Annotated in this window: 421 protein-coding genes, 2 tRNA genes and 12 pseudogenes (2 of these 435 only partly in view); 230 read left to right on the forward strand and 205 right to left on the reverse strand. The window is 61.3% G+C overall.

All coding sequences use genetic code 11. The features are described from left to right. The 3 genes from AC3B5Q_RS09825 to AC3B5Q_RS09835 all read left to right on the forward strand — a co-directional run. Nucleotides 1-840 carry the 3' portion of a fumarylacetoacetate hydrolase family protein gene (locus AC3B5Q_RS09825; RefSeq protein ID WP_488393063.1) on the forward strand. The gene continues 162 nt to the left of window position 1, outside the view, so 840 of the gene's 1002 nt are visible here — the last part of the coding sequence; its start codon lies beyond the left edge, outside the window; its stop codon occupies nucleotides 838-840. Nucleotides 841-951: 111 nt separating this feature from the next. Then, on the forward strand, nucleotides 952-2352 hold the full coding sequence (locus tag AC3B5Q_RS09830) for an aromatic ring-hydroxylating dioxygenase subunit alpha (RefSeq protein ID WP_051095695.1): 1401 nt from the start codon (nucleotides 952-954) through the stop codon (nucleotides 2350-2352). Nucleotides 2353-2446: 94 nt separating this feature from the next. Beyond that, entirely contained in the window at nucleotides 2447-3022 is a 576-nt protein-coding gene (locus AC3B5Q_RS09835) for an aromatic-ring-hydroxylating dioxygenase subunit beta (protein ID WP_051095694.1), read from the forward strand. A gap of 27 nt (nucleotides 3023-3049) precedes the next feature. On the opposite strand, the gene AC3B5Q_RS09840 is transcribed toward AC3B5Q_RS09835, so the two are convergent. Beyond that, nucleotides 3050-3793 (reverse strand): DUF2889 domain-containing protein, encoded by a 744-nt coding sequence (locus AC3B5Q_RS09840; RefSeq protein ID WP_488393064.1) that lies wholly within the window; start codon nucleotides 3791-3793, stop codon nucleotides 3050-3052. 100 nt (nucleotides 3794-3893) lie between these two features. On the opposite strand from AC3B5Q_RS09840, the gene AC3B5Q_RS09845 reads away from it, so the two are divergent. Next, complete coding sequence (locus tag AC3B5Q_RS09845; RefSeq protein WP_051095692.1) at nucleotides 3894-4694, forward strand: SDR family NAD(P)-dependent oxidoreductase; 801 nt, start codon at nucleotides 3894-3896, stop codon at nucleotides 4692-4694. Nucleotides 4695-4748: 54 nt separating this feature from the next. Here AC3B5Q_RS09845 and AC3B5Q_RS09850 read toward each other — a convergent pair whose 3' ends face one another. Continuing rightward, on the reverse strand, nucleotides 4749-6380 hold the full coding sequence (locus tag AC3B5Q_RS09850; RefSeq protein WP_051095691.1) for an ATP-dependent acyl-CoA ligase: 1632 nt from the start codon (nucleotides 6378-6380) through the stop codon (nucleotides 4749-4751). A gap of 183 nt (nucleotides 6381-6563) precedes the next feature. Here AC3B5Q_RS09850 and AC3B5Q_RS09855 point away from each other — a divergent pair, with 183 nt between their 5' ends. The 17 genes from AC3B5Q_RS09855 to AC3B5Q_RS09935 all read left to right on the forward strand — a co-directional run bounded on the left by AC3B5Q_RS09855 (nucleotide 6564) and on the right by AC3B5Q_RS09935 (nucleotide 23535). Then, entirely contained in the window at nucleotides 6564-7301 is a 738-nt protein-coding gene (locus AC3B5Q_RS09855) for a TetR/AcrR family transcriptional regulator (RefSeq protein WP_488393065.1), read from the forward strand. Between the two features lie 322 nt (nucleotides 7302-7623). Next, nucleotides 7624-8688, forward strand: coding sequence for an amidohydrolase family protein (locus AC3B5Q_RS09860; protein WP_051095689.1), 1065 nt, complete (start codon nucleotides 7624-7626; stop codon nucleotides 8686-8688). Then, nucleotides 8688-9554, forward strand: a complete 867-nt coding sequence (locus AC3B5Q_RS09865; protein ID WP_441253267.1) for a fumarylacetoacetate hydrolase family protein — start codon at nucleotides 8688-8690, stop codon at nucleotides 9552-9554. The genes AC3B5Q_RS09860 and AC3B5Q_RS09865 overlap by 1 nt, the downstream gene beginning before the upstream one ends. Then, entirely contained in the window at nucleotides 9551-10456 is a 906-nt protein-coding gene (locus AC3B5Q_RS09870) for a 3-hydroxyacyl-CoA dehydrogenase (protein ID WP_104883782.1), read from the forward strand. Before AC3B5Q_RS09865 ends, AC3B5Q_RS09870 begins: the two co-directional genes overlap by 4 nt. Further along, nucleotides 10453-11628, forward strand: coding sequence for a thiolase family protein (locus tag AC3B5Q_RS09875; protein ID WP_104883783.1), 1176 nt, complete (start codon nucleotides 10453-10455; stop codon nucleotides 11626-11628). Before AC3B5Q_RS09870 ends, AC3B5Q_RS09875 begins: the two co-directional genes overlap by 4 nt. A gap of 1 nt (nucleotide 11629) precedes the next feature. Further along, nucleotides 11630-12133 (forward strand): carboxymuconolactone decarboxylase family protein, encoded by a 504-nt coding sequence (locus tag AC3B5Q_RS09880; protein ID WP_177429849.1) that lies wholly within the window; start codon nucleotides 11630-11632, stop codon nucleotides 12131-12133. A gap of 140 nt (nucleotides 12134-12273) precedes the next feature. After that, on the forward strand, nucleotides 12274-13551 hold the full coding sequence (locus tag AC3B5Q_RS09885) for a cytochrome P450 (protein ID WP_104883784.1): 1278 nt from the start codon (nucleotides 12274-12276) through the stop codon (nucleotides 13549-13551). A gap of 133 nt (nucleotides 13552-13684) precedes the next feature. Then, a complete protein-coding gene (locus tag AC3B5Q_RS09890; protein WP_104883785.1) occupies nucleotides 13685-14992 on the forward strand; it encodes an amidohydrolase family protein in 1308 nt (435 codons plus the stop codon). Nucleotides 14993-15102: 110 nt separating this feature from the next. Beyond that, a complete protein-coding gene (locus AC3B5Q_RS09895) occupies nucleotides 15103-16251 on the forward strand; it encodes an acyl-CoA dehydrogenase family protein (RefSeq protein ID WP_046785927.1) in 1149 nt (382 codons plus the stop codon). Further along, entirely contained in the window at nucleotides 16251-17318 is a 1068-nt protein-coding gene (locus AC3B5Q_RS09900) for an acyl-CoA dehydrogenase family protein (protein ID WP_104883787.1), read from the forward strand. The genes AC3B5Q_RS09895 and AC3B5Q_RS09900 overlap by 1 nt, the downstream gene beginning before the upstream one ends. A 2-nt stretch (nucleotides 17319-17320) precedes the next feature. Beyond that, nucleotides 17321-18121, forward strand: a complete 801-nt coding sequence (locus tag AC3B5Q_RS09905; protein ID WP_104883788.1) for a crotonase/enoyl-CoA hydratase family protein — start codon at nucleotides 17321-17323, stop codon at nucleotides 18119-18121. Nucleotides 18122-18162: 41 nt separating this feature from the next. Further along, nucleotides 18163-19287: an acyl-CoA dehydrogenase family protein gene (locus AC3B5Q_RS09910; RefSeq protein ID WP_441253266.1), complete on the forward strand. Its 1125-nt coding sequence runs from the start codon at nucleotides 18163-18165 to the stop codon at nucleotides 19285-19287. A 58-nt stretch (nucleotides 19288-19345) separates the two neighbouring features. Beyond that, nucleotides 19346-20203, forward strand: a complete 858-nt coding sequence (locus AC3B5Q_RS09915; protein WP_488393066.1) for a cache domain-containing protein — start codon at nucleotides 19346-19348, stop codon at nucleotides 20201-20203. Then, nucleotides 20169-21371 carry an MFS transporter gene (locus AC3B5Q_RS09920; RefSeq protein WP_104883791.1) on the forward strand — a complete coding sequence of 401 codons (1203 nt, stop codon included), beginning with the start codon at nucleotides 20169-20171 and terminating at the stop codon, nucleotides 21369-21371. Before AC3B5Q_RS09915 ends, AC3B5Q_RS09920 begins: the two co-directional genes overlap by 35 nt. Nucleotides 21372-21395: 24 nt before the next feature. Then, nucleotides 21396-21947 (forward strand): glutathione peroxidase, encoded by a 552-nt coding sequence (locus AC3B5Q_RS09925; protein WP_051095677.1) that lies wholly within the window; start codon nucleotides 21396-21398, stop codon nucleotides 21945-21947. A 4-nt stretch (nucleotides 21948-21951) separates the two neighbouring features. Beyond that, entirely contained in the window at nucleotides 21952-22821 is an 870-nt protein-coding gene (panC, locus tag AC3B5Q_RS09930; RefSeq protein WP_441253264.1) for a pantoate--beta-alanine ligase, read from the forward strand. Nucleotides 22822-22932: 111 nt separating this feature from the next. Beyond that, a complete protein-coding gene (locus AC3B5Q_RS09935; RefSeq protein WP_441253263.1) occupies nucleotides 22933-23535 on the forward strand; it encodes a TetR/AcrR family transcriptional regulator in 603 nt (200 codons plus the stop codon). 231 nt (nucleotides 23536-23766) lie between these two features. Here the strand turns inward: AC3B5Q_RS09935 and AC3B5Q_RS09940 are convergent, their stop codons facing one another. Next, nucleotides 23767-25365 carry an IclR family transcriptional regulator domain-containing protein gene (locus AC3B5Q_RS09940; protein ID WP_104883795.1) on the reverse strand — a complete coding sequence of 533 codons (1599 nt, stop codon included), beginning with the start codon at nucleotides 25363-25365 and terminating at the stop codon, nucleotides 23767-23769. Nucleotides 25366-25541: 176 nt separating this feature from the next. On the opposite strand from AC3B5Q_RS09940, the gene AC3B5Q_RS09945 reads away from it, so the two are divergent. The 10 genes from AC3B5Q_RS09945 (at nucleotide 25542) to AC3B5Q_RS09990 (ending at nucleotide 35221) form a co-directional block, all read left to right on the forward strand. Beyond that, nucleotides 25542-26351: an RraA family protein gene (locus tag AC3B5Q_RS09945; RefSeq protein WP_488393067.1), complete on the forward strand. Its 810-nt coding sequence runs from the start codon at nucleotides 25542-25544 to the stop codon at nucleotides 26349-26351. Nucleotides 26352-26353: 2 nt separating this feature from the next. Then, on the forward strand, nucleotides 26354-26800 hold the full coding sequence (locus tag AC3B5Q_RS09950) for a nuclear transport factor 2 family protein (RefSeq protein WP_441253261.1): 447 nt from the start codon (nucleotides 26354-26356) through the stop codon (nucleotides 26798-26800). An 11-nt stretch (nucleotides 26801-26811) separates the two neighbouring features. Then, on the forward strand, nucleotides 26812-28218 hold the full coding sequence (locus AC3B5Q_RS09955) for an aldehyde dehydrogenase (NADP(+)) (protein WP_441253260.1): 1407 nt from the start codon (nucleotides 26812-26814) through the stop codon (nucleotides 28216-28218). Nucleotides 28219-28233: 15 nt separating this feature from the next. Further along, the gene (locus AC3B5Q_RS09960) at nucleotides 28234-28527 is read left to right on the forward strand and encodes a Dabb family protein (RefSeq protein ID WP_104883799.1); all 294 of its coding nucleotides are present in this window, start codon (nucleotides 28234-28236) and stop codon (nucleotides 28525-28527) included. An 83-nt stretch (nucleotides 28528-28610) separates the two neighbouring features. Beyond that, on the forward strand, nucleotides 28611-29900 hold the full coding sequence (locus AC3B5Q_RS09965) for an MFS transporter (protein ID WP_104883800.1): 1290 nt from the start codon (nucleotides 28611-28613) through the stop codon (nucleotides 29898-29900). Nucleotides 29901-30016: 116 nt separating this feature from the next. Further along, complete coding sequence (locus tag AC3B5Q_RS09970; protein ID WP_104883801.1) at nucleotides 30017-30826, forward strand: NAD-dependent epimerase/dehydratase family protein; 810 nt, start codon at nucleotides 30017-30019, stop codon at nucleotides 30824-30826. After that, nucleotides 30823-31914 carry a mandelate racemase/muconate lactonizing enzyme family protein gene (locus tag AC3B5Q_RS09975; RefSeq protein WP_104883802.1) on the forward strand — a complete coding sequence of 364 codons (1092 nt, stop codon included), beginning with the start codon at nucleotides 30823-30825 and terminating at the stop codon, nucleotides 31912-31914. The genes AC3B5Q_RS09970 and AC3B5Q_RS09975 overlap by 4 nt, the downstream gene beginning before the upstream one ends. 93 nt (nucleotides 31915-32007) lie before the next feature. Continuing rightward, nucleotides 32008-32877: an aldose epimerase family protein gene (locus AC3B5Q_RS09980; RefSeq protein WP_104883803.1), complete on the forward strand. Its 870-nt coding sequence runs from the start codon at nucleotides 32008-32010 to the stop codon at nucleotides 32875-32877. A 48-nt stretch (nucleotides 32878-32925) separates the two neighbouring features. Then, on the forward strand, nucleotides 32926-34206 hold the full coding sequence (locus tag AC3B5Q_RS09985; protein WP_104883804.1) for an OprD family porin: 1281 nt from the start codon (nucleotides 32926-32928) through the stop codon (nucleotides 34204-34206). Nucleotides 34207-34276: 70 nt separating this feature from the next. Next, nucleotides 34277-35221, forward strand: coding sequence for an alpha/beta hydrolase (locus AC3B5Q_RS09990; RefSeq protein ID WP_104883805.1), 945 nt, complete (start codon nucleotides 34277-34279; stop codon nucleotides 35219-35221). Between the two features lie 23 nt (nucleotides 35222-35244). On the opposite strand, the gene AC3B5Q_RS09995 is transcribed toward AC3B5Q_RS09990, so the two are convergent. Both AC3B5Q_RS09995 and AC3B5Q_RS10000 read right to left on the reverse strand, forming a co-directional pair. Then, complete coding sequence (locus AC3B5Q_RS09995; RefSeq protein ID WP_488393125.1) at nucleotides 35245-36630, reverse strand: MFS transporter; 1386 nt, start codon at nucleotides 36628-36630, stop codon at nucleotides 35245-35247. Nucleotides 36631-36704: 74 nt separating this feature from the next. Further along, entirely contained in the window at nucleotides 36705-37490 is a 786-nt protein-coding gene (locus tag AC3B5Q_RS10000; RefSeq protein WP_104883806.1) for an IclR family transcriptional regulator, read from the reverse strand. A gap of 216 nt (nucleotides 37491-37706) precedes the next feature. On the opposite strand from AC3B5Q_RS10000, the gene AC3B5Q_RS10005 reads away from it, so the two are divergent. Together AC3B5Q_RS10005 and AC3B5Q_RS10010 are read left to right on the forward strand one after the other, a co-directional pair. Then, nucleotides 37707-39071, forward strand: a complete 1365-nt coding sequence (locus AC3B5Q_RS10005; RefSeq protein WP_104883807.1) for an MFS transporter — start codon at nucleotides 37707-37709, stop codon at nucleotides 39069-39071. A 66-nt stretch (nucleotides 39072-39137) separates the two neighbouring features. Continuing rightward, entirely contained in the window at nucleotides 39138-40004 is an 867-nt protein-coding gene (locus AC3B5Q_RS10010; protein ID WP_104883808.1) for a sugar phosphate isomerase/epimerase family protein, read from the forward strand. On the opposite strand, the gene AC3B5Q_RS10015 is transcribed toward AC3B5Q_RS10010, so the two are convergent. Continuing rightward, nucleotides 39993-40901 carry a LysR family transcriptional regulator gene (locus AC3B5Q_RS10015; RefSeq protein WP_441253259.1) on the reverse strand — a complete coding sequence of 303 codons (909 nt, stop codon included), beginning with the start codon at nucleotides 40899-40901 and terminating at the stop codon, nucleotides 39993-39995. The two genes, AC3B5Q_RS10010 and AC3B5Q_RS10015, sit on opposite strands and share 12 nt — an antisense overlap. An 89-nt stretch (nucleotides 40902-40990) precedes the next feature. Here AC3B5Q_RS10015 and AC3B5Q_RS10020 point away from each other — a divergent pair, with 89 nt between their 5' ends. The 5 genes from AC3B5Q_RS10020 to aroE are packed head-to-tail and all read left to right on the forward strand — an operon-like array spanning nucleotide 40991 to nucleotide 44834. Further along, on the forward strand, nucleotides 40991-41941 hold the full coding sequence (locus tag AC3B5Q_RS10020) for a ketopantoate reductase family protein (protein ID WP_441253258.1): 951 nt from the start codon (nucleotides 40991-40993) through the stop codon (nucleotides 41939-41941). Further along, nucleotides 41938-42324, forward strand: coding sequence for a VOC family protein (locus tag AC3B5Q_RS10025; protein ID WP_104883811.1), 387 nt, complete (start codon nucleotides 41938-41940; stop codon nucleotides 42322-42324). Before AC3B5Q_RS10020 ends, AC3B5Q_RS10025 begins: the two co-directional genes overlap by 4 nt. A gap of 10 nt (nucleotides 42325-42334) precedes the next feature. Further along, entirely contained in the window at nucleotides 42335-42790 is a 456-nt protein-coding gene (locus AC3B5Q_RS10030; protein ID WP_104883812.1) for a MaoC family dehydratase, read from the forward strand. Then, a complete protein-coding gene (locus AC3B5Q_RS10035; RefSeq protein WP_104883813.1) occupies nucleotides 42787-44019 on the forward strand; it encodes a CaiB/BaiF CoA transferase family protein in 1233 nt (410 codons plus the stop codon). The genes AC3B5Q_RS10030 and AC3B5Q_RS10035 overlap by 4 nt, the downstream gene beginning before the upstream one ends. Beyond that, nucleotides 44016-44834 carry a shikimate dehydrogenase gene (gene aroE / locus AC3B5Q_RS10040; RefSeq protein WP_441253257.1) on the forward strand — a complete coding sequence of 273 codons (819 nt, stop codon included), beginning with the start codon at nucleotides 44016-44018 and terminating at the stop codon, nucleotides 44832-44834. Before AC3B5Q_RS10035 ends, aroE begins: the two co-directional genes overlap by 4 nt. Nucleotides 44835-45039: 205 nt before the next feature. Here aroE and AC3B5Q_RS10045 read toward each other — a convergent pair whose 3' ends face one another. The 3 genes from AC3B5Q_RS10045 to nhaA form a co-directional block, all read right to left on the reverse strand. Further along, complete coding sequence (locus AC3B5Q_RS10045; RefSeq protein WP_104883814.1) at nucleotides 45040-46251, reverse strand: tyrosine-type recombinase/integrase; 1212 nt, start codon at nucleotides 46249-46251, stop codon at nucleotides 45040-45042. Between the two features lie 352 nt (nucleotides 46252-46603). Next, nucleotides 46604-47965: a chloride channel protein gene (locus tag AC3B5Q_RS10050; RefSeq protein WP_031322022.1), complete on the reverse strand. Its 1362-nt coding sequence runs from the start codon at nucleotides 47963-47965 to the stop codon at nucleotides 46604-46606. 138 nt (nucleotides 47966-48103) lie between these two features. After that, nucleotides 48104-49465, reverse strand: a complete 1362-nt coding sequence (gene nhaA / locus AC3B5Q_RS10055) for a Na+/H+ antiporter NhaA (RefSeq protein WP_021782169.1) — start codon at nucleotides 49463-49465, stop codon at nucleotides 48104-48106. 303 nt (nucleotides 49466-49768) lie between these two features. On the opposite strand from nhaA, the gene AC3B5Q_RS10060 reads away from it, so the two are divergent. Then, nucleotides 49769-51742, forward strand: coding sequence for a BCCT family transporter (locus tag AC3B5Q_RS10060; protein ID WP_021782170.1), 1974 nt, complete (start codon nucleotides 49769-49771; stop codon nucleotides 51740-51742). 27 nt (nucleotides 51743-51769) lie between these two features. Here the strand turns inward: AC3B5Q_RS10060 and AC3B5Q_RS10065 are convergent, their stop codons facing one another. The 9 genes from AC3B5Q_RS10065 to AC3B5Q_RS10105 form a co-directional block, all read right to left on the reverse strand. Then, on the reverse strand, nucleotides 51770-52186 hold the full coding sequence (locus tag AC3B5Q_RS10065) for a DUF1850 domain-containing protein (RefSeq protein ID WP_021782171.1): 417 nt from the start codon (nucleotides 52184-52186) through the stop codon (nucleotides 51770-51772). Next, nucleotides 52183-54210: a TRAP transporter permease gene (locus AC3B5Q_RS10070; protein WP_103444850.1), complete on the reverse strand. Its 2028-nt coding sequence runs from the start codon at nucleotides 54208-54210 to the stop codon at nucleotides 52183-52185. Before AC3B5Q_RS10070 ends, AC3B5Q_RS10065 begins: the two co-directional genes overlap by 4 nt. A gap of 27 nt (nucleotides 54211-54237) precedes the next feature. Then, entirely contained in the window at nucleotides 54238-55188 is a 951-nt protein-coding gene (locus AC3B5Q_RS10075; protein WP_488393068.1) for a TAXI family TRAP transporter solute-binding subunit, read from the reverse strand. A gap of 104 nt (nucleotides 55189-55292) precedes the next feature. Then, the gene (locus AC3B5Q_RS10080) at nucleotides 55293-56747 is read right to left on the reverse strand and encodes a TrkH family potassium uptake protein (protein ID WP_101196153.1); all 1455 of its coding nucleotides are present in this window, start codon (nucleotides 56745-56747) and stop codon (nucleotides 55293-55295) included. Nucleotides 56748-57175: 428 nt separating this feature from the next. Then, nucleotides 57176-57817 carry a 3-oxoacid CoA-transferase subunit B gene (locus AC3B5Q_RS10085; RefSeq protein WP_021782175.1) on the reverse strand — a complete coding sequence of 214 codons (642 nt, stop codon included), beginning with the start codon at nucleotides 57815-57817 and terminating at the stop codon, nucleotides 57176-57178. Nucleotides 57818-57825: 8 nt separating this feature from the next. After that, nucleotides 57826-58521 (reverse strand): 3-oxoacid CoA-transferase subunit A, encoded by a 696-nt coding sequence (locus tag AC3B5Q_RS10090; RefSeq protein WP_103469815.1) that lies wholly within the window; start codon nucleotides 58519-58521, stop codon nucleotides 57826-57828. A gap of 480 nt (nucleotides 58522-59001) precedes the next feature. Next, complete coding sequence (locus AC3B5Q_RS10095; protein WP_103469814.1) at nucleotides 59002-59187, reverse strand: hypothetical protein; 186 nt, start codon at nucleotides 59185-59187, stop codon at nucleotides 59002-59004. A gap of 397 nt (nucleotides 59188-59584) precedes the next feature. Then, nucleotides 59585-59806, reverse strand: a complete 222-nt coding sequence (locus AC3B5Q_RS10100) for a hypothetical protein (RefSeq protein ID WP_488393069.1) — start codon at nucleotides 59804-59806, stop codon at nucleotides 59585-59587. A gap of 228 nt (nucleotides 59807-60034) precedes the next feature. Then, nucleotides 60035-60940, reverse strand: a complete 906-nt coding sequence (locus AC3B5Q_RS10105; protein WP_488393070.1) for a LysR family transcriptional regulator — start codon at nucleotides 60938-60940, stop codon at nucleotides 60035-60037. Nucleotides 60941-61038: 98 nt separating this feature from the next. Here AC3B5Q_RS10105 and AC3B5Q_RS10110 point away from each other — a divergent pair, with 98 nt between their 5' ends. Continuing rightward, nucleotides 61039-61800: a sulfite exporter TauE/SafE family protein gene (locus AC3B5Q_RS10110; protein WP_021782178.1), complete on the forward strand. Its 762-nt coding sequence runs from the start codon at nucleotides 61039-61041 to the stop codon at nucleotides 61798-61800. 1 nt (nucleotide 61801) lies between these two features. Here AC3B5Q_RS10110 and AC3B5Q_RS10115 read toward each other — a convergent pair whose 3' ends face one another. The 5 genes from AC3B5Q_RS10115 to AC3B5Q_RS10135 all read right to left on the reverse strand — a co-directional run bounded on the left by AC3B5Q_RS10115 (nucleotide 61802) and on the right by AC3B5Q_RS10135 (nucleotide 66505). After that, the gene (locus tag AC3B5Q_RS10115) at nucleotides 61802-63226 is read right to left on the reverse strand and encodes a GGDEF domain-containing protein (protein WP_021782179.1); all 1425 of its coding nucleotides are present in this window, start codon (nucleotides 63224-63226) and stop codon (nucleotides 61802-61804) included. A 137-nt stretch (nucleotides 63227-63363) separates the two neighbouring features. Then, nucleotides 63364-65193, reverse strand: coding sequence for an SLC13 family permease (locus AC3B5Q_RS10120; protein WP_274101800.1), 1830 nt, complete (start codon nucleotides 65191-65193; stop codon nucleotides 63364-63366). Between the two features lie 126 nt (nucleotides 65194-65319). Then, nucleotides 65320-65712: a glycine zipper domain-containing protein gene (locus AC3B5Q_RS10125; RefSeq protein WP_103462316.1), complete on the reverse strand. Its 393-nt coding sequence runs from the start codon at nucleotides 65710-65712 to the stop codon at nucleotides 65320-65322. A gap of 73 nt (nucleotides 65713-65785) precedes the next feature. Beyond that, nucleotides 65786-65971, reverse strand: coding sequence for a hypothetical protein (locus tag AC3B5Q_RS10130; RefSeq protein ID WP_004577263.1), 186 nt, complete (start codon nucleotides 65969-65971; stop codon nucleotides 65786-65788). Nucleotides 65972-66214: 243 nt separating this feature from the next. Continuing rightward, nucleotides 66215-66505 (reverse strand): RcnB family protein, encoded by a 291-nt coding sequence (locus tag AC3B5Q_RS10135; protein WP_103462317.1) that lies wholly within the window; start codon nucleotides 66503-66505, stop codon nucleotides 66215-66217. 117 nt (nucleotides 66506-66622) lie between these two features. On the opposite strand from AC3B5Q_RS10135, the gene AC3B5Q_RS10140 reads away from it, so the two are divergent. After that, the gene (locus tag AC3B5Q_RS10140; RefSeq protein WP_021782183.1) at nucleotides 66623-66973 is read left to right on the forward strand and encodes a hypothetical protein; all 351 of its coding nucleotides are present in this window, start codon (nucleotides 66623-66625) and stop codon (nucleotides 66971-66973) included. A gap of 182 nt (nucleotides 66974-67155) precedes the next feature. After that, nucleotides 67156-67977, forward strand: coding sequence for a class I SAM-dependent methyltransferase (locus tag AC3B5Q_RS10145; RefSeq protein ID WP_488393071.1), 822 nt, complete (start codon nucleotides 67156-67158; stop codon nucleotides 67975-67977). Here the strand turns inward: AC3B5Q_RS10145 and AC3B5Q_RS10150 are convergent, their stop codons facing one another. The 4 genes from AC3B5Q_RS10150 to AC3B5Q_RS10165 form a co-directional block, all read right to left on the reverse strand. Continuing rightward, nucleotides 67978-68745, reverse strand: coding sequence for an SDR family oxidoreductase (locus AC3B5Q_RS10150; RefSeq protein ID WP_021782185.1), 768 nt, complete (start codon nucleotides 68743-68745; stop codon nucleotides 67978-67980). A 36-nt stretch (nucleotides 68746-68781) separates the two neighbouring features. Further along, entirely contained in the window at nucleotides 68782-69849 is a 1068-nt protein-coding gene (locus tag AC3B5Q_RS10155; protein WP_021782186.1) for a phosphotransferase family protein, read from the reverse strand. A gap of 183 nt (nucleotides 69850-70032) precedes the next feature. After that, nucleotides 70033-70350: an SCP2 sterol-binding domain-containing protein gene (locus tag AC3B5Q_RS10160; protein ID WP_003251077.1), complete on the reverse strand. Its 318-nt coding sequence runs from the start codon at nucleotides 70348-70350 to the stop codon at nucleotides 70033-70035. 56 nt (nucleotides 70351-70406) lie between these two features. Beyond that, nucleotides 70407-71117: a histidine phosphatase family protein gene (locus tag AC3B5Q_RS10165; RefSeq protein WP_014756055.1), complete on the reverse strand. Its 711-nt coding sequence runs from the start codon at nucleotides 71115-71117 to the stop codon at nucleotides 70407-70409. A gap of 197 nt (nucleotides 71118-71314) precedes the next feature. On the opposite strand from AC3B5Q_RS10165, the gene sohB reads away from it, so the two are divergent. Further along, nucleotides 71315-72334 (forward strand): protease SohB, encoded by a 1020-nt coding sequence (sohB, locus tag AC3B5Q_RS10170; RefSeq protein ID WP_103444670.1) that lies wholly within the window; start codon nucleotides 71315-71317, stop codon nucleotides 72332-72334. Nucleotides 72335-72488: 154 nt separating this feature from the next. After that, nucleotides 72489-72562, forward strand: a tRNA-Cys gene (locus AC3B5Q_RS10175). A 516-nt stretch (nucleotides 72563-73078) separates the two neighbouring features. On the opposite strand, the gene AC3B5Q_RS10180 is transcribed toward AC3B5Q_RS10175, so the two are convergent. Next, nucleotides 73079-73876, reverse strand: coding sequence for a helix-turn-helix transcriptional regulator (locus AC3B5Q_RS10180; RefSeq protein WP_021784530.1), 798 nt, complete (start codon nucleotides 73874-73876; stop codon nucleotides 73079-73081). Nucleotides 73877-73996: 120 nt separating this feature from the next. On the opposite strand from AC3B5Q_RS10180, the gene AC3B5Q_RS10185 reads away from it, so the two are divergent. The 4 genes from AC3B5Q_RS10185 to AC3B5Q_RS10200 all read left to right on the forward strand — a co-directional run bounded on the left by AC3B5Q_RS10185 (nucleotide 73997) and on the right by AC3B5Q_RS10200 (nucleotide 77748). Next, complete coding sequence (locus tag AC3B5Q_RS10185; RefSeq protein ID WP_021784529.1) at nucleotides 73997-74812, forward strand: carbon-nitrogen hydrolase family protein; 816 nt, start codon at nucleotides 73997-73999, stop codon at nucleotides 74810-74812. A 140-nt stretch (nucleotides 74813-74952) separates the two neighbouring features. Continuing rightward, complete coding sequence (locus AC3B5Q_RS10190; protein ID WP_274101793.1) at nucleotides 74953-76062, forward strand: polyamine ABC transporter substrate-binding protein; 1110 nt, start codon at nucleotides 74953-74955, stop codon at nucleotides 76060-76062. Between the two features lie 85 nt (nucleotides 76063-76147). Beyond that, nucleotides 76148-77269: a DmpA family aminopeptidase gene (locus AC3B5Q_RS10195; RefSeq protein WP_028697658.1), complete on the forward strand. Its 1122-nt coding sequence runs from the start codon at nucleotides 76148-76150 to the stop codon at nucleotides 77267-77269. Nucleotides 77270-77448: 179 nt separating this feature from the next. Continuing rightward, a complete protein-coding gene (locus tag AC3B5Q_RS10200) occupies nucleotides 77449-77748 on the forward strand; it encodes a hypothetical protein (protein WP_103462319.1) in 300 nt (99 codons plus the stop codon). A 228-nt stretch (nucleotides 77749-77976) separates the two neighbouring features. On the opposite strand, the gene AC3B5Q_RS10205 is transcribed toward AC3B5Q_RS10200, so the two are convergent. From AC3B5Q_RS10205 to adhP, 3 genes and pseudogenes are all read right to left on the reverse strand, one after another. Then, complete coding sequence (locus tag AC3B5Q_RS10205) at nucleotides 77977-78213, reverse strand: hypothetical protein (RefSeq protein WP_003250935.1); 237 nt, start codon at nucleotides 78211-78213, stop codon at nucleotides 77977-77979. A 280-nt stretch (nucleotides 78214-78493) separates the two neighbouring features. After that, a pseudogene (locus AC3B5Q_RS10210) lies at nucleotides 78494-78697 on the reverse strand (DUF6434 domain-containing protein); the annotation flags it as partial. 90 nt (nucleotides 78698-78787) lie between these two features. After that, nucleotides 78788-79798: an alcohol dehydrogenase AdhP gene (gene adhP / locus AC3B5Q_RS10215; RefSeq protein WP_047603476.1), complete on the reverse strand. Its 1011-nt coding sequence runs from the start codon at nucleotides 79796-79798 to the stop codon at nucleotides 78788-78790. Between the two features lie 393 nt (nucleotides 79799-80191). Between adhP and AC3B5Q_RS10220 the strand changes: the two genes are divergently transcribed. After that, nucleotides 80192-80386 carry a hypothetical protein gene (locus AC3B5Q_RS10220; RefSeq protein ID WP_021784522.1) on the forward strand — a complete coding sequence of 65 codons (195 nt, stop codon included), beginning with the start codon at nucleotides 80192-80194 and terminating at the stop codon, nucleotides 80384-80386. 1 nt (nucleotide 80387) lies between these two features. Here AC3B5Q_RS10220 and AC3B5Q_RS10225 read toward each other — a convergent pair whose 3' ends face one another. After that, nucleotides 80388-80801, reverse strand: a complete 414-nt coding sequence (locus AC3B5Q_RS10225) for a DoxX family protein (protein WP_021784521.1) — start codon at nucleotides 80799-80801, stop codon at nucleotides 80388-80390. Between the two features lie 104 nt (nucleotides 80802-80905). Further along, a tRNA-Leu gene (locus tag AC3B5Q_RS10230) sits at nucleotides 80906-80990 on the reverse strand. A 201-nt stretch (nucleotides 80991-81191) separates the two neighbouring features. Between AC3B5Q_RS10230 and AC3B5Q_RS10235 the strand changes: the two genes are divergently transcribed. The 4 genes from AC3B5Q_RS10235 (at nucleotide 81192) to AC3B5Q_RS10250 (ending at nucleotide 84528) form a co-directional block, all read left to right on the forward strand. Then, on the forward strand, nucleotides 81192-81467 hold the full coding sequence (locus AC3B5Q_RS10235; RefSeq protein ID WP_028697657.1) for a hypothetical protein: 276 nt from the start codon (nucleotides 81192-81194) through the stop codon (nucleotides 81465-81467). 84 nt (nucleotides 81468-81551) lie between these two features. Beyond that, nucleotides 81552-82712 carry a two-component system sensor histidine kinase NtrB gene (locus AC3B5Q_RS10240; protein WP_021784259.1) on the forward strand — a complete coding sequence of 387 codons (1161 nt, stop codon included), beginning with the start codon at nucleotides 81552-81554 and terminating at the stop codon, nucleotides 82710-82712. A 5-nt stretch (nucleotides 82713-82717) separates the two neighbouring features. Next, nucleotides 82718-84163 carry an ATPase domain-containing protein gene (locus AC3B5Q_RS10245; RefSeq protein WP_103444197.1) on the forward strand — a complete coding sequence of 482 codons (1446 nt, stop codon included), beginning with the start codon at nucleotides 82718-82720 and terminating at the stop codon, nucleotides 84161-84163. Between the two features lie 11 nt (nucleotides 84164-84174). Continuing rightward, nucleotides 84175-84528, forward strand: coding sequence for a response regulator (locus tag AC3B5Q_RS10250; protein ID WP_103444834.1), 354 nt, complete (start codon nucleotides 84175-84177; stop codon nucleotides 84526-84528). Between the two features lie 40 nt (nucleotides 84529-84568). On the opposite strand, the gene csrA is transcribed toward AC3B5Q_RS10250, so the two are convergent. From csrA to AC3B5Q_RS10290, 8 genes are all read right to left on the reverse strand, one after another. After that, a complete protein-coding gene (gene csrA, locus AC3B5Q_RS10255; protein WP_012051904.1) occupies nucleotides 84569-84766 on the reverse strand; it encodes a carbon storage regulator CsrA in 198 nt (65 codons plus the stop codon). A gap of 253 nt (nucleotides 84767-85019) precedes the next feature. Further along, entirely contained in the window at nucleotides 85020-86042 is a 1023-nt protein-coding gene (locus AC3B5Q_RS10260; RefSeq protein ID WP_103444198.1) for a DNA topoisomerase IB, read from the reverse strand. 57 nt (nucleotides 86043-86099) lie between these two features. After that, the gene (gene modC / locus AC3B5Q_RS10265) at nucleotides 86100-87191 is read right to left on the reverse strand and encodes a molybdenum ABC transporter ATP-binding protein (RefSeq protein WP_103444199.1); all 1092 of its coding nucleotides are present in this window, start codon (nucleotides 87189-87191) and stop codon (nucleotides 86100-86102) included. A 1-nt stretch (nucleotide 87192) separates the two neighbouring features. Then, the gene (modB, locus tag AC3B5Q_RS10270; protein ID WP_103444200.1) at nucleotides 87193-87873 is read right to left on the reverse strand and encodes a molybdate ABC transporter permease subunit; all 681 of its coding nucleotides are present in this window, start codon (nucleotides 87871-87873) and stop codon (nucleotides 87193-87195) included. After that, nucleotides 87873-88631 (reverse strand): molybdate ABC transporter substrate-binding protein, encoded by a 759-nt coding sequence (modA, locus tag AC3B5Q_RS10275; protein ID WP_447781597.1) that lies wholly within the window; start codon nucleotides 88629-88631, stop codon nucleotides 87873-87875. The genes modB and modA overlap by 1 nt, the downstream gene beginning before the upstream one ends. Before the next feature lie 82 nt (nucleotides 88632-88713). Then, nucleotides 88714-89799: an NAD(P)H-dependent flavin oxidoreductase gene (locus AC3B5Q_RS10280; RefSeq protein WP_392520166.1), complete on the reverse strand. Its 1086-nt coding sequence runs from the start codon at nucleotides 89797-89799 to the stop codon at nucleotides 88714-88716. A gap of 51 nt (nucleotides 89800-89850) precedes the next feature. Next, nucleotides 89851-90021 (reverse strand): hypothetical protein, encoded by a 171-nt coding sequence (locus AC3B5Q_RS10285; protein ID WP_021784251.1) that lies wholly within the window; start codon nucleotides 90019-90021, stop codon nucleotides 89851-89853. A 7-nt stretch (nucleotides 90022-90028) separates the two neighbouring features. Beyond that, complete coding sequence (locus tag AC3B5Q_RS10290) at nucleotides 90029-90331, reverse strand: DUF1883 domain-containing protein (protein ID WP_003250918.1); 303 nt, start codon at nucleotides 90329-90331, stop codon at nucleotides 90029-90031. Nucleotides 90332-90490: 159 nt separating this feature from the next. Between AC3B5Q_RS10290 and AC3B5Q_RS10295 the strand changes: the two genes are divergently transcribed. The 5 genes from AC3B5Q_RS10295 (at nucleotide 90491) to gorA (ending at nucleotide 95018) form a co-directional block, all read left to right on the forward strand. Then, nucleotides 90491-90850 carry a hypothetical protein gene (locus tag AC3B5Q_RS10295; RefSeq protein WP_021784250.1) on the forward strand — a complete coding sequence of 120 codons (360 nt, stop codon included), beginning with the start codon at nucleotides 90491-90493 and terminating at the stop codon, nucleotides 90848-90850. 77 nt (nucleotides 90851-90927) lie between these two features. Further along, nucleotides 90928-91578, forward strand: a complete 651-nt coding sequence (locus tag AC3B5Q_RS10300; protein WP_021784249.1) for a c-type cytochrome — start codon at nucleotides 90928-90930, stop codon at nucleotides 91576-91578. Beyond that, on the forward strand, nucleotides 91575-92489 hold the full coding sequence (locus AC3B5Q_RS10305; protein WP_021784248.1) for a c-type cytochrome: 915 nt from the start codon (nucleotides 91575-91577) through the stop codon (nucleotides 92487-92489). The genes AC3B5Q_RS10300 and AC3B5Q_RS10305 overlap by 4 nt, the downstream gene beginning before the upstream one ends. Nucleotides 92490-92725: 236 nt before the next feature. Continuing rightward, a complete protein-coding gene (galU, locus tag AC3B5Q_RS10310; protein WP_014590484.1) occupies nucleotides 92726-93565 on the forward strand; it encodes a UTP--glucose-1-phosphate uridylyltransferase GalU in 840 nt (279 codons plus the stop codon). A 97-nt stretch (nucleotides 93566-93662) separates the two neighbouring features. After that, entirely contained in the window at nucleotides 93663-95018 is a 1356-nt protein-coding gene (gene gorA / locus AC3B5Q_RS10315; protein ID WP_021784247.1) for a glutathione-disulfide reductase, read from the forward strand. 112 nt (nucleotides 95019-95130) lie between these two features. Here the strand turns inward: gorA and AC3B5Q_RS10320 are convergent, their stop codons facing one another. From AC3B5Q_RS10320 to ribBA, 6 genes are all read right to left on the reverse strand, one after another. Then, on the reverse strand, nucleotides 95131-96438 hold the full coding sequence (locus tag AC3B5Q_RS10320) for a substrate-binding domain-containing protein (RefSeq protein WP_021784246.1): 1308 nt from the start codon (nucleotides 96436-96438) through the stop codon (nucleotides 95131-95133). A gap of 155 nt (nucleotides 96439-96593) precedes the next feature. After that, nucleotides 96594-97742: an ABC transporter ATP-binding protein gene (locus AC3B5Q_RS10325; protein WP_103462324.1), complete on the reverse strand. Its 1149-nt coding sequence runs from the start codon at nucleotides 97740-97742 to the stop codon at nucleotides 96594-96596. 19 nt (nucleotides 97743-97761) lie between these two features. Further along, on the reverse strand, nucleotides 97762-98571 hold the full coding sequence (locus AC3B5Q_RS10330) for an ABC transporter permease (protein ID WP_021784244.1): 810 nt from the start codon (nucleotides 98569-98571) through the stop codon (nucleotides 97762-97764). 6 nt (nucleotides 98572-98577) lie between these two features. Further along, nucleotides 98578-99495, reverse strand: coding sequence for an ABC transporter permease (locus AC3B5Q_RS10335; RefSeq protein WP_103469805.1), 918 nt, complete (start codon nucleotides 99493-99495; stop codon nucleotides 98578-98580). Beyond that, nucleotides 99492-100517 (reverse strand): ABC transporter substrate-binding protein, encoded by a 1026-nt coding sequence (locus AC3B5Q_RS10340; RefSeq protein ID WP_021784242.1) that lies wholly within the window; start codon nucleotides 100515-100517, stop codon nucleotides 99492-99494. The genes AC3B5Q_RS10335 and AC3B5Q_RS10340 overlap by 4 nt, the downstream gene beginning before the upstream one ends. Nucleotides 100518-100847: 330 nt before the next feature. Then, nucleotides 100848-101969 (reverse strand): bifunctional 3,4-dihydroxy-2-butanone-4-phosphate synthase/GTP cyclohydrolase II, encoded by a 1122-nt coding sequence (gene ribBA / locus AC3B5Q_RS10345; RefSeq protein ID WP_488393072.1) that lies wholly within the window; start codon nucleotides 101967-101969, stop codon nucleotides 100848-100850. 78 nt (nucleotides 101970-102047) lie between these two features. On the opposite strand from ribBA, the gene AC3B5Q_RS10350 reads away from it, so the two are divergent. After that, on the forward strand, nucleotides 102048-102341 hold the full coding sequence (locus tag AC3B5Q_RS10350) for a DUF1330 domain-containing protein (protein ID WP_003256229.1): 294 nt from the start codon (nucleotides 102048-102050) through the stop codon (nucleotides 102339-102341). Between the two features lie 205 nt (nucleotides 102342-102546). Here the strand turns inward: AC3B5Q_RS10350 and AC3B5Q_RS10355 are convergent, their stop codons facing one another. Further along, the gene (locus AC3B5Q_RS10355) at nucleotides 102547-103566 is read right to left on the reverse strand and encodes an alpha/beta hydrolase (RefSeq protein WP_488393073.1); all 1020 of its coding nucleotides are present in this window, start codon (nucleotides 103564-103566) and stop codon (nucleotides 102547-102549) included. Nucleotides 103567-103712: 146 nt separating this feature from the next. Here AC3B5Q_RS10355 and AC3B5Q_RS10360 point away from each other — a divergent pair, with 146 nt between their 5' ends. The 6 genes from AC3B5Q_RS10360 to AC3B5Q_RS10385 all read left to right on the forward strand — a co-directional run bounded on the left by AC3B5Q_RS10360 (nucleotide 103713) and on the right by AC3B5Q_RS10385 (nucleotide 107785). Next, the gene (locus AC3B5Q_RS10360) at nucleotides 103713-104597 is read left to right on the forward strand and encodes a LysR family transcriptional regulator (RefSeq protein ID WP_028697654.1); all 885 of its coding nucleotides are present in this window, start codon (nucleotides 103713-103715) and stop codon (nucleotides 104595-104597) included. Nucleotides 104598-104623: 26 nt separating this feature from the next. After that, nucleotides 104624-105025 (forward strand): hypothetical protein, encoded by a 402-nt coding sequence (locus tag AC3B5Q_RS10365; RefSeq protein ID WP_021784237.1) that lies wholly within the window; start codon nucleotides 104624-104626, stop codon nucleotides 105023-105025. A 134-nt stretch (nucleotides 105026-105159) separates the two neighbouring features. Then, nucleotides 105160-105381 (forward strand): MbtH family protein, encoded by a 222-nt coding sequence (locus AC3B5Q_RS10370; RefSeq protein WP_003256222.1) that lies wholly within the window; start codon nucleotides 105160-105162, stop codon nucleotides 105379-105381. Next, complete coding sequence (locus tag AC3B5Q_RS10375) at nucleotides 105378-106097, forward strand: thioesterase II family protein (RefSeq protein ID WP_101195979.1); 720 nt, start codon at nucleotides 105378-105380, stop codon at nucleotides 106095-106097. The genes AC3B5Q_RS10370 and AC3B5Q_RS10375 overlap by 4 nt, the downstream gene beginning before the upstream one ends. A 57-nt stretch (nucleotides 106098-106154) precedes the next feature. Further along, entirely contained in the window at nucleotides 106155-106706 is a 552-nt protein-coding gene (locus AC3B5Q_RS10380) for a hydrolase (RefSeq protein WP_101195978.1), read from the forward strand. A gap of 26 nt (nucleotides 106707-106732) precedes the next feature. Continuing rightward, entirely contained in the window at nucleotides 106733-107785 is a 1053-nt protein-coding gene (locus AC3B5Q_RS10385) for a DUF1615 domain-containing protein (RefSeq protein WP_103444209.1), read from the forward strand. A 224-nt stretch (nucleotides 107786-108009) separates the two neighbouring features. Here the strand turns inward: AC3B5Q_RS10385 and AC3B5Q_RS10390 are convergent, their stop codons facing one another. The 9 genes from AC3B5Q_RS10390 to AC3B5Q_RS10430 form a co-directional block, all read right to left on the reverse strand. Next, the gene (locus tag AC3B5Q_RS10390) at nucleotides 108010-108873 is read right to left on the reverse strand and encodes a metal ABC transporter substrate-binding protein (protein ID WP_103444210.1); all 864 of its coding nucleotides are present in this window, start codon (nucleotides 108871-108873) and stop codon (nucleotides 108010-108012) included. Next, complete coding sequence (locus AC3B5Q_RS10395) at nucleotides 108870-109769, reverse strand: metal ABC transporter permease (protein WP_101195977.1); 900 nt, start codon at nucleotides 109767-109769, stop codon at nucleotides 108870-108872. The genes AC3B5Q_RS10390 and AC3B5Q_RS10395 overlap by 4 nt, the downstream gene beginning before the upstream one ends. Beyond that, nucleotides 109769-110515, reverse strand: coding sequence for a metal ABC transporter ATP-binding protein (locus AC3B5Q_RS10400; protein ID WP_488393074.1), 747 nt, complete (start codon nucleotides 110513-110515; stop codon nucleotides 109769-109771). Before AC3B5Q_RS10400 ends, AC3B5Q_RS10395 begins: the two co-directional genes overlap by 1 nt. Beyond that, entirely contained in the window at nucleotides 110512-111414 is a 903-nt protein-coding gene (locus tag AC3B5Q_RS10405) for a metal ABC transporter substrate-binding protein (RefSeq protein ID WP_021784230.1), read from the reverse strand. Before AC3B5Q_RS10405 ends, AC3B5Q_RS10400 begins: the two co-directional genes overlap by 4 nt. Before the next feature lie 16 nt (nucleotides 111415-111430). Further along, nucleotides 111431-112000, reverse strand: a complete 570-nt coding sequence (locus AC3B5Q_RS10410; RefSeq protein ID WP_021784229.1) for a DUF6162 family protein — start codon at nucleotides 111998-112000, stop codon at nucleotides 111431-111433. Beyond that, on the reverse strand, nucleotides 111997-112317 hold the full coding sequence (locus AC3B5Q_RS10415; RefSeq protein ID WP_103444212.1) for a hypothetical protein: 321 nt from the start codon (nucleotides 112315-112317) through the stop codon (nucleotides 111997-111999). Before AC3B5Q_RS10415 ends, AC3B5Q_RS10410 begins: the two co-directional genes overlap by 4 nt. Next, complete coding sequence (locus tag AC3B5Q_RS10420; protein ID WP_021784227.1) at nucleotides 112314-112853, reverse strand: PA2404 family protein; 540 nt, start codon at nucleotides 112851-112853, stop codon at nucleotides 112314-112316. The genes AC3B5Q_RS10415 and AC3B5Q_RS10420 overlap by 4 nt, the downstream gene beginning before the upstream one ends. Further along, entirely contained in the window at nucleotides 112850-114043 is a 1194-nt protein-coding gene (locus AC3B5Q_RS10425; protein WP_279934851.1) for a PepSY-associated TM helix domain-containing protein, read from the reverse strand. Before AC3B5Q_RS10425 ends, AC3B5Q_RS10420 begins: the two co-directional genes overlap by 4 nt. Before the next feature lie 177 nt (nucleotides 114044-114220). Then, nucleotides 114221-115555, reverse strand: coding sequence for a lysine N(6)-hydroxylase/L-ornithine N(5)-oxygenase family protein (locus AC3B5Q_RS10430; protein ID WP_021784225.1), 1335 nt, complete (start codon nucleotides 115553-115555; stop codon nucleotides 114221-114223). Nucleotides 115556-115728: 173 nt separating this feature from the next. Here AC3B5Q_RS10430 and AC3B5Q_RS10435 point away from each other — a divergent pair, with 173 nt between their 5' ends. After that, the gene (locus AC3B5Q_RS10435; RefSeq protein ID WP_021784224.1) at nucleotides 115729-116175 is read left to right on the forward strand and encodes a hypothetical protein; all 447 of its coding nucleotides are present in this window, start codon (nucleotides 115729-115731) and stop codon (nucleotides 116173-116175) included. 165 nt (nucleotides 116176-116340) lie between these two features. Here the strand turns inward: AC3B5Q_RS10435 and pbpG are convergent, their stop codons facing one another. Then, nucleotides 116341-117267, reverse strand: coding sequence for a D-alanyl-D-alanine endopeptidase (gene pbpG / locus AC3B5Q_RS10440; protein WP_021784223.1), 927 nt, complete (start codon nucleotides 117265-117267; stop codon nucleotides 116341-116343). A 389-nt stretch (nucleotides 117268-117656) separates the two neighbouring features. After that, a pseudogene (locus tag AC3B5Q_RS10450) lies at nucleotides 117657-117776 on the reverse strand (IS256 family transposase); the annotation flags it as partial. A 581-nt stretch (nucleotides 117777-118357) separates the two neighbouring features. Here AC3B5Q_RS10450 and AC3B5Q_RS10455 point away from each other — a divergent pair. Beyond that, nucleotides 118358-118837, forward strand: coding sequence for a carboxymuconolactone decarboxylase family protein (locus AC3B5Q_RS10455; RefSeq protein ID WP_021784220.1), 480 nt, complete (start codon nucleotides 118358-118360; stop codon nucleotides 118835-118837). Here AC3B5Q_RS10455 and pdxR (AC3B5Q_RS10460) read toward each other — a convergent pair. Then, nucleotides 118830-120263: a MocR-like pyridoxine biosynthesis transcription factor PdxR gene (gene pdxR / locus AC3B5Q_RS10460; protein ID WP_021784219.1), complete on the reverse strand. Its 1434-nt coding sequence runs from the start codon at nucleotides 120261-120263 to the stop codon at nucleotides 118830-118832. The two genes, AC3B5Q_RS10455 and pdxR (AC3B5Q_RS10460), sit on opposite strands and share 8 nt — an antisense overlap. Before the next feature lie 91 nt (nucleotides 120264-120354). Between pdxR (AC3B5Q_RS10460) and AC3B5Q_RS10465 the strand changes: the two genes are divergently transcribed. From AC3B5Q_RS10465 to AC3B5Q_RS10500, 8 genes are all read left to right on the forward strand, one after another. Beyond that, nucleotides 120355-120837 (forward strand): GNAT family N-acetyltransferase, encoded by a 483-nt coding sequence (locus AC3B5Q_RS10465; RefSeq protein WP_488393075.1) that lies wholly within the window; start codon nucleotides 120355-120357, stop codon nucleotides 120835-120837. Nucleotides 120838-120866: 29 nt separating this feature from the next. Next, complete coding sequence (locus AC3B5Q_RS10470; protein ID WP_488393076.1) at nucleotides 120867-121538, forward strand: FMN-dependent NADH-azoreductase; 672 nt, start codon at nucleotides 120867-120869, stop codon at nucleotides 121536-121538. After that, nucleotides 121535-121984, forward strand: coding sequence for a carboxymuconolactone decarboxylase family protein (locus AC3B5Q_RS10475; RefSeq protein ID WP_028697704.1), 450 nt, complete (start codon nucleotides 121535-121537; stop codon nucleotides 121982-121984). Before AC3B5Q_RS10470 ends, AC3B5Q_RS10475 begins: the two co-directional genes overlap by 4 nt. A gap of 251 nt (nucleotides 121985-122235) precedes the next feature. Further along, complete coding sequence (locus tag AC3B5Q_RS10480) at nucleotides 122236-122709, forward strand: OsmC family protein (RefSeq protein WP_103444215.1); 474 nt, start codon at nucleotides 122236-122238, stop codon at nucleotides 122707-122709. Between the two features lie 248 nt (nucleotides 122710-122957). Further along, nucleotides 122958-123554 carry a hypothetical protein gene (locus tag AC3B5Q_RS10485; RefSeq protein ID WP_488393077.1) on the forward strand — a complete coding sequence of 199 codons (597 nt, stop codon included), beginning with the start codon at nucleotides 122958-122960 and terminating at the stop codon, nucleotides 123552-123554. A 570-nt stretch (nucleotides 123555-124124) separates the two neighbouring features. After that, nucleotides 124125-124484, forward strand: a complete 360-nt coding sequence (gene tnpB, locus AC3B5Q_RS10490; protein ID WP_019437365.1) for an IS66 family insertion sequence element accessory protein TnpB — start codon at nucleotides 124125-124127, stop codon at nucleotides 124482-124484. A gap of 18 nt (nucleotides 124485-124502) precedes the next feature. After that, nucleotides 124503-126059 (forward strand): IS66 family transposase, encoded by a 1557-nt coding sequence (tnpC, locus tag AC3B5Q_RS10495; RefSeq protein ID WP_247957659.1) that lies wholly within the window; start codon nucleotides 124503-124505, stop codon nucleotides 126057-126059. After that, entirely contained in the window at nucleotides 125992-126609 is a 618-nt protein-coding gene (locus AC3B5Q_RS10500) for an MliC family protein (RefSeq protein WP_488393078.1), read from the forward strand. Before tnpC ends, AC3B5Q_RS10500 begins: the two co-directional genes overlap by 68 nt. A 116-nt stretch (nucleotides 126610-126725) precedes the next feature. Here AC3B5Q_RS10500 and AC3B5Q_RS10505 read toward each other — a convergent pair whose 3' ends face one another. Continuing rightward, nucleotides 126726-127481, reverse strand: a complete 756-nt coding sequence (locus AC3B5Q_RS10505) for a bestrophin-like domain (protein ID WP_021782109.1) — start codon at nucleotides 127479-127481, stop codon at nucleotides 126726-126728. Nucleotides 127482-127660: 179 nt separating this feature from the next. Between AC3B5Q_RS10505 and AC3B5Q_RS10510 the strand changes: the two genes are divergently transcribed. Beyond that, complete coding sequence (locus AC3B5Q_RS10510) at nucleotides 127661-128026, forward strand: SMI1/KNR4 family protein (RefSeq protein WP_021782107.1); 366 nt, start codon at nucleotides 127661-127663, stop codon at nucleotides 128024-128026. A gap of 544 nt (nucleotides 128027-128570) precedes the next feature. Here AC3B5Q_RS10510 and AC3B5Q_RS10515 read toward each other — a convergent pair. Then, nucleotides 128571-129245, reverse strand: a complete 675-nt coding sequence (locus AC3B5Q_RS10515; protein ID WP_488393079.1) for a polysaccharide lyase family 7 protein — start codon at nucleotides 129243-129245, stop codon at nucleotides 128571-128573. Nucleotides 129246-129478: 233 nt separating this feature from the next. On the opposite strand from AC3B5Q_RS10515, the gene AC3B5Q_RS10520 reads away from it, so the two are divergent. Further along, nucleotides 129479-129802: a DUF1654 domain-containing protein gene (locus AC3B5Q_RS10520; protein WP_021782105.1), complete on the forward strand. Its 324-nt coding sequence runs from the start codon at nucleotides 129479-129481 to the stop codon at nucleotides 129800-129802. Nucleotides 129803-129840: 38 nt separating this feature from the next. Here AC3B5Q_RS10520 and AC3B5Q_RS10525 read toward each other — a convergent pair whose 3' ends face one another. Further along, nucleotides 129841-130665, reverse strand: a complete 825-nt coding sequence (locus AC3B5Q_RS10525) for a S24 family peptidase (protein WP_021782104.1) — start codon at nucleotides 130663-130665, stop codon at nucleotides 129841-129843. A gap of 164 nt (nucleotides 130666-130829) precedes the next feature. Between AC3B5Q_RS10525 and AC3B5Q_RS10530 the strand changes: the two genes are divergently transcribed. Continuing rightward, on the forward strand, nucleotides 130830-131168 hold the full coding sequence (locus tag AC3B5Q_RS10530; RefSeq protein WP_021782103.1) for a hypothetical protein: 339 nt from the start codon (nucleotides 130830-130832) through the stop codon (nucleotides 131166-131168). A 68-nt stretch (nucleotides 131169-131236) separates the two neighbouring features. On the opposite strand, the gene AC3B5Q_RS10535 is transcribed toward AC3B5Q_RS10530, so the two are convergent. Further along, on the reverse strand, nucleotides 131237-131419 hold the full coding sequence (locus tag AC3B5Q_RS10535; protein ID WP_021782102.1) for a hypothetical protein: 183 nt from the start codon (nucleotides 131417-131419) through the stop codon (nucleotides 131237-131239). A 234-nt stretch (nucleotides 131420-131653) separates the two neighbouring features. Between AC3B5Q_RS10535 and AC3B5Q_RS10540 the strand changes: the two genes are divergently transcribed. Continuing rightward, entirely contained in the window at nucleotides 131654-132475 is an 822-nt protein-coding gene (locus AC3B5Q_RS10540; RefSeq protein ID WP_176682411.1) for a shikimate 5-dehydrogenase, read from the forward strand. 54 nt (nucleotides 132476-132529) lie between these two features. Here the strand turns inward: AC3B5Q_RS10540 and AC3B5Q_RS10545 are convergent, their stop codons facing one another. From AC3B5Q_RS10545 to AC3B5Q_RS10555, 3 genes are all read right to left on the reverse strand, one after another. Next, nucleotides 132530-132772, reverse strand: a complete 243-nt coding sequence (locus tag AC3B5Q_RS10545; protein WP_021782100.1) for a hypothetical protein — start codon at nucleotides 132770-132772, stop codon at nucleotides 132530-132532. Nucleotides 132773-132869: 97 nt separating this feature from the next. Next, on the reverse strand, nucleotides 132870-133397 hold the full coding sequence (gene gloA, locus AC3B5Q_RS10550) for a lactoylglutathione lyase (protein ID WP_021782099.1): 528 nt from the start codon (nucleotides 133395-133397) through the stop codon (nucleotides 132870-132872). A gap of 224 nt (nucleotides 133398-133621) precedes the next feature. Further along, entirely contained in the window at nucleotides 133622-133981 is a 360-nt protein-coding gene (locus tag AC3B5Q_RS10555) for a histone-like nucleoid-structuring protein, MvaT/MvaU family (RefSeq protein ID WP_021782098.1), read from the reverse strand. Nucleotides 133982-134342: 361 nt separating this feature from the next. On the opposite strand from AC3B5Q_RS10555, the gene AC3B5Q_RS10560 reads away from it, so the two are divergent. Continuing rightward, complete coding sequence (locus AC3B5Q_RS10560; RefSeq protein WP_103469795.1) at nucleotides 134343-135632, forward strand: OprD family porin; 1290 nt, start codon at nucleotides 134343-134345, stop codon at nucleotides 135630-135632. 124 nt (nucleotides 135633-135756) lie between these two features. On the opposite strand, the gene AC3B5Q_RS10565 is transcribed toward AC3B5Q_RS10560, so the two are convergent. Further along, nucleotides 135757-137358 (reverse strand): metallophosphoesterase, encoded by a 1602-nt coding sequence (locus AC3B5Q_RS10565; protein ID WP_279934843.1) that lies wholly within the window; start codon nucleotides 137356-137358, stop codon nucleotides 135757-135759. Nucleotides 137359-137466: 108 nt separating this feature from the next. On the opposite strand from AC3B5Q_RS10565, the gene cobF reads away from it, so the two are divergent. Further along, nucleotides 137467-138219: a precorrin-6A synthase (deacetylating) gene (cobF, locus tag AC3B5Q_RS10570; protein WP_021782095.1), complete on the forward strand. Its 753-nt coding sequence runs from the start codon at nucleotides 137467-137469 to the stop codon at nucleotides 138217-138219. 69 nt (nucleotides 138220-138288) lie between these two features. Here cobF and AC3B5Q_RS10575 read toward each other — a convergent pair whose 3' ends face one another. Beyond that, the gene (locus AC3B5Q_RS10575) at nucleotides 138289-138639 is read right to left on the reverse strand and encodes a response regulator (RefSeq protein WP_021782094.1); all 351 of its coding nucleotides are present in this window, start codon (nucleotides 138637-138639) and stop codon (nucleotides 138289-138291) included. A 248-nt stretch (nucleotides 138640-138887) separates the two neighbouring features. Between AC3B5Q_RS10575 and AC3B5Q_RS10580 the strand changes: the two genes are divergently transcribed. The 5 genes from AC3B5Q_RS10580 to AC3B5Q_RS10600 are packed head-to-tail and all read left to right on the forward strand — an operon-like array spanning nucleotide 138888 to nucleotide 145387. Continuing rightward, a complete protein-coding gene (locus AC3B5Q_RS10580) occupies nucleotides 138888-142355 on the forward strand; it encodes a response regulator (protein WP_488393080.1) in 3468 nt (1155 codons plus the stop codon). Continuing rightward, on the forward strand, nucleotides 142352-143173 hold the full coding sequence (locus AC3B5Q_RS10585; RefSeq protein WP_021782092.1) for a CheR family methyltransferase: 822 nt from the start codon (nucleotides 142352-142354) through the stop codon (nucleotides 143171-143173). The genes AC3B5Q_RS10580 and AC3B5Q_RS10585 overlap by 4 nt, the downstream gene beginning before the upstream one ends. Further along, entirely contained in the window at nucleotides 143170-143745 is a 576-nt protein-coding gene (locus AC3B5Q_RS10590) for a chemotaxis protein CheB (protein WP_103469792.1), read from the forward strand. Before AC3B5Q_RS10585 ends, AC3B5Q_RS10590 begins: the two co-directional genes overlap by 4 nt. Further along, nucleotides 143739-144965 (forward strand): hybrid sensor histidine kinase/response regulator, encoded by a 1227-nt coding sequence (locus AC3B5Q_RS10595; protein WP_021782090.1) that lies wholly within the window; start codon nucleotides 143739-143741, stop codon nucleotides 144963-144965. Before AC3B5Q_RS10590 ends, AC3B5Q_RS10595 begins: the two co-directional genes overlap by 7 nt. Nucleotides 144966-145009: 44 nt before the next feature. Continuing rightward, nucleotides 145010-145387 (forward strand): response regulator, encoded by a 378-nt coding sequence (locus AC3B5Q_RS10600; RefSeq protein WP_003256176.1) that lies wholly within the window; start codon nucleotides 145010-145012, stop codon nucleotides 145385-145387. A gap of 48 nt (nucleotides 145388-145435) precedes the next feature. On the opposite strand, the gene AC3B5Q_RS10605 is transcribed toward AC3B5Q_RS10600, so the two are convergent. From AC3B5Q_RS10605 to AC3B5Q_RS10615, 3 genes are read right to left on the reverse strand one after another with little or no spacing between them, the layout of a single operon-like run. Continuing rightward, the gene (locus tag AC3B5Q_RS10605) at nucleotides 145436-146017 is read right to left on the reverse strand and encodes a TetR/AcrR family transcriptional regulator (RefSeq protein ID WP_021782089.1); all 582 of its coding nucleotides are present in this window, start codon (nucleotides 146015-146017) and stop codon (nucleotides 145436-145438) included. A 12-nt stretch (nucleotides 146018-146029) separates the two neighbouring features. After that, nucleotides 146030-146878, reverse strand: a complete 849-nt coding sequence (locus AC3B5Q_RS10610) for a 3-hydroxybutyryl-CoA dehydrogenase (RefSeq protein WP_021782088.1) — start codon at nucleotides 146876-146878, stop codon at nucleotides 146030-146032. A 13-nt stretch (nucleotides 146879-146891) separates the two neighbouring features. After that, complete coding sequence (locus AC3B5Q_RS10615; protein WP_003256172.1) at nucleotides 146892-148076, reverse strand: acetyl-CoA C-acyltransferase family protein; 1185 nt, start codon at nucleotides 148074-148076, stop codon at nucleotides 146892-146894. Nucleotides 148077-148244: 168 nt separating this feature from the next. On the opposite strand from AC3B5Q_RS10615, the gene AC3B5Q_RS10620 reads away from it, so the two are divergent. After that, a complete protein-coding gene (locus tag AC3B5Q_RS10620) occupies nucleotides 148245-149255 on the forward strand; it encodes an AraC family transcriptional regulator (protein ID WP_021782087.1) in 1011 nt (336 codons plus the stop codon). Between the two features lie 365 nt (nucleotides 149256-149620). Here the strand turns inward: AC3B5Q_RS10620 and AC3B5Q_RS10625 are convergent, their stop codons facing one another. Further along, nucleotides 149621-150058 carry a carboxymuconolactone decarboxylase family protein gene (locus AC3B5Q_RS10625; RefSeq protein ID WP_103444229.1) on the reverse strand — a complete coding sequence of 146 codons (438 nt, stop codon included), beginning with the start codon at nucleotides 150056-150058 and terminating at the stop codon, nucleotides 149621-149623. Between the two features lie 199 nt (nucleotides 150059-150257). On the opposite strand from AC3B5Q_RS10625, the gene AC3B5Q_RS10630 reads away from it, so the two are divergent. Further along, on the forward strand, nucleotides 150258-151454 hold the full coding sequence (locus tag AC3B5Q_RS10630; protein WP_103444230.1) for a CynX/NimT family MFS transporter: 1197 nt from the start codon (nucleotides 150258-150260) through the stop codon (nucleotides 151452-151454). Here AC3B5Q_RS10630 and pdxR (AC3B5Q_RS10635) read toward each other — a convergent pair. The 6 genes from pdxR (AC3B5Q_RS10635) to glcD form a co-directional block, all read right to left on the reverse strand. Then, nucleotides 151447-152880: a MocR-like pyridoxine biosynthesis transcription factor PdxR gene (pdxR, locus tag AC3B5Q_RS10635; RefSeq protein ID WP_103444231.1), complete on the reverse strand. Its 1434-nt coding sequence runs from the start codon at nucleotides 152878-152880 to the stop codon at nucleotides 151447-151449. The genes AC3B5Q_RS10630 and pdxR (AC3B5Q_RS10635) overlap by 8 nt on opposite strands. A 91-nt stretch (nucleotides 152881-152971) precedes the next feature. Next, nucleotides 152972-153310, reverse strand: coding sequence for a hypothetical protein (locus AC3B5Q_RS10640; protein ID WP_021782083.1), 339 nt, complete (start codon nucleotides 153308-153310; stop codon nucleotides 152972-152974). A gap of 139 nt (nucleotides 153311-153449) precedes the next feature. Continuing rightward, nucleotides 153450-153848, reverse strand: coding sequence for a heme-binding protein (locus tag AC3B5Q_RS10645; RefSeq protein ID WP_330509187.1), 399 nt, complete (start codon nucleotides 153846-153848; stop codon nucleotides 153450-153452). Then, nucleotides 153841-155076, reverse strand: a complete 1236-nt coding sequence (glcF, locus tag AC3B5Q_RS10650; RefSeq protein WP_021782081.1) for a glycolate oxidase subunit GlcF — start codon at nucleotides 155074-155076, stop codon at nucleotides 153841-153843. The genes AC3B5Q_RS10645 and glcF overlap by 8 nt, the downstream gene beginning before the upstream one ends. A gap of 9 nt (nucleotides 155077-155085) precedes the next feature. Beyond that, a complete protein-coding gene (gene glcE, locus AC3B5Q_RS10655; RefSeq protein ID WP_488393081.1) occupies nucleotides 155086-156138 on the reverse strand; it encodes a glycolate oxidase subunit GlcE in 1053 nt (350 codons plus the stop codon). Then, nucleotides 156138-157637: a glycolate oxidase subunit GlcD gene (gene glcD / locus AC3B5Q_RS10660; protein WP_488393082.1), complete on the reverse strand. Its 1500-nt coding sequence runs from the start codon at nucleotides 157635-157637 to the stop codon at nucleotides 156138-156140. Before glcD ends, glcE begins: the two co-directional genes overlap by 1 nt. Nucleotides 157638-157832: 195 nt before the next feature. Here glcD and glcC point away from each other — a divergent pair, with 195 nt between their 5' ends. Then, nucleotides 157833-158597, forward strand: coding sequence for a transcriptional regulator GlcC (gene glcC / locus AC3B5Q_RS10665; protein WP_021782078.1), 765 nt, complete (start codon nucleotides 157833-157835; stop codon nucleotides 158595-158597). 60 nt (nucleotides 158598-158657) lie between these two features. Here the strand turns inward: glcC and AC3B5Q_RS10670 are convergent, their stop codons facing one another. Then, entirely contained in the window at nucleotides 158658-158975 is a 318-nt protein-coding gene (locus AC3B5Q_RS10670) for a DUF2388 domain-containing protein (protein ID WP_003256154.1), read from the reverse strand. A gap of 282 nt (nucleotides 158976-159257) precedes the next feature. On the opposite strand from AC3B5Q_RS10670, the gene AC3B5Q_RS10675 reads away from it, so the two are divergent. Then, complete coding sequence (locus AC3B5Q_RS10675) at nucleotides 159258-159884, forward strand: glutathione S-transferase family protein (RefSeq protein ID WP_488393083.1); 627 nt, start codon at nucleotides 159258-159260, stop codon at nucleotides 159882-159884. A gap of 42 nt (nucleotides 159885-159926) precedes the next feature. Here the strand turns inward: AC3B5Q_RS10675 and mrdA are convergent, their stop codons facing one another. Next, nucleotides 159927-161822, reverse strand: a complete 1896-nt coding sequence (mrdA, locus tag AC3B5Q_RS10680; RefSeq protein ID WP_021782075.1) for a penicillin-binding protein 2 — start codon at nucleotides 161820-161822, stop codon at nucleotides 159927-159929. 552 nt (nucleotides 161823-162374) lie between these two features. Here mrdA and AC3B5Q_RS10685 point away from each other — a divergent pair. From AC3B5Q_RS10685 to AC3B5Q_RS10695, 3 genes are all read left to right on the forward strand, one after another. Then, nucleotides 162375-163715, forward strand: coding sequence for an MFS transporter (locus AC3B5Q_RS10685; RefSeq protein ID WP_021782074.1), 1341 nt, complete (start codon nucleotides 162375-162377; stop codon nucleotides 163713-163715). 102 nt (nucleotides 163716-163817) lie between these two features. Beyond that, nucleotides 163818-165071 (forward strand): OprD family porin, encoded by a 1254-nt coding sequence (locus tag AC3B5Q_RS10690; protein WP_488393084.1) that lies wholly within the window; start codon nucleotides 163818-163820, stop codon nucleotides 165069-165071. Nucleotides 165072-165488: 417 nt separating this feature from the next. After that, entirely contained in the window at nucleotides 165489-166202 is a 714-nt protein-coding gene (locus AC3B5Q_RS10695) for a GntR family transcriptional regulator (protein WP_003256147.1), read from the forward strand. A 6-nt stretch (nucleotides 166203-166208) separates the two neighbouring features. On the opposite strand, the gene AC3B5Q_RS10700 is transcribed toward AC3B5Q_RS10695, so the two are convergent. Further along, nucleotides 166209-167159 carry a PDR/VanB family oxidoreductase gene (locus tag AC3B5Q_RS10700; RefSeq protein ID WP_020192346.1) on the reverse strand — a complete coding sequence of 317 codons (951 nt, stop codon included), beginning with the start codon at nucleotides 167157-167159 and terminating at the stop codon, nucleotides 166209-166211. A 12-nt stretch (nucleotides 167160-167171) separates the two neighbouring features. Then, complete coding sequence (locus AC3B5Q_RS10705) at nucleotides 167172-168239, reverse strand: Rieske 2Fe-2S domain-containing protein (RefSeq protein WP_014860002.1); 1068 nt, start codon at nucleotides 168237-168239, stop codon at nucleotides 167172-167174. A 259-nt stretch (nucleotides 168240-168498) separates the two neighbouring features. Here AC3B5Q_RS10705 and AC3B5Q_RS10710 point away from each other — a divergent pair, with 259 nt between their 5' ends. Genes AC3B5Q_RS10710 through AC3B5Q_RS10720 form a run of 3 tightly spaced genes read left to right on the forward strand, consistent with a single transcriptional unit; the run spans nucleotide 168499 to nucleotide 172671 of the window. Next, nucleotides 168499-169164, forward strand: coding sequence for an ABC transporter ATP-binding protein (locus AC3B5Q_RS10710; RefSeq protein WP_103462348.1), 666 nt, complete (start codon nucleotides 168499-168501; stop codon nucleotides 169162-169164). Further along, nucleotides 169164-171623: an ABC transporter permease gene (locus AC3B5Q_RS10715; protein ID WP_488393085.1), complete on the forward strand. Its 2460-nt coding sequence runs from the start codon at nucleotides 169164-169166 to the stop codon at nucleotides 171621-171623. Before AC3B5Q_RS10710 ends, AC3B5Q_RS10715 begins: the two co-directional genes overlap by 1 nt. Next, nucleotides 171613-172671 carry a lipocalin-like domain-containing protein gene (locus tag AC3B5Q_RS10720; protein WP_319298106.1) on the forward strand — a complete coding sequence of 353 codons (1059 nt, stop codon included), beginning with the start codon at nucleotides 171613-171615 and terminating at the stop codon, nucleotides 172669-172671. Before AC3B5Q_RS10715 ends, AC3B5Q_RS10720 begins: the two co-directional genes overlap by 11 nt. A 53-nt stretch (nucleotides 172672-172724) precedes the next feature. Here AC3B5Q_RS10720 and AC3B5Q_RS10725 read toward each other — a convergent pair whose 3' ends face one another. Further along, nucleotides 172725-173471, reverse strand: coding sequence for an enoyl-CoA hydratase-related protein (locus AC3B5Q_RS10725; protein ID WP_325950732.1), 747 nt, complete (start codon nucleotides 173469-173471; stop codon nucleotides 172725-172727). A 116-nt stretch (nucleotides 173472-173587) separates the two neighbouring features. On the opposite strand from AC3B5Q_RS10725, the gene AC3B5Q_RS10730 reads away from it, so the two are divergent. The 17 genes from AC3B5Q_RS10730 to AC3B5Q_RS10810 all read left to right on the forward strand — a co-directional run bounded on the left by AC3B5Q_RS10730 (nucleotide 173588) and on the right by AC3B5Q_RS10810 (nucleotide 194856). After that, complete coding sequence (locus AC3B5Q_RS10730) at nucleotides 173588-174232, forward strand: TetR family transcriptional regulator C-terminal domain-containing protein (RefSeq protein WP_014756232.1); 645 nt, start codon at nucleotides 173588-173590, stop codon at nucleotides 174230-174232. A gap of 74 nt (nucleotides 174233-174306) precedes the next feature. Then, nucleotides 174307-175023 carry a response regulator gene (locus tag AC3B5Q_RS10735; protein ID WP_103444245.1) on the forward strand — a complete coding sequence of 239 codons (717 nt, stop codon included), beginning with the start codon at nucleotides 174307-174309 and terminating at the stop codon, nucleotides 175021-175023. Beyond that, on the forward strand, nucleotides 175020-175802 hold the full coding sequence (locus AC3B5Q_RS10740) for a substrate-binding periplasmic protein (RefSeq protein ID WP_279934839.1): 783 nt from the start codon (nucleotides 175020-175022) through the stop codon (nucleotides 175800-175802). The genes AC3B5Q_RS10735 and AC3B5Q_RS10740 overlap by 4 nt, the downstream gene beginning before the upstream one ends. Next, on the forward strand, nucleotides 175799-178051 hold the full coding sequence (locus AC3B5Q_RS10745; protein WP_021782067.1) for a hybrid sensor histidine kinase/response regulator: 2253 nt from the start codon (nucleotides 175799-175801) through the stop codon (nucleotides 178049-178051). The genes AC3B5Q_RS10740 and AC3B5Q_RS10745 overlap by 4 nt, the downstream gene beginning before the upstream one ends. A 196-nt stretch (nucleotides 178052-178247) precedes the next feature. Further along, nucleotides 178248-179654 (forward strand): amino acid permease, encoded by a 1407-nt coding sequence (locus AC3B5Q_RS10750; protein WP_021782066.1) that lies wholly within the window; start codon nucleotides 178248-178250, stop codon nucleotides 179652-179654. Between the two features lie 239 nt (nucleotides 179655-179893). Continuing rightward, nucleotides 179894-180688: an enoyl-CoA hydratase/isomerase family protein gene (locus tag AC3B5Q_RS10755; RefSeq protein ID WP_021782065.1), complete on the forward strand. Its 795-nt coding sequence runs from the start codon at nucleotides 179894-179896 to the stop codon at nucleotides 180686-180688. 33 nt (nucleotides 180689-180721) lie between these two features. Continuing rightward, nucleotides 180722-181882: an acyl-CoA dehydrogenase family protein gene (locus AC3B5Q_RS10760; protein ID WP_021782064.1), complete on the forward strand. Its 1161-nt coding sequence runs from the start codon at nucleotides 180722-180724 to the stop codon at nucleotides 181880-181882. Nucleotides 181883-181899: 17 nt separating this feature from the next. Next, nucleotides 181900-184017, forward strand: a complete 2118-nt coding sequence (locus tag AC3B5Q_RS10765) for an acetate--CoA ligase family protein (protein ID WP_103469782.1) — start codon at nucleotides 181900-181902, stop codon at nucleotides 184015-184017. Then, on the forward strand, nucleotides 184010-185617 hold the full coding sequence (locus AC3B5Q_RS10770; protein ID WP_274119174.1) for a 5-guanidino-2-oxopentanoate decarboxylase: 1608 nt from the start codon (nucleotides 184010-184012) through the stop codon (nucleotides 185615-185617). Before AC3B5Q_RS10765 ends, AC3B5Q_RS10770 begins: the two co-directional genes overlap by 8 nt. Before the next feature lie 34 nt (nucleotides 185618-185651). Continuing rightward, complete coding sequence (gene alr, locus AC3B5Q_RS10775; RefSeq protein ID WP_021782061.1) at nucleotides 185652-186881, forward strand: alanine racemase; 1230 nt, start codon at nucleotides 185652-185654, stop codon at nucleotides 186879-186881. Between the two features lie 24 nt (nucleotides 186882-186905). After that, complete coding sequence (locus tag AC3B5Q_RS10780) at nucleotides 186906-188096, forward strand: pyridoxal phosphate-dependent aminotransferase (protein WP_021782060.1); 1191 nt, start codon at nucleotides 186906-186908, stop codon at nucleotides 188094-188096. A 98-nt stretch (nucleotides 188097-188194) separates the two neighbouring features. Beyond that, a complete protein-coding gene (locus AC3B5Q_RS10785) occupies nucleotides 188195-188896 on the forward strand; it encodes an NAD(P)H-dependent oxidoreductase (RefSeq protein WP_392524146.1) in 702 nt (233 codons plus the stop codon). Between the two features lie 208 nt (nucleotides 188897-189104). Beyond that, complete coding sequence (locus AC3B5Q_RS10790) at nucleotides 189105-190208, forward strand: polyamine ABC transporter substrate-binding protein (protein ID WP_021782058.1); 1104 nt, start codon at nucleotides 189105-189107, stop codon at nucleotides 190206-190208. A 34-nt stretch (nucleotides 190209-190242) separates the two neighbouring features. Continuing rightward, complete coding sequence (locus tag AC3B5Q_RS10795; RefSeq protein ID WP_103444251.1) at nucleotides 190243-191655, forward strand: aminotransferase; 1413 nt, start codon at nucleotides 190243-190245, stop codon at nucleotides 191653-191655. A 53-nt stretch (nucleotides 191656-191708) separates the two neighbouring features. After that, nucleotides 191709-192557, forward strand: a complete 849-nt coding sequence (locus AC3B5Q_RS10800; RefSeq protein ID WP_103444838.1) for a helix-turn-helix domain-containing protein — start codon at nucleotides 191709-191711, stop codon at nucleotides 192555-192557. Nucleotides 192558-192710: 153 nt separating this feature from the next. Continuing rightward, complete coding sequence (gene eutH, locus AC3B5Q_RS10805) at nucleotides 192711-193943, forward strand: ethanolamine utilization protein EutH (protein WP_103444252.1); 1233 nt, start codon at nucleotides 192711-192713, stop codon at nucleotides 193941-193943. 115 nt (nucleotides 193944-194058) lie between these two features. Continuing rightward, a complete protein-coding gene (locus tag AC3B5Q_RS10810; protein WP_064493064.1) occupies nucleotides 194059-194856 on the forward strand; it encodes a helix-turn-helix domain-containing protein in 798 nt (265 codons plus the stop codon). 46 nt (nucleotides 194857-194902) lie between these two features. Here the strand turns inward: AC3B5Q_RS10810 and AC3B5Q_RS10815 are convergent, their stop codons facing one another. The 3 genes from AC3B5Q_RS10815 to catR all read right to left on the reverse strand — a co-directional run bounded on the left by AC3B5Q_RS10815 (nucleotide 194903) and on the right by catR (nucleotide 198089). Beyond that, a complete protein-coding gene (locus tag AC3B5Q_RS10815; protein WP_017148266.1) occupies nucleotides 194903-196174 on the reverse strand; it encodes a D-arabinono-1,4-lactone oxidase in 1272 nt (423 codons plus the stop codon). A gap of 28 nt (nucleotides 196175-196202) precedes the next feature. Continuing rightward, a complete protein-coding gene (locus AC3B5Q_RS10820) occupies nucleotides 196203-196970 on the reverse strand; it encodes an SDR family NAD(P)-dependent oxidoreductase (RefSeq protein ID WP_103444253.1) in 768 nt (255 codons plus the stop codon). A 246-nt stretch (nucleotides 196971-197216) separates the two neighbouring features. Next, the gene (catR, locus tag AC3B5Q_RS10825; protein ID WP_003256113.1) at nucleotides 197217-198089 is read right to left on the reverse strand and encodes an HTH-type transcriptional regulator CatR; all 873 of its coding nucleotides are present in this window, start codon (nucleotides 198087-198089) and stop codon (nucleotides 197217-197219) included. A 135-nt stretch (nucleotides 198090-198224) separates the two neighbouring features. On the opposite strand from catR, the gene AC3B5Q_RS10830 reads away from it, so the two are divergent. The 5 genes from AC3B5Q_RS10830 to AC3B5Q_RS10850 all read left to right on the forward strand — a co-directional run bounded on the left by AC3B5Q_RS10830 (nucleotide 198225) and on the right by AC3B5Q_RS10850 (nucleotide 203506). Further along, nucleotides 198225-199346: a muconate cycloisomerase family protein gene (locus tag AC3B5Q_RS10830; protein WP_101195975.1), complete on the forward strand. Its 1122-nt coding sequence runs from the start codon at nucleotides 198225-198227 to the stop codon at nucleotides 199344-199346. A gap of 21 nt (nucleotides 199347-199367) precedes the next feature. After that, the gene (gene catC / locus AC3B5Q_RS10835) at nucleotides 199368-199658 is read left to right on the forward strand and encodes a muconolactone Delta-isomerase (protein ID WP_003256111.1); all 291 of its coding nucleotides are present in this window, start codon (nucleotides 199368-199370) and stop codon (nucleotides 199656-199658) included. A 43-nt stretch (nucleotides 199659-199701) separates the two neighbouring features. After that, nucleotides 199702-200637, forward strand: coding sequence for a catechol 1,2-dioxygenase (gene catA / locus AC3B5Q_RS10840; protein WP_021782052.1), 936 nt, complete (start codon nucleotides 199702-199704; stop codon nucleotides 200635-200637). 115 nt (nucleotides 200638-200752) lie between these two features. Beyond that, the gene (locus AC3B5Q_RS10845) at nucleotides 200753-201247 is read left to right on the forward strand and encodes a GNAT family N-acetyltransferase (protein ID WP_021782051.1); all 495 of its coding nucleotides are present in this window, start codon (nucleotides 200753-200755) and stop codon (nucleotides 201245-201247) included. Nucleotides 201248-201409: 162 nt separating this feature from the next. Next, nucleotides 201410-203506 (forward strand): putative bifunctional diguanylate cyclase/phosphodiesterase, encoded by a 2097-nt coding sequence (locus tag AC3B5Q_RS10850; protein WP_021782050.1) that lies wholly within the window; start codon nucleotides 201410-201412, stop codon nucleotides 203504-203506. 17 nt (nucleotides 203507-203523) lie between these two features. On the opposite strand, the gene AC3B5Q_RS10855 is transcribed toward AC3B5Q_RS10850, so the two are convergent. Continuing rightward, on the reverse strand, nucleotides 203524-204348 hold the full coding sequence (locus AC3B5Q_RS10855) for an aldo/keto reductase (protein ID WP_021782049.1): 825 nt from the start codon (nucleotides 204346-204348) through the stop codon (nucleotides 203524-203526). A gap of 243 nt (nucleotides 204349-204591) precedes the next feature. Between AC3B5Q_RS10855 and AC3B5Q_RS10860 the strand changes: the two genes are divergently transcribed. Then, entirely contained in the window at nucleotides 204592-205470 is an 879-nt protein-coding gene (locus AC3B5Q_RS10860) for a DMT family transporter (RefSeq protein ID WP_010954509.1), read from the forward strand. Between the two features lie 59 nt (nucleotides 205471-205529). Here AC3B5Q_RS10860 and AC3B5Q_RS10865 read toward each other — a convergent pair whose 3' ends face one another. Further along, complete coding sequence (locus tag AC3B5Q_RS10865; protein ID WP_021782048.1) at nucleotides 205530-206435, reverse strand: LysR family transcriptional regulator; 906 nt, start codon at nucleotides 206433-206435, stop codon at nucleotides 205530-205532. A gap of 386 nt (nucleotides 206436-206821) precedes the next feature. Between AC3B5Q_RS10865 and katG the strand changes: the two genes are divergently transcribed. From katG to AC3B5Q_RS10880, 3 genes are all read left to right on the forward strand, one after another. Then, nucleotides 206822-209077, forward strand: a complete 2256-nt coding sequence (gene katG / locus AC3B5Q_RS10870; RefSeq protein WP_021782047.1) for a catalase/peroxidase HPI — start codon at nucleotides 206822-206824, stop codon at nucleotides 209075-209077. Between the two features lie 159 nt (nucleotides 209078-209236). Continuing rightward, entirely contained in the window at nucleotides 209237-210448 is a 1212-nt protein-coding gene (gene creA / locus AC3B5Q_RS10875) for a creatinase (RefSeq protein WP_021782046.1), read from the forward strand. A 162-nt stretch (nucleotides 210449-210610) separates the two neighbouring features. After that, nucleotides 210611-211945 (forward strand): MFS transporter, encoded by a 1335-nt coding sequence (locus AC3B5Q_RS10880; RefSeq protein ID WP_103462361.1) that lies wholly within the window; start codon nucleotides 210611-210613, stop codon nucleotides 211943-211945. A 124-nt stretch (nucleotides 211946-212069) separates the two neighbouring features. Here AC3B5Q_RS10880 and cahR read toward each other — a convergent pair whose 3' ends face one another. Then, nucleotides 212070-213077, reverse strand: a complete 1008-nt coding sequence (gene cahR, locus AC3B5Q_RS10885) for a transcriptional regulator CahA (RefSeq protein ID WP_103444257.1) — start codon at nucleotides 213075-213077, stop codon at nucleotides 212070-212072. 181 nt (nucleotides 213078-213258) lie between these two features. Here cahR and pssA point away from each other — a divergent pair, with 181 nt between their 5' ends. Continuing rightward, nucleotides 213259-214587: a CDP-diacylglycerol--serine O-phosphatidyltransferase gene (gene pssA / locus AC3B5Q_RS10890; RefSeq protein ID WP_021782043.1), complete on the forward strand. Its 1329-nt coding sequence runs from the start codon at nucleotides 213259-213261 to the stop codon at nucleotides 214585-214587. A 231-nt stretch (nucleotides 214588-214818) separates the two neighbouring features. After that, entirely contained in the window at nucleotides 214819-215964 is a 1146-nt protein-coding gene (locus AC3B5Q_RS10895) for a GGDEF domain-containing protein (RefSeq protein ID WP_488393086.1), read from the forward strand. Between the two features lie 121 nt (nucleotides 215965-216085). Here the strand turns inward: AC3B5Q_RS10895 and ppnN are convergent, their stop codons facing one another. Continuing rightward, nucleotides 216086-217459, reverse strand: coding sequence for a nucleotide 5'-monophosphate nucleosidase PpnN (gene ppnN / locus AC3B5Q_RS10900; RefSeq protein WP_021782041.1), 1374 nt, complete (start codon nucleotides 217457-217459; stop codon nucleotides 216086-216088). A 208-nt stretch (nucleotides 217460-217667) separates the two neighbouring features. After that, the gene (locus tag AC3B5Q_RS10905; RefSeq protein WP_103444260.1) at nucleotides 217668-218729 is read right to left on the reverse strand and encodes a YeiH family protein; all 1062 of its coding nucleotides are present in this window, start codon (nucleotides 218727-218729) and stop codon (nucleotides 217668-217670) included. A gap of 112 nt (nucleotides 218730-218841) precedes the next feature. Between AC3B5Q_RS10905 and AC3B5Q_RS10910 the strand changes: the two genes are divergently transcribed. After that, on the forward strand, nucleotides 218842-219729 hold the full coding sequence (locus AC3B5Q_RS10910) for a LysR family transcriptional regulator (RefSeq protein WP_021782039.1): 888 nt from the start codon (nucleotides 218842-218844) through the stop codon (nucleotides 219727-219729). A gap of 52 nt (nucleotides 219730-219781) precedes the next feature. Here the strand turns inward: AC3B5Q_RS10910 and pncB are convergent, their stop codons facing one another. Next, nucleotides 219782-220981, reverse strand: coding sequence for a nicotinate phosphoribosyltransferase (pncB, locus tag AC3B5Q_RS10915; RefSeq protein WP_274102588.1), 1200 nt, complete (start codon nucleotides 220979-220981; stop codon nucleotides 219782-219784). Beyond that, nucleotides 220978-221628, reverse strand: coding sequence for an isochorismatase family protein (locus tag AC3B5Q_RS10920; protein ID WP_021782037.1), 651 nt, complete (start codon nucleotides 221626-221628; stop codon nucleotides 220978-220980). Before AC3B5Q_RS10920 ends, pncB begins: the two co-directional genes overlap by 4 nt. A gap of 138 nt (nucleotides 221629-221766) precedes the next feature. Here AC3B5Q_RS10920 and AC3B5Q_RS10925 point away from each other — a divergent pair, with 138 nt between their 5' ends. After that, entirely contained in the window at nucleotides 221767-222474 is a 708-nt protein-coding gene (locus tag AC3B5Q_RS10925; RefSeq protein ID WP_021782036.1) for an NUDIX hydrolase, read from the forward strand. A 200-nt stretch (nucleotides 222475-222674) separates the two neighbouring features. Further along, nucleotides 222675-224726 carry a TonB-dependent receptor gene (locus AC3B5Q_RS10930; protein WP_021782035.1) on the forward strand — a complete coding sequence of 684 codons (2052 nt, stop codon included), beginning with the start codon at nucleotides 222675-222677 and terminating at the stop codon, nucleotides 224724-224726. A gap of 85 nt (nucleotides 224727-224811) precedes the next feature. Here the strand turns inward: AC3B5Q_RS10930 and AC3B5Q_RS10935 are convergent, their stop codons facing one another. Both AC3B5Q_RS10935 and AC3B5Q_RS10940 read right to left on the reverse strand, forming a co-directional pair. Beyond that, nucleotides 224812-226224, reverse strand: a complete 1413-nt coding sequence (locus tag AC3B5Q_RS10935) for a purine-cytosine permease family protein (RefSeq protein ID WP_014590635.1) — start codon at nucleotides 226222-226224, stop codon at nucleotides 224812-224814. A 377-nt stretch (nucleotides 226225-226601) separates the two neighbouring features. Continuing rightward, nucleotides 226602-227054, reverse strand: a complete 453-nt coding sequence (locus AC3B5Q_RS10940) for an Lrp/AsnC family transcriptional regulator (RefSeq protein WP_014590636.1) — start codon at nucleotides 227052-227054, stop codon at nucleotides 226602-226604. A 111-nt stretch (nucleotides 227055-227165) separates the two neighbouring features. On the opposite strand from AC3B5Q_RS10940, the gene AC3B5Q_RS10945 reads away from it, so the two are divergent. After that, the gene (locus AC3B5Q_RS10945) at nucleotides 227166-227780 is read left to right on the forward strand and encodes a LysE family translocator (RefSeq protein WP_021782034.1); all 615 of its coding nucleotides are present in this window, start codon (nucleotides 227166-227168) and stop codon (nucleotides 227778-227780) included. Nucleotides 227781-227863: 83 nt separating this feature from the next. Here the strand turns inward: AC3B5Q_RS10945 and AC3B5Q_RS10950 are convergent, their stop codons facing one another. The 10 genes from AC3B5Q_RS10950 to AC3B5Q_RS10995 form a co-directional block, all read right to left on the reverse strand. Next, entirely contained in the window at nucleotides 227864-230047 is a 2184-nt protein-coding gene (locus AC3B5Q_RS10950; protein ID WP_031322000.1) for a GAF domain-containing hybrid sensor histidine kinase/response regulator, read from the reverse strand. A 152-nt stretch (nucleotides 230048-230199) separates the two neighbouring features. Continuing rightward, a complete protein-coding gene (locus tag AC3B5Q_RS10955) occupies nucleotides 230200-230763 on the reverse strand; it encodes an NUDIX hydrolase (protein WP_028697721.1) in 564 nt (187 codons plus the stop codon). Nucleotides 230764-230765: 2 nt separating this feature from the next. Further along, entirely contained in the window at nucleotides 230766-231518 is a 753-nt protein-coding gene (locus AC3B5Q_RS10960; protein WP_010954490.1) for a GntR family transcriptional regulator, read from the reverse strand. 88 nt (nucleotides 231519-231606) lie between these two features. Continuing rightward, nucleotides 231607-231996: a carboxymuconolactone decarboxylase family protein gene (locus tag AC3B5Q_RS10965; protein ID WP_003256073.1), complete on the reverse strand. Its 390-nt coding sequence runs from the start codon at nucleotides 231994-231996 to the stop codon at nucleotides 231607-231609. A gap of 186 nt (nucleotides 231997-232182) precedes the next feature. After that, the gene (locus tag AC3B5Q_RS10970; RefSeq protein ID WP_028697722.1) at nucleotides 232183-232668 is read right to left on the reverse strand and encodes a flavin reductase family protein; all 486 of its coding nucleotides are present in this window, start codon (nucleotides 232666-232668) and stop codon (nucleotides 232183-232185) included. Between the two features lie 12 nt (nucleotides 232669-232680). Next, nucleotides 232681-234162 (reverse strand): aldehyde dehydrogenase, encoded by a 1482-nt coding sequence (locus tag AC3B5Q_RS10975; RefSeq protein ID WP_330509216.1) that lies wholly within the window; start codon nucleotides 234160-234162, stop codon nucleotides 232681-232683. Next, nucleotides 234159-234992: an alpha/beta fold hydrolase gene (locus tag AC3B5Q_RS10980; RefSeq protein ID WP_325950749.1), complete on the reverse strand. Its 834-nt coding sequence runs from the start codon at nucleotides 234990-234992 to the stop codon at nucleotides 234159-234161. The genes AC3B5Q_RS10975 and AC3B5Q_RS10980 overlap by 4 nt, the downstream gene beginning before the upstream one ends. A 68-nt stretch (nucleotides 234993-235060) precedes the next feature. Further along, nucleotides 235061-235657, reverse strand: a complete 597-nt coding sequence (locus AC3B5Q_RS10985) for an amino acid synthesis family protein (protein ID WP_003256068.1) — start codon at nucleotides 235655-235657, stop codon at nucleotides 235061-235063. A 286-nt stretch (nucleotides 235658-235943) separates the two neighbouring features. Further along, nucleotides 235944-236984: an LLM class flavin-dependent oxidoreductase gene (locus AC3B5Q_RS10990; RefSeq protein ID WP_021782029.1), complete on the reverse strand. Its 1041-nt coding sequence runs from the start codon at nucleotides 236982-236984 to the stop codon at nucleotides 235944-235946. A 158-nt stretch (nucleotides 236985-237142) separates the two neighbouring features. Beyond that, nucleotides 237143-237628: a flavin reductase family protein gene (locus tag AC3B5Q_RS10995; protein ID WP_021782028.1), complete on the reverse strand. Its 486-nt coding sequence runs from the start codon at nucleotides 237626-237628 to the stop codon at nucleotides 237143-237145. 316 nt (nucleotides 237629-237944) lie between these two features. On the opposite strand from AC3B5Q_RS10995, the gene AC3B5Q_RS11000 reads away from it, so the two are divergent. Beyond that, the gene (locus tag AC3B5Q_RS11000; RefSeq protein ID WP_021782027.1) at nucleotides 237945-239351 is read left to right on the forward strand and encodes a purine-cytosine permease family protein; all 1407 of its coding nucleotides are present in this window, start codon (nucleotides 237945-237947) and stop codon (nucleotides 239349-239351) included. Nucleotides 239352-239403: 52 nt separating this feature from the next. Here AC3B5Q_RS11000 and AC3B5Q_RS11005 read toward each other — a convergent pair whose 3' ends face one another. The 3 genes from AC3B5Q_RS11005 to argC all read right to left on the reverse strand — a co-directional run bounded on the left by AC3B5Q_RS11005 (nucleotide 239404) and on the right by argC (nucleotide 243014). Then, on the reverse strand, nucleotides 239404-241029 hold the full coding sequence (locus AC3B5Q_RS11005; RefSeq protein WP_021782026.1) for a methyl-accepting chemotaxis protein: 1626 nt from the start codon (nucleotides 241027-241029) through the stop codon (nucleotides 239404-239406). 277 nt (nucleotides 241030-241306) lie between these two features. Beyond that, nucleotides 241307-241993, reverse strand: a complete 687-nt coding sequence (locus tag AC3B5Q_RS11010) for a GNAT family N-acetyltransferase (RefSeq protein ID WP_021782025.1) — start codon at nucleotides 241991-241993, stop codon at nucleotides 241307-241309. Between the two features lie 79 nt (nucleotides 241994-242072). Next, the gene (gene argC, locus AC3B5Q_RS11015; RefSeq protein ID WP_021782024.1) at nucleotides 242073-243014 is read right to left on the reverse strand and encodes an N-acetyl-gamma-glutamyl-phosphate reductase; all 942 of its coding nucleotides are present in this window, start codon (nucleotides 243012-243014) and stop codon (nucleotides 242073-242075) included. A 156-nt stretch (nucleotides 243015-243170) separates the two neighbouring features. Between argC and AC3B5Q_RS11020 the strand changes: the two genes are divergently transcribed. Then, on the forward strand, nucleotides 243171-244049 hold the full coding sequence (locus AC3B5Q_RS11020) for a LysR family transcriptional regulator (RefSeq protein ID WP_021782023.1): 879 nt from the start codon (nucleotides 243171-243173) through the stop codon (nucleotides 244047-244049). Nucleotides 244050-244124: 75 nt separating this feature from the next. On the opposite strand, the gene AC3B5Q_RS11025 is transcribed toward AC3B5Q_RS11020, so the two are convergent. Further along, nucleotides 244125-244775 (reverse strand): TIGR04211 family SH3 domain-containing protein, encoded by a 651-nt coding sequence (locus tag AC3B5Q_RS11025; RefSeq protein ID WP_103444262.1) that lies wholly within the window; start codon nucleotides 244773-244775, stop codon nucleotides 244125-244127. Nucleotides 244776-245056: 281 nt separating this feature from the next. Between AC3B5Q_RS11025 and AC3B5Q_RS11030 the strand changes: the two genes are divergently transcribed. Next, nucleotides 245057-246400 carry an OprD family porin gene (locus AC3B5Q_RS11030; RefSeq protein WP_103444263.1) on the forward strand — a complete coding sequence of 448 codons (1344 nt, stop codon included), beginning with the start codon at nucleotides 245057-245059 and terminating at the stop codon, nucleotides 246398-246400. Nucleotides 246401-246588: 188 nt separating this feature from the next. Continuing rightward, nucleotides 246589-247068 carry a VOC family protein gene (locus tag AC3B5Q_RS11035; protein WP_021782020.1) on the forward strand — a complete coding sequence of 160 codons (480 nt, stop codon included), beginning with the start codon at nucleotides 246589-246591 and terminating at the stop codon, nucleotides 247066-247068. Nucleotides 247069-247149: 81 nt separating this feature from the next. Here the strand turns inward: AC3B5Q_RS11035 and AC3B5Q_RS11040 are convergent, their stop codons facing one another. Next, the gene (locus AC3B5Q_RS11040; protein WP_021782019.1) at nucleotides 247150-248895 is read right to left on the reverse strand and encodes a BCCT family transporter; all 1746 of its coding nucleotides are present in this window, start codon (nucleotides 248893-248895) and stop codon (nucleotides 247150-247152) included. A gap of 316 nt (nucleotides 248896-249211) precedes the next feature. Between AC3B5Q_RS11040 and AC3B5Q_RS11045 the strand changes: the two genes are divergently transcribed. The 4 genes from AC3B5Q_RS11045 (at nucleotide 249212) to AC3B5Q_RS11060 (ending at nucleotide 251425) form a co-directional block, all read left to right on the forward strand. After that, a complete protein-coding gene (locus AC3B5Q_RS11045) occupies nucleotides 249212-249529 on the forward strand; it encodes a hypothetical protein (RefSeq protein WP_021782018.1) in 318 nt (105 codons plus the stop codon). Nucleotides 249530-249537: 8 nt separating this feature from the next. Then, the gene (locus tag AC3B5Q_RS11050) at nucleotides 249538-249738 is read left to right on the forward strand and encodes a DUF1289 domain-containing protein (protein ID WP_021782017.1); all 201 of its coding nucleotides are present in this window, start codon (nucleotides 249538-249540) and stop codon (nucleotides 249736-249738) included. Nucleotides 249739-249787: 49 nt separating this feature from the next. Then, the gene (locus AC3B5Q_RS11055) at nucleotides 249788-250429 is read left to right on the forward strand and encodes a LysE family translocator (protein ID WP_028697728.1); all 642 of its coding nucleotides are present in this window, start codon (nucleotides 249788-249790) and stop codon (nucleotides 250427-250429) included. Between the two features lie 207 nt (nucleotides 250430-250636). Next, a complete protein-coding gene (locus AC3B5Q_RS11060) occupies nucleotides 250637-251425 on the forward strand; it encodes a substrate-binding periplasmic protein (protein WP_021782015.1) in 789 nt (262 codons plus the stop codon). 68 nt (nucleotides 251426-251493) lie between these two features. On the opposite strand, the gene AC3B5Q_RS11065 is transcribed toward AC3B5Q_RS11060, so the two are convergent. Genes AC3B5Q_RS11065 through AC3B5Q_RS11075 form a run of 3 tightly spaced genes read right to left on the reverse strand, consistent with a single transcriptional unit; the run spans nucleotide 251494 to nucleotide 255561 of the window. Continuing rightward, complete coding sequence (locus tag AC3B5Q_RS11065) at nucleotides 251494-252837, reverse strand: c-type cytochrome (protein ID WP_103444264.1); 1344 nt, start codon at nucleotides 252835-252837, stop codon at nucleotides 251494-251496. A gap of 16 nt (nucleotides 252838-252853) precedes the next feature. Then, nucleotides 252854-255106: a xanthine dehydrogenase family protein molybdopterin-binding subunit gene (locus tag AC3B5Q_RS11070; protein WP_021782013.1), complete on the reverse strand. Its 2253-nt coding sequence runs from the start codon at nucleotides 255104-255106 to the stop codon at nucleotides 252854-252856. Next, the gene (locus AC3B5Q_RS11075; protein ID WP_021782012.1) at nucleotides 255106-255561 is read right to left on the reverse strand and encodes a (2Fe-2S)-binding protein; all 456 of its coding nucleotides are present in this window, start codon (nucleotides 255559-255561) and stop codon (nucleotides 255106-255108) included. The genes AC3B5Q_RS11070 and AC3B5Q_RS11075 overlap by 1 nt, the downstream gene beginning before the upstream one ends. A gap of 270 nt (nucleotides 255562-255831) precedes the next feature. Here AC3B5Q_RS11075 and AC3B5Q_RS11080 point away from each other — a divergent pair, with 270 nt between their 5' ends. Further along, the gene (locus tag AC3B5Q_RS11080; RefSeq protein ID WP_103444265.1) at nucleotides 255832-258018 is read left to right on the forward strand and encodes an OsmC domain/YcaO domain-containing protein; all 2187 of its coding nucleotides are present in this window, start codon (nucleotides 255832-255834) and stop codon (nucleotides 258016-258018) included. Nucleotides 258019-258227: 209 nt separating this feature from the next. Here the strand turns inward: AC3B5Q_RS11080 and AC3B5Q_RS11085 are convergent, their stop codons facing one another. The 15 genes from AC3B5Q_RS11085 to tssB form a co-directional block, all read right to left on the reverse strand. Beyond that, nucleotides 258228-259106 carry a DUF6708 domain-containing protein gene (locus AC3B5Q_RS11085; RefSeq protein ID WP_103444839.1) on the reverse strand — a complete coding sequence of 293 codons (879 nt, stop codon included), beginning with the start codon at nucleotides 259104-259106 and terminating at the stop codon, nucleotides 258228-258230. Nucleotides 259107-259370: 264 nt separating this feature from the next. Next, nucleotides 259371-260264, reverse strand: coding sequence for a DUF6708 domain-containing protein (locus AC3B5Q_RS11090; RefSeq protein ID WP_031321994.1), 894 nt, complete (start codon nucleotides 260262-260264; stop codon nucleotides 259371-259373). A 2-nt stretch (nucleotides 260265-260266) separates the two neighbouring features. Beyond that, complete coding sequence (locus AC3B5Q_RS11095; RefSeq protein ID WP_488393126.1) at nucleotides 260267-263257, reverse strand: T6SS effector BTH_I2691 family protein; 2991 nt, start codon at nucleotides 263255-263257, stop codon at nucleotides 260267-260269. Continuing rightward, nucleotides 263250-264173, reverse strand: a complete 924-nt coding sequence (locus AC3B5Q_RS11100) for a DUF4123 domain-containing protein (protein ID WP_028698404.1) — start codon at nucleotides 264171-264173, stop codon at nucleotides 263250-263252. The genes AC3B5Q_RS11095 and AC3B5Q_RS11100 overlap by 8 nt, the downstream gene beginning before the upstream one ends. After that, nucleotides 264170-266338 carry a type VI secretion system Vgr family protein gene (locus AC3B5Q_RS11105; RefSeq protein WP_321141892.1) on the reverse strand — a complete coding sequence of 723 codons (2169 nt, stop codon included), beginning with the start codon at nucleotides 266336-266338 and terminating at the stop codon, nucleotides 264170-264172. Before AC3B5Q_RS11105 ends, AC3B5Q_RS11100 begins: the two co-directional genes overlap by 4 nt. 77 nt (nucleotides 266339-266415) lie before the next feature. Then, the gene (locus AC3B5Q_RS11110; protein WP_010954872.1) at nucleotides 266416-266931 is read right to left on the reverse strand and encodes an Hcp family type VI secretion system effector; all 516 of its coding nucleotides are present in this window, start codon (nucleotides 266929-266931) and stop codon (nucleotides 266416-266418) included. Nucleotides 266932-267064: 133 nt separating this feature from the next. Continuing rightward, nucleotides 267065-267934: a type IVB secretion system protein IcmH/DotU gene (gene icmH, locus AC3B5Q_RS11115; protein ID WP_103462377.1), complete on the reverse strand. Its 870-nt coding sequence runs from the start codon at nucleotides 267932-267934 to the stop codon at nucleotides 267065-267067. A gap of 1 nt (nucleotide 267935) precedes the next feature. Then, entirely contained in the window at nucleotides 267936-269273 is a 1338-nt protein-coding gene (gene tssK / locus AC3B5Q_RS11120; protein WP_084851653.1) for a type VI secretion system baseplate subunit TssK, read from the reverse strand. Nucleotides 269274-269328: 55 nt separating this feature from the next. Beyond that, complete coding sequence (tssJ, locus tag AC3B5Q_RS11125) at nucleotides 269329-270126, reverse strand: type VI secretion system lipoprotein TssJ (RefSeq protein ID WP_319298982.1); 798 nt, start codon at nucleotides 270124-270126, stop codon at nucleotides 269329-269331. Next, a complete protein-coding gene (locus AC3B5Q_RS11130; protein WP_028697031.1) occupies nucleotides 270123-270692 on the reverse strand; it encodes an FHA domain-containing protein in 570 nt (189 codons plus the stop codon). Before AC3B5Q_RS11130 ends, tssJ begins: the two co-directional genes overlap by 4 nt. Continuing rightward, nucleotides 270689-271705: a type VI secretion system baseplate subunit TssG gene (tssG, locus tag AC3B5Q_RS11135; RefSeq protein ID WP_028697030.1), complete on the reverse strand. Its 1017-nt coding sequence runs from the start codon at nucleotides 271703-271705 to the stop codon at nucleotides 270689-270691. Before tssG ends, AC3B5Q_RS11130 begins: the two co-directional genes overlap by 4 nt. Further along, nucleotides 271669-273435: a type VI secretion system baseplate subunit TssF gene (gene tssF, locus AC3B5Q_RS11140; RefSeq protein ID WP_319298980.1), complete on the reverse strand. Its 1767-nt coding sequence runs from the start codon at nucleotides 273433-273435 to the stop codon at nucleotides 271669-271671. Before tssF ends, tssG begins: the two co-directional genes overlap by 37 nt. Before the next feature lie 3 nt (nucleotides 273436-273438). After that, the gene (gene tssE, locus AC3B5Q_RS11145) at nucleotides 273439-273849 is read right to left on the reverse strand and encodes a type VI secretion system baseplate subunit TssE (RefSeq protein WP_084851648.1); all 411 of its coding nucleotides are present in this window, start codon (nucleotides 273847-273849) and stop codon (nucleotides 273439-273441) included. Further along, a complete protein-coding gene (gene tssC, locus AC3B5Q_RS11150) occupies nucleotides 273846-275336 on the reverse strand; it encodes a type VI secretion system contractile sheath large subunit (protein WP_103469765.1) in 1491 nt (496 codons plus the stop codon). Before tssC ends, tssE begins: the two co-directional genes overlap by 4 nt. A 17-nt stretch (nucleotides 275337-275353) precedes the next feature. Continuing rightward, nucleotides 275354-275857, reverse strand: a complete 504-nt coding sequence (gene tssB, locus AC3B5Q_RS11155; RefSeq protein WP_028697026.1) for a type VI secretion system contractile sheath small subunit — start codon at nucleotides 275855-275857, stop codon at nucleotides 275354-275356. A gap of 326 nt (nucleotides 275858-276183) precedes the next feature. On the opposite strand from tssB, the gene vasI reads away from it, so the two are divergent. The 3 genes from vasI to tssM are packed head-to-tail and all read left to right on the forward strand — an operon-like array spanning nucleotide 276184 to nucleotide 281902. Beyond that, nucleotides 276184-276834 carry a type VI secretion system-associated protein VasI gene (vasI, locus tag AC3B5Q_RS11160; RefSeq protein ID WP_172402857.1) on the forward strand — a complete coding sequence of 217 codons (651 nt, stop codon included), beginning with the start codon at nucleotides 276184-276186 and terminating at the stop codon, nucleotides 276832-276834. Beyond that, nucleotides 276822-278285 (forward strand): type VI secretion system protein TssA, encoded by a 1464-nt coding sequence (gene tssA / locus AC3B5Q_RS11165; protein WP_028697024.1) that lies wholly within the window; start codon nucleotides 276822-276824, stop codon nucleotides 278283-278285. Before vasI ends, tssA begins: the two co-directional genes overlap by 13 nt. Next, on the forward strand, nucleotides 278282-281902 hold the full coding sequence (gene tssM, locus AC3B5Q_RS11170; protein WP_028697023.1) for a type VI secretion system membrane subunit TssM: 3621 nt from the start codon (nucleotides 278282-278284) through the stop codon (nucleotides 281900-281902). Before tssA ends, tssM begins: the two co-directional genes overlap by 4 nt. Nucleotides 281903-281979: 77 nt before the next feature. On the opposite strand, the gene AC3B5Q_RS11175 is transcribed toward tssM, so the two are convergent. After that, nucleotides 281980-283833 carry an ABC transporter ATP-binding protein gene (locus tag AC3B5Q_RS11175; RefSeq protein ID WP_028697022.1) on the reverse strand — a complete coding sequence of 618 codons (1854 nt, stop codon included), beginning with the start codon at nucleotides 283831-283833 and terminating at the stop codon, nucleotides 281980-281982. Between the two features lie 450 nt (nucleotides 283834-284283). Between AC3B5Q_RS11175 and dapA the strand changes: the two genes are divergently transcribed. Further along, nucleotides 284284-285150 (forward strand): 4-hydroxy-tetrahydrodipicolinate synthase, encoded by an 867-nt coding sequence (gene dapA, locus AC3B5Q_RS11180; RefSeq protein WP_021784957.1) that lies wholly within the window; start codon nucleotides 284284-284286, stop codon nucleotides 285148-285150. 46 nt (nucleotides 285151-285196) lie between these two features. Here the strand turns inward: dapA and AC3B5Q_RS11185 are convergent. After that, nucleotides 285197-285340: pseudogene (locus AC3B5Q_RS11185) on the reverse strand (GNAT family N-acetyltransferase); the annotation flags it as partial. Nucleotides 285341-285359: 19 nt separating this feature from the next. Next, nucleotides 285360-287048: an NAD(P)H dependent flavin oxidoreductase family protein gene (locus AC3B5Q_RS11190; RefSeq protein WP_274119436.1), complete on the reverse strand. Its 1689-nt coding sequence runs from the start codon at nucleotides 287046-287048 to the stop codon at nucleotides 285360-285362. A 78-nt stretch (nucleotides 287049-287126) separates the two neighbouring features. Between AC3B5Q_RS11190 and pdxR (AC3B5Q_RS11195) the strand changes: the two genes are divergently transcribed. The 4 genes from pdxR (AC3B5Q_RS11195) (at nucleotide 287127) to AC3B5Q_RS11210 (ending at nucleotide 294374) form a co-directional block, all read left to right on the forward strand. Continuing rightward, on the forward strand, nucleotides 287127-288623 hold the full coding sequence (gene pdxR, locus AC3B5Q_RS11195; RefSeq protein ID WP_028697021.1) for a MocR-like pyridoxine biosynthesis transcription factor PdxR: 1497 nt from the start codon (nucleotides 287127-287129) through the stop codon (nucleotides 288621-288623). Nucleotides 288624-288893: 270 nt separating this feature from the next. Next, complete coding sequence (gene pcaY / locus AC3B5Q_RS11200; protein ID WP_103444563.1) at nucleotides 288894-290519, forward strand: methyl-accepting chemotaxis protein PcaY; 1626 nt, start codon at nucleotides 288894-288896, stop codon at nucleotides 290517-290519. 741 nt (nucleotides 290520-291260) lie between these two features. Then, on the forward strand, nucleotides 291261-293975 hold the full coding sequence (mgtA, locus tag AC3B5Q_RS11205; protein WP_488393087.1) for a magnesium-translocating P-type ATPase: 2715 nt from the start codon (nucleotides 291261-291263) through the stop codon (nucleotides 293973-293975). Nucleotides 293976-293996: 21 nt separating this feature from the next. Next, entirely contained in the window at nucleotides 293997-294374 is a 378-nt protein-coding gene (locus tag AC3B5Q_RS11210) for a DUF2493 domain-containing protein (protein ID WP_003254146.1), read from the forward strand. Nucleotides 294375-294480: 106 nt separating this feature from the next. Here the strand turns inward: AC3B5Q_RS11210 and AC3B5Q_RS11215 are convergent, their stop codons facing one another. The 4 genes and pseudogenes from AC3B5Q_RS11215 to AC3B5Q_RS11230 form a co-directional block, all read right to left on the reverse strand. Then, nucleotides 294481-295707, reverse strand: coding sequence for an MFS transporter (locus tag AC3B5Q_RS11215; protein ID WP_021784952.1), 1227 nt, complete (start codon nucleotides 295705-295707; stop codon nucleotides 294481-294483). A 292-nt stretch (nucleotides 295708-295999) separates the two neighbouring features. Beyond that, nucleotides 296000-296875, reverse strand: a complete 876-nt coding sequence (locus AC3B5Q_RS11220) for a universal stress protein (protein WP_021784951.1) — start codon at nucleotides 296873-296875, stop codon at nucleotides 296000-296002. A 206-nt stretch (nucleotides 296876-297081) separates the two neighbouring features. Further along, nucleotides 297082-297900 carry a helix-turn-helix domain-containing protein gene (locus tag AC3B5Q_RS11225; RefSeq protein WP_021784950.1) on the reverse strand — a complete coding sequence of 273 codons (819 nt, stop codon included), beginning with the start codon at nucleotides 297898-297900 and terminating at the stop codon, nucleotides 297082-297084. A gap of 111 nt (nucleotides 297901-298011) precedes the next feature. Continuing rightward, a pseudogene (locus AC3B5Q_RS11230) lies at nucleotides 298012-298220 on the reverse strand (IS630 family transposase); the annotation flags it as partial. 901 nt (nucleotides 298221-299121) lie between these two features. On the opposite strand from AC3B5Q_RS11230, the gene AC3B5Q_RS11235 reads away from it, so the two are divergent. From AC3B5Q_RS11235 to AC3B5Q_RS11305, 15 genes and pseudogenes are all read left to right on the forward strand, one after another. Further along, on the forward strand, nucleotides 299122-300105 hold the full coding sequence (locus tag AC3B5Q_RS11235) for an IS5-like element IS2000 family transposase (protein ID WP_180689090.1): 984 nt from the start codon (nucleotides 299122-299124) through the stop codon (nucleotides 300103-300105). A 167-nt stretch (nucleotides 300106-300272) separates the two neighbouring features. Continuing rightward, nucleotides 300273-301130, forward strand: a complete 858-nt coding sequence (locus tag AC3B5Q_RS11240; protein ID WP_172402874.1) for an RHS repeat-associated core domain-containing protein — start codon at nucleotides 300273-300275, stop codon at nucleotides 301128-301130. A 117-nt stretch (nucleotides 301131-301247) separates the two neighbouring features. Further along, a pseudogene (locus AC3B5Q_RS11245) lies at nucleotides 301248-302100 on the forward strand (IS5 family transposase). A gap of 176 nt (nucleotides 302101-302276) precedes the next feature. Continuing rightward, a complete protein-coding gene (locus tag AC3B5Q_RS11250) occupies nucleotides 302277-302591 on the forward strand; it encodes a hypothetical protein (protein WP_021784021.1) in 315 nt (104 codons plus the stop codon). After that, complete coding sequence (locus AC3B5Q_RS11255) at nucleotides 302588-303013, forward strand: MAPEG family protein (protein WP_021784020.1); 426 nt, start codon at nucleotides 302588-302590, stop codon at nucleotides 303011-303013. Before AC3B5Q_RS11250 ends, AC3B5Q_RS11255 begins: the two co-directional genes overlap by 4 nt. 71 nt (nucleotides 303014-303084) lie before the next feature. Further along, nucleotides 303085-303318, forward strand: coding sequence for a hypothetical protein (locus AC3B5Q_RS11260; protein WP_021784019.1), 234 nt, complete (start codon nucleotides 303085-303087; stop codon nucleotides 303316-303318). A 217-nt stretch (nucleotides 303319-303535) separates the two neighbouring features. Next, a complete protein-coding gene (gene pstS / locus AC3B5Q_RS11265) occupies nucleotides 303536-304567 on the forward strand; it encodes a phosphate ABC transporter substrate-binding protein PstS (protein ID WP_014591398.1) in 1032 nt (343 codons plus the stop codon). 70 nt (nucleotides 304568-304637) lie between these two features. Further along, nucleotides 304638-305606 (forward strand): phosphate ABC transporter permease subunit PstC, encoded by a 969-nt coding sequence (pstC, locus tag AC3B5Q_RS11270; protein WP_004574212.1) that lies wholly within the window; start codon nucleotides 304638-304640, stop codon nucleotides 305604-305606. Further along, the gene (gene pstA / locus AC3B5Q_RS11275; protein WP_003254119.1) at nucleotides 305603-306496 is read left to right on the forward strand and encodes a phosphate ABC transporter permease PstA; all 894 of its coding nucleotides are present in this window, start codon (nucleotides 305603-305605) and stop codon (nucleotides 306494-306496) included. Before pstC ends, pstA begins: the two co-directional genes overlap by 4 nt. A gap of 50 nt (nucleotides 306497-306546) precedes the next feature. Then, entirely contained in the window at nucleotides 306547-307332 is a 786-nt protein-coding gene (gene pstB, locus AC3B5Q_RS11280) for a phosphate ABC transporter ATP-binding protein PstB (RefSeq protein WP_021784018.1), read from the forward strand. A gap of 93 nt (nucleotides 307333-307425) precedes the next feature. Beyond that, nucleotides 307426-308124 carry a Fic family protein gene (locus AC3B5Q_RS11285; protein ID WP_021784017.1) on the forward strand — a complete coding sequence of 233 codons (699 nt, stop codon included), beginning with the start codon at nucleotides 307426-307428 and terminating at the stop codon, nucleotides 308122-308124. Next, nucleotides 308124-308723 carry a hypothetical protein gene (locus AC3B5Q_RS11290; RefSeq protein ID WP_021784016.1) on the forward strand — a complete coding sequence of 200 codons (600 nt, stop codon included), beginning with the start codon at nucleotides 308124-308126 and terminating at the stop codon, nucleotides 308721-308723. Before AC3B5Q_RS11285 ends, AC3B5Q_RS11290 begins: the two co-directional genes overlap by 1 nt. 391 nt (nucleotides 308724-309114) lie before the next feature. Continuing rightward, nucleotides 309115-310302 (forward strand): porin, encoded by a 1188-nt coding sequence (locus AC3B5Q_RS11295; RefSeq protein WP_021784015.1) that lies wholly within the window; start codon nucleotides 309115-309117, stop codon nucleotides 310300-310302. Between the two features lie 140 nt (nucleotides 310303-310442). Then, on the forward strand, nucleotides 310443-311606 hold the full coding sequence (nosP, locus tag AC3B5Q_RS11300) for a nitric oxide-sensing protein NosP (protein WP_003254110.1): 1164 nt from the start codon (nucleotides 310443-310445) through the stop codon (nucleotides 311604-311606). Next, nucleotides 311575-313473, forward strand: coding sequence for a PAS domain-containing hybrid sensor histidine kinase/response regulator (locus tag AC3B5Q_RS11305; RefSeq protein ID WP_021784014.1), 1899 nt, complete (start codon nucleotides 311575-311577; stop codon nucleotides 313471-313473). The genes nosP and AC3B5Q_RS11305 overlap by 32 nt, the downstream gene beginning before the upstream one ends. Nucleotides 313474-313518: 45 nt before the next feature. On the opposite strand, the gene AC3B5Q_RS11310 is transcribed toward AC3B5Q_RS11305, so the two are convergent. The 6 genes from AC3B5Q_RS11310 to pedA1 form a co-directional block, all read right to left on the reverse strand. Continuing rightward, a complete protein-coding gene (locus AC3B5Q_RS11310; RefSeq protein ID WP_003254108.1) occupies nucleotides 313519-314184 on the reverse strand; it encodes a response regulator in 666 nt (221 codons plus the stop codon). A gap of 54 nt (nucleotides 314185-314238) precedes the next feature. Next, on the reverse strand, nucleotides 314239-314787 hold the full coding sequence (locus AC3B5Q_RS11315) for a PQQ-dependent catabolism-associated CXXCW motif protein (RefSeq protein WP_028697255.1): 549 nt from the start codon (nucleotides 314785-314787) through the stop codon (nucleotides 314239-314241). A 153-nt stretch (nucleotides 314788-314940) separates the two neighbouring features. Beyond that, nucleotides 314941-315732: a lanthanide ABC transporter permease protein PedC gene (gene pedC / locus AC3B5Q_RS11320; protein WP_010953586.1), complete on the reverse strand. Its 792-nt coding sequence runs from the start codon at nucleotides 315730-315732 to the stop codon at nucleotides 314941-314943. Continuing rightward, complete coding sequence (gene pedB / locus AC3B5Q_RS11325) at nucleotides 315729-316469, reverse strand: lanthanide ABC transporter ATP-binding protein PedB/LutE (protein WP_003254104.1); 741 nt, start codon at nucleotides 316467-316469, stop codon at nucleotides 315729-315731. The genes pedC and pedB overlap by 4 nt, the downstream gene beginning before the upstream one ends. Beyond that, nucleotides 316466-317455 carry a YVTN family beta-propeller repeat protein gene (locus AC3B5Q_RS11330; RefSeq protein WP_021784011.1) on the reverse strand — a complete coding sequence of 330 codons (990 nt, stop codon included), beginning with the start codon at nucleotides 317453-317455 and terminating at the stop codon, nucleotides 316466-316468. The genes pedB and AC3B5Q_RS11330 overlap by 4 nt, the downstream gene beginning before the upstream one ends. A gap of 30 nt (nucleotides 317456-317485) precedes the next feature. Then, nucleotides 317486-318679 (reverse strand): lanthanide ABC transporter ABC transporter substrate-binding protein PedA1, encoded by a 1194-nt coding sequence (gene pedA1, locus AC3B5Q_RS11335; protein ID WP_021784010.1) that lies wholly within the window; start codon nucleotides 318677-318679, stop codon nucleotides 317486-317488. A gap of 150 nt (nucleotides 318680-318829) precedes the next feature. Here pedA1 and AC3B5Q_RS11340 point away from each other — a divergent pair, with 150 nt between their 5' ends. Further along, nucleotides 318830-320107: a HAMP domain-containing sensor histidine kinase gene (locus AC3B5Q_RS11340; RefSeq protein ID WP_488393088.1), complete on the forward strand. Its 1278-nt coding sequence runs from the start codon at nucleotides 318830-318832 to the stop codon at nucleotides 320105-320107. Beyond that, nucleotides 320104-320742, forward strand: coding sequence for a response regulator (locus tag AC3B5Q_RS11345; RefSeq protein WP_003254098.1), 639 nt, complete (start codon nucleotides 320104-320106; stop codon nucleotides 320740-320742). The genes AC3B5Q_RS11340 and AC3B5Q_RS11345 overlap by 4 nt, the downstream gene beginning before the upstream one ends. 295 nt (nucleotides 320743-321037) lie before the next feature. Here AC3B5Q_RS11345 and AC3B5Q_RS11350 read toward each other — a convergent pair whose 3' ends face one another. Continuing rightward, nucleotides 321038-321697 (reverse strand): pentapeptide repeat-containing protein, encoded by a 660-nt coding sequence (locus tag AC3B5Q_RS11350; protein ID WP_021784008.1) that lies wholly within the window; start codon nucleotides 321695-321697, stop codon nucleotides 321038-321040. 66 nt (nucleotides 321698-321763) lie between these two features. Then, complete coding sequence (gene exaA / locus AC3B5Q_RS11355) at nucleotides 321764-323659, reverse strand: quinoprotein ethanol dehydrogenase (protein WP_031322488.1); 1896 nt, start codon at nucleotides 323657-323659, stop codon at nucleotides 321764-321766. Between the two features lie 254 nt (nucleotides 323660-323913). Here exaA and pedF point away from each other — a divergent pair, with 254 nt between their 5' ends. The 11 genes from pedF to AC3B5Q_RS11410 all read left to right on the forward strand — a co-directional run bounded on the left by pedF (nucleotide 323914) and on the right by AC3B5Q_RS11410 (nucleotide 335330). After that, nucleotides 323914-324375 (forward strand): cytochrome c-550 PedF, encoded by a 462-nt coding sequence (gene pedF / locus AC3B5Q_RS11360; protein ID WP_021784006.1) that lies wholly within the window; start codon nucleotides 323914-323916, stop codon nucleotides 324373-324375. Nucleotides 324376-324380: 5 nt separating this feature from the next. Further along, nucleotides 324381-325256 (forward strand): substrate-binding periplasmic protein, encoded by an 876-nt coding sequence (locus AC3B5Q_RS11365; RefSeq protein ID WP_021784005.1) that lies wholly within the window; start codon nucleotides 324381-324383, stop codon nucleotides 325254-325256. An 8-nt stretch (nucleotides 325257-325264) separates the two neighbouring features. Next, the gene (locus AC3B5Q_RS11370; protein WP_021784004.1) at nucleotides 325265-326026 is read left to right on the forward strand and encodes a quinoprotein dehydrogenase-associated SoxYZ-like carrier; all 762 of its coding nucleotides are present in this window, start codon (nucleotides 325265-325267) and stop codon (nucleotides 326024-326026) included. A 39-nt stretch (nucleotides 326027-326065) separates the two neighbouring features. Continuing rightward, complete coding sequence (locus AC3B5Q_RS11375) at nucleotides 326066-326989, forward strand: quinoprotein relay system zinc metallohydrolase 1 (RefSeq protein WP_021784003.1); 924 nt, start codon at nucleotides 326066-326068, stop codon at nucleotides 326987-326989. A gap of 195 nt (nucleotides 326990-327184) precedes the next feature. Next, a complete protein-coding gene (pedH, locus tag AC3B5Q_RS11380) occupies nucleotides 327185-328972 on the forward strand; it encodes a PQQ-dependent alcohol dehydrogenase PedH (RefSeq protein WP_021784002.1) in 1788 nt (595 codons plus the stop codon). Between the two features lie 163 nt (nucleotides 328973-329135). Continuing rightward, nucleotides 329136-330656 (forward strand): acetaldehyde dehydrogenase ExaC, encoded by a 1521-nt coding sequence (gene exaC, locus AC3B5Q_RS11385; protein ID WP_021784001.1) that lies wholly within the window; start codon nucleotides 329136-329138, stop codon nucleotides 330654-330656. Between the two features lie 230 nt (nucleotides 330657-330886). Beyond that, nucleotides 330887-330958: a pyrroloquinoline quinone precursor peptide PqqA gene (gene pqqA / locus AC3B5Q_RS11390; protein WP_003243383.1), complete on the forward strand. Its 72-nt coding sequence runs from the start codon at nucleotides 330887-330889 to the stop codon at nucleotides 330956-330958. Nucleotides 330959-331009: 51 nt separating this feature from the next. After that, a complete protein-coding gene (pqqD, locus tag AC3B5Q_RS11395; RefSeq protein WP_021784000.1) occupies nucleotides 331010-331282 on the forward strand; it encodes a pyrroloquinoline quinone biosynthesis peptide chaperone PqqD in 273 nt (90 codons plus the stop codon). An 89-nt stretch (nucleotides 331283-331371) separates the two neighbouring features. Further along, the gene (gene ercA / locus AC3B5Q_RS11400) at nucleotides 331372-332535 is read left to right on the forward strand and encodes an alcohol dehydrogenase-like regulatory protein ErcA (protein ID WP_053870448.1); all 1164 of its coding nucleotides are present in this window, start codon (nucleotides 331372-331374) and stop codon (nucleotides 332533-332535) included. Then, nucleotides 332519-334189 carry a PAS domain-containing hybrid sensor histidine kinase/response regulator gene (locus AC3B5Q_RS11405; RefSeq protein WP_103462391.1) on the forward strand — a complete coding sequence of 557 codons (1671 nt, stop codon included), beginning with the start codon at nucleotides 332519-332521 and terminating at the stop codon, nucleotides 334187-334189. Before ercA ends, AC3B5Q_RS11405 begins: the two co-directional genes overlap by 17 nt. A gap of 526 nt (nucleotides 334190-334715) precedes the next feature. Further along, nucleotides 334716-335330 carry a hypothetical protein gene (locus AC3B5Q_RS11410; protein ID WP_103462392.1) on the forward strand — a complete coding sequence of 205 codons (615 nt, stop codon included), beginning with the start codon at nucleotides 334716-334718 and terminating at the stop codon, nucleotides 335328-335330. A gap of 42 nt (nucleotides 335331-335372) precedes the next feature. Here the strand turns inward: AC3B5Q_RS11410 and dsdA are convergent, their stop codons facing one another. The 11 genes from dsdA to AC3B5Q_RS11465 form a co-directional block, all read right to left on the reverse strand. Further along, a complete protein-coding gene (gene dsdA / locus AC3B5Q_RS11415; protein ID WP_103469757.1) occupies nucleotides 335373-336722 on the reverse strand; it encodes a D-serine ammonia-lyase in 1350 nt (449 codons plus the stop codon). 247 nt (nucleotides 336723-336969) lie between these two features. Continuing rightward, on the reverse strand, nucleotides 336970-337692 hold the full coding sequence (locus AC3B5Q_RS11420) for a proteasome-type protease (protein ID WP_021783995.1): 723 nt from the start codon (nucleotides 337690-337692) through the stop codon (nucleotides 336970-336972). A gap of 73 nt (nucleotides 337693-337765) precedes the next feature. After that, complete coding sequence (locus tag AC3B5Q_RS11425; RefSeq protein WP_021783994.1) at nucleotides 337766-338545, reverse strand: transglutaminase family protein; 780 nt, start codon at nucleotides 338543-338545, stop codon at nucleotides 337766-337768. Continuing rightward, a complete protein-coding gene (locus AC3B5Q_RS11430; RefSeq protein ID WP_021783993.1) occupies nucleotides 338542-339492 on the reverse strand; it encodes an alpha-E domain-containing protein in 951 nt (316 codons plus the stop codon). The genes AC3B5Q_RS11425 and AC3B5Q_RS11430 overlap by 4 nt, the downstream gene beginning before the upstream one ends. Before the next feature lie 3 nt (nucleotides 339493-339495). Further along, complete coding sequence (locus AC3B5Q_RS11435; RefSeq protein ID WP_103444554.1) at nucleotides 339496-340905, reverse strand: circularly permuted type 2 ATP-grasp protein; 1410 nt, start codon at nucleotides 340903-340905, stop codon at nucleotides 339496-339498. A 421-nt stretch (nucleotides 340906-341326) separates the two neighbouring features. Then, nucleotides 341327-341698 (reverse strand): RidA family protein, encoded by a 372-nt coding sequence (locus AC3B5Q_RS11440; RefSeq protein WP_021782244.1) that lies wholly within the window; start codon nucleotides 341696-341698, stop codon nucleotides 341327-341329. 27 nt (nucleotides 341699-341725) lie between these two features. Next, a complete protein-coding gene (locus AC3B5Q_RS11445; protein WP_103469756.1) occupies nucleotides 341726-342421 on the reverse strand; it encodes a DUF3726 domain-containing protein in 696 nt (231 codons plus the stop codon). 2 nt (nucleotides 342422-342423) lie between these two features. Then, a complete protein-coding gene (locus AC3B5Q_RS11450; protein WP_330509237.1) occupies nucleotides 342424-344118 on the reverse strand; it encodes a hypothetical protein in 1695 nt (564 codons plus the stop codon). Nucleotides 344119-344144: 26 nt separating this feature from the next. Beyond that, nucleotides 344145-345695 (reverse strand): BCCT family transporter, encoded by a 1551-nt coding sequence (locus AC3B5Q_RS11455; protein WP_103462394.1) that lies wholly within the window; start codon nucleotides 345693-345695, stop codon nucleotides 344145-344147. A gap of 55 nt (nucleotides 345696-345750) precedes the next feature. Then, a complete protein-coding gene (locus AC3B5Q_RS11460; protein ID WP_019436691.1) occupies nucleotides 345751-346737 on the reverse strand; it encodes a dipeptidase in 987 nt (328 codons plus the stop codon). Between the two features lie 13 nt (nucleotides 346738-346750). Beyond that, nucleotides 346751-348193, reverse strand: coding sequence for an aldehyde dehydrogenase family protein (locus AC3B5Q_RS11465; protein ID WP_021782248.1), 1443 nt, complete (start codon nucleotides 348191-348193; stop codon nucleotides 346751-346753). A 95-nt stretch (nucleotides 348194-348288) separates the two neighbouring features. Here AC3B5Q_RS11465 and AC3B5Q_RS11470 point away from each other — a divergent pair, with 95 nt between their 5' ends. Further along, nucleotides 348289-349176 (forward strand): LysR substrate-binding domain-containing protein, encoded by an 888-nt coding sequence (locus tag AC3B5Q_RS11470; RefSeq protein ID WP_021782249.1) that lies wholly within the window; start codon nucleotides 348289-348291, stop codon nucleotides 349174-349176. Between the two features lie 66 nt (nucleotides 349177-349242). On the opposite strand, the gene AC3B5Q_RS11475 is transcribed toward AC3B5Q_RS11470, so the two are convergent. From AC3B5Q_RS11475 to AC3B5Q_RS11490, 4 genes are all read right to left on the reverse strand, one after another. Beyond that, entirely contained in the window at nucleotides 349243-350172 is a 930-nt protein-coding gene (locus AC3B5Q_RS11475; RefSeq protein WP_021782250.1) for a LysR family transcriptional regulator, read from the reverse strand. Nucleotides 350173-350270: 98 nt separating this feature from the next. Further along, nucleotides 350271-350780 (reverse strand): flavin reductase family protein, encoded by a 510-nt coding sequence (locus AC3B5Q_RS11480; protein ID WP_021782251.1) that lies wholly within the window; start codon nucleotides 350778-350780, stop codon nucleotides 350271-350273. A 25-nt stretch (nucleotides 350781-350805) separates the two neighbouring features. Next, on the reverse strand, nucleotides 350806-351840 hold the full coding sequence (locus tag AC3B5Q_RS11485; RefSeq protein ID WP_103462395.1) for a methionine synthase: 1035 nt from the start codon (nucleotides 351838-351840) through the stop codon (nucleotides 350806-350808). A gap of 26 nt (nucleotides 351841-351866) precedes the next feature. Continuing rightward, nucleotides 351867-352850, reverse strand: a complete 984-nt coding sequence (locus AC3B5Q_RS11490) for a DUF1852 domain-containing protein (protein ID WP_021782253.1) — start codon at nucleotides 352848-352850, stop codon at nucleotides 351867-351869. A 231-nt stretch (nucleotides 352851-353081) separates the two neighbouring features. Between AC3B5Q_RS11490 and AC3B5Q_RS11495 the strand changes: the two genes are divergently transcribed. Further along, a complete protein-coding gene (locus AC3B5Q_RS11495) occupies nucleotides 353082-353582 on the forward strand; it encodes a peroxiredoxin (RefSeq protein WP_021782254.1) in 501 nt (166 codons plus the stop codon). Nucleotides 353583-353668: 86 nt separating this feature from the next. Continuing rightward, nucleotides 353669-354607 carry a LysR family transcriptional regulator gene (locus AC3B5Q_RS11500; RefSeq protein WP_021782255.1) on the forward strand — a complete coding sequence of 313 codons (939 nt, stop codon included), beginning with the start codon at nucleotides 353669-353671 and terminating at the stop codon, nucleotides 354605-354607. Here the strand turns inward: AC3B5Q_RS11500 and AC3B5Q_RS11505 are convergent. After that, nucleotides 354584-355714, reverse strand: a complete 1131-nt coding sequence (locus tag AC3B5Q_RS11505) for a porin (RefSeq protein ID WP_488393089.1) — start codon at nucleotides 355712-355714, stop codon at nucleotides 354584-354586. The two genes, AC3B5Q_RS11500 and AC3B5Q_RS11505, sit on opposite strands and share 24 nt — an antisense overlap. A gap of 373 nt (nucleotides 355715-356087) precedes the next feature. Here AC3B5Q_RS11505 and AC3B5Q_RS11510 point away from each other — a divergent pair, with 373 nt between their 5' ends. The 12 genes from AC3B5Q_RS11510 (at nucleotide 356088) to AC3B5Q_RS11565 (ending at nucleotide 366465) form a co-directional block, all read left to right on the forward strand. Beyond that, on the forward strand, nucleotides 356088-357389 hold the full coding sequence (locus AC3B5Q_RS11510) for an MFS transporter (protein WP_103462399.1): 1302 nt from the start codon (nucleotides 356088-356090) through the stop codon (nucleotides 357387-357389). 1 nt (nucleotide 357390) lies between these two features. Next, nucleotides 357391-358575, forward strand: a complete 1185-nt coding sequence (locus tag AC3B5Q_RS11515; RefSeq protein WP_021782258.1) for a M20 aminoacylase family protein — start codon at nucleotides 357391-357393, stop codon at nucleotides 358573-358575. A 128-nt stretch (nucleotides 358576-358703) separates the two neighbouring features. Then, nucleotides 358704-358961 carry a hypothetical protein gene (locus AC3B5Q_RS11520; RefSeq protein ID WP_021782259.1) on the forward strand — a complete coding sequence of 86 codons (258 nt, stop codon included), beginning with the start codon at nucleotides 358704-358706 and terminating at the stop codon, nucleotides 358959-358961. Between the two features lie 65 nt (nucleotides 358962-359026). Next, complete coding sequence (locus AC3B5Q_RS11525) at nucleotides 359027-359269, forward strand: hypothetical protein (RefSeq protein ID WP_021782260.1); 243 nt, start codon at nucleotides 359027-359029, stop codon at nucleotides 359267-359269. Then, on the forward strand, nucleotides 359266-360063 hold the full coding sequence (xth, locus tag AC3B5Q_RS11530) for an exodeoxyribonuclease III (RefSeq protein WP_021782261.1): 798 nt from the start codon (nucleotides 359266-359268) through the stop codon (nucleotides 360061-360063). Before AC3B5Q_RS11525 ends, xth begins: the two co-directional genes overlap by 4 nt. Nucleotides 360064-360179: 116 nt before the next feature. Then, nucleotides 360180-360860, forward strand: a complete 681-nt coding sequence (locus AC3B5Q_RS11535; protein ID WP_028697243.1) for a thermostable hemolysin — start codon at nucleotides 360180-360182, stop codon at nucleotides 360858-360860. Then, the gene (locus tag AC3B5Q_RS11540; protein WP_488393090.1) at nucleotides 360850-362319 is read left to right on the forward strand and encodes an AMP-binding protein; all 1470 of its coding nucleotides are present in this window, start codon (nucleotides 360850-360852) and stop codon (nucleotides 362317-362319) included. Before AC3B5Q_RS11535 ends, AC3B5Q_RS11540 begins: the two co-directional genes overlap by 11 nt. 8 nt (nucleotides 362320-362327) lie before the next feature. Further along, nucleotides 362328-363008, forward strand: a complete 681-nt coding sequence (locus tag AC3B5Q_RS11545) for an iron-containing redox enzyme family protein (RefSeq protein WP_021782265.1) — start codon at nucleotides 362328-362330, stop codon at nucleotides 363006-363008. After that, entirely contained in the window at nucleotides 362995-363801 is an 807-nt protein-coding gene (locus AC3B5Q_RS11550; RefSeq protein WP_103462402.1) for an SDR family oxidoreductase, read from the forward strand. Before AC3B5Q_RS11545 ends, AC3B5Q_RS11550 begins: the two co-directional genes overlap by 14 nt. Beyond that, nucleotides 363798-364439, forward strand: a complete 642-nt coding sequence (locus tag AC3B5Q_RS11555; protein ID WP_103444545.1) for a hypothetical protein — start codon at nucleotides 363798-363800, stop codon at nucleotides 364437-364439. Before AC3B5Q_RS11550 ends, AC3B5Q_RS11555 begins: the two co-directional genes overlap by 4 nt. Before the next feature lie 2 nt (nucleotides 364440-364441). Then, the gene (locus AC3B5Q_RS11560; RefSeq protein ID WP_021782268.1) at nucleotides 364442-365104 is read left to right on the forward strand and encodes a response regulator; all 663 of its coding nucleotides are present in this window, start codon (nucleotides 364442-364444) and stop codon (nucleotides 365102-365104) included. After that, the gene (locus AC3B5Q_RS11565) at nucleotides 365101-366465 is read left to right on the forward strand and encodes a sensor histidine kinase (RefSeq protein WP_021782269.1); all 1365 of its coding nucleotides are present in this window, start codon (nucleotides 365101-365103) and stop codon (nucleotides 366463-366465) included. Before AC3B5Q_RS11560 ends, AC3B5Q_RS11565 begins: the two co-directional genes overlap by 4 nt. A 12-nt stretch (nucleotides 366466-366477) precedes the next feature. Here AC3B5Q_RS11565 and arsH read toward each other — a convergent pair whose 3' ends face one another. The 4 genes from arsH to AC3B5Q_RS11585 are packed head-to-tail and all read right to left on the reverse strand — an operon-like array spanning nucleotide 366478 to nucleotide 369344. After that, complete coding sequence (gene arsH / locus AC3B5Q_RS11570) at nucleotides 366478-367179, reverse strand: arsenical resistance protein ArsH (RefSeq protein WP_103444544.1); 702 nt, start codon at nucleotides 367177-367179, stop codon at nucleotides 366478-366480. A 13-nt stretch (nucleotides 367180-367192) separates the two neighbouring features. Beyond that, entirely contained in the window at nucleotides 367193-367663 is a 471-nt protein-coding gene (locus AC3B5Q_RS11575) for an arsenate reductase ArsC (RefSeq protein ID WP_021782271.1), read from the reverse strand. Nucleotides 367664-367691: 28 nt separating this feature from the next. Then, nucleotides 367692-368975, reverse strand: coding sequence for an arsenic transporter (locus AC3B5Q_RS11580; RefSeq protein ID WP_021782272.1), 1284 nt, complete (start codon nucleotides 368973-368975; stop codon nucleotides 367692-367694). Nucleotides 368976-368996: 21 nt separating this feature from the next. After that, nucleotides 368997-369344: a metalloregulator ArsR/SmtB family transcription factor gene (locus AC3B5Q_RS11585; RefSeq protein ID WP_021782273.1), complete on the reverse strand. Its 348-nt coding sequence runs from the start codon at nucleotides 369342-369344 to the stop codon at nucleotides 368997-368999. Nucleotides 369345-369558: 214 nt separating this feature from the next. On the opposite strand from AC3B5Q_RS11585, the gene AC3B5Q_RS11590 reads away from it, so the two are divergent. After that, nucleotides 369559-369732: a hypothetical protein gene (locus AC3B5Q_RS11590; RefSeq protein WP_021782274.1), complete on the forward strand. Its 174-nt coding sequence runs from the start codon at nucleotides 369559-369561 to the stop codon at nucleotides 369730-369732. 119 nt (nucleotides 369733-369851) lie between these two features. Here AC3B5Q_RS11590 and AC3B5Q_RS11595 read toward each other — a convergent pair whose 3' ends face one another. Both AC3B5Q_RS11595 and AC3B5Q_RS11600 read right to left on the reverse strand, forming a co-directional pair. Next, nucleotides 369852-370859 (reverse strand): zinc-binding alcohol dehydrogenase family protein, encoded by a 1008-nt coding sequence (locus tag AC3B5Q_RS11595; RefSeq protein WP_021782275.1) that lies wholly within the window; start codon nucleotides 370857-370859, stop codon nucleotides 369852-369854. Nucleotides 370860-371010: 151 nt separating this feature from the next. Continuing rightward, complete coding sequence (locus AC3B5Q_RS11600) at nucleotides 371011-371808, reverse strand: SDR family NAD(P)-dependent oxidoreductase (protein ID WP_021782276.1); 798 nt, start codon at nucleotides 371806-371808, stop codon at nucleotides 371011-371013. A gap of 109 nt (nucleotides 371809-371917) precedes the next feature. On the opposite strand from AC3B5Q_RS11600, the gene AC3B5Q_RS11605 reads away from it, so the two are divergent. Continuing rightward, on the forward strand, nucleotides 371918-372859 hold the full coding sequence (locus tag AC3B5Q_RS11605; RefSeq protein WP_103444847.1) for a GlxA family transcriptional regulator: 942 nt from the start codon (nucleotides 371918-371920) through the stop codon (nucleotides 372857-372859). Here the strand turns inward: AC3B5Q_RS11605 and AC3B5Q_RS11610 are convergent. The 3 genes from AC3B5Q_RS11610 to AC3B5Q_RS11620 all read right to left on the reverse strand — a co-directional run bounded on the left by AC3B5Q_RS11610 (nucleotide 372801) and on the right by AC3B5Q_RS11620 (nucleotide 374676). Further along, nucleotides 372801-373061 (reverse strand): hypothetical protein, encoded by a 261-nt coding sequence (locus tag AC3B5Q_RS11610; RefSeq protein ID WP_230849522.1) that lies wholly within the window; start codon nucleotides 373059-373061, stop codon nucleotides 372801-372803. The two genes, AC3B5Q_RS11605 and AC3B5Q_RS11610, sit on opposite strands and share 59 nt — an antisense overlap. Nucleotides 373062-373184: 123 nt before the next feature. Continuing rightward, nucleotides 373185-373649 carry a PA2171 family ribosome-binding persister protein gene (locus AC3B5Q_RS11615; RefSeq protein WP_021782279.1) on the reverse strand — a complete coding sequence of 155 codons (465 nt, stop codon included), beginning with the start codon at nucleotides 373647-373649 and terminating at the stop codon, nucleotides 373185-373187. A 169-nt stretch (nucleotides 373650-373818) separates the two neighbouring features. After that, nucleotides 373819-374676: a glucose 1-dehydrogenase gene (locus AC3B5Q_RS11620; protein ID WP_103444542.1), complete on the reverse strand. Its 858-nt coding sequence runs from the start codon at nucleotides 374674-374676 to the stop codon at nucleotides 373819-373821. A 193-nt stretch (nucleotides 374677-374869) separates the two neighbouring features. Between AC3B5Q_RS11620 and AC3B5Q_RS11625 the strand changes: the two genes are divergently transcribed. Then, nucleotides 374870-375394 (forward strand): hypothetical protein, encoded by a 525-nt coding sequence (locus AC3B5Q_RS11625; RefSeq protein WP_021782281.1) that lies wholly within the window; start codon nucleotides 374870-374872, stop codon nucleotides 375392-375394. 56 nt (nucleotides 375395-375450) lie between these two features. Here AC3B5Q_RS11625 and AC3B5Q_RS11630 read toward each other — a convergent pair whose 3' ends face one another. The 4 genes from AC3B5Q_RS11630 to AC3B5Q_RS11645 form a co-directional block, all read right to left on the reverse strand. Continuing rightward, nucleotides 375451-375990, reverse strand: a complete 540-nt coding sequence (locus AC3B5Q_RS11630) for a type 1 glutamine amidotransferase domain-containing protein (protein ID WP_028697242.1) — start codon at nucleotides 375988-375990, stop codon at nucleotides 375451-375453. Between the two features lie 92 nt (nucleotides 375991-376082). Then, nucleotides 376083-376775: a DUF421 domain-containing protein gene (locus AC3B5Q_RS11635; RefSeq protein WP_021782283.1), complete on the reverse strand. Its 693-nt coding sequence runs from the start codon at nucleotides 376773-376775 to the stop codon at nucleotides 376083-376085. A gap of 95 nt (nucleotides 376776-376870) precedes the next feature. Continuing rightward, complete coding sequence (locus AC3B5Q_RS11640) at nucleotides 376871-377641, reverse strand: SDR family NAD(P)-dependent oxidoreductase (RefSeq protein WP_021782284.1); 771 nt, start codon at nucleotides 377639-377641, stop codon at nucleotides 376871-376873. 78 nt (nucleotides 377642-377719) lie between these two features. Continuing rightward, the gene (locus AC3B5Q_RS11645; RefSeq protein ID WP_274101551.1) at nucleotides 377720-378211 is read right to left on the reverse strand and encodes a DUF1543 domain-containing protein; all 492 of its coding nucleotides are present in this window, start codon (nucleotides 378209-378211) and stop codon (nucleotides 377720-377722) included. A gap of 159 nt (nucleotides 378212-378370) precedes the next feature. Between AC3B5Q_RS11645 and AC3B5Q_RS11650 the strand changes: the two genes are divergently transcribed. Genes AC3B5Q_RS11650 through AC3B5Q_RS11670 form a run of 5 tightly spaced genes read left to right on the forward strand, consistent with a single transcriptional unit; the run spans nucleotide 378371 to nucleotide 381462 of the window. Beyond that, nucleotides 378371-378907, forward strand: a complete 537-nt coding sequence (locus tag AC3B5Q_RS11650) for a chalcone isomerase family protein (RefSeq protein ID WP_323600683.1) — start codon at nucleotides 378371-378373, stop codon at nucleotides 378905-378907. Nucleotides 378908-378909: 2 nt separating this feature from the next. Beyond that, a complete protein-coding gene (locus AC3B5Q_RS11655) occupies nucleotides 378910-379446 on the forward strand; it encodes a DUF3833 domain-containing protein (protein ID WP_019751189.1) in 537 nt (178 codons plus the stop codon). Next, nucleotides 379443-379748, forward strand: a complete 306-nt coding sequence (locus AC3B5Q_RS11660; RefSeq protein WP_021782287.1) for a DUF6482 family protein — start codon at nucleotides 379443-379445, stop codon at nucleotides 379746-379748. The genes AC3B5Q_RS11655 and AC3B5Q_RS11660 overlap by 4 nt, the downstream gene beginning before the upstream one ends. A gap of 8 nt (nucleotides 379749-379756) precedes the next feature. Beyond that, nucleotides 379757-381283, forward strand: a complete 1527-nt coding sequence (locus AC3B5Q_RS11665; RefSeq protein WP_021782288.1) for a cryptochrome/photolyase family protein — start codon at nucleotides 379757-379759, stop codon at nucleotides 381281-381283. Further along, a complete protein-coding gene (locus AC3B5Q_RS11670; RefSeq protein WP_080671086.1) occupies nucleotides 381280-381462 on the forward strand; it encodes a DUF2256 domain-containing protein in 183 nt (60 codons plus the stop codon). The genes AC3B5Q_RS11665 and AC3B5Q_RS11670 overlap by 4 nt, the downstream gene beginning before the upstream one ends. On the opposite strand, the gene AC3B5Q_RS11675 is transcribed toward AC3B5Q_RS11670, so the two are convergent. The 7 genes from AC3B5Q_RS11675 to AC3B5Q_RS11705 all read right to left on the reverse strand — a co-directional run bounded on the left by AC3B5Q_RS11675 (nucleotide 381400) and on the right by AC3B5Q_RS11705 (nucleotide 386907). Continuing rightward, on the reverse strand, nucleotides 381400-381888 hold the full coding sequence (locus tag AC3B5Q_RS11675; protein WP_021782289.1) for a DUF2878 domain-containing protein: 489 nt from the start codon (nucleotides 381886-381888) through the stop codon (nucleotides 381400-381402). The two genes, AC3B5Q_RS11670 and AC3B5Q_RS11675, sit on opposite strands and share 63 nt — an antisense overlap. Further along, nucleotides 381888-383150, reverse strand: a complete 1263-nt coding sequence (locus AC3B5Q_RS11680) for an SAM-dependent methyltransferase (RefSeq protein WP_021782290.1) — start codon at nucleotides 383148-383150, stop codon at nucleotides 381888-381890. Before AC3B5Q_RS11680 ends, AC3B5Q_RS11675 begins: the two co-directional genes overlap by 1 nt. Next, nucleotides 383125-383934 carry a DUF1365 domain-containing protein gene (locus tag AC3B5Q_RS11685; RefSeq protein WP_021782291.1) on the reverse strand — a complete coding sequence of 270 codons (810 nt, stop codon included), beginning with the start codon at nucleotides 383932-383934 and terminating at the stop codon, nucleotides 383125-383127. Before AC3B5Q_RS11685 ends, AC3B5Q_RS11680 begins: the two co-directional genes overlap by 26 nt. Further along, nucleotides 383931-385178, reverse strand: coding sequence for an NAD(P)/FAD-dependent oxidoreductase (locus tag AC3B5Q_RS11690; RefSeq protein ID WP_021782292.1), 1248 nt, complete (start codon nucleotides 385176-385178; stop codon nucleotides 383931-383933). Before AC3B5Q_RS11690 ends, AC3B5Q_RS11685 begins: the two co-directional genes overlap by 4 nt. 6 nt (nucleotides 385179-385184) lie before the next feature. Further along, entirely contained in the window at nucleotides 385185-385937 is a 753-nt protein-coding gene (locus AC3B5Q_RS11695; RefSeq protein ID WP_325950871.1) for an SDR family NAD(P)-dependent oxidoreductase, read from the reverse strand. Then, on the reverse strand, nucleotides 385934-386356 hold the full coding sequence (locus AC3B5Q_RS11700; protein WP_021782294.1) for a nuclear transport factor 2 family protein: 423 nt from the start codon (nucleotides 386354-386356) through the stop codon (nucleotides 385934-385936). The genes AC3B5Q_RS11695 and AC3B5Q_RS11700 overlap by 4 nt, the downstream gene beginning before the upstream one ends. A gap of 104 nt (nucleotides 386357-386460) precedes the next feature. Then, a complete protein-coding gene (locus tag AC3B5Q_RS11705) occupies nucleotides 386461-386907 on the reverse strand; it encodes a PAS domain S-box protein (RefSeq protein ID WP_392505476.1) in 447 nt (148 codons plus the stop codon). Nucleotides 386908-387060: 153 nt separating this feature from the next. Between AC3B5Q_RS11705 and AC3B5Q_RS11710 the strand changes: the two genes are divergently transcribed. Then, nucleotides 387061-387948, forward strand: a complete 888-nt coding sequence (locus AC3B5Q_RS11710) for a MerR family transcriptional regulator (protein WP_103444539.1) — start codon at nucleotides 387061-387063, stop codon at nucleotides 387946-387948. Between the two features lie 158 nt (nucleotides 387949-388106). On the opposite strand, the gene AC3B5Q_RS11715 is transcribed toward AC3B5Q_RS11710, so the two are convergent. The 3 genes from AC3B5Q_RS11715 to AC3B5Q_RS11725 all read right to left on the reverse strand — a co-directional run bounded on the left by AC3B5Q_RS11715 (nucleotide 388107) and on the right by AC3B5Q_RS11725 (nucleotide 390761). After that, complete coding sequence (locus AC3B5Q_RS11715; RefSeq protein WP_488393091.1) at nucleotides 388107-389744, reverse strand: mechanosensitive ion channel family protein; 1638 nt, start codon at nucleotides 389742-389744, stop codon at nucleotides 388107-388109. Nucleotides 389745-389811: 67 nt separating this feature from the next. After that, entirely contained in the window at nucleotides 389812-390171 is a 360-nt protein-coding gene (locus AC3B5Q_RS11720) for a cupin domain-containing protein (protein ID WP_103444537.1), read from the reverse strand. Then, a complete protein-coding gene (locus AC3B5Q_RS11725) occupies nucleotides 390168-390761 on the reverse strand; it encodes a GNAT family N-acetyltransferase (RefSeq protein WP_021782299.1) in 594 nt (197 codons plus the stop codon). Before AC3B5Q_RS11725 ends, AC3B5Q_RS11720 begins: the two co-directional genes overlap by 4 nt. 376 nt (nucleotides 390762-391137) lie before the next feature. Between AC3B5Q_RS11725 and AC3B5Q_RS11730 the strand changes: the two genes are divergently transcribed. The 3 genes from AC3B5Q_RS11730 to AC3B5Q_RS11740 all read left to right on the forward strand — a co-directional run bounded on the left by AC3B5Q_RS11730 (nucleotide 391138) and on the right by AC3B5Q_RS11740 (nucleotide 394279). Continuing rightward, nucleotides 391138-391455, forward strand: a complete 318-nt coding sequence (locus AC3B5Q_RS11730; RefSeq protein ID WP_274119063.1) for a helix-turn-helix domain-containing protein — start codon at nucleotides 391138-391140, stop codon at nucleotides 391453-391455. Continuing rightward, on the forward strand, nucleotides 391448-392722 hold the full coding sequence (locus tag AC3B5Q_RS11735) for a type II toxin-antitoxin system HipA family toxin (protein ID WP_021782302.1): 1275 nt from the start codon (nucleotides 391448-391450) through the stop codon (nucleotides 392720-392722). Before AC3B5Q_RS11730 ends, AC3B5Q_RS11735 begins: the two co-directional genes overlap by 8 nt. A gap of 702 nt (nucleotides 392723-393424) precedes the next feature. Continuing rightward, nucleotides 393425-394279: a helix-turn-helix transcriptional regulator gene (locus AC3B5Q_RS11740; RefSeq protein WP_021782303.1), complete on the forward strand. Its 855-nt coding sequence runs from the start codon at nucleotides 393425-393427 to the stop codon at nucleotides 394277-394279. 320 nt (nucleotides 394280-394599) lie between these two features. On the opposite strand, the gene AC3B5Q_RS11745 is transcribed toward AC3B5Q_RS11740, so the two are convergent. Further along, on the reverse strand, nucleotides 394600-395343 hold the full coding sequence (locus tag AC3B5Q_RS11745; RefSeq protein WP_080671087.1) for an SPOR domain-containing protein: 744 nt from the start codon (nucleotides 395341-395343) through the stop codon (nucleotides 394600-394602). A 1388-nt stretch (nucleotides 395344-396731) separates the two neighbouring features. Here AC3B5Q_RS11745 and AC3B5Q_RS11750 point away from each other — a divergent pair. Further along, a pseudogene (locus AC3B5Q_RS11750) lies at nucleotides 396732-397172 on the forward strand (IS66 family transposase); the annotation flags it as partial. Here the strand turns inward: AC3B5Q_RS11750 and AC3B5Q_RS11755 are convergent. The 4 genes and pseudogenes from AC3B5Q_RS11755 to AC3B5Q_RS11770 all read right to left on the reverse strand — a co-directional run. After that, nucleotides 397173-397367: pseudogene (locus tag AC3B5Q_RS11755) on the reverse strand (cysteine hydrolase family protein); the annotation flags it as partial. A 497-nt stretch (nucleotides 397368-397864) separates the two neighbouring features. Beyond that, on the reverse strand, nucleotides 397865-398884 hold the full coding sequence (locus AC3B5Q_RS11760; protein ID WP_021782306.1) for a zinc-binding alcohol dehydrogenase family protein: 1020 nt from the start codon (nucleotides 398882-398884) through the stop codon (nucleotides 397865-397867). Between the two features lie 10 nt (nucleotides 398885-398894). Next, nucleotides 398895-399188 (reverse strand): putative quinol monooxygenase, encoded by a 294-nt coding sequence (locus AC3B5Q_RS11765; protein WP_021782307.1) that lies wholly within the window; start codon nucleotides 399186-399188, stop codon nucleotides 398895-398897. Nucleotides 399189-399751: 563 nt separating this feature from the next. Next, nucleotides 399752-400660, reverse strand: a complete 909-nt coding sequence (locus AC3B5Q_RS11770; protein ID WP_103444536.1) for a LysR family transcriptional regulator — start codon at nucleotides 400658-400660, stop codon at nucleotides 399752-399754. A gap of 121 nt (nucleotides 400661-400781) precedes the next feature. On the opposite strand from AC3B5Q_RS11770, the gene AC3B5Q_RS11775 reads away from it, so the two are divergent. Together AC3B5Q_RS11775 and AC3B5Q_RS11780 are read left to right on the forward strand one after the other, a co-directional pair. Next, nucleotides 400782-401525 carry an SDR family oxidoreductase gene (locus AC3B5Q_RS11775; RefSeq protein ID WP_021782309.1) on the forward strand — a complete coding sequence of 248 codons (744 nt, stop codon included), beginning with the start codon at nucleotides 400782-400784 and terminating at the stop codon, nucleotides 401523-401525. Between the two features lie 448 nt (nucleotides 401526-401973). Next, nucleotides 401974-402168 (forward strand): hypothetical protein, encoded by a 195-nt coding sequence (locus AC3B5Q_RS11780; protein WP_021782310.1) that lies wholly within the window; start codon nucleotides 401974-401976, stop codon nucleotides 402166-402168. 167 nt (nucleotides 402169-402335) lie between these two features. Here the strand turns inward: AC3B5Q_RS11780 and AC3B5Q_RS11785 are convergent, their stop codons facing one another. Beyond that, nucleotides 402336-404552 carry a putative bifunctional diguanylate cyclase/phosphodiesterase gene (locus AC3B5Q_RS11785; RefSeq protein WP_488393092.1) on the reverse strand — a complete coding sequence of 739 codons (2217 nt, stop codon included), beginning with the start codon at nucleotides 404550-404552 and terminating at the stop codon, nucleotides 402336-402338. Between the two features lie 334 nt (nucleotides 404553-404886). Between AC3B5Q_RS11785 and AC3B5Q_RS11790 the strand changes: the two genes are divergently transcribed. The 7 genes from AC3B5Q_RS11790 to AC3B5Q_RS11820 all read left to right on the forward strand — a co-directional run bounded on the left by AC3B5Q_RS11790 (nucleotide 404887) and on the right by AC3B5Q_RS11820 (nucleotide 412176). Continuing rightward, nucleotides 404887-405186, forward strand: a complete 300-nt coding sequence (locus AC3B5Q_RS11790; RefSeq protein WP_223271173.1) for an Hsp20 family protein — start codon at nucleotides 404887-404889, stop codon at nucleotides 405184-405186. A gap of 104 nt (nucleotides 405187-405290) precedes the next feature. After that, nucleotides 405291-408062 carry a heat shock survival AAA family ATPase ClpK gene (gene clpK, locus AC3B5Q_RS11795; protein ID WP_488393093.1) on the forward strand — a complete coding sequence of 924 codons (2772 nt, stop codon included), beginning with the start codon at nucleotides 405291-405293 and terminating at the stop codon, nucleotides 408060-408062. 58 nt (nucleotides 408063-408120) lie between these two features. Then, on the forward strand, nucleotides 408121-408591 hold the full coding sequence (locus AC3B5Q_RS11800; RefSeq protein WP_103444535.1) for a phosphate-starvation-inducible PsiE family protein: 471 nt from the start codon (nucleotides 408121-408123) through the stop codon (nucleotides 408589-408591). 189 nt (nucleotides 408592-408780) lie between these two features. Further along, complete coding sequence (locus AC3B5Q_RS11805; RefSeq protein ID WP_021782314.1) at nucleotides 408781-409236, forward strand: Hsp20/alpha crystallin family protein; 456 nt, start codon at nucleotides 408781-408783, stop codon at nucleotides 409234-409236. A gap of 27 nt (nucleotides 409237-409263) precedes the next feature. Continuing rightward, nucleotides 409264-409635 carry an Hsp20/alpha crystallin family protein gene (locus AC3B5Q_RS11810; RefSeq protein WP_021782315.1) on the forward strand — a complete coding sequence of 124 codons (372 nt, stop codon included), beginning with the start codon at nucleotides 409264-409266 and terminating at the stop codon, nucleotides 409633-409635. 26 nt (nucleotides 409636-409661) lie between these two features. Continuing rightward, a complete protein-coding gene (locus AC3B5Q_RS11815; RefSeq protein WP_103444534.1) occupies nucleotides 409662-410165 on the forward strand; it encodes an Hsp20/alpha crystallin family protein in 504 nt (167 codons plus the stop codon). A gap of 229 nt (nucleotides 410166-410394) precedes the next feature. Continuing rightward, the gene (locus AC3B5Q_RS11820; protein WP_028697236.1) at nucleotides 410395-412176 is read left to right on the forward strand and encodes a monovalent cation:proton antiporter-2 (CPA2) family protein; all 1782 of its coding nucleotides are present in this window, start codon (nucleotides 410395-410397) and stop codon (nucleotides 412174-412176) included. 149 nt (nucleotides 412177-412325) lie between these two features. Here the strand turns inward: AC3B5Q_RS11820 and AC3B5Q_RS11825 are convergent, their stop codons facing one another. Further along, entirely contained in the window at nucleotides 412326-413198 is an 873-nt protein-coding gene (locus AC3B5Q_RS11825; RefSeq protein WP_021782318.1) for a LysR family transcriptional regulator, read from the reverse strand. A gap of 220 nt (nucleotides 413199-413418) precedes the next feature. Here AC3B5Q_RS11825 and gloA (AC3B5Q_RS11830) point away from each other — a divergent pair, with 220 nt between their 5' ends. Both gloA (AC3B5Q_RS11830) and AC3B5Q_RS11835 read left to right on the forward strand, forming a co-directional pair. After that, on the forward strand, nucleotides 413419-413814 hold the full coding sequence (gene gloA / locus AC3B5Q_RS11830) for a lactoylglutathione lyase (protein WP_021782319.1): 396 nt from the start codon (nucleotides 413419-413421) through the stop codon (nucleotides 413812-413814). Between the two features lie 470 nt (nucleotides 413815-414284). After that, nucleotides 414285-415253, forward strand: coding sequence for an LLM class oxidoreductase (locus AC3B5Q_RS11835; RefSeq protein WP_021782320.1), 969 nt, complete (start codon nucleotides 414285-414287; stop codon nucleotides 415251-415253). Between the two features lie 101 nt (nucleotides 415254-415354). On the opposite strand, the gene AC3B5Q_RS11840 is transcribed toward AC3B5Q_RS11835, so the two are convergent. After that, nucleotides 415355-416176 (reverse strand): CmcJ/NvfI family oxidoreductase, encoded by an 822-nt coding sequence (locus tag AC3B5Q_RS11840; protein ID WP_028697235.1) that lies wholly within the window; start codon nucleotides 416174-416176, stop codon nucleotides 415355-415357. Between the two features lie 513 nt (nucleotides 416177-416689). On the opposite strand from AC3B5Q_RS11840, the pseudogene AC3B5Q_RS11845 reads away from it, so the two are divergent. Next, nucleotides 416690-416914, forward strand: a pseudogene (locus AC3B5Q_RS11845) (nitronate monooxygenase); the annotation flags it as partial. A 287-nt stretch (nucleotides 416915-417201) separates the two neighbouring features. Here the strand turns inward: AC3B5Q_RS11845 and AC3B5Q_RS11850 are convergent. Next, nucleotides 417202-418380 (reverse strand): annotated as a pseudogene (locus tag AC3B5Q_RS11850) (AAA family ATPase); the annotation flags it as partial. A 252-nt stretch (nucleotides 418381-418632) separates the two neighbouring features. Here AC3B5Q_RS11850 and arfB point away from each other — a divergent pair. Further along, entirely contained in the window at nucleotides 418633-419046 is a 414-nt protein-coding gene (gene arfB, locus AC3B5Q_RS11855) for an alternative ribosome rescue aminoacyl-tRNA hydrolase ArfB (protein WP_021782324.1), read from the forward strand. A 28-nt stretch (nucleotides 419047-419074) separates the two neighbouring features. Here the strand turns inward: arfB and AC3B5Q_RS11860 are convergent. Further along, nucleotides 419075-419278 (reverse strand): annotated as a pseudogene (locus AC3B5Q_RS11860) (IS630 family transposase); the annotation flags it as partial. Here AC3B5Q_RS11860 and AC3B5Q_RS11865 point away from each other — a divergent pair. Beyond that, nucleotides 419277-419468: pseudogene (locus AC3B5Q_RS11865) on the forward strand (hypothetical protein); the annotation flags it as partial. The pseudogenes AC3B5Q_RS11860 and AC3B5Q_RS11865 sit on opposite strands and share 2 nt — an antisense overlap. 83 nt (nucleotides 419469-419551) lie before the next feature. Here AC3B5Q_RS11865 and AC3B5Q_RS11870 read toward each other — a convergent pair. From AC3B5Q_RS11870 to AC3B5Q_RS11890, 5 genes and pseudogenes are all read right to left on the reverse strand, one after another. Beyond that, a pseudogene (locus tag AC3B5Q_RS11870) lies at nucleotides 419552-419933 on the reverse strand (MerR family transcriptional regulator). 161 nt (nucleotides 419934-420094) lie between these two features. Further along, nucleotides 420095-420673, reverse strand: a complete 579-nt coding sequence (locus AC3B5Q_RS11875; RefSeq protein WP_209966493.1) for an NAD(P)H-dependent oxidoreductase — start codon at nucleotides 420671-420673, stop codon at nucleotides 420095-420097. Nucleotides 420674-420897: 224 nt separating this feature from the next. Beyond that, nucleotides 420898-421326, reverse strand: a complete 429-nt coding sequence (locus tag AC3B5Q_RS11880) for a type II toxin-antitoxin system YhaV family toxin (protein ID WP_028697233.1) — start codon at nucleotides 421324-421326, stop codon at nucleotides 420898-420900. Further along, nucleotides 421326-421643 (reverse strand): type II toxin-antitoxin system PrlF family antitoxin, encoded by a 318-nt coding sequence (locus AC3B5Q_RS11885; protein WP_021782330.1) that lies wholly within the window; start codon nucleotides 421641-421643, stop codon nucleotides 421326-421328. The genes AC3B5Q_RS11880 and AC3B5Q_RS11885 overlap by 1 nt, the downstream gene beginning before the upstream one ends. A 144-nt stretch (nucleotides 421644-421787) precedes the next feature. Continuing rightward, nucleotides 421788-422702, reverse strand: a complete 915-nt coding sequence (locus AC3B5Q_RS11890; RefSeq protein ID WP_003253946.1) for a LysR family transcriptional regulator — start codon at nucleotides 422700-422702, stop codon at nucleotides 421788-421790. A gap of 206 nt (nucleotides 422703-422908) precedes the next feature. Between AC3B5Q_RS11890 and AC3B5Q_RS11895 the strand changes: the two genes are divergently transcribed. The 5 genes from AC3B5Q_RS11895 to AC3B5Q_RS11915 all read left to right on the forward strand — a co-directional run bounded on the left by AC3B5Q_RS11895 (nucleotide 422909) and on the right by AC3B5Q_RS11915 (nucleotide 431243). Then, the gene (locus tag AC3B5Q_RS11895; protein WP_103444521.1) at nucleotides 422909-423931 is read left to right on the forward strand and encodes a zinc-dependent alcohol dehydrogenase family protein; all 1023 of its coding nucleotides are present in this window, start codon (nucleotides 422909-422911) and stop codon (nucleotides 423929-423931) included. Nucleotides 423932-424448: 517 nt separating this feature from the next. Further along, nucleotides 424449-425834 (forward strand): hypothetical protein, encoded by a 1386-nt coding sequence (locus AC3B5Q_RS11900; RefSeq protein ID WP_021782332.1) that lies wholly within the window; start codon nucleotides 424449-424451, stop codon nucleotides 425832-425834. After that, nucleotides 425834-427189: a GntR family transcriptional regulator gene (locus AC3B5Q_RS11905; RefSeq protein ID WP_275966650.1), complete on the forward strand. Its 1356-nt coding sequence runs from the start codon at nucleotides 425834-425836 to the stop codon at nucleotides 427187-427189. Before AC3B5Q_RS11900 ends, AC3B5Q_RS11905 begins: the two co-directional genes overlap by 1 nt. A gap of 146 nt (nucleotides 427190-427335) precedes the next feature. Continuing rightward, nucleotides 427336-428985 (forward strand): VRR-NUC domain-containing protein, encoded by a 1650-nt coding sequence (locus AC3B5Q_RS11910; protein WP_488393094.1) that lies wholly within the window; start codon nucleotides 427336-427338, stop codon nucleotides 428983-428985. Beyond that, nucleotides 428982-431243, forward strand: a complete 2262-nt coding sequence (locus AC3B5Q_RS11915; protein ID WP_488393095.1) for an ATP-dependent DNA helicase — start codon at nucleotides 428982-428984, stop codon at nucleotides 431241-431243. The genes AC3B5Q_RS11910 and AC3B5Q_RS11915 overlap by 4 nt, the downstream gene beginning before the upstream one ends. A 99-nt stretch (nucleotides 431244-431342) precedes the next feature. Here the strand turns inward: AC3B5Q_RS11915 and AC3B5Q_RS11920 are convergent, their stop codons facing one another. After that, nucleotides 431343-432524, reverse strand: coding sequence for an NnrS family protein (locus AC3B5Q_RS11920; RefSeq protein ID WP_274101587.1), 1182 nt, complete (start codon nucleotides 432522-432524; stop codon nucleotides 431343-431345). 215 nt (nucleotides 432525-432739) lie between these two features. Between AC3B5Q_RS11920 and AC3B5Q_RS11925 the strand changes: the two genes are divergently transcribed. The 10 genes from AC3B5Q_RS11925 (at nucleotide 432740) to AC3B5Q_RS11970 (ending at nucleotide 442233) form a co-directional block, all read left to right on the forward strand. Then, a complete protein-coding gene (locus tag AC3B5Q_RS11925; RefSeq protein WP_021782337.1) occupies nucleotides 432740-433654 on the forward strand; it encodes a site-specific integrase in 915 nt (304 codons plus the stop codon). A gap of 278 nt (nucleotides 433655-433932) precedes the next feature. Next, nucleotides 433933-434766 carry an urease accessory protein UreD gene (locus tag AC3B5Q_RS11930; RefSeq protein ID WP_021782338.1) on the forward strand — a complete coding sequence of 278 codons (834 nt, stop codon included), beginning with the start codon at nucleotides 433933-433935 and terminating at the stop codon, nucleotides 434764-434766. A 9-nt stretch (nucleotides 434767-434775) separates the two neighbouring features. Continuing rightward, nucleotides 434776-435078 (forward strand): urease subunit gamma, encoded by a 303-nt coding sequence (locus tag AC3B5Q_RS11935; RefSeq protein WP_003253929.1) that lies wholly within the window; start codon nucleotides 434776-434778, stop codon nucleotides 435076-435078. A gap of 19 nt (nucleotides 435079-435097) precedes the next feature. Next, a complete protein-coding gene (locus AC3B5Q_RS11940) occupies nucleotides 435098-435415 on the forward strand; it encodes an urease subunit beta (RefSeq protein ID WP_010953752.1) in 318 nt (105 codons plus the stop codon). Next, nucleotides 435412-437115, forward strand: a complete 1704-nt coding sequence (gene ureC, locus AC3B5Q_RS11945; RefSeq protein ID WP_053870397.1) for an urease subunit alpha — start codon at nucleotides 435412-435414, stop codon at nucleotides 437113-437115. The genes AC3B5Q_RS11940 and ureC overlap by 4 nt, the downstream gene beginning before the upstream one ends. Before the next feature lie 9 nt (nucleotides 437116-437124). Continuing rightward, nucleotides 437125-437628 (forward strand): urease accessory protein UreE, encoded by a 504-nt coding sequence (gene ureE, locus AC3B5Q_RS11950; RefSeq protein WP_021782340.1) that lies wholly within the window; start codon nucleotides 437125-437127, stop codon nucleotides 437626-437628. A gap of 18 nt (nucleotides 437629-437646) precedes the next feature. Beyond that, nucleotides 437647-438192, forward strand: coding sequence for a HupE/UreJ family protein (locus tag AC3B5Q_RS11955; RefSeq protein ID WP_021782341.1), 546 nt, complete (start codon nucleotides 437647-437649; stop codon nucleotides 438190-438192). Beyond that, nucleotides 438192-438866 carry an urease accessory protein UreF gene (locus tag AC3B5Q_RS11960; protein WP_021782342.1) on the forward strand — a complete coding sequence of 225 codons (675 nt, stop codon included), beginning with the start codon at nucleotides 438192-438194 and terminating at the stop codon, nucleotides 438864-438866. Before AC3B5Q_RS11955 ends, AC3B5Q_RS11960 begins: the two co-directional genes overlap by 1 nt. An 11-nt stretch (nucleotides 438867-438877) precedes the next feature. Next, nucleotides 438878-439501, forward strand: coding sequence for an urease accessory protein UreG (ureG, locus tag AC3B5Q_RS11965; RefSeq protein WP_319297951.1), 624 nt, complete (start codon nucleotides 438878-438880; stop codon nucleotides 439499-439501). A gap of 263 nt (nucleotides 439502-439764) precedes the next feature. Then, nucleotides 439765-442233: a phosphatidylinositol-specific phospholipase C domain-containing protein gene (locus AC3B5Q_RS11970; RefSeq protein WP_488393096.1), complete on the forward strand. Its 2469-nt coding sequence runs from the start codon at nucleotides 439765-439767 to the stop codon at nucleotides 442231-442233. Between the two features lie 437 nt (nucleotides 442234-442670). Here AC3B5Q_RS11970 and AC3B5Q_RS11975 read toward each other — a convergent pair whose 3' ends face one another. From AC3B5Q_RS11975 to fapC, 6 genes are all read right to left on the reverse strand, one after another. Further along, nucleotides 442671-443399 (reverse strand): DUF899 domain-containing protein, encoded by a 729-nt coding sequence (locus AC3B5Q_RS11975; RefSeq protein WP_021782344.1) that lies wholly within the window; start codon nucleotides 443397-443399, stop codon nucleotides 442671-442673. Nucleotides 443400-443492: 93 nt separating this feature from the next. Next, nucleotides 443493-445694, reverse strand: a complete 2202-nt coding sequence (locus AC3B5Q_RS11980) for an LTA synthase family protein (RefSeq protein ID WP_488393097.1) — start codon at nucleotides 445692-445694, stop codon at nucleotides 443493-443495. A 134-nt stretch (nucleotides 445695-445828) separates the two neighbouring features. Next, a complete protein-coding gene (gene fapF / locus AC3B5Q_RS11985; protein WP_028697226.1) occupies nucleotides 445829-447109 on the reverse strand; it encodes a fibril amyloid transporter FapF in 1281 nt (426 codons plus the stop codon). Between the two features lie 46 nt (nucleotides 447110-447155). Then, complete coding sequence (fapE, locus tag AC3B5Q_RS11990) at nucleotides 447156-447908, reverse strand: fibril amyloid subunit FapE (RefSeq protein ID WP_021782346.1); 753 nt, start codon at nucleotides 447906-447908, stop codon at nucleotides 447156-447158. A gap of 45 nt (nucleotides 447909-447953) precedes the next feature. Continuing rightward, nucleotides 447954-448634 carry a fibril amyloid maturation endopeptidase FapD gene (gene fapD, locus AC3B5Q_RS11995; RefSeq protein ID WP_021782347.1) on the reverse strand — a complete coding sequence of 227 codons (681 nt, stop codon included), beginning with the start codon at nucleotides 448632-448634 and terminating at the stop codon, nucleotides 447954-447956. Nucleotides 448635-448695: 61 nt separating this feature from the next. Next, nucleotides 448696-449557: the 3' portion of an amyloid-like fimbrin subunit FapC gene (gene fapC, locus AC3B5Q_RS12000; protein ID WP_021782348.1), read on the reverse strand. It continues 590 nt past the right edge of the window; 862 of the gene's 1452 nt are visible here — the last part of the coding sequence; its start codon lies beyond the right edge, outside the window; it ends in the stop codon at nucleotides 448696-448698.

Raw genomic sequence — 449557 nt, forward strand, 5'->3', positions numbered from 1 at the left:
GCGGCGTTGGAGCTGGCCCGCGCCCTGGTAGCCAAGGCGCCCTCGGCGGCTGTGCTGGAGCGCTCTGCGGTCAAGTTGCGAGCACCGATCCAGCCACCACCGCAAATGCGCGATTGCTCCTGTTTCGAACTGCACCTGCGCCAGAGTTTTGCCGCCGCCCGGCGCGCCCGAGCGCTGCGTACCGACGATCCCGAGGCGACCCTCAAGGCCATGAATACGCGTGCCGACGACCGAGTGATCGAGACCTTTAACAAGCAGCCCATCTACTACAAGGGCAACCGCTTTGCCGTGGTGGGCATCGACGACGAGTTCCAGTGGCCCAGCTTCAGTTGCGCGATGGATTTTGAGCTGGAGTTCGGCTGTTACATCGGCAAGCGGGGCAAGGACATCAGCCGTGAGGCCGCTGGCGCGCACATCGTCGGTTACACCATTTTCAACGACATGAGCGCCCGCGATGCCCAGGCTCTGGAAATGCCCGGCATGCTCGGCCCAGCCAAGAGCAAGGACTTCGACACTGCCAACATCATGGGCCCATGCCTGGTGACTGTGGATGAACTGGGAGATCCCTACGACCTTAACATGGTGGCGCGGGTTAACGGCGAGGAGTGGGGGCGTGGCAACACCCGGGACATGCGCTGGCGCTTCGAAGACGTGATCGCCCATGTTTCGCGCTCCGAGACTCTATACCCCGGCGAGTTCCTGGGCTCGGGCACGGTGGGCAACGGCTGTGGCCTGGAGCAGCTGCGCTACCTCAAGCCTGGCGATGTGGTCGAGCTGGAAATCGACGGTATCGGCATGCTGCGCACCCAGGTTGGCCGCAAGGCGGCTACTGAGGCCTGACACTGGACCGCCAAGGGTCTACTTTTTGAACGTGAATTAAGTATACAAAAATTAATAAAGTGTCTTATATTCGTTGCGGACCCGCCGTGACACCCTGAGCAGGAGGCAATCATGCTAACAAGAACAAGCCCCGTATTGTCTGATGGAACCAAGGTCTCGGACCTCATTTACCCCAACACTCGCGAAGTGCAGATGCGCGTGCTGTCCGACCGTGAAATCTACGAGCTGGAGATGGAAAAGATCTTCGGCAAGATCTGGGTACTGCTGGGCCATGAAACGGAGATCCCTAATGCCGGGGACTTCATGGTTCGCGACCTGGGTTCTGACTCGGTGATCGTCGCCCGTGGCAAACAAGGCGAGGTGTTCGTCACCTTAAACGTGTGCCCGCACCGCGGCATGCGCATCACCACCGCCGATTGCGGCAACACTCAGATCCATAAATGCATCTACCATGGTTGGGCATTCCGTCCGAACGGGGATTTCATCGGTTCGCCGGTGGAGCGCGAGTGCATGCACGGCAAGATGATGCCTAAAGAGGAGCTGGGGCTGAAAAAGGCGCGGGTCACGTTGTACGGCGGCCTGGTGTTTGCCACCTGGAACACCGAGGGGCCGTCCTTCGAGGAGTTTCTGGGCGACGCTAAGTGGTACTACGACATGCTGTTCTGTCGTTCCGACAAGGGCATGGAAGTGCTCGGTCCGCCTCAGCGCTTCATCGTCAACGCCAACTGGAAAACCGCTGGCGAGCAGTCCGCCGCGGACGGCTTCCACACCCTGACCCTGCACCGCTGGCTGGGCGAGGTGGGCAACTATGCGAAGAAGGGCGAGGGTGAAACCGCCGACCTGAGCCCGGAAATGATCGGTGTCGAGATCAGCTCGCCGCATGGCCATGCCCTGCGTTGCATCGACCTGGCCCGCAAGATCAAGCGCCTTACCGGCCTGGACCCGGCTGAGCTGAGCGTGCAGCAGAAGCTTGAAGCACTGCCACCTGCCGGCATGACCGCCGGGATGGTCGAGCAGCTGGCACGCAACCTGAGCGACGAGCAGTTGCAGGTGCTCACCAGCATGCCTCCGCAAGTGGGTGGCATGTTCCCGAATATTCTTTTTGGGTTTGTCTACATTCCACAGCCCGACGGCAGCGTCGTCGGTTCCATGACCCTGCACGCCTATGTGCCGCAAGGCCCTGACAAGTTGGAGTTCGTCAACTGGGTGTTCGCCGAGAAGGACGCGCCACCAGAGCTGCGAGACAAGATGCTCAAGCAGACCATTCAACTATTCGGCACCTCCGGCATGGTCGAGCAGGATGACTCCGATACCTGGCCGCACATGACGTTGGCCGCCAAGGGCGCGATGGGGCGCAAGAGCACCCTCAAATATCAGGCCTGCTACGAGACGGGTGCGCCTGAAGGCTGGCCCGGCCCGGGCATCGTCAACGAAGGCTTTACCAAGGACGACACGCAGTGGCACTGGTGGCTGTACTGGCACGAACTGATGACTGCCGCGGATGAGGCATGAGCATGGGGAGGCTCGCTTTTCGAAGCGGCCCTTCCTGTGCTGTCGCCTCAACTCGTCACCCTTCAAGTAGAAGAACAACAATGAGGAATTGCTCATGACGCAGGTTCAGCAACGCGGCGTGGAGGAGATCCAGCCTGGCTCCCCGGTCGGCACAAGGCGAGTGCCGGTGGGGTCGGCGGTCTACAACGACGTAGTGACCTTCCTTTTCGAGGAGGCCACCTTGCTCGACCAGATTCGCCTTCAGGAATGGGCCGAGCGCCTGGACACCGACCTGGTTTACACCGTGCCGCTGCGCCAAACGCGCCTGGCCTCGGAACTTAAGACCACCATCGTGCGCAGTGTGCAGCACTACCACGACGACTACCGCTCGATGATGGGGCGCATCCTGCGCTTGTCCGGCAAGAGCGCCTGGGCAGAAGACCCGCCTTCGCGTACCCGCCGGCTGGTGACCAACGTGTTCGTGGAGGAAACGCAGAAGCCTGACGAGTTCGTGGTCACCAGTTACCTGTTGCTCACGCGCAGCCGTTTCAAAGACCACCACGTCGACATCATCAGCGGTGAGCGGCGCGATGTGCTGCGCCTGGGGGCGGCCGGGTTCAAGCTGGCGCGGCGCGAGGTGATTCTGGACCAGGCGGTGCTGGGCACACCCAACCTGGCCATCTTCCTCTAAAGCGTCGTGTAAAGGCCACTCGGCGTGTCACGCCGCGTGGTCACCGGGCATGGCACGCAGCCACGCCTGGTCCTGGGCGCACAATGCCTGTGGGTTGTTGCTGAAATCCAAGGTCGAGCCCTGCATACGCAGTGCCTGTTCGGCGCGGGCCGGTTGCTGGCTGTAGCAGCGACCGCTGCTGATGGCGTGGGCTTGTTCGTCGAGGTTGTAGGCGCGCCCCATCGATATAAGCGTGCAACGGCGCAGAAGCAGCGACGCTTCGGCGGTGTCTTCGCTGAGGGTGCCCAGCGCCCAGCGCGCCATCCCTTCGCGAAGGTTGACCCCAGCATAGGGTGGCGGCCCTTCGATCATCGTACCGTTCACTTCCCAGCTCAGGACCTGCCCGCTGTCGCAGCTCAGACTGGCGCGGGTACGCCCGTCGATACGTGCGCCGACCTGGATCTCGTAGCGCCGCTCGCCGGCGCCGCGGGCGGCGCGCGCAATAGCCAGGCCGGCCAGGTCGAGCAGGTGGGTGCATTGATGGCTGGCGTCAGTGTGCCGGGTGACCGAATGCGCAATGCGCGCCAGTGGCATGCCTACCAGCGCCTGCAGTTGGTCGCCTGCCTGCGGGCACAGCGAATAGGGGTAGCGCAGCGCTTCGCCACCGATGGCCGTGACATGGCCGGCTGTGTGGCTGGCCCATACGCGAAAGTGGTGAAAATCATCTTCCAGGGCCGCACGAACGTGGTCTGCGTGGGCAATGATGTCTACGCGGCGTCGAAATACAGTCATCCTGGTGTCCTTTTGCAAAGGGTGTGAGGGGGCGCTGAAATCAGCTATATTTGAACACTAAATACTATAATGTTCACTAAAAACAAGAAAAGGAGCGGTTATGGCCCTGCTGAACGAACAGGTCGCGCTGATTACCGGCGCAGGGGGCGGAATCGGCCGAGGCATCGCGCTGAACTTCGCCAAAGAGGGAGCTGCGGTGGTGGTCGCAGAACTGGATGAAGCCAGCGGGGAAGCGGTGGTAGCGGATCTCAAGGCGCTTGGCGCCAGGGCGGTGTTCATCCGCACGGACGTCTGCAGCAAGGCCGATATCGAAGCCGCTGTGCAACTGGCCGTAGACGAGTTCGGTGGCCTGGACATACTGGTCAACAACGCGTTTGCGCCCACGCCCAACGTGTTGCTGGAAGACAAGACCGATGCGATGCTCGCGCAGACACTGGGTTCGACCGTGTGGGCAGCCTGGTGGGCGATGAAGGCGGCGCTCCCGCACATGAAGGCGCGCGGGGGCGGCAAGATCATCAACTTCTACTCGATCGATATCGAGATCGGGGCCTGGCTGCATGGCGACTACAACACAGCAAAGTCGGCCATCGTGGGGCTGACCCGCAGCGCGGCCTCCGAATGGGGGCGCTTCAACATTCGCACCAACGCTATCGCGCCCACCGCGATGGGCGCCACCTTCCACAAGCTGGCGGCAGAGAACCCGGGGTTCGCTGAAATGTCTGCTTCCATGCGCCCGCTGGGGCGTTGTGGCGAGCCTGAGGCCGATATCGGCCCGGTGGTGGTGTTCCTGGCCAGCGAGATGTCGCGCTTCATTACCGGCGAAACCATTCACGTCGACGGCGGTCTGCACCTGCCTGGCTACAACTCTCGGCCCAAAGGCATCCCCGTGCGCGAATACTGAAGCCAATAAAAAAGCGCGGCTAGTGCCGCGCTTTTCGCGTGCTGGGTGAAGCGGCTACTTCTTGGCAACGCTGATCGAGGTAGTCTCGAGGTCCCAGGTAGTAGAGGTTTTGCCTTCGTCGCGCAGCAGGTATTTCAAAACACGGCCCTGTGGGTTCTTCGGCAAGCTGGGGCGAAACTCGATGTAGCGCGGTAGGGCGTAGTAGGGCACCGTCTCCACGGCCCAGTGGAACAGGTCTTCGGGGTGCAGCGTGGCGCCCTCATGCAAAACTGCAGTGACCTTCACGTCATCTTCGCCTTTGTCGGACGGCACAGCATGTACCGCCACTTCGGCCAGGGCAGGATGCACGCCGAAGGCCGCCTCCATCTCGAAGCTGGAGATGTTTTCTCCACGGCGTCGCAGATAGTCCTTTTTGCGGTCGACAAAGTAGAAGAAGCCGTCATGATCGAACTTGCCGATGTCGCCAGTATGGAACCACATGTTGCGCATCAGCTTCTGGGTGTCTTCCGGCCGGCGCCAGTAGCCCTGGAACATGATGTCAGGGCGCAGTGGGCGTACCACGATTTCACCGGCGGTATCAGGGGGTACTTCCTGGTCAAGGTCGTCGACAATGCGTACATCGAAGTCGGCAATACGTTTGCCCGAGGAGCCGGGCGCTGCATATTCGCCGGCTGCCAGCGAGGTGATCACGCAGGCTTCGGTCAGGCCATAGCCGTTGCCACCCACCAGCGGCGTGCCGAAGCGTTCGCGCCAGATCTTCTTGGTTTCTTCGGTATAGGGGTTGCCGCGAGCGGTGTGTATCTGCCCGACGCAGCGCAACATGGCCTCGTTGTCTGGCGCCTGTGCGAGGAGCCCGCCCATGCCGCCGAGAATCGAGGCGATAGTGGCGCCCGAGCGTTCCACTTCCGGCCAGAAGCCGGACACCGAAAAGCGCGGCAGGATGGCGGCACGTGCACCCACCAGAATGCTGGCGATGATCGACACGCACAGGGCATTCATGTGGAATAGCGGCAGCGGTGTGATGGTGACGTCATCGGCACTAGCAGGTCCGGCACGCAATTGCAGGCGGGCCAGGTTACACATGAAGTTGTAGCTGATCATGCAGCCTTTGGACGGGCCGGTGGTGCCCGAGGTGTAGATCAGGCAGGCGAGATCGGAAGGTTGCGGCTTAGTGGCCAGCGGGGTGGCGTCCTGGCCGCGATAGCTGTCCAGCGCGGTAATGCGAATCGCGCACTCGGGCACGCTGTCGGGGGTGCCGCGGTGCAAAATGTGGTGCACGTCATGCAGCTGTTCTGCCAGCGGTGTGATGCGCTGCAGGTAGGCAGCTTCGCAGATCACCAGCGAGGTGCCAGTGTCGGCGATCTGGTGGCGCAGAAACTCGCCCTTGAGTGCCGTGTTGATCGGCACGCTTACTGCGCGCAGCTTGTTGATGGCCAGCCAGGTGATGACCGCATCGATATTGTTGTCGAGCATGGTCAGTACAGTTTCACCCGGCTTGATGCCGAGCGACGCCAGGGCGTTGGCCATTCTTGTCGAAAGTGAATCAACTTCACCGTATGTGTATAACTCTCCGCTGAAATCCAGCAGGATTCGCTCCGGATGCCGTGCCACCGCACGGTCTAGCGCATCAATGACAGTGTCTCGTTCTCCTACCGCCCAAGTGTCTGGATTCCCACTGCTACCCATGAATTTTCTCCGTTTAGGCCCCGAAACTGCTGGTCTGCCTGGTTTTTGTTTTAAATAGAGAATCTGATTCTAAATGCAAAATATCAAATTGTCTTTAGCATAAAGTTGAACATATACGATTATTTGTGCGCAGATTCTGTGCTAACGTTGCCTCATCATTACTCTCCACGAGCCTGCAAGTCCATGCCAAAAAATGCTACTCAGCTGGCAGAAGCGCCTAAGGCCGCTGCCAAAACCAGGAAAAAAGCCGCACCTGACGCCCCTGCGAGCGGCGCCAAAGCCGTCAACACCGTCGAACGGCGCAATGGCCCGACGGCGGCAGGCAATAAAGTCAAGCCCAACCGCCGTTCGGAAGAAACCATCGCCAACATCCTCAAGGCGACCGAAGAAGTGGTGCTGATGTCGGGCGCCGATCGCATTTCCATCCTCGATGTGTGCCAGGTCGCGGGTGTATCGCGCGGTACCTTTTACCGCTATTTCTCTTCCCAGGAAGACCTGCTGGACACCTTCTCACGGCACAAGCGTGAAAGCTTCCACACCTCGTTGTCGCAGGAGCTGGGCCACATCAGTGACCCGGAAGCGCGGCTGAACGCACTGTTCGCCTACCTCGACAACTACCTTGAGCAAAGCCGTGCGCGGCGCCTGCTGGTGGTCGCGCCAGACTATGCGCTGGGGTTCTTTCGGCGGATTTTTCACGACTCGATCGTTCGCTTTCAGGATGGCCTGGGCATTGTCTTCGATGACTGGGACGACCGCCTGGGCGTACGCCTGGATCGGGAACTGATCTGCGAAATGATCATTCGCTATGTGTTGAGCGAAATCCTGGTGCCGGAGGCGGCGGGGCGCCGACTATTCCCGGTACGCGTGAAAAAGCTGCTTGGCGCATTGATCATGGGGTCTACCTCGCGCACCCGCCGCTGATACCTTCTTTCTCCATTCTGTACACCCTAAGCCCCCGTCAGTCGGGGGTTTTTTGTGGTTTGTCGAAATTCCTCTTCCTCATTTTCGCGCTTGTTGGTCAGTTCAAGCCCTCTTGCCTAGGTTGGGGGCAGGCTCTGCCTCGGGGGTTTCAGGGTGGCTTGAAAATAATATGAACAGAATTTTGATTTCTGCTCAAATTAATTTTAAGCTCTGGCCTAGTAGCGAGCCTTGCTGTTCCCCTTCCCGCGTCGGTTGACCGCGACCGCGCAAAGGCACCCCGCTGCAAACCAACAAAAAAGTGCCAACTTCGAGGTACCTGCACATGCTTATCGATCTGCACGCTCACGCACCCCATCCGGGCTACTACAACCAGCACCCGCACTGGGGGCCGTTCTTCGAACAGCACGCCGATGGCGATATCAAGCTGCGGGTGGGGGAATGGATTCTGGGGCTCGGTTCGCCTGAGCGTAAGGCTGCTGTGCGTTCTGGCAACGGCCCCAAGCTTGAAGAGTACTTCGCGCGCTGGGCGGATCCGAAAGTCCGCCTGGCCGGCATGGATGCGGCAGGGCAGAACCTGCAGGTAATCTCGGTGCCGTCGCACTGCTACATGTACTGGACCGAGGCCGAGTTCGCCGTACCATTTGCACGTACCGTCAACACGACGCTGGCTGAGTACTGCTCGGCGGCCCCGGACCGCCTGATGTTCTGGGCCCACGTGCCGTTGAACGCGCCCGAGGCGGCCGCCGCCGAACTGCGCTATGCCTGTACCGAGCTGGGGGCCAAGGGCATGGTGGCCGGTGGCGCCAACTTCGGCGGCCTGGAGTTCGATTCGCCGGAGCTTGACGTGGTGTGGCGCACCCTCTGCGACCTGGACCTGCCGATGTTCATCCACGGCTACAATCAGTCGGTCACCTGGGGCAAGAACGCCAACGACGACCGTTACGAAACCACCGCCATCGTCGGCATGCAGTACGACGAAAGTCGCTGCTTCTGGAACCTGATCTGCGGTGGCGTGCTGGACCGCTTCCCCGACCTCAAGGTGTACATCACCCACGGCGGCGGCTACGTGCCGTATCAGCTTGGGCGCCTGGCCAAGACCAACGAGAACCTGGACGTCAAATACAACAAGAAGCCGTTGCTCGACTACATGAAGAACTTCTACTTCGATGTCGAATTGCACGAAGTGCCGATGCGCCAGGCGTTGGTCGATATCATCGGTGCCGACCATGTGCTGTACGGCAGCAACTTCGGCGGCAGCGATGCGGTGCGTCATGACCTGACCCATGGCCTGAAGCTTTCGGATGCCGATCTGCGCAAGATCCGCTATGAGAACGCCTGCCGCCTGCTGCATCTGGATCCCACCAAGCTGGGCAAGGTAGGTGCCTGATGAAGCTGGCACGCTGTGAGCATTCGGCGGTCGGTATTTTCTGGGCCGTGGTCGATGTCGCCCAGGACCAGGTAACCCCTATTTCCGGCGACTTCAGGGACTGGGCGCCGGGCGTGGCGGCGGGGCGGGGCATCAGCTCCGTCCGGCTCGCCGGCCCGGCGCTAGCGCTGTCGAAAGTGCGCTTGTTGCCACCGATCGAACCGATCAATCGGGTAGTGGTGGCGGGCGCCAACTATGCCAAGCACCTGGTGGAGTTCGGATTGAATGCACCGGCGCAGCCGGTCGCATTCCTCAAGGCCTACGGTGCGTTAATCGGCGCCAGGGACCCAATTCGCTTTCCGCCCTTGACCGAAGAACTCGACCACGAGGTTGAACTGGTGGCGGTGATCGGTACGGGCGAGATCGACGTCGAAAACCCGCTGGCCTGCGTGCTGGGCTACACCGTCGGCAACGACGTGAGTGCGCGTGACCTGCAGCGCAGCGGGCCGCCCGGCATCGGCATGGACCTGTTCGCCGCCAAGAGCCAGGACCAGACCACGGGCCTAGGCCCGTGGATCGTCACCAAGGACGAGTTTGCCGAGGGCTCCCCGCGGTTGCGCTTGACCCTGAAGGTCAATGGCGAGGTTCGCCAGGATGGTTCCACCGCGGAGATGACCTGGGACGTGGGGCAGTTAATCAGCTTTGTGCAGCAACGCTCCAGCTTTGCCGCGGGCGACGTACTGTTCACCGGGTCGCCGGCGGGCGTGGGCATGGGCACAGGGCTGTATCTCAAGGAGGGCGACGTGGTTGAAGCCAGCGTCGAAGGCATCGGCACATTGCGAAATGTAGTCGGTAAAAAACCGCAGCCAATCGAGAGCCAGACATGAACACCAACAATAAAGAGAAAGTAGTGGTCGTGGGTGCCGGTTTGATGGGCACCGGCATTGCGCATGCTTTCGCCAGTTCCGGCTTCGCCACCGTCGTGGTCGATACCAAGCCGGCCTCGTTGACCCACGCGCGGGCCAGCATCGAAAAGATCCTTGGCGATGGCGTACGTCTGGGCAAGGTCAGCGAGGAGCAGGCGCAGCAATCACTGGCTAATTTGCTGACCACCAGTGACCTGAGCGAAGCCGCTAGCGGGGCGAACTGGCTGGTTGAAACCGTCTCCGAGCAACTGGCGGTGAAGAAGGCAGTCATCAGCCAGGCAGCCCCGCTGCTGGCCGCCGACGCGATCATCGCCACCAACACTTCGGCCCTGAGTGTGACCGAAATTGCCGCGTCGGTGGACAGTGCCGACCGGGTCATCGGCATGCATTTTTTCAACCCGGTGCACAAGATGAAGCTGGTGGAGCTGGTACGTGGCCTGGCCACCAGCGACGAGGTGGTGATACGCACGCGCGCGCTGTGCGAGCAGATCGGCAAGACCTCCATCATCGTCAATGAGTCGCCAGGGCTCACCACCAGTCGCATGTCTGCGCTGCTGGGTAATGAGGCGATGTGGATGCTCCAAGAAGGTACCGCGACCGCCGAAGACATCGATACAGCACTGCGCCTGGGCTTCAATCACCCGATGGGGCCGCTGGAGCTGGGCGACCTGACCGGCTGGGATACGCGATTGTCGGTGCTGCGCTACCTGCATCAGACTCTGGGCGAGAAATTTCGCCCCTGCCCACTGATCATCAAGATGGTTGCGGCCGGACGCCTGGGGCGCAAGACAGGGCAGGGCGTGTATCGCTATGCCGATGGCAAGCAGGTTCCAGGGTCCGGCCTCAAGGCGAGTGCACTATGAACGAGGTCGTTATCGTTGATGCGGTGCGCACGCCCATCGGCAGGTTTCGTGGCAGCCTTGCGGGAGTGCGCGCCGATCATCTGGGCTCGCTGGTGATCAGCCGCTTGCTGGAACGCGTAGATATGGCTCCTGAGCAGGTCGAAGATGTGATCTTCGGCTGCGTGACGCAGATCGGTGAGCAGTCCGCCAATATCGCCCGTACCGCATTGTTGGGTGCAGGCTGGCCGGTCAGCATTCCCGGGTTGACCATCGACCGTAAATGCGGTTCGGGTGAAGTCGCTGTGCACCTGGCCGCTGGCGCCATCGCCAGTGGCGCGGTGGATGTGGTAGTGGCCGGTGGCGCGGAAAACATGAGCCGCGTTCCGATGGGCAGCAACCGAGACCTTCACGGCGAGGCGTTCGGCTGGATGGCGGTGCAACGCTATGAATTGACCAGCCAAGGCGAGGCGGCCGAGCGGATCGTCGACCAATGGTCGCTCAGCCGCGACGCCCTGGATGACTTCGCCTTTGCCAGCCATCAGCGCGCTGCGGCCGCTTGCGACGCGGGGTATTTCGACAACGAGATCGTGCAGGTCGTGGTCGATGACCTGAAGGAGCAATCACTGACCGAGCCGGCTGGCGTGTTGCGTCGCGATGAAACCATTCGCCGGGATACCTCGCGGGAAAAGCTGGCGACGCTCAAGACCAGCTTCCGCCCCGAGTCCGGGCGCATCACCGCAGGCAATTCTTCGCAGATCTCCGATGGTGCTGCCGCGCTGCTGCTGATGAATGCCGACACGGCGAAAAAACTTGGGCTCAAGGCGCGTGCGCGCATTCGCGCTTTCACCACGGTTGGCTCCGACCCGACCTTGATGCTGACCGGGCCGATTACTGCCACCCGCAAGGTGCTGGCCAAGGCCGGGTTGAGCATCAATGACATCGACCTGTTCGAGGTCAATGAAGCATTTGCCTCGGTGCCGCTGGCGTGGATGCTGGAGACTGGCGTACCCCATGAGAAGTTGAACGTCAACGGGGGAGCCATTGCCCTGGGGCATCCGCTGGGGGCCAGTGGTGCGCGCCTGATGACCACCTTGCTCAACGAGCTTGAGCGCCGGGGTGGCCGCTTCGGCCTGCAGGCCATCTGCTGTGCCGGTGGCATGGGCACCGCTACCCTTATCGAACGGCTCGATTGAGGTGGCCCGCCTGCCTCTGGTTGCCCTCGGTGACATGCCGGCCGCGTTGCAGGACGCGGTCGAGCGTGGACAGCGCAGCCGCATGCTCAGCTCTGTTACTCCGGTCCAGGTCTGGGCGCATCGTCCTGCGGCCGCTTTGGCTTGGCTGGAACTGATGGAAAACTTGCACAGCGAAAGCCTGCTGCCTGAGCGTCTGCGCGAACTGGTGCGCCTGAGGATCGCCAGCATCACCACCTGTCAGGCCTGCCAGCTGGCGCGCAAGTCCGACACCGTTACCGAGCAGGACATCGCCTGCATGGCCAGCGACAGCGCGTGGTTCAGCCCGCAGGAAAGGGCGGCACTGCGCTACGCCGAGTTGTTCGCCAGCGATTATCTGGCCATCGATGACCAGCATTTCAGCCAGCTCAAAGGGTGTTTTTCTGCCGCCCAGATAGCCGAACTGGGTATGTACTGTGCGCTGATGTTGGCCGGTGGGCGCATGACTCTGGTGCAACAGGCATATTGAAAGCTGTCGTGCATCAATAAATATGTTCAGAAAAAGTATATTTGTTCATTTTTATTCGAATAGGTCCTATCCTTACTTCAGCATATAGGGGCTGTAGCATGCCCCGATAAAAAATAATGACAATAAAACCGGAGATGATCATGTCCACACCGGAACACAGCGACCTGACCAAGGTATTCAGTGATGTAGCAAGCAATTATCGGGGCACCAGCGACATTGACCTGCACGCCACCTACCGCGACATGCGAGTCAATTCCCCTGTCCTGCAAGACAACTTCATGGCACGCCTCGGCGTGCCATCGATCGCCGGGCTTGACGCTACGCGGCCTACCTTCACCTTGTTCAAGTATGACGACGTGATGGCTGTGATGCGCGATGCCGGCAACTTTACCAGCGGCTTTATCGCCGAGGGCCTGGGAGCCTTTTTCGATGGTCTGATCCTGACCGCGATGGATGGTGAGGCGCATAAGAGCATCCGTAGCCTGCTGCAGCCGGTGTTCATGCCCGATACCGTCAACCGCTGGAAGGAAACCCGGATCGACCGGGTGATTCGCGAGGAATACCTCAAGCCCATGGTGCCGGCCAGGTCGGCCGATCTGATGGACTTCGCGCTGTATTTCCCCATCCGTGTGATTTATTCGCTGATCGGTTTTCCCGAAGACCGGCCAGAGCAGATCGAGCAGTATGCGGCCTGGGCGCTGGCGATCCTGGCGGGGCCCCAGGTGGACCCGGAAAAGGCCGCTTCCGCACGCGGCGCGGCAATGCAGGCGGCCCAGGCGCTGTATGACGTGGTCAAGGACGTGGTCGCGGAGCGCCGTGCCCAGGGTGGTACGGGTGATGACCTGATCAGCCGCCTGATCCAGGCTGAATACCAGGGCCGATCACTGGATGATCATGAGATCGCGACCTTCGTGCGGTCGCTGCTGCCTGCGGCTAGTGAAACCACCACCCGCACCTTCGGCACCCTGATGTCTCTACTGCTGCAGCACCCCGAGGTGTTGGAGCGGGTGCGCAATGACCGCAGCCTGGTGAACAAGGCCATCGATGAAGCGGTGCGCTTCGAGCCCGTGGCCACCTTCAAGGTGCGCCAGGCCGCCAAAGACCTGCAGATCCGCGATGTACCTATCCCGCAAGGGGCGATGGTGCAGTGCATTGTCAGCTCCGCCAACCGCGACGAAGACGCCTTCGAACACCCCGACGTGTTCGACATCGATCGCAAACCGAAGCCTTCGTTCGGCTTCGGCTTCGGTCCGCATATGTGCATCGGCCAATTCGTGGCCAAGACCGAGATCAACTGCGCGCTGAACGCGATTCTCGACCTGATGCCCAACATCCGCCTAGACCCGAGCAAACCCGCGCCGCAGATAGTAGGCGCGCAGCTGCGCGGTCCGCATTACCTGCATGTGCTGTGGGATTGAAGCAGCCCCTGGTCGTCGCTGACAGCCTTGCATTCGACTAAACATGAACACAAATAAAAAAAGTGTTTAATTTTAGTTGGATCTGCTCTATGCTTCATTCACAACAACAAGCCCGAATGCGAAGGGGATAGCCATGAAAGTTGAAGATCTGATTCTCGTCAGTGTCGATGACCACGCGATTGAGCCGCCCAATGCCTTTGCCCGCCATATGCCGGCCCGCTTCAAGGGGCGCGAGCCGCATGTGGTCAAGAAAGGCGAGCGCGACGTCTGGGTGTTCGAAGAGCAGGCCACCGGCTACATGGGCTTGAACTCGGTAGTCGGCCGGCCGAAAGAGGAATACGGCATGGAGCCGCTGGGCTACGACCAGATGCGTCGTGGCACCTGGAACATCAAGGACCGTGTCGACGACATGAACGCTAACGGCGTACTGGGCTCCTTGTGCTTCCCCACCTTCCCGGGTTTTGCCGGGCAGCGCTTTCAGGTGCACGGCGACCGCGCCGTGTCGCTGGCTGCAATCCAGGCCTATAACGACTGGCACCTGCACGACTGGTGCAACGCCGCTCCGGGCCGTTTCATCCCGCTGATGATCGTACCGTGGTGGGACATGAAGGCCGCCGCCGCTGAAGTCGAGCGCCTGGCACGGCAAGGCGTGCATGCCATTTCGCTGTCGGATAACCCGGCCATCCATGGTTACCCGTCGATTCACAGCGACTATTGGGACCCACTGTGGAAGGCATGTAGCGACAACAAGGTGGTCATCTGCTGCCATATCGGTACTGGCGTGAAAGCGAACCATGCGTCTGACATGTCGCCTATCGATGCCTGGATCACGTCCATGCCCATCTCCATCGCCAATTCGGCGGCCGACTGGATCTGGGCGCCAATGTGGAAGAAATTCCCCGAGCTGCGCATGGCCCTGTCCGAAGGGGGCATCGGCTGGGTGCCTTATCTGCTGGAGCGTGCCGACTTCACTCACCGCCATCACAACGCCTGGACCAACTCCAACTTCGGCGGGAAGATGCCTAGCGATATCTTCAACAAGCACTTCATCACCTGTTTCATTGAGGACAATTTCGGCCTCAAAAACCTGGATTTCCTCAATGCTGACATGGTTACCTGGGAGAGCGATTACCCACACTCCGACTGCACATGGCCCAACTCGCCGGAAACCGCCTGGGAAGGGCTGCAACACCTCTCCAAGGACGTCATCGACAAGGTCACCCATCTGAATGCGATGCGCGAGTTTTCCTTCGACCCATTCTCTATCCACGGTCGTGAAAACTGCACGGTGGGTGCGCTGCGGGCCCAGGCCACACACGTCAGCATCGAGCCTGCCCTGGGCCTGGGCGGCGCCGACCATGGTCGCCATGACAACAAGCCTGTCACCTCCGGCGACATCAATGCGATGTTCGCCCAGGCTGACGCACAAACCGCGTTGTAAGTCGCCCACCTTGCTTCAGGTGTCGCGCATCGGCGGCTGAAGCAAGGGGGCGGTTCTGTGGTCGCCTCAAGCGGGGCGATTGCGCCTGTGTTCAGCGTTAGAGAGCGCATATGGCCATCAGTCAATTCAGCTACAACTCCATCCCTCCCGAGGCCGAGGCGCTTCGCGCCGACGTCCGGGCGTTCATTCAGGCCCATCTGGCCGATTATCCACCGACCTTGCGTGCCCATTCCTGGATGGGCTTCGATACCGAATTCAGCAGGCAGCTGGGCGCCCGTGGCTGGGTCGGCATGGCATTGCCCAAAGCCTACGGTGGCGCGGCGGCGGGGCCATTTGCGCGTTATGTGGTCATCGAGGAGCTGCTGGCTGCCGGTGCGCCGGTCTCGGCCCATTGGATTGCCGACCGCCAGAGCGGGCCGCTGATCAACCGCTTCGGTACCGAGCAGCAGAAGCAGCGCTATCTGCCTGCCATCTGCCGGGGTGAAAGTTACTTCTGCATCGGCATGAGCGAGCCCAATTCCGGCTCGGACCTGGCCTCGATCAAGAGCAATGCGCTACGCGAGGGCGACAGCTGGCTGCTCAATGGGCAGAAGGTCTGGACCACCAACGCGCACCATTCGCAGTACATGATTGCGCTGGTGCGCACCGGCGAAAAACAGGCCGCGCGTCACGAGGGTATGTCGCAGTTCATCGTCGACCTGAGCCTGCCAGGGATTACCATCCGGCCAATCCGCGACCTGGCCGGGGGTGAGCATTTCAACGAAGTATTCTTCGACAACGTTCGCTTACCCGCCGACGCGCTGATCGGCAGCGAAGGCAAGGGCTGGGAGCAGGTAACTGCGGAACTGGCGTTCGAGCGCAGCGGCCCAGAGCGCTTTCTCAGTTGCATGGCGCTGCTCACCAGCCTGATCGACGCGTTGGGCAAGGTGCCTGATGCCCTGCAGGCACGGGAGATCGGGCGCCTATCGGCCAGGCTACTGACGTTGCGCAACATGTCGCTGTCGGTCACCGCGCAACTGGCTGCAGGGGAGCATCCGGCCTGGGCCGCCTCGTGCGTGAAAGACCTGGGCAACGTGTTCGAACAGGAACTGCCGGAAATCGCGCAGTTGCTGCTGGACACCGAGCCGCGCCAGGTCGGTGGCAGCGAATACGCACGGGTGCTGGCCTACCTGACGCAAATGGCGCCGTCCTTTTCACTGCGTGGCGGTACGCGCGAGATTCTACGCGGCATCATTGCCCGTGGCCTGGAGTTGCGATAATGCGCGAATTATTTGAGACGATGATCGAACGCCTGTTTGCCGATCTGTCCACCCCGGCCTATGTGCTTGGTTGCGAGGGCGGCGAGTGGCCAGCCGAGCTCTGGTCCGCACTCGATGAGTCAGGCTTTACCCTAGCGGGCGCCGCCGAAGCGCTGGGCGGCGCGGGCGCCAGCTGGGCGGATATCTATGTGATGGTCCGCGCCGCCGGGCGCTATTCGGTGCCGGCCCCGCTGGGCGAGGCCTTGCTGGCCAACTGGCTGCTGAGCAAGGCTGGCCTTGAAGGGCACGAAGGCGCTTTGAGCATCGCCGCTCATGCCGATTTGGCCCTGATCGATGGGCACGTCAGCGGCACCGCCCGCGCCGTACCCTGGGGGCGCAATGTAGATGCCGTGGTGGCCGTCGCCACCACCGATGCAGGTACACCGCAGGTGGTGTTGCTGCAACGCAGCATGGCCTGCGAACTCACCCCCAGCCTCAACGTGGCGGGAGAGCCGCGCGACGACCTGGTCTTCCGTGGTGCGCGGGTAGTTGCCCACGCACACCTACCAGACGGCCTCGGTGTCGATGTCCTGGAACTTGGCGGCGCGATGCTCCGCTCGGCGCAGACCGCCGGGGCGCTGCATGCGTTGCTGGACATGACCGCCAACTATGCACGAGAGCGCAAGCAGTTCGGCAAGGCCATCGGGTCGTTCCAGGCGATCCAGCAACAGCTGGCGGTACTGGCCGAACAGACGGCCGCTGCCAGCATTGCCGCTGAAGCAGCCTTTTGCGAGTCCGACGACGGGCTCGCGGCATTGACCATCGCCGTAGCGAAAATCAGTACCGCCGACGCCGCGAGTGTCGGCGCCAGCATCGCCCATTCGGTACACGGCGCCATTGGCTTCACCGAGGAATACCCGCTTCACCTGCTCAGCCGACGGCTGTGGGCATGGCGCAGCGAATTTGGCTCGGCCAGCCTCTGGAGCCAACGCCTGGGCGCACAAGTCTGCCAGGGTGGCAGCGACGGGTTCTGGCCATTGTTGACCCACCACGGCAAGCAACCATTGACCGGCCTTGCGAGCAATTGACTATGAACCCTTTTCTTCAGATCGAGCGCGAGGGCGGTATCGTCACTGTGCGCATGAACCACCCGGACACCCGCAATGCCCTGACCACACCGGAGCAGATCCAGGAGTTTGTCGATCTGTGCGCCGCGTTGCGTCGCGACAAGTCCGTCAGGGTCATGGTGCTGACCGGCAATGGCAGCGCCTTTTGCGCCGGCGGCAATGTCAAGGATATGCACGAGCGTGCTGGTATCTTCGCAGGCTCGCCCTATGAGCTGCGTAACACCTACCGTGACGGCATCCAGCGCATTCCGCTGGCGCTGTACGACCTGGACATTCCGGTTATCGCCGCCGTCAACGGGCCCGCGATTGGAGCGGGCCTGGACCTTGCCTGCATGTGCGATATCCGCTTGGCATCCACCTCGGCGGTATTCGCCGAGAGCTTCGTACGCCTGGGTATCGTGCCGGGCGATGGCGGTGCCTGGTTGCTGCCGCGAATCATCGGCGTTCCCAAAGCGAGTCTGATGTCCTTTACCGGCGATACCATCAATGCGGTCAAGGCGCTGGAATGGGGGCTGGTGGAGCAGGTGTGCGCGCACGAGACGTTGATGGCCGAAGCGCGTTCGTTGGCAGGGCGCATCGCTAGCAACCCGGGGCACTCGCTGCGACTGTGCAAGCGCTTGCTGCGCGAAGGGCAGCACATGCGCCTGGACTCATTGCTCGAGCTGTCGGCGGCTTACCAATCGCTGGCCCACCACACTGAAGATCATCAAGAAGCCGTTTCGGCGTTTGTCGAAAAGCGAAATCCCGACTACCTCGACCGGTGACCGCATAAAGGCACAACCGACGGAATTTTGGAGTATTGAAGATGCGTGGCGTTTTCCGTGAAGACCACAATATGTTCCGCGAACAAGCGCGCCGGTTCGTCGATCGTGAGATTGTGCCCTACCTGCATGAGTGGGAAAAGAACGGCATCGTGCCCAAGGAGGTCTGGCTCAAGGCGGGGGAGACCGGACTTTTGTGTTCTACGGTGCCCGAGGAGTACGGCGGGCCTGGCGGGGACTTCGGCCACTCGGCGGTGATGATCGAAGAACTGGCGCGGGCCAATGCCACCGCGGTGGGGTTTACTACCCACTCCGAGATCGTTGCCCCTTACATTGTCGCCTACGGCAGCGAGGAGCAGAAACAGCGTTGGCTGCCCCGGATGGTCAGCGGCGAGCTGATTGGCGTGATCGCCATGAGCGAGCCTGGTATCGGCAGCGACCTGCGCTCGATGCGGACCTTGGCGCGCCGGGAGGGCGATGATTATATCGTTTCCGGGCAGAAGACCTTCATCACCAATGGGGGTAATGCTGGCCTGATGGTGACCGCAACCAAACTCGACCTCAGCGCCAAGGAGCTCACCCTTATTTGCGTCGAAGAGGAGCGCCAGGGGTTCTCCAAGGGACGGTTGCTAGAAAAGATTGGCTTGAAGGGCCAGGACACCGCCGAATTGTTCTTCGACGATGTGCGGGTGCCTGCCAGCAATCGGCTCGGAGAGGAGGGGCAGGGCTTCAAGTACCTGACTCATCAATTGGCGTGGGAGCGCCTGATCATCGCGATTCGCGCCGCACAGTCGATCCAGACGCTACTGGAAGAGACCATCGAATACACCCGCGAGCGGAAGGTATTCGGCAAGCCGGTGCTGGATTTCCAGAACACCCGCTTCAAGCTCGCCGAAGCAAAGGCGCAGTTCACCATGCTGAGAGTATTTGTCGATGATTGCCTGGCCAAGGTCATGCGCGGTGAGCTGCCCGCGGATGTGGCGGCCATGGCCAAACTGCTGGGCTCGGAGATGCAGGGCAAGCTACTTGACGAGTTCCTGCAACTGCACGGCGGCTATGGGTTCATGAGCGAGTACAAGATCAGCCGGGCCTGGGTCGATGCGCGTGTTGCGAGGATCTACGGCGGTACCTCGGAAATCATGAAAGAGATTATCGGTCGCACGCTTTAGGCGCCGACGGGCAGGGCGTGGCAGTGCTACCCGTAAGGTCACCGGAGAAATGAAAACAATGAGCCTTTATCGAGCGTTCACAGGTGTTTGCTTGTGTCTTGCTTGCTTGTTCGCCATGGCGCAGCCGCCGTCGAGTGACGTCTACGATGCTGAAAGCCAGCGCGCTCGTGCACTGCTGGCGAAGGCGGTGGCCCGTTACCAGGCCAGCGGCGATAACGCCCTGGCCGCGTTCAGCCGCCAGGGTGAGTTCGTCGATGGCGAGTTGTACATCTACGTGGTCGATACCGCTGGGGTTATGCTGGCCAGCGGCGGGCCATCGGTGTCGCTGGTCGGCAAACCGGTGGTGAGCGTGCTGGACGACGACCTCAAGGCCGCGTTTCGCCAAGCTATCGAGCAGCCCGCCGATGGCACCGTGCGCAGCGCCGAGTATCGCTGGTGGAACTGGCAGCATGCCAAGGTAGAGCGCAAGCGCGTGTTCTATCAACGGGTGGGCGAGCGGGTGATCTCCGTGGGCTATTACATGCCGCGCTCCAGCCCTGAACTGGCCCGTGAACTGCTGCAGCGGGTCGTGGACCAGGTGCACAAGGGCCCAAACGCGGCCTTTGCCCTCATCAATCAGCACGACAAAGAGCTCACCCAGGATGACCTGTATGCCTTCGTGGTGGACATCAAGAGCCAGCGCTTCGTTGCCCACGGCTTCCTGCCGCGCCTGATCGGCACGGATTTCAAGTCGCTGCGTTCCACCGATGGCCAGCCGATTGGCGAGGCTATGTTGCGGCAAATGCAACAGCATGAAACCGGTGAACTCGACTACCTGTGGCGCAACCCCATCACTGGGCAGAACGAGTTCAAGAAAACCTTATTGCAGCGGGTAAACGGGTATGTGGTTGCGCTGGGATACTACAGCGGTCAGTAGGCCGGCGCATCCCAATGCGCAGATCCTTTCGATCATCTGCTTCAACTTCATCGGGTACATATGCAGCGGCTTGCCGCTGGCGGTGCTGCCGGGCTTCGTGCTGCATGACCTCGGCTTGGGCGCGGTGCTGGCCGGCGCTGTGATCGGTGTGCAGTACGTAGCGACATTGCTCGCACGGCCGCTGGCTGGCAGCGTGGCAGACCGCTTTGGGGCCAGGTGCTCGGTGCTCTGCGGGCTCGGTGGCCTGATCGCTAGCGGCCTGTTGACCTGGCTTGCGCTTACGCTGCTGGCTCCAGTGTCGCTGTGCCTGGTGCTTCTGGTGCTGGGCAGGATCATCTTAGGTCTGTGTACCGCCATGATCTCCACGCCCTGCTGTACCTGGGCGATTGGCCTGAACGGTGTGCCCAGCACCGCCAAGGTGATGTCTTGGAACGGCATCGCGGCCTATGGCGGTGTGGCGGTTGGCGCGCCGTTGGGAAGGTTACTGGGCAATACGTTCGGCATTGCCAGTGTCGGGTTGTGCAGTGCTCTGCTGGGCTTGGTATTTGTGTTCATGGCCTTGGTCAAGCGCCCAGCGCCGATAGTGGCTGGGGTACGACTGGCCTTTCATCGGGTACTGCTGGCGGTGCTGCCCAATGGGATTGTGCTCGTGTGCAGCTCGGTTGGATACGGTGGGCTCATGGCATTCGTAGCACTGTATTTCGACAGCCTGGGTTGGCAGGGTGCGGCGTTTTGTCTGAGTGGGTTTGGTGCGGGTTTCATCGTGGCGCGGCTGGCATCGCCGGGCATTCTGCACCGGTTGCGCGGCTATACGGTGGTTGCTGGCTGCCTGCTGGTACAGACGAGCGGCCTGCTGCTGGTCGGGCTGGCACCGTCGCCGGCACTGGTGATCGCAGGGGGCGCCCTCACTGGCATCGGCGTGTCGTGGGTCTATCCAGGGCTAGGCATGGAAACTCTGGCGATGATCCCGGCGGCTAACCGAACCTTGGCGCTCAGTGCACTTTCATTGTTTTTTGACGTCGCAGTCGGGGTGGCTGGGCCGGCGCTGGGCCTGGTTGCTGCAGGCTACGGCTACGCTTGGGTGTTCCTTTGGTCTGCACTGTTGTCAGGGAGCGCTGGGGGGCTAGTTCTTCACCTGTATTGGAAATCCAGTTCTTTCCACCGTTGAACTCAATCTTTAGGGGCAGTAGTCATGAGCAATTCCATTTACGATATTCCCTTGCAGCAGATCGATGGCACAGCCAGCACCCTTGGCCGTTATCGCGGCAAAGTTCTATTGCTGGTCAATGTGGCTTCGAAGTGCGGGCTAACCCCACAGTATGAAGGTTTGGAAAAACTCTATCAGCGCAAGAAAGACCAAGGGCTGCAGGTGTTGGGTTTCCCAGCTAACAATTTCAAGGAGCAGGAACCCGGCAGCGACACCGAAATCGCCGAGTTCTGCTCGTTGAACTACGGCATACAATTCCCGCTGTTCTCGAAGCTGTCGGTCAACGGCGAAGATCGGCACCCGCTATACGCCGAGCTCACGGCTGCGCAACCCGAGACGATTGGTGAAGGCCCATTCAGGGAGCGGCTCAAGGGCTATGGCATCGTGGCTGATAACCGCACGGACGTGCTGTGGAATTTCGAGAAATTCCTAGTAGACCGGATGGGAAAGGTTGTCGCCCGTTTCGCTCCCGATGTGGCGGCTGACGACCCACGCTTGCTCGAAGCAATCGACGCTCAGTTGGCCAGTGGGGTATAAATCTGTGCTGACAATAGGTACGGTCAAGGCGCTTCACACACACCTTGGGCACCTGCGTGCCGAGCACAGCACGATAGCGCTGGTGGCCACCATGGGCAACTTGCACGACGGGCATATCGCGTTGGTTGAGCTGGCCAGGCAGAAGGCCGACGTCGTGGTGGTCAGTATCTTCGTCAACCCCCTTCAGTTCGGGCTTGGCGAAGATCTGGCCAATTACCCCAGAACGCTGCAAGCCGACAAGGACCGCTTGGCGGCTGTAGGATGCGATGTGCTGTTTGCACCCACCGTCGAACAGATGTACCCGGATGGAATGCAGGATGTCACTCTCGTCAGGGTGCCACGAGTTTCTCAAGGGTTGTGTGGCGCCTCGCGCCCTGGCCATTTTGATGGCATGGCAACGGTGGTCATCAAGCTGCTGAATGTTGTCCAGCCGGACGTGGCGATCTTTGGTGAAAAGGACTACCAGCAGTTAGCGGTCATCCGTGCAATGGTGCGAGACCTCAACATAGGGACACAGATCGTGGGGGCGCCGACAGTTCGTGCCCAGGACGGCTTGGCACTCTCTTCCCGAAATGGCTATCTGAGTGAGGAGCAACGTTCGATGGCGCCGTTGCTGCACAAGTGCCTGGTGGACCTAGCCTCATTGCTAAAGCTAGGGCAGGAGGTCGGTCCCTCATTGAATGGTTGCCGACAGCGGTTAGAGGCAGCAGGGTTCGAGCTTGAGTACCTGGAGGTCAGAAACGCGCAGAGCTTGGAACCGGCGACACACGATGACGACCACTGGGTGATTCTGGGCGCGGCTCGTCTAGGTAAGACGCGGCTTATCGACAACCTTGTGGTCGATCTTCACGTTCCAGCGGTCGCTGTCCCTTGAATGGGAGTCGGATTCTCTACGACAGGCGCTATCTACTGCGCGATTTGCCCGTCGCTTGTATGGCCCTCTACGCCTCTAGTTGCAACAACCAACTGCGAGCGGAGAAAACAAATGTCTCGAGTCTCTTCATCGCATGTCAACGCTGAAACACACGAGCGCGTGCGTCAAGCCGCGCTTGAACTATTCACCCAGAAGGGATATCAATCAACCAGCCTGCGCGACCTGGCATCCTGCCTCGGGATGCAAGCGGGGTCCCTGTACAATCATATAGAGAACAAACAGTCGCTGCTCTACGAGCTGATGGAAGAAGCGCTGGACGACCTGTTGGCCAATACACGCACCAGTGTCAAGCAGGGCAAGACTCGTAATGAGCGTATACGGCTGTTCGTCCAAGCGTCGCTGGATTTCCAGAAGCGTGAGGGCAAGCGCATGATCCTGATCAATCGCGAGATGATCAATCTCTCTACCGAGCAGCAAGAACATATCAAATCCCTAGTGGAGGATTATGCCCGCTGCCTGAAGTCGGTGATCGCCGGTCAGCCTGCCAAGGGGCATACTTTCAATCACCGCTTCGATCTTTTAATTGTGGTAATCATTGGCATGCTGCAAGGCTTGCACTTTTGGGACCGCGGCGAGGCCGCTTCATCGCCTAGGGATGAGGTTGACCAGCTGACCAGTATTATCAATGGTGCGATAAGTGCGACCGTTGCCTGACTGGGGCTTCGTACAACGCCGTTTGCAGATCGAATACCCGAACCGACATTTCCTGTCGGGGGGGGCGAACTGTCGTAACTTTTGCGGGATACCCCGCGGCATGCATCACGGGGCTTTTTGTTAGCAAGTTAGAATATGGCGGTTAGCGAGTTGTACTAGGCGATGCTGCCGGCTAGGTATAGCCGATGCGTACGATAGAGGGAAAAGATTGTACGCAGAAATTTCTGTCCCCTAATCACTCGCCATCCCAGGTTGCCCCACAACTTCAGCCTCTAACCGCAGCAAACATCCTGAGTCTGGCGCACTGCCCAATACCTCCAATTTCAGTTCCTGCCTGGCACTCGTGATGTACAGGGTGCGGCCATCCTCGCCACCAAAGCACAGGTCGGTGGGACAAGGGACGGGCAGGCCGATCATGCGGTCCAGGTTACCTTCGGCATCGAAGCGGGCCAGGCTCCAGCCGTCGCGCTGAGTGGTCCAGACACCGCCTTGGACATCCAAGGCCAGACCACTGAGGCTGCCGCCGCCGCGTGGTAGCGAGGCCAGACGGCGAATGGCCGAGCTGCCGGGCTGCAAGCGGAGGATATCGCCGGCCTCGGGAGCGATGGCATACACCGCGTTGCCTGTGGCGTCCCAGCGAAAACCGCTGACCTGTTCATTCAAGCTCCAGCCATGACGTAACTCGCCTTCAGCACTGAGCTCGCCAATCAGGCAGCCACTGGTGGTTCTGCTGCACGCCCACAGTGCTCCAGTGGGATGCACCGCCAAAGCGAGCAGGCGGCTACCGAGCAGGTCTTGCATCGGGCGCTCGTTACCCTGCCAGTCGATCAACGACCAACCCCCGGCCTGGGCCACCAGTAGGCCGTCACGGTGCAGCTCCATGGCCCGCACTGGCATGTCCAGGCGGGTCAGCAGCCGGCTGCGTTGGCCATCCCAGCAATGGATGGCCGGAGCCAAGGTGTCGGCCCAATACAGTGCACGAGTCTCGGCATGCCAGCGGGGAAATGCGCCGTGGAAAGCCCAGGGTCCCGGTACGACATTCATGGTGCTAGTCGGACGGGGTGTCGGATCGGGTCGCAACTGCTCGCCGACCCGACGCGCCGCGTCCGCCAGCTCCGGGCCGAGCAGGGCCAGACGCTCCAGGGTCAGGCGATAGGCTGGCCCGGCTACGCTCAAGGCGCCGCGTACGAAGCCTTGCTTGTCAATGATGGGCGCAGCGACGCAGCGCACACCCAGGCGGATCTCCTCGTCATCCAGCGCGTAGCCGCGGGTCTGGGTGATCTGCAGTTCTGTCATCAGACGGCGACGGTCGGTAATGGTCAGCGGTGTCAGGGGCGTCAGCACCAGGCCTTTGAGGATCTCGTCACGGGCCGCCGGTGACAGGGCCGATAGAATCGCCTTGCCCTGGCCGGTGCAGTGCACGGGCTTGCTTTGTCCAAGGCTGGCAGATGAGCGCAGGGTATGGGCGCCATCACAGCGCTCCAGCGACAACACCTGGTTGCCATCGAGCACTGCCAGGTAGGCAGTTTCGCCGGTGAGGTCGCGCAGGGCGCGTAGCTCGATGCTGCTGGCCGCTACCAGGTCGGGCTCCAGATAAGCATTGCGCACCATCTCCAAATAATTGAAGCCCAGGCGGTAGACCTTGCGTGTCGGATCACGGCGGATCATGCCGCGCTCCACCAGGGTAGCGATGATGCGGTACAGCGTGGTTCGCGGGAGCTGCACCTGTTCAGCCAACTGGGCCTGGCTGATCCCCATGGATGTCGCGCCGATTGCCTGCAGGACATCCAGGGCCTTCTCCAGCGCGGCAGTACCTTCTCCTGTTTTCATTGTTGATTCCCACTATTTGGTACTGAGTTGATCATGGCGAGATTTTGCCGGTTTTCCACGAGGTTTTCCGCCATAGAATCAGCCTCGGCAGGACTTGGAATGAAATTATGTCCCATTCTGTGGGAATTTCACTGGGTCACTGATCGGATGAACCCCGTTTTGGAGAACTTACAAGAATGTCCGTCATCCACAATTACGCCGATGCCCATGAGAGCGTCTCCGGCAAGCAGGTCGAGGTCAGTGACGAAGTGCTGGCCAAGCTTGCCGCCTGCAGCAGTGGCTCGCTGACCACCCAGTTGTTCAAGCGAGGCTTCCGCCAGCCTGCGTTGGTCGGCCTGCGCGCCATGACCCGCGACATCAAGCCCTTCGCCGGCCGGGCCTTCACCATGCGTTTCATCCCCGCCCGTGAAGACATCGACACCTACGCCACCATGACTACCAAGCCCAATGACGACAACCTGCAATGGCAGGGCGTCGAGCACATCCAGCCGGGTGACGTACTGGTTATCGACAGCCGCAACGACCCGTCTGCCGCCTCGGCTGGCAACATCCTGGTGACTCGCCTGCTGGTCCGTGGTGCCAAGGCCATCGTTACCGACGGCGCCTTGCGCGATGGCAGCGAGATCGCAGCCATGAGCCTGCCGGCCTATGCCCGTGAGGTCACGGCCACTACCCGTATTTCCTATCACCACGTGGCGGACCTGCAGGTGCCGATCGGTTGTGCCGGCGTGGCCGTGTATCCCGGTGACATCATCGTCGGTGACGCTGATGGCCTGACCGTGGTGCCCGCGCATCTGGCTGCGGAACTGGCTGACATTTGCACTGTGCAGGACGACATCGAGCACTACCTGGCCATGCGTATCGCCGCAGGTGAAGCCCTGTGGGGGGTTTACCCGCCTAGCCCTGAAACGACCAGCGATTACCACGCTTGGGTTGCCGATGGCCGCCCACAAATCTCATCGATCATCACTCGCCAGGAGGATTGAGCATGGCCGAGCATACCTACGCCCAATTGATTCGCCGCTACTTCGAAGGCTGTAACGAAGCCGACTACGACAAGTTGGTCTCCTGCTTCACTCCGGACGCCGTGCATTACTTTCCGGCCGGGCTGCCGGATATCCCTTGGCGCACTGCCGACACCATCGCGCGCAAGTGGATCTGGTGCGTGGATAACCTCGGCTCGCAGTGGACCATCGAGAAGATCCTGGTCAGCCACGACAGTCATGAAGCAGTGATCGAGTGGACCCATTGGAAGAGCAACCTGGGGACCGCCCTGCGCGGTGACGAATGGTATGTGTTCGATGAGCAAAGCGGCCTGATCAAGGAAATCCGTGCCTACTACGCCTCACCTGCCGACAAGGACGTGCCCATCAACGAATGGGTCGACTTCGACTATGCCGGTCGGGGCTACAACCTCGGCCCCAATACACGCTGAAGGGGATGCACATGACCGATCATCAAGACCTGGGCCTGGGCGCTATCGACCAGGCGGTGAGCAAGGCTGTTGCCGCCGCCGACTTCTGGGCGGACGCTACCCCGAATGTGCGCGCTACCTTGCTGCGTGGATTGGCTGATGCCCTGGAGCTGCACCAAGTCGAGTTGGTTGCCATCGCCGACCGTGAAAGCGGTCTGGGTGTAGGGCGCCTGAACGGAGAAGTGGCACGTACCGCTTTCCAGCTACGTGGCTTCGCCAGCGAAGTCGAGGCTGGCGTGCCGTACCGCCGCGTCGAGGATGAGGCGGTAGCGGGTCCGCCGCCAGCAGGCCGGCCGCACCTGATGCGGGTACAGCGTCCGCTGGGCCCGGTGGCCATGTTCTCGGCCAGCAACTTCCCGTTCGCCTTCTCGGTGCTGGGTGGTGATACTGCCTCCGCGCTGGCAGCGGGCTGTCCAGTGGTGGTCAAAGCTCATTCCGGGCATCCTGAACTGTCTCGCGCGGTGTATGAACTCGCCGCTGCTGTGGTTCGTGCCCAAGGTCTGCCGGAAGGGCTACTGACGCTGGTTGAGAGTGTTTCGCGTGCTGGCGGCACCTATCTGGTACAACATCCGCGCATCGCCGCAGTGGCCTTCACCGGTTCTTACCAGGGCGGCAAGGCGTTGTGGCAAGCGACCAACGAGCGTCCTCGCCCGGTGCCGTTCTTCGGCGAGCTGGGCTCGATCAATCCGCTGGTGGCGTTGCCGGCTGCCCTGGAAAAGGACAGTGAAGGACTGGCCAAGACCCTGGCCGCCTCTATCACCCTGGGGTGCGGCCAATTCTGCACCAGCCCGGGCCTGATCGTCCTGTTGGCGTCGCCTTACAGCGAGCGTTTCGTCACCCAGTTGGCCGAGGCCATTGCGCCGATCGCCACACACCGTATGCTCACTCCCGGCATGCACAAGGGCTTCGAGGCTGCGGTTGCCGGTGTTGCCGATCATGCAACGCCGGTCTTCGACAAAGCAGCCGATACCAGCGGCCCGGCCCCACGTCTGTTCGCTACCGACGCCGCTTCGTTCATCGCCAATCCACACCTGCGTGAAGAGATGTTCGGCCCGGCCGCCTTGGTGGTCACTGCCCAGTCGAATGAGCAACTCGTCGAGCTGCTGGAGGCTGTCGGTGGCACCCTGACCACGACTCTGTGGGGCGTGGATGACGCCAGCGAGGCCAACCGGCAATTGGTACGTGCCGCCGAACGGATCTCCGGGCGCGTGCTGTTCGCCGGCGTGCCGACAGGTGTTGCCGTATGCCACGCCCAGCAGCATGGCGGCCCTTGGCCGTCGTCCACCGCGCCACAGACCACCTCGGTCGGCTATGCCGCCCTCGAACGCTTCCTGCGTCCAGTGGCGCTGCAGGACGCACCGACCTGGGTCCTGGGTTGAGCGGAGGGCAGGGCGATGATGCGACATATTGTGATGTTCCGGCGCTTGGCAAGCGTCGCGCCGCAACCTGAACTGGAAGCTCGCTTGGTCGACCGCATGCGCGACCTTGCCGAGCAGATCGATTTCATCCGCGACTGGACGGTCGCCGCCAACGAGCTGGACCGGCCAATTTGCTGGGACTACATCCTCGACTCCAGCTTCGACGATGCAGCAGCGGTAGAGCGTTATCTGCCACATCCCGCCCACCAGGCGCTGGTGGCGGATCTCAAGCAGTACTTCGAGTGGGTGGCAGTGGATTACAGCGTCTAGACCTCAGCGGCGCTTGGCCGGCTGACTGCTCCAGGCGCCATAACAACAAGATCCGGCATCGCAGGTGTCGGGCGGAGACGTACATGAACAAGAAAAAGAATTACCGCTGGACGATCCTGGCGATGCTCTTCCTCGCCATGATCATCAACTATGTCGATCGCGCTGCCTTGTCGATCGCCATGCCGTTCATCACCCAGGAGTATCACCTCACGCCTTCAGAGAAAGGCATGATCTTCAGCAGCTTCTTCTTCGGCTATGCGTTGTTTTGTTTTATTGGCGGTTACCTGGCCGACCGTTTCGGCCCCAAGCGTGTGCTGACCTGGTCCATGAGCTTCTGGTCGTTGCTGTGTGGTTCGACCGCGCTGGCCTTCAACTTCTGGTCGCTGCTGATCGTCCGTGCTCTGTTCGGTGTGGGTGAGGGACCGGTGTCGACCACCGCCAACAAGGCGGTCAATAGCTGGTTCCCGATCAAGGAGCGCGCCCGTGCCATCGGCATCAACCAGGCCGGTGGCCCACTGGGTGGCGCCTTGGCGGGTCCTATCGTCGGTTTCTTGGCCCTGTGGCTGGGCTGGCGTGTCGCCTTTGTGGTGATTGCGGTGATCGGCCTACTCTGGGCTATCGCCTGGTACCGCTTGTCCACCTCCACCCCAAGCGAGCACCCCAAGGTGTCGGCCGAGGAACTGGCCGAAATCAACGAAGGCCGTGAAGCACCGGTGACCAAGGTGGAAAACGCGCCTCGCACTCCGGTGCTGCAGATCATCTTGCAGCGTTCGGTCCTGGTCACTGGCATCTCGCTGTTTTGCTACAACTACATCCTTTTCTTCTTCATGACCTGGTTCCCTACCTATCTGATCGAGGCCAAGGGCATCGACCTCAAGTCCATGAGCATCGTCACCTCATTGCCTTGGCTGGTGGGTACGCTCGGCTTTATCTGCGGTGGCCTGCTGATCGACTGGGTGTTCAAGTGCACGGGCAAGCAACTGTTGTCGCGCAAGTTGGTCCTGGTGCCTTGCCTGCTTATCGCTGCTGCGTGCATCGGCCTCACCGGCCAGGTGGAGAGTGTGACCAGCACCGTGGTGGTCATGACTGTCGCCATCGGTTTCCTGATGCTCACCGCGCCGGCCTACTGGTCGTTGATCCAGGACGCCGTGCCGGATCATCAGGTGGGTACCGCCGGTGGTTTCATGCATGGCTTGGCCAACCTGTCCGGTATCGTCGCACCGACCGTCACCGGCTTCATCATCCAGTCTACGGGTACCTATGGCAGCGGCTTCGCCCTGGCTGGCGGCCTGGGTATTGTCGGCGCACTGATCGTGGCGCTGTTTGTCGGCGGCAAGCCGGCAAAGCAGGGTACGGTGATCTCGGCGGCCTGACCTGAGCCCCGGCCTCGGGCCGGAGTCCGATGCAGGGGCACGTGGCGTTGACCGACGCCTACCCCTGTGAATAGCCGGCCCTGCGCCGGTACCAGATTCGATTTTGGGAACCTGTTATGCCTACGCTTCTCATCACTGGCGCTGCCGGTATCGTCGGGACCGCTGTACGGCCCTTCCTGCGCCAGCGCTATAATCTGCGCCTGCTCGACCGCAAGCCCATCGAAGGCCTGGCGGAGGGCGAGACCGCTTTGGTTGGCGATCTGACCGACCCATTCTATGTGCAGCAGGCCGTCGAAGGCGTTGATGGCATCCTGCACCTGGCCTGTGCCCACGGGACCGACATCCAATTCCAGGACACGGTCGAGCCCAACTACCATGCCACCTTGTACCTGCTGGAGGCGGCTCAGCGTTTTAATGTCAAGCGCTTCATCTTCGCCAGTAGCCACCATGTGCTTGGCCAGTACCGCAACGATGCGGCCGAGTTTTTCGATGACATGCCCGTCGCCCCGGACAGTTATTACGCCATGAGCAAGGTGTTTGGCGAAGCCGCTTGCGCCACTTTCTCCCAGCGTGGCGACCTGGCCACCTACATCGTGCGTATTGGCAATGCCGACCCTGAGGTCGCCGATGCCCGCCGCCTGCGCATGTGGGTCAGCGGCCGCGACCTGGCGCAACTGCTGTTGATCGGCTTGGAGCATCCCGAGGTGCGTCACGACATCGTCTATGGCGTCTCGCAAAGCCCTGATCCACTGTTCCACAACCAACGCGCCCGTGCCCTCGGTTACCAACCGCAGGATAATGCTGGCGATCATCTTGCCGATAACTACATGGCCTATGAGGCAATGGCGCCGGAAGGTTCAGGCCGTGACTACTTGGGCGGCGCCTATGCTGGCGCCCCATTGGCCAGTGTGTTGGAGCGTGTATGAAGATCGTCCGTATTGATACCCGAATCGTCGAGATCCCCTTCCACGACGGTGGCAAGGGGCTGGGCATCACACCCACCACCTGGAATACACTGGAAAACGTGTTGATCCGCCTTGAGGACGAGCAAGGCAATGTTGGCTGGGGCGAGGCCTTTGGCTACTTCGTCGCCGATGCTACCAAGGCGTTGATCGATCGCCTGATCGCACCGCTGCTGCTGGACCGTGAGATCAGCGATATCGCTGCCTGGAACCGCGAACTGCAGCTTCGTCTGCACTTGTTCGGCCGCTATGGCGTGACCTTGTTCGCCATCTCAGGCGTGGACATCGCCCTATGGGACCTGGCCGCGCAACGTCGGCGCGTGCCTCTGCATCAATTGCTTGGCCAGGCGACCCGCGAGCAGGTCCCGGCGTATGCCAGCCTGGTGCGCTATGCCGATAATGAAGTGGCCCCGGCTATCTGTGAGAAAGCACTGCAAATGGGCTTTAGCGACATCAAGCTGCACGAAGTGACCCTCGACGAAATTGCCGTCTGCCGTCGCGCCGTGGGTGCCGAGGTGCCGCTGGCCACTGACGTCAATTGCGGCTGGAGCCTGGCGGACACTCGTGAATGGTTGCCCGCCTTGCGCGAGATGAACCTGGCCTGGCTGGAAGAACCGATCTTTCCGCCGGAAGACTTCGCCGCCCTGGCCAGCCTGCGTGGGCAAGGCGTGCCGTTGTCGGCGGGGGAGAACTGGTGCACCTCGGTACAATTCGAGCAGGCGCTGCTGAGCGGTGCGGTGGATTCGATCCAGCCCAGCGTGACCAAGGTCGGTGGCATTTCCGAATGCCTACGCATCGCCGAGTTGGCCCGCCAGCACAACACCATGGTGGTACCTCATTGCCCGTACTTCGGCCCCGGTCTGATCGCCACCTTGCATTTGGCGGCCGTACAACCCTGGGTGACTCAGGTGGAGTACCTGTTCGTTGAGCCGGCCGCCTGGCTCTACCCTGTCGAGCAGTTGCGCAACGGCAAGCAAATGCACATTCCTCAAGGCCCAGGCCTTGGCGTGGATATCGACCTGCAGGTGATCGAGCACTTCCGACGAAGCTGAACAACCGCTCGCTTCTGTCCTGATTGATCAATGCAGCCGCTGCATCAGCAGCGGCAGGGGGTTGTCATGCCTGCTCAAGGCACCGGAGGTCCTATGCAACCTGTTGCTCTGAGTAATTCGATCTGGAGCTTGAGCCTGCTGCCCGCCTGGGGGGGGCGTATTGCCTCGCTGCGTGCGGACGGGCTCGACCTGCTGCTGCCCATCGACAGCGAGTCGTTCGATCCGCTGGACTGGCCCCGGGCAGGTGCCTATCCGCTGATGCCGTATTCCAACCGCCTGCGTGATGCGCAACTGGGTTTCAATGGCCGCCATTACCGGCTTCCCGCGCATCCGACCGCACAACCTCATACCTTGCACGGCGTGGCGCACACACAGGCCTGGGAAGTGCTCAGCGCCGATGCCGGGCACGTTCTCATTGCCTGTGACTACCAGGGCGAACACTGGCCCTGGGCTTTCCGTGCCGAGCAGCACTTTGCCCTCGACGGGAGCCGCCTGCGCATTACCTTGACCCTACTCAATCAGGGCGATACCCCGATGCCCGCTGGCATCGGCCTGCATCCGTACTTCCTGCGCCATTGCGCTATGCGCGCTCACTATCGCATTGGTCGTGACTGGCAGATCGATGACGAGTACCTGGCGACGGGTGATTACCGGGATGCCCCGCGTACTGTCATCCTCGACGGCGACGACCCGAGTCCACAGGCCCATTACCTGTCGCGTTGGGATGGCCATTTGCACGTGGACTATCCGTGCGGATCTCTGGACCTGCACGCCTCGGCGCCGCTGAGCCACTTCGTCGTCTTCGCACCAGTGGGGGCTGGCTACCTGTGCCTGGAGCCAGTCTCGCACTTGGCGGACGCCTTCAATCGGCCCCCTACGCAATGGGATGAGGTCGGTACCCATGAACTGAAACCAGGCGCCTGCCTGGCCGCGACCCTGGATTTGACCTGGCAAGGCACCTGATGCACCGCCTCGACCGCTGAATTTCCAACCCACCATCGAGAATAAAAAATGAAACCATCCTCGTCCGGGGCGGGCCTCGCTCGCTCTACAAAACCCCTGGCACTGCTGCTGGGCTTCGGTCCGCTGTGCGCCAACGCCGCGTTTTTCGACGACGCCAAGGCTAACCTGACCTTGCGCAATTTCTACTACAACCAAGACTTGCGCGACTCGACCAAGCCCGCGCAGTCCAAGGTGGAGGAGTGGGCCCAGGGGTTCATCTTCAAGGGTGAATCCGGCTATACCGACACCACTGTTGGCGTTGGCATGGATGTCTATGCGGGCCTCGGCTTGAAATTGGACTCGTCACCTTCGCGCAGTGGTTCGGCACTGCTGCCAGGGGCATACGACCGTGCTGGCGGCCCACGCAATGCCAACCCACGCTCGGTGGACGAATTCTCCGAAGCCACGGGCGCGATCAAGCTTAGGTACTCGAAGTCCGAATTGAAGGTTGGCGGTTTGTTCCCCAAGATCCCTTTGGTCAGCTCGGGCGATGCTCGTCTGCTGCCGCAATTCTTTGAAGGCGCCATGCTGGATATCCGCGAGTTGGACGACCTCGACATCAGCCTGGGCCAGATGCGCCAGGTCAACCAGCGCGAGTTCGCCGGCAGCCGCGACATCCAGGTCGGTAACTACTACAGCGTATTCAGCGACCGCTTCAATTACCTTGGCGGCACCTGGCGGATCACGCCGCAATGGTCGGCGGGCGTCTGGGGTGGGCGCTTGGAAGATGTCTACCAGCAGTCTCTCTACACCGTGACCCATAACCGCACGCTCGGTGACTGGAACCTTTCCGGTACCCTCAACTACCTCGACAGCGGTGAGTCTGGCGCCGAAAAGGCCGGCAAGCTCGACAGCCGCATGACCTCCACGATGCTCAGCGCCAACCTCAAGGCCCAGACCTTCCGTGTCGGATACCAGTACAACGCAGGTGACAGCGCCTTGCCTTTCATCCACGACACCGACCTGCCTGGCGTTGCCAACGCCGTTCAGGTGCTGCGCTTCGACCGTGCCCAAGAGCGTTCCTGGCAAGCCCGCTACGACCTCGATTTCGCCCCGCTGGGTGTGCCGGGGCTGACGGCTTTTGCCCGTTACGTCAAAGGCGACAACTTCAAGGTCGCCGGTGAAGATGCCAGCGAGTGGGAGCGCAACCTCGACATCACCTATGTGGTCCAGAGCGGCCCATTGAAGAACCTTGCCCTGCGTTGGCGCAATGTCGAATTGCGAGGGGATGCCACCGGGCGGCGTGATGAAAACCGGGTGATCCTCGCCTACACCTTGCCGCTGTTCTGAGCCGCGGATCACACATGCCGCCGGTACGTAAACAGACCGGCGGTTTTGCCTTTGTGGAGCCCACTTCAACATGACCCAGACCTACACCCTCGACTCGGCCATGCAGGCCTATGTCGAAATCAGCCAAGGCTTCACCGCCGTTGACGACAGCGTTGCCGCCCGACGGGAGGCCTACCTCCAGGCCTGCCGCGCTTGCACACCTACGCCGCCTGAGGGGTGGCGGATAGATGATATCGAGCTGGACGGCTTGCGTTTGCGGCGCTACAAACCCGAGGGCGAAGCGCCGCAGGGCGGTTGGCCGACGATGCTATATATCCATGGCGGCGGCTGGGACTTGGGTAGCCTCGATACCCACGATTGGTTTGCTTATGCCATGGCCCGGAGAGTACAGGTGGCTATCGTCGCCGTGGACTATCGTCTTGCGCCGGAGCATGCCTATCCCGCTCCGTTGGAGGATTGCCTGAAGGCCTGGCACGGCCTGCGCCAAGGTCAGGTCGACCCTGACCTGAGCACGGGGCGCCTGATCGTTGCGGGGGACAGTGCAGGCGGCACCCTGGCCGCCGGTCTATGCATCGCCTTGCGTCGGGATAGGCACGCGCAGCCGCTGGGCCAGATCTTGATCTACCCGGTGTTGACGACGTCAACCCACCTGCCGTCCATGACGGAGCATGCCCATGCGCCGTTGCTGACCGTGGCCGGACTGACTAAATCACTGGCGGGCTTCCTGACGAACGAGGAGGACCGTCGGGATCCTTGCGCGATGCCCCTGGAGGACACGGATTTCACTGGGTTGGCACCAGCCTTCATTGGCGTGGCGCAGATCGATCCCTTGCGAGATCACGGCCTGGCATATCGGGATGCGTTGGCTGCCGATGGAGTGGCAGTCGAGTGCTATGTGGCGCAGGGGATGGTGCACTCGGGATTGAGGGCCTTTGGCATAGAGGTGGTTGAGGTGTTCTACGATCGAATTGGGCTGCAGATCAGTGCATGGCTGGAATCGGACACGCTCGTCTAACTGTGAGCACATGGTTATCTCCCTCAGCCACGCTTCAACACACTCTCCCCAGCACCCTTGGGCAACCGCAGCACGTCAATCAACCCGGCAAGGCCCAGCAGCGCGACGCCGAGGAAGGCGACTCGAAAATCAGCGACCTGGGCCTGTGCCTCGTGGCCTTGCACGAACATCGAGGTGCGTAGCAGCAACGCGGCCGCTGTCACCCCCAGGCCCATCGACAGTTGGAAAAACAGGCTGAACAGCGCCGATGCCTCGCTCATGCGTTCCTTGGGGATATCGGCAAAACCCACGGAGTTGTAGCAAGTGAACTGCATGGAGCGGGACAGGCCACCTGCAAACAGCACGGCCGCCACCAGCGCGAAGGGCGTTTGCGCTGTGAAGAAGGCGCAGGCCACAATCGAAATGACGCCGATGACGCCATTGACCAGCAGGACGTTACGAAAACCGTAGCGTTGCATGATGGAGGTCGTGAACGGTTTCATCGCCAGGTTGCCGGCGAAGACGGCCAATACCAGCAACCCCGCGTCAACCGGAGACAACCCAAAGCCGACCTGGAACAACAGCGGCAGCAGAAATGGCAGCGCGCTGATCGCCAGGCGAAAGAACGATCCGCCCAGGATGCTGGCCCTGAACGTGGTGATGGACAGGGTGCCGAGCGGCAACAGTGGGTTGGTGTGGTGACGGCAGTGATGCACCGCCCACACGGCGAGCAGCGCGCCCGCAAGCACCAGGCCGGAGCCGGAGAGCAACGCATTGCCGTCCGGGCTGCCGAGCCATTCCAGCCCCCATAGCAGCCCAGTGCAGGCGCCTGCCAGCAGCACGAACCCCTTGCCATCGAACTTTCGTACGTTTTCCCCGTGGCCCTCCGGTATGAGCCAGAGCGCGGCGAGCAACGCCAGGGCTCCCAGCGGTACGTTGATGTAGAAGATCCACGGCCATGCGGCGTGGGTCACGATCAGGCCGCCCACCCAGGGGCCGAGAATGGGGGCGACCAGGCCGGGCCAGGTGATCACTGCAATCATTTTGACGAGGTCTTTCTTGTCGGTGTTGCGCAGTACCGCCAGGCGTCCCACGGGCACCATCAGCGCGCCGCCGATGCCCTGGAGCACGCGTGCCGCTACAAACATCTCTAGGCTCTGGCTCAGCCCGCATAGCAAGGAGGCGAGGGTGAAGACGACAATCGCGCCGGCGAACACTCGCCACGTTCCCAACCGGTCGGCTATCCAGCTTGAAAGGGGGATGAAGACCGCCACGGCGAGAATGTAGGCGGTGATCCCCACGTTCAGGTCGACCGGCGTGACGCCAAAGGCGGCGGCCATGGTGGGCAGGGCGGTCGCGATCACCGTTGCGTCAAGGTTCTCCATGAAGAAGGTCACCGCGACCACCCAGGCGATCAGGCGCGTTTGCATGCTGAGGCCGGTCTCGGTCGTGACACTGGGGGCTTGCGTGGTTGGAAATGTCACCGATGCGATCCTTATTGGGGTCAGCGGTTGTTGAATGCGGGCGAGACCAGGCTCAGCCCCGCCAGCCGCTTGGCGTACTCCTGCAGCAGAGGGGCGACCGCTTCGACCTTCTCGGGCGTCATGCGTACGGACGGCCCCGCGATGCTGACCGTGCCGATCGGTCGTCCATCGTCCACATGGCGGATGACCGTGGCAATGGCGCTGGTGCCGGGCTCATACACGTCGCGGACCACGCCATAGCCTCTGGTGCGGGTTTCTTCTATCCGCTCCATCAGTTCGCGAAGGGTGCGTGGTGCGTTGGGGCCCATACCTTGTGCCCGCTCCATGCCCTGTTCGGCAATCAGCTCCAGGGCTCGCTCTTCAGGCTCGGCGGCCAGCCAGGCCAGGCCATTGGCGGTTGCCGGAAGGTAGACATCGGCACCGGCATCCGGGTCGTAGCGCAGCCCGCTCCGGGCTCCCTGGGACTTGGCGACCCAAATCAACTGGTTTTCTTCAATGACCGCGAGCCGGATCAGCTCGCCGGTTTCCTGGGCCAGTTCGTCCAGCAGCGGCTGGGTGGCATCGATGATGCCGCTGGAGGCCAGGTAGGTGAGTCCCAGTGAGGCGAGTTTCACCGTGAGCAGGTAATGGGTCGTCGAGGGGTTCTGCTTCACGTAGCCCATTTCCTTGAGCTCGCCCAGCAGGCGATGGGTCGCGGTGCGCGGGATACCGAGCTTGTCAGCGACCTCCGACATGGGCAGACCAGCGACGTGCTTGACCAACAGTTCAAGAATCGACAGGGCGCGGTCGCGGACTGAAGAGGGCATGGGTAGCTCCAAAGCGTAAAACGTCATTCTAGGGCCGTATGGAATTGCAATCCAATTGGATGCACAGTCCACGCGTTTATGAAAAAATGGTTCATTATTCCACTTGGAATAGTATTCCAAATATGTAAGATGGGCACACCTCGCCCAGCGCGAGGTCGATGATCCACCTCGGGGGAAGGCATCGCACCCCGCACAACAATAAGTAGGAGTCACTCCATGAAACCCTCCAGCCAGTTGGACATCCAGGCCTTCCTGGACTCGCGGCCCTTCGGCCCCTTCCAGTGGAAGATCCTTTTGCTTTGCCTCACCGTCCTCATTCTCGATGGCTTCGACGTCGTGGCGATGGGCTTTATCGCGCCATCCCTGGTCGCTGACTGGAACATCCCCCGGGAAGCGTTGGGCATCGTCATGAGCATGGGGCTGTTCGGCCTGGCAATCGGTGCCTTGATGGGCGGACCTCTGGCTGACCGTTTCGGGCGGCGCAACGTGATCATCGTCGCGATTTTCTCCTTTGGCCTGATGAGCCTGCTCTCGGCCTGGTCGCCCAACGTGGAAGTGCTCTCGCTCTTGCGTTTTCTCACCGGCCTGGGGCTTGGCGCCTCGCAGCCCAATGCCGCCACGCTGGCCGCGGAATACGCGCCCAAGAAGTACCGTTCGTTGATGGTGACGGTGGTCTACTGCGGCTTCACCCTCGGTGCCGCAGGCGGTGGGTTCCTCGCCAATGCGCTGATCGCCAGCCACGGTTGGGAGTCGATCCTGGTGGTGGGCGGCGTGGTGCCGATACTGTTTGCCTTGCTGCTGTACTTCGTGCTGCCCGAGTCGGCCAAGTACATCGCGATGAAGCCTGAGCGCCGTAGCGAACTGCTGAACATCGTCAATGCCGTCGCGCCGGGCAGCGCGACGGGCGAAACCCGGTTTATCACGCCCGAGAAGGAACACGTCGGCAAGGGCGCGATCAAACTCATTCTTTCTTCGTCGCATCGGCTGGTTACCGTTGCGCTCTGGGTAGGCCTTTTCATGAATCTGCTGACGGTCTACTTCCTCAGTAGCTGGCTGCCCATCATCGTCAAGGACGATGGCTTCAGCCTGGCGGATGCCGCGCTGGTGGGGGCGATGATGCAGGTCGGCGGAACGCTCGGGAACATCATCATCGGTTGGGAAATGGATCGCTTCAACCCGCACCGGGTCATGATCGGCACGCTAATTGGTGCGGCGGTGATGACGCTCTCGCTGGCCAACTTGTCGCCCGGGCTCTATGGCCTGATGGCGATGGTCTTCGCCCTGGGTTTCTGCATCCAGTCCACCAATACCGGCTGGACGGCCATGGCCGCTACGTACTACCCGACCGAAATGCGCGCGACCGGCACCAGTTGGATGACCGGCATCGGCCGCTTCGGCGCCATCCTGGGGGCTTCCGTGGGCGCAGTGTTGTTGGGCTTGAAGTGGGATTTCAGCCACCTGTTCATGTTCCTCACCCTTCCAATCGGCCTCGCCATGCTCGCTGCCTACGTCAAAGGCTGGCACGAGCAGAAATCATCGGCGCCCTCCAGTCAGGTCCTGGCCAAAGCGCCTCGGTCCTGAGCAATCACTTTTCAGCAGCGACCGGCGGCGTGTGCCCCGGTCGCCCGGCAATAGAGGAATCCCATCATGAAAATCGCCATCGACTCCTACTGTTATCACCGCTATTTCGGCGAGGTGTACCCCAACCTGGAGCAAGCGCCGGACCATCGGATGAGCCTCGATGACTTCGTGGCCCGGGCCCATGCCCACGGCGTGCAGGGTGTGTCGATCGAGTCGTTCATGCTCGATGACAGTTCGCCGCTTAACCTGCAACGCCTGCGAGGCCTGCTGGACGCCGCGCAGCTAGAGCTGGTCTGGGCCTGGGGGCATCCGCATGGGCTGGGGTCGGGCGAGCGGCCAGAAGCGTTGCCGGACCTTATGCGCAACGTCGATATCGCCAAGACCTTGGGGGCGCAGGTCATGCGCATCTGCGCGGGTGGACGACGCACCCGGCCAGCGTCCTGGAGCGAGCACAAATCGAAGTTGGTGCCTTTGTTGCGTGAAGCCGCTGCCTACGCGGCTGACCAGGGCATCGTCCTGGCCATGGAGAACCATGTCGACTTGCTCGCCGCCGAGGTCCTGGAGCTGCTGGAAGCGGTCGACAGCCCGGCACTGGGTGTATGCCTGGACACCGCCAATAACTTGCGGATGTTCGAGGACCCCATGCTCGCCATCGAGATGCTGGCGCCCCACGCCAAGGCCACCCATATAAAGGACATCTGTGCCTTCCTTGGCAGCCCCCGCGACTTTGGTTTCTGGCCAAGCGTGCCGCTGGGCGAAGGGTTGATCGATATTCCAAGAACCTTGCAGTTGCTGCGTGGCCATGGTTTCAACGGCCTTCTGGCGCTGGAGATCGACTACCTGCACCCCGGCCATGGCACGGAAGAAGAGGCGATCGCCAAGAGCCTCGCCTTTATGCGCACCGAGCTGGCGGCGTCGCCCTCAATGAGCTGACTTGAACAACGCCAGCATGACCCCCCGCAACCAGCGGTTGCCGCTGTCCAGGTGATAGCGTGAATGCCAGTGCTGCTTCACTGAAAATCCTTCGAGGGCCACCGGGCAGTCGTGTACCGTGAGGTGGTGCATGGCGGCCAGGGTTTCGCCGATGTGGCGGGGCAGGGTGGCGATCAGGTCGGTGGTGCCAATGATCGCGCCCAGCCCCAGGAAGCCGGGCAACTCAAGCACGATCCGGCGTTCGATGGCCTGGCGTGCCAGGCCCGCCTCCAGCAGTTTTTGCCCGGTGCCGGCGCTGACCTGTACATGCCCTTCGGCGCAGTAGCTGGCCAGGTCCAGCCCTTGCTCAAGGCGAGGGTGGGTGCTGCTGCTCAAGCAGACCCAGTCCTGGGGGAACAGCACCTGCTGGTACATGCCGCCGCCCAACCAAGGGACGAACCCCACCGCTAGGTCCGCCTCGCCCGACTCCAGCGCGCGCTCGGTATTGCCATCGATACGTGCCGCCTCCAGGCGAATGCCGGGCGCATGTTTGCGCAGGTGCTCAAGCACACGGGGTAGCAGGGTGATGTGGCTGGCGTCGCTGACACACAGGCGAAAGCGCCGTTGCGCGGTGCCAGGCACGAAGTCGATTTCCCAGGCGGTCAGGCGGCGCAGCGACTCCAGCACTTCCCGGCAAGGCCCGATCAGCGCATCGGCTTGGGGCGTAGGGGCCATGCCGGTTGGCGTGCGCACGAACAATGGGTCGTGCAACTGCTCGCGCAGGCGGCCCAGCCAGATGCTGATGGTCGGTTGGCTTTGGCCCAGTTGTTCGGCCGCGCGGGTCACGCTACGGGTGTTGTAGAGCACATCGAACAGTTGCAGCAGCTTGGGTTCGGGCAGGGCTGGAGTGTTTGGCATTATTGTGAATTTCAATAGACCTATTGGCTTCATTGTATCGCGCAACATCCGGCGGGTGCTTAAGGTGTCGGAAAACAGGAGGGCGTTTCTTGAAAATCTGCATTCTTGGCGCTGGCGCACTTGGCTGCACCATTGGCGCAACCCTCAGCGACGCCGGCCACGACACCTGGTTGTTGAACCGTTCGGCAGCCCACGTCGAGGCGATGAACCGGGATGGTCTGAACGTTCACGACGAGCGCGGCGAGCGCAGGGTGAAGGTGCAGGCCAGTACCGACCCCGCCGAAATCGGCCCGGTCGATCTGCTGGTGGTGCTGGTCAAGTCCTTCCACACCGCCGAAGCGATAGCGGGCGCCATGGCCCTGGTCGGCCCGCATACGCTGGTGCTGTCGCTGCAGAATGGATTGGGCCACGAGGACATCCTGGCCGATGCCGTGGGGCGCTCGCAGGTGTTGGCCGGCAAGACGTACGTCGGTGGCGTGCTGCTGGCGCCGGGATGTATCCGCTCCGGCGTCACCGGCAAGCACACGTACATCGGCGAACTCGACGGCACGCTCACCCCCCGCGTGCAGGCCATCGCCAACGCCTTCAACGCTGCCGGGCTGGCGACCACGGTCAGCGACAGCATTCTGGGCACCATGTGGGACAAGCTGCTGATCAACGTCGCCACCGGCGCACTCACCGGCATCACCCGGCTCACCTATGGGCAGCTCTACAGCGAACCGCTGCTCAAGGCGACGGCCCTGGCGGCTGTGGAGGAGGCCATCGCGGTGGCAACGGCGGCGGGCGTGCGCTTGGGCCTGACCCACGCCGACGCGGCCTGGAACCTTGCATCCCAAGGCCTGCCGGCGTCATTCAAGACCTCCATGTTGCAAAGCCTGGAAAAAGGCTCGGTCACTGAAATCGAGTTCATCAACGGTGCGGTCGTGCGCTGGGGCCAGCGCCACGGCGTACCCACGCCGGTCAATGCAACGCTTGTCGCCTGCATGAAGGGCATCGAGCGGGCCATGGCCGACCACCCACAAGAGGAAGCCAACGCGTGAGTATTCCCAAAGCCTACCTGGAACACGTCGCAATCTGGGTGAAGGACATCCACTGGCACATTCGCTTTTTCCATGACGTGTTCGGCATGACCCTGCGCGAAGTGCAAGGTAGCGTCGAAGCGCCCTTCCAGTACTGGACCCTGGGCGGCATGCAGTTCATCAGCACGCCCGAGTTCGACGGGCCGGAAGGGCGCCTGGCGCACCTGGGGGTGATGTGCGAGGACATGGAGGCGGCATTGGCCGCCGCCTGGACGTTCGATGTCAGTGAAATGCCCCAAGGCCGTAACTGGCTGCGCCTGCCCGACGGGCTGGCCGTGGAATTCATTCAAGCCTCGCCAGTGGCCTGCGTCGCCCAGGCACTGGCCATCAACCCGCGTTCGTGAGCTGCCGACCATGACCATCATTGAAAAATACTGGGACGATGCACAGGTGGGCGATGAATGCGTCAGCCCCGAGTACACCGTCACCAAGGCCCGCATCCTGGCCTACGCCGACCTGACCGGCGACCACACCCCCGTGCATGTGGACGAAGCCTACGCCAACGCCAGCCATTTCGGCTGCCTGGTGGCCCATGGGTTGTTTGGCCAGAGCATCGCCGACGGCCTCAAGACCCAGAGCGACTACCGCTTCCTGCCTGGTATGTCGCTGGGCTGGACCTGGGATTTCCTGTTGCCGATCAAGGTCGATGACGTGCTGCACGTGAAGTTTCGCGTCGGCAGCATGCGCCCCAGCAACAGCAAGCCGGGCTGGGGCATCGTCGTTCTGCCTTCGGAACTGATCAACCAGAAAGGCGAGGTCGTGCAACGCGGCGAACACCGCCTGATGGTCCCACGCAGGGTGCAGCCATGAGCCAGCCATTGCCGCTCAGCGGCCTGCGCGTGATCGACTACAGCCACTTTCTCGCGGGCCCCTATGTGGGACGCTGCCTGGCAGCCCTGGGCGCCGAAGTGATCAAGGTGGAGCGCCCTGGCAGCGGCGATGCTGGTCGTCAGCATGCCTTTACCCTCGATGAGTATCAGAGTGGCTACTTCCTGCAGTTGAACATGGGCAAGCAAGGCGTCAGCGTCAACATGAAGGACCCGCGTGGCAAGGCCTTCATGCACAAGCTCTGCGACTCGGCCGACGTGTTCATCGAAAATTACCGCCCTGGCGCCCTGGATAAACTCGGCCTGGGTTACGCCGAGCTGTCGGCACGCAACCCCAAGCTGGTCTACTGCTCGATTTCCGCCTACGGCCACACCGGGCCCGACGCCCACCGGGCCGGCTTTGGCCTGATCGCCGAGGCCAAGAGCGGGATCATGCAGATGGTTGGCACGCCGGGTGAAGCGCCGCCCTTACTGCGTATCTCCCTGGGCGACATGTATACCGGCATCCACGCGGTGGCGGCGATCAATGCCGCGCTACTGGGCCGAGTGAGCAGCGGTCGTGGCCAGCATATCGACATGGCGTTGTACGACACCTTGTTCTCCATGCACGAGTACGCGGTGCAGTGCTACACCCTGTCTGGCGGTACCGTGGTGCCTGAGCAGACTGGCCATGACATGCCCACTTCGACTTTGTACGGGGTGTTTCGCGCCGCCGATGGCGACCTGGTGATCGCCGCCCAGGTGGACGATGCCTGGAGGCGCTTTGCGCTGATGCTGGAAGCCAATGGCGCACCGGTCGGTTTTGGCAGTGACGCGCGCTTGCACAGCCTGGACGGCCGCAACACCCATCGCCTGGAGATCCTTGAGGTGGTCAAACGTTGGGTGGCGGCCAACCCTGTGGCCAGGATTCTCTCGCTACTTGATGAGATCGACGTGCCCAGCGCCAAGGTGCAGCGTATCGACGAGGTGTTGGCTGACCCGCAGATCAAGGCCCGTGGCATGGTGCTGGAACAGGAGCATCCACGTTATGGCACGCTCCGTATGCCCAACTTGCCGTTCCGTTTTTCCGATTGTGATATAGCCGTTGGTCAGGTGGCTCCGAGCTTGGGCGAGCACAACACCCAGGTGGCCACGGCGCTGGGCTTCAGCGCTGCGGAAATTGCCGAAATGCAGGCCGATGGCGTGCTGTTTACCCAAGGAGATGTGCAATGAGTGATCGCTACGCAGTGATCGGCCGGCCGATCAACCACACCAAGTCGCCGCTGATTCATGGACTGTTTGCCGAGGTGACGGAGCAGGACCTGACCTATGCCGCCATCGAAGGGGCGCTGGAGGATTTTGTCGGTGATGTGCAACGGTTTCGCGACAGCGGTGGGCGCGGGATGAACATCACCGCACCCTTCAAGCTGCAGGCCTATCAACTGGCGGATGTGCGCAGTGAACGCGCCACCCTGGCCAAGGCCTCCAATGCGCTGAAATTCGAAGACGGGCAAATAGTTGCTGAAAACTTCGATGGCATCGGCCTGCTGCGCGACATCGAACATAACCTACAGGTGCCGCTGAGGGGGCGCCGGGTATTGGTGCTCGGTGCCGGTGGTGCCGTGCGGGGTGCGTTGCTGCCGTTTTTGTCCGCAGGCCCGGCGCGGTTGGTGCTGGCCAACCGCGACCTGGACAAGGCCCGCGCCCTGGCTGCTGAAGTAGGCGACGCCTGTCTGCAGGTTTGTGGCTATGACCAATTGCCAGGGCAGGTGTTCGATGTGGTGATCAACGCCACCTCAGCCAGCCTTACTGGCGAGTTGCCGCCATTGACTGGTGCGGTGTTCAGCCAGGCGCTGCTGGCGTATGAACTGGCGTACGGCAAGGGCCTGACGCCGTTTTTGCGCCTGGCCCGTGAAGCAGGCGCCGCACACCTGGCCGACGGCGTCGGCATGCTGGTGGAGCAAGCGGCCGAGGCTTTTGAATGGTGGCGCGGCGTGCGACCGCAAACCCGTCCAGTCATCGATCGATTGACCGTACCCCTGGAGTAAGTACATGCCGGTGAATCAACCAAGGCGAGTGCTCCTGCATGGCATCAACCGCAACATGTTTGGCAAGCGTGACCCTGAGCAGTAGGCACCATCACCCTGGACTAAATTGATATCAACCTGCGGGCGCTCAGCGAAGAGCTGAGCGTCAGCCTGGAGCGCTTCCAGACCAATTTCGATGGGGCTTGCGAAAGTGGTTGGGCAACGGTCACTGAGAGCCGACCTTATCGGTCGGTCTATCAAGGTAGTCCGCCCATTTCTGCATTAACTCCTTGCGCTTGTTGAATAGGTCTCCGCGGCGGTAGGCGGCTTCGACGCGATTCTCGATGGCATGAGCAAGGGCCATCTCGGCAACTTCGCGAGGGACGCTGGTGCACTCGGCGCACCAGTCGCGAAAGCTAGAGCGAAAACCATGCACGGTGAAGTGACCTTGCCCCATTCGTCGCATCTGCATCAGGCCAATCATGTTTGACGCCGGCTGCCCACGCTTATGATGCTCGAAGACAAAGGCTCGACTTGGGTGTTGCATGGATTTAAGTAATGCGACGGCCTGTTGGGTAAGTGGGACCCGATGGACGAGGCCGGCTTTCATGCGTTCTTCTGGAATAGTCCACACCCCAGTGCCGAGGTCAAACTCCTCCCAGCGGGCATTCAACGCTTCGCTGGTGCGGACGGCAGTGAGGATGATGAACTCCAGTACACGTGGGCCGATACCGGGTAATGTGCGTACTTGTTGCATGAACGTCGGTACTTCTTGCCAGGGCATCGCCGGGTGATGGCGATGCTTGCTTAGGCTCTTTCCAGAGGGCAGCAGTTTCTCTAGATGGCCGCGCCAACGGGCAGGATTCTCGCCACGGCGCATGTCCTTCGCTTTGGCGTAATCCAGGACCAGTTCGAGTCGGTTGCGCACCCGGCGAGCGGTTTCAGGTACTTTGGTCCAGATTGGCTTGAGCACATTCAGGACGCCTTCGACATCCACGCTATTCACGGGGCTGTCGCCAATGACTGGGAATGCATATGTGGTCAGGGTGTTGGTCCACTGCTGTGCATGCTTGGCATTTTTCCAGCCTGGACGATGGGTTTCGATGTAGTCCAGGGCGCAGGTGCGGAAGGTATTTTCCAGGCTCTTCTCTTGGGCAATCCGCGCAGCTTCAGCCTGCTGTTGTGCTTCGGCTCTATGTAGCAACGGGTCTATACCTTCGCGGATCAGCGCCCTATGAGTGTCGGCGCGTGAGCGGGCCTCTTTTAAGCCGTAACGAGGGTACGGACCCAAGCCGATTTCCTTACGTTTGCCTGCGAGTTGGTAGCGCAGGACCCAAGCTTTTCCGGACTTGCGAATGACTAAACGAAGGCCGTCGCCATCGTCGTATTTGCCAAAGTCGGTAAGGTTTTCAAGCAGTTTTGCAGTGAGTTTGGGCATGGCGGAAGTCTCCGGAGCTTTGAATCTGGTCCCCCATTTGGTCCCCCACTCACAACCCGGATACGGATGGAACACGGCGGAACAGGCCAGACACTTTGAACCCTAAAAGTACTCCAGAAAAGCCGCGGTAGAGCGTCCGGGCGTCCGTTAGTGGATACCGGTGGTCGGAAGTGGAAATGGGCTGATAATGACTACGCTTCCGCCATATTCAAAGCCCTGATTATTCAGGGCTTTTTGCGTTTTTGGGGTATAGAAAAGCCGACCATGGGAACGCCATCGGGAGCCCCATCTCCCCCGGACAGTTCCGCTACCTGACTACCGTTAACCTCTGGCAGGGCAGGCTTGGTGCCGCTCAAGGTTTTTCAGTAGCGCTCGCTTGGCTAGCGGCGGGTTCTGTGGAAGAAGACGCGGCAGCATGAAGCTTGTCGGTAATCTGCTTGGCCAAGGCATGGTAAAGCGAGACCGGAGACACCCATCCAGAGATGGCCGCCGCCATCAGTGTCGCTGCCAACATGGGAATGGCCAGGTCCGGGCTGTGTGTCAGTTCAAGCACGATGACCGAGGCGGTCAGTGGCGAGCGTGTCACACCGGCCAGGTATGCGCCCATACCAAGTAGAGCGCCTGCCTGGGGATCAACATCGGGCAGCAAGCTCAACAGGGGCGCAAAGGCGGCGCCGATGCTCAGCGAAGGCGAAAAGAGCCCGCCAGGAATCCCGGAAAGATAGGACGCGACGTTGGCCAGAAACTTCCACAGGAGAAAGCTTGTGTCCGTGATTGGCTGCCCCTCCAGCAACGCACGCGTTTCTTCGTACCCGGTGCCGAATACATGATTGCCAGAGACGAGCCCCAACGTGGCCAGCAGCAAGCCACAGATGGCAGCAAAGCGCACCGGATAGCGTCCGCGTAACGTACAGACCCGGCCGAGTAGGCCCTTGTCGGTGGGCAGCACAAGCTTGGCGTAAAAACCACCCAGCAGCCCGCCCAGCACAGCACAGGCAGGCACGACGCTCCAGCCCCAGCCCACCGGCATTCGACCGCTGATTTCTCCAAAATAGGCGTAATGGCCCATCAGCCCCAGCGTGACGACCCCACCGATCAGCACCGCAGTGAGCACCAAGCCGCTGAAACGTTGCTCGAACGTGCGGCTCAATTCCTCAATGGCAAAGACTACCCCCGCTAACGGTGTATTGAAGGCTGCCGCAATACCCGCGGCGCCTCCGGCGAGCACCAGGCCAGCGATGGTGCGCCGGCCGTGCAGGCCTAAACGTCGGCCAAAGGAATAGAGCACAGCGGCGCCGATGTGGACGGTCGGGCCTTCCCGGCCAACCGAACCGCCGACCAGCAGGGCGCCCAACGTCAGGCTCATGCGGGCGGCAGCCACAGGGAGCGAGAGTAATCGGGCGCGCAGGCGGCGAGAGGGCATTTCCAGGGCGGCTATGACTTGGGGAATGCCGCTACCCTTGGCGTTTTCAAACCACCGTTGCGTCAGATAAGCCAGGAGCGCGAAACCAAGCGGAGTGATGAGAAGAGGTGACCAGGGTGCCCATTCCAGCAAGCGCTTGAACGAAGCGAACGCCGCGTCGGCAAGCCAGGCGAATGCCAGCGCAACCAGCCCCACCAGCAATGCCCCGATCCAGAACGCCAGTCGCTGACGCCATTCTCGCCAGCTTGAACGGCGGGAGAGTGAAGGTGCAGGACGGGTAGGTTCGGGCATGGTCCACACATGGCTGACTTGGAAAGCGGTGAGTATGGCGTGTTTTCCCTGGCAGGCCTACCCGACACAGGTTGTAGTCGTGCCAGGCGTGGCGATCCGTTTGCCCACATGCAACGGACCGCCAGTGCCAGAATGTGGCTAGGTGGCCGAACTTGCTTTGGTAGCAGGCGCTGCCTTGCGCATGCTCCACATCCCCCAGGCCAAACCCAGCACGGCCGCGATCAATGATGCGGATAGCACACCGAGTTTCGCTGCCCCGAGCGAGCCAGGGTCGACGAAAGCGAGGTTGGCGATGAAGATCGACATGGTGAAACCGATGCCGGCCAGCAGCCCGACCAGCATGATGCTACGCCAGTTGACCTCGGAGGGAAGCTCGCACCAGCCCAGGCGGACCATCAGCCAGCTGACGCTGACGATGCCCAAGGGCTTTCCTGCGACCAGGGCGACAGCGACGGCGATCATGACCCACTGGGGGCCTTCAGCGGACAGGTCGACACCCGAAAGGCTTACCCCGGCATTGGCCAAGGCAAACACGGGCATGATGCCGTAGGCTACCCAAGGGTGCAGGGTGCCTTGCATGCGCACCACCGGCGGCAGCAGTTCGCGCTGGGCCAGGCGCAGCCGTTTCAAAGGATCAATGAGGTCGCTGGCATCTTGCTCAGGCGCCTTGGCGCGCCCCAGCAATTCGCCGGTGAAGCGGGTAATGGCATCCAGCGGGCGCTCACGCATGGGCATTGCGGTGACAGGTGTCATCAGGCCTAGCACAACACCTGCGAGAGTCGGGTGGGCGCCGGTCAACAAGATGCCCAGCCAGACGATCGCGCCAGGAATGACATAGGCGAAGGCTGAACCCACACCGATCTTCTGAAGCCCGATCACCATGAGCAGGCCGATCAGTGCAACGCCGAAACCGGTGTAATCAAGGCCGCCTGAATAGAAAAACGCGATGATCAGGACTGCGATGATGTCATCGATGATTGCCAGGGCGAGGAGAAACACACGTACGTTGGACGGGATCGACTTGCCGAGCAGTGCCAGTACGCCCACCGCAAAGGCGATATCCGTCGCCGTTGGCACTGCCCAACCTTGTTGGTCTGCTGGCGCGTGACCAAAACTCAGGTAGAGGAGTGCAGGCACGGCTACGCCGCCGACAGCGGCTGCCATGGGGAGCGTGGCTTGGCGCAGGCTGGACAGCGCGCCCTCGTGGATCTCGCGGCGGATCTCCATGCCCACGACCAGGAAAAAGATGGTCATCAAGCCATCATTGATCCAGAAGTGCAGGGACTGCGAATAGACATGCGAGCCCACGCCGAACGTCAACGGCGTATGCCAAAGGGCTTCATAACTGTCGGCAGCGGGGGAATTCGCCCAGATCAATGCAGCGACTGCGGCAATCAACAGAACGATGCCGCTGACCGCTTCAATGTGCAAAAAGCGTTCAAGGTTGGCGAAGGCTCGCTCGGCCAGGTCTTGGGCGCGAGGTAATTCTTTTTTATGCATAGGCGCAGGTGCTCCCGCATGGCGGCCCGACCTGCGCTGTTCTTTAACCTGCCTCACTGCACCGTGCAGCTGGCACCCGTCCGCTAGTCTACCGAATAACCACTCTCAGATGAACAAAAAGCGCCAAACCATTCACTCCAAAGGCGTGTCGGTTTGAGATTTTTTCCTGCAGACGTTAGGGTTTGTGGTTATTTCCGAGCATACGAGGCTTGGCAAACGGGAATTTATCCAACTGCTAGCCTTGGTAAATATCGTCGTGCTCAGGCACGCTGTGCTCATCGCCTTGCAAGGAGAACTGCCGCTATGACTGCAGCCCCCAAACCCAGGAGCACCCTCAACCCACCCGTTTTCTACACCAGTGCGATACTTATCTTTCTGCTGGTCTTGTACGCCACGGCATTTCAGGAGCACGCCCAGACACTGTTCGAGCAAGTCCAGCGATGGATCATCACCAATGCCAGCTGGTTCTACATTCTTGTTGTAGCGCTGGTGTTGATCAGTGTGGTGTTTCTGGCCGTCAGCCGCTATGGCGACATCAAGCTAGGCCCTGACCACAGTGAGCCGGATTACCGCAAGAGCAGTTGGTTTGCCATGCTGTTCTCGGCAGGTATGGGGATTGGCCTCATGTTCTTCGGCGTGGCCGAACCGGTCATGCATTTCTCCACACCGCCCGTGGGCGATCCTGGCACCGTCGCCGCGGCGCGCGAAGCCATGAAAATCACCTTTTTCCACTGGGGTCTGCATGCCTGGGCGATCTATGCCATCGTCGCGCTGATCCTGGCCTACTTCAGTTTCCGCAACGGCCTGCCGTTGACCTTGCGTTCGGCACTCTATCCGCTGATTGGTGAGCGAATCTATGGCCCTATAGGGCATGCCGTGGATGTCTTTGCCATCCTCGGTACGGTGTTTGGTGTGGCGACCTCGCTGGGTTATGGGGTATTGCAGATCAACAGCGGGTTTCATCATGTGTTCGGTTTGCCGGTAAACACCACCGTGCAAGTCATCCTCATCACCGCCACCTGTGCATTGGCGACGCTTTCAGTGGCCAGCGGCCTGGACAAAGGTATTCGCATCCTGTCCGAGCTCAACCTGAGCCTGGCGGTGATTCTGATGCTGTTCGTGCTGCTGCTTGGGCCTACGGTGTTCCTGCTGCAGACCTATGTACAGAATACCGGCGCCTACCTTTCGGACATCGTCAATAAAACCTTCAATCTCTACGCTTACGAGCCCACCGACTGGATCGGTGGCTGGACCTTGCTGTACTGGGGCTGGTGGTTGTCCTGGTCGCCCTTCGTGGGTTTGTTCATCGCACGTATTTCGCGAGGGCGGACCATCCGGGAATTCGTCTGCGGCGTACTGTTCGTACCGGCGGGTTTCACCTTGCTGTGGATGACGGTGTTCGGCGACTCGGCAATCCATATGATCCTCAACGATGGTGTAAAGGATCTGGCTACTGTGGTCAGTGAAGACAGTTCCCTCGCCTTGTTTGCTTTCCTGGAGCATTTCCCGTTCTCCAGCATCATTTCGTTGGTCGCGGTGCTTATGGTGGTCGTGTTCTTTGTGACCTCGGCGGACTCTGGTGCGCTGGTCGTGGATATGCTCGCCTCCTCCGGAAAAGGTCATTCACCCCTGTGGCAACGTATCTTCTGGTCAATCTGCATCGGCGCAGTGGCGATCGCGTTGCTGCTGGCGAACGGCCTCAAGGCGCTGCAGACCGCGACCATTGCGAGCGCTCTGCCGTTCGCGGTCATCTTGCTGGTTGCGATTTGGGGCTTGTTCAAGGCGCTGAGTCTTGATGCGACCCGCCGCGGGTTGCGCAATCAAGCGTTGCCAGGCCCACGCCATACCCGTCACCCACACGGCGGCTGGCAGCGGAGACTGCGTAACATCGCATTGATGCCGCGCCGGGTTCATGTCACCCGCTTTATCGCCGAGGTGGTGCGGCCTGCCTGCGAAGAGGTCGCCCAGGAGCTGCGTAAGCAAGGCTACGAGGTGAGCGTGAATGAGCGCGATGATGGACGGGTATCCCTGGAGCTCTCCCATGCCGGTGAAGGGCGTTTCCTCTACGAGGTGCGGCCACGGGCCTTCAATACGCCAAGCTTCGTCATGCAGGACACCGAAGACGGTGGCGATGCGCGCAAGTATTTCCGTGCGGAAGTGCATCTGCGAGAAGGGGGCCAGGACTACGACATCATGGGGTGGAGCCGCGACGATGTGATTGGTGACATCCTGGATCAGTACGAACGCCACCTGCAATACTTGCACGTGGTGGGCTGAACTGGATTCGGCCCTGCCCTGGCGTAGTCAGGGCAGGGCGGTTCGCCTGCTGTCCAAAGGCGGATTTTCACAGGCCCAGAAGTCTACTGCAGCAATGCGTTCGCTCGGCGGTCCTAACCAATGGGACAGCGGCTGGCACCCGGTTGTCGTGCAGACCTGATAGTCGCCAGCCTCGGGCGTTCGCCCGGCGTGCAAGGGCTGCAGCGGTGGTAGATGACGACGATAGTGCCAAGTGCCGTTGCGCAGTTGAGCGTCGTCCGGAATCTCCATGCCGGCCCCGCTGCCTTTGACCCGTGCCTCTACCAGTACCAGGCCCGCCGGGGTCACTTGGTAATCCTCCTCCCAGCGGACCTTTTCGATACTGTGCTGCCACGCGAGGGTAAATTCGTGCAGTGGCAGGCTGACCCACACCACACCGGCCAGCCCAACGCAAAGGCTGATCATGCGGGGTGTCCAGAGGCCGGTCGGCTTCGCCAGTAGTGCCAACCCAGCACTGCCGCACCCAAAACAAAACCGACCTCATCGCTGATGGGCAGGGCAAGTATCAATGACACGCCAGCAGTGAACGCCAGCAGGCGCTCCCACCAGGGCATGGGGGCACGCAAATGCCCGATCGACGCACATCCCCAAAGGGCAACCGCGAACGCCGCCTTGATCACCATGTACAGCGTGCTGCCCATGCCTTCACCTTGCATCATCAACGCCGGGTCATAGACCGCCATGAAGGGCACAACGAAACCGGCCAAGGCAATGCGCACCGCCCAGAAACTGATCAACAGGCCTTTTTCCTTGGCAATCGGGGCAGCTGCAAAGCACGCCAATGCCACGGGCGGCGTCAGGTCGGCCAGGATGCCGAAATAGAACACGAACATGTGCGAGACGATCAGCGGAACCCCGAGTTCCAACAGGGCCGGGGCGGCAATGGAGCTGGTGATGATGTAGTTGGGGATGGTCGGGATGCCCATACCCAGTACCAGGCAGGTGAGCATGGTCAACACCAGCGAGAGGAACAGGTTGTCGCGTCCCAGGTCAAGGATGTATCCGGCAAAGGTGGTGGCCAGGCCGGTCAGCGAGATGACGCCGATAATGACGCCGACCAGCGCGCAGGCAATACCCACCGGCACTGCATGACGGGCACCCTCCGCGAGGGCCATGACGCATGCGTGCAGGGTGGCGCGACCGCCCTGGACGAAGCAGCACGCAATGGCCAGGCCGGCAATGACCATCAGGATCACCCCGATCCCCATGCGGAAAAAACCTGAACACAGTATCCCGAGTGCAACCCAGAAAGCCGCGCGTAGCCAGGTTTTTTGAGCGCGCAGGATGATGGCCGAGCCAAGGATGACGATGGCGGTCAGGGCCAGGCCGACCATTCCCGAGTACAAAGGCGTTCGCCCGGAAAACAACAGCGCGACCAAGACCATCAGGGGTACGAGCAGGAACCAACGTTGTCGCAACGCATCCCAGGCACTCGGGCACTGTTCGCGAGGCAAGCCATGCAGATGGCTGCGCCGAGCCTCCAGGTGGACCATCCAGTAGACCGAGCCGAAGTACAGCAACGCTGGGATGAGCGCGGCTTTCGCCACCTCGGCGTAGGGCACGTTGATCGTCTCGGCCATGATGAACGCCACGGCGCCCATCACTGGCGGCATCAACTGGCTGCCCATGCTGGAGGTCGCCTCGACGCCACCGGCAAATGCAGGTTTGTAGCCGAAGCGCTTCATCAGCGGAATGGTGAACTGTCCGGTGGTGACGACGTTGGCCACCCCCGAGCCGGTAATGGTACCCATCAGTGCCGAGGAGAACACTGACACTTTGGCCGGCCCCCCGCTGCGATGGCCGAACAGCCCCATGGCGAAATCGGTGAACAGACGAATCATGCCCGCTTGCTCAAGAAATGCGCCGAACAGGATGAACAGGTAAATGTAGGTGGCTGAGACATAGGTCGGTGTGCCATACAGCCCTTCGGTGCCGAATGCCAACTGATTGACGATCTGATCGAGGCCGTAGCCTCGATGCGCGAGTTCGTCTGGCAAGTATTGGCCAAGCAATCCATAGGCCAGAAACAGCGCGCAAATGATGGGCAACGCTATGCCCATCACGCGCCGCGCGGCTTCAAAGACCAAACCAATAAGCAACAGCCCCACGATCAGGTCACTGGTGGTCAGCTCACCGGAGCGTTGAATCAGGTCCCCTTCGAAGTACCACTGGTATGCAGCCGTCGCCATTCCCGCAAGGCCCAGCAGCCAGGCAAGGGGTTGCCACGGCCGACGGTGGCCAGCGAATGAATAGCTCAGGTACACCACCAGCAACAGGAACCCCACGTGTACTGCACGCAGTACTTGGGTGGAAATCAGGGGGAAGGCCGCTGTGGCGATCTGGAAAACCGAAAAGACCAGCGCCACGGCAAAAAGCGCGGCAGGCCAGCGATCGGTACTGGCGTGAAGACCTTGCGCGGTATCACTCATACGCTGCTCCATTGCTTGGGGATATCATCAGGGGAGCAGGTCTTTCTCCTTGAAATACCTCTCTGCTCCTGGATGCAGCGGAATGGGCAGGTTCTTGGCGGCATTTTCCGGCTGGATATCCTTCGCTGCAGCGTGGGCCGTGACCAGGCGTGGAAGGTTCTCGAATATCAGCTTGGTCATCTGATAGGCCAGGTCATCGCCGATGTCGGCGCGGGTGACGAGGATGTTGTTGATGGCCGCCGTTGATACGTCCGCATTCTGACCATCATAGGTGTTGGCAGGAATGGTGGCGGGTTGGTAGGCGTTGTTGCCAATGCGGGTCACCACGTCGGCAGGGATAGGCACGAACACCACCGGCAAGGTCGCGGCCAGGTCTCGGATAGCCGCTTGACCGAGCCCTGAGGATTGCAGCGTGGCGTCAAGCTGACGGTTCTTGATCAGTTCGACGGACTCCGCATAGGGCAGGTATTCAACTTTTCCCATGTCCTGGTAGGTAAGCCCTGCGGCCTTGAAGATGGCGCGGGCATTCAGTTCGGTGCCGGACTTGGGTGCCCCAACCGAGATACGCTTGCCTTTGAGGTCTGACAGGGAGGTGATCCCTGACTCCTTGCTGGCGACGATCTGGATGTAGTTCGGGTAGGTGCCGGCGATGGCGCGGAGTTTCTTCAAGGGCGTTTTGAATCCAGCCTCTGCATCGCCCTTCCAGGCATCTGCCACCGAATCCCCCAACGCGAATGCCAACTCCCCTCGACCGGCTTGCAACAGGTTGAGGTTCTCTACCGAGGCCTTGGTGGCTTGCACCGTGGTCTTGCTGCCCTCGATGCCGTGGCTGTAGATCTGTGAAATGCCTACGCCTACCAGGTAATAGACACCACTGGTACCGCCTGTGAGGATGTTGATGAAGGTCGGTGCAGCCTGGGCAGCCGCACAGACAGTAAACAAGGTGCTGGCCAATGCCAGGCGAAGGGCTCGGTTCATGGCGTCGTTCTCCGCTTGTTGTTGTTATTCCTGCGCCAGTAAACCTAGAACGAATATGCCGTCCCTGCCCAATTTTATGGCTGATTGGCTGGATGACCTCCGCCTTAGAATCGCCAGAAGGCTGGCGAGACCAGTACCAGAACGGTGAGGATTTCGAGCCGTCCCAGCAGCATGCCGATCGTCAATAACCATTTCGCTGCGTCCGGCAAGGAGGCGAAATTCCCTGCAGGGCCGATAAGCGTGCCCAGGCCTGGACCGACGTTGCACACGGCAGTGGCAGCCCCACTCAGTGCCGTCATCCAGTCGAGCCCTATCAGGGAGAGGCCAAGGGCGATGATTGCGATGGTGACGGAGAAGAAGAACGAGAACGTCAGCAGTGAGCGAACGATCTCTTCATCGATGGGGTGCCCATTGTATTTCTTCGAGATCGTTGCCCGTGGATGGATCAACTGTTTCAGGCTGCTGACAAGCAAGGCAGCGGCCACCTGGAAACGGAATATTTTCAAACCGCCAGCGGTAGAGCCCGAGCACCCGCCGACAAACGTCAGGTAAAAGAACAGCATGATGGCGAAGCTGCCCCAGAGCGTGTAATCACCCACGGCAACGCCTGTTGTGGTTACTACCGAGGTCACATTCACCGCAACGATACGAAACGCATCCCACCAGGCCAGATCGCTGTGCAGGCAGAGCCAGGTTCCGACGGTGAGCCAGACGAAGACGAGAAAACCAATGAAACCGCGAACTTGATGGTCCTTGAGCAGGATGCCTCGATGGCCACGCAGCGTGGCGACATACAGCGTGAAGGGCAGGCTGCCGAGTATCATGATGACCACCGCTACCCAATGCACCGCTGGCTGCTCCCAATGGCCCAGCGAGGCATCCGAGGTAGAGAAACCACCGGTTGAAACCAGCGACATCGAATGATTGATGGCTTCGAACGGGGTCATGCCGGCAGCCCACAATGCCCCTGTCCCCAATGCAGTCAGGCCCAGGTAGACCAGCAGGATCATCTTGGCTGCCACATGCGAGCGCGGCGTCACTTTGTCAGACCAATCCGAAGACTCGGTCTGGAACAGTCGCATGCCACCCACGCGCAGCAGTGGCAGGATCGCCACGGCCATGCCGATAAATCCAATGCCTCCCAGCCAGTGCAGCAGGGAACGCCATATCAGCAGCCCCGGTGATGCACTGTCCAGGCCAGTCAGCACGGTCGAGCCGGTGGTGGTGATTCCCGACATGGTCTCGAAGAACGCGTCCGTGTAACTGATGTGTCGAATGAACACCATCGGCAGCGCCGCAAACGCGCACACGATGACCCAGCTTGCCGTCGTGAGCAGATACATATCCCTGGTCCGCAGTTGCGGTGTGTCGGGGACGCCGCGGGCTACCATGAGCAGGCCGGCGCATAGAACGATCAGGCTCGACCAGACGAATGCACCGAGGTCGTCGCTGCGGTCGTACACCAGCAGCGTCAGCATCGGAATCACCATGCTGACGGCCAACGTGATCAGGAATACACCAATAATGAAGGCGATGAAACGCAATGCAGGAAGCGGCATTGAGGGAGCTCGTTGGGACAGTGCCGGCAGTATTGCCTGCTTTACGGTAATGTCGAGTAAAAAAGGCGTAAAGTCGTGGGAGGGATTTTTTACGCCGCTATCTGGCCCCTGCTCGATAGCTCATTGGGTTGACCTCTCCGAGCGTTCTCGTCTATCGGCTCCGAAGCGGCTGGAAGGGCGGCCTCAAGCACCGCTTGCTCTCTGCTCGCGGCGCTTGTGCGGCACTATCGATAGTGCCGCAGAGGGCATGGAAAGCCCTAGGCTCTGTACGAAATGCCTTGATACTGGTTCATGCTGCGTTGAAAACAGCCTCGGAATGCTCATGTACTCCAGTACAGTCGGGCGCGACCCCGGCCGTTCCTCGGCTGTTTTCGCCTTGCCTGACCTGCGTCTCAAGACTTTTCGTAAAGAGCCTAAGGCTGCCCGGATCACATGATCAGAGGCACGCCACTGAGTTTCTGCAGCTCGTCAAAATCGATGTCCGCGCAGATCTCGATCACTTTCAGCCCTTCAGGTGTCACTTCCAGCACCGCCAGGTCGGTGTAGATGCGGCTGACGCAAGCAATGCCGGTCAGCGGGTAGGTGCACTCGGGCACCAGCTTGCTTTCGCCGGTCTTGGTCAGGTGGTCCATCATCACGAACACCTGGCGGGCGCCGGTGGCCAGGTCCATTGCGCCGCCTACGGCCGGGATCGAACCTTCGGCGCCGGTGTGCCAGTTGGCCAGGTCGCCCTTGACCGACACCTGGAAGGCGCCCAGTACAGCGATGTCCAGGTGGCCGCCACGCATCATCGAGAACGAGTCGGCATGGTGGAAGAAGGCCCCACCGGTCAGCAGGGTGACGTGCTGCTTGCCGGCGTTGATCAGGTCATCGTCTTCCTCGCCCGGCGCAGGGCTTGGGCCCATGCCCAGCAGGCCGTTCTCGCTGTGCAGGAACACTTCCTTGTCGCCCAGGTAGTTGGCCACCAGGGTCGGTGCGCCGATGCCCAGGTTTACATAAGCGCCTTCCTGGATGTCTGCGGCCACGCGTTGGGCCATCTCGGTGCGGGAGAGCTTTTTGGTGATGGTCATGGCAGGCCTCAGACAGCTTTGGCAATCGAAGAAACGGCAGCACCGGTGACGGCGACCACACGCTGGACGAAGATACCCGGGGTGATGATGTGTTCCGGGTCCAGTTCACCAAGTTCGACGACTTGGTCGACCTGGGCAATGGCGGTCTTGGCGGCCATGGCCATGATCGGGCCGAAGTTCCGGGCGGCCTTGCGGTAGGTCAGGTTGCCCCAACGGTCACCCTTGTGCGCCTTGATCAGTGCGAAGTCGGCGTGCAGCGGCATTTCCAGCACGTACATGCGGCCGTCGATCTCACGGGTTTCCTTGCCCTCGGCCAGCAGGGTGCCGTAGCCGGTCGGTGAGAAGAACGCACCAATGCCGGAGCCTGCGGCGCGGATACGCTCGGCCAGGTTGCCCTGCGGGACCACTTCCAGCTCGATCTTGCCGGCGCGGTACAGCTCGTCGAACACGTAGGAGTCGGACTGGCGCGGGAACGAGCAGACCACTTTGCGCACGCTACCTGCCATGAGCAGGGCGGCCAGGCCGATCTCGCCGTTGCCGGCGTTGTTGCTGATGATGGTCAGGTCGCGGGCACCGGTGGCAATGAGGCCATCGATCAGCTCGGACGGCATGCCAGCCGTGCCGAAGCCACCGACCATGATGGTCGAACCGTCGGTGATCCCTTCCACCGCGCTGGCGATGGACTCGTACGTTTTATTGATCAAGGCGAGCTCCTGGTTGTTCCTGGAGTTGTGGTTGTCGGGCTGGCCGGAGCGCGTGAAGCGATGGGCCTGTCAGCACGTGATTTGGCTTGCTGACTTTCGCTATAGCGTGCCGCAAGATAGGGCAACAGTAGAGAGGGTTTGGCTGAATTTGTGCGATTATCGAACTGTTGTGCGATCTGCGAGCAGTTCTGGAGGCTATGTGCACCCGAGTGGTGGGAGCACCTGGCCGAGCAGATGGCGCGTTCCAACTGTCGGGCAGATATAGATGAGGACCGCTTGATCATGGGTTATACGATCAAGTTGTTCTGACGGGGGTAGATGACCCGACGCCAGCTCGGTTCAAGAAGCTATCTTGCGCTGCGAAGAAGCGATAACTGCCTAATACAGTCGATTGCCTTACTGGCCTCTTCGCTGCGCAAGACTGCTCCTGCAAGGTGATGGGCAAGCCAGCCCGTGGAGCAGGACAGTTGCGTGCTCAGGTCACTGCAAGGTGTCGGGCTTCAGGCTATCCGGCAATTGCCGAATAGCCGCCTCAAGCCGCGCGATCGGCCCAGCGAGTTGATCCGCCTCCTTGTCCTTGCCTTCACCTCTCAGACGATCACACTCAACGCGCAGGTCTAGCAGATTCTTCTGCAGCTTTAGTGCAGAGGTTTTGAACGAGTCCATGCATTTCTCACGCTGTAGGCTTCCGTGCCGTTGTAGGAAAAATGGACCGTAGCAGCTCGAATTTGCCTGAGAAACTGATGTTTCATACAGGTAAGACTCATTGCCACGTCATTTCCTACAGATTGCGGTAAACAATCCTACAAACCGTGTTTCAGATCGTGTCCTCCCAAGTAAGCTCAATCTACCGTATTGGCTGGGTTCAGGCGCTTCCGAGAGGCAGCACACTGAACGCAGGTACTGCGCAAAGCTGGAGGCATGATTAGAAACTTCGTGTATCAATTGCCGGCCCGCGGCGACACGTGCTCAGCGTCAACCACTGCGGCTGAATCCAGCCCGGCGGCATCCGCGCATCGCATCTGATCCGCTTTTTTTCCATAAACCTGAATCTGTAACCGTATCAGCCCAAGCTCGACAATATGCCCATTCCCGCATCACAACTGTAGAGGTTCCAATGGGCAAGCTGGCGCTGTTCCTGGGTGGTTTTCTGCTGCTGACGATTCTGATTGGTATTCTTGGCACCATTCCGCCAAGCTGAGTTCAACTGCGTTTTCCCTGCGCGGCCCGTCCATTTCAAGCGACGGGCCCAATCTATTGGCAAATGGCCGGTAATCATTTTCATTGCACTGCTGAATCAGTGGTAGGTGCACGTCATTCTCAAGGCAGGAGCGGATCGAGCGGCTCAAGTTGGCCGATTCGGCATTTCTGCTTGTGCGATAAGTCGTTCTTTACGCTGGGAATTCTGTCCACAAAAAACGTGGGTAGGTCTGTGGATAAAGTGCTGCAAGCCAGACCCGCGGCGGGCTCTGTTAAATTGAGCAGAAATTGAACAGTCGTTTCATGGCCTGTTTCAGCTAGGCGAGCCAGCTCGTCGCAGGGCTGCCAGCAAGTCACGTACCCGCGCCGGCAACTCGCCAGCAGGGTATACCGCGTGCATCTGTGGGTCCTGGCCGCTGCTGGATGTCAGGCGGTACTGTGGACACACCCGCACCAGGCGGCCGGCCTTGACCTGTGTTTCGCCGACCCAGGCGGCAAGGCGGGCGATGCCGGCGCCGGCCAGTGTGCTGTGGAATACCGCGCCTCCTGAGCCCAGGCGAAGCCTGGGCCTGGGGCGCAGGCTGGTGATCTGGCCATCGTGGCAGAAGTGCCAGGCCTTGAGGATGCGCGGCGCGGTATGCAGGATCAAGGTGTGTCCATTCAGGTCTTCCGGGTGTTGCGGTGTGCCAGCCAGGGCCAGATATGCCGGGCTTGCATACAGATGTCGCTGGTAGGGCCAAAGCGGGTAGCCAATCAGCTCGCTCGATTGCGGGAAGGCACCGCGCACCACGAAATCGAATTTACCTTGCAGCGGGTCGAGGGCTTCGTCGCTGTACTGGACGTCCAGGGTCACTTGGGGGTGGCAGCGGGAAAACTCGGCAAGCACCTGTGGTAGCACAAGCTCTCCCAGCAGTTGCGGCGCGGCAAAGCGAATCCAGCCTTGGGCGCTGCCACTGAGCGCGGCCAGTTCATCGGCAGCATCGCGTTGCACATCCAGCAAGCGTTCGGCATGCGGTAGCAAGCGCTCGCCGGCCTCGGTCAGGGTTACGGCGTTGGCGTTGCGGTTGAGCAATTTGCTTCCCGCATTGTCTTCCAGGGTTTGTACCGCGCGTGTAACTGCACTGGGTGAACGCCCCAGCGCGCGGGCGGCAGCAACGAAGCTGCGCTTATGTGCGACGCTGACGAACGCCTGGATTTCCCGCAGCATGTCCAATGCCATTGCCTGCTCCTTGTTGCAGTTATCGCAATATGGCATTTCAACACAAGTGCGCCACTTTGATTAGCCTTGCAGGCGTCTTCACTGCCTGGAACCGCGTCATGATGGATATTGCTGTGCTTTCTGTGTTCGCCTTCGCCGCTGGGTTGATCGACGCCGCGGTGGGTGGCGGCGGGCTGATCCAGATCCCGGCCTTATTCAACGTGTTGCCCACCGCGCAACCGGCGGCATTGCTCGGCAGCAACAAGCTGGCGTCCGTGTTCGGCACGGCTTTCGCGGCCCGCTCGTTTATCCGTAAAGTGACGCTGGATTGGGGGTTGATCGTGCCGGCGGCGCTCAGTGCCTTTGTCATGTCGTTCGCGGGGGCCGCAACGGTGTCGCTGGTACCGCCCAGCGTGATGCGCCCGGCAGTGCTGGTGCTGATCGTGCTGATGGCTATCTACACCTTCTGCAAGAAGGACTTCGGCACCTTGCACAAACCTGCGCAGATCGGCCGCAAGGAGCAATGCCTGGCAGTGCTGATCGGCGGCGCTATCGGCTTCTACGATGGCCTGTTCGGCCCCGGCACCGGTAGCTTTCTGATTTTCCTGTTCATCCGCTTCTTTGCCCTGGACTTCCTGCACGCGTCGGCTTCGGCCAAGGTGGTGAACATTGCCACCAACCTGGCGGCGCTGGTGTTCTTCGTGCCGACCGGCAACGTGCTGTACGCCATCGCCTTGCCCATGGCGGTGTGTAACATTCTTGGCGCGCTGACCGGTACCTGGCTGGCGGTACGCAAGGGGGCCGGTTTTGTCCGCGGGCTGTTCCTGGTGCTGTTGTGTGTGCTGATCGCCAAGCTGTCGTGGGACTTGCTGGCTGGCTAGTTCAAATCACCAGGCGTTGTGCTTCGGCCTGTTCGACGCGGTTGCGGCCATGGGCCTTTGCCCGGTACAGAGCCTGGTCGGCACTCGCCAGCAGTTCCTCCAGGCCGGGGGCCGGCATGTTCGCGTTGCAGCCTGCCACACCGATACTCACGGTAATCTGCAGGCGCTGGTCGGCCTGCACCACGTGCAGGTCCTGTATGGCGCGGCGCAGGCGCTCGGCGGTGAATGCGGCCCGCTCTGGCGCAAGTCCCGGCAGCATGACAACGAATTCTTCGCCACCCAGGCGTGCTAACAGCTCGTCGTTGTGCAGCTGGTCCTGCAGGGTGCTGGCGAATTGGCGCAGCACCTGGTCACCGACTGCATGTCCGTGGGCATCGTTGATCGACTTGAAGTGGTCGATGTCCAGCATCATCAGGGTCAGAGGCAGCGCCTGGGCGTGCTGTTGACGGCTCTCCAGCAGCGCATTGGCGCGCTGCGTGAAGGCGCTGCGGGTGAGCGCACCGGTGAGGTGATCGACGGTGGCCTGGTGCGCCAGACGGGCCATGAGGCTACGGTTGGCCTGGCTGACGCAAGCCACCACCAGCGGCCCGAGCACCAGCATGGCGATGCCCAGGCGCGCCGACATCAGCGTGGTAACCCCTGGCTCGCTCTGCGGCACGCTGAAGTGCATGAGGTTTTGCGCCACGGCCACGATCAGCGTGCTGCCGGCCGTGAGCGTCAGCAATGAAACCAGGAACGGTGAGTAGGTCCAGGCACACCACAGCAACGCGGCAATCGGGAAGGCAATGGCCCCAGGGCCACCAAATGCGATGCTGAATGCCAGCGAGGCCAGCAGCACCAGCAACGGCGCCAGGCGGATGGGCTGCGCGCCGCCGCGCATCAAGGCCCGCACCGAGGGCGCTGTAAGCAGCACCGGCAGCACCAGCACGCCGGTCGAGAACTGTTCGCTGAACCAGGCTAGCCAGGTGGCGCGCAACGACTGTTGGAACCACGGTGCGGCCATTGCCGCTGCCATGCTGGCCGCTACCGCGGCAGCGGCGGCGCAGGCGGCGAACACGCGGAGTACGCCATATGGGCTGCGCATGCGCCGGTGCATGCGTGGCAAGCGCGACAGCAGCTGCCAGAGGGTGACCACCACGGCAAGATTGCACAGGTTGAGCCACAGCGCCGGCACCCAAGCGCTGCCGCACAGCAGGTCGGCCCCAACCATGGCCAGCCACACCAGGCTGAAGCCCGTAAACGTGGCTTGACGGGGGTAGCGCAGCAGTACGCCGGCCAGTACCGCATTGACTGGCCAGAACAGCGACAGCGATTCGATCGGGCGTGCCAAAATACCGCCCAGGGTAAGGGCGAAGGTCACGCCAAGTACAACGACATAAGGCAACACGCGCGATTGGGCTGGAAAAACCATGAACTCGACCGGCAAGCGGAAACGAAATCCAGGACAACGCGATACAGCACCTGGGGCAATTACCCGCAGTGTGTTGGGTCAGGGTGGTTGATGTCAATCTGCCGCGATTGGTTGCGATAATGTCAAATTGCCTCTATTTCTGGTTACTTTCATCACAGTCCAAAGAACCACGGCACCATCACGACGGTAACCAGCATCACCAGGACGGTGAACGGTACGCCAACCTTGACGAAGTCAGCGAAGCGGTATTGCCCCGGCCCAAGCACCAGCGTGTTGACCGGTGATGACACCGGCGTCATGAACGCCGCCGACGCGGCCAGCGCTACGGTCATGGCGAACGGGTAGGGCGACATGCCCAGCTGCGCCGCAGTGCTGACAGCCACCGGAGCCATCAATACTGCGGTGGCGGTGTTGGAAATGAACAGCCCGATCACTGCAGTGACGGCGAACAGGCAGGCAAGAATGGCGCTGGGGCCGGCACCACCCAGCACGTTTACCAGCGCACCTACCGCCAGGTCGATGCCGCCGGTTTTCTGCAGCGCCTGGGCGAAGGGCAGCATGCCGACGATCAGCACCAGGCTTTGCCAGTGGATGGCGCGGTAGGCACTGTTCATGTCGATGCAGCGGCCTGCGCCCATCAGCAGGCAGCCGATCAGCGCAGCAATGACATTGGGTACGGCGCCGCTAACCATTAGCCCGACCATCACTGCCAGGCTGAGTACTGCTTGCGGCGCGCGGGTGCGGGCTGGTGCGACCAGGTCGATCTCGGCGGGCAGGCTCAATACCAGGAAGTCTTTGGGATTGCTTTGCAACTGGCGTACCGCCTTCCACGGGCCGACTACCAGCAGGGTGTCGCCCAGGCGCAGCTTTTCTTCCAGCAGTTGCTCTTCGATAGCGGCCTGATCGCGGCGCAGGCCGACCACGTTGAGGCCATAGCGGGTGCGAAACGCCAGCTCAAGGATGCTCTTGCCGATCAACTGTGAGCCGGGCGGCAGCGAGACCTCAGCCATTCCCAAATCCTGGGACTGGTCGATGAAGTAGGCGGCCTTGAAGTGCAACGGCTCCAGTTGCATGGTTTGGCACAGGCTGCGCAGGTCGTCATGCTTGGCGAACAGGTCGAGCAGCAGCACGTCGCCCTGATGCAACACGGTGCCCGAGTCGGCAGCGATCACGCGCGTGGTGAACTTGTGCTGGCGCTCGATGCCGATCACGTTGGCGCCGTGTCTGGTGCGCAGTTCCAGTTCGCCGAGGTTGTGGCCGATCAGCGGCGAGTGAGGGCGGATGCGCAGGCGCCGTTCACGGCCATTGAGCTTGTAGTCCAGTACCAGGTCCAGCAAGGTGCGGCGGCTTTCCACCCGGCCATCCTTGCGCACTTCACCGTTGAGCCAGTGCCGGGTCAGCAGCATGTAGCCAATGCCCAGCACCAGCACCACCAGGCCGAACGGGGTAAAGCTGAAGAAGCTGAACCCCGCTTCGCCATGGCGGACCAGCTCGCTGTGCACCACCACGTTGGGCGGTGTGGCGACCAGGCTGAGCATGCCACTGATGAGGCCGGCAAAAGCCAGTGGCATCATCAGGCGGCTGGGTGAAAGCTGCAGGCGTGCAGCGATGCTCAGTACCACCGGGATAAAAATGGCCACCACACCGGTGGAGCTCATGATCGATCCCAGCCCGGCCACCGCCACCATCAGCAGTACCAGCAGGCGTGCCTCGCTATTGCCGGCCCGCTCGCTCATCCATTCGCCGATGCGATAGGCAATGCCGGTGCGCACCAAGCCTTCGCCAATCACGAACAGGGCGGCGATCAGCACCACGTTGGGGTCGCTGAACCCGGCCAGGGCCTGTTCCACGGTAAGGATGCCGAGTAGTGGCAGGGCGAGAATCACCAGCAGCGCGACCACGTCCATGCGTGGGCGGTTGATGACGAACAGGGTAATCACGATGGCCAGCAGGCCGAGGACCCAGAGCAACTCATGGTTCATGGGGAGGGGGTGTTCCTTCACACGGGGACACGATAGACAGTAGCAGTCAGTGTGCCTGCTTGTAGTGAAGGGGGTGTTGATGTGCTGCAACAAAAAGGGCCGCTATGCGGCCCTCTGGTCACGGGGTCAGTGACGGTGGCGGCGGTGCTTCTTGCTGCCGCGGTTGTCGTCGCCCAGATGGTTGCCGAGGGCACCACCGGCTGCGCCGCCCAGGCCGGCACCCACGGTCGAACCGGTCCTGCCGCCTACTGCGCCGCCCAGCAGCGAGCCGCCGGCCGAGCCCAGGCCACCGCCGATGGCGGCTTCGGTGCGGTTGCCCTTGCGCGCACCGACAGCGCTACCGGCTGCGCCGCCAACGCCGGCACCGATGGCCGCGCCGGTCTTGCCGCCGAGCTGTTGACCAACAACGTTGCCCAGGACACCCCCCAGGCCGCCGCCAATGGCGGCAGTACCGTCACCGGCGAAAGCGCCCTGGCACAGCAGCAGGCCGAGGGCAAGGGAAGGCAGAGTCAGACGCATGATACGAACCTCAAAGGAATCATCAGGATAAGTCGCCGCGCAACGGGCGGCAGGTCAGGGCTGAAAGGACGCTTCAGCGGTAGTAGCGGTCACCGCGGTATTGCCGATCGTCATCGTCGTCGCGGTCATGGCGATGGTGGTGGCGATGGTCACGGTCGCGGTCACGCCAGCCGTCGTCATCATGGTAGCGATGGCTATGGCAACCTGCGGTCAGCAGGACAACAGCAACCAGAGAAAGGCTTGCAAGACGCGTGAGCACGATATAGGTCCTTGATCCGCATAGGTTTACGGGGCACCTTTTAAGACTGGGACCGATCGATTTGGTTTCCCGGGCGGGCAAAAAAATTGTGCTTCAAGTGATCAGCGCCAAGGCGTCCGCCTGAAAGAACGGGCTGTGGCGCTGACCGGCATTGATCGTTCCAAGCGTATCAATACGTTCTGGCCATGCTTGGCCGGCGGCGAGGTGCTCTGCAATGGGTCGCCTTGGCCAGGGCGTGGTGAATCAGGATGCCGGTTGAATCGCCAGCACCACGCCATTGGTGATCTGCACCAGCACATAATGCTTACCCATGCGCACCCAGTGGCTTTCCTTTTCCGGTTCTGGCAGGCCTTTGGCTTTCCAATCCTGGATGGCCTGGTCATCGCGTTTGTACTGGTCCGGGGCCTTGTCGCCGACGCTTAGTTCACGGTTGTGGGTTTCGGGGGCGGTGATGCTTTCTTCGCTCGAGGGGGCGGCGCTGACGCTCAGGGGCAGGCAAGGCAGGGCGGCGAGTAGCAGATAGTGCAGTTTCATGATGCGTTCCTCGTGATGGCATGTTTTATCTGCGACAGCGGCAAGTGCGCGGCAATTCACTCGGAATGCCTGCCAGTGCTAGAGTCGCCTTCTTTTTTGCGACTCCGAGGATGAAACATGCGTGCGATTCTGCCGTTGGCTGCGGTGCTGATGCTGGCCGGTTGTGCTTCTGCGACCATGGAAACCGCGCGTGGCGGCAAGCCGACTGCGCAGCTCGACTCGCACAAGGCACCAGCGCTGGTTGCCCAGTGCATCCAGTTCAGTTGGCAGGAAGAGAAGGTGTTCGGTGATGACGCCAGCGGCTACCTGGAACAGCGCAAGCAGGGCGGGTTCACCGTGTATACCCGTGAGGCCGAAGCGTTCGTGGACGTTTACCCGCAGTCGGGCGGAACGCGTGTGGATTACTACGCGAAGCAGAACGACGGCGTGGCCCTGCAACGCCGGGCTGCTGCTGCAACCTGCCTGTAACGGCTGGCGCCTGTGCTGGCTTTATCACCACTCCTGCAAGGGCCCGCCTATTCAGGGTAATGAGCAAGGCAGTTGTTGCCACAGCAGAGGGCGCGCAGGCTTTACACTTTTTATCAAGACAGCTGTGTTGCAGGGTGCGCGGTGACAGCTAGCATAAGGCGCTTCCACACAAGGACGATTCCATGGACCGCTCACTGCAACTCAACCGCATCAGCTGGGATGAGCGTGCCCCGTTGCACGCCGCTTCGAAGGACTACGAAGTCGAACGCCTGGTCCAGCAACACGGGCACTTGTCCGAAACCGTACGCTTCGACCTGCCACTGCTCGGCGACATCGACGGGCTTGAGACGGTCCATTTGCAGTGCCACATCGGTACCGACACCCTCTCGCTGGCGCGCCTTGGCGCCAAGGTTTGCGGCCTGGATTATTCCAAGGCTTCGCTGGCCGAGGCACAGGCATTGGCCGAGCGTTGCGCGCTGCCCATCCAGTATGTCGAGTCTGACGTCTATGCCGCCGACAAGGTGCTGCCGGCGGGTAATTTCGACCTGGTCTACACCGGTATTGGCGCGCTCTGCTGGCTGCCTCGCATCGAGCCGTGGGCGCGCACCGTCGCGGCACTGCTGAAACCAGGCGGGCGCCTGTTCCTTCGCGACGGGCACCCGATGCTGATGGCCGTCAACGAAGATCATCAGGACCGCCTGCAGCTCGAATATCCGTACTTTGAGCACGAATCGCCAACGGTGTGGCACACCGACCAGACCTACGTCGAAACCGATCAACGCCTGGCCCACACCGAAACCCACGAATGGAACCACGGCCTGGGTGAAGTGATCACCGCCTTGCTGGCCCACGGCCTGCAACTGACAGCGCTGGTCGAGCACCAGAGCATCCCTTGGGAGGCGCTGCCGGGGCAGATGGTCAGGGGCGAAGACGGTGAATATCGCCTGCGCGAGCAGCCTGCACGCCTGCCCCTGAGCTACACCTTGGTCGCCGTCAAAGCCTGATCAGGACAGGAAGCCACCGTCGACATTGAGCGTGGTGCCGGTGGTGTAACTGGAGGCATCGCTGGCCAGGTACAGCACCGCGCCCGCCATTTCCTTGGGGTCGGCAACGCGCTTGAGCGGGATCTGCTGCAAGGCGGCGTTGAGGATGGCTTCGTTCTTCACCAGTGCCGAAGCGAACTTGGTGTCGGTCAGCCCCGGCAGTAGCGCGTTGCAGCGAATACCGAACGGCGCACACTCCTTGGCGAACACCTTGGTCATGTTGATGACTGCCGCCTTGGTCACCGAATAGATGCCTTGGAACAGCCCGGGCGAAACACCGTTGATCGACGCCACGTTGATGATGCTACCGCCGCCGTTCTCACGCATCAGCTTGCCAGCCTCCACCGACATGAAGAAGTAGCCACGGATGTTCACGTCCACGGTCTTCTGGAACGCCCCTGGGTCAGTGTCCAGCACATTACAGAATTGCGGGTTGGTGGCAGCGTTGTTGACCAGCACATCCAGTCGCCCGAACTGTTCGCGAATGCCAGCGAACACCTGCTGAATCTGTTCCAGCTCACCAATGTGGCAGGCCACAGCCGTAGCCTTGCCGCCGGCCGCAATGATGGCATCGGCCACCTGCTGGCACCCTTCAAGCTTGCGGCTGGAAACGATCACATGGGCCCCTTGTTGCGCGAGCAAGTGGGCGATGGCCTCGCCGATGCCTCGGCTGGCGCCGGAAACAAAGGCAATCTTGCCGTCGAGGTCGAACAGGTGGGTCTTGGACATGCTGTTTTCCTTGTTATCCGTCGTCGTGGGCTGTGCTCAGAAGCTGGATTTGGCGATGACCTGCAAGGTCATTTGTTCCAGCAAACGGTTCATGTGAATGAACTGGGCGAAACGCTTGTCCTGAGTCTGGCCGTGGTAGTAGCGGTAGTAGATTTGCTGAACGATCCCTGCCAGGCGGAACAGGCCATAGCAATAGTAGTAATCGAAGTTGTCCAGACGGATGCCGGCGCGCTCGGCGTAGTAATCGACGAACTGGCGGCGGCTGAGCATGCCCGGCGCGTTGCTTGGCTGGCGGCGCATCAGTTGCACTGGCGCCGGGTCGCCGGCTTCGATCCAGTAGGCCAGGCAGTTGCCCAGGTCCATGAGTGGGTCGCCCAGGGTGGCCATCTCCCAGTCCAGCACACCGATGATGCGCATGGGGTTGTCAGCATCCAGGATCACGTTGTCGAAACGGTAGTCGTTGTGCACGATGCCTGGGCGCGGGTGGTCGGCGGGCATTTTTTCGTGCAGCCAGGCGGTTACCTTTTCCCAGCGTGGCGCATCCGGTGTCAGGGCTTTTTCATAACGGCTGACCCAGCCCTCGATCTGGCGCTGCACGTAGCCCTCTGGCTTGCCCAGGTCGGCCAGGCCGCAGGCGTTGTAGTCCACCTGGTGCAGCTCGACCAGGCGGTCGATGAAGCTTTTGCACAGGGCTTCGGTCCGGCTGGCGTCCAGGTTCAGTTCGGCCGGGATGTCCGAGCGCAGGATGATGCCCTTGACCCTTTCCATCACATAGAATTCGCCGCCGATCAGGCGGGTGTCAGTGCAGTGTGCGTAGGCCTTGGGGCAATAGGGGAAGCCGCTGTTGAGCTGGTTGAGGATGCGGAACTCGCGCCCCATGTCATGGGCCGACTTGGCCTTTTGACCGAAGGGGGGGCGGCGCAGTACGAAGTCGCGGTCCGGGTAGCTGACCAGATAAGTGAGGTTGGAAGCGCCGCCAGGGAACTGGCTGATGCTCGGCAGGCCGTGCAGGCCGGGGATATTGGCTTTGAAGTAAGGGTCGATGACGGCCGCGTCGAGTTCTTCGCCGGGGCGTACCTGGGTGGACTGGTCGGTGAGCGTCATGCGTCTTCCTTATTCTCGATAGCAAGTACTATTGGGTAATCTAATGGTCCGCCAGGGTTGGAACAATCGTCCCATGTGCCAAATAGGTGAGGGTGTTGCTGGTGGATCACTGCACCGAATGCAGGGCAAAAAAAACCGAAGCCGTCAGGCTTCGGTTTTTCGATCATCCGGTATTCCCAGCCCTCAGGACGGGAACAGCTCGCTGAGTTTCATCGACAGCATCATGTCGCCCTCAACCCGCAGCTTGCCACCCATGAAGGCCTGCATGCCGTCGGTTTCGCCGCTGACGATACCCTTCAGCGTTTCGGCGTCCATCACCAGGGTGCAGTTGGCATCCGGGTTTTCGCCTTCCTGCAGGTCGCAGGTGCCGTCCTTGACGATCAGCGCGTAGTGCTTGTCTTCGTCGGTGATGTTGAAGCCGAACACCAGGTCCAGGCCGGCGGCAGCGGATGGGTTGAATTTCTCTTGCATCTTTTTGACGGCATCAGCTACGGAGGTCATGGCGCATTCCTTATAGAGTGATTTACACGTCCCCGCAGGGACACAACAAGCCGGGCTTATCGGTAGGTGACAAGCTCCGGCGCCCTCAACAGCTGCACATGGGCCTGGCTGTTGAAGGAAGCCAGTGCCACGTCGCGGCCGCGAAACTTCAACTGGCTGAGCGACGTGTTGATGATCTGCCAGTTCAGCGCGAACGCCTGGCTGGGGGTAATACCGGTAACCAGGTGGAGCAGGGCGGCAATGGTGCCACCCGAGGTGAAGATAGCAACATGATCGCCGCTGCCGGCGGTGTCCAGCACGCGTTGCAGGCCCCCTTGTACGCGTGACGTAAACGAATGCCAGGTTTCCAGGCCATTATCGGCATGCTCGCCATCGTGCCAGCGCTGCACCATCAACGCGAACAGACGCTGAAACTCGCTGCGGTGCTGTGCGGCATTGCGCAGCACATGCAGGGCATCGGGCTCTTCCGGCAGCAGGTCGGGCAACAGGGCACGGATCACACCGTCGGCATCGAACTCATTGAATGCCGCGTCGGTCTCAACCGCCGGCACCGGGCAGCCATTGGCGTGCAGCGCCTGCAGCGCCAGCCGCGCGGTATCCTGCTGGCGGCGCAGGTCGCCAGCCACGCAGCGGTCCAGCCGCACGCCCAACTGGGCCAGGTGTTCACCCAGAGCCTGGCTCTGGCGCACGCCCACGGGCGAGAGGACGTCGTAGTCATCGGCACCGAAGGAGGCTTGGCCATGTCGAATCAGGTAGAGATTGCCCACGAAAGGTTCCGGCCTGTTGGAGGTTGCTGCGAGGTTAGGATGCGGCTCACGGGCTGTCAACGAAAAAACATACAAGCGTTTGAAAAGGTTGTTTGAAAGGTGTTGCCAGCGTTTACACCCGCTGGCAGCACCACAGACGCAACGGTATGCTTGCAACAGTGACGCGCCGTAGTGGCGCAGGTATTTAAGGAGTCAACGTGGAGTTTCTTGCCGAATACGCAAGCTTTCTCGCCAAAACCGCCACCCTGGTCATCGCCATACTGGTGGTGCTGTCGGCCATCGCCGGGCTGCGTGGCAAAGGTCGGCGCAAATCAGGCGGGCAATTACAGGTCACCCGGCTGAACGATTTTTACAAGGACCTGCGTGAGCGTCTGGAGTCCGGCCTGCTCGACAAGGCCCAGCTCAAGGCCCTGCGCAAGCAGCAGGCGAAGGCAGAAAAGCAGCAGAAGAAGGGCAAGGCCGAGGACACGAGCCGGGTATTCGTGCTGGACTTCGATGGCGACATCAAAGCCTCGGCCACCGAAAGCCTGCGCAACGAAATCACCGCACTGCTGACGCTCGCCACCGCGCGTGACGAAGTGGTACTGCGCCTGGAAAGCGGCGGTGGCCTTGTGCACAGTTACGGCTTGGCTGCATCGCAACTGGCGCGTATTCGTCAGGCGGGCATCCCGTTGACCGTGTGCATCGACAAGGTGGCTGCCAGCGGTGGGTACATGATGGCCTGCATCGGCGAGAAGATCGTCAGTGCCCCATTCGCCGTACTGGGGTCTATTGGCGTGGTGGCGCAGTTGCCCAACGTCAACCGCCTGCTGAAAAAGCACGACATCGACTTCGAAGTACTGACTGCTGGCGAGTACAAGCGCACCCTGACCGTCTTTGGCGAAAACACCGAGAAGGGCCGGGAGAAGTTTCAGGAAGACCTGGACATCACTCACCAGTTGTTCAAGGATTTCGTCTCCCGCTATCGTCCGCAGTTGCACATCGACGAAGTGGCCACTGGCGAAGTCTGGCTGGGCGTGGCCGCCTTGAATCGCAAGCTGGTTGACGAGTTGCAGACCAGTGACGAGTACCTGAGCGAACGCGCACGCAACGCCAACCTGTTCCACTTGCACTATGCCGAACGCAAGAGCCTGCAGGAGCGTATTGGCATGGCCGCCAGCGGTACTGTGGAGAACGCGGTGGTAGGCTTGTGGAGTAAACTCAGCCGCCTGCGCTAACACCTTGAACCCGTTGAAATTTTTTTTCGTTCAGGGGGTTGCAAGGTTAAAGGAATGAAGACATAATGGCGCCCATCGAAACGCAGCAAGCTTTGAAAAAGGTTCAGCGTTTCAAGGAGATAGCAAAGCGCAAGCAGCTAGATCCGACCTTTGAGGCCGAGTAGCAAAGTGGTTATGCTCCGGATTGCAAATCCGTCTACGCCGGTTCGATTCCGACCTCGGCCTCCACCATTCGAAAGCCCCGCAGATTAACGTCTGCGGGGTTTTTCTTTGTGGGACGAAAAAAACCACGAGTTCCGAAACTTTCGGGGTGGAGTTCTGAAACTTCAGCCTTTCGAGGGCTTTGCGATCTCCCTCTTTCGAGTGGCCCGGCAGTACGCTTGCCTCGCTAAGGTCGTTGATCTCTGATGCGGCCTTCGGTCGGATATCGCGGAACTGGATGAAGAACGGCGAAAGGTGCTGGCTGGTGTGTCGCGTAACCTTATCGAGCAGCAGGCTTAGGTTGTTCCTCACTCCGTTCATTTCCAGGACCATCCTCAGTCGCTTACCGGTCTTACCCCGAGGTTTCGATTAGTGATTGGGTGATTGCTGAGCGTGGTGAGGCGGCAGAAACCCTGTCGTTCTCCTACGTCAGCGGCCCTTACCAGGCTCGGCGCCTGGCCAACATTGAGTTGCGCCGCCGGGCCTGTGGAACGCAACGAGGCCGATTGTCTTAGAACTTGAAGCCATCATGAGAAAACGAGTTCAGTTCTGTGCGTTCAAAAATAATGAGAACAGCTCGGACTGAGATTTAATGCCGAGTTTGCTGTACATGTGCTTGCGATGGACCTTCACAGTCTCTGCGGAAATCGCCAGCTTGCGCGCGATCTCCTTGTTCGAGCAGCCGCTAAGCATAAGCCGGCCAACTTCCAGTTCACGGGCGGAAAGCGGCGTATCCAACTGCTGGTCAGTAGAGTCCAGCCAGCTCTGCCAGCTGGGTGCCGGCGACGTGTTCTGCTCCAGCGCTTCCCGCTCGAATGCCATGCGCTGACGCATCAGGGCGGCAACCCAGGACTGGATGAGAGTGAGTAGGGCGGTCTGCTCTGCACTGAAGAGACACTCACTTCCCAGCGAGAGGCTGAGGGTGCGCTCCGTGTCGAGCTGGACGTTGATATGTGCTTCGTCGGCAACGACATTGAGGCGGAAGTAGCGCTGGTAATAGTCGGTTTGCTCGAAGCACTCCGGCGCCACGTCGGCTAGCCAAAACAAACCGCTCTGCGGTGCTTCCCGGTTGGCGAGATAAAAGGGGTCGAGCAGATACAGGCCTTTGAGGTAGTCCTGAAAAAGCGGATCTGGCCCGCCATCCTTGCCTGGGCATTCTGCGAGCACCTGCGGGCGACCATTGCTGAATATCAGCACGACCCAACTGTCCACCGGAATGTATCTATCCAGTTGACGCACCAGAGCCAGCCAGAAATTAGGGCGGTCAAGTGCCTCGATTAGTCTGCCGATGGCCTGGTGCCAAGCCATGTCCTGCAGTGTAATGCTCCCGTTTCTACCCATACGGGGTTACCCCATCGAAGTAATTACTTTCCGTTTTATGGCTCTCCATACTTCGTTTCAGCCCTGGCGGGTGCTGTTCAGTGTGGCGATTGAGCCAACATACACGTGAAAGGATCACCGATGAAGATTGAACTTGTACAACTCTCCGGTCGCGATGGCGATACCGCTTATAACCTGGAACGTACATTGCAGGCCATCGCTACCTGCGCCGTGGATACCGATCTGCTGATTTTTCCAGAGACCCAGCTGATGGGATTTGCCAGCGCCCAACAGCTCGCCGAAATCGCCGAGCCCGTTAACGGGCCGAGTGTGCAGGCCGTGCAACGCGCCGTACACGAACGAAACGTCTCAGCGGTGATTGGTCTGGCTGAGAACGACTCCGGCACCGTTTACAACACCTCCTTACTGGTCACCCCGCAAGGGATCGCATTGAGTTATCGCAAAACTCACCTTTGGCCGTCAGAGCGCGGATTGTTCCAACAAGGAGACCGCTATGTCACCGCACTGTGGAAGGGCATCCGTGTCGGTATCCTGATTTGCTACGACATTGAGTTTCCGGAAAGTGCTCGGGCGCTCGGCCAACTCGGCGCCGAGCTCATATTGGTCACTAACGGTAACATGGATCCTTACGGCCCTGTCCACCGCACTGCAATCATGGCTCGCGCTCAGGAAAACCAGGCATTCGCGGTGATGGTCAATCGGGTGGGCGACGGCGACGAAGGGCTCGTTTTTGCCGGCGGCAGCGCCGCTATCGATCCCTTCGGGCGCACGCTGTTCGAAGCGGGCCGCGCAGAGTGTCGGCAGGTGGTGGAATTAGATCTCGACCTGCTGCGCACCGCCCGCCACGAATATGAGTACCTCAGTGACCGCCGCCTGTTCCTGACCGGCGAGCAGAGTGAGCATGATGATAGTCGACGTGAACTCCTGATCCCCTGAATCAGTTGTGGGACGCAACTGCAACACAACGATTGTTCCGTCTTAACGCCTGTTTCGACCCTGCCACAACAGTAATTCACAAACTAGCAGGAGCAGTGCTCGTGTCTCTGGACTCAGCGCTAACGCTCCGGAGCATCCCCATGAAACGGATTCGTTACATGCAATTCGCGCTGGTCTCTCTGTTCAGTTTTGGCCTGGTTTGCGCCGAGGCCGGTGACGCTCAAAAGCCAAGTGTCCATATCTACAACTGGTATGACTACATTGCCCCGAACACGGTGAAAGACTTCCAGAAAGAAGCAGGCGTCAGCGCGGTGTACGACGTGTTCGACAACAGTGAGGTCATGCAAAGCAAACTGATGGCTGGCCGCAGTGGTTATGACGTTGTGGTTGCCAGTGCCGACCTGCTACCGAACCTGATCAAAGCCGGCGTGCTGAAAAGACTGGATCGCTCCAAGTTACCCAACTGGTCCCATCTCGATCCCGACGTCCTCGCCAAGTTGCAGAGCAATGATCCCGGAAACAGCTACGCTGCCCCTTATTTGTGGGGGACCACTGGCATCGGCTATGACGCGGACAAGGTTAAGTCACTACTCGGCCCCGATGCGCCAGTCAATTCCTGGGACTTGATTTTCAAGGAAGAAAATCTAGCCAAACTCCGTCAATGCGGTGTGGCCATGCTGGACGCGCCTGGCGAGGTTATTCCTATCGCACTGCACTACCTTGGACTGCCATACAACAGCCATAACCCGGACGATTACAAAAAAGCTCAGGAACTGCTGTTGAAGCTGCGCCCCCATATTGCCTACTTCGATTCTTCCAAGTTCATCTCTGATCTCGCCAATGGCAACGTCTGCGTTGTGCTGGGCTGGGCGGGCGGTGTCTCCGACGCGCAGAAAGCCTCCGAGCTGGCTGGCAACCATCGAAACCTTGTCTACAGCATTCCACGCGAAGGTGCCCCGGTGTGGGTGGAAAGTATGGTGCAGCTCAACGATGCGCCGAACCCGGAGCAAGGGTTGGCCTTCATCAACTACATGTTGCGCCCCGAAGTCATTGCTGAGTCATCCAACTACCTGAGCTATCCGAACGCGAACAAGGATGCCACTGCGCTTGTAGAGAAGAAGATCCGCGACAATCCTGGGGTGTATCCGTCCAAGGATGTGCTGTCCACGCTTTTTCCCCTGGAGCCACTGCCGCTGAAGCTGGAGCGCATTCGGACCCGTGCGTGGAACACAGTCAAGACAGGCAATTAATTGGCAGACCCGATTCTGCTGATGATTGACCAAACCCCAGTCATGAAACAAACCAAAACAAGAGCGAGAGATCATGAAAGACACGATGAAGCCACGTGCCCGTGACCTGAATATTCAGTTCGGCCAACTGCAACCCGGTCCCCTCAACGCCATCACCGATGTGCCGGGCGTTCGGGTCGGTCACAGCAATGTGCGAGGACGCACCGCCAACGGCCGCGACATCCTGACTGGGGTAACAATCATCGAGCCGCGTGTCGGTTCCACCAGCCAGCAACCGTGCTTTGCCGGCGTCCATGTGTTGAACGGCAACGGCGACGCAACCGGTCTGGAGTGGATTCGCGAAGCGGGTCTTTTGACCAGTCCCATCGCCTTCACCAACACCCACAGCCTGGGTGTGGTGCGCGATGCACTGATTGTGCTGGACCGTGAACAACAACCGGATGACGGCCGTATCTACTGGAACATGCCGGTGGTGCTGGAGACCTATGACGGGCTGCTCAACGACATCAACGGTTTTCATGTGAAGCACGAGCATGTGGCCGAAGCCCTGAGTAATGCTGTAATTGGGCCCGTTATCGAGGGCGCGGTCGGTGGTGGCAGCGGCATGATCTGCCACGAGTTCAAGGGCGGTATCGGCACTGCATCGCGGCGCCTGAGTAGCACTCAGGGCAGTTGGACTGTTGGCGCCATTGTCCAGGCGAACCACGGCATCCGTAACGAACTGCGCGTCGACGGCTATCCGGTGGGACGCTACATGGAACAGGCTGACTCCCCGTTCCTCAAGGCTTCGCTACCGCACCCGGGCATGGGTTCGATAGTCGTTTGCCTGGCCACCGATGCGCCGTTGCTGCCACACCAATGTACGCGCCTGGCACAACGCGCCAGCATCGGTCTCGCCCGCACCGGTGGAGGTAACGAAGACCACAGCGGTGACATTTTCGTCGCCTTCTCCACCGGTAATCATGTGCCGCCAGCAGCTTACGAAAGTAAGCGCGCGCCGACCACCGACAACCTTAGCATGGTCAACAACGACCATATCAGCGAGTTGTTTCTTGCCGCCACCGAAGCGGTGGAAGAAGCCATCATCAACGCCTTACTAGCCGCTGACACCGCCGAAGGCAACGGCCATGCAGTACCGGGACTGGATTGTGAGACGCTGCTCAAAGCCTTGCATCAGGCCGGCTGGCCGGGAGCGGCGAATGGTTAACTGATCTCTTCGCATGGCCGTCGGAGCTTCACGACAAGCGCTGAGTCTCTGGCGGGGCTGCTGAATAGCCGATTGTCCGATTCAGCTCACAGATGAGTCAGACGAATTTGCGTAAAACTGCACGTTCGCTATGGTGGCAATAAACCACCTGACTACAACTAAAGTCGTAGGAGCGCCTCATGAGAATACGCGGTGATGTTTTCTGGGCCTGGGCTGACCCGACGCTTCATCACCGAACTCACGACGAGACACTCGACGATGGGACATACATTGATGTCCAGACGCGACTGTCGCGGACAGGCAGAACGCAGATGTTCATCGGGGTGTACGCCCCTGGTGGCATGGCTATCCTTGAGGAGGCCTTCGATTCTCGCCCTGGCGAGTCGATGACCAGGGCGCTGGCGTGGGGCGTTGGCCGGGCCCGACGTGTCGCCGCTGAAGGTGTGCCTGCCGCAGGCTTTCTGGCTGCCTCGAAATAGCGGCCAGGCGCGCAGCGCCGGAGGGCAGGCGGCGACTTCCAACTGTCATCAGCGAAAACGCTGTGTCTTAAATCGCTGCGTCGCCACACTTCCAGCGATCCGGCAGAGTAGGCATCATCGGTCTGGCCCGTCATCCTCGCTGATCAGCGCCTCCTTTTCTGGATTTTTCATCAAGTAGCCGTCGATATAGTGCGCCGTGTTTTTCAAGGCCTGCGTCATGTTCGAGCATCAGCCTTCAGGTAAGGTGACACCGCAGATAAACTCATGCGTCCCCAGGCGGTGCGAGCCGAATTCCACCACGTAGCCATCTCCTCTGCGCTGCGCCTCTGCCATGGCCGTTTTCTGGTCGGCATAAACGTCGACGAAATGCCATGGATGTCGGTCTCTCAGGACCCCCCATCCGATGACCCAGCCTTCCCGTGAAGGGTCCGGCGGCAGGTTCTTCGCCAAGCTTCGAATGGACATACCTAGCTCCTCAATATGCACAGGCTCGCCGTTACAGGTTGAGCACTTTTCTTGAACCACAGCTTGCAGGCGTTGGTCTTCAGCATGAAGGATGGGTGAAATTTCCAGGTTTACTCATCAAATATTGAAATGTTCGCGGTCTATGGTTGAACGCAAGCCAATTCCAGCAGCAAGGGAGTCAGGAAATGGATTATTCCAGCATGGTTGAATCGTTGGACAAGATGTTGAAAGCCACGGCTGCAGCCAAAGGCTGTCTCCAGCCTTCAGATACAGAGTGTCCCCCATACCTGCGTAGCCACTCATCCGCGACGTCACCCATGGTTGATGGGGTGCCACTTTTGATCCAAAGCATGAATCCTCGGTCGAACTTGAATGCCGCCCCGCACTCGCTGAGCAGAAACTGACGAACCTTCTGCGTGCTACGGTAATGCTCGTCCAGTTGAGTGGTACGGGTAAACGGCCCAGCGTGCCAGTCGACGGTCATGGTCTGTTCCATTGACTATTGAAAAGGCAAAAGCCCGTAGGTGGTCCTCTACGGGCTTTGCGGTGGTTCCAAATTATCTCGGTCGGCCTGTCAGCCTTCGAACTGGATCACCATCCGGCCTTTGATCTTGCCCTCCAGCATCTCGTCAAAGATCTGGTTGATATCCTCGATCGGTCGCAGCGTCACCTTGGGCACCACTTTGCCTTCAGCGGCAAACTGGAAGGCTTCCTGCAGGTCCTGGCGTGTACCCACCAGCGAGCCCACCACTTCGATGCCATCAAGCACCAAGCGGGGAATATTCAGGTCCATGGACTCCGACGGAAGCCCGACGGCCACCAGTCGCCCGCCAGCGCGCAAGGCATCGACGGCTGAGTTGAACGCGCCTTTGGCCACAGCAGTAACGACGGCAGCATGTGCGCCGCCGGTTTTGGCCTGGATGACCTTCGCAGCATCTTCGTTGAGCGGGTTGACCACCAGATCCGCGCCCATCTCGCTGGCGAAGCGCAGTTGCTCTTCGTTGACGTCGATGGCGATGACTTTGGCGTTGAACACATTCTTGGCATATTGCAGGGCCAGGTTGCCCAAGCCGCCGAGCCCGTAGATGGCGATCCATTGGCCGGGGCGGACGTTGGAGATTTTCACTGCCTTGTAGGTCGTGACGCCGGCGCAGGTAATGCTGCTGGCGGCAGCGGAGTCGAGGCCGTCGGGCACTTTAACCGAGTAGTCGGCCTTGACGATGCAGGCCTCGGCCATGCCGCCGTCCACGGTGTAACCGGAATTCTTCACGTCGCGGCACAGGGTTTCGTTGCCGCTGTTGCAATATTCGCAATGTCCGCAACCCTGGTAGAACCAGGCAACGCTGGCTCGGTCGCCTGGCTTGAGCGAGGTGACGCCCGGGCCAACTTCCTGGACCACGCCAATACCTTCGTGGCCCAGTACTACACCGGTCTTGTCACCAAAGTCGCCATTTTTCACGTGCAGGTCGGTGTGGCACACACCGCAGCACTGCATCTTCAGCAGCGCTTCGCCGTGTTCGAGAGGGCGCAGGGTTTTCTCTACCACGTCCACGCGACGGCCTGGTGCAACGACAGCAGCTTTCATAAGAGCCTCCGTGTCTATCCGATGTGAGCTTGGGGTATCGCCGGGACAGCATAGACCTTGCCTGCCCAGGCAAAACTGCTTCAGGTCATGGTCGTGGTGGACGCGCCCATAAAATGCCTGCGTATGCCTGACTGGCATGTGCGGAAAAAAGAAAAGCCCGCGGCAATGATGCGGCGGGCTGCAAGAACGTACGGAGCAGGGTCAGTGTGCCAATCCGGATGTCGGCATTTCGTGAAGAACCATAAAAAAGCCCGCCATGAAAGGCGGGCAAAAGACGTTTGAAGGGAGAGCTTGCAGGCTGCGCCGTGCCGGTTAACCCAGGATTAAGCGACAACGCATTGACCCGGCACCCTGATCAGCCTATACAGGCCTGCCATTATCCCAGGAGCCAGCATGCGCGACGAAGACGACCTGCACGAACCCGAGCACGATCACCTGCTCGACCACGAATTCCTCTACGACGACGTGGCGCCCGAGGCAGATGCCCAGGGCGCCGAGGATGAAGTGGAGGAGGACGAAGAAACGCTGGACGACCTCGATGACGAAGAGCGCGATCACCCAGCCTGGTTCGACGATTGCGACGACTGACTCAGCGACCATCCACCGAGAACCGGCCGGGCCCGCTTACCGCCAGCAACAGCAGGCCGCCCATGATGCTGAGGTTTTTCAGAAACTGGGTCATGTTGGCGCTGCGCTCGGGGTCGACCATGTTCCAGAACGGGTGGCCAAGCAACGCGGTGCCCAGCACGAACAGTGCGAACAGGAACGCCAGCGGTCGCGTGTAGAAACCGAGGATCAACAGGATTGCGACGACAAACTCCATAATGACGGCAATCCCTGCCGCCAGCATCGGTGCAGGGGCGCCGAGTGAGGTCATATAGCCTACCGTGCCATCGAAGCCGGTCAGCTTGGCCCAGCCGGACAAGACGAACAGGATCATCAGCAGTATGCGGGCGATCAGGATAATAATGTCGCGTTGACCATCGAACAGGGAGTAGCGCATGGCGGCGTTCCAGTGGACGAGTACAAGCTCCACTTTAGCAGCTGCGCAAGACATTGCCGTCAGGCAGCAAAAAGGCGCCGCAAGGGCGCCTTTTCAACGAAGTTTGGTGCGAGTGGCGGGACTCGAACCCGCAAGGCTCACGCCGACAGATTTTAAGTCTGCTGTGTATACCAATTCCACCACACTCGCACGCTTGAAGGGGTCGCAACGACCAGCTCGCTTCTAAGCAGAAGGGCTTCGCAATCAAGCGCGCTTTATAACCCATTGTTATAGTTGAGTCAACTGCAGCACCTATGATCAACAGATAGAGGGGTCGATCAAACGGGCAATTGACACCTTGCCATCATCACGCAACTGTTGCCCGGTAAATGGCCCCGTGGGTGTTCCGCAATGACGCAGGGTGGAGTTGGCGAAGACATGGTGCGTCCACGGTTGTTCTGGCGGCTGCTGTTCGCGCAGGTGCTCGTGCTGGGTGCTTTTCTTTACATCAGCCTGATCAGCCTGGGCGGGTATCTGCTGTTGCTGGGCTTCGATGCAGAGCACTCACAGCAGCAGCGTATGTTGGCCCTGGCCGGCGGTGGTATGATCATGCTGCTTAGCCTGTGGTTGCTGAAAGTGGCCATGCCACGGCGCATCGGCCCGGTGCTGTCCGAGCCGGAACGCTGACTGCCTGTAGTGGTTCAACTGTCTACTGGCAGACACTCCGGGCTACGTTCATTTCCTCCCTCCTGCTGTGCCAGTGGAGTTTGCATGGTTCCAGCTGACTGTCTCGAATCTCCCGTCATGCCTGCCCATCGTTATGAACAGCTGGTTCAGTCGGTGGTGGATTATGCCATCTACATGCTCGACCCCTCCGGCCATGTGGTGTCGTGGAACGCCGGCGCGCAACGGATCAAGGGTTACCGTGGCGATGAAGTGATCGGCAAGCACTTTTCGTTGTTCTTCACCCCACAGGATTGTGCGGATGGCCGCCCCGATCAGTTGCTGCGCCAGGCGCTGGAGCAGGGTGTGGCGCAGGACGAAGGCTGGCGGGTGCGCAAGGACGGCACGCAGTTCTGGGCCCTGGCTGCACTGGATGTGATCCGTGATGAAAATGGCCAGATCATAGGCCTGGCCAAGGTGACACGCGATATCACTGACCGTCGCGAGTCGGCGCTGCAGCTGGACGCAGTGCGCGCCCAGCTGTTCCAGGCGCAGAAGCTTGAAGCCCTCGGCCAGTTGACCGGTGGTCTGGCGCACGACTTCAACAACATGTTGACCATCATCATCAGCTCGGCGCGCCTGGCGCTGGCCACCCAGGACCCGGCACGCGCCCAGCGCATGTTGCAGCACATCCTCGATGCCAGCCAGCGCGGCACCGAACTGACCCAGCAACTGCTCAGCTTTGCCCGGCACCGCAAGCTCGATGTGGCCAGCGTTGCCCCTTCAGACTTGGTTACCGCTACGCGTGGCCTGCTTGAGCATGCTTTGCCAGGCTCAATTGACTTGGAGGTATTGCTGCAACCGGACCTGCCGCTGATCGAGGTGGATGCCGGGCAACTGCAGATGGTGTTGCTCAACCTGTTGTTCAATGCCCGTGACGCCATCGAGGGGCATGGCCGGATCAGCCTGACTGTCGATGTGGTCGAGCTGCTCGGCGAAGTTGAAGGGCTCAAGGGCAGCTTCGTGCGCTTCAAGGTGGAAGACAGCGGCGAAGGTATACCCACAGAAATACTGCCGCGTATCTTCGAGCCGTTTTTCACCACCAAGCCTTTTGGCAAGGGTACCGGCCTGGGGCTTAGCCAGGTCTATGGTTTCGCCCGGCAAAGCGGCGGCGCCATTTGTGTCGATAGCGAGCCTGGCCGGGGAACTTGCATGCAACTGTACTTGCCAATGTATCAGGACCAGACGGATAGCCCACTCGACAGGTAGACAACATGGCACAGGCACTGAAGCGACTGGTAACGGGGATCGACGGGCTCGACGCGTTGCTCAAGGGTGGCCTGGTAGCTGGCGCCTCCTACATTATCCAGGGGCCACCGGGGGCTGGTAAGACCATCCTCGCCAATCAGTTGGCCTGCGGCCATGTGCGGGGCGGTGGTCGGGTGCTGGTGGCCACCTTGCTGAGCGAGTCGCATGAACGCTTGTTCCAGTACCTGTCCACGCTGGACTTCTTCGATCCGGCGCTGGTCGGCGACCAAATCCAGTTCGTCAGTGCCTTTGATACCCTTGAGCAGGACGGGCTGGAAGCGGTGGTGCGGTTATTGCGCCAGGAAATCGCCCGGCAACAGGCCAGCCTGCTGATCGTCGACGGTGTGCTCAATGCCCGGGTACGTGCGGAAACGGCGCTGGACACCAAAAAGTTCGTCTCTGAACTGCAGGGGCATGCAGCCTTCGCCGGCTGCACCGTTCTGCTGTTGACCAGTGCCCGGCTGGACGAAGGCAGCCCGGAACACACCATGGTCGATGGCGTGATCGAACTGGGTGAGCAATTGGTGGGCAGCCGCGCCGTGCGCCATGTTCAGTTGCGCAAGACCCGTGGCAGTGGCGCGTTGTCGGGGCGTCACGAATGCCTTATCGATGAGTCCGGCATGCAGGTCTATCCTCGCCTGGAAGCCTTGTTCAGCCACCCCAGCCAGTTGGGCAGCGGCACCTTGGCGCGTGTCAGCAGTGGTGTGCCAGCCTTCGATGAAATGCTTGGCGGGGGGTTGGCCACTGGGTCAGTCAGCCTGTTGATGGGGCCTTCAGGAAGTGGCAAGACGTCATTGGGCCTGGCCTTTCTCGGTGCCAGCACCCCGCAGGCGCCGGGGTTGCATTTCGGTTTTTACGAAACGCCCGAACGTCTGCGCAGCAAGGCCGCTTCGCTCGGTTACGATTTTGCCGCGATGGAGCAGGGTGGTAGCTTGCAACTGTGCTGGCAGCCGACCACCGAGGGCTTGCTGGACCAGGTTGGCGCGCGGCTGCTGGAGCGTGTGGCGGCGCAGGGCAGCAAGCGCGTGGTGATCGATAGCCTTGGTGCATTCAGCCGGCTGGCAATTGACTCGACGCGGCTCAATGCGTTTTTCCGCGCGCTGGCGGGTGAGTTGCGCGCGCGCGATGTCAGTGTGATCCTGACCTGGGAGATGCGCGACATCTTCGGCGCGGAAATAAGCGCCCCCGCACCGGACCTGTCGAGTATCGTCGACAACCTTATGCTGATGCGCTTTGTCGAACTGGACTCGCAACTACGGCGCATGCTGTCGGTCCTCAAAGTACGTGACAGCCATCATGACCCGGCCTTGCACGAGCTGCTGATCGGGCCGCAAGGCATTACCTTGCGCAAGGCGTTCGAAGGTGCCTGTGGTGTGCTCTCGGGAACGCCGATGCCGCAGGGGAGCGGGTGACGGACGAGCTGATGAATACCATCCTGATTGTCGATGACGAATACCTGATCGCCGATATCCTCGGTTTTGCCCTTGAGGACGAAGGTTTTCTGGTGGAAAAGGCGAGCAATGGCTGCAAAGCACTGGAGGCGTTAAAGGAAAAACGCGTGCAGCTGGTGATTACCGACTACATGATGCCGCTACTCAACGGCGAGGAGCTGGCGCGTGCCATACGCGAGGACCCGGCGTTAAGCGAGTTGCCGGTCATCCTCATGAGCGGCGCGCAGGCCAGCCAAGGATGCCCGGCCCTGTTTGCCGCAATATTCGACAAGCCGTTCGACATGGATGAGATGATCGCCACTGTGCATCAGTTGCTGCGCACCTGAGACTGGCGGTCGAGCGCATCCATGCCCCTCGGGGGGAGGCTCAGTGGGAGTCTTCGTGCTTCTCCGGCGCCGGGCTACCGGCCTGGATGCGTTTGAAGATCTCTTCTCGATGGACCTGAACATCTTTCGGTGCATCGATACCAATCCTCACCTGCATCCCTTTGACGCCCAGAATGGTGACTTTGATGTCATCGTTGATGACGATGCTTTCGCCAACCTTACGGGTGAGTATCAGCATGTAGTTCTCCTTGGTGATATAAAAATCCGCAGGGCTAGTTGCCCCGGCGGCGGGAGCTTGTCCCTCTTCCTTCTCATTAAAGACGCTTTCGGCGGATATTAATTCCCCGACAGACAAATTCTGTTGCGTGTCTTCAGTTGCAGGTGCCAAAGCAAACCGTCAACGGTTTGTCGGCCAAGGCGCTCGCTGCCAAGAATAGGGGGGTTGGCGGCTAATGGGAAATTTCTTCGCATCATGGGCTGAATAGACAAGCTTAATGGTCCTCCTGTTCCTCGAGAGCCTGAAGAAACAACAGCAAGGCCACTTCCTCCGGGTCCAGGCCTTTGCGCACACGGTTTTTCGGCAAATTGGCCAGGCGCCCCAACGTATAGTGCTCCAGGACTGCCGGGTGGATGTAGCAGCGCCTGCACACTGCCGGCGTATTGCCCAGGCGCGTGGCTACCTGGCGGACTATCGCGGCGACCTGACGCTTGGCTTCACTCTCCGGCTCCCATGCCAAGGGCCTCAGCAGGTGCAATGCCAGGCTGCTGCCGGCCCAGGTACGATAGTCCTTGGCGGTGAAGTCGGCGCCGGTCAACTGCTGCAAAAACTGATTGACCTCGCTGGAGCCGACACTATGGCGCTGGCCGTTTTCATCCAGGTACTGAAACAGCGCCTGTCCAGGCAGTTCCATGCAGCTTTTGAGCAAGTTGGCCAGGCGCCGATCGTTGAGGGTGACGTTGTGTTCGACGCCGCGCTTGCCGCGGAACTGGAAGCGAATGTTGCTGCCTTTGACCTGCACATGGCGATTGCGCAGGGTGGTCAGTCCATACGACTTGTTATCGCGCAGGTAGCGCTGGTTGCCAATCCGAATCAGGGTGTGGTCCAGCAGGCTCACTACCAGCGCCATTACCTTTTCCCGGTCCAGCCCTGGCCGCGCCAGGTGAGCTTCCAGCTGTGCGCGCAGCTTTGGCAGGGCCTGAGCGAACGCAAGCATGCGCCCGTATTTGTGCTGGTCGCGCAGTTCGCGCCACTGCGCGTGGTAGCGGTACTGCTTGCGGCCACGCGCATCGCGGCCAGTGGCTTGCAGGTGGCCTTGCGGATCGGCGCAGATCCACACATCGGTGTAGGCCGGGGGAATCACCAGTGCGGCGATGCGCGAGAGGGTGTCGCTGTCGCGTACCCGTTGGCCATCGGCATCCAGATAGATGAAACGGTCGCGCCAGCGCCGACGGGTCAGGCCCGGCTGACTGTCGTCAACGTAGTGCAGGGTGCGTGGCAGGGGGCAGTCGGGCATGGGCTGCAGGCCTCGATCGGGTCACAGCTCAATGGACAATACGCGCGCGAAGGATGCTCAACCCAAAAGGGCCACCGACTTGATCTGGGCGAACAGTACCTGCCCTGTGTGCAAGCCGAGCTGGTCTGCCGAGAAGCGGGTGATGCGTGCAAGCAAGGCATTGCCCCCGGCATCCAGGCTGACCAGCACATGCGCCGGGTTGGCCGCCGGGCGGCTCTCGCGCACACGTACCGGCACGCGGTTGAGGATGCTCGATGCGCTGTCCGCCGCCAGTGCCAGGCTGACGTCCCGGGCCTGCACCTTGACGCGCAGGGTGCTGCCCATCACCTGTGCCGCGTGGGTGATGCGCAGCAGCGGCCCGCTGCTGCCAGGCAGGCGCAGGTCAAGCAGGCCGTAGTGCGAGTCGTGCCCTACCACCATACCCTCGAACACTACCCCGGCATCGTCGCCCTGGGCCAGCGACAGGTCGAGGCGAGCCAGGGTTTCGCCGATCGGGCCGCTGGCGATCGCCCGGCCTTGTTCCAGCAACACCAGGTGGTCGGCCAGCCGCGCGACTTCATCCTGGGCGTGACTGACATAAATCAGCGGGATGTCCAGTTCGTCATGCAGGCGCTCCAGGAAGGGCAGTATCTCGCGCTTGCGCGGGCCGTCGAGGGCTGCCAGCGGCTCGTCCATCAACAACAACCGTGGGCTGCTGAGCAGGGCGCGGGCAATACCCACCCGCTGCGCCTCGCCACCAGACAGGGTTGCCGGGCGGCGGTCCAGCAAGTGGCCGATACCCAGCAGTTGGCAAGCCTGGTCGAGGCTGACCTTGCGTTCAGCGGGCGCTACCCGGCGCCAGCCGAACGCAAGGTTGCCGCGCACCGACAGGTGTGGGAACAGGCTGGCCTCCTGGAACACATAGCCCACCGGACGCAGGTGCGGTGCCTGGAAGTGGCCACGGGTGCTGTCTTCCCAGACTTCGCCGTTGACCTCGATATAGGCGCTGGCGGCCCGTTCCAGCCCGGCCAGGCAGCGCAGGCAGCTGGTCTTGCCGGAGCCAGAATGGCCGAACAGCGCGCTGATGCCGCGCCCGGGCAGGTGCAGGTCGACGTCCAGGGTAAAGTCGTCGCGCGCCAGTTTCAGGCGCGCCACAATCGATGCGGTCATTTCAGCTCCAGCCAGTTTTGCCGCGGCGTCCAGCGTACAGCAGAAGTAGCACCAGGAAAGAGAACACCAGCATGGCACCGGCCAGCCAGTGGGCTTGCGAGTACTCCATGGCTTCGACGTGATCGAAAATTTGCACTGAAACCACGCGGGTCTTGTCGGGGATGTTGCCACCGATCATCAGTACGACGCCAAACTCGCCGACCGTGTGGGCAAAGCCGAGGATGCTGGCAGTGACGAAACCAGGGCGGGCCAGCGGCAGCACCACATGAACGAAAGTGTCCCATGGGCTGGCGCGCAGGGTGGCGGCGACTTCCAGGGGCCGCTGGCCGATTGCGCCAAAGGCATTCTGCAGTGGTTGTACCACGAACGGCAGGGAGTACACCGTCGAGCCAATCACCAGGCCTGTGAAGCTGAACACCACAGTGCCCAGGCCCAGCGCCTGGGTGGCCTGCCCGAGCCAGCCGTGCGGGCCAAGGGCGATCAACAGGTAAAAGCCGATCACCGTAGGTGGCAGTACCAGCGGCAGTGCCACTACCGCACCCACCGGCCCGCGCAGCCATGAGCGCGTGCGCGCGAGCCACCAGGCGACGGGTGTGCCGATAACCAGCAGGATCAGGGTGGTCAGGCTGGCCAGTTTTACGGTCAGCCAGATGGCACCCAGGTCACTGGCATCCAGTGGCATCAGCGTTCATAACCATAGGATTTGATCACCGCTTCGGCTTTGGGGCCTTTGAGGTATTCGACCAGTGCCTTGGCGGCCGCATTGTCCTTGCCTTTGCTGAGGATGACAGCGTCCTGGCGGATCGGGTCGTGCAGGTCGGACGGCACGATCCAGGCCGAGCCATTGGCCACCTTGCCATCCCTGTAGATCTGCGACAGGGCGACGAAGCCCAGCTCGGCGTTGCCGGTGGAGACGAACTGGAAGGCCTGGGTGATGTTCTGGCCTTCGACGATCTTGCCTTTGGTGGCCTCGGTGAGCTTCAGCCTGTCCAGTACCTGCGTGGCGGCCAGGCCGTAAGGAGCAGCTTTCGGGTTGGCGATGGACAGGTGTTTATATGCGTTCTTCTTCAGCACTTCACCCTTGGCGTCTACGTAGCCTTCCTTCGCAGACCACAGGGCCAGGGTGCCGATGGCGTAGGTAAAGCGCGAACCGGGTACGGTTTCCTTTTCTGCTTCAAGCTTCTTGGGGGTGGTGTCGTCAGCGGCGAGGAACACGTCGAACGGAGCACCATGCTTGATCTGCGCATAGAACTGCCCGGTGGCGCCATAGGCCGCGACCAGTTTGTGGCCAGTGTCTTTTTCGAAGGCCTTGGCGATGGCCTGGACAGGAGCTGTGAAGTTGGCTGCGACCGCGACCTGGACTTCGTCGGCCCAGGCCGTGTTGAAGGCCAGCAGGCTGAGCAGGGCTGTGAAGGTCAACTGGGGTGAGCGCAAGCGCATGAAGACAGATCCTTGAGGTTATCGTTATAGCCATAACTATATAGCGATAAACCAGTTGCCGTGAAGAGGCCTGGCCTGCCTGTCAGAATGCCTGGTGACCGATCACTGCCAGTGCCTTCCCGGCGATCTCCCGGGTCAGCTCACCTGCTGGCATGTGCCGCCCCAGCCGCAATGCCTGCCCCGACCAAAGATTACTGAAGTCACTATTACCCTGCGGGTCGGTGATCGCCCGTAAAGGCATCAATGCCCCACCCGCCAGCGGAAAGCGCGGTGCAAGTTCGCTCATCGGCCCTAGCTCGCGCATGATGCGATTGTTGATGCCGCGCGCCGGGCGGCCGGTAAACAGGTTGGTCAGCGCGGTGTCGCTGGCAGGCGCGCTGTCCAGCGCCCGGCGATGCGCTTGCGACACCTTGGCCTCGGGGCAGAACAGGTAAGCCGTGCCGATCTGCACTGCCGAGGCGCCCAGGGCCAGTGCCGCCAACAGCCCGCGGTGGTCGCCGATACCACCGGCGGCAATCACCGGTACGCCGACGGCATCGGCCACCTGCGGTACCAGAGCGAAGGTGCCTATCTGGCTGGTGATGTCATCGCTGAGGAACATGCCGCGATGGCCACCGGCTTCATAACCCATGGCGATGATCGCGTCGCAGCCATTGCGCTCCAGCCAGACCGCTTCTTCCACGGTCGTGGCGCTGGACAGTACCTTGGCACCGCTGGCCTTTACCCGCTGCAGCAGCTCCGCCTTGGGCAGACCGAAGTGGAAGCTCACCACCTCCGGGCGCAAGGCTTCGACCAGTTGGCAGCTCTGCTCGTCGAAAGGCGCGCGGTTGGACACCGGGGTGGGCGCTGCGAAATCGGCGCCCACTTCGCTGTAATAGGGCTCAAGTGCCTGCTTCCAGCGTGCATCGCGTTCGGCATCGGGCGCTGGTGGCTGGTGGCAGAAGAAGTTCAGGTTCAACGGGTGCCCCGGGCAGCCAGCGCGGAATGCGGCGATCTCGGCGCGCACCTGTTCGCCGCTGAGCATGGCGCAGGGCAGGGCGCCCAGGCCACCTGCCAGGCCCACGGCAATGGCCATGGCTGAGCCGGTGGCCCCCGCCATGGGGGCCTGCAGAATGGGCAGCTCGATGCCCAGCAGGTCGAGGATACGGCGGTCGGGCCAATGGCTCATGCGATTCTCCTTGCGTGGGGCGAGCGGTGCGGCGGGGGCTTGCGGAGAGTCTTACAGGGCCTTGCTGACCTGAATGTCGCTGATTTTGTCGGCGTCTTCGCCGTGGATCTTGCGCAGGGCCTCGAGGGCTTGCTCTTGCGAGGCATCGGGCATCAACGCGAAATCCCAGCGACGCTGGCCGTCGAGCTTGTATTTGATGACGTACTTGATGGTCTGGGTCATGGTGGCCTTATCTGAGTTTCGACGACGAGCGACGGATAATCTTGATCTTGTGGGTCAGGGTTGGCTTGCGGGTGACCGAGATCGGGCGAGTGGTCACGGTATCGATGGTGATGTTCCAGAAGCCGGTGCTGGGTACGGTTATCTTTGCCGGAAACTTCTCGAAATGGCCGCCGTGGTAAGTATGACGGCCGCCGTTCTTGAAGCTGCGGAAGTTGGCGTCGTTCATCAGGCGGATATTGCAGCGCTGGGAGCACTCGATGACGACGATATCGTCCTCGTTGAGGTGCTCGCGCTGGTGTACGAATTTCATGTGATGCTCCGCAAGGTTTGGATCTGCAAAAGCAAAAGATACCACGATGTGCCGTTACACTGCCGCGCTGATCACCAGGCGTGGATAATTCTGCCAAAGCAGGGAGCAAAACCGCCTGGATGTGGTCGAAGCGAATTCTTGAAGGCAGAGGTGCTGCAAATGAAGTGGATGGTGGCGGCGTTGTCGGTGGCGCTGGGTGGCTGCGTGAGTGTCGCGGAGCTGGAACAATCGCATGAAACGCTGGATGTGATCTCTGGCAAGAGCCCGCGTGCCTATGCCGATTGCGTAAAGCAGAAGCTGGCCGATACGCGTGACCCGCTGACCGAAGAGCAGCGTGGTGACGGTCTGCGGCTGATCGTACCGCAGAAAATCGCATCAAGTGCTGGCCCGGCGGCGCTGGTGGATATCGACAAGCGGGGCAGCGGCAGCAGCATCAAACTGCACGAGCGGCTGAATAACTTCCCACTGCGCCTTGGGGATGTGCGCACTGCCGCAACCGAATGCATCTCCGGAAGTTGATCTGAGGCAAAGGGTCTTCCTTTCTCTGCTTATATGTTTTAAGCCTAAACATATAACAAAAGAAAAGGAGATTCGTGATGACACCGTTGAGACGCGTGATGATCGGCAGCCTGCTGATCCTGATCTGGCCCACGGCACATGCCGCTGACGGTCAGAAGGTCTTCACCCAGGGGGGAGCCAACCCCGCTGCCATGGCCTGCCTTGGTTGCCATGGCCCGGATGGCAAGGGCATTGCCGCCGCCGGCTTTCCACGGTTGGCCGGGCTTCCGGCCGGTTACCTTGCCAAGCAGTTGCATGACTGGCGCAACGGCAGCCGCAAGCAGCCAGTGATGGAGCCCTTGGCCAAGGCCTTGAGCGACGATGAAATCAAGGCCGTCAGTACCTACCTGGCCAGCTTGCCGGCAGCGCCCGCTGGCGACCTGCGCCGGCAGCAGATTGCCAATGACCCTGCCACCCGCATGGCCCTGTACGGCGACTGGAGTCGGCAAATTCCTGGCTGCGTGCAATGCCATGGGCCGGGAGGCGGCGGAGTGGGCGAACACTTCCCGCCCTTGGCCGGCCAGCCCGCCAGTTACCTGGTGGCACAGCTCAACGCCTGGCGTGACGGCAGCCGCAGCAATGACCCCAATCAGCTGATGGTCGGCGTGGCCAAGGCCATGACCGATGAGGAGGTCAAGGCCGTTGCCGAGTTCTTCGCTCGCCCCGCCAGCCAGGAGGTCACGCCATGAAAACCATGATTCCAGTCTTGTTGCTGCTGACCGTGGGCAGCGCCCAGGCCACGCCGATCGCCATGGAAGACCAGTCGCAGTTGAAGGTTCCCGCTGTGCAGGCGGCACCGCAGTTCGTGCCGCCCGCAGAGAGTGAATTGCCCGATAATGCCTTTGGCAAGATGGTGCGTGAAGGCCATGCCTTGTTTGTCGATACCCGCCGATTGATGCCCGAGGCTGTGGGCAATGGCATGAACTGCAGTAACTGCCACCTCGATCAGGGGCGGTTGGCGCATTCGGCGCCGCTGTGGGGCGCCTACCCGATGTACCCGGCGTATCGCAAGAAAAATGACAAGGTCAACACCTTCGCCGAGCGTATCCAGGGGTGTTTCCAGTTCAGTATGAACGGCAAGCCACCGGCCGCTGACAGCCCGCAGATGACGGCATTGGCAGTGTATTCATACTGGCTGTCGACCAAGGCACCGACCGGTGTGGAGATTGCCGGACGTGGTTATCCGGAGGTGGCACAACCCAAGGGCGGTTATGACTTCAAGCGCGGCCAGCAGGTTTACCGCGAACAATGCGCGATTTGCCATGGCGATAACGGTGAAGGGCAAAAGGTCGCAGGCGAGTACGTAATGCCGCCGCTTTGGGGCAAGGACTCCTATAACTGGGGGGCTGGCATGCACCGCATCAACACCGCTGCGTCGTTCATCAAGTACAACATGCCGTTGGGCAAGCCAGGCAGCCTAAGCGACCAGCAGGCCTGGGACGTGGCGGCGTGGATCAACCGCCACGAGCGGCCACAGGACCCGCGGCTGGTGGAGGGATCCATCGAGAAAACGCGGGTGAAGTTTCATGCCAATGATGGGGTGAACCTGTATGGTCAGCAGGTTGATGGGGTGCTGATCGGACAAGGGACGGGGAGTTGATGTAAGCCGGTGGCGGCCTTTTCGCCGGTGAACCCGTCGACGAGGCCGCCTCAGGCACGCTGATTTGCCTGTCATCCAACGGTCATGTATGACAGCAATATTCACGATCCCCCGGAACTATCTACACTGGGATATCTCTATGATGGCAATGGTCGTTATCGGGGGCATTGTAAGGTGACCGCCGCCTGATTAGACTGCGCCGAATTCCACAGGCCTAGCCTTTTGTAAGGACGTATATGATCAAAAAATGCTTGTTCCCGGCAGCCGGCTACGGCACTCGCTTCCTGCCTGCTACCAAAGCCATGCCCAAGGAAATGCTGCCGGTGGTCAACAAGCCACTGATCCAGTATGGCGTTGAAGAAGCATTGGATGCTGGTCTGAACGAGATCTCCATCGTTACCGGGCGCGGCAAGCGAGCCCTGGAAGACCACTTCGACATCAGCTACGAGCTGGAGAACCAGATCAAGGGCACCGACAAGGAAAAATACCTGGTCGGTATCCGTCGTCTGCTCGACGAGTGCTCGTTCTCGTACACGCGCCAGACCGAAATGAAAGGCCTCGGCCACGCCATCCTCACTGGCCGCCCACTGATCGGCGACGAGCCGTTCGCGGTGGTGCTGGCGGACGACCTGTGCGTCAACCCGGAAGGTGACGGCGTGCTGACGCAGATGGTCAAGCTGTACAAACAGTACCGCTGCTCGATCGTCGCCATCCAGGAAGTCGACCCGCAGGAAACCAACAAGTATGGTGTGATCGCCGGTGAGATGATCCGCGACGACATTTTCCGTGTGACCAACATGGTCGAAAAACCGGCTCCGGAAGACGCGCCTTCGAACCTGGCGATCATCGGCCGTTACATCCTGACCCCGGATATCTTCGACATCATCGCCAATACCAAACCAGGCAAAGGCGGTGAAATCCAGATCACCGATGCCCTGCTGCAGCAGGCCAAAGATGGCTGCGTGATTGCCTATAAGTTCAAAGGCAAGCGTTTCGACTGCGGTGGTGCCGAAGGCTACATCGACGCGACCAACTTCTGCTTCGAGAACTACTACAAGACTGGCAAGGCTTACTGACAAGCCCTGCTGGCCTCAAAGCCATCCTTCGGGGTGGCTTTTTTGTTTGCTGCGGCCAACGGCGGTATGCTGGACGCCTGCCTAGGAGAGTGAATACATGGCCTTCGATTTTGATCTGTTCGTGATTGGCGCCGGGTCCGGTGGTGTACGCGCAGCGCGTTTTGCTGCCGGTTTTGGCGCCAAAGTGGCAGTGGCTGAAAGCCGCTACCTGGGGGGGACCTGCGTCAACGTCGGTTGTGTGCCGAAAAAGCTGCTGGTGTACGGCGCGCACGTTGCCGACGAGCTGGAGCAGGCCGCAGGTTACGGCTGGACGTTGGAAGAGGGGCATTTCGACTGGGGCACCCTGATTGCCAACAAGAATCGGGAAATCGAGCGCCTTAACGGTATCTACCGTAACCTGCTGGTCAACAGCGGGGTGACCCTGTTGCAGGGCCACGCGCGTCTGACGGGTGCCAATGAAGTGGAAGTGGACGGTCAGCGCTACACCGCCGAGCACATTCTCATCGCTACCGGTGGCTGGCCGCAGGTACCGGACATCCCCGGCAAGGAACTGGCCATCACCTCCAACGAAGCCTTCTACCTCAAGAGCCTGCCGCGCCGCGTGCTGGTGGTAGGCGGGGGGTATATCGCCGTCGAATTTGCCGGCATCTTCCAGGGCCTGGGTGCCGACACCTCACTGCTGTACCGTGGCGACCTGTTCCTGCGCGGCTTCGATGGCTCGGTGCGCACCCACCTGAAGGAAGAGCTGGAAAAGCGCGGCCTCGACTTGCAGTTCAACGCCGACATCCAGCGCATCGACAAGCTCGAAGATGGCCGCCTCAAGGCCACGCTCAAGGACGGCCGCGAGCTGGTAGCCGACTGTGTGTTCTATGCCACTGGCCGGCGCCCGATGCTGGACAATCTGGGCCTGGAAAACACCGGCGTCGAACTGGATGCGCGCGGCTACATCCGGGTTGATGAGCAGTACCAGACCACCGCGCCCTCGATACTTGCCATTGGCGATGTGATCGGCCGTGTGCAGTTGACTCCAGTGGCCTTGGCTGAAGGCATGGCCGTGGCGCGGCGCCTGTTCAAACCTGAGCAATACCGCCCGGTGGATTACCAGAACATCCCCACGGCGGTGTTCAGCCAGCCGCCAATCGGTACCGTGGGCCTGACCGAAGAGCAGGCGCTGGAGGCCGGGCACAAGGTGCAGGTATTCGAAAGCCGCTTCCGGGCCATGAAGCTGACCCTGACCGACATTCAGGAAAAGACCCTGATGAAGTTGGTGGTGGACGCCGAGACCGACAAGGTGCTGGGCTGCCACATGGTCGGTCCTGACGCTGGCGAGATCATTCAGGGCCTGGGCATTGCGCTTAAAGCCGGTGCGACCAAGCAGCAGTTCGACGAAACCATCGGCGTGCACCCGACGGCGGCTGAAGAGTTCGTGACCATGCGCACAGTCACCCGCTGATAACGCGGAGCCTGCTGTACAGCCTGTAGAAGCAGCCTTGTGCTGCGATGGGGCCCTTGTTCGGGCCTCTTTGCAGCAAAAAGGCTGCTACAGGGATGTGTACAGGGCCGGATCAATACACCCACACTTCGACCCGCCGGTTGCGCAGCCGGCCTTGCTCCAGTTCATTCCCGGCCACTGGCAATTCATCGCCCATCCCGGTCACCTGCATCACCTCCACCCCTCCGCGCGCGAGTTCGCGGCGCACCGCTTGCGCGCGCAGGCGGGAGAGCAGGGCTGCGCGCCCGGGGGTTTCCTTGGGGTCGCCGAACCCAACCAGCACTGCCTTGCCCTGTAGCTTCCCGGCCTGGCGCAGGTACTCTGCCACCCGCTGCACATCGCGCAGGGCCTTGTTGTCCAGGCTGGCGCTTCCTTCCTGGAAACGGAAGTTCACACTCAGGCGCTGCGCTTGCCGGGCCAAGGTACGATAGCGCGGTGGCATGTCACGTTGGGGGGCGACGGACACGGCCTTGACCTGCTGCGAAACGAAACCCTGCTGGGCGATGATCGCCTGGCCGGCCGGGCTCTGAGCGAAATCCGCCAGGGCCTTGGCCTGGGGCTTGGGGTTGGCTGGCAGGTAAAAGTACAGGCGCCGCGAGAGCGGGTAGTCCTCGCTGGCCACCCGTGCGCGCTCCGGCAGCATGGCCGGCGCGTCGCCCTCGGCCACCGCGAGCACCTTGGCCCCGTGTACGGCGGCCAAGCTGCTGAAACCGATGGCCTGGCGGTCGTTACCCACTCGCTCCGCCAGTTCGTCGCTGGACTCGAAGCGCCTGGCTTTGGCCGAAAGCTCGCCGTGCTGAGGTTCCAGCACCAGTGCCTTGAAGGTCTCGAAAGTCCCGGAACGGTCGTCTCGGGCATACAGGTGAATGGCCCCGCCCGGTATGCCCAGTTGTTCCCAGCGCTGGATCTGCCCGGAAAAAATTTGCGCCAGTTGCCGAGTGTTCAGTTGGGGAATTGGGTTGTCGGGGTGGACGAAGACTGCGACGCCGTCGAGGCCGATCACGTGTTCGGCGCCTGCTGCGCGCAGGTCACCCAGCGCCTGCAACTGGCGGACTTCACTGTCGTTGATCGGCCGCGAGGCAGCGGCCAGGTCCGCTTCGCCACGGCCCAGCGCGACAAAGCCGGTGCTTGAGCCGTGGGCGGCAATGTCGATGCGCAAGGGCTGGCCGTGCTCGTCGCGGGCGGTAATCACCCACTCGTTGGCAACCTTGCCCGGCTGTTGTTCGATGGCTGTGGCCTGCTGCGCGCGCAATTGCCCCTGTACCAGCGCCGGCAGCAAGGCCGCGCCGATGGTGTTGGAGCCTTGCACGCGCAGGTGCAGGGGCTCAGCCAAGGTCGCGAGTGGTAGCAGGGTGAGCAGCAAGACAAGCAGGCGGAGCATGCCGGGTGGCCTGTGGCATAGAGTTGGCCGGCAGATTACGACAATGGCGTGATGATAATGTGACGGGGTGTACGCCTCCAATCGTGCAGCGCCTGCCAGGTCGTGCGCCGCGCGGACGGTGCTCGATCTGGCAGGCGCTGCAATGCAGAAGAGCGTTAATGCGCCCCGGCCGACTTGCTCAGGTCACTCTCGGCCCATTCGGTATAAATGCAAGCGTCGGTCACTGCCCAGCGCACCTTCACGTTGTCGCCCGGCTGCATCGGCATGCCCGCCGCCGACAGTGCCTTCACGGTCAACTCGGTACCCCCTGCAGTTACCACATGGCAGGTCTGGCTTTCACCCAGGAACAGCACTTCACCAACCTTGGCACTGACCTCGTTCCAACCCGCCGGCAGCGGCTCGCGCGTGGCCTGCTCAGCGGTCAGGGCCACGGCTTTTTCCGGGCGCACCATGATCAGTGCATCCTGCGAGGCGGTCAGCCCCGGGGTCAAGCGAATGGCCACTGGCTGGCCTTCGAAGCTGCCCGCGCCGTTGCTGCTGGCCTTGATCCGCAGGAAGTTGGAGTTGCCCAGGAACGATGCGACAAAGGCATTCGGTGGGTTCTGGTACAGGTCGTAACCGGTGCCCAGGCCGACGATCTTGCCGTGGCTGAAAATGGCGATGCGCTGTGACAGGCGCATGGCTTCTTCCTGGTCGTGGGTGACATAGACGATGGTGATGCCCAGGCGGCGATGCAACTGGCGCAGTTCGTCCTGCAGGTCTTCACGCAGTTTCTTGTCCAGCGCGCCGAGCGGCTCGTCCATCAGCAGGATACGTGGTTCGTACACCAGCGCCCGGGCAATCGCCACGCGCTGCTGCTGGCCGCCCGACATTTGCGAGGGTTTGCGGTGGGCGAACTGTTCCAGTTGCACCAGCTTGAGCATGGCGTCGACGCGCTTGGCGGTTTCGGCAGCGCCGAGTTTGCGAATGGCCAGTGGGAAGGCGATGTTGTCACGCACATTCAGGTGCGGGAACAGCGAGTACCGTTGGAACACCATGCCGATGTCACGCTTGTGCGGTGGCACGTTGACCAGCGACTGGCCGTCGACCAGGATCTCGCCGCTGCTCGGTGTTTCGAAGCCGGCCAGCATCGACAGGGTGGTGGACTTGCCCGACCCGCTGGAACCGAGGAAGGTCAGGAACTCGCCGTCCTGGATCTCCAGGTCGAGGTTGTCCACGGCGGTGAAGTCGCCGTAGTGCTTGTTCAGGCCGCGCAGGCTGACCAGGGCCTTGCCATGCGCGTTGTCTTTGATCACTGCACTCATTGTTGTTATCTCCGCGCGCTCAGGCGTTGGTTTCGGTGCGCCGGCGCAAGGCGGCGGCAATGAACATGACAAGCAGCGACAGGCCGATCAGCAGGGTCGAGGCCACGGCGATCACCGGGCTGAGGTCCTGGCGCAGGGTGGTCCACATCTTCACTGGCAGGGTCTGCAGGTCGGGGCTGGCCATCATCACGCTCAGCACCACTTCATCCCATGACACCAGGAAGGCGAACAGGCCACCGGCGATCATGCCGGGACGAATGGCCGGGAAGGTCACCTTGAAGATGGCCTGCAGGCGCGAGGCGCCGCAGATCACCGCGGCGTCTTCGATCGACTGGTCGAACAGTTTCAGCGAGTTGATGATCGAGATGATGGTGAACGGCAGGGCGACGATCACGTGGCTGACCACGAACGCAAACAGCGTGCCGGTGTAGCCAAGCTTGAGGAACAGCGCGTACACCGCCACGGCAATGATCACCAGCGGTACGATCATCGGCATGGTGAAGAGCCCGTACAGCAGTTCGCGGCCCGGGAAGCGGCCACGCACGAGGGCGAACGCGGTGGGCAGGCCCAGCAGCACGGCGGCGACCGTGGTCAGCATGGCCACCTTCAGGCTGGCCAGCGCGGCCTCCATCCACTCCGGGTTGGAAAAGAACTGGCCATACCACTTGAAGGTCCAGCCCGGTGGCGGGAACACCAGCCACTGTGACGAGCCGAATGACAGCAACACGATGAACACCACCGGCAGCAGCAGGAAGGCCGCGATGACCCCGGTGGTCAGGTACAGGCCCGTACGCAGCGGGCGGCCCATGGCATTGGGAGACAGGAGCATGGCGGTTTACCTCGCGTTGCCAACCGGGGATTCCGGCTGCAGCTTCAGGTACAGGTAGAAGAGCACCAGGGTGATCGCTACCAGGAGTGCGGCGGCAGCGCTGGCCAGGCCCCAGTTGAGGAACGACTGCACCTGCTGGATGATGAATTCGGGCAGCATCATGTTCTGCGCACCCCCCAGCAGCGCCGGGGTGACGTAGTAACCGAGCGACATCACGAACACCATCAGTGCCCCGGAGAACAGCCCCGACCGGCACAGCGGCAGAAACACCTTCCAGAAGTTGGTCCACGGGCTGGCGCCACAGATCGAACCTGCCTGCAGCACCATCGGGTCGATGGCGTGCATGGTCGCCTGCAGTGGCAGCACGATGAACGGGATCATGATGTAGCTCATGCCGATCACCACGCCGGTGAGGTTGTGCACCATTTCCAGCGGGGCATCGATGATGCCCATGGCCATCAACGCCTTGTTGATCACCCCCGAGCCTTGCAGCAGCACCAGCCACGAGTAGGTGCGCGCCAGCAGGCTGGTCCACATCGACAACAGCACGATGTTCAGCAGCCAGCGGCCCCAGCCCTTGGGCACCAGGGTGATCGCCCAGGCCAGCGGGAAGCCCAGCAGCACGCTGATCAGGGTAACCACGCCGGCCACCGAAAAGGTGTTGAACAGCACACGCGCGTAGGCCGAGTTGGCAAACAGCTGCTCGTAATTACCCAGCCCCAGGGTGGGTTCCAGCACCCCGCGCAGCAACAGGCCGATCAGTGGCGCGAAGAAGAACACGCCAAGGAACAGCAGGGCGGGCAGCAGGTTGCGGCTGCCTTTCCAGCGCTGGCTCAGGCTTGCGCGGCGCGGGACGGTGCCCGGGGCGCCGGCACCCGTGGGGGCACCTTGCGCATTGTGCAGGGCGTTGATGGCGACTTTCATTTGACCAACCACTCATTCCAGCGGGCCGCGATGGCTTGACCGTTTTTGGCCCAGTAGGCGAAGTCGAGGGTGACCTGGTCCTGGGCGTAGGCAGTTGGCAGGTTTGGCGCGAGGTCTTTGTCCAGTTTGGCCACGCTGTCGACGTTGACCGGCGCGTAGGCGGTCTTGTTGGCGAATTCGGCCTGGCCTTCGGCGCTGCTGGCGTTGGCCAGGAATTTCATCGCCGCGTCCTTGTTCTTGGCGCCTTTGGGGATGACCAGGAAGTCGGCCATGACCAGGTTCTGCTTCCAGCTCACGCCCACCGGTGCACCGTCTTGCTGCAGGGCGTAGACACGGCCATTCCAGAACTGCCCGAGCGAAGCTTCACCCGAGGCCAGCAACTGCTGCGACTGGGCGCCACCGCCCCACCAGACGATGTCTTTCTTGATGGTGTCGAGCTTCTTGAAGGCGCGGTCCAGGTCCAGCGGGTACAGCTTGTCGGGGGCTACGCCGTCGGCCAGCAGGGCCAGTTCCAGCACGCCTGGGCTGGGCCATTTGTACAGGGCTCGCTTGCCGGGGTAGGTCTTGGTGTCGAACAGCGCGGTCCAGTCCACCGGCTTGTTGGCGCCGAGCTTGCCTTCGTTGTAGCCGAGCACGAAGGAGAAGAAGAATGAGCCGACGCCATGATCGGAGACGAAGCGTGGGTCGATCTTGTCGCGCTTGATCTGGGTGAAGTCGAGGGGTTCGAGCAGGCCTTCGCTGGCGGCACGCAGGGCAAAGTCGGCTTCGACGTCGACCACGTCCCACTGCACGTTACCGCTCTCGACCATGGCTTTGAGCTTGCCGTAGTCGGTGGGGCCGTCCTGCACGACCTTGATGTTCGTGGCTTTGGTAAACGGTACAGCCCACGCTTCTTTCTGGGCGTCCTGGGTCGTACCGCCCCAGCTGACGAAGTTGAGGCTGTCGGCGGCCTGGGCGGCCTGACATGCCAGGGTCAGCAGGCTGGCAGACAGCACTGCGGTTACACGTTTGCTTAACAGCATGGTTACGCCCTCGTTGCTTTTGTTATTCGAGGCGGGGCTTTTGGTGCGCCCGCCAATAGTGTTCGGGGAGCAGCTAAAACAAAGTGTTCTGGTGGCCGTTTTTAATTGTAGATGCCGGCCTGTAGACTCAAGGTCTACGGGATATCATATTATGGTATTCCAAGATTTTGGCAAGAGGTATGGGCCGACCGGCCATCACTCCGCCCTGTCAAAAGCACCAAGGGCCCTGTAGGAGCGGGTTTACCCGCGAATGCGTCGGTGGTGTCACCCTCGCATTCGCGGGTAAACCCGCTCCTACAGGGCCCCGCTAAATCAATTGCTTGTGTGTTCTCAGCCATCCATCCCCGGGTCGAACGGGATGCTCTGCACCACCTCCAGCTCATAGCCCGCCAGCCCCGCGTATTTCAGCGGTGGCCCCAGGTGATGCAGCTTGCCCACGCCAAGGTCCTGCAGAATCTGCGCCCCGGTACCCACTTCGGAATACACCTTGGACTGGCCACGTTGATAAGGCCGCACAGGGTGGGTCAGTTGTGGCACGCGCTCAAGCAAGGCCTGGGAGGATTCGTGGTTGGCCAGGATCACCACGACGCCAGCACCTTCATCGGCCACCTTCTGCAGCGCCGCCCACAACGTCCAGTTGGCGGGGCCTGCGTATTCGGCACCGACCAGGTCGCGCAGCGGGTCAATCACATGCACCCGAACCAGGGTGGGTTGTTCGCGGCGAATGTCTCCCATGACCATGGCCATGTGCACGCCACCTTCGATGCGGTCTTCATAGGTGACCAGGCGGAAGGTGCCATGCACGGTCGGTAGCTCGCGCTCGCCGATGCGTTTGATGGTCTGCTCGGTGCTCAGACGGTAGTGGATCAGGTCGGCGATGGTGCCGATCTTGATGCCATGCCGGGCGGCGAACACCTCCAGATCGGGGCGGCGGGCCATGGTGCCGTCGTCGTTCAGCACTTCAACGATGACCGAGGCCGGACTGAAACCGGCCAGTCGTGCAAGGTCGCAGCCGGCTTCAGTGTGGCCAGCACGCGTCAGCACGCCGCCTTCGCGGGCGCGCAGGGGGAAGATGTGGCCAGGTTGTACCAGGTCTTCGGGGCGAGCGTTGGGGGCCATCGCTGCTGCCACGGTGCGAGCCCGGTCAGCGGCGGAAATGCCGGTGGTGACCCCGGTGGCCGCCTCGATCGACACGGTGAACGCGGTGCTGAACACGCTACCGTTGGCCGGAACCATCTGCTCCAGGCCCAGGCGCTGGCAGTGATCGTCGGTCAAGGTCAGGCAGATCAGCCCGCGCGCCTCGCGGGCCATGAAGTTGATGGCCTGGGCGTCGCAACGCTCGGCGGCGATCAGCAGGTCGCCTTCGTTTTCCCGGTCCTCGTCATCCACCAGCAGGACCATCTTGCCTTGCCGGTAGTCCTCGAGAAGTTCCTCGATGGTGTTGAAAGCCATGGTGCACGCTCACTGTGGTGGGGTGAATTTTATGGTATACCATCATACACAAATATCGCCGTAACAGGAGAGCAGCACATGAAGGCCTACTGGATCGCCCATGTGGACGTGACCGACCCCGAGCAATACCAGCAGTACACCCAGCGCGCCCCGGCTGCCTTCAAGGCATTCGGCGGTCGCTTCCTGGCCCGTGGCGGGCGCAGCGAGGCGATGGAAGGGAGGGCTACGCCTCAGCGTAGCGTGGTGATCGAGTTCGATTCGTACGCGCAGGCCGTCGCCTGTTACCGCTCCGCGCTGTACCAAGAGGCATGCAGCCATCGCCAAGGAGTGGCGAAGGCTGAGGTGATCATTGTGGAAGGGTTTGAGCCCTGAGCAGGATTTGCCGGCCCTTTCGCGGGTAAACCCGCTCCTACACAGGCCACCACAAAATTTGACGGTTGTGGTGGCCTGTGTAGGAGCGGGTTTACCCGCGAAAGGGCCGGACCTGCCGCACCGATGGCAGATTCATTGAAGCCTGCGGGCCGTTTCCGCAAATAGAAGCAAAAGACCCGCCCAGGCGGGTCTTTTGCTCATCGCCTCACTGCAGATGCACTTTAAGTTCGTTGCCCGCCTGCCGCAGCGCCGCCTTTACTGCCGGCACTTGGCTCAACGGGTTGAGCAGCCCATAGTCATGAATCATTCCGTTGTAGCGCACCGAGGTTACTATCACGCCCGCCGCATTCAACTTGCGGGCATACGCCTCACCTTCATCCCGAAGCACATCGAACTCAGCCGTTTGCACCAGGGCCGGTGGCAAGCCCTTCAGCTGTTCGGCGGACGCCCGCAGCGGCGAGGCGTAAATCTGCGCCCGTGCCTTTGCATCAAGGGTGTAGTTGTTCCAGAACCACTTCATCATCCCGGTGGTCAGGAAGTGTCCTTCGGCAAACTGCTTGTACGACGCTGTCTCGAAGCTGGCATCGGTCACCGGCCACAGCAGCAACTGGAAGCGCAGGGCAGGGGTGCCGGCTTCTTTGGCCTTGAGTGCAACCACCGCCGCCATGTTGCCGCCAACGCTGTTGCCGGCTACAGCCAGGCGCTTGCCATCCACGCCGATCTCCTTGCCATGCTCGGCCACCCAGCGGGTCGCGGCGTACGCCTGGTTGATCGCCGTCGGGTAGTGCGCTTCTGGTGACGGGGTGTAGTCCACATAGACCGCCACTGCACCCGAGCCGACCACCAGGTCGCGGATCAGTCGCTGGTGGGTCGGGAAGTCGCCCAGCACCCAACCGCCGCCGTGGAAGAACATGAACACCGGCAGATCACCTTTGACATTGGTCGGGCGTACCACTTGCAGCTTGATCGACTGGCCGTTGGCCTCAATGGTGCGTTCCTTCACTTCGATGCCTGAGAGGTCGACCTTGACCGAGGCTTGGGCGCCGGTCAGTACTGCGCGGGCGTCGTTCGGGGTGAGCTGTTCCAGCGGCTTGCCACCCCCTTTCTCCAGGGCTTCGAGGAAGGCCTGGGTGTGTTGTTCGACACCTGGGCTGCCTGCGGCGAAGGCACTGGAAACGGACAGGGCCAGGAGTGAAGTGGTGAGGGCTTTGTGGACAATGTTCATGAGCGAATCCTTTTCTGTACAAGTGTTGGTAGTGGGCGTCTTGCCTGGCCTGTGGGGCCATCGCTGCGACTTGTGCGTAGATTAGGCAGATGCACTCGTGGGAAAAAGCCGCTATAAAGTGTTTGACTGTCAGCAAGAGCGAGACAATGAACCCTTACGAAGACATGCGGATCTTTGCCCAGGTGATGGAGGCCGGCAGTTTCACTGCTGCCGCCGACCGTCTGGGCATGTCCAAGCAATCGGTCAGCCGGCGTCTGATGCAGCTTGAAGAGCGCCTGGGCGTACGTCTGCTCAACCGCTCCACCCGGCGCCTCGATGCCACGCCACTGGGGCAGCACTACTACCAGTCGGCCCTGCGCTTGCTGGGTGAAGTGCAGCAGGTCGAGCACGACATCAGCGGTCAGGCCCAGGTCCTGCGCGGCACCTTGCGCCTCAGTGCGCCGCTGTCGTTTGCCATGGCGCACCTGGGCTGCCTGCTGACCGAGTTTCTGCAACTGCACCCCCAGGTCGATGTGGAGGTAGACCTGAGCGACCGCGCCGTGGACCTGATTGGTGAAGGCTATGATCTGGCGCTGCGGATTGGTGCACTGGAGGACTCCAGCCTGATCGCCCGGCGTATCGCCAGTGTCGAGCGCGTCTACTGTGCAAGCCCGGCGTATTTGCAAGCACGGGGAGTGCCGGAAAAACCGGATGAGCTCGCCGCACATGACTGCCTGCCCTATGGCCATTCGCGGCAGGTGCAGTGGCAGTTCCACAAAGGTGGTAAAGCCCAGGCAATTCAGGTGACCGGGCGCATGCGGGCGAACAATGGCGAGTTGCTGCGGGGCGCTGCGATTGCCGGGATGGGGGTTACTTACCTGCCGACCTTTATCGTTGGGCAGGCGTTGGCGGAGGGGCAACTGGTGACGGTTCTGGATGGGTGGCGCCCGCCCGCGCTGCAGCTGTCGGCGGTGTATCCGCAGCACCGGCAGGTGGCGCGGCCGGTGCAGGGTTTTGTCAGCTTCCTGCGTGCGCGGCTGGCGCAGCTCTGACTGTCGGTACAGGCTATGCTTGCCCTATGAGTACCCCTGTCCCTTTACGCCAACCTTGTCCCCCTGGCGCCTGCGACTGCGGCCGCGAACAGCTGGCCGACCATCCGCAGGCGGCCCAGCGTATCCTCCTGCTGACCCGGCAGGAGGAAAAACGCCTGCTCGAACGCCTGGAAAACCTGAAGGATCTGGAAGACCTCCAACGTCTGCAGCAGCGCCTGTACGAAAACCTCGGCATCCGCGTGCACATCACCCCCGGTTACAACGAGGTACGGACCATGCGCGGCATCGTCATCGAACTGGACGACCAGCCCGGGCTGTGTCGCAAGACCCGGCAGTCTATCCCGGCGGCGATCCGGCGCGGGCTGGAGCGTAATCCGCAGGTTGCGTTCCGATTGCTCGATACGCACGACCTGTTGCGTGATACCTGAGCGTTGATACCGGGACCGGCCGCGCCCGCATGGGAGCGAGTCAATTCCGTTAATTTTTACACCGCTTGCTACGTCTACTTGAAAGCCACTTTGCGCCAGGCGCGCAGCGGCATCATCATTAAAGGAGACAGGCAATGACTTCCGTTTTCGACCGCGACGATATCCAGTTCCAGGTAGTGGTCAACCACGAAGAGCAGTACTCGATCTGGCCCGACTACAAAGCCATCCCCAACGGCTGGCGAGCCGTGGGCAAAAGCGGCCTGAAGAAGGACTGCCTGGCCTACATCGATGAAGTCTGGACCGACATGCGCCCGCTGAGCCTGCGCCAGAAAATGGCCGAAGCTGCCGCCCAGTGACCGTGCTGAACCTGCTGTGCCTGCCGTACTCCGGGGCCAGCGCCATGGTCTACAGCCGCTGGCGGCGCAAGCTGCCGGCCTGGTTGCAGGTGCGCCCGGTAGAGTTGCCCGGGCGGGGTGCGCGCATGGGCGAGTCGCTGCACACCGACATGCAAGGTCTGGCCCGGCAACTGGCCAGCGAGCAGCGGCTGGCGGCAAGTGCTCCTTATGCGCTGCTCGGCCACAGCCTGGGTGCACTGCTGGCCTTCGAGCTGGCCCATGAGCTGCAGGCGTTGGGCTGCCCGGCGCCGCTGGCCTTGTTCGCCTGCGGCACCGCTGCACCTACCCGGCGTGAAGACTACGACGGCAACAACTGGCGCGAGCCCAAGAGCGACGCTGAGCTGATCAGCGAGTTGCGCGAGCTGCAGGGCACGCCTGAGGAAGTGTTGGCCAACGCGGAGCTGATGAGCCTGACCTTGCCGACCTTGCGTGCCGATTTTCTGTTGTGCGGCACTTATGCATACCGCCAGCGACCGGCGTTGCAGTGCCCCCTGCATGTGCTGGGTGGCGTGGATGACCGGGCCAGTGATGAGCAACTGCGGGCATGGCGCAATGAAACCCACGGCGCGTTCTCGCTGCAGATGTTCCCAGGTGGCCATTTCTTCATCCATGAGCAGGAAGACCGTGTGCTCGCTGCGCTTACCGCGTCACTGCAGCCGCTTCGGCTGTCCGCCTGATTGACGTCACCGCTTGCCTGGGGGAGGCTAGGGTTTTTCCCAGGCAAGAGGCAGGCAATGCTGATCGATCCACTCAAGGCCACGCTGCTGGTCGTCGACATCCAGGAAAAACTCATCGGTGCCATGAGCGATCCCGAAGGCACTCGGGCACGGGCCCGCTGGTTGCTGGCGGCGACTGCCGAGCTGGCGCTGCCGACAGTGATTTCCGAGCAGTACCCCAAAGGCCTGGGCCATACCCTGGCCGAACTGCTGGCCGCAGCCCCGACAGCCGACGTGGTAGAGAAAAGTCACTTTTCCTGCGTGGCCGCCGAGTGCCTGCCAGCCAGCCTGATGGCGCGCGATCAAGTGATCGTCTGCGGCATGGAAACCCATGTTTGCGTGCTGCAAACCGTGCTTGGCCTGCTGGCGCTGGGCAAGCAAGTGTTCGTGGTCGAGGATGCCTGCGACAGCCGCACCCCGGCCAGCAAGGCTGCAGGCCTGGCGCGCATGCGTGCCGCCGGCGCGCAGGTGGTGACCCGCGAGATGGTGTTGTTCGAATTGATGGGCAGTGCCGGGCACCCGCAGTTCCGCCACATCAGCAAAACCTATCTGGTCGGTGAACAGCCCTGAACGGCCGGTTACTGGCCATTTCGGTGATGGCCCTGGTGCTGTTGCAAGGCTGTGCCGGGCGCCGCGAAGAAGCGCCCGAAGCGGACCCGGCGAAAGTCCGTGCGCAGCTGTTGCGGCTGTTACCCGCCCAGGTCAAGGACCGCGAGGGTTGGGCCAAGGATATCCAGGCAGCCTTCGAAGCCCAGCGCATAGCGCCCAGTAAAAGCAACCTGTGCGCAGTGCTGGCGGTGACCGAACAGGAGTCGACCTTCACTGCGGACCCACAGGTGCCCAACCTTGGGCGTATCGCGCGCCAGGAGATCGACCGCCGCGCTGCGCGCCTGCATATTCCCAAACTGCTGGTCGACGGTGCGCTGAAGACGCCGTCGGGCAACGGCAAGAGCTACCAGCAGCGGTTGCAGACGGTGCGCAGCGAAAAGCAGTTGAGTGAACTGTACGACGAAGTCGTTGCACGCCTGCCGCTGGGCAAGACCTTGCTGGGCGGGCTGAATCCGGTGCACACCGGCGGGCCGATGCAGGTCAGCATCGACTTTGCCGAAAAGCATGCAAGGGATTACCCCTACAGCCATGAAGGCACGATTCGCCAGGAAGTGTTCAGCCGGCGCGGCGGCATGTATTTCGGTATTGCCCACCTGTTGGGCTACCCGGCCAACTACGAGCGTCAGCTTTACCGGTTTGCCGACTTCAACGCGGGCTGGTACGCCAGCCGCAATGCGGCATTCCAGGCGGCATTGAGCAAGGTCACGGGGGTGAAGTTGGCACTGGACGGCGACCTGGTGGCGCCGGGGGCGATCATGCCGGGAAGCACCGAGCTGGCCGCGCGCAAGCTGGGGGTGAAGCTGGGGCTGCGTAACCCGCAGATCCGAAGCCAGTTGGAGGAGGGTGACAGCCTGGCGTTCGAAGACAGCAAGCTGTACAGCGGGGTGTTTGCCCTGGCGGATGCCAAAGCCGGCAAACCGGTGCCCCGCGCAGTGCTACCGGGCATCGAGCTGAAGAGCCCGAAGATTACCCGCAAGCTGACCACGGCCTGGTTTGCCGGGCGGGTGGATGAGCGCTATCAGCGGTGCATGAAGCGTTAGCCTGGTAGCAACCGCGATCCTTGAGCGGGTTTACCCGCGAATACGGTGGTGGTGGCAACGGTGATCGGCGGGTGGAAATTGGCCAGCAGGGCCGGCCTCTTCGCGGGTAAAACCGCTCCTACACGACGGCCCGTGCCCAACCACCGACGCGTGTCCAATGTAGGAGCGGGCTTGCCCGCGAATACGGGCGAAGCCCGTGCCATCCACCGCGTGGGCCTGTCCGATCAGCGCCCGCCCAATGCTCCAACCACTTGGTCAACGCTGGCTTTGAGCCCCGCAATCGCATCCTCAGGGTCACTCTCCACCACCACCAGTTTGGCCCCGGCTGCCTTGATCACCTCGGCCACCGCCTCACCCGGCTGACGATGGTCCAGCACCAGCGCCACGTCCTGCGCCTTCAGGTTCTCGCCCAGCGCCTTGAGCGCGGCTGCATCCCATTCGGCCGGCAGTGGCTGCTCGACCGCATCCAGGTTCAACCCGTTGACCAGATACCCCAGCCTCTCCGACAGGCTCACCACCGTCAGGTTGTCAACTTTGGCCAGCCGCGTCTGGCTGCTGGCCGAAAGCTCCAGCAATTGGCGTTTGAGCCCTGCCAGGTTGCCCTGGATCTTTGCCTTGTCATCCGGCGCCAGGCGCTCCAGGTCATTGGCAACCACGTCGGCCATGCGCCCGAGGTTGGTCGGGTTGAGCCAGGGGTAAGCGCCATACGCATCGTCACCGCTCACCGCGATACCCGGCAGTGCGCCATCCACCGGTCGCGCGGCATCGATCTCGACAATGCGGATATTGCTGCGCCGGGCCATCGGGTACAGCGGGTCGTCACGCCAGATAGAGCGCACGCCGATCACTGCATCTGCCTGCTGGGCGGCCTTTTGCAGGCCAGCGCCACCGCGCCCGCTGAAATACGACGGTTGGCGGCTGGCAGGCAGGTTGGCCGGTGCTGCCCGCTGGAGCTGCACTGCAGTGCCGTCGAGCAGGGCGCTGGCCAGGCTGTGGGTGACCGGCAGGGTTGTCAGCACTTGCGTGGCGAAAGACAGTGACGGCAGGCCGGCCAGTGCCAGCGCCAGGGTCAGGTGTTTGAAGTTCATGCCGGGTTTCCTTGCAGGCGGGGAACGAGGGCGCGGGCCAGGGCGGCCAGGGCAAAGCAGATGCCGGCGACCAGGATGATCGCGGCCCCTGAGGGTACTGGCAGGTCGAAAACGATCGGCAGCAGGATGCCGAACAGGGTGCTGATGGTGGCAATCAGCACCGACAGTAAGAAAAAGCCCTTGAGCGACTGGCTGACCAGGCGAGCGGCGGCGGCCGGGATGACCAGCAGCGCACCGACCAGGATGGCCCCGATCACCTTTACCGCAGCCACGGTCACCAACGTGACCAGCACCACGAACAGATAGTCCAGGGTCTTTACCGCTACCCCGCGCACAGCCGCCAGCTGCGGGTTGAAACTGGCCAGCATGATGCGGTTGTACAGCGGCAGGGCCAAGGCCAGTACCAGCACCGCGACGATGCCCAGCACAAGCAGGTCCTGGGCGCTAACGGTCAGCACCGAGCCGAACAGTACGTTCTCGAGGATGTGCACGTTGATCTTGCCCGCCAGCATCAGCAGCAGGCTGGCGCCCAGCGCCAGCGACACCGACAGGAACACGCCAATCAGTGTGTCCGGTGACAGCCCGGTGCGGTTGCGCAGGAAGTTGAGCAGGATGCCGAACAGCAGGCAGTAGCCGAAGAGGCTGCCGTAAGGGCCGGTATAGGGCTCACCCAGCAGGATACCGATGGCCACGCCGGTCAGCGCCGCATGGCCGACCGCTTCGGAGAAGAAGGCAAACCGCTTGACCACCACCAAGGTGCCCAGGCCGCCTAGCACCGGGCCGATCATCAGGCCGGCCAACAGGGCGTTGACCACGAAGCCGTAGGCCAGCGCCTCGGGCAGATAGCCGGCAGTGGCCCAGTCCTGGACCGTTTGGCGAAAGAATTCAAAACTCATCAGGCAAGCCTCTCGCTACGCGGGTGAACGGAGAACAGGCCAAGCAGGCGCTCCGGGGTCAGGGCTTGGGCAGGCGGCGCATCGAACAGCACCTGGCGGTTAAGGCCTGTTACCCGGTCCGCCAGACGCAACACGGCTTCCAGGTCATGCTCGATCCACAGAACGGTAGTGCCGGCCTGGCGCCAGCCCTGCAATAACTGTTCGAACACCTGGATACCGGCTTCATCGAGGGCCGACATCGGCTCGTCCAGCACCAGCAACTGCGGCTCGGGGATCAGGCCTTGGGCCAGCAGCACGCGCTGGCGCTCACCGCCGGACAGTGCACCCATGCGCCGCGTGCGCTTGTCGAGCATGCCAACCTGAACCAAGGCTGCATCAATGGCTGGCTTCACGCGCCGCGACAGGCCGAGGAAGGCCGGGCGGCGCTGGCACATGGCGGCCATGAAGTCGTCCACGGTCATTGGCAGGCCGCGGTCGAACTCCAGTGCTTGCGGCACGTAGCCAATCACTTCGCGCTCACCTGGCCAATGCAGGGTCAGCTGGCCCTGGTGTGGCATCTGCCCGAGCAGGGTCTTGATCAACGAGCTCTTGCCGCCGCCGTTGGGGCCGACGATGGCGTGCACGCTGCCTGCTGCCACGCTGAAACTGACCTGTTCGAGGATGCGTGTGCGGCCCAAGGTCAGGTCGATGCCGGCGAATTCGATGCGCGGCCCGCAGGCGGTCACCAGCTTGGCGGCAGCGGTCATGCGCGGTTCTCCTGAATGGCGCGGACTACCGTGTCGAGGTTGCGCTTCATTTCCACCTCGTACTTGTCCTTGGTGTAATCGCCGTAGGAAATATGCGTCAACGGATACAGGCGCACGCCGGACTCACGCTGAATGGTTTCGACATAGGCCGACGGGAAGTCCATTTCCGAGAAGATCACCCGCACGTCCAGTGCCTTGAGCTGGTCGATGGTCTTTTTCAGCTGTGCCGGGCTGGGCTCGATGCCATGGGCAGGCTCGACGACGGCCGTCACCTCTAGACCGAAGTCGCGCACCAGGTAGTCATAGGCAGCATGGATGGTGGCGACCCGGAACGTTGCGCCAGGGGCTTCGGTGACCTTGGCCAGGGCGTCGGCACGCAGGGCGCGCAGGCGCTTGGCGTAGGCACGGGCGTTTTGCGTGTAAAGCCTGGCGTTGTCCGGGTCGAGTTTGCCCAGTTCACGGGCGATGTTGTTCACCTGGGCGATGGTGGTGCTGATCGACAGGAAGGTGTGCGGGTTGACCACCTTGCCGGCACCGCGCGCGGCAATGCCGGTGGCCGCCAGCAACGGCACGTTCTGATTGGCTTCGATAGTGGCGATGTCGGGTTTTTCGCTGGTGGCGATCATGCGGTCTGCGAAATCGTCATGGCCAACACCGTTGAGCACCACCACGTCCAGGGTGCCGATGCGCTTGATGTCCTCGGCCCGCGGCTCGTAGGCGTGCGGGTTGAAGCCCGCCGGAATCAGGGGAACCACCTCGGCCTTGTCGCCGACAATATTGCTCACGTAGCTGTAGTAGGGGTGCAGGGTGATGCCGATACGCAGCGGCTTGCTGTTATCGGCCAGGGCCAGTGCCGGCAGGGCAAGGGCCAGGAGCAGGGCGAGGGCGGAGCGAAACATGGGCGAGTCCTTGGGTTCAGTGACGGTGTTCGCGGGTGACCCCGGCGTCGTAGTGGCTGACCACTTGTTGCCAGCCAGCGGCGATCAGGGCGGCCTGGCCGAGGTCGTCCGGGATCACGGCGGCGCTGTCGCGGCGCAGCCAGACATCGGCTTGGCCTGAACTGTCGGGTGGCAGGATCAGCAGCAGGCTGCCGGCAATTTCCGGGGCCTGGCTGCGGCCCAGGTAAGCGCCGGGTTCCAGCCATGACCATTGGTGGCCGCCACGGCTCTGGCTGCCGGCGTCGACCACGAACGGCGGCAGGCCTTCTTCGGCCAGGGTTTGTACGCTGGGGGCGACGGCGTTTTCTTCGCGCAGTAGCTGGATCTCGTCGAAGGCCACCCACAGGTCGGTGTACAGGCCTTGCTCGGCGGCGGTGAGGTCGCGGCGAGCGTCGATCTGGTGGCTGGCGATGGCCTGTTCGTCCTCGCGCTCACCGCGCAGCAGTACCACGCTGGCGGCGAGCACCACGATCAGCAGGCTTGCCAGCAGCACGTACAGGGTTTCGTGCCCGGCACCGGCCGGGCGAATGATTTGGGCGCGGCTCATGGCTGGGCGATATCGGCGTAGTCCACTTCCACCACGTGCCCGGGGCCAGCATCGAACAGCACGTAGAATTCGCCGTCCGGGCGCTTGAAGGTCAGCGTCGAGTCGTCGCCAAGCTTGCCGCCGACCAGCACCTGTTCGTCATAACCGATCACGTCCAGGGTCACTCCGGGGGCACCGCTGCCGTCCGAGAAACCGCCGGTGCACTTGACCTGGCCGCTGGCCAGTTCTTCGCATTCGCACATCGGGTTGTGCGCCAGCGCAGGGCCGGCGGCCAGTACCAGGACGGGCAACGCCAGCGTGCGCATCAGGTGATTCATTTGTTTTCTCCTTGTTTCTCGAGCCATGCCACAGTGGCTGGCGATGCCTTGGTCAGGGGGATCGACGCCTGGTGCAGGGTGCCGTCCCAGCCTTCCAGGGTGATCCAAATGTGCGCGTCGGGTTTGGTGCGCGGTGGGATCGGCAACGAGGTACCCATGCTGTACGGTGCACCGAAGAAAAGGGTGCCGGCGGCGCGCAGGCTGCGTGGCTTGCCGATGCGCAGGTAGGCTGCCTTGACGTCCTTTATGCAGGCCTTGCACAGCGATGCATTGAACGATTTGAAGTAGCCGGCCGGGCCGTCGGCGCGTGGCGCCTCGTCACGCAGTTCGGCAAGGTCGAGGCTGTAGGGGCCGACCTGAATGTCACTGATCAGGTTGGCGCCAAGGCCAGCGTCACCGCGAAACAACCTGGCGTCGGCGAAGTATTTGGGCATGAAGCCCAGCGGAATCAGGATCAGCAGAATGTTCAGGTGAAAACGCCACTTCAGCCAAAGCTGCTTCAGCCGGCTGGTGGGCAGGGCCTTGGCCTGGCTCATGTGTGGGCCTCCACGGTGGTTTCACTGCGTAACGTACGCGGTGCGCGCTCGGTGCGCTTGAGGGCTGCGGCGGTGGCCTGGGCGGTGCGTTTGGTCCAGATCAGCAGGCCGCTGAGCACCATCAGGGTGAGGATCAGGCCGAAGAAGAACCACACCAGCTTGATCGGCAAGCCGCCAAAGTCGCCGGTGTGCAGCGGGCGCATGGACTCGGTGACGAACTCCAGGGCCGAGCGGTCGCTGATCAGGAACTGGCTGTCGACATCGCGTGTGTACGGATTCACCGAAGCACTCTGGAACATCAACGGGTACCAGCCCGGGCCTGACAGCGTGACGTGGCTGTAGGCGGTGGCGGGGAGCGAGATGGCGCTCACTTCCAGCCCTGGGATCGCCTGTCTGGCAAGGCGTGCCGCTTCATCCAGATCGATGCGCGAGGCGGGGCTGCCATCTGGCGTTTGTGGCACCTGTTCACGGGCGATCACTGGCACGTTGGGCCGGCTGGAAAGGGTGATGTGGTTGTCGGACAGGATCGCCTGGATCAGGAACCACGTGCCGGTGACGGAAATGACCGCAATGAACCAGATTGACCACACCCCGGACAGACGGTGCAGGTCACCCCAGAAAATCCGCGACCCGTGGCCGGTGCGTACAGGTTTGAAGAAGCCCTTCCAGAACTTCTTGTAAACCACCAGGCCGGTGACCAGCGAGGCCAGCATCGGCAGGCCGAGCAGCGAGACCAGGTACCAGCCCCAGCTGAAACCGTTGGTGAATGGCACCAGCCACCAGCCGTGCAGGGCGCGGGTGAACGCTTCGAAGTTGAAGTCCGGGGTCTTGCCCTGAATGGTTCCGGTGTAGGGGTTTACGTACAGCGTCGGGCTGGTACCGTCAGGCAGGGTGACATTGGCTTTTACCGCGAAGTGCGAACCATCCGGCTGGCTCAGGCGCTCCACCACCATGTCCGGCTCGGCCTTGTTCAAGGCCTCCAGTACCTGCTGAAAGCTCATGCGCTCGGTGTCCGCGTCTGGCTTGTTGGCGCGCACAGCCGGATCGGCGAGCCAGACGATTTCCTGGCTGACCACGGCGAGCATGCCGGTGAAGCAGACGATCAGGACAAAGAACCAGATCGGCAAGGCGAGCCAGCTGTGGACCAGGAACCACAGCCTGGATTTGGATTTTTTCGGTGATTGGGCCATCAGACGGTCTTCTGCCATGGGTGGTCGAGCGCGTGCCAACCAAAGAGTGCTGTACTGATAAGGACGAATGAGAATCGAAAACCTGCAGGTTAAAATGAAAGCAAATGTTTCAAAGCACAAACGCCGGACTGCGCACGAGGCACCAGTCCGGCCTTGAAGGCTGTTTGTAGAGAGGGGTCAGGCGCGGGTCAGTGCCACTGCTGCTTGGGGCTTTTCGTGCAACTGCTCCAAGTCCTGATACAGCGCTCGGCCAATTTCCGCAGCGCGGGCCGGCAGGACCGAAAGCAGGGTGTCACTCAGGCCGTGGCTGTTTTCGCAGAAGCCTTGCAGGTACACCGAGGCTTGCAGGTCCGGGCTGGCCAGTACGCGGTAGTTGCGGTCGACGCTGAAGTCCTCCAGGTAATCGGCCAGCGGCGCCAGCAATTCACGGTGCGAGCGGCGCTCGTAGCCGGTGGCGAGGATAACGGCATCGTAGCGGTGGGTTTGCTGCTGGCCGGTGGCGAGGTCGCTCAGGGTCAGTTCCAGGCCTTCGCGGGTGGCCACCACCACTTCCACCTGGCGCCGACACAGCACGTTGTGGCGGTGCTGATGGGCAACTTTCTGCCGGTAGAGGATGCCGTAGATGCGCTCGATCAGGTTGAGGTCGACCACCGAGTAGTTGGTGTTGTGGTATTCGCCCAGCAGTTTGCTGCGCTGTTCGGCCGGTTCGTTGTAGACCAGGTCGGTATAGTCCGGCGAGAAAATCTCATTGACGAAAGGGCTGTCGTCGGCGGGCTTGAGGGCCGAGCCGCGCAGAATCATGTCGACCTTGACCGACGGGTAGCTGTCGTTGAGGTCGATGAACGCCTCGGCGGCGCTCTGGCCTGAGCCGATCACGGCAATGCGCATGGGTTTGCCAGCCGTGCACGGCAGTTTGGTCAGGCTGCTCAGGTACTGCGAGTGGTGGAAGACTCGTGGGTCGTCCTTGAAGGCACCGAAGTTTTCCGGGATTTTCGGCGTGCCACCGCTGCCCACCACCACCGAGCGAGTGGGGCGGCTGTATTCGCGGCCTCGTCTGTCACGCGTGATCACGCGCAGGTGTTGGGCCCGGCCTGCATGCACATACGGTTCGATGCGCAACACCTCCTGCCCATACACCGCCTGGGAGGCGAAATGCTCAGCGGCCCAGCGCAGGTAGTCGTTGTACTCCAGGCGGCAGGGGTAAAAGGTGCCGAGGTTGATGAAGTCGGCCAGGCGCTGCTTCTGGTGCAGGTAGTTGACGAAGCTGTAAGGGCTGGTCGGGGTGCGCAGCGACACCAGGTCCTTGAGGAACGAGATCTGCAACTCGCTCTGGGTAGCCAAGGTCTCGCCGTGCCAGTGGTAGTCTTGCTGCTTGTCGATGAACACTGCGTCGAGCGCATGGCCCCGGGATTCGGCGAGTTCTTCCAGGGCGATGGCCAAGGCCAGGTTGGAAGGGCCGAAGCCCACGCCGATCATGTCTTTGATGGTTTCCTGCTGTGAGGACTGGCTCATGGCTGCGATTCCCTGAATGGTCGAATATGACGCCCGCCGGGGCTCCGGCCCCTGCGCAAGTACATGAGTTGGAACGAGCCAACCGGGGGGGAATTTAAGCGGGCTAAAGAACAGCGCGAGGCGGCCGATGTGGTGGTTACGGCAAGGACCAGTCTTTCAGGCAAGGAATCGACATGAGCGGCATCACGGCAAGCAACCTGATGATCAATGGCGTTTCAGCGCAGACGCTTAGCGCGAACGCAGCCACCGAGCGCGAGCAGGCGAAACAGGCCGGTGAGGCGGCGGGGCCGGTGAGCGTCAGCAGTGACAGCATGAAGGTGTCGGCGGGTAGCCAGGCGCAATCCGCCGACACTCAAAGCAGTGGCGAGTCGGTGGCGGTGGCCGAGCTGCGTCAACTGATCAAGGATCTGCAGAAGCAACTGGCAGAAGAGCAGAAACAGTTGGCTGCATTGCAGGACAGGAAGATGGACGAGGCTTCCAAGGCGGCAGCGGTTGGTGCCAAGCAGGCGAGCGTTGCCACCCTCAACGGGCAGATCATGGCGGCCACGGCGCAGTTGCTGGAGTTGTTGCAGCAAGAGGGCGGCAGCAGTGCGGGCGGGATGGTCAGTGCTACGGCCTGACAGTGATCTTGCTCAAAATTTGAAAAGCCTGCGCGGTCGCCTGTAGGGGCGGGTTCACCCGCGAAATGGCCGGGACTGGTGGCCAATTTCCACCCGCCGTTCACCGTTGCCGCCGCTACCGTATTCGCGGGTAAACCCGCTCCCACACGTTCCAGGATATGGCGGTTATTCGACCGCCAACCGCCCCTTGTTCTGCCGCTCTGCCTTGTACTGCATGGCCACTGCCGGTGCCGGCTTGGCGGCACCGGTTTCCAGCCATTGACGCATGCGGCTGGCATCGGCGAAGTGGGTGTACTTGCCGAAGGCATCGAGAATGACCATGGCCACCGGGCGGTTGTCCATGCGGGTCAGCAGTACCAGGCAGTGCCCGGCTTCGTTGGTGAAGCCGGTCTTGGTCAGCTTGATATCCCAGTTGCTCTTGTTCACCAGGTGGTCGGTGTTACGGAAGCCCAGGGTGTAATTGGGCTTGCGGAAGGCCACGGTCTTTTCGCGGGTGGTCGACAGCTCACTCAGCATCGGGTATTTGCGCGAGGCCATCAGCAGCTTGGCCAGGTCGCGGGCAGTGGAGACGTTCTGCGTCGACAGGCCGGTCGGCTCAACATAGCGGGTGTGGGCCATGCCCAGGCTGCGGGCTTTGGCATTCATTGCCTTGATGAACGCCGGATAGCCGCCGGGATAGGCGTTGGCCAGGCTGTTGGCCGCACGGTTTTCCGACGACATCAAGGTAATCAGCAGGGTTTCGCGGCGGTCCAGCTGGCTGCCCAGGCGCACGCGCGAGTACACGCCTTTCATTTCCGGGTTGTTGGCGATGGTCATGGTGAGCATTTCATCCATGGGCAGCTTGGCATCCAGCACCACCATCGCCGTCATCAGTTTGGTGACCGAAGCGATTGGCACTACGCGGTCCGCGTGGCTTGAATACAGCTCCTTGTTGCTGTTCAGGTCGATCAGCAGAGCGCTGCCTGAAGCCAGATGCAGTTTGGACGGGTCTCGTTGAACCTGGGCCGGGGGTTGTGCAGCAGCAGTCGACGGAAGGGTCGCGGTACCTGTGAGCAACAGCAGCAGGCTGAGGATAGACAGGGATGTTTTCACGTTGAGGCTCACTAAAAGTTTGTATGTCGTTGGCTGTGCAAGGGTTTTCCCCCTTAAAACCGATGCATTCTGGAGTATGGCTGATTTGCTGTCGAATGCCTTATGACTAAAGGGCGCAAGGTGAACGATATTTAATCCTGTACCCCTTCTGTACCCATAACGTTCTTTTCCAGTTTCGCCGGTTCCGCCCAATCGTTGGCAGAGTTCAACCACTTGGCGCGGGTCGAGAGAAGCACCTGCATCGAGTGCCCAAGCTGCCCAGCAATGAACGCTGGATTCGTGGTGACTAGCCAGAAGGCTGGAAGGTGAATGGCGACTCCGTCGAGGATCGTGTCCCGGGAAGTGGTGTAACTCATCATGGTTCTGGCCGCTGAGTTCGCCGTGTAGTTGATCACGGCCGACAGCTTGGCCTGTGGATTATCGCTGACAGCCTCAAAGGCCTCCAACTGCATGTAACGCCGTTGCAGGCACCATTTGTCGTTCTGCTCCAGCAGCATCGCGCTTACCAGATCGAGCGCCGCCCGCGCGGCGCATCGCGAGCTGGCGCTCGCTCCTACGTTTTTTTCGGGCCAATTGTTCCTGAGGATTTTGCGCGCGAACGCCTTGGCGCATGGCTCGATAGCGCGTCGTACAAACCAGGCGGTCGCGCGCTCCCGCACAGGCGTTATTGGCCCGAAAAAAACGTAGGAGCGAGCGCCAGCTCGCGATGCGCCGCGCGGGCGGCGCTCGATCTGGCAAGCGCCAAAAACCTCATGACGAACAACTCCAGGCCCCACCGAACCCAACGCCATGATCGTCCGCTTCGGGTCCAGGCTGCGCACCGGACGTTTTCACACAGCCTGGGTCGATAGCCGCAAACCGCACCTGACCGCATTCGACCCTTCGCAGCCGTTCGAGGTGTCCAGGATACCTGTGGCGATTCAAATCAACGGCCAGGGGCGGCCTCCGAAGTCAGCGCTAATCAGGACGGGACAACTATCCGTCGAGTCAATATGGCCTAGTTCGAAGTCGCAATCTTGGTTCTGTCAGGCAGGGCCATGCATCACTACAGTGGGCACCGACAACACCTTTCCACTGCGAGCAACTACCCATGAAAAGCCGTATCGATTACTTCAAACTGTCCCCCCAGGCGTCCAACAAGTTGGTGGACCTTACCCTGCACCTGAGTAAAAAGCCGCTACTGGCCGAGCTTGCTCACCTCGTCATGCTTCGGGCGTCCCAGCTTAATGGCTGTGCGTTCTGCGTGGACATGCATGTGAAAGAGGCCAAGATTCATGGCGAGCGCGAGTTGCGTCTTCACCACGTTGCCGTCTGGCGTGAGTCGCAGCTGTTCTCGCCTGTCGAGCGCGCCGCGCTGGAGTGGGCCGAAGCTCTGACCCAGTTGCCACCCCATGGCATTCCTGAAAGCTTGTATGCGAAGGTGCGTGAACACTTTTCGGAACAGGACTTGTCGGATTTGACGTTCCTGATCGTCGCGATCAATGGTTGGAATCGCCTGAACGTGGCCTTTCAGGCGATCCCGGGTTCGTCCGATGAGGCATTCGGTTTGACCAAGGCCAACCTCAACTGAGCATCTTGCTGATCAAAGCGCCAAGCTGCTCGCTTTGGGCAGCCGTGGCGCAGTTTGTAAAGCTCAGCAGCAGCCCCGAATGACGTTGAGACGATAAATACCAGCGCGACAATGCCTGTACCGACATGCCCCTTGCCAACAATTGCTCGGCCAGGGCCGTGTCGCTTGTCTCTTCTGGTAGACGCAGCAGCAAATGCATGCCGCCTGGGGAGCGATCAACCTGAATGTGCTTCGGCAAACTTCGTTCCAGCGCTTCAATGGTCATCACTCGTCGTTCGTTATAGAGCCGGCGCATGCGCTGGATATGGCGGGTGAAATGACCCTCTGCGATGAACTCCGCCACCAGGGCCTGGGTAATCGATGGTGAACCGGCGGAAAATAACGTCCGACCCACGCGTTCAAACGCCGCTACCTGCGCCTGGGGCACCACCAAGTAAGCCAGGCGGATACCGGGAAACAGCACCTTGCTGAATGTGCCGGCATACAGAACCCTCCCATTGCGATCCAGACTGGCGAGCGCCGGAAGCGGACGACTGACATAGCGATACTCGCTGTCGTAGTCGTCCTCGACAATCCAGGCGCCGGTGCGGGCCGCCCAATCCAGGAGCAGCTGCCGTCGAGGCAGCGATAAGGCCATTGACAGCGGGCTCTGATGCCCCGGTGTAACCGTGGCTACCTGCGCAGGCTTGGACGTAGCGATAGCCTGTTCCACATTCATACCATCACCATCAACCGGGACTGCCTCCAAGTCCATCCCGAACTGGCGAAGTACCTGGCGCGTAATGGGATAACCCGGGTCTTCCACCCACGCGCGCTCGCATGACTGCAACAACGTCTGAGCGACGAAGGACAGGCTGTTTCGCCAACCACTCGTGATAAATACCTGATGGGCACCGCAATCGATACCTCGGGACATCTGCAAATACGAGGCGATGGCGCTGCGCAATGCCGGCAGACCGTGGGGCGCCGGATAATCCAGATCGCCCAGACGCATGCCGCGTAGATATCGAGCACCGAGACGTGCCCATATCTTTCGCGGAAATGCATCCATTGCGGGCACACCCATCTGGAACGGCAAAAGCTGGAGCGGTCGACGTATGGAGTCAGAATCGTCTGTAACCTCCAGCGTAGGGGGCATTGCGCTGACCGCCCTTTCAGGCGTGCGCAACTCGGGATTGACCACTGTGCCTCTCTGCCCGAGCGCCAGTAGGTAGCCCTCACTGGTCAGTAAAGAATAGGCAAGTTCGACGGTGCCGCGCGCAACACCTAATTCCTTTGACATGGCACGCGCGGACGGCAAGCGATCACCGGGAGACAGGGTGCCGGCAGCGATAGCGGTCAGCACTCGGTGGTAGAGCTGACGATACAAAGGAGAGCTGGATAGCTCATCCAGAGGCGCGAAAGGAGGCGAAGAAGAATTCGTCATGGCCTAGTTCATATTCCATTTCTTGGCTCAATCAAGTGGGCTAATCCTAGTTCAAGATAGCGCCATCACCTACTGGCAGAGGCTAGCTTTCATGACACTCACTCCTCACCAATTTGTACCCAGCGTGCTTGATCTGGCTGACGCCAACCTGCGCCCTCTGGATACCTCTCACGACCTGCACGCCGCGTTTCCGGTGATGCAGCAATTGCGCCCTCACCTGGCTAGCGAAGCCGACTTCATCTGTCGTGTCGAGCGTATGCGCAACGAGGGATATCTTCTGGTTGGTGCCTTCGACTCAGGCAGTCTGGTGGCGCTGGCTGGTTACCGCCTCCAGGAGAATCTGGTCTACGGCACATTTCTGTATGTCGACGATCTCATAACCGCTGAAACCCAGCGAGGTCATCAATGGGGAGCGCGGTTATTGAAGGCCTTGGAGCGGTTGGCGCGCGCCAGTGGCTGTGCCCGCCTTGTGCTTGATACCGGTTTGGCCAACGCCCGAGCCCAACGCTTCTACTCCCGTGAAGGCCTGCATAACAGTGCGCTGCGCTTTCAAAAACAGTTCGACGCACCATGACTCTCGCCTTATCAAACTGAGGCAATTACATGACTTCCCAGAAGCAGCCAATTGTTCCGTTTAGAGTTCTTCGCCTGGTCGCCAGCCCCAATGGTGACAGTTCGGAAAGTCTCAAACTGTCCCAACACATTCTGTTTGCCTTGGCCCTCCATGCTGGCAGACGCGGTATCGAAGTGACGGATTTCGATCTCCACACATTAGCTCCAGTCGATGCCTCATACGCTCAGACTCTGGCCAATCAGCGAGCGGTCTCAGCGGGAGAACAAGAGGGGACGCTGAACCGTTCGAACGCACTCATCGATCAATTGCAGGAGTGTGACGTACTGCTGATTGCCACTCCAATGCACAACTACAGCGTGCCCGCCCCGCTCAAGGCCTGGATTGACCATGTAGTGCGCGTGGGCAAGACGTTCCTGAGCACCAGCGGAGGGAAGGTCGGTACGTTGGTGGATCGACCGGTCTATGTCGCCATTGCTTCCGGTGGCTACATCAATGGGCCGAGTGCCCGACAGCCCGACTTTCTGCGCCCCTACCTGACCGCCGTCCTTGCGACCATCGGCCTCAACCAAGTGCATTACTTCAGCGTTGAAGGTACTGCCAAGGGAAAGGCGTCCCTGGATGCTGCTAGAGAGCGTGGATACGGTGAGGTACAGGCTTTCTTCTCCAGTGTCACTAACGCTTTGCAAGGACAACGCCTATGAGTCGCCTCAATTGGTTTGCAGCATCGCCCGGCGCCGCCAAGGCCCTCGGGGGACTGCATCATTTCGTAACCACTGGGACAGACCTGCCGGCTCCATTGATCCATCTGGTTTTTCTCAGGGTTTCTCAACTCAACGGTTGCGCACATTGTATTGATCTGCATTCACGTGATTTGATCAAAGAAGGCATGTCGGTGGACAAACTGCTGCTGATACCGGTGTGGCATGAGGCGCAGTATCTGTTCTCGGAGCAAGAGCGCTCGGCATTGGCCTGGGCTGAGGAAGTCACGCGGGTAAGTGAAACTCACGTCTCTGATGAAGCATATGCAGCCGCATCGGCGGTATTTGCAGAAAAGGATCTGGTCGACCTGACAACGGCGATTGCCGCAATGAACGCTTTCAACCGTATGGGCGTCAGTTTCCGTGTACGGCCTGCTGCCAAGGCGTGATGGCTATGTTGGGGCCGCGCAGCGGCCTTGACCAAGATGTCTGCAATGGGTTGATTGCGGTCAGTTGCGGTTTTCCGCTATCGACCTACCAGAAATTGGCAGCTGTCCTCTTCCCGGTTCGTTGCTTGTGCACGACTTTCTCATGCGTCGCTGAAAATGCAGGACTAGTGGAAAACCACCCAGCGAGTGCACAATAACTGTGCCCAAGCAGCGCGGAGTTTTTCCGGCCATCTTTCGTCACAGGAGTGAGCATGAAAGAACACAGTTATGCTGTCACCGTAAATTGGATAGGCAACACGGGTGATGGTACTGCCAGCTACACGGCATACCAGAGAGACTTCAATGTGGAAGCTCCAGGCAAAGCACCTATCCTTGGCTCCGCCGACCCTGCCTTTCGCGGAAATCCCGAACGCTGGAACCCGGAAGACATGTTGCTGGCCTCGATCTCGGCTTGTCACAAGCTTTGGTATCTTCATTTGTGCGCAGTCAACAATGTGAACGTATTGGAATACGTCGACCACCCGATGGGCCGGATGGTTGAAGCTGACGGCCAGCGCAAAGGCCATTTCAAGAACGCAGAGTTAAGGCCTTCGGTCATCATTAGCAACGAATCGGATCTGGATCTGGCAAAACGTCTCCATGACGATGCTCACCATGAGTGTTTTATTGCCAATTCGGTCAACTTCCCCATCACATGCAGTGCTGTTGTCAAGCATCGAAACTAGATCTTTTGCGCGCACTGGCTGCGGCTCTGATCTGATCGTACGGTACTCAATTCCCGGCCCCTGGGCGCGACTAGTATTGAGGCAAGTGTCCACTATGGGTCGGTAGTAGCCGATCGCGACAGCCCGCCATCGACCCAAACGGATATTGCCGGTCTTTTTGGTCCGATTCGAGGCAGGCGAGCAGGATGGTTCATATTTTTACAGATGCTTGGCATCATAAGGTCTTTATGACCCACCGAAGGATCACCATGCTGCGCATTCTGCTTGTGTTAGCAATGCCACTAACCATCACCGCCTGTTCAGGTAGCGTTTACCAGTATGAGAGTCCTGAGGCTAGGCACCAGATGAAACAAGACTTGAAATTGAACACCATCATCGACTCTTCGAGAATGAACTGGTGCCTTCATCCATACGGCAGCGCTCCCGGGTGCAAGCCTGAAAAGGGAATTGGCATCGTCACACCGGATGCTCTGGTGATGGCCCATTTTGTCAATGGCCAGTATGTACTGGACCGCGTTCTCAGATCCAAAGATGTCCTCTGCTCAACCGTCCCGGGCGGAAGAGCTGCGAATGGCATTTTTTTTGCTTTTACGGCCTCTGACGCATACATGCTGGGACCACTGCAAGCAGACCGAGATGAGATCAACACTCGCTTCAAAAGCCGAATGTTTGATTACTTGCACAGTGATGGACAACAAAGCTTCAGCGGGCCGGAGATAAACTTCCAAAGGCCTTCCGGAGTAAAAGTAAGGAAGACAACGATTGCTCCAGCTGGTCCGTCTACCTTGATTTTGAATGACATGGTTGATGTGCTGGAGGTCTATAGCCCATGCTCACATACGTAAGTTGAGGGAGGACGCCGACGACACCTATCCCTGAAAGTGCGTGATCTGGTGAGGGCGTTGATACCGTGTATCGACCACAGTATTGCTCATACGGAACCACTTTAACTTCTCAGGGCGGTCGCCCAGGTTCAGGGCCCTTTGCTCGGCGTACTCTTGTTAGGAGCGTTGGGATTTTAAATGCCGTCGCTGGCCCAGGAGCCAAAACCATAGGCCGCCGAACTTGCTTTGGGCGCTTAGATACTCATCCTGAAGGGCAACTATGGGTCGTTAGCTGCCTGCAATGAAGGGCAGCTTCCGGCCAACAGCAGTCATTAGCCGCCGAAAAGCTAGGCCACCGGCCACGTCATTCAGCGCAGAGCTAGACTGAGCCCAGTATTCTGAATCGCTAATGGTGGTTCCCATGAAGCACTGGCTTCCCCTGCTGCTCACCCTGCCTCTGTCGCACACCCAAGCTGCGGGACCTGCCTTCAACTGCACTCAGGTCGGTAAGTGCTCCATGAACCCCACATTCAAAGCGCTTACCTGATGCCCGATGCTGTGCTCCCGATTTCCTTCTGGAGCCAGCCCTGCATGATGCGCCCCGACAGCAAAGTCGAAAAAGTCTACCTCTACCCCAAGCCTGTGGACTTTCGAAAGTCCATCGACGGCCTTACTGCCTTGGTAGAACTGGATATCAAAGTCGCCGTGTTCGACCCCGTGCTCTTCGTCTTCCTCAACAAGGCGCGTAATCGGATCAAAGTGTTGTACTGGGAGCGCAACGGCTTCTGCCTCTGGCTCAAGCGCCTGGAAGCCGAGCGCTTCAAAATGTCGCCTGAGCCCAGCGACGAAGCGATTGTCCTGACCGTCCAAGAACTCAATTGGCTGCTCGACGGTTTCGACCTTTGGCGCAACCGTCCTCATCAGGTTTTGACTCCGCGCTACGTCGCCTGACCCGGTATAATCCGCGGCATGATTTCCGTGCCCGACAATCTCCCAGACGATCCTGCCCTGCTCAAGCAATTATTGCTTGAGAGCTATGCTGCCCGTTTGCGCGAGCAGGAAGTCAATCAGGCCCACATCGTCCAAATTGACGATCTGAAAGAGCAAATCAAGTTATGGCGTGACCGTTTCTTTGGCCGCAAGTCCGAGCAAACCGTCGATCCCAAAACGCCGCAACTGGCCATGTTCGATGAAGCGGAAAATGACCCTCTGCTGGCTGTAGTCGATGATGCCGATGAAGAAGTCGTTGTCCCGGTCAAGCGCCGTGGCAAGCGCAAGCCACTGGCGGCTAATCTGCCACGTATCGAAGTTATCCATGAGTTGCCCGAACACGAACTGACCTGCGCCTGCGGTTGCCGTAAGCATGTCATCGGCGAAGAAACCAGCGAGCAGCTCGATATCGTGCCGATGCAGATCCGCGTACTCAAACACGTGCGCAAGATCTATGGCTGCCGTGGTTGCGAGACTGCTCCTGTCACTGCTGACAAGCCCGCCCAGTTAATCGAAAAAAGCATGGCCAGCCCAAGCGTGCTGGCCATGCTGCTGACGACCAAGTACGTCGATGGCTTGCCGCTACACAGGTTTGAAAGTGTGCTGTCCCGCCACGGCATCGAGATTCCACGACAAACCCTGGCGCGTTGGGTGATCCAGTGCAGTAAATACTTCCAGCCGCTGTTGAACCTGATGCGTGATCGGCTGCTGGAAAGTCCGGTGATTCATTGCGATGAGACCCGCGTCCAGGTGTTGAAAGAACCGGATCGAGACCCGACCAGCCAATCCTGGATGTGGGTGCAAGCCAGTGGCCCGCCTGATCGACAAGTTGTGCTGTTCGACTACACCACCAGCCGTGCGCAGGAAGTACCATTGCGTCTGCTGCAAGGCTATCGCGGCTATGTGATGACCGACGATTATGCGGGTTACAACGCTTTGGCGTTGCAGCCCGGTATCGAGCGACTGGCATGCATGGTTCACGCGCGCCGCAAGTTCGTCGAAGCACAAAAGGTGCAGCCCAAGGGTAAGACCGGACGAGCCGATGTGGCGCTGACGATGATCAATAAGCTGTATGACATCGAGCGCGACCTCAAGGAGGTCAGCGACGAACAGCGGTTCATCGGTCGCCAGGAAAGAAGCTTACCGATCCTCGGTCAGCTGAAAAGCTGGCTGGACAAGACGTACGCCCAGGTGACGCCGCAAAGCGTATTGGGCAAGGCGGTGCATTACCTGGCAAACAACTGGAGCCGCCTGGAACGGTATGTCGAAGCGGGCCATTTGCCAATCGACAACAACCTGGCAGAGCGTGCGATAAAACCGTTTGTCATTGGGCGCAAGGCTTGGCTGTTCAGTGACACGCCCAAGGGCGCCACGGCAAGTGCGCAGATATACAGCTTGGTCGAGACCGCCAAGGTCAACGGCCAGGAGCCCTATACGTGGCTGCGCCACGTACTTGAGCGCCTGCCGTATGCGTCGTCGGTCTCAGACTACGAAGCCTTGCTGCCATGGAACTGCTCGCCAGAGATACCACGGTAAGCTGAGGCCCTATCTTTTAGAAGGTGGGGTTCATGGATCGCACTCTCAGGTCGAGGCCGGCAGCATCGAACAACAGATCTGCCAGAGCGAGCCGCTCTCGGCACTGGACCGGAAAATGGCCGAGGTCTACACAGCCGCGCAGCAGAAGGCCGGCAATGAACATCCGCCGGTGCTCAAGACCGAGCAACGGGGCTGGATCAAAGGCCGCAACGATTGCTGGAAAAGCGCGGACCAGCCCGCCTGCATCGCCGACAGCTACCGCCTGCGCATCGCCGAACTGCAGGCGCGCTACCGGCTGGTCGAGGCCACCGGCCCGGTGTTCTACCAGTGTGACGGCAACCCGGCCAAGGAAGTGGTTGCCCGCTTCTTCCGCACCGAGCCGCCCACGGCCATCGTCGAGTTCGGTGACCGCAGTTCGCTGATGTACCTAGAACAGACCGCAAGCGGCGCGCGCTACCAGGGACAAAATGAGAGTTTATGGGAGCACCATGGCGAGGCCATCGTGGTGTGGGGCTATCAGGAGCCGGAAATGCACTGCACAGCGCGTTGAAAGCCGCCGCTATGACCCATTGCAGAAATTCTCCAGGGGTAGCTATCGGCCAATATCGAACTTTGATGTGGTCCGCCACGAGGACATCATCCAGAACACAGGCGCGCCCTGCTTCCTTAAAGCTGCATTACGGCGAGCGCCCTGCGCAGAGGCTCGTCGGATATCTGGATAGGACCGTGAAATGGTACGTCCATATCCAATACCAGATACACGGAGGCCGCGATAAGCATTGAAGAAACGACGAACATTCCTGTCACCATTGAATTACGTGGCGCTCGGTATCCAAAACTGGCGAAAATGAGCGTCAACCACGCAACCAGCATCCCAATGAGTGGGCCGGGAATTGCCCCCTCTGACTGCTCGACGATCCTCCAGCGTTGCTCGATAAGCGAATGATATTGCTGACGAATATCCTGAAGCATAGTTTCATGGTAGCGGTCCGGCGGCTTTATGGCAGCCAAAGATTTCCCTATGTCATCCAAGTATTTAGCTGCCTCGCTGTTACGATGTTGCAGCGCCTCGTCCCCCCGGTATGGCGTCTCGATAGCGTGCTCAAGATAGGTGACCAGTCGGTTGCGGGTGTCTTGTGCCGATTCGCCATAGCCCCGCAGTGTCCGATCAAATATGATCATGCTGGTTGCATACCCATGAAAGTTAGCGTCAATGGACTCGAAGGTATTTTTGGCAGAATTGATCATCAATCCAAAGACCAGCGATGTCATAACCACAAAAATGTTAGCTACCAGGCGAATCACTGTATTTGTGTCTTCGTCTCTGTGGTGGGATGCCAGCTTTGGGTACCACTGCATCATGAGAAGCGAGGCGGCAACCAAGCACCCAAAAATGGCCACTGCGATCCAGAGAGAATTCATGCATCAAGGCCTCGATCAATCTGACTCAAGTCTTAAAAGATAGACCGTGGCCGACCGCTTTGGGTCGGTTGCAGCCATTCGCGAGTGACCGCTAACGACCCAAAGCGGACATCTACATACTCTGATTGACTAAGCTATCGCCCACCGCACGATGGTGATCAACACTCGGACTTGAACGAATGACAGACAATCCTTTCCGTATTCCAACGGATGCTGAAATTGCTGACGCAGAGAGCAGGCTCAATTTTCGCTTTCCCGATGAATACATCCGCTTCCTGAAAGGTGGCAGCGATGTCGCAAACGCCGCATTTGAACCAGCGGTGATTTTGGGGGGATGCAGCCATCTGGATATCTTTGAAATTACCGAAGCCGCCTGGGCCCAAGGCGTTCCTCGAGATTGGTTGCCTTTCATTGAAGACAACAGCGACTACTTCTGCATATCGCGGGCTGGTGTTGTCCGGTACTGGTCACACAACGGAAGCACAAACGAAAGTTGGCCAACCTTTGCCGCCTGGTTCAAACAGGTCTGTATAGCCCTTGAGTAGCGTCTGTACGATATCTGCAACCCGTACCAAATGTTCGATTCTGGCCGAACACTGCCTTTCGTCCCCGGCAGCTATGGGTCGACAGCGGACTGTGGGAGGTGGATGTAGCTGACGACCAGGACAGATCTTGGTTGGCAGAACGCTTGGATGGGGGAGTAAAGCTGTCTAAAACCGCCCGAAAGCGTCTCGGTTTTATTGGGCCAAAGTCGCTGAAACTGGCTGAACCGTATTAGACAGGCCAGATGGTCCACCAGGCGGTCAAGACTCGGAAGGTAAAAGGGAGCAGCCCGAGGACCGCGACGATTGCGCGCAGACTCGGCCCTTTCGAGGCAGGCAGAGACCAGGCCCGCCGGACCCATCGCGGGCATCCAACGCCGAGCGCTATAGTTGTCACAAGCGCCCACTGGAGTAACTGCCAGTACAGTGTGTAAAGGCTGGCAGAAGTACTGTTCAGCCCAACTGATTGAAGCCCAGCCCCGCGCTGGGTTTTTGCATTCATGCGACGCCATGAGGCGCTTGTGATAGCAGGGCCGGGCATCGACGTTCAGCGGTGGATGAGCGAGAGCTCGCTGATGATGCAGATTGAGCCGTCCTCGACGGGTGTTGCGTCGGTGTAATCGAACTGGTTGTAGACCCCGCCGTGGAACTCGAACAGGTGTGAAGCCCAGGTGCTGTCGAGCTGCAAATTGCCCGACGAGGCGGTTACCCCGTTGCATTCGGCCGTCACGGTTACCACGCCTTCAGACGTGGTGTGAAGGCTGATGTGGAACGTCGCACCCAGTGGCACCCCCTTCAGGACTGTGGAATTCACCGGGTCGGTCTGGTTGAAGGTTCGCCGAAACCCCAGGGTGATGTTGCCCTTGTTCCAGAACACCTTTACCGGCGGGCCGTCATCCCCGCGTACGTGCATCTGGGCAATGACCACCTTCTGCGCGGAGTTGACCTTGGTCAGCGTCATGGTCTGGCGATTCCAGTGATTCTGGGCGCTGGCCAGCGTCCAGTCATGCGTTTCTGTCCATTCGCAGCGTGTCCTGTGGGTGCTTTTGCTCGAAGCACCTTTGGTGGGGGCTGAGAACTGGATCGAGCCATCGCTGAGCACCGTCACGATGCTGGGAAAGCGGGCAATCGCTTCAGCACCGTTTAGCTCCAGAGCAACGGGATTGGTTGAGGAGACGGCTACCGGTGTGGCAATGGTGAGGTTGCTGATATCTACGGCCATGGGGAACTCCTGGCGAAAGGGTTTGAGTGGTAGAGCAGCCGTGCAAATGGCTGCTGAACACAAAGTTAGCCCACGGCTAAAATCAAATCAATAGCTTTGGGCTAAAATAATTTCGCTTTGGGGGTATGTTACCTATTGGCGAAATTTTTAGCGGTGGGGCTTTACGCTGTATTTGGCGGTGAGATAAGCTTTCGCTGAGCACTGTACGAATATACAGCTATCAGGATAAGAATATGTCTAGGCACATGCAGTCGGAACCTCAACAGCGCCAGGAAATGACTGGAATAGAGCGGCTTAGCCTGCGGGTATCGTCAATGATCAACCACCCGCTCGCGCAGACGCAGCGTTGGGTAGTGGTGCACCGCCTGGATAACGACGGTGAAGCGGAATGGGAGGAGGTGATGGGCCAGTTGCGGGAAACGCCCGAGTTGCAGCTGACGTTTAATGATGACGCTAGCGTGACGGTGCGATGGGCGCGCAGCAGCGTGGAAGAGCGTGATGATTTTGTCGTCGAGCGCGACTGCGAGGTGCAGGTCGAGGAGGCGGCTCCTTTCTGAACTTCAGCAAAAGCCCGCCGGTCAGGGCGGGCTTCGGTTTATACCAGGTGGGCATTCCACACCAGGAGGACCCTGGCCTGTATGTAGGTCTCTTCCCGACGAATCATGCGATCTTTGTGCCGCGAGTTGTCGGAGATCATTTCGAAGTGGTCCTCGTCCGCGATCTGTAACCGCTTGATGTAGATGTGGTCGCCCCAGGAAAAGAAGTAGATGCCATCGCCGACGAACTCTCGGATGCTGACATCGACGATCAGCGGGTCGCGGTGCCTGATGGTTGGCTCCATCGACTGACCCCAGCCGGTCACCATCTTCAGGTGATAGTGCTCGCTGAACTCTACGCCCAGCTCGCGCAGGTGGCTGGGGCTGACGCGAACGTCCTTGAACATCTCAGGGTAGTCGTGGGGTATCTGGCCGCCGCCCATGGCAGCCCGCACGTCATAGTGGGCAATCCACACTTCGTCACCGACCAGGCCGGGGCGAAGCGGCTCGGCTTTCAGCAGCGTGGCATCTGCAGGCTCTTGCGCAGCTGCCAGCAGCCTTTGCCGGGTTTCTTCAGAAATCCCTTTGCCGCTTCGGGCAAGCATCTGCTTGACCAGGTCGGCTGCGGAGAGCCTGTTATCACCTGACTCGACTGCCGCTTGCACGTGTTCGCCTGGTGACAGTGCGTCGAACCAGCCCCGTGGCAAGCCTTCGATGCCCTCGATGCGGCGGGCCACGTCATCGCCCAGGTTTTTCACGGTCTTGTCGGAAAGAATCTGGCTCAGGTGTGCAGGCGCCATCCCCCAGCGCTCTGCGCAGGTGCCCTTTCTCTGGCTGCCGATCAGTTTCACCAGGTTGTGCTTGCGAATTTGGTAAATGTCCATGGGGTGAAGCATGCCAGTGTTTAGCTTGCTGCTAAATGTGCGCACGGCTAAATCTGCTCTTGTAGTAATGTTAGCTGTAGGCTAAATTAAACGCGCGAACAAGGAAAGCTATCGAGACATTTTTCTCCAGGGCTGATCACACCATCATCTGTAATGAGGTTCACATGGATCCGACCGACCTCGGCCCGGGCACCGTCACTTGGTTGGGCGGTACGGGGACTGTACTGCTAGGTGCGTTTCTTTGGCTGCGCAAGTGGTTGTCCCGCGATGCAGTCGACCGTGCGATGGACAATGCCGAGATTGCAGTCATCCGTCGTCTGACAGAACTCCTGGATATCGAACGGGACGCCCGAAGAGAGGCGCAGGCAAAAGCTGATCTGCTGACCAAGGAACGAAACGAGCTGGTGATGACCGTGGGCCGGCTGCAGGGCAAGGTCATGGTGCTGACCAGTCAGCTGGGCAGTAGCGGCCGAACACGAGGTGGCAACCCCGGCAATCCGTGAAGAACAAAAAAAAGCCCGCCAGTTTGGCGGGCAACAGGGCTTAGGGAGCAACGCACAACAAATTCGGGTCAGGCAGCCAAGGTGCCTGGCTGCAACTGTTCGGCCAGTGCCCGGGCTGAGGCGAGCGTCGGCATCGGGCCGCTGACGGCTTCACCGTTGCGAACCAGGTACCAGCACGCCAGCAGGCCCTGCTCACGCAGTGAGGCGGGAACGGCGCTACCGACAACGGACATGATCTGGATAGTGGCCATGGGGACCTCCTGTGAAACATGGCTTCACCATACGCAGCAGCCGGGGCTGTTTGAAATTAACTTCCTCGATAGTGATCATTGGTTCTATCAACCGTTACCACGTCCGGCCTTGTTACTTTGACTCCGTTGTTTGTCAACCGAGCACAGTGAAGCGGTAAAGGTTGTGTCAGGGGCGACCAGTGGCTGACTCTGTTACGCTGGATAAACGTTTCAGTCATGACTAAGGAGCCTGTTATGCCGACAACTCCAAGCCGGGACACCGTGCTTTGCATCTCTCTGGCCGGTCGCCCGGGGACCTTCGGTGTGCGCTTTCACAACCACCTGTACCAGCAGCTGGGCCTGGACTTCTACTACAAGGCCATGCGCACCGATGACCTGCCGGCGGCGGTGGCAGGGATCCGCGCTTTGGGTATTCGCGGCTGTGGGGTGTCGATGCCCTACAAGGAAGCCTGCATGGCTTTGGTCGATGAAATCGATCCCTCGGCGGCGGCCATTGAGTCGGTCAATACCCTTGTCAACTGCAATGGCCACCTGAAGGCTTACAACACCGATTACCTGGCCGTGCGCCAATTGCTGGTGCAGCACCAGGTCGATCCGGGCACTGCGTTTGCCCTGCGAGGCAGCGGGGGCATGGCCAAGGCCGTGGCCAGCGCCTTGCGCGATGCCGGCTTTGCCGAAGGCATTATCGTTGCACGCAACGAGCAGGCCGGGCGTCAGTTGGCGGATGTCTGTGGTTATCGCTGGATGCCTGAGCCTGGCGATATCTGCCCGCCGATGCTGGTAAACGTGACGCCGATCGGTATGGCAGGCGGGCAGGAGGCAGATGAGCTGGCGTTTCCCGAGCACGCCATCGCGGCGGCGGAGCGGGTGTTCGATGTGGTGGCGATGCCGGCGCAGACGCCGCTGATTCGTCGGGCTCAGGCGTTGGGCAAGCCGGTGATCACTGGGCTGGAGGTCATAGCGTTGCAGGCGCTGGAACAGTTCGTGTTGTACACCGGGGTAAGGCCATCGCAGGAGCAGGTGGATGCGGCTGTGGCGTACGCGCGCGCTATCTAGTTGCCCCCGCCCCCTTCACGGTTTCAACTGCGAAGGGGGCTGGCGAATCCAGGGTCAGAACACCTTGTTCCCGCCATCGAGCTGCTTGTCGACCAGTGCACGGCCGTGGGCCAGTGACACATGCTGCGCATTCTCAAGGTCGGAGAAGAACTGCATTGGCATCGACATGCGCTTGCTGGTGTGCCCATCAGGGGCCGTGATCAGGCAGCCGGCGGCATAGGGCAGGGGTGAGTCGGGGTGGGGCATCACGCTGGCGGTGATGGTGTGCTCGCGGTATTCACAGTGAAGAGATTGCATCGTCCTTACCTCGCTGTGGCATGTGAAGCAGTTACCTTCGTATACCACAGCAAGAGGCCGGGAGTTCCCGGCCCGACGAACGCGCCGCGACGAACGCTCAGCCTTTGAGCTCGGTTGGCTGGATTACTTCGACCCAGTAACCGTCCGGGTCCTTGACGAAGGCCAGGTGGTTCATGCGCCCGTCTTGCAGGCGTTTCTGGAACGGTACTTCCAGTTCCTCGAAGCGCGCGCAAGCGGCGCGTACGTCGGGTACCGAAATGCAGATATGGCCAAAGCCGCGTGGATCGGTGTTGCCATTGTGGTAGGCGAACTCGGCATCGTTTTCGGTGCCATGGTTGTGGGTCAGCTCCAGCACGCCGGGGATCGACTTCATCCACTGGTGGCGGGCGTTGTCATCAGCGGGGATCTGTGCCGGGTCGACCAGGGCCAGGAAGTACAGGCTGAAAGCGGCTTCAGGGAAGTCACGCTTGTCCACCAGGCGGAAGCCCAGCACGCGGGTGTAGAAGTCCAGCGACTTCTCGATGTCCTTGACCCGCAGCATGGTGTGGTTGAAGACGAACTGGGCGGTGGCGGCGTCAGGTTGTGCGGTGACGCCAGGCAGGGTTTGCAGATCGTGCAGGCTCATGGGAACTCCTGAGACGGGGCCGGGCGCAAGGCGCCGGCAAAACAGACAGGCTGGCCATGATACGGCAGTGCGACGATTGCGCAAATGAAAGCGCCCTGCAAAGGCAGGGCGCTGAAATTAGAGGCCCGCATGTGCGGGCGCGTGATGGGGTCGCTAATCCTTTAGCTGTTTCGATACTGAGCCAGTCCTTGTGAAAAAAGTGTGAAGCCTGTGTGCACATTTCATCAGCGTACCCAGCTTTCTACTGTGGCGGCCCCATACTGTTCTTTCCAGGCTTTGAGGCCGCGGTGGTTGCCGCCTTTGGTCTCGATTCGCTCGCCAGTGTGCGGGTTCTGATAGACCTTGACCACCCGCGGGCGGCGTTGTTGCTTGGGCGGTGTGCTGGAAGTGCGGGCCACAGCTTTCGGGTCGAGGATGGCGATGATATCGCGCAGGCTCTTGTCATAGCTTTTCATCAGGCCGACTAGTTTCTGCTCGAATTCGATTTCGCGTTTGAGGCCGGCATCCTTTTTCAACGCTTCCAGTTGCGCCATCTGTTCCTGGAGCGCTTTTTCGGCAGCACGAAACTCTGCAAGTCTGGACACTGTAATCACTCCTGTACGTCAGTCGTGGCAGGGCGTGACGAACATTGAAGAAGAGTAAAAACGCCGGCCACGCAGGTGGGTTCCACTGTTCGCTGATATCGAGTGTAGTCATTCATGGCTACTGGGTAAACTGCTAACTTTTTGTAAGTAATCCGGGAACTTTCCCAGTTTTGCGGGCGATATTTTTCAGTTTTTCTGCGGTTGCGCGACCGGATGCCTAGACCATGGTCCAATGGCCCGCACCAGAGCCTTTGCGCGATCATTTCAGATGATGGCCGACCCATGTTCGGACCTGCCGCAGTGCCGTGGCCAGCCTGTGCCACAGGTTGTTAACTCGTCTTCATTCTGGATGTTTCCTCGCATGTTTTCCCCTTTCCCCCTCGCTCCCGGGCGCCGTGTTACCGGCCTGTTTCTATTGTGTGCCGGTGTCAACGCCCAGGCTGCCGGGTTTCTTGAAGACAGCAGTGCCAGGATCGAAGCACGCAATGTCTATTTCAACCGGGACTTCCGGGACGGTTACAGCAGTTCCAGCCAGGGCGCATCCAAGCGCGAAGAGTGGGCACAAGGCTTCATCCTCAATGTGCAATCGGGTTATACGCAAGGCCCGGTAGGTTTCGGTGTGGATGCGCTGGGCATGTTCGGCTTCAAACTGGATTCCAGCCCGGCCGACAGTAACAGTGGGTTACTGCCCTCGTCCGGTCACGATCCCCGGCACTCGGCCGACCAGTATGCGAAGATGGGCCTGGCGGCCAAGGTCAAGGTCTCCAGTACTGTGCTGAAGTACGGCTCAATGATGCCGGATGTGCCGTTGCTCAAGTACAACGATGGCCGTCTGCTCCCGACCCTGTTCCAGGGTGCCATGCTCACCTCCGAAGAACTGCACGACCTGAAGTTCACCCTGGCTCGCCTGGACAAATACACGGCTCGGGATTCCACCGACCGCCAGGACATCCGCGTGCATTGCAAGAACAAGCGTTATGCTTGCGGTACCGAAGCCGACCACTTCGACCTGGCCGGTGTCGACTATCGCTTCAACGAGCGTTTCAGCGCTCAGTACCAAGTGGCCAGGCTGGAGAACATCTATCGCCAGCACTTTCTCGGGCTGGTGGCCAGTCAACCGCTGGCGGTGGGCAGCCTGTCGGCTGACTTACGGCTGATCAAAAGTGATGACATCGGCAATGCCCGTGCGGGCGAAATCGACCATCGCGCCTTCAGCGGCATGTTTGGCTACAGCGTCGGTGGCCACAAGATCAGCGCCGGCTGGCAACGCATGTATGGCAATAGCGCCATGCCGTACCTGGATGGCAGCAACCCGTATCTGGTCAACTACGCCCAGGTCAATGATTTCGCCGCTGCCCAGGAGCGCTCCTGGCAAGTACGCTACGACTACGACTTCAAGGCGCTGGGTGTGCCCGGCCTGACCTTCTTCACCCGTTACATCAACGGCGACAATATCAAGGTGCCGGGCAGCCGTGCCGAAGGCAAGGAGTGGGAACGCGACACCGAGTTCAAGTACCAGGTGCAAAGTGGCACTTTCAAGGATGTCAGCGTACGCCTGCGTAACTCCACCTACCGCAGTAACTATGAAAAGTGGGCGCGTGACATGGATGAGACGCGGGTCATTGTAAGTTACAATTTCTCGCTGTTCTAGACATCCCAGGGCAACGCATTCAATACTGCTGGCGCGCGGGAATGCAGGTGAGGACACCTCGTCGTGTGAAGAAGTGCCCAAGCCTGTATCCTGCGCAGTGGTACTTTGCCATGTGGCGCAGTTTTTAATACCGGCAGCCCGACTTGAAAATATCCTTGCCTGCCAGTTGTGCCAAGGGGCTGTGCCCCTCGCTCGAGCTCCAGTAATAGACGTTATAGTTCATCGCAAAGGGGTCTCGACCATAGAGGCCGAAGAAGATTGTCTGTGTAGTACTGCGGTTGTCGTCTGCCACGCTTCGTACGACCCACAACGGCTTGTCGGGTTCGGTCGCTTCCACCTGAATGTAATAAGGGATCCGGAAGTTAGGATTTGGGTCCTTCCATTTTAACGTCATGGTGCCTGAGATTCCGTTGATGTTCTCTACGCACAAATCAGTAGGGGCTTTTTCAAGAGCAGGCGTTGTAAATGTTCCTTTGTCCTCGCGATCAGGTGCCTGGCCTTCGCTTTGATATATCTTGATGGTGTACTCGTACCGTGTGTCAGGGCGCAGATCATAAAGCGGTGTGGCGTTATTGGACAGGTTGTGGCGAGTGAAGGGTTGGCCATTCAAGGAGATTTCCACGAACGGTAGGCGAACGTCCCGCGGCCTGTTTTCGTACATAAGCAGTCCGCTGATTGCATTACCGCCTGGCTGGGTACTGAATTTGAATGTCGGCGGGGGCGGGAGCAGGTGCAAGGGAATCGTGGTCGGCGTGGCGTTATCGGTGTCGTTGTTGGTGACGACATTGACAACCAAACGGCCTCGCCCCTCGTCCAGCTCGGCCGTGAGGAACCCTCGCCGGAAGCTTGCCCCAGCGTCATATACTGGCGTGTCGCCAATGGGTTGCTTGACTCCGACGTTGTGGTGGTGGCCATGGAAGATACTCAGGACCCGGTATTGTTTGACCAGGTTGTAAAACCGATTCCTGTCGGCTGCCGATCCGAATGTGGCATCCCCGGGCGAGCGATGCATGTTGATGACAATATATTTGCCATTTTTGTTTGCCACCTCCATCTGCTGCTCAAGCCAGGCGAGTGAAGAGGTAATTTCGAAACGGACCTCTCTGGGGTGAAGTGGGCTGCTGTTGCTGGAAAAACTGTTGGTGTAGTTATAGTGGTCGTTAAGCTGGATGAACATGATGCTGCCAATGGTTTTGCTGTAACCGTAGCTTCCGGTCCAGCGTCTGTAGTCAGGCCGGTCTTCATCTGTTATGTGGAATGCGTCAACCTGCCATCCTCTCACCGCGGCCTCAAGGTGCTGGATGGAGTCTCGTGCGCAGCCGTTGTTGGCGCACTTGCCAACATTGTTCTGATAATCGTGGTTTCCCAAACTCCAGTAAGTGCCGGGCACCGTCGCCAGGTGTTGGAACATCACGCCCCATTCGCTGCCGTGGCCGAACTCCGTCACGTCACCATTCAGAAAAACAGGGATGGTACCGCCTGAGGCATTTCGCCAGTGGTTGATAGCGTTATCTTGTTCTGTCATTAACTGTTTCGACAGTACCGGTTCGTCGGAGGAGTTTGGCCCACGAGGGTATTGGGTGTCCGCGCGTATGACGAAGCGTTGAATAGAATCTTGAGGGCTTAATACGTTCAATGCTTTCGGTGGAGCAAGCGAAGCGCATGCGGCCGTCGACAGGCCGGCCACAATCAGGGCAGCGCGTATCGTGTGTGTTGTAAGGTGCATTACCGGGAACCTGCATTTCAGACAAGGTCCCCGAGCGTATGGTTTTCCTTTGTTTTGAAATACTATCAGGTCCACCAGTTGCTGATGTACAAGGTATAAGGTAGATAAATGAATGCCAACATACTGTTGATAGGCATTGGGCCAGGCGATCCACGCCAGGTTACCTACGAGGCGGTGGAGGCGCTGCGACGCGCCACGCTGTTCTTCGTCCTTGCCAAGGGCCCGGAAACGGATGAACTGGTGCGCTTGCGCAAGGTGATCCTTGAGCGGTACCGACCCGAAGGCGGATATCGCTTGGTGCAGGTGGATGACCCACGTCGCGAGGCTCAGGCCGAGGACTATGTGGGGGCTGTGCATGATTGGCACCGTCAGCGTGCAGCGCTTTATGCCCGGCTGATCGGCGAAGAAATGGCCCCTGATGATATTGGCGCCTTCCTGCTGTGGGGCGAGCCCACCCTGTACGACAGCACCCTGCGTATCCTCGACCTGGTCCGCGAGCGCGGCGTGACGCTGCGTTTGCAGGTCATCCCTGGCATCAGCAGTGTGCAGGCGCTGGCGGCGCGGCACCAGGTACCGCTCAACCGCATCGGCGAGCCCCTGACTGTGCTGCCGGGGCGGCGCCTGGCTGGGCAGGGGCCAATCGACAATGTGGTGGTGATGCTCGACGGGCAGTGCGCTTTTGCCGGGCTCGATGACCCGGCGTTGAACATCTATTGGGGTGCGTACCTGGGGACGGAGGATGAAGTGCTGATTGCCGGGCCGTTGCAGGCGGTGAAGGCACAGATATTGGAAGTGCGTGCGCGAGAGCGGGCGCGCAAGGGGTGGATCATGGATACCTATCTGCTGCGCAGAGCGCTGTGAGGTGGGTCGCCTGTGCCGGCCTCTTCGCGGGCAAGTCCGCTCCTGCAGGCGAAACAGGCGACGCCGTGCTCAAGGGTTACCCAGAATACCTACTACCGTGTCCCGCAACTTGTCGATGCTGAAAGGTTTGCCGATCAGGTGCATGCCCTCCGGTACATTGAAGCTGTCGGCGTAGCCGCTGGCGAACAACACCGGTAATAGTGGCCGCAGTTCGCGCGCTTTTCCCGCCAGCTCCTCACCTCGCATGTCCGGCAGCCCCACATCGGTCATCATCAGTGCCAGCGCCTGGCTGGGGTCTTCAAGTACACGCAGGGCGGCTGTGGCGTCTTCTGCCTCGATGACCTTGTAGCCCAACTCGTCGAGCACTTCGACCATCAGCATGCGTACGATGTCGTCGTCTTCGACTACCAGAAGGTGCATGGTTCAAATCCTGTACAAATGAGTGTCTTTAATCTGTGCACCGCGCGGCATCAGAAGTTCCCGAGGATACCGCTCCATGCAAATAGATGGAACGATTGCCGAACGCAACCTTCAAATACTGGCTTAATGCCCTGCCAGACCTGTCAAAGCTGGTTAGACTCGCTTATCAGGACAGTGCAGTGGCAGATAACAATAACGACTGATCGGCCACTCTTTTCAATGGACTTTTCTAGCTCGGGCGTTTTCTCATGATTCAAGCAGCCTCGATGGACCAGCGAAGCTTTCGCAAGCTGTTGAGCCGCAACATCGGCCTTCCCCTGGGGGTTGGCCTGCTGGGGGCCGTGGCCTTCGTCGCGGTGATCAACTATCTGCTTTCGGCCATGCAGTGGGTCGAGCACACTGACCGGGTGATCGGCAATGCCAACGATACGGTCAAGCTGTCGATCGACATGGAAACGGGCATGCGCGGCTTTCTGATCACAGGCGACGAGCGCTTCCTTGACCCCTACGAGGTGGCCAAGCCACGCATTTTCGGCAGCCTGCAGAGCCTGCGCGGCATGGTCGAGGACAACCCCCAGCAGGTCGACCGCATCGATCGGCTGATCGCCTTGCAGCAGGCCTGGAACGACTTCGGCAACCAGATGATCAACCTGCGCCGCAGCCAGGGCGATTACCAGACCTTGATCGGCAACGGCCGGGGCAAGCGCATCACTGATGAAATCCGCAAGGAATTCGACGACCTGATCAGTACCGAACAACAACTGCGCATGGCCCGCAACGAAAAAGTCAGTTCCGTCACTGTGATGGCGATCTCGTCTTTCGTGCTGTTCATTGTCGGCCTCAGCGCATTGCTGGCTTACCTGGGCCGTCGTGACCTGCTGGCACTTTCGGCCAGCTATGACGAAAACCTGCAGGCCCAGCAACGCTCGGCGCAGCGTCTGGAGCACCAGGCCTGGTTGCGCAACGGCCAGACCCAGCTGGCGCAGCAGGTGCTCGGACAGCTGACCTTGCCCATGCTTGGCGAGAACATCCTGCGCTTTTTTGCCTCTTATCTGGGCAGCGTGGTGGGTGCCGTGTACGTGCGCGACGAGCATGGCCGGCTGGTGCGCGTGGCCTGTTATGGCCTGGGAGCCGAAGAGCAGGCCCGCGAGCAAGTCGAGCCGGACCACCATGGCCTGTTGGCCCAGGCGGTCCGCGAAGGCCGCTTGCTGCGCCTGGACGACCTGCCCGAAGACTTCTATCGCCTCAGTTCCGGCCTGGGTAGCGGCTTGCCGCGCAGTGCGCTGCTGATGCCGGCGACCGAAGACGGGCAGATCAACGGGGTGATCGAGCTGGGTTTCCTGCGCCCCTTGCAAGAGCGGGATGAAGAGCTGCTGGAGCGGGTCGGCGGCAACCTGGGCATGTCGATCGAGAGTGCCCGTTATCGTCAGCGCCTGCAGGAAGTGCTGGCCGAAACCCAGCAACTCAACGAAGAGCTGCAGGTGCAGCAGGAAGAACTCAAGACTGCCAACGAAGAGCTCGAAGAGCAGTCACGGGTGCTCAAGGAGTCGCAGGCTCATCTGGAGACCCAACAGGCCGAACTCGAGCAGACCAACGAGCAGTTGTCAGAACGCACCGAAGCGCTGGACCGCAAGAACGATGAGCTGAGCCAGGCGCAACTGGAGCTGCAGGCCCGTGCCGACGACCTGCAGCGATCGAGCAAGTACAAGTCCGAATTCCTCGCCAACATGTCCCATGAGCTGCGCACGCCGCTCAACAGCTCGCTGATCCTGGCCAAGTTGTTGGCTGAGAACGGTGAGGGCAACCTCAGCGAAGAGCAGGTCAAGTTCGCCGAATCCATCTACTCGGCTGGCAACGATCTGCTTAACCTTATCAACGACATTCTTGATATCGCCAAGGTCGAGGCCGGCAAGCTTGAAGTACGGCCCGAGACCACCCAGGTCGAGCGCCTGGTCGAAGGCTTGCGCGGCATGTTCCAGCCACTTGCCGGTCACAAGGGGCTGGCCTTCGAGGTCAAGGTCGAGCCGCAGGTACCGACCACGCTGTTCACCGACCGTCAGCGCCTGGAGCAGATCCTCAAGAACCTGCTGTCCAACGCCATCAAGTTCACCGAGCGTGGCCAGGTCAGCATGAACGTCAGCTTCCAGGCTGGCAGCGGTATCGTGTTCGCGGTCCGTGACACCGGCATCGGCATTGCGGCCGATCAGCAGCAGGCGATCTTCGGCGCCTTCCACCAGGTCGATGGCACCAGCAATCGCCGCTATGGTGGCACTGGCCTGGGCCTGTCGATCTCCCGTGACCTGGCGCATTTGCTCGGTGGTCAGATCAATGTCGATAGCAGCCCTGGGCAGGGCAGTGTGTTCAGCCTGATTCTGCCGGAGCGCTATGCCGCCGAGGCCGAAGACGTCGAGCCGCAAAGCCTGCGCCCGGCTGTCGATGCGTTGCCGCCTGCACCGCAAGCGCCGCTGGCTGCCGCGGTCATGCGCCCGGCACCGGCCTTTGCCGACGACCGCGAGCGCGCACCTTTCGATACCCGTTGCATTCTGGTGATCGAAGACGAGCCCAACTTTGCCCGCATCCTCTTCGACCTGGCCCATGAACTGGGCTATAGCTGCCTGGTGGCCCATGGCGCCGACGAAGGCTTCGAGCTGGCGGCCCAGTACATTCCGGATGCGATCCTGCTGGACATGCGCCTGCCCGACCACTCGGGCCTGACTGTCCTGCAGCGCCTCAAGGAGCAGGCCGGCACTCGCCATATCCCGGTGCATATCATTTCGGTGGAAGACCGCGTCGAGGCGGCCATGCACATGGGGGCGGTGGGGTATGCGGTCAAACCCACCAGTCGCGAGGAGCTCAAGGAGGTGTTCGCTCGCCTGGAAGCCAAGCTTACGCAAAAGCTCAAGCACATCCTGCTGGTGGAAGACGACGACCTGCAGCGCGAGAGCATCGCCCGGCTGATCGGCGACGACGATGTCGAGATCACGGCCGTGGCCATGGCCCAGGATGCCCTGGCGCTGTTGCGCCAGAACATCTACGACTGCATGATTATCGACCTCAAACTGCCAGACATGCTCGGTAACGAGCTGCTCAAACGCATGACAGCCGAGGATATTCGCGCCTTCCCGCCGGTGATCGTGTATACCGGCCGCAACCTCACCCGCGAGGAAGAAGCCGACCTGCTCAAGTATTCACGCTCGATCATCATCAAGGGCGCACGTTCGCCGGAGCGCCTGCTCGACGAAGTAACGCTGTTCCTGCACAAGGTCGAATCGCAGTTGTCCAACGAACGTCAACGCATGCTCAAGACCGCGCGCAGCCGCGACAAGGTGTTCGAGGGCCGCAAGGTGCTGCTGGTGGACGACGATGTGCGTAATATCTTCGCCCTGACCAGTGCCCTGGAGCACAAGGGCGCCATCGTCGAAATCGGCCGCAACGGGCGCGAAGCCATCGAGCGCCTAGAGCAGCACGACGACATCGATCTGGTGCTGATGGACGTGATGATGCCGGAGATGGACGGCTTCGAGGCCACCCGCCTGATCCGTCAGCAACCGCGCTGGCGCAAACTGCCCATCATCGCCGTGACCGCCAAGGCCATGAAGGATGACCAGCAGCGTTGCCTGCAAGCCGGTGCCAATGATTACCTGGCCAAGCCGATCGACCTGGACCGCCTGTTCTCGTTGATCCGTGTCTGGCTGCCGCAACTGGAGCGAATTTGACTAGCGAACGCAACACCGACATCGAGATCCGGCTGCTGATCGAGGCGATCTACCTCAAGTACAGCTACGATTTCCGCAATTATTCCGGTGCTTCGATCAAGCGCCGGATTCTCCACGCGCTGCGTCAGTTCGATTGCCTGACGGTGTCTGCGTTGCAGGAGCGCGTGCTGCACGACCCGGGCATGTTCATGCAGTTGCTGCAGTACCTGACGATCCCGGTCAGCGAGATGTTCCGTGACCCTGACCACTTCCTTGCCGTGCGCAACGAAGTGGTGCCGCTGCTGCGTACCTGGCCCTCGATCAAGGTCTGGATCGCGGGGTGCAGCACGGGGGAAGAGGTGTATTCCATGGCCATCCTGTTGCGTGAGGAAGGGCTGCTTGAACGCACCATCATCTACGCCACCGACATCAACCCGCATTCGCTGGACAAGGCCAAGCAGGGCATCTACTCGATGCAGAGCATGCGCGAATACGAGGAAAACTACCGTCTGGCCGGTGGCCGTCGTGACTTTGCCGAGTACTACACCGCCGCCTATGGCAACGCCATCATGGACAGCAGCCTGCGCGACAACGTGACCTTCGCCGACCACAGCCTGGCCACCGACAGCGTGTTCTCCGAGACCCAGCTGGTGTCGTGCCGCAATGTGCTGATCTACTTCAACAAGGACCTGCAGGATCGGGCGCTGGGCCTGTTCCATGAATCGCTCTGCCACCGCGGTTTCCTGGTGTTGGGTAGCAAGGAGTCGGTGGACTTTTCGGCCTACAGCGAACGTTTCGAGCCGCTGGTCAAGCCCCAACGGATCTTCCGTAAATCATGAACGGCGTACGTGCAGTGGTGATCGGCGCCTCGGCGGGTGGCGTGGCGGCATTGTTCCAGGTGCTCGGCACGTTGCCATCGGCGTTCGCCATACCGGTGCTCTGCGTGCTGCACCTGCCGGACGATCGCCACAGCCAGCTGGCTGGCGTGATGCAGCGGCGGCTGCATCGACCGGTGTGCGAGGCACGTGACAAGGAGAGGATCCGCAGCGGGCAGATCTATGTGGCGGGGCCGGGTTACCACTTGTCGGTGGAGCGCGACCTGACGCTGTCGCTGAGCCAGGAAGAACCGGTGCATTTCTCGCGCCCCGCGATTGACTTCCTGTTCATCTCGGCGGCCGATGCCTATGGCGACGGCTTGCTGGGTGTGCTGCTCACCGGGGCTAACGAAGACGGCGCCAGGGGCCTTGCCTACATCAAGAACATTGGGGGGCGCACGATCGTCCAGGACCCTCGTGACGCACAGGTTGCCCTGATGCCGGAGGCTGCTCTGGCCCTGCACCAGCCCGACCATATCCTTACTCTGAGCGGTATCGGGCAGTTGCTCGCGACCTTGGAATACAGCGCATGCTAAGCCACACCATCGCCAAACTGCTGATTGTCGACGACTTGCCGGAAAACCTGCTTGCGCTCGACGCCCTGATCCAGGGCGAGGACCGTGAGGTGCACCAGGCCCAGTCTGCCGAGGCTGCGTTGTCGTTGCTGCTCGAGCACGAGTTTGCCCTGGCCATTCTCGATGTGCAGATGCCGGGCATGAACGGTTTCGAACTGGCCGAGCTGATGCGCGGCACCGACAAGACCAAGCATATCCCGATCGTCTTCGTCAGTGCGGCGGGCCGCGAGATGAATTATGCCTTCAAGGGCTACGAGAGCGGGGCCGTGGACTTTCTGCACAAGCCGCTCGATACCCTGGCAGTGAAAAGCAAGGTCTCGGTGTTCGTCGACCTGTTCCGCCAGCGCAAGGTACTTGGCCGGCAGTTGGAAGCCTTGGAGCAGAGCCGCCAGGAACAGGAGCTGCTGCTCAGCCAGCTGCAGGTGGCGCGGTGTGAGCTGGAGCATGCCGTGCGCATGCGTGACGACTTCATGTCGATCGTCTCCCACGAGGTGCGTACGCCGCTCAATGGCCTGATCCTGGAAACCCAGTTGCGCAAGATGCACCTAGCACGGGGCAACCTGGACGCGTTCAGTGTCGACAAGCTGCAGGCCATGGTCGAGCGCGACGAACGGCAGATCAACAGTCTGATCCGGTTGGTCGAGGACATGCTTGATGTTTCGCGCATCCGTACCGGTAAATTGTCGCTGCGGCCCAAACTGTTTGACCTGGGCCAACTGGTGCGTGGGCTGGTGGAAAACTTCACGGCGCAGGCCATGGCGCTGGACACCCACATCGAATTGCAGCGTTGCGAAGCGCTGAAGGGGGAGTGGGACGAATTCCGGATTGAACAAGTAGTGGCCAACCTGTTGTCCAATGCAATGCGTTACGGCGAGCGCAATCCGGTGCAGGTACGGGTGTTCGAGCAGGACGGCATGGCCTGGGTGCAGGTACAGGATCACGGCATCGGTATCAGCGCCGTCAATCAGCAGCGGATCTTCCAGCAGTTCGAGCGGGTCGCTGCCCAGCAGGCCAGCGGAGGTCTGGGCCTGGGGTTGTACATCTCCGAGCAGATCGTCCAGGCGCACGGTGGCCGGATACAGGTTGAAAGCGAGGAGGGCAAGGGTGCCACATTCACCCTGCAATTGCCGCTGGCAACATTCAAAGAACAAAACGACCAGGCTCGGGCAACCTCTGTGTAAGCCTGGGGTCTGATGGCCAACTGTAAGTATTTCAAGGCGTTAACATGAGTGAAGATGCACAAGATGTGGTTCTGGTCGTCGAGGATGAACCGGCGATTCGCATGATTTTGCGCGATTACCTGGCGGGTGAGGGGTACCACGTCCTGGTGGCTGAAGATGGCGAGCAGGCGTTTGCCATCCTGGCCAGCAAACCGCACCTGGACCTGATGGTGACGGACTTCCGTTTGCCGGGGGGGATCTCGGGCGTGGATATTGCCGAGCCCGCGGTGAAGTTGCGGCCAGACCTGAAGGTGATCTTCATCAGCGGCTACCCGGCGGAGATTCTCGAGTCTGGTAGCCCGATCACCCGCAAGGCACCTATCCTGGCCAAGCCGTTTGACCTGGATACCTTGCACGAGCAGATCCAGTCGCTGTTGCGCTGAGGCATCCGGCCTCTTCGCGGGGCAAGCCCGCGCAGAGGCCATGGCAGGCTATCGCAGCGTCCGCTCAATCCCGCCGACCAGCAAGTTTTCCATCAGCTCCAACCCCTGCTCTTCAGGCATTGCTTTAAGTAACCCCGGCAGTTGGTTGAGAAGCGTCGCCAGTACATGCGCTGTGGCGTCCAACGCTTGCCCCGGCAGTTTCGCTTGCGGTGCGATCAGGCGCAGCAATCCTGCCTCATAACGCTTGCGCAACGCTGCCAGGTGCGCCTGTTGCGCCTCACTCAAACAACACAAATCCCGCTCGGCCAGCCGAAACTGCAGCGGCCGCTCGGCATGCAGCTGCCAGTGCGCAGCAATCAGGCAGCTCAACGCCGATGCCCCACGGGCCATGGCCCGACGGGCCTGGTCCAGCGTGGCTTGCAGCTCTTCGTACAACTCTTCGATCAAGTCGTACAGCAGGTCCTGCTTGCTGGGGAAGTGATGGTACAGCGAGCCGGCGGTCAGCCCCACATGGGCCGCCAGCTCGCGCATGCTGACCTGGCCAAAGCCCTTTTCGGCAAACAATGCCATGGCCCGGTCACGTCGCTCCTCAAAGTTGGCACAGCGCATTGCGGCATTGACCGGGGGCATGGTGCTTGGTCCTCAGTAGGTGAAGAAACCGCGACCGCTCTTGCGCCCCAGCCAGCCGGCCGCGACCATTTCCTTGAGCAGTGGAGCAGGGCGGTACTTGCTGTCGTTGAAGCCGTCATGGAAGGCCTCCATGATCGCCAGCAGGGTGTCCAGCCCGATCAGGTCGGCCAGGGCCAGCGGGCCGATCGGCTGGTTGCAGCCCAGGCGCATGCCGGTGTCGATGTCCTCGGCACTGGCCAGGCCTTCCTGGCGCACGAAGATCGCCTCGTTGATCATCGGCACCAGGATGCGGTTGACCACGAAGCCCGGGCGGTTACCGGCGGTGATCGGGGTCTTGCCGACTTTTTCGGTCACCACCAGGGCCTGGGCGTAGGTGCTGTCGCTGGTCTGCAGGCCACGAATGATCTCCACCAGCGCCATCATCGGTACCGGGTTGAAGAAGTGCACACCAATGAAGCGCTCGGGGTGCTCGATGCAGGCGGCCAATTGGGTCACCGACAGCGACGAGGTGTTGGTGGCGATCAGGCAGTCGGCGGCGACGTTGGCTGCCACCTGCTGCAGGATGCGCTGCTTGAGCTGCAGGTTCTCGGTAGCCGCCTCGATCACCAGGTGGGCAGTGCTGAGCTGGGTGTAGTCGGTGCTGGTGCGGATGCGGGCTTTGGCGGCTGCGGCTTTGTCGGCGTCGAGGGTGCCTTTGCTGACCTGGCGCTCAAGGTTCTTGCTCAAGGTGGCCACGCCGCGCTCAAGCGCTGCATCGGAAACATCCACCAGCAGCACCTGGTAGCCGGCAATTGCGCACACTTGGGCAATGCCGTTGCCCATGGTGCCAGCGCCGATCACGGCGATCTGTTCAATGCTCATGTGTCAGCCTCCCTCAGACGCGCTCGAACACGACGGCGATACCTTGGCCACCGCCGATACACATCGTGGCCAGGGCGTAGCGGCCCTGGATGCGCTGCAGCTCATGGATGGCCTTGGTGGCGATGATCGCACCGGTGGCACCCACCGGGTGGCCCAGGGAAATGCCCGAGCCGTTGGGGTTGACCTTTTCCGGGTCGAAGCCCAGCTCGCGGGCAACGGCACAGGCCTGGGCGGCGAAGGCCTCGTTGGACTCGATCACATCCAGGTCTTGTAGGTTCAGGCCGGTTTTTTCCAGCACTTTGCGGGTGGCGGGGATCGGCCCCAGGCCCATCAGCTCAGGTTCCACCCCGGCGTGGGCATAGCCCACCAGGCGTGCCAGTGGCTTCAGGCCCAGGCGGCGTACCGCGTCACCTGTGGCCAACACCAGGCCGGCGGCGCCATCGTTGATACCGCTGGCGTTGCCGGCGGTGACGGTACCGTCTTTCTTGAATACCGGCTTCATACCGGCCAGTTGCTCGGCGGTTACATCAGCACGCACATGCTCGTCGACACTGAACTGCACGCTGCCCTTGCGGGTTTTCAGCTCCAACGCAACGATCTGGCTGGCGAAGCGGCCCTCGGCAATGGCCCGAGCAGCGCGGCGCTGGCTGGTCAGGGCCAATTCGTCCTGCATTTCGCGGGTAATACCGTGTTTGGCCGAAACGTTCTCGGCGGTAATGCCCATGTGGAAGTGCTGGAACGGGTCCTGCAGCACGCCGACGGTATAGTCGATGCCTTGCAGATCACCCATGCGTGCACCCCAGCGCGCTTGTGGCAGCAGGTAAGGGCCACGGCTCATGGATTCGGCGCCGGCCGCGACGGCCACGTCGGTGTCGCCCAGCAACAGGCCCTGGGCCGCAGAGACAATGGCCTGCAGGCCAGAGCCGCACAGGCGGTTGACGTTGAATGCCGGCGTTTCCTTGGGGATGCCGGCGTTCATTGCCGCTACCCGTGCCAGATAGGCGTCACGCGGTTCGGTGGGGATTACCGTGCCCATCACCAGGTGGCCGACTTGCTCGGCGGCCAGGCCCGAACGCTCGATGGCGGCGCGGGTCACGGCGCTGGCCAGGTCGGCCAGTGGCAGGTCCTTGAGGGAACCGCCGAAGCCACCAATGGCTGAACGGACGGCACTGACGACGTAGATTTCTGCGCTGCTCATAAGGGCTCCGATTGCGAAGGCGTGGCGGGACCGGGCCAGGCTCTGCGAGAATGGTCGGCGGCCCCGAAGTGGGTTCGAGTCTAGGCAAAGGCTCTGTTGCAGCCTATGCCGGATCTGTTCAAAGAACCTGGCACTTTTTGCCACTCAGCATAGACAGCGAAAACCGCCATGCGCGAAAGCGATTCAGTCGCCGTGTACTTTCTCAACGCCATGCTCCACGCTTTGCGCGACACCCCCGCCGAGCGTGATGCCCAGCTGCTTGCGGTGGGCATCGCCCCGCAGCTGCTCGATCAGCCTCAGGCACGGGTGCCGGCCAAGGCGTTCGCCCAGCTGTGGCTGGCGTTGATCCAGCGCCTTGACGATGAGTTCTTTGGCCTCGACAGCCATGGCATGCCGCTGGGCAGTTTCGCCCTGATTTGTCGGGGTTTGATCCTCGAGCCGAACCTGGAAAAGGCCTTGCGCCAGTGCATGGGGGGCTTCGGCCTGTTCCTGCGTGACCTGCATGGCAGCCTGACGGTACGTGGCGGGCGGGCGCTGATCAGTGTGCAGTCGAACATTGCCGACCCCTTGACCCGGGTCTATGCCGAGGAAACCTACCTGGTGCTGATGATCGGCATGCTGTGCTGGCTGGCCGGGCGGCGGATTGCCATCGACCGCACGGAGCTCGCAGTGTCGCGCCCGGCCCAGGAGGACGACTTGCTGCTGTGGGGGCCGGACCTGCGCCTGGGCAGCGGACGCACCGAGGTGGAGTTCGACAGTGCTTACCTGCGCCTGCCGGTGGTGCAGGACCGGGCGGCTTTGAAGACCTTCCTGCGCAGCGCGCCGCAGGGCCTGGTGATCCGCTTTCGCAATCAGAATGGGCTGGTGGCTGAGGTGTATCGGCACCTGCGGGCATTGCGCTATGGGCAGTGGCCGACATTGGCCGCGCTGGCGCAGCAGCAGGGGATCAGTGCCAGTACCTTTCGCCGGCAGCTGGAGCGGGAAGGGCGTTCGTACCAGCAGATCAAGGATGAAGTGCGCCGGGCCATGGCCTTCGAGCGGCTGCGCGAAGGCACGTTGAGCATTGCCGAAATTGCCGAGCAGGCGGGGTTTCAGGAACCGAGTGCCTTCCACCGGGCGTTCAAGAAGTGGACCGGGCAGAGCCCTGGGAGCTACCGGGCGCGGCTGGCCGGCCGTTGATGTGTCGTCTGTGCCGGCCCTTTCGCGGGTAAACCCGCTCCTACAGGTGCCGGGTGACCTTGAAACCTGCGCTGTCCCTGTAGGAGCGGGCTTGCCCGCGAAGCAACCAACGTGGTGGATGGCACCGGCTCTGCCGGTGTTCGCGGGTAAACCCGCTCCTACAGGTGCCGGGTGACCTTGAAACCTGCGCTGTCCCTGTAGGAGCGGGCTTGCCCGCGAAGCAACCAACGCGGTGGATGGCACCGGCTCTGCCGGTGTTCGCGGGTAAACCCGCTCCTACAGGTAACGAGTGACCTTGACGGCTGCGCTGTACCTGTGGGAGCGGGCTTGCCCGCGAACAGGCCTGCACAGGCCACCCGAAAGGATCAGGCCGGCACCATGGCAAAGCCGACGCCGAACCGGTTCCAGGCATTGATGGTGGCAATTGCCAAAGTCAGGTTGGCCACCTCGGCTGGCTCGAAGTGTTCCCGCAGGGCTTCATATTGCGCCTGCGGCGCGCCCTGCTCTGGCAAGCGGGTCAGGCTCTCGACCCAGGCCAGCGCAGCACGTTCACGCGGCGTGAAGTAGCTGGTTTCCTGCCACACGCACAGGGTCTGCAAGCGTGCTTCGGTCTCACCGGCCTTGCGTGCATCGTTGGCGTGCAGGTTGACGCAGTAGGCGCAGCCGTTGATCTGCGACGCGCGCAGGCGTATCAGCTCCAGCAGCGAGTTTTCAAGGCCGCTGTTGGCCAGGGCCTGCTCCAGGCCGACCATGGCTTTGTAGGCTTGCGGCGCGTGTCTGGCCCATTCGATACGGTTGTGCATGGCAGTCTCCAAAGTGCGGGGTGGGTATGGCGCTACTGTAGCGCCGCTCATTGGTCACCCCGATAGCCAATTTTGCGCATAAGCGGGAGGCCAATCGCCCATTCAGGTGGCCACTGACCTGCATCCAATCTCTTCATTTCTGCCAAGCCAGCCGAGCCGGGATAATGGCCAGTTCCTGCTTCAAGAGAACCGATTCACAATGAGAGCTGCATTGAACCTGTTGCTGGTGATCCTGCTGGCGTTGAACCTGCGGCCGATCCTGACCAGTATCGGCCCGTTACTCGAACCCATGCGCGCCAGCACCGGCCTGGGTTACCAGCAGGCCGCCCTGCTGACGGCGCTACCGGTGCTGTGCATGGGCCTGGTGCCCCTGTTGCAACCGTGGCTGCGACGCTGGGTCAGCGAGCATGGTGGCATGCTTGCAGGCCTGGCCGCGATTGCCTTGGCCTGCCTGTGGCGCCTGCAACTGGACAGTGCCTGGGCGCTGATCGCCAGTGCGCTGGTCGCCGGCCTGGGCGTGGCGGTGGTGCAGGGCATGATGCCGGGGCTGGTCAACCGCTGGTTCCCCGGGCGTCTGGCCGGGGCAATGGGGCTGTACTCGGCGGCGCTGATGAGCGGCGGCGGCTTGGCTGCAGTACTCGGTCCACACATCAGCGGCCATTTCGGTTACTGGCAGGCGGGCCTGGGCGTTTGGGCTGTCCCGGCCGTGCTGGCGGTGCTGGCCTGGGCCGTGCTGCGGCCAAGGCAGGAGGCGCCAAAGCTGTCTGGGGTCGCAGGCGGGCACTGGTTCGGCACCCGCCGGGCGTGGTTGCTGGCCCTGTACTTCGGCCTGATCAATGGCGGCTATACCAGCATGGTGGCCTGGTTGCCGGCTTACCACATCGAACACGGCGGCAGCGCCCAGGGCGGCGCCGACCTGGTGGGCTTGATGACCGTCTTCCAGGTGCTCGGTGCGCTCGGCTTGCCGCTGCTGCTGCGACGTTGGACAGACAGGCGTCCAGGGCTGTGGTTGGCGTTGACGATCCAGCTGGCGGGCTTCCTGGGGCTTCTGCTGATACCTACGGCGGCTTCCGGGTTTTGGGTAGCCATGATCGGCTTTGGCTTGGGTGCCTGTTTCAGCCAGTGCCTGACGTTGACCCTGGAACACCTGAAAACGCCTGCCGAGGCCGGCAGCCTGGCGGCGTTCGTACAGGGCATCGGCTTTATCATCACCGGCATCGTGCCGTATATCACCGGTTGGTTGCGGGATGTCAGTGGCGACTTCCAGGCTTCTTGGACGCTGTTGACCGTGACCGTGCTGGCAATGCTGCTGGTGACCGCGTGCTTCAACCCGCGCGGCTATACGGCAGCCATTGCCCGCCCGACTGCAACAGGCAAGGCCGCAGCAATCAACTGAGGCGTTGCAGGGTATCGCGCACCCGGTCCAGCGCCGGGTCGATATCCAGCAGTTCGATGGCGCCGAAGCCCATCAACAGCCCCGGCCGTACCGGCGCCTCGCTGAAGAATGGCGCCAGTGAATACAGGCCGACTTCTACCTTGCGCGCGAGATTGGCCAGCAGCTCCACATCCACCCCAGGTGTAGCCAAGGCACTGAGGTGGAAGCCGGCGCTGGCCGGGATGGTGCGGAACCACGGTGCCAGATCGCCGCCCAGGCGCGCCAGGATGCGCTCGCGGCGTGCGCTGTAGACCTCGTGGCAGCGGCGGATGTGCTTGTTCAGGTGGCCTTCGCCAAGGAAGCGCGCGAGCGCCCACTGCAGCAGGGTAGGGCTGTGCCAATCGCTGAGGTGCTTGGCCACGCAAGCGGCCTGCAGTACGGCAGGCGGCAATACGGCATAACCCAGGCGCAGCTCGGGCAGCAAGGTCTTGGAGAAGGTCCCGACATAGGCGACCAGCCCATGCCGGTCCAGGCGCTGCAGCGCGTCCGAGGCTGGCCCGTGGTAGCGGAATTCACAGTCGTAGTCGTCTTCGATGATCAGTGCACCCAGCTCGGCGGCCCGCGCCAGCAGGGCATGCCGGCGTGGCTCGCTCATCGGCATGCCCAGTGGGAACTGGTGTGAGGGTGTTACGTAGATCAGCCGGGTGCCTTCGGCGATCTGTTCCACGCACAGGCCCTCATCATCCACTGGCACCGATTGCAGGCGTGCACCCAGGGCCAGGAACAATTGCCGTGCCGGCGGGTAGCCAGGATCTTCCATGGCCACCTGGCAGCCCGGTTCGACCAGCACCCGGGCGATCAGGTCCAGCGCTTGCTGGGCGCCGTTGCATACCAGCAGGTCGGCTGCGCTGCAGTGCACCCCGCGTGAGTAGGCGATGTGGTGGGCAATGGCTTCGCGCAGTTCCGGCAAGCCCTGGGCCGGGAATTGTCGCTCGGCGTGGCGCTGGCTACGGCGCAGGGCGTAGTTCAGGCAACTGCGCCATTGGTCGAACGGGAACTGTGCCTTGCTCGAAGCACCACCGACGAAGTCATAGCGCGATGGCGCCTGCAACTGGCGTTGGCTGAGCACGGTGGCGCGCTGCTGCCAGCGCTCGAGGGATGCGGCGCCGGCCAGGGGGATGGTGGCTGATTCGTTGCTGCGCAGCGGATGGCGTGGGGTGACGAATGTGCCACGGCCGACCACGCCGTTGAGCAGGTTATCGTAGGTCAGCCGCGAATAGGCCTCGGCCACTGTCTTGCGCGATACGCCCAGTTGTTCAGCCAGCAGACGGGTGGGCGGCAGTTGGGAGCCGGCGGCCAGGTGGCCGCTGTCGATACCGTCGCGCAGTTGCTGGTAAAGCTGATCGGCCAGGCCTTTGCGGCCCTCCAGGCGAATGTGCAGTTCCATGGGCGGGTCCGGAGCGGAGGATTGCTCAGGATAGCGGATTGGCTGCGACTCAGGTGCTTGTCACAGGCTGCGATGATGCCACGTCAACCGCTCAGAACCGGGCGGTACTGACAGTGATATAGCCTTTTTCTGCCAGGGAAATGCGTATCACGGTTTCATCTTCCGGCGCGTTGCGGTTGCGCTTGATGCGCACGCCTTCTACCGTCGAAGCCTTCATATGCTCTGAAATGGCCCGCCCGTTCGCGTCGAAGAACACCTCGCTGGCCAGCAACTCGATACGTTCGATCAATTGCCGTGAATGTTCATCGGTGGCGCAGAAGAACATGACGCCCGACAAATGCGGGTCGTCGTCGGGGTTGGTCATGTCATGGGCCAACATTTCGCGCAGACTGCTGCGCAGTTCGGCGATGGGGCGGGCGTACGGGTGCATGCGGAGCCTCCTCTGGATCGCGACCTTGCGTCCTCCAGCGCCGATCATGTTTTCTGTGGGCAGAGGCAGCAAGTAGGGCGCTTCTGAGGGCTGCGTAGGAAACGTCTTAAGATGCTGGGCGGTGGTCGAACCCCAGGGTCTACAAGGCAGCAGCCCCCGCCTTGGCCACCTGGGCATCCTGTTCGGATTTGACGCCGGATACACCAATGGCGCCCACCACCTGGCCTTTCACCCGCAGCGGTACGCCACCTTCCAGGCTGGTCAGCAGGGGCGCGGTCACGAATGCCGTACGGCCGCCATTGACCATCTCTTCATAATCCCGCGTCTCTTTGCGCCCCAGTGCGGCGGTGCGGGCCTTTTCCAGCGCGATGTAGGCACTGGCCGGTGCGCAGCCGTCCATACGTTCCAGGGCCAGTGGGTGGCCGCCGTCGTCGACCACGGCGATGGTCACGCTCCATTGCCGGGCCTGGGCTTCCTGGCGGGCGGCGCTCAGTACGCGGGCGATTTCGGCCTGGCCGATAACGGATTTGCTAAGCATGGGCGGGCTCCGGGTTCAAGGCTGCTTCGACAATTTCGATCCAGTGGCGCACGGGCGTGCGTCCAGCCCCGTCGAGGTGGGCCTGGCAGCCTATGTTGGCTGTGGCAATGAGGTGCGGCTTACCGCTTTCCAGCGCATTCAGACGATTGTCGCGAAGTTGCAGTGACAGTTCAGGCTGGGTCAGCGAATAGGTCCCCGCCGAGCCGCAGCACAGGTGGCCATCGGGCACTGAGGTCAGGGTAAAGCCGAGCCGCGTCAGCAACGCTTCTATCGCACCGCCCAGCTTCAGGGCGTGCTGCAGGGTGCATGGGCAGTGGAAGGCCAGGCGCTGTTCGGCGCACAGGGCCAATTGTTCGATCGGCTCATCGCGCAAGATTTCCACCAGATCGCGGGAAAGGGCGCTGACCCGGGCGGCCTTGACAGCGTAATGGGGGTCTTTTTCCAGCAGGTGCCCATAGTCGCGGACAAACGCACCGCAGCCGCTGGCGGTCTGCACGATAGCCTCGGCACCCGCTTCGATGGCGGGCCACCAGGCGTCGATATTGCGCCGTGCCCGCTGCAGACCTTGCGCCTGAGCATTCAGGTGATAGTCCACCGCGCCACAGCATCCGGCTTGCCGGATCGGTTGCACGCTGATGCCCAGGCGGTCGAGCAGCCGCGCAGCAGCGGCATTGGTATTGGGTGACAGGGCCGGCTGCACGCAGCCTTCCAGCATCAGTACCCGGCGCGCGTGGCGCACTGCCGGACGCTGGCCGGGTGGGGTGACCTGCGCCGGCAACTTGCGTTTGACTGAGGCCGGTAGCAGCGGGCGCAGCGCCTGGCCGCTGCGGGTCAGGGCCTTGAACAGTGCCGGGCGCGGCACCACCGCACGCAGGCCCAGGCGCAACAGGCGCTGGCTGAGCGGGCGTGGCACTTGCTGCTCGACCACCGCGCGGCCGATGTCCAGCAGATCGTGGTACTTCACCCCGGATGGGCAGGTGGTTTCGCAATTGCGGCAGGTCAGGCAGCGGTCCAGGTGCAGTTGGGTGCTGGCGGTGACCGGCTCGCCTTCGAGCATCTGCTTGATCAGGTAGATGCGCCCGCGCGGGCCGTCCAGCTCGTCGCCCAGCAACTGGTAAGTGGGGCAGGTGGCTGTGCAGAAACCGCAATGTACACAGGTGCGCAGGATGCGCTCGGCTTCGTCGGCGCGGGCCAGGCGGCGCGATGGTTCGCTAAGGTTGGTTTGCATGGTCTGGCCTCACAGGTCCGGGTACAGGCGGCCAGGGTTGAACACCCCCTGGGGATCGAGTTGCTGCTTGAGGGCGCGGTGGTAGCGCATCAGTGCAACCGGCAGTGGCGGGCTGCTGGTTGCACCGGGGGCGTAGCAGGTGGCGTGGCCACCTACCTTGGCCACCTGGTCGCGAATGGCCTGCGCTGGTGCGCAGGTCTTGAGCCAGCGCTGGGCACCCCCCCAGTCGATCAGTTGCTGGCCGGGCATTTCCAGCTCGCCGGTGATGGTGGGTACGGACAGGCGCCACAGGGGGGCGGCGTCGGTAAAGAACGCCAGGCGCTGCTCGCGCAGGTCGCTCCAGAAGCGGTTATCGAGTGTTTCGCCCCCCAGCCGCTGGCGTGCCGACTGCACCGACCCTTCGCCGCCTTCCAGGCGCAGGTACAGCGTTTCGCCGTCATGGCAGGCGGCGCTGATCGGCAGCGGTTGCTGGCCCCATTCGGCCAGCTCGGCCAGCGCTTCATTGCGGCCCATCGGCAGGCGCAGGCTCAGGCACAGGCGTGGCCGTGGCAGCACTTTCAACGAAACTTCGGTCAGCAGCCCCAGGCATCCGAAGCTGCCCGCCATCAGGCGTGACACATCGTAGCCGGCGACGTTCTTCATCACCTCGCCACCAAAGCGCAGCAGCTTGCCGTGGCCGGTGATCACCCGTGTACCCAGTACAAAGTCGCGCACCGACCCGGCCCACGGCCGTCGCGGGCCAGACAACCCGACCGCGACCATGCCGCCCAAGGTGGCCTCGGGGCCCAGGTGGGGCGGCTCGCAGGGCAGCATCTGGCCAGCCTCGTGCAGGGCTGCCTCGATCTCGCGCAGAGGGGTACCGGCGCGGGCCGTGAGTACCAGCTCGGTGGGGTCGTAGCTGACGATGCCGCGGTGGTTGCGGGTGTCGAGTACTTCGCCCGCCACCGGGTTGCCGAGCATCGCTTTGCTGTTGCTGCCCTGGATGCGCAGCGGCGTACCTTCATTCAGCGCCTGGTTGACCTGCTCCAACAGCGTCTGGCTCATGTCGCGGTCCATGCTCATCAGAAGCGCTCCAGCTCGGGGAAGGGCAGTTGCCCCTGGTGCACGTGCAGGGCGCCGAATTCGGCGCAGCGGTGCAGGGTGGGAATGTTCTTGCCGGGGTTGAGCAGGCCCTGAGGGTCGAAGGCGGCCTTCACCGCGTGGAACAGGGTGATTTCGTCGCTGTTGAACTGCGCGCACATCTGGTTGATCTTCTCGCGTCCCACGCCGTGTTCACCGGTGATGCTGCCGCCCACCTTCACACATAGCTCCAGAATCTTGCCGCCGATCGCTTCGGCACGCTCCAGCTCGCCGGGCAGGTTGGCATCGAACAGGATCAAAGGGTGCATGTTGCCGTCGCCGGCATGGAACACGTTGGCCACCCGCAGGCCGTACTCTGCGGACAGGTCGCTGATGCCCTTGAGCACCCGTGGTAACTCGCGGCGCGGGATGGTGCCGTCCATGCAGTAGTAGTCCGGGGAGATGCGTCCCACGGCCGGGAAGGCGTTCTTGCGCCCGGCCCAGAAGCGAACGCGCTCGGCTTCGTCGCAGGCCAGGCGCACTTCGCGGGCCCCGGCTTGCGTCAGCACGGCGGCGACGCGCTCGCAGTCGTCGTGAACATCGGCTTCCACGCCATCCAGTTCGCACAGCAGGATCGCCGCCGCGTCCACCGGGTAGCCGGCATGGATGAAGTCTTCAGCGGCGCGGATCGCCAGGTTGTCCATCATCTCCAGGCCACCGGGAATGATGCCGGCAGCGATGATGTCGGCGACTGCCCGGCCGGCGTCCTCGACGCTGTCGAAACTGGCCAGTATCACCCGCGCCACCTGGGGCTTGGGCAGCAGCTTGACGGTGACTTCGGTGACGATACCGAGCATGCCTTCGGAGCCGGTGAACAATGCCAGCAGGTCGAAGCCGGGGCTGTCCAAGGCATCGCTGCCCAGGCTCAGGCGTTCGCCCTCGACTGTGAGAATCTCCACCTTGAGCACATTGTGTACGGTCAGGCCGTACTTGAGGCAGTGCACGCCACCGGCGTTTTCGGCGACGTTGCCCCCGATCGAGCAGGCAATTTGCGAGGAAGGGTCTGGTGCGTAGTACATGCCATGGGGGGCGACGGCCTGGGAAATGGCCAGGTTGCGTACGCCCGGCTGCACGCGGGCGTAACGCCCCTGAGGGTTTACCTCGAGGATACGGTTGAAGCGCGCCATCACCAGCAGGATGCCCTTGGCCAGTGGCAGGGCACCACCCGACAGGCCGGTACCGGCACCACGCGCAACCACCGGGACGCCGCGCTGGTGGCAGAGCTTCAGCAGCGTCTGCACCTGCTCCAGGCGCTCGGGGAGCACCACCAGCAGTGGCACTGTGCGGTAGGCCGACAGGCCGTCGCATTCGTACGGTTTGAGGTCTTCATCGCGGTGCAGGATTTCAAGATCCGGCAGGGCATCGCGCAGCGCTTGCAACAGGGCGGCCCGGTCCACGTTGGGCAGCGCGCCATCGACGCGTTCGTCGTACAGGATATTCATCGGCTCACTCGGCAACGGTTTTTATTGTTGTTGGCAAAGCGGTCACCGATGCAGCGTGCGCGTGCTAGCGGCCGGGGTCGAGTGAGATTTTGACTGGTCCTACCAGTTTCTTCTGCCAGTGCTGTTTACTCACGGCTCTGTCCGGCTAGATTGGCGCTATAAGTCAAAGTGGTCCTACCAGCAGGAGTGTGTGCAGTGGGTACTGAAGGCAAGGTCAAGGTCGCCGACCAGGTGGCCGAACGGGTCGAGCGGCTTATCGTCGAGGGCGTGCTCAAGGTGGGGCAGGCGCTGCCATCGGAGCGGCGGCTGGTGGAGAAGCTTGGCTGTTCACGTTCGGCGTTACGGGAGGGACTGCGCGTTTTGCGCGGGCGCGGCATCATCGACACCGAACAGGGGCGGGGTTCGTTTGTCGCCGATCTCACCGGGCAGGCGGGTGCTACGCCTTTGATGCACCTGTTCAGTTCGCAACCGCGTACGCTGTTCGACCTGCTGGAGGTCCGGGCGTTGCTGGAGGCTGAGTCGGCGCGGTTGGCTGCGTTGCGCGCTACCGACGTCGACCGCCTGCTGATCCGCCGGCGCTATGAAGAAATGCTGGCTGCGCACGAGGCTGCGCCGGCGCTCGATGCCCGTGAGCATGCCCGTCGTGACCATGCCTTTCACCGGGCAATCAGTGAGGCGTCGCATAACCCGGTGCTGGTGCATACCCTGCAATCGCTCAGTGACCTGACGTTGAGCACTGTGTTTGCTTCGGTCAACAATTTGTACTGCCGGCCAGCGCAGAAACGCCAGATTGATCGGCAGCATGCGCGGTTGTATCGCGCGGTGATGGAGCAAATGCCCGAGCAGGCGCAGCGGGCGGCGCGTGAGCATATCTACGGCATACGCGACAGTTTGCAGGAGATCGAGCAGGAAGAGCAGCGCCTGGTCAGGGCGACCATGCGCATGGATGGCTGGGGGTGAAGCGGCACTGTACCGGCCCTTTCGCGTCGAACCGCCGCGAAAGGGCCGGTACAGGTTTACTCAATGGTCAGCCACAGGGTCATCTTGCGACAGGATGGCCCGGGCCAGCTCTTCATCATTGGCCTGCAGCCCTGGGTGGTCCTTGCGGGCCTGTTCAAGCGCCGATTCCACATAGGCGCCACGGATTGCACCGCCGCTGGCGACGAACGCTGAAAGTTCGTCACGGGCCGGGATGATCCGTTTGTCATCCTTGAAGGTCGAATACAGCGAAGCGGAAATACCGGCCGAGGTGGCGACGTCGCCCGCATCGACGCGGGCCAGGGCAGCGCCGGCAGGCATCAGGAGCAGCAGCGCAGGGGCGAGCAGTAGGTGGCGCATGTCGTGTTCTCCAGTAGCGTGAAGCACAGGGAAATAAACCACTCAGTGTCTAAGACGGCCGGGGCGTTCAGGTAGTTCCCTGCTCTTGGGTGGAGCGTGTCGAGAGGGAAAGTGCACCTGCCGCTGACGAGGCGGCTGAACTCACGGTTTTCAAGGTGCCGGCGGAGTGCGTCATGGATTGACCGCGTCGGGATGCGCGTGATTTGCTTGGGTGGATGGCACTTCACGGGCAAGCCCGCACAGGGCCCTGCCGATCATTCAAAGGAAACTGAAGGTTCGCCCATGTCCGACTACAAGCTGCATTGCTTCGCCGAATCCGGCAACGCCTACAAGGTTGCGCTCATGCTTGAACTCACCGGCCAGAGCTGGCAGCCGGTGTTCGTCGACTTTTTCCATGGCCAGACCCGTGAGCAAGCCTGGCGCGATGAGGTGAACGAGCAAGGCGAGGTGCCGGTGATGGAACACGCTGGCAAGCGCTTCACCCAATCTGCGCTGATCCTGGAATACCTTGCCGAACTGACCGGCCAGTTCGGGCCCCGCGATGAAGACGAAAAACGCGAGATCTGGCGCTGGATGCTGTTCGACAACCATAAGTTCACCAGCTACTACGCTATGCTGCGCTTTCTGTTCTGCCTGAAGAACACCGGTGAAACCGATGTCACGAGGTTCCTGCGCGAGCGTGCCAAGGCGGCTTACCGTATTGTCGACGCGCACCTGGCGAAGACGCCATTCATGGTCGGTGGCCGGTTGACCATTGCCGACCTGTCGTTGGCGGGGTATGTGTTCATGCCAGAAGACACCGGTATCCCGCTGGCAGAGTTCACCCACATCGAGGCCTGGAAAGCCCGCATCCAGGCGCTGCCGGGGTGGAAGCACCCGTATGAGCTGATGCCGCGCACGGCATCCTGACTCGTTCGCGACCAAGGCCGTCTCCACTGCGGCCCCGCAAAATCAGGTGTGTGGCACACCCCGAGTGGGTGCGCCACCCGCATACTCCGGCTTCAGGTGCCCTTGCTCATCCAGCAGATAGGCGTCCATCACCTCCCGCACCACCGGCCCTGCGACTCGGCCCCCAGCCTCGCCGTTCTCGATCATCACCGCCACTACCACGCTGGGATGCTCGGCCGGAGCAAAGCCGACAAACAGGGCGTTGTCGCGGTGGCGCTCCAGGGTCTTGTTGCGGTTGTAACGCTCACCCTGCTTGATCGCCACCACCTGCGCGGTACCGCTTTTGCCGGCAATTCGGTACTGGGCACCGGCGGCCGCGGCGCGGGCAATACCGCGCGGGTCGTGCATGACCATCTGCATGCCCTGGTTGACCTGGTCCCAGGCATGCTTGTCGTGCAGAACGATGTCGGGCATGGGGTGGGGGTCGATCGGCGTGTCGCCGCCCACGGTCATGGCCAGGTGCGGGCGGTGCCATACGCCCTTGCTTGCCAACAGGCTGGTAGCCTGGGCCAGCTGCAGGGGGGTGACCTGCATATAGCCTTGGCCAATGCCCAGGATCAGTGTCTCGCCCGGGAACCAGGCCTGGCGTCGCGTAGCGCGCTTCCACTCGGGCGAGGGCATCAGCCCGGAGGCCTCCTCGAACATGTCCAGCGACACCTTCTGGCCCAGGCCGAACTCGGCCATGTAGTCGTGCAGGCGGTCGATGCCCAGCTTGTGCGCCAGGTCGTAGAAGTAGGTGTCGTTGGAACGCATGATGGCGGTGTACATGTCCACCCAGCCGTCGCCGCTGCGGTTCCAGTTGCGGTACTTGTGGTGATAGTTGGGCAGCTCGTAATAGCCCGGGTCGAATACCCGGCTGCCAGGGGTGATCACCCCGCTGTCGAGACCAGCGATGGCCACTTCAGGCTTCACGGTCGAGCCGGGCGCATACAGGCCGCGCAGGACGCGGTTGAACAGTGGGCGGTCGATGGAGTCGCGCAGCGCAGCATACTGCTTGAAGCTGATGCCCTTGACGAACAGGTTGGGGTCGAAGCTGGGGTTGCTGACCATCGCCAGTACGTCACCATTGGCCGGGTCCAGCACCACCACCGAGCCACGGCGGTCACCCAGCGCTTTTTCTGCGGCTACCTGCAAATGGGCGTCCAGGGTTAAAACTATGTCCTGCCCTGGGGTTGGGTCCTTGTGGTTGAGCACGCGCATCACCCGCCCTTGAGCGTTGGTCTCGACCTCTTCGTAGCCCACGTGGCCATGCAGTTGGCTTTCGTAGAAGCGCTCGATGCCGGTCTTGCCAATCGATTGGGTGCCGCGGTACTCCGTGCTGTCGAGCGTCTTGGCTTCTTTCTCGTTGATGCGCCCCACATAGCCCACTGAATGAGCGAAATGCTCGGCCAGTGGGTACTCGCGGATGAATTGCGGCTCTACATCCAGGCCTGGCAGGCGGAACTGGTTCACGGCGACCAGGGCGATCTGTTCCTCGCTCAAGCCCACCATAAGGGTCACGGGCTCGAACGGTTTGCGGCCGCGGCGCAGGTCCTTGTCGAACTGCTTACGGTCGTCTTCGGTCAGGCCCAGCACCTGCGTCAGGGTGTCGAGCACTTTGGCCGAATCGCCGCCGGCCCGCTCGCGGGTCATGGTCAGGTCGAAGCTGGGCTTGTTGTCGGCCAGTACCACGCCGTTGCGGTCGTAGATCAACCCGCGTTCGGGGGCGATGGGCAACACGTGCACGCGGTTGTTTTCCGACACGGCCGTTTGTTGGTCGTGCTGCAGCACCTGCAGCACATAGAGCCGGCCAACCAGGACGGCACACAGGCTGAACACCATGGCGGCGCAGGCCAGAAGCCGACGGTTGACCAGGTGTCTTTCCTTTTCGTGGTCCTTTAGAGGGATAGGTTGCGGCATCAGTGAATCGATCCTGAGGGGTAGCAGTACGCGCGCGATCGGGCCGCGGATGCTACGCAACCCGTACTGCCCCCTCAAGACGAGCCCCGGCTGCCCGCTGGCTGGCATCGGCTGTGTGCCCCATGATCAGGGCGCTGAGGGGGAACATGAAGATTTGTTCATTGCGCATTGATGAGGGTGGCACAAGTCTGGTTTGCGATGACTTTGTGGATCCATAATTGGATTTTGTGCGATAACCGAACATCAAGTTTCTAATGTTGTTATAGATTAAATCGTTGATTTAAATGGAAAAAATTATTGTGCTCACAGCTATTTACTGAAATTGGCCGCGGAAAAATTGAGATTCAGTGCTTTCGTCATGTTGTCTATGGATCCATTATCTGGTTGATTAGCGCCTGACAACGGCCGGAGCCCTCCTGCCGTATGCGATAACAATTACAAAAAGGGTCCAGTCATGAATGGCTATCCAACGGCACTGAACCGTCAGGGTTCCGCCTGCGCGTGCGCATCTTTCCTCTCGCCTGTGGCCAAGCCTGGCCGACAGGTGACCCCATGAATACCGATCTCAAGCAACGTCTGGACAACGACCCGATGGGCCGCTTTCAGTGCCTGGCCATTGGTATTTGCATCATCCTCAACATGATCGATGGCTTCGACGTGCTGGTCATGGCCTTTACCGCCGCCTCTGTGTCTGCCGAGTGGAACCTGAACGGGGCGCAGGTAGGGCTTCTGCTAAGTGCCGGCTTGTTCGGTATGGCGGCCGGGTCATTGTTCATCGCGCCGTGGGCTGACCGCTTTGGCCGACGCCCGCTGATCCTGCTGTGTCTGGCGCTGTCCGGTATCGGCATGCTGCTCTCGGCACTGAGTCAGAGCCCGTTGCAACTGGCGCTGCTGCGTGGCCTGACCGGGCTGGGCATCGGTGGCATCCTGGCCAGCAGCAATGTGATTGCCAGCGAATATGCCAGCAAACGCTGGCGCGGCTTGGCGGTGAGCCTGCAGTCCACTGGCTATGCGCTGGGCGCGACCCTGGGCGGTTTGCTGGCGGTATGGCTGCTGGGGCATTGGGGCTGGCGTTCGGTATTTCTGTTTGGCGGCATCGTCACCGTACTGGTGATCCCGCTGGTACTGCTGTGGCTGCCAGAGTCGCTGGACTTTCTGCTGGCGCGCCGGCCGGCCAATGCTCTGGCCCGGGTCAACCGTCTGGCCGTGCGCCTCGGTCAACCGGCATTGGCGCAACTGCCGGCCGTTGCCGCAAGGGCAGAGGGTGCCAGCAGCGGTTTCAGGCAACTGCTGGCGCCGGCCATGCGCCGCACCACGTTGGTGATCTGGTTGCTGTTCTTCCTGGTCATGTTCGGCTTCTACTTCGTCATGAGCTGGACGCCAAAACTGTTGGTGGCCGCCGGCTTGTCGGCCCAGCAAGGCATCACCGGCGGCGTGCTGTTGAGCGTGGGCGGCATCCTTGGCGCGGCGCTGATCGGCGGCCTGGCTTCGCGCTGGCCACTGACTCGCGTGCTGGCGTTGTTCATGCTCATTACCGCTGCGCTGCTGGTGCTGTTTGTGGCCAATGGTGCCTCGGTCACTGCGGCGCTGGCGTTGGGGCTGCTGATCGGGCTGTTTTCCAACGGCTGCGTGGCTGGGCTGTATGCCTTGTCGCCGGTGGTCTACGACGCCTCGGTACGCGCCACCGGCGTGGGCTGGGGTATCGGCATCGGTCGCATGGGCGCGATCCTGTCGCCGACCGTGGCTGGCGTGCTGCTCGATGGCGGCTGGCAACCCCTGCATCTGTATGGCGTGTTCGCCATCGTGTTCGTGCTTGCCGCGGGTTGCCTGCTGTTGCTGCGCCCGATGAACAAGCCGGCGTCCACCCTGCCTGCTGATGCACTGAGTCACTGAGTGCAACCCGGCCTGGCCGGGTATCTGAATGCAACTTCCTGCTCCGGGTCAAGCTGGCCTGGGGCGGCCTGCTGCGCCTATTGAAAGCGGAGAACAATAATAATGATGGATACAACTTGCACGCTGGCCCGTTCGGCCTTGGCAGTTTCGCTGGCGTTTGGTCTCGGTTTGCCGGCCTGGGCCGATGAAGGGGGCTTCTTTGAAGGAGCCAAGGGCGGGCTGACACTACGCAACTACTATTTCAACCGTGATCTCCGCGACCCGGGGGCCGCCAAGGGCAAGGTTGAAGAGTGGGCCCAGGGTTTCATCTTCAAGTTCAGCTCGGGCTACACCCCAGGGCTGATCGGGTTTGGCCTGGACGGTATCGCCCTGTTCGGCGTGAAACTGGACAGCGGCCGCGGTACCAGCGGCTCAGAACTGCTGCCGGTGCACGATGACGGGCGTGCGGCCGACGACTACGGTCGGGCAGGGCTGGCGGCGAAGTTGCGTATTTCCGCGACCGAGCTGAAAGTGGGGGAGTTGTTGCCGGATATTCCACTGCTGCGCTACGACGATGGTCGCCTGCTACCGCAGACCTTCCGTGGCGCGATGCTCGACTCGCGAGAAATCGAAGGCCTGAGCCTGCAGGCCGGCCAGTACCGCGAGGTGAGCCTGCGCCACTCTTCGGACATGCAGGACCTATCTGCCTGGGCCGCGCCCGGGGTCACCTCGGACGGCTTCAACTACGCCGGCGCCGAGTACCGCTTCAACCAGCAGCGAACACTGATCGGCGCCTGGCACTCGCAGTTGGAGGACATCTACCAGCAAAGCTACTTCAACCTGCTGCACAGTCAGCGGGTAGGGGAGTGGACGTTGGGGGCCAACCTTGGCTACTTCATCGACCGGGATGACGGACAGGCGCGCATCGGCGACATCCAGAGCCGCACCGGTTACGCTTTGCTGTCAGCTTCGCACATTGGCCACACGCTGTACCTGGGGTTGCAGAAGGTCAGTGGCGACAGTCAGTGGATGTCGGTTTACGGCAGCAGTGGGCGAACCCTGGGCAACGACATGTTCAACGGCAACTTCAGCAATGCTGACGAGCGTTCGTGGCAAGTGCGTTATGACTACAACTTCGCCGCGCTCGGTGTGCCAGGGCTGCTGGCCATGGTGCGGTACGGGCATGGCGAGAACGCCACCACGGCGGCGGGCAGCAATGGCAAGGAGTGGGAGCGCGATGCCGAGGTGAACTACACCTTCCAGAGCGGGGCTTTGAAGAACCTCAACATCCGGCTGAACAACGCGACCAACCGGCGCAGCTTCAACAGTGATCTCGACCAGACACGCCTGATCGTCAGCTATCCGCTGACCTTGTAGGGGCGGGTTCACCCGCGAACACCGGCGCAGCCGGTGCCATGTTCCGCGTTGCCTGCTTCGCGGGTAAACCCGCTCCTACATTTACGGCGCGTGTCTTGAGACAGGTTGGTTTCTTGGCGCGCGCCTCCCCCCGTAGGAGCGGGTTCACCCGCGAACACCGGCAAAGCCGGTGCCATGTTCCGCGTCGCCTGCTTCGCGGGTAAACCCGCTCCTACATTTACGGCGCATGTCTTGAGACAGGTTGGTTTCTTGGCGCGCGCCTCCCCCCGTAGGAGCGGGTTCACCCGCGAACACCGGCAAAGCCGGTGCCATGCCCCGCGTTGCCTGCTTCGCGGGTAAACCCGCTCCTACAACAGGCCTGCAGCAACCCCTCGGCTTGCGCTAAGATGCCCGTTCACGTCTTTGGAAGTCGCCTGGATGAGCAAACCCGGTCAGATGGTGCTGGTTGCGTTGCGCAAGATGATCGCTTCGGGCGAGCTGGCGGCCGGCGAGCGCTTGATGGAAGTCCCAACCGCTGAACTGTTCGGCGTTTCACGCATGCCGGTGCGCATGGCATTTCGCACCCTCGAACAGGAAGGCCTGCTGGTGCGCTTTGGTGGCCGGGGGTTTCAGGTGCGCTCGGTCAGCGCCGATGACATCGCGGGTGCGGTCGAGGTGCGCGGTGTGCTGGAGGGGTTGGCGGCGCGTCAGGCTGCAGAACGTGGCTTGTCGGTGCAAGCACGCGCTGCGTTGCAACAGTGCCTGGTCGACGGCGATCAGCTGTTCGACAAGGGCTTTGTGAGCGAAGACGACTTGCAGGTCTATCACGACCTGAACATGCGCTTTCATCAGGTGATCATCGACGCCAGCCACAACCCGGCCATTGCCGTTGCCCTGGCGCGCAACGACCACCTGCCATTCGCCTCGGTCACCGCACTGGCGGTGGACCGCCATGATCTGGCTCGCGAATACCGGCGCTTCAACTTCGCCCACATGCAGCACCACGCCGTGTTCGACGCCCTGGTCAACCGCCAGGGTGCCCGCGCCGAAGCGATCATGCGCGAGCACGCCAATGCCACCTTGCGCTATGCCGAAACCTTTGGTGGGGCAGCGGCGGACGCGGGCATGAAAGTCATCCTGCCCTCGTCGTAAGCCGGATCAGATATCCAGCACCAGCAGCGGCGTCTTCGAGCGCGAGCAGCAAGGCGTGAACTGATCGTTCAGGGCCTGTTCCTCTTCGGTGAGAAACAGATCGCGATGGTCCGGTGTGCCCTGCAGCACGCGTGTCAGGCAGGTGCCGCAAATACCCTGCTCGCACGACATGGCGATCTCGATACCGTTCTCTTCCAGCACCTGCACCACGGTCCGGTCGGCTGGCACCTCGAACACCTGTCCCGTGCTGCCCACCTGCACCGAGAAACTGCCATCGTTGCTGGCATCCACCGGTGCTGCGGCGAAGTACTCGCGGTGCAGGTTGGCCTCCTGCCAGCCCAAGCCCTTCGCGCTGTCCAGCACATGCTGCATGAACCCGCCAGGCCCGCATACATACAGGTGCACATCATCTTGCGGGTTGCCCAGCACCTGGGCGATGTCCAGCGCCGTTTCCGGCTGCTCGTCAAAATGCACGAACAGCCGATCAGCGAACGGCGCGCTGCGAATCCGCTCGACAAACGCCGCACGTTCGCTGGAGCGGGCACAGTAGTGCAGCTCGAAGGCCTGGCCGCTGTGGGACAACTGCTCGGCCATGCACAGGATTGGGGTAATGCCGATGCCGCCAGCAAACAGCAAACTGCGCTGCGCACCCTCGGCCAGCGGGAACAGGTTGCGCGGCGCACTGATACGTAGCCGGGCACCGGCCTGCACCTGTTCGTGCAGGCTACGAGAGCCGCCCCGCGAAGCCGGGTCGTTGAGTACGCCAATCAGATAGCGATGGCGTTCTTCGGGGTGGTTGCACAGCGAGTACTGGCGCACCAGCCCGTCGGGCAGGTGCACGTCGATATGCGCGCCGGCGCTGAACGCCGGCAGCAAGCTGCCATCTGCCGCTGCCAGCTCGAAGCTGCAGATACCCTGGGCTTCATCGTTACGGGATACCACTACGGCATCGATCATGTCGGCTGTTCCTCAGGCAGGGGTGGCGCTGGTGGCGATCAGTTGCGGCTGCGGCGCACGCTCTTTGGCGATGATCCGCTCCAGCACCTTGCGTGACTGCACGCCGCCGGCATCGATGTTCAGCTTCAGCAAGTTGCGCTCGGGGTGGGCCAGCAGGTTCTGCTGCTGGCGTTCGAGCATTTCCAGGTCTTCGCTGAAAATCTTGCCCTGGCCCTCCCGGATGTTGTCGGTCAGGGTCTGGTCGTGCGCAGCGAAGTTGCGCGCCATGCCCCAGAAGTACCAGATAGAGGTATCGCTTTCCGGGGTGATGAAGTCGACCACGATGCTCGACGCCTTGTGCTGTGCCTCGGCGTGGTAGCCGCCCTTGCCGGCATGCGCTACACCCACTTCGATCAGCACATGGCTAGGTGGGGTGAAACGGCAGATCTGCCAGCGGTCCACTGGTACATCGTCGGCCAGGCCATTGCCACGCAAGGCCATGCGCCAGAACGGCGGTGCCATGATGTTTTCCATGTGCCGGGCGGTGACCACTTCGTCGCCGGTCACGGTGGTGACCGGCGGTGCCTCGTCGATCTCCTTCTGGCCGATGCTGGAGGCGTGCACATAGGTTTCATGGGTGAGGTCCATGAGGTTGTCGATCATCAGGCGGTAGTCGCAACCGATGTGGAACAGCCCGCCGCCGTAGGCCCACTCATCATTCACCGCCCATTCCAGATGCGGAATCAGCGCCGGGTCGGCCTGCGCCTGGTCACCGGGCCAGACCCAGATGAAGCCATAGCGCTCGACGGCCGCAAAGGTCTTGTTGCAGGGGAAACCACGCACCCGTTGGCCCGGCATCGACACGGTCTTGCCGTCGCAACCCATCACCAGGCCGTGGTAGCCGCACACCAGGTTGCCGTCCTCGACATAGCCCAACGACAACGGTGCGCCGCGGTGCGGGCAGAAGTCCTCGACGGCGGCTACTTGGTTCTCGCGGGCGCGGTAGAACACGATTTTTTCCCCGCAGATCTGCCGGCCCAGAGGTTTGGTGGCGATCTCATCGGGGGTGCAGGCGACGTACCAGGTGTTTTTGGGGTACATGGAAGGCTCTCCGGGGTTTTGTTTTTATTTAATGGATCCATTAAGGCTGCGCATGTAGTGAATGGTCAATGAGTTTTGCCCGTATTAAGTGAATTCTGTGCGATTATCGGTTTTTAGTGGATCCAATGATGGGTGTCTCCAGCGATTCGAGGGGGCGGCTACAGCAGCACGTCGTCTGACCAGAAGAGCGCCGGTGCAGAAGCAGGCCTGGCCGAACCTGCTATGCCTAAAGGGACACCCAACCCATCAAGGCCACTCGATGCTAGCCATCGAAAAACTCTACAAATCATTCCCCACCCCCCAGGGCCCGCTCCCCATATTGCAGGGGGTCGATGTGCGCCTGGCGCGGGGCAGCAGCCTGGCGCTGATGGGCGAGTCGGGAAGCGGCAAGAGTACTTTGCTGCACCTGGTGGCTGGCCTGGACCGAGCTGACAGCGGCCAGATTCTGATCGACGACGTTCCGCTCGACGGCCGTTCGGAAGCTTCCTTGGCGCAGTGGCGGCGGGAAGGGATCGGCCTGGTATTTCAGCAGTACAACCTGATCAGTAGCCTGGACGTAGGCCTGAACCTCACTTTCCAGGCTCGCCTGGCCGGGCGGCATGACCCGCATTGGGCGGCTTACCTGGCGCAGCGCCTGGGCCTGGCGGACCTGCTTGAGCGTTACCCGGAACAACTGTCTGGCGGCCAGCAGCAGCGCGTCGCCATCGGCCGTGCGCTTGCCGGGCGCCCGGCCTGGCTGTTGGCTGACGAACCGACCGGCAGCCTCGATGAAGCCAGCAGTGACGAGGTGCTGAGTTTGTTGCTGCAGTTGGTCGCCGAAGCCGGCAGCGGGGTACTGATGGTGACCCACAGCCCGCGGCTGGCGGCGCGTTTGCAGCACCGTTGCTACCTGCAGGCCGGCCGTGTGCGGCCCGAGCAGGGCTGATGAAGCTTTTGTCGCTGGCCCTGTTGGCGCTGCTCAGCCACTGGCGGCGCCATCGTGTGCAGTGCTTCAGCATCTTCACTGGCCTGTGGCTGGCCACGGCCTTGTGGACCGGTGTGCAGGCGTTGAACAGCCAGGCACGCAGCGACTATGCCCGGGCCAGCGCGGTATTGACCGGGCCGCTGCAGGCGCAACTGATAGCGCGCAATGGCGAGCGCTTCGATCAGGCGTTGTACGTGAAACTGCGCAGGCTGGGCTGGGCTGTTTCGCCGGTGCTGGAAGGGCGCTTGCGCTTGCCGGGCGAGCCCGCACGCAGTGTGCGACTGATCGGCATCGAGCCGTTGAGCCTGCCGCCTGCCAGCAGCATTGCCGGGGTGCAGGTGCAGGCATTCGACCTGCAAGCGTTCATCGGCTCGCCCGGGCAAGCCTGGGTTGGGCCAGACACCTTGCGTCAACTGAACACAAGCCCCGGGCAGCTGACCCGCGACAGTGAAGGGCAGTTGCTGCCGCCTATGGTTTTGCAGCCTGCGTTGGCACCCGGGGTCATCGTGGTGGACATCGGCCACGCGCAGACGTTGCTGAACGCATCGGGGCAGTTGTCTCGTCTGCTGCTGGCCGATACGCCCGGGCCGTTGCCTGCGGATATCGCCCGCCATCTTGAACTGCAGCCACGGCAGGACGATGGCGGCTTGCAGCGCCTGACCGACAGTTTCCACCTCAACCTGACCGCCCTCGGCCTGCTGGCGTTCGTTGTCGGCTTGCTCATTGCCCACGCCGCAATCGGTCTGGCGCTGGAGCAGCGCCGTGGGCTGATCCGCAACCTGCGCGCGTGCGGCGTCAGCCTGAAGACCCTGCTGGGTGCTCTGGTGCTGGAGCTGGGCCTGTTCGCGGCATTGGGTGGGCTGGCCGGGGTGGCCAGTGGTTACGCATTGGCCGCGTGGCTGTTGCCCGACGTGGCCGCCAGCCTGCGTGGTCTGTATGGCGCCCAGGTCGCCGGCACGTTGAGCCTGCCGGCGGGGTGGTGGCTGCTGGGTGTGCTGGTGAGTGTACTCGGGGCATTGCTGGCGGGGCTGGAGAGTGTAATGCGTGCTGCCCGATTGCCTTTGCTGGCGCTGGCGCAACCCCAGGCCTGGCGAATGGCGCAGGGGCCGTGGTTGCAACGTCAGGCTCTGATAGCGGGCCTGCTGCTGTTGCTGGCCTTGGGCTGTGGTGTCTTCGGGGCTGGCTTGCTTAGCGCGTTCGGCATGCTGGCAGGGTTGCTGCTGGCGGCGGCGCTGCTGTTGCCGGCGTTGCTCGATCGGGTACTGGCCTGGCTGGCGCGTCGTTGCCACCGGCCCTTGGCGCAATGGTTCGTGGCTGACAGCCGCCAGCAGCTGCCAGCCCTGAGCCTTGCGTTGGTCGCCCTCTTGCTGGCGCTGGCTGCCAGTGTTGGCGTGGGCAGCATGACCGAGGGTTTTCGCAAGACCTTTGTCGGTTGGCTTGACCTGCGCCTCTCCGCCGACTTGTATGTCACTCCACGGGATACGGCCCAAGGCTTGCAGATAGTCGAGTGGCTCAAGCAGCAGCCCGGGGCCAGCGTGGTCCTGCCCGGCTGGCGTGCAGACATGCAGCTGCAAGGTTGGCCGGTGCAAGTGCAGGGCATTGTCGATCACCCCGCCTATCGAACGCGCTGGCCATTGCTGGAACAGCATTCGCGCGCCTGGCAGCGACTGGCCAGCGGACAAGCCGTGATGCTCAGTGAACAGTTGGCCAGGCGCCTGAACCTGCAACTGGGCGACAACCTGCAACTGCCCGTAGACACGCCAGCCTTGCCCGTGGTGGGGATCTATGCCGATTACGGCAACCCCAAGGGGCATGTACTGGTCAATGCCGGCTGGTTGCGCGCCCACTGGCCACAGGCAACCCTGGCCGGCTTGAGTGTCGACCTTAGCGCTGAACGGGTGCCGGTGCTCAAGGCCGCGCTGCAACAGCACTTTGCCCTGGATGACAGCCGGGTGGTCGAGCAGGCGCGCCTGAAACGCTGGTCGACCGACGTGTTCAACCGCACCTTTGCCGCCACCGCAGCCCTCAACAGCCTTACCCTTGGCGTGGCCGGTGTGGCGTTGTTCATCAACCTGCTGACCCTGAGCCAGGCCCGGCTGGGCCAGTTGGCGCCGCTGTGGGCGTTGGGGGTGCGGCGCATGCAACTGGTCTGGCTGAGCCTGGGGCAGACACTCATGCTAAGCAGCTTCACCGTGTTGCTGGCAATCCCGCTTGGGCTGTTGCTGGCCTGGTGCCTGGTCGCAGTGGTGAACGTGCAGGCCTTCGGCTGGCGCTTACCGCTGTATGTGTTCCCCATGCAACTGCTGCAGTTGACCGTGCTGGGCATGTTCACCAGCCTGCTGGCCTGCGCCTGGCCGCTGTGGCAACTGGCGCGCCGCCAGCCGCGCGAACTGTTGAGGCCGTTGGCCGATGAAGCTTAATGCGTGGCTGTTGCTGACCGGGTTGTTGTTGTGCGGCTGTGATCAGCCAGCACCGCAAAGCTATGCCGGGCTCGGGCAGCAGGCTGGCGAATTCAGCCAGGTGACCCGCGATCATCGTCTGGTCTTCCCGCATGACCACGGTCCCCACGACGGCTTTCGTATCGAGTGGTGGTATGTCACCGCCAACCTCAAGGACGCCCAGGGCCGAGATTGGGGCGCCCAGTGGACACTGTTCCGCTCGGCCCTGCGCCCCGGTCCGGAGACCACCGGCTGGAACAGCCCGAACCTGTGGATGGGGCATGCAGCACTGACCGGGCCGGGTGGCCATCAGGCTTCGGAAACCCTGGCGCGGGGTGGTGTCGGCCAGGCCGGCGTGCAGGCCCAGCCGTTTCGGGCATGGATCAATGACTGGGTGTTACAAGGCCAGGGCGGTATTGAACAGCTGCAGATGGCCGCAAGTGGCGACGGTTTTCGCTATGACTTGCAGTTGCACAGCGATCTTCCCTTGGTGCTGCATGGGGAGCAGGGCTACAGCGAAAAATCAGGCAAGGGCCAGGCTTCGTACTATTACAGCCAGCCGTTCTACCAGGTCCAGGGGCAGGTCCAGCGTGGCAGCCTGTGCATCGCGGTTACCGGGCAGGCCTGGCTGGACCGGGAATGGAGCAGTCAGCCGCTGGCGCCCGGGCAGACCGGCTGGGACTGGTTTTCCCTGCACCTGGACAGTGGCGCCAAGCTGATGCTGTTCCAGGTTCGGGAGACCCACGGGGAACCGTATCGCGCCGGGACCTGGGTAGGGCCACACGGGGAGGTGATGGCGCTGGACGCGGCACAGTTCCAGCTGCAGGCCCTGGCCTGGTCTGCGCAGAAAAACGGCAAGCAGGTGCCCACGCGTTGGCGGGTGCAAGTGCCGGAGCATGGCGTGGATGTGCAGGTCGATGCCGTGGAGCCGCAGGCGTGGATGCAGACACGGTTCCCGTATTGGGAAGGGCCGGTACGCTTGAACGGGAGTGCGGGCGGGCGCGGGTATCTGGAGATGACCGGGTACTAGTGCAACAACGTTCAAGCAAGACAGTTGCGCCCATGAAGATCGCACCAGCCCCTTCAATCCTTGATCAGCCCTCGCAGCACTGCCCGCGCTTCTTCAGTACGCAAGCACTCGATGAACAGTCGGCTTTCCCGCGCCACCGTGGCTTCAAGCTCCGCCCGCTGGCTGTCCTTGAGCAGCCGCTTGCTGATACGCAGTGCCGCCTGCGGGTAGCCTTGCATCTGCCGCGCCAGCGTGCGGGCAGCGTCCAGGCATTGTTCGCCGTTTTCATGCAGCTCATTGGCCAGCCCCCAGGCCAGCATCTGTTCGCCATCCAGCAATGCATTGGTCAGCAGCAAGCGTGCCGCCCGGGCCTGGCCAAGCACACGCGGCAGCAGCAGGCTGGAACCAAACTCCGGGCACACACCCAGCGGTGCGAAAGGCATGCGCAGCTTGGTCGAGCGGCTGACCAGCACCTGGTCGCAGTGCAGCAACAGGGTGGCCCCGATGCCGATCGCCGCACCACTGACCGCTGCGATCAGCGGCTTGTCCAGGCCCATGACCACCCGCATCAGGCGGAACACCGGGCTGTCCAGGTCGCTGGGCGGGTTGTCGAGGAAGTCGCGAAGGTCGTTGCCAGCGCTGAAGCAGTGCGGCCCACCGGTGATGATGATGGCATCGACAGCGGGGTCTTCACCTGCCGCCAGCAACAGGTCGCCCAGCAGCTGGTACATGGCAGTGTTCAGGGCATTGAGCTTGTCGGGGCGGTTGAAGGCCAGGGTCAGCAGGCCTTGGTCCAGCTCGCGTGTGATCAGGTCGTTCATGGCAGCCGCTTTTGTTGTTGTGAGGGGGCCCTGCCGGGCAGTGGCGCTTAGGGTTTATCACGCAGTCCGGCTTGTTGTACAGTCGTTCAGTCCAGCCCCTAACCAGAGACCCACCGATGACTCAGGAAGCCCGCTACCACCGCATGCTGCCGGAATTGCGCAAAGCCAACCTGGTCGAGGCAACCCTGGTGTGCCTCAAACGCCATGGTTTCCAGGGGGCTTCGATCCGCAAGATCTCGGCCGAGGCCGGGGTCTCGGTCGGGCTGATCAGCCACCATTACGCGGGCAAGGACGAACTGGTTGCAGAGGCTTACATGGCCGTCACCGGTAGGGTGATGGGCCTGTTGCGTGAGGCCATGGCCCAGGCCGCGCCCAATGCCCGCGAGCGGCTGTCCGCGTTCTTTCGTGCCTCGTTCTGCGCCGAGCTGCTCGACCCGCAATTGCTCGATGCCTGGCTGGCCTTCTGGGGCGCGGTGAAGACCGCCGACGCGATCAACCAGGTGCACGACCACTCCTATGGCGAGTACCGCAACGAGCTTGGCCAGCTACTGGCCAGACTGGCCGAAGAGGAGGGCTGGCAGGGCTTCGATGCCGACCTGGCGGCCATCAGCCTGAGCGCCTTGCTCGACGGCCTGTGGCTGGAGTCGGGCCTGAACCCCGGCACCTTCAGCCCCGAGCAGGGCGTGATCATCTGCGAGGCCTGGGTCGACGGCCTGCAGGCCGGTGGCCGGAGGCGCTTCAGCCTGCCCGAGGGCTGTTGATCGCCTGTTCAGTAACGAGTACGCTGCTGTCGCGAGTGTGTAGAACAACACCAATAAAAAAGAGACAACACGCAATGACGCCTCGGGTATTGATCGTCGATGACGATCCGCTTATTCGTGACTTGCTGCAGGCTTACCTGTCCCAGGAAGGCTACGACGTACACTGCGCCGACACTGCCGAAGGGGCCGAAGCCCTGCTTGCCAGCCAGGATGTCGACCTCGTGCTGCTGGACATCCGACTGCCCGGCAAGGATGGCCTCACCCTGACCCGCGAACTGCGGGTGCGCTCGGAGGTTGGCATCATCCTCGTCACCGGGCGCAATGACGACATCGACCGCATCGTTGGCCTGGAATGCGGGGCAGATGACTACGTGATCAAACCGCTCAACCCCCGCGAGCTGGTGTCCCGGGCGAAAAACCTGATCCGCCGCGTGCGCCATGCCCGCGAGGCGCACCCCACCTCGGCCTGTGCGCAATCACTGAAGCAGTTCGCCGACTGGGCACTGGACACCGACCGCCGGCGCCTGATCGACGCCCGTGGCGGGCAAACCCTGCTGACCCACGGCGAGTTCCAGTTGCTCAGCGTGTTCCTGCGCAACAGTGGCCACACTCTCAGCCGCGACCAACTGATGGACCAGATTCGCAACCGCGAGTGGGTGCCCAACGACCGCTCCATCGACGTGCTGGTCGGCCGCCTGCGGCGCAAGCTGCATGACGACCCGGCCGAACCGCAGTTGATCATCACCATTCACGGCACCGGCTACCTGTTCACCGCCAGCGTGGCAGCATGATTCCTCGCGCCTGGCGATTGGCGCTGGCCTTGACGTTGCCCACCCTGCACGCCAGTGCCAGTGAACCGGTGCGTTACTGTGACTACCCGGTGTACCCACCCATTTCCTGGAGCGATGGCCACCAGGTGCGTGGCCTGGCCCCGACCGTGGTGCGCGAACTGTTCGCGCGCATGGGCTACGAGGTGCAAACCGTGGTGCTGGGCAACTGGAAGCGCTGCCTGATGGACGCCGCCGCCGGGCGGGTGGACGTGGTGCTGGCCTACAACAGTGACCAGCGTGACCAGCGCATGCGTTTTTCCACAGAGCCGGTGGTGCGCGAGGAAGTGGCCGTGTTCTACAACCGCAAGCGGCCGGTGCAGTTCCAGCAGCTGGAGGACCTGGCGGGTTACCGCGGCGGCCTGCTGTACGGTGAAAGCTATGGCGCCGAGTTCGATCGCTTCGTCGCCCGGCATCAGAACATCGAGCGGGTGTCTTCCAGCCAGCAGAACTTCGGCAAGCTGATTCGCGGGCGCATCGACTATGTGATTCAGGAGCGGCGCACCGGGCTGCTGTTCATCGAACACCTGCCCGGGGCGCAGGATATTCGCGCATTGCCCACGGCACTGAGCGTGGACTACCTGCGGGTGGCGGTATCGCGACAGTCACCCTTGAGCCAGCGCATGGCTGAAATTGATGCGCAGTTGCAGCGGATGAACCAGGCGGGTGAGATCGCGCGTTGGCTGGAGCAAAGTGAGGTCACTTACCGCGACATGATCAACCTGCCGGCGGATGCACGATGATCCACCTGCGCACCGATGGCCTGCTGCGTCGCCTGCTGCTGTTCATCCTGCTGTTCAGCTTGTGCTTCACGGTGCTGGCCAGCGGCGTGCAGTTGTACTTCGAGTACCGTCGCGAAATGCGGGATATAGAGGCACGCATGGCGTTGATCCGTGCCGGCTACCTGGCCAGCCTGGAACGCAGCCTGTGGGACCTCGACGAGGCGCAGCTGGATGTTCAGTTGCGCGGCCTGGTGGACTTTTCCGATGTGGCGCGGGTGCGTCTGCTCAGTGATGATTTCCCGCTGTTGCGCGGTGAGCCCGACCCCCAAGGGCCGCTGCGCATCGAGCGCTTTCCCCTCGACTACCAGCCGCCCTCAGGGCCGGTAAGGCATCTGGGGGAGCTGGAAGTCAGCATCGACCTTGGCGCGGTACACCGGCGGCTTTACGCCACGGGCCTTGCCAGCCTGCTATGGATGGGCGTGTTTCTGTGCGGCCTGGCAGTGGCGTTGTCAGGGCTGTTCTACCGTCTGGTCACCCGCCACCTGCAAGTGATGGCCGAGTTCGCCCGACGCATTGGCGCCGGCCAGTGGCAGGAGCCCTTGCGCCTTGGCCGCCGCCGCTCATCGCGCCCCGACGAAATCGACACTGTGGCCAACGCCCTGGACGATATGCGCCGCGCCATCCTCAGCGATATCGAGCGCCGTGAGCGTGACCGCCTGGAACTGCAGGACAAACGCGACGAATTGCAGGCCATGGTCGAGCGGCGTACGGCCAGCCTGGCTCGGGCCAAGGACGAGGCCGAGGCTGCCAACCTGGCCAAGTCGCGCTTCTTGGCGACCATGAGCCATGAACTGCGCACGCCGCTCAACGGTATTCTGGGCATGGCCGAACTGCTGCGCGGCGGGCGCCTGGAGGTCGCCGACCGCCAGCGTGTCGAGGCCTTGTACAAGGCCGGCGAAGGGCTGTTGGCGATTCTCAACGAAGTGCTGTATTTCGCCCGGCTCGAAGAAGGCGAGAGCCGCGCCGAACGGGTGGTGTTTTCCTTGCGTCAGTTGTGCCAGGAAGTGCTGGCGTTGCTCGAACCCATGGCCATGGAGAATGCCGACACCCTGCAACTGCAGGTCGATGAGCAACTGGCCGCGTACCAGTACGGCGCAGAGCAGTACCTGCGACAGGTGCTGAGCAATCTGCTGGCCAATGCCATCAAGTTCACTGAGCACGGCCAGGTACAGCTTACAGTGCAGGTGCTTGCCGGTAACGAATGCTCGCAGCGCTTGCGGCTGTCGGTCTGTGACAACGGTATCGGCATCGAGCCCGCCGTTCAGGCGAAGATCTTCGACCGTTTCGTCCAGGCCAGCGAAGCGGTGACCCAGCGCTATGGCGGCACTGGCCTGGGCCTGGCGATCTGCAAGCACCTGGTGGAGAAACTGGGCGGTAGCATCGGCCTTGAGAGCGTTCAAGGGCAGGGCAGCAGCTTTTGGTTCGAACTCGACATGGCTCGCGGGCAGCCTGTCTCGGCGGGTTTACCAGCCCCTTCGCCCTTGCCCAGCCTGGATATCCTGGTGGTCGAAGACGTTGCGCTGAACCGTGAGGTTGCCGGTGGCCTGCTGATGCGCGACGGTCACCGGGTAAGCTTTGCCGAAGACGCCGGGCAAGCCCTGCAGGCATGCGCGCAGCGGCGCTTCGACCTGGTTCTGCTGGACGTGCACTTGCCGGGCATGAGCGGGGTGGCGTTGTGCCGACAGTTGCGTACCTCGCCTGGGCCGAACCGCCACAGTCGGATCCTGGCGCTGACGGCCGGTGTGCAACCGGGCCAGGTAGCGGGTTATCTGGACGCTGGCATGCAGGGCGTACTGGCCAAGCCTTTGCGGCTGGACAACCTGCGCAGGGCGTTGGCTGACGTAGCGCCCGCTGAAGTGGCCAGCGCTGGCGCAGACATGGACTGGTCATTGCTCGACACCCACCGTTCACTGCTGGGGGAGCAGAAGTTGCAAGGCCTGCTGAAGGTCCTGCGCCAGTCACTGCAGCAGCACGCCACGGCGCTGGCCGAGGCGCTGCCAGCCCAGGACTTCACCGAAGTGCTGCACCTGGCCCACCGCCTTGCTGGCAGTTGCGATTCCCTGGGGTTTAGCGGGCTGGCTACGGTGTTGCGTGGTCTGGAGGAGGCGGCCCGGCAGCATGACCTACAGGCCATGCAAGCCCTCGGCAAGCCGCTGACCACCCAGCTAGGTCAGGCCAGTGCCACGCTGGAACAGTTGATCCAGAGGTGACGTACAAAAAACTTACGACTTTTTACATCTTCGATCCGTTCGTACAACGGCGCCTTACATCCGTTTCCAATAATCCATGGCAACCGTGTTGCACGCGGTCCATGAGGCTTATTGGAGACAAGAATAATGACATGCCGTAGCGCTCATCCCCTCATTCGAACCCTCCCACGCACCGGCCGCAAAGGCGAGGTGTGCCATGACTGACAGCGTTGAAAAGATCCAGCTCACCCGCGCCCTGAAAAGCCGACACATCTTCATGCTGTCGCTGGGTGGGGTTATTGGCACCGGCCTGTTCATGGGCTCGGGCGTAACCATCAATCAGGGGGGGCCGGTGGGCGCGATCCTGGCTTACCTGGTCGCGGGCTTGCTGATGTACCTGGTGATGGTCTGCCTGGGTGAGCTGTCGGTGCAGATGCCGGTGTCCGGTTCGTTCCAGGCCCACGCCACCAAGTACATTGGCCCGGCCACCGGCTTCATGATCGGCTGGGTGTACTGGATGAGCTGGGCCACCACCGTAGGCCTGGAGTTCACCGCTGCCGGCATGTTGATGACCCGCTGGTTCCCGGAGGTGCCGATCTGGTACTGGTCGGCACTGTTCGTGGTGGTGCTGTTCGGCCTCAACGCCCTGGCCACGCGTGCCTTTGGCGAGGCCGAGTACTGGTTCTCGGGCATCAAGGTGGCAACTATCCTCGGCTTCATCGTCATTGGCCTGCTGGTGATCTTCGGTGCCATCCCCCTGAGCAGCGGAGCACCCGCACCGATGCTGAACAACCTGGTGGGCGAGTCGCTGTTCCCCCACGGCCTGTCGGCAGTGTTCGCGGTGATGATGACTGTGGTCTACGCCTTCCAGGGCTGCGAAATCATGGGGGTGGCGGCTGGCGAGACCGAGCACCCGGAAAAAAGCATCCCGCGGGCGGTGCGCAATGTGGTGTTCCGCGTGCTGATCTTCTATGTGCTGGCGATTGCCGTGCTGTCGGCCATTGTGCCGCACGAGCAGGCCGGTCTGATGGAAAGCCCGTTCGTGCAGGTGTTCGACATGGTCGGCATCCCTTACGCCGCCGACTTGATGAACTTCGTCATCCTCACGGCCATCCTCTCGGTGGGTAACTCTGGGTTGTATGCCTCCACGCGCATCCTCTGGGCCATGTCCAAGACTGGCATGGCACCGAAAAGCCTGTCGCCGCTGAGCAAGCGTGGCGTGCCGCTGCGGGCGCTGAGCATCACCCTGTGCTTTGCGCTGATCTCGCTGATGACCAGCTTCGTTGCGGCTGACACGCTGTTCATGGTGCTGATGGCGGTGAGCGGTATGTCCGGCACCGTGACCTGGATCGTCATCGCCCTGGCGCAGTACCGCTTCCGCAAGGCCTGGCTGCGCGACGGCGGGCAAGTGCAGGACCTGAAGTACAAGGCGCCGCTGTACCCACTGGTGCCGCTGCTGTGCATCACCCTGTGCAGTTCGCTGTTCGTGTTCCTGGCGCTGGATGAAACCCAGCGGCCGTCACTGTACTGGGGCTTTGGCTTCATTGCCCTGTGCTATGCGGCGTACTTCTTCGTCAACCGCCGCCGGCAGGGGGCCTTCGAGCCCAGCGCACCAAGGGTTTGATGCCGTAGCTCGTCGGCGGCAGGTGTTGGTCGCTGCATTTTCAGTACCTGTGAGGTCTTGCGCCGCCTGTGCGGCGCGCGATCTCACAGGCCATAAAGCCGTCATGACGAACACCCTTGTGTAACGCCAAACACCGAGTTGTGCGAAGTTGTAACAGCCCATCCCGCCTTGTTGAACGATCGTTTAGTATCTCTCTCGTCAAGCCCTCCAAAACCATCACAACAACACCGAGGCCCCCCATGACCACCCCGTCGTCGTCACTGTTGAGCAAGGTCGAAGCCGGCGTTGCCTGGATCACCCTCAACCGCCCCGAGCAACGCAACGCGCTGGACATTCCCACCCTCAAGCAACTGCACGCCTTGCTCGACAGCCATGCCAGCGACCCCACCGTTCGCGTGGTGGTGCTGACCGGCAGCGGCCGCAGCTTCTGCGCTGGCGCCGACCTGGCCGAATGGGCAGCCGCCGAAGCGGCGGGCACCCTGGAGAGCTACGGCTGGACCGAAACTGCCCATGCCCTGATGTTGCGCCTGCACAGCCTCGACAAACCCACCATCGCCGCCATCAACGGCACCGCTGTGGGTGGTGGCATGGACCTCAGCCTGTGCTGCGACCTGCGCATCGCCGCCGCCTCGGCGCGCTTCAAGGCCGGCTACACCAGCATGGGCTACAGCCCCGATGCTGGCGCCAGCTGGCATCTGCCACGGCTGATCGGTAGCGAGCAGGCCAAGCGCCTGCTGTTCCTCGACGAGTTGTGGGGCGCCGATCGCGCCCTGGCCGCCGGGTTGGTCAGCGAAGTCTGTGCCGACGAGCAGTTGCCTGCCGTCGTCGCCGAGCTGGCCGGGCGCCTGGCCAACGGCCCGACCTTCGCCTATGCGCAAACCAAGCGGCTGATACGCGACGGTGCCCGGCGCACGCTGGCTGAACAGCTGGAAGCCGAGCGCCACGCCGGCCTGTTGTGTGGCCGCAGCCAGGATGGCGCCGAGGCCCTGCAAGCCTCGGTGGAACGTCGCGCCCCCCGTTTTACCGGCCAGTAATCCGATACCCGACCCTCATCAGGACCTTCGCAGATGAATTTCCAACTGACCCAAGAACAAGAAATGTTGGTGGAAGCGGTACGCAGCTTTGTTGCCAAAGAGCTGCTGCCCCATGAGGAAGCAGTGGACCGCGCCGACGCCGTGTCACCCGAGCTGGCAGCGCAGATCCGTGGCAAGGCCATCGCTGCCGGGTTCTATGCCTTCAACATGCCCGAGGAAGTGGGAGGGGGCGGCCTGGACTACCTGTCCCAGGCGCTGATCGAACGTGAGCTGTCCAAGGTGTCCTGGGCGCTGCATGTCTTCGTTGCGCGGCCGTCGAAAATCCTCATGGCCTGCAAGGACGAGCAGATCAACGACTACCTGTTGCCGTGTGTACAGGGCGAGAAGATCGACTGCTTCGCCCTCACCGAACCGGGCGCCGGCTCTGATGCCAACGCCATCAAGACCCGCGCCGTGCGCCAGGGCGATGACTTTGTCATCAACGGTAGCAAGCACTTCATCAGCCACGCGGGCCACGCCGATTTCGCCATTGTCTTCGCTGTCACCGACACCTACGAGCACAACGGGCGCAAGCGCAATGCGGTCACCGCCTTGCTGGTCGACCGGGGTACGCCGGGCATGACCATCCGCCGTGGTCCCAAGTGCGTGAGCAACCGTGGTTATCACACCTACGAGCTGTTCTTCGACGACTGCCGGGTGCCGGCCAGCAAGGTGCTGGGCGAAGTCGGCAAGGGCTGGGAAGTGGCCAACGCCTGGCTTACCGCCGGCCGGGTGATGGTCGCCGCCAACTGCGTGGGCCAGGCCCAGCGCGCCCTCGACCTGTCACTGCAATGGGCCGCCGACCGCAAGCAGTTCGGCCAGGCCATCGGCAGCTATCAGGGGGTGTCGTTCAAGCTGGCCGACATGGCCACGCAGATCCGCGCGGCCGAGATGCTCACCCTGCACACCGCCTGGAAGATGGACCAAGGCAACATGACCGACGGTGAGGCCGGTATGGCCAAGCTGTTTGCCAGCGAAGTGCTGGGTAAGGTCGCCGACGAAGCGGTGCAGATCTTCGGTGGCATGGGCCTGATGGATGAAGGGCCGGTTGAGCGCATCTGGCGCAACGCGCGTATCGAGCGCATCTGGGAGGGCACCTCGGAAATCCAGCGGCATATCATCGCCCGCGAACTGCTGCGCCCGCTGCTGCGCTGAGCGCCAGGAGAACACCCATGTCGCAATCGATTCGTGACAACCTCAAGCGCCTGCTGGCGCCCCGGCATCTGGCTTTTATCGGCGGGCGCAGCATGGCGCGGGCGCTCAAGCGATGCGTCGAAGGTGGCTTTGCCGGTGAGCTGTGGCTGGTCAACCCGCAGCATGAAAGCCTCGAAGGCATCCCCTGCGTGGCACGGGTGGCCGACTTGCCCTACGCCCCGGACGCAGTGTTCATCGCCACCAACCGTGAGCTGACCCTGCAGTGTGTTGCCGAGCTGGCTGCTCGCGGGGCCGGCGGCGCCATCTGCTATGCCTCTGGCTTTGCCGAAAGCGGGGAGGAGGGCTACCAGTTGCAGCAACGCCTGCTCGACGTCGCCGGCAACATGGCCTTGCTCGGCCCCAACTGCTATGGCTTGCTCGACTATCTGCACGGTGCCGCCCTGTGGCCGGTGGCGCATGGTGGCCAGCAGGTGGAGAAGGGGGTGGCGATCCTCACGCAAAGTGGCAACTTCGCCTATAACCTGTCCATGAGCGACCGCTCCCTGCCGGTGGCCTACATGGCCTCGGTCGGCAACCAGGCGCAACTGGGTGTGGCCGAGCTGATGGATGTACTGCTCGACGACCCACGGGTAACCGCCATCGGCCTGCACCTGGAGGGCCTGAAGAACGTGCCGGGCTTCGCCCGCGCCGCGTGCAAGGCGCTGCAGCAGGGCACGCCGATCATTGCATTGAAGACGGGCGTTTCGCAGATCGGCGCTGAACTGGCGCTCAGCCACACCAGCTCGTTGTCTGGCTCCGATGCGTTGTACGACAGCCTGTTCCAGCGCCTGGGGGTGATCCGCGTCAGCGGCCCGGTGAGCTTTGTCGAAACGCTCAAGGCCGCAGCTTGCGGACGCTTGCCGGCAGATGGCGAGCTGGTTGCGCTGGCCTGCTCAGGCGGCGATGCCGGGCTGATTGCCGACTATGCCGAACGCAACCAGTTGCAACTGCCGAAGCTCGAGCAAGGGCAGGTGGCGGCACTGGCGGAGGTGTTGCCGCGCTATGCCAACCTGGTCAACCCACTGGACTTCACCACTGCCATCTGGGGCGATGAGGCCGCCCTGCAACGCATGCTCGACAGCACCCTGAGCGGCGCCGCGGGCGCGGCGATGCTGGTGCTGGACTACCCGGCGGCGTTCACTGGCGAGCGCAAGGAATGCGACCTGCTGCTGGGGTTGTACTGCGATGCCGTTGAACGCCACGGCAAGATCGGCTTCGTCACTTCGGCTTTCCCGGAACTGTTGCCTGCCAGTGCGCGTGAGCGCCTGCATGCACGGGGCATCGCTGCCCTGCAGGGCGTGGAAGACGGACTGGCGGCCTGGGGCCGTATCGTCGCTTACCAAAGGAGCCGCCAGCGGTTGCTGGACCAGGGCGAGGCTGCGCGGGTACCGCTGTGCCCCCAGGCCCTCACGGGCGAAAGCCTACTGTTGGACGAATGGCAATCCAAGCAGGCCCTGCGCGCCTTCGGCCTGCCCGTGCCTGCGGGCGTGCTGAGTACACCCGAATGCGCCGTGGCAGACGCCGCCCGCGTGGGTTACCCGCTGGTACTGAAGGCTGTCAGCGCGCAGCTGCCGCACAAGACCGAAGCTGGCGCCGTGGCGTTGAACCTGCGCGATGCCCGCGCCCTGGAAGCTGCACTGGTGCAGATGCGCCAGCGCATCGCTGCCTACGCCCCGCACGTCGCGTTCGACCAGGTGCTTCTCGAGCCCATGGCCGAGCCGCCCTTGGCCGAGCTCATAGTGGGCATCAAGCGTGAACACGACTTTGCCCTGGCCCTGGTGATCGGTGCCGGCGGCGTGCTGGTCGAACTGCTCAAGGACAGTGTCAGCCTGTTGCTGCCCACTACCGACAGCGCCATCCGAGCTGCGCTGCTGAGCCTGCGCAGTGCCAGCCTGCTGCAAGGCTTCCGTGGCCGTCCGGCCGCCAACCTCGATGCCTTGGTCTCGGCCATCCGCGCGGTGGCCGATTACGCCTGCGAAAACGCCGGGCAGTTGCTGGAGCTGGATGTGAACCCATTGATGGTCGGTGCCAATGGCACCACCGCGGTCGACGCGCTGATCCGCCTCGGCCAGGCGCAAGGAGAACGACATGAATGACCTTACCCTGACTGCCGGCCAGGCGCTGGTGCGGTTGTTGGCCAACTACGGCGTGGAGACCGTGTTCGGCATCCCCGGGGTACACACTCTTGAGCTGTACCGTGGTCTGCCGGGCAGCGGCATTCGCCATGTGTTGACCCGCCACGAGCAGGGCGCCGGTTTCATGGCCGATGGCTATGCGCGGGTCAGTGGCAAGCCGGGGGTGTGCTTCGTCATTACCGGCCCCGGCGTGACCAACGTCGCCACCCCCATCGGCCAAGCCTATGCCGACTCGGTGCCGATGCTGGTGATTTCCAGCGTCAACCACACCGCCAGCCTGGGCAAGGGCTGGGGCTGCCTGCATGAAACCCAGGACCAGCGCTCGATGACTGCGCCCATCACTGCGTTTTCTGCGGTGGCCCTGCGGGGCGACGACTTGCCCGAGCTGATCGCGCGTGCCTGGGCAGTGTTCGATAGCGAACGACCGCGCCCGGTGCATATTTCGGTGCCCCTGGACGTGCTGGCGGCATCGGTCAGCCGGGACTGGAGCGATGAGGTGGTACGCCGGCCGGGGCGTGGCCAGCCGTGCCGCGAAACCCTCGAACAGGCTGCCCTGAAGCTCGCCGCCGCCAAGCGGCCAATGATCATTGCCGGTGGGGGCGCGTTGCACGCGGCTGAACAGTTGCAGCAACTCAGTGCACGGCTGGCGGCGCCTCTGTTCACCAGCGTGGCCGGCAAGGGCTTGCTGCCGCCAGACGCGCCACTCAATGCCGGCGCCAGCCTGTGCGTCGAACCCGGCTGGCAGTTGATCAGCCAGGCTGATGTGGTGCTTGCCGTAGGCACCGAAATGGCCGACACCGACTTCTGGCGCGAGCGCCTGCCGATCCGCGGCGAGCTGCTGCGCGTCGACATCGACCCGCGCAAGTTCAACGATTTCTACCCCTGTGCCATTGCCCTGCAGGGCGATGCCCGGCAAACCGTGGACGGTTTGCTCGAACACCTGCCCGCACTTCAGCGTGACCCGGCTCAGTCCAGTGAGGCGGTGGCCAACCTGCGCCAGGCCATCCGCAGTGGGCATGCCCCGTTGCAGGCCACGCACCAGGCCATTCTGGACCGTATCGCCGCCGTACTGCCCGACGATGCCTTCATCAGTAGCGACATGACCCAGCTGGCCTATACCGGCAACTACGCCTTCGCCAGCCGGGCACCACGTAGCTGGCTACACCCCACCGGCTACGGCACCCTCGGCTACGGCCTGCCGGCCGGCATTGGTGGCATGTTCGCCAGCGACCACCGCCCCGGCCTGGTACTGGTGGGTGATGGCGGCTTCCTGTACACCGCGCAGGAACTGGCCACTGCCGTCGAGGAGCTGCACCGGCCGCTGGTGGTACTGCTTTGGAACAATGACGCCCTCGGCCAGATCCGCGACGATATGCTCGGCCTGGATATCGAGCCGGTCGGCGTGCTACCGCGCAACCCGGATTTCATCGGCCTGGCCCGCGCCTTCGGTTGCACAACGCACCAGCCACGCGACCTGGACGCGTTGCAGGCCGACCTGGCCAGCGGCTTCGCCACACCCGGCGTGACGTTCATCGAACTCAAACACACCTGCGTCTGTTAAGGCGCGCACAACGACAAGAACACGAGTAACCACCATGCCCTTTCGCCGTACCCTTCTGGCTGCATCCCTGGTACTTCTGATCACCGGCCAGGCCCCCCTGTATGCGGCACCCCCGTTGTCGATGGACAACGGCACCAACGCCCTGACCGTGCAAAACAGCAACGCCTGGGTCGAGGTCAGTGCCAGCGCCCTGCAACACAACATCCGCACCCTGCAGGCTGAATTGGCTGGCAAGTCCAGGCTGTGCGCCGTGCTCAAGGCCGATGCCTATGGCCATGGTATCGGTCTGGTGATGCCGTCGATCATCGCCCAGGGCGTGCCCTGCGTAGCGGTGGCCAGCAACGAGGAGGCCCGGGTGGTCCGCGCCAGCGGCTTCACCGGGCAACTGGTGCGGGTCCGTGCGGCCAGCCTGAGCGAGCTGGAAGATGCCTTGCAGTACGACATGGAAGAGCTGGTGGGCAGCGCTGAGTTCGCCCGCCAGGCTGATGCCATCGCCGCGCGCCATGGCAAGACCCTGCGCATCCATCTGGCCTTCAACTCCAGCGGCATGAGCCGTAACGGGGTGGAGATGGCTACCTGGTCCGGCCGCGGTGAAGCGCTGCAGATCACCGACCAGAAGCACCTCGAACTGGTTGCGCTTATGACCCACTTCGCCGTGGAAGACAAGGACGATGTACGCAGGGGCCTGGCGGCATTCAACGAGCAGACCGACTGGTTGATCAAGCACGCCAGGCTAGACCGCAACAAGCTCACCCTGCACGCTGCCAACTCGTTCGCTACGCTGGAAGTGCCGGAAGCGCGCCTGGACATGGTACGAACGGGGGGCGCGTTGTTCGGCGACACCGTGCCGGGGCGTACCGAGTACAAACGTGCAATGCAGTTCAAATCGCGCGTGGCGGCGGTGCACAGCTATCCGGCCGGCAACACCGTGGGCTATGACCGCACCTTCACCCTGGCCCGTGATTCGCGCCTGGCCAACATTACGGTCGGGTACTCCGACGGCTACCGCCGGGTATTCACCAACAAGGGCCATGTGCTGATCAACGGCCACCGTGTGCCGGTCGTGGGCAAGGTGTCGATGAACACGTTGATGGTCGATGTCACGGACTTCCCTGATGTGAAGGGGGGTAACGAAGTGGTGCTGTTCGGCAAGCAGGCCGGGGGCGAAATCACCCAGGCCGAGATGGAAGAAATCAACGGCGCGTTGCTCGCCGATTTGTACACCGTATGGGGCAGTTCCAACCCGAAGATGCTCGTCGACTGAAATTGCCATTGAAAGGAGATTGCCATGCGCTACGCCAAGCTCACCCAACGCATCGCCGGCGACGGGGCCGCGGCCTGGGACATCCACTACCGCGCCCTGGCGCTGCAGGCCGAGGGTAAGGACATCCTGCTGCTGTCGGTGGGTGACCCGGACTTCGACACGCCCGCGCCTATCGTCGAGGCGGCCATCGACAGCCTGCGCGCTGGCCATACCCATTACGCCGATGTACGCGGCAAGCTGGCGCTGCGCCAGGCCATCGCCAACCGTCACCGGCAACGCAGCGGCCAGGCGGTGAGCGCCGACCAGGTGACGGTGCTGGCGGGTGCCCAGTGCGCGTTGTTCTGCGTGGCCCAGTGCATACTCGACCCAGGCGACGAGGTGATCGTTGCCGAACCGATGTATGTCACTTACGAGGCCGTGTTCGGTGCCTGCGGCGCCAAGGTGGTGCCGGTACCGGTCAAGCCCGAGAATGGCTTTCGCGTGTGCCCGCGTGACGTCGCCGAGTGCATTACCCCGCGCACCCGCGCCCTGGCCCTGAACAGCCCGCACAACCCTTCAGGGGCGAGCCTGCCGCGTGCCACCTGGGAAGCGCTGGCCGAACTGTGCGTTGCCCATGATCTGTGGCTGATCTCTGACGAGGTCTACAGCGAGCTGCTGTATGAAGGCGAGCATGTCAGCCCCGGCAGCCTGCCGGGTATGGCCGAGCGCACCGCAACGCTGAACAGCCTGTCGAAATCGCATGCCATGACCGGCTGGCGCATGGGGTGGGTGGTTGGTTCGACAGCGCTGGCCACGCATCTGGAAAACCTCGCCCTGTGCATGCTCTACGGTTTGCCGGACTTCATCCAGGATGCCGCCATGGTGGCGCTGGAGCACCCGTTGCCCGAACTGGACGCCATGCGCGAAGCCTACCGCCAGCGGCGCGACCTGGTGTGCGAGCAGTTGGCCGGCTGCCCGGGCCTGAAGGCGTTGAAGCCTGATGGTGGCATGTTCGTGATGGTCGACATCCGTGAAACCGGCGTTAGCGCCCAGGCCTTCGCCGACTACCTGTTGGACAGCCAGGGCGTGTCGGTGCTCGCCGGCGAGGCATTCGGCCCTAGCGCTGCCGGGCATATTCGCCTGGGCCTGGTGCTGAGCAACGAGGCGCTGGTCGATGCCTGCCAGCGCATTGCCCGCTGCGCCGGCGAACTGATGCACGGGCAGAATGATGCGTGAGCACACTGTCCAGCGTACGCGCCGCCTGGGTCTGGAGGAAGGCGCGTGCTGCTGAACCACTGCGGCAAGATAACCTGTTTTGTGTGAGGAGAATGCTTGTGAATGTACTGATCGTCCATGCTCACCCCGAGCCGCAATCGTTCACGGCTGCCCTGCGTGATCAGGCGGTGGAAACCTTTGGCGCCCAAGGCCATCAGGTGCAGGTCAGCGACTTGTACGCGATGGGCTGGAACCCGGTGGCCAGTGCCGATGACTTTACCCAGCGCGAGAACCCCGAGTACCTCGTGTATGCGCTGGAGCAGCGTCAGGGCGTCAAGCGCGGTGCCCTTGCCGCAGACATCCAGCAGGAGCTGGACAAACTGTTGTGGGCCGATTTGCTGGTGTTGAACTTCCCGATTTTCTGGTTCTCGGCACCGGCCATGCTCAAGGGCTGGATCGACCGGGTGCTGGTGTCGGGGGTGTGCTATGGCGGCAAGCGCTTCTACGACCAGGGCGGGTTGGCCGGCAAGAGGGCGCTGGTGACCGTGACCCTGGGCGGGCGCGAGCACATGTTTGGCGACGGCGCGATTCACGGGCCGCTGGAAGACATGCTGCGGCCGATTCTGCGTGGCACGCTGGCCTATGTCGGGTTCGAGGTGCTGCCGCCGTTCGTGGCGTGGCATGTGCCGTACATCAGTGCTGATGCGCGGCAGGACTTTCTGCAGCAATACCGGCAGCGTCTGGAGCAGCTCTCGGACGACCAACCTCTGGTGTTCCCGCGCCTGGCACAGTTCGATGAAGCGTTGTACCCCCTCAGCTGACACCCCACGCTGCTCTCAAGGCTGGCGGTAAGCCTGCAGAAGGTTGCCCAGCCTTTGGAGCCCTCGCTAAGTCAACGCATTAGCGGTTGTTCCCTGAGAGCAGCACTAAATACGGCTACCCACACATTCGGGGTATGTCACCCTTGGGCGAATCCACCGATAGTGAACTCATCGGCTCGATCCGGAGCACTCACACGATGGAGTTGCCATGCGCAAGGTACTGAAGGTGATGGGCGGTCTGCTGCTGGCGTCTGGCGCCAGCCTGGCCCAGGCGGCAGAGGTGGACAGCGGTAACACGTTACGGTTGTACAACTGGACCGACTACATCGGCGAAACCACCCTGGCCGACTTCGAGAAGGCCACCGGCATCAAGGTCATCTACGACACCTTTGATGGCTACGAAACGGTACAGACCAAACTGCTCACCGGCCGTTCCGGCTACGATCTGGTCATGCTCAATGCCGCGCTGGTACCCCCGCTGATCAGCGCCGGCGTGTTCCAGGCACTGGACAAGCAGCAACTGCCTAGCTGGCAAAACCTCGATCAGCAGGTGGTCAACAACCTGCAGGGCTACGACCCTGGCCTGAAGTACTCGGCGCCCTATACCTGGGGCAGCTCGGGGGTAACCTACAACGTCGACAAGATCACCGCGCGCATGCCCGACGCGCCGATCGGTTCGCTGGCCATGCTGTTCGACCCCAAGATCGTCTCGCGCTTCGCCGACTGCGGCGTCACCCTGATGGACGCGCCCACCGAGGTCATTCCGCTGGCCCTGCAGTACCTGGGCAAGGACCCACGCAGCGCGTCGCCTGCCGACCTCAAGGCGGCCGAGCAACTGCTGCTGGGCATCCGCCCCTACATTCGCAAGTTCGATTCGGTGAATTACCTCACCAGCCTGCCCAACGGCGATGTCTGCCTGGCGCTGACCTGGTCCGGTGACTATGCCACCGCCCAGGCCCGCGCGGTGGAAGCGAAGAAGGACATCAAACTGTCGTTCTTCATCCCCCAGGAAGGTTCGCTGATCTGGTTCGACAACCTGTACATCCCCAAGGATGCGCCGCACGCGGCCAACGCGCACCGCTTCATCGAGTTCTTGTTGCAGCCGCAGACCATGGCCAAGGTCACCAACTACATCCACTACGCCAACAGCAACGCTGCCGCTACCGCGCTGGTGCGTGATGACATTCGCCAGGACCCGGCCATCTACCCCGACGCACCCACCCGCGAACGGCTGTTCGCACAGAAAACCCAGAGCCCGAAGGACATGCGCGCCATCACCCGGGTCTGGAGCACGGTCAAGACCGGTTTCTGAACACCGCCCAACGATTCCCGCCAAGGAGCTGCCCATGGCCACCCCAAGCAAAGCATTCGCCATTGCCCACGACCCGCTGGTGGACGCCGACAAGGCCCACTACATGCACGGCTACCATGTGTTCGACGAGCACCGCGAGCAAGGTGCATTGAACATCGTCGCCGGTGAGGGCGCCTACATTCGCGACACCCATGGCAACCGTTTCCTCGATGCCGTCGGCGGCATGTGGTGCACCAACATTGGCCTGGGCCGTGAGGAAATGGCCGTGGCCATCGCTGACCAGGTGCGCCAGCTGGCCTATTCCAACCCGTTCTCCGACATGGCCAACGACGTCGCCATCGAACTGTGCCAGAAGCTCGCGCAGCTGGCGCCGGGTGACTTGAACCATGTGTTCCTCACCACGGGCGGCTCGACCGCGGTCGATACGGCCTACCGGCTGATCCAGTACTACCAGAACTGCCGCGGCAAGCCGCACAAGAAGCACATCATCGCCCGTTACAACGCCTACCATGGCTCCACCACCCTGACCATGTCGATTGGCAACAAGGCCGCCGACCGGGTGCCGGAGTTCGATTACCACCACGACCTGATCCACCACGTCTCCAACCCCAACCCGTACCGCGCGCCAGACGACATGGACGAGGCGGAGTTCCTCGACTTTCTGGTAGCGGAGTTCGAGGACAAGATCCTTTCGCTGGGTGCCGACAACGTGGCGGCGTTCTTCGCCGAGCCGATCATGGGCTCGGGCGGGGTGATCATTCCGCCCGAGGGCTACTTCCAGCGCATGTGGCAGCTGTGCCAGACCTACGACATCCTGTTCGTCGCCGACGAAGTGGTGACCTCGTTCGGGCGTCTGGGCACCTTCTTCGCCAGCGAGGAACTGTTTGGCGTCACCCCAGACATCATCACCACCGCCAAAGGCCTGACCTCGGCGTACCTGCCGCTGGGCGCGTGTATTTTTTCCGAGCGCATCTGGCAAGTGATTGCCGAGCCAGGCAAGGGTCGTTGCTTTACCCACGGGTTTACCTACAGCGGCCACCCGGTGTGCTGCACGGCGGCGCTGAAGAACATCGAGATCATCGAGCGCGAGCAACTGCTCGATCATGTCAACGACGTGGGGGGTTACCTTGAGCAACGCTTGCAGAGCCTGCGCGATCTGCCGCTGGTGGGGGATGTGCGCTGCATGAAGCTGATGGCCTGTGTCGAGTTCGTCGCCAACAAGGCCAGCAAGGCACTGTTCGCCGATGAGGTGAACATCGGCGAGCGCATCCACAGCAAGGCGCAGGAAAAAGGCTTGCTGGTGCGTCCGATCATGCACCTGAACGTGATGTCGCCTCCGTTGATCATCACCCATGCACAGGTGGACGAGATCGTCGAGACCCTGCGCCAGTGCATCATCGAAACCGCGCGTGAACTCACGGCACTTGGCCTGTACCAAGGCCGATGAACCTGGCGCAAAGGGCTGTGCGCGGGCGTGCCTGGCAGGCTAGACTGCCGGGCATGACCCAGGCCTCCCCCGATACCCCGCTTACCCTCACAATGGGCGCGCTGCAGCAGTGGCACGCGGCGTTGCAACGCGCCCTGGCCCACGGCGAAACCCCCGAGGCGCTGGAGTATGTGGCCGCTGCCATCGGCCAGTTGGTGCAGGTGGAGTCGATGATGATCAGCCTTGAGTGCCAGGGGCGGGCGCCGCAGTTGCTGTACCAGCAAGGCATTCCCGAACGGCACCGGGCCGCCGTGCTGGAGCGCTATTTCAGTGCCGGCTACCTGCTGGACCCTTTCTGCCTTGCCGTGCAAAGCGGCCTGGCCGAAGGTTTCTACCACCTGCAGGAAATCGCCCCCGACAACTTCTTCGAAAGCGACTACTACAAGGCCTATTACCTGGGTACAGGTTGCAGTGAAGACAGCTACTACATCGTCGACCTCAGCCCAGGCCGCAAGCTGTCGCTGAGCCTGTTCCAAGGCTGCAGCGGCACGCGCCTGAATGCCGGGCAGGTCGACCTGTTGCGTGCGCTGGAGCCGATGGTGCGCGAACTGCTTGGGCGTTATGCCCGGCACAACCTGGAACCGGGCGCTGCATCAACCGAGCGTGGCAGCCTGCAGGCAGCGTTCGACAGCTTTGGCTGCCAGGTGCTGACCGACCGCGAGCGGGAAGTGGCGCACATGATCTTGCGCGGGCACTCGGTGAAATCTACCGCGCTGGAGCTGGGTATCTCGCCGGAGACCGTGCGCATGCACCGCAAGAACCTGTACATGAAACTTGAGATCAACTCGCAATCGGAGTTGTTTGCACGGTTTATCGACTGGTTACGCGGTGATCAGCTGGAAATCCTTAGCGTAACGCGGTGATCAATTTTCTATACCTCCCGGTATATGGACAGCCCTGCACCTTGCCGCATAGCTTAACCCTCGACGGGGCGCGCCATGCTCAAGCCATAACAACAACGATGCCCCGTTACATTTCAGTCCTGCCAACCCAAAACTCTAAAAATGAGGCGGCAAATGGAAAGCATCGGCACCTATGTCATCTACGTCATCATGGTGTGCGCGGTACTGGGTGCCCTGGCATCCATCTACAACCCCGAAGGCGAACTGGGCCAGGAGTTCATCGCCGGCCTGCACAGCATCGGCCCCATCTTTATCCCGGTAGCCGGCATCATGGCGGCGATCCCGTACATTTCAGCTGGTATCAGTCATGTGATCGCGCCACTGTTCCAGGCCATCGGGGCCGACCCTGGCATCGCCGGTCCCATCTTCATCGCCTCGGACATGGGCGGCTACCAGTTAGCCAAAGCGCTGGCGCAAAGCCAGGAAGGCTGGATCCTAGGCCTGATCACCGGCTTTCAGTGCGGCGCCACCATCATCTTCGTCATTCCGGTCGGGTTGGCCATGCTGCGCAAGGCCGACCACAAGTACATGGCACTGGGGATCATGGCCGGGCTGCTGACCATTCCGCTGAGCATCATGATCATTGCCATGACCATGCAGGCGCTTGGCCTGAGCGTGCGTCCGGACATCGCTACCACTGGCGCCGCTACCCAGGCACTGCACTTCACCTGGGCAATGCTGCTGCGCAACCTGATGCCGTTGATCCTGTTTTGCATTGCCCTGGCAGCAGCATTGCGCTACTTCCCCACACTGATGGTGTACCTGTTCCTCAAGCTCGGCCAGTTCATGTACATCGCCGTGGTTCTGGTGCTGGTAGCGTCCATCGTGCAGTACTTCACCGGCCTGTTCAGCCACCTGTTCGGCAGCTGGGGTTTTGCGCCGATCATCGCCGATGCCGATGATCAGTTTCGCGCCTTGGAAATTGCTGGCTACATCGGCCTGATGCTGTGCGGGGCGTTCCCCATGGTGCACTTGCTCAAGCGCTTCCTGGCGCGGCCAATCGAACGGGTTGCCTCGCGCTTTGGCATGTCTGGTGTCGGTGCGGCCGGGGTATTGGCGGCCTCGGCGAATATCCTGGCCATGTTTCGCTTGGTCAGCGAAATGCCGCCCAAGGACAAGGTATTGGTGATCGCTTTCTCTGTGTGCGCCGCGTTCACCTTTGGCGACCACATGGCCTTCTCCGCCAACTTCCAGCCCTCGCTGATACTGCCGTTGATGATAGGCAAACTCAGTGGCGGCCTGATCGCCATGCTGCTGGCCAGTTGGCTGGCGGTGCCCAAGGCGCAGGAGTTGGGGCGTCAGGACGCTGCCGCAGGTGTCTGCAAGGGGGTGGCCGAGCCGTCCTGAGCAAAAGCGTCATGCGCATAATCCGGAGCGTCCTGGGCGCTCCGGATTTTGTGTTTTTAACCGATCAAGGCGGTAAGGTCATGCAGGCCTTCGGTGCATGAGCGTGTGGTGAACAATGACAAAAGATGAGGCAAACGAGTTGGCAGCGGTGATCGAGGCGATCGGCAGCGAACAGCTGGGACCGGCGCTGGATGCGTGGCTGCGCAGCAAGCTGACGTTCGACATGAGTTGCGCCTACCTGTTCCAGTTCAATCAACCAGCACTGCTGGTGCATAACGGGTACAACCGTACGGTCACGGAGCGTACGTTGAACGCCTACGTGCGCGGCGGCTACCTGCTTGACCCGTTCTACGTTGCTTGCGTCAACGAGCACCCAGCCGGGCTATGGCGCATGAGCGAACTGGCACCTGACTGCTTCTTCTCTTCAGGGTTTGCCATTTCCAAGGACATCCACCCCTGCGTGTCGTCCGACTATGGGACGGCGGTGGATGAGGTGGGCTTCATCATTCCCCTTCGGCCCCGGTTGGCGATCGTCTATTCGCTGATGCGCAACCACGGCAGCGGGGATTTCGGTGCAGGAGAAATGGACCTGTTGGCTGCAATGTCGCCGCTGCTGGCTTCGGTTTTTGGTCAGCACTGTCGATTGCGTTACGCTGATATCCTGCGCGCAGCACCAGAGGGGGTGGTGCTGGAGGACGCCTTCGTAGAGATCTTGCAAGGGCAACTGACTGAAACGCAGCGCCTTATCGCCAAGTTGTTGTTACAGGGGCACAGCAATGCGTCGATTGCGCGGCAGCTGAATATTTCCGATGGGACGGTAAAGGTGCACAAGCACAACATCTATCAGCGCCTGGAAATTTCATCCAACGCCGAACTGTTTCGCCTGTTTATCGATTATCTGGCCAAGGGCTGATACAGCAAGGGGCTGCAAAGCAGCCCCTTGCTGTATCAGGTACAGGTCACCTGAACAGCGGACTCAGGTGCTCGCTGAGGTAGATCCCTTGCGGATCGAGCTGGCGGCGCAGCTTACGGAAGTCCTCGGCACGCGGGTATATTGCACTCACATCTTCACCCGTCAGGAAATGCAGCTTGCCCCAGTGCGGTCTGGCGCCATAGGAACGCAGGATCTGATCCACCGCCCGCAGATAGTCCCAGTAGTCGGTACCCGGCTGGCCGGACACTGAAATGGTCACGCTGTCCTGCTCGAAGAATGGGCTCATCCACGCCCCGTCACCGGCAGTAAAGCGGTACTCGATGGGGTAGATGGCCTTGGGGAAGTCCTCCAGCATCAGCTTGCGCACGGCCCGCAACGCTTCCTTGCTGTGGCGCAACGGCACAGCGTATTCCAGCTCGTGAAAGTTGGGCAGGTACTCGATCGGGTACACATCCGAGCTGTAGGCCACTTTCTCGAACTCGCTTTCCCAGATCGGGTGGCCGGTGATGTCCATGACCTTCACTTCGCAGACATCGGTGGTGCGCCCGCTTGTAGAGGTGGCGGCGGTATCGGGTAGGCAATAGCAATGCCGGCTTTGCTCGTAGGGGCACCAGAAGAAGCTGAAGTGGCGGTGTTTGCGTGCCAGTTCGTCGTGCTTTTCCATCACGCTTTCGAAGTCTTCGCGCCAGATGCGCTCGTGCAGGTTGAAGCTGTCGGTCACCTGCAAGGTCAGTTCGGAAACAATGCCCAGTACGCCCAGCGACACCCGACCCGCTTGTAGCAGGTCAGGGGTGCTTTCGTCGACCACGAGTATTTCGCCATTGGGTTGCACCAGCTTCATGCCGACAATCGACGAGGCCAGGTTGCCGAGGGTCAGACCGGTGCCGTGGGTACCGGTAGTCAATGCGCCTGCAATCGACTGGCTGTCGATGTCGCCCTGGTTGACCATTGATAACCCGGCGGCACGCAATGTCTTGCCCAAGGCATTGATGGTGGTGCCGGCGGCAGCGGTGACGCGCTTCCTCTCGTGGTCGATATGGCGTACGCCGCTCATGTTGGCCAGGGTCAGGTGCAGGCCATTGGTCAGTGCCACTGGGGTGAAGGAATGCCCCGAGCCGGCCACGCGCACGTTCATGCCATTGCTGCTGGCCTGGCTGACCATTGAGCACAGTTCGTCCTCGCTGGCCGGTGCCCCGCGTGCTGTACGGATGCAGGACTGGTTACCGGCCCAGTTGCGCCAGTGCGCGTGTTCAAGGCCGAATTCGTTGATATGCATGTTGTTGGAAGAGGTGCTCACATCGTTCTCCTGCCGGTTGTTCTTGTAATCAGAGGGCGGTGTAGCCATTGTCGGCAAACAGGTGCGCACCGTTTACGAAACTGGCGTCGTCACTGGCCAGGAACAAGGCTGCGCTGGCGACTTCCGAGGGTTGGCACAAGCGCCCCTGGGCGGCAGCGATGGCCTGTTCGCTGACGTCCACGCCATGTTTGCGCAACATATCGATCTCGCGCAGGCCGTGGGCGGTGGCGATGAAGCCCGGGCAGATGGCATTGGCGCGAATGCCTCGGTCGCGAAACTCCACAGCGATAGCCCGGGCGAACATATGGGTGGCACCCTTGCTGGTGCAATACAGCACCTCCATCGGCGTGCCCACCACTGCCGAGATGGATGAAGTGCAGACGATACTGCCGCCGCCGGCCGCGAGCATGCCCGGCAACACCGCGCCGGTGACCAGGAACATGCTCTTCACGTTCACGGCCATGATCCGGTCCCATTCTTCTTCACTGGTTTCCAGGAAGGGCATGGCCGACAGGATGCCCGCGTGGTTCATCAGCACGGTGATGTGGCCGAAGGCCTCTTCTACGGCCGCCACCGCGGCCTTCACTTGTTGTGCGTCCGAGACATCGGCGGCGGCGAAGATGGCCTGGTAACCTGCATCACGCAATCGCCTTGCAACTTCGGCGCCCTTGCTGCCGGGCAGGTCGACAATGCCTACCCTTGCCCCTTCTACCGCGAACAGCTCCGATGCGGCTAGCCCGCAGCCACCCGCACCGCCAGTGATCAGCGCCACCTTGCCGTTAAGACGTCCAGCCATGTTCGACTCCCGATGATTTTTGATTGACTGTCTTGAGCCCGGGCGTTTCGCGATTCGCGTGCCGGAGCATGAAACAGATCATCGGGAACATCCATATACCGATGGGTATACGGGGCACGCATAGGCAATGGGGCAGGGCTATAGAGTCCCTGTGGGGCCTGCCCGCGAAGCAGGAGAACCGGTGCATAGCACGGGCTTTGCCCGTGTTCGCCGGCGCGCCCGCTCCCCACAAGGTGCATGGTGTGTTCATATTGCCTGTTGCTCGATCAACGCCAGGCACCGCTTCACGATCGGGCTTACATCACCCTTGCGCCGGCTGAGGATGATGGGGCTGACGGCGCCGCTATCAAGCAGGCCGACATACTCGATATCGGGACGGTGCTGCTGCTGTACCGATGCTGGCACCAGGGTCACACCGACGCCAACCGCTACCAGGCCGATGGCGGTCTGCAGTTCGTTGGCCCACTGGCTGACACGAATGCTCATGCCGTGGTGGGCGAACAGCGCCAGCACGTGGTCGGCATAGCTGGGCCGGGGATTGGCCGGGTAGAGGATGAACGCTTCGCCAGCCAGCTGGGCCAGACTGAGCGGGCTGCCCGCCAGGGGGTGGCCCTTGGGCAGCACGGCCACCAGCGGGTCCTCGCACAGCACCTGCTGGTGAATCACCGGGTCGTCGATGCGAATGCGCCCGAAGCCAATGTCGATACGCCCGCTTTTCAGCGCCTCCACCTGTTGCAGTGTGGTCATCTCGTTCAGGCCCAGTTCCAGCTCGCTGTCCTGGCGAAGTTCGCGGATCAGCTCCGGCAGCACGGTGTACAGGGTAGAGGGCGCAAAACCGATGCCCAGCCACTGGCGCTGGCCCTGGCCGATGCGGCGGGTGTTGTCGCTGATGTTCTGCAACTGCTGCAGCACGGTGCAGGTCTGTTCGTAGAAGAAACGGCCGGCCTCGGTCAGCCGCAGCGGACGTTCGCGTACCACCAGCAGGGTGCCGAGCTGGTCCTCCAGTTGGCTGATCTGCCGGCTCAGTGGTGGCTGGGCGATGTGCAGCAGCTCGGCGGCGCGGGTGAAGTTCAAGGTCTCGGCCAAGACTTTGAAGTAACGCAGGTGGCGCAGCTCCATCAGACCTCCAGGGTATGGTGGGAGATTCATTTGATATTGGACGGTCGTCAGGGTCTCGCGCAATCCTTCAACAATCAAGTAAACGCATCACTCGGGCCTGCAACTGAAAGCCCGACCTGACGGGACCTGGCAACAATGACAAGCGCGCTGATTGAACACATAGAGGCAATTATCGTCGACCTGCCGACCATTCGCCCGCACAAGCTGGCGATGCACACCATGCAGCAGCAGACCCTGGTGGTATTGCGCCTGCGCTGCAGCGATGGCGTGGAAGGCATCGGCGAAGCCACCACCATCGGTGGTCTGGCTTATGGCTACGAAAGCCCCGAAGGCATCAAGGCCAATATCGACACGTACCTCGCCCCGGCGCTGATCGGCCTGCCAGCAGACAACATCAATGCCGCCATGCTCAAGCTGGACAAGCTGGCCAAGGGCAATACCTTCGCCAAGTCTGGCATCGAAAGCGCCTTGCTCGACGCCCACGGCAAACGCCTGGGTCTGCCGGTCAGCGAACTGCTGGGGGGCCGCGTGCGTGACAGCCTGGAGGTGGCCTGGACCCTGGCCAGCGGCGACACCGCCCGCGACATCGCCGAAGCACAGCACATGCTGGAAATTCGCCGGCACCGCGTGTTCAAGCTGAAAATCGGCGCCAACCCGGTGGCGCAGGACCTCAAGCATGTGATCGCGATCAAGCGCGAGCTGGGTGACAGCGCCAGCGTGCGGGTCGACGTCAATCAGTACTGGGACGAGTCCCAGGCCATCCGCGCCTGCCAGGTATTGGGCGACAATGGTATCGACCTGATCGAGCAGCCGATTTCGCGCATCAACCGCGGTGGCCAGGTGCGCCTGAACCAGCGCAGCCCGGCACCGATCATGGCCGATGAGTCGATCGAAAGCGTCGAGGACGCCTTCAGCCTGGCCGCCGACGGCGCCGCCAGCATCTTCGCCCTGAAAATCGCCAAGAATGGCGGCCCGCGCGCGGTGCTGCGCACTGCACAGATCGCCGAAGCTGCCGGCATCGCCTTGTACGGCGGCACCATGCTCGAAGGTTCGATCGGCACCCTGGCGTCGGCCCATGCATTCCTCACCCTGCGCCAGCTCACCTGGGGTACGGAGCTGTTCGGGCCGCTGCTGCTGACCGAGGAAATTGTCAACGAGCCGCCGCAGTACCGCGACTTCCAGCTGCACATCCCCTATACCCAAGGCCTTGGCCTGACTTTGGACGAACAGCGCCTGGCGCGTTTCGCCCGTCGCTGATCAGCAAGCAAGGAGATAACCATGTTGTTCCACGTAAAGATGACCGTGAAGCTGCCGGTCGACATGGACCCGGCCAAGGCCGCCCAGCTCAAGGCTGATGAAAAGGAACTGGCCCAGCGCCTGCAGCGTGAAGGCACCTGGCGCCACCTGTGGCGCATTGCCGGGCATTACGCCAACTACAGCGTGTTCGATGTGCCCAGCGTCGAGGCGTTGCATGACACATTGATGCAGCTGCCGCTGTTTCCGTACATGGACATCGAGGTCGACGGCCTGTGTCGGCATCCCTCGTCTATTCACAGCGACGATCGCTGATTCGCACCTGTATGCCTGACAAGAACAATACGAGGTAAGCACGATGACCGTGAAAATTTCCCACACTGCCGACATTCAAGCCTTCTTCAACCAGGTGGCTGGCCTGGACCATGCCGAAGGAAAACCGCGCTTCAAGCAGATCATTCTGCGCGTGCTGCAGGACACCGCTCGGCTGATCGAAGACCTGGAAATCACCGAGGACGAGTTCTGGCACGCCGTCGACTACCTCAACCGCCTGGGCGGCCGTAATGAGGCGGGCCTGCTGGCTGCTGGCCTGGGCATCGAGCACTTCCTCGACCTGCTGCAGGATGCCAAGGATGCCGAAGCCGGCCTTGGCGGCGGCACCCCGCGCACCATCGAAGGCCCGTTGTACGTTGCCGGGGCGCCGCTGGCCCAGGGCGAAGTGCGCATGGACGACGGCACTGACCCAGGCGTGGTGATGTTCCTTCAGGGCCAGGTGTTCGATGCCAACGGCAAGCCGTTGGCCGGTGCCACCGTCGACCTGTGGCACGCCAACACCCAGGGCACCTATTCGTACTTCGATTCGACCCAGTCCGAGTTCAACCTGCGCCGGCGTATCATCACCGATGCCGAGGGCCGTTACCGCGCGCGCTCGATCGTGCCATCGGGGTATGGCTGCGACCCGCAAGGCCCAACCCAGGAATGCCTGGACCTGCTTGGCCGCCACGGCCAGCGCCCGGCGCACGTGCACTTCTTCATCTCGGCTCCAGGGCACCGACACCTGACCACGCAGATCAACTTTGCAGGCGACAAGTACCTGTGGGACGACTTTGCCTATGCCACCCGTGACGGGCTGATCGGCGAACTGCGTTTTGTCGAGGATGCCGCGGCGGCGCGCGACCGCGGCGTGCAAGGCGAGCGCTTTGCCGAGCTGTCGTTCGACTTCCGCTTGCAGGGTGCCCAGTCGCCTGACGCCGAAGAGCGAAGCCATCGGCCGCGGGCGTTGCAGGAGGGCTGAGCCCGAGGTTGTGTCACTGTGATTTTGCCTGGGGCTTTCCGTGCGGGGAGGTCCCGGGCTTTTTGCTGCAAGGGCCTGGTGATCTAGAATCGTCCTTTTGCTCAGGCCCCACACCATGCTCCCCCTCGCGCTGCTGCCAACCACCATCGACCAGGCTCCACTGATCCGCAATCTCTACCAGTTCTATTGCTACGAGTCCTCCGACTGGGAGCAGGAAGACGTCGAGGCGGATGGCCGCTTCTACATCCACGAGCAGCACCTGCAACGTTACTGGCAGGACGACGGCTGGGGCGCGTTTCTGGTGCTGGCAGACGGGTTCATCGCCGGCTTCGTGCTGGTCGAGCGCAGCGAACTGCCTGGCATCGATGCGCAGGAGCTTGCCGACCTGTTCATCTTGAAGAAGTACCGTCGCCAGGGCATCGGCCAGGCGGTGGCGTTGCAGTTGCTGGGGGGCAAGGGCGACTGGCTGCTGCGCTGCTACGCACAGGATCTGGCCGCCGTGGCTTTCTGCAATGCAGTGCTGGCGAGCCTGCCGCGGCCGGCGCAGGCTATCGCTTTGGGGGATGAGCCGGACTTGCTCAATTTTCTGGTGACTGGCACCCGCCATTGAGGGGGCGTGCGCTTTCGTTCGGCCTGATAACGAGAAGCGCCATTTTTGTGAGTTGCTTCACAAAATTTTCATTGGCAGCATAATGCCATTATCGCTTTCCAAGACCCGGCCGCCGCTTGCCGGGGTCCCTTTTCATGCGTTTCGAAAGTTCAGGTAAAGTTCATGTCGCTCGCAGCAAACCCCGACATCATGTACCGGCTATTGATCCAGAGCGTGGTGGATTATGCCATCTACCTGCTTACCCCTGAAGGTATCGTCGCCAACTGGAACCCCGGGGCCCAGCGCGCCAAGGGGTACCATGCCGAAGAAATCGTCGGCCAGCACTACTCTGTGTTCTACACCGATGCCGAGCGCGCAGCCGGGTTGCCGACATTTAACCTGGAGCAGGCGCGCAGCACCGGACGCTTTGAAGAAACGGGCGCACGCCTGCGCAAGGACGGTACGGCCTTCCACGCCCATGTGGTCATCGAAGCGGTGTACGACGATGCCGGGCAACTGGTGGGTTTCGCCAAGGTCACCCGCGACATTTCCGAACGCCACCGCCAGGAGCTCGAACTGCTGCAGGCCAAAGAGCTGGCCGAGCAGTACAGCCAGGAGATGGCCAAGCTGTCGCAGTTCCTCGATTCGGTCATTGCCAACATTCCCGCGAGCGTCATCGTCCAGGACCTGGAAAGCCAGCGCATCCTGTTGGCCAACCAGCAGGCCGAACGCCTGTTCGGTGGGCCGCAGCGCAGCATGATCGGCCAGTTGCCCAAGGAATGCCTGGCACCGGCTGCCGGTGACTACCTGGAGCAGCAATTCGTGCGTGGTGCCCGCAGTACCAAGGGGCACGCCGCCGAAACCCGCGTGGAAACTGCCCGTGGTCCACGCACCCTGCGCAGCCGTACCCTGCTCAGCCAGAGCCGCGAGGGGCAGGCCGATTACGTGTTGTTCGTGGCTGAAGACGCCACCGAAGAGCTGGCCGCCCATGCGCAGATCCACCACATGGCGCACCATGACGCGCTCACCGGGCTGCCCAACCGCACGCTGTTCCACGAACGGCTACGCCAGGCCCTGTTGCGCGGCAGCGAAAACGCCAAGCTGACCGCTGCCCTGTGCCTGGATCTGGACAACTTCAAAAACATCAACGACTCCCTTGGCCATGCTTTCGGTGACAAGCTGCTACGCGAGTTGGGCAAGCGTCTGCGCCGCGAACTGCGTGAGCACGACACCTTGGCCCGCCTGGGTGGCGATGAGTTTGCCGTGGTGCTGACGGGCCTGGAGGGGCGGGATGCCGCATGTAATACCGCGCAACGCCTGATCAAGGCCATCAGCCCGCCGTTCCAGATCGAAGGGCATCAGTTCGCGGTGGGGGTGAGTATCGGCATCGCCATCGCGCCTGATGACAATGACCAGGCAGAGCAGCTGTTGGGCTATGCCGACATGGCGCTGTACCAAGCCAAGCGTAACGGCCGTAATCGTTATGAATGCTTCGATGTCGAACTGGACGTTGCCGCCCGCCAGCGCCGTCTGATGGAAACCGACCTGCGCACAGCGCTGCACCTGGGGCAGTTGCAGCTGCACTACCAGCCGGTAGTCGATCATCAGACCAGCAGCGTTACCGGTTATGAGGCGCTGCTGCGCTGGGAACACCCGACCCGTGGCATGGTCATGCCGATGGATTTCATCCCCATTGCAGAAGAAACCGGGTTGATCCACGAGCTGGGCAACCGTGCGCTGAATCTGGCCTGCCAGGAGGCGGCAAGCTGGGACGGTGAGCAGACGGTGTCGGTCAACCTGTCGGCGGTGCAGTTCAAGAACGGCGATCTGGTGCATACCGTCGCCCTCGCGCTGGCCGACTCTGGCCTGCCGCCGCAGCGACTGGAGCTGGAAATTACCGAATCGGTGCTGCTGGGCAACAGCGAGGAAAACGTGCGCACCTTACGCGCCCTGAAAGACCTGGGCGTGTCCATTTCACTGGATGACTTTGGTACGGGCTACTCATCGCTGGGCTACCTGCGCTCGTTCCCCTTCGACCGGATCAAGATCGACAAGTCGTTCGTGCATGACATGTGCGACAGCCGCGAGGCCATGTCGATCATTCGCGCCATTACCGAGCTGTCCAACAGCCTGATGATCAAGACCACGGCCGAAGGCGTGGAGTCGGAGGAGCAGATGCGCCGGCTCGCGGCGGAAGGCTGTTCGCACTTCCAGGGCTACTTTTACGGGCGGCCGGCACCGGCGAGCGAGCGGTTGAAGCAGGTCATCACGCAAGAATAGTGACTTGCGCGGCGGCCTCAGCTGTTCCAGTCCGGCGCAAACGGCGGGCTGACCACGCGCTGGTCTTTCGGCAGCCCGGCAATGGCTGCGCGGTCTTCGTCATCCAGCTGCACGGTCAATGCGGCCAGGTTGGCCAGCTGGTTTTCGCGGCTGCTGGCTTTGGGGATCGCCGCCACGCCGTCCTGATCCAGCAGCCATTTCAGCGCTACCTGGCTGGGCAGCACGCCATGCTTGCGGGCAATCGCCTGGATCACCGGCTGCGCCGCTGCCTGGCCGCGTGCCAGCGGGGTATAGGCGGTGAGCAACAAATCATGGCTGCGGGCGAAGTCGAGTAGCGGTTGCTGGCTGAGCAGAACATGGTATTCCACCTGAATCGCCGACAACGGCGCGCCCAGGGTTTCCACCACCTGGCGCAATAACCCCAATGGGAAGTTGGCCACGCCGATGTGGCGCGCCTTGCCTTCGTCACGCAGGGCTACCAGGGTGTCGATGCTGCGGGCCAGGTCCCAGTCTGTGCCTGGCCAGTGGATGTGGAACAGGTCAACCTGTTCGGTACCCAGCGCGCGCAGGCTGTCTTCCAGCGACTGACGCATGGCTTTGGGCTCCAGACGGTCCCACCAGACCTTGGTGGTCAGGTGAATCTGCTCGCGTGGCACGTCGCTGTCGCGCAGTGCCTGGCCAACGGCCGCTTCGTTTTCGTAGGCGGTGGCGGTGTCGATGTGTCGGTAACCCACGTCCAGTGCCTGGCGCACGGCCTGGGTGCATTCACTGCCGGTCATTGGCCAGGTGCCCAGGCCGATGGCGGGCAGGTCCAGGCCGGTGCGGGTGGTGAGCCTTTGCATGTAAATTCCTTGTAGGGTGCAGGGGTCGGTCGATGGTCAGCGATCAACCGTGCACGGGCCATGCATGCCAGGTGGAAAGTGGTCGATCAGCGAACAGAAATTGCACTTGGCCGGGGCAAGCGGCAAATGAACTTCCTTATTCTGCGGCATCTCTTCTAGAATCCCAGCTGTTACATCCGCCGGGCAATGCCTGCGCATCCTTCCCCGGGCGCGGCTTGCTGCCGCGCCGTCATCGAGAGAGCCATGAGTTCCAGCACACCGCTGTCCGGCGTCAACCAACCCCTGCGCGGCATCGCGTTGGTGGTGGTGGCGACGTTCCTGTTCGCCAGCCACGATGCCTTGTCCAAATTCCTGGGTGGCCTGTACCCGATAGTCATGGTGGTGTGGGCGCGTTATGTGGTGCACACGTTGCTGATGGCCGGCATCTTCCTGCCCAAGTCTGGGCTCAACGTGTTGCGCACCCGCCGGCCGGTATTGCAGACCTTGCGGGCCCTGAGCCTGCTGAGCACCAGCCTGCTGTTCACGACCGGCTTGCAGTACCTGCCACTGGCGGAGGCCACGGCCGTCAACTTCCTTGCCCCGGTGCTGGTCACCGCGCTGTCGGCGCCGCTGCTGAAAGAGCGAGTGACAGTGGGGCAGTGGGTGGCGGTGGTGATGGGCTTTATTGGCGTGCTGGTAGTGGTGCACCCGGGTGGGGCGATGTTTACCCCGGCCATTCTGTATCCGTTCGGTTCGGCATTGGGCTTCTGCTTCTATCAGTTGCTGACGCGCATTCTGGCGGCGCATGACAGCCCGACCACCAGCAACTTCTATGCAGGGTTGTGCAACACCTTGGCGATGAGTGCGCTGGTGCCGTTCTTCTGGGAAGTGCCGCGCTGGGACCATGCTCTGTTGATGCTGGCACTGGGCGGCTTTGGCATGACTGCGCACCTGCTGTTGACCCAGGCCTTCCGCCATGCAGCGCCAGCGTTGCTGGCGCCGTTCAGTTATTGCCAGATCGTGTTTGCCGGGTTGCTCGGCTTCGTGGTGTACAGCCAGGTGCCGGATACCCTGAGCCTGGTGGGGATTTTGGTGATCTGCCTCAGCGGGCTCGGTGCAGCGTGGATGCAGCGCGGCAAATAGCAGCCGCGTGCTTCAGGCTGTACGACCGTTAGGCGCAGCGTTGCGCTGCGAAGAGGGCATCACTGCGTGGCCATGAACTGCAGGATGCGGTCGCGCAGCCAGCGCTCGGCGGGGTCGTTGTCCTGGGCGCCGCTCCAGACCATCGACAGCTCGGCCTCGGTGATGTCGAACGGCGCCGGGTCGGCGCGCAGGCTGCCGTCGTCGGCGAGGGCACAAGCGGCATAGTCCGGCACGGTGGCGATCAGCTCGGTGTTGCGCAGCAGGGCACGCAGGCTACCGAACTGCGGCACCGCCAGCACCACCTTGCGGCAACGACCGATGCGTGCCAGGTCGAGGTCGATGTTGCCGCTCATGTCACCGGAGAACGACACCATCACATGCGGGCGGGCGCAGTATTCGTCGAGGGTCAGCGGCCCCGGGCGGTCGTCGGCGCGCAGCACCCGTACGCCGATGTCGCGTAGTTTGCGGCGTTTGGCGGTGGCCGGCAGGTCGGTGGTATAGCTCACGCCTACCGAGATCTCGCCGCTGGCCAGCAGGCCGGGCATCAGCAGAAAGTTGGCCCGCCGCACTACCACGCTGATCTCCGGGGCCTCTTCGCGCAGGGCCTGCAGCAGGGCCGGAAACAGGCCGAACTCGGCATCGTCAGAAAGCCCCAGGCGGAACACGTTGCAGCTGTTGGCCGGGTCGAACTCGCGCGCGCGACTGATGGCGGCGGAAATCACGTCCATGGCCGGGCCAAGTTCGGCAAAGATCTGCAGGGCCCGTGGGGTGGGTTCCATGGCCCGGCCGTTGCGAATCAGCAGTGGGTCGTCGAACAGCTCGCGCAGGCGGGCGAGGGCGGCGCTGACGGTGGATTGGGTGATAAACAGCTTTTCGCCGACGCGGGTCAGGTTGCGTTCGATCATCAGGGCTTCGAACAGCACCAGCAGGTTCATGTCGACGCGGCGCAGGTCGTTGCGGTTCATGAGGGCTCGGCGTCCGGGGCAAAGGGTATGGCTGTGTATTTAAGCAGGGTGCCGGGCCTTGTGCCTTGTATGGATGTGCCGGCCTGGTCGCGGGCTTGATCGCGATGCGGCCGATACAGGCCAGTGCCTGACAGAGCCAGCCTATCAGGCTCCAACAGCCACTCTATTAGAACTCTGCCCAAGCTCGACTAGTCTTTCCCGTGGCCCCGCGAATTCCGCGACCGGGCAGCGCGTCAGCACCTGTGTGCAAGACCGTGGCCCCCCGGCGTGACAGCTTCGCAAGCCCCGTGTACACCTGATGAGGGGTAGTACGAGCCCACCCGCTCGGCTGAAAGAACACTGGCATAGACCGGAAATCTGGATAACCGACCCAAAGGTACCCGCAGATGTCGAACGAATCGAAATGCCCGTTCCATCAAACCGCAGGTGGCGGCACCACCAACCGTGACTGGTGGCCTGACCAGCTCAACCTGAGAATTCTTCACCAGCATTCCTCCAAGTCCAGCCCCGACCCGGACTTCGACTATGCCAAGGCGTTCAAGAGCCTCGACTTCCAGGCCCTGAAGAAAGACCTGACCGCCCTGATGACCGACTCGCAGGACTGGTGGCCGGCCGATTTCGGCCACTACGGCCCGCTGTTCATCCGCATGGCCTGGCACAGCGCCGGCACCTACCGCATTGGTGACGGCCGTGGGGGGGCGGGCTCTGGCCAGCAACGTTTCGCCCCGCTCAACAGCTGGCCGGACAACGTCAGCCTGGACAAGGCCCGGCGCCTGCTGTGGCCGATCAAGCAGAAGTACGGCAACAAGATTTCCTGGGCCGACCTGATCGTACTCACCGGTAATGTTGCCCTCGAGTCCATGGGCTTCAAGACCTTCGGCTTTTCCGGCGGGCGTGCCGATGTGTGGGAGCCGGACGAAGACGTGTACTGGGGCTCGGAAAAGGAGTGGCTGGGCGGCGATACCCGTTATGGCAAGGATCAGGCCAAGGCGCAGGCGCCAGGGCAGGGTGACCTGGTGGCCGAGCCGGCCAAGCATGGCGAAGAGCAGAATCGCAACCTGTCAGCCGAGCGTAACCTGGAAAACCCGTTGGCCGCCGTGCAGATGGGCCTGATCTACGTGAACCCGGAAGGCCCGGAAGGTAACCCGGACCCGGTGGCCTCAGGCAAGGACATCCGTGAAACCTTTGGCCGCATGGCCATGAACGATGAAGAAACCGTGGCCTTGATCGCCGGTGGCCACGCGTTCGGCAAGACCCACGGTGCCGGCCCCGCCGACAACGTCGGCCCCGAGCCGGAAGCGGCAGGCCTGGAGATGCAGGGCCTGGGCTGGCATAACACGTTTGGCTCCGGCAAAGGCGGGGATACCATCACCAGTGGCCTGGAAGTGACCTGGACCTCCACCCCGACCCGGTGGAGCAACGAATACCTGAATAACCTGTTCGACTTTGAGTGGGAGCTGACCAAAAGCCCGGCTGGCGCGCACCAGTGGCGGCCGAAAGACGGCAAAGGCGCAGGCACGGTGCCAGATGCACACGATCCCGGTAAAAAGCACGCACCGTCCATGTTGACCTCCGACCTGGCATTGCGTTTCGACCCCATTTACGAGCCAATCGCTCGCCGCTTCAAAGAAAACCCTGACCAGCTGGCGGATGCTTTTGCCCGTGCATGGTACAAGCTGATCCACCGCGACATGGGCCCGCTGGCGCGCTACCTGGGCCCGGAAATGCCCAATGAAGAGTTGCTGTGGCAAGACCCGCTACCCAAAGCCGACCCAGCCACGATCAGCGAGCAAGACATCGCGACCCTCAAGTCCAGGATCCTGGCCTCGGGTTTGAGCGTGGGCGAACTGGTCTCCACCGCCTGGGCATCCGCGTCGACCTTCCGCGGCTCCGACAAGCGCGGTGGTGCCAACGGCGCGCGTTTGCGCTTGGCCCCACAGAAGGACTGGGCTGCAAACCAGGGCGTGGACAAGGTGCTGGCGGTGTTGGAGAAGATCCAGGCCGAGTTCAACAACAGCGGCAAGAAGGTTTCCCTGGCTGACCTGATCGTGCTGGCCGGTACCGCGGCAGTCGAAAAAGCTGCCAAGGATGCCGGTTACAGCGGCAGCGTAGGATTCCGCCCGGGGCGGGTCGATGCGTCTCAGGAGCAGACCGACGTCGAGTCGTTCGCCGTGCTGGAGCCGCTGGCAGATGGCTTCCGCAACTTCACCAAGGCACGTTACAGCGTCAAGGCCGAGAAACTGTTGCTGGACAAGGCACAGTTGCTGACCCTGACCGCGCCGGAGCTGACCGTGCTGATCGGCGGCCTGCGCGTGCTCGGTGCCAACCATGGTGGCAGCAACCTCGGCGTGTTCACCGACAAGCCGGGAACGCTGAGCAACGACTTCTTCCGCAACTTGCTGGACATGAGCGTGGAGTGGAAACCCACCTCGGCGGACAACGAGACCTTTGAAGGGCGCGACCGCAAGACCGGGCAGGTGAAGTGGAGCGGTAGCCGGGTCGATCTGGTGTTCGGTTCGCATGCCCAGTTGCGGGCGTTGAGCGAGGTGTATGGCAGCAGTGATGGGGGTGACAAGTTTGTCCGGGACTTTGTGGCCGCCTGGCAGAAGGTCATGGAACTGGACCGCTTTGATTTGAAATAGCGTTGCCTGGCGGGGGGCGCTTAGCGCCCCTCCTTGGCCACTGGTTATTCCGCCAATTCCAGGTCGGATAGATACAAAAGTGTCCTCGTCGGTTCTGTTGCAATGCTTCTCAGGCGGCCGGCCTGAACAGCGTGCTCACAACGACAAGGAACCCCGACCATGCAAATGCCCAAGACCCTGAAAATCCGCAATGGCGACAAGGTACAACCAACCTTCTCCGCTCAGGAATACGCTGCTCGCCACGCCCGGCTGCGGGCCTATATGGCCGAGCAGGACATCGAGGCGGCAATCTTCACCTCGTATCACAACGTCAACTATTACAGCGATTTCCTCTACTGCTCGTTCGGCCGCCCTTATGCGCTGGTGATTACCCAGGACAAGGTAGTCTCGATCAGCGCCAACATCGACGGCGGGCAACCCTGGCGGCGCACGGTCGGCACTGACAACATCGTCTACACCGACTGGCAGCGCGACAACTACTTTGTCGCCATCCAGCAGGCGTTGCCGCTGGCCTCGCGCATTGGCGTGGAGTACGACCACCTGAACCTGCAGAACCACGGCAAATTCGCCGCCTGCTACCCCAAGGCCGAGCTGGTGGACATCGCTGCGCCGTGCATGCGTATGCGCATGATCAAGTCGGCCGAGGAGCAGGCGCTTATCCGTCACGGTGCGCAGGTGGCCGACATCGGCGGGGCGGCAGTGGTCGAGGCCCTGCGTGAGCATGTGCCCGAGTACGAGGTGGCACTGCATGCCACCCAGGCGATGGTGCGCGAAATTGCCAAACGCTTCCCCGACGCCGAGCTGATGGACACCTGGACCTGGTTCCAGTCCGGGCTCAATACCGATGGCGCGCACAACCCGGTCACCAGCCGCCGTGTGGGCAAGGGCGAGATCCTCAGCCTCAACTGTTTCCCCATGATCGCCGGTTATTACACTGCGCTGGAGCGCACCCTGTTCCTTGACCACTGCCCGGACGAGTACCTGCGCCTGTGGCAGGCCAACGTCGAAGTGCACGAAGCCGGGCTGCAACTGGTGCGCCCGGGCATGCGCTGCAGCGATATCGCCCGCGAACTGAACGAGATTTTCCTGCGTCACGACCTGCTGCAGTACCGCACCTTCGGCTATGGCCATTCGTTCGGCACGCTCAGCCATTACTACGGCCGCGAGGCGGGGCTGGAGCTGCGCGAGGACATCGATACCGTGCTGGAGCCGGGCATGGTGGTGTCGATCGAGCCGATGATCATGCTGCCTGAAGGGCGACCGGGGGCTGGCGGTTATCGCGAGCATGACATCCTGATCGTCAACGACAGCGGCGCCGAGAACATCACCAAGTTCCCGTATGGGCCGGAGCACAACATCATTCGCAAATAAGCATCGGCGTCGGCTGCTTCGCGGGCAAGCCCGCTCCTGTGGGGATTTCACCGTTTTCGCAGGCGCGGGTTTACTCGCGAAGAGGCCGGCCCAGACAACAACAAGATCCCCGTATGACCACCAGACCCTGCCTCCAATTAAAAGAATCAGAGGGTACCCGTCATGTCCAGCACCACCCTTGACCCGTCCGCTATTGCCGGCCCCGCACACAACGCCGAACGTCAGGCGCTGCGCAAGGCCGCCCGGGCCAGCTTCATGGGCAACTTCGTCGAGTGGTTCGACTACGCCGCCTACGGCTATCTGGCCACCATCATCGCCGCCACGTTCTTCCCGCAAACTGACAAGACCACCGGTTTGCTGGCCACCTTCGCGGTATTCGCCCTGTCGTTCCTGGTGCGCCCGCTGGGTGGCATCGTCTGGGGCCATTTTGGCGACCGACACGGTCGGCGCAACGCGCTGTCATGGTCGATCCTGATCATGTCGGTATCCACCTTCTGCATCGGCTTGTTGCCGGGCTATGCGCAGATCGGGCTGTGGGCGCCGGCCTTGCTGTTGCTGATCCGCCTGGTACAGGGGTTTTCTGCCTCGGGTGAGTACGCCGGGGCCGCTGCGTTCCTGGCCGAGTACGCGCCGCCTGGGCGGCGTGGCTTGTACACCAGCATCGTGCCGGCCAGCACGGCAGCGGGGTTGTTGTTCGGTGCGGCGTTCGTTGCGGTGCTGCATGAGCTGCTCAGCAGTGAAGCCCTGCATGAGTGGGGCTGGCGCCTGCCGTTCCTGCTGGCGGCGCCGTTCGGCCTGGTAGGGCGCTATATCCGCATGAGCCTGCAGGACACGCCCAAGTTCCTGGAGATGGAGCAGCGCCTGGAAACCAAGGCCGGCATGGCCACGACGCCGCTGCGCGAACTGCTGGGCCAGCACCGGCGCAGCCTGGCGATCGGCATAGGTGTCACCTGCCTGAATGCGGTTGCGTTCTACCTGTTGCTCAGTTACATGCCGACCTACCTGTCCAGTGAAATGGGCATGAGCGAGCGGGATTCGTTCATCGCCTCGACGGTGTCGCTGGCCACCTATATCGGCTTGATCTTCCTGATGGGACGGTTGTCCGACCAGTTTGGTCGCAAGACCATGCTGGTGGTGGCCTCGCTGTTGTTCCTGGGGTTGACCGTGCCGTTGTTCCGCCTGCTTGATGGGCAACCGCTGCTGGTGATTCTGGCCATCCAGATTCTTTTCGGTGCGATGCTGGCGATGAACGACGGGACCTTGCCGTGCCTGCTGGCCGAAATCTTTCCGACCCGGGTGCGCTTCAGCGGGTTTGCCCTGAGCTTCAATGTGGCCAACTCGCTGTTTGGCGGGACAGCGCCGTTCATTGCCACCTGGCTGATTCAGGTGACGGGCAGCAAGCTGGCCCCGGCAGGCTACTTGCTGGCGGCAGCACTGGTGGCGCTGGTGGCCATGCTGATGTGTCGGGAGACGGCGCACGCGGCCCTTGAAGATTAGTTGACCTGCACTGGCCCCTTCGCGGGCAAGCCCGCTCCTACAACGGCCTGTGTCGGACCACCGATGTGCGTGTAGGAGCGGGCTTGCCCGCGAAGAGGCCAGCCAAGCCAGTACATGACCCCATTCAATGGAGAGAGGCCTGCCGCCGCTCCCCTAAAGGCGACAGCCCGAAGAACCGGCTATAACTCTTGGAGAAATGCGCAGGCGAACTGAAGCCGCAAGCCAGCGCTACCTCACGTACTTGCACGTCACTGCGCAGCAGTAACTCCCGCGCCCTCGACAGCCGAAGCTCCAGGTAATACTGGCTGGGCGTGCGCTGCAGGTACTTGTGGAACAGCCGCTCCAGTTGGCGCACGGTCACTTCGTTGAGGCTGGCCAGTTCCTCCAACCCCAGCGGTTCCTCCAGATTGGCCTCCATGATCGCCACCACCTGGCTCAGTTTGGGCTGAGCGCTGCCGAGCAGGGTGCGCAGCGGCACACGCTGGCGCTCACGCTCACCGCGTACGCGGTCGCACAGCAACAGCTCGGCGGCCTTGGCCGCGATGTCCTGGCCGCCCGTGTCCCGGGCCACCAGTTGCAGCATCATGTCCATGGCCGCCACGCCACCTGAGCAGGTGTAACGGTCACGGTCCAGTTCGAATAGCTGGCTGGAGATCACGATACCGGGGAAGTGCGCCTGCAACGTCGGCAGGTCTTCCCAGTGGATGGTGCAGCGGTAACCCTTGAGTAATTCGGCCTTGGCCAGCAGGTAGCTACCAGTGCAGATACCGCCCAGTGGCAAGCGCTGGCGGGCCAGTTGGCGCAACCAGTCGATCAGAGGGCGGTTGCTACGGCTTCGGTCGATCGGGTTGGCGCCGACCACCAGCAAGGCATCCAGCGCGGGGGCGTTGGCGATGTTGTAATCGGGCAGCACGCGCATGCCGTTGCTGGCCACCACCGGCGCGTCGTCTGCGGCGATCAGCACACTGCGATACAGTGGCTTGCGCGCGGCCAGGTTGGCCATGCGCAGGGTCTCCACCGCGGACGCAAGGCCGATGGTGGTGAAATTGGGCAAAATCAGGAAGCCAAAGGTCTTTGCCGAACAACCCTTTACAATAGACGGCGATAGGTTTGCAGAAGCGGGGTGGACCATTGCGCTGTTCCTGTGCAAGCTGAGGCCTGGTTGGTCAGGGGCAGTGAGAAAGCAGAGCCTCGCGTGGTTCTTGTTGTTATGTGTCGTTGCGGGGTCGATCATACACCCCGGATGCAGCGGCCAGGAATGGCCCCGCCGGCTGGCAGGGCCGACAGTGATTGCACAGAGAAGGTGAGCGTCAGTGAACCCCGAATCCATGCTGGCGGGCTTGTCAGGCTACGCCATGCCCCCCGAAGCGATACAGGTGCTGCCCGATGCCAAGGCTTACCGCGCGTGCCTGTTCGAGCGCATCCGTACGGCGACTCGGCGCATCGTTATTGTCGCGCTGTACCTGCAAGAGGACGAGGCTGGCCAGGAAGTGCTGGATGCCTTGTACCAGGCCAAGGCCGCGCGGCCAGGCCTGGAGATCACCATCGTGGTCGACTGGTTCCGCGCCAGGCGAGGGCTGCTGGGGGGCGGGCGTCAGCCGGGCAATGCTGCCTGGTACCAGGCCCAGCGCCAGTTGCGCGGGCTGGATATCGCCATCCATGGCGTGCCAGTGCAGACCCGCGAACTGTTCGGGGTGTTGCACCTCAAAGGCAGCATCATCGACGATTGCGTGATCTACACCGGTGCCAGTCTGAACAACGTCTACCTGCACCGTTTCGACCGCTATCGCCTGGATCGCTACCACCTGTTCCAGTCATCGGCACTGGCTGATGCCATGGTCGGCCTGGTGCAGCGTTTGCTGCACCACACCGCCACACCGCGCCTCGACCTGCCGGCGCCACCTTCTACCCGCAGCTTGCGCGGCGACATTCGGCGCTTGCGCGCACGGCTGCGGCGCATGGCCTACGAGGTACCGGCCTGCGTGACGGGGCAGGGCCTGCAGGTGATCCCGCTGTTGGGTGTGGGCCGTGGCAATCCACTGAACCGGGCGCTGTGCGCCTTGCTGGCAGTGGCGCGCACGCAGATCATCATCAGTACGCCGTACTTCAACCCGCCGCAGGTCGTGATGCGCGAACTTGACCACGCCCTGGCGCGAGGGGTTGGGGTGGAACTGATTGTCGGTGACCGTACCGCCAACGACTTCTACATCGCCCCTGGCGAACCGTTCAGTGCCAGTGGTGCATTGCCCTATCTGTATGAGGACAACCTGCGCGCCTTCGCCCGCCGCCGCCACGCCGCGATTGCCAGTGGCCAGCTGCAAGTACGCATCTGGAACGATCCCGGGCATACCTTCCATGCCAAGGGCGTGTGGATCGATCAGCGTTATTCGCTGCTGACCGGCAACAACCTGAACCCGCGCGGGTTCAACCTGGACCTTGAGAACGGCTTGCTGATCGACGACCCGCAGGGGCAATGGCTGGCGCCACGGGAAGCGGAGTTGAGCGAACTGCGGCGCTTTGCGCCGAGAATCGGTTCGGCAGAGGCGCTGGGGGAGAAGGCCGAACATCCCAAGCAAGTGCGCAAGTTTCTGCGTCGGTTGCGCTATAGCCGGTTGGAACCGTTGATCAAGCGGGTGCTCTGACGTCGCCTGTACTGGCCCTGTCGCCGGCAAGCTAGCCACAGGGCCAGAGTGGTGCGCACCGTGCATTGATGTCATTATGATATTGTTGCCCACGGCCCTTTTCAGGGGCTGGATTACAATGTGCAGGCAACCGTGCAAGGCCCCTCTGAACGTGATCACGATCGCATACAGTCGGGCCTTTTCCCGTTAACCAGACAGGCCAATGCGTATATGGCGTTAGATCCACCCACGATGCTGACTATTTCAGTCGCTTTGGCCGCTGCGGCCGCCTTGTACCTGGCGATTGAATGGCGCAGTGTGCGCGAAACCTCGTTGCTTTACTGGAGTGCGGGTTTCGCCACGATTACGGTTGGTAGCACCCTGGCATTGTTGCGCGGGATCGGTTTGCTGTTCATCGGTATCTGGTTCGCCAATGGCTTGCTGGTGGTGGCCCACGTTTTTTTCCTGATCGGCGTGCTGCGCTTCACCCAGGAGCGCTTGTCACGCGCCTGGCTGATGATCGTGGTGGTCTGGTTCGCCTTGCTGCTGCTGCCCGTGGGCCCGCAGTGGTCGAAGGTGATGTTGATGGTCAACTCGTTGTTGGTGGCCTCGCTGACGCTCAAGGCCAGTTTCCTGCTGCGGCCACATGGCAAATCGCTGAGTGTCGGCGCCGTGCAACTGCGCTACGTGCTGCTGATCCATGGGCTGTTCTATGTGGCCAAGGCGGCCATCGCGATCACGCCAGGCACGCTGATTGACCTGGCGACCTTTGGCGGGCTGATCATTCAGGTTTCGCTGGTGGAAGGCGCGATGGCGATCATGCTGATTGCCTTGTCGATGACCGGCACCGTACGTTACCGGCGTGAAGAGCGCATTGCCCGGCTGGCAGCCCGTGACCCGCTGACTGCGCTGTACAACCGGCGTGCGCTGGAGGTGCGGGCGGGGCATTTCTTCAAGGACGTGAGCCCGGCGCAGCCCGGGGCATTGCTATTGATCGACATCGACAACTTCAAACTGGTCAACGACCTGCATGGGCATATAGCCGGTGACCGATTGCTGATTGCCTTGAGCGAGATGATTCGTACGGCGCTGCCCGAGCGCTCGCTGGCGGCGCGTTTGGGCGGGGATGAGTTCGTCATCTTGCTGGGTGGCGCGAGCAGTGAACGGGTCATGGAACTGGGAAGTGGGCTGCGTGAGCAGTTCCAGCATTACGCCGACAAGACCGTGCCTACGCCCCAGGCGGTTACCTTGAGCATTGGTGCCAACGTGTTCGATCAGCCGCCGGCGAGCCTGGCGGCGTTGATCGAGCAGGGGGATGTGGCGTTGTACCAATCCAAACGTGGGGGGCGCGACAGCATTCGGTTTTTCGAGCGGGCGATGGTTGAACTCCGCCAGTGAGCGAACCACCTGGGTGGCTGAGCTTTCATGAAACCCATGTGGGTGGTCCGTACAGGCGCTCCTGTCACCCGGCCCCCGCGTTTGACGGGCATCCATGCCCGTCGTCAGCAAAGCGGAGTGGTCAGGTCGCCACCTGATAGCACGGCACATACTCCGCGCCACCGGGCAGCTTCATCCGGTGCTGGTCGACGAATGCCTGCAGCAGCCGGCCCAGTGGGTCCAGTACGGCGCTGTCGCCGTGGATCTGATACGGCCCGTGTTCCTCGATCAGGCGGATGCCTTTGTCCTTGACGTTGCCTGCGACAATGCCGGAAAACGCCCGGCGCAGGTTGGCCGCCAGTTCATGGGGCGGCAGCTCGCGGCGCAAGTCCAGGTCGGCCATGGCCTGGTGGGTCGGGTCGAACGGTCGCTGGAAGCTCTCCTCGATCTTCAGCAGCCAGTTGAAGTGGAAGGCATCGTTGCGTTCGCGGCGGAACTGCTTGACCGCTTTGAGGCCGTCGACCATGTGCCGGGCGACTTCCGCCGGGTCGTCGATGATGATTTCGTACAGGCGATGGGCGGCCTCACCCAAAGTGGCGCCGACGAAAGCGTGCAACTGTTGCAGATAAGGCTCGGCGCTGCGCGGGCCGGTGAGCACTACCGGGAACGGCAGGTCGTGGTTGTCCGGGTGCATGAGGATGCCCAGCAGGTACAGGAACTCCTCCGCTGTGCCGGCACCGCCCGGGAAGATGATGATGCCGTGGCCGACACGCACGAAGGCCTCCAGGCGCTTCTCGATGTCTGGCAGGATCACCAGTTCGTTGACGATTGGGTTGGGCGCCTCGGCGGCGATGATGCCGGGCTCGGTCAGGCCCAGGTAGCGGCTGCCATGCATGCGTTGCTTGGCATGGGCGATGGTGGCGCCCTTCATCGGGCCTTTCATCACGCCCGGGCCGCAGCCGGTGCAGACATCCAGCTTGCGCAGGCCCAGTTCGTGGCCGACCTTCTTGGTGTACTGGTATTCTTCGGTGCTGATCGAGTGGCCGCCCCAACACACCACCATCTTCGGCTCCACGCCCGGGCGCAAGGTGCGCGCGTTGCGCAGCAGGTGGAAAACGTAATCGGTGATGCCCTGGGAGCTTTCCAGGTCGATGCGCTGGCTGGCCAGCTCGCTTTCGGTGTAGACGATGTCGCGCAAGGCGCTGAACAGCATTTCACGGGTGCTGGCGATCATTTCGCCATCGACGAAGGCGTCGGCCGGGGCATTGAGCAGCTCCAGGCGCACGCCGCGGTCCTGTTGGTGGATACGCACCTCGAAGTCCTTGTAGGCCTCAAGGATGGTCTTGGCATTGTCGACATGGGCGCCGGTGTTGAGGATTGCCAGGGCGCACTGGCGGAACAGCGTGTAAAGGCTACCGGTACCGACTTCACTCAGTTGTTGCACTTCACGTTGTGACAGCGTTTCCAGGCTGCCTTTGGGGCTGACGGATGCATTGATGACATGGCGTTGAGGCATCTAAGTCTTTCCTGTGCGGGTAAAACATCCTTCTTTGACACCACCATACCGAGAAATGTGGGCGGCAACGAGGGGGGCGTGGAAAAACCTTGAGACCGAGCTGCCTGCTTCGCGGGTAAACCCGCTCCTACAGGGGCCTTGCCGTCTTCAGGGCAGCACCCACCTGTAGGAGCGGGTTTACCCGCGAAGCAGCCGACTCGGTCTCCAGTCAGCTCAACAGCTTCTGCACCCCCAGGGTAATCGCCAGCCCCCCGCCAACCAGCCACAGGTTAAGGATCGCCCCGGTGGCCAGCGCCCGTGGCCCGGCCTGGCGAATCTGGCTGAAGCGCGTTTCCATTCCCAGTGCGGTCATGGCCATGGTCAAGGCAAAGGTGTCCAGGCTGTTAACTGCCTGGGTCACGCTGCCAGGCAGCACGTGTAGCGAATTCACCAGGACCAGTGCCAGGAAGCCGAAAGCGAACCAGGGCATGGCAATGCGCCCGTTGCCCTGCGCCTGGCCAGCCTTGCGCGAACGGCTGATCCACAGGCCCACCACCAGCAGTACAGGTACCAGCAGCATGACCCGGGTCATCTTGACGATGGTGGCGACGTGCGTGGCTTCGGGGCTGACATTGCTGGCCGCGCCTACCACCTGAGCCACTTCGTGGACAGTGCCGCCCAGCAACAGCCCGGCGCCCATGGTATCCAGATGCAGCCAGCCGGCATTGATCGCCAGTGGGTAAAGGAACATGGACAAGGTACCGAACAGCACCACGCTTCCGACTGCCATGGCGCTTTTATGGGGGGCGCTGCGCAGCGCCGATTCGAATGCCAGCACGGCGGCAGCGCCGCAGATGGCGCTGCCGGCGGCGGTCAGCAAGGCGGTATCGCGGTCGAGCTTGAACACTTTCATGCCACACCACAGGCCGATCAGCAGGGTACTGGTGACGACCAGCACCGACACGACCAGCCCCGACCAGCCGACTTCGGCAATTTCCTGCAGGCTTACCCGCAAACCAAAGAACGCCACGGCAATGCGCAACAGGCCGCGAGCGGAAAAATTGATACCTGCTGCCCAGCTTGCCGGTACGCCGTCACGCAGCGCGTTGCCATACAAGGCACCTGCGACAATACCCACGATCAGCGGGCTGATGCCCAGGTTGGCGATAGCGGGCATGGCCGCCAGTTGCGTGACTGCGACCGCGAACAGCGCGACGAACAGGATGCCATTGAGCCGCCCTCGGGTGGAGAGGGTAGGGGCAAAGGCGGGGTTGGACGGAACCGTGGCCATGTGAGTCCTCCGGAAAAGGTGTTTCGACAAGGCCTACGTTAATCTGGTTATAAGCTTATAAAAAATCGTAATTTAGGATGGCAAATATCCGCTTAGCTGATATTTTTGAATCATGACCCCAGAACAGCTGATAACATTCGCCACGGTTGCCGAGCACGGCAACATCAGCCATGCGGCTCAAGCCCTGCACCTGTCGCAGCCGGCAGTGTCCGGCCAGCTCAAGCTCTTGCAAGAGGCGTTTGGCGAACCCCTTTACCAACGCGCCGGCCGCGGTGTGCGGCTGACTGCGGCCGGTGAGCAGTTGCTGGCGCATGCCGAGCGCCTGCGCGAAACCTTCCGCCAGGCCCAGGCGCTGCGCGAGGCCATGCGCGGGCTGGAGCGCGGCACCTTGCGCATCGGCGCCAGTACCACGCCCGCCAGTTACCTGCTGCCTTACCTGATCGCCGACTTTCACGGGCGTTATCCGGATGTGCTGGTCAGCACCTCGCATGGCAATACGGCGGAGATTGTCGCCGCCCTGGACAGTGTCGATATCGCCCTGATCGAGGGGCCGCCCGGGCAGGAGTTGCCGTTGGGTACGCAAGTCACGCCGTGGCGCGAGGACGAGATCGTGGCGATTGTGCCCCGTGGGCATCCCTTGGCAGGCAGTGACCAGCAGATGCTGGCGGCGCTCGGCGATTACCCGTTGGTACTGCGTGAAAGCGGCTCGGGCGTGCGACAGATTGTCGAGCGGGCGTTTGCCCGTGAAGGCGTGGCGATGCGTGTGGCGCTGGAGATTGCTGGCGTTGAGGGGGTAAAAGAGGCGGTCCGGGCCGGGATGGGCGTTGGCTTTGTTTCGGCGATGTCCATTCGTCACGAAGATGGGGTGCTGCACCGGCTGCAGGTTGCGCCGCAGGCGTTGGTGCGGCGCTTTTCCATTCTGTTGCCGCATGCGGCTACGCCTTCGCGGGCTGCCTCGCGGTTTCTTGAATTGTGTGTTGCCATGCAGGAGGTGGGTTGATTGTACTGGTCTCTCTGCGGGTGTGCCTGTGAAGAGACCAGTACAGACACCCTCAATTCAACTGAAAGACGTGTTTCAGATAGGCAACGAAATTCTCATCCCGGCACTGTGTCTTGCCCGGGCTGTCGGAAATCTTCGCAACCGGCGCCCCGTTGCAGTCGGTCATCTTGATCACGATGTTCATCGGTTCCACCCCCGGTATGTCGCAGGTCAGCCGGGTGCCAATGCCGAAGCTCACATTGATCCGATTATGCAACGCCCGGTATAGCCCCAGTGCCTTGGCAAAATCCAACCCGTCGGAAAAGATCAGGGTTTTGCCTTTCGGGTCGATCCCCAGCCGTTCATAGTGGGCAATGGCCTTTTCCGCCCAGGCCAGCGGGTCGCCCGAATCATGTCGCAAGCCGTCGAATAGCTTGGCGAAGTACAGGTCGAAATCGCCGAGGAACGCGTCCATGGTAATGCAGTCGGTCAGGGCGATGCCCAGCAGCCCCCGGTACTCCCGCACCCAGCATTCCAGCGCGGCGGCTTGGCTATCGACCAGACGCGGGCCGAGCTGCTGGTGGGCCATGAACCATTCGTGGGCCATGGTGCCAAGCGGCCTGAGTTCGAATTCGCGAGCCAGGTGAACATTGCTGGTGCCGACAAATCGGCCCGGAAAGTCGTGCTTGAGGATGTGCACCACCTCTTCCTGCACCCGGTAGGAGAAACGCCGCCGGGTACCGAAGTCTGCCAGCTGGAAGCCAGCCAGCTCATCGGCGCTGGCCTCGGCCTTCAACCAGTCAAGCTTCTGGTACAGCCGTTCGCCGACCTGTTCGAGCATCACCTCACGATAACGGTAGCGGTTGCGCACCTCGCTGATGATCGCCAGCAGCGGGATTTCGTAGAGGATCACGTGCAACCATGGCCCACGCACGCGGATTGCCAGTTGCCCGGCGCCGTCCAGCCCCACCTGCACATAGCGCAGGTTGAAACGGAACAAGCTGAGAAAGCGAATGAAGTCCGGTTTCAGGAACGGGATCTTCTCCAGATAGGCCAACTGGTCGTGGGTGACCGTGACCTCGGCCAGTTGTTCTATCTGGTAGCGGATCTCCGCCAGGTAAGGGGACAGGTCTTCGTCATTGCGGCAACGGAACTCCCATTCCACTTCGGCATTGGGGTAGTTGTGCAGCACCGCCTGCATCATGGTGATCTTGTAGAAGTCGGTGTCCAGCAGGTTCTGGATAATGCGTGGGCCGAAAACACTATTGCTCATGGGCGGTCTTCCTTGATCAGGGCAAGCTGGTGGTCGAGGGCGGCCTCGTCGCCGCAGAGGATCACGCCCTCGGCGGCCAGGGCGCCGCACGCCTCAATGGCGCCGGCCTGGGTCAGCGCGCGGCAGGCTGGCAGGTACAGCAGTACCTGGAAGCCGGCCTGGCGCAGCTGGCGGGCGGTGGTCTTGACGCAGTAGTCCAGGGCCAGACCGCCGACGATCACTGCACCTACCTGCTGCACCTTGAGGTACTCGATCACCCCGGTGGAACGGCGTTCGGCGAGGTCGTGGTAGCAGGCGCCGTATGGGTGAAGATCGGGTTCGACCCCCTTCCACACGAAATAGTCGTAGTCGATAGGGGCGGGCAGGCCGGGTAGCAGTTCGAAGCCCGGGGTGCCGGGGACGCAGTGGCTGACCCAGGTAAGGTCGGCGTTGGCCAGTTGCAGCGGCTGCAGCATGTGTGCAGGGTCGGTGACCACCCACGCGGCGTTGGCCGGGTGGGCATCCTTGCTGCCCAGGCGCAGGTCGGCGCGCAATGCCATGGTATTCAGGTCAACCGCAATTTCATCGCCTTCGGGAACAGGAAGCTCCTGCGGCGCGTTGGAGGTGAAGCCGTTCTGCGCGTCGACATCGAAACTGGCGATCTTCATGGCGATTCTCCTTGCTGGAATGCCAATATAATTCATCTGGTGCTATAAGTATGTCAAGTGTTCTAGATAGCGGGTTCAATGGTTGATTTACTTAGTGGCTCTGGTGGATTATTGGCTCACTGAACAAGGAGTAGCCCGGTGAGTACAGTTGAAGTCCTGACCAGCGTCGATATCGTGGCCCTGCGTCTGGCCCCTGATGCGCAGCATCTGCAGGTATTGTTGCACCGTCGTGAGCGCGACCCCCATGCCGGCCAGTGGGCCTTGCCCGGTGTGATCGTCAACGGCCGTACCCCTGACATCAGCCTGGAAGCTGCTGCCGAACGCGCGCTGCGCGAGAAAGCGCAGGTTGTGCCTTGCTACATGGAACAGGTGGGCACCGAGGGCAATGCCTTCCGTGATCCGCGCGGCTGGTCGCTCAGCACCTATTACCTGGTCTTGCTGGACCCGGGGGAGGTCGTCCAGTGTGAGCAATTGGCGTTTTTCGACTTGGACAGCGTATTGGCGCGCAAGGTGCTCTTGCCGTTCGACCATAACCTGCTGGTGGAGCGCGCCCGCGATCGGTTGGCGGCAAAGACGGTGTACAGCAGCTTGCCGCTGTATCTGCTGGCAGAGAAGTTCACGGTGCTGGACGCATTAGGCGCGATGCAGGCGTGTTTGGGGCAGGCGGTGAATAACACCTCGCTGCGCAAACGCCTGGAGCGCTTGCGCGAGCTGGGGTGGGTGAGGGACACCGGGGAGAAGAACCAACCGAAGCTGGGTAGGCCGCAGCAGCTGTATCAGTACACACCGCAGGGTGGCCGGGCGTTCATGTTTGATCGCAGCTTGTTGCCGGAAGGAGGCCTATAGCGTCCGTAGGATCGCCGACTCGACCGGATGAGCTGATAAAAATGTCCGTGTCGAGCAGGTTGAGCGTCAGCACCAACGGGTCAAAAACCCGATACGCTCACGCTAATTGTTATGGTATAACATATTTTACTTAAGGCAGACGCAGATCTTGCCTCCTCTATCTGTGCGCCAACATATTCAACCCCGCCTCAGGAACCTCCATGCGATTCACCCCAGCCTCGTTTGCCATCTTTACGGCAATGTTCACACCTGAAGTCCTCGCCGAACAGACCGGTACCTCCACCATCGTCCTCGGTGAAGTGAATATCACCCAAACGGCCGGTACAGCCTTGAGCACTGAAAATGTGCTCACGTCGGTCGACGTCCTGGGCGGCGACCAGGTGCGAGACAAAAATGTGATGAACAGCTGGCAGTTGTTGGGGCAGATGCCGGGCATCCAGCTGACCGAAACGGGGCAAGGTGCCGAATCAGGCAAGGTCACTTTTCGCGCGTTCAATGGTGAGGGCTACATCAACGGCATCAAGACCCTGATCGACGGTGTGCCGAGCAACGTCAACAGTGGCAACCAGCGCTTCATCGATATGATCTTCCCGCTGGACATCGAGTACATCGAGGTGGTGCGCGGTACCAACGATCCGCGCTATGGGCTGCACAATATCGGCGGCAACATCAACTTCGCGACCCGCCAGGGGGGAAACTATGTCGATAGCCGTGTGACTTACGGCAGCTTCGATACGCGCGAAGTGCAGTTGGCGGTCGGGCACGAGGAGGGGAATTTCGCCCAGAACTATATCCTCGCCAAGCAAGACAGCAACGGTTACCGCGACCACAGCGAATCCAACAAATACACGCTCGGCGGCAAGTGGTTCGTCAGCAACGACGAACAAGACTTCCGTGTCGGCCTGATCGCTCGCCTTTACCACCACCAGGCCCAAGAGTCAGGTTTCCTCACCCGCGAACAACTGCGCGCCAGCCGCACCCAATCGCCGGCCAAGAACGCCAACGATGGTGACGACCGCGACATGAAGCAGTTGAGCCTGCACGCCGACTGGCAGCTTGACGACGACCTGAGTCTGAGCAGCAAGCTGTACTACAACAGCTACAACGATGATCGAACCATCACGTTCACCGATTACCAGCCCGGTAACGCGCCACGCCAGCGTCGGCAGTGGGATGAACAGCAGCGAGGGATGCTCAGCAACCTGACCTGGCGCGCTAACGATCTGCTGACGCTGGATGGCGGCGTCAACTATGAGGAGCAGGACAACCAGTACCGTCGCCTGCGCTACAACTACGGGATCCCGACCGATTTCGACGCCACGCCGGCACGTGTGCAGAACGACGACACTTACACCCTGCGCAATATTGGCGGTTATGTGCAGGCGGTCATTCAGCCGACCGACGCGCTGAAGATCATTCCTGCCATGCGCGTCGACAAGTTTTCGGGTAACAGCGAGACGCTCGGCGGCGTCAAGGCATCCCTGCAGGATTATGGCTGGATCCGCCAGCCGAAGCTGAGCGTAATTTACAGCCTCACGCCGGAGATCGACCTTTACGCCAACTGGGGGCGTACTTTCCAGATCCTTACGGGCTCTGGCGGGCCAGCTTATCGGGTGCCTGGGCAAGCCTCGTACGACCCGTCGATCAACACCGGCAAGGAAGTGGGCATCAAGTTTCAGCCATTCCCGGGCGCTCAGGCGCGGGTTGCGCTTTGGCAGCAGGACGCGACCGATGAAGTCGCGAACATGCCCAGCACTGGTACCACGGTCGGCCTTGGCGAAACACGCCGGCGTGGTGTGGACATGCAGATCAGTGCTCAGCTGGACGATCAATGGACGGTTTGGGCGTCCCACGCGATCCAGGAGGCCAAGGTGGTCAAGGCCTACGCTGCAAACGGCCAGTCATTGTCGGGCAAAGAGGTATTTTCCACTCCGCGCTACATCAGCAATGTGGGTGTCGACTACCGGTACAATGATGACTGGAAGTTCGGGGCGCAGGGGCGGGCGCAGGGCAGCTACTACATCGACGAGTTGAACGAGCAGGGTAAGTACGGCGGTTTTGTGGTCGTGGACGCCAGTGTCAGTTACCGTGTTACCTCGTCGACCAGCGTCGACCTGCAGGTTAAAAACCTGTTTGACCGTGAATACGAATACGTCTGGTACGACAACTTCTTCTGGGGAGGCAACGACCAGGCGATGTTCTCGCCGGCACCAGGCCGTTCAGCGTTCGTGTCGATAAACATGAGCCTTTGACAGGGCGGGTGCATTGGCAAGGAGCCTCTTGAGGGCGACACATATCGCCTTCAAGAGGTCTGCGGGATCAACAGGCCAGTGCAGCTTAAGCCACCGCTGCCAACTTGGCGCTGGTCTGCCGACGACGGTAGGCACTGTCACGGCTCGCCAGCCACCAGTACAGCGGCGAGGTGATCGCCAACCCTACCAGCCACGACAGGTCAGCCCCGTTGATGTGTTCGGAAATCGGCCCGACGTACAGCGGGGTGTTCATGAACGGTATCTGCACCACGATACCTACAGCGTAGGCGATCAGTGCCTGCGGGTTGTAGCGCCCGTAGATCCCACCATCGACCTGGAAGATCGACTGGATGTCGTAGTCGCCTTTGTGAATGGCGTAGAAGTCGATCAGGTTGATCGCCGTCCACGGCACCAGCACCACCAGCAGTACCAGCACCATGTCAACGAAATGGCCGATGAAGTCTGCCGAAGCGAACACTGCTACCACGCAGCAGGCCGACAGCACGATCAGCGACAACACTGCCCGGCTTTTGGCGGTGGGGATCCAGCGGTAGGCGAAGGTTTGCACCAGGGTGATGATCGACAGCACCGCGCCATACAGGTTGAGGGCGTTATGGCTGATCACGCTGAGCAGGAACAGCACCAGCATGATCGGGCCGAGCGTGCCGGTGGCAAGCTTGACCGCGTCCATGGTGTCCATGCCGGCCGGGATCGCCAGCACGGCCACGGCGCCGAAGATGAACGACAGGCTTGAACCCAGGGCCGAGCCCAGGTAGGTGGTCCAGAAGGTCGAGCTGACTTTTACATCTGCCGGCAGGTAGCGCGAGTAGTCCGACACATAGGGCGCAAAGGCGATTTGCCACAACGCCGCCAGCGACACGGTGGCCAGCCAGCCGGCCAGGTTGAAGCTGCCACGGGTGAGGAAATCGTCGCTCTGCACATGGGTGAAGATGTAGCCGAAGCCGACCACGATACCGATGCCCAGTACCCAAGTGCCAATGCGATTGAGTACGTGGATGAAGCGGTAGCCGATGATGCCGATGATGCCTGAGCCCAGCGCCCCGATGACGATGCCCACCGGTACCGGAACGGCGTCGACCACACCATGCAGTGACTTGCCGGCAAGGACGATGTTGGAAGCGAAGAAGCCGATGTACATGACGCCGGCGATCACCACCACCAGCAGCGCGCCGAGGGTGCCGAACTGGGCGCGGCTCTGGATCATCTGTGGAATGCCCATTTGCGGGCCCTGGGCCGAGTGCAGGGCCATCAGCACCCCGCCAACCAGGTGGCCGACAAGGATGGCGACGATGCCCCATACCAGGTTCAGGTGGAACAGTTGCACGCCCAGCGCGCCGGTGACGATGGGCAACGGCGCGATGTTGCCGCCGAACCAGAGCGTGAATAGATCCCTTACCTTTCCGTGGCGGTCTTGCGGGGGCACGTAGCCGATCGTGTGTTTTTCTATCAGGGGTGCCGAATTGGCTGCACTGGTCATGACTGACTCCAAGGCAAGGTAGGGCATTGGGAACTGCCCGGGGGCGTGCCGGCGGTGGGCGACGCGTTCTTGTTGGAGCGATGATGAGGGGCGCGGGGATAACGAGAAATTAGTAAATATGTACCCATAAACCTTAAAAAACCTAAGGCTGACAAAAGCTTAAGCGGGTGACGGTAGCAAGGAGAGTGCCAGCTGGCTGAAGGCCTTGGGTTAGAGGGGCGGCGGGTTGGCAACCGGATCACGGTGGGCTGGGTTGGTGCGATGTGCGCGTTTTCAGGGCAGATGAAAGGTTGCCTGCGCAGGCCTCTTCGCGGGTAAACCCGCTCCTACAGCAGGAGCGGGTTTACCCGCGAAGAGGCCTGCACAAGAGGAAACAGCTACATGGGTAACAACCGATCCTGAATCACTTCCTTCATCACCAAGGTCGAGCTCAAGCGTTTCACATTGGGGATACTGGTCAGATGCTCGTCATACAGCTTCTGAAACGCCGGCAGGTCCTTGGCCACCACATGCAGCAGGTAATCCGGGTCGCCGAACAGCCGCTGCGCTTCGACAATCTGCGGGATCTGCGCCAGTGCCGTTTCAAAGTCCGCCACCGGCTGACGGGTCACCTCGCGTAGCGTCACAAATACCAACGCGGCAAAGTTCAGCCCAAGGGCGCTCGGTGCCAGCCGTGCGTGATACCCCAGAATGGCTCCGGACTCTTCCAGTGTCTTCAAGCGCCGATGGCAGGGTGACAGGCTGAGCCCTACGCGGTCGGCCAGCTCGGTTACCGACAACCGTCCGTCTTTTTGCAGCTCGGCAAGGATTTTTCGATCAGTTCTGTCCATTGGGAAGAATCTTCCAATACATGAATGCTAAGGGGAAATATACGAAAGAAAATCCCCGAGCGAAATCCGTAATCTTTCGACATCCCAATGCAGTAGATAAGGAAGATTCAAGTGGCTATCAGTGTGCTGACGGCGTTCTGGGCTGTGTCGATGCTGTTCGTGATGACCCCGGGTGCAGACTGGGCTTATGCCATCTCGGCCGGCATGCGCGGGCGCTGGGTGATGCCAGCGGTGGCGGGGATGTTGTCGGGGCATTTCCTGGCCACGCTGGTGGTGGCGGCCGGGGTCGGCAGCCTGCTGGCTGGTCACCCGTTGGCGCTGACCTTGCTGACCCTGGCGGGGTGCACCTATTTGCTGTGGCTGGGCGGCAACCTGTTGCTCAGCCCGGCATTGCCGGCGGCCGGGCAGGGTGGGGCGGGGGAGTCTGGCTCGCGCTGGGCGTTGAAGGGGTTTTGCGTCAGCGGCCTGAACCCCAAGGTATTCCTGCTGTTCCTGGCCCTGCTGCCGCAGTTCACCGACCCGCAGTCGAGCTGGCCCGTGCCGTTGCAGATCTTGTTGCTGGGGCTGGTCCACCTGTGCAGTTCGCTGGTGATCTACACGCTGGTCGGCTATGGCGCCAGAGCTGTGCTCAGCACCCGGCCAGGAGCGGCAAAGCTGGTCGGGCGGGTGTCGGGGATGGCGATGATTACAGTTGCCCTGGGCTTGATAGTCGGGCAAATAAACTGATTTCGCGAGGCCGGGTTGGTTTCTCTTGGCAGTGTGGTTTTGAGCTTCGTGGCGCCGTTTATCGCCCATCGCGATGCAAGGTATCAGTGACCGAGTACTTTTCCGAGCACCTGGCACACCTGTTCTGCCGAGTAGGGTTTGGCCAGAAAGGTGAACCCTTGGTGCCCACCTTCGGCAATCGCCTCGCTGTAGCCCGAAGTAAGGATCACCGGCAACTGCGGGCGCTGGCGGCGAAGTTCGCGGGCCAGCGCCAGGCCACCCAAGCCGGGCATGACCACATCGGAAAACACCGCATCAAAATCACCTGCGGGGCTGGTCAACTGCGCCAGCGCCTCTTCCGCTGAGCGCGCATAGCTGACCCGGTAGCCGTGGTCCTCAAGGAACTGAGCCGTGAAGCTGCCCAGGTCGGCATTGTCTTCTACCACCAGTATCCGTCGCCGCTCGCCCTGTACCTGCGGCTGGCTGCCGGCCGAGGCGTCCTCGGGCGAGGCCGCAGGTGGGGCCTCTTGCGGCAGGTAGAGGGTAAAGGTGGTGCCCTGACCGGGGATGCTGTTCACCTGTACATCGCCCCCGGATTGCTTGGCGAAACCGAACACCTGCGACAACCCGAGCCCGGTACCTTCACCTGAGGCCTTGGTGGTGAAGAACGGGTCGAAGATGCGTTCCAGCAACTCGGTGGCAATACCGACTCCGTTGTCGCTCACCGATATCGCCGCGAACGGACCTGGTTGTGAAGGCTGACCGCGCAAGGCCGGCAGGCACTGGTCGGCCTGCAGGCGCAGCTGCAAGGTACCTTCGCCAGCCATGGCATCGCGGCCGTTGAGCATCAGGTTGATCACCGCGGTTTCCAACTGGCTGAGGTCGGCGCGGATGTGGCAGGGCGCTTGGGGTAGTTGCAGCTCGACCCGGATGCGCGCGCCAGTGACGGTGTCGAGCATGTCGGCCATGGCTTCCAGCCGTGGCCCGGCTTCGAACACCTGCGGGCTGAGGGCCTGGCGTCGGGCGAAGGCCAGTAGCTGGCCGGTCAGTTTGGCACCACGGTCGACCGTGTCGGACATGGTCTTGAGGTAGCGCTCGCGGCGCTCCTCGGCCAGGTTGGGGCGCTGCAGAAAGTGCAGCGACGAGCGAATGATGGTCAGCAGGTTATTGAAGTCGTGGGCTACGCCACCGGTCAGTTGGCCAATGGCTTCCAGCTTCTGGGCCTGGCGCAGCACGGCCTCGGTGTGCAGCAACTGAGTGGTGCGCTCTTCGACGCGATGTTCCAAGGTGGTGTTGAGCGCTTCAAGGGCCGCCATCGCTTCGCGCACTTCGGCATGGGCCTGGGCCCGCTGTATGTGCGCCCAGCATCGTTCGGTCACTTCCCTGATCAGTGTTTGCTCGTAGTCGGTCCATGCCCGGGGTACGCGGTCGTGAATCGCCATCAGCGCGGTCAGCCTGCCACCCTTGATCAGTGGCATGCAGATGGTGGCCGTAATGCCGATGGCCTGAAACGTCGCCGCCTCGTCAGTGGCCAGTTCGCGCAGGTTGTCGTTGATCACCAGGGCCAGGCCGCTGCGCAGGCGGCTGACTGCCAGGCGGCCGAAGTCATGCAGGTGATAGTGGCCCACCAGACGTGGTGAGCCGGGTGCCACCGCATCGCCGCAGATGGTGAAACCGTCCTCGTCGGGGTCCATCACCGCATAGGCGCAGCCGGACAGGCCGAGGTGCTCGACCAGCATGCGGGTGGTGATGGCCATGATCTGGTCCGGTTCGGCCGCCTCGGTAACGGCTCGCCCGAGGGTATCGAGAAAGTTCAGGCGTTGGTTGGTGACCACGCTGGCGGTGGTTTCGGTGACCGTGTCGAGCATACCCAGTATCTCGCCATCATGGCCGCGAATCGGGCTGTAGCAGAAGGTGAAATAGGCCCGCTCCAGGCCTCCGTTGCGGTCGATCATCAGCAGGAAGTCTTCGATGTACACCGCTTCACCGGCCAACGCACGGTCCGCCATGCTGCTGATTTCATCCCAGGCTTCGTGCCACACTTCGCGGAAGGGGATGCCCAAGGCCAGGGGCTTGCGACCGAGAATCGGGGTGAAGGCATCGTTGTACAGGGTGATCAAGTCCGGGCCCCACAGCACGGCCTGCGGAAAGTGCGAGGCCAGGCACAGAGCCATCGTGGTTTTCAGCGCGTCGGGCCAATGCTCCAGCGGGCCCAGGGGGGTGCTGGCCCAGTCGTGGTTGCGGATGCGTTCGGCCATTAGCCCGCCGCCGTCTAGCCATCTAGCCATGTGCTTTGCCGGTCCTCTGTCTCAAGGTCCTTAGGGTGCACCGAGAATAGACCGTTGGCGAGGCTTTTGTGATGGCCTGTGCCACTTGCACAAGCCTCTGCAACTGCGCGATCCGAGTGGGAGCAGGTTCACCCGCGAAGCGGCCGGACAGGCTAGCGGATGAAGTGCACCTTGCCGGTGTCATCATTGCCCATGTAAATGCCATACACCCCGGCTTGCCGCTCAAGGATGTAGCGCTCGAGAATTTGCCGGATGGCCGGGTAGTAGATCTCATCCCAGGGGATTTCATCCGGTTCGAAGAACTTGTACGCCAGCGTCTCCGGCCCGTACTGCCCGGTCTCTTCGGTGACGATGGCACGGAAGATGATGTACACCTCGCTGATCTTTGGCACGCTGAAGATCGAATACGGCGAGACGATGTCCGCACGTACGCCGCTTTCTTCCCATACCTCGCGCAGCGCCGCCTGTTCGGTGGTTTCGCCAGCCTCCATGAACCCGGCAGGCAAGGTCCAGGTGCCGGGGCGAGGGGGGATGGCGCGCTGGCACAGCAGGTACTTTCCATCGCGCTCGATGATGCAGCCGGCGATGATCTTGGGGTTGATGTAATGGATGTAGCCGCAGCCGGCGCAATGCAGGCGTTCGTGGGTATCGCCTGTGGGAATGCCCCGGGCCAGTTCCGTGGTGCAGTGCGGGCAGTAGCGCGGGGCATTGGGCATGATCAGCGACCTATGCGGGGTTCCTTCAGGGCCAGGGGTTCGACAATGTCGCGCACCTTGGCGTTGTCATCCTGCTTCTGGCGCAGGTAGTCCAGGGCCACTTTGGCGGCGGCGCGGACGTGGTCGACCGAGGCCTGGTGGGCCACCAGCGGGTCGCCGCCCTTGATGGCCTCGACGATCTTTTCCATTTCGCGGTTGCTGGCGCCACGGCGGTTTTCCTGCGATACCGAGGTGGCGCGCAGGTAGCTGATGCGGGCTTGCAACTGGCGCAACTGCTGGGCCGCCACCTGGTTGCCAGAGCCTTCCAGCAGCACATCGTAGAAACCTTGTACCGAATCCAGCACCTGTTGCAGCTCGCCTTCTTCCAGTGCCTCGCGGTTCACTTCCAGCGCACGTTCCAGCGCACGGATGTCCTTGGCTTTGGCGTTGAGGGTGAACAACTGCACGATCAGGCCTTCGAGCACACAGCGCAGCTCATAGATGTCACGCGCGTCTTCCAGGGTGATGATGGCCACGCGCGGGCCTTTGGCGTCGGCGAACTCGACCAGGCCTTCGGACTCCAGATGACGCAGCGCTTCGCGTACCGAAGTGCGGCTGACGCCGAGGCGGTCGCACAGGTCGCGCTCTACCAGGCGGTCGCCGGGCAGCAGGTGAAAGTTCATGATTGCGGTGCGCAGCTTGTCGAGCACGATTTCGCGCAGAGTAACGGGGTTGCGGTTGACCTTGAAGCTGTCGTCGAGTGGCTGGCGTTTCATCAGGTGCGCTCTTTATGAGGCTGTTGCGCCAACATCGCGGAATGCCCCGAACCGAGGCTTTCCATGCAGTGGTTCGAACAGCCCGTTGTTAACGGGTTGGCTCCGCATCGGCTTCGGCAAACGCTTCACGGGCCAGGCGGAAACTGTCCACCGCCGCGGGTACGCCGCAATAAATGCCGACCTGGAGCAGGATTTCGCGAATCTGTTCACGGCTCAGGCCATTGCGCAGGGCACCGCGAATGTGCAATTTGAGCTCGTGGGGCCTGTTGAGCGCGGAAATCATGGCCAAGTTTATCATGCTGCGCTCTTTCAGCGACAAGCCTTCGCGGCCCCAGACGTGACCCCAGCAATACTCGGTGACCAGCTCTTGCAACGGTTTGGTGAACTCATCTGCGTTCTGGATCGAGCGGTTGACGTAGTCCTCGCCCAGCACCTGGGTGCGGATTTTCAGACCCTTTTCGTACTTTTCATTGCTCATGTGCAGTACTCCGGCATAAAACAGGGGCCGCAATCGAGGGTGAGACGATTAGCGCGACCCCTGAAAACAGGGGCATCGGTGTTGACTTCTTCGCGGGCTTGCCCGCTCCCACAGGTTCCAGAATCTGTGCGATACCTGTGGGAGCGGGCAAGCCCGCGAAGAGGCCAACACCAACTTCAAGGTATATCAGCCGAGAGGCGGCAGGGCGCCGAGCTTGCCTTTGTGGTAGACCATCGGAGTCACCGGCTCGGCCGGCAACACCAGGTTCTTCACCGCACCGACAATGATCGCGTGGTCACCGCCGTCATACTCGCGCCACAATTCACACTCGATGATCGCCGTGGCCTTGGCCAGCAGAGGGTTGCCCAGCTCGCTCAGGTGCCACTCGATGTCCTTGGCCTTGTCCTTGCCCTTGCCTGCGAAGGCATAAGCCTCGGCGGTCTGGTCGGCGGACAGCAGGTGAATGGCGAACTGCTTGCTGTCGCGCAGGATCGGGTAGGTGTCGGAGGCGTAATTAGGGCAGAACAGCACCAGTGCCGGGTCGATCGACAGCGCGCTGAACGCACTGGCGGTGATGCCGACGATGCCGCCGTCGGCGTCCAGGGTGGTGACTACCGTGACGCCGGACGGGAAGGAGCCCATCACGTCTTTGTAGATGCCGGGTTCGATCACTTTGTGTTCCTCCTAACGCATCACGAACGGGTCGGGCATCGGCGCGGTGGACAAGTTGATCCACACGGTCTTCAGCTCGGTATAGGCCAGCACCGAATCGATGCCGCTCTCGCGGCCGTAGCCGCTGTTCTTGAAGCCGCCTATTGGTGCCATGGCCGACACGGCGCGGTAGGTGTTGACCCAGATGATCCCCGAACGCACGTCACGGGCCAGGCGATGGGCACGGCCCAGATCGCGAGTCCAGATGCCGGCAGCCAGGCCGAATTGCGAGTCGTTGGCCATGGCCAGGGCTTCTTCTTCGGTCTTGAAGCGGATCACCGCGGCGACCGGGCCGAACACTTCCTCCTGCATGATGGTCATCGCGTTGCTGTCGCACTCGAACAGGGTGGGCTCGTAGAACCAGCCGTCACCTTCAACGTCGGCACGCTTTCCGCCCATATGCAGTTTGGCGCCTTCGGCCTTGGCTGCAGCCACCAGGCCTTCGACAACAGCCAGCTGCTGTGCGGTGGCCATCGGGCCCATTTCGCTGGCGTCATCCTGCGGGTTGCCGATGCGGATGCGCTTGGCGCGGGCAATCAGGCGCTCGACGAACACGTCGAAGATTTCATCCTGCACCAGCAGGCGCGAACCGGCCACGCAGCTTTGCCCGGAAGCGGCATAGATGCCCGCCACGGCGCCATTGATGGCGCTGTCCAGGTCGGCGTCGGCGAAGATGATGTTCGGCGACTTTCCGCCAAGCTCCAGTGACAGCTTGGCAAAGTTTTCGGCACTGCTGCGCACTACGTGGCGGGCGGTGGCGGCACCGCCGGTGAAGGCGATCTTGCGCACCAGCGGGTGGCGGGTCAGCGCCGCGCCGGTGCTTGGGCCGTAGCCTGTGACCACGTTGACCACCCCGGGCGGGAAGCCGGCCTCAAGGGCCAGACGGGCCAGCTCGAGGATGGTCGCCGAGGCGTGCTCGGACGGTTTGAGCACGATGGTGTTGCCGGCAGCCAGGGCAGGGGCCAGCTTGATCGCGGTGAGGTACAGCGGGCTGTTCCAGGGGATGATCCCGGCAACCACGCCGATCGGCTCGTGCACGGTGTAGGCGAACAGGTCGGGTTTGTCCAGCGGCAGGGTGCCGCCTTCGAGCTTGTCGGCCAGGCCCGCAGTGTAGTGGAAGAACTCCGGCAGATAGCCGACCTGGCCGCGGGTTTCGCGGATCAGCTTGCCGTTGTCACGGCTTTCCAGCTGGGCCAGGTGCTCTTTGTTCTCGGCAATCAGGTCACCCAGACGACGCAGCAGCTTGCCGCGTGCGGTGGCAGTGATGCTGCGCCACGCCTTGCTGTCGAAGGCACGCTGGGCGGCCTGAACGGCCAGCTCCACATCGGCTTCATCGGCGTCGGGCAGCTGTGCCCAGGCCTGGGCGGTGGCCGGGTTGAGGCTGTCGAAGGTCTTGCCGCTCTGGGCATCGCGCCATTGGCCGTCGATGCACATCTGGAAACGAACGAGGGTCATGCAACAATCCCCTTGGCGGATTCGGTGAGGGTGCTGGCTTGGGTGAGGAAGTCCAGCAGCATCTTGTTGACTTCACGCGGTGCTTCCACCGGCATCATATGCCGTTGCTCGGCGAGGACCACACTCTGTGCACCAGGAATACAGGCGGCGAGCTGGCGGGTCATGGCCGGGGTCGAACCGGAGTCGAGTTCGCCAGTGGCGATCAGCGTCGGCACCTGGATACTGCCCAGGTCATTGGCGCGGTACATGTCCTGGGTGGCGAACAGCGAATAAGTGGTGTGGTAGCCCTGCGGGTCGTTGCTTGCCAGCACCTGGCGAATGGCGGCGACCTGCGCCGGGTTTGCAGCCTTGTATTCACGGCTGAACCAGCGGTCCAGGGCAGCATCGACGTTGGCGTCGGGGCCCAGCTCCGCCGCCTGGGCAGCACGCGCGATCACCCCGGCACTCTGTTCGGGGGTACGGTTGAACACGCTGTTGAGCACGACCAGTGCAGCCAGGCGCTGCGGGTAATTGAGGGCGAATGCACGGGCAACCAGGCCACCCATGGAGAAGCCGATCACGGTGGCTTGTGCGATTTGCAGATGGTCAAGCAGTTCGGCGAGCTGGTCGGCATAGCCTTCCAGCGGTGTGTCGGCAGCCGGTACGCGGCTTTGACCGTGGCCGAGCATGTCGTAGGCGATGACGCGGTAGTCGTTGGCCAGGCCAACGAACTGACCGCCCCACATTTCCTTGTTCAGGCCCACGCCGTGGATCAGTACCACGGGTTGGCCCTGGCCGACAGCCAGATAGCTGGTGCCGCCAGGTGTGCGTTCAGCGACAGGCTGAATCATGGAGGGCGCTCCTTGAAGGTCGGGCGCGGCGGGTAAGCACGCCACGCCCCGGCCCGTCTTGGTTGTTGTTATTGAGCGTTGGCTTTTTCGGCAGCCAGTTCTTCCAGGTCGATGTAACGGTTGCCGATGCGCGGGTGCAGGCGGCCGCCATCGGCTGCGCCCAGGACCACGACGATTTCATCGGCACGCGGGGCATCTTCGATCTGCATTTCCAGGGTGATGTAGTGCGAACGCAGGCCTTCGTCGTCCTTCTGCATCATCGGGATCTGGATCGAAGTGCCTGGGCCGCCGCGCTTGTTGGTGAAGCTCAGGTAGCTCTTGGCCTGTACTGCTTCGCGGTAGTGGTTGCCGAAGCGCAGGGTGTGGATTACGGCCGAGGCGTGCTCGATTTCGCCGTCGGCGCCGACTACGGCGGCCTTGCCGTAGGCCTCGATCTTGTCGGCGCCGCCAATGGCAGCAGTCAGGCGCTCGACCATCAGGGCACCCAGCTCCGAGCAGTTGGCGCGAATTTCCGGTTTCAGATCTTCAACGAAACCGCGACCGGCCCATGGATTCTTGATCACGACGGCCAGGCCGACCATGGTCACCGGCTTGTCGGTGGCCTTGCCGCCTTCGATGCGGGTCTCTTCGGAGTAGGTGACGATCTTGCGGATTTCGAAACTCATGGGTGGCTCCTGGTGAGGGTTATCAGCTCTTGTTGTCTGATGGTATACCATAATATTTGTTGTGCAAGAGGTGGCTGGAAATTTCTCTTGCGGGGGGACGAAAGGTGGGGCTGCCGGGTATGCCTTGAGGGTTGTGGTGTATTCGAAATCGAGCGCCGCGCGGGCGGCGCTCGATCTCGACCACTCCGCAAGACTCAAGGCGTACACCCCAAAAAAAGCCCGCTCACGCAGGCCACGGAGGCCACGTGAGCGGGCTGTACCCCGCAATGTTTCAGGCAATGGGAATTCAGGCGAACGCCGGCACCACTTCCTTGATGAACAGCTCCAGCGACTTTTTCTTCTCGGCGTGGGGCAGGCTGTTGTCGCACCAGAAGCTGAACTCGTCGACGCCCAGTTCCTGGTAGTACTTGATGCGCGCGATGATTTCTTCCGGGGTGCCGATCATGGTGTTCTTGCGGATATTCTCCAGCTGGAACGCCGGCACTTCGGCGAATTTCGACTCCGGGCTCGGCTCCAGGAAGCCGTTCACCGGGGTGGTCTTGTTGCCGAACCAGGCATCGAACGTGCGGTAGAAGCGCGAGATGGCCTGGGCGCCAACTTTCCAGCCGTCCGGATCAGCCGGACTGTGCACATGGGTGTGGCGCAGCACCATCAGTTGTGGGCGCGGCACGTCCGGATTGTTGTCCAGGGCGGCCTGGAACTTGTTCTTCAGGTCCAGCACTTCTTCGTCCCCCTTCATCAGCGGGGTGACCATGACGTTGCAGCCGTTGGCCACGGCAAAGTTGTGCGAGTCCGGATCGCGGGCGGCGATCCACATAGGCGGCGTGGCGTTGAACGGCTTCGGTACGCTGGTGGAGGTCGGGAACTTGTAGACTTCGCCATCGTGGGCGTAGTCGCCTTCCCACAGCTTTCGCACGACGGGCACCATCTCGCGCAGCGCCTTGCCTCCATCGGTGGCGGGCATGCCACCTGCCATGCGGTCGAATTCGAACTGATAGGCGCCGCGGGCCAGGCCCACTTCCATACGACCGTTACTGATCACGTCGAGCAGTGCGCATTCGCCCGCAACGCGGATCGGGTTCCAGAACGGCGCGATGATGGTGCCGGCGCCCAGGCGGATCTTCTCGGTGCGTGCGGCCAGGTAGGCCAGCAGTGGCATCGGGCTTGGCGAAATGGTGTATTCCATGGCGTGGTGTTCGCCGATCCACACGGTGCTGAAACCGCCGTTCTCGGCCATCAGGGTCAGTTCGGTCAGGTCTTCGAACAGCTGGCGGTGGCTGACCTGTTCATCCCAACGTTCCATGTGCACGAACAACGAAAATTTCATGGGTTTTTCCTCAACGCTTGTTGTTACCCGTCAGTAAAGCGGGCTTCAGTGTGGGAGCGGGCTTGCCCGCGAAACAGAACACGCGGTGGGTGGCACCGGCTTCGCCGGTGTTCGCGGGCAAGCCCGCTCCCACAGGGGTCTGCGTCGAATTGCAGGCTTCAGGCAAAGGCCGGTAGGCTGGCCATTTTGCCGCGGCAGTACACCATGGGCCGTGGTGCTTCTGCCGGGACGATCAGGTTGTGCACCTTGCCAACCATGATGGCGTGGTCGCCACCTTCGTATTCACGCCACAGTTCACATTCGATCACTGCGGTTGCACCGGCCAGGATCGGGTTGCCCAGTTCGCTCAGGCTCCACTCGATACCGCTGGCCTTGTCCTTGCCCTTCTTGGCGAACGCGTAGGCTTCTGCCTGCTGCTCACCCGAGAGCAGATGAATGGCAAAGCGCCTCTGTTTGATCAGTACCGGGTAGGAGTCGGAGGTGTAGTTGGGGCAGAACAGCACCAGTGGCGGGTCCATCGACAGGGAGGAGAAGGCGCTGGCGGTCAGGCCGACGACCGAGCCGTCGTCGTCCTGGGTGGTGATGACGGTAACGCCGGACGGGAAGGAGCCCAGAACGTTCTTGTAGACAGTTGCGTCGATCATCGGGAGTACCTCTGAAGGGCTGCGGTGGTCCGCGGTTTTTATCGTTGATGTGTCTGATGGTATACCGTAATACCTATTTTGCAAGCGGAATTTTCAACCCGTCTTTTTCACGATGGACGGCTCAAGGCCACGTATATCGTGGCCTTGAGCGATCAGGTAGTTTGCCGCCAGGGTTGCGCAAGCGGATCAGCGGGCGTTTTTTACTGCGGATCAGTGTTGTCAAAAGTTTGGAATACCATAATATGGTCCGCAGCTGAGAGGCCGCCTAGATGCGGTTTCCTTACAAAGATAAAAACGACCTTTCGAGCTGAAAACCATGTCCCAACCGTCGTCGCAGCACCAGTTTGTCGAGAATCACACGGTCGATTACGTTCCACCTGCCGAGCGCCATGGGAAGGCGCGCGACCTGTTCACCCTCTGGTTCAGTACCAACATTGCACCACTGCCCATCGTCACCGGTGCCATGGTGGTCCAGGTGTTCCACCTGAACCTGTTGTGGGGGTTGATAGCCATTGTCCTGGGCCATCTGGTCGGGGGCGTGGTCATCGCCCTGGCCTCTGCGCAGGGGCCGCAGTTGGGCATTCCACAAATGGTGCAAAGCCGTGGCCAGTTCGGCCGTTACGGCGCCTTGCTGATCGTGTTCTTTACCGCGCTGATCTATGTCGGCTTCTTTATTTCCAACATTGTTCTGGCAGGCAAGACCATCCACGGTATCGCCCCGAGTGTGCCGATGCCCGGCGCGATCGTGATAGGTGCCCTGAGCGCTACTGCCATCGGCGTGATCGGCTATCGTTTCATCCACATTCTCAACCGCATCGGCACCTGGGTGATGGGTTCGGCTTTGCTGGCCGGTTTCATCATGATGTTCATCCAGGAATTGCCGGCAGACTTCTTCAGCCGCGGCGCGTTCAACCTGTCGGGCTTTATCGCCACCGTGTCGCTGGGCACCATCTGGCAGATCAGCTTCTCGCCGTACACGTCAGACTATTCGCGTTATCTGCCGCGTGAAGTGGGCATTGCCAAACCGTTTTGGGCGACCTACCTGGGCGCCACCCTGGGTACCATCCTGTGCTTCAGCTTTGGTGCAGTGGCAGTTTTGTGTGTCCCGCAAGGCACTGACGCAATGGACGCGGTGAAGCAGGCTACCGGCTGGCTGGGCCCGATCCTGATGGTGCTGTTCCTGCTTAACATCATCAGCCACAACGCCCTCAACCTGTATGGCGCGGTGCTGTCGATCGTGACCGCAATCCAGACCTTCGTGGCCGAGTGGACGCCGAGCGTCAAGGTACGGGTGATCCTGGCCTCGGTCATTCTGGTGGGCTGCGGGATGGTGGCACTGAATGCCTCGGCGGACTTCATCGGCCAGTTCATCGGCCTGATCCTGGCGCTGCTGCTGGTGCTGGTGCCGTGGGCTTCGATCAACCTGATCGACTTCTATCTGATCAAGAAGGGCCAGTACGACATCGCCTCGATCTTCAGTGCTGACGGCGGCATCTATGGCCGCTTCAACCACCACGCGATCATTGCCTATGCCTGCGGCATCCTGGTGCAGTTGCCCTTTGCCAACACGTCGCTGTATGTGGGGCCGTATTCCAATATTGTGGAAGGGGCCGATTTGTCGTGGCTGTTCGGCTTGCTGGTGACGGTGCCGCTGTATTACTGCCTGGCGACGCGCGGCAAGGCTGCCGAGAAGGCGGGGCGAGTTGTGAGTGTCAACGACTGATAGATTGTCGTTGCTGTAACAGGGGCTGCTTTGCAGCCCCTGTCATTTCCGATCAGACCTTGAACTGCGCCACCATCCCGTTCAAGTCCACTGCCAGCCGCGACAAGTCTTGCGCTGCCGCACTGGTCTGATTGGCACCCGCCGACGTCTGCATCGCCAGATCACGAATGTTGACCAGATTACGGTCCACCTCCCGTGCCACCTGTGCCTGCTCCTCAGAAGCACTGGCAATTACCAGGTTACGCTGGTTGATGGAGGCGATCGCCTCGGCAATCACCTCCAACGCCAGCCCTGCGCCTTGTGCCACTTCCAGCGTACCGCTGGCACGCCCCTGGCTGCTGTGCATTGCCGTTACCGCACGCTCGGTACCGTTCTGAATACCAGCAATCATCTGCTCGATCTCCGCCGTTGATTGCTGTGTACGGTGGGCGAGGGCGCGGACCTCGTCGGCCACCACGGCAAATCCACGGCCCGCTTCGCCGGCGCGGGCAGCCTCGATCGCGGCATTCAGTGCCAGCAGGTTGGTTTGCCCGGCAATCGCGCCAATCACGTCCAGAACCCGGCTGATCTCGTTGGCATTGCTGGCCAGTTGTTCGATCTCGCCCGAGGTGTCGCTCACGTCAGCCACCAGATGCTGGATGGATGCCAGTGCCTGGTTGACCCGGTCGCGGCCATCGCGGGTGGTCTGGTCGGCGCCTTTCGAGGCGTCGGCGGTGCTGACCGCATTGTTTGCCACTTCCTCGACCGCTGCGGTCATCTGGTTGACGGCCGTGGCCGCCTGGTCGATTTCCGCGCTTTGCTGGTGTAGGCCACGGCTGGTGTCTTCGGTGACGGTGTGCAGTTCTTCCGAGGCTGAGGCCAGCTGGTCGGACGAAGCGGCGATCTTGCGAATGGTATCGCGCAGGCTGCTTTGCATGCGGCTCAGAGCGCGGAGCAGCAGGGCTGGCTCATCGCGGCCGACAATCCGGATTTCCTGGGTGAGGTCGCCGAGCGCGACCCGTTCCGCGACGGCCACGGCATCGGCCAGGGGCGCCACAATGCTGCGCGTAAGCACGATAGCAATAGCGGCTAGAGCAAGCATGATCACAAGCAATGAAGAGATGATGGCCGTGAACGCTTCGTCTGCTACGTCACTGCTGCGCTGCGAGGCATCTTCGGCACCTTTGCTGTTGTAGTCGATCAGCGCCACCAAAGCCTTCATCATGCTGTCGGCACGCTGGGTGAGCGGGCCGCTGATCTGCTGCTTGGCCTCGTCCATACGCCCTGCGGCAATGTTCTGCAGCACTTTCACCTGCAGTTCGAGGTACTGCTGGTGCGCGTCATTGAATGTGTTGAACAGAGCAGGGTCGTCGGTAGCGATGAGGGTGTCAGCATAGTCCTTCAGGCCACCCTGGAGTTCGGCGTTGATGCCTTCGAGCATCTGCAGGTTGCGTGTGCGCTCGGTGGGGTTATCGTCCAGCGCGGCGCGCAGGGTGATGGCTCTGGCGCGACCGAGGTTGCTGCTGATCTCGCCCAGCGCTACCACGGAGGGCATCCAGGTGAGCCGGATCTCGTCAGTGGCCTTGTCCATCTGGCGGGTTTCGTAAAGTGCGATAAGGCCCATGACCAGGACCAGGGTACCCAACAGGGCGAATACGCTGGCAGCGCGAATGCCGATTTTCAAATTCCGTAATTGCATGGAAAGCTCCTTGCCGGTGGCGTGCAGGCGTCAGGAGCTGGCCGGAAAGCCGGGCCGCCGAGGTGGCGCCAGGCTCTTGATGCGCTGCGGATTAGTAGATTTGCCTCACCCTCTTGCATGTTTTTTGTTTGAATGATGCCATATGGCCATCATTATTGAACAGTCATTCAATGTAACAAGGTAATTGACAAAGCTGTCATTGTCTGAGGCTTTTCCAAGTGTTCGCGCCGAGTCATTGCAATCAGCGGGCCTTGATACCCGCGAACAGGCCCTTGAATCAATGCACGGTCTTGCGCTGACGCACACATTCCCGGGCTTGAGCGGCAAGTTCATCCAGCCGCTCATCGCGCATCTGCTCCGCTTCGATCATCGCATCCTCACCCTGCTGGTTGAGCAGATAGGTGTGAATCTGCAGCACTTCAGCCGTCTGATAGATCGGCGCAATGTCCAGGCGCCCGATCAGCGCACCACTGGCCTGGCCGGTACTACTCATCAGCACTTGCGGTCCATTGGCGGCCACCACTTGCATGCCCATCGCTTCGAACCACGGCACCTGTTTGGCAAAGGCGTTCAGCTCCACACAGGCATGGCGCGCCTGCAGGTCGCCCAGCAGGGCACGGGCGATGCCCTGGCGGCGATGGCTGGCAGAAACGGCCAGAAAGGCCAATGCACAGGCCTGCCCATCGTCCTGGGCTGGCAGCGAAAGAGCAAAACCCAGCAACTGGTCAGGTGCTTCGGCATCCAGCGCCAGGGTAAGCGCCACGGCCAGGCCACGGGTGCCATCCAGTGCTTGCAGGTACTGGTGGACTTCCATGCCGACGCCGTACTGGTACAACGGGTACAGCGGGTTGTCGACGGCGATGGCGACACTGCTCAATTCGCCAACATTGTGAATGACCAGCTCGCGGATCTGGTTCTGGAAAGATTCGGGCGGCACGCTGTCGAGGCGGCTCAGGATGAACATCTGGGGGGGGCTCCGGCGGATGAGAATACAACCCGCGCGGTGCTGGCGCGGGTTGTACAGTCTAACCGGTTTTGCCGTATCAGCCGTGTGCCTGTAAGGCACCGAGCATCAGGTCGAGGTTTTGCACGGCAGCACCAGAGGCACCTTTGCCCAGGTTGTCGAACACTGCGGTGAGCAGCACCTGGCCATGCTCGGGGTTGGCGTACAGCGCCAGGCGCAGGTCATTGCTGTCATTCAATGCCTCGGGATCGAGGTTTGCCGCAGCGCCGCACTGATGCAGGGGCATCACCTGGACATGGCGGGCACCCTGGTAATGCTGCTCCAGGCAGGCTTGCAGTTGCTCGGCGCTGATGTGTCCAGGCAGCAGGCGAAGTTGCAGGGGAATGCTCAGTACGATGCCTTGCCGGTAGGCGCCATAGCCGGGCATGAACATCGGCCGCGCCGACAACCCCGCATGCTGCTGGATCTCCGGTACGTGCTTGTGCGCCAGCTCCAGGCCATACAACTGTAGGGCAGGGGCTTTGGCGGCGCCGGGCTGTTCATGCCGCTCAACCGCCGCGCGACCGCCACCGGAGTAGCCAGAGACGGCGTGGATGCTCAGCGGGTAGTCCGCAGGCAGAAAACCGGCCTTGACCAGCGGGTGCAGCAGCGTGATGGCCCCGGTGGGATAGCACCCGGGGTTGCTGACTCGCTTGCTTTGCGCGATACGCTCGGCTTGCTGTTCGTCCAGCTCCGGCAGGCCGTACACCCAGCCAGGTGTGGTGCGGTGCGCAGAGCTGGCGTCGATCACTCGCACTTGCGGGTTGTGGATTGCGGCCACGGCCTCGCGGGCGGCGTCGTCGGGCAGGCACAGCAGGGCGATGTCGGCGCTGTTGATCGCTTCGCAGCGGCGTTGCGGGTCCTTGCGCTCGGCCTCGGGGAGGGTCAGCAGGCGAAGATCGGTACGGCCCTTTAGGCGGGCATGGATCTGCAGGCCTGTGGTGCCTTGGTCGCCGTCGATGAAAACAACAGGGGTATGCATGGTCGGGGTCCGGTTGTGGAAAGATGGCCTATGCTCGCCCGTAGCTTTGGTAATGAAAATTTGAATATGATGATCAATATATTCAGGTTCTCTGAATGACTTTTTGAAAAGCGTAGTGAACCTGTGGGTTTACCCGCGAAAGGACCGGCTCTGACAATGCGCGAAATCAGCCTCGACCGCCTCCGCACATTGGTGGTCATCAGCGACCTGGGCTCTTTTGCAGAGGCCGCCCGCCGGCTTAACCTGGCGCCGCCCACCATCAGCTTGCATGTGGCTGAGCTGGAGGCGCGCATCGGCGCCCCGTTGCTCACCCGCACCCGCGGCCAGGTGCGGCCCACCGTCATCGGTGAAACACTGCTGGGGCGTGCCCGGCGCCTGCTGGCGGACGCTGACCTGGCGCTGGACGAAGTACGCCGGCAGGTCGAAGGGTTGACCGGGCGTGTGCGCCTGGGCGCCTCCACCGGTGCCATTGCCCATTTGCTGCCGCAGGCATTGGCGCGCCTGCGTGTGGAGCGCCCTGGGATCGATGTGCAGGTCCAGGTGCTGACCTCCCAGGCGTCGCTCACGCGCTTGCGTGAGGGCACACTGGATATCGGCCTTGTAGCCCTGCCGCAGGTGGCCGGTAAAGGATTGACGGTCACCCCTTGGCGGCGCGACCCGATTATGGCGTATGTGCCGGCCGACTGGCAGCCACCGGCCAGGATCACTCCGGCGTGGCTGGCGCAACGGGCGTTGATTCTCAACGACAGCACCACCCAGCTGTCGCGGGTTACCGGGGAGTGGTTTGCAGCGGCGGGGTTGTACCCCGAGCCGCGGATCGAGCTGAATTACAACGATGCGATCAAGAGCCTGGTCGGCGCCGGGTATGGGGCGACATTATTGCCGCAGGAGGGGGAGGCGGCCGAGTTGGACCGGCGCATTGCTCGTCGACCGCTGCGGCCGGGGTTGTGGCGGCAGTTGGGGATTGCTTGTCGGGAAGGGCAGGTGGAGCGCGCCACGGGGTATGTGCTGGAGGCACTGGAACGGTTGTTGTAGGGACGACTCCACTATTCCGCTATAGCAAGGCCTGCGGCCAGGCCTGCACGTTCCAGTTCCAGCGCCTTGCCGAGCTCAGAACCAGCGATCGTTCTTCTTGCGCCCACGGGTCAGTGCCGGCAGGATCAGCCCCGCCAGCAAGCCTGCACCGGCGATGCTGCCGCCATACACCATGTAACGCATCATCACCTGCTTGTTCTCATCTCCCAGGCGGGCCTGGGTATCGCGCAGGTCCGACTGGCTCTGATCGAGTTGCTCGTTCAGTGCCTTGTTGCGCGCCTCCAGCTCGTCAATCAGCTGCTTGCGCGAATCAAGTGTTTCTTGCATCCCTTGCACGCGGTTCTTCCAGTTGTCGTCGATGGTCTTCAACTGCCCCGTCAGTTCGGCAACCTGGGCATCGAGCAATGGCAGGCGTTCGTTCTGCCCGGGTACCGTCTGCAGGTCGTTGCTGAGGATCCACACCACATCGCCGTTCTGCCCACGCACCTGGCTGTAATTGCCCTGGCTGCCGAGCAGGGTCAACTTCTGCCCGGACTTGAGCGTGCCGACAATGCGGTGCCCGTCGGTCGGGCCGCTGCGCACGTAGGTGCTCAGGCTGTCGCTGACCCAGCGTGCGTCGCTGGCAGGCTCTTCAGCGTGCGCGAGGGCGGCGATACCCACCAGGGCGGCAATCAGGCCGATGCGCAGGGCAGGGAGGGCGGAAGCATTTGGGCGGGAATCGGGCATGTTGGGTCTTCGCTGAATTCGCTGGAACAGGACAAAAAGTAGGCCACGGTGGCTGGGCCGATGAACCGGTCGGTGAGTTGACCGTCAGCGAAAGACCGTTTTTTTGTCAGCAGGTTCACTGCCTGACCTCGGAAATATCTGCAGAATGTTGCAGGACTCCACTCAGAGCGCTGCGTTGCCGATGACGCAATTGTAATGCGCCGATCACCTTGGCGTTATCTGCGGGCCGTCAATCTCGGCCCGCCGACATAACAACAAATGCGACGTTCAAGGATTATCGGATGACGTGTAGATCACCCCTGACATTGGCTGCTTGCCTGGCGTTGGCCAGCGTTGGCAGCCAGGTTGTTGCCGCAGAAGAAAGCGCGGACGGATTCGTGGCGGGCAGTACCCTCAGCGTGCTTAATCGCAACTTCTATTTCAACCGCGATAACCGCGATTCTGCGGCCCCGACACACAGCCCGAGCAAACAGCCTGACAGCGGCTACTCCGAAGCCTGGGGGCACGCCGTGATTACCCGATTTGAGTCGGGCTTCACCCAGGGCACCGTAGGTGTTGGCCTGGACGCGTTTGCCATGCTTGGCCTTAAGCTCGACACTGGCGGCGGCCGCAACGGCGGGCGCAGTTCTTTCGACGTATTGCCGGTTGACCGCGACGGCCAGGCACGTGACGAATACACCAAGGTGGGGGGCGCGGCCAAGGTGCGACTGTTCGACACGGTACTGAAGGTGGGCGATGTGTTCCCGGCCAACCCGGTGGTGGCTGCTGGCGATTCGCGGCTGCTGCCGGAGAGCTTTCGTGGGGTGACCCTGGAGAACACCAGCATCAAGGACCTTGCCCTGCAAGCCGGGCGTCTGCATGCCATGAGCCAACCGATGTCCAGCGACCTGCGGGAGAACTTCGTGACGTTCTATGGCGGCCCGGTCGATTCGCCGTGGATCGCCTATGGCGGGGGGGACTACACGCTCAATGAGCATGTTGGCGTCAGCCTGTTCAGTAGCCGGCTCAAGGACGTGTGGAACCAGTACTACGTCGGCACCAGCCTGAGCTGGCCGTTGAGCGAGAAGCTGGCCCTGATTGGTGGTTTCAACTATTACAAGGCTGTTGATGAAGGGCAGCAGCGCCTGGGCGCCTTTGACAACGATATCTGGAGCGCCAAGTTGGGTGTGCGCTTTGGTGCTCACACCCTGGCCCTGACTCACCAGCGCAACAACGGCGACGACGACTTCGACTACCTGCGTCAGTCCGACTCGATCTTCCTCGACAACTCCATCCAGTACAGCGACTTCAACGCGCCCAAGGAGCGTTCATGGATGCTGCGCTATGACCTGAACATGGCCACCTACGGCGTACCTGGGCTGTCGTTCATGACACGTTACGGCAAGGGTACCGATGCCGATTACTCCAATGCCAACGCCACTTACATGCGCCGCGACGTCGCGGGCAACCCGCTGACCGACCAGAAACGCTGGGAGCGTGACATCGAGGTCAAGTATGTGGTGCAGACTGGCGCGGCCAAGGACCTGTCGTTGCGGGTTCGCCAGGCCACCACCCGGGCCACGGCGTTCGAGTCGGACCTGGACGAAGTGCGGCTGATCGTGGAGTACCCGTTGTCAATTATGTGATTCCACTTCGGCAACCTCGTTGCTCCTTTGGTCTGGGTGGATTTTTTGGTGCTCCGCTTGGGGCGCCTTTTTTTGAATCGGCGTCATCGCGGTTAAACCATGCATTGGCATCAGTTGGTCAGGCGTTACCGGTACGCCGGTGCTATGGGGCTAGACTCAAGGCTCACCTTCGATCTTGGAGCAAGACCATGACCGCCAAGAACACCATCTGCCTGTGGTATGACCACGAAGCTGAAGAGGCGGCGAACTTCTATGCCCGAACGTTCCCCGATAGCCGGGTGGTCGCTGTGCACCAGGCACCCGCCGATTACCCTTCAGGCAAGCAGGGCGATGTGATCACCGTGGACTTCACGGTAATGGGCATTCCTTGCGTGGGACTCAATGGTGGGGCGGCCTTCAAGCACTGTGAGGCATTTTCATTTCAGGTCAGTACCGCGGACCAGGCAGAGACCGACCGCTTGTGGGATGCCATTATCGGCAACGGCGGCGAGGCCAGCGTTTGCGGCTGGTGCAAGGACAAATGGGGGATTTCGTGGCAGATCACTCCACGCATCCTCATCGAAGCCATCAGCCACCCCGACCGAGCGGCGGCCAAACGTGCGTTCGAGGCCATGATGCAGATGGGCAAGATCGATGTGGCCAAGATAGAGGCGGCGTTGAAAGGTTGAAGCAGACCTGTGTTTTCAGCAGCAGCGGCCTCGTGCTGTGATCGGGCTGCGTGGCAGCCCGTGGTTTTCTGATTGAAGCAATCAGTTGCTGGTTACTTCGGCCTCTGCCGCTGTCTTGGTCGATGCCTTCTTCTCCTGCACTACAATGTAGAACTCCTCTCCATGCTTCACCGCCCCATACAGCACGGCCTTTTCGATCAGCTCGTTGCCGCGCAGGTGGCGCAGCATCATCGGGTCCTTGCGCAGGTCGCGGTACAGCGCCAGGCATAGCAGTACCATCACCACCACGAATGGCAAGGCCACGACGATGGTCAGGTTCTGCAGCCCGGTCAGCGCCTCGCCAGGATTACGTGGGTCGCCGATCGCCAGCATGATCGCCGCCACCGTACCGGTCAGCGTGCCCCAGAAAATCACTGTGCGCCGCGATGGCGCGGTGGTGCCGTGCTCCGACAGCGTGCCCATCACCAGCGAGGCTGCGTCGGCACCAGAAACGAAAAAGATGCCCACCAGGATCATCACCAGCACCGAGGTTGCCGAGGCCAGCGGGTAGCTGTCCAGCAACTGGTACAGCGCGTGGTTACTGTTGACCGCACCGTTGGCCAGCTGGAAGGCGCCCTCGCGCACGGCCTCGATGGCGGCGCCACCGAAGATGGTGAACCACACCAGGCTGACCAGGCTTGGCACCAGCAGCACCCCGGTCACGAACTGGCGAATGGTGCGGCCGCGGCTGATGCGGGCGATGAACATGCCCACGAAAGGCGTCCAGGAGATCCACCAGGCCCAGTAAAACACGGTCCAGCCGGCCAGCCAGCTGTTCATCTGCTCGCCGCCGCTGGCGTTGGTGCGGGCCATCATTTCCGGCAGCATCTTGATGTAGATGCCGAGCGAGGTCGGCAGCAGGTTGAGCATCAGCAGCGTCGGCCCGACCAGGAACACGAACACTGCCAGCACCAGTGCCAGTACCATGTTGGTGTTGGACAGCCACTGGATACCCTTGCCGATGCCCGACACCGCCGAGGTGACGAAGGCAATGGTCAGCAGGGTGATGATCGAGATGTAGAACAGTTTACCAGGGCTTTCGATCCAGCCGTTGTATTCCAGGCCGCCGGCAATCTGCAACGCGCCAAGGCCTAGCGAGGCGGCCGAGCCGAACAGTGTGGCGAAGATCGCCATCATGTCGATCAGGCGGCCGAGAGGGCCGTTTGCGTGCTTGCCGATCAGCGGCCGAAAGGCAGCAGAAATCAGCTGCGAGCGGCCACGGCGGAAGGTGCCGTAGGCGATCACCAGGCCAACGATGGCGTACATGGCCCAAGGGTGCAGGGTCCAGTGGAACAGGGTGGTGGCCATTGCCACCTGCATCGCCTCGCTGGTCTGCCCGCTGGCCGAGCCGGGCGGCGGCGATATGTAGTGCGACAGCGGCTCGGCCACGCCGAAGAACATCAGGCCGATCCCCATACCGGCGCTGAACATCATCGCTACCCAGGACACCGTGCGGAATTCTGGCTGTTCGCCATCGCGGCCCAGCGGCACCCGCCCGTAACGGCTTGCGGCCAGCCACAGCACGAACACCACGAAGAGGGAGGAGGTGAGCACGAAGAACCAGCCGAAATTGAGAATGACCCAGGATTGCGCGCTGGAGGCGCTGCTGGCCAGGCTGGCCTGGTTGAGGAAGCCCCAGAGCACGAACGCGATGGCCAGGAGGCTGGTGAAACCGAAGACGATCCAGTCAAGCTTGCCCTCGAAATGCCGGTCCTGGCGGGCTTCTGCGGTTTTCGAGGGGTCTGTGACGCCAAGATCGAGTGTTTCGGGGATGTGTTCCTTTGCCATGAATGATGAGGCCCCGTTGTGTCTTGCCTGAACGCGCAGGCTTGTTGTTGTGTGGGCTGCCGAGCGCGATGACGACCTCGGCGGGGTGGATTGCCGGCGGGATTATCCTGTGCAGCAAACAGCGGCTCATGTCCCCATAACGTCGTGGGGCGTCCATTACGCGACTTGGCAAATACTTTTAGTTCTGGGGGCAGTGGCCCTTTCTGCTTCGGCTTCTGGTACCCTGATGGCCATAACCCGGGCCCACACATACGAGCATCGTAGAAGTGCTGCTGCTTGCGGGCCTGGCCGCACCAGGAAACGGAGATTCGTCATAATGGCCACTGACCGTGTGAGCCTGATTCATTTCGATAAATTGAGCATGAGCCCTGCCGCTGCCGATCGGTTCCAGAAAGCCCTCGACGCGCTGGAAGCGCTCAAGCTGCAGGACCGTTACGTGTACCTCATCGCTCCCTATCTGGGTGATATCGCTGACGCCTCCGACGCTGATCAACTCGCCACAGCCCTGGAGCAGGGCTTGCGCGTGGTCGATGAGTTGCTGGCAGCCAGGTCGGTAACCAAGGTCAAGGCCGAGGAAGTGCGCCAGGTGTTCCACAGCGCTGGCGAACATGCGCGGGCAGAACTGCCTGGCTGAGTAGTGGCATGGCCAAAGACATCGACAACCCCTGCGTCTCGTTATGCCAGCTCAGCAGCGAGCTGTGCGTGAGCTGTGGCCGTACCCGTGACGAAATCCGCAAATGGCGGGGCATGAAGCGCCCCGAGAAGATGGCCACTGTGCAGCGGGCGGCGACGCGAATGAAGGCTATCGTCAAGAAGGCGGCAAAGCGGCAGAATACAGACTGAACCTGCGCTCAATAGACGCAGCCTCACCTGATTGTCTGACGAGCCTGAAATGGATTCTCACTCGCTGTTCGCATTCACCCTGGTCGCCGCCATCGCGATCGCCAGCCCCGGCCCAGCCACCTTGATGGCTATCAACAACAGCCTTGCCCATGGCCAGCGCAGCGCGATCTGGTCGTCGCTGGGCAATGGCACGGGCCTGTTCTGTTTGTCGGCTGCAGCCATGCTGGGGCTAGGCGCACTGCTGGCGAGTTCTGAAGTACTGTTCAATGCCGTGAAGATCCTGGGGGCGGGCTATCTGTTCTACCTGGGGGCGCGCCAACTGCTGAAGAAGAGCCCGATGCTGGAGCAGGGTGCCGCAGAGTGCGCGGCCAAGGTGCGGCCTACGTCGCTGAAACTGTTCAAATCGGCCTTTCTCACTGCAGTGACCAACCCGAAGGCGACCATGTTCTTTACAGCACTGTTTCCGCAGTTCATCGACCAAGGGGCTGCGCTATTGCCGCAGTTCCTGACCTTGACCGGGATTTTCGTGGCCTTGTCGCTCACTTCGCTAAGTGCGTATGCCGCCCTGGCTGCGCGGGCCAAGGGGGTGCTGACCCGGCCGTCGCTGTCGCGCTGGGTGAACAGGGTGGTGGGCACCACCTTTATCGGTTTTGGCGCGGCGATCCTGGCGATGCGACGGCAGGGTGCCTGAAAAGCCCAGTTTGTCGCCGGCCGAGCAGGCGCTCACTGTGTGTCCTTCGGCAAATTTATCGACGGGACGATGAAAGGCTCGTCTGCGGGTTGCTGATGGTCCAGACTGTCTACAGCGCGCAGATGATAGCTGCAGGCGACCACGGCAGGTGGCAGCCTTTGGCCACTACGCCGGATCGCCGGGTGTTTCATGTGCCGAGGGTCGTAGATGATCGAGCGTTGCTTTCGCCACGTCTTGCTCCTGATGTGCCTGTCACTGCTGCCCCTGGCTGCAACAGCGGATGATGCATGCCTACGGCTGACCGCCACAGGCAACCCGGAATACCCCCCGTACCTGTGGCGCGACCCGCTGAACCCTCAACGACTGATCGGTGCCAATGCCGACCTGCTCAAATACCTGGGCAAGCAGTTGGGGCTGGACATAGAGGTGGTTTACGCCGGGCCGTGGTCGCGAGCCCAGGAAGAAGTGCGCACCGGGCGGATCGACTTGATGGCCGGGTACTTCCTGACCGAAGCGCGCCGGCAGCATGTGGACTTCATCGCCCCGCCGTTTTTGCGTACCCCCAGCGTCATCTGGGTGCGCCAGGACAATGCCTTTGCCTACCAGCAATGGGCCGACCTCAAAGGCCGCAAGGGTGGCACTCTGGTCAACAACAGCCACGGCCAACAGTTCGATGAATACGCCGCGGCCAATCTCACCCTTGAAGCGGTGCCCAGTGCCAGACAGGCGTTCGAGAAGCTGATGCACAAACGCAGCGATTACGTGGTGTACGAGCAGTTTCCTGGCATGGTGCTGGCGCGCACGTTGGGCATCGCAGCCACTGTGCAGGTATTGCAGCCACCCGTGTCCAGTGAAGGGTTGTACCTGGCAATCTCCCGAGAGTCGCCCTGCAACCGGCCACCGCTGCGTGAGGCGCTGGCGCGGGAGATGGCGAAGATCGTTGGCGGGGCCTTGCCCGAGCAGTGGTTGAAACAGAACCTGGAGCGGTGGCAGTGACAGAGTAGCTCAAGTGCTGCGCGGTCTTTATGGGAGCAGCCTTGTGTCGGTACATGTACCTCTCCTATTCAACGCATATGCAAGATGATGGGGCTGCTGCTGGCCGGGTCGGTATGCCCACGCAGCTTGCCTACCGCCTGCGCATCCACCGCACCACCCTGGTTGCCCCAGGCTGTACGCACAAAGCCAAGCACGTCGGCAATCTCCTGATCACTCAGCTGTTCGCGGAAAGCCGGCATGCGATAGGCGTCCGGCACCCCAGCAGCCACCACCCGCTGCGAACCATTTAGTGTGATATTTATTGCCGAGGCGTTCTCCTTGGCCAGTGCCGAGGTCGCTCCGGCCAATGGCGGCATCCACTTGTCCTGGCCCTTGCCGTCCAGGCCGTGGCAGGAGGCACAGCGTGTCACGTAGGTGCGGGCTCCAGGGCTGTCCAACCGTATAGCTACCGATTCGGCTTGGTATTGCCATGGCTCGCCGTCACGTTTGGGGTCGCCGGGCAGCGACTTCAGGTAGTGGGCGATGGCGGCCAGGTCGTCGTCATGCATGAATTGCGTGGAGTTGTTGAACGCCTCTGTCATCGAACCGAATACCACTGCATGCCGGTTGCGCCCGGTCTTCAGGAACTGCGCGATCTCCGCCTCGCTCCAGCGCCCGAGTCCTGTGTTGTGGTCGGCGCGCAGGCTGGGTGCATACCAGCCGTCGAGCAGTGCACCGGACAGGAACGGCTTGCCGCTGTCATCCAGCGCCTTTTCATTGAAGGCCAGGCCGCGTGGCGTGTGGCAACTGCCGCAGTGCCCGGGGCCCTGGACGATATAGGCGCCACGGTTCCACTGTGCATCCTGCCCGGTCTTGTCGGTGTAAGGCCTGGTGGCGGCAAACAGGCCGTTCCACAAGGCAATGGGCCAGCGCAGGTTCAGCGGCCAGGGGATGTCGCTGGCCAGGTTGGCCTGCCGCGCCGGTTGCACACCGTGCATGAAGAACGCATACAGCGCCTTGACGTCCTCATCGCTGAGCTTGGCGTAGGACGGGTAAGGCATGGCCGGGTACAACCGCCGACCACCGGGCGCGACACCCTGGCGCACGGCGCGGTCGAAGTCGGCCAAGGTGTAGTTACCGATACCGTTGTCGCGGTCAGGGGTGATGTTGGTGGCGTGGATCGCCCCCAGCGGGGTGGCCATTTCCAACCCGCCGGCGAACGGTTTGCCATCCGGCAGGCTATGGCAGGCCACGCAGTCACTGAGCCGGGCCACGTATTCACCGCGGCTGACCAGCGCCGGGTCGGCAACAGTGGCCTGCGCATCGGCAAACGGCGAAGCAGGTTCGCGTGTGACATACCAGGCCAGCAGGCCCGCCGCGACCAGGCACGGCAGCGCGAGCCAGCCGGCGGTTCTTGCGAAACGATGGGTCATGAGGCGTCCCTTGCGATCAGCTGAAGGTGTGGCGGCTCAATGGCAAACTGCGCACGCGCTGGCCGGTGAGCTGCGCGACCGCGTTGGCCACCGCCGGGGCCACGGCGGGTAACGGTGGTTCGCCGATGCCGCCCATCTTCGCCCCGCTTTCGATAATGCGCACATGCACCCGGGCCATGCGCGAAGGCGGCAGGATCGGGTACAGGTCGTAATTGCGTGCGCGCGGCTTGCCATCCACGTACACCGCTTCTTCCACCAGCGTCTGCGACAGGCCGAGGGCGACGGCACCATTGACCTGATGCTCGATGATCGCCGGGTTGACGATGCTGCCAGGGTCGATGGCTTGCCAGATGTCGTGCACCTTGACCTGGCCGTTATCGATTGAAACCTCGGCAATGACCGCAGCCTCCGAGCCGAACGGTGACGCCATGGCCACGCCGCGTGCGCGCTTGCTGCCGTCCTCGGCGGTGAACGGGCCGCGCTTCCAGCCGCCGGACAAGTCGGCCACTGCGTTCAGCAGGTTGGTCAGTCTCGGGTTGTCGCGCAGCAGGTGCAGGCGCAGTTCAAACGGGTCCTTGCCACCTTTGTCCGCCAGTTCGTCCAGGAATGATTCGTAGAAAAAGTCGTTCAGCGAGTTACCTACCGAGCGCCAGTAACCGAGCATGGCCGGGCCTTTGACATAGATCTGGGCGATGCGCTTGTTGGCGATGGCGTAGGACTTGCCTGACAGCCCCTCGAGCGCAGTCGGGTCGATCTTTTCCCCTTGTTTGCCGGCAAGGGCCTCGGTTGGGCCCTCGGTGGCGCTTACCGCTTCGAGCGCCACAGGCATACCGTCTGCGTCCAGCCCGGCGCGGAACTTCACCACTGCGACGGGGCGCAGTACATCGCGTAGAAACTCCTCCTCGCGGCTCCAGATAAGCTTCACCGGTCGGTCAACCGCTTTGGCCAGGGCAATGGCTTGCGGGTAGGGGTTGGCAGAGTCGTACAGGAAGTGGCGGCCAAAGAAGCCGCCCAGCAGCGGCGAATGCAGGTTGATTTGTGCAGGCGTCAGGCCAGTGCGCCTGGCAATGTCGTCACGGAACATGTCCGGCGCCTGGTTAGGCAGCCAGACGTCCAGGCTGCCGTCCGGGTTAAAGCGGGCGAGGGCGGACGGTGGCTCGAGCTGGGCATGATTCAGGTACTGGTTGTGGTAGCTGGCCTCGACCTTGGTATTGGCATTGGCCAAGGCGCCGGCAATATCCCCTTCGTTCTCTTCATCGCGTGACGGCCCTTGCACCGTCGCGAGGTGTTCGCGCCAGGCGTCACTGGAAAAATCGGCCGGCATCGGTCGCACTTTGCTGTCGGCGGCCGGTTCTTTCCAATCTACCTGGATCGCCTCTACTGCACGCTTGGCGTGCCACCAGCGTTCGGCAACCACGGCCACGGCGCCTGGCAGCTGATGCAGCGAATGTACGCCTTTCATGGCCTTGACCTGGTCTTCGTTGCGCAGGCTGCCGACCGTCATGCCCAGGCGCGGTGCATGCTGCACGGCAGCGTGGAGCATGCCGTCGACCTTGATGTCGATGCAGTACTGGGCCTTGCCGGTGGACTTGTCATAGGCATCCAGGCGGCGTACGGGCTTTCCTATCCAGCGAAACTGGCTGGGGTCGCGCAGCTTGACGCTGGCCGGGTCGGGCACCGGCAGGTCCATGGCGCGACCTGCCAGTTCACCGTAAGGAACGGAACGTCCACTCGTGGTATGTACTACGTTACCTGGCGTGGTGGAAAGCTCATCGAGCGGTACACCCAGGTGTTCGGCGCCCGCCTGCAGCAGCATGCCCCGGGCGAGCGCGCCCAGGCGGCGCATGGTCGGATAGCTCATGCGCACCGACATGCTGCCACCGGTGATGCGCATGCCGTTCTCCATTACCACGTAGGCTTCGCCTGGTGGAGCGCTATCGACCACGAAATGGGCCGGGTCGACATCCAGCTCTTCACCCACAATCTGCGCCATGGTGGTGAAAGGGCCTTGCCCGCCTTCCATGAAGGGGCTCAGCAGGCGCACCGTGCCGTCCGGGCGAATTTCCAGAAAAGCAGGCACCTGGGTGCCGCGTTCCGCAGTTGCCGCGGCGGCGGCTGCCTGCACGCGGGCCGAACCCATGGGTAAGCCGAAACCTAGTACCAGGGCACCGACTGCGGTGCCCGCAAGAAAGCGCCGACGTGACAGGTTGACCGTTTCGCCCAGCTGCAGCCTGAGCAGTTCGGCAGGCGTATCGACTGGCGTGTTCATCAGGCTTGCTCCCCCTGGGCCAGATCATGCACGGCGGCATGGATGGCGTTGTAGGTGCCGCAGCGGCACAGGTTGACCATGGCTGCATCGATCTGCGCATCGCTAGGTTTGGGCGTGTGCTTGAGCAGCGCCGTGGCTGCCATGACCTGGCCAGACTGGCAATAGCCGCATTGAGCCACCTGGTGCTCGACCCAGGCGGTGACTACCCGTTTACCGACGGGGTCGGCCTCGATCGCCTCGATGGTGGTGACCTCACGCCCCACCACACCGGCCACGGGGGTAACGCAGGCGCGCACCACATTGCCGTCCACCAGCACCGAACAAGCGCCACATTGAGCCAAGCCGCAGCCATACTTGGTGCCGGTCAGCCCCAGGTCATCGCGGATTACCCACAGCAGGGGCGTGTCGGCGTCCGCCTCGACCTGATAGGTCTTCTGGTTGATGCGTAGTTCCATGGTTTCACCTGCCCGTCACGGTTGTTGTCGCTGTGTTGTTTCTGCATGGGGAATACGTTGTCCCCCGGTGCAGAAACGCTAGCACAGGAGGATGACCGCTGGTCTGGTGGCGGGGATAGCTTCAGAGGATCAGGCAAGTAATTCGGTGGAATACGCAAGCCCGCTTCGAAAAATCAAGCCTGCGGGTGGCGCTGAGCAGGACTTGCGCAACGAAAACCCGGATAATGCCGGCCAATTTCGTTTTGCACGCTTAAATCACGGTAATCCCGCATGGAAATCAAGGTCAATTTTCTCGACAATCTCCGTCTCGAAGCCAAATTCGATGACTTCACGGTGATCGCCGACCAACCTATCCGCTACAAAGGCGATGGTTCGGCCCCCGGCCCGTTCGACTATTTCCTGGCGTCTTCGGCCTTGTGCGCGGCTTACTTCGTCAAGCTGTACTGCCAGACCCGCGATATCCCCACTGAAAACATCCGCCTGTCGCAGAACAACATCGTCGACCCGGAAAACCGCTACAACCAGATCTTCAAGATCCAGGTCGAACTGCCCGAGGACATCTCCGACAAGGACCGTCAAGGCATCCTGCGCTCTATCGACCGCTGCACGGTAAAAAAGGTGGTGCAGACCGGCCCTGAGTTCGTGATCGAAGTGGTCGACAACCTCGATGCCGATGCCCAGGGGTTGCTGATGCCGGTGTCGGACACCAGCACCTATATCCCCGGCAAGGACCTGCCGCTGGAGCAGACCATTGCCAACATGTCGGGTATTCTCGCCGGGCTGGGGATGAAGATCGAGATCGCCTCTTGGCGCAACATTGTGCCCAACGTCTGGTCGCTGCACGTACGCGACGCGCAGTCGCCGATGTGCTTTACCAACGGTAAAGGGGCCACCAAGGAAGCGGCGCTGGCCTCGGCGCTGGGCGAATTCATCGAGCGCCTCAACTGCAACTTCTTCTACAACGACCAATTCTGGGGCGAAGACCTGGCCAACGCGCCGTTCGTGCACTACCCGAACGAGCTGTGGTTCAAGCCGGGTCCGCGCGACGCGTTGCCGGCCGAGATCCTCGATGAGCACTGCCTGGCGATCTACAACCCAGATGGGGAGCTGCGTGGTTCGCACCTGTACGATACCAACTCGGGTAACACCGCGCGGGGCATCTGTTCGCTGCCGTTCGTGCGTCAGTCCGACCAGCAGGTGGTGTACTTCCCGTCCAACCTGATCGAAAACCTGTTCCTCAGCAACGGCATGAGCGCGGGCAATACCCTGGCCGAGGCGCAGGTGCAGTGCCTGTCGGAAATTTTCGAGCGCGCGGTGAAGCGCGAGATCCTCGAAGGCGAGTTGTGCCTGCCGGACGTACCGCAAGAGGTACTGGCCAAATACCCGGCGATCGTCGCCGGCATCCAGGGTCTGGAAGAGCAGGGCTTCCCGGTACTGGTCAAGGATGCGTCACTGGGGGGCGAGTTCCCGGTCATGTGCGTGACCTTGATGAACCCGCGCACGGGTGGCGTGTTTGCCTCGTTCGGTGCCCACCCGAGCCTGGAAGTGGCGCTGGAGCGCAGCCTCACCGAACTGCTGCAGGGCCGCAGCTTCGAAGGCCTGAACGACCTGCCGCAACCCACCTTCGAAAGCCATGCGCTGACCGAGCCGAACAACTTCGTAGAGCATTTCATCGACTCCAGCGGAGTGGTGTCGTGGCGCTTCTTCAGCGCCAAGGCCGACTTCGAATTCGTCGAGTGGGACTTCTCCGGGCACGGCGAGGACTCCAACCAGCAGGAGGCCGCGACCCTGTTCGGTATCCTCGAAGACCTGGGCAAGGAAGTGTACATGGCGGTGTACGACAATCTTGGCGCCACCGCTTGCCGCATCCTGGTACCGGGGTACTCGGAAATTTACCCGGTCGAGGACCTTATCTGGGACAACACTAACCGCGCGTTGTCGTTCCGTGCTGACATCCTCAACCTGCACAGCCTCGACAGCCGCTCGCTGAAGCTGCTGCTCAAGCGCCTGGACGACTGCGATGTGGATGACTACACCACCATCACTACGCTGATCGGTGTGGAGTTCGACGAAAACACAGTGTGGGGCCAACTGACCATTCTGGAGCTGAAGCTGCTGATCTGCCTCGCGGTTAAACGCTTTGAGGATGCCAAGGAGCTGGTTGAGGCATTCTTGCAGTTCAACGACAACACTGTCGACCGCGGTCTGTTCTACCAGGCGCTGAACGTGGTGCTGGAAGTGCAGCTGGATGACGAACTGGAGTTGGATGACTACGAAGCCAACTTCCGTCGTATGTTCGGCAATGTGCGCATGGATGCGGTATTGGGTTCGGTGGACGGCAGTGTGCGCTTCCATGGTCTGACCCCGACCAGCATGAAGCTCGAAGGCCTTGATCGCCACCTGCGCCTGATCGACAGCTACAAGAAACTGCACGCGGCCCGGGCCAAGTTCGTCTGACAGGCGCTGCGCCCAATCATCGCCGACAAGCCAGCGCCACAGGTATTGCACCACTCTTGAGATTTGTGCCGAACCTGTGGACGCTGGCTTGCCGACGATAGGCCAGGAGCCGTCCTACAGCCCTTTGATCTGGGCGTTATCCTCATTCTGTCTCGCCGCGTTGCCATCCAGGCGCATAGCGTTCTCTTCCTATCCACTTCAGGTGGTGACTATTCGGGCTTAGCGGGCCCACCTTCGAAAGCCTCCGCCGGTGGTGGCGCTGCACGGACATTGAAAAGCTTGCAGACACAGTACCAACAGAGAGCGACGGTCAGGTTGTAGGGGAACAGCACCGCCCAGAACGGCAATTGCCAGTTCTTTTTGCCCTGCATTTCACCGGGCTCACCGGTTCGCCAGGGGGCATAGTGGCGCCAGGCTTCTGCCGGGGTCAGGCAGATGGCGTGAAGTGGCTTGTGCCACCAGTTGGGTTCACCGGGCGGGGGGAGTTTGTCCGGGCCGTGGTCCATGAAGTGGCGGAGGTATTCCCACACTTCGGCGACATGCTTGACGCCGGGTTCGGTGGGTTCGTTGCTGTCCACCCACAGGCAGTCTTTTTGGTGCAGGCTGCCGTCTTCCCGGCGGGGGGCGAAGGCGAGGGCATAGCTGGTGGTGAAGGAGGAGCCGCCGAATTCTGTGCGTTTAAAAATACCGCCTCTTGTGTTATTCCAATCAATAACCATGAGTGTGTTTATGCGTTTGTAATAGATTTTTTTGGTGGCTCTGTTGAGGTATATTTCAGAAAGTTTTTTTATTAAGAAAACACGGTAGGCTAAGAATGGAGTAAAAATAAATGGTCCGAGGAGCTGTATTGCAATAAATACATATGCCCCTTCCTGTTGGTAATTGATTGAGTGGGTGAAAAATCCTGTGTAGGATACAATCGCGATGGCTAAAATCGTGGCGGTATACATCTTGGCCATGAAGACTGAGTCGGAAACCCATGGATTTCTGAGCTGCGCTAATGTAGTGGTTATTTTGCTGATCTGTCCGTGGATTTTTGGTTGGATATAAGTGTTTTGGTGTGGGCTAAATAACCATGTTGTGGCCACAGTGCTACCTCTCGACATGAAGGGTTGAGGTTGAATTAGTGTTGGCGGATAAGCCTTGGTTTGGTGGAAAACTTATTAATAGAGTGCCACTTTTTGCTCTGGCTGTATCGATTCTAGTTAAGTAGCAGGTCGGCTCAGTCTTTGAGGGAATTGCCTTACTGCCGAAGTCCAAGGTGCTTAAGGTGCCATGTAGTGCACCGTCAGGGGGGGGACGCGTGAACTGCAGACAGGGCCCGGAGGTAGCACGGCTGACGGAGGCGTCGCTCATGTACGCTTCCTTTGGGTTGAATGAGCTGGGGCCTCCTCAAATGCTTCGGGTGGCGGTGGCGCTGCTCGGACGTTGAACAGGCGGCAGATGCCATACCAGCAGATGGCGACGGAGAGGTTGTAGGGGAACAGAACGGCCCAGAACGGCAATTGCCAGTTCTTTTTGCCCTGCATTTCACCGGGCTCGCCGGTTCGCCAGGGGGCATAGTGGCGCCAGGCTTCGGCCGGGGTCAGGCAGATGGCGTGCAGTGGCTTGTGCCACCAGTTGGGTTCACCGGGCGGGGGGAGTTTGTCCGGGCCGTGGTCCATGAAGTGGCGCAGGTATTCCCACACTTCGGCGACATGCTTGACGCCGGGTTCGGTGGGTTCGTTGCTGTCGACCCAGAGGCAGTCTTTTTGATGCAGGCTGCCGTCTTCCCGGCGGGGGGCGAAGGCGAGGGCATAGCTGGTGCTGAACGATGAGCCGCCGTATTCGGTGCGCTTGAAGATACCACCTCCGGTGTTGGCCCATTCGAATATTAGTACCTTACTCAGACGTTGGTAATAGATTTTTTGGGTTGACCGATTGAAGCAGAAACTTGATAGGCGTTTTATGAAATATATTCGATAGGCTAAGAATGGGAGGAAGATGAAAGGTGTAATTAGTGTAAGGAGGATAAAGGTATGACTAAAGGTGTATGGGTTCCAGGCTTCACTGGTTAGTAAGTAAGGGTAGGTGAAGACAACGAGCGCAATGGTCATTGCACAGTACAGCTTTCCCATAAAGACTGAGTCTGTTACCCAGGGGTTTTTCAGGCATAAGGTGGTTTTTGACAAGCTTGATAGTTGCCCGCCAATAGCGGGCTTATGCCCTGAACTTGAGCCTGAATTGAATATCCAGATGGTTGCCATGATCAACGCTCCAGACGAAAAATTGACAGGGTCTCATTATCTTCGTCCAGGCCTTGATTGGCGTTGTAGGTTAGATGAAGTGAGACATGATTTTGGTTGGTTAGGGTGTTTTCGAAATGTAGCACTAAGCCAGCATCTACAATGTGGCCGGTCGGGCTGATTGGAAAAACGTCAATTCCTTGGTCGTCACGGAGGGAACTCAAACTTCCTGACCATTCACTTACGCCTAGCCTGAACGCAGGCAGCAGCACTGTGAATTCTACGGTTGGTTGGGATGTGGCTACTTCGTTATGTGTGATAGCTGTCCAATTTGGCGGCGACCAGTGGTTGTTCTGATGCCATCGGGTGTCGACTTTAGTTATGCCGAGGGATAGGGCCTGCTCGGCGGATAGTAGCTTGGGTCCGTAATGTTCATTGTGCCAAGCCTTAATTTCTGTTTGCAGTGAGGTGAAAGCAGGAAGTTTCTTGTCAAAGTCCAAGTTGATGCCAGCGTGCGACTCTCCATCATTGATGCGATTACCGAATATGCTACGTGCTGCCCACAGTTCTATTGGGCTGTGAAGGTGCTCATGTGCCTTGGCGTGCAGGTAGAGGCCTCCTGCAATGATGGCTACTCCTACGAGGACAAGGGCCGCTGCGGCCCATCCGGCAAAGGGCACAACCGATGTCACGCCCGCGATTGCAAGTCCTGCTTCAAGGACGACAGCGGAACCGACAGCCATGGTGAAACCACCAGTCAACGTGTAATCGGCAGCCGCTTGATTGCCGTTCGCTCTCTGGCGCCTTGCTTTGGAGATATCAGAAAGCAAGCTAAATGCAATTGCCGGGTAACCGGCTAAACGCGCAAACAAATTGCTACTCAAGAACTTGATAATCCCATTGCCAAAGGCCATGCCCGGCGCTGTGGCACTTAATCTCAGCATGACGGCCTTTTGCGTTGCCCGTACGCTGACCAATGTCGCCGCCGCTGCACCAATCACCCCGAAAACAGATGAAGCGAACCCCAGGGTGTATTCCGGTGCATCGCTCTTCTGCAGGCTGTTGTAGGCCGTCTTGAGCGATAAGATGTTGAACCACAGCATCCCCGCGTTTAAACCACCCCCACCCCCGGAAGTGAGCAACCCAAGGAAGTTGGGTTTCACCCGTGCAGTGGTGGTCAGCTCGATGGACACCGTGCGGCTTCCTGATATGCGCAACGCTTTCATCTCTTCAACCTGCGCCATGCCGCTCTTCAAATACCGCTGTACCTCCTGGCTAAAGGGATTTTCCGTAATGGCCTGCTCGGTGATTCGATAGCGCGCCGCCAACAACCCCAGTGCTTTATCGGCATTGGCCTCACGCGCTGCCAACTGCACCTGCCGCCGAAGGCCATGGCTGGCATCCCAGCGGGTCTGCCCGCGCAGGCGCTTGAGCACCACGGTATTGACCGACTGGGCGGTGAGGTCGGTGATGTCTGCCATGGCCGGGAAGCGACCAGCCAGCCCTTCGATCACGTTGTCGCTGGCGCCGAACAAGGTGCCGATCGAATCGGCTTTGTCCTTGAACGGGTTGAACGGTGCCAAGGCGGTGTAAAGCGGGCTGTCGTGCTGGTCCAGCCATTGCTCCAGGCGTTTGAAGCGTCGGTCATGATCTTCGGTGCCGGGTGTCGGCTGGCCCATCGGGTGAATCAGCAAGGCCAGTGAGATTTCCAGACCGCGGGCGGAGGTGCGTTCGTCGCGGTCGTAACAGGCCAAGGCGGCTGCCAGGCTGTAGGGGTTATCGATGTGTTGGGATTCGGCCGTCGCCAGCCAGGCGTCATGATCGTTGCTGGCTTGCAAGGCCAGGTTGCGCAGGGCGGCAATCCGCCGTTCCAGCGCGTCGCGTTCGGCGAGGAAGCGCCGGTATTTGTCGACATCGAGGCGCTGTGCCAGGCGCGCGCCATTGGGGGAATAGTCTTCATGGGTGAGGGCCTGGAAATGTGACTCGGCCGGCGACAGGGCGGGCCCCCGGCGTGATGTGCCCAGCCTGAACGCGGCCAGTTCTGGTGAGGGGGCATCCGCCGGGTACAGGCTTTCCAACGTCTTGTTCAGCAGCATGGCGACCAGGTTGCGATGGTGAAAGTCGCGGCTCTGCGGGCTGAGCTGTTCGGCATCCAGCCGGTAGCATGCCGGCACGCGCTCCTGCTCGGGAGGCTGGGCGGGTTTTGTGTGTTCCAGTTGCTCGGCCGGCATCAGGTCGCGCAGTTGATGCTGGTAGGCCGAGACCGACAGGCTCAGGTCCAGGGCCATGCCTTCCGCGTCGGCGAGCGCCACCACCACCGGCACTTTCGGTTGGGTCCAGGGGTAGTGGCGGGCGATGGCAGTGAGGTTGCCGATGGGCAAAGTTTCGGTGACCGGGTCGCTGCTCCAGGTCAGCGGCATGCGCCGCTCTGTTGGTTTGAAGTCTTCGACCCAGATTTGCAGGGCACTCACTGGCAACACATGGGGCTGTGTGGACGGCGCCTGGTTGCCGCTCACCAGGTCGGCCATGTCCAGCTGGCGCATGTGCCGTTTGCGCAGGGCTGGCGAACCGGTGATACGGGCGGTGATGGCGTTGGTCCACAGGTGCGGGCTGTAGCCGATCCACACTTCCTTGGCGGAGTCCTGACAGGTGTCGGCCCACACCCAGCCCATGCTCTGGCCGGACAGGTAGCGCTCACGCCGGTGGTAGTCCTCCAGCCCTTGGTAGCGCAGCTCCTTGTAGAGGCCCGCGCCGACGTGCTCGTGAATGACCAGCTTTTCGCCCAAAGGGCCTTTCATGAACACGTAGACATAACCTGGGCGCAAGGCGCGGAGGGTGTAGGCCGAGTGCTGCAGCGGAGTGAAGCCTTGTTCCAGGTTGAAGCCTGCATCGACATAGCGGCAGGCGTGGGCGTCGCCGGTGCGGGGCACGATGGCGTAGCGCACTGGCAGGATGGGTACGCGTGCGCTGCAGGCAGGGCCGGAGGTGGCGCGGCTGACGGAGGCGTTAGTCATGGGCAGGTTCCTTGCTTTCGACCAGTGCCTGGAGCTCGCGAAGGCGGGCCTGGGGCGACTCTTCGAGGTTGGTGTAGATTTTTCCCGCCTTGTCATTGCTCATCAGCCACATGTGCCCGGCTATCAGCCGGATGAATTGGCCCGCAACTTCCTCGCTCCGGAAATTGAGGGCTGTCAGTTGCGGCAGGAGTGTTTCTATCCAGAGCCGTATGTCCGCCAAGGTATGGTTGGCATGGGGCGGCATGGCCAAGACCTCATGCGCCAATGAGAGGACAAAGTGCTCGTGCATGCCTGCTTGCAGCCGATCAAGTTCAAGCTGCTGGAGGGTTAAAGGCAGTGCTGATTTTGAGCGGGCAGCAATCGGCTTGTTTTCGTGTGTTTTCCACTCATGAGCCGGCCCCCAGTTGACTCGCCATGCCAACCGAGACACCGGGCCAAGCCAGGCCTTGCGATGGTCGTCGTCCAGCGCATTCAGCCAGGCTGCAAGATGGTCCGGTGTGACATGGTGAGTGGCAACGCTCTGGTCAGGGAGCACGACTTGCGACAGGCTGGTGAAGTGGTCTGCCAGCGCTGCCAGGCCAACCTCGGCATCCAGCGCGATGGCTCCACCGATAGGCATCCAGGTCGTGATTGCATGGGCAAGCAGCTCGTGAGCGTCTGCAACGTCCACCAGCAAAGGCCCAAACTCATGACGGTCATCCAGGGCGCTGTTCTTCCATAACCATGCCTTTTGAGTATTCCGGCTGACAGCGTTTATAAGATCGAGTACCGATGGGGCATAAGCAGGAACCAGTTCACCTTCCTGCGGGATGGGCCGATAGGCCCAGTTCTCGATTGCACTGGTCATAAGCAGCAGAAAGCGGCAGTTGTGAGCGAAGTCTTCGCTGCGCGGAGGAGGTGATGACAAGGTGGTCATTGGACTTGCCCTCGGATACAGCGGCAATCGGGCAGGGGGCAGGAGCCATCAGGGCGGCGCCCACACAGGCGCTCCAGCGGCTTGCCAGTGTTCGGTGCACTGCTGATGGAAAAGGGGCTTGTCGTCCCATCTGCCGACTTGAGCATCTGGCCGGTGATGCGAATCGTCGGGCTGTCCAGTGTGATGCCTGTTTCGTCGATTCGAATGGAGCCCCCAGGGCCTTGGATGACTACGGCTTCCGATGCTCGAAGTTCATAACGGCGGGTACGTCTGCGGATATCCCCGCGGGCTTCCAGCTCGGCATGCCCTTCGACCCGTTGCTCGAAGTTGCCACCGATACGGGTGTGGTGATTGGCGGCGATCTGATCGTGACGGTGATTGCCGATGTTTTCGACACGGTCCTTGGCGATCCTGATCGTGTGGTTTCTACCGATGTCGAGCGCGGCATCCTGCCCAATGGTGATGCGCTCGTCATTGCCAACCGTTTCCGTACGGTCGTGGCCGATCAGGATCGATTCGTCGTGATCGACCTGCTCTTTGCGGTCATTGCCGACCTGCGTAGTCTCATCGTGCTTGACCACATTGTTCTGGTCCCTCTGGGCATGAATGAACACTTCCTCCTGGCCCAGTTCGTCTTCGAAGCGCAGCTCGTTGAAGCCATCGCCCTTGTGGGTCTGGCTCTTGATGGTCATGCGGGTCTTGTGGCGGGGAAGGTCGTAGGGTGGCAACTGGTTACCGCAGTAAGTACGGCCGGTGATCATCGGCTGATCGGGGTCGCCGTTGACGTAGTGGATGATCACGTCCTGGCCAATCCGTGGGATGGCCATCGAGCCCCAGCTGCCGCCGGCCCAGCCTTGGGATACGCGTACCCAGCAGGAGCTGAACGCGTTGTCCTGGCTTTCTCTGTCCCAGGGAAAGCTGACCTTGACCCGGCCCCATTCGTCGCAGTAGATCTCTTCACCGGGCGGCCCCACCACGGTGGCCATATGCGGGCCGTCAACGCGTGGTTTGGGCAACGGGGCTGGGCGCCACTCGGTTCTGCCTGGCACCAGTACCGCCTTTTGCTCGTAACGTGTGCCCTGATCGGCCCCGGCAGCTTCTTCCTGCAGGCTGGTGAACTGGTGGCCTTTATGGGTAACCGTGTTCACCCGCCAATGCGCATTGAGGTCGTCACGTGGGTGACCGGTCAGGGTGAAACTGAGCCCCGGTTGCAGGCGCACGTCATCGCCCTGGACCTCGGCAATACGCACATCATGGCGCAGCGCTGTGATGCGGTTTTCGGTGAACGGCTTGCCCACGGCATCGCGTTTGTAGCGGCCTGGGTAATCGAAGTATTCGTAATCTTTGCTCTGATGCTCCAGGAAGGGCCCGGCGGCTCTGTGCTCCTGGCGGTAGGCCGGGTGGGTGAAGGTGTGGTCGCGCTGCACCTGGCGAGCGGTGCGCACCTGCTCGCTGTAGCGCAAGCGGTGAAGGCAGGGTATGGCTTGATCGCCACCGCTGTTGGCTTGGTACAGCACGCTGTCAGGGCCTACAGGCTCGTCGTCATCGCCGAAATCCTCGTCGTCATGGTCGGCCTTGACGGCGCCATGGCTGATCAGCCCGAGTGATTGCAGCCGATCGGTGATGATCAGCTTGTGCAGCTTTTCACTGTGCGCAAAGCGGTAGACGAAGCCTTCTTCAGCGGCAAGGCGGGCGATGAACGCCAAGTCCGTCTCGCCGGCCTGAACGCAGAATTCGCGCACCTGATGGTCCATGCTGGCGCGTAGTTCGTACTGGTCGATGCCCTGACGCTTGAGCATCAGCTCGAGAATTTGCGGAACGGTCTTGTGCTGGAAGATGCGCCAGTTCGAGCGCAGCCTTGCGCGGGCCAGTTGCGGTTCGACCAAGGCGTGATAGTAAGTGCGGTAGAAGCCGCTCTCGCCCTGGCTGAAGCTGCTGACAAGGCCGTGCACGTACCGTAACGGGCGTTCTCCGTCCAAGATGGTGAAGAGCACGGGTTTGTCGAGCAAATGACCGAAGTCGATATCGTTTTCGAAGCTGATCAGTTTCAGCTCCAGTTCAAAGGGTGCGCTGATGCCCTCTCGGAGTTCGAACGACACCACTTCGAATTCAGCTTTGCCAACGAGAGCCTCAAAGCTGTAGCGCAAATCAGATTGGCTAGGCATAAAAGATCCTTGTCCGCCGTCTGAATCAACACAAAGCCCGGGCGGGCATGGCCGCCTGCCCGGGGCATTTGCACAGGTCAGGCGGCGGGTGCGCGCCAGTCGTCAGAGCCTTCGGTGTTGGCTACATCGTGAGCCCACGTGATCTTTCGATACGCCAGCGATACTTCAACCAGTTGGGTGTAGTTTTCATTGTCTTTGTCGAGTGCGTGGGGAAGCACGGTATTGATGCTGACGATGGTGGCGTCTTCGAGCGTGGTGGTGAAAAAATGCTCTTGTTTGCCTTCCGAGGAGGTGCGATACCAGCTGACCTCGACCGTTGGCAGCATTTCGCCGGTGGCAAGTGCCTGATACATCAGGGGGGTAGCTTTGTTCAGTGAACTGGTGAATATGAAAGGCTTATGCACGCGCTGGCCACTCGGTTGACCGCTCTGGGGGTCAGTGGGCGTAGTCACCTCATGCTTGATTTCCTGAACCAGAATCTGATCTTCATGGCCTTGTTGGAACACGTTGCCGACGGAGTCAGCGGTGAAGGCGCCAGCGGTGATGTTGCCTTGGGTCTGGCCTACGATCTTGATGTAAGCGGGTGTTGGCATGGCAGTTACTCCTGCGTCCATATGGGTAAAGCACGCGCACCACAGGTGGCGTGGCCATCGGAAACGATGGGCTTGTCAGCGAGGCAAAAACCTCGCGAATTCGTTGAACTCAGTGGTGCTGTGTCACGGTTGGCTATTGCTGCAAAATGCCGTTCAGCGACTCCAGCACCTCGGTTGTGATCAGGTGCAGGCGGTAGCTGTAGATCCCGTAGGCCACGGCCATGGCGATGGCGGAGATGACCAACGGGCTCCACCACGGCCATATCCGGCTCATGCGGAAGTTTTTTGGGGCGACGTTGGTGTAGGGGTCGCAGACTTCTTCGGGGGTGGGGCCGCGCAGTTCGCGGATGATCCCGTGCAGTTGGTGAATCAGTGCGTTGAGTGTTTCTTCGCCTTTCGGCGCGAGCGCATACTTGCCCTTCAGCCCAAGGCACAGGGCGAAGTACATGAACTCCAGTACGTCCTGATAACGCTTGGGCTCCTGCATAAGGCGGGTAATCACGGTGAAGATTTTTTCCCCACCCCAGGTCTCGTCGTGGAAGATGCTGAGCAGCGGCTCGTGGCTCCAGCAACTGCTTTTGCCCCAGGGCCGCTCCATCACGGCCTCGTCTATGAACAGGCACAGACCGTAGGAATACGCCAGCAACTGAGCGGGCTCGTAACCGTGCTGGCGCATTTCTTCCTGAATGTTGTCGATCTGGCTGCGTACTTGCTGGTGCACGTCCTGAATGTTTGGCAGCTCGTCCAGCGTACGCAGGCGTAAAACCAAGCCGAACAACGGTGATGCGGCATCCAGCATCAGATTGGCGAAGCCGCCCCGCAGCTGAAATTCCGGGTCAGCGGGGTAGCCTTCGGAAACGGGCTCTGGCTCAGGCTTGTCTGTGGGTGCTTGCCTATTGGTTGCCGCAGCCCGGGGGGCGGGTACTGGCTTTTCAAGGGTTGAATCAAGCGCGTTGACTACGGCGCTGTTTTGATCGGTGGGCGTATTGTTGTCTTTTCCCATGTCACTCACTCCTGATCGCCCAGAACTGCAGTTCAAGCCGTGGGAAGTCGCCCGCAATGTGGATGCCGAAACCATTCGCTTTGCTCATGCACGCCCAGGCCGGGTCGCGTCGGTCCAGCTCGAAGTAGCTGAAGCCCGCATGGAAGGGCAGGTCGCGGGGCGCCACGGGTAATGGCAACAATGGGATGCCCGGCAATTGCAGCGGCACCAGGTCACTCAGTGACTCAAGCGAGGTGATCTTGGCTTTCTGGATGAACCTCTGGCGCAACGCCTGTGGTGGCATGTCGGCGCGCACGGCGAGGATGAAGTCGGCTTCTTCGATCAGCCGGCGGTCTTCCAGCGTGGTCGTCATCACGCCGAATTGTTCACTCTCCAGCGGCAGTGAAACAGCACGCGGCCGCAAGACGGTGCTCAGAGATCTGCGCAAGGTGTCTTCCAGTGGTTTGAAAGAGGTGCGCAGCGCAGTGTGGTGATAGGCGGGGTACTCCTGCGGCAGCCTGTTCTGGTCAGTGAAGGTGACGAATTCGCCACAGGCCTGGCTCATGCACAGGTACAGCTGCTCGGGGTGCGTTTGCGCTTGCCTGGCCAAATGCTGGAAGCATGGCCACCAACGGTTCATGGCCTGCAGCAGGTTGAAGTCGCGAATGTCAGCGATTCCTGACTGGCCTGAGGCACCAATCCGGGTGGCAAGGCCGCGCGCCCGCTCGCGCAAGGTATGGGTAATTTCGTCAAGGAACCGCTGCAGCGCTGGCACCGCCCGTACCGAAACGCTGGTGGGGTAGAACGCTTCGTCCAGTTGCAGGCTGCCGTCGGGGCGCCGTTCCAGAATACGTGCCAGGGCCAGGCAGGTGTAGGCGCTGCTGTCTTCGGTCTTGCGTTTGAGCTGCAGGTTGGGCACCGCAAGGTCTACCTGCACCAGGTCACCGTCAGCGGTGTGGGTATCCTTGATTTCCTGTGCCTGGGCGGTATAGCGGAAATTGGCTGCATTGTCGGGCCAGCTCACTTCGCGGCCGCCATCGGTGCGCAGCGGCAGGCACAGATACACCTCACTGTCTTTGCATGCGTCGTCGCCGATTTCCAGTGGCGGCGGTGGCGGCAGGTCGGCGGGAATGTCGAACACCGTGCCGTCCGGCATGACGCCTCGCGCCCGGGTGATGGCGACTTTGCCCAGGCTCAGGTATTCGTCGTTCAACTGAAGTTCGCTGAAGCCGTAGAAGGCTGCATTGAGGCTGGCGAGGCGCTGGTGCAGTGCTGCTTCGCTGGCTCTGGTCGCCTGTTGGAAATGCTGTGGTTTGACGAACAGGCCTTCAGGCCAGAGAACGGGATTGCGTGAACTCATGGGCGCTCCGTGTCAGCGTGAGTAAGCAGGAAGGGCAAAGGGTGTTGAGTTGCCATCAGTCTTCTTCCTTGAGCACGATGTGCGTGTCGTTGACCAACACCGACAGCATGATCTGGCGGCCACGCGGTGGAATGCGCAGTACTTGCCGCCAGCTGGCGTTTTCATGGCCTCGGTAGTCGGCAATCACCGCGACGAAGCGGGTTTCGGCGTGGATGGGTTCGAACGGGATGTACTTGAACTGGCCAGGGCGCAGCAGGTAGTCGTCACTACGGATATAGGTACTGCGCAGCGCCTTGGCCGGGTCCTGCTCCAGTAGCTGGTACACGGTGTTGCGCAGCAGTGAGTCGTCGCGCAGTTGCAGGATCGTGATGGCAATGGGCGTGGCGACCAGCGCTGAGGCAACGCTTGTGGTGCGCGGCAGGGTCAACGCCACCTGAGGGTCGTCGTAGCTGCCGGGGCCGCTTTCTTCCAGGGGCGAGCGAGCCGGGTCGCTCTCGTCTCCTTCGTCCAGCTCGACGGGGGACATGGCCGGGAATTGCGCTTGAAGGTATTCGAACAGAACCCCGATTTTTTCGGTCAATGCATAGGGGTCGCCAGCACTCAGGGTCACAGCGTAGGGGCTGGGGGCCAGGGCGCGATCCTGATCGGCTGCGACGTCAAGGCTGTTCGGATTACCGTTGAGGGTAGGGCTGGCATTGATGCTGAATGCGACCTCGGTCGGGTGGTCCTTGGGCGGCCCGATGGGCAACGAGTGGTCCATGGCCACCTGGCTCATTCTGCTCAAAGAGGTGCAGCCGGTGGGCGCGACCAGCGCAAGCAGCAGGGGGGCGAGCAGAAGTGAATGAGGCTTCATGGGTATGCTCCGGCAATCAGGCGCTGCAGTGGGCTCTCTTGGAGTGCCCCTTCACCGTCTGCTGCATCCAGCGCTGCCAGAGGGTCACTCCCCATGGCTGCTTTGAAGACCGAGCAGATCTCGACGGCTGGTTGGGGGGTAGAAGGCTGTGCCGGGCAAGCGAGGGCAGGCGCTTCGGCTATCAGGCGGTCGAGCACCCTCGGGTCCGGGTTGAACAGGTCCTCCAGCGAGCGTGTGCAGGCCTGATCCTGGGTGTACTGAACCTGTAGCCGATAGGCACCAATGAGAAGCTGGTCACCCTCAACCAGGCGCCTGGGTGAAAGCGGCCCCAGGCTGTTGGCACTCCCATTGACGTAGGTGCGGTGGCAGTGGTCGATCACACAGAAGCTGCCTTCGATCCAGCGGATTTCGCAGTGGATGGGCGCAACGGTCTGATCGCGGTCATTGATCTGCCAGTTTGCTCGCCCGCTGCCGATGGTGCCGCCCTTGCAATCGAACAGGTGACGAGTAGTAACGCCGTGCTGCAGTTGATCGAGGTTGGTGATACTCAGGGTGACTGTGCTCATGAGCGCCCCCGGATGCGTACAACCGGGCTGATCTGGCCATGCCGGTCGTCGACGAAGCTGGTCCAGCCCAGGTAGGCGGCCTGGCTGCGGTGCAAGCAGAAGGGTGACAACGCGCTTTGCTTAAGGCGCAGTTCCAGGTCGTAGGCCAGCCCGTCACGCAGCAGAAAGTCGATCAGTGCACGCAAACGGCCGAAGTTGATGCCGCTGGGCAGCAAGTCCCGCAGCTGCGTCTGGTCGAGTTCGCTGATCACGATGGTGAACTTGCTGCTGCGGGTGCGCGTGCGGCTGCCAATCATGAACGTGCTGCCCAGCTGGCCGTTGGTCCGCCCCAGGCTTGCAAGCTGCCTGGACGTCGTGACGACTGATCGCGTTTCGAACTCGCGGATGTGCACTTGCTTGAGGTCGAAGCAGTGCGCAATGATGCCGGCCACAGTACCCGGCGCACGGCTGCGGCTGGCGATCACGCCGGCAAAACTGAGCAGGCGGCTCCAAGGCAGCGCCGTGTCCCCTCGCAACTGCTTGTCGTTAAGCCCCAGCAGGGCAAACATGTACTGCGAGAACCCGTCACTGGCACCTGGCTGGAAGCGGATGTAATAGCGGTACTTGCGCCAGATACGGTGTAACAGGCTGAGTAGGTAGTGGTTGAAAAAGTCGAAGAAGGCCGGCCGTACACCGATGCCATGCGCATGTTCATACGCCACCTGTTCCAGGTAATAGGTGGGCAATGGCGAATCGGTGCCGTGCAACCCCAGGAACGTGGCAACGATGCGGTAGCGCTCGTCCTCAACGGACATTCGCTGGGCTTTGTACACGTCCGATACGGGGAAGGTCAGCCGTGGGTCGCAGGCCAGGCGCACGCGCAACCGGGTGGCCTTGTCCGGCCAACGCGGTTCCAGGTCATCGCCATGCAGCCCGTGCAACCGCTCCAGCAACTGGAAGAAGTTGTACTGGTGCGCTTTGCAGAGCAGCTTGTCGGCTAGATCAGCGGTTGCTTGCCGGTCTGTATGGGCCATGTGTAGTGCTCGTTATTGGTGGTGTTGATCACTTCCAGCTGGTGGAAGGAATTGATGCTGGCGTACAGGGCGAAGAAGTGGGCGAGCACACAGCTGAACAGGTACAAGTCGCCTTCGCAGAGGAAGGCGGTCTGGTCCAGTTTCAGCTGGGTGTGCAGGCCGCGAATGGGTTGCCCCTTGATCAGCCAATCCATGGGCTGCGTGTGAATGTCGCGCATGCCTTCCAGGCGTTTACGGGTGGTGCGGGCCTGCTGGATGTCGTGCAGGGCCATGAAGTCGTAGGCACGGATCACCGCTTTCAGCGGCTCTACCGAGAGCATGGACAGGTAGTTAAGCGACATGTTGGAGATCAATGCCCACTGCAACTGGCCGTCCAGCACTGGGCGACAGGGGCGGGTGGGTGTACAGAGATTGGTGTAGGTGGCCAGTGGCGGCGTAAGCTCGGTCAGGACGTTGATGTCATCGATGCCCAGCGCCAGTGGTAGGTCCCGATTGGTGCAGGTCAGGTCGATGGAGGCGGTTTCCAGTTCGCCTATGTAGCTGTTGGCGTCGGCGCGGACGAAGGCGATTCGATGCATGACGCCATTGCCGTGCAGGCACTCTTCCAGCTGGCAGCGGTAATACAGCGCCGTGCGCCCTTGGACGTGTTCGATTTCATGGGCGAATGACTCGAAGGGACGGAAGGTCCGAAGGTGCTCACCCGTGTTCCCGTCAGTCGTCGTTCGGGTGCTGACCACCTGGTCGACACTGAAGATTTCGTAGCCGTGCGGCGTTGTGCCCTTGGGCGTCAGTGGAACCATGGCGTCCTTGCCGGACAGGTCGATGGGCTCGGCGCTGTGCTGGAACAGGTTGACCGCAGGTGCGCAGAACAGGTTGAAATCTGCTTTGCCGACACGTAGCGAGTCGGGTAGCTGGCGCGTGAAGTGAAATTCGAGGATTACCTGCTGGCTATCATGAGCTGGCCAGATTTTTTCCAGGCCGGTAACGCTGAAAAAGTGGAAGCGTTGAGGGAACGCGAAGTATTCCTGCAGGATGCGATAGCCATCAAAGACGTTCTGTGGGTAAGGCAGCAAGGCGTCGTTGGGGCTGAATCCTGGGAATGCGATGCTGTTTGCCGGCAGCCGACGAACCTGGCCATTGATGGTCACGCTGACATGCTTGAGGTATTGAGAAACCCACAGGTAAAGCGTGCAGACGGTACGGATATCGCCGCTGAGGTAAAAGTCGAGGCTGGTACAGCCCAGGCTGTTCAATGGCCGATCGACCAGTGTATGAAGGCCGATGCAGACCACAGAACTGTCGGATGTCCGGGTGGCGGCCACCGTGTCGATCTCGAACGGATGAATGTTGACCGCTGTACAGGTGCGGAACTCGCAGGCCACGCCGTCTACCGGTTTCGAGAACAGCCTCGACCCCTTCGGGATGTGCTGAGACTGGCTGAGGGATTGCCTCACCGGGCTGAACTTGATGATCGTCGCGCTGGGCAGCGGCCGCAGGTAGTTCGGCCACAGCAACTGCAGCATGGGATGGGTCAGCTCTGGCAAGTCGTCTTCCAGCTTCAGCCGTAGCTTGGCGGTCAGGAACGCAAAGGCTTCCATCAGGCGTTCGACATCGGGGTCGCTGGCACCTTTGCCAAGCAACCGCGCGAGTTGTGGGTTGTCCTTGGCAAAGTCGTTCCCCAGTTCGCGCAGGTAACGCAGTTCTTCGCTGAAATTGTCTCTCAGTGACATCGGTCACCTCACGCGTGTGTAGCGGTTGTGTCCGTCGACCAGCAGCTCGAGTTGCAGCTGCTCTGCGTGGTTGTTGACCTGTACCAGGCAATCCAGCCTGAAATGCAGCTCCAGCGGGGCACGGGTATCGGGCACTGCGTTGAGCGTGCGTACCTGTATGCGTGGCTCGAAGCGCTGGAGGGTGCGGCGAATATCCGCGCTCACCTGCACAAGCAAGTCACCGTTGCTCACGTCATGCCCGTTGAAGTCGCGCAGGCCCAGCTCGGGGCTGCTCTGGGAGCACCCCTGGCGGGCATTCAGCAGCGTTTCGAGGTGTCGCTGGATGGCGGCGAACTTGTGGGAAGCGTTCTCGCGTTGGGAGGCCTCCCGGCGGGTGCACTGGTCCAGCATCAGGCGATCAAAAAGACCACTCATTGCGTATCGAGCCGCCCGACCAGGGAGATCTCGAAGTTCGCGCCCATGTACTTGAAGTGCGGACGTACGGCGAGCGAAACCTGGTACCAGCCCGGGTCACCCGCAACATCCGAGACCTCAATACGGGCGGCACGCAGCGGTCGGCGGCTGCGAACGTCGGCAGACGGGTTCTCCTGGTCGGCGACATACTGCTTGATCCATTTCTTCAGCTCGGACTCAAGGTCACGGCGCTCTTTCCAACTGCCGATCTGCTCGCGCTGCAGCACCTTGATGTAGTGGGCCAGCCGGTTGACGATGAACAGATAGGGCAACTGGGTACCCAGTTTGTAATTGGTCTGTGCCTGGAGCCCCTCAGGGGTTTTCGGGAAATGCTTGGGCTTTTGTACCGAGTTGGCCGAGAAGAACGCGGCGTTGTCGCTGTCTTTGCGCATGGTCAGGGCGATGAAACCCTCTTCGGCCAGTTCGAATTCCTTGCGGTCGGATATCAGCACTTCGGTAGGAATCTTGGTCTGCAACTGACCCAGGGATTCGTACAGGTGAACCGGCAAGTCTTCGACGGCACCGCCCGATTGTGGGCCGATGATGTTCGGGCACCAGCGGTAGCGGGCGAAGCTGTCGTTGATGCAGCTGGCTAACAGAAAAGCAGAATTGCCCCACAGGTAGTTGTCGTGCTGCCCGGAGATGTCTTCGTTGTAATTGAAGCTCTCGATCGGTTGTTCCTGCGGGTGGTAAGCGGAGCGAAGCATGAAGCGCGGCCCGGTCAGGGCGACGTGGCGGGCGTCTTCGCTTTCACGAAAGGCGCGCCACTTGGCATGCCGTGGGCCGGCGAAGAGGTCTTTTATTTCCTTGAGGTTAGGCAGCTCCTCGAAGCTGTTCAAATTGAAAAATTCGGGGGCAGGTGCAGCAAGAAAAGGGGCATGAGACATGGCACCAACGGAGGCCATGTAACTTAGCAACTTGATGTCAGGGGAAGACGGGCCGAAATTGTAGTTACCAACCATGGCTGCAACCGGCTCTCCCCCGAATTGGCCATAACCTGCGGTGTAAACATGTTTGTAGATACCGCTACAGGTAATGTCCGCAGCATTTTCGAAGTCGTCGAACAAGTCCTCTTTAGTAGCGTGCAGGATTTCGAGCTTGATGTTCTCCCTGAAGTCCGTGCGGTCGACCAGAAGTTTCAGACTGCGCCATGATGATTCAAGCTGCTGGAACTCCGGTTGATGCAGAATGGCATCCATCTGTTTGCCTAGAATTCGGTCGATTTCGGCAATCATCTGGTCGGCCCGGTGCTTGTTGATCAGTTGATCCGGGTCATTGCTCTTGAGGATTTCGGCGATGAAGGCAGATACGCCCTGCCTGGCAATCTGGTAGCCCTCCTGGGCAGGTACCAGTTTGGTTTCTGCCATGATCTGGTCGAGCAAGGAGGCATTGCTCAACGTGTCGGCGGTTGCTTCTGTGGTGATGGCGGTGCTGCTTGGCTTGGGCATGGGGACGCTCCGTGGTCTCAATCTTTTTCTGGCGCCTCGAGCACCAGGTCCAGTTCTTGGGCGAGCTGTTTACGCGCCTGCTCGTTGTTAAGCAGGTGCTGCAATTGCTTGCGGAAGGCCGGAACATTGCCCAGCGGGCCTTTCAGGGCGACCAGTGCTTCGCGCAGCTCCAGCAGCTTGTTCAGCTCGGGCACCTGGCGCGCTATCCGGTCCGGCCCGAAATCGTTGATGGACCTGAACTGCAGGTGCACCGCAAGCTCGGTATCCGGGGCGGTGCTGAGCCTGGACGGTACCGCCACGTCCAGGCTCACGTTTGCGTCGTTCAACACGCTGTTGAATGTATGTTTATCGATGCGCATGACCTGGCGGTCCTCAAGCGCACGGCTGTCATCCAGGCCGAAGTCGCCCAGCACCAGCATCTTGTGCGGCAGTTCCACCTCAGCCTGCTCATCGCTAGTAGCGGGCACATACCTGATATTGACGCGTTCTTTCGGCGCAACGGATCCCGTATTTTTAGACATCGGTACGCAACTCCCTGTTGGGTTGTAGGATGTTCAGGTGCTAGTTGTGTTTATTGTTGTCCCGATCTTGTGGGAAGATTCCTACAAATGTTTAATTGGTTGGGTTATTTGCCCGTTCTCTATAAAAACCATGCGCGGAATGCTGCTCTTTGGTCGAGCGTTAAGATGTAATTAAATATTTGTTTGTGTGCATTCGGTACTGTGTAATAGGCTTCTGCTGGATTTGTTTGAATCGGTTGCGTGGGCGCATGGGTATTGCTACTTGGTTGTAGGAAAGTTCTTTGTGCCATATAGGCCATTTGTACTATTCAGAGAGTAAATTCAGGATGATTAACCGCTGTGCATATGGCGCCGGTCTCTCGTTGCTGTTTTGTCTTCAGCCGGTGCTGGCAGGCTCCACGCGGGACTGTCCCCGGATTGTGTCCAACATCGAGCGACTGGCCTGTTTCGATCAGGCTGCTGGCACCCCGGCGTACACGCCAACGCGGCAATGGTCTGCACCGGAGCAGCAGGCCCCCACTGTGTTGCGCGTGATGGCAAATGAAGCTGAACGGGCACCGGATGACCTGACGTTTCGCATCGGGAGCCCGACCCAGGACGGGGCAGGCGCACCAGCGCTTGTGATTTCGGCGCCCGCCATCGCATCGGGTGACGAACGTGCCTACATGGCAATCAGTTGCATCCAGGCCATCTCCCGGCTACAGCTGATTGCCAGGCGTCCGATCGAAGCAAGCTGGGTCAAGGTACGCTTGAGCGGGGAGGGCTGGTCTACCCGTGAGACGCCCTGGCAAGTGATGGAGAACGGCCAAGTGCTCGATGCCGGGCGGGGCCTGCCCGCCATCGAGCAGATCAGGAAGCTGATCGGTGCCCAGCGTATCGAGGTTGTGAGTGATCACGGTGAGGTCGACGGGCTGATCTTCGATGCTCAAGGCCTTGACCCCTTGATCAGCCGGGCGCGAAGCACATGTCGGTGGTAGCGCAGATATCCGCGGAAGAGGTCACTCGGTTGCTCGCGCCGATTGATCCGGCAGTTCCGGCCGGCCTGTTCGATGTCGAGGACGAAACCTATCAGGCCATTGATCAGGAGATGGTCAAGCTGGGTGGGCTGCAGGACGCCTCGATCGACTGGGGCTTTATCGATGAGGCGTCCCGTCAGTACCTTAGCGAGCAATGCAAGCACCTGCGAATCGTTGCGCACCTGAGTGCCGCATGGTTGCGTAGCGGCTGCTGGCAGCGGTGGGGATGCACCTTGGCGTTGCTGGCCGGCATGCTCGAGTGCTACTGGGAGGCCGCTCATCCCAAGCCGGGACCGAAAGGCTTCCTTGGCAAGCGCAAGCTGGTTGCCCTGGTGATCGATCGCTTGGCCGAGGCACTCCCGCGTCTTGATCGTTTTACCTACACCCCGACCCACGCAGCGGCAGCGCAGGCTGCCTTGAAACGCCTGCAACAACAGGAAACGGGGCAGCTGGACACGGCAGCACTCGGCGAACTTGAGCGCCTGCTGCGCAAACACTCGGAGCTTGCCAACGGTGTTGGCGAGGCTGCTGTGCCCAAAACGCCGGCTGCAACCGAGAAGCCTGCACCGTTGGCCGATGTCATCGCCACACCTGTGTCACGCATGTCGATGGGCAATGAGCGTGAGACACGCCGGGCCGTGCTGTCCATGGCCGAGCTCATCAACCAGCAGGACCCTTACGACGCTACCGGCTACCAGTTACGGCGTTTCGGTTTGTGGGCGCACATTCAGATTGCTCCCCAAGTCAGGCAGGGCAACCGTACGGAATTGATGGCGGTTCCGCTGGATATCACGCGGGTCTATGAAGAGGCCATAGCCAGTCAGGTGGTTGACCCCGCCTTGCTGCAGCGCGTTGAAAAGAGCCTGACGGCTTGCCCCTTCTGGATTCGTGGCAGCTTTCTGGCTGCGACCGTCGCCACACAGCTGGCGATGTGCGAAGTGGCCGAAGCCATCCGTGGTGCCACCGCCCGGTTTGTGCAGCGCATGCCGGCGCTGCAGCAGCTGTGCTTCAGCGACGGCATGGTATTTGTCGACGACCAATGCCTGGCCTGGCTCAAGGGCACCCAAGGGCCGTCCGGCCAAGGTGCAACCCCCCAGGAGTTCAGCGGCCTGCGCGAGGAGTTGGTAAGCCAGCTGGAAACCGGTGGCGTAGAACCGCTGCTCCTTCGGCTGCAAGGGCTGCAAGCGGGCTTTCGTGCTCCCCGTGAGCGCTGCCACACCACCGTGATTGCAGCCGATCTGCTGGCCGCGCGGGGTGTGTCCTGGCTGGCCCAGGACCTGTGCGCGAACGTTGCCCGAACCATGCAGCAAACCTCCGCCAGTGCGTGGGAACCCGAGGTATTTCAGCGGCTTCAGCAGTACGCCGCTTCCCCAGTGCTGGCAGTTCAAGACAAGGATCAGGAACCTCGATGAATCAAGTATGGACGCAACTCAAACGTTGGGGCTGGCCGTGGGTAACGCGCATTGGCCTGGCGCTGCCGCTGCTGCTCGGGCTTGGCGCTTTGCTGATGCTGGTCGCCATCTGGTGGCTTGGCCCGCAATGGACGTGGCGTGATCAGCAGCCGCTGGCAAGTGTGGCTCATCGCAGCGTGGCAAGCCTGTTACTCGTGCTGGTGCCGCTTCTGTGCTGGCTTGGGGTACTGCGCACGCGCTTTCGCCGCCTGCAAGCGGAGCGCCGCCAGGCACTGGCCGCCGAACAGGATGTAGCGCTACCGTTCGTGCAGGCGCAAGAGCGGGCCTTGAGCCAGGGGCTTGAGCGGTACCTCGACAATGCCGGTGGGCGACGCGCGTTGTACCGGCTGCCTTGGTATCTGGTGTTGGGCGACGAACAGTCCGGTAAAAGCAGCTTCATCGACCGCACCGATCAGCGCTTTACCCTGACGCGTATCGACCAGGCCCAGGCGCGGGGCCGACAGGCTGAAGCACTGGCCTACCCGGTAGGCTGGTGGGTCAGCGACGATGCCGTGATTATCGACCCGCCCGGTGTTTTCATCAGTCAAGAACCACTGGCGGGCTTGGCGGCCAACGATCCCTCTGACGCCTCCGCGCCGCCCGGCATCCAGGCCCGGTTGTGGGAGCACCTGTTGGGCTGGCTGCAGCGAAAGCGAAGCCAGCGGGCGCTCAATGGTGTGTTGTTGGTGGTCGACCTGCCGGCGCTGCTGCATGGCAAGCCCGAGCAGCGTGTCGCGCTGGCCCATGGGTTGCGCACCCGCCTGTACGAAGTGAGTAGTCAGTTGGGGGCGCGCCTGCCGCTGTACGTGGTACTGACCAAATTCGATCTGCTGGACGGCTTCGACCAGTTCTACAGCAAGCTTTCGGCCGCCAAGCGTGAAAGTCTGTTGGGGTTCACCTTCAAGCTGGATGCGGTTGACGCGTTTGACGCCTGGCTGGATGAGTATGACGAGCACTACGGGCGACTTCTCACCCAATTGCATGAGCAGGTCATCGACCGGCTGGATGTACTGGGCAAGACAGCACCGTGCGGGCGCCTGTTCTCACTGTATGCACAATTGATCGGGTTGCGCCCCATACTGCAGGCATTCCTACGCGAAACCTTGGCGAGTGACCGGTTCACCACGACCCCCTTGGTACGTGGTGTGTACTGGTCGTCAGTGGTACAGCAAGGCGACATGCGCAATGCCTTTGTCCGTGAAGCGGCTCAGCCCTACACGACGAAGCTTCCCCTGCGTGAAGGTAAAGCGCAGGGGAAGGCGTTGGTCTATTTCATCCAGCAAGCATTCAGGCGGGTTATCTACCAGGAAGCCGGGCTGGCGGGTGACAATGTTCGGGTTGCGCGCAGCAAGCGCCACTTGCTGTGGGTGGGCTCTGGTGTAGGCATCCTGGCGTTCAGTATCGCCATTGCCAGTTGGCAGCGTTACGCCGATATCAATGGCGCCAAGGCTGCCAGTGTGCTCGCCAAAAGCCAGGAGTACAGCGGTCACGAAGTCGATATGCGTCTTGATCCGACCGGGCGCAACCTGCTGGAGCCGCTGGACCAGATTCGCGACGCGGTGGCGGTGTTTGGCGACTATCGTGCAGCCTGGCCGGTGGTTGCCGATTTGGGTTTGTATCAAGGGCGCAACATTGGTCCCTTGGTTGATGAGGCGTACCTCAGCTTGTTGTCGAAACGTTTTTTGCCGGCCTTGGCCAGTGGTGTGATCGATGCCATGAACGCAGCACCACCTGGCAGCGAGCAACAAATGGCCGCGCTCAGGGTTTACCGGATGATCGAGGACCGTAACAGCCGCCGGCCCGAATGGGTCGAGGACTGGATGGCCCGTCAGTGGCAACGCGCCTTTCCTGGCCAGGGGCAGTTGCAGCGTGACCTCATGCAGCACCTGAAATACGCCTTGGCCTATGCCGATACCGATTTGCCGCAGTACCGCCAGCGGATCAGCGAAGTGCAGCAGACGTTGCGCAAATTGCCGTTGCCGCAGCGGGTCTATGCAGGGCTGAAACAACAATCGTACCAGCAGTTGCACGCCGGGCTGGACCTGCGCCACCAGGTAGGGCCTGCGTTTGATGTGGTGTACCAGCCGTCTTCCGGGGACAGGCAAGGGGATGAGGATGTAAGGCTGGCCGCCATGCTCACCGCCAAAGGTTTCAGGGAATACTTCGCGCCGCGCAGCCAGCAGTTCGCTGAAATGGCGATGGTTGATCAATGGGCATTGGGGGAGCGCAGTCAACTCGACTATTCGGACGTTGACCGCGATGCGCTGACCGAGCGGCTTTATAACCTCTACAGCGCCGATTATATTGACAGCTGGCGGCGCGCCCTGAACGCTTTTACGGTGGCTGACTTCCGTGATCTGGACCATGGTGTCGCGATCCTGGAGCAGTTGACCGGCCCCACAGCACCTTTGCAGCGGCTGCTGGACACGGTCAGGGATAATACCTCGCTTGCACCTCCAGCAGGTGTTGAAGCACCGGGTGAGCTGAGTACGTTGTGGGCAGCAACCGGAAAGCCTGAGCAACAGCAAGCGTTGGCCATCCAGCGGGCGTTTGCAGGCTTGGGCGCCATGCTGCAGGCGACAGGAGAAAAACCGAGCTACTACGATGAAACCCTGGGCGCTGTTGCGGCCGTGCTGGACTACGCCAAGGCCATACAGGACAGCCCGGACCGCGGCAAGGCCGCGTTGCAAGCCGTGCATCAGCGCTTTGCGATGACAGGGCAGGACCCGATCGGCACCCTGCAACGTGTTGCCACAGGTTTACCGGAGCCCATCAGCCACCAGGTCAGAAAGCTCGCCGACCAGACTGCCCAGGTGCTGAACGTTGAAGCACTGCGCGAACTGGAGCGACGTTGGGATGCTGAAGTGTACAGTTTCTTCCAGCAACGTCTGGCAGGCCGCTACCCCTTTATGGTGAAGGCACCCGATGCTTCTTTGGATGACTTCGAAGCGTTCTTCGGGCCGAAAGGCCGCCTGCAGCAGTTTAATGATCGGTATCTCAAGGTTTTCCTGAAGGACAACCTTGAGGCCTTGCAGTCCACTCAGCACGGGCAATCCCTGATTCGTGCCGACGTAATCGAGCAGCTCGAGCTGGCGGATCGCATTCGCGAAACCTTCTTCGATCAGCGTGGCAAGCTGAGTGTGCAGTTCAGCATCGAGCCCTTGGGGCTCAGTGCGAACCAGCGTACCAGCCTGCTGGACCTGGATGGCCAGTTGATTGCCTACACCCATGGGCCAAGCCATATCACGGGTATTGTCTGGCCCAATACCCTGGGGCAGCAGGTCCGTAGCAATCTCACCTTGCTAAGGCAAAATGGCAACAGCAGCAGCCTGGAATACCGTGGCCCTTGGTCGATGTTCCGCTTGCTCAGCCGCGGCGCGCTCAATGGCCGGACTGCGACCAGCGTGGATCTGAGCTTCAGGACCGGAGATGGCGTGATGCGCTATCGGCTTAACGCTGAAAAAGCCTTCAATCCCATTACCCAGCAACCATTCAAAGGCTTCCGCTTGCCCCGAGGCCTATTGCAACAGCCAGCCAGTGTGGTGCAGGCGGTGCTATCGGATGGGCGGCGACCATGAGCATCGTCAGGGGCGCAGTTCATTGACTGGGCAAGCTTTCGAAACCTGGGTATGCGCTGGCTGCCCCCGGCCTTTACTTACTCCACAGCCTCGGCCACGCCCTGATCCTCACCCAGGAATCCGCCACTCTGGTGCTGCCACAACCGTGCATAGGTACCCTTTTTAGCCAACAGTTCGGCATGGGTGCCTTGCTCGATGATGCGCCCTTCATCCATCACGATCAGCCGGTCCATGGCTGCGATCGTCGACAACCGGTGGGCGATGGCGATAACGGTCTTGCCCTGCATCATCTCATCCAGGCTCTCCTGAATGGCCACCTCCACCTCCGAGTCCAGCGCGCTGGTGGCTTCGTCCAGCAGCAGGATCGGTGCGTTCTTCAGCATCACCCGGGCAATTGCAATGCGCTGGCGCTGGCCGCCAGACAGCTTGATGCCGCGTTCACCCACCAGGGTGTCGTAACCGCTGTTGCCCTGGCGGTCGCTGAGCTGGCTGATGAAACCATCGGCCTGGGCACTGGCCGCAGCGGCGCGGATCTGTGCTTCGGTGGCATCGGGGCGGCCATAGGCAATGTTGTCGCGAATCGAACGGTGCAACAGCGAGGTGTCCTGCGTGACCATGCCGATGGCGCTGCGCAGGCTGTCTTGCGTGACCTTGGCGACGTTCTGCCCGTCGATGCGTATTTCCCCTTTGTCCACGTCGTAGAAGCGCAGCAACAGGTTGATCAAGGTGGACTTGCCGGCGCCGGAGCGGCCGACCAGGCCGACTTTTTCGCCCGGACGAATGTGCAGCGTCAGCTCATTGAGCACCTGGCGCTCACCGTTGTAGTTGAAACTGACCTTGTCGAAGCTCACCGCGCCACCCGTGGTGACCAGCTCTGCAGCACCCGGCACATCCTGCACCTTGGGGCCGCGGGTGAGGGTGGCCATACCGTCCTGCACGGTGCCGATGTTTTCGAACAGCGAGGTAATTTCCCACATGATCCAGTGCGACATACCGTTGACGCGCAAGGCCATGGCGGTAATCGCCGCCACGGCCCCGGTGCCGACCTGTCCCTGGTGCCACAGCCACAGTGCATAGCCACCGGCACCAAAGATCAAGCCCACCACCAGCGCCTGGTTGACGATTTCGAACTGGCTCACCAGGCGCATCTGGCGAAAACCGGTCTGCTTGAAGTCTTCCATGGCTGCGCGCGCAAAGTGCGCTTCGCGGTTGGAGTGCGAAAACAGTTTTACCGTGGTGATGTTGGTGTAAGCGTCAGAAACCCGCCCGGTCATCGACGACCGGGCATTGGCCTGCTCCTGGCCGACCTTGCCCAACCGGGGTACGAAATACAGCATGGCCAAACCGAACAGCACGACCCAGGCAATGAAGGGCAGCATCAGTTTCAGGGCAAAGCCGCCGGCCAGGGCAATGATCGCGATGAAATACACGCCAATCCCGGGCAGGATTTCGATAAGGGTGAACAGCACATCGCGCACTGCCAGTGCCGTCTGCATCACCTTGGTTGTGACCCGGCCAGAAAACTCGTCAGAAAAGAACGACAAGCTCTGGCGCAACATCAGGCGGTGAAAATCCCAACGCAGCCGCAGCGGCAGGTTGATCGCCAGCACCTGGTGCTGAACCATGGTGCGCAGCGCCACCAGCCCGATGCTGACCACTAGGACGATGCCGATCCCCCACAGCACACGGCTTTCCTCGGGGCCAACAGTACCGCCTGCCTGCCAGGACGCGAGCAGGTCGACCACCTGGCCCAGGAACGCGAATAGCCAGGCTTCGTATATCGACACCCCGGCACTGAGCAGCGCCAGCGCCAGGATGTAGCCACGGGCGCCGCGGGTACAAGCCCACATGAAGCGCAACAGGCCAACGGGCGGCGGTGGTACCTCGTCGGGTGGGAAGGGGTCGAGCCTACGTTCAAAGATACGCAGCATGCTTGTCTCCGAAAAAACGGTTTTTGCTTAACCGGTAACCATACAGCACATCAAAGCATTCGCCTGTAGGTAGGCGCCGCTGAAGCAGGTCCGTGTGGTCGGCGCCTGAAACCCACTGCATTGCTATAGCGGTGAAGCAAGGCCTGATCTGAAGCGTGCGACTGCGGGCTTGCCTGTGGCGACTTTTCCCGCCATTATCCAGCCATATCTACGCAACGGGCTTGCCAGCATGTCCACATCCAACCACGCCATTTCCGCTTCGGGCTTCATCGCTCAGGCAGACGCGTGCGTTGCCGTTGCCAAGAAATCCAAGAAACAGCCGCTCATCTGACCGAGGCGCGCTGTCTCGTCAGGTGGGCTGACGAGACAGAAGGCGCCAGGTATCCCTGCCACCACTTCCACTCTTCGCCCTGCTGACGCTGACTTTCGGTCAACATCAGGAGTTTTTGCATGTCGAATTTCCGTGGTATCTGGATCGCCCTCGTCACGCCAATGCGCGCTAATGAAATTGACTTCCCAGGCCTGGAAAAGCTGGTGAAGAAGTTGCTCGAAGACGGTGTGACCGGTTTTGTGGTGTGTGGGACCACGGGTGAGGCGGCGGCGCTGTCCAAGGCCGAGCAACTGGCGGTGCTCGATGCCATGCTGGCCTGGGTGGAGCCTGGCAGGGTGGTGATGGGCCTGTCAGGTTACAACCTGCGTGAGTTGCTGGCCTTCCAGGCTGAAATCCAGCAGCGTGACATTGGCGGGCTGCTGGTTCCCGCACCTTGCTACATTCGCCCTTCGCAGGCTGGCATCGAAGCCTTCTTCGCCACCGTGGCCGATGCCGCCAGCGTGCCAGTGATCGTCTACGACATTCCCTACCGCACCGGCGTACGCATCGAACGCGAAACCCTGCGCCGTATCGTGCGCCATCCACGCATTGCGGCAGTGAAAGACTGTGGCGGTGACAGCGAGACGACCATGGCCCTGATCGAAGACGGCCACGCCCAGGTGCTGGCCGGTGAAGACCTGCAAATCTTCAATAACCTGTGCCTGGGTGGGGCAGGGGCCATTTCGGCCTCCGCACATGTGCGCGCCGACCTGTACGTACGCATGGTGCAGCAGGTCGACAGCGGTGATTGGGCCGCCGCGCGTGGCACGTTCTACCAGTTGCTGCCCTGGATCAAGGTGGCCTTTGCCGAGCCCAACCCGGCTGTGGTCAAGGCGGCGTTGCAGCTGCAAAGCCTGATTGCAGACGAGCTGCGCGAGCCCATGCAGGCGTGTACGGATCCCACCCGAAGCAAGCTGCAAAGCGTGCTGTGTTCACTCGACGCGTGAAGCGGCAGCGGTTGATGGCGGGTTGAAGAGCAGCCACGCTCTGGGCCTGGGCCGGCAGGCGCTTTTCCACTGGCTGATACACCAGCCCGGCAAACTCACCCACGTTGCCTGCCAGGGTGAAGCCGTAGCGTTGGTAGGCGGGTACAGAAGACAATGACGCCTTTACCGTCATCACCTCAGCTCTGGCATGGTGTGCGTTGATTGCGGCCTCAAGCTGCCGTGGCAGCGCCCGGCTTGCGTTCGCCAATCAGGATGTCTTCGAAGAATGCCCCGACAGGTTCGGTAGGGTGGCACAGCTGTATCTCCAGCACCCACACCACCTCGCTCGGGACAATCTCCACCTCGGCCAGCTTGTCCTGGCTATACAACACATGCGGGAAGTCGGCGATGCGATGCCCGGCCAGGTTGCGCTCCAGCTGCCAACCTTTGGCTTGGGCACTGCGCTCGGCGAAGTCATACAGTTCACGCCCGGTCAACCCGCGGCCCCAGGCCTGACGGGTCTCGTCGAACACCTCATGCAGTGCCTCCACGCAGGCGTGGTGCAAAGCGTGCTGGCCAAACACGAAGGTATCGCCATAGTCACCTTCATAGCCATCCCATACCGGCCCAACGTCGACCACGACGATGTCCGTGGTACGTAGCACACGTTGAAGGTCAATGCCTTGCCGTGGCGTACGCACGGTATCGTCACCAAAACGGATGTAGGTGGGGTGCCAGGTGTGTGAGGCGCCCATCGCCTGCAGGGTATGCGCGGCCATCTCCAGTGCCTGGGCGGTGGTCATGCCGACCTGTAGTTGGCTGGCAATGGCGGCCACGGCCCGTACCGACTGTTCGCGGGCTGCGAGCATGCCGTCCAGCGAATAACGTGGGCCGACCTTTTCCAGCTGAGGGTGCAGCGTGCTGGCTGATGAAGCCTGCGTTGTCAGTGCACCGCTGGCGACAAAGGCCTCGGCCACAAAGCGATGGGGTTGTACCCCTGCTGCAAGGCATTGCTCGCGGGCCTGGGTGATCATCGTGGCATTGCCACAGGCATATACCTGGGTTTCGTCCCAGCGATGCGTCTGGCTGAGCGCCACCTGTTGTATACGTGCCTGGGCCGAGAGCACCGGTTGCCAGCGAAAGTGCGGGTGCACACGGCTGGACACATCGAGAAATTCGCGGTCATAGAAATCCGCCGGCGAAGAGCCGCCCCAGTACAGCGTGACTTCGGCATCGCCGGCCAAGGCCGTCAGCAGCAGCGGCTTGATGCCGGCGTAACCTGTGCCGGTGGCGAAAAGGATCAGCGGGCGCTGGTCATCGTGCTGCCAGGTACAGGCGCCCAACGGGCCTTCGAGCTTTACCGTTGCACCTGCTTGCAGGGTGGGCAGCAAACCTTCGGTGAACAGCCCACCGCTGACCTTGCGGATGTGAAACACCAGTTGCCCTTGTTCCTGGGCAGGCAGGTTGGCAATGGAGAAACAGCGGCTGTCACCGTTGTCCAACTGAAACCGCATGTACTGGCCCGCCCGCACCTCCAATGGCTGAGCAGGCTGCAGCACCAGCTCGACAATATCTGCGCTCATCGCGCGCTGGCCAACGACCTGTGCCTGGGTTTGCAGTGCCGGGGCGTCCAGTGACCAGCCGGGTATTTCCAGGCGCATGTCGCTGCAGGCGTGGCTCTGGCACAGCAACATTTCGTCGGCGGCCAAGGGATAGGAAGGCGGCGGTGTGTCCGCATCCCGCTGCTTGTCCTGATGCTGCCCCGACACCACCTTGACCTTGCACGAGCCGCAGGCGCCGCGGCGGCAGGAGAAGGGTACCGGCAGGCCGCTGGCGAGCATGGCATCGAGCAGCAACTCCTGGCTGGCTTCGAAGGTTTTGCCCGAGGGCGACAACTCAATGACGTGGCGGCTTTGCATGAACACCTCGGGGCAAATGGAGGTTCGATTGTTGCTATAGTCCAGGACCAGCAGAACCTCCAGTTTTGGATATTTCGTATGGTCCAGCTTCGTAAATGGCAGCCACTGCTCAAGCTCGATGGGGCGCAAGCTTCGTACCGGCAGATCGTCGAAGGGCTGGTGGCCGCAATCAGCGAGGGTCGCCTACGCCCTGGCACGCCGTTGCCGGGCACGCGGGAGATGGCGCAACTGCTGAACGTCAATCGCAAGACCGTGATCCTTGCTTATGAGGAAGCCGAAACCAAGGGTTGGCTGCAAAGCGTGCAACGCCGGGGCACCTTCGTCAGCCAGCAACTGGCGCCAGGCACCGCGGCCGTGCCCAGTGCCGTGCGGCCTTTTGCTCTGGCGCTGCCAGAGGAGCCTGCCGTTGCCTACTTCAAGGCGAACGAACAGGCTGTAGCGCAGCAAGGGCGGCCAGGGGCCTTGTTCTTCGACAACGGCGCCTGTGACCACCGCCTGCTGCCACAGGCTGTACTGCACCGTTATTACCGCAATGCCTTGCGCAGCAGCTTCACCAGCAACAGCGTGCGCCATGGCAGCGAGTGCAGCAGCCGCAATCTGCGCAGCGCCCTGGCCGATATGCTGCGGCACAATCGCAGCCTGAACGTTGGCGCCGAGCATATCTGCCTGACCCAGGGGGTGCAGATGTCGCTGTCCCTGGTGGCCAGTGTGTTGCTCAAGCCGGGTGACGTTGTGCTGGTCGAGCGCCTGAGTTACCCCCCCGCCTGGGAGATCTTCCGTCAGCTGGGTGCCCGCCTGGTGACTGTGGAGCTGGACCATGAGGGGTGCCGGGTCGATCAGCTAGATGCCCTGTGCCGGCAGCACAAGGTGCGGATGATGTACATAACACCCCATCACCAGTTCCCGACCACGGTCAGCCTGCCAGCCGGGCGCAGGCAACAGCTGCTGGAGCTGGCCCGCCAGCATGCCTTTTGCGTGGTCGAAGAAGATTACGACTACGAATACCACTTTGCCGGGCGGCCTTATCTGCCGTTGGCCAGCGACCGCCAGCAGCGGCACGTGATTTACATTGGCTCACTGTCCAAGCCTTTGGGCAGCACGTTCCGTTGCAGCTATATCGTGGCACCGGTGGAAGTGACAACCGTGCTGGAACGCAGGGCGATGTTGACCCTGGGGCAGGGCGATGCAGTCATGCAGCAGATGTTGGCGGACCTGATCAATGATGGCGAACTGAAGAAGCACTTGCGCCGGGTCAACCGCGAGTACCGGCGCCGGCGCGAAACCTTGTTGGGGTGCTTGCGCGATGCGTTTGGCGAACAGATCAGCGTGCAGGCGCCAGAAGGTGGCCTGGCGCTGTGGGTGAGGTTTGCCGATGAGATCAATGTGGATCAGTTGGTCGACAAAGCGCTGGAACGGGACCTGGTGGTGCGCAGTGGGCGACAGTTTTCACCGTTTGGCCATGCCGAGAATGCCTTGCGCCTGGGGTTTGCTTCGCTGGATGCGGATGAGATTCGGCAGGCGACCCAACGCCTGGCAGACGCCGCGAAAGCGATTGGCAAGGCGCGGTGGCTGTAGGCATGGCCTTCTGTCGCGACAGGGGATGGCACGGGCTTCGCCCGTGTTCGCGGGCAAGCCCGCTCCCACAGTGATCGCGGTGGGCTCAGGATTTGTGCAGGAGGGTTACGCCCCCAAGGGGCGCGAGGCCTCTGGGCCTCAACGCATTCCGTTCGGTTACCGCACATAACCGTATTTCGGCGCCTCAAGCCTGCGCCAGCACCTCCGATAGCAGCACACCCACCATCGAATCTTCGATCAGAAGTGGTGCCAACAAGGAGTACTGCCCGCATGCTTGCCAATCTGAAAATTCGCACCGGAATGTTCTGGGTGTTGTCGCTGTTCAGCCTGACCCTGCTGTTTTCGACGGCCAGTGCCTGGTGGGCTGCCGTGGGTAGCGACCAGCAGATCACTGAACTGGACCAGACTGCGCACCAGTCGGACCGGTTGAACAATGCGTTGCTGATGGCGATTCGCTCCAGCGCCAATGTGTCTTCGGGCTTTATCGAGCAGTTGGGTGGCCATGACGAGAGTGCAGGCAAGCGCATGGCGCTTTCGGTGGAGCTGAACAACAAGAGCCAGGTGTTGGTCGACGAATTTGTCGAAAACGCCCGCGAACCCGCCCTTCGCGGGTTGGCAACCGAGCTGCAGGCAACCTTTGCCGAATACGCCAAGGCGGTGGCCGGGCAGCGTGATGCGACCCGCCAGCGTTCGCTGGAGCAGTATTTCAAGGTCAACAGCGATGCCGGTAATGCCATGGGACGGCTGCAAACCCTGCGCCAGCAACTGGTGACCACACTGAGCGAACGTGGCCAGCAAATCATGCTCGAGTCCGACCGGCGTCTGGCCCGGGCGCAATTGCTGAGCCTGTGCCTGCTGGGCATGACCGTGGTGCTGGCGGTGCTGTGCTGGGCGTTCATTGCCCAGCGTGTGTTGCACCCCCTGCGTGAAGCCGGGGGGCATTTCCGGCGCATTGCCAGTGGCGACCTGAGCGTGCCGGTGCAAGGGCAGGGTAACAACGAAATCGGCCAACTGTTCCATGAGCTGCAGCGCATGCAGCAGAGCCAGCGCGACACCCTTGGGCAGATCAACAACTGTGCCCGGCAGCTGGACGCCGCCGCCTCGGCGTTGAACGCGGTCACCGAGGAAAGCGCCAACAACCTGCGTCAGCAGGGGCAGGAGCTGGAGCAGGCCGCGACTGCCGTGACCGAAATGACCACGGCAGTGGAGGAGGTGGCGCGCAACGCGATCACCACCTCGCAAACCACCAGTGAATCCAACCAGCTGGCCGCGCAAAGCCGCCGGCAAGTCAGCGAAAACATCGACGGCACCGAAGCCATGACCCGCGAGATCCAGACCAGCAGTGCGCACCTGCAGCAGTTGGTGGGGCAGGTGCGGGACATCGGCAAGGTGCTGGAAGTGATCCGCTCGGTGTCCGAGCAGACCAACCTGCTGGCGCTCAATGCTGCCATCGAGGCGGCCCGTGCCGGTGAGGCCGGGCGCGGCTTTGCGGTGGTGGCGGATGAGGTGCGCACACTGGCCTATCGCACGCAACAATCGACCCAGGAAATCGAGCAGATGATCGGCAGCGTGCAGGCGGGGACCGAGGCTGCGGTGGCTTCCATGCAGGCCAGCACCAACCGCGCCCAGTCGACACTGGACGTGACCCTGGCCTCGGGGCAAGTGCTGGAGGGCATCTACAGTGCGATCGGCGAAATCAACGAGCGCAATCTGGTCATTGCCAGTGCGGCCGAAGAGCAGGCTCAGGTGGCGCGGGAAGTAGACCGCAACTTGCTGAACATCCGCGAACTGTCTAACCATTCCGCTGCGGGTGCGCAGCAGACCAGCGAGGCGAGCAAGGCGTTGTCGGGGCTGGTGGGGGAGATGACGGCGTTGGTGGGGCGGTTCAAGGTTTGAGGCGCTGCGCCTGCGTGGAGCATTAAGATAAGGTTAAACTTATTTAAAGTTCCCCTTGCGGGTTGACTTCGATACTACGCTTGAATCAAGTTCGACCGCCTCGAGCGCGGGGCCTTTTTTCCCTTCACTGAAGAATTCAATGGACACAGTATCTCGTCGCTGCCTGACCCTTGCCGAATGGCCGGGTCAGGCACTTGAACCGGAACACCGGTCCCGACACCCTGGTCGGGCAAGCCGCGCCAGAGCCTGATGCTCCGCCGTGACTTGCCGCCGCCGGTGTTGGCCGGTTGGAGGCAAGCTCATGAACCTCACTTCATTCGTTTCACCTCGCCAGCCTGCGTGCCTTGCACCGCGGCAGGCCCGCGCCTGGCCGCGGCGTCTGCACGGCTACCTTGACCACCACCAGCACCCCCCAAGTAGTTACGGGGTGCTGGCGCGTCTTCATGCACGCTTGAGCCCCCACACTTCTCACTGAATAACAGATATTGAACGGTATATTTGTGCTCGAACTTTTCACGTTAAAAGTTCGCGGGATAACTATTGCCCTGTGTTTATGAAAAGGAATCAAACCATGGATTGCGCGAGTAGAAAGTTCGCTGCCGACACAACTTCCGACTCTCGGCAGCGGACAGACAACTGTCGGAAAGAACCAGCATTATTCAGCGACCCGACATGCCTTCGTTCACCGCCTGAGTGAAACGTCTGTGTGTCGTGCCGCCGCAGCGGCAGGAGCACAGCAACATGACTGTCAAACACCGTAACACCTCATCGGCCAAGGCCGAACGCGAAACCCGCCTGTCCACCCGCGCCGCCCGTGAAGCGCGCAATGGCCTGGCGGTCACCCTCGCCAACCTCGATGCCAGCGAACAGGGCTTGACCGAGCACGAAGCCGCCAAGCGCCTGGTGCGCGATGGGGCCAACCAGGTTGCCCACGACCCGCAACCCCACGCCCTGGTGCAGCTGTTCAAGGCCCTGCACAACCCGTTCATCTATGTACTGCTGACCCTGGCCGGGATCAGCTTCGTCACCGACTACTGGCTGCCGGTCAGTGCAGGCGAAGCAGACGACGCCGACCTGACCAAGGTCATCATCATCATGACCATGGTCAGCCTCAGCAGCCTGCTGCGCTTCTGGCAGGAGTACCGCTCGAACAAGGCTGCCGACGCGCTCAAGGCAATGGTGCGCACTACGGCCACCGTGTTGCGCCGCGAGCAGATCGGGCAAGCCCCGCGCCTGCGCGAAGTGCCCATGGACGAACTGGTGGCCGGCGACATCGTGCAGCTTTCTGCAGGTGACATGATTCCCGCCGATATCCGCCTGCTCGAAGCGCGTGACCTGTTTATCAGCCAGGCCGTGCTCACCGGCGAAGCGTTGCCGGTCGAAAAGTACGACACCTTGGGCAATGTCGCGCAGAAGTCCGCCGCCGAGCATGGCGCACATCAGGATAACCTGCTCGAGTTGCCGAACATCTGCTTCATGGGGACCAATGTGGTCAGTGGCCGCGCCCGCGCCGTGGTGGTCGCCACCGGCCGACGCACCTATTTTGGCTCGCTGGCCAAGGCCATTGCCGGTTCGCGCAGCCAGACCGCTTTTGACCGCGGCGTGAACAGCGTCAGCAGCCTGTTGATCCGCTTCATGCTGGTGATGGTGCCGGTGGTGTTCATGATCAACGGTGTGGTGAAAGGCGACTGGGGTGATGCCTTCCTCTTCGCGCTTGCCGTGGCAGTGGGGCTGACCCCGGAAATGCTGCCGATGATCGTCAGCGCCAACCTGGCCAAGGGCGCCGTGGCCATGGCCCGGCGCAAGGTGGTGGTCAAACGCCTGAACGCCATCCAGAACCTCGGCTCCATGGATGTGCTGTGCACCGACAAGACCGGTACGCTCACCCAGGATCGGATCATCCTCGAGCACCATGTGCGCTTCGACGGCCAAACCGACAAGCACATCCTCGAACTGGCCTGGCTCAACAGCCATCACCAAAGCGGCATCCGCAACCTGATGGACCAGGCCGTGCTGCATTTCGCCCGCCAGGACCACCAGTTCCAGGCGCCTTACGCCTACGCAAAGGTCGACGAACTGCCGTTCGACTTCATCCGCCGCCGCCTGTCAGTGGTGGTGAAGAATGCCTTGGGCGATCACCTGCTGGTAAGCAAAGGGGCGGTCGAGGAGATGCTCGCCATCGCCACCCATGTGCAGAAAGGCGACAAGGTCGTTGCCCTTGATCCGTGCCGTCGCCAGCAGCTGATGGCCAGGGTCGATGCCTTCAACCAGGACGGCTTCCGCGTGCTGGTGGTTGCCACCCGGGAGATCCCGGCGGCCGAAGGCAAGGCGCAGTATCACACCGAAGATGAGCGCGATCTGGTCATCCAGGGCTTGCTGACCTTCCTCGACCCCCCCAAGGAAACTGCCGGCCCGGCCATCGCCGTCTTGCGCGACATGGGCGTGCAGGTAAAGGTACTGACCGGCGACAACCCGGTGGTCACGTCCAAGGTCTGCCGTGAAGTGGGCCTGGCGCCAGGCCAGCCCTTGCTCGGCCAGGACAACGAGGGCATGGACGACACCACCCTGAAGCTTCAGGTGGAGGAGCGCACCGTCTTCGCCAAGCTCACCCCGCTGCAGAAATCACGGGTGCTCAAGGCCCTGCAGGCCAATGGTCACACCGTGGGCTTCCTTGGCGACGGCATCAACGACGCCGCCGCCCTGCGCGATGCTGACGTCGGTATCTCGGTGGACAGCGGCACCGACATCGCCAAGGAATCGGCCGACATCATTTTGCTGGAAAAGAGCCTGATGGTGCTTGAGGAGGGCGTGCTCAAAGGCCGCGAAACCTTCGGCAACATCATGAAGTACCTGTGCATGACTGCCAGCTCCAACTTCGGCAACGTGTTCTCGGTCCTGGTGGCCAGTGCGTTCATTCCGTTCCTGCCGATGCTGGCGATTCACTTGTTGCTACAGAATCTGATGTACGACTTTTCCCAGCTGTCGTTGCCCTGGGACCGCATGGACAAGGAGTTCCTCAGCAAGCCACGCAAATGGGATGCCCGCAACATCGGCCGATTCATGTTGTGGATAGGTCCTACGTCGTCGATCTTCGACATCACCACGTTCGCCCTGATGTGGTACGTGTTCGCCGCCAACAGCGTCGAAATGCAGGCGCTGTTCCAGTCCGGCTGGTTCATCGAGGGGTTGCTGTCCCAGACGCTGGTAGTGCACATGCTGCGCACTCGCAAGGTGCCGTTCTTCCAGAGCACCGCTGCATTGCCGGTGGTATTGGCAACAGGGCTGGTCATGGTATTGGGTATCTATATCCCGTTCTCTCCTGTGGGCGCGATGGTTGGCCTGGTGCCGCTGCCGTGGGAGTACTTCCCTTGGCTGGTCGCTACCCTGCTGGGCTACTGCGTGGTCGCCCAGGCCATGAAGACCCTCTACATCCGCCGTTTCGGCCAGTGGTTCTGAGTCATTCAAGGAGAGCCGACCATGCGAGTACTGATCTGTGCAGGACGCAATTACGCAGACACCCGGCGCTGCCGGCAGGCCTTGGACGACGTCCAGCGCCAGCGGCCGATCCGGGTGTTGATCCACGGTGGCAGCCAGTTTCTTGGCGGGGAAATTGAAAGCTGGGCACGCGAGCATGGCGCCGATCTGGTGCGTTACCCGCCAAACTGGCAGCTGCACGGCAAGCAGGCCGAACGCTTGCGCAATCTGTTCATGCTCAATGACAGCCGCCCTGACTTGTTGCTTGCCTTGCCCGGCGGGGATGACACCGAGGAGCTGCTGGCCAGGGCCCGTGGCGCCGAGGTTCAGGTGATGTGCGCCAGGCAACCACGTCAGCCTGAGCGGGGCGATTGCAGCTAATGCAAGCGCCTGGGGCCGTGCGGTACCTGTGGGAGCGGGCTTGCCCGCGAAGCAGGCGCCTCGGTTTCACGGCCTCAAGCATTGCGCAGCCGCCCTGGGCGGCTGCTCAGCCTGGCTGCGTCGCCAGATCGTTGCTGACGTTGCGCCCCAGCACCAGCACGGTGACAAAGCCACAGCCCACCAGCGCCGTGGCCAGGCTCAGCAGTACCGCAGTGCCCATATGGTCTACGACTTGCCCGCCGAAGAACGAGCCCACGGCAATGATTACCTGGAACATGGCCACGAACAGTGGCATGCCACGCTCGACGTCCTTGGGCGCCACGACAAACATCCAGATATTGGCGCAAGCCGGGAACGCACCGAAGGCAAAGCCCCACAGTGCGATCAGCATCGCGGCACCCGTCATGCCGGTGGCGAAGTGCGGGAACAGGGCGGTGCTGACTGCGATCATGAGCGCGACCAGCATCAGCGTATGCCGCACGCTGCGGTTGGCAGCAAAGCCGGCGAAGATGTTACCCATGAAGCCGGCCACGCCATACAACAGCAATAATGAACCGATCGTAGGCCCGTCAAAGCCGGCATTCTGTTTGAAAAACGGTGCGACATAGGTGTACGCAGCAAAGTGTGCCAGGCCGATCAGCAATACGGCGATCAAGCCGACCCGTGCTTGCGGGTTGATGAACAACGCCGGCAGGTCGCGAATGCGGATGGCCTTTTCCGGCATCAGCCGCGGCAGCAGGAATACCTGTGCCAGCAGCACCGGTACGCCTACCAGTGCAGTGACCAGGAACGTCATGCGCCAGCCCATCAGGCCACTCAGCCAGGTGCCCACAGGCACGCCCACTACCGTCGCCAGGGTTACGCCCGCCATGATGATGGAGTTGGCTTTGGCTACGCCCATCCCTTCAGGTGCCAGGCGGCCGCTGAGGGCGATGGCTGTGGCCCAGAAGCCGCCAATACTGATACCCAGTAGCACACGGCCGGCCAACAGCAGGCTGAAGTCGCCGGCGTAGGCCACGATGGCGTTGGCAATGATCATGATCAGCGTCAGGCCGATCAGCAGGTAGCGCCGGTCCAGCGCGCCCACGCCTACGGAAATCAATGGGGCGGCCAATGCAGCCATGATGCCGGGCAAGGTCACCATCAGGCCGGCAAGGCCTGCACTGATGCCAAGGTCGCTGGCCACATCGTTTAGCACCCCCACCGGGAGGAACTCACTGGTGACCAGGGCGAACGCACCCACGGCTACCGAGAGGATTGCCAGCCATTGCTGGGTGACACTCTGTTGATTGTGTTCGGGAAGGCCGCGAGGGGCCTGGCTGTTGCTTGGCATGGGTTAGGTTCCATGAGGGATCTCGCCTGTAGCAGGCGCAAGAGCGGGGGGATTTGCAGGCGATTGTAGAGACGGCCTTGCCTGGCCGACAGGCAGGCCGCTCGATAGTAATCATCAGCGCAATCGATGAAACGTCTTGCGTAGAGCGGCTGCTCTGAGCAATGGCGTCCCGCTTGCGAATGCTATGGGCGGGGGCTTTATTCCCTAACCCGTTCGCCGTCAGGCTAGCCAAGGGCGCTTGTGCTTGACCCGGACAGGTGCAACAGGCGGCAGTGCAGCGTGCTTATGCCGCCTATGGTGCCACCAGCACATCACACAGTGATTCGTTCAGCACATGCTTGGTGACGCTGCCGACCAGCAGCTCCTCCAGCGCGCTTGCTCCCTGCTTGCCGACCACAATCAGGTCGCACTCCAGCTCCTGCTCCTGCTCGACAATGCACCAGCCCGGGTTACCGTGCACCAGGACCTGCCGTGCATCGGCCATGCCGGCAGCCTCACTCAACGCCGCGAGTTGTGCTTCTGCATCCTTGCGAATGACATTGCGGTAGTGGGTGAGGGTGCCGTGGTCGATATGGGCGAAGCGCACGCTGGCTTCAAACGGGGCTTCGTACACATGCAGCAGAATGATCTCCGCTTGCGGGGCAATGGCCTTGGCCAGTTTGAGGGTGCGCAGTGAAACGGGCGAAAAATCGACTGGCACCAGCACAGTGCGGTAGGCATCACGAGGGGCCGGCTTGACCACGAGCAAAGGGCAGGGCATGTGGTTGAGCATTTTCTGCACGGTTGAACCCAGCAGCAGGCGCCGCGCCACGCTCTGGCCCCTGGCCCCACACACCAGCAGGTCGCTGTGCTTGTCCTGCACCACCCGGTTGATCTCCGTGATCACCGAGCCGCCGGCGACCTGCACGCCAGCGGAGATACCGTAACGCTGGAACAGCAGTGCTGCCAGTGCGTGGGTTTTCTCGCCTGCGCAATCCAGTACGCGTTTCAACAGATCGTCATCAGGCGTCACCAACTGTTTGAGGCGCTCGAAGGGTGCCGGGTTGGCAACGTAGAGCAGGTCCAGCGAGGCCTGTTGCGCATCGCTCAGGTAGGCAGCGCGCTCAGCGGCGTTGCGGGCATGTGGGGAAAGGTCGGTGGCAACCAGTATGTGTTTCAGCGGGTTCATGTGGGGCTCCTTGGCCAAGGCCGCGCACAGCGATCAAGCGGTAAACCTTGAGCACTGTGCGCCTGGCGGTGCTTGAGTCATTCCTTGCGTGCAGCCATCGTCGCGCGAACTCGGCGCGAGGGCTTGATTTGGGTCAATGACGTGTAGGTGCGGCGGCGGATCATGCCGGCAACAGCACGCAACCGGGCGCAGCCAGACCCTGACGTTCAGGCAGTAACGGCCGACCACTGCTCGAACGCTGCCTGCATGCTTTGCCGGGTCTGTGCGTCGGCGGGGATCAGGTGTTCGATGCGCAGTGACTGCACGGTGACATCCAGCGGCATGCCGAAGGTGGTGAACGTGGACAGGAACCTCAGCTCGCCATACGGGGTGTTCACGCGGGTCAGCAGCAAAGGGGTGGCTGTTGCCATCTGGCACGGGCTTGCCGGGGGCGGCAAGTCGCGCAAGCGCGCTGCCAGTGCCGGATTGCCTGCGGCCTCCCTGGATGCGCGGTGCCAGGCAGCAGCGCGGATTTCCGGCGCGTTGGCCATATGATCACCCAGACCACCGGGGCACAGCAGTGTCTGCAGCAGGTTGAGGCCGGTCGCCGGCTGTGCGCTGACACCGGCCATCGCCAGCAGCAGGCCGGTACTGGCATTGGCGGCGATGACGTCCCAGTTGCTGTCGATGACGATCGCCGGAGCGGGGTTGTTCACCTGCAGAATATGCTCGATGGCAGTATTCACCAAGGCCAGTTCAGGCGCATCGAGTGGTGTGGCGGCGTAGCGGGGCGCGTATCCTGCAGCAACGAACACTTCGTTGCACCGCTCCAGCGGTGCATCCAGGGCCGACAGGAGGGCATGCAAGGTGCCTGGGCTGGCTTTGGCGCGTCCTGTTTCCACACAGCTCAGATGACGCTGCGACAGTCCCGTCAGCAGCGCCAGTTCCAGCTGGCTGAGTTTGGCCTGACGGCGCAGTTCGCGAAGATGCTGGCCCGCTGAGATGTGTGGGGCAGGGGTGCTGCGATGGAACAGATGATGATTCATGCGTTGCCCTGATCGTCCTTGAGTACAAGCAACCCTATCAATTTGCGCGGCGTTTGTGTTGGTGGTTGTCAGGCCGCCGCGAGTGCTGCCTAGGCGTGATCGGAAGGCTCGTCAGTCCCCTTTCTGGATCTTGCGCAAGATGTTTCGCCTTTTGCGCGCCATACATACCGGTAGGGCTGAGCGTTGTGCAGCGCTAAAAATGTATTAATGGAACCGGCCAATTCGCATGTCGAACTGAGGCTGCCGTCGCGTGGGTAAACAGTGATATCCCGAAAAATGCGCTCAACTAAGTTAATCCAGGAGTTGAAGGTCGGAGTGAGTGTATATGAAATACGTTGATGTCGCTTGAATAACTGTTTGAAGAGAGGCGTTTCCCTCAGCTGTTTTTTCGATCAAACTCGCCTTCTGCGGGATTTCCTGATGCTGTGCAACATGAATTAACAGATTGTCTCGTTGTTTTTTGCAATGGGATACTACTCAGCTAGCCTTGGATGTGCTTGAGGAAATGACGACATGGATGTCGGGTGTTGGTGGCAAGGAGAACTTCCTGGCTAACAACCCTCGGCGCTGGCTAGTACTATTCGTGCTGTCTTTTGCGCTGCTGTTGGTCGCGATCGGTATGGCCGTTCTCTAGATCGCGCTTCTGACCCTCACCCATGCATCTCGATACATCCACTACCGACAAGTTTTTGATCGTCAACATGTATCCATCGATCGTCGCTGGCTTGCTATTGGGTGCGGGCATCCTCGGTGACAGGGTGGGGCGCCAACGCCTCTTTGTTGGAGGTCTGGCGATTGGAAGCAGGTTGTTCGCTGGGTCATGTTTTCCGCGATCGGAATACTTATCTTCAGCGCTATCATTGCAGGTATGAATTTCCGACGGACCCCCGTCTTGTTCAACAAATAAGCACAATTTTTCAAATAATGTTTGTTGATCTCCACCTGGGTGTCGCTCAGGAGAAACTGATAGATCTGCTACTAGGGGACTTCTGAAATGATGCTGGATTTAATGGGTAGATTTCAATGGGGCTCGGATTTCTACCAGATAACGGTCCACCGAATAGATCATGGTGCTTGGTGCTCCTGATCCTGTCCTCTTCTTCCTCCGTTGGCTATATAAGCGTTACACGCATAGGGATTCTCCGATCAAGTCAGCACAGCCCATCTGACCTGTGCTGAAATAGCCCTCCGTCCAACTGCCTTCTACAAGTCCGCCATCCCATGAGCCAGATGAGCTTTTCCGATTTCGAGTACGCCGGTAAGCGCAAGCAAACCCGTCGCGAGCGTTTCCTGGCCGAGATGGAACAGGTGGTTCCGTGGAGTGGACTGGTGGCGTTGATCGAGCCTCACTACCCAAAGGCTGGCGGTGGCCGCAAGCCTTATCCTCTGGAAACCATGCTGCGCATTCACCTGCTGCAGAATTGGTTCTCTTTGAGCGATCCCGCCATGGAAGAGGCGCTGTACGAGATCACTTCGATGCGCCAGTTCGCTCGTCTGACGCTCAGCGCTCCGATCCCCGAAGACACGACGATCATGAACTTCCGGCACCTGCTGGAGAAGCATCAGTTGGCGGCCGGCATTCTGGAAACCATCAACAATTACCTGCAAGACAAGGGCCTGTCGTTGCGCCAGGGCACCATTGTCGACGCTACCATCATCCACGCGCCCAGTTCGACCAAGAACAAGGAAGGCAAGCGCGATCCTGAAATGCATCAAACGAAGAAGGGCAACCAGTACTATTTCGGCATGAAGGCCCACATCGGCGCGGATGCTGAATCGGGTCTGGTGCATCACGTTCATGGTACCGCCGCGAACGTAGCTGACGTGACGGAGGTCGCTCAGCTATTGCATGGCGAAGAGAATGTCGTGTGTGCGGATGCGGGTTACACAGGCTTGGAAAAGCGGCCAGAACACGAGGGACGGCAGGTGATATGGCAGGTCGCTGCCCGCCGCAGCACCTACAAGCACTTGAGCAAACGCAGCGTGCTCTACCAAGCCAAGCGCAAGATCGAAAAGGCCAAGGCGCAAGTGCGTGCGAAGGTGGAGCACCCGTTCCGGGTGGTCAAACGCCAGTTCGGCTATGTGAAGACTCGTTTTCGTGGCTTGGCCAAGAACACGGCGCAACTGACCACGCTGTTTGCCCTGTCGAATCTGTGGATGGTGCGCCGGCAATTATTGCCTGCTGCGGGAGAGGTGCGCCCGTGAGTCCAGATAACCAAGGCTTTGCCTTGGTTATCCAATAATCAGCGACTGAAAATCGGGCTTTTCGGCATCCCTAAGCTGCCCATTTTCGACTGATGAGCGACTTGTTCGGAGTTTCCCTAAAGGCAGCTTTGAGGTGCACGCTGATGGCACGAAAAATTAAAAATAGCATGGATGAAAGTCAATGCCAGTTGTGGCGGGCTCTCAGCTATACACCTTATGGATACTGCTCGGGATGTTCACAGTTAATTGCATTTAATGGCGAGCGAGAAGATCCAGTAACTGGGCACTATCTGTTGGGTAATGGCCATCGAGGGCTCAATCCTGTCTTAATGCGTTTCAACTCCCCAGACAGTATGAGTCCGTTCGGGCGGGGTGGGACTAATTCTTATTGTTATTGCCTTGGGGATCCAATAAATTTACGAGACCCGAGCGGGCGTTTTCCAGTGCCAACATTTTTATCTCGATTCTTCAGGTGGGCTGGCCTAAAAGCTGGCTTCATTAAGGAAGCGAAAGGGGCGGGTCGGTTATTCAACGCGGTTACTACAAGCCAGACCAAAATATATACCCGAGAAACGAGAGCGAGGTCTGCCTCCGCACCGTCGCTTGCTTCTAGTGCGCCTGGTGTGGAGGACATCAGTGACTGGGATTATCTTGGAGCTCACGGAAGTTCGAAGGAGCATGGCCCCAGCTTGATGTCAGGGCTTGATCCAGCGTTTCAAGGTTCCAGCCATGCTCAACTGTTTGGAAAGGGATTCTATCTTGCTCCTGATCCGTACCACCCTTTTATGTACGCTCGAAGTCTTTGGATGCGCGGGAAAACACCAGAGTTATACGGAGTTTATATCAAATACGCCAGTCGCCTCAAATTAGGGCGAGACTATTCGATTAGAGTGCGTGAGGGCGTCGCAGAGATGCGTAGAAATTTAGAAATTGTCATCAGGGAGCCTGCATATCATTTAATTGCAGTCCGGTCAGGTATAAGAGATTCTGTAGTGCTTCTTAGGCCTAACGAGGCGCCATTTTGAGGGGCAGTGGAACCTTGTGTAAGCTTAGGTTCTGTATGAAGACCTTTGAAACCTCACTGGAGTCTCTGGAAGCCGATTTTCCGTAGATTTCTCGCTTTTTAGGCGAAGGATTCTGCCATGTCCAAGCGATACGAACTTTCCGATGCAGAATGGGAAATAGTCGCGGACCTCTTCACCGCACATCGACGTACAGGACGCCCAAGAGTCGATGATCGCTTGATGCTCAACGGCGTTTTATGGGTGCTGTGCTCCGGTGCAACCTGGCGGGACATGCCAGAACGATTCGGGCCTTGGTCGACGGTCTATCAACGATTTCGAGACTGGCGAAATCAAGGAATTTTCAACAAGATGCTCACGCGGTTACACCTCAAGCTCAATGCGCAGGGCCTGATTGACTTGAACACTTGGTGCATCGACTCAACCGCCGTGAGAGCCACCCGTGCCTCTTCAGGCGCAGGCAAAAAAGGGGGGCGAAGAACCAACGGACCACGCACTTGGACGAAGCCGGGGCGGGTTGGCGACGAAAATTCACATGGTCAGTGACGCTCGTGGCATCCCACTCCACTTCACGCTCTCAGGCGGAAACGCCAGCGACATCTCCCATGCTCAACGACTGCTGGACGGTGTCCACATCCCTTCGAGTCGAGGCCGGCCACACAATCGTTGCCGTTTGCTCTTGGCCGACAAAGGGTATGACGCAGAATCCTTGCGGCAATGCTGCGACCGCTATCGGATGCAACCGGTGATTCCGCTACGTGACATGAAACGTATGCCGAAGCCGGGTTTGCCGCGGCTGTTTGACAGGCCCAAGTATCGGCAACGCAATTCTATCGAACGTCTATTGGGTTGATTGAAGGAGCACCGCCGTCTGGGTACACGCTATTGCAAGCTGGCGGAAAGCTTCGCTGCGATGGTCTCGCTGGCTTGCTGGCGGCGGTGTCTACGACATTACTTTTCATACAGTGCCTAGGGAAGGTTTCAAGTAGCCCGGTAATTTGGGCAGCCTTCTGGATTGAGCAAAGGCAGTGGGCGATGATCATACGTTGCCCTGATCGTCCTTGAGTGCAATGTCCATGACCTCACGGGTCATTGAGTGCAAGCAACCCTATCACTACTGTGCCGGCAAACCCTATCAAGGAGAGCCATATGGGCTTGCGTATCTGCGCGCTGGCGGTACTGGTGCTGTTTTCGCTGTACACCGGCTGGACGCTGCTGATTGCCGAGCAATCGCTGCTGGCATTCGGGTTGGCACTGCTGGCGCGGCCGGACACCGCCCAGGTGGTCATCGACCTGTACCTGATGGCCGGGCTGGCCGGTTGCTGGATGATGAGAGACAACCGCGTGCGCGGCAGAGCCGGGATCGCGGTGCTGCCTTACCTGATGCTGACCGTCATGTTCGTTTCGCTGGGGCCGTTGCTGTACCTGGTAACCAGAGGCGTTGCCGAGGGGCGCCAGCCATGAGCGGTGCTCTGCAGGTCTATGCGCTGTGCGTGGTGGTGCTGTTCCTCAAGATGTTCCTGGTTTCCTGCTATCAGGGCTATCACCGCTTGCGCTTCGTCGCGTTCACCAACCCGGAGGACGCTGCCGTGTTCAGGCGCGTCGCCCAGGCCGTTGAACGCCCGCAGGTGACACGTGCTGCCAAGGTATGGGCCAATGATCTGGAGAACATTCCCATATTCTTTGCCCTCGGCGGGCTGGCTGTCGCGTTGGAAGCAGCCACGCAACCGGTGCTGTGGCTGAGTACGGTGTTCACGGTTGCCAGGGTCCTGCATACGCTGGCCTATCTGCGGGGCCTGCAGCCATGGAGAACGTTGTTCTATGGCATCGGGGTCATTTGCCTGCTGGGCTTCTGCTCACTCATCGCAGCGAAAATAGTCGGCTGACCCAAAATATTGCATGAGTCATCTTGATGCTTTCACATAGCAGTACTAATACTTAAGCACTGCCGAAGGGGATGATCATGCAGACACGCTTCGTTGTGGTTCCCGCAGTGCCACCCAAGAAAGAGGCTTATCCTCGACGGCTTGGCTTTCCTGCCGCACTGGCGGAGGGGTACGACCTCTATGACACGCAAGACAAGATGCGTCTGAGCCTGAACTTTTCCACCCGTGCCCAAGCCGAGTTCGAATGTGCATGCCGCAACCGCTGTGGGGATGCCGGTGATGCAGATCTCGCCAGTATTGGTTGATCGCCTGCTGTGGCCCGTTCTTGTTTCTGGTGCTGCTTTGCAGGGTCTATCGCCACATTCAAGCGTTTGCGATGAGGCTGGAACCGTTTCAGGGTCCCGGCTCAGCGGCTGATGGCACAGGCAAAAAGCTCTACCGCGCGGCTTGCCATTCAACAGTCACAAAGTTGTAACACAGCTGATGCAAAGTGTGCTGGCCATCACACGGAGCACTTTTTTGATGAAACGCCTGATGAAGTCTGCTGCACTCGCCGTTGCGGTTTCCCTTTGCGCCACCTCGGCAGCCTTTGCTGCAGAAAACGTCCGCTTGACCGGTTCGGGCGCCAGCTTCCCTGCACCGATCTACCTGACCTGGTTCAAGGACTTCAGCAAGAACACGGCTGGCGTCACCGTCGATTACCAGTCCAAGGGCAGCGGTGCGGGCGTTCAGGACTTCCTGAACAAGACTGTCGACTTCGCCGCCAGTGACTCGGCTATGAGCGAAGCAGACATTGCCAAGGTTGGCGAAGGCGTGCAGTTGCTGCCAATGACCGCCGGTGAAATCGTCCTGGCTTACAACCTGCCGGGTAACCCTAAAGGGCTGAAGCTGCCGCGCGACGTCTACTCCAATATCTTCCTCGGCAAGATCACCCAGTGGAACGACCCGCAAATCGCGGCGGCCAACCCTGACCTGAAGCTGCCTGCCACCCCGATCACCGTGGTCGTGCGTGCCGACTCCAGCGGCACCACTGCCGTCTTCACCAAGCACCTGTCGGCCATCAACGCTGACTTCAAGCAAGGGCTGGGCGAAGGCAACACCGTCAACTGGCCGGCCACCGACAAGTTCATCAAGTCGCCGAAGAACGACGGCGTAACCGCCACCGTCCGCCAGACCCCGGGCGCTATCGGCTACATCGAGTACGGCTTCGCCAAGCTGGCCAAGGTCGACTTCGCCATGTTGCAGAACAAGGCTGGCCAATACGTCGTGCCGAATGCCGAGAGCGGTGCCGAAGCACTGGCTGCGGTGAAAATGCCGGAAAACCTGGTGGCCTGGCTGCCTGACCCGGACGGTGCCAAGTCCTACCCGATCACTTCCTATACCTGGATGATTTTCCGCAAGGACAACGGCAACCCGGAAAAAGCCAAGGCCATGCGTGAAATGGTCGAGTACAGCCTGACCAAAGGCCAGACCATCGCCGACTCGATGGGTTACATCCCGCTGCCGCCGTCGGTAGTCGACCAGGTGCGTAAAGCGTCCGCCAACATCCAGTAATACCCAGGCGCTCCCGGTATCGGCATGAAGCCATGCCGGGGGTGTTTGTCCCTTGTCCCGGAACTCGCCAATGAACACTCCTTTTGCCATACCGGATAACCCCGACTCCGCGTGCCAGCCACCGTCTGCGAAAGACTTTCTGGTCGATCGCACCTTCCGTGCGCTTGCGCGCATTGGCGTGGTGCTGGTGCTGGCGCTGGTCTTCGCGCTGGTCTACGAAGTCGGCCGCAAGGCACTGCCTGGGATTGAAAAGCACGGTTTTGACGTGTTGTTCGGCAGCGTCTGGGACGTTAACCAAGGCAAGTACGGTATTCTGCCAGCGATCTGGGGTACGCTTTACAGCGCCTTGATCGCCCTGTTGATCGCCGGTTTCTTCGGCGTCAGCATGGCCATTTTCCTGACCCAGGATTTCCTTCCGGCCAAGCTTGCCGCGGTGTTTCGCACCATCGTCGAGCTGCTCGCCGCCATCCCCAGCGTGGTGTACGGCCTGTGGGGCATCTATGTGGTCATCCCGGCGATTCGCCCGCTGACCGCCTGGCTGAACAGCGAGCTGGGCTGGATCCCGTTTTTCGGCACCTCCCTCAGTGGCCCAGGCCTGCTGCCTGCGGCGCTGGTACTGGCGATCATGATCCTGCCGACCATCGCTGCGGTTTCCCAGGATGCGCTGACCAGTGTACCGATGAAAACCAAGCAGGCTGCCTACGGTATGGGTACCACCCACTGGGAAGCCATCCTCAAGGTGATGGTGCCCTCGGCGGCGACCGGCATCTTCGGTTCGCTGGTGCTGGGCCTTGGCCGTGCACTCGGTGAAACCATGGCGCTGGCCATGCTGGTCGGCAACGCCAACACCATTTCCCTGTCCTTGTTCGCACCGGCTAACACCCTGGCGGCGCTGTTGGCGCTGAACTTCCCGGAAGCCGGCCCGAACGAGGTCGAAGTGCTGATGTACGCCGCACTGGTACTGATGTTCATCACCCTGCTGGTGAACGTCCTCGGCTCGATGATCATGCTCTACGCCCAGCGTGGTAACAAACAATGACTGACCTGACGACCCCTGTAGCCGCGTTGCCCAGCCTGCAGCGCAAGCTGGAAGGCCGCGCCCTGCGCAGCCTGGTACTGACCACCCTGGCGTGGTTTGCGGCACTGGTGGCCAGCGTGCCGCTGATTTCCGTGCTGTACATGCTGATCACTCGCGGCGGGGCACGCCTTAACCTGGAAGTGTTCACCGAGCTGCCACCGACCGGCTTCGAGATGGGCGGTGGTTTCGGTAACGCCATGGCCGGTACCTTCGTCATGGTCGGCATTGCCGCCGCCATCGCTGTGCCGGTCGGTATCCTGGCAGCGGTGTTCCTGGCCGAGCTCGGCCCCGACAGCAAGCTGGCCAATGCTGCGCGCTTTGCCGCCAAGATGCTCACTGGCCTGCCATCGATCCTGGCCGGTGTGTTTGCCTACGCCCTGGTGGTGATGACCACCGGTACCTACTCGGCACCGGCAGGCGGCGTGGCCCTGGCGGTGCTGATGCTGCCGATCGTGGTGCTGACGGCCGAAGAGTCGATGAAGATGGTGCCCAAGATCATGAAGGACGCTGCCTATGGCATGGGCTGCACCCGTGCCCAGGTGATCTGGAAGATCGTCCTGCCCACCGGCCTGCCGGCCATCCTTACCGGGGTGATGCTGGCCGTAGCTCGCGCCGCTGGCGAAACCGCGCCACTGCTGTTCACCGCGTTGTTCAGCAACTACTGGATCTACCACGACGGCGACCTGGCGGTGATGAACCCCACAGCCTCGCTTGCGGTACTGATCTACAACTTCTCCGGCATGCCGTTCGACAACCAGCTCGAGCTCGCCTGGGCGGCCTCGCTGGTGCTGGTCATGATCGTGCTGGTCATCAACATTTTGAGCCGAGTCTTCGGCAAGCCCAAGTATTGAGAAAGGGAGCATCCAACTTGAACGTATCCACTGCGCAAAGAGCCGCTCCCATGGTCAGCGAAGCCCCCATTGTCATGGACTGCAAGCTCGACAAGATTTTCTACGGTAACTTCATGGCCGTGCGTGACAGCCATGTGCCGATCAGGAAAAACGAGATCACCGGTTTTATCGGCCCTTCGGGCTGTGGCAAAAGTACCGTGCTGCGTAGCTTGAACCGTATGAATGACCTGGTTAAGGGCTTCCGCTTCGAAGGCCATGTGCACTTTCTTGGGCAGGATGTCTACGGCAAGGGCGTCGACCCTGTTGTGGTGCGCCGCTATATCGGCATGGTGTTCCAGCAGCCCAACCCGTTCTCGATGAGCATCTTCGACAATGTGGCCTTCGGCCTGCGCCTGAACCGCTACAAAGGCGACCTGGGCGATCGCGTGAAGCACGCCTTGCAAGGCGCCGCGCTGTGGGACGAAGTGAAGGACAAGCTCAAGGTCAGCGGGCTGTCACTGTCCGGTGGCCAGCAGCAGCGCCTGTGCATCGCCCGTGCCATCGCCACCGAGCCGGAAGTGCTGTTGCTGGACGAGCCCTGCTCGGCACTCGACCCGATCGCCACCCGCCGCGTGGAAGAGCTGATGGTCGAGCTGAAGAAGGACTACACCATCGCGCTGGTGACCCATAACATGCAGCAGGCGATTCGTGTGGCCGACACCACCGCGTTCTTCTCGGTCGACATTTCCCAGGGCACCCGCACCGGCTATCTTGTCGAGATGGGCGCAACCGCGCAGATTTTCCAGAACCCGCGCGAGCAGCTGACCAGCGATTACATCAGCGGCAAGTTCAGCTGAGTCATCAAGCCCAAGGTGGCCAGGTGTTGCAGCCAGGACGGTTGCAACACCTGGCCGCATTACCTTCCGTTAAAGTGTTACCCGGGATTACCAATGCGAGCGACGCGTCGTCTTGATCTGTCAGCGGTAGAGCGCGCACTGCGCGAGGTGCAGGGCCGTTTTACCGAACTCAGCCAGCATTTCACCGAACCGCGGGACCCGTTTACCGACGAGGTGCTGCTGAATGTGGTTGAAGGCTATGCGCTGATTGACGACTATGTCGCCCGCGGTATCGACCTGTTCGACCTGCAACAGCTGAACCTGATGCTGGAAATCAATGCCACCGTGCTATGCGGCAGCGATCCGGCCCGTCGCCTGGAGTTCGCCCCGCACCTTGCAGCGACCGAGGCACATTTTTTCAACAACGTGGAAGGTGGCATCAAGGATTTGTACAACTGGTACTGCTCGTACCGCAGCGATTCGATCTGGAAGCGGGCCGCGGGTGTGTATGTACGGATCCTCAGCAAGCCGCAGCTGTTCATCGAAGGCAACAACCGCACGGGTTCGCTTATTGTCAGCTATTTGCTGATGCGTGCCGGGCTGCCGCCATTCGTGCTGTCGCTGGATAACGCCGAGGGTTACTTCAACCCGTCCTCGGTCATACGCAACTCCGCCAAACACGGTGTCAAGGCTTTGTACGAACTCCCCAAGATCAAGAAAAAGTACGCCGCTTTCCTGGAAGCGAAGGCGCCTGAGCCCGGCAAGTTCTTCCTGAGCGGCACGCCCGAGCCTGCCTGTGAGGGGAGCCGCTGATGCAACATTCATCACTGTTCGCCCGAGGGCGGCAAGCCATCGAGCGCAAGCTCAAGCGTGGCCAGGTACGCATTTCGTTCGATATCGACGACACGCTGGCCTGCCTGCCCGAGCACGCTGCTGCCGAAGACAGCAAGCTGCCGGGTTTCGTCCATCGCTGGCTGGGTGAGCCCCTGCGCAGCGGCACCCGTGAACTGATCCGCGACCTGCGCCGCCAGGGCTGCAGCATCTGGATCTACACCTCGTCGGGGCGCACCCCGGCTTACATCCGCCGGTGGCTGATGCTTTACGGCATTCATGTCGATGGCGTGGTCAACAGTGATCGGCACCAGCATATCCTGGCCCAACGTGGGCTGGAAAACTCTCCCTCCAAGCTGCCTTCGGCTTTTGATATTGATCTGCACGTAGATGATTCCGAAGGTGTGCGCCTGGAAGGTGTCGACCACGGTTTCCGCGTGGTGGTGGTGTGCCCGAAGGATGAGCACTGGGCGCAGAAGGTGAAGGACGCGGTGGTGGATGTGCAGGCACGGCTGGCCTGGCAGCAACCGCACCGTTATGAAATGCCCGCTTGCCAGCGTTCGCAGGCACTGGCTTCCTGAACGGACGCAATGCCAGCGACCGCGTAGCCCCCTTCGCGGGTAAACCCGCTCCCACAGGACGCTCGCAACCTTCGGGTCTTGCGCGGCATCTGTAGGAGCGGCTTTAGCCGCGAACACCGGCAATGCCGGTGCCATCCCCAGCACATCTTCAACACATCCACGCTTGCAATTGACCGTACTAACCCGCTCATGCAGCGGTACTGATACCTGCCTACCACTCATGCCTAAGTCCTAAGTCTCGAACCCAGACCCGAGCAGGTCCCGCGACCAAATCACCGGGCCACACCCTCCCGCCCCAAAGCACTCGTCACCCCACGCCAAAGCAGCGTTCCTGGCAATTTGCCCACTTCTGATAATCGCCTCCGACATCCCGTCCCGTTTGGAGCGCGCCATGCACAACAACAATAAGCACCTGCCGCCTCGTTTTCTCGCAGCCGCCATCGCCAGCTTTTCTGCGCTGGGCCTGAGCAGCGTCGCCGAAGCCGAGATCATGCTGTACGACAAGGACCAGACGACGTTTTCCACCGATGGCTATATCAACGCCTTCTACGTCAACAGCAAGGTCGACCGCGAGGGCGAGCAGTTTGACCGCCGCCAGTCGCGGGTGAAGATGGGCTTCTTGCCCAACTACCTGGGCTTCAACATGGGCAAGCAGGTGGATGACCTGAAGCTCGGCGCGCGTGCCTCGTTCTGGGTAACCATCAACGACAGTGAAACCAACGGCACCGACACCGCCATCGACGTACGCCAGTTTTACGGCACGGTGGCCAACCCCGAGTGGGGCGAGGTGCTGATCGGCAAGGACTTCGGGCTGTTCGCCCGTTCCAACATCCTGCTCGACGAACTGCTGGCCGGCTATGGCCAGGTCAGCGACACCCTGGGGCTGGTGGACGGCGGCGGGGTGTCATTCGGCAACATTGGCAGCGGTTACCCGTACCCGTTCCCAACCTCGCAGATCACCTACCGCACGCCAGTGATGGACGGCCTGCGGGTGGCGGTGGGCATCATGGACCCGGTGGACACCAACGACAGCAGCCCGACCGGAAAGGCCTACCAGGAAAACCCACGCACCGAGAGCGAGATCACCTACCAGTTCGACCTGGGTGGGGCGCAGATCTACAGCTGGATAAACGGCAGTTACCAGACCTCGGACAATACTGACTCCACGGTAGAGACGGTCACTTCCAAGGGGGTGGGTTACGGGGTGCAGGCAAAGATGGGCGGCTGGTCGCTGACCGGCTCGGGGTTCCAGGCCAAGGGCATCAACCCGTTCTTCACCAACAATGCCGGCGAACCGGTTTTGCGCAATGTCGACAGTGACGGCTACCTGCTGCAGGGCTCGTACAAGTTCGGCAAGAACCGCGTGGCGCTGTCCTATGGCAAGACCAAGGACGATGGCAATGGTGCGGTTGACAGCGGTGCGGACTACGAGACCCGGGGTGTGGCGCTGTTCCATGACATCAACGACAACCTGAAACTGGTGGCCGAGTACAACCAGTTTTCCATCGACGGGCATGACACCAGTGCGCAGAACGAAGACACCGATACCTTTGCCGTGGGCGCGGTATTGACCTGGTAAGCGCCCGGGGCCGCAAGGCGGCCCCGATTGACGCGGCCTTTTACGCCCATGGAACCGCCCACCCGCTACCCAAGTAGCATTCGTCACCCGCTACCACCTCCTTAAACTGATCGCTCAGCCACCCCGTGCCGGAGACCACGATGCAACAGGCTCATAACGACGGTGTGGTCAGTGCCATGTCTCAGGCTACCGACGCACGGCTGGCCGCCCAGGACCTGGCGCGGCAGTTGCTGCACCCGCATTTGGGTTTCGTGCTGTTCTTCTGTTCCGCCGAATACGACTTGCAGGCTTTGGGCGAAGCGTTGGAGCAGGATTTTGGCGGCATACGCCTGGTCGGCTGCACCAGCGCCGGTGAAATCACCCCGCTGGGCTACGGCCGTAATTGCGTGACGGCGGTGGGCTTTGATCACCGACACTTTTCGATCGCCACTGCGTTGATCGATGAGATGGAGCGCTTCAGCCTGATCGACGCGCAGCAGATGGTCGAGCGCTTGGTCGGCACCTGCCGCAGCAATACCCTGGCGCCAATCAAGGGCCACAGTTTTGCACTCACACTGCTCGATGGCTTGTCCAGCCGCGAGGAAATGGTGCTTGCCGCACTCAGCGCAGCACTGGGGGATATCCCGCACTTCGGCGGCTCGGCCGGTGACGACAACTACCTGAACCGCACCCATGTGTATTACGGCGGTACATTCCACAACGGCGCAGCCGTGGTGGTGCTGGTCAACACCTGGCTCGACTTCGAAGTGTTCACCACGCATCACATCCTGCCGCGCCAGGAAAAGCTGGTGGTAACCGGTGCCGACAGCGCCCAGCGCCGGGTTTTCGAACTGAATGCCGAGCCGGCGGCCGAGGAATATGCCCGCCACATCGGCGTGCCAGTGGCTGCGCTCGATCACCGGGTGTTCGCCGCCCACCCGCTGGCCGTGCGCATTCATGATCAGTACTACGTGCGGGCGATCCAGCAAATGCATCCTGACCTCAGCCTGAGCTTCTACTGCGCGGTGGAGAACGGCATCGTGCTCACGGCCATGACCCCGGGCCCGCTGTTGCCGAACCTGCACCAGCTGTTCGATGGCCTGCACCAGCGTCTCGGCCCGTTGTTGCTGACCATCGGTTGTGATTGTTTCCTGCGGCGGCTGGAACTGGAGGCCCATCACGGCCTGGAGCCGGTCGGCGCGTTCCTGCGCGAGCAACGGGTGATCGGTTTCAACACCTACGGAGAACAGTTCAATGGCATGCACATCAACCAGACCTTCACCGGGGTCGCCATTGCCCGCAACCGGCCTCCTGTCGGTCGCTGAACTGCAGGCCGAGCTGACTCGGCTGCAGCACCAGAACCACAAGCTGCAGCGCATCAATGACGCATTGATCGAGCGCATCGAGTCGGGTGTGACCCGGGGCAATGACCCATACGCCGCGTTCCAGCATTCGGTGGTGCTGGCCGAGCAGGTGCGCGAACGCACTGATGCGCTGAACCAGGCCATGGCCGAGCTCAAGGCCGTCAACCGCCTGCTCAGCGAGGCCAGGCAACGGGCCGAGACGGCCCACCAGCACCAGATTCGCCTGATTACCGACAACGTCCCGGCGCTGATCGCCTACCTGAACGCCGATCTGGTCTACGAATTCACCAACAAGGTTTACGAAGAGTGGTATTGCTGGCCGCATGGCGTGATGCTGGGCCAGAGCCTGCGCGCGGCCCACAGCGAGCAGCACTACCAGCGCCTGGAAGGCTACGTGGTACGGGCGCTGGCGGGGGAGAGCGTGACGTTTGAATTTGCCGAAACCAATATCAACGGTCAGGAACGCTATATGCTGCGCTCCTACGTACCGAACCGCCTGGCCAGTGGCGAAGTGGTGGGTATCTTCGTGTTGATTCGCGACATCACCGAGCGCCGCAACACCGCACAGGCCTTACACCAGGCCTATCAGCACCTGGAGCAACGGGTGCGCGAACGCACTGCCGAACTGACCAGCCTCAACGACCAGTTACTGCGTGAAATTGAAGAGCGCAGCCAGGCCGAGTCGCGTCTGCGCGAGGCCAAGCGCGAGGCCGAGCAGGCCAACCTGTCGAAAACCAAGTTCCTTGCTGCGGTCAGCCATGACCTGTTGCAACCGCTGAACGCGGCGCGGTTGTTCACCAGCGCGTTGCTCGAACGCGACGAGCCGCAAAACGCTGCCCACCTGGTGCGTAATGTCAGCAATTCGCTGGAGGATGTGGAAAACCTGTTGGGCACGCTGGTGGATATTTCCAAGCTCGATGCTGGCGTGATCAAGGCCGATGTCGCCCCGTTCGCCCTCAGCGAGCTGATGGACAACCTGGCCGCCGAATACGCCCAGGTGGCGCGTAGCGAAGGGCTGGCGCTGCACTTTGTGGGGTGTTCTGCCGTGGTGCGCAGTGACATTCAGCTGCTGGCGCGCATCCTGCGCAACCTGCTCAGCAATGCCATTCGCTACACCCGCAGTGGGCGCGTGGTGCTGGGGTGTCGGCGCCAGCGCGGTGGCGTGCGGATTGAAGTATGGGACAGCGGCATCGGCATTGCCGAAGAACATCTGGAAGACATGTTCCTGGAGTTCAAGCGTGGTGATGTGCAGCGCCCGGACCAGGACCGTGGGCTGGGCCTGGGCCTGGCGATCGTGGAGAAGATCGCCGGCATCCTCGGCCACCGGATCCGCGTGCGGTCATGGCTGGGCAAAGGGTCAGTGTTCGCAGTCGAGGTACCGCTGAGCGCCACCGCCCCCAAAGCCCAGCCGAGCCAGGCGATATGCGAGCCGATGCTCGAACGCCTGCGCGGGGCGCGGGTGTGGGTGCTGGATAACGATGCGGCGATTTGTGCGGGCATGCGCACCTTGCTGGAAGGCTGGGGCTGTCGGGTGGTCACTGCGCTGTCGGAGGAAGACCTGGCGCGCCAGGTGGACAACTACCACGCCGAGGCCGACCTGCTGATTGCCGACTACCACCTGGACAACGACTGCAATGGTGTCGACGCCGTAGCGCGGATCAATGCCCGCCGTGCCCAGCCGCTACCGGCGCTGATGATCACTGCCAACTACAGCAACGATCTCAAGCAGCAGATCCGCGAGCTGGGTCACACGCTGATGCACAAGCCCGTAAGACCGATGAAACTCAAGACGGCGATGAGCCATCTGCTGGCCAGTGGCGTCGCATAACGGGTGGCCGCTTCGCGGGTTTATCCGCGAAACGGCGGGCAGGGATCAACGGCGCAGATAATCAGCAAAATCGATATCGCCGGCACTGAGAATGGCTTGTACCCGGTTGTGCACATTGAGTTTGCGCAAGATCGCCGAAACATGGGCCTTGACCGTGGTTTCGGCGATGTCCAGCGTGTAGGCGATCTGCTTGTTCGATTCACCTTTGGTCATGCGCTCGAGCACCAGCAGCTGCTTGCGGGTCAGGGCCTGGAGCATTTCCGGCGGGAAGCTCGGGGCATCGTTATGGCGCCGGCTGGTACTGCTTTTCTGTGCGCGGATGATGTCTGGCGGCAGGTAGACATTGCCATTGAGGATCTGCTCGATCGCTTCGATCATCTGTGAACGTGGCGACGACTTGGTGATGAAGCCCACGGCACCGTAGGTAATGGCCTGCAGCACGATCTGCTTTTCCTGCTCGGCCGAAACGATGACCACCGGCGTGGTCGGCGCCTCGTTGCGCAAGGTGATCAAGCCATTGAGGCCGTGCATGCCGGGCATGTTCAGGTCGAGCAGGATCAGGTCGAGGTCGTCATGCGCCTGGGTCAGGGCCAGGGCGCTTTCAAGGTCGGCGGTCTCCATGACCTCGCTGCCCTGGAAACCATCGCTGATGACGTTGTGGATGGCTTCGCGAAACAGGGGGTGATCGTCGGCAATCAGAATTTTGTACATGGCCTTTTCACCTTGTTTTTATTGGATGGAGCGGGGCACGCATATGCAGGCATTTCAGGGGAACGGTACCGGTTGTGCCGGCTGCAATGGCAGGTTGGCTTGCTGCCAGGCATCCAGGCCGTCGCGGTACCAATACAGGTTGTTATAGCCCAAGGCTTTCGCGCGTTTTACCGCGTTCCAGCTTAACCAGCAATCGGAGCGGCAGTAAAAGACCAGCGGTTGGTCCGGGTGACCGGCCGTGGCTCTTTGCAGGTTACGCACGAAGTAGTCCTGCCATGCCGGGCTCAGTGCGCCGTTGCCGGTGTTGGCCAGCCACAGGCTGCCGGGGAGGTTACTGTGCGGTTCGTCTTCTATGAAGCGACCTTGCAGCCATTGACGGCGATAGACGTCGATCAGCACCGGCCTCGGCGTCTGGCCCAGCAGGCCTTGCAGTGTGGCGGTGTCGATGACCTGGCCGCCTTCGACCTGTTGCGGGGTCGGGCTGCGATAGTGCGTGGTGCGATAGCCGTCGGCGGAGAACAGCGGCGTGGTGTCGGCGTGGGCGATACCCAGCGACAGACTCAGCGCAAGGGCAACCAACAAAGGGCGCGGGGCACGTGGCATGGTTTTATCCTTCTTGTTATAGGCCCATTACATGCCAGGGACGGTGCGTTGTGAATGCGACGATTAGACAGCAAAGGCGGTACTAAAGTAGTAGATGGCCGGGCGCAAAGGGCGCTGCGCGCCTCTCCACATGAACCTTCGGCTTGTGGCCGCTCAGCGTGGTTTGCGCAGCGCCGCGTGCTGGGGGTTGAAGGTGAGTATCGCCAGCAGGGTGAACAATGCGGTCAAGCCCAGGCATACCGCCAGCGCCAGCAGGTTCAATCGCTCATAAAGTGCAAACCGCACCAGCTCTACGGCATGGGTGAACGGGTTCACAGCACACAGCCAGTACAACCACTGACTGGCCTCGCGCATTTTCCACAGCGGGTACAACGCCGAAGACAGGAAGAACAGCGGGAAGATCACGAAATTCATCACCCCGGCAAAGTTCTCCAGCTGGCGAATCGCGTTCGACAGCAATAGCCCCAGGGCGCTGAGCATGAAGGCTACCAGCAGCAACGCTGGCAGTGCCATCAGCAAGCCCGCAGCCGGTGGCTGTACCCCGTATAACCAGGCGATGGCGAGGAAGGCATAGACTTGCAGCAGGGAAATCAACGAAGTTGCCAGCAGTTTGCTGCCCAGCAGGAATGGGCGTGGCAGCGGGCTGGTCAGCAACACGCGCATGCTGCCCATCTCGCGGTCGTAGACCATCGACAATGAGCCCTGCATGCCGTTGAACAGCAGAATCATGCAGGCCAGACCGGGGATGATGTACACCTCGTAGGGGATGTAGGTGTCGTAGGGCTCGATGATGGCAATGCCCAGCGCTGCGCGAAAGCCGGCAGCGAACACCAGCAACCACAGCAGCGGGCGCACCAGCGCGCTGAGCAGACGTGTACGCTGTAGCACGAAGCGCAGCCATTCGCGCAGCATGATGCCGTTGAAACATTGCCAGTAAGCGTTCATCGGGCGTTGGCTCCTGAGGGGGCGTTGGTCAAACGGGCAAAGGCGTGATCGAGGTCACCGCCGTGCTCAAGGCTCAGCGCATCGGCGGTACCACTGGCCACCAGGCGCCCCTGATGCAGAATCAACAAATCATCGCTGGGCTGCACTTCGTCCAGCAGGTGAGTGGCCCACAGCACACTGAGCTGCTGCTCGCGGCACAACCGGCGCAGGTGCTGGTTAAGCGCCAGGCGGCTGGCCGGATCGAGGCCGACGCTGGCTTCGTCCAGCAGCAGCAGGCGCGGTTCATGCAGCAGCGCGCGGGCAATTTCCACCCGCCGCCGATGGCCGATGTTCAGCTCACGCACACGATCGCGCCGGCGTTCGCCAAGGCCTTGGCGGGCCAGTTCGGCTTCGACCCGCAGGTGGCTCTGACGCCGCGACAGGCCATGCAAGGCGGCGTGGTAGCGCAGGTTCTGCTCAACGCTCAGGTCCAGGTCCAGGGTGCTTTGCTGAAACACCACGCCCAGCTGGCGCAAGGCCGGGCGTGCAGCGTTGCGTAGTGAGCAGCCGCACACGCGGATGTCGCCATGCTGCAGGTCGTACAGGCGCGTGAGCAGGGCGATCAAGGTCGACTTGCCGGCACCATTGGGGCCCAGCAACGCGGCGAAGCGCCCAGGTGCCAGGCTGAAACCGACCTGCCTGAGTGCCTCGCGCTGGCCATAGGCAAAGCTCACGTCACTGACGTCGAGGGCATTCATGGTGTCACCACCACACCCCAGGGGTAGCGCCCGACCTTCACCGACTTGAGCACTTTGAGGTTCTTTGCATCAATGACCGAAACGTCACCGCTGACACCGTTGGTGGCCAGCAACTGGCGCTGGTCCGGGGTGAATGCCAGCTGCCAGACCCGCCGCCCGACCAGCAGGTAGTCGAGCACGTCAAAGGTCTTGGCATCGACCACCGCCACGTGGTTGGCCGGGCCCAAGGCGACAAAGGCGTACTTGCCATCGGCGCTGAGCTTGATGCCCACTGGCTGGACTTTGTCGGGGTGTACGCCCTTGATCTGGAAGTTCAGGGTTTTCAGCACCTGGCGCGTGGCCACGTCGAGTATGGTCACCGTGCCGCCGATCTCTGCCGAGGCCCACAGGTGCGAACCGTCTTTGCTGAACTCGACGAAGCGCGGGCGCTGGTCGACCAGCGTGCTTTCGGCAAGGGTCTGGGTGCTGGTGTCGATCCAGTGCAGCATGTTGGTGGTCTCGCTGGTGTTGACCGCCCACTTGCCGTCAGGGCTGACCGCCATGCCTTCGGGTTCGATGCCAACGTCGATCTGCCCGAGTACCTTGTCGGTGACGGTGTCGATCACGGTGACCAGCGCGTCGTCCTCGTTGGACACATACAGCCAGCGGTCGTTGGGGTGCAGGGCGAACTGCTCGGGGTCCTTCCCGGAGGGCAGCTCCTTGATGATCTTGCGGGTGGCCACGTCCATCACCTGCACCCGGTCCGAATCGCTGGCGCAGATATACAGCAGCTTGCTGTCGTGCGACAGCAGCAAGCCACGAGGGCGCTGGCCCACCGGCAGGGTTTCGGTGACTTCCAGCGTTTGCATGTCGATCAGGCTGAGGCTGTTGTCCTTCTCGTTTGAGACCCAGGCGGTGGCAGCCATGGCGTGACTGCTGGCCAGCGCCAGGGCGCCCGACAGCAGGCTGGGGTAAATCAGGGCCCGGTGGAAGAGGGGGCGGCGCATGGCGAATTCCTTATTGTTGTGGTTGTCGGGTCAGGGGTAGCTACACGTCACTTCGGGCTTGTCGTAGCCCAGGCTGTCCATTTCGTTGAAGGGATGCAGAAAGCCCTCCTGCGGCGAGGTGCTGACCAGGGCGCGGGGCTGAACCAACGGGATCGGCTGGCGCAGTTCGCCGTTCCACGGGCGGTAACTGAGCTTGCGCCCCTTGAAGCCGTCCAGCGGCAACTGCTCGCTGAGCAGCAGTTGCTGCAGCGCGCGAGGTTCGGCCAGGCGCAGCTTGCTGGCCGCACTGGCGACACTGCGTACAGCCATCCAGGCGGCGAAGTCACGGTCATTCATCCAGCGCCCGGCCTGGGCCTCGAAGCGTTTTTGCAACTGCGCCGCCCCGAAGGTTTCCACGGTCTTGTGCCAGCCCGTGGGGGTCAGGCCCTGGGTACCGGCCACCGGGCGTGGATACCACGTCTGGTAGGGCAGGTACTCGCCGAAGTCACCGCGCTCGTCTGCCACCAGTACCACGTCGTATTCGGCAGTCTGGGTGAACAGCGGCATGTCGGCCTGGGCGCTGCGGCGCTGGTCGTTATCGAAGGTCCAGGTTTTTTCCGCGACCAGTTGCATGCCAAAACGCTTCACCGACCGGCGCAGGGCAGCGGCGTACGCCTGGTCGTCCGGGGTCTGGCCGACCACCAGCAGCGCCCGTTGCCATTTGCGCAGTACCAGGAACTGCGCCAAGGCATCGGCCAGCATGGCCCGGCTCGGCAGGCTGTGCAGGACATTGCCCAGGCACTGGCTGCTGCGCAGGCTGTCGTCGGGGCTGCCGGCGTTGAACAACAGGCTGTCGGGCAGGGCGGTAGACAGCGCGCGCAGGCTGGCGGCCGGGGCATTCACCACGAACAGGCGCAGGCCTTGGTCATGCTGGGCCCTGGCGGCTTGCAGCAGGGCCTCGGGGCTGTCGACGTTGGCGCTGGTCAGCTGAAATTGCTGCTTCAGGAAACGCCCGGTGCTGTTGCTGTCGACAATGGCCAGCTCGGCGCCTTGTAGCCCGGCGTCGCCGGGTTCGGGGATGACATTGGACAGCAGCGGGCCAGAGGCGGGGCGATAGCCCAGGTAGCCGATGCGTATGTGCAGCGGTGCAGCGCCCGGGCCCTGAGCGGCGGGCGCCAAGGGCGTAGCCAGCGTCGCGGCCAGGGCCAGCAGGCAGGTCAAGGCAAGGTGGGCAGGCTGGCGCATAACACACTCCACGGCAGATGGCGCCAGCATAGGAAGCCCGCCGGGAGGGGGAAATATGCAGAAAGTAGCGCTCGGCCGGTACCAAGGTAGTAATTCAGTGCGGGGGCCGCAGTTTTACGATGGTCCACAACGGCCTGAGGAGAACCGCTTGTGCGCCTTGTCAACTTGTCGGCCCTGTGGCGAGTCAACCTCTGGGTCACGTTATGCTTCGCCTTGGTCACGCTGGCTTGCGCCGGGGTGCTGTTGCACCAGGCGGTGGCCGACGTCGAGCGTGAGTTGCAGTCAGCCGAAGCCGTGGTGGCGTACCTGGGCGACACCGCCGAACGCGACCCGGCAAACCTGCAGCCCGGCCTGACCAAGAGCCTGCGCCATGTGCGGGTGCACTGGCTGGCACCGGGTGAGGTGCCAAGGCTGCCGCAGGAGGCCGGTATGGATGCCTGGCTGGGCCGCCAGTTAGTCGGCGAGCGCTACCACAGCAGCCGGCTGCTGGACTTGAGTGATGGCCGCCGCGTGTTTATTGCCGTGGATGCGCGGGATGAAATCGATGAAGTCTGGGACTCCCTGCAACAACTGCTTGGCGTTTGTTGCCTGGCGTTGTTGCTGAGCTTGTTGACCATCCGCTGGGCGGTGCGGCGGGCCATGGGCCTGCTGGATGAACTGCTGGGTGCCTTGCACCAGGTCTCGGGCGGGCAATTGACGGCACGCCTGCGCGAAGCTGGCCTTCCGGAGGCGCGCCAGTTGGCGAAACACTTCAACCGCATGGCCGCAACCCTGGAGCAGGCCCGGGCCGACAATGCCCACCTGACCCAGGCCCTGCTGGCGGTGCAGGAGCAGGAACGTACCCAGCTGGCGCAGACCCTGCACGATGATCTGGGGCAATACCTGGCAGGCATGCGTGCCCAGCTATGCCTGCTGCGTATGGTGGCCGAACAGCCTGAAGTGGTGACGCAGACGGCGCAGGCCCTTGAATTCAACTGCGAGCGCCTGCAGCAAGGTTTTCGCGCGCTGGTGCACAACTTGTATCCGGTGGCGCTGCACTACATGCCGCTGGCCGAGGCCTTCGGGCTGCTGGTGAGCCAGTGGCAGGCCAGCCAGGGTATCGAATGCCGGTTGCGGGTTGGCGAGCACTTGCCGGCGCTGCCTGGGGCGAGCCGAACGCATTTGTACCGCTTGCTGCAGGAGGCGTTGACCAACGTCGCCCGGCATGCCGGTGCCAGCCAGGTGCGGGTGCGCCTGCAGCGCAGTACCAAGGGCTTGCGCCTGTTCATTCGCGACAACGGCTGCGGCGCCCACCAGCCCCAGCGCCCAGGGGTAGGCCTGCACTCGATGGCCGAGCGCGCCCGCAGCCTTGGGGGGGAGTTACGCATTTTCAGCCGCCCGGGCGGTGGCTGGGCGCTGGCCCTTAACATTCCCGAGGAGGTGCGATGAATATCGTGTTGGTCGATGACCACGCCGTGGTCCGCCAAGGCTACGCCAGCTTGCTGCGGGCGGTGCTGCCATTGGTGCAGGTGCGTGAGGCCGCCAGTGGTGAAGAGGCGCTGGCCAGGGTACAGGAGCAGGTGCCCAACCTGGTGATCATGGACTTTGGCCTGCCCGGTATCAGTGGCCTGGAAACCACCCGGCGCCTGCGCCAGCGCCTGCCGCAATTGCGGGTGCTGTTTTTCAGCATGCACGACGAGCTGCCGCTGGTGCGCCAGGCGCTGGATGCGGGTGCCTCGGGCTACCTGACCAAGAACTCGGCGCCTGAGGTGCTGATCGAGGCGGTGCAGCGGGTGTTGGCCGGGCATGCCTACATCGAGCAGCCCCTGGCCACCCAGCTGGCTTGCCTGTCACAGCAAAGCACCAGTGACCCCCGGTTGCAGCGCATGACCCAGCGCGAACTGGAGATATTCACGATGCTGGCCAAGGGTACCCCGGCGCGGGTGATTGCCGAGCAGTTGTGTATCAGTGCCAAGACCGTGTCCAACCACCTGACCTTGCTCAAGAGCAAGTTGCAGGTCAGTTCGCATGCCGAGCTGGTGCATCTGGGGATTGACCTGGGGGTGGTGCGGGTGGCGGGGTGAGGTAAGTGTTCTGGTTTTGAAGGTTCGGCGCCTGTGAGATCGAGCGCCGCCCGCGCGGCGCATCGCGAGCTGTGCTCGCTCCTACATTTGTTTCGGGCCATTATCGTCTGTGCCAGCGCGCGCGACCGCCTTGTTCGTCCGACGCGATGTCGAGCCATGCACCCAGGCGCTCGCGCGCAAATCCCACAGGAATAACTGGCCCGAAACAAATGTAGGAGCGAGCACAGCTCGCGATGCGCCGCGCGGGCGGCGCTCGATTTCACAGGCGCCGAACCTGCCAAGGCGAACCCTTCGCTCATTCGTCCCAGGTTTCAGGGCACCCCTTGCACCCCTCCATGTAGGCCTCCTGAAAATTCCCGTAATGCTGCCGCGCCCCGCGCAAATCGGCGCGTGCCAGGTTGCTCTGGCCAAACTTGGCCTCCTGCAGGTTGGCATCGCCCAGGTTGGCCTCTTGCAGGTCAGCCTTGCTCAACCAGGCCATCTCCAGGTCCGCCGCCTGCAAGTTGGCCCGCTGCAGCTTTGCCCCGGACAGCCTGGCGAACTGCAGGTAGGCTGCACGCAGGTCGGCCTTTTCAAACTGTGCGCCCTGGGCGAACAAGCCCCAGCCTTGAATGGCCACCAGCCTGCTGTTGCTCAGGTCGGCCAGGCGCAGATTGCTCTGTTGCAAGCTGGCGCGGGTCAGGTTGGCCCCTTGCAGGCGGGCTTTTTCCAGGTTTGCCAGGTCCAGCTGGGCATGGCGCAGGTCGGCATCGCGCAGGTCGGCACCGGCCAGGTTCATCTTGCGCAGGTCCTGGTTGGCCAGCTTGGCGCCGCGCAGGTTGGCCCCCGGGCACTGGCTGGCTTCGGCAATCACGCAGCCGTTGATGGTCAAGGGGGCATCGTTGCCGGCGTCGTCGGCGTTTACTGCCAGGGCGGGGGATAGCGCCAGCAGCAAGGTAAAGGGCAGGTAATTCATGGCGAAAGCCTCTGGGCAGGAGAAGGGCAGAAGCGGGGAGGGGCGCAAGCCGCTCCCCGCTGCAGGTCAACGCTGTGCAGTCTTGTTGTCCCAGCTCGGGATCTTGAACACCCAGAACGAACCACCCTGAGCCACCGGTTTGGTCAGCTCGGCCATGTCGCCGCCCCACAGCGGTACCGCACCGCCGTAGCCCACGGTCACGCCGATGTACTGCTCGCCGTCCTGCTCCCAGGTGATGGGCGGCGAGACGATGCCGCTGCCAGTCTGGAACTTCCACAGCTCTTTGCCCGTCTTGGCGTCGAAGGCCTTGAAGAAGCCGTCGCCCGTGCCGGTGAATACCAGGTTGCCCTTGGTTGCCAGCACCCCGGCCCACAGCGGCAGGTGCTCCTTGTGTTCCCACACCAGTTTGCCGGTGGACGGGTCCATGGCGCGCAACGTGCCGACGTGGTCGTCGTACATGCGCTTGATGCGGAAGCCCATGCCCAGGTAAGCCGAGCCCTTCTTGTAGTTCACTTCCTCGGTCCAGTATTCCTCTTTCCACTGGTTGCCGGGGATGTAGAACAGCCCGGTGTCCTGGCTGTAGGCCATGGGGTTCCAGTTCTTGCCGCCCAGGAACGGTGGCGAGACTTCCACCGGCTTGCCCTTGGTTTCACCCGGCAGCGGCTTGGCCGGGCGTTGGCCGGGGTTTTCCACCGGGCGGCCGGTCTTCAGGTCGATATGGCTGGCCCAGGTGATGTTGTCGACGAAGGGGAAGGCGTTCTGCAGCTTGCCGTTGTTGCGGTCGACCACATAGAAGAAGCCGTTGCGGTCGGCGTGGGCGGTGGCCTTGACCACGTTGCCGTTCTTGTCCTTGTAGTCGAACAGCACCAGCTCGTTGTTGCCGGAGAAGTCCCAGGCATCGTTGGGGGTGTGCTGGTAGAACCACTTGACCTCGCCGGTACTCGGGTCGACGCCGACCTGGCCGGAGGTGTACAGGCTGTCGAAGTCATGCGGGTTGCCGTCTTTCGACGTGCGCGCCCAGGTATTCCAAGGGCCGGGGTTGCCAGCGCCGACAATGATGGTGTTGGTTTCGGGGTCGAAGCTCGCGCTTTGCCAAGGGGCTCCGCCGCCGTGGCTCCAGGCTTCGACCTTGCCGGTTTCGGTGGTAGGGTCGTCTGGCCAGGACGGCGCCTTGACGTCACCGGTCGGGGTGCTGTCCTTGCCGTTCAGGCGGCCCATGTGGCCCTCGACGAAGGGCCGCATCCACACTTCTTCGCCGGTGTCCGGGTCGCGTGCGAACAGCTGGCCGACCACGCCGAATTCATCGCCGGAGCTGCCGTGGATCAGCAGCACCTTGCCGCTGGTCTTGTCCTTGATCAGCACTGGCGCACCGGTCATGGTGTAGCCGGCGCTGTGGTCGCCGAACTTCTTGTTCCACACCACTTTGCCGGTGCGCTTGTCGAGGGCGATGACCCGCGCATCGAGGGTGCCAAAGTAGATCTTGTCGCCGTAGATCGCCGCCCCGCGGTTGACCACGTCGCAGCAGGGACGAATGTTGTCGGGCAGGCGGTGGTTGTAGGTCCACAGGCGTTTGCCGGTCTTGGCATCGAGGGCGAATACCCGTGAGTACGAGCCGGTGACGTAGACCACGCCATCGCTGACGATGGCCTGGGATTCCTGGCCGCGCTGCTTCTCGTCGCCGAAGGAGTAGGACCAGGCCGGGGTCAGCTTGAACACGTTCTTGTCATTGACCTGGGCCAGCGGGCTCCAGCGCTGGGCATTGGTGCCCATGCCGTACTGCAGCACGTCCCGGGTGGTCAGGTGGTCATTGGCGATGTCTTCCCAGGTGACGTTCTTGCCGGCAGGTGCAGCGGGTGTGCTGGCCGCTGTTGCCACATTGCCCAGGGCCAGGCTACCGGCCATCAGCAGGACGCGCACGCTCAGGGCCAGCGGGGAAAGGGCGGGTAGCGATCTTATTGTCATGGTTGCAGTTCCCAGTGGAGGTTTTGGCCTGCACAGGGTGGGGCGCAGCGGCTATCGCGGGATACGGAAAAAGTCCCGCCCTTGCCGGGAAAAGTTCCCGCACGGCACCTCAATTGGCCCTTCGCCACAAGCCCTACTACCAAGGGATGACGGCCCGGCCACCAAAGCAGCATTCGGTCGCCCGCAGGGTGTTTCTAAGATGGCGGCACGGCCTCTGTGGTTGAGGCCTTGTGTGCAATGGTGAGGGCATAACAATGACAACAAAATGCAATGTGTTGCTTGCTGCTGGGTTGCTGGCCGCATCTGTGCTGACCGGTACAGCCTGGGCCCATGGCAACGTGGTGCCCCAGGCAGTGGAGACCAAGGGCCTGACCCCGATCAAGGACGCTGGCGTGAGCCTGGACGACGACGGCTGGGCGGCGGTCAACCCGTACCGCAGCTCACCCGAGCACGACAAGGCCGTGGAAATCGGCGCCTCGGCCTACAACCAGAACTGCGCCGCCTGTCATGGCCTGGAGGCCAAGTCTGGTGGTATCGCCCCTGACTTGCGCATGCTCGATGCAGGTGATGCTGGCGATGAATGGTTCGTCGAGCGGGTGCGCCACGGCGCGGTTCGCGACGGCCGCGTGTACATGCCGAAGATGGCCGATTACCTCAGTCAGGAAGCCCTGTGGGCGGTGCGCACCTACCTCGACAGCGTGCACGTCGAGGAGTGACGGCCATGCGTCTGTGGGCGGTGCTGTTGAGTGGCCTGCTGCTGTGTTGCGCGGCGGCCCAGGCGCAGGTGCGCAACTATGACGCGATCATCGCTGCCGGCGAGCTCAAGGTGGCGGTGTACAAGGATTTCGCCCCCTACAGTTTTCAGGACCACGGCCAGCCGCGTGGTGTCGATGTGGAGCTGGCGCAGGCCCTGGCCACGGCCTTGGGGGTACGCCTGCAACTGATCTGGGCGCCACCCGGAGAAAAGCTCGACGATGACCTGCGCGACTACATCTGGCGTGGCAGCCCGCTGCGTCATCAGCAATTGGCCGACCTGATGATGCGGGTGCCTTACGATCGCGCCTACGCGCAGCGGCGCAACGAGCTGGGGGAGCTGGAAAACGCCCAGGTGGTGATGTTCGGCCCCTATCAGCAGGAGCGTTGGCAGGTGGCCTACGATCGCCGTCGCCTGCCGTCGGTGGCCAGTGTCGCGGTATTCCAGCAGCATCCTGTCGGGGTCGAGGTGGACAGCGTGCCGTCGTTTTACCTGACGTCGGTGTTCAACGGCATGCTTAGCGCCAGGACCCACCATTACCCCAGCGTGCAGCAGGCATTTGCTGCGATGCAGGCCGGCCAGGTAGACGCTGTGATGGCGATGCGCGGCGAGGTTGACTGGCAGCTGCACCAGGCCGCCGACCCGCAACTGGCCTTGGCAGAAAACGCCTACCCGAACCTCGGTAAACAGGCTTGGGAAATCGGCATGGCCGTGCATGAAAGCAACCGGCAGCTGGCCTACGCGGTGGAGGAGGCCATGGAGGAGATGATTCGCGATGGCCGGCTCAAGGCGATGTATGCCGCATACGGCCTGCGTTACGAGGTCCCGGAGATGTATCAATAGGAGTGGCCATGAACTGGCGAGCAACTTTCCTGCTGGCCTGCTGGATGCCCTGGGCCGCCCAGGCAGCGACACAAGGCACCTCCACAGACCCGGTGCCTTCCGTGATGTGGGACTTCTACCACAAGCAGTTGCTGGCCCAGGCTGCATTCGTGTTCGATGACCGTGTGAAGCTTCTGGCGCCACCCTTTGCCGAGGATGCACGGCAGGTGCCGCTGGAGATCGACGCCCGGGCGTTCACAGGCGAGGTGGTGCGGATAATCGCCTGGGCAGAGCTGAACCCTCTGCCGCGCATCGTCGACTTTCAGCCCGGCGAGCGCGTGTTGCCCTGGTTGTCGATCCGCATCCGCATCGAACAGGCCACACCGTTGCGCGCCGCCGTACTGACACGCGATGGCCTGTGGCACGTCGGTTCTACCCTGATCGATGCTGCCGGCGGCGGTTGTACCGCACCCAGCGTGGTGCGCACCCAGCCCGGCTGGGAGGAGCACCTCGGTGAGGTGCTGGGCGGGCGCTACCCGCGTGGTGACAGCAGCCGCCTGCGCCTGCAGGTGGCCCACCCGATGGATAACGGCCTGGTCAGTGGCATTCCTGAATTCTTTCTCAACCATGCCGAGTTGCAAGGTGCAGATGGCCAGCGCCTAGCCAGCCTGGAGCTGTACCCGGCGGTCAGCGAAAACCCCAACCTTGGCTTTGACATTCAGGGCCCTGGTCCAACCCGGCTGCTGCTGCGGGACAACAGCGGCAACCAGTTCGAGGCGGCGCTGCCCTGAGCGCGTTGTCTGATTCCCCCCCTGACCCGAGGCACTGTCATGCGTTGGATCCTGCTGTTGCTGCTGTGCCTGGGGCTGCCAGCCCAGGCTGATCTGGCGTACCGGCTCACACCGCGGCAGATCGCCGAGGGCACCTGGTTGCTGGAAGGCAGCACCGACAATTTCGCCAAGGCCAATGGCGGCAATGTGGTCAACACCGCGTTCATCGTCACCGACAGCGGTGTGGTGGTGATCGACAGCGGGCCGTCGAAGGGCTATGGCGAGGCGTTGCGCAAGGCAATTGCCACCCTCACCGACAAGCCGGTAGTGGAAGTGCTGTTGACCCATCATCATCCTGACCATGTACTGGGCAACCAGGCCTTTGCCGATGTGCCGATCGGTGCCCTGGCCGGCACCCGCGACCTGCTGCGCCTGCAGGGCGATGCCATGGCCGAGAACATGTATCGCCTGGTTGGCGACTGGATGCGCGGTACCGAAGTGGTACTGCCGACCCGGGTGTTGCAGCCGGGTGTGCATGAGGTGGGTGGGCACCGCCTGAGGTTGCTGGGGCTGGGCGGGCACACGGGGGCCGACCTGGCGATTTTCGATGAAAAGACCGGCGTACTGTTCGCCGGTGACCTGGTGTTCTACCAACGCGCCCTGACCACGCCTAACAGCCCAGGGCTGGACGTGTGGCTCAAGGACCTGGATACCCTGCAGGCACTGCCTTGGAAGCAGCTGGTACCCGGGCATGGCCCGGTGGCCAGTGATGCGCAGCCGTTCGTGCAGATGCGTGACTACCTGGGCTGGCTCGATGGCCTGATGCGTGATGGCGCGGCGCGCGGTGACGACATGGCCGAGATGATCCGCAGCCCCATTCCTGAACGGTTTGCCGGGATCAGCCTGACGCGTTATGAGCTGATCCGCAGTGTCAGTCACCTGTACCCCCGGTATGAGCGCCAGCAGTTACGGCGCTTGCCATGACATTGTTTGTGCCTGTCAGCCCCCGTGCCGCCCACACAGCGCTCTGTGTCTGCACCCACCCATCGCTCAGGCCCCTACCAAGGAACTAGAAAACTCCGCACTGCGGGCAATTGTTGGCAATCGGGTCGGGACCAAGAATTCCCGACACACCGGGAAATTTTCCCGGGCACAACAAAAAAACCAAAGGTAGCCGTCATGACCCGATCCCCACGTCGCCCCTTGTTCGCCGTGAGCCTGGTGCTCAGCGCCATGCTGCTTGCCGGCGCGGCTCACGCCGCTGTCAGCAATGAAGACATCCTCCAGGACCCGAAGAACCCCCAGCAGATCGTGACCAATGGCCTGGGCGTGCAGGGCCAGCGCTACAGCCCGCTGGATATGCTCAATGTCAATAACGTCAAGGAACTGCGCCCGGTCTGGGCGTTCTCCTTTGGCGGCGAGAAGCAGCGCGGCCAACAGGCCCAGCCGCTGATCAAGGACGGGGTGATGTACCTGACCGGCTCCTACTCGCGGGTGTTCGCCGTGGACGCCCGCACCGGCAAGAAACTGTGGCAATACGATGCACGTCTGCCGGATGACATCCGCCCCTGCTGCGACGTGATCAACCGCGGCGTCGCGCTGTACGGCAACCTGGTGTTCTTCGGCACGCTGGACGCCAAGCTGGTGGCCCTGAACAAGGACACCGGCAAGGTGGTCTGGAGCAAGAAGGTCGCCGACCACAAAGAAGGCTACTCCATCAGCGCCGCGCCGATGATCGTCAATGGCAAGCTGATTACAGGCGTTGCCGGCGGCGAGTTCGGCGTGGTGGGCAAGATCCAGGCGTACAACCCGGAGAACGGCGAGCTGCTGTGGATGCGCCCCACCGTGGAAGGGCACATGGGCTATGTGTACAAGGACGGCAAGGCGATCGAGAACGGCATTTCCGGCGGTGAGGCGGGCAAGACCTGGCCTGGCGACCTGTGGAAGACCGGCGGCGCTGCGCCTTGGCTGGGCGGTTACTACGACCCGGAAACCAACCTGATCCTGTTCGGTACCGGCAACCCGGCCCCGTGGAACTCGCACCTGCGCCCCGGTGACAACCTGTACTCTTCCTCACGCCTGGCGCTGAACCCGGACGACGGCACCATCAAGTGGCACTTCCAGAGCACGCCGCATGACGGCTGGGACTTCGACGGCGTCAACGAGCTGATCTCGTTCAACTACAAGGACGGCGGCAAGGAGGTCAAGGCTGCCGCCACGGCGGACCGCAACGGTTTCTTCTACGTGCTCGATCGTACCAACGGCAAGTTCATCCGCGGCTTCCCGTTCGTTGACAAGATCACCTGGGCCACGGGCCTGGACAAGGACGGCCGGCCGATCTACAACGACGCCAGCCGCCCGGGCGCACCAGGCAGCGAGGCCAAGGGCAGCTCGGTGTTCGTCGCCCCGGCCTTCCTCGGCGCCAAGAACTGGATGCCGATGGCCTACAACAAGGACACAGGGCTGTTCTACGTGCCGTCCAACGAGTGGGGCATGGACATCTGGAACGAAGGCATCGCCTACAAAAAGGGCGCGGCGTTCCTCGGTGCCGGCTTCACCATCAAGCCGCTCAACGAAGACTACATCGGCGTGCTGCGCGCCATCGACCCGATCAGCGGCAAGGAAGTGTGGCGCCACAAGAACTACGCGCCGCTGTGGGGCGGCGTGCTGACCACCAAGGGCAACCTGGTGTTCACGGGTACGCCAGAGGGCTTCCTGCAGGCATTCAATGCCAAGACCGGCGACAAGGTCTGGGAATTCCAGACCGGGTCAGGCGTGCTGGGCTCGCCCATCACCTGGGAAATGGACGGCGAGCAGTACGTTTCGGTGGTCTCCGGCTGGGGCGGCGCGGTGCCGCTGTGGGGTGGCGAAGTGGCCAAACGGGTCAAGGACTTCAACCAGGGCGGCATGCTCTGGACCTTCAAGTTGCCCAAGCAGTTGCAGCAAACAGCGAGCACCAAGCCCTAACGCCTGCCTACTGCCGCTTGCCGCCGCTGATCCGGTGACAAGCGGCCCTACTACCAAATGACGAGAGCCCCGCTGCCAACGATGCATTCGCCCGGCACGCGGGGCTTCTTACCATCGGTGCATCGCCTGTCGTGGGACAGGCACCGACCCGCAGAGGCTCAGCATGATCTACGCACAACCCGGAACTCCAGGCGCCGTCGTATCCTTCAAACCCCGTTATGGCAACTTCATCAATGGCGAGTTCGTGCAGCCGTTGGCTGGCCAGTACTTCACCAACAGCTCGCCGGTCAATGGCCAGCCGATTGCCGAATTCCCGCGCTCCACGGCCCAGGACGTCGACCGCGCCCTGGACGCCGCGCATGCCGCCGCCGAAGCCTGGGGCAAGACCTCGGTGCAAGACCGCGCCCTGGTACTGCTGAAAATTGCCGACCGCATCGAGCAGAACCTGGAGGTGCTGGCGGTTACCGAAAGCTGGGACAACGGCAAGGCCATACGCGAAACCTTGAATGCCGACGTGCCGCTGGCAGCCGACCACTTCCGCTATTTCGCCGGTTGCATCCGTGCCCAGGAAGGTGGCGTAGGTGAGATCAACGAAGGCACCGTGGCTTATCACATCCACGAGCCGCTGGGTGTGGTGGGGCAGATCATCCCGTGGAACTTCCCGCTGCTTATGGCCGCCTGGAAGCTTGCCCCGGCCTTGGCCGCTGGCAACTGCGTGGTGCTCAAGCCCGCGGAGCAGACGCCGCTGTCGATTACCGTCTTTGCCGAGCTGATCGCCGACCTGTTGCCTGCAGGCGTACTGAACATCGTCCAGGGCTTTGGCCGTGAGGCCGGCGAGGCGCTGGCCACCAGCAAGCGCATCGCCAAGATCGCTTTCACCGGGTCCACCCCGGTGGGCTCGCACATCATGAAGTGCGCGGCCGAGAACATTATCCCGTCCACCGTCGAACTGGGTGGCAAGTCGCCGAACATCTTCTTCGAAGACATCATGCAGGCCGAGCCGGCGTTCATCGAGAAGGCTGCCGAAGGCCTGGTGCTGGCGTTCTTCAACCAGGGCGAGGTGTGTACCTGCCCGTCACGGGCGCTGATCCAGGAGTCGATCTACGAACCGTTCATGGCCGAGGTGATGAAGAAGATCGCCAAGATCACCCGCGGCAACCCGCTGGATACCGAAACCATGGTGGGTGCCCAGGCGTCCGAGCAACAGTACGACAAGATCCTTTCGTACCTGGAGATTGCCCGGGAGGAGGGCGCGCAGTTGCTCACCGGCGGTGGTGCCGAGCGGCTACAGGGTGACCTGGCCAGCGGTTACTACATTCAGCCAACCCTACTCAAGGGCAACAACAAGATGCGCGTGTTCCAGGAAGAAATCTTCGGGCCGGTGGTGGGCGTGACCACCTTCAAGGACGAAGCCGAAGCGCTGGCTATCGCCAACGACAGTGAATTCGGCCTGGGCGCCGGCCTGTGGACCCGCGACATCAACCGCGCCTATCGCATGGGACGCGGGATCAAGGCCGGGCGAGTGTGGACCAACTGCTACCACCTGTACCCGGCGCATGCGGCGTTCGGGGGGTACAAGAAGTCCGGTGTTGGCCGCGAAACCCACAAGATGATGCTCGACCACTATCAGCAGACCAAGAACCTGCTGGTGAGCTACGACATCAATCCGCTGGGCTTCTTCTAGACCGCGTCGCGGCCTTCGCGGGCTCGCCCGCTCCCACAGGTTCACCGCTGGTTCCAGAACCGGTGAAGAACCTGTGGGTGCGGGCGAGCCCGCAAAAGGGCCGGCACATGCATGGCCTACCCGTACCAACGCACCCCGCAAGCTCGTTCCAAAGTAGCATTCGGTCCGGTCCACCCCCGTGCATTAATGCTTCTACCGGAATCCTCCGGCACAAGAAGAGGACTTGCCCTATGTGGACTAAACCCGCCTATACCGACCTGCGCATTGGCTTCGAAGTGACGATGTATTTCGCCAACCGTTGATGACGGCCCGGCCATCGCCACGGTGGCCGGATCCTCCTGGAGTATGCGCCTGTGAACCTGATAGATCGCCAGCAAGCCCTTGCCTTGGGGCGAGGCTTGCGCCTGGACTGGGCGCCACAGAAGGGTTGCCACGTGCTGTTGTACGCCGGGGGCATCATCGAGCTCAATGCCAGTGCCGGCTGGGTCCTGGAGCTGCTGGACGGCCACAGTACCGTGGCAACGGTCATCGACCGCCTGGCACAACGCTTCCCCGATGTACCGGAGCTCGAAGAGGACGTGCTGGCATTTTTGGAGGTGGCCCGCGCCAAATCCTGGATAGAATGACCGGTAGCCCCGCTTTGGTCTGGTTGCTTTCGTGGTGGGATGCTTTACGCTGGCGTTTATCTTCCAGAACAATAAGAACAGGCTTACCGATGAGCCAGAGTTTCAGCCCCCTTCGCAAGTTCGTATCGCCTGAAATCATCTTTGGTGCCGGCTGCCGGCACAATGTGGCCAATTACGCCAAAACCTTCGGTGCGCGCAAGGTACTGGTGGTCAGCGACCCTGGCGTGATCGCCGCCGGCTGGGTGGCGGATGTGGAGGCCAGCCTGCAGGCCCAGGGCATCGACTATTGCCTGTACACCGCCGTGTCACCCAACCCGCGGGTCGAAGAGGTGATGCTCGGCGCCGAAATCTATCGGCAGAACCACTGTGACGTGATCGTCGCCGTTGGCGGCGGCAGCCCGATGGATTGCGGCAAGGCCATCGGTATCGTGGTGGCCCATGGACGCAGCATCCTCGAATTCGAAGGCGTGGACATGATCCGCGTGCCCAGCCCGCCGCTGATCCTGATCCCGACCACCGCCGGCACCTCGGCGGACGTGTCGCAGTTCGTGATCATATCCAACCAGCAGGAACGCATGAAGTTCTCCATCGTCAGCAAGGCGGTGGTGCCGGACGTGTCGCTGATCGACCCGCAGACCACCCTGAGCATGGACCCGTTCCTGTCGGCCTGCACCGGCATCGATGCGTTGGTGCATGCCATCGAGGCCTTCGTGTCTACCGGCCACGGGCCGTTGACCGACCCCCATGCGCTGGAAGCCATGCGCCTGATCAATGGCAACCTGGTGGAGATGATCGCCAACCCCACCGATATTGCGCTGCGCGAGAAGATCATGCTCGGCAGCATGCAGGCGGGGCTGGCGTTCTCCAATGCGATCCTGGGCGCAGTGCACGCCATGTCGCACAGCCTGGGCGGTTTCCTCGACTTGCCCCATGGCTTGTGCAACGCGGTGCTGGTGGAACATGTGGTGGCGTTCAACTACAGCTCGGCGCCGGAGCGTTTCAAGGTGATCGCCGAGGTGTTCGGGATCGACTGCCGTGGTCTCAATCACCGGCAGATCTGTGGGCGCCTGGTGGAGCACTTGACTGCCCTGAAACATGCCATTGGCTTCCATGAAACCCTGGGCCTGCATGGGGTGCGCACGTCCGATATCCCGTTCCTGTCGCAACACGCGATGGACGATCCGTGCATCCTCACCAACCCCCGTGCGTCGAGCCAGCGTGATGTCGAGGTCGTCTATGGCGAGGCCCTCTGACGAGCAGCAGCGGGCGTTGGCCGGGCTGCTGGGGCTGGGTGACCACTCGGCGCGCAAAAGCCATTATCCGGAGCTGTCCGCCCGCCTGGACGAGCTGGAGGCCGAACGCAACCGTTACAAATGGCTGTTCGAAAACGCCGTGCACGGGATTTTCCAGGCCAGCCTTCAGGACGGCATGCGCGCCGCCAACCCGGCGCTGGCCCGCATGCTTGGCTACGACGACCCGCAAGCGGTGCTTTTTTCCCTGACTGACCTGGCCGCCAACCTGTTTGATGGCGGTGCCAAGGAGTTGCAGGCGATCACGGCGGTGCTCGCCCGTGAGCACAGCCTGCACGGCTACGAAACCCGTTTGCGGCGCAAGGACGGCAGCCATCTCGATGTGCTGATGAACCTGCTGCTAAAACCCGGCCATGAAGGGCTGGTGGAGGGGTTCGTTGCCGACATCACCGAACGCAAGCTGGCCCAGCAACGCCTGCAACAGCTCAATGACGAACTGGAGCAACGGGTCGCTGCGCGTACCGATGAATTGCTTGAGGCCCGTGATGCCGCCGAAGCCGCCAACCGCAGCAAGGACAAATACCTCGCTGCCGCCAGCCATGACCTGCTGCAGCCGTTGAACGCCGCGCGCTTGCTGATCTCGACCTTGCGCGAGCGGCCATTACCAGAGGCCGAGCATGTGCTGGTGGAGCGTACCCACCAGGCCCTGGAGGGCGCGGAAGACCTGCTGACCGACCTGCTGGACATTTCCCGGCTCGACCAGGCTGCCGTCAGGCCGGACGTGGCTGTGTACCGCCTGGACGAGGTGTTCGCGCCGCTGGTCTCGGAGTTCAGCTCGGTGGCCGATGCTGCAGGCCTGAAGCTGCATGCACGCATAGCCGATTACGCCATCAGCACTGACTTGCGGCTGCTGACGCGCATTCTGCGCAACTTCCTCAGCAACGCTTGCCGGTACACCGACGAGGGGCGGATCCTGCTCGGGGCGAGGCGCCGCGGCGGCCAGTTGCGGCTGGAGGTGTGGGATACCGGGCGAGGCATCGCGCAGGATCGGCTGCAGGCCATTTTTCTCGAGTTCAACCAGCTGGACGTTGGCCGTGCTGCCGATCGCAAGGGTGTTGGCCTGGGGCTGGCCATCGTTGAACGGATCGCCAAGATTCTCGGTTACCGGATCGAAGTGCGCTCGTGGCCGGGGCGTGGCTCGGTGTTCAGCATCGAGGTACCTCTTGGCAAAGAAGTGCCGCTGGCTGTTCATCAGGCTGTGCCGCTGCCCAGCGCCGGTAATCCGCTGCCGGGCCGCCGCCTGCTGGTGCTGGACAACGAAGTGAGCATACTCGAGAGCATGGGCGCGCTGTTGGGGCAGTGGGGGTGCGAAGTGGTTACGGCTACCGACCAGGAGGGCGCCTTGCTGGCGTTGCAGGGGCGAGCCCCGGAACTGATCCTGGCCGACTACCACCTGGACCATGGCGTGGTGGGTTGCGAGGTGGTGAGGTACCTGCGTGAGCATTTTGCGACTGCCATACCGGCAGTGATCATTACCGCAGACCGCAGCGATCAGTGCCGGCGTGGCTTGCAGAAGCTAGGGGCGCCGCTACTGAACAAACCTGTGAAACCCGGGAAATTGCGGGCGGTGTTGAGCCAGTTGCTCCTGGTGCATTGACCGGGTAGTCGTTCACCAGTCGGCGAAATAGAGCACTTAAATGGCCTGTCGCGAAGTTTGGATCCACGGGCCTTTAAAACTTACCATTCGGTCAGCTTGCAAGCAGTTAGTAAACTAACTAATACGACTTTAAATACCGCTGGTCGGTGCTTTTGCTCAAGAAATGAACGATTTACCCGTGGGTCGCTCATATTTGCCAGCAAGTGTGTGCTTCAAGCAGCGCACTTCGCACCTCTCCCCAGAACGTAATGGACGTTCAACTTGATCTGAATCGCAGGGATGCACACGGGGCATTTTTACCTCTGACGATGGAGTAACGCCATGCCCAACCGAGGCTCAACGGTTGAGCCACTGTGTGCAATTGAGTAACCATTCGATGTTTCAATTAACGATATGAATTTGGTCTTCCTAGTGCGATCAAGTCGTACGCATGTTCGTTGCAAGGCCATCTAGCGCTGATGCATTACGTGGAGAATTCGACGTGGAGTTTAATACAATTATTAGCCTGTTCGGGCAGAAAGAATCCATGGAACTGGTGCGGCTGTCGGTCATTTATGTTCATTTACTGGCCTGTTGTATCGCCATCGGCCTGGTCTTTACCAGCGATGCCGAGATGGTCAGGGCCTTGTTGAAGGGGCATCAACAGGCCAGCCATGACGGTAAGCACATGGCGCGATTGCAGGCGTCCGTTGCCAATGCCTTGATATTCTTGTGGCTTACCGGTGCTGCGGTCATTGGTATCGATTATCTTGAAAAGGGCATGAGTTATTTCGCCAATCCCAAACTTCACGCAAAAGTCATTATTGTCTTGCTCCTGACCTTTAATGGCATGTTGTTGCATCGTTATGTATTACCTGCCTTGCTCAAGGCCGGTTCTTTGCTTGACCTGAATATAGGCGTGCGGATGTTTGCGCTGTTTTCTGGTGCACTGTCAGGTGTTTCCTGGTTATATGCAGCGATGCTGGGCGTCGGTCGGCCACTGGCCTGGAAGTATTCGCTGACCGAGTTGCTGTTGGCCTATCCGGTGATGATCCTGCTTGGCTTTGCCCTGATGGCCGCACTGACCCAGTGGGCGCGAAAACGCAATATGGTCAAAGCGACGCCAGCACCTGTGTGGCCGCTGGCGGGCATTCCTTGCTGATGGCCTGAAGCACTGCAACGGCGCTGCGAACCGGCGCTTCGGTTACACGTTTGCCTGCTCGCTGCGCCCTTTGGCCAGATAAGCGTTGAACTCTTCTTCCGGCACCATGCTGCCCCCCGTTCCCCAGACGAGGTGGGTGGCCTGTCGCAGCCGGGCTGGGGTGAAGCGTTGGCGGGCCAGGTACTCGTCGGCTTGCAGCACCCGTAGCATACCCGGTACGCCGGCCAGGGCAGAGGGCTCCAGTTTGACCTTGTCCTGCTCATGGGCGATGACCATCAAGCGGTACAGCTCTTCGTCGGTCACGGTGTAGTAACCATCGATCAGCCGCTGCATGGCTTTGCCGACAAACCCAGATGGGCGCCCGACCGCCAGGCCGTCTGCGGCGGTGATGTTGTCGATGCCGAAGTCCTGCACGCTCGTTTCATCATGCAGGCCGGTATAGACACCCAGCAGCATGCAGGGGGAGTGGGTGGGTTCGGCAAAGACGCAGTGCACCGCATCGCCGAACATCAGCTTCAGCCCGAATGCGACACCGCCCGGGCCGCCCCCTACGCCGCAGGGCAGATACACGAACAACGGATGGTCTGCGTTCACCTGAATGCCAGCCTGGTCGAGTTGCCGTGCCAACCGTTCGGCGGCGACGGCATAGCCGAGAAACAGCTGTGGGGAGTTTTCGTCGTCGACAAAATAACAACTGGGGTCTGAGGCCGCCTGCTGGCGACCCTGCTCGACCGCTACGCTGTAGTCGCACGCGTGTTCTACCACTGACACGCCGTTGGCCCGCAGCTTGTCCTTCTTCCATTGCCGGGCGTCGGAGGACATGTGCACGCTCACCTTAAAACCCAGCTTGGCGCTCATGATGCCAATCGACAGCCCCAGGTTACCGGTCGAACCCACGGCGATCGTGTGCTGACTGAAAAATGCGCGGGCCTGGTCGCTCGCCAGTTGGGTGTAGTCATCCGTTGGCGTGATCAAGCCGGCCGCCAGGGCCAGGTCCTCGGCGTGCTTGAGCACTTCATGGATACCGCCCCGGGCCTTGATCGAGCCGGAGATGGGCAAGTCACTGTCCGCCTTGAGCCACAGGTTGCCTGCGTTCTGCAGTGATCCTTCTTCGACAAGCACCCGGCGCAGCTGTGGCAGCGGGATGACAGGCGACTCGATGACCCCGCCGGCAGCGGCTGTTTCGGGGAACACAGTGGCCAGGTAAGGCGCGAACCGCTGCAGCCGCGCGCTGGCCGCTTGCACGTCGGCAGCCGTCAGGCCCACATCGTGCAGGGCTTCTGCAGCCTTGGCGATACCCGGGTTGAACCAGCTGGTCTGCTTCAGGGCAACCAGATCGGCGATGATCGGATGGCTTTGTTGCCAGGCTTCCAGGGTTTTTCCGTGAATCATGATTTCACCTGCAGGCAGTCTGTTGTCCGCCTGCAGCAGTCTCGTGACAGGGGGAAGGGGCAGGATAACCCACGGAGTCTCGAACATTACACATTGGCTTTACTGAGGTGTTGCCTGTACCGGCCCCTTCGCGGGCTCGACCTTTCCCACAGGACATCCCAGCCTTAAAGGCTTGCGCAGTACCTGTGGGAGCGGGCAAGCCCGCGAAGGGGCCGGTACAGGCAAAGGATCTGAACCGTTTGCTTGTTCAGCCATAAGGCGGCGCTGGCAGTTCGGCCAGGAGGGTTTTCAAGCCGTCGCTCCACTGCCTGCGAATCTGCTGGTAATAGGCATCGTCGCTGGTAATGCGCTTGCGCGTCATGCTTTCCAGGCTGTTATCACGGTACACCAGCAAGTCCAGCGGCATGCCCACCGACAGGTTGCTGCGGATGGTGGAGTCGAACGAAATCAGACCGCAGCGCAGCGCTTCATCGAGCGGCGTGCGGTAATCCAGGTTGCGGTCGAGTATTGGCCTGCCGTACTTGCTTTCACCCAGTTGCAGAAACGGGGTGTCCGGCGTGGCCTGAAAGAAATTGCCTTGCGCATACACGTTGTAGATGGCCATGGGGCCGCCGGCTATCTGGCCGCCGACGATGAATGAACTGCTGAGGTCGATATCGGCCGTGAGCTTGCTGCGGTCTCTTCTGACCACCTCGCGCAGGGTGTCGGCGACCAGCACCGTTGCATCGTACAGCGTGGCAACGTTCAGCAGGTGGGGGCCGTTGCCCTGGGTGCGTTGCTGCAGCAGGTTGATCACCGACTGCGAGGTCGCCAGGTTGCCGGCGGTCTGCAGCACGATCAGCCGCTCGCCCGGCACGCTGAAGACGAACAACTTGGTAAACGTGGAGATCTGGTCGATGCCGGCGTTGGTGCGTGAGTCGCTGATGAAGACAAGCCCGTCCTCCAGGTGCATGGCGACACAGTAAGTCATGCGGTTTCCCTTGCGTTGCGTGTGAAAGGGTCTTGCCGCACTCGCGCGGCAAGACCGGTCTGAAGCCAGCCTGTCACTGGCGATGCACGTGGACACTGGCCTGCATCGATTCGGCGCCGCCGCCGCGGCGTACGCCCCTGACCGGACAGGCGTCGAGGTAGTCCAGGCCCACCGCCAGCTTCAGGTGACGCTCTGGCCGGGTCAGGCGGTTGGTAATGTCGAAGCTGTACCAGGCATCGTCGACCCAGGCTTCGGCCCAGGCGTGGCTGGCCAGGTGTTGTTCATCCTCGGTGCACAGATAGCCGGACACATAGCGTGCCGGCACCCCCAGGCTGCGTGCGCAGGCCAGGAAGGCGTGGGTGTGGTCCTGACACACGCCCGCGCCACCGCTGAAGGCTTCGATGGCCGTGGTGCCCACCGACGTGGCCCCAGGGCTGTAGGGCATGTGCTCGGCCAGGCCTTGCATCAGCCCGATCAGCGCTGCCCGGTCGCGGTGACTGCCACATTGCCGGGCGGCGAAAGCAATCAGGGTGTCGTCGGCCTGCGTCAGGTGGCTGCCGCGCAGGAACGGCAGGGGCGACTGGCTCTCGGTTTCGTGTTCGCAATCCGGGTCGATCTCGACCTGGCCGTGTGCGGTAAGCGCCAGGTGGCCATGGGGTTTGTCGAGTGTCAGCACGTGCAGGATGTTGCCATAAGGGTCGATCTGGCCCTTCACCTTGCAGGGCAGGTCCAGTTGCCATTGATTGATACGTTGGCGTTCGCTGCTGCGCGGTGTCAGGCGCAGGAACTGGATACTGTTGCACACGTCGCTGGCGTAGCTATAGGTCGTGTCGTGGCGAATGGACAGTTTCATACAACCTCCAGGTAGGAGTGATGGACGGCCTGGCCCAGTTGGTTGATGCGGCCAATGAAGTCGCTCAGCCAGGGGTGCAACCCGGCATCGAGGATTTCGTCGATTGCGGTGTAGCGCAGGCGCGCATTCAGTTCGGCGGCCATGCGCTGGGCGGCACGCCCGGTACTGCCCGGCAGGCCCGCCAGGATCAGGTCCAGTTCCTCGATGCAGGCATGTAGCGAGCGCGGCACGTCTACCCGCAACAGCAGCAGTTCGGACACCGGCCGGGCACTGGGCGCGGCGCGATAGAGCTCGTTGAAGGCCTCATACGAGGTCAGCGCGCGCAGCAGGGCGCTCCATTGGTAATAGCCGCGGGCGGAGTCGTCGCTGACCTCTTCGGAGGCCTCGCCGAACATTTCATAGCGCGAATCGAGCAGGCGCAGGGTGTTGTCCGCCCGCTCCAGGAAGGTCCCCAGGCGAATGAAGCTGTAGGCATCGTTGCGCATGATGGTGCCGGAGGTCGCACCGCGGAACAGGTGCGATCGTTCCTTGACCCAGTCGCAGAACTGGCTGATGCCATAGCGACCAAGGCCATTGCTGGCAATGTTGCGCATTTCGATCCAGGTGGCGTTGATGTTCTCCCACATGTCGGCGGTGATACGGCCGCGTACTGCATGGGCATTGGTCCTGGCGGCCTGCAGGCAGCAATAGATGCTGCTGGGGTTGGTGGCGTCGAGGGCGAAGAAGTGCAGCATGCGCTCGGTGTCGAGTTCATTGTGCCGACGCAGGTAGTCGTCCAGCATGCCCGAGGCCATCAGCGACATTGCCAGTTCGGTATGGCCGTCGCTGCGCCCGGCCTGGGGCATCAGCGATAGCGAGTAGCTGACCTCGAGCATGCGCGCGAGGTTTTCTGCACGTTCCAGGTAGCGGGACATCCAGTACAGGTCGGAAGCGGTTCGCGAAAGCATGGCTCAGTCCTCCACCACCCAGGTGTCCTTGGTACCGCCGCCTTGCGACGAGTTGACCACCAGCGAGCCTTCCTTGAGCGCCACGCGCGTCAGGCCACCGGGCACCAGGCGGGTTTCACTGCCCGACAGCACGAACGGGCGCAGGTCGATGTGACGCGGTGCGATGCCGCTGTCGACGAAAGTCGGGCAGGTTGACAGGCACAGCGTCGGTTGAGCGATATAGGCGTGCGGGCGGGCTTTGATGCGCCCGCGGAAGTCCTCGATCTGGGCTTTGGTCGACGCAGGCCCGACCAGCATGCCATAGCCGCCGGAGCCCTGGGTTTCCTTGACCACCAGTTCGGGCAGGTGGGCCAGTACATGGGACAGCTCCGCCGGCTTGCGGCACTGCCAGGTCGGCACGTTGTTCAGGATCGGTTCTTCGCTCAGGTAAAAGCGGATCATGTCGTCGACATAGGGGTAGATGGATTTGTCATCGGCCACGCCAGTGCCGACGGCGTTGGCCAGCACCACATTGCCGGCGCGGTAAACCGAGACCAGCCCCGGCACGCCCAGCATCGAGTCAGGGTTGAAGGACAGCGGGTCGAGGTAGTCGTCGTCCAGGCGACGATAGATCACGTCCACCTGTTGGGGGCCGGCAGTGGTGCGCATGTAGACATGCTCATCACGCACGAACAGGTCGGCGCCTTCGACCAGCTCGATGCCCATTTCCCGCGCCAGGAAGGCATGCTCGAAATAGGCGCTGTTGAAACGGCCGGGCGTGAGCAGCACCGCGGTGGGGTTGTCCAGTGGGCTGGCGCTCTTGAGCGTGTCCAGCAGCAGGTTGGGGTAGTGATCGATGGGCGCGATGCGCTGGGCGGCAAACAGTTCGGGGAACAGGCGCATCATCATCTTGCGGTCTTCGAGCATGTAGCTGACGCCGCTGGGGGTGCGCAGGTTGTCTTCCAGCACGAAGTAGCTGCCATCGCCGTCACGTACCAGGTCGACACCGGCAATATGCGCATACAGCCCACGGTGCAGGTCCAGGCCCTGCATGGCGATCTGGTAGCCCTCGTTGGCCAGCACTTGCTCTGGCGGGATGATGCCGGCCTTGAGGATGCGCTGGTCGTGGTAGATGTCCTGCAGGAACAGGTTCAGCGCCTGTACCCGTTGAATGCAGCCACGCTCGACCGTGCGCCACTCGCTGGCGCGGATGCTGCGCGGGATGATATCGAAAGGGATCAGGCGCTCGGTATCCTGCTTGTCGCCATACAGGGTGAAGGTGATGCCAGCGCGGTGAAACAGCAGGTCGGCCTCGCGCCGACGCTGTTCCAGCAACTCCAGCGGGGTGTTGGCCAGCCAGCGGGCGAACTCCTGGTAATGCGGGCGGCAGTTGCCGTCCGCTTCGTACATTTCATTGAAAAAAGCCCGGGACATACCCACTCCTTGCCGCCGTTGCCGGCAGCTTCATTGCGGTTCATCTGCGTCTTTCAGGGTGCTGCCTTGCTGGGGTAAGTGGGAGCTGTGTCTCGCGTTAACCTCGGTCTCGGTAGATTGCCTGTGCGTTGAGCACAATCAGTCTTTGCAATAAAAGTGCCGAATACGCCTGGCGGTTCTGGGGATGCAGGAAATGTGAGGGGCACACCCCTGGCAGCAAGGGCCGGCGCATCAAAAAAGGGCGCTTTTGATTCAGGCGCGGGTTTTGAATCGAAATGGGGCACCGGCCGGTGCCCGGCGGGAGAAAAAGGGAATATTCCGGGTGCATGACTTGGGGGGAAGGGGGCATGCATCGAGTGCCGCGCGGGCGGCACCCGATTGAACAAACGCTGAATATCGCGAGGCGAGCGCCTTCAGGCCCTCAGAGGCAGGCGTAGACCACCAGCTCCACCAGCATTTCTTCCCGGGCGAGGCCCGCCACCACTACGGCCGCGCGGTTGGGGTAGGGCGCCTGGAAATACTCGGCGTACACAGCATTTACAGTTGCCAAATAGCGGCGGTCGGTCACGTAGATCAGTACCTGGGTCACGGCATCCAGCGAGCTGCCAGCGGCTTCCAGGGTGTGGCGCAGGTTGTCCAGTGTCTGGCGGGTCTGTGCCTCGATGCCGCCGGCAACCACCTGGCCTTGCGTATCGATTGGGATCTGGGCAGTGTACAGCGTACCGTTGCCGACGACCGCCCATTCCAGTGGCGCCCTGGAGGCGAACAGCTCGGTCTTTATTGCATGCTTCATGGGTTGTTTCCTCAGTGGCAAGGGTGTTCAGTCGGCGTCGCTGCCGCCGCCTGCACCGTGGCGGCGTGAGGCATCGGTGCTCTCGACAAGGATGTGTTCGGCCAACTGCCTGAGCCTTTGCCAGGTATGTTCGTTGACTGTAAAACCTTGCTGCAGTGTGCGCTGCGGGTCGGTTATTGCCTGGGCGGTCTGGGCTGGCCGGGTGAACAGCACCGTTACGTTTTGCGCGGCCGCTTCAATGGCCTGGGGCCGAGTTTCACTGCTCAGATCCGGGCGCGGCATGCCAGCGGTAAAGTCGGCCCAGTGGTATTGGCGGGCGTCCTCCCAGCGGGCTTGCACGTGCAGCCCCTGCACAGCTGCTCGGCTCAGGTAGCCCAGCAACAGCAAACGGTTGTGGCAGTGGCGGATGCGCAGTTCGGCCTGACCACAGCGCATGGCCTTGGCTGCCGCCAGTTCCACCGCCGTCGCGGCGCAGCGCAACACGCTCTGGCCCTTGGCGTCGATCACCAGCAGGGCGTTATCCTCATGGCACAAGGCGTATGGCCGTGCAGCTTCGGCTTGCAGATAAAGCAACGCCTTTTCCAGTGCACCGACGCCATCGAGCCCTTGCAGTTGCAACCAGCCCACGAGTTCGGCGGCATCCTCGCAGTCGCCCGGGGCGAAGCCCATGCCTTCGAATGCCTTGCGGCACATCACCTGTATTTCGTTAAGCGATACGCGCATGGTCAAAGCTCCCTTTGCGGCATGACTGCGAAATTCCAGTCGTCTGCGAACGGCTGACCGATGTCGCTGACCAGCGGCGCGCCCTGGAACAGTGTGATACGCACCCAGCGGCTTGACTTGGGGTCGAATTTCCCCGCGCCGAAAAATGCCAGTTTGCAGCGCAGCAGGTGAATCGGCAGCATGTCCCGGGCCAGCAGATTGGCACGGATTTCACCGAAGTTTGTTTTTGCCATGCCTTGCAGGCGGCGTACCGTACCCTTGAACATCGGTTGGGCGATCAGGAAGTGAGCGGTCAACGCCTGGGGCTGCAGTTGCAGGTGCTCCAGCAGTGCGCCATGGCACTGCTGGATATTGCGGGCAATGCCCAGTTGCATTTCTTTTTCGGCCCCCGGCTCCTCTGCGCGAATGCCCAGGCGCGGCTCTTCTTTTTCAGCTGAGCGGTACCAGAAGAAGTGCTCCGCATCGGCAGCACTGAAGTCGTAGCGCAACGCCCAGCCATACTGCTGCTCGATGAGCTGGCGCAGGTGCCCAAGGGGCATCTGGGCGTCCAGCTGCCAGCTTTCGTTGACCCCCATGTGCTCGGCCAGGGGCGTGACCTGCTCGGGGTACAGCTCCAGCAGCAGGCTGACCAGAAGCTCCTGGCAGCCCACCCCCGTATGTAATTGCGCCCAGGCCAGCAGGCGCGGCCAAAGGCCCGCGCCGTCGGCTTGCGTGCCAAGCCAGGTGGCCAGTAAAGCAAGCTCGGCCAAGGTTTGCAGGTTCTGCTCATGCTGGCGCTGGTCTTCGGTCCGGGACTGGCTCAGGTGCAACTGGGCGCGCGCCAGCAATTGCTGCAGGCGCGCCAACGGGGCGGGCTCCGCCGGCTGCGCCAGCACCAGGGCCAGGGCCGTTTCCCGCGTACTGATCCAGTGCTCCACCAGTTGAGGGTGGTTGATCAGAAAAGGGGCCATTCCCAGCCCGGTCGCGTTGCCGACCCCCAGGTAGCGCTGTAGCGCCGGGGCCAGTTGCACTGCCCGCTGCGGGGCGAGTGCCTGGGCCATGTGGTTGATCTGCTCGATGCTGAAGTGACGCAGCAGGTAGACGGTGAACATCTGCGCGCTGAACGGCTGGTTGAAGTCCGGGTTATCTTGCAGGCAACCAAAATCGGCGATGCCGAACTTGCCGTTACCGTAAACCGCGGTGGTGCGATACAGGTAGCCGACTTCAGCCAGTTGCTGTGGATCGGGCTGGCGACCTTCTGCCAGCGCTGCCAGAAACCGGTCGAAATTGCGCAAGCTACGGTTGGCCCGCGACAACACCAGCACGCGTGCATCGAAGCGGCCGGCTTCCTGCAGCGGCACGTTGCGTTGCAGGTCGGCCAGTTGTGCCGAGTCGACATCGCCGGCCACCAGCACGAAGCTGACGTCCCACTGGTCGGCGATGACCCGATCGCTGCGCTTTTCCGGCGGCAGGTAGGCCGAGAAGATCACGCAGTGGTAATGGCCGTTCGGCGTTTCGATGCGGTAGATCGCAGTGCCGAAGCCTTGGCCATCGAGGTCGAAACAGCTGCGCCGGATTTGCCAGCGCTGTTGCATCATCCGCCGCATGCTGCTGCGCACGAAGCTTAGCGGGCTCTGGAAGTGGCTACCCAGCCGGGCCAGGTCCATGACTTGGCTGGCAGGGCGCAACGCGGGTATTGCAGGCACGCTGTTGGGCATTGTTGTTGTACCTGGATGGATCATGTTCAGACGCCTTGTTCACGGGCCATGTGTCGAGCGATGCGCACGGCATCCCACAGGGCTGGCAGGATCACCAGCGACACCGGCACCGCGGTGATGACAATGAAGGATTGCAGGGCCGTCACACCGCCTGCGCCAATGGTGATCAGTACCACCGCCGCCAGGCCCATGCCGATTGCCCAGAAACCGCGCAACCACTTCTTCGGTTTATCGTCGCTGGACATCGCCAGCGCCACGGTGAAGGCCATGGCGTCGCCATTGGTGGCCACCGAGATGAAACTCAGGAACAGGAACAGCGCGCTGACAAGGCCACCCAGTGGCAGGTTCTGCGTCACTCCCAGCAGCAGGTCTTCAGGCTTGGCGCCATGGGCGGTGACGCTGCCTGGCGTTTGCAGCTCCAGGCCGATCCCGGTACCGCCTACCACGGTGAACCAGAACATGGTCACCAGCGGTGCGATGATCGACAGCGTCATGATGATCTCGCGGATGGTGCGGCCCCGCGAGATCCGCGCGACGTACAGTGCCACCATGGGCGCGTAGCCGATGAACCAGCCCCAGTAGAACACCGTCCACCAGTCCAGCCATTTGGGGTCGGCGCGGAACATCGTCAGGGGGATGAAGTGCTCCACGTGCAGGGCAAAGGCCGCCGGGAAACCGCCGAGGATGAACAGCGTCGGTCCGAATACCACCATGAACAGTGCCAGGCCGATCATCAACCAGACGTTGATCTCGCTGACAAAGCGGATGCCTTTGAGGCCCACCAGGCACGAGACAGTGTACATCGCGGTGACCAGGACGATGGTCAGCGACTGGGTGACGATAGTGTTGGGCAACCCCCAGGCGGCGTGCATGGCGCTGCTGATCTGCAGGCCAAGGAAACCGATCGGACCGATGGTGCCGGCCACTACCGCGATGATCGAGGCAGCGTCGGCCAAGGTGCCGATCGGGCCCTTGAGCGCTCGCTTGCCGAACAGGGGGTAGAGCAGGGTACGCGGCGCCAGCGGAAGGCCTTTATCGTAATGCAGGTGCATCAGCACGATCGCCAGCAGGCTACCCAGCACGGCCCAGGCCAGGAAACCCCAGTGCACGAACGATTGCGCCAGTGCCGCGGTGGCCGCTGCTTCGCTGTGCGGTTGCAGGCCGGCGAAGAAGGGCGGTGGGCTGGCAAAGTGCATCAAGGGTTCGGCAGCGGCCCAGAAGGCGCCACCACCTGCCAGCAAGGCGCACATGATCACTGCGATCCAGTTGAAGGTGCTGACGTCCGGGCGCTGGGTGACCCCGCCCAGGCGTACACGCCCGCATCTGGAAAAACCGATGAACAGGCTGACGGCGAAGGTTGCCAGCATCAGCACTTGCCAATAGAGGCCAAAGGCCTTTGTCGACCAGGCGAACAGGGTATTGACCAGCGCCGACACGGTGTCGATGTCGATCAGCGCCGCCAGCAGGAAGGCGCCGAGGAATCCGCCGCTGATCAGGAACAACGGCCAGTCGATATCGCGTGCCATAGGCAGGCCCATGGCCTGGCCGTCGGCCTGCAAGGTGGTTGGGTTTTTCATGAAACCTCCGGAACCTGCGATTGTTTTTATTGTTGATGCTGTCCGTGCAAAGGGTTCAGGCCTGTGCCGTGGTGGCGGTCTCCAGCAGGCGCAACCAGTTCAGCCCCATGATGTTGCCCACGTCTTGCTCGGCAAAGCCGCGGGCGCGCAGGCCCTGGGCGATGTTGCGGAAGTCGCGGCTGTCGCGGAACCACTGCAAGGGCGCCGGCCAGTTGGCGTTGTCCCTGGAGCCTTCGCCGTAGTCCTTGTCCTTGCTCCAGCGGCCGTTGCGCATCCATTCCAGCACCGACAAGGGTTGCGCCTGGCACAGGTCGGTGCCGATGCCGATATGCTCCACACCCATCAGGTCGGCGGTGCGCGCGACCATGTCGCAGAAACTTTCCAGGCTACAGTCCGAGGCACCCTTGAGATGGAACGGGTAGGTGCTGAACCCCAGCAGCCCGCCGGACTCTGCGATCCCGCGTAGCACCGCATCGGACTTGTTGCGCTTGGCGGCGTGGAAGCTGGCAGGGTTGGCGTGGGAGATGATCACCGGTCGGCTCGACAGTTCGATGGCCTCAAGCGTGCTTCGCTCGGCGCTGTGAGACATGTCGATGAGCATGCCGACGCGGTTCATTTCGGCGATCACCTGGCGGCCGAAGCGGCTGATGCCGTTGTCCTCGCGCTCATAGCAGCCGCTGGCCAGCAGGCTTTGGTTGTTGTAGGTCAGCTGCATGACGAACACCCCGAGCTGGCGGAAAACCTCTACTAGGGCAATGTCGTCCTCGATCGGCGAGCAGTTCTGGAAGCCGAAGAAGATGCCCACCCGGCCCTCCTCGTGGGCCAGGCGGATGTCGCTGGCCGTACGCACCGGGCGGATCAGCTCGGGCCATGTCTCGAAGCGGCGGTTCCACTCGCCCAGGCGCGACAGGGTTTCGCGGGCGTTTTCGTGGTAGGCGATGGTGGCGTGCACCGCGCTCAGGCCACCGGCCTGCATCTGCTGGAATATTTCCTGGCTCCAGTTGGAGTACTGCAGGCCGTCGATCATCAAGAGGTCGTGCATGGCATGTATTCCTTCAGGGCCGCAGGTAGGTGGTCTTGACCACGGTGTAGAAGTCGCGAGCGTATTGCCCCTGTTCCCGCGGGCCGAAGCTCGAGGCTTTGCGGCCCCCGAATGGCACGTGGTAGTCGGTGCCGGCAGTGGGCAGGTTGACCATCACGCAGCCGGTCTGGGCGCGGCGCTTGAAGTGGCTGGCGTGGCGCAGCGACTGGGTGATGATCCCGGCTGTGAGGCCGTACTCGGTATCGTTGAGCGTGGCCAGCGCCTCTTCAAAATCGCGCACGCGGATCACGCAGGCGATGGGGCCGAACACTTCCTCGCGGTTGATGCGCATGTCGTTGCGGCTGTTGATGAACAAGGCAGGGCGCATGTAGTAGCCATCGCAGGCCAGTTGCAGGCGCTCGCCGCCTTCTATCAGGGTGGCGCCTTCGGCCTGGGCCAGTTGCAGGTACGCCAGGTTCTGTTCCAGCTGGCGCGCGTCAGCTACCGGGCCGATCTGGACGCCAGCCTCCAGTGCATGGCCGACCTTGAGCTGGCGCATGCGCAGGCGCAGCGCCTCGACGAAGCGGTCGTGGATGCCGTCGCAGACGATCAGCCGTGACGACGCGGTGCATTTCTGCCCGGTGCCGAAGAAGGCCCCGTTGAGCGCGCATTCCACGGCCAGTTCGAGGTCGGCGTCGTCCATGACCACCAGGGCATTCTTGCTACCCATTTCCAGCTGGCAGCGCACCAGATTACCGGCGGTGGCCACCGCTACGCGTCGGCCCGTCTGCAGAGAACCGGTGAACGTCAGGGCATCGATCTCGGCGGACTGGATCAGGGCCTCGCCGACGTCGGCACCACTGCCCATCACCAGGTTGAAGGTGCCGCTGGGCAGGCCCTGACGGCTGATGATTTCGGTGAGCGCCCAGGCACTGGCCGGCACCAGGTTGGCCGGCTTGAACACCACGGCGTTGCCGAAGGCCAGGGCCGGGGCGATTTTCCAGGCGGCGGTGGCCATGGGGAAGTTCCAGGGGGTAATGATGCCTACCACACCTACCGGCTCGCGATGAACTTCGATGTCGACCCCAGGGCGCACCGAGGCGGCAGTCTCGCCCATCTGGCGCAGCACTTCGGCGGCGTAGTAATGGAAGAACTGGCCGCTGCGGTTGACCTCGCCGATGCCTTCGGCCAAGGGTTTGCCTTCTTCTCGCGACAGCAGTTCGCCGAGCTCTTCCTTGCGGGCGATCAGCTCGTCGCCGATGGCCATCAGCACTTGCTGGCGGTTTTCCAGGCCACTGGCGGCCCACAGGGGTTGAGCGGCGCGGGCGGCCTGGATGGCCTGGCGGGCCTGTTCGGCGCTGGCCTGATGGTACTGGCCGATCAGGTCGCCAGTGTCCGAGGGGCTGTAGTTGCCCAAAGTGGCGTGGCCTTCACACCACTGGCCATCGATGTAGTTGTTGTAGGTCTTGTGTGACATGGATGAACGCCTCCGTTTGCATGGCATTCATCATGCGAGCAATATGCAGCAAATAAAAATTAATAAAAAAAATGCTTTGATAAGGAATGCTAACCATGTTGCCCGAGCTGAAAATCGCGCAGTTGCGTTACTTCGTACTGGTCGCCGAACATAAGAGTTTCCACGCGGCCGCCCGCCAGGCCTTTCGCACCCAGCCTGCGATATCCCTGGCCCTGCGTGAACTGGAGCAGAAGCTGGGGCAGGCACTGGTCGAAAAGGGCGGTGGTCGGGTAGAGCTGACGCCATTTGGCGAGCATTGCCTCCCGTTGTTTCGTGGCTTGATGGAGCACCATGACCGTATTGCCCGTGAAGTCATGCTGTTTGCCCGGCATGAAATTGGCCAGGTCAGTATCGCCACCGTGCCTTCTGTGGCCAGCCGAATGCTGCCAGGGCCGCTGGCCCGCTTCGTGGCCGCGCACCCCAATGTGCAGGTCAGCATTCAGGACGGTACGGCCGAACGTGTGCAGCAGTTGCTCGCTCAAGGGCAAGTGGATTTCGGCATCAGCAGCCTGTGGGTGGACGATGACCAGCTTGAATTCGCCCCCATCGTGAATGATCAGGTTGGCGTGGTGTGCCGCAGCGACCACCCGCTGGCGCAGGCGGGGGGGCAGCTGCATTGGGCGCAGTTGCTGGGCGTGCCGATGATCCGCAACGGTACCTCGCAATTACTGGCGGGTACCGAGGCCGAGGGTTTGCTGGCCGATAGCCGGCTGTTCATTTCCAACATGATTTCGTTGATCGCCATGCTGGAGGAGGGGGTAGGGATCAGTACCTTGCCGTACCTCGCTTTTCCGCAGGAGAACGAAAAACTGGCGTTCGTACCTCTTGTGGAGCCCAAGGTAGAACGGCATATCGGCATGCTCACCCGCAAAGGGCGCAGCTTGTCACCTGTGGCGGGGGCACTGATGGCGTTTCTGCAAGTGCAATTGGCGAAGGCTAGCTGATTCGTTGGCCGTAGGGGCATGGCGCGCCATGGCCGGCACAGAGGTTCGCAAACGCACGCCCGGCTTTCAGAGAACCGGGCCTGAAGGCACGCTGACACCTGCCAGCGTGGTGAACGAGATGTCCTTGGCCGTCAGCAGAAAATCACTCACGTACGGCACCTCCAGCATGTCACTGCGCAGTGCCGCATAGAGGTTTGCTTGCAGGCCGTGTTCGCCAAGGCGCTTGGCGGTTACATAGCCGCGCGAACTGTATTCGTGCACGGCCCAGTTGGGCAGGCAGCAGACGCCGCGCCCGGACGCAACCAGTTGCATCATCATCACGGTCAGTTCTGAAGTGCGTACTTGTGCGGGCTCGACGTCGGCGGGGTCGAGGAAGCGGGTGAAGATGTCCAGGCGGGTGCGTTCGATCGGGTAGGTGATCAGTGTCTGGCTGGCGATATCGGCGGGCTCCAGGTACGGCTTGTGGCGCATGGCGTGGTGGTTGTCGATGGCCAGCAGCGCCTCGTAGCTGAACAACGGCACGTAGCTGATACCTGGCAGTGTCACTGGGTCGGAGGTCACCACCAGGTCCAGGTCGCCGCGCTCCAGGGCTGGCAGTGGCGCGAAGGAAAAGCCGGAGGCGAGGTCCAGTTCCACTTCAGGCCAGGCGCTGCGGAACTCATCCACTGAAGGCATCAACCACTGGTAGCAACTGTGGCACTCGATGGCGATGTGCAGCCGTCCGGCGCAGCCGCCGGCCAGTTTGCCCAGGTCCCGTTCGGTATTGCGGATCTGAGGCAGCACCTGATCGGCCAGCTGCAGCAGCTTCAGCCCCGCGCTGGTGAAGCGCACCGGCCTGGATTTGCGCACGAACAGAGGCATGCCGATGCGCTCTTCCATATCGCGGAACTGGTGCGACAGGGCTGATTGTGTCAGGTGCAGTCGCTCGGCGGCCTCGTGCAGGCTGTCGGTTTCACGCAGCGCGTGGAGAGTTCGCAGGTGGCGTAAATCGATCATGAGTAAAATGGCGGATCAACGCAGTAATGGCGGGTTTTCTTCACTGCTGCATGATCCTGACAATTCCTTTGATGGGTTTTCCGTGAGTGGGGTGAGGCTCAAGCCGCGTGAGGCGCGGCGAGGTTGCAGTACTGCCCCTTGAAATACAGCAGCGGCTGCGTGGCAGCAGTGGCCTGCAGGTTCAACGCTTTGACTTCGCCAATCACGATCAGGTGGTCCCCGGCGGCATGTTCGGCGTGAATTTCGCAATCAAGCCAGTGCAGGCTGCCGGCAATGATCGGGTTGCCCAACGGCGATGCTTGCCATTCGACGCCGTGCCACTTGTTGGCGCCGCGCCGTGCAAACTGGTTGGAAATGCCGACCTGCTCACCTGACAGGATGTTGACCGTGAAGCGCCCAGCCTGGCGAATTTTCGGGTAGCTGGCCGAACTGGACATCACACTGAATGACACCAGCGGCGGGCTCATCGATACGCTGTAGAACGACTGGCAGGTGAAGCCGATCGGCTCACCTTCATGGTGCGATGTAATCACCGTGATGCCGGAGGCGTAGTGCCCGAGTGCCTGGCGAAAAGTCGACGGCTCGATCGCCGTACCGGAAAGCAACATGGTAGGTCCTGTGGCTGCATTCATTTCAGCGTGCGTTAGCGAGTTCCTGACGGACGATGGCCGCGCCTGCACTCAACGCCTTGAGCTTGCCGCTGGCTACCTGGCGAGGCAGGGGCGCCATGCCGCAGTTGGTGCAAGGGTAGAGCTTGTCGGCATCGACGAATTGCAGTGCCTTGCGCAGGGTGGCGGCGACCTGTTCGGGTGTTTCAATGACATGGGTGGCCACATCGATGGCGCCGACCATGACTTTCTTGCCGCGAATCAGCTCGAGCAGGTCCATCGGAACATGCGAGTTATGGCATTCCAGCGAAATGATATCGATGCTGGACTGCTGCAGTTTGGGGAAGGCCTGTTCATATTGCCGCCATTCTGAACCGAGGGTCTTTTTCCAGTCGGTGTTGGCTTTGATGCCATAGCCATAGCAAATATGGACGGCCGTTTCGCACTTGAGGCCCTCGATGGCCCTTTCCAGGGTAGCCACGCCCCAGTCATTCACGTCGTCAAAGAAAACATTGAATGCCGGTTCATCGAACTGAATGATGTCTACGCCCGCAGCTTCCAGTTCTCTGGCTTCCTGATTGAGAATCTTGGCGAATTCCCAGGCCAGTTTCTCGCGGCTTTTGTAGTGGTTGTCATACAGTGTGTCGATCATGGTCATGGGGCCGGGCAGCGCCCACTTTATCGGCTGTGTGGTGTGCTGGCGCAAGAATTTGGCATCTTCGACAAACACCGGTTTTTGTCGAGCGACAGCACCCACCACCGTCGGTACGCTCGCATCGTAGCGATCACGGATTCTGACGGTTTTCCGTTGTTCGAAATCAACACCGCTGAGGTGCTCGATAAACGTGGTGACAAAGTGCTGGCGGGTTTGTTCGCCGTCACTGACGATGTCGATACCGGCGTGTTGTTGTTCTTGCAAGGCCAGGCGCAAGGCATCCTGTTTACCTTCGATCAGTTGCTCTTCTTGCAACTTCCACGGTGACCAAAGTGTTTCGGGTTGAGCAAGCCAGGCGGGTTTAGGCAGGCTGCCGGCCGTGGAGGTGGGTAGCAATGTGTTCATGAACAGTGACCTTGTGCTTTGAATGTTCAACGTGGGTATTGAGCGGACCATTGCGCTAGTGTGGCCTGGTAGGGTTTGACAAATTGCTCCTCGGCAAATTTGCCCTGCTCGATTGCCAGGCGGCTGCGCTCTTCCCGGTCGTAGACAATGCGCGTGAGCGAGTAGTCCTGGTTGTTCAGGCTGGGCTGGTAGGCCTTGCCTGCAGGCGAATTGGCGTTGTAGATCTCGGGGCGGTAGATCTTCTGGAAGGTGTCCATGGTGCTGATGGTGCTGATCAGCTCAAGGTCGGTGTAGTCAGCGAGCAAGTCACCGGCAAAATAAAACGCCAGCGGGGCGACGCTGTTCGGCGGCATGAAATAGCGCACCTTCAAGCCCATTTTCTTGAAGTATTCATCTGTCAGCGAGTATTCATCCTGCTGGTATTCAACACCTAGCACAGGGTGCTGATTTTCGGTGCGCAGGTAAGTCCTGCTGCTCGATACGCTCAGGCAGATAACCGGTGGTTTGCTGAAATGCTCCTGGTAGGTTTGCGAGTTGACGAAGCACTTGAACAGGTTGCCATGCAGCTCGCCGAAATGATCAGGTGTGCTGAAGGTCGACCGATGCTTGTTATGCTCCAGTAACACGACGCTGAAGTCGTAATCGCGTACGTACGAGGAGAAGTTGTTGCCTGCCATGCCTTCGAGGCGAGTATTGTTCTTGCGGTCGACAATATAGGTTTTCAATATTTCGATCAGTGGCAGGGCATTGCCGTACTGCGCGTTTTCAAGGTTCATTTCCACCGATATGATATCCAGCTCTACGCGGTAGCGATCATGTTCGGGGTTGTCCCAGTGCGCCAGCGCATTGAAACGGTTATTGATCATCGTCAAGGTGTTGCGCAGGTTTTGCTGGCGGTTTGCACCCCGTGCCAAATTGGCGAAGTTGGTCGTGATGCGGGTATTTTCGGCAGGGCGATAATGTTCGTCGAACGCAATGCGCTTGACGGTGAATGTTGGCGCTTTATTCATGGTGACGGCTTCCAGATGCCTGAGTGTGAGCAACTCAGTGCTTGTCAGTTGCGTAGGCTGAGTCGTTCACAGCGTAATCTTGATGTGTTTGATTGAGGTGTATCCTAGGCGGGGCGCGGCATGAATGATATTGAAGTTATTTCACAGTTTTTTTAGCTCTGCTCATGATGCGTTGCCTGGTCGACTGCGGCATCATGGCTGCCTGGCCTTCACCTCACCCAGGAGACAGCGATGATCAAAACCGGCGATCAATTGCCCGACGTTACCCTTTATCAATACAACAACGACGCAGGCGCCTGCGCGATCGGCCCGAATGCCTTTTCCCTTCGCGAGCGTTGCAAGCACAAGAAGGTGCTCATCTTCGCGTTGCCGGGTGCATTCACGCCTACGTGCTCTGAACGTCATGTTCCCGGTTATGTAACGGCGGCCCCTGCGTTGTTTGCGGCTGGCATTGACGAAATCCTGTGCATCTCGGTGAACGATGCCTTTGTCATGAACGCCTGGGGCAATAGCTTGCAGGTCGGGGACGCGGTGAAAATGATCGGCGATGGTAATGGCGAATTCAGCGAGGCGCTGGGCCTGACCCAGGACCTTTCGGCACGCGGTTTGGGGCGGCGCTCGCAGCGGTATGCGATGTTGGTCGACGACCAGATAGTCAAGTACATTGCGGTTGAAAGCCCCGGCAAGTTCGAGGTCAGCGATGCGGCCAGCATGCTGGCTGTGTTGCGTTAGCCATACCTTTCAGGCCTTGCCGACAACGACTGTCAGGGCTGCCAGAACACCTTTCGAACCGGCCGCTAACAACAAGGTACAGACGGTTGAAACTTCACCAACTCCGGGCGCTGGTCGCCATTCATAACGCAGGCAGCATCCTCGAAGCCTCCAAGCTCATGCACATTACTCAGCCCGCACTGAGCCGTTCGATCAAGGAGCTGGAGCGAGAGGTGGGGTTTACCCTGTTGCAGCGGTCGCACAAAGGCATGGCCCTTACCGACGAAGGCAAGCGTGTCATCCGCCATGCCAACCTCGTGGTAGAGAGCATACGCCGCCTGCAGATCGAAGCGGCGAGCATTCAGGATGCGGCGCTGGGCGCCGTGTCGATCGGGGTTACGTCGTTGACGGCGATGCTCGATGGCGTCGATGAAAGCATTCTGGCCTTTCGGCGCAAGTACCCGCGGGTGAAGATCACCATCACCGACTTGCGCCCCAGTCAGATCCTGCAGCGCTTGCGCGATGGCAGCCTGGACTTTGCCATTACTTCGCAGCAACCGCTGAGTCGGCTGAACCTGGACTGGGAGGCACTGGGCAGTATCAAGGGCACGGTGATTTGCCATGCGTCGAATCAGCAGAAGTTCAGCCAGTCACTGCGCACCTTGCAATACGCACCTTGGATCAGCCTGGACGAGTTGTCCGACCAGGCTTCGCAGTTTCACCAATTGTTCGAAGCCAACGGCCTTCGGGTGCCGCAGAACACCGTTGAATGTACGTCAGTGATGATGGCGCTGAAGCTGTTGAAGAACACTGAATCGTTGATGACCATCAGCGAACTGGCGGTGGACCAAGGGTTTACCTACGGTATCGATTGCGAGTTCGTAGCCATGGCGGTGCAGGAGTTGATTCCGGATTACCCCATCAACCTGGTCTGCATTGACCGCCACAGCCTCACGGCACCTGCCCAGGAGCTGTTCCACAGCTTGCGCGGGCAGGTGCTCAAGCAGACCCGCCCCGTGGTTTCAGAAGTGGTAGTACATGCCTAGCGAGACGTTGCCTGGGTTATCGCCAGCCTGCTCCACCGGGGTGCCGGCGTAGGTGACCGACGAGGCGCGTTGGTTGGCGATCATGCCGAGGCGTCCATAAATGGCCCAGCGGGGGTTGATGAAGTGGTCATAGCCGATCATCACACCCCAGGCGTCCTTGTCGCGGGCGCTGACCTGGCGTTGCATCACCGCCAGGCGCAGCACGTCCAGTTCGCCCACCGGCGTCATCATGCCGAATGTGTACAGTGTGGTGCTGGGTGTGCCGGCCTGGTCCACGTCCTGGCGTTGCCAGGTGAGGCTGGTGGCCAGCGGGCCGAAATCGTAGAACGCCGACAGGCTCTTGAAATCGTTGGCGGTCTGGCGTGAGACGCCGCCGTCGTCCCATGGGTCGCTGTAGTAGCGGTTGTAGGAGGCCAGCGCAATCACCCGGCTGTTGCGGTATTGCAGCCGGGCACCACCGCCACGCACGGTGCGCCCCGAGCTGGCGGCATCGTCGAAGCCGAAGCTTAGCGCGGTACCGAGGCTGAAGCCGCTGAGGGTCGGGCTGGTGTAGGCCAGGGTGTGCTTGGGGCGCAGGTCAAGGTAGAAGGCGCCCTTGCCGGCGGCAGGCAGGGCCAGGTAGGTGTAAGGCGAGCCATAGGTGGCCAGGAACGGGTCGGCATAGGTGGGCGTGCCCATGCTGTAGGTCTTGCCGAACTCGAGCTTGCCCAGGGTGCGCGAGCGTAGGGCGACTGTTGCCAGGCGCAGGTTACCGACGGTGTCCCAGGTGCCCTCCAGGGCCTCGCCATTGAGGTTGAAGCCCTCCTCGACGTCAAGTTCCACGACGGTATAGGGGCCAAGCCCCTTGCGCGCGTACAGCCCGAGCTTGTTGGTCCAGGCGCCGCCACCGGCCAGCTTGGAACCCGTGTGGTGCTGCGAATCGTGATAGCTGGCGAATGCATCCACGGTGCCGTAAACCTTGAGCTTGTCATCGAAGCCGTGATCCAGCCCGTAGTAACCAAAACCCGGTGCTATCCGAGCGATCGTCGGAAAACCCTCTGCCTGTGCCTGCGCAGCAAGGCAAGCCCCTTGGATCATCAACAGCAACGACGTAGTGCGAGTGTTCATTCACGACTCCTGGCCAGCACAGTGATGTGGTGGCGCTAGCGTCGGTGAACAGAACGTTGCAGCGTGATTGCTTATTCGGTCAGGTCATGCCGTTTGGTTAATCAAGGACCGGCGCGGCATGTGGATTGGCGAGCGCATCCGTTTTAGACGGGCTTCGAACAAGCGTCAACGCTGCGCTACGGCTGCTGATTTGTGGGCGTTTTTGGGGCCGCGTGCGGAGCAAGGGCGAACTGTGCGCCAGCGCAGGGCAATTTGGCCAACGATCGTTCCGGTTAATTAACCATTGGTTATCCCTATGCCGAAACTGCAAGTGTATTGAGTGCCCGATTGGCTGATATTCGCTGCACGCCGCGATTTGCCAACGGAGATAACAATGATCAGACCGCTCCCCACATCGCCAAGCCTGCAAAAGGGTGCGCATTCAGCCGCGCAGGTATCGTCCTCCCGTAAAACCTTGATCGCCTGCTCGCTGGGCAATGCGCTGGAAATGTACGACTTCACGATCTACAGCTTCTTCGCTGTACTGATCGGCAAGCATTTCTTTCCCTCCGACTCGGCAATGGCGTCATTGTTGATGTCGCTGGCCACCTTTGGTGTCGGTTTTCTGATGCGTCCGGTCGGGGCGATGGTCATCGGTCGCTATGCTGACCGGCATGGACGCAAGGCAGCTTTGAGCCTGACCATCGGGCTGATGACCCTGGGCACCGCAATGATTGCCTTTGCGCCCACGTATTCACAGATCGGGATTTTCGCCACGCTGTTGCTGGTGACCGGCCGGCTCATCCAGGGCATGTCGGCTGGCGGGGAGGTCGGTACCGCGTCAGTGTTCCTGATGGAATCCAGTGCGGTCGGCAATCGCTGCCAGAGCGTCAGCTGGCAGGCCGCCAGCCAGGGCTATGCCGCCTTGGTGGGGGCCGGCTTTGGCCTGGCCCTCAGCCAGTTGCTCGACCCCGCGGCGCTGGAAAGCTGGGGATGGCGCATACCGTTCATTTTTGGCCTGCTGATCGGGCCGGTCGGTTGGTATATACGCACGCGTTTGCCGGAAACCCATGAGGCCGCACCGGCGCAGAAAGGGGAGCAGGGGCTGGATGCCGAACTGCTCAAACGCATCGCCCAAGGCATCGGCCTGATGGCCAGCTCGACCATTGGCATGTACCTGTTCGTGTTCTACATGCCGACCTACCTGACCACGGCCTTGCATTACCCACCCGGCAGCGCCATGGCGATTGCCTGTATCAGTAGCGGCTGCATGGCAGTCATCTGCCCGTTGGCCGGCAAATTCGCCGACAAGTATCAGCTCAGAAAACGCCTGCTGGTGTGGACGGTCGCCGCGCCGGTGGTGTTGACCCTGCCAGTGTTCTATCTGCTTGGGCACGTGCAGCACATGGGCCTGGCCATGATGGGCGTGGCGATCCTGATCTTGCCGACCTGTATCGGTGCCGGTGCGTTCTTCGCGCTGATCATGGAGGGCTTCCCGAAAGCCAGGCGGTCCTTCGGCACCTCGGTCAGCTACAGCCTGGGTGTGACCTTGTTCGGTGGCTTTTCGCCGTTGGTGGCCACCTGGTTGATTGCAGCGCTGGGCACGCCGTTGGCGCCTGCCTACTTTTTGCTGGCCGGCGGTGTTGTAAGCCTGGCCTGCCTCAGGTACTTCCCCGAAAACAAAGGATGCGAGTGATATGGGTATTTTGCAGAGCAATCAAACACCGGGCTCAGCCGCCGAGCTGGAAGAGTTCGTCATGCTGCGCCGGCAGATCCACGCTGCGCCGGAAATTGGCGGCGACACCCCGGATACGGCGGCCCTGGTAGCCGACAAGCTGCAAGCTTTGGGCTACGAAGTGCATCGCAATGTGGGCGGGCATGGTGTGGTCGGCGTGCTGAAAGTGGGGGACAACCCGCGCAGCATCGGTTTGCGTGCAGACATGGACGCACTGCCCATGGGCGAAAAGAATGCGTTTGCGCATGCCAGCAAGATCCCCGGCCGCATGCATGCCTGTGGCCATGACGGGCATACCGCGATCCTGCTGGCAGCCGCTGCGCAACTGGCGGCTACACGCCAGTTCAACGGCACGTTGAACGTGATATTCCAGCCCGACGAGGAAGGCCTGGCGGGGGCCAAGGCGATGATCGACGACGGCCTGTTCGAGCGCTTTCCGTGCGACTCGGTGTATGCGCTGCATAACATGCCCGGCCTGCCGGTGGGCACTTGCGTGGTGCAGGCGGGGCCAACCATGGCGTCCTCCGAGCGTGTCAGCATTCGGATTACCGGCAAAGGCGGGCATGGGGCGATGCCGGAACTGTCGGTAGACCCGGTGATGGCGTTGAACAGCCTGATCAGTGGTATCCAGACCATCAAGTCGCGCAACCTCAGCGTCGAGGACTACGCCGTGATCAGCATCGGCATGATCCAGGCCGGCACTGTCTACAACATCATCCCTGACGAGGCCTGCATGTTGCTGAGCGTGCGCACCGACACGGCCCAGACCCAGCAGAAGATCAACAGCCGCATTGACGCCCTGGCCAAGGGGCACGCTGAAAGCTTTGGCGTGGAGATCGACGTGCAATTCACCCAACTGGCGCCCGCCTTGTGCAACAGCGATGACGAAAGTGCGTTGCTGCGTGAAAGCCTGAGGCCGTTGTTCGCCGACGGCGCGCTGCTGGACAAGATGCCCAAGAAGGTCATGGGCACCGAAGACTTTGCCTACATGTTGCAGGCGCGGCCTGGCTGTTACTTCATGCTGGGCAATGGCACGGGCGAGTTCCATGGTTGCTCGGTGCATAACCCCCACTACGATTTCAATGATGCGTTGGTGAAGATTGGCGCTGATTGTTGGGTGAAGTGGGTTCAGGACTATCTGCGTTGACCCTGCGTCATCTGCGCTGGAATGGTCTACGCTCTCAGCCGAAGCGCGTCGTTACAGGCTTCATCCCGATATCGTCGCTCTGGCGATTCACACCGACGGACCATGCTCGGTCCAAAGAGGGTGCTGCAATGGCGACTATCGACACCGAGAACCTTGCAAAGGGGCTGCAGCAGGTTGAAGCCTGCTGGCAGGCGTATACCTTGTCACAGCGGCTTGTCGAAGGCCTTGAGGGCATCGACCTGAGCAGTGCCATTGAAACCGCCAACCGCGATTTCACAAGGTTTCAGAACCAGTGCCAGCTTTTTTATGCCGAAGTGCGCAAGAGGGCAGCCGATGCGGACAAACTGGAGAGCGACATGGCACTGTATCCCCATTACTTTCAGTGACACCTGATTGAACGTCGCGCTGTGCCCGGGTTCTGACAAGCAAAGGGTACGGCGAGGACGCTTTCATGAGCATCGAACGCAACATTCCCGAGCTTGAAGCCTGGTACGCCCAGTACGACGACATCAGTTACCGGCGCGAGTCACCGGATGCCTACCACCATGAACTGCTCCGCACTGCCGAGGCCCTGCGCGACGACGGTGCCATCGACTGGGACGACTGGTTGGCGCTCAAGGCGCTGGCCGATGAAGCGCATATCCGCGCGCTGGAAGATGCCGTGCAGGCCCATGTGAGCGACCCGGACGCATGAAAGCGCTGAAGATTGCCACCTTCAACATCAATGGCATCCGCAGCCGTCTGCCGGCGCTCTTGGCCTGGCTGGAGCGGGAGCAACCTGACATCGCCTGCCTGCAGGAGCTGAAGGCGGCCGATCAGCAGTTCCCTCGTGCGGAGCTTGAGGCGGCAGGCTATGGCAGCCTTCATCATGGGCAACCGTCATGGAACGGCGTGGCCATTCTGGTGCGGGGCAGCGATCCGCTTGAGGTTCGCCGCGGCTTGCCCGGCATGGAAGAGGACGGCCAGAGCCGCTATCTGGAAGCTGCGGCACACGGGGTATTGGTCGCGTGCCTCTACCTGCCGAACGGCAACCCGCAGCCCGGGCCCAAGTTCGATTACAAGCTGCACTGGTTCGAATGCCTGATCAAGCATGCACGCAGCCTCTATGAAAGTGGCCACCCCACGCTGCTGGCAGGGGATTTCAATGTCGTGCCCACTGACATGGACATCTATAACCCGCGTTCCTGGATGAAGGACGCATTGCTGCAACCTGAGTCGCGAGCGTGTTACCAACGACTGCTTGACCAGGGCTGGCTCGATGCCATACGCCATCTGTACCCGGACGAGCGTGTCTACACCTTCTGGGACTATTTCCGTAACCACTGGGCGCGCAATGCCGGGTTGCGAATCGATCATCTGTTGCTCAACCCCGAGCTTGCGCCTTATCTGAAACGGGCGGGTGTCGATGCGTGGGTGCGTAACGAGGCCAAGGCCAGCGACCATGCACCCGTCTGGATCGAGCTGGGTACGCGTCGTGCTCGGTCATAGTCAATCCAGCACATGAACGAATGCCTGGCTGATGCGCTTCGACGGTAGTCGACTTCAGATTGCATTCAGATTCGGCCCTGATAATTCCCTCCGTCGCACCCAGGCGGGGAAATTTCATGACTCAGTCTCATCAATGGCACAGTTTGCTTCCGTTACCCATCGGTAGCCATGCCGATCATCAGGCGCATCTTTCTCTTCACCTCAGCGACGATCAAGGGCGCGGCGAGCTGGAGCACTTCATCCACGAGCGCTTTGCCAGCGTGCACCAGGCGGATGTGCAGCATTACCTGCCGGAACTGCTTGCCTTGCAGGGTAGCCACGGTCGCCTGATCGCGGCGGCAGGCATGCGACCGGCCAGCGAAGGGCCGCTCTTCCTTGAGCGGTATCTGGACGAGCCTCTGGAATCTGCTGTTTCACGGGTAACCGGTGCCTCACCGGATCGCAACTGCATGGTAGAAGTAGGCAACCTGGCCTCGCTCAGCGCCGGCAGCGCTCGAATAATGATCATCGCCGTGACGTGGTTGCTGGCCATGCGCGGTTTGGAGTGGGTGGCATTCACGGGCGCCGCGACACTGTTCAACAGTTTCCGGCGACTGGGGCTGGTGCCCACTGTTCTGGCCTCAGCGGATCCTGCTCGCATGCAGGGCCAAGTGGACCAGTGGGGGACCTACTACGACCAGCGACCACAGGTATTTGCCGGCAACATAGGCTTTGGCTTCGATGCCCTGAAGCAGGCGGGCATGTTCGAGCGGCTTGGGTTTCCCATGTTAGCCCTGGAGACCGGCCATGCGGCATGAACTGACTGCCTTTCAGGCACTGTTGCGCCAGCACGCCGTGGAACATCCTGACGCCGTGGCCGTCCAGGGAGATGCGCAGCGTTACACCTACCAGCAACTGCTTGACGAAGTCCAATCTCGCGCGGCCAGCCTGCGCAACCAACCTGCGGGAACCTTCGCCGTGGTGCTGGATAACGGGCCCGAAGCGCTATTCTGGGATCTGGCGGCGCTGTTCGCTGAACGTGCCAGTGTGATAGTGCCGTCGTTTTTCAGCGCAGCCCAGTTCCAGCACTGCTTGCAGCAAAGCGGAGTGACGGCGGTCGTGTGCGAGGCGCAGTGGGCTGATCAGCTCACTGCGCTTGGCTTTGACCAGCAGGCACCAGCGAATGTCTGGCTGCGTGACAGTGTTGCCGCCCCGGCGCTGCCTGAGGGCACTGCCAAGATCACTTACACCTCCGGTAGCACCGGCACGCCCAAAGGCGTGTGCCTGAGCGCTGAAACCATGCTGCGTGTGGCGCATGAGCTGGAGGCCGCCAGCCGCCCAGCCGAGCCGCAGCGATACCTGGCGGTACTGCCACTGGGGGTTTTGCTGGAAAACCTGGGCGTCTACGCTGCGCTCATGGCTGGCGCTTGTGTGCAGCTCTATCCACAGCAGCAGTTGGGGATGGGAGGGGCAAGCCAGGTCGACTTCAAGCGCCTGCTGGGCGCAATCGCCCTCAGTGGTGCGCAGAGCCTGATCCTGGTGCCGCAGCTGCTGATGGGGTTGGTGACAGCGATCGAGCGTGGCCTGATGCGGGTCGGCCCACTGCGTTTGGTGGCGGTAGGCGGTGCTCGGGTATCGCCAAGCCTGCTCGCGCGGGCCGAGGCGGTCGGTTTGCCGGTGTTCGAAGGTTACGGCTTGTCCGAGTGCGCCTCGGTAGTGGCGCTCAATCGCACAGGGGCTGTACGCCCGGGGAGCGTTGGCAAGCCGTTGCCGCATGTGCAGGTGCGCATCGCCGAGGATGGCGAAGTTCTGGTGGCCGGCTCGATATTGCTGGGCTACCTGGGAGAGCCGCCTGTAACCGGGCAGTGGTGGGCAACAGGCGATGTAGGCCACCTCGATGAGGAGGGCTACCTGTATCTGGATGGCCGCAAGAAGCACCAGTTCATTACCAGCTTCGGGCGCAACGTCAACCCGGAGTGGGTGGAAGCCGAGCTGAGCCAAAGTGGCGTGATCGCCCAGGCTTTCGTGCATGGCGAAGCCCTGCCAAACAACCTTGCCTTGCTCTGGCCCCTGGATCCCGGCATCAGCGACGAGGCCATCGAACAGGCCGTACAGCAATGCAACGCGCGGTTGCCCGATTACGCCCGGGTACACGCCTGGCGCCGTTTACCTGTGCCTCTGAGCACGCTTGACGAAACCTTGACTGCCAATGGCCGCCCGCGACGTGAGGCGATCTTGCAGCGTTACCACACCCTGTTATCCGACATCTCGTTGTGAGGTTCACAATGTCCTTTTTCGACACCCTGCAAGTACAAACCGCCCAAGAGCGTCAGGCGCTGTTCGCCGTACCGGTGATCCGCGAGGCCCTGGCCGGCCAGGTCAGCCTGGACAGCTACGTCGCGTTCCTGACTCAGGCTTATTACCATGTGCGCCATACCGTGCCGCTGATGATGGCCTGTGGGGCACGATTGCCGCTACGGCTGGAGTGGCTGCGCGGCGCGGTCTGCGAATACATCGAGGAGGAATACGGCCACGAACAGTGGATCCTCAACGACATCAAAGCGTGCGGCGGTGACTGGGAGGCCGTGCGCGATGGCCAGCCGGTGCAATCCATCGAGCTGATGGTTGCCTACCTGTACGACTTGATCGCACGCGGCAACCCGGTCGGGTTGTTCGGCATGGTCAACGTGCTCGAAGGCACCAGCATCGCCCTGGCCACCCAGGCGGCGGGCGTTATCCAGAACACATTGGCACTGCCTGACCAGGCGTTCAGCTACCTTAGCTCGCACGGTGCGCTCGATCAGGACCACATGGTGACCTACAAACAGTTGATGGACCGCCTCGACGATGCCGGTGACCAGCAGGCCGTCCTCCACGCGGCCAAGGTCGTCTACCGCTTGTATACCGAGATGTTCCAGGGCTTGCCGCGTGTCGGGCAGCAAGAGGTGCACCATGCGTTTGGCTGAGTCCGTGGTGATCCTCACCGGCGCCAGTGGGGGCATAGGCCTGGAACTGGCTGAACAGCTCTGCGCTGCCGGTGCCCAGGTGTTGGCGGTCAGCCGGCATATGGGCAAGCTGGCTGGCCTGATGAACCGGTACCCTGATCGTCTGCGCTGGCAGGAAGCCGACCTGCGCAGCCAGTCAGGGCGCGAACACGTCATCGAGCGGGCACGCGAGATGGGGGCTGTCAATGTGCTGATCAACGCGGCTGGCGTGAATCGCTTCGCTCTGCTCGACCAGCTGGATGAGCATGCGCTGGACGAGCTATTGGACATCAATCTGAAGGCGCCTTTGCAACTGACACGCGCCTGCCTGCCGTTGCTGCGCGCTCAGCCCAAGGCGTTGGTGGTCAATGTCGGGTCAACCTATGGCTCGATCGGCTACCCCGGCTACGCCACCTACTGCGCCAGCAAGTTTGCGCTGCGTGGTTTTTCGGAAGCGCTGCGCCGCGAGTTGGCCGATACCACGGTGAACGTGCTGTATGCCGCCCCAAGGGCAACCCGTACAACGATGAACAGCAGCGCCGCGACTGCGCTCAATCAAGCGCTGAAAGTTGGCATGGACGACCCTGCGGACGTCGCTCGTGCTGTGCTTCAGGCGGTGCAATCCGAGCGCACCGAGCTTTATCTGGGGTGGCCGGAAAAGCTCTTCGTGCGTATCAACGGCATGTTGCCGGGCATGGTCGATCGCGCACTGCGCAAGCAACTGCCTGTCATTCGCCGCTATATCGGCAGCCATTCCAAGGAGTCGAACAAATGAAGCGTCTGTTCATTGCCAGCTTGCTGGCATTCGCACCCTTCACCTGGGCTTTGGACCAGGCAGGCAGCCAGCGCCTGAGCGATTTGCAGCAGCGCTGGGCGCAGATTCAGTACCAAATGCCCAAGGACAAGCGTGCCGACGCCTTCGAAAAGCTGGCAGGCGATGCAGCAACATTTGTTCATCAGTATCCCGGCACACCTGAACCCTTGATCTGGGAGGGCATCATCAACAGCAGTTGGGCGGGGGCGACGGGTGGCCTCAGTGCACTGGGCAAGGTCAAGGCGGCGAAAGCCAGCCTGGAGCAGGCCATGAAGCTGGAGCCCAACGCGCTGCAAGGTTCGGCCTACACCAGCCTGGGTACGCTGTATGATCAGGTGCCAGGCTGGCCTATCGGTTTCGGTGATACCGAAATGGCCGACAAGATGCTGCGCAAAGCCTTGCAGATCAACCCCAACGGTATCGACAGCAACTATTTCTGGGCTGATCATCTGTATCGGCAGAAGCGCTACCCTGAAGCTACCGCAGCCCTGCAGAAAGCCTTGCAGGCACCGCCCCGGCCGGGGCGTGAGTTGGCTGACCAGGGCCGGCGTGCCGATATCGATGCTTTACTCAAGGCCATCAAGGACAAACAGGACTGAACATGCGGCTGTTGCTGGTTGAGGATGACATTGCACTGGGGGAGGGGATTTGCGACGGCTTACGCCAGGAGGGGTACACCCTCGACTGGTTGTGTGACGGTGTCAGTGGCTTGCATGCGCTGCAACACGAGACCTTCGACCTGCTGATCCTGGATCTTGGATTGCCCCGTATGGATGGCATCGAGCTACTCAGGCGATTACGCGCAGGCGGCGACAGCTTGCCGGTGCTGATCCTCACCGCGCGGGATGCTCTCGATGATCGCATTGCCGGCCTGGATGCCGGCGCCGATGATTACCTGGTCAAGCCTTTCGACCTCAACGAGCTCAAGGCGCGCTTGCGCGCCTTGCTGCGGCGCAGCGTAGGGCGCGCCAAGGTGCTGATCGAGCATGCCGGGGTCAGCCTGGACCCGGCCACCCAGCAAGTGCACTACAATGGCGTCGAAGTTGTGCTCACCCCCAAAGAGTATGTGCTGCTGCATGAGTTGCTGGCACATCCCGGCAAGGTATTCACGCGTGAACGCCTGACTCAACTGCTGTATGGCTGGGATGAAGAGCCGGAGAGCAACACGCTGGAGGTGAACATCTACCACCTGCGCAAGAAGCTGTTCAACGGCCTGATTCGCACGGTGCGCGGCATTGGCTATCTGGTCGAGGTCAAGGCATGAGCTCGCTACGCCAGCGTACGCTGTGGCGTGTGATGCTCTTGCTGCTACTCGGCACCGGCCTGCTTGCGCTCTATAACTACCATGACAGCAGCCACGAAATTAACGAGGTGTATGACGCGCATCTCGCCCAGAATGCGCGTTTGCTGCAAGGCGTCATGAGCATGCCGGTACAAGAGGGCTCGCGTGAGGCGCTGTATCAGGCCTTCAACGATGCCTTGGGCAAAGCGGGGCGGCACCAGGTGGGCCACCCTTACGAAAGCAAGCTGGCGTTCCAGGTCTGGGGTGAAGGCATGGCATTGCTGGTACATACACCCAGTGCGCCGTCAATTGACCCACCACCCACTGCTCCAGGGTTCTACGACTTTTCCAGTGGTGGTGAACAATGGCGCGGTTTCGTTTTGCCGGTGCCGGAAAAACACTGGCTTATATGGGTGGGTGAGCGTGATGATGTGCGCTACGACCTGATCGACCGCATCGTTCGCCACACGCTGTTCCCGTTCCTGCTTGGCAGCCTGGCATTGGCACTGCTGGTGTGGGCTGCGATCGGCTGGGGGCTACGGCCACTGCAGAACATGGCCAATGTCATCCGCAGGCGCCATGCCGATTCGCTGGAGCCGCTGCAACTGGTACCGCTTCCCACTGAACTGGAGCCCATGCAGGCGGCCATCAATCGCCTGCTGGCGCAAATCGACGATCTGCTGCGACGTGAACATCGCTTCATTGCCGATGCTGCCCACGAAATGCGTACGCCTCTGGCCGTACTGCGGCTGCACGCGCAGAACGCGCTGGCCGCCAGCAATGATGCCGAGCGCGAGAAAGCCTTGGGCTTTCTTGTGGGCGGGGTCGATAGGCTGACACGGGTGGTCAACCAGTTGCTGACATTGGCCCGCGTTGAGCCAAAACTGGGGCAGCGAGCCAGCACCCGGGTCGACCTTGCCGAAGTCGTCACCGAAACCCTGGCTGAACTGGCGCCATGGATACTGGACCGTGGCCTGGAACCCTCGCTGGACATCGACGAAGGGGACCACCACCTGCAGATCGACGCTGGCGCGCTGGGCATTGCGCTACAGAACCTTGTGTCCAACGCGGTAGAACACTCACCGCCTGGTGGGCGCATAGCCGTGTCACTGCGGCGCCTGGACAGCAGCGTCGAACTGGTCGTCGAGGATGAAGGGACGGGTATCGATGAGGAGAGCCTGTCCCGTGTATTCGAACGCTTTTATAGCCGCAATAGCCCAAATGGTGCTGGCCTCGGGCTCTCCATCGTCGCGACCATCATCGGCCGCATGGGTGGGCAGGTACGTCTTGAAAACAGATCGGCTGGCGGGCTGGCCGCTACCCTGTCGTTTCCACTGTCTTGAACCGAGGTTGCTTCAGATTGATCGCTGATTGACCCGCTCAGATAGCTGCTCGGCGCTTTCCTTGCGTTCTGAATATCGGTCCACCAGGAATGCCTGACGGTCGCGTAGCAGGACGGTGAACTTCACCAGCTCCTCCATGACATCAACCACCCGATCGTAGTAGGGCGATGGCTTCATCCGTCCGGCGTCGTCGAACTCCAGATAAGCCTTGGGAACCGAAGACTGGTTCGGGATGGTGAACATCCGCATCCAGCGGCCCAGCACGCGCAACTGGTTGACCACGTTGAACGACTGCGAGCCGCCGCACACCTGCATCACGGCCAGGGTCTTGCCTTGGGTGGGACGCAGCGCACCCAGCGCCAAGGGAATCCAGTCAATCTGTGCCTTGAACACCGCCGACATCGCCCCATGGCGCTCCGGCGAGCACCACACCTGGCCTTCTGACCACTGCACCAGGTCACGCAGCTCCTGCACTTTGGGATGCTCTACGGGTACATCGTCAGGCAGCGGCAGGCCCGACGGGTCGAAGGTGCGGGTTTCGGCACCGAGGTGCTCCAGTAGGCGTGCGGCTTCTTCTACCAGCAAGCGACTGAAGGAGCGTTCTCGGGTAGACCCGTACAGCAGCAGGATACGTGGTTTGTGTTCGCTGGTCGGGGTTGCCGAAGGTGGCAGGTCGAACAGCGTGAGGTCGAGGTTAGGCAGTTGCTCGGACATGTATTTTTCCTGTTCAAAGCGAGCCGATGCGATCCAGCGCGTGCTTGAGCTGCGCGCGGTCGAGTTGATCGAACGGCAGTGCGAAGAAGGCCTGGCAGCGAGATTCGATGCGGGCCAGTGTGGCCCGGAACGCCGCATCGACCGAAGCTTCGTCACCCACGACATCGGACGGGTCTTCCAGCCCCCAATGCGACTTCAGCGCAGGGCCGAAATACACCGGGCAGGCTTCGCCCGCGGCCTTGTCGCAGACGGTGATGACGATGTCAGGCGGGTTGCCCTCGAACGCATCGTTGCCTTTGCTGCTCAGGCCCTTGGTCGAGATATTGGCTTGCTGCAACGTGCTCAGGCTGCGTGGCAACACCTGGCCCTTGGGGAAGCTGCCAGAGCTGACCGCCTCGAAACCGGGCGGTGCCAGGTGGTTGAACATTGCTTCGGAAAGGATGCTGCGGCAGCTGTTGGCCGTGCACATGAACAGGACTCGCATGGAGGGCTCCTCCGCTGGGTGGCGAACGTCAGAGGCTCAGGCGCAGTGCCAGAGCAGAAAGGGTGATCAGCAAAACCGGTACCGTGAGCAGCAGGCCGACCTTGAAGTAGTAACCCCAGGTGATGCGCATGCCTTTACGCGCCAGCACATGCAGCCAAAGCAGCGTGGCGAGGCTGCCGATCGGGGTGATTTTCGGGCCAAGGTCGCAGCCGATGACATTGGCGTAGATCATCGCCTCACGTACCAGGCCCTCTGCGCCGCTGGCCTGGATCGACAATGCGCCGATCAGCACGCTGGGCATGTTGTTCATGACTGAGGACAGCAGCGCGGAGATCAACCCGGTGCCAATGGCCGCGCTCCACAGTCCCTGCCCGGCAAGCCAGTCCAGCAGATGGGTGAGCATGTCCGTAAGGCCGGCGTTCTTCAGGCCGTACACCACCAGGTACATGCCCAGAGAAAAGATCACCACCTGCCACGGCGCTTCCCGCAGCACGCGACGGGTTGAGATGCGGTGACCACGAGCGGCCACGGCAAAGAGGATTGCGGCGCAGACGGCGGCCACCGCACTGATCGGGATGCCCAGAGGTTCCAGTACGAACAGGCCTGCAAGCAACACCAGCAGCACCCACCAACCGACTTTGAAGGTGGCGTGGTCATGAATTGCCTCGCTCGGCGCCTTCAGCGCATCGAGCGCGTACTGCTTGGGGATATCACGACGGAAAAACAGAAAAAGCACCAGCAGGGTGGTCGCCACGCTGGCGATATTCACCGGCACCATCACCGATGCGTATTCGGCGAAGCCCAGGCCGAAGTAGTCGGCGGAGACGATGTTGACCAGGTTGGAAACCACCAGCGGCAGGCTTGCCGTGTCGGCAATGAAGCCTGCTGCCATGACAAAGGCCAGTGTCGCAGCAGGTGAGAAGCGCAGCGCGAGCAGCATCGACATGACGATGGGGGTGAGGATCAGCGCCGCACCGTCGTTGGCGAACAGGGCCGATACAGCGGCGCCGAGCAGTACGCAGAAGGCGAACAGGCGGTAGCCACCGCCGTTTGCCCAGCGCGCCACATGCAATGCGGCCCATTCGAAGAAACCTGCCTCATCCAGCAGCAAGCTGATGATGATGATCGCGATGAACGTGGCGGTGGCGTTCCAGACAATGGCCCATACGGCAGGGATGTCATGCAGCGAAACCACGCCTGTAGCCAGGGCAATGAGGGCGCCTAGCGCGGCGCTCCAGCCAACCCCGAGCCCCTTGGGCTGCCAGATGACCAATATGAGGGTGAACACGAAGACAGCAATGGCGGGCAGCATGAATATCTCGCTTGGTGATGATCAGCAGCAGGCCGAATCACGAACGGGGCGGCCGTCCATGTTCTTCAGCCGAAGGGCGTTGTCTGCCAGCCATTGCGAATTGGCTTGCAAGGTGACCTGCAGCATCTCGTGAACCCAGGAAGGCAGCTCCGGATTCAGGCGGTAATACACCCACTGGCCCTGACGGCGGTCCAGCAGCATGCCATTGCTGCGCAGTTGTGCCAGATGGCGACTGATCTTGGGCTGGCTGTCGTCCAGCGCGCACATCAGTTCGCAGACGCACAGTTCGCCCAGGCTGGCGATAAGCAGGGTGGCGCGAGCGCGGGTTTCGTCAGAGAGGCTCTTGAAGACATCGGGCGGAGTGATCATGGGGGCGCCTGAATATATGGAAAACCGAATATACGTATTACCATATGTACAGGCAAGCATTCTTGGGCGTGGGCACATGCAGCCCAGCATGGCCATGGCCCCTCCGGTCGACAAAAGCAGGGTTTTGGCAGGCTTCAGGCCCTGATGGCAATGCAGGGTGTATAGTGCCTGCTCGGGTGACTGTCGTTCAGTGGCTCATAACCGAGAGGCCAACATGTCCCAGACGTACCCCAACGCGGCCCAAAAAGCCCATGTGCGCATCTGCGAGCAGGTCGAGGCCTTCCTTCAGCATGGCGGCCGCATTCAGCAGGTAGCGATCGGTGTCACCGGTTACTCTGAAGGTGTCTCCAGGGCGCAATGGAAAAAAGGGCGCACTGCAAAGCCTTGAGAATGCCGGCAGCCGCCGTGAAACGTTCCTTTCAGGTAATGGTTCACGGCTTGTGCATTCGCGAAGCGGAGTACGGGGTGGTCATGAAAGCTGAGCCTTGCCTCGGAACCGGAACGCTATCAGAAGCCTTCCAGAACAATCTTGCCGCGTGCTTTCCCGCTCTCGATCAAGGCGTGAGCGCGTTTGAGGTGCTCGGCGTTGATGGTGCCGTAGTGCTCGCCGAGGGTAGTCTTGAGCACCCCATCATCGACCAGCTGTGAAATGCGATCGAGTAGTTGATGCTGCTTGATCATGTCCTCGGTCTGGTACAGCGAACGGGTGAACATGAGCTCCCAGTGCAGGGAAAGGGATTTGCGCTTGAGCGGCATGACATCCAGTTGTGCCGGGTCGTCGATCAGCGCGAGCTTGCCTTGTGGACGAAGCACTTCGACCAGTTGGGGGAGGTAGGTGTCGGTATGGGTCAGGCTGATCACATGATCGACCGGGTTCAGCTTCAGCGCTTCCAGTTGATGGGGGATCGGTTTGGTGTGATCGATGACATGATGCGCCCCCAGCTCCTTGACCCAGGCTTGGGTTTCAGGCCTTGAAGCGGTGCCGATGACAACCAGCTGTGTGAGTTTGCTGGCGAGCTGGACCAGGATCGAGCCCACCCCGCCGGCGGCTCCGATCACCAGAAGGCTTTGGCCCTGGCCCCCGTTTTCCTCAATACCCAGGCGGTCGAACAGTAGCTCCCATGCGGTGATGGAAGTAAGGGGCAGGGCTGCGGCACTGGCGTTGTCCAGGCTGCGGGGTTTGTGTCCGACGATACGCTCGTCCACCACATGGCGCTCGCTGTAGCTGCCAGCACGGTCGATGGCCCCGGCGTAGAAAACCTCATCGCCAGGTTGGAACAACGTGACCTCTGGCCCAACCTCGCGAACAACGCCAACCGCATCCCAGCCGAGAACCTGTGGTTGCTCACCGCCGCGGCTCGCGCGGATTTTCGTGTCGACCGGGTTGACAGCAATGGCCTTTACCTCGACCAGCAGATCCCGGGCTCCCGGCTTGGGTTCGGGCAACTGCGCGTCATACAACGACTGCGGGTCCTGGATCGGCAAACCGGGTTGGGTGTAAACGACAGCCTTCATTGGCGCAACCTCTTGGGTAGGGGAAAAGTGAGCTCAGGCTAGTCGTTTCGATTAAGGCGATAAACTGGCCAAATAGCGCAAGACTTTCCCTCCTTCAGTGAAAATGGTGTGAGGCGCTCGTTACCAAGTGTAAGCGCCTCACGCGCAACCGTCAGCTGGCGCTGTACCGCGGTGCAAGCTGGTTGCTGGATAATTGGCCGAACAAGGCCTGGCGGGCAGCTTCGTATTGGTCGAAGGCTTGCAGATCTTGCATTGACGGCAAGGAGATCAGCACCCCGTTGTCGAAGTCCTGCAGCGCACCGTCCACCAAGTCCTGGGCCGACATCACGATGCCGGGGTCGAGGTTTTCGACCGGTAAGCCGCCGATTTGCCAGAAATCAGTGGCGGTGGCCCCGGGCAGTACCGCCTGCACCTGCACCCCCTTGCCCGTCAGCTCCTTGTTCAAGGACTGGGTGAACGCAGTGACGTACGCCTTGCTGCCGCCGTAGACGCCGTTGAGCAGTTCTGGCGCCAGGCTGACGATGGACGAGATATTGATGATCGCCCCCCGCTCACGCGCCACAAAACCGGGTACAGCCGCATAGGTCAGGCGGGTGAGGGCGGTCACGTTCAGGCTGATCATTTCGGCCATGCGCTCGACATCGCTTTCCAGCAGGCTGGTATGGGTGCCGATGCCGGCGTTGTTCACCAGCATGCTGATGCTGGCATCTTCGCGCAGTTTGCGTTCTACCTTGGCAAGGTCATCTGTATTGGCCAGGTCGGCCGGGAACACTTCCACATTCTGCTGGGTTTCGGTGGTGAGCCGGCCCGCCAATGCGTTAAGGCGCTCCCGGTTGCGGGCCACCAGTACCAAGTCATAACCGCGGCGTGCCAACTGCTCTGCGTAGAGCGAACCGATGCCGGTGGAAGCGCCGGTGACAAGCGCGGTGCCTTTGAATGCCTGTGCCATGGTGATACTCCGTTGCTTTGAGTGGGTGGAGCCATGATGCAGAAGACGGTTATTGTCTTAAAGGACGTATATGGTAGTGTTTCAGGACATTGCTAAGTGGGGTTCAACCATGCACCGGGTTGGCTATTTGTTAACCGAAGGCTTTCAGATCATGTCCCTGGCAACGCAAACCGTGTTCGAGTTTGCCAACATCGTCGCCGGCAAAGCGGTTTACAGGCTCGAGAACTTCTCTGTCGGTGGCGGCACGATGCGCTCCTCGTTGGGGATGTCTGTCGAGACGCTGCCTTTGGCCGCCCCTGGCCTGGCCGACACCTGGATGGTGACGGGTACGCTGACGCCGTTGACGCCGCCCGGTGAAGAGGTGCTGGACAGCGTGCGGGGCTTCGTCGACGCTGCGCGGCGCACTGCGGGTCTTTGCACCGGCTGTTTCGTACTGGCACAGGCCGGGGTGCTGGATGGGCGGCGTGCTACAACCCACTGGGCCTACGCGAACAAGTTGCGTGAGTTGCACCCGAAAATCGACGTCGAGGAAGACCGGATCTTCATCGTCGATGGGTCGATATGGACGTCCGCCGGCATGACCGCCGCCCTGGACATGGCCCTGGGCATGGTGGAAAAGGATCTGGGCAACGAGATGGCCAGGTCGGTGGCGCACAAGATGGTCATGCATCAACGCCGTTCTGGTGGGCAGTCGCAACACTCCGAACTGTTGTCGCTGTCGCCCAGGACTGACCGTATCCAGAGCGCGCTGGATTACGCGCGCGGTCACCTCAGCCGCCCATTGAGCGTGGAAGAGCTGGCCCAGGTGGCGCACCTGAGCCCTCGGCAGTTCACCCGTGTATTCACTGCCGAGACCGGGCAATCACCCGCCAAGGCCATCGAGGGCCTGCGGCTCGAGGCTGCCCGGCTGATGATCGAGCAGAGCCGGCACAGCCTGGAGGTGGTGGCCAAGGAAACCGGGTTCAGGGACCGCCGGCACATGCGCGAGGTGTTCATCCGTGGGTTTGGCGTCCCTCCTCAGGCGGTGCGAAGGGATGCTCGGCAAGTGTGACCTGCGCTTTCGTTGAAGCGCTTTTATTCTTGCGCCATCCCCTCAGGTTCATGACGCACAACACAAGCTGCAGCACAATCAAAGCCCAGGCCTGGGCATGCCACCCCCAGACTGACCACAGTATGTTGCTGGCGATAAAACAGCAGAAGCCCACCATGCGCCGTCCTGGACGGTGCGACCCGATACACCAGGCTGCCACCACCGTGACCAGCATGGCCGGCCACTCCAGCAAGTCGATCCAGCTCTCCATCGAAGCGAGTCCCAAACATTAATCCATTGCGCCAGGCCGGGTCGATCGTGCCCGACCTGGCCTGGCGCCTTTGATTCACGCGGCCCGTTGCTCACCCTTCAGTAGCTTTTTCTGGGCTTGCATGGCGAGCCCCAGCTCGTCCAGTTGGTCTTTTCCGAGCAGCTTTTTCGCGGTGGGAAAGAGCTCTTCTTCCTCTTCCTCGATGTGATGCTCAAGCAGCTCCTTCATCACCTTGACCCGACCGGCGAATTCAAGGGTGCCTGTTTGCGTATGTAGCAGATCGGGCAGCACCAGGGCGTCGACAGTCCGGTGTTCTTCCTTGGCTTCGTAATACATCTTGGCTTCCTCTTTACCACCGGCTTTCTTGATTGCCGGGTAGAGAATGTCCTCCTCCAGAGCGGTGTGGATCTGCAGTTCCTGCTCGATGCGATGCAGCAGTTCGGCGCGCTTCTTTACGGCACGCTCTGTGGTCGCACTGAGCTCTTCCAACAGCTTCTTGACCAATTTATGGTCTTGAACCAGCAGGTCGATAGCATTCATGGTGTCACCTCGTCGCGGGCGAATGAAAAATGGCTTGCATGGAGTTGAGTGGCAGTGGGCGGCAGGGTTCAATGGCGATGACGTCTGGCAGGGTGCGCTTCAGGGGCGGGGCTTGATACCGCTCTGCCAGAGGCACCGAGGCCCGCGTCAGCAGGCCCCGGCAGCACTTTCACAGAATAGGTTTGCCCCCTGTCACGGCGTAGCGCGAACCCGAGATGTAGCTGGCTTCATCGGACCCCAGCAAGACATAGATTGGCGCCACCTCGACAGGTTGACCCGGCCGCCCCATCGGGTAACCGGAACCGAAATTTCTCACCGCCTCATCAGGCATGGTGGCCGGTATCAGCGGTGTCCAGATCGGGCCGGGCGCGACGCTATTGACGCGAATGCCCTGCTTGCCCAGCAATTGCGCAAGGCCTGCAGTGAAATTGGCAATGGCCCCTTTGGTGGCCGCATAGGCCAACAAGCTGGGTGACGGGTCGTCAGAGTTGACCGAGCTGGTGTTGATGATCGAGCCGCCTTTTGGCATCGAGGGCAAAGCGCGTTGGCAGATGCGGAAAATGGCGGTGATGTTGGTATCGAAGGTCTTTACCCATTCATCGTCGTCAATGTCGTCCAGGCTTTCATGGGCCATCTGGAACGCGGCATTGTTGACCAGGATATCGATGCGACCAAACTGCGCCACGGTCTTGTCGACGATGTCATGGCAATGCTGTTTCTGTGCCAGGTCGCCGGGCAGCAGCAGGCACTGGCGGCCAGCCGCTTTGACCCAGCGCGCTGTTTCCTGCGCATCTTCGTGTTCATTCAGATAGGCAATGGCTACGTCAGCGCCTTCCCGGGCATAGGCAATCGCTACCGCACGGCCGATGCCGCTGTCAGCACCAGTTATCAAAGCAATCTTGCCTTCGAGGCGATTGTTGCCGGTGTAGCTCTGCTCGCCACAGTCCGGATACGGCTCCATCCTGCGCTGGGAACCTGGAACGCTTTGCGGTTGGGAGGCGAATGGAGGGGTAGGGTAGTCGCTCATGCTGGAAGCTCCTGCAGGTTGAAACGCTCATTTCCGTTCGAAAGGCGCGGCAAGCCAGTGTTGAAGTGGATCTTCGTGCTGAGCGACGAGCGGTTGATGCACCCACTTCCAGTGAATTTTTACCAACCGCCTGGCTCTACCGCTGACGGGGCTTGCTGGCATGGGTGAGGCCCACGTTATCAAGGAGCCTGCAGTGCCTCGAATCATCACGCCTTCCACGCCGGAACATGAGATCGACCAGACGAATGAAAGGATGTTCGGTACGCCCAAGGAGCGGCTGGATTTCTATCGGCGCGAAATTCAGTATGAGACCACCATCCTGGCCAACCGCACTGACGCTTATCTTGCTGCCCAGTCGTTCCTGGTGATTGCCTATGTGTCATCGATGGGCAACCTGAACCCAGGCTGGGGCGAGATGTTCACCTTGATGGTGCCGGCTTTTCTCGCACTGCTCGGCGTGCTCAGTACACTGAACGCCTGGCCTGGCATCCGCGCGGCCTTCCGGATTATCGAGCACTGGCAGATGAAGCAGAGCCACCTGCTGCGCAGCGAGCCGATGATGGGCCTTGCCTATGACGAGTCGCCACTGTTCTGCGAGGCCGAGACCTCTCAGGCAGGGCACCGTAAATCGCTGCTGTTTTCCTTGCGCACGCCCTGGATTTTCCTGTGTTTCTGGGTTTTGCTGGGCAGCTATTCGGTTTTCATCCAGCTGGCGTGATCAGCGCGTGCTGGCCGGTGCCATGGGCGACCAGCACGCGCTGAAGAGAATCAGGCTCAGCCTGCCAATGCCTTGATCAACTGCTCATTGAACGCGGGGATGTCATCCGGCTGGCGGCTGGTGATGAGGTTGCCATCGACCACCACTTGTTCATCCAGCCACGTACCGCCCGCATTACGAATGTCATCTTGCAAGGTTTTGTAGCTGGTCATTCGCTTGCCTTTGGCCAACCCGCTCGATATCAGCAACCACGCGCCATGGCAGATAACCGCCAGCGGCTTGCCGGCCGCATCGTGGCTTTTAACCAGCTTCTGCGCGCCGGGAATCAAGCGAATCGTGTCCGAATTCTGCACACCGCCGGGCAGCACCAGGGCATCGTAGAGGTCAAGCTGCGCACTGTCGAAAGTCGCATCCACGCTGAACGCGTCGGCAGGTTCGTCATGGTTCCAGCCACGTACCGTGCCTTCTTTCTCGCTCAGGATATCGACCACTGCGCCGCTGTTTTCCAACGCTTCACGCGGGCCGGTCAGTTCCACCTGTTCAAAGCCATCGGTGACCAGAAAGGCCACGCGCTTGCCGTTCAATTGTGCACTCATCATTCTCTCCTCGTGCTGATAGGCCTTTCATAAGGGCCTGCAAACAGCGAGCAAAGTTCCTGCTCGATGCTTGGCGGTATGGGGAGAACAGGCTAACGGTTGCGCACGGTATCCAATGCAGGCGACCAGACCGTATGACCGCAACGTGAACACGCCAGGGTGTCGTGAGGCTCATGGTAGGCCGGAAAACCGCAGTTCACGCAGCAATGCAACCCGGCGCCGGGCGGTGATCTGTACTCTGGGCGATGCTCGAACGGCAGCACTGAGAGGCCTGGACGTGTGTCTTGCTGATCGTAGAAATACAAACTGAGATCACCATCGGTTTCCAGAAGGCCCAGTCGAACCTGGCCCAGGTGCTCGACACCTTGCTGGCGTAGCTCCATGAACAGCTCATTCGGTGAAATGTTCATGTGACGCAGCGAATGGATTTCGTACATGCCATCTTTCACTACCGTGACTGGCAGCCCGTCGATCCAGGCCTCGCAGGTTCTGTTTCGCCTCATGAGGTAGACCGTTCCTCGGTAAAGCATGAACAGTGTGAGGAAAACCAAGGCCACCGGCAGCAGCGGTACATCTTCATAAAAGGTTACATCGCCGGCCGCTGAGCCTAGAGTGAGAATGACCACGAGCTCGAACCGGGACAGCTGTCTGATACCGCGCCGACCACTGAACTTCAGAAAAAAGAACACGGCCAGGAAGGCCGCTGAAACACGAACAGCAACTTCCAGCAGAAAGGTAAAAGGGAAGTCGCCTATCAGCATCCGTTGCAGATCAAACGAAACCATTCGTTCCACCCTTCCTTCTGCCGTTGTCAGATAAAGGGTTGACCCCTCTCGCTCAGAGCTGGTTCATCGACTTTGCCTGGAACTCTCCGCGCGCGTCACCAGGGAATCGGCGTGCCATCCCACGCCCAGAACGTTCCGCTCTGCGCCGGGCCGTGACGGCTCACAAGTGCCAGGATGCAGGTGGCGGCAAACGCGGGCGAGAACAGTTTGTCTGGCGCCACGTTGCCCTGAAAGGGTCGGGAAAGCTGGGTGTCGGTGGTGCCGGGATGCAATGCAAGTACCGTTGACGCGGGGTTCAGTCGCTTCAGCTCTATGCTTGCAGTGCGCAGAAGCTGGTTGAGCGCGGCTTTGCTGGCACGGTAGCTGTACCAGCCCCCCAAATGATTGTCGCCGATCGACCCGACCCGCGCCGACAAGGCGACGAAGGCCATCGGTTGCCGACGCAGCAGCGGCAGCAAATGCTTGAGCAGCAGAACAGGGGCGAAACAGTTGGTGGTGAAACTGCTCAGCAACCCCGCCATATCAAGCTGGTTCAGCGCTTTTTCAGCCCGTGCCGGGCCTTCTTGCAGCACGCCAAGCGTGCTGAAGACCAGGTTCAGCTGGTCGCAGCAGGCGCCAACCTGTGCTGCCAGAGTGTGCAGTGCCTGCTCGGATCGGGCGTCGCAGTCGAGGCGAACCAACCGTCGTCCGTGCTCTGTGAACAAGGTATCCAGCGCAGGGCTGGTGGTGGCTCGTCGCGAAACGGCGAACACCAGCCCGATGTCATCGCGCGCCAGCAACTGCGTGCACAATGCCAGGCCAATCCCTTCACTGGCCCCGCAGACCAGCACGTTGGCGGGTGTGTGAAGGTCGTTTATCAGGCTCATCAGAGTGTCCTCTTGGCTGGGCGCTGGCGCCTCGTCCTGTGATGGCTGCCAACGTTCTTGCACCTGGCAGGGGTGAGCTCACAGCAGGATATAGTCGCTGTACTGCCGTAAGCCGTCATGGGGCCCTTCGATCAAGTGCACGTAACGGTCGTTCACCCAGTCGATCGGCAGGCAATCGTCGACGTCCAGTACCGCGTCGGTATGCGGCTTGAGCCAGTCTGCCTGCAGGCGCTGTTTGCCCAGTTGCCTGGCCTCGGCCTTGTCCTTCGCCACCACTAGCAGGTAGCGGTGTGCCTCGCCAAACACCCTGGGCTCGTAGCCGCCAAGGTTGATGAAGAACAGCCTGGGATCGTGTGGGCCAGGCGCTACCTGGCTGAACGCGACGCGGTAGCGGTCAATACCGTCGACTTCCATCCATGCGTCGATGTGCAGGCCCGTTCGGCTCCCGAACCAGGCTTGGCGCAGATGTGGGTGTGCCTGTTCAAGTGAGTCCGCCTGCGCGAACACCACGTCGTGGACCTCGATATTGGCCCGTGGGTGGCGTCCACCGAGCATGACGACGTACAGCATGAGCAATTCCTTCTATCTCGACGTTCATGGTTTTTCGATAACGGAGCGCGAGGCTTGCAGAAACGTGCATGCCAGGCATTAAATTCTGTACATTTCCCATCAAATATCTGTACACGTGTCTACTATTGTATAGTATTTCTCGAAGTGCTCGAGGTCAGAATGGCGCACCCTGCACGTTGGACCTGTTTGTGCCTGCTGCTAGCCGCCATGTCGTCGGCGGCAGACTGGCGAGCGGAGCTGCCTGCGGCGCAACGGCTGGGCGCCGGTGATTTCACCTGGTTTGGCCTGCGGCTGTACACCGCCCGGTTATGGGCAGTTGGCCCGGTTCAGGGCTGGAACCAGCCGTTCGCCCTTGAACTGCTCTATCACCGGTCATTGTCCAGGGACACGCTGGTCAAGGCCAGCCTCGAGGAAATGCAACGCCTGGATGGCGGCAGCATGACGGCACAGCAACGCGCGGCATGGACCAAGGCGATAGAGCAGGCATTCGTGGACGTGAGCCCTGGCATGCGCATCACGGGCTTGTACCTGCCGGGGAAGGGTTGCCGCTTTTACGTCGACGGCAAACTGAGCCACGCGATCAACGATCCGGTGTTCGCCCGGGCCTTCTTCGCCATCTGGCTCGACCCGCGGGCCAGAGACCCCCAATTGCGTCAGCGGCTGCTTGGGCTGGCTGGCGATGACCGAGGAGCCTGAACATGTACAAAGCGCTGTTGCTGGCTGCCTGCCTGCTTCTGGGCAGTTGTGGCAATGTCGGTGTCGAGCACTATGCCCAGGAGCAGCCGAAGCTGGACCTGGCGGCGTTCTTCTCGCGCCCGGTTCAGGCGTGGGGGATGTTCCAGAAGCGTTCCGGGGAGGTGGTCAAGCGCTTCCATGTGCGCATCGACAGCCGCCGCGAGGGTGAGCGGCTGATCCTCGACGAACATTTTCTCTATAGCGATGGTACACGCCAGCAGCGGACCTGGACGCTGGTGCCGGACGGCCCCGGGCGCTGGCGGGGAACAGCGGGGGACGTGATCGGCGAGGCGCGTGGCGAAGTGGCGGGCAACGCGCTGCGATGGCGTTACCAACTGGACCTGCCGGTCGATGGGCGGCACTGGCAGGTAGACCTGGACGACTGGATGTACCTCATGGATGACGACACCCTGATCAACCGCTCGAGCATGAGCAAACTGGGCGTGGAGATTGGTCAGATCACCTTGTTCTTCCGCCGCCTGCCAGAGGGCACACCATGAACCTGAACGCGCTGACCCAGCTGGTTTCGACCGGCGAAGCCAAGGAACTTGAACTGCTGTCGCTGGAGGGGGGCTTCTACCTCCTGCGTGCCCTGACCGACGCCGGCCCCGTGACATTGAGCGATGCCCAGGGGCAGCCCGTGCGCGTGCGCTCCACGACCGAACTGCGGCAGTTGCTGGCCGACCTGCCGCCGGTGCCGTGCATGCTGGTGCAGCAGGTGGTGCACGATGAGATGTGCGGGCAGCGCGACGGCCCCATCGCGCCGCTGCGCGTACCGGTAACGCTCACCAGCCAGTGGTAGCCCGGACGATGCGCCTGGGCCTGGTGCTGGGTGACCAACTGTCGTTCGACCTGGCAAGCCTGGCGTCCCTTGACCCTGCTCGCGATGCGGTCCTGATGGCGGAAGTGGAGGGGGAGGCCAGATACGTACCGCATCATCCGCTGAAGATCGTTCTCATCTTCAGCGCCATGCGCCATTTTGCCCAGGCCCTGCGTGAACGGGGTTGGCAGGTGCACTATGTCAAGCTGGACGCCGAGGGTAACAGCGGCAGCATCGTGGGTGAGTTGCGTCGTTGGCAACAAACCTTGGGCGCCACCCACATCCACCTGACCGAGTGCGGGGAGTGGCGCCTGGAGCAGGCCTTGCGTGATGCCGCACTGCCGCTTGTGTGGTTTCGCGACACGCGTTTTCTGTGCTCCCGTGAAGCCTTCGGGCGCTGGGCCACAGAACGTCGCCAGCTGCGTATGGAGCACTTCTACCGTGGCATGCGCAAGCGAACCGGCCTGCTCATGGAGCCTGACGGCAGCCCGGCAGGTGGGGCCTGGAATTTCGATGGCGACAATCGCAAGCCATTGCCACGGCAGCTGCGTGGCCCGTTCGCTGCGCATTTCGCGCAGGACGACATCACAACAGCGGTGGTGGCCTTGGTGCGTCAGCGCTTCAGCGACCACTACGGGGGCGTCGACGGTTTCGATTACCCCGTGACCCATGCCGAGGCACAACAGCTGTGGCAGCATTTTCTGGATTTCGGCCTGGCGGCTTTCGGTGACTACCAGGACGCGATGGCCGAAGGCGAGCCGTACCTGTTTCATGCGCGCATCAGTGCGGCACTCAACATTGGGCTTCTGGATGTGCGTCGTCTGTGCGACGACGTCGACAAAGCCTGGCGCGAGGGGCGGGTGCCGCTCAATGCAGCCGAAGGCTTCATTCGCCAGCTGATCGGCTGGCGTGAGTATGTGCGTGGCATCTATTGGCAGCGCATGCCGGCGTATGCCGGGCTCAATCACCTGAACAACGACCGGGCGCTGCCAGCGTTCTACTGGACCGGGCGCACCCGCATGCGCTGCATGGCGCAAGCCATCGGGCAAACCCTGCGGTTGGGCTACGCTCACCATATTCAGCGGTTGATGGTTACCGGCAACTTCGCCCTGCTGGCCGGTATCGTGCCAACCGCGATTTGTGAGTGGTACCTGGCGGTCTACATGGATGCCTTCGAGTGGGTCGAACTGCCCAACACGCTTGGCATGGTGATGCACGCCGACGGCGGCTACCTGGGGTCCAAGCCGTATTGCGCCAGTGGTCGTTATATCCAGCGCATGTCCGATCATTGCAAGGCTTGCAGTTACAAGGTTGACCAGGTGACCGAAGAGGATGCCTGCCCGTTCAATGCCTTGTATTGGCATTTTCTCATTCGCCATCGCCCCCAGCTCTCGGCTAACCCGCGCCTGGCCCTGGTCTATCGCAGCCTCGATGGCATGCCCCCTGGCCGTCGCGATGCCGTGTGGCTACGTGGCCAGTCTTTGTTGGCGCGGCTTGATGCGGGGCAGGCGTTATGAAAAAGAGCTTTCTGCCCAGCAAGGTTTGCGTGGTGTGTGGCCGGCCATTCAACTGGCGCAAGCGTTGGGCTCGTTGCTGGGAGCAGGTGCGCTACTGTTCCGAGCGATGCCGCCGGTCAGCGCCTCGCCGCGACCCGCACCAGCAGCGGCAAGGCCAAAGCCCATATCGGCATCAGTAGCAGGCCGGTTTCCAGCGCGCCCAATGGCAAGGCGACATCTGCCAGCCTGGCGCCGCCTACATAGGCCAGAGGGCCGCCAATCGCCCCCAGTAGTGCAGCGCTTCGCCAGTGCCTGCCGGCCCATGCCAGGCTGTGACGCATACCGCTGGCCAGCACCAACCACAGCAGCGCTAGCCACAACGGCAGGGGCCTGGCGTCGAAACTGAACACACCCAGTGCTCCCAGCGCGCTGTCGAGCACGCAGCCGATAAAGGTAACGCGCAACAGAGCCTTGACCTCGGCATCGATGTCCGGGCACAGGCGCAGGTGCACAGCCACGCCCGGAATCACCAGCAGCAACAGCAAGGGCCGCTCGGCGCCCAGCACGCAGATCCACCAGCCGGCTTGCAGCCAGAGGGCATTGCCGATCAGCCAGCGGCTGGGCATCAGGCACCGCCAGGCAAGGGCGCGCGGCGTGCCTGGGGCGCTGCCCAGAGTAGGTGTGCTACGCCAATGGCGCGCTCCTCGAAACCGCCTTGGCAGTAGCAAAGGTAAAACTCCCACAGGCGCTGGAACATGTCGTCGTAGCCAAGGTCCGTCAGCGCGGTGCGAGCCTGACGCAGGTTTTCGCGCCAGTGCCGCAGGGTGTGGGCATAGTCCTGACCGAAATCCTCCATGTGCACAAGGTTAAGGCCAGTGTGCCGGCTGGCGGTGTCGAGCAACACGCTGAGCGAAGGCAGGGCGCCACCGGGGAAGATGTAGCGCTGGATAAAGTCGACCGAGCGCTGCGCCTGGGCATAGCGCTGGTCGCGGATGGTGATCGCCTGCAATAGCATCAGGCCTTCAGGCTTGAGTAGCGAGGCACACTGGCGGAAATATACCGGCAGGTAGCGATGGCCAACCGCTTCGATCATCTCGATCGAAACCAGTTTGTCGAACGTGCCTTGAAGGTCGCGGTAGTCTTCGCGGAGCACTTGCACACGCTGCTCCAGCCCCAGGGCCTGAACGCGCTTCAGGGTATGGCTGTACTGCGCCTCGGAGAGCGTCGTGGTGGTGACCCTGCAGCCGTAACGGGTGGCTGCGTGGATAGCGAGGCTGCCCCAGCCGCTGCCTATTTCCAGCAGGTGATCGTCAGGGCTCAGCTCGAGTTTTTGGCAGATGCGCTCCAGCTTGTGCAACTGAGCCTGCTCCAGTGATTGGTCAGGGTGCTCGAATTGCGCAGCCGAATACATCATGGTGGGGTCCAGCAGCCGCTCGAACAGGGCATTGCCCAGGTCGTAGTGCGCCAGAATGTTGCGCCGGGCACCGCGCTTGTCGTTGCGGTTGAGCCGGTGCAGCAGGCGCAGGGCAGGGCGGCCCAAGCGGGCCAGGCCGCCCTCGAGCGCGTCGAGCACTTCAAGGTTGGCGACGAACAGGCGGGTCACCAGCGCCAGCTCGGGGCTGCGCCAATAGCCGTGAATGTAGGCTTCGCCCGCACCGATCGAGCCATTGCCGGCGATCAGGCTCCAGGTGGCGTCATCGAGGATTTCCACCTCGGCCTGCAACGGGCTGTCGGCATCACCGAAACTCCACTGCTGCCCGTGGCTGAGCAGGCGCAGGTGGCCGTGACGCAGCTTGCCCAACTGGGCGAGCACGGCGCTTCGTGCCAGCCCGCCGAGCAGTGGCGCAAGGCCTGCGAACTTGCTAACGCTCAGGGTGGGATTCGACATCATCAAGGTCCTCGCAAGGTTGGCCAAGCGCCAGGTCACCCTGGCAGGCGGTGTGGTCATGCACGGGCGTGCGTTTGAGTAACAGACGGAGCGCTTGCCAGTAGATGGCCGAGACGGTGCGCAGGCTCATCCACGGGAAGTTCAGGACATACCGACGCAGCGCGGTTCCATCCAGTGGCGTGCGGCGCAAGGCGAGGTCGGCTTCGAACACCTTTGTGCCGCCTTGCCAGTTCTGCATGTGAATGCGCACATGGTCCGCGTCCAGGAAAAAGCGCAGGCGATAGTCCATGTCCAGCGGCATGAACGGCGACACATGGAAGGCCTTGCCGACGCTGAAGGGCCTGGCAAGGTTGCCTTGCACCGGTAGCACGTAATGAAAGCGTTCACGCCAGGGCGTGTTGCGCACTTCCATCAGGATCGCGGTCAGGCGCCCGTCTCGGTCATGGCAGAAATAGAAACTCACCGGGTTGAACGACAGCCCCCAGCAACGCAGTTGCGTGAGCAGCTGTACCCGGCCTTCGGGCAGGTGCCCCGTCGCCTGCCCCACCAGCAAGCGTGCAGCCTGGGCCAGCGATTCGCCTTGGCGGGTCTGAGCGGGCAGGTAGTCGGTCTCGCGCCAGCACAACGGCGCCAGGCGCCAGCGCCCCAGCCAGCGTGACAGGCCCATCAGCCAGGTTTGTTCGTCCAGGTCCAGGTAGAACATGCCGATCCGGTAGCGAAACGCGTGGACCCGCGGCGTCAGCCGACGGTGGCTGATCCAGCCCAGGCAGAGGCTGCTGTTCACAGTTGCTCTCCGAAATGCGCGGCCACTTTCAGTGCGCTGACCACCCCGTCTTCATGAAAGCCATTGCCCCAGTAGGCACCGCAGAAATAACTGTGCTGTTGCCCTTGCAGTTGCTCCTGGCACGCTTGCGCGGCGGACGCTGCAACGCTGTACTGGGGATGGGCGTACTGGAAGCGGGCGATGACCTGTGCCGGGTCTATCAGTGCGGTCTGGTTGAGGCTCACGCAGAAGGTTGTCGGTGCCTGGATACCTTGCAGAATGTTCATGTTGTAGGTCAGCGCGGCAGGAGCCTGCTCTGGGCCGCCCAGGCGGTAGTTCCAGCTGGCCCAGGCGCGCTGGCGGCGTGGCAGCAGACGAGTATCGGTGTGCAGCACCACGTCGTTACTGGCGTAACCGATGGCGCCGAGTACGGCGCGCTCCCGGGTACTGGGGCTTTCCAGCAGTGCCAGGGCCTGATCGCTGTGGCAGGCGAACACCACATTGTCGAAGCGTTCGGTGCCGGCCGCGCTCACGAGGGTCACGCCACCTTCGTCGCGGCTGACCCGGTAAACCTTGCAGTTGAGGCGGATGCGCTCAGAGAACGTTCGGCACAGCGGCGCGACATAGCTGCGCGAGCCGCCTTTGATCACCCGCCACTGTGGGCGTTGGTTGACCGACAGCAAGCCGTGGTTGCGACAGAAGCGCACAAAGAACTCAAGCGGGAAGTGGAGCATGTCTGCGCGAGACATCGACCAGATCGCCGACCCCATCGGCACGATGTAATGATCGATGAAGCGCTGCCCATAGTGATTCGCCTGAAGGTAGGCGCCCAGCGTGGTGCTGGCATCGATACGCTGGCTGTCCAGGTCGGCCAGTGCCTGACGGTTGAAACGCAGAATGTCCCGGATCATCCCCCAGAACCCTGGGGACACCAGGTTGCTGCGTTGGGCGAACAGTGTGTTCACGTCGTGGCCGTTATATTCCAGGCCCGTGATCGGGTCATGCACGGAAAAGCTCATCTCGGTCGGCTGCGAAGGGACCTTGAGCTGGTCGAGCAAGCGGATAAAGTGCGGGTACGTCCAGTCGTTGAAAACAATGAAACCGGTATCTATTGCATGGCGCTGGCCTTTCCAGACCACATCAAGGGTGTGTGTGTGCCCCCCAATCCATTGCTCGGCCTCGAAAACCGTGACTTCGTGCTTGCGTGACAGCAAATGGGCGCAGGTCAGCCCCGCGATGCCACTGCCGATGATTGCTATACGCATGGATCATCATTCCTGTTCATGACGGGCGAGGCGTTGGCCCAGCGCCAGGCGCAGGCGCGCGGGCAGCGCCCCGAGCAGGCGCAACACCCAGGTAAAAAGACCGGGGAAGTTGATTTCCAGGGGGCGGCGGGGCAGGCGCCTGGCGATATGCCGGGCGGCACGCTGCGCAGACCACAGCTGTGGCATGGGGAAATCGTTGCGGCGGGTCAGTGGTGTGTCTACGAAGCCTGGGCTTACCAGGGTGACCGCGATGCCTTCGCGAGCCAGGTCGATTCGCTGCGACTCCACCAGATAGCGCACCGCGGCCTTGGACGCGCCATAGGCGCCAGCACGGGGCAAGGCCAGCCAGGTTACCGAACTGCCCATCACCACCAGGTGGGGGCGTTGGCCGGCGCGAAGCAAGGGCAGTGCCGCCGCCAGGCAGTAGCTGACGCCCAGCAGGTTGGTGCGCATGACGCGCTCGACCAACGCCGGATCGAAATGCCCCGGCTCCAGGTATTCGCAGGTGCCGGCATTGAAAATGGCCATGTCCAGGCCTCCCCAGGCCTGCTCGATATGCGCAGCGATGCCGGCGACCTGCTCCGGGTTGTCAAGATCGCCAATCGCCAGCAATACCTGCCCGGGAAACTGTTCGGCCAGCGGGGCAAGGCGGTCGGCGTTGCGCCCGCCCAAGGCCACCTGGTGGCCTTGCTCCAGGAGGATTTGCGCGAGCGCGGCACCGATCCCGCTGCTGGCGCCGGTCAGCCAGCAGCGGCTCATGCCAGCCTGCCTTTGAGCCAGCGGATCGCAGTGCCCATGACGGGAAGGTGCTCATAAAGCAGGGCACCGGCGTCGAAATAGTCCTGGTGAAAATGCACACGGTCGCGCCAATGCAGGCAGCTGCACCCCTGCAACGTGATCGGCTGGCCGCCAGCCAGGCGCGGGTGGCAAAACTGTAGCGTCCAACGCAGGTAGCCCTGCCCGGGCCTTACCTCGTCAGCGCTGGTGAAGGCGTAGCGGATATCGCTGGCGTTGGCGTACAACTGCTCGAAGTAGGCGCGCAGGGCCTGCAGCCCCTGTATCTGGTGCAGGGGGTCACGAAAGGTGACATCTTCGCTGTACAGTTTTTCCAGCGTGTCGAGGTTAGCCCCATCAAGGCGGGCGAAGCGCTCGGCGAATTGCTGTAAGTACGCTGACATACTGGGCTCCAGACAATCCTGTACAAAATCGTATTGCTGTACAGGTATAACTGAAGCCTAAGCCTTAATCTATACAAGTCAACGTTCTTGTATAGGTTTTTTTGTCAGCGCTTGGCCTGGCCCTGTTGCCGGCGCAGTTCCGTCACTTCAGCCTCCAGCTCGCGAACCCTTTCCTCGGCGAATACTTGCGCTGTGACATCGCGCTGGATGCCGATGTAGTAGGTCAGCTGGTCCGCCTCGTTGTGCACGGGTGTGATGGACAACTCATTCCAGAACAGGCTGCCGTCCTTGCGGTAGTTGCGCAGCACCTGGCAGCAGGGGCGGCCTTCGCGGATCGCCTCGCGGATAATTGCGATGCCCGGCTGGTCGTGATCCTCGCCCTGAAGAAAACGGCAGTCCTGATAGAGAATATCGTCGGCGCAGTAGCCGGTCAGGCGCTCGAAGGCCGGGTTGACGTAGATAAGGATGCTCTCATTGCCTTCCTGCTCGGCGACGACGATGCCATCGTTGGAATGCTCGACCATCAGTTGCAGGAGTTTTGCGTTGATCATGGGGCTCACCTACAGACATTTCGTATGCGATGTGCGCCGAAGGCTTCAGTGCAGAAGCTTTTGGCGCTGTTTGTTGCATGATGAACCAAGGAGGCTCGCCGCAGAAGGTGCATCTGGGTTTAGAATATGCAACCACCTGGATGACCCCTCGTTATGACCGACGCCACCCCACCCGAATTGCTACCCATGCGCGATGTGGTCAGCCTGACCGGCATCAATCCGGTGACCTTGCGTGCCTGGGAGCGGCGTCATGGGTTGATACACCCGCAGCGCACCGAGGGCGGCCATCGCTTGTACACGGCCCAGGATGTGCAGCGCATACGCGACATCTTGCGCTGGACCGCCAACGGCCTGCCCATCAGCAAGGTTGGCGACAGGCTCGCCGGCCAGCCTGTGGCGCCTGTGCAGCAGCCCTCGGCCTTTGACGACTGGCGCGCCGCCGTTGCGCGTGCCTCCAAGGCATTCGATGCGCAGGCGCTGGAAGCTATACATGGACAGCTGTTCACACTTTTGCCAAAGGCCACTGTGCTGCAGGACGTGCTGATGCCGGTTTGGCATGAGCTGGCTTCAGGCACTGCGCCAGGCCAGCGTAGCCAATGGCTGTTTCTCGATACGTTCTTGCGCGCCCGCCTGCTGCTGCGCTTGCAGATGAACCAGGCCGATGCGCCACGGGTGCTGCTGGCAGGTACCGAGGGGCAAGCCGAATGCCAGGTGTTGTGCGCCGGGCTGCTGTTGAGCAGCGAGCGACAACGCATCGAAGTGCTCGGCTGCGGGCAGCCCCTGGAAGAGCTCCCGCTGCTGTGTGCGGCGATGCAGCCTGCGGCACTGGTGATCGCGCTGCAGCCACCGGTGAGCCCTGCCTTGGCCAAGCGCTTGCGCTCGCTGCAGATGGAAATTGCTTGTCCGCTGGCCTTGACAGGCGAGGGGCTGGCCGGTGTGCAGGCTGCCTTGCACGGGCTGCCGGTGTGCCTGCTGGACGAGCATGGTGCTGACGTCGCGCGCGTGCTTGACGCCTTGCTCCGAGGGGCGCTGGACCTTTGAGTTTGGTTCTGCGCCGTGCTCAAAGTGGTTGGGTGCATAGCGGGTTGGTGATGGGGGCGCTGCTCGGCACGCTTTGGACCCCTATCGGTTTCACCGTCTCCAATGCCCTGGTGGCGCTCTATAGGCCGGTGATCGACCGGCACCCGAGGCCTCATTGCTCACGCGGTGTTTTCAGGTTTGGACGGGACCGCGTGCCACTGCTCCTTGGGCACCCATTTAGGTTGCTCGGGATCGCCCAGGTAGTGAGGCGACATGATTTGCACGCCATACTCGTTGAACACGTCCTGGATATTGGCGTGCAACAGGCTCAGTAGCTGCGCGCGTGGCCTGGGCTCAGATGGAATGGCCTGTGCCACTAATCGATACTCGGGGTAGAAGTCTGACAGCGCCGTCTGGAATACCTGGGGCGCGGGCGTTTGCAGCACGCCTTCGGTGCGACGAGCCGCTTCCAGCAACATCGCCTCGACCTGACGCCAGGGGGTGTCGTAGCCGATGGTCACCACGGTATCGACCACATAGCCTGGCCCTTCCACGATACGCGAGTAGTTCTTGGTCACCGAGCCGGTAATCATTGAATTGGGAAGTGTCAGCACTTCGCCAAGCCCGGTGCGTATGGTTGTGGTGAAGATGCCCACTTCGGTCACCGTGCCCTCGTAATCGCCCACACGTACAAACTCACCGACGCGCATCGTGCGTGTGTAGGTAAGGATCAATCCGGCGGCCCCTTGGCCGATGACACTGGTCGCCCCCAGTGAAATCATCAGACCGAGCAACACCGAGAGCCCCTTGAAGGCATCGGTGCCCGAGCCGGGTAGATAGGGGTAGGCCATCACCAGGGCGAATAGCCAGATCGCCAGCGACGTCAGGCGCATGGTCGGTTGCAAGGTTTCGGCGGTCAGCCATTTCAACGTGCCCGGGCGTGCCATGCGCCTTAGCACACGTTTGGAGAAGGCGCTGATACCACGGGCGATGAAGAAGATCGACAGCGCAACTACCAGGCCGGGCATGGCACGTAAAATGCCGCTGACCAGGTAGTTGAGCAGTTCCATCAGGTGGATATTGAGGCTTTCACCCCAAGACCTTGTGTAGGGGAACTGAGACAGCACGAAGCCCAGCCACTGGTAGCAGAACAACAACACGACCAACCAGTACAGCAGCCAGAGTGAGCGGTCGATCAGGTAGTACAGGTTCTGCAGGTCGAACAGTTGCGTATGGCCGACCTTGAGGCGCTCCGAGTGTTTGCCCATCAGTTTGGGCAGCAGTCCCAAGAGCTTGCGTCGACAGTAGCCTGCGGCCTTTACCAGCATGAAGAACACCAAGGTTGCCGCAGCGCTGTAGCCTATCGCAGTGAGCAAAAAGCGCAGGCTACGCGCCTGACGGGTTTCCTCGACGACAAGGCGCAGGTTCTCGGCGGCCTGCTCGGCAGCTTCGCCTGCTGTAATGCTATCGGCCGCAGCATCCAGTGGCGTCACGATGAATGCACGGCGCCCGCCCAGCAGCACCAGGTAGCTGCGCAGAATAGGGTCGACGCGAACCTCCAGATCGTTTGTTTCCTGGAGTGTTTCCTCGATGACCTTCTTGGCGCGCTGGGCGCGCACCTTGGGTGTTTCGCCCAGCAGCGTCGCACGAAAGACCAGTACCGTGCGGTTGATGACGGTCAGCGGGGCGGGCTCGGCAATCACACCCTCTACCTCTGGCCCGGACTGAGGGGTGTCCGCATGGAGCAGGGGCGAGAACAGCAAGTGGGTCAGTAGCATCAGCCAAGCAGCCCGTCCGAACCTGCGCTTCTTGCCCATTTAACAGCCCCTGTGCCGGCGTGTGGATTGCTACCAGCATAGTCGGCTTCAGCCAGCATTCAGTGGCTTAGTTCGCGGGCAAGAGGATCACGAAGTTCTTCTTCATGTCTTCCACTACGGTCCATTTGCCCTTGGCGCCCGGTTCGATAATGAACGTGTCGCCAGCCGCCAGTGTGACCGGGGCGCAACCCTCAAGCTCGATGACGCAGCATCCACTCAAAACGTGGCAGAACTCCCAGACTTTGTAGTCAATGCGCCACGCCCCGGTGCTGGCTTCCCATTCTCCGGAAATGCGACCTTGCTGTTCATCGTGATAGTACTTGGACGTCAGCGTGTGAGGGGTACCTTCCAAAACTTCTTCAAAGAAGGGCAGGTCGCGCAGCGGTTGGATATCCAGTTCGCGGAACACGGTCAGTTTCTGGTTCATGGCTGTTTCTCGAGCACGTTGTGAGTAGGGCGATACATTAAATAGGCTTCACCGGTTACACCGAGCATCGGGTGCGGAACGATCTGGCAGGTTTTCACGATCTGAAATCCATGACGTTCGTAGAAGCGGCGTGCACCGTGGTTTTCTGCGTAATCGATCAGGCACAACCCATCGAGGCCAGCGTCGTCAGCGCGCTGCTGGGCGTGGCGAAGAAACTGGGCGCCCAGCCCCTGGCTCCGCCAGGCCTCATCCAGTGCCAGGCTGGATATGTACAAGGTATCGGGTATTTCCATGTCGGAATAAGGCGCGAGGACGGGGTCGGTCTCGGCTGGCCTGTCAGGCGTCGCGCGCAAGACATAGCTATGCATCATGCCGATGACGCGCCCTTCGAAAGTGGCCATCAGGCAGTTCTTGTATGAAAAGTCGCCCTGTTCTCTGGCATAGCGAGACGCACCGACACTCAGCAGTGCTTCTCCGGGGGCAGCGAGCTTGCTCCATATGTAATCGGCCATGCCCTCCGATGTCAGTTGAAAGAAGCGCGCAATATCATGCGCGTCCGAGACTCGAGCGGGTCTGAAGTCGATAGACATGTACAGTGCTCCCAAGGGGCCGCGTGGTCAGTTTGCAAGGCTTAAGCCTTTGGCTGCGGGGCAGGGTAGACGGTTTCAGCGGTTCCCATGATGCTCTGCGCGAACACCATCAACACGGCGTGCGACACTGCCCTCATGCCCACATGCACGTGGCGCTATAAAAGGTTCGGGTTGGCTTGGGTAATGGATCGTGCAAACCCTTTCAAACCGCCGACGAAGCCTCTGTGCAAAGCGTCCGTAAATCCACTAAATTGTGGGTAAATGTAGAAACTAAGCGATAAGACGCAAATTAAGGGAATTAGCTCGCTTGATAGGGCCGGGCGTTAATTCTATAATTTTGTGGATTAACTGGCACAGAGCGGGCTAGGTATACACTATGTTGGATTTAAGCTTCAGCAAGCCGAGTGAGGTCGTGAAGCGCCTCTGCGATCGCTTGCGCAAAGAGCGCTTGGCGCGGGACATGACACAGGCGGACTTGGCCGGGCGTGCCGGCATCGCTACAAACACAGTGTCCAACCTTGAAGCCGGGCGCAATGTCGGATTCGAGAACGTTGTTCGGGTGGCGATGGCGCTCGGCCGGACCAAGGAACTGGAAGGCCTGTTCCTGCCAAAACTGGACAGTATCGAGGATATCCGGCGCTACGAAAACAGCGCCAATCGTCTTCGTACCAAGAGGAAGCCCGGCAATGCTTGAGCAGGTGAACGTCTTCTACGAAGGGTGGGGGGAGCGATGGCAATGGGGCACGCTGGTCTCCACGACTGCCCTGACCGGTCGTCCACTGATTGTGTTCGAGTACAGCAATGAAGCCAGGCAAAGGGGCTTGGAGCTGTCGTCCTACACGCTGCCGCTGGAGGGGGCTCAACTGCGCCGAGACTTTCCAGACCACCAACTGTACTTGCCAGGGCCTGTTTACGACGCCTTGCCGGATGGATGGGGCATGTTGCTGATGGACCGTATGTTCAGGCGCCGCGGGCTCACCACAGCGCGCATCGGCTCACTGGAACGGCTGGCCTATATCGGTGGTAATGCCATGGGGGCCATGACGTTTGAACCCGTGGCGCCCGAAGGGCAGGCGTCTGAAGTCCACATCCCGCTGGAGCAGCTAGCCGCCGAAGTGCAGGAAGTGCTCCATGGAGACGGCGGTGAGTTCCTGCAGAGGTTGCTGCTGGTGGGTGGCTCGCCTCAAGGTGCAAGGCCTAAGGCCCTCGTCTATCGTGATCCCGAAACTGGCCGGTTTACAACTGCCGTGACGGCGGGCTTTGAGGCCTGGCTGGTCAAGTTCCCGGCCAAGGAAGAGCATGCCGAGGTGTGCGCTGTCGAAATGGTCTACGCCGAATGCCTGCGCATGTGCGGTATCGAGACCCCTGACACGCAGTACTTCAGCCTGCCTGATGGGTTGGCGGCGTTTGCCAGCAAGCGATTTGATCGTCAGGATGGCCTGCGCGTGCCCATGCAAAGCCTCGCGGCCTTCACGGGGGCGAGTTACCGGTCTCCAGGCGTGTTGGACTACGTCAATTTCCTGCGGGCAACCCAGATGTGTACCAACGACGTGCGAGAGATGGCGGTGGCCTTCGAACGTGCCGTCTTCAATGTAGCGTTCAACAACAGAGATGATCATCCCAAGAACTTTGCCTACGTCATGTCGCAGGACGGTCATTGGAGACTGTCGCCGGCCTACGATGTGACCTTTTGCGAGGGGCCAGGTGGATATCACCAGATGGATGTAATGGGGGAGGCCCTGTCGATTACCCGCACACAAATGCTTCGGCTTGCCGAGGAAGCCGAGGTGCCCCCGGAGGTTGCAGGCAGAATGATTGACGGCATTTGTGAGGTGGCTAGCCAGTTTTCAAGCATCGCCGAGAACCTGTACCCACAGGTCATTACGCCAGACACCTTGCGCACGATCCAAGGCCGCATCGATCAGAACGTAGCTCGGTTACAGGGCAGCGGTTGCCATTGAAGCAGGGAGGAGCGGGCGCTCAGTCGGCGGGCCGATTTTTGGCAAGGGAGATCGAAGGGCGGGATGGTGATGCCCTCATGGAGAGACTACCTAGCGGAAAAACGGCTCCAGGATTAGCCCAGGCTAGTTACCCGCTCATTCGGTAACGACTCAGCACATCCTTGAGATCGGCATACAGATCGTGCCCATTCATGATGACGTCGTCCGTAGCTGTCCGGCAGCAGCCATGCGCGGTTGTTCAGGCTGCTGCATGTTCATGTTGCCTCCCATCACGTGCATAGGTGCCTGAAGCCGTTGTGACGTGGCCGGGTGCCGCGGTTCTGACAATCGTCAACTTCGAACCGGATCACCCCTTCGTGATCTGCATCGAGTGCCAGCGGAGCCTGATCCCACGGACAATCCGCGCGACTCTCAGTTTTCGATGGTATTACTGCGTTTTCACACTGTCTGGAACCAACGCAGTCCTTTGTAGTGGGCAGCTAAAGACCAATTGCGGTCCTATCTGATGCGGCTTCTTTTCGATCACCTGAGCCTTTTTCGTCAACCAACAGTCTATAAAGTTTCGGGCATTCGCACGCGATAGTGGCTAGCCAAATATTGCTGAAACATGAGTTATCGCTGGGGTTCGTAAACAGATAGACCCCGCGATGATCGTTTATTGTCGCCGGTAACAATATCGCTTAAAGCGAGCGGAGGACTCTGATGTCCATTGCCCAACGGGTTTTCCACGGCAGGTTTGGCCGGGTCGCCTTGCTGAATATGGATCGTTCGCTGGTCATTCACACCCATTCCGAGTGCCATGTGCTGATCAAAGTGTCCGGTAAAGACACTTACTTCAACGTCAACGGACGGCGTGTTCCACTCAGCGATCGCACAGCGGTGCTGGTCAACGCCTGGGAGCCGCATTTCTACGACCCGCAGCCGGGCGGGGAGGCAACAGTAATCCTGGCGCTCTACATCGAGCCTGCTTGGCTGGCCACAGCCCAGCAGTCGTTGGCGCTCAGCGGTCGGCCGGATTTTTTTTCCCATTCCTGTATCGAGTTGTCGAGTCGTAATCGCACCTTGGCCGATACCCTGGTCGCTGAAGCGCATAGCTGCGGGATCGTGCCGAAAGAACGTATGGAATTCATTCTGTTCGACTTCTTGATCGAACTGATCGAGGACTTTTCCAGCTGGCGTCATTTGTCGGTACTTGGTGTCCCGAGTTCACGTGAGTTCCGGGACGCCCGCGTTCGCCGTGGCATCGTCTGGTTGCTCGAACACCTGGACGATCCGAACCCCATCGATAACGCCGCGCGGGCATGTGGTCTGTCGCGCGCGCACTTCTTTGCGTTGTTTAAGAAAGATACCGGTATGACGCCGACGCTGTTGCTTAATGACGCGCGCATGCGCCGGGCTTTTGCCTGGCTAGGGCGTGAGCGCAGTGGTACGCTGGGCCTGTTATCGGAGAACCTCGGGTTTTCTGAGCAAGGTCATTTCACTCGGTTTTTCCGTCAGCACATCGGAGCTTCACCCAGCCAGTATCGGCGTGTTGTGGATTGCTATGCGACGGTTTGAACCGAGATGTGCAGGGGTATTGAGCGATATTCCCGTCATGGATTCAGCCCTCCCTATTAAAGCTTGTGGATTAATAGGTAAAAATTATAGATACTATCAGTTGTCTAGTGAAAAATGGATCTATTTCATGCGGTTTTCATGTGTTAATTCAAGTTTTTATTGGATTCGGCTACCCACTGCAGGATGAACTTCCAGAATCCATAGGTTGATGTCCGGAGATTTCTTTAGGTAAATTTAGGCTTCAAGCTTTTTTATCAAGGGTTTTCGTTGTTCATGCAATGTTTGGATGATTATTTGGACGCTCCAGCGCTCGGGATTTGTCAATTACCTGGCATTACCCATCCTCGAATGCCATGACTTTCACTCAGTTCTTTCACTACTCGAGCCGCGTCCTGCTTTTTTTTATAAGGCCCGATGACGACAAAGTTGTTTTCTCTACGGGCTATCGGCAGCGATAGATTTTGAATTGCTTTTATTGCGCGATGGCGGTTGGGTGTGTTCATTGCAATTTCGACCACCCATAGACCGGATGTAGGTATGGTTGAAGCTTTATTTTTAGGGGGGGAAATGTAGCCGCCACACGTCAAGCACCTGCGCTCCAATGTGATCAGCGAATTTGGCACGGTGCGAAAGACATGCCATTGCGGATCAATGTTCTTTTTACGCACGAAGAGTGCCAGAAGCAGGCCGAAAAAAGTAATTAGAGCGCTGATAATAATCATCCATTTGTGAGTCGATGCAGGCGATGAAGGCGGCTTAATTTCAGGTGTTGCAACTGGCTTTTCGATTAAAAGCTGTAAGGAATCAGCCTCGATTGGATCGGGCATTTGGGACTCGTATTGCGTAAGGTGCGCGAGCGCGTCAAAATATATTCCACTGAGCTCTGTCGTAATTTTATTGTCGACATCATCGATCAGTTGTTCAAACTTTGTCACTTCTTGCTGGATGGATGAATTGTCTAGGTTGTCTTGACAAATTGGTCCCCAGGATGCATATGTCCACAGCAATGCTGATAGATGTCCAAAAATTCCAATTACCAGGAAGCTCAAGCCAAGCTTTCGCATGACACCATCTCCAAATTTAATGAATCACGCCAGGCCGATCATCAGGTAAGGGAAACCCCTTGCTTGATGCCATAGTTACCGCCGGAATCCTTCGTCTACGCGAACGCAATAGGTTGCCTGCGCGGGCCATGCCCGTATGCAGTGCATAGAGAGCCGGTAATTGACCCGCACTTCATGAATGCCTATGGAGCGCGTGTACTGACCAGCACCACAAAGCATTCAATGGGTGTGCAGGAACTGCGCGGAAGCTTCAAGTTCAGCGAGACCTTTCGTAGCGCATGCTTGCAGGCCTGCTCCAGTTAGCCAAAACGAAAGAACAGTTCGTTGAACACGTTGGTCTTCGGCCAGATAGCTGCTCTGAGCGATCACCAAGGTCGCCGAATCTCCGACATAATTTGGCCGGCCTGGCTTTTGTAGCAGGTTGGAAGCAAGTCATTTTTTGCGGCTCTTGGTGGTGTGCAACGCAATAGTGTCAGAGCCGAGTGTGTAAGAAATGCGAAGGGAGCACCTTGCCTGGGGAAAGGGAGTTCTGCGTTGGAGTCTGGGAAATTACCTTAGCGTCTGATTTTCAGGACTGGGAGCAGACAGAATTTTCGGAACGGGATGGGGCGCTGGATGTCTCAGGAAAGCTCAGGTTTCTGCGTACGGCATCGGTTTGGCAGAATGATACCCTGGAAAATTCCAATGACTGCCCTTTAGGAAATATATCTGAGTAGCAGTTTCCACTGCTTCGGCAACCATGATCAGACTTAGGTGATGGACCGTAGATGTAATATCTTAGGTGATCGCTGCGCCGTGATGGTCGGTCGAAATCATACCGAGACGTCACGTTGCGACTCGGAGAATGTCTTGCTGTGGAAGCTCTCATGACTATTCAAGGTGATTCCTGAAGACTCTCGAGATCGTTCGTTCTTCAGAGAGTCAGCAATAGTGGGCGGCCGATCACTGTCCAACCGTGCTGCGGACGCGCACTCTGTAGAGCACTGAATCAAAAAAAGGCTCAGTTTCAACATGAAAAACGGTATCAGATGGCCGCCGTTTGGCTGACGTTGCCTTGTCTCACTTCCTGTTGGTGAAAGTTGGTTGTATGCCTCGCTGCTTCCGCGGAGAAGGTCTTTGGTCAAGGTAATCAAGTGCATTGATCATCCACAGCAACTGCTGTTCTTCACTCACTGTATGATGCATTAAGTCCAAACGATGGACGTCGGTACCGCTGGTGATGTTTTGTTTACTCACCTTGATCAGCAGAAACGTCGGCTGCTTTCGAGGTCCCCGTTACTGCACGCGCTGGGCTATTATGCCGACGATACAAAGTATGCCTGCAGAAGGAAGTCTGGACGGTGAGAGATGGCCTAATGTCGTGCACGGAGCGCGGGTAGGCGAGGGCGTACCGGCAGGAGAAAATCTTTGGTCGCGCCGGACTGGCCATCGCTCGCTCGACCTTGGCCCAGTGGGTTGGGCAAACTGGCGTGCGACTCCAGCCACTGGTCGATGCACTGCGTGAAGCGGTGCTGAGCAAGGGCGTAATCCACGCCGATGAAACACCGGTGCAAATGCTTGCGCCGGGCGAGAAGAAAACCCACCGGGCCTATGTCTGGGCCTACAGCACGACGCCGTTTTCGGCGCTTAATGCGGTGGTTTACGACTTCAGCCCAAGCCGTGCCGGCGAACATGCAAGTAACTTCCTGGGCGACTGGAACGGCAAGCTGGTTTGCGATGATTTCGCTGGCTACAAAGCTGGTTTTGAACAAGGCATCACTGAAATCGGCTGCATGGCTCATGCCCGTCGCAAGTTTTTCGAACTGCACACGGCGAACAAAAGTCAGCTGAACGTGATAGCTGGAGGTGGGATTCTCTTCATCATGCTTCACATGAAGGACAGGCCAGCCATTTGATCGCCAGTGCCGCAGAAGGCGCTGGATTACGGACAAATAGCCAGGGTGGCTTTTACCATTCCAAACAGGCTGATCGATAGCATCCTGAACATCGAGGATAATCAGGGGGATGCTAGGCGTGTCCTTCATGTGGGGGCGTCTCCTTACGATGGACGCTTAGTGTGCTGCAACGTATTCCGGTCAACAAGCAGCGCAGTCTCGCTAGGGTACCGGTGCTGACAAAGAGGCCACTAAGGAGGGGCTGATACCCCGTCAGTGGACTCCGGCCCAGCTCACGCAAGGTGAGTTGGGCGGACGCTTACGTTCCTCAAAGTTTTTGGCGAGAGCTACCAGAAGCTTGTGGCGAAGCCTTCATTGGTCGAAGGCATTGATTTGGAAGTCCCAGTTGATCTAATCGGATTGCCGAGCATGGACCTGGCTCCAGCCAACCGCGACCACCGCTGGGCCTTTATCGGTCCCTCTGGGGATCGAGTGGAGGTTCCTCACTCTCCACGTTTTGTCACTGCTGACCTAGACGCCCTAAACCGAGCCGCAGTCCAAGGCGTAGGTATCGTACAGATGCCTGAGGTTCGAGGGACGAGTTCAAGGTAACTGGACAGGGGTATAAGCTGTTTTAATCAACTCCCTCAAAAGCCTTCCAGCACGACTTTCCCCTTCGCCTTTCCGCTTTCCAGCAGAGCATGGGCACGACGAAGATTTTCTGCGCTGATGGGCCCATAGTTTTCGCCAACTGTGGTGCGCAAGTTACCCGCATCAATCCGCCGCGCAACTTCGTTAAGGATGTTGCGCTGCTCCTGCATGTCCTCTGTTTCGTAGAGCGAGCGGGTGTACATAAGCTCCCAGTGCAACGACAGGCTCTTGCGCTTCAGCGGCACGGCGTCAAGGGTGGCCGGATCATCTATCAGGCCCAGCTTGCCTTGAGGTTTCAGTGACTCGATGATTTGTTCGTAGTGCCTATCGGTCTGGGTCAGGCTTGCGACATGGCTGACCTGCGCTATACCGATGCGCTTTAGTTCTTCACTAAGTGGCTTGGTATGGTCGATGACATGATGCGCACCAAGCTCGGTAACCCAGGCCTGGGTTTCAGGGCGCGAAGCCGTACTAATGATCGTCAACCCTGTTAGCTGACGCGCCAGTTGAATTAGAATTGAACCTACCCCGCCTGCAGCGCCAATGATCAGCAGTGTTTCTCCTCGGTCGGTGGGATCCCGTGCAATACCTAGGCGATCAAAGAGTAATTCCCAAGCGGTCAGGGAAGTGAGTGGCAATGCCGCAGCTTGGCCGAATTCCAGCGACTGTGGCATTGAACCGACGATACGCTCATCCACCAGTTGCAGCTCACTGTTGCTCCCCGGGCGGATCAGTGATCCCGCGTACCAGACTCTGTCACCGGGTTTAAAAAACGTCACGTCGCTGCCGACCGACTTGACCACCCCGGCAGCGTCCCAGCCGAGGATCCGCGGCTGGCTTTCGTCCGCATGCGGCACATAGCCCTGCCGTACCTTGGTATCGACAGGATTGACCGACACGGCCTTTACCTCTACTAGCAAGTCGCGCGGCCCTGGCACTGGCTCGGGTATATCGATCTCCACCAAGGCGTCGGGATGTTCAATAGGCAGACATTTAAAGTGTGCAATGGCTTTCATTCGAAGCTCCTCAGGACATGCGATGCATTTTCGTGATCGAAAATTTTTCAGCAGCACGTTCGATGAGCGGGAGCGCTGCTCGAAAATGTGTTGTCGCTTCGTGAGCCGTTAGCGCCGCCTCGTCCCGCCACTGCTCGATCATGTGGAAAGTGCGCGCCTGCTCGGCATCACGGTGCAAGTCATACTGGATACAGTCCACTTCGCCCCGGCTTGAACCCTGCAGGGCCCGCAGCGTCTGCTCGAGCTCGGCTTCGAAGCCTGCCTTTGCGACCAAAGTGGCAATCAGTGTTAAAGGGGTGTTCATCAAACCTCCGGCCGATATGCATAAAAAAAATGGGACCTCGCTAACCGACACGTCTGAATAGAGGCCGTGCGGCCCGAAACTGCTCTCCAGGCGACGGCCTGACAATCAATATTGATCTCGAAGGCCGTGCGAGCGTCCTCACCCGGCGAGAGCACTTGTAGCGTTAAAACCAGTAGATCGGGCAAGTCCAGGTCACACGCTCCCTGCCCCCAACTCATGAGCGGCGAAATTGGACCAATCAGGATTGCCGAGATATGCCCGGCCAATAATCTCCAGGTCCGGTTGCAGTCCTTAAGCGCGTCTTCGCTGACGCTCAGCGTGCGTAGGTCCCTAGCCGAGGCTATTCAACCCATACCATCGGTAGCTTCGCGTCGTGAAACCTAGGCCTTGAGGGCTTTCTATACAACGATGTTGAGCCCGAAACTGACGCTGAGCAAGTCCAATCCACCATCCTTGAAACGACGTGTCCGGTCGACAGTCAATTTTCTCCGAGTGCTTATAATTCGATAATTCGATGATATTCGTAATATAAGCGTAGTGCAAACTCGAGCGTCCCTTCGAACTCAGCGATTGGTCCGCGCAAAAGCACGCGGATCAGAGAAACAGTTAACCAGGTGGTCGTATATCAGCCTCACTCGCGGTGCCACTGGCCCTGATTGAGGACGGTACATGATCAGTTCGGAAGGCGGCGGCGCTTCCTGTTGCATGACCTCGACCAGGCGCCCTTCAGACAGGTAGGGTTCTGCCAAGTAATCGGGCATTTGCCCAAAGGCGATTCCGGCCAGAACGATCTCTCGCTCGGTTTCCGGGTCATCGCAGCTGAAGGCAGGGGAGGTAGGCAGAAACGTTCGCCCCTCGGCAAGCACCCACGGCCAGGGGCGACCGTTTTTTCGATCAATCAGCATGGACAGCGGCAAGCGTTTCAGTTCTTCGATGCTGCCAGGGCGGTGCACGGTGGCGAGGAGTGACGGGGCCGCAACGATTTTCAGGCTGACATGGGCCACTGTTCTAGCGATATAGCGCCTATCACGCACCGCGCCGACACGAATACCGATGTCGATCTTGTTGGCCACCGCGTCGGTGAGTTGGTCATCCAGGCTCAGGTCGATGCTCAGGCCCGGGGTTTCCCGTATCAGCGGTTTCAGAAATTCGACCAGATACAGCTTGCCAATGGCGTGTGGGGCCGTGATGCCGACAACGCCTTTAGCCTCCTGTTTGCTGTGGGTGATAAACAACTGATCCACCCGGTCCAAGGTTTCCTGGGCCTGCAAGGCGAGTTTGGCACCAAAAGTGGTGACATGAACCTGCCGTGTGCTGCGGTGGAACAACAGCTCACCCAGCGTACTCTCCAGTTCCTTGATGGCACGTGTCACCGTCTGCGGTGAGGTGCCGAGGCGGGTGGCTGCATCGCGGAACGTGGTCGATTGTGCGGCCACTGTGAATATCCGAATCAGTTCCATGCGATTAGGCATAGCCCTCAACTCCCGTTCCAGAAAATGGAATTCTCAAATCCTAACACTTCCATTCTCTGACGAATAAAACCAGCGCAGACTGCAGTCTCCATCCCGACAGGTCTCAACAGGAGCGCTGAATATGAGTAAGAACATCCAGGATAAGGTGGTCGTCATCACGGGTGCGAGTAGCGGTCTAGGCGAAGCAACGGCGCGTCATCTGGCGGCGCTCGGCGCCCTTGTGGTGCTTGGCGCCAGGCGCCAGGACCGTCTGGACGCGATTGTCGCGGAGATCGCCACTGCAGGCGGCAAGGCGATTGCCCATCCGACCGATGTGACACGCAAGGAGGACTTGTCTGCGCTGGTTGCCAAGGCAGTCGAGGTATTCGGTCGCATCGATGTAATGATCAACAACGCAGGGTTGATGGCGATCTCTCCGATTTCGCAACTGCGCACCGACGAGTGGGATCGTATGATCGATATCAACATCAAGGGCGTATTGTATGGCATCGCGGCCGCATTGCCGTTTTTCGAACAACAGGCAAGCGGTCACTTCATCAACATTTCTTCGGTCGCCGGCATCAAAGTATTCAGCCCCGGTGGATCGGTGTACAGCGGCACCAAGTACGCGGTGCGCGCCATTTCCGATGGCCTGCGTCATGAAGTCGGCGCGAATATTCGCACGACGACTATCGAACCGGGCGCAGTGGATTCCGAACTGAAGTTCGGCAGCGGGTACCAGCCGAGCGCCGAGGTCGTTGGCGAATTTTACAAGAAGGCCATCCCGGCTGACTCGGTTGCACGGGCCATCGCTTATGCGATCGAGCAACCTGCAGATGTCGACATCAACGAGATTGTTCTGCGTCCGACTGCGCAAGACTTCTGACATTTGTCCTGTGCCGTTTGCGCCTGATCCACAGGCATGGACCCAAGCGACCAGGCTCTGGCGCTAAGAAATGGTTAACTCAGCCTATCCAGGCTGAAACTCTCGGCATGCCGAACGTCAATATCCAGCGCGCCAACACCACCATGTCCTAGCTGATTGATTGAGCTTCCAAAGGCGAGTCGTTCCTGATTCTCGGGTTCGGCAGGCGGCTCTGCCCGCCTAATGTACCCAACTGATCATATCGGACCCTGTTGCGAATGAAGCCACCTAAAGTTGCAGACTGGTTGCTACGGAGGGCGGCGGTGTAGTGGCAATAAGCCCGGTGTGAATCATCGTGCAATCGGAGGTGTTCGATACAGGAAGCCAGGGTCCCCATGGTGCTGCCAATGATGGGCATCGCTCACAAAGCAGCAAGAGGATATCAACCCGTCAAACTGAGGAAATAACCATGGCAATGTTGGTTTTTGACGGTACGGAAGACGCCATCGTCGAAGCCCGTATTCTGGTCGGGGCGCTGAATGAATGGTTGGCGGAACAGCAACCCTGTTGCCCCCTAAAATCCGTTCATGTGCAATTTTGCTATCGGCCCGATGGCACGTTGGATTCTGTATTGACCGTTGTAACAGACGTGGCCGTGGACTAATGACTGCTTTGATTGAACGGGCACTTGGTGCGGGTATTCCCTTGGCCGCAGATCCAGCAGGGTTTTGCTGTCGGTCGCCCGGTAGATCAGATCTGCTCGACGTTGGTCGACGAAGGCTGAAAACGCTGCATGAGTGGAATCGATCTTTTGGTTATTAAATAAACGTGTTAATTATAGGTTATCTGATCGGCCAAGAAAAACCTGAGTGCCTCATGCGACATGGGTCTAGCAAAGTAATATCCCTGGAAAATATCGCATCGACCACGTTCCAGGAAGTCCACCTGAGCCGCAGTTTCCACGCCTTCCGCGACCACTGACAGGCTGAGGTGATGGGCCATGGAAATAATGCCTTGAGTAATTGCTGCATCGTGTGGGTTAGCCGAGATATCCTGGATGAAAGAGCGATCAATCTTGATTTTGTCGATGGGCAAACACTTGAGATAACTGAGGCTGGAAAATCCTGTACCGAAATCATCCAGCGCAATGCGTACACCCAAGTCTTTAAGGCGGTGCAAGGTTTCAATTGCGATTTCAACGTTGTGCAGCAGGAGCGACTCAGTTATCTCCAATTCCAATTGCCCTGCGCTAAGCCCGTATTTGTTCAGCACTGCCTGGATACATTCAACGAACTGACCGCGCTGAAAATGCACCGGCGAAATATTTACGGCCATCGAGATGCCGTTGAAACCCTGATCACATAGATTGCGCAACTGCGCGCACGCCGTATCGAGTACCCAGAGGCTCAGCGGGATAATTTGACCACTGTCCTCTGCCACCGGTACAAACACCGCTGGAGAGATGTATCCTTTGATCGGATGCGTCCAACGCAACAACGCTTCGATTCCGACCACCCGACGCGTGTGGGCCTCTATTTGCGGTTGATAATGCAGGCTGAACGATTGAGTTTCGATAGCCTTTTGTAGGTCATTACGTAGGCTTCGGTGCTCGCAAACTCGATCGTTAAGATCGCTGGTGTACCACTGAAAGTTGTTCCTACCTTGTTGCTTGGCTTTGTACATGGCCATGTCAGCCTGCTGGATCAGCTGCATCGGCTGTTCGAGGTGACCATCGCTTAGCGTAATACCGATACTTGCACTGACGTGCAGGTCAATGCCCTGGATACAGTAGGGTTTGCCAATGCTTTCCAGCAGTCGCTCGGCCACCGGGACAACGTCTTCGTCACGAAGCAGGTCCGTCAGCAGAACGACAAACTCATCGCCGCCCATGCGCACGACGGCATCAGCTGGACGGACTTGCTGAGTCATGCGCTGTGCCACCTCGATCAGCACCTGATCGCCGAAGTAGTGCCCGATGGAGTCGTTGATGGATTTGAATCCATCCAGGTCGATGTACATGACCGCTAGTTGACGCTTACGTTGAAGGCTGCTGCGACACTCTAGGACAAGCCGGTCTTCCAGGGACAGGCGGTTAAGCAAACCGGTCAGCCCGTCATGGCTGGCACTGATACTCAGCTGGCGCTCGTAATGCTTCTGCTCGCTGATATCCCGAGCGATACCGAATACCCCGACGATCTCTCCATTTACCATGATCGGCAGGTTTGCGATATCCATGGTCAACTGCTTGTCGTCGCTCTCGTCGCGCACCCTTGCCTCGAATCGCTGCGGCTCACCGGCGCGGGCCGCGGAAAAATGCTGATTCACTCGCGGCAGGTCTTCTTCGAAAACGAGGCAGGAGAAATGTTGACCGACAAGATCAGTTGCCGCGCCAGCTTTAAGCTTCAGGCCAGCCGGGTTCACACTCTGGATGTTGCCCGCCATGTCGAGGGCGAAAACCGGGTTGGGGTTGTAGGTCAACAATGAGCGAAACCGTTGTTCACTTTCCTCCAGGCGTTGGCCGTCACGCTCATGCCGGATAGCAATGGCAGCCAGGTGCGCCGCGCAGGTCAACCTTTGGATCTGCATCTCGCTTGGCGCAATCGCCTGATCTTGGTACAGCGCAAATGTCCCAAGTACGGAGCCCTGATGCGAGAGTAATGGCAACGACCAGCAGGAGCGCAGATTGTACCCTAGCGCCAGGCTGCGAAAACGCTCCCAGCTCGGATCCCGGGCTATATCTGCGGTCACCACCAGCTCGCGCCGGAATGCAGCCGTGCCACACGTGCCTTCCTGAGGACCGATGGGCATGCCATGGATCGCCTCGCTGTATGCAGGCGGCAGGCCAGGCGCGGCACCTTTGAGCAAATGCTTGCCTTGCGCATCGGTGAGCAGTATCGAACACAGCGTACCGGGATCCTGGGCGTCGATCATCAAGCAGATGGCGGTGAGGATGTCGTGCAGTTGATGATTGGTCGCGATCATACCGAGTATGTCGCGCTGAGACTCGGGAAGCACCATGCTGTGATAGCTCGTGCAGAAGGTGTTCATGGTGGGATTCCTGTGTGCTTGCGAGGCCTTCCGGTTCCCTGAGCGTCTGCAGAAGTGAGTGCCTGGGCGCAGTCCGATCGCACCCCGATCGCGAAATCTTTTAAAGCAGTGGGCCTGCCACGAGAAAGACTCAGGTGATCGATAAAAGAACGTATCAGATGGAGCGCATGCGGCTGAATTCGGCTTGCAGCGGCCTGACCACCGCCCGCTGACTTTCTCTGAGCAAACCGCAGATACTTCTTGACTTCCAGACTACCAGGCGCAGACTTTAGCGAGTATTGCAAAAGTTCCCTTGGGCTGGCCGCATCTGTTTGCGGCGCTCGCCCGCCCGCGCTTGCCTGCCAGGCATGCTGAAGCTGGCGCTGGACATCACGGATGCAGTGCTGGCTTTCCTTCGAATTGCCTGGTCTCAAGGAAAGAACATCCCGATCACGCCCGACTGCTACGAGAGCAGCAGAAGTGCGCCTTCCCTCGTGCCGAACGCTACAACGGCTGTTGTCCGCGACCCTTGAACCTGCCTGACGATGCCGATCAGGTTTTGATCAAGCGCCCATTCGACAATGGGCTGCTGACGATCATCCTCGACGAGCGCGAAGCGCGTGCATCGAAGCAAAGCCGTTTGATTCCGAATTGAAGCTGACTCGGAGATTCCATGGCAGTTGTCACGAAGGCCCTTCAGCAGACGAGGAGCTGCGGCAGGCTCCACTTCGTCGCCTCAATGATTCAAGGAGCGCCCGCATGGCCAGCAAACAGTGCCAGGTCTGTGGCCAACCCGCTACGACACGGGTGGAAGCCAAGGTCAATGGCCGCCACAGCACAATGCTGTTGTGTAATGATCACTATCGCCAATTGGTGCGCCAGCAAAAGCGCACCCTTTCCCCACTGGAGGCCCTTTTCGGCTCGCGCAGCGGTTTGTTTGAGGATTTCATCGGCAGCGATTTCTTCCGCAACGGAGGAGACTCAGTATCCGTTGCCGCGGGTGCCGATGATGTGGCCGAAGCGTCGTCTGGCGAACCTGCCCCCGCAGGGGCTGGCACGCCGCGGCGTCGTGGCAGCGGGCTGGCCAGCCGCATCAGCGAACACTCCGAGGCCCTGTTGCAGGAAGCTGCCAAGCGTGCCACGGAGTTCGGTCGGCCCGAAGTCGATACTGAGCACCTGCTGCTGGCCCTAGCCGACAGCGACGTGGTGAAGACCGTCCTCAGCCAGTTCAAGATCAAGGTCGATGACCTCAAACGCCAGATCGAGGCCGAAGCCAAGCGCGGCGACAAACCGTTTGAAGGAGAAATCGGCGTGTCGCCTCGCGTGAAGGATGCGCTCAGTCGCGCCTTTGTCGCCTCGAATGAATTAGGCCACGCTTACGTCGGACCCGAGCACCTTCTGATCGGGCTAGCAGAGGAGGGCGAAGGGCTGGCCGCCAACTTGCTGCGCCGCTATGGCCTCACGCCGCAGGCCCTGCGCCAGCGGGTAAACAAGGTGGTTGGCAAAGGGGCGGAGGATGGCCGCGCCGAGGCGCCGACCAATACGCCGGAGCTCGACAAGTATTCGCGCGATCTCACCAAGATGGCGCGCGAGGGCAAGCTGGACCCGGTCATCGGACGCGCGCAGGAAATCGAAACCACCATCGAGGTGCTGGCGCGGCGCAAGAAGAACAATCCCGTGTTGATCGGCGACCCTGGCGTGGGCAAGACGGCCATCGTCGAGGGATTGGCACAGCGTATGGTGGCCGGCGAGGTGCCCGAGACGCTGCGTGACAAGCGCCTGGTAGAGCTGAACATCAATTCCATGGTGGCCGGCGCGAAGTACCGGGGCGAGTTCGAGGAACGCGTGCACAAGGTGCTCAAGGAAATCTCCGAGCACCAGGGCGAGTTGATTCTCTTCATCGACGAGGTGCACACCATTGTGGGTGCCGGCCAGGGTGGTGGAGAAGGCGGCTTGGACGTCGCCAACGTCTTCAAACCGATGATGGCGCGTGGTGAGCTGAACCTGATCGGCGCGACCACGCTCAACGAGTACCAGAAGTACATCGAGCAGGACGCTGCGCTGGAGCGGCGTTTCCAGCCGGTCATGGTGCCCGAGCCAACGGTGGCGCAGACCATCATGATCCTGCGCGGCCTGCGCGATACCTTTGAAGCGCACCACAAGGTCAGCATCACCGAGGACGCGATCATCGCTGCCGCCGAACTGTCCGACCGCTACGTCACCGCGCGCTTCCTGCCGGACAAGGCCATCGACTTGCTCGATCAGGCTGCCGCCCGCGTGAAGCTATCGGCGACGGCCCGCCCGGTGGCGGTGCAGGAAATGGAATCCGAACTGCACCAGTTGCGCCGGGAGCAGAACTACGCGGCTTCCCGCAAGCGATATGACAATGCGGCGCAGATCAGCAAGCGCATCGAAGCCAAGGAGGCCGAACTCAAGGAGCGCGTCGCGGACTGGGAGCGCGAGCGCGGTTCGGGCAGCGCCGAAGTCAAGGCGGAGCACGTTGCACAGATCGTCTCGCGTCTGACCGGCATCCCGGTCAATGAGCTGACGGTGGAGGAGCGCGAGAAACTGCTGCACCTGGAGCATCGGCTGCATGAGCGCCTGGTGGGGCAGGACGAGGCGGTACGCGCTGTGGCGGATGCGGTGCGGCTGTCGCGCGCGGGTCTGCGCGAAGGCAGCAAGCCCGTGGCCACGTTCCTGTTCCTGGGTTCCACTGGCGTCGGCAAGACTGAGCTCGCCAAGGCGCTGGCGGAATCCATCTACGGCGACGAGGGGGCCCTGTTGCGCATCGACATGTCGGAGTATGGCGAGCGCCATTCCGTGGCTCGGCTGGTGGGCGCGCCCCCCGGCTACGTCGGTTATGACGAAGGTGGCCAGCTTACCGAAAAGGTCCGGCGCAAGCCCTATAGCGTGCTGCTGCTCGACGAGATCGAGAAGGCCCACCCCGACGTCTACAACATCCTGCTGCAGGTGTTCGACGACGGGCGACTGACCGATGGTAAGGGGCGCGTGGTGGACTTCACCAACACCATTATCATCGCCACGTCCAACCTGGGCTCCGACATCATTCAGCGCCGGCTGAATGCGCCCGGAGCGGCTGGCGAGGAATACGAGAAGACCAAGGCCGAGGTGATGGACGTGCTGCGCGGGCACTTTCGCCCCGAGTTCCTCAACCGCATCGACGAAATCATCGTCTTCCATGCCCTGGGCAAGCAAGAGATCCGCCACATCGTCGGCCTGCAACTCGATCGCGTGGCCCGTAATGCCGCGAGCCAGGGCGTGACGCTGACGTTCGACGAGACGCTGGTCGATCACTTGGCGGAAGAGGGCTACAAACCCGAATTCGGTGCCCGCGAGCTCAAGCGACTGATCCGCAGCGAGCTGGAGACGGCACTGGCGCGTGAAATACTCGGCGGCGGCATTGGCAAGGGTGATCAGGCCCATGCGCGCTGGGACGACAAGGCGGAGCGGGTCGGGTTCGACCGGCAGCAAGCCGTGCCGGTCAAAGAGCTCGACAGTGAAAATGCGTGAAGCGCTGCCGAAGGCTGCACTTTCTCGTTGCAATGATCTGCTGCTGAAGGGGTGACGCATGAAGGACAGCAATCAGCCCGAGACCACACGCATGCGACTGCGTCGCGAGTGGGCGGTGATGACGTTTTACGAGCGTTTCGAGCAGATCGTCGCCCACATTCTATCGATGGTGATCGCGCTGGTTATCGTGGTGTCGCTGGTGCAGCTGATCCAGATAGTCTTCAGCCTGCTGATCATCGATGCGTTCAATCCGCTGGACCACCGGACCTTCCAGAATGTGTTCGGCATGGTCATGACGCTGCTGATCGCGATGGAATTCAAGCATTCCATCGTGCGCGTTGTCTTGCGCCGTGACAGCATCATTCAAGTCAAGACGGTCCTGTTGATCGGGTTGATCGCGCTGTCCCGCAAGATCGTGATCCTTGATCCCGATGTCAGCCCGGCCAAAGTCGCGGCGCTTGCTGGCGCGACCCTGGCCCTGGGGCTGACCTATTGGCTGTTGCGTGAGCGCGATGATCGAGTTGCCTAGGCTCTGTGTGAATGGCGCCAAGGCAAAGATTGAAGGGGAAAAAGAGCGCGGATCTGTAATTCCATATTCGTTCAAACCGGGGCTTGAAAACCTCGAAATCGCTCACATGATTCCGTCGTCAGGGGCCGCAGCCCGGCGCTTCGTGCCTCCTGTTCGAGATCATTTCAGTCAGCTTGAAGGAGGATTGTCATGTACGAGTCCCTTCTTAATCTGTCGAGCGATCCCATTGCCGAGTTCGAGAGGCTGCAGCGCGAACTGCAACATGTGCTGGGAACGGGTCTGGGGCGCCCAGGCAGTATTCGTGCCTTGGCCAGTGGTGCTTTTCCTGCCATCAATGTCGCGAGCACGCCGTCCAGCCTGGAGGTCTACGCCTTCGTTCCCGGCGTCGACCCGAGCGACCTCGATCTGCAGATTCACCGAGGGTTGCTGTCGATTTCCGGTGAGCGCCGGCCGGCGCGCAGCGCACAGGAGGGCAATTGCTCGGTGTACGCCAACGAGCGTTTTTCCGGACGGTTCAAGCGTACCGTGAGCCTCAATGATCAGGTCGATACCGACAAGGTCGAAGCTCACTGTTGCGACGGTGTTCTGCGCATTTCGCTACCGCGGCGCGAAGCGCTGCAGCCCAAGCGCATAGCCATTCAGTAACAGCAACGGTTTGAAGGAGGAATCACCATGAACGACAAGCAAGCGGTCGTGCGCGGCGAAACTGAAACCCAAACACTGCTGCCGCGTGTCGATGTATTTGAAGACGAAAACGGAATCCAACTGTTTGCGGACCTACCGGGCGTGCCCAAGGACCATCTCGTGGTCAATGTGGACGGTGACACGCTTGTGCTGGAAGGGGAGATCATGCCGCAGTTGAGCGAACAGTTGGAGGCCGTCTACGCAGAGGTCCAGCTGTCGCGATTCAGGCGAGCCTTCACCTTGAGCTCCGAACTGGACACGACCCGGATCGACGCTGAGCTACGGGACGGCGTGCTGAACGTGCGCGTTCCCAAACATGCACATGCCCAGCCGCGCAAGATCGTCGTGAAAAGCGAGTAGGGCCTTGAGCGTGTGGAGGACGACCCATGGACAAACTAGCTGAACTCAAACATGGCCTGGAGGAAACCTGGCATTCGCTGGGCGAGGGCTGGCGTCAGCTTCGCGATCGCACCAGCGAGGCCCTGACGCGCTTCACGCCTGTCAACCGGAGCAGGAACGTCTCGGAGGATGCTACTTCAGCACCGGCACTTGCCTCGAACTGGGGATTGCTGGCCGGCGATCTTTACGAGGATGGCGACCAGGTCGTCATTCGCCTCGAGGTGCCCGGAATGGTGAAGGAGGATCTGAATCTGGAAGTGCGGGGCGATGCCTTGATCATTCGCGGTGAAAAACGCATCGAGCAGGAGCAGGGCAATGGGCGTTATCGCGTCCGGCAGTGCACCTTCGGCAGTTTCCGCCGCGCCTTCCAGCTTCCCGCTCCGGTCATTGCCGAGAAGGCCAGAGCCATATGCAGCAACGGTGTGCTGCGTGTCGAACTGCCCAAGGAAGAGCGTGCGCGTGGCCGGCGCATCGAGGTTCGCTCGGGTTGATACTGCCACTGCATGTTCTTTGCGCAGACAAGGTACAACCCTCGTCGCCTGAACTACCCGCCCGCGAAAACCTCGCGGGCGGGTAGTACTTCGGTTGCTCAACGGGAAGAACGGTAGCCGCTCCCCCCTGCAATGGACATTGCACTTCTCTGTCGAGCTGAGGCGCCCAGCGATAATTCATCCGGATTTTTTCCCATAACCGGTCCTGCCAGGGCTGAAGGTCGAGACTATGTCCGCTGAAGGTAACGCAGGACTTTTGTTGGGTGTTATCACTTTGCTCACCGCCGCCGTGGTGGCCGTGCCGCTGCTCAAGCGCATCGGGTTCGGCTCAGTGATGGGCTACCTGTTGGCAGGGATGATGATCGGACCCTTCGGGCTGCAACTGATCAATGACCCCCACACCATCATTGATGTGGGCGAGTTGGGTGTGGTGATGTTTCTTTTCGTGATTGGCCTGGAGCTCAAACCCTCGCATCTATGGGACCTGCGTGGGCAGATCTTTGGGCTGGGCAGCCTGCAGGTGGTGATCTGTGCCGTTCTGCTCACCGTCGTCGGCAAGGCCTTTGGTTTCCCTTGGCAGGTGTCATTCGTCTGCGCGGCCGGTTTTGTGCTCACATCCACGGCGATTGTCATGCAAGTTCTCTCGGAGCGGGGTGACTTGAACGAGCCGAGGGGCCAACGCATCGTCTCCATTCTGCTGTTTGAAGACCTGTTGATAGTGCCGTTGCTGGCGGTGGTGGCATTTCTGGCACCTACTGCATCGGTGCCCGAACCCAGCTCCCCCCTGTGGCAGCGCATGGCGACCGCAGCGCTGTCCCTGAGCGCACTGGTGGTCATCGGGTTGTGGTTGCTCAACCCTCTGTTTCGGGTATTGGCCCAAGCCAGGGCGCGCGAGGTGATGACTGCTGCCGCGCTGCTGGTGGTGCTGGGAGCAGCGCTGCTGATGGAAATCGGCGGCCTGTCAATGGCGATGGGCGCGTTCGTTGCCGGTGTGCTGCTGTCGGAGTCCACCTTCCGCCACCAGCTTGAGGCTGACATAGAACCGTTTCGCGGGTTGTTGCTGGGGCTGTTTTTCCTCGGCGTCGGCATGGCGCTGGATCTGCACGTGGTGGCCGCGAACTGGCTGCTGATCACCTCTGGCGTGCTGGCGCTGATGATGGTCAAGGCGCTGTGTATCTATGGGGTCGCGCGCCTCGCGAAAAGCCAGCATGGTGATGCGCTGGACCGCGCCGTGCTGATGGCGCAGGGTGGTGAATTTGCGTTCGTGCTGTTTGCCGAAGCGCTGAAACTCAAGGTCGTCAGTGCCGAAATCAACGCCAACATGACGGCTATCGTGGTGTTGTCCATGGCCGTTACGCCGGTCAACCTTCTATTGTACAAGCGCTTCGCGCGGCCCCGGGCGGTTTCCATGGCCGGTGTGGAGCCGGCACAGAATCTCCAAGGCCATATCCTGATCATAGGGTTTGGTCGTGTCGGCCAGATCGCTTGCCAGGCACCACTCGCTCATGGCGCCAAGCTTTCGATCATCGACATGGACCCGGAGGTGATCCGCGCCGTCGAGCCTTATGGTTTCAAGGTCTATTACGGTGATGGTGCCCGGCACGACCTGTTGCATGCTGCCGGGGCCCATCACGCCCGTACCATCATTGTGTGCGTGAATGACAAGAAGGCCGCGACACGCATCGTCGAAAGCACGCGGCACTATTGCCCGCAGGTGAAGGTGCTGGTGCGCGCCTTTGACCGCGAGCACGCGTTGGAGCTGGTCAAGCACGACGCCGACTACATCGTGCGGGAAACCTTTGAATCCGCCTTGCTGCTTGGCCACCAGGCCGTGCTGACCCTGGGTGCCTCAGCGCACGAAGCCGACGCGGTGACCGACGAGGTGCGCACCCGCGATGCTGAACGTTTTGCCCTGGAAACATCCGGGGGGCTATTTGCCGGGCGAGCGTTGGTCCTGGGAAATATCGAGCGCATTGATCCGCCGAAGCCTGAAGCACGGGATGCTCATTGAGCATGAAAACCTGACGGCAATACGCACACTCACGCTATCGCAGGCACGCACACAACTGCGGGCGATTATTTTCTGCCGCTTCGTGGGCGATGTGTAGTTTCCTGGATGGCGAGACAGATTAAATCTTCATGGGATGCGGGGATTGCACATTAAACATTGCCCTTGCCCTGGTGATTATCAATGGCCTCGATGAAATTCTTGATCAACGGCGACTGCTGATTTTTTCGCCAGACGAAATAGATATCGCTTGAATCCAAGCTCGGCACATGATCGGCCTGAAAGGTATCTGCCTGGCTCGCGAAACGGTCGATATAACTCTCTGGCACGCAAGCAAAGCCAATTTCCTGTGCGATGCAGGCAAAAATACTGGGATACGATTCGATTTCCAGTATCGCCCGAGGCTGGATGCCGCTGCGTTCTAGCCAGTTATCGACCTGTTGCCTGTAGTGACAGGTGCGACCGAATACATACAGTTCGAGCCCAGCCAGGTCTTCCGGGGTGGGCGAGGAAAAGGCCTTCGGTACAACTCTCAACAAGCGCTCACGGAACGCTAAGCGGCTTTCAAGCAAAGGATGCTCGATGGGGCCATCAGTGAGGATCAAATCAAGCTCGCCATCCATCAACAGCCGCTCCAGGAGTAGCGAGTGCTCCGGACGGATGTGCAGTTCTACCCCAGGCGCCTCAAGGCGGTACCGTACTAGAAGCGGAGGGAGATGATTGGCCAGCGCTACGTCAAGCGCCCCAACGCGAAGCACGCCAGGCATGGAATCGGTTGAAAACAGCGAGCGTGTTTCAGCTGCCAGGTCGAGGAGCTGTTTGGCTTTGCGGTAGACCAGCCTACCTTCGGGGGTGACAAGTAACCGGTTATTTTCGCGGTTGAACAAGACGACGCCGAGCTGAGTTTCTAGTTCTCGCAGTCTTGCTGTGATGTTCGAGGGCACGCAATGCAGCTGTGCAGCTGCTGCGGCTATCGTACCGTGCTCTACGACAGCGCAAAAAAAACCAAGCTGTGAAAGCTTCAAGATGCTCTCCTTTTGTGATGGTATAGCTCACATCTGATCACTTTTAGTGATGCGTGTGTCAGCTTAACATTGCCCGGGCAAACGCATCCAATCACCTCGACAGCCTAGCCTCATGGGCTTGCGGTGGTAGGGCCTGGATGCACGGACTTTCGTCGTTGTCGGGGAAAGCCTTCTAGGAAATGTTGGCCTTGCGAAGGGCTGAAGCTGCAGCGGAGAATCGATGCGCATACTACATACCATGCTACGTGTGGTGGATCTGGATAAAACCATTCACTTCTACACTAAAGTGCTCGGCATGAGCCTCTTGAGACGCAAAGACTATCCGGAGGGCAAATTCACCCTTGCTTTCCTCGGATATGGCCTGGAGACAGAAACTGCTGTTCTGGAGCTGACGCGAAATTGGGGACAAGATAGCTATGAGATTGGCGATGCTTACGGGCATGTAGCTATCGAGGTTGAGGATGCAGAAGCTGTGTGCAGCCGTGCTGCTATCATGGGATATCGTGTTCCTCGACCAGCAGGTCTCATGAAACATGGACGCACAATAATCGCGTTCATTGAAGATCCCAACGGGTACAAGGTCGAGCTGATACAAAAAGGCACGCAATTCGACTGATCAAGCGAGGGAAGGCGCGAGGCAGGGCCTGGAGTGGCGAAAGTGCTTTTGTGCTCTTTACCGAAGCTCGGTCTTCAAGGCCCTGAACTCATCATAGCTGTTGGCCGTACAGGTCGGATTGCTTGTCCGGCGCCGCTCGCACAGGGAGCTAAACTTTAGAATATCGATGTAAATCCGCAACTGATTCGCACCGTGGAGCCCTCTGGTCTCAAGGTCCATCACGGTGATGGTGACCGCTCTGACACATTGAGCGGTTCATACACGATGCCGACTACCTAGGGCGGGAAACCTTTAATCCGCACTGTAGCTCGACCGTCAAGCCGTGCTGACGCTGGGCGCGTTGGGGGTCGAAACCGACGCGGTGCGCATACGCGATACCTAACGAAGTGGCGAAGGTGTCCGTTGTCATAGGACAAACCCAGGTTTCTTTCAGCACCCTCATCCAGGTTCTGATGTAAGTAGGAGGGCGCATGTTCACTCCGAGTTCCATTCCCTATCAGCGACAACCGGGCTTTCAGCGCACTTACCGTCAAGGTCGGTTGAGCCTGGGCCTTTTCCTCCCCCTCGAAGCCTTTAGCGGTGATATGCCGAGTATGGCTGGCCAGGTGAGCCTGGCCCAAAGAGCCGAAAAGCTAGGTTTCGCTGCCCTTTGGTTTCGCGATGTACCGTTACGTGACCCTAGTTTCGGTGATACCGGTCAGGTCTTCGATCCTTGGGTCTACCTGGGTTTCATGGCGGCACACACGCATTCGATTGCGCTGGGTACCGCCTCGGTCATCCTGCCAATCCGCAACCCTCTTCACACCGCGAAGGCGGCCACCAGTGTAGATCAACTCAGTGGCGGCCGCCTGTTATTAGGCGTGGCTTCCGGGGACCGACCTGTAGAGTTTCCCGCATTCGGTGTAGATCCGGAGCAGCGTGACAGAATGTTCCGCGAATACCTAGAGGTATTTCGCCAGGTTCAGCGCAGCAGTTTCGTGCCTTTGACCTGGTCCGGCGGCACGCTTGAGGGCTGCGATCTGATTCCCAAGCCGACCACAGCGGAAATTCCATTCTTCGTCACCGGTCATAGCCGCCAGACGCTGGATTGGATTGCCCGCTGCAGTCATGGCTGGATCAGTTATCCGCGTGCGCCGAAGACTCAGCAACTGATTGTCGAGAACTGGCGCACTGCAGTGCATACCGAATGTGGTGAGCTGTTCAAACCCTTCACCCAGTCGCTATACATCGACCTGACGGACAACTCGCAGATACCCCCTCGACCGATCCACCTCGGCTATCAATTAGGGCGATATCATCTGATCTCACTGCTGCAACACTTACAGGAGATCGGCGTCAACCATGTGATCATCAACTTGAAGTACGGGCAACGCCCCGCTGGCGAGGTCCTCGAGGAGCTCGGTCAGTTCGTTCTGCCTGACTTCATCCTGTCTACGTGAGGCGGCACGGGGCACGAATGCTACGCCCCGAGCTTTCTATCCGGTCACCGCGCCGGGCGCGAGACGGCGATATGGCCGCCGCCACACCCGGTGACCAATACCTAGTGAAAGAAGGCCAGGGTACGAACTTCGATACTTTCGCGTGGCGGGGCTCCCGGCGGCGTATGGGGGAGCTGGAAGGCGGCATGGGGGGTGAAGCGGGCACGGCCGTCGTGACGCGAGTCATAACCCTTGATCAGCAAGACTTCGTCACGGCGCATCTCCGGAAAATAGTACCAGCGCTGGTGAGTATTGTAGGCGAGGTGATAAATTTCCCCGATGCGATCCGGATAGACCAAGTCGGTAGCCAGCAGATCATTGGGGGCGAGCGTCGAGGCGTCCAGCACCGCCAACGGCGAGCGCTTGACAGGGCCGCTTATCGGGCGCCAGACGTTGATCTGAGCGACTGACATCGCTGCCATTGCGGCGGCTTGTTCCGCGCCCAGTACTTCCCGGATACGCTCAGGCCCCGAGTGTTCGGTGTAGTCATTGTGCACACGGCTGGCTGGGCCGCGAAAATCCCGCCGTTCGGCGTCACTGCGCCTGGTGTGGTCGAAGATCACGACCCGGCTCGCGCCCGTCAATTGCTTGATCAAGGCCTTTATCTCGTCATAGTAGACCTTTACTACCGAGGTATCGTCGTAGAGATCGTCTACCACCGTCTCTCGCCGGTGGAGTTCAAACCCCTGCTTGTCCAGTGAAAGGCTGTCGGCTAACGGACGTCCGTTTTGTATCTTGACTTCGCGCTCCTCCTGCTCGGCAAAGTAGTGAGCCTCACTGTCACCGGTCAAAGCCTCGGTATGTATATAGGGCTTTGCATTTTGCCTGACCAGGTAGGTGAGTTTCGTGAGAACGCTATCGGGCATATCAATTGTGCATTTCAAGTAATACCTCCCGTTCTGCTGGCCGTACTCGGCGTGGTGGCGCTGTGGCGGCGATGTGGCTGGCATGTAGGCTCGCTCTCAATCATATGCCCTCGAACAGACGCATTAAATGCCCTCCAGGCGCAAGCCCTCCAAGAGTGACAAGTGGCTATCCACAACTTTGCTGTCAGCAGGAGAAAGCTTGGAATCTGCAAGAGGCGGATACTTGCCCAGGCCTTCCCCCGTTTCGTGAGTCGAAAGGATGGCACCACTGCTGTTCACGTACATGCCGTGTAGCATGACCTGCGTGTCTGCGGCGGAAGCTTCGTTAGCACCCATTTTCAATGGTTTGCCCAATTGACAGCGCGTGTTCCAGTCAGGTGCGTGCTGATTAGCTCCGGCCCTGCAAATGGTGGATCTCACCATGAACGACATATGCCGCCATGGGGGGGCCGTCGAGCACCAGCAGGTCGGCCTGCTTACCTGGCTCGAGCGTGCAGACTGGTATGGGCGCCAGCGGCGCAGTAGATCACTGGGGCAGGGATCAAAGCTGCAATGGCGCTCGGCGCCTGCGGTGCGCAGCTTGGCACAGCCTTTATCCTCTGCCCTGAGACATCCGCAAACGCTGCCTACCGGGAAGCAATGAAAAGCCATCGCGCCTATCACACCCAGGTTACCAGTGTGATTTCTGGGCGACCTGCCCGGGGCATGGTCAATCGGAACTTCACGGATCTACCTTCGGATCACGCCTCTATACCGGCATAGGCATCACTTTCGAATCCTTATCGAGGCGAGATAAATGAACTGCTTAACAAGGGACTATAGTGGCATATTGCTCTGCTGACCCGCCAGAGCGAAGAAGAAGCCCAGACGAACCGGACCTGTGGCATTAGAACGGGGCTGCCTAATGGATGCCATACCAGACTGGGGGAACAGGGCACACGTGGTTTCCCGATGACACGTCATCCTCTCTCTCGAATTCTGCTGGAAGCGGGGAGCGGTGCAGTTTGGTGCGAGAGTCTAGGCAAAGTGAAAAAAATCTCAGGGTAAGTGAAAAGCCACGGTGGTGCACCGATGAGGCGCTGGTCGGCATGCTCTGCGCTGAATTCCGACATGTCGAAACGGATATAAGCGCTTTCGTCGCCGAACAGCAGGCTGGTCATGGTTTTGGCCAGCTCGGTCTTGCCCACCCCGGTCGGCCCAGCCAGGAAGGCTACGCCACGTGGACGGTTACCCTTGCGGCTGGCGCCGACGCCGGTCATCGCCCGCTTGACGATGTCGAGCATGTGGGTCACAGCGTGGTCCTGGCCTTTTACCCGTTGGTGCACCAGTTCTTCGCCCTTGCGAATGCGCTGGCGATCGATACGCAGCCAGGGGTCTTCGGTGACACCCACTTTATACCGGCGCACGGCATCAGCGATCTGCACCATGGGCACACCTTCGACCCGTGCGAGTTGCGCGATGGCGCTGAGGTCGAGCAGCAGCAGGCCCTCGGTATTCTGTACGAAGGCGTCCGCAGCCTGAGCGAGCGCGTCCTGACTCGCCTCCTGGCTACCGGCGAGCCCCTTGAGCAGCGCCGGCGCCAGGGCGCGGCGGGCCAGTTGGTCAGGTTTGGAGACGGGAATGTGGCGAATCCGGGGGTTGTCGACCAGCAGCCAGTCCGGCAGGTCGCCTTCTTTCTCCACCAGCCACAGCAGCGTATTGAAGAATGGCTTGCGCGTTTGTGGCTGGGGCCTGCTGCGCGCCTGGTGGGCATGCACCAAGGCCTGAGTGAACAGCTGATGCTCGGCCGCGTTCAGGGAATCGCTACGTACCGCCAGGCGCGAGGCGAAGTCGATGATCAGGGCGACAGGCGTATCGGTGCGGGCCAGCAGCCGCTGCATGGTGGCGGCCAGCAGGTCGATACCCGCAGACGCGGCGCCGTTCACCGGGGTCAGGCCGAGTTCCTGGAGCAGGGCTTGGCCAGGTGCCGGGTCGCTGCCGGGCTTGCCAAGCACACGAAAACCAGCCACCGGGTCCCAAGCCAGCACATGGCCATAGCCGGTGTCGAGCAAGGCGTTGCACAGGGTCTGGTTGAAGCTCTGGGCCGTGACCGTGCCAGGAACGACCTCACAAGCCTGGAGGTCGCGGATGTTGCCCGACAGGACGAATTGGCTTTTCAGTGGCAGGAAGCGGACGAGGTCACGCATCCAGCGCGGGGTTTGAAACGGTGTAGTCCCTGACATGATCAACTCGTCTAGGTTGGATCCTTGGCAGGGTATTGGTCCTTGCGCGTATTTTCCAGTATTGCCGTCTGAAAGTTCAGCGCGTTGTAGGGCAGCATTTCAAGAATGCCTCGATACGTACCGAGGATGGCAACCAGACAAGTGCATGAGGTCAGCAATGGTAGACTTCGGCGCTGATTCAAGGAACTGTGTGTGGTGCTATGGGATAGCGGCGCAGGCTGTAATAATGGGGGCAATTACAAGGGCCATGTCATGCTGACCATCACCAATAACGTGCATCTGCCGGATGCCGACATCGAACTGACATACATTCGCGCGCAAGGCGCGGGCGGGCAGAATGTCAACAAGGTGTCCAGCGCGGTGCACCTGCGCTTCGACATCCCGGCCTCGTCGCTGCCCGAGTTTTACAAGGAGCGGCTGTTAGGGTTGCGTGACAGTCGCATCACCGGTGACGGCGTGTTGATCATCAAGGCCCAGCAGTACCGCACCCAGGAGCAGAACCGCGCTGACGCACTGGCGCGTCTTGCCGAGTTGATCATCGCTGCCGGCAAGACCGAGAAAAAACGCCGCCCCACCAAGCCGACCCTCGGCTCGAAGACCCGCCGGCTCGAAGGAAAAGCCAGACGCAGCACTATCAAGATGGGGCGGGGCAAGGTGGAGTTCTAGTGTGGTGTTTCACAAATACCGCTGAAAATCATTTGCCCAGCGCTCGCGCCGCGCGAGCGACTGAGGCAAGGATGTCCTCGGCCTTCTTGTGCCACCGAAATGGCTTCGGGTTCTGGTTGTAGGTTTCCAGGTAGTACTCGATCGACGCCTCCAGATCCTTAACGCTGACATGTGCCTGCCGCTTGATTCACTTCTCGCTCAGCGTTGAGAAAAACCGCTCAACCAGATTCATCTTCTCGATGGGCTTTGTCGCGCTACTGTTCTGCGCCTACAAACCCGTCATTGACCTGGGTGTATTGGTGATACTGGCGCTGTCATCCGGCGGCTTCATTAGCATTTTGCTGGTCACACTGATTTCGCCGTGGTTCTTTGCCGCGATTGTGCCGCAGCCAGCAGTGCAAGAGGGTGAGCAGCCGGGGGGGCTGTGCCAGGCTAAATCGCCGGGGCGCCTGCCTGCTGAAAACGGCACCGTGCGCTATGGCCGTTCAGGGGCAGCGGAGTGGATTCAGCGGGCTCTTTCCAGGTGTTCGAACTGGCATTGCATCTGAGCATCTTTGGCTCAGCTCAAACTCAACCAAGCCGTCATGCACTTGCTGCAATGTCTGGATCTGCCCCATCAATTCCTGCTTTTTGTTATCGATGGCCTGCATGGCCAGATCCCAGGGCAGCTCCTGGCCGTGATGATCCTGCAGAATGGCCCGCATTTCCTTGAGTTTGAAACCGAGTTGCTGAGCGCATTTGATGAAGGTCAGCAGCTCTACGCTTTGCTGGCTGTAGATGCGGTACTTGCCTTCGCGCTGCGGTGGGGGCAGCAGGCCGATTTCTTCGTAATGTCGAATGCTTTTGACGGTGGTGCCCGACAGCTGGGCCGCTTTGCCGATGTACATGAAAGTCCCTTTTTTGACGCATCAGAAGCGAAAAGATGTCGCGTGCTCGTACAGGCGCGCGACATCTTTGCACGAGCATCAGGGTGTGGGAAGCCTGGACAAGGTGTCACAGCAGGGAGGCTCGGCTGCGCAGCGCAGGGGCACGGCCCGACCGGGGCCGATCAGCGGCTGGCGACTGCCTGGACTTGTTTGAGCCAGGCTTCGCGCTGTTGCGGCTTGGAGCCCAATACCGGACCGAAGGTGAGGGTTTTCAGGGGTTTTATGCCGCAGAACTCCAGGGTGGTCTTGCGCATTTGGTGCAGGCCCGGCATGCGATACACCCACCGGTAGTACCACGGCGGCGTGTCCATGGTCACCAAAAGATGAGCCGTGCGGCCCTTGAGCAGCTTATCCGGGAAGGGCGAGCCCTTGCGGTACTTGAAGGCAAAACCGGGCAGAAACACGCGGTCGAAGAACCCCTTGAGCAACGCCGGAATGCCGCCCCACCAGATCGGGTACACCAATGTCAGGTGTTCGGCCCAGGTAATGTCGTTCTGTGCGTCGATCAAATCGGGCTCAAGCAACTGGATCTGGTTATAGCCATCGTGCAAGACCGGATCGAAATCCAGGGTGTCCAGGCGCAGCAGGCGCACCTCATGGCCTGCTTGCGTGGCGGCCTCGACATAACGTTCGGACACAGCGCCACAAAAGCTGTTGTTCGAAGGGTGGCCGAGGATTACGAGCATGCGTTTGCGCTTCATGACAAACTCCGGGTAATGAAGTGCCAAGGGTAAAGTCTGCCCCTTACGGTAGAGTCAAGCCTTGCCGGTTAGTGGTAGAGACAGACAGTCCAGCAGCACTCGGGTGTCGCCCGGCAAACCGTCGAATGAGGGGGCGCAGAAACGCAATGTGCGTTACGAGTGGATTACAGTGGAAGCACCAAGGGGGGGAGTCGAACGTGCAATCCCTCACCCAGTCGCGCAGCTTATGCTTTGGGCTCGTCCCAGTCATCAGGAGGGTTACCGCGGTCCAGCATCTTCTCGAATACGGCGTAGGGATCGGATTTTCTGCCTGCGGACTGCAGAGTATTTTCGTCGTTGCCCCATGCGTAGACGATGACCTTGGACCTTGAGTCGTAGCGAAAGAACAGCCGAAAGCGCCTACCGATTTTCGCCCGCCGCCAATGTCGGTAGGCGGTGCCTAGCGTGTTGCCTTGGCGGAGCTCGTCACGGCCCGGGTCGGCAGGCACAGCCTCCATGATCAGATGGCTTAATGCCCGAAACAGCTTGACGTTGGCGTTGCTTTCAAAACCTTGTGGGTCGTTCTGCGCGGCCTGGGCGGCGGCTTCTTGCAATTTGCGTAGCTGTAAAGTCACACCTTCATGGAACAACAGTGTCCAGCCATGTCGCAGTATCAGATCGCGACCTCACCGTCGATATCTTCGTCCAGATTTACATCGTGGCCCGCATTGGCGAGCATGGTTTGCGCCAGGTTTTCCGGCAGGGTGGTGAGGTTGCGCCCGCTTCGGATATCAGCCTCCAGCAAACCCAGGAACGCACCGATGGCAGGGTCCTCATGGATGGTTTCTACGCGGCTGACCACGACTTCCTTGGCGCGTACGTCGAATGCGATCTTGCCACCCGTGTCGAGGCCTAAAAGCTGGCGAACGGACTTGGGCACTGTGACCTGCCCCTTCGAGGTCAACGTGGCGATTTCGTGGATGGCAGGCATGAGCGTTCTCCCGGATGTATTGATTAAATGGCAAGGAATAATCCTTACACGGTCAATCTTGGTTTTCTGCTGATCAAGCATAGGCGGGGAGGACGCTAAATAGCGTCGCAGGATGAGTTACATCACGTCCAGGGACACGATCCTCTAAAGACTGTCAGGATCCCCAAAAAACATCTGTATCCGCGACCGTAGCCACCGCTCCGCCGGGTCATTGTCCTGTGCCCCGCGCCAGGCCATGTGCAGTTCGAAACTGCGCACGGGTATCGGCAGATCCTCGGCCCGCAAGCCGCCGGCGGCTGTCAGTGCATCCGCCGTGTAGTCCGGTACCGTAGCGACGATATCGGTGCCTGCCAGCAAGCTCCCCAGCCCGTTGAACTGCGGTACCGCCAGCACCACGTGGCGCTTGCGGCCGATTTCCTCGAGGGCTTCGTCGATGAACCCGGACAAGTCCCCGGCAAACGACACCAATGCATGGGGCCGCGCGCAGAAGTCATCCAGGGTGATGCTGCCGGGTACGCTGTCGGCGCGCAGCAGTTTCGGCATGCTGCGGCGCAGCACCTTGCGCTTGGCGTTGGCCGGCAGTTCGCTGGTGTAGCTGACACCCACCGAAATCTCGCCCGAGGCCAGCAGGGTTGGCATCAGCAAGTAGTTGACTCGTCGCACCACCAGCACTATACCGGGCGCCTCGGCGCGAATGCGCTTGAGCAGTTGCGGCAGCAATGCGAACTCGGCGTCGTCCGACAAGCCGATGCGGAACACCGCATTGCTGGTGGCCGGGTCGAATTCGGCAGCGCGGCTGACTGCAGTGGAAATCGAATCCAGTGCCGGTGACAGCAGGGCGAAGATCTCGTGGGCCCGTGCCGATGGCTCCATGCTGCGCCCTGTGCGCACGAACAGCGGGTCATCGAACAGGTTGCGCAGGCGCGACAGCGCCGCGCTGATGGCCGGTTGGCCGAGAAACAGTTTTTCTGCGGCGCGGGTCACGCTGCGCTCGTGCATCAGCGTCTCGAACACAATCAGCAGGTTGAGGTCTACACGACGCAGGTCGTTTCGATTCATCGGTGCGCTTCGCCTAATGTGGGGCAGAGGTGAATCTTAAGGCCAAAGGCTGTTACCCTGCACGGGTTTAGGGGGACCAATCGCAGGGAAAGTCAGGTGCCCAATCGATGACAAGCATGTCGACTATTAATGCCCACTGATGGTCTAACGGGCAAAGCCCGGATAGAGTCAGTGGTAATTAGAGGTTCACAAAGGCGAGGTATGCGATGTCCCGCATGATCCGTTTCCACAAGTTCGGCGCTGCTGACGTGCTTCGTTGCGAAGAGCAGGCCGAACCGTCACCCGCTGCCGACGAGGTGCAGATCCGCGTCGAAGCGGTTGGCGTCAGCTGGTATGACGTGCTTTGGCGCCAGAATCTGGCACCGTCCCAGGCACGTCTGCCAGCAGGGATCGGTCACGAAATGGCCGGGGTGGTGACGGCGGTCGGTGAAGGGGTCGATGACATTGCCGTCGGTGACCGGGTTGCCAGTTTCCCGGCCACCAGTGCCAACGACCACCCGGTATATGGCGATGTCATCGTACTGCCGCGTACAGCCATTACTCGCTATCCGAATGTGCTCACCCCGATTGAGGCCAGCGTGCACTACACCCCGCTGCTGATTGCCTATTTCGCCTACGTCGACCTGGCACGGGCCAAGGCCGGGCAGACAGCACTGGTCACCGATGCCAGCCATTGCGCCGGGCCTGCCTTCGTGCAGCTGGGCAGGGCCCTGGGGCTGAAGGTGTTCGCCGCCACCAAGGATGCGGCGCAGCGAGAGTACCTGCTGGGTCTGGGCGCAGACAAAGTGATTGTCACTGAAGAGCAGGACCTGCTGTTGCAGATTGGCAAGTACACCGATGGCCGCGGCGTTGACATGGTGCTCGATGGCATGGGTGGCCCGCAGATGTCGCTGTTGGGCGATGTGTTGGCGCCGCGTGGCAGCCTGGTGCTGTACGGCCTGCAAGGGGGCAACCAGACACCGTTCCCGGCCTGTGCGGCATTCCAGAAAAACATTCAGTTCTATGTGCACTGCATCGGTAATTTCACCGGCAAGCCAGAGCTTGGCATCAGCCAGGACCAGGTGGCACTGCAGCGTGCCTTGCGCGATATCAACCAGTTCACCGCCGACCAACTGCTGACGCCGCAAATCATCAAGGTGTACCCGTTCGAACAGGTGGTCGAGGCGCATCGTTACATGGACCAATGCCCGTGCGGCGGGCGGGTGGTGCTGGACATGGCGCAACACTGACGGTTACTGAAATGACCAGCAAACCCGGGCAGGCCCCGGGTTTTTTGTGCGCGGGGTAAAGTGATTCAACTTTTAAAGTAGGACTGTTCCTACAATAAGTTGCGACGCGGACTACATATAAGTCAGCGGTCTTTGGGCTTTCAGAAATATCCCGCCAAATATTCAGCCTTGAACGCTTTTCCCTTGCGAGCCACTGTGAGCTGACACGGCCGCTGAATGGTTTTTTTACCGTGAACTGTGTCTTCAATTCGCGCTGCCTCCCTCTCGATAATGGCCCAATGATAGTTTGTGCAAGGAACGTGGGATGAGCATGGCTATGCCTGGTATAGAGCAGCATGTGGAAGCGACAGGCCATCGCAGTGGTGGTTTTTTCTCGATGGCCTGGCGACAGTGAAGGGTTACGTCATTACTTTCATTTAAGTTGTAGGAATTTTCTTCTGGGTAAGTTTGGCGCATGTATAAGTTGAAATGGTTGGTACGGCATGCGCTGGCTGCATGAAGTTGATGAGGTGATTGCGTGACTGCTATTCACGACCAGGCGATGCATTATATCTACCAGCAAGTACTTGAGCGCTTGTTGAACCACATGTCCCAGGCGCAGCGCGCTTCCTTGCAGTTGTTGATACAACGCCTGTTGGTTGCTGCAGGCGGGCCCGAGTACATCGGTACTTTCAGCTTGCAGCTATTGCAAGGTAGCGACCGCCATAGCAGCCGGCTGCTGGCCATGTTGCGTGCCGCGCAACTGAGCATTGCCCTGCGTTCGCCGGTAACCTTTCAGCTGCGGGTATTGGTGGTCAGCCTGCCGGTTGCCGACAGCGCCACGCTGGAAGCTCATGAGCGCAGTTTTAGCGCCCTGTTCATGCAGGATGATCCGAGGGTGCAATTGCAGATGATCGAGGGGCGCGCAGTGGTGCCGTTCAGTCGTCGGCTATCGGTAATGCCTGAGCGCTGGGGGCTCGCCAGGGATGCGTTGTTGATGTTCGGCCACATGATCGATGCCAGGCCTGAAGCCCTGCTGGGTTGCCGCTTGCACCTGGAGCTGGCGGGGGCCGTGGATAATGCGCTGCAGTCAGCGGTGCCTCCCGATGCATTGGTCACTGCCGTGCCCGGGTTCCACCGGCGCCGATACCTGGCTTGGGCCCGGCGTAGCCTGCGCCTGGCCAGCGAGTGCGGCCCGCATGCAGTGCACCAGTGCCTGGCGGCACTGGCCCAAGGTCTGAGCCGATTGCACGGCGCTGTTGGGGGCGCACCGGTTGGCCAGCACGGGCCGGTACCGGGCGCCGTACCGGGGCGTGCGCCAGTGCGGCTGATTGCTATTGATGACCTGTTGCCGCAGTTGCTTGAAGACCAGCAGATTGACGCGATGCTGGGTTGTCACTTCGAGGCTGCTACGGATGCTTTGTCGCTGTCTGAATTCGTCGACTCGCTAGCCACGGCACAGTTGCACGAACTGCGTGCCCGCAGCCTGGAGCCGCAGGCCGGGCGACCAGCGCTGACGCTGGCAGGGCAGGGGGGTGACAGCAAGCAGCGTGACGCCACCCCGTTGCTATTTGGCAAAGTCTACGGCATCAATCAGGCCCAACTGGTGTGCCTGCTGTTCAGCCCGTTTGCCAGGCAGGGGAAAAACCTCGAGCGGTTCTTGCAGTGCCGGCATGCCGACATGGTAGTGGCGTTGCCGTACCTGCACAGGGCCTTGCAAGGCAAACCCTGCCCTGATGCAGTCAAAGCCTGGCTGGTGAACACCAGTGGCCTGCCGTTGGGGCAACTGCGGCAGATTTATGATGGGCAGTTACCGCTGACGGGATGGCGCCTGCTTAACCACCTGGCCCGTCGGGATGTACACCTGAGGTTGCTACCGCAGCAGGCGGTGGGGCGGCGGCGTGGTGCTGCGGGGCTGCCTTGATGGGGCGAGCGGCCCCAGGCGAGTTCGCGTATCGCAAGGTGTATCGCTACCTGGAAGCGTTGATCGACCAGGCTGCAGGCGTTGGCACATGCCGTTTGCCGTCATTGCGTGAGCTGTCCCGGCGGTTACGGGTGTCGTTGGCCACGGTACAGAGTGCCTACAGCCTGCTGGAGGAGGAGGGCCGTGTACATTGTCTGCCGAGGTCGGGTTATTACGTACAAAACGGTGGCAAAGATCAGACTGTGGCCGTGGCCCGGCAGCCTCCCTTGCCGACACAGCCACTGTTGGAGCGCATTCTGCTTGGTCATGAACGGCGTTTGGCCCGTCAGCGTGATCGCAGGGTTGCGTCCTGGGAAGCGCTTGGTAGCGCCCGTTTGCGCAATGCTGTGGCTGAGCGATACACCCGCTGCTCCAACCAGTACTGGCATGCCGATGATGTCCGGTTGGCCCCCGATGTGCTGGCGTTGCTGGAGACGCTGCTGACCGCACTGGCCATGCAAGGTGGTACCGCGTTGGTGCATTCGCCCTGTTGCTGGCAAGTGTTGCGCGCCTTGGGGCGTGTCGGCATGCGCGTGCTGGAGGTACCACGGGATGCCCGTGGCAACCCCGAGCTGCACGCTTTGGCCAAGCTGCTTGCTAGCGAGCCGGTAAACCTGTTGGTCATGCCGTCTTGCCTGGGCATGCCGCAAGGGCGGCTGGTTTCACCGTATTTTCAGCAGCAGCTTGGGCAGTTGCTTGACCAACACCCGGTATGGTTGCTGGAAAACGACCTGGACAGCGAGCTTTGTTACGACGGGCCGCCGAGCACACGCCTGCGTGACTGGATCGATCCGCGCTGGCTGTTGGTGATGGGCACGTTCGAGGCCGCGGTGGGGGCAGAGGCGCCGTATGCCTATTTACTGAGTCGTGAGACCGTGTTGGCCAAGGCATTCGCCGAGCGAGCGTTTCGGCTTGCGCCGCTACGCTTGCAGGCGCTTGCTCACATGCTCGGCAAGGGGGAAATCGAAACGCAACTGGTTCAACAGCGCACAGACCTGCAAAGGCGCACGCAATACCTGGCGCATGTGCTGCAGTCGCAATTCGGCCAGCGGGTGGTCTTCGAGCTGCCGCAAGGAGGGCAAATGCTGTGGGTGAGTTTCCGCCAGCCGCTGGCGTGGGATGGTATTGCCTTGGCATTGGCCGGCTCTGCATTGCATGCGCTACCGGGCGAGCAGTTCGGCCTGCAGGGGCATTACCCCCAACACCTCGCGCTGATTTGGCTGGGCGGGCACCCGGATGAATTGCAGCGGGCGGTAAGGCGACTGGCGCAGGCGCTTGAGGTGCACTGCGGGCGAAATATCCGCTTCTCGAGTTGAAACCAAGACGCTTGCAGGCGCTGACAGTTGCTGCGAAGGGGACGACAAGTCAAATGAACGAGTCAACGGGCTGACCCGCGGCTCTTGTCAGGTACGCTTTTCTGTATGTATAACCAGTGTCTGTTTTTGCTACCTGATGCCATCCCGTGATTGCCCATTCCGTCGACGACCCGTTCTACTACCTGCATAACTTCCGCCAGGTAGTGTCGTGGGTCGAACAGCGCTACCAGGACCTGCTCGATGACCAGGAACTGGCCTTCATCCGTGCCTTCAGTCAGTTGCAAGCGCCAGCCCAGGCCTTGATGGTGCGTATGGTCATGCGCAAAGGCGAGTTGTTTCGCAGCGATCGGCTCGACTACGCCGAAATCGGCGATACCGCGCTGGCGCTGCAGCCGTTGCTGGCCCTTGGCTGGGTAAGGGAGCCCGAGCAACTGGAGCTTGAACAGCTGTTCGCGTTGCTGCGCAAAGAAGAGCTGGCCCGCTGCTTCGCCCGGCAACTGAGCCGCCCGCGCGCAGCCAAGCATGAGCTGTTGGCACAGTTGCAACCCCTGGCCCTGGCGGCGCGGTCATTGGCCGAATGGTTCCCCGACAGCGAGGTGCGCATTCTGCAGTGGTGCCTGCAACCTCTGTGCGACCGCATGCGCCTGCTGTTCTTCGGCAACCTGTACCAGGACTGGTCAGACTTTGTCCTCGCCGACCTGGGCTTGCTGCGTTACGAGCAGGTACCATTCAGCTCCGATTCTCGCGCCCTGCAGCAACGTGACGATGTCGACCTGGCCATGGCCCTGCACCAGTGCGCCGAGCGCCTGGAGCAGGGCGGCGACCCGCAGCCGATCCTTGCCACCCTGCAGGGCCTGCACAGCGACAACCCCTGGCTGGCCCGGCGCCATGCGCGGCTGCAATTCGCCGTGGGCCAACAATGCGAGCGCCTGGGTGAATGGGACCTGGCCACGGCCGTGTATGCGCAGTGCAACCATCCCCAGGCGCGCATTCGCCAGGTGAGGGTGCTGGAGCGCAGCGAACAGTGGGACCAGGCCCATGCACTGGCATTGCAACTGGCTGCGGCACCCGCCAACGCGCTGGAGGAGCAGGCGCTGCAGCGCATGCTGCCACGCCTGGCGCGCAAACTCGGCGGCCCGCCCCAGCGGCGCAAGCGCACCACGCCGCTGGAACTGATCGAGCTCGAACTGCCCCGCGGGCATGCTGCGCTGGGCGTTGAAGAAGCCGTGCGTCAGCACCTGATGCAAGAGGGGGGGCAGGTGCATTACGTGGAAAACACGCTGTTCAACAGCCTGTTTGGCCTGTTGTGCTGGGAGGCCATCTTCGCCCCGGTGCCCGGCGCATTCTTCAACCCGTTCCAGGCCGCGCCACAGGACCTGCACGACAGCGACTTCCAGCAACGGCGCAGTGCACTGTTCGAACGCTGCCTCGGGAGGCTCGACGATGGCAGCCATCGCCAGGCGATTCTCGACTGCTACGTGGCCAAACAGGGGTTGCAGTCGCCGTTCGTGTTCTGGTCCATGCTCAGCGAGGCACTGCTGGAGCAGGCCTTGGTTTGCTTGCCGGCCGCTGCACTCAAGCAATGTTTCCTGCGCCTGTTGCAGGACATTCGCAGCAACCGTGCCGGTATGCCCGACCTTATCCAGTTCTGGCCCGAGCAGGGCCGTTATCGCATGGTCGAGGTCAAGGGGCCCGGTGATCGCCTGCAGGACAATCAGCTGCGCTGGTTGGAGTTCTGCCGGCAACACGACCTGCCGGTCGCGGTGTGCCACGTGCGCTGGAGCGAATCGCCTTGAGTTACAGCGTAGCGGTGCGCGCCTTGTGTGAGTTCAGCGCCAAGGTTGGCGACCTGGACCTGCGTTTCACGCCGTCGCCCTCCGCTCAGGAGGGTATCGAGGGACATCAGCGGGTAGTGGCACGGCGGGCTGCTGGCTACGAGTCGGAAATCACCCTTGAAGGCCAGTTCGAAACCCTGACGGTGCGGGGCCGTGCCGATGGTTATGACCCTGGCAGCAATCGCCTGGAGGAAATCAAGACGCACCGTGGCGATCTGGCGCGTCAACCGGCCAATCACCGTCAGTTGCACTGGGCGCAGGCCAAGGTCTATGGCTGGTTGATGTGCCAGGCACGACAACTGCCCGCCATCGAGGTGGCGCTGGTGTACCTCGACGTGGACAGCGACAGCCAGACGCTGTTCACTGAGCACTGTTCGGCTGCCGAGTTGCAGGCCTTCTTCGAAACCCAGTGCCAGCGCTTTCTGGGCTGGGCCCGATTGCAGCAACAACGCTTGGCCGAACGTGACCAAGGCCTGCTGGCGCTGAGTTTCCCTTACCCACAGTTCCGAAAGGGCCAGCGGCAGTTGGCTGAAACCTTGTACAAGGCGGTTAGCACCGGCCGTTGCCTGATGGCCCAGGCCAGCACCGGCATTGGCAAGACCCTCGGTACCTTGTTCCCGTTGCTGAAGGCGATGGTGCCGCAGCAACTGGACAAGCTGTTCTTTCTCACCGCCAAGACACCGGGCCGGGCGCTTGCGTTGGACGCCGTGCGCCAGATCACCGATGCCACGCCGCAACCTGCCTTGCGCACGCTGGAGCTGATCGCTCGCGACAAAGCCTGTGAATACCCGGACAAGGCCTGTCATGGTGAGTCCTGCCCCTTGGCCGCAGGCTTCTATGACCGTTTGCCGGCTGCGCGCGAGGCTGCTGCAGCAGTGCCGTTGCTCGACCGCGCCAACCTGCGTGAAGTGGCCTTGGCGCACCAGGTGTGCCCGTACTACCTGGGTCAGGAGATGGCGCGCTGGGTCGACGTGCTGGTCGCCGACTACAACTACTACTTCGATGCGCATGCTTTGCTGTTCGGCCTGACCCAGCTCAACCAGTGGCGAGTGGCAGTGCTGGTGGACGAAGCGCACAACCTGGTCGAGCGTGGGCGCGGCATGTACAGCGCCAGCCTTGACCAGGGCCAGTTGCTGGCGTTGCGCCAGAGCAAACCGCCTGGGCTGGTCAGTGCGCTGGACCGCCTCAACAGGCAATGGAACGCGTTGTATAAAGAGCAGCGCGCGCCGTACCAGGCCAGCGAGTCGCTGCCTGAAGGGCTGCTGCGTGCCCTGCAGCAGTGCGTCGGGCTGATTCAGGAGCAGATGAACCAGGCGCCCACGCACATGGACCCTCAGGTGTTGCAGTTCTTCTATCAGGCCTTGCAGTTCTGTCGGGTTGCCGAGCTGTTCGACGAGCACTTTCTGTTCGACATCAGCCAACGCCAGGGCCCGCGCAAACGGCGCCTGGCCACCCTGTGCCTGCGCAATGTCATCCCGGCGCGGCTGCTGGCACCACGCATGCAGGCGGCGCGCAGTGCGACGCTGTTTTCCGCCACGTTGAGCCCACGGCACTTCTACAGCGACCTGTTGGGCATGCCAGCCGATACCGCCTGGCTGGACGTGGCCGCGCCGTTCCGTGCCGAACAGCTGGAGGTACGCATTGCCAGCCAGGTGTCCACCCGTTACCGGCAGCGCCAAGCCTCCCTGGCGCCGATCGTTGACCTGATTGCCCGGCAGTATGAGCGCATGCCGGGTAACTATCTGGCGTTCTTCAGCAGCTTCGAATACCTGCAACAGGTGGCAGGGCTGTTGGCCGAGCAGCATGGCCAGATTCCCCTGTGGTCACAGGAGCCGGGCATGGACGAGGCGGCCCGCCAGGCATTTCTCGATCGCTTTGTCGCCGATGGCCGAGGTGTGGGCTTTGCCGTATTGGGCGGCGCTTTCGGCGAAGGGGTGGATTTGCCCGGCACGCGTCTGATTGGCGCGTTTGTCGCCACCCTGGGGCTGCCTCAGGTCAACCCGGTCAACGAGCAGTTCAAACAGCGCCTGGGGCGGCAATTTGGTGCGGGTTTCGATTACGCATACCTCTACCCGGGCGTGCGCAAGGTGATCCAGGCGGCGGGCCGGGTTATTCGGGGTGACCAGGACCGTGGTGTACTGGTGCTGATTGACGAACGCTTCGCCGAGACACGGGTGCAGCAGATGTTTCCAGGGTGGTGGGCGGCGGCTACTGTCTAGCGGTCTTTCGCCTTTGGCGATCGGTCGCAATCAGGAGGGTGAGCAAACCACCCACCCAGCTCCCCTCATGGCACACCGCCGCAAGGCGGCCCAAGCGCGTCAACCGGGCATTCCGTCTGCCCGGGGCCGCAGCAGGATGGGCAGGTAATGGCGCAGGAACAGCAGCAATGCAAGGCTCCAGCACAGTGCCGAAACACTTACCCCCAGCGATGTGAACAGCGGCAGAATCACCCGGGCCAGGGTCGCCAGTTGCATCAGGGCAAAGGCCCAGGCAATGCTGGTCGGTACCTGCAATGGCCTGCCGGTGTGGCCCAGGCCGACCCGCGCCATCATGGCCAGGATCAGCCCGGTCATGGCGCCAACGGTCAGCGCGTGGGTCACCAGGCTTGGGCTCAGGGCCACCCCACTGTGCCACAGCGCCATGCCCAGGCAGGCCAGGGCGATCCAGGCGTAGGCCAGGTGCAGCGACCACAGCAACGGTACGCGCCACAGGCCACGGTCGTGCCACAGCAGCAGTCGGGCCGCGTGCAGCGCGAACAAGGCAAAAAACAGCACCGCCAGGCTGGCCCGGGGCTTATCGGCCAGGCCGGTGGCAAACGCCAGCGGTACTGCCACGCTGAGCAACAGGCAGGCACGGTCCAGCCATGGACGGGCGGGGGCCGCGCCAAGGTGACCCAGGCCACGCCGGGTAAAAAATGGTATGACCCGGCCGCCGAGCACGGTCATCATCGCCGTCACCAGCCACAGCCCGGCAAATATTCCACGGCGCTGCCACAGTTCGTCCTGCTGCAACCAGCCTGCCAAGGTCAACCACTGGCAGGCGCCAATCAACAGCACCAGTACCACGATAGGGTAGTTGTTGCGCAGGCGCCGTTGCACGATCGGTCGTGCCAGGCTCAGTGCCACCAATGGCAGGAAGCTGCCCTCGACCAGTATCAGCATGCTACCCGGTAGTGGCAGAAACCAGCTCAGCCGGCCCAGCAGCCAAAGCAGGAACAAACCCTGCAGCGCCCGCCCGCTCAAGCCTGGGATGCCGCTCCAGTTCTGCACGGCGGTCAGCAGAAAACCCGCGATAATGGCGGCGGCGAAGCCGTAAAGCATCTCGTGGCGGTGCCAGGCGAGCATGCCGCCGGGCGGTGCAGGGGCCAGTGCCCCGGCCAGTACGCCGGCCCACAACAGCAGGGCGATCAGCGCAAACAAACTGCCACCCAGGAAGAACGGGCGAAAACCCAAACCCCAGATGGCTTGGCGCGGGCGTGAAGCAGTGGGTTGCAAGAGCATGGGCGGTCCTTGGTTCGTTCAGTAGGCCTCAATTGGGGTAAGATCACGATCCGTGCCAGTTGCAAAGCCTTTGAATATCAAGGTGATGGCACTTCTCAGGGTCCGAATGACATGCGCGTTTTGCAGTCATTCGGACTGGCTTGTATGTCGTTTTGACTTGCTTCAGGGTTTGCCTGGTTCAGTGCCGGCTGACGCTTCGCTACAGGATTCACGTTTTGTCCGACCTCTCGAAAAATCCGCTGCTGCAGTACATGGCCCGTCTGGCCCCATCCAGCCAGCAAACCATGCGCTACATTCTTCAGGACGCCGCCGACCGGCTAGGTTTCGTCGACTGCAACATCGTCGATGTGCCTTGGCATCGGCTTGAGCCGGGCCATGTGATTGCACTGGTGGCAGCCCTGCGTGCTGATGGTTACGCGCCCAACAGCTCGTCGCTGTACGTCAACGCGATTCGCGGGGTGATGAACGAGGCCTGGCGTCAGGGCCTGATCGACCACGAGCAGTTGTTGCGCATTCGCGAGGTCAAGCCGGCCACAGGCTCCCGTCTGCCGCCAGGGCGCAACCTGCGCCGCAGCCTGATCCGCGAGCTGATGGATGTGTGCGCAGCCGACCCGCGGCCACAGGGGGTACGTGATGCGGCGATCATTGCCTTGCTGTACGGCACCGGCATGCGCAAGTCGGAGTCGGTCGACATCGACCTCGACCAGGTCGACTTCGAGGCGCGCAGCCTGCAAGTGGTGGGCAAGGGCAACCACCAGCTGGTCAAGTATGCACCGCCGTGGGCATTCGAGAAGCTGCAGGCGTGGCTTGAACTGCGCCGCCAGGACCTGCCTGCCGGGGCGGAGGACGACCCGTTTTTGTTCAACCGCATCCGTCGCGGCAGCCACATTACCCGTGCGCGCATTACCAAGCATGCGATCTACTACATTGCCCGCCAGCGCGGCGCGCAGGTGGGGGTGAAGATCATGCCACACGATTTTCGCCGGGCATTTATCACCCGGGTGATCGAAGAGCACGACCTGTCGATTGCGCAGAAGCTGGCGCACCATGCCAATATCCAGACCACGGCCATCTATGACCGGCGTGATGACAACGAGCGTCGGCGTGCCGTTGACCGCTTCGATTACTGAGGTTTGATTTTCAGGGGCTGCAAAGCTGCCCCATTCTCACGGGCGCCGGCACCGAAACAGGGCCGGCGCACGCCCCTGCTTTGTGCGCCATCCCCCCGTATGCCCGATGCCAGAGCGGGCGCAGCATAAGTTTCATCATCCTTCACCTGCGGAGTTGGCCCGCAACCTGCTATATCCAGCCTGCGAATTTGATCGAGTGGTCAGGCCGTGCGCGCTAGCAGCCGCCCGCGCCAGACCCTCTAAACGGCCAGCAGGCCACGGATTTCAGGGGCCGCAGGATGTCGCTCGCGGAGCAGATCGAACAACAACAAGACGATGCAGGCTGGAGTGCTCACCTGCAGTTGCGCTTTGTGCAGCGTGACAGCGTGACCCGCCTTGGTGCGTGGAGGCATTTTGGACCTCTTTTGGTGCAGCGGCCTTTTTATCCGGAGGGTGCGCCATGCCATGTCTATGTCTTGCACCCGCCGGGCGGCATCGTCGCCGGCGACCGTCTGGAACTGGACATTCACCTGGAGCCGGGTAGCCATGCGCTGCTGACCATGCCTGGCGCCAGCAAGTTCTATCGCAGCATCGGCCCGACCGCGCGGTTGGCCCAGCGCTTTCACCTGGCCGCGGGCAGCACCCTGGAGTGGCTGCCGCAGGACAGCATCTTCTTCTCAGGCGCCCGCGCCAGCCTCGCCAGCCGTTTTACCCTTGAGCCGGGCGCCCGCTTGCTGGCCTGGGAAACCCTGTGCCTGGGCCGCCCGGTCATGCACGAGCGTTTCGACCACGGCGCCCTCGACAGCCTTTTGCACATCGTACTGCCTGACGAGGTAGGCCTGCATGAGCGCCTGCGTCTCGAAGGCGGGCACCTGGACAAGCTTGGTGGGCATCCGCTACTCGCCACCTTCTGTGCCGCACCGGCCGATCAGGCCGTGCTGGAGCAGGTTCGCCCGCTGCTCGATGAACTGGGCAACCCGGCCGGTGCGACCCTGCTTGGGTCGTTGCTGGTGATCCGCCTGCTCGACCATGACAACCAACACCTGCAACGCACCCTGCAACGCCTGTGGCATGTGCTGCGTCCGGCCATCCTCGGCCTGCCAGCCTGCCCGCCGCGTATCTGGGCTACCTGAGAGAGCGCCATGGAGCTTACCCCGAGAGAGAAAGACAAACTGCTGCTGTTCACTGCTGCGCTGCTGGCGGAGCGGCGTCTGGCCCGTGGCCTGAAGCTCAACTACCCGGAGGCCGTGGCGCTGATCAGCGCCGCAGTGCTCGAAGGCGCCCGCGATGGCCGCACAGTCGCCGAACTGATGAGCCTGGGGCGCGAAGTGTTGACCCGTGAGCAGGTGATGCCCGGTATCGCTGAGATGCTTCACGACGTGCAGGTCGAAGCGACCTTCCCGGATGGCACCAAGTTGGTGACCGTGCATGACCCCATCGTCTGAAACCGCCAAGGAGCATTGCATGATCCCAGGTGAAATCCAGGTCGCCGCGGGCGACATCGAGTTGAACAGTGGCCGAGAAACGGTCAGCGTCAGCGTGGCCAACCATGGCGACCGGCCGGTGCAGGTCGGCTCGCACTACCACTTTTACGAGGTCAACGACGCGCTGGTGTTCGACCGTGCGCCCACCCTGGGCTTTCGCCTGGACATTCCGGCCGGCACTGCCGTGCGCTTCGAACCGGGTCAGGCGCGTACCGTGCAACTGGTGGCTTACGCCGGCAAGCGTGAGGTCTATGGCTTTCAGGGCAAAGTGATGGGCGCGCTGGAGGGCAGGGCATGAGCCGTATTTCCCGTCAGGCCTATGCCGACATGTTCGGGCCCACGGTTGGAGACCGCGTGCGCCTGGCCGACACTGCGTTGTGGGTGGAGGTCGAGAAAGACTTCACCATCTACGGCGAAGAGGTGAAGTTCGGCGGCGGCAAGGTCATTCGCGATGGCATGGGGCAGGGCCAGATGCTGGCGGCCGAGGCCATGGACCTGGTGTTGACCAATGCGCTGATCATCGATCACTGGGGCATCGTCAAAGCCGACATCGGTATCAAGCATGGACGTATCGCGCTGATCGGCAAGGCCGGCAACCCCGATGTGCAGCCGGGCGTGAACGTGCCGGTCGGGCCAGGGACCGAGGTAATCGCGGCCGAGGGCAAGATCGTCACCGCCGGGGGGGTCGATTCGCATATCCACTTCATTTGCCCGCAGCAGGTGGACGAGGCATTGAACAGCGGTGTCACCACGTTCATCGGCGGCGGAACCGGGCCGGCTACCGGCACCAATGCCACCACCTGCACGCCCGGCCCCTGGTACCTTGCACGCATGTTGCAGGCCGCCGACAGCTTGCCGATCAACATCGGGTTGCTCGGCAAGGGCAATGCCTCACGGCCTGAGGCACTGCGCGAGCAAATTGCCGCAGGTGCTGTCGGGCTCAAACTGCATGAAGACTGGGGCTCTACGCCAGCGGCCATCGACTGTTGCCTGGGCGTGGCCGAGGAAATGGATATCCAGGTAGCGATTCACACCGACACCCTCAACGAGTCGGGCTGTATCGAAGACACGTTGGCGGCCATCGGCGACCGCACCATCCACACCTTCCATACCGAAGGTGCAGGAGGCGGCCATGCCCCGGACATCATCCGTGCAGCGGGGCAGGCCAACGTGCTGCCATCCTCGACCAACCCGACCCTGCCTTACACGATCAACACCGTGGACGAGCACCTGGACATGCTCATGGTCTGCCACCACCTGGACCCGAGCATCGCCGAGGACGTGGCCTTTGCCGAGTCGCGCATTCGCCGCGAAACCATCGCTGCCGAGGACATCCTTCACGACATGGGCGCCTTTGCCATGACCTCGTCCGACTCCCAGGCCATGGGCCGGGTTGGCGAGGTGGTGCTGCGCACCTGGCAGGTGGCGCACCAGATGAAGTTGCGCCGCGGGCCGCTGGCACCAGACACCCCTTACAGCGACAACTTCCGGGTCAAGCGCTACATCGCCAAGTACACCATCAACCCGGCGCTCACCCACGGCATCGGTCACGAAGTGGGCTCGGTGGAGGTCGGCAAGCTGGCTGACCTGGTGCTGTGGTCGCCAGCGTTCTTTGCGGTCAAGCCGGCCCTGGTGCTCAAGGGCGGGATGATCGTTACCGCACCCATGGGCGACATCAACGGCTCCATACCCACCCCCCAGCCGGTGCACTATCGGCCGATGTTCGGCGCGCTGGGTGCGGCGCGGCATGCCACACGCATGACATTCCTGCCTCAGGCGGCAATGGACCGCGGGTTGGCCGAGGAGCTGAACCTGCGCAGCCTGATTGGGGTGGTCAACGGCTGCCGGCGGGTACGCAAGCCGGACATGGTCCACAACACCCTGCAGCCGCTGATCGAAGTCGATGCGCAGACCTATCAGGTGCGTGCCGATGGCGAGCTGCTGGTCTGCGAACCGGCCAGCGAACTGCCGCTGGCCCAGCGCTATTTCCTGTTCTGAGGAGCACCCATGATTGTCTTGAACCGCCGTATCTCCGAACCCGGCACGCGGGTTGTCAGTGGCACTGTCACCCTCGACGTGGACAGCCGTATCAAGAGCCGCCTGCGAGTAACCCTGGACGATGGCCGCGAAGCCGGGCTGATGCTGGAGCGCGGCCACCTGCTGCGCGGAGGTGAATTGCTGGCCGATGCCGAGGGCACTCAGCTGATCCGCGTGTTGGCGGCGCCCGAAGCGGTGTCCACGGTGCGCTGTACCGATCCACACCTCTTGGCCCGCGCCGCCTACCACTTGGGTAACCGCCATGTGCCGCTGCAGATCGAACCCGGGCTGTTGCGCTTCCAGCACGACCATGTGCTGGACGACATGCTGCGGGGGCTGGGCCTGACGGTAGAGGCCGAACAGGCCCCGTTCGAGCCTGAAGCGGGCGCCTACCAAAGTGCACCGCATGGCCACAGCCACAGTCATGCCCATGGCCACGATCACCCGTTCGTACGCCTGCCTGCCCATTCCTGAACTGCCCTGGAGCAACCGATGAAAAAGACTTTCGCCCTGTTTCTGTTGATGCTGGCTCTGCCAGCCTTCGCCCACCCAGGCCATGACAGCAACCCGCTGCAGGACGGCCTGCTGCACCCGCTGACCGGGCTTGATCACCTGCTGATGCTACTGGGCACCGGCGTGCTCGCCGCGTTGACCCGGCGCAACCTGACGTTGCCCCTGGCTACTCTGGCGGCCATGTTCGGTGGTGCCGTGTGCGGTCACCTGTTCGGCGATGTGCTGGGCATGGAGACCCTGATTGCCGTGTCGCTGCTGGTGGCTGCCGGGGCGGTACTGCTGCCGAGCCGCCAGTTGCTGCTGGCCATGGCCATGCCGGTGTTCGCCTTGTTCCATGGCTGGGCCCATGGCGTGGAAGCCACGCCGAGCGCTTTCTGGCAATTCAGCGCGGGGTTTGTCGCGGTCAGCGGCTTGCTGCTGGCGGCAGGCTTTGCAATCGGTTGCCTGCTGCGCCGCCACAGCGGCCTGCAGAAGGCCTTTGGCGGTGGCCTGTTGGCCGGCGCCGCGCTGGTGCTGGCCGGTTGATGAACAGCGACCTGGCGCTGCTGCGCCTGCTGCAGTTGGCCAGCCCCGGCTTGCCAGTGGGTGGTTTTACCTATTCGCAAGGCCTGGAGTGGGCGGTTGAGGCCGGCTGGGTTCGCGGCGTGGACAGCTTTGCCGGCTGGCAGCGTGAGCAGCTTCACGACACCTTGGCTTGCCTTGACTGGCCGGTGTTGGCGCGTCTGTATCACGCCTGCCAGGCCGAGGACGCCGAAGCGTTCGGCCACTGGAGCCGGTTCTTGCTGGCCAACCGCGAAACCGCCGAGCTGCGCCTGGAAGAACAGCAGCGCGGCGCGGCGCTGGCGCGGTTGCTTGACGGCTGGCAACTGGGCCAGGCACCGGCCTGGCGCACCAGCCTTGAGCTGACCCAGTTGGGCGGCATGGCCTGGCTGGCCGCGCACTGGGCCATCCCGTTGCGCCAACTGGCATTGGGCCATGGCTTTGCCTGGCTGGAGGGCGCAGTCATGGCCGGGGTCAAGCTGGTGCCGTTCGGCCAGCAGGCTGCCCAGACCTTGCTGCGCGATCTCGGCGCCGACTTGCCCGCTGCACTGGACCAGGCACTGGCCCTGGGCGATGACCAGCTTGGCGGCGGCCTGCCGCTGCTGGCCATCGCTTCATCGCGTCACGAAACCCAATACACCCGTTTGTTCCGTTCCTGAGGACTGCCTGCATGCAAAGCTATCAACAACCCCTGCGCGTCGGTGTCGGCGGCCCGGTCGGCTCTGGCAAGACCGCACTGCTGGAAGCGCTGTGCAAGGCCATGCGCGATCACTACCAGATTGCCGTGGTTACCAACGATATCTATACCAAGGAAGACCAGCGTATTCTCACCGAGGCCGGCGCCCTTGAGCCGGAGCGCATCGTCGGCGTGGAGACCGGCGGCTGCCCGCACACGGCCATTCGTGAAGACGCCTCTATGAACCTGGCGGCAGTCGAAGCGCTGGCGCGCAAGTTCGGTAACCTCGAAGTCATTTTCGTGGAAAGCGGCGGTGACAACCTCAGCGCTACGTTCAGCCCGGAGCTGGCCGACCTGACCATCTACGTGATCGACGTGGCCGAGGGCGAGAAGATCCCGCGCAAGGGCGGCCCAGGCATTACCAAGTCCGACTTCCTGGTGATCAACAAGACCGATCTGGCCCCTTATGTAGGGGCTTCACTGGAAGTGATGGAACGCGACACCCGGCGCATGCGGCCGCAGCGGCCCTGGACCTTTAGCAACCTGAAGAAGGGCGAGGGGTTGCAGGCGGTGATCGACTTTATCGTCGAGCGCGGGATGCTGGGTGCGCGAGCCTGACAGATCGAGGTCCCTGCGGGCTTGTCCCGCGAAGGGACCGGTGGTAAATGAATTACGCGCGTTTGTTGAACTGCGCCAACGCTGGCAACAGTTGCTTGTCGATGGCCAAGGGCACGGGCCCCGGTAGCTCAAGGCTTTCCGGGGTTTTTTTCGTCTTCGCGTTTGCTATTTCCCAGCCCCAGAACTGATATTTTTGCCAGTAGCAGCCTGTGCTTGCCGAGTGCAATGCTGACATCCCCTATAACGGAAGCAGGTGGATGGTCATGACTGAACTGGCGAGCGACGAATTCGAAGAGATCAGTTATATCAGTCCCTCCGGGGACGTGCTCATCCGTGTCTACACCCCTAAGCAATGTACAGACCCGGTAGACTGGGGCGAATTCGAAGAAATTGAACGTCCGGCCATGCTTGTCAGGCCTGGTATGTTTGACATGGAGGTAGTGACACTTACCAACCCTGATGGCCGTTGGAGGCGAAGGATTGGAACGGTCAGACCCACAATGAACGCAGCACCCTCCGCAGCTAGTGAAAGTGCTCCGTTGAGCGATACCAATTCACCCTTCGTGAAGCACAGTCTGCAGACTGACGGTCAGTCAGAAGTACAATACGCCGATGGTTGGGAGATTTTATATCACGACGGGTCAGGTGTCAGGTTCAGTCTGTACGCTGATGGTTTTACAGGTGATCTTTCGGACTATGAATTCGCTCTTCCCTATTGGATTAGGGATGCTGAGGAAAGAATTGTCCACGGGGCTTGTAATTTTGAACAGTTGAGTACGCTTGGCGCGACCTGGGCATTTCGTCCTTTGGTACTGCTCGCCGGGAAAAAGGCGCGAGCCGAGGCAGTTCAACCGCAGGCAGACGTGGAGCAGACGTATCACGATAACAAGGTGCATTTCCGGTCCAAATATGGCCAACCCTTTGGAACGGCTAACGAGATTGTTTACGGCTCCTACGAAATTACGTCGGCGAAGGTTTCCAGTGGCCAAGATCCTGATAACTATATCGACCCACCGTTTACAAGAAGTTTCTCCAGCAATGGAACTATGAGCTTCAAGGTGGGGCGGCACGGTACGGACGCTGTCGCGAACTGGTTCAGTAGCTACATCAGTGATTCCGAGAATACGTTCGGGCATGCTCCCGATAAACTCAATTTTGGTTTCAAAGGCACGTTGAAACTGACCGTGACGGGCGGTAGTTTCAGTGGCATGGACCAAACGCTGGTATTCAAGGACGTTTTCATCGCTCAAGGTCATACAGGAACATCAAATAACTGGTGGTTCGGCGCCATTGGTGCCCGCAACCCGGACGATGGTAAGCGTTGGGTTCGAGTGGAGGGTAAGGCGCCGACGCCGTACGGGGAGTTTGATGCCTCGATGTATTTTCAGCGCGGCGGAGAGCCGCTCACGGACGACGAAATATTCGTATACGAGGGATCGCTAAATGCGCTGCCCACCGAGGCGTGGATGACCAGATTGATAGGTACGACTCGCGTGCAAGATATGGTGCTTCCCGGCAGCCATAACGCTGGCATGTATGGCCCACTGCATAATTGCACCGGGGGAGGCTTTGGTGAGGCAGCATCTAGAGCGCAACGCGCCTCCATTGCGGAGCAACTCCGGATGGGTGTTCGTTACCTGGATATCCGGGTCGCTCGCGCTGATGGTCAACTGCTTTGTTACCATCGGACAGGCACCGGCACGGGGCCGGGATGCGACGGCGCGACGCTCGACGAAGTACTCACCTCCGTTGACACGTTCTTGACAGAAAATCGCGGAGAGTTCGTGATCTTGAGCTTCACGCATATACCCGACGCTGACGTCTCAGCCATTCAAACGATGATTAATCGCCATGCGAATCGTCTGCACAAAGTCAGTGCCGAACCGGGTGAGCGCAAACCGGTGAACCAATTTATCCTGGAGGATTTGCGCGGGAAAATGCTGGTGGTCAGTGAAGGGTTGATGGATGCGCCTGACTCAGGTTTTTATAGAAAAACAAAGGGTCCAAATTCTTGGGATGCGTATCAAATTGTGGATGACTACGCTAATTCGAAAGACACAGATGCTGTGATTGAAGATCAGTTGGGTAAGTGGGCAAGGCATGTGCCGGGTGAATATGGCGTCGGCTTCATGCTCAACTGGACTCGCACCCCGCAGAGCGGGGCGGATTCGGTCGAAAAAATGGCGAAAGTCATCAATGAAAAACTGGCACACAATCTTAATAGCTACCCGGCTAACTGGAGTGCCCCGCAGGTGGTATTGCTGGATTTTGTGACGCCGGGGTATGTCAACTCCATTGTCAATCAAAACCTCGCAAATATTTCACGGCGCGACGAAGGCGATGAAGTGGAACCACCCGTTGGGGCGCGAGTCAACGTGAATATGTATCCACTGCCATTATTTGACGGTGACCCGGTCCGCAAAAAATTACCTTTCGGTTCGTTGATTCCACTCTGGAGGGAAACCGCCATCAGCAACGAGGGCGGAAGCGTGCGTTTCGCGGCGCGGCCGTACAATCGTAACAGGTTGATTACCTTTGGCGGGTTGGGGTTGCTGTGCTTCAGGCAATACATCATCTCTAAAGACTTTGAAGGTGATGGCTTTGAGGTGCCGTTGCTGTCGGATGTACCTACTAGTCTACCCAAAGGCGTCCGGGAGATACGATGGATAGGCACCAATGCCAAAATAAGATGGTTGCATCTGCTTCAATACGGCAAAGTGGACGCTGAATAATACAACGTCTATTTTCTGTATTGTCGCGAAACGCGCAGTGTGTTGACTTTCGGCGAGCAACTGGTGGCTCCGTTGATTGTTCTACCACTCAGGTGGGTAAGGGCAGCCCGATTATCCTCCCGGTATATTCGGCTGGCGGCGCGTCAGCGTGCACCTGCATCAAGGTATCCAGCAGCGTTTGACTGGCGAGGGAGAAGAGCGCCGCTCTTGGCCCCCGCCAGTTCAGCGTGAAGCGGCAACTGTTCGCTTGCGGCCAGTACGCCCTCGAACCCGTCCCGGTGCAACATGTGGTAAATATGCACGCGTTTTTGCGGGCAACCATCAGCGTTAATGCCTAACCCTGTGGGCACGCCCGCGAAGAAACCAACGCGGTGGATGGCACCGGCTCTGCCGGTGTTCGCTGGTAAAACCGTTCCCACAGGTGCGTGTTGCCTGCATCATCTGTGACAACAGTGAGGCTTTTCCGGGTGCCCTTCATAGCGGTCATGGTGCCGCACCCAGTCCATGGTCCCACCTTCGTTGCGCCCCAGTGGCGCAATGTCGAGGAAGTTGTAGGTGTTGACCAGTATGTCCAGCCCGCGGGCGTAGGTTGAGTAGGTGTGGTAGACGCTGCCGTCGGCTTCGCGGAAAAATGCACTCAAGCCGGGCAGCTCGCTTTCATTGCCCTCATACGGCTCATAGTTGTACTGCCGCTGGCCTTCACGGCCGACACTGACGCCAAAGTCCTCGTTGAAGTCGCTGCCATTCGACGAATACCACGGGAACTGCCAGCCCATGCGCTGGCGAAATGCCTGGAATTCGGCATACGGCGCCCGAGACACCGCCACCAGCGACACATCGTGGTGTGCCAGGTGCAGGTTGGCGCCGTCAAAGTGATCGGCCAGAAAAGAGCAGCCGGGGCAGCCCTCGCTCCAGCCCTCGGCGAACATGAAGTGGTAAAGCAGCAACTGGCTGCGGCCTGCGAACAGGTCGGCCAGGCTCAACGCGCCGTCTGGCCCGAAGAAGCGGTAATCCTGCTCGACCTTTACCCAAGGCAAGGCGCGACGGGCTGCAGCTAGCGCGTCGCGGTGGTGGGTAAACGCTTTTTCGTGCAGCCACAGTTGCTGGCGAGCCGCCAGCCACTGGCTGCGGGAAACCACCGGGTGCCTGCTTGCGCTGGTGCTCATGGTGCTGTCTCCTCGCTGGGGATTCACACCTTGGTCGAGTACGACCGGGTCGAATCGACAGGCACCGGTGGCCGGGCGATGAGCGGTACCGGCTCAGCCCGAATGGGCGATATGCCCCTCGGCCAGTTCATCGGCGCCGTCATCCTCGCCAGGCAGGGCGGTGATTACGCTGAAGTCGCTGACTTCTACCTTGCCGCCGCCATAGCCCAGCAAATGGAAGGAAAACGCCTTGCGCTCGGTCGGGTTGTCGAAGCTGAACTCCATCTCCAGGGGCGCGTCGGCGGTGACCTTCACCTCTTCTGGCAGGCCCAGCGGCACGTCTTGTTCCAACTGCTTGGCCTTGAGCCGGATATAGGCCACACGTTTGGGGTCCAGCGAGCGTACCTTGACCCGCACGCGGGTGTGCGAGCCTTCAGGCATTTCCAGGTACTGGGCGCCAATCAGGTTGTCGGCCCAGTCATCGTGAATGCGCTTGCGCAACTTGATCGGTGAAGGGCCGCCGAACTGGTAACGCAGGTTGAGCGGGGTTTGCAGCAAGGATTGGTCGAGCACCCCGGCCAGGGCGCTGATCTGCTGGCCCAGCAGGCTGTCGGCCGGACCGAGGTAGCGGGCCTGGTCGGCGATGAAGCCTTCACTGGCATAACGCCGGCAGCGCTGCTGGAAGTCACATTCGGTGAACAGGCCCTGGCCGTTGTGGTAGCGCAGCATGCCGTTGGTGTAAGAGATCATCTCTCGGCCGCTGTCGTAGTCGCGGTACAACGAGCGGCCGCCAAGCGCGACAGGAATGGGCAGTGCGAAGTAGTCGAGCAGCGAGGCGGCCAGGTCGATGTGACCGTAAGTACCGCGCTTGATGGTTGGCAGTTGGGCCTGCTCTGGCGCCAGGGTAAGGTTGAAGCCCCAGGACGAGGCCAGGCGCACGCCATCGATGCCGTGGGACTCGTCGGAAGTCAGCACCACCAGTGTGTCCTTGAGGACGCCCTGGCGCTCGAGATTGTCTAGAAATGCCCCGACCGCGTCATCCAGGTAGGCGACCGCTGCCTGTTTCGGTGTGTCGTAGCGCTTGAGGTACTCGGCCGGCGCCGAATAGGGCTGGTGGGTGCCCACGGTGAGCAGCGTCAGCATCCATGGCTTGTCCTGCTTCTGCAACTGGCCCACATAGCCCAGGGCGCCTTCGAAGAAGGCGCGGTCATCCTTGCCCCATGGGAAGTCCAGGTAGTTCTTGTTGCTGAACCACTCCTGACCATGCACCGAATCGAAACCGATGTGCGGCATGATGCGGTCTTTGGCCATGAAGCGCAGGCCCGCGCCTTGCAGGTAGTGGGTGGTGAAACCGGCCTGGCGCAATTGTGCCGGCAGACAGGCCTGGTTGCGTTCGTTCTGGGTCAGCAGTTCCACGCCCTTGGGCGTGCCATTGGCCAGCTTGTCGTAATCGCCGCACAGCATCGCATACAGGCCACGGATGGTCTGGTGGGTGTGCAGCACGTAGTCTGGGGTGTTCATGCCGCGCTCGGCCCACTTGCTGAGCCTGGGCATCAAGTCCTCATTGAAACGACTGTTCAGCGCCTGGCGGTTAGGCCGCAGGTAGGCGCCGGGGATGCCTTCCATGGTAATCACCAGCAAGTTGCGGGCGCTTCCCGGGCCGGCAAGCAGCCTTTGCCCATGCAGGTCGGATTGAGTCAGGCCGCTGCTGGCGAGCGGGGTGAAGGTTTGTGTGCGGCCCATCCAGCCTTCGACCTGGCGTTGCAGGTTACCGACCCCGGCAGACATCAACTGGTGGGGGAGGTTGTATTGCCGCCACTGGTCGGCATCGGAAGGTAGCAACTGCTGGCTGCCCCAATGCGCGCCAAACAGCAGTACGGGTATGGCCCAGGCCGTGCGCGGCAGTGGCTGGCTGGCCTGTGCACGGCTGCGCCACGCACAGGCCAGCCAAGCCAGCAAGCCGCCACCCAGGGCCCAGGGCAGCCAGGCATGGGCCAGGCCGCCACCGGTTGAATTCTCCATGAATTGCGGGTCGAACAGGTAGTTCAGGTCGGCGCTGGTGGGCAGTCGGCCCACTGCGCTTACCAGTTCGGCCGAGGCCACCCACAGCGCCGCCCAGGCCAGCAGCACGGGCAGCGCAAGCCACCACGGCCTGCGGTGTAGCAGCACGATCAACAGGCTGCCAAGGGCGAGGTCGGACAGGTAACCGAACGGGTTGGACCAACCCAGCATGGTGCGCGTACCCAGTGGGATCACCAACACCAGGGCCGCCAAAGCGGCAAACCGGGTGCGTGGGTGGTCGGACAGGTTCTTCACAAAAACTTCCCTTTTGCCATTAAATCGTCATGCATCTGTGCTTGATGATAACAGGCCAGGGCAGGGAAGGCGGTCGATTACAAGGTTGGTAACCAAGCCGGGGTTGTTCGCACAGCCCCGGCCGATGGCAACTATCAGAAGTAATAAGGGAATTTCAGGCTGAAGGAAAAGTCAGGTGCATCATCGGTCAGACCAATGGACAGGTTGGGTACGATGGTCAGGTTGTTGGTGGCGGCGAAGGTCATGCCAATGTTGAAGTTGGCGGCGTTGTAGTCACTGTTGGAAATCGATTGCCAGTCGCCGCCATCAGGTTTGATCTTGCTCTTGCGGGCGAACTGGTCGGACACCGAGAACGACATGCTCATCTTTTCGTTCAGGGCAAAGGCGATGCCGCCGCCGATCTGCCATGAGTCGCCGAGCTTGACGTCACCCGGCACCTTGCTGTTCACCTGTGGACTGATGTCGCTGAACGAGTCTTGCATGTTGTAGGTGTAGGACAGGCTGCCGAACAGCACAGCCGGGTCGAAGGTCTTGACCAGTGAGATGCCCGGTGTGATCGACCATACACCGTTGCCCGTCGGTAGGCTTTCCGGTACCGCGAGGTTGTTGTTGCCGTCCACTTCGCGCAGTTTGATGCCATAGGGGTCCTTGCCGGTCGGTGCCTTTACTCGCAGGGTAGCCACAGCGTCCGGCCAGGTTTCGTCCTCGTCGAGGAATTTATAGGCCACTCCGACGTTGATATCGCCGATTTCCGGGTCGCGGGTCACGGTGGCATCGGAAGTGGTTGCCCCGGCCCCCCCTGCACCGCCAGACGAATAGGTGGACTCGCGGTAGACCACGGGGACGTTGATATCGAACTGCCAGCGCTGCGCCAGGTTATAGCGCGCGGTCATGTCCAGGGTCCAGTTGTCAGCCTTGATCCGGTCGAGGTTGATGCTGCCGAGGAAGATCGAGTCCAGTGCCAGGAAGCCATTGAGGGTCAGCGCACGGGTATCGTAATGGGTATAGGTGAGGCCGGTTTCGAAGCTGAACTTGCCCCCGCCAAAGAATCCGCTGGCTTCGTCATACAGGTTGGTAACGCTTTGCGCCGGCTGGGAGTCGGCCGTCAGCGCCTGGCCGTAGGAGCTACCTGTAGTGCCCGGAGCCCCAGAAGCGACGGTTTGCGCACCTTTTACCCCCTCGGCGGGAGACCTGACCAGGCGTCTGGGCGGCGCTGCAGCAGGGGTCTCCTCGACCTGGCGCACACGTTGCTCCAGCACCATCAGTGCCTGTTGTTGTGCCTCATAGCGGCGTTTGAGTTCAATCAGTTCCTGTTTCAGCGCTTCGACCTGTGGGTCGGCGGCTGCGTAAAGTGCTGTGGCTGGGGCCAAGGCAGTCAAGCACACAAAAGCTCTGAGCGTAAAAGATCGGTACATGGAGTTGCCGTCCCTTCCAACTACTTTCGATGAGACTGAGCGTAGATCAGTATCCGAAGGTGCGAAGACCTTTGAGCTGGTCGAGGCTACCGCTGAGCGAAGCCGCTGTAGGCACGCTCTCACGCATGACAACGTTCAGGCTGGTGACGTTGTTGACCAGGTTACCGTTGCCGAGCAGCGTCGAGTTCTGCAGCAAGCCACCCTGGGCCAGGCGTTGCACGCTGCTGCCCTGGTTGTTGCTGGCATTGATGTTGAGCTGCACGCCCACACCGCTGGAAGACACACTGAGTGCGCCGGCGCCATTCTCCCCGACCAGGGTCTGGCCGGCGGCCAGTACCTGGCCGTGCTGTTGTACGGCGGGGGCGTGGTTGGCTTTGGTCACGTTGATATCGACGTTGTTGTAAGCGGCGTTGTTGTCACCGGCTGCACGCACCACCTGGGTCACACCTTCGGTGGTGGTCAGGCCGTTGCCGCCCGTTACCACGCCAGTCCCGGCAGCAGAAGCGCTGTTCGGTGCCGTACCTGCGCCTTTTTTATCAATCATCGATACATAGAACTGGGGCTTGATGGTCGATTGCTGAACCTGCAGCGTGGACGTTGCCCCGATCACATCCCCTTTGGCATTTTGCCAGGTGCTGGACATGATGATACCGAAGCTCACGATTCGTCCGGGCATCACATAGCGGCCCCGCAGGTTCGCCAGCTCCTGGTCCTTCAGTTCGATGGGTTTGAATGCCTCTGCGTGACTGGGCAGGCTGGCTGCCAGACAGGCCATGGCCAACCACAATGAAGTCTTCATGAAATGCTCCCTGGAGCATCATGCTCCTTGTCATTAGAACAGTCGTTAGAAGAAGTCGCTTCTGATGAAGCCGAAGTCCAGCAACTCTGAGTCCTGCACGGGGGTGAAGTTGTTCACCCGGCCCTTGGCGGTCAGTGGCATGGGCGGGTCGAGCAGGATGTTGTTCTTGTCGTAACCCTGGCCGATCACCGCGAAGATGATGCCGTTCCAGCCCTTGAGGAAATCATCGACCTTGTATCGTTTGTGGCCCAGCACCGGATCACCGATGTACACCCAGCCTTTGTCGACTTTCTGCATGACCACGAAGTGCTTGTAGCCGCGCACATCCATCAATACCACGACGGGAATGCGCACGCTGTGCAGGGTTTCGGGCGCCACCCGGTAACCGCGGGCACGCATCCCCAGGCTTTCGACGTAGTGCTTCATGTCGAGCATCGAGAAGCCTTGCGTGCGCACAAGGTCCTGGTCGGCGTGGGCCAGCATGCCTTCGATGATCTGATGTTCGTCCACATCCAGCCAGTAGGCCTGGCGCAGGATGGTTGCCAGCGCGGCGGCGCCGCAGCTGAAGTCGGTCTTTTGTTGCACCAGGTCAGCGAACTTGCGTTCACGCAAGCTCTGGATCGGTTTGAACACCACGGCGCCGCCCGGCAGGACGGACAGGGGCATTTGTGCAGCTTCGCTCACGCTGGCCAGGCACAGCAAAAACGCCAAGGCGAAAATACGCATGATCGGGTGCCTTACGGTGTGTTGAAGAAAGGCCCCCCGAAGGGGGCCTCAAGCACAGCGGTCAGAACGAGGTGTTGGAGATGGCCAGCGAGTTGCTTTGCTGGTTGCCCACACCGGCTGCTACGTTCACGCCCAGGTTACCGCTGCCACCATTCACCGAACCGCTAAGGGTTGCAGTGTTGGTAACTGGGTTGGCCCAGCCGGTCGGGGTCAGCACTTGGAAGGACACAGTATTGCTCAAGTCGTAAGCGCTGCTTTCGCTGTAGCTCTTCGAAACGTCGTTCGAGGATTGTTTCGATTGCTCGCCAGACTTCGAGAAATCGGACGCTGAAGCATTCTCGTACGAAGAGTCGTGAGACTTGGAGTACGAAGAGTCTTTCGACTTGTCATACGCCGATTGATGCGACTTGTCGTAGTTGGAGTCGAATGCTTTCTCGAACGACGAGTCGTATGCACTTTCGTGCGACTTGTCGACCGATGCATCCAGCGACGCACTCAGCGAACCATCGAAGGAGTTGGTGTGGCTGCGCTCGTAACGGCCATAGTCGGTGGTATGGGTACTCGTGGCGTTGGCTGCAGCGTCCAGCGAAGCTGACAGGCTGGCGCTGCTCGACGCGCTGTGGCTGCCGCTGGCAGAGCCACTGGCACCCCAGCCGCTCGAGCCACTTGCGCTCGAGTTGTGGGAGCCGCTGGCGTTGCTGGATTGCGAGCCGCTGGAGTTCCAGCCACTGGAGCCGCTGGAGCTGGCGCTATGCGCACCGGCAAGGCTGAAGCTCGAGGACGAGCTGCGGTCGTCGGTCGAGTTGAACGAGCCATCACGCGAGCTTGAACCGCTGGCCGACTTGGTGATGGTAATCGTATCCACCCGGTAGGTGCGGTCAGCGCTGTTGTTTACAATCAGGCCTGGGCCGTCCTGATTGGCC

The sequence above is a fragment of the Pseudomonas sp. D5(2026) genome (assembly GCF_057766845.1).

Coding starts and splice junctions, on each gene's coding strand:
- AC3B5Q_RS10425 (WP_279934851.1), bottom strand. CDS start 114,043: ATGGCCCAATCACCGAAAAAATCCAAATCCAGGCTGTGGTTCCTGGTC.
- AC3B5Q_RS10910 (WP_021782039.1), top strand. CDS start 218,842: ATGACCCCAGAACAGCTGATAACATTCGCCACGGTTGCCGAGCACGGC.
- AC3B5Q_RS11435 (WP_103444554.1), bottom strand. CDS start 340,905: ATGTCCCGGGCTTTTTTCAATGAAATGTACGAAGCGGACGGCAACTGC.
- AC3B5Q_RS09955 (WP_441253260.1), top strand. CDS start 26,812: ATGACCGATCATCAAGACCTGGGCCTGGGCGCTATCGACCAGGCGGTG.
- cobF (WP_021782095.1), top strand. CDS start 137,467: ATGAATGCCAACATACTGTTGATAGGCATTGGGCCAGGCGATCCACGC.
- AC3B5Q_RS10530 (WP_021782103.1), top strand. CDS start 130,830: ATGGATCCGACCGACCTCGGCCCGGGCACCGTCACTTGGTTGGGCGGT.
- AC3B5Q_RS10745 (WP_021782067.1), top strand. CDS start 175,799: ATGATCCACCTGCGCACCGATGGCCTGCTGCGTCGCCTGCTGCTGTTC.
- AC3B5Q_RS11520 (WP_021782259.1), top strand. CDS start 358,704: ATGGCGACTATCGACACCGAGAACCTTGCAAAGGGGCTGCAGCAGGTT.
- AC3B5Q_RS10725 (WP_325950732.1), bottom strand. CDS start 173,471: ATGAACGACCTGATCACACGCGAGCTGGACCAAGGCCTGCTGACCCTG.
- AC3B5Q_RS10465 (WP_488393075.1), top strand. CDS start 120,355: ATGACACTCACTCCTCACCAATTTGTACCCAGCGTGCTTGATCTGGCT.
- AC3B5Q_RS11545 (WP_021782265.1), top strand. CDS start 362,328: ATGTCCTTTTTCGACACCCTGCAAGTACAAACCGCCCAAGAGCGTCAG.
- AC3B5Q_RS09965 (WP_104883800.1), top strand. CDS start 28,611: ATGAACAAGAAAAAGAATTACCGCTGGACGATCCTGGCGATGCTCTTC.
- AC3B5Q_RS10145 (WP_488393071.1), top strand. CDS start 67,156: ATGGACCGCTCACTGCAACTCAACCGCATCAGCTGGGATGAGCGTGCC.
- AC3B5Q_RS11075 (WP_021782012.1), bottom strand. CDS start 255,561: ATGGAACTACGCATCAACCAGAAGACCTATCAGGTCGAGGCGGACGCC.
- AC3B5Q_RS10500 (WP_488393078.1), top strand. CDS start 125,992: ATGCGTCGTCGGTCTCAGACTACGAAGCCTTGCTGCCATGGAACTGCT.
- AC3B5Q_RS11420 (WP_021783995.1), bottom strand. CDS start 337,692: ATGACTTACTGTGTCGCCATGCACCTGGAGGACGGGCTTGTCTTCATC.
- AC3B5Q_RS10470 (WP_488393076.1), top strand. CDS start 120,867: ATGACTTCCCAGAAGCAGCCAATTGTTCCGTTTAGAGTTCTTCGCCTG.
- AC3B5Q_RS11110 (WP_010954872.1), bottom strand. CDS start 266,931: ATGCCAACACCCGCTTACATCAAGATCGTAGGCCAGACCCAAGGCAAC.
- AC3B5Q_RS11255 (WP_021784020.1), top strand. CDS start 302,588: ATGAGCGGTGCTCTGCAGGTCTATGCGCTGTGCGTGGTGGTGCTGTTC.
- pedH (WP_021784002.1), top strand. CDS start 327,185: ATGACCCGATCCCCACGTCGCCCCTTGTTCGCCGTGAGCCTGGTGCTC.
- katG (WP_021782047.1), top strand. CDS start 206,822: ATGTCGAACGAATCGAAATGCCCGTTCCATCAAACCGCAGGTGGCGGC.
- AC3B5Q_RS11100 (WP_028698404.1), bottom strand. CDS start 264,173: ATGACCACCTTGTCATCACCTCCTCCGCGCAGCGAAGACTTCGCTCAC.
- AC3B5Q_RS09990 (WP_104883805.1), top strand. CDS start 34,277: ATGACCCAGACCTACACCCTCGACTCGGCCATGCAGGCCTATGTCGAA.
- AC3B5Q_RS10330 (WP_021784244.1), bottom strand. CDS start 98,571: ATGCTCCTGTCTCCCAATGCCATGGGCCGCCCGCTGCGTACGGGCCTG.
- AC3B5Q_RS11485 (WP_103462395.1), bottom strand. CDS start 351,840: ATGAACACATTGCTACCCACCTCCACGGCCGGCAGCCTGCCTAAACCC.
- AC3B5Q_RS10690 (WP_488393084.1), top strand. CDS start 163,818: ATGATGGATACAACTTGCACGCTGGCCCGTTCGGCCTTGGCAGTTTCG.
- pstC (WP_004574212.1), top strand. CDS start 304,638: ATGAACACTCCTTTTGCCATACCGGATAACCCCGACTCCGCGTGCCAG.
- modA (WP_447781597.1), bottom strand. CDS start 88,631: ATGCGCTTGCGCTCACCCCAGTTGACCTTCACAGCCCTGCTCAGCCTG.
- dapA (WP_021784957.1), top strand. CDS start 284,284: ATGTCGAATTTCCGTGGTATCTGGATCGCCCTCGTCACGCCAATGCGC.
- AC3B5Q_RS11445 (WP_103469756.1), bottom strand. CDS start 342,421: ATGCGCGTATCGCTTAACGAAATACAGGTGATGTGCCGCAAGGCATTC.
- AC3B5Q_RS11785 (WP_488393092.1), bottom strand. CDS start 404,552: ATGAACACCTTCTGCACGAGCTATCACAGCATGGTGCTTCCCGAGTCT.
- AC3B5Q_RS09850 (WP_051095691.1), bottom strand. CDS start 6,380: ATGGGTAGCAGTGGGAATCCAGACACTTGGGCGGTAGGAGAACGAGAC.
- AC3B5Q_RS11805 (WP_021782314.1), top strand. CDS start 408,781: ATGTACGAGTCCCTTCTTAATCTGTCGAGCGATCCCATTGCCGAGTTC.
- AC3B5Q_RS10095 (WP_103469814.1), bottom strand. CDS start 59,187: ATGGACTCGTTCAAAACCTCTGCACTAAAGCTGCAGAAGAATCTGCTA.
- AC3B5Q_RS11635 (WP_021782283.1), bottom strand. CDS start 376,775: ATGGTTTCGTTTGATCTGCAACGGATGCTGATAGGCGACTTCCCTTTT.
- ppnN (WP_021782041.1), bottom strand. CDS start 217,459: ATGCCTCAACGCCATGTCATCAATGCATCCGTCAGCCCCAAAGGCAGC.
- AC3B5Q_RS11510 (WP_103462399.1), top strand. CDS start 356,088: ATGATCAGACCGCTCCCCACATCGCCAAGCCTGCAAAAGGGTGCGCAT.
- AC3B5Q_RS09970 (WP_104883801.1), top strand. CDS start 30,017: ATGCCTACGCTTCTCATCACTGGCGCTGCCGGTATCGTCGGGACCGCT.
- AC3B5Q_RS11710 (WP_103444539.1), top strand. CDS start 387,061: ATGACCGACGCCACCCCACCCGAATTGCTACCCATGCGCGATGTGGTC.
- AC3B5Q_RS10895 (WP_488393086.1), top strand. CDS start 214,819: ATGCTGACTATTTCAGTCGCTTTGGCCGCTGCGGCCGCCTTGTACCTG.
- tssB (WP_028697026.1), bottom strand. CDS start 275,857: ATGTCTAAAAATACGGGATCCGTTGCGCCGAAAGAACGCGTCAATATC.
- AC3B5Q_RS11025 (WP_103444262.1), bottom strand. CDS start 244,775: ATGCCCGATTCCCGCCCAAATGCTTCCGCCCTCCCTGCCCTGCGCATC.
- AC3B5Q_RS10975 (WP_330509216.1), bottom strand. CDS start 234,162: ATGACCCTCGTTCGTTTCCAGATGTGCATCGACGGCCAATGGCGCGAT.
- clpK (WP_488393093.1), top strand. CDS start 405,291: ATGGCCAGCAAACAGTGCCAGGTCTGTGGCCAACCCGCTACGACACGG.
- AC3B5Q_RS11460 (WP_019436691.1), bottom strand. CDS start 346,737: ATGCACGACCTCTTGATGATCGACGGCCTGCAGTACTCCAACTGGAGC.
- AC3B5Q_RS10670 (WP_003256154.1), bottom strand. CDS start 158,975: ATGCGCCACCTACTGCTCGCCCCTGCGCTGCTGCTCCTGATGCCTGCC.
- pdxR (WP_021784219.1), bottom strand. CDS start 120,263: ATGACGAATTCTTCTTCGCCTCCTTTCGCGCCTCTGGATGAGCTATCC.
- AC3B5Q_RS11650 (WP_323600683.1), top strand. CDS start 378,371: ATGGCGCACCCTGCACGTTGGACCTGTTTGTGCCTGCTGCTAGCCGCC.
- AC3B5Q_RS09960 (WP_104883799.1), top strand. CDS start 28,234: ATGATGCGACATATTGTGATGTTCCGGCGCTTGGCAAGCGTCGCGCCG.
- AC3B5Q_RS11675 (WP_021782289.1), bottom strand. CDS start 381,888: ATGCCCAGCCGCTGGCTGATCGGCAATGCCCTCTGGCTGCAAGCCGGC.
- AC3B5Q_RS10565 (WP_279934843.1), bottom strand. CDS start 137,358: ATGCACCTTACAACACACACGATACGCGCTGCCCTGATTGTGGCCGGC.
- AC3B5Q_RS11030 (WP_103444263.1), top strand. CDS start 245,057: ATGACGTGTAGATCACCCCTGACATTGGCTGCTTGCCTGGCGTTGGCC.
- AC3B5Q_RS09900 (WP_104883787.1), top strand. CDS start 16,251: ATGCGCGAATTATTTGAGACGATGATCGAACGCCTGTTTGCCGATCTG.
- AC3B5Q_RS11475 (WP_021782250.1), bottom strand. CDS start 350,172: ATGATCGATTTACGCCACCTGCGAACTCTCCACGCGCTGCGTGAAACC.
- tssC (WP_103469765.1), bottom strand. CDS start 275,336: ATGCCCAAGCCAAGCAGCACCGCCATCACCACAGAAGCAACCGCCGAC.
- AC3B5Q_RS10380 (WP_101195978.1), top strand. CDS start 106,155: ATGCTGATCGATCCACTCAAGGCCACGCTGCTGGTCGTCGACATCCAG.
- AC3B5Q_RS11815 (WP_103444534.1), top strand. CDS start 409,662: ATGGACAAACTAGCTGAACTCAAACATGGCCTGGAGGAAACCTGGCAT.
- dsdA (WP_103469757.1), bottom strand. CDS start 336,722: ATGATTCACGGAAAAACCCTGGAAGCCTGGCAACAAAGCCATCCGATC.
- AC3B5Q_RS10205 (WP_003250935.1), bottom strand. CDS start 78,213: ATGTCCATTCGAAGCTTGGCGAAGAACCTGCCGCCGGACCCTTCACGG.
- AC3B5Q_RS09890 (WP_104883785.1), top strand. CDS start 13,685: ATGAAAGTTGAAGATCTGATTCTCGTCAGTGTCGATGACCACGCGATT.
- AC3B5Q_RS11370 (WP_021784004.1), top strand. CDS start 325,265: ATGAACTGGCGAGCAACTTTCCTGCTGGCCTGCTGGATGCCCTGGGCC.
- modB (WP_103444200.1), bottom strand. CDS start 87,873: ATGCCACTGGATGCCAGTGACCTGGGTGCCATCTGGCTGACCGTAAAA.
- AC3B5Q_RS11365 (WP_021784005.1), top strand. CDS start 324,381: ATGCGTCTGTGGGCGGTGCTGTTGAGTGGCCTGCTGCTGTGTTGCGCG.
- AC3B5Q_RS10220 (WP_021784522.1), top strand. CDS start 80,192: ATGCGCGACGAAGACGACCTGCACGAACCCGAGCACGATCACCTGCTC.
- tnpC (WP_247957659.1), top strand. CDS start 124,503: ATGATTTCCGTGCCCGACAATCTCCCAGACGATCCTGCCCTGCTCAAG.
- AC3B5Q_RS11820 (WP_028697236.1), top strand. CDS start 410,395: ATGTCCGCTGAAGGTAACGCAGGACTTTTGTTGGGTGTTATCACTTTG.
- xth (WP_021782261.1), top strand. CDS start 359,266: ATGAAAGCGCTGAAGATTGCCACCTTCAACATCAATGGCATCCGCAGC.
- AC3B5Q_RS11770 (WP_103444536.1), bottom strand. CDS start 400,660: ATGCCTAATCGCATGGAACTGATTCGGATATTCACAGTGGCCGCACAA.
- alr (WP_021782061.1), top strand. CDS start 185,652: ATGCCCTTTCGCCGTACCCTTCTGGCTGCATCCCTGGTACTTCTGATC.
- tssA (WP_028697024.1), top strand. CDS start 276,822: ATGTCGGTGGTAGCGCAGATATCCGCGGAAGAGGTCACTCGGTTGCTC.
- AC3B5Q_RS11720 (WP_103444537.1), bottom strand. CDS start 390,171: ATGAACCAGAAACTGACCGTGTTCCGCGAACTGGATATCCAACCGCTG.
- AC3B5Q_RS10325 (WP_103462324.1), bottom strand. CDS start 97,742: ATGAGTGCAGTGATCAAAGACAACGCGCATGGCAAGGCCCTGGTCAGC.
- AC3B5Q_RS10800 (WP_103444838.1), top strand. CDS start 191,709: ATGACCCAGGCCTCCCCCGATACCCCGCTTACCCTCACAATGGGCGCG.
- AC3B5Q_RS10730 (WP_014756232.1), top strand. CDS start 173,588: ATGACTCAGGAAGCCCGCTACCACCGCATGCTGCCGGAATTGCGCAAA.
- AC3B5Q_RS09995 (WP_488393125.1), bottom strand. CDS start 36,630: ATGCAAACGCGCCTGATCGCCTGGGTGGTCGCGGTGACCTTCTTCATG.
- pstA (WP_003254119.1), top strand. CDS start 305,603: ATGACTGACCTGACGACCCCTGTAGCCGCGTTGCCCAGCCTGCAGCGC.
- AC3B5Q_RS10955 (WP_028697721.1), bottom strand. CDS start 230,763: ATGCCCAATGCCCCGCGCTACTGCCCGCACTGCACCACGGAACTGGCC.
- AC3B5Q_RS11835 (WP_021782320.1), top strand. CDS start 414,285: ATGTTCACTCCGAGTTCCATTCCCTATCAGCGACAACCGGGCTTTCAG.
- AC3B5Q_RS11555 (WP_103444545.1), top strand. CDS start 363,798: ATGAAGCGTCTGTTCATTGCCAGCTTGCTGGCATTCGCACCCTTCACC.
- nhaA (WP_021782169.1), bottom strand. CDS start 49,465: ATGCATAAAAAAGAATTACCTCGCGCCCAAGACCTGGCCGAGCGAGCC.
- AC3B5Q_RS11535 (WP_028697243.1), top strand. CDS start 360,180: ATGACTCAGTCTCATCAATGGCACAGTTTGCTTCCGTTACCCATCGGT.
- AC3B5Q_RS09935 (WP_441253263.1), top strand. CDS start 22,933: ATGTCTCGAGTCTCTTCATCGCATGTCAACGCTGAAACACACGAGCGC.
- AC3B5Q_RS10010 (WP_104883808.1), top strand. CDS start 39,138: ATGAAAATCGCCATCGACTCCTACTGTTATCACCGCTATTTCGGCGAG.
- AC3B5Q_RS09865 (WP_441253267.1), top strand. CDS start 8,688: ATGAAGCTGGCACGCTGTGAGCATTCGGCGGTCGGTATTTTCTGGGCC.
- AC3B5Q_RS10455 (WP_021784220.1), top strand. CDS start 118,358: ATGAAAAGCCGTATCGATTACTTCAAACTGTCCCCCCAGGCGTCCAAC.
- AC3B5Q_RS11735 (WP_021782302.1), top strand. CDS start 391,448: ATGCTTGAGCAGGTGAACGTCTTCTACGAAGGGTGGGGGGAGCGATGG.
- AC3B5Q_RS10990 (WP_021782029.1), bottom strand. CDS start 236,984: ATGAAATTTTCGTTGTTCGTGCACATGGAACGTTGGGATGAACAGGTC.
- AC3B5Q_RS09985 (WP_104883804.1), top strand. CDS start 32,926: ATGAAACCATCCTCGTCCGGGGCGGGCCTCGCTCGCTCTACAAAACCC.
- AC3B5Q_RS11310 (WP_003254108.1), bottom strand. CDS start 314,184: ATGTACAAAATTCTGATTGCCGACGATCACCCCCTGTTTCGCGAAGCC.
- AC3B5Q_RS10830 (WP_101195975.1), top strand. CDS start 198,225: ATGACAAGCGCGCTGATTGAACACATAGAGGCAATTATCGTCGACCTG.
- AC3B5Q_RS11740 (WP_021782303.1), top strand. CDS start 393,425: ATGTCCATTGCCCAACGGGTTTTCCACGGCAGGTTTGGCCGGGTCGCC.
- pedA1 (WP_021784010.1), bottom strand. CDS start 318,679: ATGCGCCAGCCTGCCCACCTTGCCTTGACCTGCCTGCTGGCCCTGGCC.
- AC3B5Q_RS10195 (WP_028697658.1), top strand. CDS start 76,148: ATGAAGCCACGTGCCCGTGACCTGAATATTCAGTTCGGCCAACTGCAA.
- eutH (WP_103444252.1), top strand. CDS start 192,711: ATGGAAAGCATCGGCACCTATGTCATCTACGTCATCATGGTGTGCGCG.
- AC3B5Q_RS11450 (WP_330509237.1), bottom strand. CDS start 344,118: ATGCCCAACAGCGTGCCTGCAATACCCGCGTTGCGCCCTGCCAGCCAA.
- catA (WP_021782052.1), top strand. CDS start 199,702: ATGACCGTGAAAATTTCCCACACTGCCGACATTCAAGCCTTCTTCAAC.
- mrdA (WP_021782075.1), bottom strand. CDS start 161,822: ATGCCGCAACCTATCCCTCTAAAGGACCACGAAAAGGAAAGACACCTG.
- AC3B5Q_RS10235 (WP_028697657.1), top strand. CDS start 81,192: ATGACGCAGGGTGGAGTTGGCGAAGACATGGTGCGTCCACGGTTGTTC.
- AC3B5Q_RS11895 (WP_103444521.1), top strand. CDS start 422,909: ATGTCCCGCATGATCCGTTTCCACAAGTTCGGCGCTGCTGACGTGCTT.
- AC3B5Q_RS09875 (WP_104883783.1), top strand. CDS start 10,453: ATGAACGAGGTCGTTATCGTTGATGCGGTGCGCACGCCCATCGGCAGG.
- AC3B5Q_RS09870 (WP_104883782.1), top strand. CDS start 9,551: ATGAACACCAACAATAAAGAGAAAGTAGTGGTCGTGGGTGCCGGTTTG.
- AC3B5Q_RS09920 (WP_104883791.1), top strand. CDS start 20,169: ATGTGGTTGCGCTGGGATACTACAGCGGTCAGTAGGCCGGCGCATCCC.
- AC3B5Q_RS10790 (WP_021782058.1), top strand. CDS start 189,105: ATGCGCAAGGTACTGAAGGTGATGGGCGGTCTGCTGCTGGCGTCTGGC.
- AC3B5Q_RS11455 (WP_103462394.1), bottom strand. CDS start 345,695: ATGAAAAACCCAACCACCTTGCAGGCCGACGGCCAGGCCATGGGCCTG.
- ureE (WP_021782340.1), top strand. CDS start 437,125: ATGATTGTCTTGAACCGCCGTATCTCCGAACCCGGCACGCGGGTTGTC.
- AC3B5Q_RS11425 (WP_021783994.1), bottom strand. CDS start 338,545: ATGAAACTGTCCATTCGCCACGACACGACCTATAGCTACGCCAGCGAC.
- pdxR (WP_103444231.1), bottom strand. CDS start 152,880: ATGGAACTGCACATTCGCCTGGAGGGCCGCAAAGGCCTGGCCGATCAG.
- AC3B5Q_RS11615 (WP_021782279.1), bottom strand. CDS start 373,649: ATGAATGCTATCGACCTGCTGGTTCAAGACCATAAATTGGTCAAGAAG.
- AC3B5Q_RS10625 (WP_103444229.1), bottom strand. CDS start 150,058: ATGCACAACCGTATCGAATGGGCCAGACACGCGCCGCAAGCCTACAAA.
- AC3B5Q_RS09905 (WP_104883788.1), top strand. CDS start 17,321: ATGAACCCTTTTCTTCAGATCGAGCGCGAGGGCGGTATCGTCACTGTG.
- fapE (WP_021782346.1), bottom strand. CDS start 447,908: ATGAAGACTTCATTGTGGTTGGCCATGGCCTGTCTGGCAGCCAGCCTG.
- exaC (WP_021784001.1), top strand. CDS start 329,136: ATGATCTACGCACAACCCGGAACTCCAGGCGCCGTCGTATCCTTCAAA.
- AC3B5Q_RS10720 (WP_319298106.1), top strand. CDS start 171,613: ATGAAGCTTAATGCGTGGCTGTTGCTGACCGGGTTGTTGTTGTGCGGC.
- AC3B5Q_RS11250 (WP_021784021.1), top strand. CDS start 302,277: ATGGGCTTGCGTATCTGCGCGCTGGCGGTACTGGTGCTGTTTTCGCTG.
- AC3B5Q_RS11315 (WP_028697255.1), bottom strand. CDS start 314,787: ATGCCACGTGCCCCGCGCCCTTTGTTGGTTGCCCTTGCGCTGAGTCTG.
- AC3B5Q_RS10480 (WP_103444215.1), top strand. CDS start 122,236: ATGAAAGAACACAGTTATGCTGTCACCGTAAATTGGATAGGCAACACG.
- AC3B5Q_RS11630 (WP_028697242.1), bottom strand. CDS start 375,990: ATGAGTGCACAATTGAACGGCAAGCGCGTGGCCTTTCTGGTCACCGAT.
- AC3B5Q_RS10930 (WP_021782035.1), top strand. CDS start 222,675: ATGCGATTCACCCCAGCCTCGTTTGCCATCTTTACGGCAATGTTCACA.
- AC3B5Q_RS11005 (WP_021782026.1), bottom strand. CDS start 241,029: ATGCAATTACGGAATTTGAAAATCGGCATTCGCGCTGCCAGCGTATTC.
- AC3B5Q_RS10770 (WP_274119174.1), top strand. CDS start 184,010: ATGAATGACCTTACCCTGACTGCCGGCCAGGCGCTGGTGCGGTTGTTG.
- AC3B5Q_RS09840 (WP_488393064.1), bottom strand. CDS start 3,793: ATGACTGTATTTCGACGCCGCGTAGACATCATTGCCCACGCAGACCAC.
- AC3B5Q_RS10260 (WP_103444198.1), bottom strand. CDS start 86,042: ATGCCCGACTGCCCCCTGCCACGCACCCTGCACTACGTTGACGACAGT.
- creA (WP_021782046.1), top strand. CDS start 209,237: ATGCAAATGCCCAAGACCCTGAAAATCCGCAATGGCGACAAGGTACAA.
- AC3B5Q_RS10335 (WP_103469805.1), bottom strand. CDS start 99,495: ATGAAAGTCGCCATCAACGCCCTGCACAATGCGCAAGGTGCCCCCACG.
- AC3B5Q_RS09895 (WP_046785927.1), top strand. CDS start 15,103: ATGGCCATCAGTCAATTCAGCTACAACTCCATCCCTCCCGAGGCCGAG.
- AC3B5Q_RS11905 (WP_275966650.1), top strand. CDS start 425,834: ATGGGGCGAGCGGCCCCAGGCGAGTTCGCGTATCGCAAGGTGTATCGC.
- AC3B5Q_RS11065 (WP_103444264.1), bottom strand. CDS start 252,837: ATGACCCATCGTTTCGCAAGAACCGCCGGCTGGCTCGCGCTGCCGTGC.
- AC3B5Q_RS11680 (WP_021782290.1), bottom strand. CDS start 383,150: ATGTCGAATCCCACCCTGAGCGTTAGCAAGTTCGCAGGCCTTGCGCCA.
- AC3B5Q_RS11960 (WP_021782342.1), top strand. CDS start 438,192: ATGAACAGCGACCTGGCGCTGCTGCGCCTGCTGCAGTTGGCCAGCCCC.
- AC3B5Q_RS10535 (WP_021782102.1), bottom strand. CDS start 131,419: ATGGCCACTATCCAGATCATGTCCGTTGTCGGTAGCGCCGTTCCCGCC.
- AC3B5Q_RS10860 (WP_010954509.1), top strand. CDS start 204,592: ATGAGTTCCAGCACACCGCTGTCCGGCGTCAACCAACCCCTGCGCGGC.
- AC3B5Q_RS11970 (WP_488393096.1), top strand. CDS start 439,765: ATGACTGAACTGGCGAGCGACGAATTCGAAGAGATCAGTTATATCAGT.
- AC3B5Q_RS10960 (WP_010954490.1), bottom strand. CDS start 231,518: ATGAAACGCCAGCCACTCGACGACAGCTTCAAGGTCAACCGCAACCCC.
- AC3B5Q_RS10080 (WP_101196153.1), bottom strand. CDS start 56,747: ATGCCGCTTCCTGCATTGCGTTTCATCGCCTTCATTATTGGTGTATTC.
- AC3B5Q_RS10350 (WP_003256229.1), top strand. CDS start 102,048: ATGAAGGCCTACTGGATCGCCCATGTGGACGTGACCGACCCCGAGCAA.
- AC3B5Q_RS10475 (WP_028697704.1), top strand. CDS start 121,535: ATGAGTCGCCTCAATTGGTTTGCAGCATCGCCCGGCGCCGCCAAGGCC.
- AC3B5Q_RS10155 (WP_021782186.1), bottom strand. CDS start 69,849: ATGACGCTCACCGACCAGTCCACCCAGGTACGCCCCGGCGAAGAACTC.
- AC3B5Q_RS11405 (WP_103462391.1), top strand. CDS start 332,519: ATGGCGAGGCCCTCTGACGAGCAGCAGCGGGCGTTGGCCGGGCTGCTG.
- AC3B5Q_RS11940 (WP_010953752.1), top strand. CDS start 435,098: ATGATCCCAGGTGAAATCCAGGTCGCCGCGGGCGACATCGAGTTGAAC.
- AC3B5Q_RS11700 (WP_021782294.1), bottom strand. CDS start 386,356: ATGTCAGCGTACTTACAGCAATTCGCCGAGCGCTTCGCCCGCCTTGAT.
- AC3B5Q_RS10505 (WP_021782109.1), bottom strand. CDS start 127,481: ATGAATTCTCTCTGGATCGCAGTGGCCATTTTTGGGTGCTTGGTTGCC.
- modC (WP_103444199.1), bottom strand. CDS start 87,191: ATGACCGCATCGATTGTGGCGCGCCTGAAACTGGCGCGCGACGACTTT.
- AC3B5Q_RS10360 (WP_028697654.1), top strand. CDS start 103,713: ATGAACCCTTACGAAGACATGCGGATCTTTGCCCAGGTGATGGAGGCC.
- AC3B5Q_RS11240 (WP_172402874.1), top strand. CDS start 300,273: ATGGATGAAAGTCAATGCCAGTTGTGGCGGGCTCTCAGCTATACACCT.
- tssK (WP_084851653.1), bottom strand. CDS start 269,273: ATGAGTTCACGCAATCCCGTTCTCTGGCCTGAAGGCCTGTTCGTCAAA.
- AC3B5Q_RS10200 (WP_103462319.1), top strand. CDS start 77,449: ATGAGAATACGCGGTGATGTTTTCTGGGCCTGGGCTGACCCGACGCTT.
- AC3B5Q_RS11330 (WP_021784011.1), bottom strand. CDS start 317,455: ATGCGCCGCCCCCTCTTCCACCGGGCCCTGATTTACCCCAGCCTGCTG.
- AC3B5Q_RS11660 (WP_021782287.1), top strand. CDS start 379,443: ATGAACCTGAACGCGCTGACCCAGCTGGTTTCGACCGGCGAAGCCAAG.
- AC3B5Q_RS10920 (WP_021782037.1), bottom strand. CDS start 221,628: ATGAAGATCGCCAGTTTCGATGTCGACGCGCAGAACGGCTTCACCTCC.
- AC3B5Q_RS10085 (WP_021782175.1), bottom strand. CDS start 57,817: ATGACCATCACCAAAAAGCTCTCCCGCACCGAGATGGCCCAACGCGTG.
- AC3B5Q_RS09830 (WP_051095695.1), top strand. CDS start 952: ATGCTAACAAGAACAAGCCCCGTATTGTCTGATGGAACCAAGGTCTCG.
- AC3B5Q_RS10075 (WP_488393068.1), bottom strand. CDS start 55,188: ATGAACCGAGCCCTTCGCCTGGCATTGGCCAGCACCTTGTTTACTGTC.
- AC3B5Q_RS10100 (WP_488393069.1), bottom strand. CDS start 59,806: ATGAAAATGATTACCGGCCATTTGCCAATAGATTGGGCCCGTCGCTTG.
- AC3B5Q_RS11715 (WP_488393091.1), bottom strand. CDS start 389,744: ATGGGCAAGAAGCGCAGGTTCGGACGGGCTGCTTGGCTGATGCTACTG.
- AC3B5Q_RS11260 (WP_021784019.1), top strand. CDS start 303,085: ATGATCATGCAGACACGCTTCGTTGTGGTTCCCGCAGTGCCACCCAAG.
- AC3B5Q_RS10035 (WP_104883813.1), top strand. CDS start 42,787: ATGAGCCAGCCATTGCCGCTCAGCGGCCTGCGCGTGATCGACTACAGC.
- AC3B5Q_RS11465 (WP_021782248.1), bottom strand. CDS start 348,193: ATGTCACACAAGACCTACAACAACTACATCGATGGCCAGTGGTGTGAA.
- AC3B5Q_RS10940 (WP_014590636.1), bottom strand. CDS start 227,054: ATGGACAGAACTGATCGAAAAATCCTTGCCGAGCTGCAAAAAGACGGA.
- AC3B5Q_RS11225 (WP_021784950.1), bottom strand. CDS start 297,900: ATGAATCATCATCTGTTCCATCGCAGCACCCCTGCCCCACACATCTCA.
- AC3B5Q_RS11620 (WP_103444542.1), bottom strand. CDS start 374,676: ATGAGCGACTACCCTACCCCTCCATTCGCCTCCCAACCGCAAAGCGTT.
- AC3B5Q_RS10715 (WP_488393085.1), top strand. CDS start 169,164: ATGAAGCTTTTGTCGCTGGCCCTGTTGGCGCTGCTCAGCCACTGGCGG.
- AC3B5Q_RS10300 (WP_021784249.1), top strand. CDS start 90,928: ATGACACCGTTGAGACGCGTGATGATCGGCAGCCTGCTGATCCTGATC.
- AC3B5Q_RS09975 (WP_104883802.1), top strand. CDS start 30,823: ATGAAGATCGTCCGTATTGATACCCGAATCGTCGAGATCCCCTTCCAC.
- AC3B5Q_RS10740 (WP_279934839.1), top strand. CDS start 175,020: ATGATTCCTCGCGCCTGGCGATTGGCGCTGGCCTTGACGTTGCCCACC.
- AC3B5Q_RS10405 (WP_021784230.1), bottom strand. CDS start 111,414: ATGTTTCGCTCCGCCCTCGCCCTGCTCCTGGCCCTTGCCCTGCCGGCA.
- AC3B5Q_RS11725 (WP_021782299.1), bottom strand. CDS start 390,761: ATGTCTATCGACTTCAGACCCGCTCGAGTCTCGGACGCGCATGATATT.
- fapD (WP_021782347.1), bottom strand. CDS start 448,634: ATGCGTATTTTCGCCTTGGCGTTTTTGCTGTGCCTGGCCAGCGTGAGC.
- AC3B5Q_RS10750 (WP_021782066.1), top strand. CDS start 178,248: ATGACTGACAGCGTTGAAAAGATCCAGCTCACCCGCGCCCTGAAAAGC.
- AC3B5Q_RS10615 (WP_003256172.1), bottom strand. CDS start 148,076: ATGAGCAGCGCAGAAATCTACGTCGTCAGTGCCGTCCGTTCAGCCATT.
- AC3B5Q_RS10225 (WP_021784521.1), bottom strand. CDS start 80,801: ATGCGCTACTCCCTGTTCGATGGTCAACGCGACATTATTATCCTGATC.
- AC3B5Q_RS10880 (WP_103462361.1), top strand. CDS start 210,611: ATGTCCAGCACCACCCTTGACCCGTCCGCTATTGCCGGCCCCGCACAC.
- AC3B5Q_RS10820 (WP_103444253.1), bottom strand. CDS start 196,970: ATGGCTGGACGTCTTAACGGCAAGGTGGCGCTGATCACTGGCGGTGCG.
- AC3B5Q_RS10675 (WP_488393083.1), top strand. CDS start 159,258: ATGTCCGACTACAAGCTGCATTGCTTCGCCGAATCCGGCAACGCCTAC.
- AC3B5Q_RS11975 (WP_021782344.1), bottom strand. CDS start 443,399: ATGAGCACCAGCGCAAGCAGGCACCCGGTGGTTTCCCGCAGCCAGTGG.
- AC3B5Q_RS11525 (WP_021782260.1), top strand. CDS start 359,027: ATGAGCATCGAACGCAACATTCCCGAGCTTGAAGCCTGGTACGCCCAG.
- AC3B5Q_RS11920 (WP_274101587.1), bottom strand. CDS start 432,524: ATGCTCTTGCAACCCACTGCTTCACGCCCGCGCCAAGCCATCTGGGGT.
- AC3B5Q_RS10110 (WP_021782178.1), top strand. CDS start 61,039: ATGATGGATATTGCTGTGCTTTCTGTGTTCGCCTTCGCCGCTGGGTTG.
- AC3B5Q_RS11130 (WP_028697031.1), bottom strand. CDS start 270,692: ATGAGCACAGTCACCCTGAGTATCACCAACCTCGATCAACTGCAGCAC.
- AC3B5Q_RS11745 (WP_080671087.1), bottom strand. CDS start 395,343: ATGCGAAAGCTTGGCTTGAGCTTCCTGGTAATTGGAATTTTTGGACAT.
- AC3B5Q_RS11070 (WP_021782013.1), bottom strand. CDS start 255,106: ATGAACACGCCAGTCGATACGCCTGCCGAACTGCTCAGGCTGCAGCTG.
- AC3B5Q_RS10240 (WP_021784259.1), top strand. CDS start 81,552: ATGGTTCCAGCTGACTGTCTCGAATCTCCCGTCATGCCTGCCCATCGT.
- AC3B5Q_RS11560 (WP_021782268.1), top strand. CDS start 364,442: ATGCGGCTGTTGCTGGTTGAGGATGACATTGCACTGGGGGAGGGGATT.
- AC3B5Q_RS11730 (WP_274119063.1), top strand. CDS start 391,138: ATGTTGGATTTAAGCTTCAGCAAGCCGAGTGAGGTCGTGAAGCGCCTC.
- AC3B5Q_RS11670 (WP_080671086.1), top strand. CDS start 381,280: ATGAAAAAGAGCTTTCTGCCCAGCAAGGTTTGCGTGGTGTGTGGCCGG.
- arfB (WP_021782324.1), top strand. CDS start 418,633: ATGCTGACCATCACCAATAACGTGCATCTGCCGGATGCCGACATCGAA.
- AC3B5Q_RS11550 (WP_103462402.1), top strand. CDS start 362,995: ATGCGTTTGGCTGAGTCCGTGGTGATCCTCACCGGCGCCAGTGGGGGC.
- AC3B5Q_RS10935 (WP_014590635.1), bottom strand. CDS start 226,224: ATGACCAGTGCAGCCAATTCGGCACCCCTGATAGAAAAACACACGATC.
- AC3B5Q_RS11505 (WP_488393089.1), bottom strand. CDS start 355,714: ATGAACACTCGCACTACGTCGTTGCTGTTGATGATCCAAGGGGCTTGC.
- AC3B5Q_RS11060 (WP_021782015.1), top strand. CDS start 250,637: ATGATCGAGCGTTGCTTTCGCCACGTCTTGCTCCTGATGTGCCTGTCA.
- tssG (WP_028697030.1), bottom strand. CDS start 271,705: ATGGCCCATACAGACCGGCAAGCAACCGCTGATCTAGCCGACAAGCTG.
- AC3B5Q_RS10525 (WP_021782104.1), bottom strand. CDS start 130,665: ATGGACATTTACCAAATTCGCAAGCACAACCTGGTGAAACTGATCGGC.
- AC3B5Q_RS11095 (WP_488393126.1), bottom strand. CDS start 263,257: ATGACTAACGCCTCCGTCAGCCGCGCCACCTCCGGCCCTGCCTGCAGC.
- tssF (WP_319298980.1), bottom strand. CDS start 273,435: ATGTCACTGAGAGACAATTTCAGCGAAGAACTGCGTTACCTGCGCGAA.
- AC3B5Q_RS11215 (WP_021784952.1), bottom strand. CDS start 295,707: ATGCCAAGCAACAGCCAGGCCCCTCGCGGCCTTCCCGAACACAATCAA.
- gloA (WP_021782319.1), top strand. CDS start 413,419: ATGCGCATACTACATACCATGCTACGTGTGGTGGATCTGGATAAAACC.
- AC3B5Q_RS10280 (WP_392520166.1), bottom strand. CDS start 89,799: ATGAGCCATTGGCCCGACCGCCGTATCCTCGACCTGCTGGGCATCGAG.
- AC3B5Q_RS10540 (WP_176682411.1), top strand. CDS start 131,654: ATGCCGACAACTCCAAGCCGGGACACCGTGCTTTGCATCTCTCTGGCC.
- AC3B5Q_RS10795 (WP_103444251.1), top strand. CDS start 190,243: ATGGCCACCCCAAGCAAAGCATTCGCCATTGCCCACGACCCGCTGGTG.
- AC3B5Q_RS10105 (WP_488393070.1), bottom strand. CDS start 60,940: ATGGCATTGGACATGCTGCGGGAAATCCAGGCGTTCGTCAGCGTCGCA.
- AC3B5Q_RS10755 (WP_021782065.1), top strand. CDS start 179,894: ATGACCACCCCGTCGTCGTCACTGTTGAGCAAGGTCGAAGCCGGCGTT.
- AC3B5Q_RS11055 (WP_028697728.1), top strand. CDS start 249,788: ATGGATTCTCACTCGCTGTTCGCATTCACCCTGGTCGCCGCCATCGCG.
- AC3B5Q_RS11430 (WP_021783993.1), bottom strand. CDS start 339,492: ATGCTTTCGCGAACCGCTTCCGACCTGTACTGGATGTCCCGCTACCTG.
- AC3B5Q_RS10560 (WP_103469795.1), top strand. CDS start 134,343: ATGTTTTCCCCTTTCCCCCTCGCTCCCGGGCGCCGTGTTACCGGCCTG.
- AC3B5Q_RS10705 (WP_014860002.1), bottom strand. CDS start 168,239: ATGTACCCCAAAAACACCTGGTACGTCGCCTGCACCCCCGATGAGATC.
- AC3B5Q_RS11705 (WP_392505476.1), bottom strand. CDS start 386,907: ATGATCAACGCAAAACTCCTGCAACTGATGGTCGAGCATTCCAACGAT.
- AC3B5Q_RS10030 (WP_104883812.1), top strand. CDS start 42,335: ATGACCATCATTGAAAAATACTGGGACGATGCACAGGTGGGCGATGAA.
- AC3B5Q_RS10760 (WP_021782064.1), top strand. CDS start 180,722: ATGAATTTCCAACTGACCCAAGAACAAGAAATGTTGGTGGAAGCGGTA.
- AC3B5Q_RS11540 (WP_488393090.1), top strand. CDS start 360,850: ATGCGGCATGAACTGACTGCCTTTCAGGCACTGTTGCGCCAGCACGCC.
- AC3B5Q_RS11605 (WP_103444847.1), top strand. CDS start 371,918: ATGCACCGGGTTGGCTATTTGTTAACCGAAGGCTTTCAGATCATGTCC.
- AC3B5Q_RS11600 (WP_021782276.1), bottom strand. CDS start 371,808: ATGGCACAGGCATTCAAAGGCACCGCGCTTGTCACCGGCGCTTCCACC.
- mgtA (WP_488393087.1), top strand. CDS start 291,261: ATGACTGTCAAACACCGTAACACCTCATCGGCCAAGGCCGAACGCGAA.
- pcaY (WP_103444563.1), top strand. CDS start 288,894: ATGCTTGCCAATCTGAAAATTCGCACCGGAATGTTCTGGGTGTTGTCG.
- galU (WP_014590484.1), top strand. CDS start 92,726: ATGATCAAAAAATGCTTGTTCCCGGCAGCCGGCTACGGCACTCGCTTC.
- csrA (WP_012051904.1), bottom strand. CDS start 84,766: ATGCTGATACTCACCCGTAAGGTTGGCGAAAGCATCGTCATCAACGAT.
- AC3B5Q_RS10735 (WP_103444245.1), top strand. CDS start 174,307: ATGACGCCTCGGGTATTGATCGTCGATGACGATCCGCTTATTCGTGAC.
- AC3B5Q_RS10905 (WP_103444260.1), bottom strand. CDS start 218,729: ATGGCCACGGTTCCGTCCAACCCCGCCTTTGCCCCTACCCTCTCCACC.
- AC3B5Q_RS10320 (WP_021784246.1), bottom strand. CDS start 96,438: ATGCTCCGCCTGCTTGTCTTGCTGCTCACCCTGCTACCACTCGCGACC.
- cahR (WP_103444257.1), bottom strand. CDS start 213,077: ATGGTCCACCCCGCTTCTGCAAACCTATCGCCGTCTATTGTAAAGGGT.
- AC3B5Q_RS11565 (WP_021782269.1), top strand. CDS start 365,101: ATGAGCTCGCTACGCCAGCGTACGCTGTGGCGTGTGATGCTCTTGCTG.
- pedF (WP_021784006.1), top strand. CDS start 323,914: ATGACAACAAAATGCAATGTGTTGCTTGCTGCTGGGTTGCTGGCCGCA.
- AC3B5Q_RS11665 (WP_021782288.1), top strand. CDS start 379,757: ATGCGCCTGGGCCTGGTGCTGGGTGACCAACTGTCGTTCGACCTGGCA.
- AC3B5Q_RS10575 (WP_021782094.1), bottom strand. CDS start 138,639: ATGCACCTTCTGGTAGTCGAAGACGACGACATCGTACGCATGCTGATG.
- AC3B5Q_RS10365 (WP_021784237.1), top strand. CDS start 104,624: ATGAGTACCCCTGTCCCTTTACGCCAACCTTGTCCCCCTGGCGCCTGC.
- AC3B5Q_RS11010 (WP_021782025.1), bottom strand. CDS start 241,993: ATGTTCATCCTGAGCCGCCTCGACAGCGTGCCGCCCGAATCTTTCCAG.
- AC3B5Q_RS11295 (WP_021784015.1), top strand. CDS start 309,115: ATGCACAACAACAATAAGCACCTGCCGCCTCGTTTTCTCGCAGCCGCC.
- AC3B5Q_RS11290 (WP_021784016.1), top strand. CDS start 308,124: ATGCAACATTCATCACTGTTCGCCCGAGGGCGGCAAGCCATCGAGCGC.
- arsH (WP_103444544.1), bottom strand. CDS start 367,179: ATGTCCGAGCAACTGCCTAACCTCGACCTCACGCTGTTCGACCTGCCA.
- pedB (WP_003254104.1), bottom strand. CDS start 316,469: ATGAATGCCCTCGACGTCAGTGACGTGAGCTTTGCCTATGGCCAGCGC.
- AC3B5Q_RS10135 (WP_103462317.1), bottom strand. CDS start 66,505: ATGAAACTGCACTATCTGCTACTCGCCGCCCTGCCTTGCCTGCCCCTG.
- AC3B5Q_RS11190 (WP_274119436.1), bottom strand. CDS start 287,048: ATGCAAAGCCGCCACGTCATTGAGTTGTCGCCCTCGGGCAAAACCTTC.
- AC3B5Q_RS10060 (WP_021782170.1), top strand. CDS start 49,769: ATGACTGCAGCCCCCAAACCCAGGAGCACCCTCAACCCACCCGTTTTC.
- AC3B5Q_RS10125 (WP_103462316.1), bottom strand. CDS start 65,712: ATGCGTCTGACTCTGCCTTCCCTTGCCCTCGGCCTGCTGCTGTGCCAG.
- adhP (WP_047603476.1), bottom strand. CDS start 79,798: ATGAAAGCTGCTGTCGTTGCACCAGGCCGTCGCGTGGACGTGGTAGAG.
- AC3B5Q_RS11875 (WP_209966493.1), bottom strand. CDS start 420,673: ATGAAGCGCAAACGCATGCTCGTAATCCTCGGCCACCCTTCGAACAAC.
- AC3B5Q_RS11595 (WP_021782275.1), bottom strand. CDS start 370,859: ATGAAGGCTGTCGTTTACACCCAACCCGGTTTGCCGATCCAGGACCCG.
- AC3B5Q_RS10295 (WP_021784250.1), top strand. CDS start 90,491: ATGAAGTGGATGGTGGCGGCGTTGTCGGTGGCGCTGGGTGGCTGCGTG.
- AC3B5Q_RS10150 (WP_021782185.1), bottom strand. CDS start 68,745: ATGTCCAAGACCCACCTGTTCGACCTCGACGGCAAGATTGCCTTTGTT.
- AC3B5Q_RS10390 (WP_103444210.1), bottom strand. CDS start 108,873: ATGAACTTCAAACACCTGACCCTGGCGCTGGCACTGGCCGGCCTGCCG.
- AC3B5Q_RS10190 (WP_274101793.1), top strand. CDS start 74,953: ATGAAACGGATTCGTTACATGCAATTCGCGCTGGTCTCTCTGTTCAGT.
- AC3B5Q_RS11050 (WP_021782017.1), top strand. CDS start 249,538: ATGGCCAAAGACATCGACAACCCCTGCGTCTCGTTATGCCAGCTCAGC.
- AC3B5Q_RS10855 (WP_021782049.1), bottom strand. CDS start 204,348: ATGCAAAGGCTCACCACCCGCACCGGCCTGGACCTGCCCGCCATCGGC.
- icmH (WP_103462377.1), bottom strand. CDS start 267,934: ATGGGAAAAGACAACAATACGCCCACCGATCAAAACAGCGCCGTAGTC.
- AC3B5Q_RS11515 (WP_021782258.1), top strand. CDS start 357,391: ATGGGTATTTTGCAGAGCAATCAAACACCGGGCTCAGCCGCCGAGCTG.
- AC3B5Q_RS09910 (WP_441253266.1), top strand. CDS start 18,163: ATGCGTGGCGTTTTCCGTGAAGACCACAATATGTTCCGCGAACAAGCG.
- AC3B5Q_RS11210 (WP_003254146.1), top strand. CDS start 293,997: ATGCGAGTACTGATCTGTGCAGGACGCAATTACGCAGACACCCGGCGC.
- AC3B5Q_RS11955 (WP_021782341.1), top strand. CDS start 437,647: ATGAAAAAGACTTTCGCCCTGTTTCTGTTGATGCTGGCTCTGCCAGCC.
- tssM (WP_028697023.1), top strand. CDS start 278,282: ATGAATCAAGTATGGACGCAACTCAAACGTTGGGGCTGGCCGTGGGTA.
- AC3B5Q_RS10005 (WP_104883807.1), top strand. CDS start 37,707: ATGAAACCCTCCAGCCAGTTGGACATCCAGGCCTTCCTGGACTCGCGG.
- AC3B5Q_RS11470 (WP_021782249.1), top strand. CDS start 348,289: ATGTTGCCCGAGCTGAAAATCGCGCAGTTGCGTTACTTCGTACTGGTC.
- AC3B5Q_RS11575 (WP_021782271.1), bottom strand. CDS start 367,663: ATGCGAGTCCTGTTCATGTGCACGGCCAACAGCTGCCGCAGCATCCTT.
- glcE (WP_488393081.1), bottom strand. CDS start 156,138: ATGAGCATGGACCGCGACATGAGCCAGACGCTGTTGGAGCAGGTCAAC.
- AC3B5Q_RS09835 (WP_051095694.1), top strand. CDS start 2,447: ATGACGCAGGTTCAGCAACGCGGCGTGGAGGAGATCCAGCCTGGCTCC.
- AC3B5Q_RS10610 (WP_021782088.1), bottom strand. CDS start 146,878: ATGAGCATTGAACAGATCGCCGTGATCGGCGCTGGCACCATGGGCAAC.
- AC3B5Q_RS10865 (WP_021782048.1), bottom strand. CDS start 206,435: ATGAACCGCAACGACCTGCGCCGCGTCGACATGAACCTGCTGGTGCTG.
- AC3B5Q_RS10140 (WP_021782183.1), top strand. CDS start 66,623: ATGCGTGCGATTCTGCCGTTGGCTGCGGTGCTGATGCTGGCCGGTTGT.
- AC3B5Q_RS10965 (WP_003256073.1), bottom strand. CDS start 231,996: ATGAGCAATGAAAAGTACGAAAAGGGTCTGAAAATCCGCACCCAGGTG.
- AC3B5Q_RS09950 (WP_441253261.1), top strand. CDS start 26,354: ATGGCCGAGCATACCTACGCCCAATTGATTCGCCGCTACTTCGAAGGC.
- AC3B5Q_RS11930 (WP_021782338.1), top strand. CDS start 433,933: ATGTCGCTCGCGGAGCAGATCGAACAACAACAAGACGATGCAGGCTGG.
- AC3B5Q_RS10015 (WP_441253259.1), bottom strand. CDS start 40,901: ATGCCAAACACTCCAGCCCTGCCCGAACCCAAGCTGCTGCAACTGTTC.
- AC3B5Q_RS10050 (WP_031322022.1), bottom strand. CDS start 47,965: ATGCCCGAACCTACCCGTCCTGCACCTTCACTCTCCCGCCGTTCAAGC.
- AC3B5Q_RS10485 (WP_488393077.1), top strand. CDS start 122,958: ATGCTGCGCATTCTGCTTGTGTTAGCAATGCCACTAACCATCACCGCC.
- AC3B5Q_RS11800 (WP_103444535.1), top strand. CDS start 408,121: ATGAAGGACAGCAATCAGCCCGAGACCACACGCATGCGACTGCGTCGC.
- AC3B5Q_RS11765 (WP_021782307.1), bottom strand. CDS start 399,188: ATGAACACCCCTTTAACACTGATTGCCACTTTGGTCGCAAAGGCAGGC.
- AC3B5Q_RS10695 (WP_003256147.1), top strand. CDS start 165,489: ATGAGCAAACCCGGTCAGATGGTGCTGGTTGCGTTGCGCAAGATGATC.
- AC3B5Q_RS10370 (WP_003256222.1), top strand. CDS start 105,160: ATGACTTCCGTTTTCGACCGCGACGATATCCAGTTCCAGGTAGTGGTC.
- AC3B5Q_RS10995 (WP_021782028.1), bottom strand. CDS start 237,628: ATGATCGACGCAACTGTCTACAAGAACGTTCTGGGCTCCTTCCCGTCC.
- AC3B5Q_RS10810 (WP_064493064.1), top strand. CDS start 194,059: ATGACAAAAGATGAGGCAAACGAGTTGGCAGCGGTGATCGAGGCGATC.
- AC3B5Q_RS11235 (WP_180689090.1), top strand. CDS start 299,122: ATGAGCCAGATGAGCTTTTCCGATTTCGAGTACGCCGGTAAGCGCAAG.
- AC3B5Q_RS11590 (WP_021782274.1), top strand. CDS start 369,559: ATGTCCCAGACGTACCCCAACGCGGCCCAAAAAGCCCATGTGCGCATC.
- catR (WP_003256113.1), bottom strand. CDS start 198,089: ATGGAGCTGCGCCACCTGCGTTACTTCAAAGTCTTGGCCGAGACCTTG.
- AC3B5Q_RS11780 (WP_021782310.1), top strand. CDS start 401,974: ATGGCAATGTTGGTTTTTGACGGTACGGAAGACGCCATCGTCGAAGCC.
- AC3B5Q_RS09855 (WP_488393065.1), top strand. CDS start 6,564: ATGCCAAAAAATGCTACTCAGCTGGCAGAAGCGCCTAAGGCCGCTGCC.
- ureC (WP_053870397.1), top strand. CDS start 435,412: ATGAGCCGTATTTCCCGTCAGGCCTATGCCGACATGTTCGGGCCCACG.
- ercA (WP_053870448.1), top strand. CDS start 331,372: ATGAGCCAGAGTTTCAGCCCCCTTCGCAAGTTCGTATCGCCTGAAATC.
- AC3B5Q_RS10950 (WP_031322000.1), bottom strand. CDS start 230,047: ATGGCTAGATGGCTAGACGGCGGCGGGCTAATGGCCGAACGCATCCGC.
- AC3B5Q_RS10180 (WP_021784530.1), bottom strand. CDS start 73,876: ATGGGTAGAAACGGGAGCATTACACTGCAGGACATGGCTTGGCACCAG.
- AC3B5Q_RS09940 (WP_104883795.1), bottom strand. CDS start 25,365: ATGAAAACAGGAGAAGGTACTGCCGCGCTGGAGAAGGCCCTGGATGTC.
- AC3B5Q_RS10305 (WP_021784248.1), top strand. CDS start 91,575: ATGAAAACCATGATTCCAGTCTTGTTGCTGCTGACCGTGGGCAGCGCC.
- AC3B5Q_RS11490 (WP_021782253.1), bottom strand. CDS start 352,850: ATGAATAAAGCGCCAACATTCACCGTCAAGCGCATTGCGTTCGACGAA.
- AC3B5Q_RS11375 (WP_021784003.1), top strand. CDS start 326,066: ATGCGTTGGATCCTGCTGTTGCTGCTGTGCCTGGGGCTGCCAGCCCAG.
- AC3B5Q_RS11810 (WP_021782315.1), top strand. CDS start 409,264: ATGAACGACAAGCAAGCGGTCGTGCGCGGCGAAACTGAAACCCAAACA.
- AC3B5Q_RS10515 (WP_488393079.1), bottom strand. CDS start 129,245: ATGGCCGTAGATATCAGCAACCTCACCATTGCCACACCGGTAGCCGTC.
- AC3B5Q_RS10700 (WP_020192346.1), bottom strand. CDS start 167,159: ATGATCGATGCCGTAGTGGTATCCCGTAACGATGAAGCCCAGGGTATC.
- AC3B5Q_RS10070 (WP_103444850.1), bottom strand. CDS start 54,210: ATGAGTGATACCGCGCAAGGTCTTCACGCCAGTACCGATCGCTGGCCT.
- AC3B5Q_RS11690 (WP_021782292.1), bottom strand. CDS start 385,178: ATGCGTATAGCAATCATCGGCAGTGGCATCGCGGGGCTGACCTGCGCC.
- tssJ (WP_319298982.1), bottom strand. CDS start 270,126: ATGAAGCCTCATTCACTTCTGCTCGCCCCCCTGCTGCTTGCGCTGGTC.
- AC3B5Q_RS10685 (WP_021782074.1), top strand. CDS start 162,375: ATGAATACCGATCTCAAGCAACGTCTGGACAACGACCCGATGGGCCGC.
- AC3B5Q_RS11285 (WP_021784017.1), top strand. CDS start 307,426: ATGCGAGCGACGCGTCGTCTTGATCTGTCAGCGGTAGAGCGCGCACTG.
- AC3B5Q_RS10590 (WP_103469792.1), top strand. CDS start 143,170: ATGAACGGCGTACGTGCAGTGGTGATCGGCGCCTCGGCGGGTGGCGTG.
- AC3B5Q_RS10545 (WP_021782100.1), bottom strand. CDS start 132,772: ATGCAATCTCTTCACTGTGAATACCGCGAGCACACCATCACCGCCAGC.
- AC3B5Q_RS10845 (WP_021782051.1), top strand. CDS start 200,753: ATGCTCCCCCTCGCGCTGCTGCCAACCACCATCGACCAGGCTCCACTG.
- AC3B5Q_RS10250 (WP_103444834.1), top strand. CDS start 84,175: ATGAATACCATCCTGATTGTCGATGACGAATACCTGATCGCCGATATC.
- AC3B5Q_RS10780 (WP_021782060.1), top strand. CDS start 186,906: ATGCGCTACGCCAAGCTCACCCAACGCATCGCCGGCGACGGGGCCGCG.
- AC3B5Q_RS10000 (WP_104883806.1), bottom strand. CDS start 37,490: ATGCCCTCTTCAGTCCGCGACCGCGCCCTGTCGATTCTTGAACTGTTG.
- AC3B5Q_RS10510 (WP_021782107.1), top strand. CDS start 127,661: ATGACAGACAATCCTTTCCGTATTCCAACGGATGCTGAAATTGCTGAC.
- vasI (WP_172402857.1), top strand. CDS start 276,184: ATGATTAACCGCTGTGCATATGGCGCCGGTCTCTCGTTGCTGTTTTGT.
- AC3B5Q_RS10120 (WP_274101800.1), bottom strand. CDS start 65,193: ATGAACCATGAGTTGCTCTGGGTCCTCGGCCTGCTGGCCATCGTGATT.
- AC3B5Q_RS11695 (WP_325950871.1), bottom strand. CDS start 385,937: ATGAGCCGCTGCTGGCTGACCGGCGCCAGCAGCGGGATCGGTGCCGCG.
- AC3B5Q_RS10605 (WP_021782089.1), bottom strand. CDS start 146,017: ATGCCCCCGGTCAATGCCGCAATGCGCTGTGCCAACTTTGAGGAGCGA.
- AC3B5Q_RS11480 (WP_021782251.1), bottom strand. CDS start 350,780: ATGTTGCTTTCCGGTACGGCGATCGAGCCGTCGACTTTTCGCCAGGCA.
- AC3B5Q_RS11585 (WP_021782273.1), bottom strand. CDS start 369,344: ATGATCACTCCGCCCGATGTCTTCAAGAGCCTCTCTGACGAAACCCGC.
- AC3B5Q_RS11935 (WP_003253929.1), top strand. CDS start 434,776: ATGGAGCTTACCCCGAGAGAGAAAGACAAACTGCTGCTGTTCACTGCT.
- AC3B5Q_RS10765 (WP_103469782.1), top strand. CDS start 181,900: ATGTCGCAATCGATTCGTGACAACCTCAAGCGCCTGCTGGCGCCCCGG.
- AC3B5Q_RS11580 (WP_021782272.1), bottom strand. CDS start 368,975: ATGCTGCCCGCCATTGCTGTCTTCGTGTTCACCCTCATATTGGTCATC.
- AC3B5Q_RS11345 (WP_003254098.1), top strand. CDS start 320,104: ATGAATATCGTGTTGGTCGATGACCACGCCGTGGTCCGCCAAGGCTAC.
- AC3B5Q_RS10430 (WP_021784225.1), bottom strand. CDS start 115,555: ATGAGCCAGTCCTCACAGCAGGAAACCATCAAAGACATGATCGGCGTG.
- pstS (WP_014591398.1), top strand. CDS start 303,536: ATGAAACGCCTGATGAAGTCTGCTGCACTCGCCGTTGCGGTTTCCCTT.
- AC3B5Q_RS10400 (WP_488393074.1), bottom strand. CDS start 110,515: ATGACCGCTGCCGCCAAGCTGGTGACCGCCTGCGGGCCGCGCATCGAA.
- AC3B5Q_RS11175 (WP_028697022.1), bottom strand. CDS start 283,833: ATGCTGCGTATCTTTGAACGTAGGCTCGACCCCTTCCCACCCGACGAG.
- AC3B5Q_RS10600 (WP_003256176.1), top strand. CDS start 145,010: ATGAGTGAAGATGCACAAGATGTGGTTCTGGTCGTCGAGGATGAACCG.
- argC (WP_021782024.1), bottom strand. CDS start 243,014: ATGCATACCCCTGTTGTTTTCATCGACGGCGACCAAGGCACCACAGGC.
- AC3B5Q_RS10420 (WP_021784227.1), bottom strand. CDS start 112,853: ATGAGCCAGGCCAAGGCCCTGCCCACCAGCCGGCTGAAGCAGCTTTGG.
- AC3B5Q_RS09980 (WP_104883803.1), top strand. CDS start 32,008: ATGCAACCTGTTGCTCTGAGTAATTCGATCTGGAGCTTGAGCCTGCTG.
- AC3B5Q_RS11040 (WP_021782019.1), bottom strand. CDS start 248,895: ATGGCAAAGGAACACATCCCCGAAACACTCGATCTTGGCGTCACAGAC.
- AC3B5Q_RS10355 (WP_488393073.1), bottom strand. CDS start 103,566: ATGAACATTGTCCACAAAGCCCTCACCACTTCACTCCTGGCCCTGTCC.
- AC3B5Q_RS10985 (WP_003256068.1), bottom strand. CDS start 235,657: ATGAGTTTCGAAATCCGCAAGATCGTCACCTACTCCGAAGAGACCCGC.
- AC3B5Q_RS11775 (WP_021782309.1), top strand. CDS start 400,782: ATGAGTAAGAACATCCAGGATAAGGTGGTCGTCATCACGGGTGCGAGT.
- AC3B5Q_RS10580 (WP_488393080.1), top strand. CDS start 138,888: ATGATTCAAGCAGCCTCGATGGACCAGCGAAGCTTTCGCAAGCTGTTG.
- AC3B5Q_RS10395 (WP_101195977.1), bottom strand. CDS start 109,769: ATGAGTTTTGAATTCTTTCGCCAAACGGTCCAGGACTGGGCCACTGCC.
- AC3B5Q_RS10415 (WP_103444212.1), bottom strand. CDS start 112,317: ATGAATCACCTGATGCGCACGCTGGCGTTGCCCGTCCTGGTACTGGCC.
- pstB (WP_021784018.1), top strand. CDS start 306,547: ATGGTCAGCGAAGCCCCCATTGTCATGGACTGCAAGCTCGACAAGATT.
- AC3B5Q_RS10185 (WP_021784529.1), top strand. CDS start 73,997: ATGAAGATTGAACTTGTACAACTCTCCGGTCGCGATGGCGATACCGCT.
- aroE (WP_441253257.1), top strand. CDS start 44,016: ATGAGTGATCGCTACGCAGTGATCGGCCGGCCGATCAACCACACCAAG.
- AC3B5Q_RS09860 (WP_051095689.1), top strand. CDS start 7,624: ATGCTTATCGATCTGCACGCTCACGCACCCCATCCGGGCTACTACAAC.
- AC3B5Q_RS11495 (WP_021782254.1), top strand. CDS start 353,082: ATGATCAAAACCGGCGATCAATTGCCCGACGTTACCCTTTATCAATAC.
- AC3B5Q_RS11020 (WP_021782023.1), top strand. CDS start 243,171: ATGCGCGAAATCAGCCTCGACCGCCTCCGCACATTGGTGGTCATCAGC.
- ribBA (WP_488393072.1), bottom strand. CDS start 101,969: ATGGCTTTCAACACCATCGAGGAACTTCTCGAGGACTACCGGCAAGGC.
- glcD (WP_488393082.1), bottom strand. CDS start 157,637: ATGAATATCCTGTACGACGAACGCGTCGATGGCGCGCTGCCCAACGTG.
- AC3B5Q_RS10850 (WP_021782050.1), top strand. CDS start 201,410: ATGTCGCTCGCAGCAAACCCCGACATCATGTACCGGCTATTGATCCAG.
- AC3B5Q_RS09885 (WP_104883784.1), top strand. CDS start 12,274: ATGTCCACACCGGAACACAGCGACCTGACCAAGGTATTCAGTGATGTA.
- AC3B5Q_RS10520 (WP_021782105.1), top strand. CDS start 129,479: ATGTCTAGGCACATGCAGTCGGAACCTCAACAGCGCCAGGAAATGACT.
- AC3B5Q_RS11090 (WP_031321994.1), bottom strand. CDS start 260,264: ATGGCAACCATCTGGATATTCAATTCAGGCTCAAGTTCAGGGCATAAG.
- AC3B5Q_RS11890 (WP_003253946.1), bottom strand. CDS start 422,702: ATGAATCGAAACGACCTGCGTCGTGTAGACCTCAACCTGCTGATTGTG.
- AC3B5Q_RS10285 (WP_021784251.1), bottom strand. CDS start 90,021: ATGACCCAGACCATCAAGTACGTCATCAAATACAAGCTCGACGGCCAG.
- AC3B5Q_RS10435 (WP_021784224.1), top strand. CDS start 115,729: ATGAGCGGCATCACGGCAAGCAACCTGATGATCAATGGCGTTTCAGCG.
- AC3B5Q_RS11350 (WP_021784008.1), bottom strand. CDS start 321,697: ATGAATTACCTGCCCTTTACCTTGCTGCTGGCGCTATCCCCCGCCCTG.
- nosP (WP_003254110.1), top strand. CDS start 310,443: ATGCAACAGGCTCATAACGACGGTGTGGTCAGTGCCATGTCTCAGGCT.
- AC3B5Q_RS11045 (WP_021782018.1), top strand. CDS start 249,212: ATGGCCACTGACCGTGTGAGCCTGATTCATTTCGATAAATTGAGCATG.
- AC3B5Q_RS11080 (WP_103444265.1), top strand. CDS start 255,832: ATGGAAATCAAGGTCAATTTTCTCGACAATCTCCGTCTCGAAGCCAAA.
- gloA (WP_021782099.1), bottom strand. CDS start 133,397: ATGAGCCTGCACGATCTGCAAACCCTGCCTGGCGTCACCGCACAACCT.
- AC3B5Q_RS11000 (WP_021782027.1), top strand. CDS start 237,945: ATGTCCCAACCGTCGTCGCAGCACCAGTTTGTCGAGAATCACACGGTC.
- AC3B5Q_RS11640 (WP_021782284.1), bottom strand. CDS start 377,641: ATGAGCCTGATAAACGACCTTCACACACCCGCCAACGTGCTGGTCTGC.
- AC3B5Q_RS11105 (WP_321141892.1), bottom strand. CDS start 266,338: ATGCCTAGCCAATCTGATTTGCGCTACAGCTTTGAGGCTCTCGTTGGC.
- AC3B5Q_RS10620 (WP_021782087.1), top strand. CDS start 148,245: ATGCGCGAAAGCGATTCAGTCGCCGTGTACTTTCTCAACGCCATGCTC.
- tssE (WP_084851648.1), bottom strand. CDS start 273,849: ATGAGTGGTCTTTTTGATCGCCTGATGCTGGACCAGTGCACCCGCCGG.
- AC3B5Q_RS11885 (WP_021782330.1), bottom strand. CDS start 421,643: ATGCCTGCCATCCACGAAATCGCCACGTTGACCTCGAAGGGGCAGGTC.
- AC3B5Q_RS11035 (WP_021782020.1), top strand. CDS start 246,589: ATGACCGCCAAGAACACCATCTGCCTGTGGTATGACCACGAAGCTGAA.
- AC3B5Q_RS10045 (WP_104883814.1), bottom strand. CDS start 46,251: ATGCCCAAACTCACTGCAAAACTGCTTGAAAACCTTACCGACTTTGGC.
- AC3B5Q_RS10290 (WP_003250918.1), bottom strand. CDS start 90,331: ATGAAATTCGTACACCAGCGCGAGCACCTCAACGAGGACGATATCGTC.
- AC3B5Q_RS09945 (WP_488393067.1), top strand. CDS start 25,542: ATGTCCGTCATCCACAATTACGCCGATGCCCATGAGAGCGTCTCCGGC.
- AC3B5Q_RS10245 (WP_103444197.1), top strand. CDS start 82,718: ATGGCACAGGCACTGAAGCGACTGGTAACGGGGATCGACGGGCTCGAC.
- pncB (WP_274102588.1), bottom strand. CDS start 220,981: ATGAGCAATAGTGTTTTCGGCCCACGCATTATCCAGAACCTGCTGGAC.
- AC3B5Q_RS11645 (WP_274101551.1), bottom strand. CDS start 378,211: ATGCTGTACGTCGTCATGCTCGGTGGACGCCACCCACGGGCCAATATC.
- fapF (WP_028697226.1), bottom strand. CDS start 447,109: ATGTACCGATCTTTTACGCTCAGAGCTTTTGTGTGCTTGACTGCCTTG.
- AC3B5Q_RS09915 (WP_488393066.1), top strand. CDS start 19,346: ATGAGCCTTTATCGAGCGTTCACAGGTGTTTGCTTGTGTCTTGCTTGC.
- AC3B5Q_RS11760 (WP_021782306.1), bottom strand. CDS start 398,884: ATGAAAGCCATTGCACACTTTAAATGTCTGCCTATTGAACATCCCGAC.
- pdxR (WP_028697021.1), top strand. CDS start 287,127: ATGGTCCAGCTTCGTAAATGGCAGCCACTGCTCAAGCTCGATGGGGCG.
- pedC (WP_010953586.1), bottom strand. CDS start 315,732: ATGAACGCTTACTGGCAATGTTTCAACGGCATCATGCTGCGCGAATGG.
- AC3B5Q_RS11410 (WP_103462392.1), top strand. CDS start 334,716: ATGGAACTGGTGCGGCTGTCGGTCATTTATGTTCATTTACTGGCCTGT.
- AC3B5Q_RS10645 (WP_330509187.1), bottom strand. CDS start 153,848: ATGCTTAGCAAATCCGTTATCGGCCAGGCCGAAATCGCCCGCGTACTG.
- AC3B5Q_RS10710 (WP_103462348.1), top strand. CDS start 168,499: ATGCTAGCCATCGAAAAACTCTACAAATCATTCCCCACCCCCCAGGGC.
- AC3B5Q_RS10340 (WP_021784242.1), bottom strand. CDS start 100,517: ATGCTGTTAAGCAAACGTGTAACCGCAGTGCTGTCTGCCAGCCTGCTG.
- AC3B5Q_RS10385 (WP_103444209.1), top strand. CDS start 106,733: ATGGCCCTGGTGCTGTTGCAAGGCTGTGCCGGGCGCCGCGAAGAAGCG.
- AC3B5Q_RS09925 (WP_051095677.1), top strand. CDS start 21,396: ATGAGCAATTCCATTTACGATATTCCCTTGCAGCAGATCGATGGCACA.
- AC3B5Q_RS10640 (WP_021782083.1), bottom strand. CDS start 153,310: ATGCACCCGTACGCCCGCCCCATCGCCGAACTGCGCAGCAGTCTGCGC.
- AC3B5Q_RS09845 (WP_051095692.1), top strand. CDS start 3,894: ATGGCCCTGCTGAACGAACAGGTCGCGCTGATTACCGGCGCAGGGGGC.
- AC3B5Q_RS10630 (WP_103444230.1), top strand. CDS start 150,258: ATGAGAGCTGCATTGAACCTGTTGCTGGTGATCCTGCTGGCGTTGAAC.
- AC3B5Q_RS10410 (WP_021784229.1), bottom strand. CDS start 112,000: ATGAGCCGCGCCCAAATCATTCGCCCGGCCGGTGCCGGGCACGAAACC.
- AC3B5Q_RS10160 (WP_003251077.1), bottom strand. CDS start 70,350: ATGACCTCCGTAGCTGATGCCGTCAAAAAGATGCAAGAGAAATTCAAC.
- exaA (WP_031322488.1), bottom strand. CDS start 323,659: ATGACAATAAGATCGCTACCCGCCCTTTCCCCGCTGGCCCTGAGCGTG.
- glcF (WP_021782081.1), bottom strand. CDS start 155,076: ATGCAAACCAACCTTAGCGAACCATCGCGCCGCCTGGCCCGCGCCGAC.
- ureG (WP_319297951.1), top strand. CDS start 438,878: ATGCAAAGCTATCAACAACCCCTGCGCGTCGGTGTCGGCGGCCCGGTC.
- gorA (WP_021784247.1), top strand. CDS start 93,663: ATGGCCTTCGATTTTGATCTGTTCGTGATTGGCGCCGGGTCCGGTGGT.
- catC (WP_003256111.1), top strand. CDS start 199,368: ATGTTGTTCCACGTAAAGATGACCGTGAAGCTGCCGGTCGACATGGAC.
- AC3B5Q_RS10065 (WP_021782171.1), bottom strand. CDS start 52,186: ATGATCAGCCTTTGCGTTGGGCTGGCCGGTGTGGTGTGGGTCAGCCTG.
- AC3B5Q_RS11655 (WP_019751189.1), top strand. CDS start 378,910: ATGTACAAAGCGCTGTTGCTGGCTGCCTGCCTGCTTCTGGGCAGTTGT.
- AC3B5Q_RS10980 (WP_325950749.1), bottom strand. CDS start 234,992: ATGATTCAGCCTGTCGCTGAACGCACACCTGGCGGCACCAGCTATCTG.
- AC3B5Q_RS11220 (WP_021784951.1), bottom strand. CDS start 296,875: ATGAACCCGCTGAAACACATACTGGTTGCCACCGACCTTTCCCCACAT.
- AC3B5Q_RS10595 (WP_021782090.1), top strand. CDS start 143,739: ATGCTAAGCCACACCATCGCCAAACTGCTGATTGTCGACGACTTGCCG.
- AC3B5Q_RS11440 (WP_021782244.1), bottom strand. CDS start 341,698: ATGAAGCATGCAATAAAGACCGAGCTGTTCGCCTCCAGGGCGCCACTG.
- tnpB (WP_019437365.1), top strand. CDS start 124,125: ATGATGCGCCCCGACAGCAAAGTCGAAAAAGTCTACCTCTACCCCAAG.